Genomic DNA, 461373 nt, shown 5'->3' on the forward strand with positions numbered 1-461373 from the left:
GCAGCTGCATTTATTTGGCCAATAAATATTCGCCGCTACTCATCAAGAAAAACACTGGTTCATAGCGCTAATAACAAGTATAAAGCTCAAAATATTATTGGATTTAACCATATTGTTTTTTAGAAACAGGTTTTACACTTTCTATCTATAACCGCTTTAAATTATCTATAACCGCTTTAAATCTTAACCTTTAACCTCAGTACCATGATAACCACAAGGGAAACTATCTATGTCAAATAAACTACTAGACCTTATCAAATCAGCCAATGCCAAATGGGTGGACTTTCGTTTCACCGATACTCGCGGTAAAGAGCATCATATGAGCTTCCCAGCTCATAGCGTTGATGAAGAATCGCTGGAAGATGGCAAAATGTTTGACGGCTCATCTATTGCTGGCTGGAAGGGTATTGAAGCATCAGATATGATTTTGCGTCCTGATCCAGAGACGGCGTTTATTGACCCGTTCTTTGATGCGGTCACTGTTGTCGTGACTTGTGACATCATTGAGCCATCAACGCTACAAGGCTATGATCGTGATCCACGCTCTATTGCTCGCCGTGCTGAAGAGTATCTGAAATCTACAGGTATCGGCGACACCGCTTATTTCGGTCCTGAGCCTGAGTTCTTCGTATTTGACGAAGTAAAATGGTCGATTAACATGTCTGGTGTGAGCCACGAAATTGTCGCTGAAGAAGCGGCATGGTCCACCAATAAAGATTACGAATGGGGCAATATGGGTCATCGTCCACGTGTCAAAGGTGCTTATGTACCAGTGCCACCAGTCGATAGCTCACAAGATATGCGTACCGTAATGTGTGAGCGCATAGAAGATATGATTGGTGAAGGCTGTATCGAAGTCCATCATCATGAAGTTGCCCCTTGCCAGTTAGAGATTGGCGTTGCATTCAATACTTTAGTTCGTAAAGCAGATGAAGTACAGCAGCTAAAGTATGCGGTACATAATGTCGCGCATCAATTCGGTAAAACAGCCACCTTTATGCCAAAGCCAGTCGTTGGTGATAATGGTTCTGGTATGCACGTGCATATCTCAATCTCAAAAGACGGCGTCAATACTTTTTCAGGCGATGAATATGCGGGTCTGTCTGAGTCTGCGCTATATTTCATCGGTGGTATCATTAAGCATGCACGCGCGCTAAATGCAATTACCAACCCATCGACCAACAGCTATAAGCGCCTAGTGCCGCATTATGAAGCGCCAATTAAGCTTGCGTACTCTGCATCTAACCGCTCAGCATCTATCCGTATTCCACACGTCAGTAGTCCAAAAGCGGTACGCGTTGAAGCGCGTTTCCCTGATCCAGCAGCCAATCCGTATTTAGCCTTTGCTGCATTACTCATGGCGGGTCTTGACGGTATTCAAAACAAAATGCATCCAGGTGAAGCCGCTGATAAGAACTTATATGACTTGCCACCGGAAGAAGAAGCACTCATCCCAACAGTTGCTGAAAACTTAGAAGTGGCGCTACAAGCGTTAAAAGAAGACCACGAGTTCTTATTAAAAGGTGATGTCTTCACCAAAGAGATGTTAGAAGCTTACATTGCGCTTAAACAAGAAGAAGTACAGCGCGTTAATATTACTGTGCATCCAGTCGAGTTTGACTTGTACTATAGCTGCTAATCTGTAGTTAATACGTTCCATTGTTTTGAATAATAAAAGCCAGCTAAATTCATTTAGCTGGCTTTTTCAATATCTATCATATAACCGAGCTGCAAAGTATTTTGAGTATTTAGCCATTTAAATAATGTAACAGACGCTAGTGTTATTACCTTAAAAATAACCCATAATAGTATTATGATATTTATTAAACACGCGCACTTATTTATTAGGTTGACTGACTATGCACTCACTCTCGAAACATTCACGACTAATTCAGACCGCCATGACCATACGCAGCCATACAAAAAATAAGATATTATTAACTGGCTTGCTAATTTGCACAGCCAGTCTCTACGCGCCGATGGCAAATGCCGCTGCTATTTATAAAATTGTCGATGAAAAGACGGGTCAAGTCACCTTTACCGATCGTCCGCAGAACTATGAACAGCAAGCTGGTAAGCAGATTACTGAAACCCATATTACTACTGATTCCAATAGTAGCTCTAGTAATGTGTCTACAGCAGCGAATCAAACCACCAGTACAGCACCACCGACGACAGTCGCTACCAAAGCGCCGCGTGTAAATTATCAATTATCCATGATTGAGCCTAGCGAAGAACGTGCTTATCGTCGCCCTGCACAAAGTATCGTGGTTACTCTGCAAATTAAACCTGCACTACAAGCAGGTGATAGTGTCAGCATTACACTTGATGGTAATGAAGTCGCTCAAGGTTTGAGTACATCGATTTCAACTGTTGATATTCTACCGGGTTCTCATGTTATCAATGCTGTGATTAAAAACGCGAAAGGGCAGACGCTAAAACAAATCTCACGTACTGTCTATGTGATTCAAAATACACAGACGTTGCAAAACAATAAGAAAATCGCCCAGCAGCTTTTGGCTTATCAGCGTCTACCATGGTATCAAAAAGTGCTATTAAAAATGCGTCAAGATGGCAAACAACCTAATATGCAATCGTTTACCAAACCAATAGCGGATAAACCAATGACTCTTGAGCAGCCAGTGATAAAATAACTCGCAGTAAATAATGCTAAGTATTGAGTGATCTTAAATAGGTTTAAATCATCAGGCTAAAGCTATCTATATAAAATAAGGGCAGTCACTGGATTCAGCGGCTGCCCTTATTTTTAGAAACTATTAGGGCGTGTTGAACATTCACAATTTCAACCAGAGATAAGCACAAGCAAGCGCCACCGTATTCTCATAACTTTGCTTGAGCTTATCAAATCTTGTGGCAACTGCTCTATAGTTTTTTAGTTTAGCGAAAGCGTTTTCTACTAAGTGGCGGACTTTGTACAAGTCCCAATCCATATGGTCGTTAGAGGACTTCGTGTTTCGTTTTCGAGGGATGTTATCACGCGTCCCTGCTTGTTTAATATGCGCCCGCAGTGCCTCAGAATCATAACCCTTATCGGCGCATACGGTCACTGTTGCGCTCAAATCTATGTTATCAATTAAGTCTGGTGCTATCTTCACATCATGAGTGGTGCCATCTGATAAGATAAAAGTGATTGGGTTACCATGAGCATCAACCGCTAAATGGATCTTAGTGGCACGTCCTGCCACACTTTTGCTAATACCTTGCAGGTTCTCATTACCACCACTGCTATGCTGATGCGCTTTAATATGAGTACCATCGATAAAGACCCATTCGAGGTCTGAATCTTTGATTAATAAAGCGAACAACGCAATCAACTTATTACTGCGAAACCAGCGTTGATAAGCTTTGTAGATGGTATTAGGCTTACCAAAATTCTCGGGTAAGTCACGCCAAGGACAATCAACGCGCATTCGATAAAGTATACCTTCAACTGTTTGTCTTAGATTTCCTTTGTCATAAATATTCAGTTCTAGTAAGATAGGTCTTAGTCTAGTCCAGTGTTCATCTTTGAGCATGGTACGAGGCATAGCGAACGCGATCTTTTGGTGTGAGAACTTAAAGATTAGACGTTCGCTATTTTTTTTGCCAACACTTTATCGCCAATGTTCAACACGCCCTAATGATATTAATCTTTTTAACTTATTTGGTTAACTCAATCGTGCCATTAGCAGTCACTGAAATCGTACTATTACCAGATTCAAAGTTTTGGCTTGGTACTGCCGCATCGGCCGATTCAGCTTTCATGCTCATCGCGTTATACATAGGGCGTGGATAGTTGCTGCCAGTGTTTAGGTTAACGTTGACGACACGATAGCTGCGCGCATCCCATGCCCGAGTCATATTTTTAGCTTGTTGCTGAAAGGCGCGTGAAGCATCAGTCATCAGTTTTTGCTCTAACGCATTCTTTTTGATATCTGAAACCCCGAAGCTGAGGTTTTCCATGACCAAGGTTTCTTGCAAATCAGCAATCAGCTGACTGGTTGCGGTAAAGTCGGTACTTTTTAGATCTATATTCGCCTGTCCTGTCCAACCGATGATTTTGTTATTCTTATCATAGCGTGGGTAGGTACGCTGTTGTCCCGTGCTAACGGTGACAGTCGGGTAGCGTTTAGCAATTTTTAAGGCATTATTAATTGAAGTGTTTAGTGTGGTTGCCAATGCTTTGGCATCGGTTGCCTGTGCTTTTTTATATAAGCTGGCAGTGACCTCATCGTTTTGAATCTCTTCTTTGACTTCTGCTTGGAAAGTAAGCTGGTCATAGCCCGTTGGTTCTGCATGAGCACTGCCCATCATGACGGTTAATAGACAAGCGGTGCCAGTGGCGAGAGCGGCTTTATTGATTAGAGTGGTTTTCATGGTAATCTCCGAAATAAAATTGATATTAATATTGATTATGTTCAACTAAAAATTATTTTCTGTATTAAAAGCGATGGTACTAGAGGTTATAGACGCGCATTTTATTTATTAGAAGATGTTTAGTGCTTTTAGCTTCATTAGCTAAAATAGCAAAATTCAGATGAGTTGCTGTGAGAATTTTGTCACTTACGGTTACGGGCTGTGTGTTACGGAGTAGGTTGCTGGCTAGATTACGAGGTTCTTTATCATATAAACCAATCTGTTTGACGATTGGGGTTGTAATAATGAAAAATTCTTGTATAATCTGCAACTGGTGGCTCCATTGGTAGCCTCGCAACATTGTTCTATGAATCCCGCCAGGACCGGAAGGTAGCAACGGTAATAGTTATAATGTGTGCCGAGGATGTGCTTTTGGAGTCGCTTTTTTTTGCCCAAAATTTGATGATGGCATTAAAAAAGCGTTTGAAATGTTTTATTCTGACAATAAGTCCTTCATTATAAAGGGCTTTTTTTTCGCCTGTATTCCATCCGATTTTAAACTTTGAGTTATAAATATGGGTTAAAATACAATGTAGTAACCTTTATTAACAATAACTTCCGTTATCAATGCGAAACGTTTTGGGATTTTATGATGAAAATGTTTGTTTGGCTATTCATTGCAGTAGTGATATTGATCGTGGTCTTTGGGGTATCAATCTTTAATAAATTGGTACGCGCCCGTAATCAGGCAAAAAATGGTTTTTCTCAGATAGATGTACAGCTTAAACGTCGTCATGATTTAATTCCAAACTTAGTTGAAACCGCCAAGCGTTATTTAACGCACGAAGAAGAAACGCTGACTCGTGTTATTAGTGCGCGTAACCATGCTCAAAGTCTACAAGACTCTACTCAGCATCAGCCCGATTCGCTTGAGCATATGGCGTTATTTGCTAAAGCAGAGAGCATGTTATCTAAAGCTTTAGGTCAATTTTCTGCCGTGGTAGAAGCATATCCTGAGTTAAAGGCAGATAGTATGATTAAAGAGCTGATGGATGAGCTGACCAATACTGAAAACCGCATTAGTTTTGCGCGTCAGCATTATAATGATAGCGTGATGTTTTACAACAATGATCGCGAAGTATTCCCAAATAATTTGATTAGCACGACCTTTGGCTTTCGTCCATTAAGTCAATTGGTGTTTGAAGATAGAAAGGCGATTGCTCAAGCACCGGTTGTTAATATGAGCTAGTGCTGTACTACATTCATAGGCTCAAATGTATTTAGCATTCTTTAGGTCAGGCAAATAGATGGATTTTTTTGGCGAACAGCGCAAACGTACTCAGCGCAGCCTACTGCTGTATGGGCTATTTTTTCTTATTATATTCGCGCATATTGCGGTGGCACTCGGTGTCATGGCGCTGTTGCTCACGCTATTTACTGGTGGCATTTATTATTGGGCATTGATACTGGTTGTTGTATGGACGATCGGTAGCTTCGTCATTGGTAGTTTTTTGGAGTATGGACGCTTAGCAGCAGGGGGTCGTGCGATTGCTCAGCGAGTTGGCGCAGTTCGGTTGTTTGTTGACCATAGCCAAGATGCTTGGGAGCATAGTCGCGGGGTTAGCCATCAGCATGAGCCGGTACAAAAGGTTCGCTTTAGCGCGCGTCATATCGCGGTACGTGATGAGCGTGATTTCCCGCCTGTTTACCGTCGTTATTATGAAATTGCCCAGCAGCTGGCCATTGCTTCAGGTTTGAGTATGCCAATTCTATATGTGCTGCCTGATGAGCAAGGGATTAATGGTTTCGTCGCGGGTCGTCATAGCCAAGATATGGTGCTGGTGGTGACTCAAGGGGCGCTTGATAAGCTGTCTGATGAGGCACTATACGGGCTCATAGGGCATGAATATGGTCATATATTGCATGGCGATGCTACATTTAATTTACAATTAATGGTGGTGCTAGCAGGCCTACAATTACTCTATGACTGGAGTGATTCTATTAATAATATTGGCTCTAGCCGTCACAATAATCATCACAATGATTTTGATAATGCTGTTAATCAAAATAAACCTTTACCACAAAGAGCCATTGATAGCCATGCTCGCAGCACTGAGGTACAAACGGCAAGTTTTACGACTCATAGTGAGTGGGTAACCTACTGGAAAAAGCAATCCCAAAGCCAGCAGTCATCAGTTAAAAGTCAAGCAATGTGGTTACAAAATAGACGAGACACTGATCGGCAAGCGCCTCGTAATATTTGGACATTGCTGATACATGGATTGAGCTTTTCTAGCATGGCCAGTGCGCAGCTAATCAAGCATAGCTTTAACCGTGAGCGTGAATTACTCGCCGATGCCACCAGCATACAGCTCACGCGCTCGCCGGCGATTATGGAAACCTTAAAGGCCATTCATCGAGATTCTCTAGGCTCGCGCTTATCAAGTATCGCTGATATCAATGGACTCAGCCACTTCTTCTTTGCCAGTAGTGGAGCGGACTTGGGTGATGTTTCATGGTTTGCTACGCATCCAAGCTTAGCTGAACGTATGAGTGCTATTAATGCCAATGTTTACCAAAAATTTGCTGTACAAGTCGCCAAAGAAAAGCGCGTAAATCAAAACAAAATCAAAGAGATATATGAGCAGCGACGATTAGGCGATTGGGGAGTGATAACAGCAAATAGCCTAAGTAAAATTACGCAAGGAAAAACCGCAAGTCAATCTCCACCACTTAATTCTCAATTAACATCCGATATTAATAAAAGCAATGCTAATAAAGACAGTTATTCAGCTAAGAAAAGCGTTGCTAGCAATCCTGATGAGACTATTGGCAAAGAAATTGCTGCCTTTTCTACTGTTGAAATGAGTAGTGACTCAGAAACAGACGATGGGCTTGAGTTTGTCGTAGAGCAAGACGTCGTTATTGATGGGCGTTTGCAGGTACAGGCGCGTGAGATTGGTACTTATAAGTTGTTAAAGCCTTGGGAAGCAAAACCTGATAGCGATTTGCCAGCGAAAGACTTAGTCAGTTTCGATGATATACAAAAAGTCTCCCTGCCGCAGTATATTCTCAATCACATTCATCATCCGCTAGGGGCACTCGCACTTATCGAGACGGCAATGCTATGCCATCAAGGTCGCATACTTTCAACGACTGCAACTTATGATTTGGCTGATATCTGGATTGGGATTCCTAGTGATAAAATATATGCTACGACCGATGATGATATTAAATCTAAAGCTCGCATTGCTAGCGATGAGAAAAATTTACCGCATACCATAGATCATAAGTTATTAGAGATGGTTGCCAGTATCGACCGCCGCTTAGATAATACTTTAATTATGCTGGCGATAAAACAACTGTCTCAACATGATTTATCTGAAAATGCTATCAATGAATTACGTTTAAAGAGTGAAAGCAGCTATAGCAACCAAAGTTACCAGGATTATATTCAGCAAGAAAAAAGTCGTAAGATGCTTAGTCGTTATCAGAAAGGCATACTTGAGTTATTTGAACGTCAGCTAACAGCCAATTTAAGCAAAAATTTTGCTGATAATATAATGAATGAAGGAGATAATATCGGTAAATTTAAACCAGTATGCACTCATTCAAATAATACCAAATCACGAACACCATCGATTTTAGCATTATGGCAGGCGCTGCATTTACAGCAACTTCTACCCGTATTGAATACAATACTAAATGATGAATATTCAAATGAATACTGGTCTTGGCAGCAAAAACTGCAAGCTGGTAGGGATGATATAATTGCCCAACTTGATCCTTCAGATCAGGTATTCGACAGCCTCGGTATTGCTGAGCAAGCGATGTTGACGTTATTGGCTTATCGCTTATCAAACGATGCTAAAGGTCAGATGACGCCAGCGCTCGACGTTAATAATACCAGTGTTGCTTATTATGCCGTGGACTTGCGACGTCAAACGCGCCTGATTGATATTGATTTAGCAGCTGTTAGCGAGGCAAACTTACAATGGTTGCTGCTTACTGCACAAAATTTAAATAGTGTTCAACTACTGGCGTTGCTAGAAGCTGTGCCTATCTTTGAGTCCTCTACCGCAGATCTTAAGCATGACGATAACATTCAAAAAAAGCAACAAGAGCGACAACAGCACAACCATCAAATAGATTATAATGCGACTACCAATAAGCCTTATGCTTATAATGATTACCGGCAATGGCTGAGTACATTGCATACGGCAATGTTACACGATACGATAGTCAGTCAGGATGAATATGATTGCTTGACCTTACTATCAGAACACTGGTTAAAGGTTCGACAGCTTTTTTAGTGTTTTTTGAGATTAAAATTTGTAAACCCATTTAAGATAAATAGGATAGTAGAGTCGCATGAGTGATATCCAAGACCCGCTGGTTGTATTGCAGCATCGTATGCAGCAGCGTCAGATTTTAGCGATGATGGGTATCAATCAGTGGGTGCAGCCGAATTCTGAAACGATGAATATCGCAGATATTTCTGCACCTGCTTTATCTGATTCTACTATCATTAATAGCGCCATTCAGTCTATTACTGCTGATGCAACCATTCTACAGCCCAGCATCAGCCATGCAATGACAGAACGTCCAAGTGATGATGCGGCAAACGTTGACCATTCAAATGTTGAGTCCGTGGGCGCTATATCAGGTATAGTAGATGATGAGTTTATCAACCACTATCATGAGCCAGATTTAAGCTATCCTGACCAACAAAGCCCCGTTACCTATAGCTTTGACACAACTGTTCCTGATGCCTCTAATACAGCCGTTACGCCCCTCATAGATACTGTCGTCCAGCAAGCCGCTATTTCTAACATCAATAACACTGATAGCTTTAAAGATGATGGTTTTAAAGAGGAGATCTTTAAAAAAGTAGCACCGTTTGACTTGCAAGGTGGTCGCTACGGTAACTGGGTGATATTGGTTGATATCCAAGCCCTTAATAATGACAGTCAAAAACTATGGCAAAATATCACGCAAGCGCTATCAATTACCTGTGAGACGACATCATTTCCTATCTGTGAAGGTATGGATACGGCTGAGCTTGCCAATGCCAGTCTTGCTGGATACGTTTTTAAGATTGGTCGTAGTGAAGATATACAGGTTGCGGCATTAACGCCATTGCCTGATGGGCTTGAGCATCCTAATCTGACTACGGCACCAACTTTAGATGACATGCTTACTGATAGTAGCTTAAAGCGTCAGCTTTGGAAGCTGCTTTCTGATTCGGCTGATTAATAATGAATTTTTTGTATAATTAATAATGATTATTTTGTATAACAGTAAGTTTGTGAAAAAACTATAAAGTCATTAGCAACTAAAATAAAAGGTGGTGTATCAAAAAGTATGCTGATTAAAATTTAAACAATTCTTGGAGCCTTGAAAGCCCTGTAGGATCAGAGAACGTAGCATAGATTTCTTATTGACTTTTATCGCCAGCATACTTTTTAGAACACCACCAAATAAAAATGTAAAAAGTGTTTTAATCATTAAGTTTTCAATCCCAATTAACAACAATAATCCCATCAAACTTAGGATGATAGCTATGTCTACAAACTCAGCCTCTACAACTGAACATCACCGTGTACCTAACTTTTCTGCCGGACCTGCTACGATACCGACCGCTGTATTATCACGTGCCCAAGAAGAATTGCTCGACTGGCAAGGACGTGGTGTATCAGTGATGGAAATCAGCCATCGTAGTAAAGAGTACATCGCGATTACTGAAAAAGCCGAGGCTAAACTGCGTTCATTGATGGACATTCCAGATAATTATAAAGTGCTGTTTTTACAAGGCGGCGCCAGCTTACAGTTTTCAGCGATTCCATTAAACTTGTTAAATAATGGACGTGCTGATTATCTCAATACCGGTACTTGGTCAGGCAAAGCGGTCAAAGAAGCAGAGCGCTATGCCAAACTTGGTCTTGGTGAAATTAATGTGGTTGCAACAGGTAAAGGCAGCAATTTTACTGATGTGCCTGAGCAAAATGAATGGGCTATTAGCGAAGATGCCGCTTACTTTCATTATTGTGCCAATGAAACCATTCATGGTTTACAGATATTTGAACCACCACAAGTTGATGCGCCCATTATCGTTGATATGTCTTCTTGTATCTTGTCACAGCCAATCGACGTCTCTAAATTTGGCATGATTTACGCTGGTGCACAAAAGAATATTGGCCCTGCAGGTCTAGTGATTGTCGTCATCCGTGAAGATTTATTAGGGCAGGCAAGTGAGTGGTGCCCGCTACTGATGAACTATGAACATCAGGCTGAAAAAGAGTCGATGTCAAACACACCAGCGACCTATTCTTGGTATTTAGCAGGTTTGGTTTTTGACTGGTTAGAAGAGCAGGGCGGCGTCGCGGCTATCGGCAAAATCAACCAGCAAAAAGCGGACTTACTTTATAAGACGATTGATGACAGCAGCTTTTATAGCAATCCAGTTGCCCCTAAATATCGCTCTATCATGAACGTACCGTTTACGCTAGCAGATGCTAGCCTTGACAAGATATTCTTAGAAGAGTCAGAAGCAGCAGGCTTACTGCATCTAAAAGGTCACCGCGATGTGGGCGGTATGCGTGCCAGTATTTACAATGCGGTGTCGTTAGAATGGGTACAGCAACTAGTCGACTTTATGATTGCGTTTGAAAAGAAACACGCTTAAGTACTGCTAAGGTTTTAATTATTGCTAAGTTTTAGAAAAAAGACGCAACTTTTATAAGCTGCGTCTTTTTTATGAGGAATGAATATGCTTCTTGGGTGAATAATACGTCAAGCAGCCTACTTAATCCTGTAAAGCATTAGGTTAAAAAACCTAAGTTTGTTATGATGAAATTTTGCGGTATTTATCGCTTTTAGTGATTTCTTATTTAAGCTGTCATTAGCTTGCCGTTATTAGGTAATTTTTCAATATAGTCATTGGTTGCATACAGGGTTGGTGATAACTTCATTATGATAAAAAATGCCACGCTAAAAACCATTTTATTAGTTGCAGTTGTGAGCTGCATGCCTGTCAGTTACGCTGCACCAATCACCACTGCTGCGCTTGGGCATAATAGTCCTACTGAATATATTGACGCGCCCTTTATGCCCTATGCCAATCCAAAGGCGCCGACAGGTGGCACGTTATCGCTTGATGCGCGCGGCACCTTTAATGCGGCCAACAAATGGATGACTACTGGTGTAGCGATGGTTGGCACCGATTATCTATATGATACTTTGATGACTGGCTCATTGAATGAAGCGTTTACTATGTATCCGCAGCTGGCAAGTAAAGTCACTTATGATCCTGATGATACCAGTTGGATTATTTATCATCTTAATCCTGCAGCGCGTTTTTGGAATGGAACGCCGGTTACCAGTAGTGACGTCAAAGCCACTTATGATGCAATATTAAATAAAGGACCGATGTATATTCGCAGTTACTTAGGAGATATTAAAGATATTCAAGTTATTGATAAGCAACGCGTGAAGTTTGTCTTTGACTCTGATGACAATAAAGAGATTTTATTAACAGTCGGGCAGTTTCCTATTTTTGCCAAATCCTCTATCGATACTGATTTTGAAAAAATTAGCTTAACGCCCTTGATGGGCAGTGGGCCTTATAAGCTTGGACGCGTCGACGCCGGTCGTTCGATTAGTTACGTGCGTGATCCCAATTATTGGGGTCGTGATTTGATGGTCAATCGTGGTCGTTATAATTTCGATATGATTAAGTTTGTGTATTATCAAAGTGATGAGATTGCCTTTGAGGGCTTTAAATCTGGTCAATATCGTTTTCGCCCTGAAAACAAAGCCTCTAATTGGGCAACGGGCTACAATTTCCCTGCCGTCAAAGCAGGCCTGGTTAATAAAGAAACGATAAGCAGTGAAAATCCAGTGCCGATGCAAGGACTGGTGATGAATATGCGCCGGCCAATTTTTCAAGATATTCGCGTTCGTCAAGCACTGAGCAAGGCTTATGATTTCGAGTGGATGAATAAGACTTTATTTCATGGGCAGTATGAACGCTTACAAAGCTTCTTTCATGGCTCAGAGCTTGCTGCGACTGGCAAACCATCTACTGAAGAGATGCAGGTGCTCACCCCTTTATTATCCAAGCTCGAGCCAATTCAACGTCAGGCAGTATTAGGTGAATGGCAGCTGCCAACTAGTGACGGCAGCGGCTTTAACCGTACAGAATTATTAAAGGCACGGCAGTTATTACTCGATGCGGGGTTTTATTATCAAGATATGAAGCTATATCAACCTGATGGCATGCTTGCTCAGATTGAGATTCTGATGACGGGCGAAACCATGGGACGCGTGCTGCTACCTTATATTCGCAATTTAAAGCGTCTAGGATTTGATACGACATTACGTCAAGTCGATGGACCACAATATTACGAACGCGTGCGCCGTTTTGACTATGATATGGTGACGGATGTATTTGCGCAGAGTTTATCCCCGGGTGCAGAACAAGCAGCATTTTGGGGCAGTGCGGCTGCTGACCAAGTTGGTAATAGGAATACTATTGGTGTTAAAAATTCAGCCATTGATCAGGTAACAGCAGCACTTGCGAATGCTGAAAGCCGCGACGAGATTATTTTATATACTCACGTACTTGATCGTCTGCTCCGTGCAGGTCATTACTTAGTGCCTTTATATGGTAAGTCGGCTACCAATGTCGCTTACTGGAATCAATACCGTCATACTGAAAAACTGCCGTCCAATGCTATCGGTATCGACTACTGGTGGACAGATAAAGCAGCAGAAGCCCGCATTAATCAGTATTTAAAACAATAATTAGGCACTTTTGATCTGTAAAGTATTTTATAGAACATCTTAGTGATAAAGATAACTACTAGTAAGGATTTAACATGAGTATTCGTATTCACCCCATTAAAGCATTTAATGACAATTATATTTGGACACTAATTAATGACAGTAATAAACAGGCGATTGTTATTGATCCGGGTCAATCTGAACCTGTTATTGCTTACTTAGAAGAAAATGAATTAGAGCTGACTTCGATTTGGACGACTCATCATCACCATGATCATATCGGCGGCGTCGCAGAGCTACAAGAGTCCTATCCGATGACGCATCTGGTAGCGCATGCTGAACATAACGTCGATGAAGATCAGACCATAAAAGATGGCAGTACAGTGAGCGCATGGGGCAACGCAGCGCAAGTATGGGACGTGTCTGGTCATACTGCCAGTCATATGGCTTATATTTTAGATATCGAAGGCCGTAAGCATTGTTTTTGCGGTGATACACTATTTAGTGCTGGTTGTGGGCGTGTTTTTACTGGAACCATTGAGCAATTACATGAGAGCTTTAAGCGTCTAAACGGGCTGCCAACCGATACCTTGTTATACCCTGCGCACGAATATACCGCTAGCAACTTACGTTTTGGCTTGTCGATTGAACCTGATAATGCCGCAATGCAGAGAGCATTGACGCAAGCAGAAGAAAAAACAACACAAGGCATCCCAACATTACCGGTGACTTTAGAGCATGAGCGTGCGGTAAATGTGTTTTTACGTACGCAAGAGCCGAGTGTGATAGCAGGGGTGAAAGCTAAAGTAAATATCGATGATGAAAAGTCTTTGACGGTATTTGCCGCTTTACGTGAGCTTAAAAATAACTTCTAGTTTCTAAGCCCTAATTTAGGTTTCAATCACCGCTCCATTGATAAATGTTAGCTACTCACTTCTCTATTGTCATATTTTTTATCTTAGGAAGCCGTCATTATGGGTCGTTATATCTTAAAAAGATTATTGCTGATATTACCGACGCTTTTTTTGATATTGCTGGCGAACTTTGTCATTGTACAGGCGGCACCAGGTGGACCTGTAGAGCAGCAGCTTGCGCTTATCGAGCAAGGCGCAAAAGACAACGCGCTGGGTGCTAATATTGGTGCGGGCAGTGCAGGAGGCAATAACAGTACCTATCAAGGGACACGCGGTTTGTCAGAGGAGATGGTAGCAGCCATTAATGCGCAATACGGCTTTGATAAATCTGCGCCTGAGCGCTTTTGGCTGATGCTCAAGAACTATGTAAAGCTAGATTTTGGTGAGTCGTTTTTTAAAGGTCAATCAGTAACGGATTTGATTATCGAGAAGCTGCCAGTCTCAATCTCGCTTGGGCTTTGGAGTACGTTACTGATTTATATGATAGCGATTCCGCTTGGTATTTATAAAGCCATGCATCATGGCTCGGGAATTGATAAAGCAACGGCTATGCTGCTTGCTATCGGGCATGCAATACCGGTATTTGTGTTTGCGGTGATTTTATTGGTGTTTTTTGCTGGCGGCAGCTACTGGAATGTTTTTCCACTGCAAGGATTAACCTCAGAGAATTTTGATCAATTAAGCACACTTGGTAAAGTTAAAGATTACTTTTGGCATCTGGCTTTGCCACTCTTAGCCAGTACCGTTGGCGGTTTTGCTGGCTTGACTTATTTGACTAAGTTTAGCTTTTTAGAAGAGCTGGGTAAGCAATATGTCCTTACCGCCCGCGCCAAAGGCTTAGGTGAGCGGCAAGTCTTATATGGTCATGTCTTTCGTAATGCCATGCTGATTATTATCGCCGGTATCCCAGCGGCTATCGTTGGGATTTTCTTTGCCGGTAACTTTCTTATTGAAATTATTTTTAAGCTTGATGGTTTGGGATTGTTAGGTTTCGAAGCCATTCAGCAGCGTGACTATCCAGTGATATTCGGTACGCTATTTATCTTTACCTTAGTGGGGCTGTTATTACAGTTAATCAGCGATTTAAGTTATCACTTAATCGATCCGCGTATTGATTTTGAGGGGCGCTAATGTCAAGTGATCTGCTGTCCTCAAATGTATCTTCTGTTTCTATACAAAGAAAAGCACGTTTAAACCCTATTTGGCAAGCGCGCCTCACTCGTTTTCGTCGCAATCGTCTTGGCGTGATATCGCTATTTATTTTTGCGGTGATATTCGTTATTTGTATGGCAGCCAATATAATTGCCAACGACAAGCCACTACTGGTGCAGTATCAAGGCGATTATTACTTTCCAGTGCTAAAAGCCTATCCTGAAACGACCTTTGGTGGTGTGTTTGAAACTGAAACCAATTACAAAGACCCAGCAGTGCAAGCGCTGATTGATGATAAAGGCTACTATGTAATGCCGCCGATTCCATTTGCTGATCAAACACCAAACGTTGAGTTGGGCATTCCATATCCAGCAGCGCCCAACAGTCAAAATTGGCTTGGTACCGATGATTTGGGTCGTGATGTACTGGCGCGCATACTTTACGGCATGCGAGTGTCGTTATTGTTCGGTTTAGCATTGACGCTTGCGGGCGCTTTGATTGGTATTGTCGTCGGTGCGATACAAGGCTATTACGGTGGTTGGGTGGATTTGGCAGGGCAACGTTTTATGGAAGTGTGGGGCGGGATGCCGCAGCTGTTCATGATTATTATTTTGGTCAGCTTATTTAGCCCCAGTATCACTATGCTATTTGCCATGATGTTGTTATTTGGCTGGATGGGTTTGGTCGGTTTGGTACGAGCAGAGTTTTTGCGCGCCCGTAACTTTGATTATGTGCGTGCGGCGCGTAATTTGGGTGTTTCGGACAGTCAAATCATGCTTAGACATATTATGCCCAATGCCTTAGCTTCGAGCTTGTCACAGCTGCCTTTTATCTTAACCGCTAATATTATCGCTCTGACGGCATTAGATTTCTTGGGTTATGGTTTGCCGCCTGGGTCGCCGTCATTAGGTGAGCTGATGGTACAAGGGAAAAATAATCTTGATGCGCCTTGGCTTGCACTATCAGGATTTTTTAGCTTAACCTTTATTTTATCATTGCTAATCTTCGTTGGCGAAGCGCTGCGCGATGCGTTTGATCCGAGGCGTTCCTGATATGACAACTGATAATATGATAACCGCTAATATGACAACTGCTACTGAGAAAAATAACTTTTCAGGCGAAAATAATAGTAATGAACAAAATAAGCTAATGCTAGTAGTAGATAAACTTAGTATTGTTACTGATGCAAGTATTGTTCTGGTCGATAAACTATCGTATAAGCTGAGGCAAGGACAAACCTTGGCTATCGTTGGGGAGTCAGGCTCTGGTAAATCGATTGCCAGTCTGGCGCTATTAGGGCTGTTACCTGATAATTTGAGCATTAGCGGTAAGGTACAGCTTGCAAATTCAACAGGTATGAGAGTACTACCAATAGCCAGGGAAAAAGGGCGTAATGCTGCGCTGCGCTCTATTAGGGGGCAACGTATCGGCATGGTGTTTCAAGAGCCGATGACCGCATTAAACCCGCTCCATACCGTTGCCAAGCAAATCGCTGAGTCTCTTCGTCTAAGCGGTGTACCTAAAAAACAATGGCGCGAAAAAAGTATCGCCTTATTAACTGATGTCAATATCACTGAACCTACTGACAAACTCAATCGCTATCCGCACGAGCTATCAGGCGGTCAACGTCAACGGGTCATGATTGCCATGGCATTAGCGCAGCAGCCTGATATTTTAATCGCTGATGAACCAACTACCGCGCTAGATGTTACTTTGCAACATGAAATCCTTGAGCTATTAGATGCTCTTAAGCGTCAGCATAATATGGCGATGATACTAATCAGCCATGATCTCAATCTAGTTAGACGCTACAGCGACGAAGTTATCGTGATGCGTCAAGGGCAGACGATTGAGCAAGGGCAGACTGCAGTAGTTTTTAACCAGCCTAAAGCGGATTATACCCGTACACTTATTCAGCAAGATTTTGGGCAAGCGCTAAACTTCTCTGATGACGAGCAAAGTCAGCAATCGACTGTATTGCAAGTAAATAACCTACAAGTACAATTTCCCATTGAAAAAAGTCTCTTTGGTGGTACTAAGCGCTGGTTTGATGCGGTCAAAGACTTAGATATGACACTACAGAAAGGGCAAGCGCTGGGTATCGTTGGTGAGTCAGGCTCTGGCAAGACGACGATTGCTCTTGCCTTAAGTCAGTTGCTTAGTAACCAAGCGCGTGTCAATGGACAGATAATGGTCAATGGGCAAGAGATTACGACCTTGTTAAAACGTGAGCTTCGCACTTTTCGCTCGCAGATTCAGATGGTCTTTCAAGATCCATTTGCCAGTATCAATCCTCGTATGACAGTCATGCAAATCGTTGAAGAAGGATTGCTAGTACAAGGTATCGATAAAATAGTACGCCAGCAGGCGGTAATGGATAGTCTTGCTACCGTACATCTGCCAGCTGAGTTTGCACAGCGTTATCCACATGAGCTATCGGGTGGCCAGCGTCAACGTGTCGCTCTTGCACGCGCATTGATTATGCAGCCAAGTTTATTGATATTAGATGAACCGACTTCTGCGCTTGATAGCACCACGCAGGTGACCGTCGTTAATTTACTGCGTGAAATTCAAGAAAAATTGCAGATCAGTTATGTGTTTATCAGTCATGACTTAAAAGTAGTGCGCGCCTTATGCCAGCATATTATGGTACTTAAAGATGGCATGTGCGTTGAGTCAGGACGTACTGAAGATGTTTTTAATAACCCACAGCATCTGTACGCTAAGCAGCTATTGCAGGCGAGTGTACTTTAGCCTAAGTAACTGCTGTTAAATAACCAGAACATAGCAGTTCATAATAATCGCGACATACTAAAAATAGCGATGGTACAATAAGTTTAAACAGTAGTTTACTCTACCTAAACACGATCGTTTTAGGTATATTTATCTATTCTGGTATTGGTTAATAGTTAACTGACTAAAGCTGTCATTATTGCTATTAAAAGCATCATTAAAAAGGATTTTTGTGCCCATGAAAAAACAAAATAGTATTTCTAAATTAGTCAGTAATAATCCGTTGCAACATGCCGGTTATTTAGCAGTTGCCAAGACTCGCGCTAAAGTGCTTAAAGCCTTCGCTTATGTAGTGCCTATAAGAAGACCGATGTTATTCGTCGGCGAAACTGCTTGTGATGAGCTATGTGATATGCTCATTAATGAAGGTAGCACCAATGTGTTTATCGTGACTGATGCGGTGTTAAATAAGCTCGGTATACCAGCCAAAGTCACTGATTATCTAGACGAAAAAAATATTAGCTATAAAGTCTATGATGGTATTACGCCAGATCCTACTTTTAAAGTGATTGAAGAAGGATTGAGCCAATCGGTAGGCGCTAAGTGCGATTCAATAATAGCCATCGGTGGTGGTTCAGTAATTGACGCGGCTAAGATGATCGCTATGTCGCAAGGCAATAACTGCAAGCCTAAACAGCTTATCGGCATTCTTAAAGCAAGAAAGCCTTCTGTACCGTTATATTGTGTGCCTACGACTGCGGGTACTGGCTCAGAGGCGACACTTGGTGCGGTTGTATCCGATGATAAAACTCATCAAAAAGCACTGTCTATCGACCCAAGAATGGTGCCACTGGCAGCGGCTATTGATCCTGTTATTATGAAAGGTATGCCAGCTCATATCACAGCGGATACGGGTATCGATGTATTGACCCATGCGTTAGAAGCATGGATGAGTGTAAATGCTAGCGTAGAGACGGATTATTATGCGGCCTCTGCAGCCAAAGCTGTTATGCAATATCTACCGATAGTCTATAAAGATGGCGGCAATCTTAAAGCAAGAGAAGAGATGGGTATAGCCGCTCATTACGGTGGTATCGCCTTTAACAAAGCGGGTTTGGGTTATGTCCATGCAATCGCTCACCAATTAGGGGCTTACTATAGTATTCCTCATGGCCGAGCCAATGCCATCGTGCTGCCTTATATACTTGACGTCAACCGTAAAGCGAGCCAAAAAAGATTGGCGGAGCTTGCTAGAAAAACGGGTATGGTACAAGCAGGTCAAGCGAGCAGTAGTAATAGCGATATTGCCGATCATCTAATCGCTCAAGTACGCGACTTGATTGCAACCTTAAACATCGAGCCAACAGTCAAAGGTATGAAAACCAGCGATTTTGATAGTATGGCTAAAGCCGCTGCAAAAGAAGTCAGTGATACCTATGCGGTACCGATGTACATGCCTGCATCTGGTATCAAAGATATCTTAACGAAAATTAAGCAGGCTAGTGATGAGCGTGCAGATAAAGATAAGAGTAGCGATAAAGTAGCATAAGTTTTTTTATCGAATTGAGCCTCTAGCAATAGCGTAAAACAAAGCCTATTACCCTCTTGGGAATAGGCTTTGTTTTTGAATAATAGTTCAGTGCATCGTAAATATATAACAATTTAGGAATGTTTCAGTGATACCTGAGGGTTACGATGGTTACATGATATAACTCTTAGGAGCTTTTTATGAGCCGCCAATTATTAATGAATTACAAATTACAGTCTAAAGTCGTTGGTATGGCCATAGTAGCAACTAGTGCTTTTTACGTTGGTTGTGCTGCCACTGAAAGTACTCCTGCTGTTAACAATACTCCCATCGATAATCCCTATGCACCTACAGATTCAAATTTAGCGGTGGCGACAGTGGCTGGTGGATGTTTCTGGTGTGTGGAAGCTGGGTATGAAAAGATTCCTGGCGTAGTAGAGGTGGTGTCGGGTTATACTGGTGGTCAGACTGACAACCCTACTTATAGCACCGTGTCAGCTGGTGGCACAGGGCATACTGAGGCGGCTCAAGTCTATTATGATCCGACGAAGATTACCTACAATGGTATTGTTCAAGCGCTATGGCGAATCGCCGATCCTACCGATGATAAAGGTCAGTTCGTAGACCGTGGTACACAGTATCGTCCCGCTATTTTTTACAACAACGATCAAGAAAAGCAGATAGCCGAAGCTGCTAAGCAATCACTGCAAGCCTCTGATGTTTATAAAAAACCAGTAGTGATCGAGATTGTTCCTGCTAGTACATTTTACCCAGCGGAAGAGTATCATCAGGATTATTACAAAAAGAACCCGCTACGTTATAAGGCTTATACCTTTAACTCTGGTCGATATCAATTTATCGAAAGTGTCTATGGTAAAGCCTATGAGCTAGATTTTAGCCAATTCAAACCGACTGCAACCAGTACAAAGCAGGTAACGTCGAATAAGACGGCGACAGTCACGGCAGCTGCAGTTAAAGAAACCTCGGGCTTTGACCCAGATACGTTTGTAAAGCCCACACAAGCTGAGCTTAAAAAATCACTAAGCGACATTCAATACAAAGTCTCTCAGGAAGATGGTACTGAGCGCGCTTTTGATAACGCTTATTGGGATAACAAAGCGCTTGGGCTGTATGTGGATGTGGTGTCAGGTGAACCGTTATACTCGTCTCGTGATCAATACAAGTCTGGTACAGGCTGGCCCAGCTTTACTCGTCCATTGAATAGTAGTTTGGTTATTGAAAAGGACGATCGGGGAATATTTGGAACCCGTACTGAAATTCGTAGTCGCTATGCAGACTCACATGTAGGTCATGTCTTTGATGATGGTCCAGCACCGACGGGTAAACGCTATTGTATGAACTCAGCGGCGATGCGCTTTATTCCACTTGCACAGATGGAATCAGCGGGTTATGGCAATTGGATTGATAAAGTAAAATCAGTTAGTTAGACCTTTTTTGATGACAGTCAATAAATATTCATTACTGTTTAATGACTAAAAATCGTGAGTAGTTCGCATTAAAAAAGGATACTTAGGTATCCTTTTTTGTTCTTTATTATTTGCTGTTTCTTACTAGTATTAAAACGCCGGTTGACGTCTAGGTATCGCACTTAAAAATTCATTACGCGCTTGATTGTCGTGTACATATTCACCTAACATCGACATGGTGCGTGTAGTAGAGTGTTGCTTATTGACACCGCGCATCATCATACACATGTGAGCGGCATCCATGACTACTGCCACACCGCGGCAACCTGTCACATCCATAATCGTTTGCGCTATTTGTTCGCTTAAGTTTTCTTGAACTTGCAATCGACGAGCAAACATATCGACGATACGGGCAAATTTTGATAAGCCTAATACGTGCCCATTTGGCAAATAGCCGATGTGCGCGATACCATGAAAGGGCAACATATGGTGTTCACATAATGAATAAAATTCAATATTTTGTACCAAAACCAGCTCACGGTTGGTCGATGGAAATAAGGCGTCATTAACGACCTCATCTAGGCTTTGATGGTAGCCTTTGGTCAAATGTGCAAAGGCTTTGGCGGCTCGTATTGGGGTCTCTTCAAGTCCTGGACGATGCAAGTCTTCACCCGTTGAGGCGATGAGCTGACGATAGGACTCGGTACTTTCTTCATAATTTGATGTTATTGTTGGGGTATTGCTCATAAGTTTGGCAGCCATCCAAAATGTGGGTGTAGCTTAACGCTAAATCCTTGTTTACAAATAACGGTTGTAAAGGATTTTTATAAAAATTGTGCAAGCTTGGAAGGGTTGTGATTATACTTGAAATGAGCTCAATTTCCTACCGTTAAGGACAATACCTCTCATCTATATAATATAAGGCTGTCTGAAGTATTATATGTCAAGAACATAAATAGTTGGTTTAAGCAATTCGCTAAGACAGTTATAGTTTACGACTGTTTACTTAAATTGATTCGTGTATAATAAAGCGACTTTTATATTTTAATTGCTACTATTTTAACTGCTACTTTTTATAAAAAACTATCTTAACGAATTTTAATCGTTTAACAAGGAAATATCATGCTACTACAAGGACAGCGTTTTGTCGTCACCGGCATTGCTAGCAAACTTTCTATTGCCTGGGCCATTGCTGAGGCGCTACATCGTGAAGGCGCCTCGTTAATTCTTACTTATCCCAATGATAAAATTAAAAAACGTGTGGATATGGCGGCTGAAAAATTTGAGGCCGATCTAGTACTTGAATGTGATGTGGCGTCTGATGAGTCTATTGCGGCTTGTTTTGAGCAAGTCACTGCGCATTGGGGTGATGGTATTAATGGTGTGGTACATGCGATTGGCTTTGCACCAATGGATCAGCTTGATGGGGATTTTGTCAATGCGACGACCCGTGAGGGTAGCCAAATTGCTCATGATATTTCAAGCTACAGCTTTGTGGCATTGGCAAAAGCCTCGCGTGAGTTGCTTGCCATGCGCCATGGCTCAATGTTGACGTTAACGTATGAAGGCAGTATTTCGGTATTGCCAAATTACAACGTCATGGGCATGGCAAAGGCCAGTCTTGAAGCGAGTGTTCGCTATCTTGCCACCTCTATGGGCGGTGAAGGTATTCGCGTTAATGCCATCTCAGCTGGTCCTATTCGTACGCTTGCCGCTAGTGGCATCAAATCATTCCGTAAAATGCTCGATATCAGTGAAAAGATTGCGCCGCTACAGCGCAATATCACTCAAGCCGAAGTCGGCAATGCCGCGTTATTCTTATTATCACCGTGGGCATCAGGTATCACTGGCGAGATCATGTTCGTTGATGCAGGTTTCAATACCGTTGCTATTAGCGAGCAGTTAATGATGCTCGATGAAGCAAAATAATTGTATTTAGTGATGAGTTATAGCGTTTGAGAAATACGCAAGGCAGCCAATTGGCTGCCTTTTTTGGTTATACTATGGACTTTTTCAGTGATAAGCCATTAGGCGACAGATATGATAACCAGACTACCAAAGTGGATATTGTGGGGCGGGGCAGTACTGGCATTTAGTGCAGGCTGTGTCAACACTGCAGCATTGATGGGTTTTACCAATTTGTCGGTATCTCATGTCACAGGCAACGTGAGCTTGTTTGCAGCGGCTATTGCTTATTTAGACGCTCGCAGTATCTTATATATCGGTGCATTACTATTATCTTTTTTGGCAGGGGCAGTTTTGAGCGGCTTTGTCATTGGTCAGACGTCATTGAAACTGGGTAGACGTTATGGCACTGCACTATACATTGAAGCGGCATTATTGTTAATAAGCTATTGGTTATACCAGCAGCATGATTATCTAGGACAATTGGCAGCTGCCATGGCATGTGGATTACAAAATGCGATGGTAGCGACTTATAGTGGCGCGGTTATTCGAACCACGCACTTGACCGGATTGACCTCAGATATGGGGGCGGCTATCGGTAATTGGTTAGCAGGTCGGCGCATCAGTAAACCAACATTAGGATTTCAAGCGATCATCTGGTACTGCTTCTGCGGTGGTAGTGCTGTAGGGGCTTTTTTATATGCCAGAGTAGGCTACGGTGCTTTGTTCTTACCCATTGCTATTGTGTTGACTGCCGCCTTTGTCTACAACTATGTATCGGATAATCTGCCAGAAAAGAGACAGCCAAGACAAAAAAGCGCCCATCGGTTTGATGAGCGCTTTTTTTGTTTAAGTTTTTATGTTCAAATAAATGTAAAACCGTATTTTATTTATCGTCTTCTTTATGGTCTTCGTGCTCGTGCATACCCTGCATCATATCGAGAGCTGAGTCATCGGTACGCTGTTGGTCTTTTTTAGCAAGGCCATCTTGATTGATATCTTGTCTTGCCATCTTAGTCGTTGAGTCAGTCTTATTGTCATCTGCCATGAGAGGCTCCTATTTGTTTTTATTAACGTTCTTCACCAACTAAGTATGTGATACTGCTTATGAGTTGTACAGGGCAGATGTGGGCATATTTAGTGACGGTGTGTAACTTTGTATCAGCCCGACTCATAGTTCTCTTGAACAGATTTAAAAGTATATTTCTACAGCCAATTGGTTTTGGATAAATGAGATGAAACTATATTTCTAATATGGTTTTTATAATGCCTATATTGAACATATTTTGGTGGATAATGTTTCTGCTATGATGGCGGCGTATTTTGGTAAGCACAGTTATAAAGCTATTATTCACTGTTGAAATACGTCTTTATATTTATAATTTTTAACACCGTCTTTGGGCACAATAAGGACATTAAAGGACATTGTATGTCAGAGAAAAAACTAGACAGCCATCTACCTGATGATGGCAATGAGTATTTATTTACTGATACCTTTCCAAAGGGTACAGGCAAAGGATTGATCGTTGTCGCCATTGCGGCGGTTATCAGTCTGTTTATCTATAATGTATTGCCTTACGATATTAGTGCCAATAAAGGCCTCGCCATGTTGTTCTTTATCGGCGTGTTATGGTTGACTGAAGCGGTACATGTGACTATTACAGCGATATTGGTCGTTGTCATAGGCGCACTTATTGGTTTACCTGACTTCGATGCTGCCATCGGTTTACAAAGCTTTGCCAATCCCATTATTTATTTGTTCTTTGGTGGTTTTGCGCTAGCGGCGGCGTTGCATGTGCAGCAATTAGATAGAAAAATTGCGCTCAAGATTCTATCCATGTCAGGCGGCAATCTTAGAAACGCGGTATTCTTAATATTTGGGGTCACTGCATTTTTATCGATGTGGATATCGAACACGGCTACTGCAGCGATGATGCTGCCATTGGCGCTTGGTATTCTAACGCAGGTTGACCGTGAAAAAGACCGTGGCACTTTTGTATTCGTCCTATTAGGTATTGCTTATTCTGCCAGCCTTGGTGGTTTGGGTACGATTGTTGGTTCGCCGCCCAATGCTATTGCTGCCAAAGCGCTTGATATCGCTTTTGTCGATTGGATGAAGTTTGGTATTCCAATGATGCTAGTGCTGTTGCCATTATTGCTTGGTGCAATGTATTTGTTCCTTAAGCCTAACCTTAATCGTCAGGTAACGCTTAACGAAGACGAGCCTATTGAATGGAACAAGCCACGTGTGCTGACAATTATCGTCTTTATCGTCACCGCATTGAGCTGGATACTCTCGAAACAAATTGGTGCAGCACTGAATGTCGATGATATTGATTCCATTGTCGCGTTATTAGCGGCATCAGCAGTGGTTAGTTTGGGTTTGGTGTCGTGGAAGCAAGTGTCTGACAATACTGACTGGGGCGTACTCATGTTGTTCGGTGGTGGTATTGCACTATCAACGGTTTTAAAAGTATCAGGAGCATCTTTGGTTCTTGGTCAAACCGTTGCTAATGGACTGGCCTCTGCACCGCTTATCATAGTCGTACTTGCAGTCTCTGCGTTCATTATTTTCTTAACGGAGTTTGCTTCTAATACCGCTTCTGCAGCCTTGTTAGTACCTGTGTTTGCTGCCATTGCTGAGCAAATGGGTCTGCCGCCTGCAGTACTAGTAATGATTATCGGTATCGGTGCTTCTTGTGCCTTTATGCTACCGGTTGCTACTCCGCCAAACGCGATTGTCTTTGGTACGGGTCTCATTAAGCAGACAGAGATGATACGTGTTGGTGTGATACTTAATATTATTGCTACGTTCGTAGTTGGTTTGTGGGCGTATTTTTTCTTACTATAGCTTAGCAATCAAGATTGTTATAACCATAAAGACCCAATGTTTAAGTGACTCTTGAACATTGGGTTTTTCATTTACTAGTAGCAATAATGTCTGTATAAAATACTTATCGTTTGTTCTCTTGTAGGCATAGGCAAAAGCATTCGAATCGTTTTTATAAAGAGTAAATAATGTCATCTCATTAAATGGAATTGATCACATGGCACAACGGTTAGTAAAAATCATCATTTATCTGCTTCTTGCTATCATTGCTCTACTAGCTGCGCTCATAGCCTTTTATTGGGCGCCTGATCGTAGCGTAACTGAGCTTAAGCAATGGCAATTACCTAACAGTGAGTTTATACCTATTCAAGGGTTGCAGGCTCATGTGCTGCAATCAGATAAGTGTGATGTTTATCGCAGTAAAGCGTCAATTGATCAAGCGGTTAGCACTGGAAAGTCGCTACCCGAAGCTGTGGTTTTATTGCATGGAACATCCGCAAGTTTGCACACATGGCAAGGCTGGACGAAAGCGTTAAGTGATGAATATTGTGTCGTTAGTATGGATTTACCGGGTTTTGGTTTAACCGGTCCATATACGGATGAGACGATAAAGTACAATAGCGCCAATTACGCCAAATTTGTCGTGCAAGTGCTCGATCGCTTAAATCTAGAGCAAGTGACAAAAGTGACATTGGCAGGCAATTCTTTAGGGGGCAAAATCGCTTGGCGTACAGCGGCTCTTTATCCTGACCGTATTGATAAGCTTGTCTTAGTTGATGCCGTTGGCTATCCAGCGACGCCCAAACATGTGCCTATTGGTTTTAAGTTGGCAAAGTATTCGGCGTTGACGCCTATATTAAGTCGTGTATTGCCTCGAGATGTGGTTAGAAAAAGCGTGCTTAGTGTTTATGCTGATGATACTAAGGTCGATGAAGCATTAATCAATCGATATTATGATTTGACGCTACGACAAGGTAACCGGCAAGCATTAAATCGTCGCCTACAAGAGACTGATAATAATAGTGACCAAGCACAAATTAAACAATTAGATTTACCGACTTTAATTATTTGGGGCGCACAAGATGACCTCATTCCCGTCGAGAATGCGGCGCTCTTTCATAGAGATATTGCTAATAGCCAGCTCAAAATATTTGATGATTTAGGGCATGTGCCGCACGAAGAAGATCCGGTGGCAACAGTTAAAGTAGTCAAAGATTTTTTAAAGTAGCCACTCAAACTTATCGAGCTGATTAGTCACTGACTACTAACTGAATATATTTATCTAATAAGGAACGTGTAAGATGCCAACCCTATATATGATTCAATTAGGCGGTCGTCCCAAAGGGCGGCTGATTGAGCAACACGATATATTTTTTGGCGTGGCCAATCAGGTTAATGAGTTAATAGAAGATATCAATAGCCATTGGCCTGAAGTCAAAAATAAGTGGCATATTGATTCGTACCGGGCAATTACCAAAGTTGATGATTATGCTATTAAATTGGTTGAATCAAGCAGCCAAGTAGAACACAACCATGATTTAAAGCTATTTTTTATCAATTTAGGCGGTTATCAGCAGGGCAGCTTTGAAGAGTTTCATTATAAACTACTCATCGTTGCTGCCACTCAAGCGGAGGCGATCAAACAAGCAAAGCAGAGCGAATTTTATAAGCAGTTTACTTTTAATGATAAAGAATCACCTTTTAATGCTGCCTCACATATTGATGATAAGTTTGAGGTAGACATAGATGACATATATAACGTAAGCGACCTTATCTCAAATGTTGAGATTGTCATTGAGCCTATTGCTTGCGCGCTCGATGGAAGTCTAAATGCTGTAGAAGATAAAGAATACGTAGGATATTTAAGTATTAAAAACCTTAAAAAATTAGCACTCTAATAATATTGATTGTCGCTTATATATTTGTATGTTTTCAGCTATATAGCTTAATCACTTTATGTATCTGAGAGACTTATGATGGCTTTATTAATTTAAGACAGTCGTTCAGCAGCAATGCAAGCCTAAACCATACACGAGCAACTTGAATCACAGCGCAATTATCCCCATAATCTAACCACTTCCAAATAATAAATAGCCTAAGTAAATATGCCTGATACTCCAAAAGACAATCAAGAAAACAACCAACACGTACAAGCTAAAAATCTGAACGCTGATGCAAACGATAAGCCACAGGAAAATACAGAAACTCAAAACACTGTTTCTGTTGCTAATTTACCTGTACTCGCAAAAGATGAGTATTATCTAAGCCGTCTTGAGCGTGAGCTAGCACGTGCAAAATCGTCTAAAAAGCCTGCTGCTAATAAAAATACCAATGCAGATGCCAAACACGACGCTAAAAATAGCAATGATTTAGAGAAAAAACGTACACAATTTGAAAAATTAAAAACCCGTTCACAACAAGCGGTGCAAGCGCGTATAGATAGTATTCCAGACGAGCTGGCAACCAAATTAAACCTTGATTTGCCAGTCAGCCAACGTGCTGATGATTTGATACAGGCGATTATTGATAATCAAGTAATTATCGTTGCTGGCGAGACTGGTTCTGGTAAAACGACGCAGCTACCTAAATTAGCGATGCTGGCAGGTCGCGGTATACGTGGGCAGATAGGGCATACACAACCAAGACGGCTTGCAGCGAGAAGTGTAGCCAACCGGATTGCCGAAGAGTTGGGTGAGCAATTAGGTAATACCGTCAGCTTTAAGATTCGCTTTAACGAGCAGGGTACGGCGCAATCAGTCGTTAAGCTGATGACTGATGGTATCTTATTGGCTGAGCTTGGTCATGATCGCTTTTTGAGTAAATACGATACGATTATTATTGATGAAGCGCATGAGCGTAGCCTTAATATTGACTTTATTATGGGCTATCTTAAAAAACTGCTACCTAAGCGTCCAGACTTAAAAGTCATTATTACCTCGGCGACACTGGATACCAAGCGCTTTAGTGAATATTTCAGTCATTACGACGCCAAGCTTAAACGCCAAGTACCAGCGCCTATCTTTAATGTAGAAGGGCGCAGTTTCCCAGTCGAAGTACGTTATCGTCCATTGACTGATGAGCCGGTGACTAGCTCAGACGATGACAGCTACGATGATTTTGAAGAGAATCTACCGCGTGCCGTAGTTGCCGCAGTAGAAGAATGCTTTAGCGATGCGCAAAATAAAGGTCATGCTGATCAAGCTGATATCTTGATATTTGCGGCGACTGAGGCTGAGATACGTGAGTTACAAGATGTCCTTGAGCGGCACGGACCAAAGCATACCGAAGTGCTGCCACTATTTGCACGGCAGACTTACGAAGAGCAGCAGCGCATCTTTCAGCCGTCCGGTCGTGGTCGTCGTATCGTCATTGCGACCAACGTTGCTGAGACTGCGTTGACTGTACCCGGTATTCGCTATGTCATTGATTTAGGTTTTGCGCGGATTTCGCGTTATTCGTATCGTTCGCGCGTTCAGCGTTTACCGATTGAAGCCATTGCGCAGGCTGCCGCCAATCAGCGTAAAGGTCGCTGTGGTCGCGTTGCGCCCGGGGTTTGTATACGCTTATATAGCGAGGAAGACTTTAGTGGTCGTCCTGAGTTTACGGAACCTGAGATTTTACGTACCAACTTAGCATCTGTTATTTTGCAAATGGCAAATCTGCGTCTAGGCAGTGTCGATGACTTTGAGTTTATCGAGCCACCTGATAGTCGTTTAGTTACTGATGGGCATAAACTGTTAAATGAGCTAGGTGCGATTACTGAAAAAGACGAGCAAGCAGCTAGCCAGTCAAATGCTAAGGCGAATAGCACAGCAAGCAGTAAGCCAAAACGCCAAGGTCTGGATCATTTAAAGTTGACGCGAATTGGGCAACAGATGGCGCGTATGCCAATCGATCCAAGGCTGGCACGTATGCTGGTTGCCGGTTCCGACTTTGACTGTATCCGTGAAATGCTGATTGTGGTTGCCGCGCTTGCAGTCCAAGACCCGCGTGAACGTCCAGCCAATAAGCGTACCCAAGCTGATCAAAAGCATGCAGAATTCCGTCAAGACGATTCAGACTTCTTGTTTTATCTTAGTTTATGGAAAGCATTGTTTGAAAAAGATGAAGACGGTAATAAGCTATCAGGTAATCAGCGCAAGCAGTTTACCAAGAAAAACTATCTCAGCTTTCCACGCGTACGAGAATGGCATCAGACCCATCGTCAGTTGGTGCAAATGGTCACCGAGCTTAAGCTGACTGATGATCCCGACTCAAAACCTAATACTAAAAATGGTGAGTTAGTTAATAGTGATCCAACGGGTGTTGAAGATGAGGAACTTAAAGCGGTTAAATATGCCAATTTGCACCGTGCATTATTGACCGGATTGTTATCTATCATTGCTCACAAGACTGAAAGTCGTGGTGAGTATCTGGCCGCTCGTCAGCAAAAGACTAAGATTTTCCCAGCCAGTACAGTATTTAAACAGATACCACCGTGGGTAATGGCGTTTGAAATGGTAGAGACTTCGCAAGTCTTTATGCGGACCGTTGCCAAGATTGAACCTGAATGGATTATCTCAGCAGCTGGCAACTTATTAAAATACCACTACTTTGAACCGCATTGGTCGAAGAAGACTGGGCGCGTCAAAGCCTACGCGCAGATTAGTTTGTTTGGGCTAATTATTATTGGCAAGCAGCTGACCAATTATGAACAAGTCAATTTAATTGAAGCGCGTGAGATATTTATCCGTGATGGCTTAGTGACGGGTAACTTCGGTAGGCAAGCACCATTTTTACAGCATAATATGGATAAAGTGGCAGATATTGAGCGGATTGAAGATAAATTGCGTCGCCGCGATTTATTGGTCGATGAAGAAACACTTTATCAATTTTATGATAAAAAAATTCCTGAGCATATTGCCAGCCGTAAAGCCTTTGAAGATTGGCGTGCGGAAGTCGAAAAGACCGATAGCAAATATCTGTTCTTTACCGATGATGATGTACTCAATAGCCAAGCGCCGACGACTGGCGATTTCCCAGAAGTTTGGAAACTGGGTGATTTAAAATTACCGCTACGCTATATCTTCGATCCATCAAGCGATGACGATGGGGTGACTATTCGCGTACCACTTGCCGCGCTACCACAGCTTGATGCTATTGAGCTACTGTGGGGTGTACCTGGTTGGCGCTTTGAGTTGGTATTGCAACTACTGAAGTCATTACCAAAAGAGATTCGTCGCCAAATTGTACCTATTCCTGATACGGCCGATAGCTTGTTTGATGAGCTACAGCCTGCTGGTGGTCAAGGCCTGCTTAAACAATTATGCCAAGCGTTAAATCGCCGTGGCATTATGTCGGTGACACCCGATAACTTTAATCCGTCTACCATTGACCGTTATCTACAGCCGCAAATCTGTGTAGTTGATGATAAGAACCGCATTATCGAAAAAGGTCGTGACTTACAAACGCTACAGATTCGTCATGCAAGTGAGACCAGTCAAGCCGTCACTGAACAGCAAGGCGCGCATACGAGCTTCCCTGAGCACTTTAAATTTAGTAAAAACCATCATAGCGCTGGCGTGGTGATGAAGCAGTTTGCCGCCTTGGTGACTGATGAGGCAGGCGCGGCAGTATCGATTCATCAATATACTGATGTGAATGCTGCATTGCAGGCGCATCGTATAGGTGTTTTAACGCTCATGAAAGGGCAGCTTGGCGCGAAGAAGAAACAGCTGACCAGTCAAATTGATAGCATATTCAAATTGGCTTTTGCACCACTTGGCGATATGGAAAAGTTAAAAACTATCGTCATTGATGCTGCGTTAGATGCCGCCCTTGAGGAGCACTATATACTCTTTGATCATAGTGCAGACTTACCTGAAAGCGCTGATAGTATTGCGACTAATCTGGCAGAAGAGCTACCGTTCACCCTTGAGGAATACACTCAAACGGCAGAAGCAGTGCTCAGCAATTTCTTATTGACCGGTCAAGTAGTGATTAAGACACTTAAAAATGTCTATACCCGCTGGCAGCGTATTCGTCAGAGCTTGCTGATGCTTGATCGCGAAATATTTGGTGAGTCTATTGATGACATCGAGGACCAGTTGGAAGATTTGCACTTAGCGAAGTTTGTTTATCGAATGGATTATAGTCATTGGCAGCAGTATCCACGCTATTTAGAAGCGCTCCAAATTCGCCTTGAACGCCTTGAACATAATATCGAAGCCGATCTAGAGGGCGTTTATGCGCTCGATTTACATATGGAACGCTTATCAGGTCGTGCTGATAGCGAATCTATCAGCGAATATCGCTGGCTAGTCGAGGAATATCGCATTCAATTATTTGCCCAGCCGATGAAAACGCGTATGGCTGTATCACCAAAACGTCTAAGTAAAATGTGGGATAAGGTCAGTTAGATTGATGATTATGCTTTTATTATCTTTAATAGTAAGCGTCTACTGTTTAGACTTTTTATCACTACCAAATTTGCCTCTACAGAGTATGCCAAGGCGATAAACTTACCTAATACTTAAAGTTTCCTTAATAATTAAAGTACCCTAAATACTTAAAGTACCCTAAATAATTAAATACATAATTTGTTACTTCTTATTTGAGCGTCATAATGTTTTAATGGGTATCAAAGAAAATTAGGACTTAATATGGAAAGGATATCCAATCTTGAAGTGCTCGTGTCATCTAAAATAAACACTGCACATTCGGAACGTGAAGAAAAAGTCTCGTTATTAACCGGCGAGATGGCACAAAAGATAGTAAATGCTGCTTTTTTAGCAGCGCAAAAAGATAAGCTGATGGTGTCGATTACGATCGTTGATCGTTCGGGACAGACACTTGCCCTTTTAAGGGATCATCGAGCAGGCGTACATACTATTCGTTCTAGTTATAAAAAAGCTTACACTGCCAATTCGCAAAAGAGAGAAACCGCTGTTATTGCTAAAGGGATCAAAGACGGAACGATTCCTGAAGATATCAGATACTTAGATGAAAACTTTCTGATGATGCCTGGTGGTGTGCCTGTTTTTATCGATGGTATTGTAGTTGGAGCAATTGGTGTAGGCGGAGCGCACGGTAGTGAAGACGTTCAGATTGCAAAAGCAGGCTTAAAAGCTTTAGGCTTACAGAAGTTATAAAAGCTGTTGTCTATGATTGTAGCCAATCCCGCTATCCGCTTGTATCTGACTTGCCACTGGCGTGTGCTCTTTTCCGTTATTTACGTTCCTGCTTAGCGAGACCACATCTAACGGAGAGCACATCGCCATCGTCTGCATCAGGATGCCGCTACTATCGGGGCTAAGCTGCATTACCAAATAAATAAAAAGGCTGGGTTAGCAATTGCTAACCCAGCCTTTTTTTTTGACCTCATACCAACTAAATCAATAATTTAACCTTTGGGTAAACCATATTGGCAGGAGATAGGATATCATCCAATGTTGCTTTATCCATCAGTTTTTCTTCTAAAACGATGTCATAAACGCTGCCACCAGTTTCTTGCGCTTTTCTAGCCACATAAGAAGAAGAGTCATAACCTAGATGCGGATTAAGTGCAGTAACCAGTCCGATGTTATTAAACACTTCGATGTTACAAGCCTCGTTATTCATGATGAGACCATCGATGCAGCGAGTGGCAAACATCTCACAAATATTGGCAAGCATGCTCATACCCGTAAATAAATTAAAGGCAATAACCGGCTCAAAAACGTTCAATTGTAATTGACCATTCTCTGATGCCATAGCGATGGTGCTATCAATACCCATGATTTGGAAACAAGCTTGGTTCACCACTTCCGGGATAACTGGGTTTACTTTACCCGGCATAATTGAGCTGCCAGGTTGCATTTCAGGTAGGCGATATTGCGCCAGACCAGCACGAGGACCAGATGACTGCAAGCGTAAATCGTGTGCAATTTTTGATAGGCGTACTGCAAAAAGACGCAAGTTACCTGATAAGGCAACATAAGCACTGGTATCTTGCGTGGCTTCAATTAAGTCTTCAGCGATATAATAAGGTCTGCCAGTTAGCTCTTGCAAGGTCTCAGCACAAAGCTCTGAATAGCCAGCTGGGGCGTTCAAGCCAGTGCCAATCGCTGTACCACCCATATTAATCTCATGAAATAGAGCACGAGTAGATTCGATACGCTCCATCTCTTTTCTTATCATCGTTGCAAAGGCATTAAACTCTTGACCCGCCGTCATAGGCACAGCGTCTTGCAAATGAGTACGACCCATTTTCAATTTGTCAGCAAGCTCAACACTTTTATTTTTAAGACTGTTATACAAAATGTCCATTTTAGACAACAAGCGAACGCAATAATCGTCTAAGGCAACATTTAGCGCGGTAGGATAGGCATCGTTGGTCGACTGTGAAAGGTTGACATCATTATTTGGATGCACATGCTGATATTCGCCTTTCTTATAACCTAAAATCTCTAACGCTCGGTTGGCAATTACTTCGTTGGCATTCATGTTGGTTGAGGTGCCAGCACCGCCTTGGAACATATCGACAATAAATTGGTCGTGATATTTATTAGCGATTAAATCATCGCACGCTGCCACAATGGCGTCTTTGGTTATTTCATTTAATACACCCACTTTATTATTGGCAATGGCCGCAGTTTTTTTCACGGTCGCAAAAGCACGAATAAAAGTAGAAAACTGATGTAAGCGTACACCACTAACAGTGAAGTTTTCAAAAGCCCGTAAAGTTTGGATACCATAGTAAGCATCAGCAGGGACATCACGATAGCCGAGTAGATCGTGTTCTTGGCGAGTAGCAGTAGTCATTCAATAAAATTCCTTTAATAAAAAGCCCTGACTAATATGATGCCTCGACTCTTCTTTTAATAAAAATGAGGGTCGAGGCATCATATTAGTCAATCAATTGGTTTAACCCTATAGGATAAGCTTTTTACACGGTGATTAATAATGAATTTTTATTGCATGATGCATAATAAAACAAAATTTTTTATATATTAAAATTTTGTAGCAGCAGAACGTTGCCATAGTTGTGTTTATTTCAACTTAACTATAGGAGCGGTTATGCTTATAACATTAAAAAAGCAAAGACAATGATCGTTTGTCTTTGCTTTTTTAATGCTAATATTTGTTTTAAGAGTCAGCTCGTCTAACCTCAGCTTTAGGGTTTCGCCCGAATATTTTCTGTCATCACGCCCATGGCATAAAAGAATAGGGCAAACAGCGTCAATGCTACGATAAAAGGTGTAAACATCCAAATAACAATATTAATTAATAATGAAGATAATAAGCCATTAAATATGATGGTATGGGGTGCGATAAAGTCAGTAACGACATCGACTGCACGCTTAGCAATCGGAAAGAGTAGTGTACTAACCCCTAAGATATAGATATATTTGGCAAAGTCAGGGTTGCTTGTTAGGACAATAGCGTAAAATCCTACGTAAAAGAAAACACCTAATGCCCAACATTTGAGAGTGTAGCTTAAACGAATCATGTCCCATCCTCCCGAAGTCTGCTGCTATTTTATAAAGAATTAAAAGTTTGACTAAAAGTTAAAATCTTGATTGAGAATTAAAATCGTTCTAATAAATGCAAAATATTGAATATAATATATATGTTATATTATGGATATATAAGTCAAGTCAACTGTTTTTTTTGATTGTGCAGAATGCTTTACTCTGCAAGCACTAAATATTGGATGTATTTATAAAAATGCTATGTAAATCATTTATAAATAGCCTAAGTAAATAATTGCTTTAAAATGATAAAATATCTTAAAAAATAAATTCTGTTAAAAAGGAAAACAAAATGTGGAACGAACGCTATAACGAAGCAGAGTACATTTTTGGCACAGAACCCAATGATTTTCTAAAAGAAAATTTTCAGAAAATAGCAGCAGGTGGCAAGGTTTTATGTTTGGCTGAAGGCGAAGGCAGGAATGCGGTATTTTTAGCAGAGCAAAGCTACCAAGTCACCGCCATGGATATGTCTGAAGTGGGTTTGAATAAAGCGTTAAAGCTGGCGCAAGATAGAGGCGTGGCGATTACCACGCAGGTTGCCGACTTAGCCGCCTATGATTTTGGAGAAGAGCAGTGGGATAGTATCGTCTCTATTTGGGCGCATTTACCAGACGCTGTCCGTCGACACGTTCATGCTCAAATTGTACCGGCATTAAAGCCGAATGGGGTATTTATCCTTGAAGCTTACACCGAACAGCAGTTAACCATGGATGCTGTCGGTGGACCACCAGCGACGCAAAGAGAGCGCTTTGGTTCGTTAGCAGTTTTACGTAGTGAACTGGCAGCGTTAGAAGAAATAACCGGTACTGAAAAACAGCGTATAATTTCAGAAGGTAAGCGCCATCAAGGTCTGAGCGCAGTTGTACAGTATGTAGGTAGGAAAAATAAATAAGACAATTAGCTAATGATCTTTGGTGGTAAGTAGATGGTAAACGTATTTAAAGGTTCGATAAGCACACTATAAGGGTTGTTCTGTTCTGACGTAGTGACAATACCTAAGTCTGATAACAGTTTGAAATTGGCAGAAATCAAAGAGGCTGGCCGTACCTCAAGTCTTTTATGCCAGACGCGATACGTACCAAGCTTGCCATCACGGCGATGATAAAATCCTGCTAGCGGATGGGTTAAGTAGATAAGTGCAGATTCGGTATCAGGAAAACCAGGGAATGAAAAGTCATCCTCTACCTGTTGTGTCAGCGACACTGACGCCGCTGCCCATTCTGATTCGGCATTTACCAAATATTTAGAATACATGCCAATTTCTTCATCAAAATGGCAATCAAATGTCATCTTAGCGCTATACCATGGCAAGCTCCATAAATATCTCGGTACCGCTAATGTCCAAGAGTCTAGAGTGGTGCCCAAAAACCACACACTGCGCTCGCCAGTTTTGGTATCTATGATGTAAATGCGATAATTGGTCTGCCCCATAGTGAATGCCGGAAAAGGGTAAACAGCTGAGGTGAAATCGACATCTATAAATGGTACAACAGAAATCAGTCCTTTTTCCTCACCGTCGATCATCACCGTATCTAGCTTAAATCTATCAGGAAATATACCGTCAAACCTTTCTGCTGGCACAGCATAAGTGATAATAGAAAAATGCTTTAAACCACAAACAACGTCGATACCTGTTGGCTTAGGTCTGTCATATAAATAATCCTTAAAACGTCGCAAATCTTGCACAATATTTCCTCATATAACCATAACTTTAAGTAATGGTAAAATAGTTGATCTATATCTGCTATAAATATAAATGGTGAGGCAGTCACTAAAGCTTCTATATTTAAACACTATTCTAGGTTAAATACATGCTTCTGCGTGCTTAAAATATTGCCTCAAACCACTAAAAAAGAAACAGCATTCGCTTAAGAAATATTTTGAAACTTTGTCGGCTTCCTGTGAAGAAAAAAGGGTTTGCGTTAATCAGGTGTTCTGTTTTGTTGAGTTAAATTGCTCCGTTTTGATTTGAAATTTATTTTTGCTATGGTAACTGGAAATAAGTCTACGGGCGTATGAAAGACTTATTTTTTAATTATGAAAAATAATTAAGAACACCAATCAACTATAAGGGCAGAAACTATGACTAATAGTGCGAAAGATAAAAGAAAACATATCATCGATAATTCCGAAGACCTAAAAGATAAAATTACTGAATCTATTGATGCTTTTAAGCTACGGGCTGAGCTGTTGGTCGCTAATTTAAAAGAAGGCGGTGATGATGGTTATGATCATTCGACGACCACTGCCGGCGAAAAAGGGCTGAAATCAGGTAAGGTTTCAGAGCTAACCGTCATTGCGCCTCTAAAAGAGGGCGGCGCTGCACGTCTAAGAAAGGTTTTAGAAATTGCTGGTGGTAATTTAGAAGGGGCAACGCGAGTTGGTACGCTACATGACTTACGCTTTGTATTTTTAGATGATGACACTAGAGTGCTATTTTGTACCGCTTATGACGGCGATTGGGACCCTTATATCGACGACTTTGCGACCAAAATCCCTGAGTTAATGGACATCTTGTTTGGTAGTGTCAAAGGCTGGCCTGGTATTAAAGATCCCAGTGTTAAGCAATTTATTTTGGATCATCAAATTACAGCAGCGGGTTGGTATGTTGGTGTACCACATCTAACAATTCAAGATATACGCCGCCAAGATCGTATTGTCAAAGGTATTAATAAAGCTTTGGACGAAGCACAGTCTTAACGTCTGTTGTGAGCCAATAAGCTGTTATTAATAAGCAGCTATAGATAAGATGCTATCAATCTATATCACCTTTTTAAAATGGGCTGGGTGATATAGAGAATAAGGGCGACATAAATCAATATAACTATAAAAATAGGTTCAATAATGAGTACAAATACTCCTGATAATGATAAGAAAAACGAAAGCACTCAAAGCAATGACCACCAAAATAACTCTAAGCAAGAAAATAAAACTAGCAATAGCTTGGGGAACAAACTGCTTGACTTAAAAGATGAGTTTGGCAATCGTATCGAGGACAGTAAGTTTGAGTCTTGGTTACAAGATATCAAAAAAGAAGTCGGTGATAGCATTGAAACATTGACTCATAAAGCACGCGGCGTATTCAATCCTAATTTAGTGAGTATGGAGTTAGAAGATATCCAATCCATTATTTTACGTGATCGTCCGACGCCTTACTTTGGTACGGTCGTTGCGCTTAAAATTAATAATGCTGAAGTTGGTCGACAAATGCTTGCGCAAGTCTTACCAGATGTCACTGGTAGTAAAGAATGGCATAAAGATATGGAGGCCACGCTATCTGTGGTCATGACTTATGCCGGTCTAGAGGCGTTGGGTATCCCGCAATCATCGTTAGATAGCTTTCCAGATTCTTTTAAAGTAGGTATGGCAGGACGGGCTGATAAATTGCGTGATAATGGTGTGAACGCGCCACAAAACTGGGCAGCACCGTTTGGTGAACAGGGCGATGTTCATGTTTGCGCGGCCATCATCGCGGATAGCAAAGACAAATGGCAAGTAAAGCTTAGCGAGCTAAAAAATAATATCAAGTCGCATATTAATAAGGACGACCCTGCAAGCGGTGATATTGAAATTCTAATGGAGCATGATTTTGGCTCTGATAATAATGTCAAAAACGTTTTTGGTTATCGTGACGGTATTAGTAACCCAGAAATCAAAGGCAGCGGTATTCAGACACCACCAAGCAACACGGATGACGCCATCGCAGCGGGCGAGTTTGTACTAGGTTATAAAGGTGAAGCAGGTACGATACCGCCTATGCCGCAACCTGAAGTTTTGGGTAAAAACGGCTCTTTTATGGTATTAAGGGCTTATAACAGTCATGTCGCTGATTTTAATAAATTTTTAAAAGACAATAGCGAAAGTGATGAAGAAGCTGAGTTACTGGGCGCTAAGATGTGGGGGCGTTGGCGTTCAGGAGCGCCTTTAGTATTGTCACCTGATCATGATGATAAAGTGCTAGGTGATGACCCAAGCCGGAATAACGACTTTGGTTATAAATATGACCCACATGGTAAAAAGTGCCCGTTTGGTGCGCATACTAGACGCATGAATCCAAGAGACAGCAAAGACTTTATTTTATCTGATGTGCGCATCCACCGTATTGTCAGACGTAGCGTTGGCTTCGGTGAGGTGTTACCAGCTGATGTTACTGAAGATGATGGCAAAGAGCGTGGTTTGTTCTTTATTGGGATCAATGCTCATGCCATGGAAACCATTGAATTTTTGCAATCTCAATGGATTAATGATGGTAATTTTATGAGTTTGGGGGAAGAAAAAGACCCTATGCTTGGCGTTCATCATGGCGATAAAGACGTTGCTGCCGATACCTTTACCGTCCCTGCCGACCCAATTCGCCAGCGCTATCATGGTATCGAAACCTTTAATACCTTATACGGTGGTGAATATTTATTTATCCCAAGTTTGTCGGCGTTAAAATGGATTAGTGAATTATCCTAAAAAAATAAATAATAAAAATGTATATCAACTTATCAAAAAAGGGCTAAAAACCATGCTAAAGAAACTATTCAAACCTAAGTATGTACCATACGATCATAAGTATATTGAGTTATCAGAGCAGGATGAGCGTAATATTCGCACCATTACTGACGATATTAAAAACTACATTTCTAAAAGTGATAAAGCCAGTGGCGTCGATTATCATACCCGAGATGCCCATGCTAAAGGTTACTGCGCGCTGAAAGCTAAGTTTGAGATTTTGGATAATCTGCCTGCCGAGTATGCTCAAGGCTTTTATGCCAAATCAGGTATCCATGATGCGGTTATTCGCTTCTCTAATGGTGCCTCTCGCGTATCAGCCGATCGTGAACTTGGCTTAGCACAAGGTCTAGCCATTAAAGTGTTCGACGTACCCGGTGAGAAGTTAGCGCCGGGCGAGGAAGATAGTAGTAATTTTGATTTTAACTTAATCAATCATCCGGTATTCTTTTGCAATAGAATCGAAGACTACGCTTATATCTCTAAGCTGTTTTTAGAGATACCTGAATACGCTAAACAAGGCGCAGTCGGCAAAGCAAAATTGGCGTTTAACTGGTTAACCAACTATGGCTCAAAGCTGCCAAGCAAAGAGTCATTAAAAACCTTTAAAGCACTGCGCGGATTTACCACAATTGAGCCAAAAAATACTTTGCTTTATAATTTTCATTCGCAAGGCGTCGTGCGTCATGGCGATTATATGGCGAAGATAAGGGTAACACCGACAAAGGCATCGGCTCAAAAGATCACTCGTCGCGAAGTAGATATCGCTGCCAAAGAAGAAGCGATTCGTCCGCTGATTATCAATGAGATACGTGAGCACGATTATCAGTTTGATGTTCAAATTCAACTGTGCCGTAACCTTAAAAAGCAGCCGATTGAAGAGCTCACTACTGAATGGCAAGCATCTGATGCGCCATTCGTGACGGTAGCAACGATCACGATTCCTTGCCAAGATGTGCCTGATGACGGTAATTTTGAGGTTATGGAAAATTTATCGTTTACACCATTTCGCTGTTTAGAAGAAAATCGTCCGATTGGTAATTTGCAACAGTCGCGTCTAAAAGCTTACCAAATAGCCTCAGAGACGCGCCATGAACTCAATAACGTTAAACGCCAAGAGCCGAAGAGTTTAAAACAGACCTTTGACAAATCTTTCTTTTATATAGATGTTCAGTCTTTTGTATTGACTGTAATGTCTCAACTTTAGAGATATTACTTATGAAAAAAGCGCCAGTAATTAATCTACTGGCGCTTTTTTATCGTTATTTTCAAAATAAAAACACATACTAGTGACTGAAATAAGCCAGTGTTGATATTGAACTATATACTGCATCAAACGCTTAAGTTTGGTCAGCCGCATATCTTCTATGAGGTTAATTCTTTTGGCACTTCTTTATTCAGAATAAATACCAATACCGCTCCTAAAATCACCACGCTTGCGATAACGAACGTTAGCGTTAATGGTTCTGATAAAAACATCACACCTAGGGTAGCAGCTAGTACAGGTACACACAGCTGGACGACAGCTGCTTGGGTGCTTTTTAATAAGGGTAGTGCCATATACCAAATACTGTAACCGAGTCCAGAAGTTAACGCTCCTGAAGCGGAAGCTAGTAATAGCCCTTCAGCTCTGATGCTGTTGAGCTCATTCATGCCTAATAATAACAGTATAGGAATAACGGTTAGGCTTTTTATAAAGTTAAAGCCTGTAGCTCGCAATGGTGATATGCACGCTTTACCACGTATACTATAAATACCCCAATCAGCACCGCTTATTGCCATCATTAACGCGCCAAATAAAGAGGGTGTGGTAGCTGATGGCAACATCAAGTAGATAAAACCTGCGAAAGCTATCAAAAGAGCTGTCCATTGCAGAGTATTTAAATGCTCTTTATTATAAATCCCCCAGCCAATCATCGTCAGCTGCACCGCCGAAAATAAAATAAGTGCGCCAGTACCAGTATCAAGCTCTAGGTAAGCCACTGAAAGACACAGCGCATAAATCACTAAGCTGATACTACTAAGCCAACTGCCTTTGTCTTTTATAATGGTATCGTCAAAATTACCATTTCGTTTTAAAGCAGTCCGTTTTAAAGTGGTCTTTTTTAAATAGTATGTCTGTATCGCCATGATAAGTCCGAGGCATGCTGCACCACTTAACAATCGAATCGCTGTGAAGTTCCAAGGATCGATATAACCTTCTGCTAATGCCATTCTACAAAGAAGAGAGTTGGCAGCAAACGCAATTAACGCAACAATCGTGTATAGCGTGACTTTCAAAAATAATTCCTACAATCGTTAATATCGTTTTTGAATAAAATACAGGTAGCTTCGGTGCCATATACTGATGGCTAGTATAGGGCAATGTCGAAACACCTGATCTACAAGTTGTCGCTCAAATGCTCATCGTAATAAAAATAATAGCGTTAAAAATAGTACCGTTAAAAATAATAAAAAGGAAAAAACACGTGGATTTGGCAAGCATCTTTATCTATGACACAACATGGGCATTTGCCGCTGAAATATTAATACGCGTCACTGTGATGTTCACGCTTATTATTTTGTTTTTACGCTTCACCGGCAAGCGTGGCGTTCGGCAGTTATCCATTTTTGAGCTGACGATTATTTTATCATTAGGGTCTATTGCAGGTGACCCGATGTTTACCGAGGATTTACCGATTATTCAAGCGGTACTGATTATGAGTACCGTTATATTACTTTATCGGCTGTGTACGTGGACTATGATGAAGTATCAGCCTTTTGAAGATCTTTTGGAAGGCAGGGCGCGTTATATCGTTGAAGATGGTTTGCTCGTGCTCGATAAAATTAAACAGGGAGAAATGTCACATGATGAGTTTTTTGCAGAAATGCGTCAGCAAGGAGTTGAACATTTAGGTCAAGTGCGTACGGGTTTACTAGAAACAGACGGCGAATTTAGTCTATTATTATATCCACCCGATAAAATAGGCTATGGCTTACCACTTTTCCCCAAGCAGTATCAAGCAGTCGACCAGATAGAGCATGGGATTTATTATGCTTGTATGTATTGTGGTTATGTCGACTATCTCTCAAATCCCAATCAAGTATGCCAGCGCTGTGAGAATGACGGTAAAAAATGGGCGAAAGCCTTAAATAGTAAAATTGTGAGATGATGATTGGTAAATAGCGAGCGAGTAGGAGATTATGAAAACGATTAGCCTCATAGCTCTATCTGCTCAAGCCATTTAACCACCTGCCGAACTCGATCATCTCTGTCACCGCCAATCTGTCGAAATGGTATTTGATGAGTATTTAGCTGGCTTGTAAAATAAGCGCTTATCTCTTCACGCTGGTGTGGACTATCACGTAAATCATCAGCGACCCACGGAATATCAACCTCGGTCAATAATATCAAATCATAATGATGCGTCAGTGCGGCTTTGGTGAGCGCTTCAGGACAATCGCCATAATACCAATTAGAGTAAACCATCAGTTCAAACAGACTAGTATCACAGAATAAATAATGGGTGTTATCTGGCGTTTGAGCGGCTTGTTTAGCAAGTTTGTTTTCTAACTCAATTTGACCCTGCGCAATCGGCAGCAAATCATCCCACGTACAGGTAAGTTGCTCATCATCCCATTTGGTTTGTAGGTAGGTTCGCATATATTCTGGCACCCAAAGTGAGCCAAAATGTGCGGCCAAGTCACGGCATAGCGTGGTCTTGCCGGTACTTTCTGCACCTAGTATTGCGACGCTAATGACGGATTTAGGCGTATGCTGCGTTAGATTGTACGCGGTAGCGTCGTTGCCATTCATAATATGCCCAGATTGCAATGAAGGTAAATACTACGTACTGTAGTGCGGTAAAGGTGAGACCTTTATAAAAGTATAGCGGCACTGAGATAGCATCAGCGATTATCCATAGTAGCCAATGTTCGATTTTACGCCGTGCCATGAGCCACATCGCCATCAAAAACAGTGCCGTGGTCAGCATATCGGTATAGTCAACCCACGTAAATAAATGCAGACCTAATACTGCACCATCAAAGCTAAATTGATTGTTGATAACGGGTCTAAAATAATAAACCAAAGCGACAAAAGCCATGGTGGCAGTCGCTAGCAATGCCAGTATGGGTATATCTTTTTTACTTAAATGTTCTACTTGAATTGTACTTTGGTCGTCAGTATTGTTTAACCGCTCATTTTGTTGCTGGCTAGTGGGATTAATATGATCTTGATGCTTTGAGTCCTCTTTGTTTTTTGACCAATTGAGCCATCCGTAAATACTCATAACGGTATAATAAGCATTGATGAACATATCGCCAAACAGCTGCCACTTCCATAACAGGTAGACAAATATAGCCGTGCTTACCAGACCAATAGGGAAGACTAAGATATTGGTTTTGCTGGCGAGCAAGACACTGGACACCCCAAAGATAACGGCGATCAATTCTAGCGCAATAAATAAGGTTGGATAATCGGCATACTGCCCAAATAACCCATTCAAAAGTTCCACCATGAGCATTCCCAAATATGAGCGTTTATTATGATTGGTTGGTTGTTATGTTGTCAGGCTTTTCAAATAGCGTCAATTATAGCCTAGCTGCCATAAAATACAGGCCGTCTTTGTCTATTTTTGATGACAAATAGGTTATTTGTAACAAAGTATTAGAAAAATAATAATATTCAGGCATAATAAAGGCACTGATTTTAAGTTTACAGTTATTCACTGAAATCAAACGACTGTTGTTTTTACCTTTACGCTTATCGCAAGCCCTATATAGTAGTAGACAAGGAAGCTTATCATGACGACTTGTATCACAGGCACAGGCCTGTATATCCCTCCGTTTAGCATTAGTAATGAAGAGTTGGTAGAGTCATTTAACCAGTATGTTGAGAATTATAATGCAAAGCACGCTGCTGATATTGAAGCAGGAACGACCACTGCACTTGAGCCTTCATCGGCCGCCTTCATCGAAAAAGTATCGGGTATCAAATCACGCTATGTGATGGAAAAAGCCGGTATTTTAAACCCTGACATCATGGCTCCTGTCATTGCTTATCGTAATTTAGGCGAAGAGCTATCTATCATGGCAGAAATGGGTGTAGCCGCGTTAAATGATGCCTTGGCTGATGCTGGGCTTGAAGCTAATGACTTAGATGGTATCATCCTTGCCTGCTCCAACTTCCAGCGTACTTATCCGGCGGTTTCTATCGAGATTCAAAATGCGATCGGTATGGTTGGCGGCTTTGCGTATGATATGAACGTTGCTTGTAGTGCGGCAACTTTTGGTCTATCACAAGCACACGGCTCTATCGTTTCTGGTCTTGCCAAACGCGTCGCTGTGGTTAACGTTGAGATTACCTCAGCGCATCTTAACTGGCGCAACCGTGACAGTCATTTTATCTTTGGTGATGTCGCGACTGCTTGTATCGTAGAAGATCTCGATACGCCAAAAGGCTATGAGATTCTAAATTCTAAGCTATTTACGCAGTTTTCGACCAACATCAAAAACGAATATGGCTTTATGGATCGCTCAGAATTCCTAGCGGCGCAGACCGAGATGTATCCGGATCTTAAAGAGCCTGTGACTGATAAGCTGTTTTTGCAGAATGGTCGTAAAGTATTCCGTGAAGTCTGTCCAAAGGTTTCAGAGATTATCACCGAGCATTTGCAAGAAAATAATATACCAACGTCTGACGTTAAGATGATGTGGCTACACCAGGCCAATGCCAATATGCTAGATTTAATCTTACGTACCGTTATTGGTAAAGAAGCGGATAAGGCGATTGTACCAAGTGTCATCGCAGAATTTGCCAATACCAGCTCAGCCAGCCCGATGATTGTATTCCACCGTTATAAAGATGAGCTGCAGTCAGGTGATCTGGGTGTCATTTGCTCGTTTGGCGCCGGTTACTCGATTGGATCGGTAATCGTTCGTAAGGTGTAGTACTTAATTAAGCAGAAATTTAAAAGGGTTATTGAGTATTTGCGAGCCATCAGGGCTATAAGCGAATACTCAATAACCCTTTTTTGCGATATTGTAGAGTTGTTCAAAAGCCTAAATAGGAGAGGACTGTGCGCTTTGCTTATTTTTCCCCCATTTCAATTGCTGTGTCAAAAGCATATTTTATAGCAGCATTAGTTACGGTATCAGTGACTGTTATAGCGCAGGCAGATGTTTACGTCGGACCCAACGTAAGTATCGGCTCGAATGTTGTTGTTAATTCAAACAAAGTCAAAGTAAGCAACACTACCGTTAATGAAAAAGGAGTTAGTATCCCTGCCAACGCAGGTTACCTTGGTTCAGCTACAGAGCAAACAACTTATACTTGTACGGCAAAAAGTCCTAATGTTGATTTCGAAGGCAATAACCAAAAGGTGACTGTAAAAGGTAAATGTCAAACCATCAGTATTAAGGGTGAAAACAACCTAGTCATAGCTCAGCAGACTTTTAATTTAATAGAGTCGGGTATAAATAATACTGTTAGCATCACCAAAGTACGCCATGTTATGTCGATAGGAGAAAATACCTCATTGACTTACCGTTCTGGATTAGATGCGAATGGGCAATGATAAACTTGTCTTCTAATACCTAATCTATCAGCGCCTAGCTTATCAGCGCCTAAGTTATTGCTATCTATGAGCTCTTAGTGTCTAAAATTAAGACTTTTATCCAAACATAATAGAATTAGCTTAAACGCATTTCGGCAAATGATACAAAATTTGCTATAATCACGGTCTTATTTCAATTATTCAATTAAAAGTCCTTTTATGAAAGAATCCTTACGCCTGCGTTTAGACCAGATGGTAGACCGTTATGAAGAGGTTACCGCCTTATTATCGGACCCGAGTGTCATCAGTGATAATAATAAGTTCCGTGAATTGTCCGTTGAGCACAGCGATTTGATGGACATAACGACATTATGGCAGAACTATGTGCGTGCAGAAACGGATCAAGCGGACGCAGAAGCGATGCTAGCCGACGCGACAGATCCTGACATGAAAGAGATGATGCAAGAAGAGATTGACAGTGCCCGTGATACCATCGTCGAGATGGAAGAAGCACTGAATGTCATGATGTTGCCAAAAGATCCGAATGATAAAGTGCCAGCATTCCTTGAGATTCGAGCTGGTACTGGTGGTGACGAAGCAGCAATTTTCTCTGGTGATTTGTTCCGAATGTACCAAAAATACGCACAAACTCAAGGCTGGACGGTAGAGATTCTATCAGCCAATGAGGGTGAGCACGGTGGTTACAAAGAAATCATTACCCGTGTATCTGGTAATAGTGTTTATGGTCGTTTAAAGTTCGAGTCAGGCGTGCATCGTGTCCAGCGTGTTCCGGATACGGAAAGCCAAGGTCGCGTGCATACCTCAGCTTGTACGGTTGCGGTTATGCCCGAAGTTGAGATTGATGATACGGTTGATTTAAATCCAGCTGACATCCGTTTTGATACGTTCCGCTCAAGCGGTGCTGGTGGTCAGCATGTGAATACCACCGACTCTGCCGTACGCTTGACACACATTCCAACGGGTACCGTGGTAGAGTGTCAACAGGAACGTAGCCAGCATAAAAACCGTGCGCAAGCGATGAAAATGCTGATTTCTAAAATTCAGCAAGTTAAAGTACAGGCTCAAGTTGATGCAGCTGATACGATACGTCGTGATTTGGTCGGTAGCGGTGATCGCTCAGAGCGTATCCGCACTTATAATTTCCCGCAAGGGCGTATGACCGACCATCGTATTAACCTTACTTTGTATAAGCTTGATGCCATTATGGAAGGTGACTTGGATGAAATCCTTGATGCGTTGTTACGTGAGCACCAAGCGGACTTGATGGCCAGTATTGGCGGTGCTTAATAAGAGATTCACAAGCCCATAAAATAAGAGGCGTACCCAATGCATATGACAACTAACTCATCGCTAATATTACCGTTTAACAAAATTGCGATTATTATTGTGGCGATGTTGATGTCATTTTGGCTAGCTGCTTGTAGCGTCACGCCTTTATCAACGCCAGCTGTGGAGCCAGAGCAGACTAGTAGCACTGTAGCAAATAATGAAAGTGACCCGCTTTCTTATCAAGCGTGCGTTTATCCTCCTGATGAAATGGTACAAGCTTGCAATAAAAAGGGTGGGGCTTTTTCGCAGCAAGGCATGCTTGGCTGTTATCAATGTGTGTTGTCTTATACGGATGCAGAAAAAACCTGCCAAGATAGTACTGACTGCCAAGGCAAGTGCAAAAACACCGGTGAATTTATTGAGAGTGGCGCTAAAAACCAGTCTGGGCAATGCGCTAGTGACAGCAGTCCGTTTGGCTGTTATCAAACCATTGAAAAAGGCGTGGCACAACCTGCCATTTGTGTCGATTAATCCGTTTGTCGTGTGAAAAATAGATAAGTGTTATTCAGTTTTATTTAAATGTGTTATTTGAACTTTTTATTTTAAATTTATCATTTCCGTTTATTCCTTTAATTATCTAATAATTTTGAGAGTGTTATGTCAAAGCCTAATAATCAAAATCAGAATCAAGAGCAAGTTCCAGAAGATGCCAACGAGCTGATTGCTCAACTGCAAGCCAAGCTAGATGAGATCACTGCTTCAGGTAAGCAGCCTTATCCTAATACCTTTAAGCGCACTGATTATGCTCAAGACTTACAAACGGCTTTTGATGGTATATCGAAACAAGAAATCGCTGACAATGATGCTAAAGGCGAGAAAACACAGGTCAATGTCGCTGGTCGCGTCATGTTTAACCGTGGTGCATTTATTGTTATCCAAGATATGACAGGTCGCATCCAATTATATGTGGCACGTAAAGAGTTAGATGAAGAGACACTGGCAAGCATTAAATCGTTAGATTTGGGTGATATCGTTGGCGTATCAGGTTATATCGGTCGCTCGGGCAAAGGCGATTTGTACGTACATATTGAAAAGTTTGAATTATTAACCAAGGCTCTACGCCCTATGCCAAATAAGTTTCATGGCTTAGCAGATGTAGAAGCCCGTTATCGCAACCGTCATCTTGATTTGATGACCAATGAAACGACTCGTGATACTTTTATGGTTCGCAGTCAGGTAGTCAGTGGTATTCGCAAGTTTATGTTGAATGAGCGTTTTATGGAAGTTGAAACGCCTATGATGCATCCTATCCCAGGTGGTGCGGTTGCGCGTCCGTTTGTGACCCATCATAATGCGTTAGATATGCCATTATATCTGCGTATCGCGCCTGAGCTTTATCTCAAACGCTTAGTCGTTGGTGGCTTTGAGAAAGTATTTGAGATTAACCGTAGCTTCCGTAATGAAGGGGTCTCAACCCGTCATAATCCTGAATTTACCATGATTGAGTTTTATCAAGCCTATGCAGATTATCATGATTTGATGGATTTGACTGAGCGCTTATTTAACGAATTGGCGACAGATATCTTGGGTAGCACTGAGATTACTTATCAAGAAGAAGCCATCAGTCTAAAAGCGCCTTTTGAACGTCTATCTATGTCTGATGCGATTGCCAAATATGCAGAAAACTTTGACATGACACGTATTAACGATCGTGAATATCTAGCAGAGTACGCATCGACAACGCTTAAGCAGCAAGTAAAAGACGTCTTCGGTGTGGGTAAGTTGCAGACGATTATTTTTGAAGAAACCGCTGAGCATCAATTACGTCAGCCAACCTTTATCACGGAATACCCAGCTGAAACTTCACCACTAGCACGCCGCAGTGATGACAATCCTGAGATTACTGATCGCTTTGAGCTATTTGTCGGTGGTCGTGAATTGGCCAATGGCTTTAGTGAGCTCAATGATCCAGCTGATCAGGCTGAACGCTTTCATGGTCAGGTCGCTGAAAAAGACGCTGGCGATGATGAAGCGATGCACTTCGATGCAGAATATATCGAAGCGCTGTCTTATGGTTTACCGCCGACCGCTGGTGAAGGTATCGGTATCGATCGCTTAGTGATGCTATTGACAGACTCTGCGAGCATTCGTGATGTAATTTTATTTCCACATATGCGCCGTAAGCTTGACGGTTAGAGATAGTTTGCTTGCCATAAGTCCATGCTGGTACTAAACTGAACATAAGAAGGCTATTTCTGCTTTTAGTAGCTATGAAATAGCCTTATATGATTTTTGAGTACTTAATTGATAGGGACGTTATGAATACTATGGACACTCAACAAGTACCGCCCTCGATTTGGCAACAGATGATTCAGCAAAATTTTTTATCTTTGTATGATTTGCCAGAAGACAGGATAACTGACCCTGAATATTTTCAGGGTTATGATTTTGTCTTTGAATTTTCTAATGCGACGGTCTATCTTATCGTCAATGATGTCGTGATGCAGGCAAACAAGCAAGACATTGATAGTACTCAAGTTCGTACATGGAGAAAAGAGGTTGTCAATCAGCTTATCAAGCAACATGCTCAGCTTTACCTTAAAAATGATAAAGCCATCGCTAATAAAAATGAAGCAGCATTTAATAAACCGGTTTATTTTATCGGTTTAACCTCACTTTCAGTACAGCATCAAGACAGTTCTCAGAATGATCAGCAAAACAAGTATTCAGAAACGCCATCCTATGCGGTTGGTTATGAGTATGGCAGTCAGTTTTTCGCTGAAGATTGCGTGTTGGATTTAGACGACGAAGAAAGCGTTTTACAAGTGTTTAGCTATCAAAATTTTTCTGAGATATTAAAGCAATTGGTAACGCCAAGTGACTTGACTGCATTTTTAGATTTTCATCGCCGTCAGCTGACTGGGTTTGAGATATTTGAAGATGAATCGACTTTGCTTACTCAATTTCTACAAGCGCCAGATTTTCATCAAAGGGCGATTGAGGTGCAAGAGCAGCTGGTTAAGTATGAATTGATAGAGCAGATTGAACCGCGTTTGCTAAGAGCGGCAGAGCCTGAGCAAACGGAGTTTGCGGCAGCGCTGATGGCAGAGATTCAAAAGAATACTCGGATGTGGTACAAGCTTTTTAATAGTTTAATCAAAAGTTGTTATGAAGCGGGTACGCCACTACCAAAAGAGCAGGTTGATATTTTGGTGGATGAGTCCATGTACACCTATGCGTGTTTAATAGAAAAAATATTGGCGCATAGAATGATTGCTCAAGAATCACGCTGGACAGGCTATGTGCGCCACGAGCACTCTTATAACGTCTTTGGTCGCCATTATTTAATAGTGTTTTATGCGCAAGATGAAAAAAGCTCATTAAGTGCAGACAAGGTTCGTGCCTCTCACCAAGATTTGCTATTTGAGCTCAATGCCCAAATGCAGCAGCCTATTATGCAAGAGCTGTTTTTAATTGGTGTGGACGTTAGGCCTTGTGAAGACAGCGTGAATACCGAAGTACATCTTGATGCCTTCCATCAGCATGGATCGCTTATAGATGCGAATACGCAGCGTTTATACCAACAACTGGCTCAGTTGAGAGCTCAATCATAACCTAGCTTTGAGACTTAATTTTGATGGCTAGTTTTAAGATAAATCGCTGATTTGATGCTTTACTTATATTTTTACGACTCACATTGGCATTCATTATGACGCAGCAATATCAAGTTTTAGCCCGTAAATACCGGCCCAAAAACTTTCACGAGTTGATTGGGCAATCACACGTCTCACAAGCATTGATTAATGCGATTGATTATAATCGTCTTCATCATGCCTATCTATTTACCGGTACGCGCGGTGTCGGTAAGACAACTATCGCCCGTATCTTATCTAAATGTCTAAACTGTGATACTGGTATTACCAGCACCCCATGTGGCGTGTGTGATAATTGCGTGGCGATTGATCAAGGACGTTTTATTGATCTGATTGAGATTGATGCGGCCTCTCGTACCAAAGTTGAGGACACGCGCGAGCTACTTGATAACGTGCCGTATGCGCCAAGCCAAGGTCGTTATAAAGTGTACCTGATTGATGAAGTGCATATGCTGTCGACACACAGTTTTAATGCCCTCCTTAAAACCTTGGAAGAGCCGCCTGAGCACGTCAAGTTCCTATTAGCAACTACGGATCCTCAAAAGTTGCCGATTACTATTATCTCTCGCTGTTTACAGTTCGTACTGCGTCCTTTATCGCAAAGCTTACTCAGTGAGCATCTCGCCAATGTTTTAACCCAAGAACAAGTAGGCTATACGCAGCCTGCACTTTGGCAATTGGCCAGTGCGGCAAAAGGTTCGGTACGTGATGCCTTATCGTTGACCGATCAAGCCATTGCTTTTGGTCAAGGTGCGCTTGATGATGTGACCGTCAATGCGATGCTTGGCTTGATTGATGCGGCCGACTTAGTAAGCTTAATTACAGATATCTACCATCATGATAAACCTGCCGTCGCTGCCCATATTGAGCAGATGCGCGCACAAATGGTCGATGCCAGCAGTATGTTTGATGGACTTGCTGAGCTATTACATCAGCTGGCATTGACCCAACTGCTACCTGAGGTTGCTCTCAACGTTAATGAAGCGCAAGCACAGCATATCAATAAGCTTGCGCAGCATATGAGCCCTGACGTATTACAGCTTTATTATGAAATCGTGGTGCAAGCACGTGAAGGCGTCAAGCTTGCCAGTACGCCAATGCAAGCGCTTGAGATGTGTATTTTACGTCTCTTGGCTTTTCGCCCCTTACCGGTTGATGAGATCTTAACCAACATAGCTGATAGCACTATACCGACTATAGAGACAGCATCTCCTACTGTTGCCTCCAATACAGAGTCATTAAGCTCTGTTGAGCACCCTGTATCAATTCCATCATCGATATCAGAGTCAGTGCCGCTGCTACAAGAAGACGATATTGATTATCGTAGTGATGTTGATGCTACTGTTGATATCGAGCAACAAAGTTCAAATTATGATAGTAGTGAAGTAAACGAATACGATCGTTACTACGATCATAATGAGCTGGAACTACTAAGTAATAACGTTAGCTCTGAACCTGTTGTTGAGCCTGAACCTGTTGTTGAGCCTGAACCTGTTGTTGAGCCTGAACCTGTTGTTGAGCCTGAACCTGTTGTTGAGCCTGATGCAAATAATTCTCAGTTATTAAGCCAGCCTGAGGATCCGCGTACCCTGCTGCGTTGTTCACCGCAAGAATTGACCGGTGAGTGGACGCCAGAAAAATGGGACTATTGGCTACAAACCGCTCGTGAAGCCGGTAGTTTAGCTCAAGATGAATTGGCACTTGCGCGCCAAGGTATGATGACAGGGAGCTGTAATGAGAAGGCGGTCTTTGTCACTGCGGTTGATAGTAAGCATTTGCAAGCGACCTTTGAGCAGCTAGCAGCAACATTACACGCGCAGTTTACTCAAGCAGAAATCAGTTTGCAAATAGATGGCAGCATCATGCAAGCCGATGATAAAACGCCTGAGCGTCGTCAACAAAAACGCCTCATACAAGCCAAAACGGTGGCAGAGTCAAGATTGCTCAATACGCCAGTCATGCAGTATTTAACCGAGCGCGGCGAAGGGAAAATGGGCAAAGTTCAGTTATATTAAACAATCAGAAAATTAATTATTAATGTTTTACAAAAATTAGACTGTTAGTAAGCGCATTGCACATATTAAAATATCAAGGTGAAATTGCTTTATCACCTTGATATTTTTGGTTTTATTGCATGATAAGTCGCTTTAGTTGACCATAAGAGTTATATTTAAAAACTGTAAAATTCTTTGTAATCAGATATAATGGTTAAGTTATATTAACAATTATAAAGTAGCTTAGGTGAGAATATGTTAGATAATTTACGTGGTATGGCCGTGTTTGCCAGTGTGGTCGGACACGGCTCTTTTAGTGGTTCAGCTCGCGAACTGGGTATTACCACCAGTGCTGTCAGTCAGCAAATACGCTCTTTAGAAAACGAGCTCGGTGTGGTGTTATTACATCGCTCAACCCGTAAGCTAAGCTTAACAGAAGCGGGTGCAAGCTTTTATGAGGCGGCTAAAGACGTCGTTAGCGCAGCAGAGCAAGGTCGAATTAAAGTCAATCAACTACGTGATGAGCTGGCAGGTAGTTTGCGTATTGCAACGACACCTGAGCTGGGTGTACATCATATTTTGCCAGCTTTATCTACTTGGATGTCAGCGCATGACGACCTCAGTATCACTTATTTTGCAGACAATAATTATATTGATATGATTGATGAGCGTATCGATATTGCGGTACGTATGAGCCCCAATATCAACGACTCAACTTTGAGTAATCATCCCTTATCTGATGTGCGTCAAATGTTGGTCGCTTCACCACAATATTTACGTCAGCACAAAAAGATTGAAACCCCGAAAGATTTGGCAGACCATCAGCTGATCTGCATTGATATCATGAAAGATGCGAATCATGTTGAGCTTACTCAGACTGAGACTGGTAAAAAAACACGCATTAAAATGAACTCACGTATCCATACCAATAATGTCTTTATGGCAATGACCATCGCCAAAGAGGGTCATGGAATCCTTAGAATGATGGAAATGGATGTTAAAAAAGAGCTGGAATCTGGCAATTTGGTCGAAGTTTTGACCGGCTACCAGATGCCAAGCTTTGTGCTGTATGCTGTTACCTTAAACCGTGAGCAACAGCCTGCAAAAATCACCCGCTGCTTAGAAGTATTAAAAAAATACTTTCATGCAAACTAACGCTTGATCTATTTAAGCGCTAATGCAGTTGACTGATTAGTAACAAGAAAAAATCCTATAGATAATGTATATCTATAGGATTTTTTTAAGCGTGTGTTTTAACGGCTGTTATTTGAATATCATTTTATAACAATGGTTTAGAACGATGGTTTTAATAAGTTAACAAGACGTTCGACCACTTGTGAGCTTTCATCACGGCTAATATTAAGCGGTGGTAGCAAACGAATGACATGACCACCAGTGACGTTGATGATGAGTTTCTGTTCATCACGGGCACGATCAACCAATTTGCTACAGTCCATATCCTTGGGTAGTACAATCCCAATCATCATCCCAGCACCGCGGCTACTGACCCCATATTCTCCAAAAGCATCAACCATACTCTCGCGGATAAACTGTCCTTCGCTGACAGCATTGTTCATGATATCGCTGTTTGCCAATACTTCATATACGCTATGTACCACGCGGCTGGCTAATGGCGTGCCACCATAGGTTGAGCCATGACTACCAGCACCGAACAAGCCGTTAGCGCGACCACGTACCATACAAGCCCCTACTGGGAAACCATTACCTAAGCCTTTGGCCGTCGTCAATACATCAGGGCGAGCATTACTATGCTGATAAGCGAAATATTTACCAGTGCGTCCATTACCGGTTTGCACCTCATCCAGCATAAATAACCAATTATGGGTATCGCATATTGCTTGTAGCTGTTCAAGGTAAGTAAAGCCGTTAGCCGCCGTATTAAGACCGCCTTCACCTTGAACAGGCTCTACAAAGATAGCGCAAATATCTTCATGGTCATGAGCTGCTTGTTCAATCGCTGCAATATCACCAAAAGGAACACGAATAAAATCTTCATCTAAGGTATAAAAGCCTTCGCGCGCCTTAGGGTTGGCTGTGGCGGATAAGGTCAATAGCGTACGACCGTGGAATGATTGCTCCATGACTATGACTTTTGGGCGCTTAAAACCCTGCTGATACGCGTATAGCCGTGCCAATTTTAGTGCTGCTTCGTTTGCTTCAGCGCCACTATTAGCAAAAAACACACTGTCCATTTGCGCCGCATTACATAAGGCTTCACCAGCACGCTCTTGCCAATCGATACCAAATAAATTACTGGTATGAACCAAAGTTGCCGCCTGCTGCTGGATAGTATCTGTGACTTGTGGATGACAATGGCCTAAGCCACATACCGCGATACCAGTCAGTGCATCTAAATAGGGGGTATCATCTTTGGTATAAAGCCAACTTCCTGAACCTCGTGTAAAGCTGATTGGTTGACGATTATAAGTGGGCATCAGGTAAGTAGCAGACATGTACAACATCCTTGAAATAATAAAGTGGTTAAAGGTAGGGGTTATAGCTCATCAGAAAACGGCGTAGATTCGGCAGGTAAAGTATAATCTTCGTTTGCCCATGCGCCTAGATCAATAAGCTTGCAGCGATGACTACAAAAAGGCTTATATTTATTGTCTTGCCATGCAGTCTGAGTGCCACAGCGTGGACAAGGATAGGTTCTGGGTGAAGTGTTGGTGCTGGGAGTAAGTTCAGTCATAATAAAAGTAAGTATATCCTTGGTATTATCAAAATAGGTTAGCAAAAAAGAAAGTATTTATAATTATAATAAGCGACAAATAAGAGTCAGTATTGTGTGTCTATTCTAAAATTATTGCTATAGCGAACAGCTTTACAGTGCCATTTGTCGATGGATAATCACGGTCCTTGTATTACTATTGGGCTGCATTGACTATATAATAGCATGTGGTCGAATAATGACAAATGACAAATACTTTAAGGGTAGTACATGACTGACAATCTCGAGCTTTCACATCAGCAAAAGCGTGCATTTCAACCACAAAGACTCTCAGCGCCACGCAATTTTACGCTGCCAGAAGTATTGGCTAAAAGTGAAGTGCCTTTAGTATTAGAGATTGGTGCAGGGAAGGGCAAGCATGCGCTTAGCTTTGTGCAGCAAAATCCTGATAAGCATCTTATTGCTATTGAGCGCACTCGCAATAAGTTTGACGCCTTTACTAAGTTGGCGGCGCAGCAAAAATCAAGCAATTTAGATGCTATTCATGCTGATGCTATTGCATGGATCGTACATGCGATTGCGCCCAACAGTATCGATAGCATTTTTATACTATATCCCAATCCTGAGCAGCATAACCCCAATCAGCAATGGTTAAATATGCCTTTTTTTGAATTTTTGCTTTCTCGTTTGAAAGTAGGCGGGGAAGTAATATTGGCAACTAACATAGAAACTTATATAGACAATGCTGAGCAGCAAGCGCACGAGGCTTGGTGTCTACCGAACATACGCCGTAAAGTCAAAAGTGACAGTCAACGTACCCATTTTGAAGTTAAATATTTAGCGCGCCAAGAAACCTGCTGGCAGCTTACCATGCGCAAGCCTAAAGACTACCAAACCAGATTTGATAGCTGGACTATAGATAATCTAAAATCTATAGAGATATAGCCTAAGCAAAAATAAAAGAGCAATACCCAAAAGTAGATAAAGTTAGAAGCAAACTAATACACGTATCTAGAAAATATAAAATAGCCTAAGCAATAAAAATAAATAAACAAAAAAACCGCCCCAAAAGGACGGTCCAAAAAGTAAGTAAATCTTTACATTATAAGAAAGGCTTTACTAATGTATTAGAGTCAGTATGCGCATCAAGTACCGTCAAAAAGGTATAGGCGCCAATAAATTTTCGACTGATAAACATAAATTCCTTGGGCGGAAGATTAAACTCAAAAGATTGCATAGCTCGTGTGGCATCATTTGAAAGGCGGGTATGTAATTTACTATTTGCCCAAATATAGCGCTGCTGTTCGTCCAAACAATCAGCAGGGATATCAGGGTTTAGTGCAGGATCACTGAAAGGCTCTGTAGCAAGCAAAAACAATGAGGCGATATCAGAGCGTACTTTATCGCTCATAGTATCGAAAAAATCATAACCTGTCATTGCCAACATCATTGCCTGATGGTCATGACGATATCCTGCTCGTAACAGACCATGAGCAATCGTTAGTAGATTATTATCAAACTGACGAATAGCACCAAAATCTAATAAGACCAGTTTATCTATCTCATTTTTATCATGACTGACACGAACGAGGTAGTTGCCAAAGTTTGGGTCCGTCTGCATTTCGCCCCAAACAAAAATTTCTCGTATCATGATCTCGATGGCAGCCTGACCGATAGCATTACGGCTCTCATGAGGTAATAATTGTAACGCTTCAGAAACGACGCTAATACCGGGTTCATAAGACATACATAGCAAGCGTTTGGTTGAGTAATTACGATTAATTTTGGGAACGATATAGCGTGGGTCATCAAGCAAACGTTCATAGAAACGCTCAGTAGTGGCCGCTTCTGCTTCGTAATCAACTTCATGATGGAGTAGGTCACGTATCTCTTCAAACCAAGCATCGAGTGAGCGTGTTTGAGGAACAATATTGCTGACTTTTAATAAACGCTTAAATAAAGCAAGATCAGAATTAATAGCATCAGCCACACCCGGGTATTGAATTTTCAATACCACCTGTTCACCAGTCGCAAGCACTGTGGCACGATGAACTTGAGCGAGGGATGCTGTACCGATAGGAACGGGATCAACCTCAAGCTCATGCAATTTATTACCTAATAACTGGCGTAATGTCTGCTCAATTTTTGGCCATGCTAATGTAGCTGTATCATCATTGAGCGTTTGCAGCGCGCGCGTGATTTCAGGTGGCAAGATATGCTCACCATAAATCGCCAGCATTTGACCAATTTTTACCACTGAACCTTTTAGCTTACCCAGCTCTTCTGCCAAGTAATTCGCCTGTTCTTCCATAAAAATTTGGTTACGTGCCGTACGGGCTTCTTTATTTAAGAACATACCAGACACGCTATTACCTGCCCAACGACGACCAATATTTAATGAGGTTTTGGCAATCGACATCCGACGCTCAAACCCTGAAGTTTTTAGGTTATCGATTGATTGCTTGGTATTAGATTGCTTATTATTAAAAGGTCTAGAGGTATCATTTGCCATAATATAATCATTCATCCGGTTGGTATTGATTTGTGGGTTTAATACCTACAATACAAGGGAGATGCGACACACTGGTACAAAATTGTACCATATAAAAGGGAGGTAGGTTGATGAGGCTTAGTTGACCGCTGTTACTTACTTTGTCAATTCAAGTACGATTGCTCAAATAATCATTACTTACTGATCTTATCTAGTATAAATTATGCTCTACTAGAACTTATACTCCAATATAGTCAGTTCAATATAAAAAATATACGTTAAAAATAGCGTCATGCTGGGATAAGTTTTCCTCGCTTGCTGTGCGCTTCACACTCCAGAGGCTTCGAAAAATTTATCCCAGCAGCACTGTATTCTTTTTAAATTGAATCGAATATATGATGGCCTTTATTCTAATACGTAGTACTTTATCATTTTTAAACTGGTTGGCTGATATTAAAAGTGATAGATCAAAAAAATACGACCTAGCATCACACTAGGTCGAATAATTAGACAAAAATTATGAGCATTTCAATATTAAACGGAACCATGTTGTTCATAGTCATGTTGTTCATAGTATCGTTTATGACACAGTTTATAACGTACTGAGTATTAATATTAAGTGTTTTCACGGGCAATGGCATGATGACCGATATCACGGCGATACTGTGCACCATCAAAACTAATCGCAGCAGTTACTGCTAATGCTGCTTGCTGGGCGTCTGAGATGCTATCTGCTAATGCGGTGACACATAATACGCGTCCACCATCAGTAATAATTTCTTTTTTACTATGAGTCGTTACATCAGGATTAATATTGTCCAACTCAGCATGACTAAAGGCAGTACCTGCATGGAAAACTTTTACAGCATTATCGCCTTGGTTATCAAGTGCTGGTAAACCAGAAATGACATCACCTTTAGAAGACGTTTCAGGATAGCCTTTTGAGGCGATGACAATACCAAGAGCAGGGCGCGCGTCCCAGTTGGCTTCACTAGGTAGATTACCTGCCAGCCCTTGAGCGACCAAATCTACCATCGAGGATTTTAAACGCATCAGAATTGGCTGGGTTTCAGGATCGCCAAAACGGCAGTTGAATTCAATCACATACGGATCACCAGCATCATCAATCATTAAGCCCGCATATAAAAATCCAGTATAAGGATGACCGGCAGCTTTCATCGCATCAACGACTGGCTGAATGACTTGTGTCATTACTTTATCATGCACCTCTTGAGTGACTACTGGGGCAGGCGAATAAGCGCCCATACCGCCAGTATTTGGACCGGTATCACCTTCAAACGCACGTTTATGATCTTGGCTGGTTGCCATAGGCAAGATGTGTTCACCATCTACCATACAAATAAAGCTGGCCTCTTCGCCTTGCAGAAACTGCTCGATGACCACGCGACTTCCGGCATCGCCAAACTTATTGTCCGCAAGCATATCGTCAATTGCTTCATACGCCTGTTCGATAGTCTCAGCTACGATGACACCTTTACCAGCAGCAAGTCCGTCAGCTTTAATAACAATGGGAGCGCCTTGCTCGTCGACGTATGCTTTCGCACTTTCTACATCAGTAAAACCTTGATAGGCAGCAGTTGGGATATGGTTTTGTTCCATAAACTCTTTAGCAAAGGTTTTTGAGCCTTCTAATTGCGCACAATATGCGGTTGGGCCCCATGCTTTGATGCCAGCTTCGCGGCAAGCATCGACAATACCCGTAACGAGTGGCGCTTCAGGACCAACGATAACCATATCAATAGCGTTATTTTGGCAAAATTCAATGACCGCACTATGCTCACTAGCATCAGTTGCAATTTCTAAAATGACGTTTTGACACTTAGGCTCAAGAGCAGTACCAGCGTTACCGGGAGCGACATAGACCTGTTGTACTTTTTCATCTTTCGCACACTGCCATGCCAATGCGTGTTCACGACCACCTGAGCCAATCACCAAAATATTCATCATACGTCTTGCCCTTAGCATTAATTATTAGTAGCGAGTCAATAAAGCACTGTTAAACATAATGTCGTATTCTAACAAAAAAGCTGCATCGATTGCCATGAGTATCAGCCTGCTAGTAAGTATTCTCAAACAATAATAGAAAATAGAAGAACGAGTCATCAACTGAAATATTGTCTCATTAGTAAAGGTTATCGACTTGGTGCTGATTCATAAAATGATTGTGCTATTGCTAGATGAGTAGGTGCGTTACACTTTAGCAGACAAGCGCTGTCACTATCATAAGCTGTCACTGTCATAAACAGTACCCTAATCAGTCGCTTGCCAGCATAAGGACATATAAAATCACGGAATAATAAAACGCGAGTCATATAGCACTAACCGTTAATACGATTATATAACCCTAAGTAAGAAACAAACTTATAAAAAAGGACAATAAACGCTATGCCAAATTCCCTAAATATTACAGAAGAGCGCATTAGCCAAATAAGCGATATTGCCACCAGTTATGTGCAAAAGGATAAATCGCTGCTTGACCATTTCATTCATAGTTATTACCAATCGTTGCATAAAGAAATGGCTGATGCGATCAGCGATGCAGACCTAGCAGGGATGGCGCTACATCATTTTACGCTACTTAAAGGCTATGATGGCAGTAGTCCACAGTTGGCTATTTTAAACCCAATTGCCGAGGAGCAACATTTTCATAGCTCGCATACGGTTATTCAAATGGTGGCGTATGATCGCCCTTTTCTAGTAGATACACTGCTGATGACGCTTGAAGCGCAGGGTATTGATGTACATCGCACTTATAACATCATCGTCAGCGTTCAACGCGATGATGACAATAGCATCACTCACATCGAAAGCGCTCACGAAAGCGCCACCTCTCACTTGTCTTTAATCCAGTGTGAAATTGCTTACCAAGATAAGGATAAGTTAGCGGCATTACAGCAAGTGCTACTAGATAAAGTAGATACACTCGACACGGTAGTTGGTGACTGGGGGAAAATGCAGGAACGCCTCAGTGAAATTAAAGATGAGTTATCAAAAAAACCACTGCCAGAAGTTTTTTATTCACGCCAAGAAATTCAAGCCTTTTTAGATTGGATGACCGATGAGCACTTTATTTTCTTAGGGTTTCGTGAATACCGTTTAGAAGTTAAAGAGGGCGAAAAAGAATCTGATTTAAAGCTGTTTTCGATTGGTAATAGCGGTCTTGGTCTGCTACGCGGTGGCGAACAAGATGCACTGTCAAAGAGTTTTGACGAGTTACCTAGCAATCTTAAGAAGCTATTAACTGAGCCGCGAGTATTAACGCTCTCTAAATCAAGCCGTGTATCACCCGTGCATCATTCAGTATATATGGATTTTTTGGGTATTCATAAGTTTGATGACCATGGTAGTTTGGTCGGTGAGTATCGATTTATTGGGTTGTTTACGCCCCAAGCGTATCAGCTAAGCGTACAGCAAATACCGTTACTGCGTGAAAAAGCCAATAAAATCATGGCGATGGCAGAATTGCCACGCGATGGTCATGCCTATCATAAAATGATGCATGTGATTAATAGCTTACCGCGTGATGATTTATTTCAAGCCAGCGTCGAAGAGCTATATCCCATCGTCTCTGGTATTACTCAATTGCAAGACAAAAAAAGCCTGCGTTTATTTAGCCGCATTGACCACTATCAACGCTTTGTTTCCTGCTTGGTTTATATTCCGCGCGATAAATTCAATACTGAACTGCGTATCAAAGTACAAAATGTGCTTAAAGAGGCTTATGGCGGTACATCATCTGGCTTCACTACCGAATTCAATGAGTCCGAGCACGCCCGCGTCCATGTCCACGTAAGAACAGAGCCTGGTCATGTTAATGCGGTCGATAACAGCACTCTTGAAACTGAGCTATCAGCACTGATGCAATCATGGGGCGATAACTATCAAAAGATGCTGTTGGATAATGTGGGTGAGCAGCAAGCCAATGCCTTAATGCGCAAATTCTTAAGTTATATTCCCGCCGCCTATCAAGAGCGTTTTGATGCGAGAACGGCCGTCGAAGATACCAAGCGTTTGGCAAATTTGACTGATGAGCAGCCGATACTTTGGCATTTATACCAATCTACAGGAGATGCCAGTAATCAGTTGCATCTAAAGCTATATGGCCGTCAGCAGCCGGTTATTTTATCTAAAGTATTGCCAGTATTAGAAAATTTCGGCGTTTCGGTTGTTTCAGCACAAACCTATGAGTTTGATTTACCTGAACAAGCCATTTGGATGCAAGAGTATGAACTGACTTTGGAGCATGTTGATACAATCGATATGCAAGTGGTACGCGGTCAGTTTGAAGACAGTCTTAAACAAATCTGGGCTGGTAATGTTGAGAGCGATAGCTTTAACGAGTTGATATTAACCACCAAACTTGATACTTATGAAGTCGTTGTACTACGCGCATTATCAAGTTATATGCGCCAAGCACGCGCGCCGTTCTCGAATGTTTACATTCAACAGACGGTGGTAAAAAATAGCGACATTAGCGTGTTATTAGCGGATTTATTCGACACACGCATGAATCCTAAATATAGCGACCCTGACAGCAAAGAGCGTTCAGAAAAAACAGCGAAAATTAGAGAGCAAATAACGACTGCGTTAGCGGCTGTCGATAGCTTAGATGAAGACCGTATTTTACGCTGGTACTTGGACTTAATTAATGCCATGGTGCGTACTAACTTTTATCAAAGAGACGCGGATGGTCAGCGCAAAGACAGGCTGTCATTTAAATTTTTAGCGGCAGATATCCCTAACTTGCCTAAACCCAAACCTATGTTTGAAATATTTGTCTACTCACCGCGTGTTGAAGCGGTCCATCTACGTGGTGGTAAAGTCGCCCGTGGTGGTCTGCGTTGGTCAGATCGTATGGAAGATTTCCGCACCGAAGTACTCGGTCTGGTCAAAGCGCAAATGGTCAAAAACGCCGTGATTGTACCGGTTGGCTCAAAAGGTGGCTTTATTGTTAAGACCAAAACCATGGCTGATGGACGCGAAGCATTCCAAGCTGAGGGTATTGCTTGCTATCAAGCGTTCCTACGCGGCATGCTCGATGTTACTGATAACATCGTTGATGGTAATATTGTCCCGCCAGCCAATACCGTGCGTCATGATGAAGATGACCCGTATTTAGTGGTTGCCGCCGATAAAGGTACGGCAAGTTTTTCTGATATCGCCAATGCCTTATCTGCTGAATATAACTTTTGGCTTGATGATGCCTTTGCATCAGGCGGCTCAGTCGGTTATGACCATAAAGCGATGGGTATTACGGCACGCGGTGGTTGGGAGTCGGTCAAACGCCATTTCCGGATGCGTGGCATGGATATCCAAGCAAGTGATGAATTCACAGTCGTTGGTATCGGTGATATGAGCGGTGACGTATTCGGTAATGGTATGCTACGCTCACGTCATACCAAGCTGGTTGCCGCCTTTAATCATTTGCATATATTTATTGATCCAAACCCTGACGCTGAGACTTCTTATATCGAGCGTGAGCGCTTATTTAATCTACCACGGTCAACATGGGATGACTATGAAAAGTCACTGATTAGCCAAGGCGGTGGTATATTTGCGCGGACGGAAAAAACCATCGCCATCAGTCCTGAGATGAAAGCGCTGTTTGATATCAGCGATGATAGCTTAGCGCCCAATGATTTTATCAGCGCCTTATTGCGTGCACCGGTTGATTTAATTTGGAATGGTGGTATCGGTACTTATGTGAAGAGCGCCAATGAAAGCCACGCTGATGTCGGCGACCGTGCCAATGATGCAGTGCGCGTTAACGGTGGTGAGCTACGTACGGCAGTGGTCGGTGAGGGCGGTAACTTGGGCTTTACCCAGCAAGGGCGTATTGAATACGCGCAAACGGGCGGCCGTATCTATACCGATGCTATTGATAACTCAGGCGGCGTTAACTGTTCAGATCATGAAGTTAATATCAAAATCCTACTTGGTAAAGTGGTCGAACAAGGTGATATGACCCTAAAACAGCGTAACGAGCTGTTAGAGAGTATGACCGATACCGTGGCAGAATTAGTATTACGTCAAAACTATCTGCAACCACAAGCGATTGAGCTGAGTCATATTCGCGCAGCGGCAAATTTAAGTGATCATCAGCGTTTTATTCAACTGTTAGAAAGCGAGCAACGTCTGGATCGCGCGATTGAATATCTACCATCAGATGAAGAAATTGCCAAACGTCAGAAAACAAATACTGGCTTGACCAATCCAGAGCTGGCCGTTGTCATGGCTTACGGCAAGATGTGGGTTTATGATAATTTGTTATTATCTGACGTACCCGATGCTCCTTACTTTATCAATGAGCTGCGTCAGTACTTCCCAGATGAATTGGCATCCCGCTTCTTTGAAGAGATGACTGAGCATCGTTTGCACCGCGAAATTATCAGCACTTATTTAACCAACAATGTCGTCAATCGCTTAGGTATCGAGGCGTTATTCCGTCTGACCGAGGAAACAGGGCAGTCGCTGGCGACTATCATTCGTGCCTATGCCATTGTGCGTGATGTCTTTAATGTCTCAAAAGCATGGGAGCTGCTTGAATCACTTGATAATAAAGTGGATGCGACGCTGCTGCTTAATCTTGAGCTGCGTCTGCGTGATGCGCTTGCACATGGCGTAGTCTGGTTTATCAACGCCTTTGGACAAGACTTGCAAGTCGCCGATATGATTAGCCGCTTTGGGGATAGTGTCGAGCAATTAACCAAGTCAGGCGGATTTATCGAGCAGCAGTTCGCCGATTACTTACAAGAGGATAAGGTACGTTTAAGTAGCACTGGTCTGACGGATATCGATGCAGCGCTATTTGCCATGTTGCCTTATCATGTTGACGCCCTAGATGCAGCACTACTTTCTGAGCAATATGAGCGCCCTGTCGATGAGATTGCGACCCTATACTTTGAGGCCTATAAAGTCTTGCAGTTAGATTGGATGATGGAAAATATTGCCACATTACCGCAGCAAGATCACTGGGATCGCCGCGCGCGTCATGCACTGGTGAATGAAGTCACTCGCACTCTGCGTTTACTAATGGATGCGCTATTATCGCAGCCTGACTCTAAGCAAGCATTTAATGACTGGAAATCGCGTCATGAAGATCAGCTTGAATCGGTAACGGCTGAGATGCAAAAGCTCGATGACCTTTATAATAACAATGAAGACAGCAATATCAGCTTATCTACGTTATCCGTACTGATGAGTGAGTTAAGTGGTTTAGTGACTAAGTAGCTAAATATAAGTAGCTAAATATAAATAAAATCAGTAATTATAATTATAGTTACTTACTTATCCTGTAGAAGACAAAAGCCACCGTTATCAATTAACGGTGGCTTTTTAATGGTTATTAGTCAGTAGTAAAAAAATGACTAATCTAATTTAATCAAGGATCTTAAACGTACCATTTCCCTATTTTTTTCCACCCATACATTACTATCTTCATCATGATAGCTCTTAAATTGCGGTGGTAATATAACTTCTACTTTACCATTAATAAAGCCAAAATTATCTGCTTGCTTATAAGCATAAAGCTGATGATATAACAGTTTTACAATAGGCGCATCTGATGACAGGAGCAATTTTCCATTGGCGTCAATAATTTGCGCGCTAATAATATCTTCTTGAATGTCCTCGCTCATACCGGTAGCGGTACTACCTTCAATCAAGGTGCTACGTAAAAACAGTAGCGGGCTAACATCATTATTAAAAGACTCTATATGCTGGTTATCGGAAAATGGAATAATGACCTCATTATTTTGGTCAATAAGCGCTGTCTTATTTTGCAAACTTACTTGTAAATATAAAGGCTTACCAGTACAAGCGTTTAACGGCTTTATCACCTCGTACTGCGGCATAACTGCCCAATAACCTCTGTCATCTAGCAGTCCTGTTAACCCTTTATTATTGGTTGCTAAATTGTCCGTTATTAAAAAATAATCTTGGTCGTAATCAGGGTCGTAATGCGCGTGCTGAATATGAGCGTCTGCTAGCGGATAAACCCACTCGCCATGGCCATTAATAATGCCCTGTTTGGTATTGCCCTCTGGTGAGTCAAGACTGACAATAAAGCTGGTGGCAATATCAGGTTCAGTTTGAATGTCATCATACTTAAAAGGCACAATTATCTTGCCAGCTGCGTCCACGACACCATATTTACCGTTTTGCTGAGCTAGCAGATACTTATCCATCAGTATATAAGCGTTATTGAGATTGTCTATGATGACATTACCATTTAAATTTTCTAGCTGCTGCGTACCATCTGCTACTTCGATTAGCTTGCCAGCAAATGGTTTGTTATTTTCGATACGCTCAAAATAACGGTTCGGCAAGTAACCGGCACAATTAATCGTTGCATAAGCTGGGCTGACAGCACTGATAGATATTACACCGACAGATAAAGCAGCTAAGAGTGCAAATCTGGCAGGATTCATCGCTTTTTTTATACTATTTAATTCAACACAAAGGGGGTTTTTTTGATTGCTCATAGCGATATCCTTTATGACATGTCGTCATGAAATACGTTAAATCATCATGCTTTTTCACTAACAACCCGACGGCATCCTTGACCACTGATTTGGCTAAAGCCGCCAGATAGCTTTTCAACTTTAATTTGGGTGAGGATACGTTCTTTTAATGCCTGCACATGGGAGATAATACCGATAAGCTTACCTTCTTGTTGTAAGCTGGTTAAGGTATCGAGCGCGATATCAAGCGACTCTTCATCAAGTGTACCAAAGCCTTCATCCAAAAATAGTGAATCCACGCGAATATTGTGACTGGCCATCTGCGACAATCCAAGCGCGAGTGCCAAGCTAATGATAAAACCTTCACCGCCGGAAAGATTCTTAGTGCTGCGAATATCGCCGCCTTGATAATTATCAATGACATTGAGCTCAAGTGGATTGCTATCATCATGGATGAGCAAGTAACGGTCACTCATCTTTTGTAGTTGATCGTTGGCATGATTAATCATGACTTCAAAGGTTAACCCTTGAGCAAAGGTACGATATTTTTTACCATCAGCTGAACCAATTAATGTATGCAGCTGCTGCCAAACTTGCAGCTTTTGTTTTTGCTCATTGATGGCAATAAGCTGTGCCGCTTGTTCGCCTTTTTGGCTGGCATTGTCTTTGAGCTTTTGATCGATAGCGCCAATCTGCTGACTTAGCTGATCAATGTCCGTTTGGATTTGATGGTATTGGCTGGCAAGCATTTCTCGGCTTGCATCTGTCATAGGCGTCGCAAGTTTTTGATCTAACGATTGCTGGGTGCTATCTAATTGCAATTTAGCCTGTTGCAGCGCGTTATCAATAGCCAGTTTACGTATATGTAGTGCCTCACGTTCTTCCTTTGTTAGGCGTGCATTGACAAAGGCAGCTTCATCTACAAACTGTGACTCTGCTAATAAGTCAGTAAACTTAGTTTGCTGTATATCTAACGTCGTAGTAGCAGATTGCAATTCTGTCGCTAGCTGTTGTTGCCTAATTTGTAACTGCTCTAACGCTTGCTGAGCATTATCTAACTGTCTTTGTGCATTTGCTTGCTGAGCTTTTGCTTCATCAATTGTTCGGCGCAATTGATGTTCTTCATTATCTGGGTTCTTATCTTCAAACCACTCTTTTCTGTCTAGTGTTAGTTTCTCAATCGAGCTGATTTTATCAGTAATTAAGTTTTCTAAATGTTTGAGTGCCATCTCATCATTAGTAAGCTGAGACTGTTTGGTTTCAATCTGGGCGGTCAAACTACTTAAGGTATTAGTTAGCTGGTTTTGACTGTTTTTTTGCCCATTGTCATATTTTTTCAACTGATGAAGGGCACTACGCTGTTGGCGCAATCTGTCGATATGACTGTCATAGTCTGCGTTATCGAGTACAGTTTGCTGGTCAATACTATTACTCAGCGGCGTCAGTGCGTTTTGAATATCTGTCCTTGTCATATCTGCACTTAAATATACTTTATATTTATCCGCGGGATATTTATTCACCAAAGATGAGACGGTACTCATAATAGGCGTTAGCTCGGAGAAATTAGCTGCTATCTTATCTTTGATACCTTCAATTTTTTGAGAGTTGAGCTTGATGTCAGTCGTCAGGCTACTTGTGGCACTAACAAGTGCTTGTTGCCGCTTATCTTCAACCTCGATAGCGCTACTTAGTTTGGAGATATTTGCTGTCAGATCATCATATTGAAGCAGGTTGGCTTTGAGGGATTGTTTTTGGTCAATAAGGCTGTGTTTGGCACTGCTCAATAAAGATAAGAATGAGTCAATATCAGTGATAGTTGTATTGATATTGATACCTTCACTAATCTGAGTAAGCGGATTAATCGTTGCTATAAGAGGTTCAGAGTAATCGTTTTTAGCATCAAGCAGTGAGGATAGATAAGTCTGCATATCACTGTATGCAGTTTTAGATTGTTGCTGTAGGGGCGTCAATAGTGCTTGTTGATTATTAAGCGCCTCTTTCTTTGTGGCATGGTCAATATGATATTGCGATAACGTTTGCTCGAGGCTTTCAATTAACGTCGCAAGCTCAGTTACCTGCTGCTGAGTTTTTTGCGTCTGAGAGGTCTGAGAGGGTTGATTTTTATCATCAATATTACTTTCTAATAGCGGATGGTTTTTACTATAAGGATGTTCATGCGCACCGCATAGCGGGCAGGGCGACCCATCTTTGAGTTCTACTATATAATCTTCAAGCTTAGCCACTTTTTGCAGTAGATTTAAGTGTTCTTGTTTGTCTTGTCTTTTAAGCTTGGTATTTTGAATATCTAATTTATGACTAGCAATCAAATCTTCTAAAGTGACTAATTCTTGATTCAGCGTCGGTAGCAATAGGTTGATGCTTTTAATTTGGCTGGCAAGCTCAGACAGCTGCCGCAGCTTAAAGTTGGCTTGCTCAATTTGAGTGTTGATTTGATCGATGTGCTCTTGCTCACTGCGCATACCAGCAATTGACTGAGTTTGAATGAGTGTTGCTTGCTGCTGTTGTAGACCAGTAATTTCTTTACGTTGCTGCTGCACTCGTGATTTATCTAGAGTTTGTTGGGCACTTAGTTTATCAAAATCAGCCTGTAGTTGTTTAGCTTGATCATCATGAGCAAGCTTATCAATGGCTAAGCTTACGTTATCCTGTAGCAGTGCCTTTAATCGGCTACAGCTACTATCAAAGATTGCCATATCTGTGTCAAGGTCACTAAGCTCTTTGTAGTCGCTAAAATACTTTTCTATGCTGGCAAGCTGACTTTTATTCTCATGCTCTATTTTTTCGTGGTTCTGGATTTCTTGATATAATCTCTGCACATTAGTGACTAATTCGTCCTTGCGCTTATTATCTTCCGCTAAAGAATGTGATTGCTGTTTTATATCGGCATCTAACACGCGTGTGTTTGCAATGATAGGCAGGGTAATTTGAAGATTATCCATGGCTTGTTTTTCAAGCTTTTCAACGTCATTGAGATTGGTAGTTGCATGCTCAAGCGCTACTTTTTTATTTGGAATCTTATTAAGCAAATCTTGCTGTTCAACATCCAGCCGCTTGACTATGTTTCGGCTATAGCTCAGCTCAAGAAACTGACTGTCCATTTCCAAGGCTTTGTTAGCGATCTCTAAACGCTGCGCCTCTGGAATAAAGGCTTGCTGCACTTGCTGCGCTGATGCAAATTCACTTTGATAGGCTGATAGGTTTTGCTGTAATTGTTTAACACTATCCAGCCATTGTAGCTGCTCGCCCAGTGTTTTAAAGGTTTGCCGCTGTTTACCCTGCTGTTGATTAAGCGCTTTGAGCTCTGCGGCCAGCAGTTTTTCCTCATCAAGGCTTAATAAAGATAAGCTATTAACGCCTGCCTGTAGCTTTCCAAGCACTTCTTCCTCAAAGCGTTTTTTTTCATGGACGTTGAGTGAGATTTTGGCATAAATAGCAGTGCCCGTTATCTTCTCTAAAATTGCCGCTCTATCGCCAATATCAGAATTTAAGAATGCTGCAAAGCTGCCCTGTGCTAGCATAATGGAGCGGGTGAATTGATTAAAATCCATGCCTATCAACTCTTGGATATAGACGGAAGTTTTAGATTTTTTCTCTTCTAAAATATTGCCAGTTTCGACTTCACTGATCTCATGCTTAATCGGTAATAAATTACCTTTGGACTTCTTGTGGGCACGATGTTGGTACCAAGAGCATTGATAGCGCTTGGAATCGATCTCGATGATGACTTCTGCTGAGCATTCACCCGTACCTTGGGTCATAATTTCATTCGTTGAACCAGTAATATCTCCAAGTCTTGGCGTTTGGCTATATAGTGCCAAACAAATCGCATCCAATATGGTGGTCTTGCCAGCGCCCGTTTGCCCAGTAATAGCAAAGATACCTTCATTAAGAAAAGCAGCATCACTAAAATCAATGTGCCATTCGCCTTTTAAGGAGTTGAGGTTTTTAAGTCTTAGTTCAATTAGGCGCATGGCAGGGTCTTATTTTTATCAGTGTTAGTCATAACAAAAGTAATGATGAAAGTATTGAGTAGCTGGCAGTTGTTAAGCTGAGTTTATATTATTCTGCTTGAGTATCTTCATGACGCAGGTTGTACACGATTTGCTCATAAGCATCACGTAAGGTTGATTTTTGCTCATCAGGAACGTTATGAGCGATTAAGCAACGCTCAAACACTTCTTGCTCATTTAAATCCTGTAGCGTCTCAGAGGTCTGCTGTTGATTGAGCACTTTATTATAAGTACGGGTGTTCTTAATTTTTAATACCTCACAAGGCAAGCTTTCTACCATTTTTTGAATATGCTCACGCAATTCACTAACTACCTCATCACCCGTATAAATAATTTCTAACCAGACAGATTCTGTATCAGTTAGGGAGGCAATCGTTTTATCGATAGTTTGATTAATAGCTTCTAGATTACCCGATACTTGCGCCAATTTTTGGAACTTTGGAATAGGGAGTGAGGTGACTTGCATCTGACGTGACTTATCGTGATGCAGTAGTTTGGATGTTAAGTTAGATGTTGAATTGAAAGTAGCTAGATCGACAGGCGTTTGATTCATTTCTTGGTCATAATTATCGATAGTGTTTTCTTTAGTATCAGTCTCTACCGACTCTTCAAAATCAAATAAATCATCCATAAAGGTAGCAGCTCGACTCGCCACTTTTTTAGTAACTTTTTCTACAGATTTTTCAAACGTGTCAGTTGTAGTCTTAATTTTTAGAACAGTAGCCTCAGGAGTGATTTCAGACGCTTCGTCTTTATTTTTAAACTTATCTACCGCTGCGCCAAACTGTACCAGTAATACTTGCTTTTGCTGGCGAGCCTCACCAAAACCCATAGCAATAGGCGAGCCTGAATAGCGGATACTCTCACGCCCACCTACGCGCTGCGGCACATGCAAATGGCCAAGCGCGACATAATCAAAGCAGTCATCGAACATATCGGCAGAGACCTTCCCAAGCGAACCGACATAAAGCTCACGTACACCATCATCGTCGGTAGTAGTGCCGCCAGCAGCAAATAGATGCCCTGTAGCAATGATAGGAATATGCCGCTTGTGCGCCTTGGCTAATTCAGCTTGTTTGGCTGTGGCAATGTCTGCGACCTTATCATAGTGCGCGCAGATACCAGCGATAACGTTTGCATCTTTGCTTTGAGCTGACTCGCCAGCACTACTACTGCGCACGTCGCGGTCACGCAAATAAGGAACAGCCGCGATAATACAATGCGGTATACCGTCTACATCATCTAATACCATAACTTCATCATTCAAATCCTCGCAAGCCGTACCTATGACATGCACGTTTAAAAACTTAAGTACTTTGCTTGGTGCGTCCAAAAATGTCGGTGAATCATGATTACCAGCGACGATGACCACATGTTGACAGCATGACTTTGAAACCTTGCCTAAAAATTCATAATACAGTGCTTGGGCTTTATTACTCGGGGTCATGGTATCGAAGATATCACCAGCGACAATTAATACATCCACTTGCTGCGCGCTTATGGTGTCTTGCAGCCAGCTTAAAAAGGCTTCAAATTCCTCATAACGCATGCGCCCATAAAGTCGTCGTCCCAAGTGCCAGTCAGAGGTGTGCAGGATGGTGAGAGGGCTAGCAGCAGATACAGACATAATTGTACTTAGTGATGAATGAAAGACAGCGATTATTCTAGCAAGAATTGGCGGGCTTTGCTGTGGTTATAAACTTATCAGCAAAGCAAAGTAGAAAAGCATGAATGGCGATATTTAGTAGTAAATTAAACGATGGTAATTTGTTAAAAAAGAATGACTATTTAAAAAGGCTGATTATTAAGGCGCTTTATTAATAGCGCTAAGTAACAAATGAATGACACTAGAAAAGGTCAATATTTGGTAACATCCAAGCCGTCATTAATAAGGATATGTTATGCCGTTTATCAGATTATGCACATTGGTTTTGATTACCACCTCTTTGGCTGCTTGCAGTAGTTACGAGCCGTCCAACATGAATAATAAAACGACTGTGAGTCAAATCAAAGACAGCAACTCGTTTATCCATTCGATTAAACCGAGTCGTTCTGAAGCAATCATTGGCCAAGTGACTGGTATCATTTCGCAAGACAGAGAGCAGCAAAAAGTTACTATCGTGGATCAGGACGGACACGCTTATACAGCGTTCGTTAGCAAATCTAATTTTGGTCAGAACAATGCGAATCAAATGCAGAAATTGGCTATAGGCGATTATATAGAAGTGATGGGAGAGCAATCGACTTCACAATCAGGGGTAGATAATAAGCGCCAAATTACTGTCCGTGCGATGCCTTATGTTTTACGTAAAATTCTAATCGCTGACCATCAAGTAGACTGTGTCGGTGTTGCGCCACAATCATGCTTACTGACTAAGCTTGCTGAACAAGCCAACTCAGACTGGGAGTATCGATATAGTGCTATAGAAGGTTTTGATTATGAGCCTCATTATGAATACACATTGCTTATTAAGAATACGCCCGTTAGCAATCCACCTGCAGATGCATCGTCAGTTCATAGCAAACTTATAAAAGTACTTGAGAAGAAAAAAACTAAAACATAAGAGCTAAAAGAAGCCCTACCAATTTACTGCTAGGGCTTTTTAATACTGTTTGGAAGTTTAAAAATAAATTTAGCCAATAACTAACTGCTCCAAACTTTCATTCTCTTTTTGCTCGGCAAGATTAGCCACCATAGATAGTGCATGTGCTTGTTGGTGAGTGGAGTTATTAGATGTTAAGTCATCGTTAGGGGTAGCGGCCGTGCCACCGCGTAACCAGTTATTAGCCGTATCGCTAACGTTTTGATTGTGCTGCTGATTATGTAGATTATACCAAGCCAAGTCATGATGTAGCGCGACTACATCACCCATAATGAGTAATGCTGGCGTGGGAAGCTGGTTTTTCTCTTGTAATTCAACAATATCGGCAAGTGTACCTGTTAATACTTGCTGATTGGGCATACTGGCATTAGAGACGATAGCGATAGGCGTATCGGCAGAGCGTCCCGCTTCAATTAAACCTTCCGTTAAACGTGCTAGCGAATGCAGTCCCATATAGAAGACGACAGTCTCATCGGTATCCAAGAAGTTTTTAAAATTATTGTTGGGTGCGCCCGCCTTTAAAAATCCAGTAACAAAACGCACTGATTGCGAATGATCACGGTGGGTCAGCGGAATACCGGCATAGCTAGCGGCGGCATTGGCTGCGGTAATACCCGGCACCACTTGGTAAGGAATACCATGTGCGCGTAAGCTCTCAATCTCTTCTCCGCCACGCCCGAAAATAAACGGATCACCACCTTTTAGCCTTACCACACGGCGACCTTCTTTCGCGCTATTAACCAGTAGCTCATTAATGCCTAACTGCGCCACAGCATGGTTACTACGTTTTTTACCGACGAATACTTTGTCGGCATCGCGGCGGCACAAATCCAGCACTTGCGGTGAGACTAGTGCATCATAAAATACAATATCGGCTTGTTGCATGAGCCTTAATGCTTTAAACGTCAACAGTTCTGGATCACCAGGCCCTGCGCCGACGATATAAACCTCACCAACAGGTGACATAGGTTTGGCTGCTACAGTGCCGTGATTGATATCACATTGATTAGCATTAAACTCATCTACTGACACAGGTGCGGTTATTGATGCGGTTTGTATATCTGCCACATCAGAGTGCTGGCTGGTAGCGTTTTCTTTAGCAATTTGCGCCGCAGTGCTGTCTAAGTCCGCTTGCAATTGCGCTGCTGCTTTAATCTCATTGCCTGCAAACATCAGCTCGCTAACTTGACCTTCAAAGGCGCGCTCCCAAAACTGACGACGGCCAGTTAATGTCGGTATTTTGGCTTTGACTTCACCTCTAAACTCGCCAGCAAGTTTCGCCAGTTTGCCATAGCCTTGTGGGATCAACGTCTCTAGCCGTGCTCGTAATAAACGCGCCAACACCGGCGCTTTGCCGTTTGATGAGATACCAATCACAATCGGGTTACGATCAACGATGGCTGGGAAAATAAAGTCACATAAATGCGGCGTATCGACGACGTTTACCGGAATATTAAGCTCGCTTGCATCGGCATGAATTTGATGATTGAGTGTCTCATCGTCAGTGGCGGCGATGATAACACGCGAGCCTGTCATATAAGTTTTATTATAGTTCTCAAAAATCAACTTGTGCGGAACATCTGTTTTTGTATTGGTCAGTAGCGCTTGTAGCTCAGCGCAGATGCTTGGCGCAAGGACAGTGATACACGCGCCCGCACGGCTAAGCAAATCAGCTTTACGTAGCGCAACATCGCCGCCACCAACAATTAACACTTTACGACCTTCTAATTTAAAAAATAGCGGAAAGGTATTCATAGTATTACCAGTGATTCAATTTAATATATGCAGCTATTATGAATTATCACGGGCGATGGCTCATCTAGTGAATTGGCATTAGCATAGTCGTTTTTGAGATATTGAAGGTGGTTTTTGCTGAGAAAGGGAATAGCAGTATAAAATCATATAGTCGATTCACTTTAAAAAGAAAACCGTATTGCTGGTATAAATTTATTGAAGCTTCTGGTGGGCTTTGCTGCCAGTAAGCGAGAAAACTTTATACCAGCAGAATATTGTAACAATCTACGTATTTTATTTTGAACTTACTATAATGCACGAAAAGTCCCGCTTAACCCGATATAAACCGGTTAAGCGGGACTTTTTAGTATCACTTTTTATTAAATGATAAAGCTGTATTTGGCTACTACAACTGCGTATGCAAACCACATTCGCGGTGCTCTTCTACCTTAGTAGGATCGAAGTAATCAAACTCATTCGGTAGGCTGTGTTTTTCAAGATAAACATCCAAATCGCTATCTGTCTTATCAAATAACGGTGCGACTTTTAACACACCATCTTTAGATAGGCTCAGCACATCAAGACCTTGGCGGAATTCGGTTTGATCTTTGCGAATAGCGTTGAACCAAACGTCAGGCTTTAGCTCATCTAGTGCACGGCGGAACGGCTCAAGTTTTACCTGATCGGTAAACTCATCATGTAGTGGATTATCAATACCAGGAATACCTTCCATTGTCACGTCACGATGAGCGGCAGTTTGCTTAGGAATATAGGTGATCACATTTAAGTTTAAATCACGGATGACTTTATTAGCAAATTGGTAAGTCGCGTCAGTATTATAACCAGAATCTACCCACAATACGGTGATATCAGGACGCTGCTTGGCGACCAAATGCAAAATCGCTGATTCATAAGGGCGGAAGTTAGTGGTAATGATGGGGTTTTTCGCTTGGCTTAATGCCCATTCAACAATCTGCTCGGGTGACTTACCTTGCAAGTCTTTGTTGGCTTGATCGATATCTAGATTTGGGTGTAATTGGCTCATGATGCGTTCCTTAATAAGTGTTAATGTAAAAATAAGTAGAGTAAAAAGACATTAATATCAGTTCGTATGATTCATTATAAAATTAAGCACCTGCAAACATCGGTAATGCGCTGGCATCGCGCCCGTCGTAGCTGCTGGCAAGTGCGGTAAATGCTTGACTGATGTTAGAGATAGACTGCAGATCATGCTCGCTAATCACAAAACTATCAGCACCAGCGCGTAACAAATAAGCGATTTGATCTCGACCAAACTTGCCAGCCATGCGAATCTCGCCCTGATAGCCCATTTGGCGCAGGGTTTGCGCATAACTAAAGCCGCGCCCGTCGGTGAAGACAGGTACATGAATGACAATCAAATCTTGCTGTAATAAAAACTCTGACAAATTAACCAATGCATCAGTATCGTTATCTGATGTGATCCAAACACCGACACGGCTGGCATGTTCGGTTAACAGCTCATGCAACTGCTGTAATAGCCCACCAGCGAGCTTGCCTTTAGCATCTAATAAATCAGTGAGCGGCAGTACGATATCGAATTTTTCTTGTTTATGCAGTAGCTCAAGTAGCGATATATGGGTAAGTGCAATGCCATCTGGTAGCTCATTGGTGCTAAGCGCCAACCATGTATCATTTTGACTGGTATCAATGCCTTTGCTGTTTAATACATGATGATTACCCATAAACCTTCTCCTTAAAGGCGGCGATGCCAACGCGATCAACCAAGTCACCAAAGCCTTCTACATCGTTCTCATTGCTTACGCGCTGCTCTAGATAAACGTCCAATATCTTTTGTAGAGTAGTTGCCACGTCGTCAGCTGGCACGGCTTTACCTAAGATTTTACCGATTTTAGCATTATCACTAGAGTTGCCGCCAAGGCTGATTTGATACCAGTGCTCACCCTTTTTATCGACACCAAGGATACCGATATCACCAGTATGATGATGCGCACAAGCGTTCATGCAACCAGACATATTGAGGCGAATGTCACCCAAATCATAAAGGTAGTCGAGATCATCAAACTGTTTTTCGATTTGCTCGGCAATATTATGTGTAGTGGCATTGGCAAGCGAGCAAAAGTCCCAGCCTGGACAGACAATCATATCAGTTAAGGTATTGATATTAGCGCGGGCTAAATGTAGCTTCGACAGCTGCTGCCATAGCTCGTACAGATGATTGCTTTGCACATCAGCGAATACTAGATTTTGCTGATAGGTACCGCGCAATTCACTAAAGCTATATTTATCAGCAAGATCAGCGAGGGCATCCATTTGCGTCTCGCTTACATCGCCTGATGGCACGTAGATGCCGTCGACCAAACCTGCCTTTAGCGAAATCACCACCGCGCGATAGCCTGCGATTTTATGTGCGACAGTATTTTGCTGATACCAATTGGCAAAGTCTTTATCCGTATTAAGCTGCTGTTGTAGCTCAGACTGTACTTGTAACGCATCAAAGGTGACGTAATCAGGTTCCGTGAAAAAGCTACTGGCGGTTGCAAAGTTTGCATCGGTTAAAGTCAATGGACCGTCTTTTATATGCGCTTCCCATTCCGCATCGACCAGTTTAGCAAAGGCAGGGCCACCCATACTCTCAACCAATATCTTGATACGGGCTTTAAACTTGTTGTCGCGGCGACCGTGCAGGTTATAGACGCGCAAAATCGCATCTAAGTAGCTGAGCAGGTGTTGACGTGGTAAGAACTCATTAATAACCTTACCAATGACAGGCGTACGTCCAAGTCCGCCACCAACGATGACTTCAAAACCAAGCTCGCCTGCGTCATTGGTTTTTAAATGCAGTCCCACATCATGTACTTGCGTGGCAGCGCGGTCGTTGGCCGTACCAATAACGGCAATCTTAAATTTACGCGGTAAAAAAGCAAACTCAGGATGAAAGGTTGACCACTGGCGAATAATCTCGCAATAGGGACGCGGATCGGCAATTTCTTCTTGATGAATACCAGCATAAGGGTCCGTGGTGGTATTACGAATACAGTTACCCGACGTTTGGATCGAGTGCATTTGTACTGATGCTAGCTCCGCCAAAATATCTGGTACTTCTTCAAGTTTTGGCCAGTTCAGCTGCATATTGGTACGGGTAGTAAAGTGCCCGTAACCTTTGTCATATTTGCGGGTAATCTCAGCCAATTTACGCAACTGATAGGTAGCCAGCAGCCCGTAAGGGATAGCGATACGTAGCATCGGTGCATAACGTTGGATATAAAGACCGTTTTGCAGTCGTAGCGGTAAAAACTGCTCTTCTGGGAGCTCGCCTGCCAAAAATCGTTCAGTTTGGTCACGAAATTGCGCAACCCGTTCTTCTACTAAGGTTTGGTCAGCGTAGTTATATTGATACATGACGTAATCTCAATGTTATTTTTAAACGTAAAAGCAGCGACTAATAAGTTTTATTGCCAATCGCAAGGTAAACAATTCAGTTTTACATCATATAAGGTTGGCTCTCTAAACATAAATTCCTTTAAGACATATCCATATCCAAACACAGCATAAATTTTCATAACGAAAGTTAGGTAGCCTATGTTTAACAAATTCAACTTTCAATTTCCATAAATCGCCCATAATTGGCTATCCATTAGCAACTAACCGTTTATCGTTAAATTATCGCTTATTTATTTTCTTGATCATTCCTTGAGGTTTTAAAAAACACTATGACATCTATCAATGCTAATCAAAAACCATCAAAACTTGTCCCTCCACATGGTAGCGCTGAGCTTAAGCCGCTTTTATTAAATGATAGTGCGCGTAACCAAGCGTTAAAGTTTGCCAGTACCTTGCCAACCATTAACCTTAGCTCTCGTGAGCGCGGTGATTTGATTATGTTTGGTATTGGCGGCTTTACACCGTTAAATGGTTTTATGAATCAAGCGGATTGGCAGGGCGTGGTAGATAACATGCGTCTGCAAAGTGGTGACAATGCTGGCTTGTTTTGGCCAATTCCGATTACCTTGTCTGCACCTAAAGCGACCGCTGATAGCTTAAATGCAGGTGATAAAGTCGCATTGGTGGCGCAAGATGGTGAGATTATGGGCATCTTGACGGTGGAAGAGACTTATACCATCGATAAAGAGCATGAATGCCAAAAAGTTTTTACCACCACGGATCCAGAGCATCCTGGCGTTCAACAAGTATTGGATCAAGGTGAAGTTAATATCGCCGGTAGCGTCGAAGTCTTAAGTGAAGGCGAGTTCCCAACCTTATATCCAGAAATCTATAAAACACCAGCTGAAACGCGCGAGATTTTGGATGCTAAAGGCTGGCAAACGGTCGCTGCCTTCCAAACCCGTAATCCAATGCACCGCTCGCACGAATATCTCGCCAAGATTGCTATTGAGATATGTGATGGCGTACTGATACACTCGTTATTGGGCGCGTTGAAACCAGGCGATATCCCAGCAGACGTCCGTCAAGAAGCCATTAAAACTTTGATTGATAATTACTTTAGACAAGATACCGTTATTCAAGCTGGCTATCCATTAGATATGCGTTATGCTGGTCCACGTGAGGCATTACTGCATGCCGTATTCCGCCAAAACTATGGCTGTAGCCATCTGATTGTTGGTCGTGACCATGCGGGTGTTGGCGATTATTATGGTGCCTTTGATGCGCAGACTATTTTTGAGCATGTTGGTAAAGACGATTTGATTACCCAACCATTAAAAATTGGCTGGACGTTTTGGTGTAATGCTTGTAACGCTATGGCCTCTGATAAGACCTGCCCACATGAAGCGTCTGAGCATGTCAAAGTATCAGGGACTAAGCTGCGTAAAGCACTATCAGAGGACGAAGAAGTGCCAGACAACTTTAGTCGTCCTGAAGTACTAGAGATTTTACGTGATTATTATGCGGGTATTGCCCGTGAGGAACGTGCTGAAGTGAAGTTAGTCGGAGCTTCTGCGGTATAAGTTTTAAACATTGAATAATAAAAAAGGGTCAGATTTATCGTCTGACCCTTTTTTTACGTATTTTTCTCACCATTTCCCTAATACTAAAGCTTTTAATTCAGCTCTAGCTTACCTGCAAGCTTTTCATACTCTCCTACTAGTGAGCCGCCACCAGAACAAAAATAATTGAGCGCATATTTATCTTGGCTGTCGATAGTGAGCTTGTCCTCTTTAAATTGAAAAAAAGCCGTACTGTCATTGACCTTGCTTTGAAAAATGATACCGTGCGCGTCATCTTGACCCATAAAAGTCGCTTTACCATCAAAATAGCAACTGGGTTTTTTCACATCACTACGAGCGCGTACCTTAATATCAATTTGTCCCTCTTGTTCATCATCTGCTGCGCGCACCATGACACCAACCCAATCATAGTCTTGCGCGCGCTTAGCATAATCCTCAGAAGCGTAGCCCTTAGAAGCATAGTCTCCAACCACTGCTTGCACGGCAGGCGTAATAGTCGCTGTTGTTTGCTTTACGATGTTGCTGCCTGTACTGGTGGTCGTATTATTACAGCCGCTCAAGGCAAATAGAGCAGAAGTGGTTAATGAGAGTGCCGCAAAAAAATGAGAATAACGAGGTAGAGAAAGGGTCATTTAGGCGCCTTTTTTAAGTAAGTAATTGAGATGGCTAGTATGTCTGCAAAATAATAAAGTTTGATGGTTGTAAAATTAAGCCATTTAAACGGCATAGTTAAGGTATGTTGAATATTCAACGGATAATACAGCTTACATAAATACCAGTCTACTTAGTAAACAATACCGTAGCTTACTCAAAAGTGTCTGCTTATCACTATATCGCAAAAATACCCAATAAAAACAGCTGTTTTAGAATAACTAATAACATTACTTATGCCAAGTTAATCACTCGATAAGCGGATTCGTCACTAAGCATTTATCTTCTATGCTGCTAGCATATCTCTCATCATTCATAAAACCATATTCATCAAATCATGTTCAAGACATTATAGCCTTTAACTGGGCGATCAATATTTTGAAGCAACGATCCTATCAATATTATCGAGAGTATTTATGCAACCGACTCACAAGAGGTTTCACAAGCTTAGCTTGGCTAGTGTCCAGTTACTTATTGAGCGTAAAAATATGAGAGCACACGTATCTAATGTCAGATTAAATATTGGTGGCGTGCTTGCAGTTGCAATATTAATGACTGGCTGTAGCCCCACTGAAGCGACTCAAAACGAGGCACAGAAAAAAGCAGATGGGTCAAAAGATATCGAGATACTTAACGTCTCTTACGATGTGTCGCGCGATTTTTATAAAGACTACAACACCTTATTCGCTAAGGGTTATCAAAAAGAGCATCCCGATAGCAAAGTTAGTATCAATCAATCACATGGTGGCTCAAGCAAGCAAGCATTGTCGGTCGCTAATGGTTTACAAGCGGATGTGGTGACCTTTAATCAAGAAAGTGATATGAATTTGCTGGTCGAAAAAGGCTTGGTTGCCGCTAATTGGCAGCAAGCGCTACCAAATAAGGCTGTTCCTTATACCAGCACCATGGTGTTATTGGTACGCAGTGGCAACCCAAAGGGCATTAAAGACTGGCAAGATTTGGCACGTAGTGACATCGGTGTGGTCATACCCAACCCAAAAACCAGTGGCACCGCGCGTTACGCCTTTTTGGGTGCTTATGGCTATGGACTGCATCATTTTAAAGAAAATGTTGCAGCTTCTACCAAAACAGATGCCTTTATTAAAAAGCTACTGGCAAACGTCGTCACTTATGACAATGGCGCGCGCGCAGCAACGACCAGCTTTACTCAGCGCGGTCTAGGCGATGTGCTCATTACGACCGAAAACGAAGCGCATTTGGCCGCCAAGCAATTTGCCAAAGGAAAAGTCGACATCGTTTATCCAAGCTATTCAGTGTTGATTGCCAATCCTGTTGCTGTGGTGACCGGAGTGACAGATAAAGCAGGTAAAACAGCAGCAGCAAATACATATCTTAAAGGCTTATGGGACAAGCCTGCACAGGAACTGATGGCACAGATGTATATGCGCCCTAGTAATGAGCAAGTGCTTACTGCCCACAAGGACACCTTGCTTGATATTGAGACGTTTGAGCCAGTAGCAGTATTTGGTCCTTGGACGCAGATTATGGAGACATTCTTTGTTGATGGTAGTCGCTTTGATGCGTTGGCAAGTGCGAAATAAAAACAGGATGATCAATTACTATCTTACTTTCGACTGACTATTGGCGAATGATGCAAGCAATCGGTCATTCGCTTATAAAAATATAAGGCTTATCAAACGCTCGTTATATTAAGTACTTGATAAGCCTATATTTTTACATCTTATATTCCATTTTGGCAATAACATACGCATATTCGTCATTAAACATAATAAGCCTACGCTGTTAGCATACCTGCATTACTTAACTTATCTCATTTGAGGCAGCCATGACATCATATACAGCAGGTTATAAAAACAAAACGATTAGCGTCCTAAGTATCGCCGGCGTGGCGCTCACTTTGGGTATGACAGGCTGTAGCAATAGCGAAAAGACTGAGCCAACTGCCAAAGTAGAGGGCGAGCCAGCTGCTGCCGCTGAAAATATTGAGCTATTAAACGTTTCTTACGATGTGGCACGCGATTTTTACAAAGGCTACAACCCTTTATTTATTGAACACTATAAAGCTGAAAACCCAAACAGTAATATCAGCGTTAATCAGTCGCATGGTGGCTCAAGCAAACAAGCATTATCGGTTGCTAATGGCTTACAAGCAGACGTAGCGACTATGAACCAAGGCTCAGATATTGAGCTCCTTCAGAAGAAAGGTTTGGTTGAAGCAGATTGGGAAAGCAAGTTCCCAGATAACGCCGTACCTTTTACCAGCACCATCGTATTTTTAGTGCGTAAAGACAATCCAAAAAATATCAAAGACTGGGAAGACTTAACCAAGTCGGGCGTTGAGATTGTCATGGCCAACCCGAAAGTAACTGGTAATGGCCGTTATGCCTTCCTAGGCGCTTATGGTTATGGTTTGAATGCGTTTAATAAAGACGAAGCCAAAACGAAAAGCTATGTAAAAGATGTCCTTAAAAATGTCAAAGTTTACGAGAGTGGCGGACGCGCAGCAACGACGACCTTTGTTCAACGCGGTATCGGTGATGTGCTAGTTACTTTTGAGAATGAAGCCAATCTTGCAGCTACTGATTTTGGCGCTGGTAAAGTCGATATCGTTTATCCTAAATACTCGATTAAGTCTGAAAGTCCGGTGGCTATCGTAAAAACCGTTACCGATAAAAAAGGCACCACTGCTGCTGCAAAAGCCTATCTTGATTACCTATGGAGCGAGCCCGCTCAACAATTGGCCGCTGACTTGTACTTACGTCCAAGCGTGAAAAGTGTTCTTGATAAAAACGGTGATAAATTACCACCAATTGAGACTTTCCGTCCGAATGATACCTTTGGCTCATGGGATGAGATCATGGGTAACTTCTTCAGTGACGGCGGTGTGTTCGATCAGTTAGCCGTTAACGCGCCAAAGTAACTTTTAATAAAGCAATCCTTAAAACATTAGCTCTTAAGACATTGACTCTTAAAATATAATGAGCTTAGAGAGACCTTAACTTAGAAAGATAATCAACCTTATCATTCGATAATAGAGCACACAATATAAAGGACATGGCCACTCGTGCTATGTCCTTTATACCATAAGCATACTAATAACAAACTTGAAATAAATGGTCTTAACGATAAGCACCATTAGATAGGCAATAGGACATTATTATGAGTGCAACAACCTCTTCTGCCAATAAACCTAGTCACAAGAAGGGCTGGCTGACACGCTTGCGCCAACGTAATGTGCTACCAGGTTTTGGGCTAAGTATGGGAATCACCGTCTTTAGCTTATCGTTATTGGTGGTCTTGCCGTTTGCGATGATGGCTTATACCACCACCCAAATGGGCTGGACAGGATTTTGGACAACCATCAGTCAGCCTCAGGTCGCAGCCGCCATCAAGTTGACGTTATGGATGTCGTTTTTAGCGATGTTGACCAATATGGTGTTTGGTACCTTGGTCGCTTGGGTGTTGGTCCGTTATGAGTTTTGGGGCAAATCTCTCATTAATGCCTTGGTTGATTTACCGTTTGCGCTACCTACTGCGGTGACCGGTATATCCCTTGCGACGCTTTATGCTCCTAACGGCTTAATAGGGCAGTGGTTTGAGAAAATTGGGATTCAAGTAGCATTTACCCCGATCGGTATTTGGCTGGCGTTAGTTGTCGTGAGTTTTCCGTTTATTGTGCGCGCGGTGCAGCCCGTATTAGCAGAGTTATCGGTTGAATTTGAAGAGGCAGCTGCGGTACTGGGAGCCAATCGATTTACTACCTTTCGCAAAGTCATTTTACCAGAGCTACTACCTGCACTACTGATGGGCGCTGGCATGATGTTTGCCCGTGCCACTGGCGAGTATGGTTCCGTTATTTTTATCGCCGGTAATATACCAATGGAATCTGAGATTTTACCCATTATTATTATCAGTAAACTTGAGCAATTCGATATCCAAGGCGCATCGGCTGTGGCGTTATTTATGCTGCTGATCTCATTTGTGATTTTATTAACGATTAATATAGTGCAGTGGAAACTGTCACGCCGCGTAGGAGCTCGCTAAGATGCAAATAGCCAATAGCTACGACTATCAAAGCAATCCTGCGACCAGAGATAAGCCATGGATTAGACGCATCTTTATTACTATTGCCGTTTTATTTATGATTATCATGTTGGTATTTCCACTACTTGCCGTATTTTACGAAGCGCTTAAAAATGGTTGGGAATTGTATATTGCTTCTCTTATTGAGCCTGAAGCGCTACAAGCGATTAAGCTGACTCTGATTACTGCTGCCATTGTCGTACCGATTAATATGGTGATGGGTATAGCCATTGCATGGCTGGTGACACGTTATCAATTTAAAGGCAAACAGCTGGTCACCACGTTACTTGATTTACCATTTTCGGTATCACCGGTGGTTGCAGGCTTGATGTTCATTCTGTTATTTGGTCTTAACTCTCCTATCGGTGGCTGGCTTGAGAGTATGGGAATACAAATTATTTTTGCGGTTCCTGGTATTATTTTAGCTACCTTGTTTGTTACCTTTCCCTTTGTCGCCCGTGAGCTGATACCCTTGATGCAAACTCAAGGTGATTCTGAAGAGCAAGCGGCGTTGACCTTGGGCGCTAGCGGTTGGCAAACGTTTTGGCATATTACCTTACCCAATATTAAGTGGGCATTGTTATATGGTTTGATTTTGACCAATGCACGGGCAATGGGTGAATTTGGTGCCGTCAGTGTCGTCTCTGGTCATATTCGCGGCGAAACCAACACCATGCCACTATTGGTTGAGATTGCCTATAACGATTATAACTTTACCGCCGCCTTTGCCTTATCTAGCCTGCTTGCTGCCTTAGCTATGGTTACCTTGCTAGTTCAACAAGTGATGACTAAGCTACAAGATCGTAAGTTTGCTAAGTCTGAGCGGCTGGTAAGCGCCCCTGAATTGCCTGTTAGTGCGAATGCTACGGTTGATAAAGATTAAAAACAGTACTGAGTAATAGCTATGTTATTAGCCAATTGCCCCATAATAAAAGATACAACATAAGACATTATAAGAGATACTGCTATGAGCATCGAGATTAGGAACGTTAATAAAAAATTTGGTGATTTTACTGCCCTAAACGACATTAATATCACTGTCCCGACAGGTAAGCTAACTACCTTACTTGGGCCTTCAGGCTGTGGTAAAACCACCTTACTACGGATTATTGCTGGTCTTGAGTATGCAGACTCAGGACAAATATTATTCGATGAGTTAGATGTCACCAATACGCCAGTACAAAAACGCCATATTGGCTTTATGTTTCAGCACTATGCGCTGTTTCGCCATAAAAATATCGCTGATAATGTAGGCTTTGGCCTGACCTTGTTGCCAAAGAACGAGCGTCCCAGTAAAGCAGATATTAATAAACGCGTCGCTGAGCTGCTCGACCTAGTACAACTGCCACAATTGGCAAATGCTTACCCGCATCAGTTGTCAGGTGGACAGCGTCAGCGGATTGCGCTGGCGCGCGCTTTAGCTGTGAAGCCAAAGTTATTGTTATTGGATGAGCCGTTTGGTGCGCTAGATGCTAAGGTACGTAAAGAGCTGCGCACGTGGCTAAAAAACATCCATCATGAGCTTGGTATCACCAGCATCATGGTCACCCATGACCAAGAAGAGGCGCGGGCAGTATCTGATGAGATTGTGGTCATGAACCATGGTCGCGTCGAGCAGGTAGGGACGTCAGAGGAGCTGATTCACCAGCCAGCCAATGCGTTTGTCAGTGACTTTTTGGACTTGGTATAGTCATTTTAAGATAAAAAACAGTCGACCATAAAAAAAGACCTAATCATGATTAGGTCTTTTTTTATGGTCGAATTAACCTAGGTTTTTCTTGATAGAGTCTGTCTAATCAAGGTTTCTAATGCCTACGACATGGAAGTAGGTTTTTGCACATTAATATCTTTGGTTGATATCTGCTGATAAGTAATATCTAAGATATCTTGGCACCACTCTGGCAAATCGTCTGCCACTTCATACCACATCCACGTTCCATCACGAACGCAGCTTAAAATACCCAATTTTTTCAAGTGATTGAGATGGCGCGATATGGTTGGCTGTGGTTGATCAAGTATTTCTACCAGCTCACCAACGCAGCGCGATTCTTTATTAAATAAGATTTGAAAAATCTTTAAGCGCGTTGGGTCAGATAATACTTTAAACAACTCAAGTGGTTGTATCATAGAATTATTATTAGACATAGAACAATTCCAATATATGTTTAGTTGATAGGGGGACAATATAACAGCAGTTAGCTACAAAATCGATTAAAAAATGACCATATTTACAGTTCGTCGCCATTTTACTACCTTTGATACTTTATAGTTACAGTTAGCAGTATATTCAGTTACGTGAATTAAATAAGCGCAATATAACGTGGCGGTCATAATTAACATGACTGACAAATATTTTAAATACTATTGTAAATGGTAATAATTATCGTTATTATAACGAATAACAAGTTAGTCATTCACGTAGGAGTCCGCATATGTACGTATGTATCTGTAACGATGTCAAAGAAAAGCAAATCAAAGCCGCCATTGCTTCGGGCATTGATACGTTAGATGGTCTAAAAGATACTCTAGATGTGGCAACTTGCTGCGGCTGCTGTGAGCCTATGGTAAATGACTATCTTGATGCACACCACGCCAAACTCGATGTATTGGCTTACGCAGTTTAAGCCGTATCTACTAAGATATTCCCTACTATAATAGTTATATCTAATAACTATATCTATGCACCTCGATGTAACAGCAATGTATTCAGTATTTTGTGCATACCTTTTATTTATTATACCTAAAGGGTAGATTGCCAGCGTCCATATAACTTCACTTATACACCTGCATTCATGCTATCGATTGATCCATATTGAGTCTTATTATTGATTACTGTCGGGCAATGGCAACAGTCGTTCATTATGATTCTCAATTCGCATCTTATTCTCAGTTCATATCATTACAAGCTATACGCGTCCGTATGTTACTATATCTATCTGTCTTTGTAAGACGTTTTGTTGAATTAATCTTTACTGATTGGTTTACCGATAGTGCTTTCTATATATGTAATATTATGAATTTAATCTGCAGATAACTATAAATACAGGAGTATATGTGATGATAGGCAGCCCGAAAGTGATTGACTATTTAAACTTTTTGTTAGGTGGTGAGCTTGCGGCTCGTGATCAGTATTTCATTCATTCTGAGATGTATGCGGAATGGCATTACGGCAAATTATACGATCGTATCAGCCATGAAATGCAAGACGAAACCATGCATGCACAAGCTATCATCCGCCGTATATTGATGCTGAGTGGCACGCCAAAAATGAAAGTCAATGACATTCATATTGGTAGTACGGTTCCAGAAATGCTGCAGCTCGACCTTAACCTTGAATATGAAGTACAACAACATCTTAAAGACGGTATTGCTATCTGCGAAGCAGAGCATGACTATGTGACGCGTGAGATGTTGGTCGAGCAGCTCAAAGATACAGAAGAAGATCATGCACATTGGCTTGAGCAACAGTTGCGATTGATTGATATGATTGGTCTGCAAAATTATTTACAAAGTCAGATGGCTGATGTGTCTCCCAATCTTATTTAATATCATAATGGATATGAATAGCCACAAGGTTTAGCTTAAACAAAATAAGTAAGGAGAGAGGTCATGAAAGGGAGTAAAGAGGTTATCCGTGCACTAAACAAGGTGCTTGGACAGTCATTAATAGCGATCAATCAATATTTTTTGCATGCTCGTATCGCTAGACACTGGGGCTTAGAGTCGCTAAATAAAAGTTTCTATAAACAGTCTATTGCGGAGATGAAATGGTCTGATGATCTGATTGCACGGATTTTATTGCTAGGTGGTTTACCGAATTTGCAAGATTATGGCAAGATGTTCATCGCTGAAGATGTACCTGAAATGATTGACTGCAATTTACGCTTAGAGAAACAAAAATTCGCCATCATTACCGATGCGATTACCTTATGTGAGACGCAGCAGGATTATGTATCGCGTCAGCTACTTGTTATTTTAAAAGATGGTAATGAAGAATATCAAGACTGGTTAGAGACGCAAGAAGACTTAATGAAAGACGTTGGTATTGAAAACTATATCCAATCTCAAATGGATGACGATAAAGCGCCTTAGATTATTCATGTTGGTGTCATTAACCATCATTTAATCGCAAAAAGCCAGCGTGTATCTTGGTCTTCAACCAATGACACGCTGGCTTTTTTAGGTCCGAACTTTAAGAATGTTGCTGTATAGTCAGCTTAAGATAAAAGAGACGCTCTCGAAATAGCGCCCTACAATACATCAATATAAGCCGCGACCATCCTCAGGCTTTAGGCGTAAAAAGTATAATCCGGACAGGATAGTCAAAATACCCAGTATCCAATACGTGGTTTGAAAGGCAGCCAACGTATCGAGCTGCAGGCGCTCACGCAATAGGTTAAGCAGCGCCGCCCCAAAGGCAATACCGAAGCTGATGGCCAGTTGCTGATTGACAGCCATCAAACTATTACCACTACTGGTTTGCGTGCCTTCTAAGTCACCGATGGTAATCGTATTCATCGCGCTAAACTGCATGGAATTACAAGCGCCCATCACAGTCAAAATAGGGATAAACCAAATCCATTGTGATGAATCGCTAAATTGCGCCAATACAATGATTAGCACACCCATCAAAAAGGTATTGTAGACAAGAACCGTGCGATAACTATAACGCTGGATAATCTTACTGACCCACGGTTTAATACCTATCGCACCGACCGCAATAGGAGCGAGCAGCCAACCTGCTCGTGAGGGGGAGTACTCAAACACCACTTGTAATAATAATGGCAATAAAAATGGCACCGCGCTGATGCCTAACCGTGTAAATAAATTACCGGTAATACCAATGCGAAAGGTGCGAATACTGAATAGACTCAACGGAAACAGCGGTGCTGAGCGACGTTTGGCGTGCCACACATACACGCCTATCAATAGACTTGCCAGCAATCCAAGCATGAGTCCATAAAATCCGCGACCCGTCTGCGAACCAAACTCCACAGCGAGGGTAAAACCACACGCAGCGGCAGCAAACAATAAAAAACCTGTCCAATCTAGACGTTTGGTATCCTCAAATAAAGCAGGCACTAGCTTTTTACCCATGATAAAGCCAAAAATACCCATTGGGATGTTGATTAAAAATATCCAATGCCAACTGGTGTACTGAACGATATAACCACCCAATACTGGTCCGACCAGCGGTGCAACCAATGCGGGTATCACTGCAAAGTTCATGACGGTTAAGAGCTTATTGCGCGGATAAGATTTGACCAATATCAACCGCGCAACAGGTGTCATCATTGCGCCGCCGATACCTTGTACAATACGTGAGCCTATCAAAAGGTTTAAGGTAGGAGAGGCGGCACATAATAGTGAGCCAATACAAAAGATAATGATCGCTGACAAAAACACTCGCCGTGTGCCATATTTATCCGCTAAAAACCCGCTAATGGGAATAAAAATAGCCAAGGTAAGCGCATAACTGATGACAGCCCACTGCATTTTGAGCGGTGATTCGCCCAGTGCTTGCGCCATTTGTGGTAATGAGGTATTAAGGATGGTGGCATCCAAAATCTGCATAAATAATGCCACCGCTAGTACATAGGGTAGGTATTTCGCTTGAACAGGAGAGAGGAGTGAAGTGGGAGTAGTAGCAGTTGGATTAGTCACGTTTTCTTAGTTGCTCATCAAGGTGTTGGACGATAATATCAGGATCTTTAATCCACGCTCCATGTGGATTGCCTTTTATATGTTCGGGTAGTTTGACAGAAATCAAGGTCGAGTCGGCACACAGTTTGGCAAGGTTTTGCGTAGATTTGTAAGGGGCATAGTCATCGCCCTCGATATAGAAGTAGATACCACGGCCACTACCCGCGTTTTTGCTTGCCTGCAAATCCGCCTGAATAAAGTCGTAGCGGCCAGTTAATGCGGTATGGCACCAGTCATTCATCACGCCTTTAGGTTCGCGATCACCAAAGCTAATCTTATAGCCTGGAAAATAGCCATAGATAGCGAGCATAGGTTTAAAGAGAGCCACAGCGCGTAGGATATTTAACTTGCCAGCAGCCCCTTGCCAGTTTTTATAATGCAGATTGCCCGTAGCGACCCCAATCACTGGCACGTCATGCAGCGCACTATAAATCGTCGCCATATGGCCCCCTAAGCTATGACCAAACAAGTAGGTGTCTTTATGCTCTGAGAGCTCAAGCAACTGGGGGATAAAGTTGTCGATAATATCTTGATAGTTATAGTCGACGCTTCGATCAACTTGCGGGGTGTTTTCACCACAACAAGGGTAGTCAGCCGCGATGACGGTATAGCCTTTAGCGACTAATTCCATAAACAACTTACTGTATTTACGTAGAGGTACGCCAATAGCGGTCAGAAATACTAAGGTAGTGTGTTGGTCATCTGCCGGTGCGGGCGTATGAGTGTGCACGTTTACCGTATATTGCCCTTTAAATTTAAAAGTCGTCATTGTGCTTATCCTCTATGATTATAGTAGTCATTCTTATAGATGTTATCGTCGTCATTATTTTAGTTGTATTAGGGCATGTACTAGCTTTATTAAATAGCTACTAAAAAACAATCGTAGCCATCTTGATAGCCATTATCCATAGCGTTGCACAAGAGAGTATATAGACAATAAAGCGGTGCATAACTTGGTTATAACTGCACTGAATTACACTATGAACCGCCCGCAAAATCACAAACGCCCATGCCGCCTGATAGAGCCAGTTTGTTAGCGTCATGTCTTGAATTCTCAGCAACTCGGCTGATAGACAGATGACATAAAATAATACCGGCATCTCAAATAGGTTCTGCAAGTTATAAGCGGGTAAGTTGACGGATTCAGGCAATAGAGCCGTCAGCTTAGCAGGGGTGCGAATCGACTGAGGGTCGATACCTTCTGTTTGCAAATACCGCAAGCGTTTAATATACATCCAGCCCCACACACCAGCGGTCACCCCCATCATTCCTACTATAGGTTGAATAAAGCTGGGTTGTATGAAATTTGCCATGATAATCCCTTACCTTAAAGTTGTCCTGCAGTATAAAAACTTATGGTCCACTTCGCATTGATATATATCAAGAGGAGGGTTTTTGATGGCGAACTCGGCTTAAGGTTTCGGGGGTAATACCAAGGTAAGAAGCCACTTGCATACTGGGCATATCATCGACAATCTTGCTCGGCATAGTGTTCTTAAAGCACTGATAACGCTGAGCAGCTGTTTTTAATTGAATCATCCGCAGTCGCTCCTCAATAGATTTGTAGTGCCGTAGAGCAATCTCAAGCTGAATAATTTGTCCCCAGTTTACTTTTAGTGATTGTAATTGAAGACTGGCTGGATGATTGGGCTGGCTAGCCATTAGATAGGAGAGCGGCAGCCAGTAACCCTCACACCCTGTTATACATTGAGCCGTTTCCGTTGCTATACAGTCTTTACCAAATCGCCAATGGTCAATAGCCGCGTAGAAAGGTAAGATGATTGACGCATCGCATAAGAAACGTAGATTAACCTCATGATGTGATTGGATATCGAAGACCCTTACCAACCCTGAGCTTAAGACCAATATTTTATGCACATGTTGGCCGCTATGGTAGATATTGTCTCCCTTAGCAAATTGCACAGGCACTAAGTTAGTTAGGTCTGCCAATAAATCGCTAAGTTGTGCTGGTGGATACTGTGGTAACAACGTGGCTAATAAGTCGAGCATTCGTTTCTCCGCAATGGGCTAATAGATGAAGTAACTTTTATTATTTTATGGTCATAACTTTACTTTCATTTAAATATTGTACACCTCGTAAAATCACTAATTGATGACTTTGAATCGCTAGCTTATTATAAAAACACCTCTAAACCTCTAAATAAACACATTTAAGCCTAAAAGGATTTCTCTATGAGCCATACAACTGATAACAATAATGACAACAACGAATCATATACGCCACCAAAAGTTTGGATCCAAGATAAAGAGAACGGTGGTAAGTTCTCTAGTATCAATCGTCCCACCGCCGGCGCGCGCCATAACAAAGAGCTGCCAGTAGGCGATGCACCGTTACAACTATATTCACTGAATACCCCAAACGGAGTTAAAGCAAATATTCTATTAGAAGAGTTGGCTGAGCTTGGTATCAAAGAAGCCGCTTATGATGCTTATAAAATTGATATCTCGGAAGGCGATCAATTTGGCTCAGGCTTCGTCGCCATAAACCCTAACTCAAAGATTCCTGCGCTAGTCGATTATTCTGGAGAGACGCCTATCAAGTTGTTCGAGTCGGGCGCTATTTTGATGTACTTGGCAGAGAAGTTTGAAAAGTTTATTCCTATTGAATCAGGTCAGCCTCGTGCTAACTGTCTGTCTTGGGTGATGTGGCAGATGGGTAGTGCGCCATATTTAGGCGGCGGTTTTGGTCATTTTTACGCTTACGCTCCTGAACCAATGGAATATCCTATTAATCGATTTACCATGGAGGTTAAACGCCAGCTTGACGTCCTTGACCGCCACCTAAAAGACAATGAATACCTGTGTGGTAATAACGAGTCTGATTATAATATTGCCGATATCATTATTTGGGCATGGTATGGCCAACTGGTACTTGGCAAGCTCTATGATGCTGCTGAATTCTTACAAGTTGATGACTATAAAAACGTGCAGCGTTGGGCGGAAAAAATAGCCGAACGTCCAGCAGTCAAACGCGCAGTAGACTTAGTGCTTGAGCCAATTGTCTAGTCTAATCCATACTGTCTATAGAATAGTATTAGCTCAGTATGATAGCCAAGCAATATCGTAAACAGCTGAACGATAGAAGCATAAGATTGAAAATAAAAAAGGTTAATAAGGAATTCTCTTATTAATCTTTTTTGTATTTAACGTATTCATAATTCCATATACATATATGGATATATTCAAATAGAGCTGTACTTCAATATTTACATAATGGTACATTAGTACAACAGATAGAAACATTGATACGTTAAGATAGCAGTCACCGCCTTAATAGGCCGGTGTTTATATTTCTTCTATTAATGAGTAAAAGTTATGAAGAATAATAATAAGCTTAAGGGTCGACCATTACTGTTATTGAGTAAGATTGGTCAGAGCGATATTGAAAAAACTCAATATTCAAACAATACTTCTTATTTTAAAAGAAATGCTATAAAAATTAAAAAGACATCAGTATTCATGCCAAAGAAAATATTATTACCCATATTTGCAGCAATCAGCACCGCTTTATTTAGCGCTACGAGTATTGCTGGCACGCCCGTTGATTTTAGCAGCCAAGATTGGCAAGTCGCTTGTGATAATACCCGTACTTGCCGGCTGGCAGGCTATCAAGCAGATAGCAATAGCGAGCTACCTGTTTCTTTATTATTAGTACGCCGTGCAGGTGCCAATGCGACGATCGACGGTCAGGTTAAACTTGGCGGTGCTAAAGAAAGCTCTGCCAAGGCATTGATGCAATTGGGCAATCGCCACCGGATATCGTTGTTTATTAATAATGTAGATCACGGAGAAACCAGACCTTTTTCAGCTGCAGCAGGTTATGCGGAGCTTACGTCGGCGCAAGTAACGGCGCTGTTAGAAGCACTGACCAAATCGAGCAAGATTGAGCTAGTCATTCGCAATACGCGCTGGCAGTTATCTGATAAGGGTGCAAATGCAGTCATGCTCAAAGCCGATGAAGCACAGGGTCGAGTAGGTACGGCAAGCGCCTTTATTCGTGACAGCATCACCAAGTCTAATAGTAATGTCTTAGCACCAAAGGCTATACCATCGATACGGATGGTCATGCCTGACCCTAAAGCCACTTCTAGCAGTAAGAAAAAATTCGCTATGCGCGCTTCTCAATTATCCAAACTTATGAAAAGTACTATAAGCGATGTAGATACTGACTGCCCAAACTTATCTGATAAATCACCATGGCGCGTCAGTCGCCTAAATAGCAGACAATTACTCGCACAACATGACTGCTGGACAGGCGCTTATAATATCGGCATAGGTGTCTGGGTGCTCAATGACAGTGAACCTTACAAGCCCACATTAGTGACGACTGGTGCAACAGATTATAATAGCGGCAAAATAACTTCAGTACAAAAGGGTCGTGGTATTGGTGACTGCCTGTCCAAAACTGAGTGGTTATGGACCGGCAAAAACTTTGAAAAAAGCCATGAAAGCACTACTGGACTATGCCGCATGATTGCAGCGGGCGGTGCGTGGCAACTGCCAACTCATGTTACTGAAGTTAAAATATCGCGTTAATGCTAAATTTGTTTAATAAATCAAATTTAGTGTCTGTTATTAGTCATATAAGGCTTCATACACCTTGTTTTATGACTTATTTTAATAAAAACAGCAAAATAGCTACTGATTACAGTTTTGTTGTGCTATACTGCGTCGCCACGTTAGCTTAGACTAATGTGAATTATGAGATTGATAACATCGCCTGCGATTTTGGGTCTAGGATGACCGAAAGTAATTGTTGCCGATGATTTTGTGTACTTAAATAATCCTATTATTTTTGACTCATATCTTATCTACGGACCCTTGTAGGGGCTAGATTGGTTGTTATTTACCTTTATCTGCTTTGGACAAAGCATTGATATTGAGTTTTTAGCAGACAAAGATGAGACACTCGGCACTACCACCAAAATACGTCAGACAGCACGAACGCCTTTATACTATTGACAAGCCTTATGGGTTTGGCATGCAATTATCAACATTTTGATAATAAGTGTATATCGGCAGCGTGATGAACGGTTATCAGTGGTATGCATCAAGTTTGCTGAATTTACAGCAGCTTATACTTACCAAGGATCTTCATGACTGACATCTTATCTGCAATCGCTGCTGAAAACGGCATCATCGAAACTACTAACACCCCAAATACTAATAATGAAGCGGCTACAACTGACGCTACCGATGAAAATCAAGTTACTTTTACTGACTTAAACATTGCCAAGCCGATTCTTACCGCGCTTGAGCGTAGTGGCTATACCAATCCAACTCCTATTCAAGCACAAGCGATCCCTTTTGCATTAGAAGGCCGTGACCTTTTATTGTCTGCGCAAACGGGTAGTGGTAAAACTGCTGCTTTCGTCATCCCAGTACTTGATCGCCTAAGCCGTGCGACTAGCTTCGACAAATTGACCAAAGCCCTTATCCTAACGCCAACGCGTGAACTTGCTCAGCAAGTACATGATAGCGTACGTACCTATTCTAAAGATATGCGCGGTCTATTTTGTGTACCATTAGTTGGCGGCGCACCATACAACGGTCAGATTACTGCTTTGAAAAAAGGCGTACAAGTTATCGTTGCAACACCTGGTCGTCTACTTGACCATATCAATGCAGGTCGCGTTGACTTATCAAGCCTTGAAATACTAGTACTTGACGAAGCTGACCGTATGCTAGATATGGGTTTTGCTGACGATATCAGTGATATCCTACGTGCAGCACCGACTGATCGTCAAACCATTATGTGTTCAGCAACTTGGGATGGCCCAGTAGGAAAAATCGCTGCCAGCTTCACGAAAAACCCTGAGCGTGTATCTATTAAAGTTGAATCAGCACACATCGAAGAAAAAGTATATTACTGTGATGATTTTGATCACAAAAACCGTTTACTTGATAAAATCGTTTGCCACAAAGACATGGAACAAATCATTATCTTTGCTGCCACCAAACGTAGCACTGAAAAACTAGCAAAACAGCTACAAGAAGACGGTCATAAAGCAAGCTTCCTACATGGTGACTTACCACAAAGCAAGCGTAACCGCATTGTTCAAGACTTACGTAATGGTAAATGCAAAATCTTAGTTGCAACTGACGTTGCTGCTCGTGGTCTAGACGTGCCAGCTCTATCACACGTCATCAACTATGACTTACCACGTCAAACGGAAGATTACGTTCACCGTATCGGTCGTTGTGGCCGTGCCGGTCGTACTGGTGTTGCTATCAGCCTATGTAGCATGGATGATCGCCCACAGCTTAATGCTATCAATCGTTATTTAGATCGCAAAATGGAAGTATCTGTTATCGAAGGCATGGAGCCTAAGAAAACGTACGTTCCTAGCGAAAATAAAGGCAGTCCTCGCGGTCGTGGCCGTGGTCGCTCTAATGGCGGCGGTAATGGTCAAGGTCGTGGTCGTTCAGCGGGCGGTTATGCTGGCGCTGGCAAGCCTAGTGGTCAAGGTCGTGGTCGCCCATCAGGTGATAGCAGCACTGGCACTGGTCAACGCGCAAGCAATGACAGCGGTTATCAAGGTAAGCCACGTGATTCATCTGGCAAGCCAAATGAGCGTTCAGGTGGCAAGCCGTATCAAGGCAAGCGCACTGGTGCTCCTAGCCGTGGTGATGGCGCAAGCGCTCCACGTGGTGATCGCGCAGCAACGGGTCGTGGTCGTCCAAGTGGCAGCCAAGGTCGTCCAGCTGGTCGCTCTGACAGCCGTGGTCAAGGTCGTCCAAACGGCGGCAACCGTGGTAACAACTCGTAATAGTCTTATATTTAACGATTAGCAGGTATTTTAATAAATATATTGGTTTAATCGTATAAATAAAAGATAATGCATTAAAAAGCCAGATACTTGTTATCTGGCTTTTTTGTGTTTAATGGTTTGATATTGATTGCCAGGTAGAAGATGTGACTGAGGTGTATGCAAGTACTTAGGATAATCTGAATTATTTAAACGAGGTAAAAAAACTTAGCCTTGTACTCGATAGTTGCTTGCGCGTCTTTTTTGCCTTGTCTATACTGACAAGCTTTTATTCATCGTGTGCTGCGGAGCCAGTTGATGCCCGATATTTCTCATTTAGCAATTGATAGTTTGCCCTTAGCGTTTGGCATCATTATGGCGATTATCGGTTTGGTGTTTTATACCCAAGCATTGCCCGGCAAATTTTGGCAACGTTTTTATGCAGTTCTACCGGGTATCGTGCTGTGCTGCTTTATACCTGCGACGCTAAACAGCTTAGGTGTCTTCGCTGATGGTATCGGTTCGCAGATTTATGGTTTTACCGCGACTTATCTGCTGCCAGCCAGTTTACTGCTGATGACGTTATCGATGGATGTGCCAAAGATACTGGGCTTGGGCTGGAAAGCGATTGCAATGTTCTTTGCTGCTAGTGTCGCTATTGTCATTAGTGGTCCTATTAGCTTAGGTATCGCTAAATGGGTATCGCCTGAGATGTTTACTGATGACACGCTATGGCGTGGTTTTTCAGCGGTGGCGGGTAGTTGGATTGGCGGAGCGGCTAACCAAGCCGCAATGAAAGAGCTGTTTGGTGTCAGTGATGATTTGTTTGGCATGATGATATTGGTCGATACCACCAATGCCTCATTATGGTTACTGGCTATCTTAGTTATGGTAAAACACAGTGCTAAGATTGACAAGTTTTTAAGAGCTGATAGCAGTAGCATTGATAAAGTCATTGCTGCTGTTGAGAGCTATGAGCGTGATAATGCCCGTCCAGCCACGCTTAATGATTTGATGGTGATGTTTGGTTTGTGCTTTGCGATGGTCGGAGTAGCACATTTCGTCGGCGGGCAGATTGCTGGGTTCTTTGCGCCTTATAGCTGGGCAGTACAGTATAGCTTTGCCAGCTCGTTCTTTTGGATGGTGGTGATTATCACCTTAATAGGCGTCGTCTTTTCTTTTACTAAAATACGCAGACTGGATCATGTCGGTGCTTCCAAAATCGGTACGGTGTTTATCTTTGTATTGATTGCGGCTATTGGTATGCAGATTAATCTAGCAGGTATTGTCTCACAGTGGCGGCTACTGCTGATTGGCCTATTATGGATGAGCATCCATGTGGTGATAATATTTATTGTCGCTAGAATCATTCGTGCGCCGTTCTTCTTTTTAGCAGTCGGCTCAAACGCTAATACGGGCGGTGCGTCATCTGCGCCTATCGTCGCGACAGCCTTTCATCCATCGCTTGCACCCGTTGGCGTGTTTTTGGGTATCTTAGGTTATGCGGTAGGAACGTTTGGCGGTTATATCAGCACTCAGTTGATGCGCTTGGTGGCTTCTTAGATTAGTAACACTTTAGACAGCAAGACAAATACTGTTCACTATTTTAAGCGCTTAAAATCATATTCTTTTTACGTCAAAACCCGCACTGATAATAAGCAGTTGCGGGTTTTTTGTTCTTCTAACTTGATATCTAGTAGTTAGTACTACGCTTTAAAAAAAGCTTTGAAATTAAGTTTTAATGTTAAGTATCGTTTTGTCTAACTCTGCTAGTAATAGGTAAACCTAGCCTAGGTATTTAACCCTGATATGTTAACCTTTTTAAGACTTCATAATAAAAATTAATAGGAATAGTAATTTTATGACCAATAATGAAAAGACTCCTAACCATTTTAATAATAACTTTAACAACAGCGCTATTAATAATACCTCTCACAGCCACATTCAGGTAAGGGGTGCACGCGTTCATAATCTCAAAAATGTGGATGTTGATTTACCGCGTAATGCGTTGGTGGTCTTTACCGGTATATCTGGCTCAGGAAAATCATCGTTAGCATTTGGTACGTTATTTGCTGAATCACAACGGCGTTATCTTGACTCCGTATCGCCTTATGCAAGACGACTTATTGACCAAGTTGATGAGCCGGATGTTGACGCGATAGAAGGCTTGCCGCCAGCAGTTGCTCTACAGCAGCAGCGCGGTACACCTTCGGTGCGCTCATCCGTTGGTAGCGTCACGACCATCTCAAACGGTCTGCGCATGCTGTATTCACGTGCTGGCGAGTATCCAGTAGGCCAAGAGATGTTATATGCGGATGCGTTTTCACCCAATACACCAGAAGGCGCTTGTCCAACTTGTTCAGGTATCGGCCGCGTGTTTGAAGTAACCGAAAAACTAATGGTTCCTGATGATACTAAGACTATTCGCGAGCGTGCTATCGCCTCTTGGCCGCCAGCGTGGCAGGGTCAAAACCTAAGCCGTATCTTAACGACACTTGGTTATGATATCGATAAACCTTGGAACACACTGCCCAAGAAAACCCGCGACTGGATTCTGTTTACCGATGATACGCCAACGGTGCCTGTCTATCCTGAGTACAATCTTGAGCAAACCCGTCAAGCGATTGAAAAAGGTGAAAAACCAAACTATATGGGCACCTTTACCAGCGCCAAAAACTTCGTTTTACATTCTTTTGCCAATACCCAAAGTCCGCGCACCAAAAAGCGCGTCTCGCAGTTTATGCAAATATCGGAGTGTCCAGAATGCCATGGCAAGAAACTTAAGAAAGAATCGCTGTCAGTCAAATTTGCCGGATTGGATATCGGCGAGTTATCACAATTAACCCTCACCGAACTGGCACTTAAGTTAGAAGAGGCTGCCCATAAAATCCCAACCGATGACATACCAAACCGTGAAAAAGCCATCGTTGCTCAGCGTATTGCCAGTGATATTCTTGCCCGCGTCGAAGCACTTACAAGATTGGGGCTAGGATACCTATCACTTGGACGTACGACACCGACTTTATCTCCTGGTGAGTTACAGCGTTTGCGATTGGCGACTCAAATCCGCTCGCAGCTCTTTGGTGTGGTATATGTCCTTGATGAGCCATCTGCAGGTCTACATCCTGCCGACACTCAAGCATTGCTAGGTGCTTTAGATGAGCTAATAGCGGCGGGTAACTCGGTATTTGTTGTCGAGCATGATGTAAGTGTGATTAGGCATGCGGATTGGGTGGTAGATGTTGGGCCAAAAGCTGGCACGCATGGTGGTGAGATTGTTTATAGTGGGCCGGTAGAGGGCTTACGTGACGTTGCTCAGTCGCATACCGGTCAGTATCTTTTTAACGATACGACCATGGTTAAAGAAAAATCAGAACTCAGACAACCAACGGCTTGGCTTAAACTTGCCAATGTCGAACGAAACAATGTCAAAGGGTTAGACGTTGAGTTTCCATTAGGCGTGATGACCAGTGTGACTGGAGTTTCCGGCTCAGGTAAATCAAGTTTGGTCAGTCAAGCTTTGGTCGAGCTAGTAAATGAGCAGTTGGGACAAAAAGTCATCAATGAGGCGCCAACGGATGAAGTGGGTTTATTGGAACAAGAGTTTGACACAGTAACAGGTGGCGAAATTGTTGCTGGCATGGACAAGGTCAGTCGCCTGATTAATATTAATCAAAAAGCCATTGGCCGTACACCACGCTCAAACCTTGCAACTTATACAGGTCTGTTCGATGATGTTCGTAAATTATTTGCGTCAACTAAACAAGCAAAAGCGCATGGCTATGATGCTGGTCGCTTTTCATTTAATACGGTAAAGGGACGTTGCCCAAACTGTGAGGGATTAGGGTTTGTCAGTGTTGAGCTGTTATTTTTACCCAGTGTCTATGCGCCGTGCCAAGTTTGTCATGGTCAACGCTATGATGATGACACGCTCGCCATCCATTATCGAGATAAAAACATCGCTGAAGTACTGAATTTAACGGTTGAGATGGCTTATGAATTCTTTGTGGACGAGGCGTCAATCTTGCGCTCCTTAGACGCTTTATTGCAAGTTGGTCTTGGCTATTTACGTCTTGGTCAACCCGCTACTGAGCTATCAGGCGGTGAGGCGCAGCGCATTAAACTTGCGACCGAACTTCAGCGTATCCAGCGAGGCGATACCCTTTATATATTGGACGAGCCTACCACCGGACTACATCCTGCTGATGTCTCCATGCTGATGACACAATTAAATGGACTCGTCAATTCGGGTAACACGGTGATCATGGTCGAGCATGATATGCAAGTGGCCAGTAATAGCGATTGGATTATTGATATTGGGCCAGGGGCTGGCGAGGAGGGCGGGCTGATTGTTGCTGAAGGTACACCTGATGATGTCGCAAAATCCACCGCCAGTCGAACAGCGCCGTTTCTATTGGTGTAGGGTTATTTGCTAAAGTAGCATAATGGTTGGTAAATAATAGACTTGATAAAAACATCACATTGTCATATAGACAAAGGACGCCCAAATGAAAGTTACTGGGAACTCTGTAAATGCTGAAAATTTAAAAATAGAGATCTATCAAAGCGCCGATGGTCAAGCACAAGTAGATGTACGTTTTGAACAAGAGACGGTCTGGCTATCTCAAGCACAAATGACTGAAATATTTGGTCGCGACCAGTCTGTAATTTCACGTCATATTGCGAATGCCATAAACGATGAAGAAGTGTCTGAAAAAAGCAATATGCAAAAAATGCATATTGCAAATTCTGATCGACCCGTCGTCTTCTATGACTTAGATGTGGTCATTTCAGTGGGTTACCGCATCAAGTCAGCTCAAGGCGTGCAGTTTAGACGCTGGGCAACTCAGCGCTTACGTGAATATTTGGTGCAAGGTTATACGCTCAATCAAGAGCGCTTTGATAAAAACTCTGCCGAGTTACAACAAGCCTTAAACTTAATCAAAAAAACCGCGCAAAGTCCTGAGCTAAAAACTGACGAAGGGCGCGGCTTGATTGAGATTATCAGTCGTTATACGCAAACCTTTTTATGGTTACAACGTTATGATGAAGGATTATTAGACGATCCAGCGGGGCAGGACGGTGGCGTATTATCCAGTCCGACTGAGGCCATGGCAGCATTGAATGATTTAAAATCGCAGCTGATAACTCGCGGCGAGGCAACTGAACTGTTTGCCAAGCCTCGTGGTGACGGTTTGGCTAGTGTGCTCGGCAATTTAGAGCAAACAGTCTTTGGCGAGCCTGCTTATCCGACTATCGAGAGCAAGGCGGCGCATTTATTATACTTTATGGTAAAAAACCATCCCTTTACGGATGGTAATAAACGCAGCGGTGCTTTTTTGTTTGTAGATTTTTTACATCGTAATGGACGATTGCTCAATGACCAAGGCGACATGGTCATTAATAATACCGGCCTTGCAGCATTAACCTTATTGGTAGCTGAGTCCGATCCGAACCAAAAAGAGACTTTGATTAAACTTATCATGAACATGCTGTCATTAGAGGTTTAACAATAAAGGCTCAGCTATATAGGCTTAAACAATGATATTTAGCAAAAATAGACTTAGCTTGTATTCTTTAGTCCTAGCCGTTACGGTTGCGACGACCGGTTGTAGTGACGAGCCAAACCAAAACGTCTTGCCAGCGGACAGCACTGTTATTGCACTAGGTGATTCGCTTACTTATGGTTATGGGGCAAGCCCTGAGACCGCTTATCCGGCTGTATTAGCTGAAATGACGCGATGGAGTATTGCCAATGAGGGTGTCAATGGCAATACCTCAGCTGATGTGCTGGCACGAACTGATCAAGTAATTAGTCAAAACCCTGATTTGGTATTGCTGGGGGTAGGTGGTAACGACTTGTTACGTCGAGTTCAGCCTGAAACGACTCGTGCTAATATCACCGCGACTATCAGTAAGCTTAAATCAGCAGATATTCCTGTCGTACTTATCGCGCAACCACACTTTAGCGCGAGCTCGATTTTTGGTAAAGCTAGTGACAATCCTATTTATAAAGACATCGCCAAGAGTGAAGATGTACCGCTTTATACGAGTGGCTGGTCAAAGGTGTTGTCTGATGAAAGTCTTAAATCTGACCAAATTCATGCTAACGATGCTGGCTATCGAAACTTTGCTGAAGGGTTGTATAGCTATCTACAGGAAGAGGGTGTGGCGAGATGATGAAAGCTCTATGCAATACTCTCAACAAAAATATTAACCAAGCTCTTATAAAGGTGTTATTGATAAGTAAAAAATAGAGAACCTGTTAGCCAAGCTCTCTATTCTCTCCATTATTGTTGATCGTTACTGCTTTAACTCATTAAGTTAGAGCTACATCACTACCACCAAACCTTCATCTGGGCCAATCTTACCATCACATATATCTTGGTAAGTATCTTCTAGGCTGTTGAGACCATCCAGTTCTTTAATCTTAAGCCAAGGAACAGTTTTTGCCGCGCTTTTCATTATATAGCTGGTAGAGCGTTTATTAAATTCATCAACGCCCCATTCCTTCATGCGCTGCTGCATATGGCTGGGTGCAAAAAATTGATGACTGCGTTCTTTAATAATGCCATCGGCGCTTCGCGATTCATCCCAGTGGGTTAAGCCCACATTGCTGGTGTAGCGCATGTTATCACCTAAATGCATATGCAGTTGACTGAGTAAGTCAGCATTGGCCGACATATCTACAATGACAGTCGGCTTGCTTGCATCAATCTGCTCCAAGTTGTCATAGCTTAAAGCGCTATCATAGGCACCAATTGAATTGACAAAATCCAGATGGTGATCTGATGTGAGACCAATGACATGAGGTGCGTCTTTATCATCAGCTAAACCATAGGCCAAGCCCGTACTGGTCTTACTAGAAGCACTGATAATAACCACTTGTTCAGCACCAAACCAATCATTGCTCTTTAGTAGATCATATAAACAAAAGGAAGCCATATGTAATGGAAACAACAGCATGCGTTGATTGTCATTGGCGCGATCATAACCGGGTTCATGCTTTACTCGTTGATACATATTATAGGTAGGGGGCAGCTGTGCACGATGAGCACTGCCGTCCGTCAAGCTCGCTGGTGTCACCCTCATCGGCTTTATCACCAACTCATTGGCTGGCGGAAAATAGCCAAATAGCCGTTCGCCGACTCGCAGCTCGGTATTATTTGATTCAATCACATCAGCAAAACCCCATACTGGAATAATGCCCCATTTTTTGGCATCTTCACCATGTGGCGGGAAAAATTGCCAATATTGTAATTGATCGCCCATTGCTGCATAGGTAATGTTGTTGGCGGTAAAAGCGAAGCGGTCGACCTTAACTAAGACTTCGCCATCGTTAACCGTATTGATTGGTGCTTGTATTAAACGACTTTGAGTTATATCTTCTTTATTAGTTTGAAATTCTTGCATCGTTATCTCCTCAAAATTTGGCTATTAGAAAGATAAATTAGCAAAGTTAATGATAGTGCTGTGTAATATGATGTTATGGTTTAATGATATTAAAGGGAGATAAAATGTTCAACATAATAAAGGACTGGCGCGAGCAACGCATATTGGACAACAGCGAATTTACCAATGGCGATTGGATGCAAGCTGCCGAACGTATTGTGATACTTGATAGGCTGAACAAGGAAGAGATGAGTCGTTTGTTTGAACTGGCAACGCTATTTTTACATGATAAAACGATTACGGGTGCGCAAGGCTTTGAAATCACAAACGCTGTCAGGCAGTCGATTGCCTTGCAAGCTTGTTTGCCTATCTTAAATTTAAGCCTTGAATGGTACGCTGGCTGGTCATCAATTATTATCTATCCTGGTTCTTACACTAGCGAAAGCACGACCGTAGATGAGTTCGGTATCGTCCATGAGGGTCACCAACATCGTAGCGGCGAAGCCTGGCTGCGTGGACCTGTTATTTTGTCATGGAAAGATGCCAAGCATTCAGGCGAGCGTGATGGTCACAATGTCGTCATCCATGAGTTTGTCCATAAGCTTGATATGCTTAACGGTAGCGCCAACGGTTTTCCGCCGCTACAACCTGATATGGACCCCAATAGATGGACTGAGATTATGACGCGGGATTTTGAAGATTTTCAAACCCATCGTAAATCAGGACTGGATCGCTATGGCACTACCAATCCGGCTGAGTTTTTTGCGGTACTTAGTGAAGTGTTTTTTGAGACACCGCAGAAGCTGGTTGACGCTTATCCTGATATTTACGACATTATGGTTAAGTTTTTTCGGCAGACGCCGATATGAATAAAAAGTATCTTTGTAGAATTTATTAGAAAAAACCTACTTATGAGAATATAACTATCATGAAAAAATCGCTTATCTTAATTTGTGCTTTGCTAATCACGCATACGGTACAAGCAAGCTTTCCCTCTGAAATTCAAACTCAAAAAAATTCTATCAATGCACCCTTACAATATCCTAAAGAGTTGCAAGAATTAGGACTCTATATCGATTCAACCCTGGATACGGTACAGAATATCTCTGATAATAATGAAGATTTTTGTTCAACCCAATCAGCTTTTGCTTTCAATGTTATGGAAATGAGGCAAAAAGGGGTGGATCATAGTGATATTTATCATTTAATGAATATAAATAACAAAGCAGATTTGACAACAAAAGGGATGGCTAAATTAGATAGTTATAGGGGTGTTTTTGAAGAAGCATATGATTATCCAATATATAACAGCAAAGAGGATAAGGGGACTGCCACCACCTTTTACATGACTTATAAAAACCATCAATGTTTACTCAGTTTATAAGTCATCTTAGCCACTAAATTCTAAATTTTTTAATAGCTTAAAATTTTAAACATGAAGTAATAAAAAAGGGCAGTGCATCACATACGATGTACGACCCTTTTTTATAAAAAATATCTATTAAATCATGTGTTTACTTTTATTTTTTTGCTTACAGCTATACTGTCCATCGGTCATTAATGATACCTACTAGATAGCGCTTACCTTGATAGTCCTCAAATACCAAGCGCATACCACGCCAGTCTATACCATCGTATTCGTCAGAGCCCTTATAATAAAAATCAACCACATCTGCTTTTGGATAAGCTTCATTGACGTTGTTAATCATATTACCTCTAGATTCAAAGGTATTGACCGTGATGCGCGCGTCATTGTATTTTTTACCATCAATCCAGGTGTCTAGATAGGTCGTTAATGGCACGACTAATAGCTCGCCAGTACCATCCAAATCACCCCAAGTGAAGCGTATTTTTGGTTGCTGCAAGTATTGAGCGAATTGCTCACGGCTAAAGACTTTATCCTTGTCTAAATGTACATAAGCGTACATCGAAAAACGCACACCACGTGTTGGGTGAATATCGTCTGTGATTCTAGCAAAGTCATTATTAGCGAGTGCACGTTGGATACGCAGTGCTTGTTGCTTGAGGGTTTGCTGGCTGATATCAGAGACGACAGGTACCGATGAGTTGCCAGTTGATTGATTGGGGACGCTTGCGCTGGATTCCGCAGAAGATTGACAACCAGTTGCTGCCAGTACGAACACCAAAACGCCGCCAGTCGCTAATTTAAAAGAATGCGCTGTAAAAGTAGATAGTATGGTCATAAAGTATCCTCATCGCAGTGATTACCGTAACAAATAGCACCAAGAAGCATCTAAACCTGAATGATACGATAATACAGCAGAGTCATGATATGGGTATGATGTAATAGCTCATAACGCTTATATGATGAAATACTGTAGAGAAAACGATGCCAACACCTAAATCACTGATACTGCTAGCAATGGGAGTAATCGCCATCAGCAACGCCACAGCGGATGTCACAGAGCCGTATCAGACACATGCGGTTATGAAGGTTGCAACTATAGCCAAAATGTATGAACAAGACATCAGTAATCAAGGAATGGATAATCCGGTGGTATTGCAGCAATATGCTAATTCAGAGTTACAAGCGGCTATGCAACTTGAGCAAGATTATTTCGATAAAGAGCAAATGTCCTGTCATGTTGGTTATGACGTACTGTGGGATTCGCAAGATCCAGATTACGAGCAAGAAAAGGAGTTTTCAATCACCGAACAAGGATTGGTCAAGGTCAGTTTGGCGCAAGGTAGCAATGTTTATTATGATTTGTCCTGTGATGGTATGAATAAAGAAATAAAATGCCAAGTGGCAGATGTAATAATGGATGAGGACGGCGCATCTTTACGAAAGTATTTACTAGAGACATGTCGTTAGCCAACGATAATTATTATATCTCATAGATATTCAAATAATAATTTGAATGGTAATAAATCCTAGATTAAAAAATTACTGAAAAATAAATCAGACTTATTATGAATGATGTATGAATCATTAGAGATATAATTATTGAGGAACTCACTTCTAAGACCGTTGGTTTGTTTTCGCATAATGTATATTATGTTAAATAAACTCTATAGAGAGATAATAACATGATAGATAATGGCGCCCAATAACTATGCTTGTCTGTTAATCACCTCAATGACTTGTTAATAGTATTTGCTATTGTATTTTTATACCTTAGCTACTTTATTTTAATAAATGATCAACGTGCCAGCCCTGCGCTACAATCATTCATTATCATAACAAAGCAAAAAAGTGAGCAGCCTAATACAGAGCTACTCACCTTTAGATATTCTTTATTGTTTTTCTGGTTTTATTAGCTGGCAAGTTGAAGCTTGTTTACGCTGTCCATAAGTGCGCTAAGCTTTTGCTCAAGCTTACTTTTTTCTGACTTATTTTTAGCAACTGCTTTAGTGCTATCATCTGCCAACTGCTTGTTACCTTCTGCCACTGCCTGCTTTAATGCTAGCTTCTCACGCATAATAGCGACTCTCAAAGGTTCAATCTTATTGATAATGTAATTAATAGATTTATGCAGGTCTGATTTTCTATAGCGCTCTTTAACCTTAGACGATTTATATAAGACACTATTTTTATCATTTTTTGCGCTAGCGAGCTTTTCTATATACTCAACAGCTATCTTGTCTGCATAGTCATCTTGAACACCAATCTCTAAGACCTCCTCTTCTAAAATCGCACCTAATTCTTCTAATTTGTTGTTTTTGATGGTATTTTCTGACATTGTAAACATTCCTTTGTATATATTGGGATTACGGATGTATTAAGTGATTGATGTGTTAAGTGATTATAGAGACGCTACTATCATCAATTACTTTTGATAATAAGTCGTAGTAATAGTGATTGTAATTGGCATGTGGATTCGTTGTTTACATACCCTTAGCGGTTACTGTGACAACCATGCCGATTAGTTCGTAATAAATATGACTAACGCATACTTGGCTAGCCAAAAATTACAGCTCATCTTAACTTAAGAGTACAACTGTACACAATGGATATTTAACCCTTTTAATATAAAGGGGTTAAATCAGGAATTCATTCATAAGATTTAGATAATATGAGTTGATATATTTAGCAATAACGATAGGTTCTTCTCAAAGCAATGATGAAGCTGAAATATATCCTCTACCGAAAGGTATGTTCGCTTAGATGAAGAACGGTTATTGAATATAAAACACCACTACTAAGCCCTACAGATACTTTAGACAAAAAAAGAGGTTCACAAATAATTGTGAACCTCTTTTGAATATGCCTTGTACTACTAGTTACGGCTCTAGATTGCTCATTTGGATTATTAATCCCCTTCACGGTATAAAATCTTTTTAGCTTCTATTCTAAAACTCTCATCACTGAGGGCTGCGTTCATTCTCACAGCCTGAGAGTTTAGATTTTCTCGTTGTATTTCTCGAGAGCGTACTTTACTTTCTTCTGAATCACGGAATACCATGTTCTGCGCTTCTTGTCTAAAGTCACTTTCACTCATAGCAGATCTAATTTCCACGGCATTAACTGCTGTATCATCTTGTGCTTCCAAGCGCTTGGCGTTAGTTGCTACTGTCTTCTCGATTTGACTGGTAAATACGCCATCATTAACAACGGACACAGTGTTATTGACCATTGCTACTTGAGAGTTCATTGAGAAAAAATAATCAAATATAAACACGCTTGCCAAAAATAAGGCACAAAAAATACTGAGCACGCTGAGGAACTTTACGTTATTCAGCGACCTACCCTTCGATGGTTTTACGCTTTCAGTTGCTGAGGTCATAGTTCAATACCGAATCAATATATGTTAACAACGGCATATAACCGCCTTCTTTATATGATGATACGAATCTTTTGAGGCTATGCAACCGTTTTTGGTATGAGCGATAGAATTGACAGATAAACGGTCGCAAAGCACCGTTTTATCGTTGCTTATTGCTGCTAAAGATTAAAAACTTGTCTATATGCTACCTATACATTCAGCACTAATCGTTGGTCTCACGATATAAGGTGTTTTGTGATTCTTCTCTAAAATCATCGTATGTGATGGTAGGCTCAGTATTCACGTCGCTAACGGTGGTTTCTGTAACTGGCTTGTTTGTGCCATCTACAGTATTATCAGCATTTTTGTTAGCATCGTTTGCTACCGCTGTTTGAGGTTCTGACGTTGATGTGTTGGATGTATTGGCAACAGTGGAATCAGATGATTTACTTCCATCTATCGCGGCCCCTTGTTGAGTGCTGGTAACAGGCGTAGTATTTTCTGATAGCGCTGGGGTTGCGCTATCAGAGTCTGCAGGAGCGGTTGCAGTCGACAAGACACCGGTAAAGATAAGCGTGAATACAATAGCAGCAATCAATAACGAACCAAAAATCATCCCAATTAAGAGTGGCTTCTTACTACTTGCCAGCTTACCTTTTGATTTTACGGTTTTTTTGTTTACAGGCTCTTCAATTGCTGATTCTGTGGTTAGGTGCTCAGAATCAGCGCTGTCAGCTATATAAACAGTCTTCTGAATTGAAGGCTTGTCACTATCTGTTGTTATTACACGATTTGTAGCTACCTCATCTTCTGCATCAGACAAATCCAAGCTGACTGCTGTGCTTGTAGAGCTGTGTTGATCTTGAATGGCAAATAACTCAAGTTCTGCTGCACTTAAAGGCTCATATGAGGACAGTTTATTGGCATTTTTTAAAGGTTTTAATGCAGACGGCTTAGCAGGTTTGTCCGCTATGCTCCCTTTAAGACTGTCATCATCGTCGGCACTGTCAATGATGTCGGCGCTTTCAACACGCGTGATAAAACGCTCATAAATATTATCTTTACGATTGCGCCTTTGTGGCTTAGTATTAGCAATTTTAGCTAAATTTGCCTCTAAATCAGCGTTATGGTTATTTTTTTTATCGCTCATGAAGTAATACCAAACCAGTTTATGCCACGAAAAGCAGATGACTGCTAGAATTAAGGGTAAAGGCTTTTTGTTTGCTAAAGTGTAACACTATCGTTAACAAACAATATAGTGGGTCGCCTCTTTAGCTTCAAGCATAATTTTATGCTCAAGCCTATTATTTGTATAAAATAGCCAAAACATCATCCTAAATAAGCGTCCATGACATTATAGATAAATGAGCATAAAAATATGGATTTAAAACAGCTCAATGCTTTTATCGCTGTTGCTGAGCTAAGAAGTTTTAGTGCAGCGACAGCCAAAACTGGATTGTCACAGCCTAGCCTGAGTCGATTGCTCAAACAGCTCGAGACGGAGATGGGCGTGATGTTGGTCGACCGTTATCATAGACCGCTACATCTAACAGAAGCTGGTACGTTCTTTTACGATAAAATTAGCACCATACTGACAGAGATGGATACTGTCATCAGTATGACCCAGCGGCTATCGACGCCCAGTAGTGTGTTAAATATTGGCTTTGTGCCATCCATACTGTATGGGTTGCTACCCGAAATCATCGCAATGCTCAAGCAGTCCAATCCTGATATTGAGGTCAACCTAAAAGACATCAGCTCCTATCAGCAAATGGATGCGCTCAAATCTGGTGACATTGATATTGGTTTTGGGCGCTTTGCCCATCAAGACCCGTGGATACAGCAAATACTATTGCGTCATGAGCGTTATGTCGTGGCATTACCCAAGTCGCATCCGCTAGCCAATGTCCGTGAGCAACGCTTGATAGACTTAGCAAATAACCGCTTGATTTTATATCACCAAACCCACCTGCCTATCTCGACAACGGCGACGCCTATCGCTAACAAGACTATTGATAATAAGCCTATTAACAATAAGCCTATTAACAATAAGCCTAGCAGGCTACGCAACCAGCCGCTATCGACTGAGCCTGTCACCGAGCCTTTACTGTATTTATTTGCACAATATGGCATCTCTCCTTTTATGACCACGACAGTCAGCGATTTACAAGTGGCGCTAGGCTTGGTTGCTGCTGGTGAAGGCATTACCTTAGTACCTGCCAGCCTAAAAACGGTGCGTACAGAGCAAATCAGCTATCAGCGTCTCATTCATGAAAACGTGACCTCCCCTATTTATCTGCACACACTCAAAGATTTTGTTCATCCCCAAATTCCTGACTTACTGAGCGCCATTTATCAGGTATATGAGCAGCGTGGTATTACGTACCGGCGGCAAAAATTTGTGTCACAGCTTTAAATTATCAGATATTGGATGAGTATTATGTTATAAAGAACCCGCAAAAAATACTCAATCCTAACTCTTGATATTAATAGTTGATTATGCTAACTATCAAGAATGGGCATGCAAACTAATAGTAATAATAATTAGAATAATCATTCTCCTGAATAGCATCGGTGTGCTAAAGTCGATACAAGATGAATCGTTTTATACTTAGCATTATTAGCATTAAAAAATAGGCGTTGTATAAAACATTCTCTAACGATCATTGGCAAGCTGACACAGGTAAGTGATAATTTGCCGTTTAAACCATTTCGAGGTATTCATGACCACACAACCACTCAATAACCCAAGTACCACTGACGATACCGTTGCTCCGCAGCAAGAAGGCTTTAGCTGGCGAATTTTTGGTCCCGGTATTTTAATGGCAACCGCTGCTATCGGTGGCTCGCATCTAATCTCGTCAACGCAAGCCGGCGCGTTATATGGCTGGCAGTTAGCCATCATGATTATTCTAGCCAACGTCTTTAAATATCCCTTCTTTCGCTTTGGTACTGATTACGTCTACGACACTGGCGAGAGTTTAATTGCCGGCTACGCCAAGCGCTCTAAAGCCTATCTATGGATTTACTTCATCCTATCCATCTTGTCAGCAGTGATTAGTACTGGTGCTGTCTCCCTTATTGCCGCCGTGATATTGGGCTTTATGCTGCCCGCCTCTATTGGATTGTCAACCATTACACTGGCATTGATAGTAACAGGGATATGCTGGGTGTTTTTAATAGCCGGTCATTACAAGCTGCTCGACGGGGTGACCAAGTGGATTATGATTGCGCTGACTACGGCGACCGTTGCTGCGGTCATCATTGCTGCTGGCAAGCCGACAGTCATGGCAGTAGACTTTGTCGCAGCTTCTCCTTGGAACTTAGCGACTTTAGGTTTCATCGTAGCGCTTATGGGCTGGATGCCAGCGCCACTTGAGTTTGCCGCCATTACTTCTATGTGGACCTCAGCAAAAAGAAAGGCGGACAATACGACCAAGCGTCAAGGTTTACTGGACTTTAACGTTGGTTACTCAATCTCTGCTATTTTGGCATTATTTTTCTTAGCACTGGGTGTCTTCGTCCAATACGGCTCAGGGCAAGAAATCCAGATTGCTGGCGGTGCTTATATTGATCAGCTCATTAGCATGTATACCAACACTATCGGTGAGTGGTCAAGATTGCTGGTCGCTTTCGTTGCCTTTATGTGTATGTTTGGCACTACCATTACTTGTGCGGACGGCTATGGTCGTGCCAATGCGGAGTGCTGGCGCTTACTAAAAGGTGAAGATGAGATCAACAAAAAGCAGATCGCCTTTTGGACGACTTATGCAATCGGTGGCGGTCTAGTGATTATCAGCTTCTTTGCGGGGCAGTTAGGCGCTATGCTGAAGTTTGCCATGGTATCAGCGTTCGTTTCCGCGCCTATTTTTGGTTGGTTAAACTACTCGTTAGTGAAAAGCCATCAAAAACTTTCTGCAGGCATGAATGCTTTATCAATTGCAGGCTTAATATTCTTAGGCGGCTTTGCATTGTTATTCTTAGCCAGTCTTGCTGGCATCATTGGTTAAAAACAGTCATGCATTAGATTATTAGACTTATATATCAATAGCATTTATAGAGTAAAAGCCCTAATAGCTAAGCTATCAGGGCTTTTTTATAGATAATTTTAACCTTCTAACCAAAGATTTTGTAACTAAATGTAAATACTCAACTGATAATGACTTGGTTGCTTATGTGATATGAATACTAATCTTAGTAAACCTCTAAATAATGGATAGTACTATCCATTTAATAAATATATTTAATAAATATTAATTATCATTTAAGTAATTATAATTAATAATGCTAAAACACCGCTTTGCAGACATGGATAATTGGGTATAATCAAGCACAACGATCTAATCAAGCATAACATTTGTGACATCGATAAGATTACCCTCTACGTAAGGATTACGATATGACCCCATCAGCTGGCGCTCGCTTTCGCAGTGCAATGAAACAAAAAAACGATAACAACCAACCACTACAGATTGCTGGCGCGATTAACGCCTACACCGCGATGATGGCAACCCAAGTTGGTCACCAAGCGTTATATCTCTCTGGTGCTGGCGTGGCAAATGCCTCATTTGGCTTACCAGATTTAGGTATGACCAGCCTTGATAATGTCTTAGAAGATGCGCGCCGCATTACCGATGCGGTTGATACACCATTATTGGTTGATATCGACACTGGCTTTGGTGGTGCATTTAATATCGCTCAAACCATTAGAAAAATGGAAAAAGCTGGCGTGGCAGCGGTACATATCGAAGACCAAGTCGCACAAAAGCGCTGTGGTCACCGTCCTAATAAAGAAATCGTTAGCATTTCAGAGATGGTTGATCGTCTAAAAGCCGCCCTTGATGCCAAAACCGATAAAGACTTTGTGATCATGGCGCGTACTGATGCCTTGTCTGTTGAAGGTCTTGATGCAGCTGTTGAACGCGCGGTTGCCTTTCAAGAAGCTGGTGCGGATATGATATTTGCTGAAGCATTGACCGATATTGAGATGTACCGCAAGTTTACGGATGTGCTCGATATTCCAGTACTCGCCAACATGACTGAATTCGGTCAAACTGACCTTTACACTACCGAGCAGCTACATGGTGTCGGTGTCGATATGGTGCTCTATCCTTTATCAGCCTTCCGTGCAATGAACAAAGCCGCATTAAACGTCTATCAGCATCTATTAGATGATGGTACGCAAGAAAAAGTCGTCGATACCATGCAGACACGTATGGAACTCTATGATTTCTTAAATTACCATGAGTTTGAGCAGACTTTAGATAAGCTGTTTGCTAATAATAAGTAGTTCTAGCAGTTATTTAAAGTGAAGTGAAAGGCGCTGGTTTTATATCAATGAGCATGCCAGCGCAATGTGTAGTATTTAGTCTTTTTAACACCTTTATCTTTGATCCAACACAAGCTACCAACAAAAGGAATTTATCATGGCAGCACACCAAGCAGCACAAAAGGAACTTTCAGGCGCAGGTCTACGCGGCCAAGTCGCTGGCAAGACCGCTCTATCTACCGTTGGCAAATCAGGCTCAGGTCTGACTTACCGTGGTTATGACGTATCAGAGCTTGCGGACAAATGCATCTTTGAAGAAGTGGCTTATATGTTGCTATACGGCAATTTGCCTACCCAAAGCGAGCTTGATGCTTATCAAACTAAGCTTAAAGGCTTACGTGGTTTACCACAGCCGCTAAAAGAAGTGCTTGAACGCATCCCTGCCGACGCGCACCCAATGGACGTATTGCGTACTGGTTGCTCTATGCTAGGCAACCTTGAGACCGAAATGAGTTTTGATGAAGAAAATGACCAAGCAGATCGTATGCTGGCAGTATTCCCATCAATCATCAATTACTGGTATCGCTTTACCCATGACAACGAGCGTATCGAAACCGAAACCGATGATGACACCATTGGCGGTCACTTCTTGCATTTGCTCAAAGGCGAAAAGCCAAACGAGCTACATACCAAAGTGATGAACGTATCGCTTATTTTGTATGCTGAGCATGAGTTTAACGCCTCAACCTTTACCGCGCGTGTCTGTGCCTCTACATTATCGGATATCCATTCTTGCATTACCGGCGCGATTGGCTCACTACGTGGTCACTTGCACGGCGGCGCGAACGAAGCCGCTATGGATATGATTGAAGGTTTTAGCTCACCAGATGAAGCTGAAAAAGAGATGATGGCGATGCTGGCTCGTAAAGATAAAATTATGGGCTTTGGTCATGCCATCTATAGCGAATCTGATCCGCGTAACGTCGTTATCAAAGGTTGGGCTGAGAAGTTAGCAGCAGACGTTGGCGATGATGTGCTTTACCCAGTATCAGTACGCTGTGAAGAAGTCATGTGGCGTGAGAAAAAACTGTTCTGTAATGCTGATTTCTTCCATGCCTCTGCCTATCACTTTATGGGTATTCCAACCAAGCTGTTTACGCCAATCTTTGTATGCTCACGCTTAACAGGTTGGGCTGCGCACGTATTCGAGCAACGTGCTAACAACCGTATCATTCGTCCAAGTGCCGAATATACTGGTGAAGAGTTGCGTTCTGTGCCGGACATGAGTGCGCGTTAATATATCAAGTTTCATACTTGCTTGAATAAGAAAATTTGTAGGGTGTGCTTTGCGCACTGATTGTTAGATATAAACTATTCACTGGTGCGAACAGCACACCCTACACCTACTAAAAAACCTCATTAAATGACTGTCATTAAAGGGCTGTTATGCTGAATATAAAAAATCTATCGTTTGTGCTGCTTAGTGCGGGATTCCTATCAATATCTCTAGGCTCAACTCACGCCAGCGCTGCTACAGATGTCACACCGTTATTTAGTGTTTATGAAGAAGCCTGTGGTTATGTGGACAGCGCCAAATCAAATAACGCTGCTAAAACCTATAACACATTCAAAAACAGTTTTATTGCCCATAAAGAATCAACGACAAAGGGCATTTATAACGGCACCATATTTTCTTTAAAACAACACTATATTATCCCAGCACCTTATAAAAACGCTATTGCCTCAATTACGATGAAAAAAGGTGATAAATATAGTAGTGATAGTGTGACTTATACCGTCAAATTTAAAGATGCTACTTATAGAAAAAAACCAATATCTCATCTTGAGATTTATTTAGTACCCAATTCGGACGTATTCTACGATGCTCTATATCTCAAAACATCGACACAAGGTTTAAAGCCGCACTTTAAATACGAGCAGTTTGATGGCGAACAATTTGGTGCGCACTTAGACTCCGCCAAAAAACTTATTTTATGCGACGGCATTGTCGGCAGTTATAAATAATGACGCCGTATTAAATCTTAAAAATATCAAATATAACAATACCTTGAAGTAACACTGCTATACAAAAATCATTCCAACCAGCTAACCGCCAAAGGTGACTTATGGACAACGCTCTAGTACAGCCGATGAATGAACAATTTAAAAAATCTTTACCTGATACCGACCTGTATTACTTTGATACCCGCGAGGCGATTGAAAGTATAGAAGCTGGCGCGTATGACAAACTACCGTTCTGCTCAAAAGTATTGTGTGAAAACTTGGTACGTCGTTGCCCACCTGAAGACTTAACCGCGGCGTTAGAGCAACATATCTATGGTAAGCAAGATTTAGATTTTCCTTGGTACCCTGCCCGCGTCGTCTGCCATGATATCTTAGGTCAAACAGCCTTTGTTGACTTAGCAGGACTTCGTGATGCTATTGCTGAACAAGGTGGTGATCCGTCAAAAGTAAACCCTATCGTGCCAACCCAATTAATTGTTGACCACTCACTGGCTGTTGAACACGCAGGCTTTGAAGAAAACGCTTTTGAGAAAAACCGCGCCATCGAAGAGCGTCGTAACGATGACCGTTTCCACTTTATCAACTGGTGTCAGTATGCCTTTGATAATGTCAACGTTGTGCCGCCTGGTAACGGCATCATGCATCAAATCAATCTAGAAAAAATGTCACCGGTCGTCCAAGTGGTACAGAATAAAGTCGGTGAGCAAGTGGCGTTTGCTGATACGCTAGTCGGTACTGACAGCCACACGCCAATGGTCGATGCTCTAGGCGTTATCTCTATCGGTGTTGGTGGCTTAGAAGCTGAAAGCGTGATGTTGGGCAACCCATCCTATATGCGCCTACCAGACTTCGTTGGGGTGAAATTAACCGGTAAATTGCAAAAAGGCATTACTGGTACTGATTTAGTCCTCGCTATGACCGAGTTCTTACGTGATGCTGGTGTGGTTTCTACCTATATTGAATTCTTCGGTGACGGTGCACGCCAGCTAAGCGTTGGTGATCGTGCTTCTATCTCGAATATGACCCCTGAATATGGCGCGACGGCAGCGATGTTCTATATCGATGAGCAAACCATCGACTATTTACGCTTGACTGGTCGTAGTGAAGCCCAAATCAAACTGGTTGAGCAATATGCTAAGCAAACTGGTCTATGGGCTGATGGCATGGAAAATGCGGTTTATGACCGTGTCCTTGAATTTGACTTGTCTGCGGTAGTACGTAACATGGCCGGTCCTTCACGTCCACATGCCCGCGTATCAACCACGGACTTGGTTGCCAAAGGCATTGCTCACGGTGAGGGTGATAAATTACCAGAACCAAAAGATGGCTTAATGCCAGATGGCGCGGTTATCATTGCCGCTATTACCAGTTGTACCAACACTTCTAACCCGCGCAACATGGTAGCTGCTGGCTTGGTTGCGCGTAATGCGAATGAAAAAGGCTTATTACGTAAGCCTTGGGTAAAATCATCATTGGCACCAGGCTCTAAAACGGTAAAAATGTACCTAGAAGAAGCAGGTCTGATGTCTGAGCTACAAGAAATTGGCTTTGATGTGGTTGGTTTTGCTTGTACCACTTGTAATGGCATGAGTGGCGCGCTTGACCCTGATATCGAAAAAGAAATCATTGATAATGATTTATTCACTACTGCTGTGCTATCAGGTAACCGTAATTTTGATGGTCGTATCCATCCTTACGCTAAACAAGCGTTTTTAGCATCACCGCCATTGGTTATTGCGTATGCTATCGCTGGTAACATCCGCTTCGATATCGAAAAAGACTCGTTAGGCAAAGATCAGAATGGCAATGACGTTTATCTAAAAGATATCTGGTTTGACGATGATGAAGTTGATGATATCGTGGCGAAAGCGGTGAAGCCGGAACAATTTAACGCCGTTTATATCCCTATGTTTGATGAAGCCAAAAAAGATACGGGCAAAGCACTAAGCCCACTTTATAACTGGCGTGATCAGACTACCTACATTCGTCGTCCGCCTTATTGGGAAGGTAAAATGGCGGCGATGAATAAGCTAACAGGTATGCGTCCGTTAGCTGTGTTAGGCGACAATATCACCACTGACCATTTGTCACCATCAAATGCCATCTTGGGTGACTCAGCGGCTGGCGAGTATCTAGATACCATGGGTTTACCAAGCGAAGATTATAACTCTTACGCCACCCATCGCGGTGATCACTTAACCGCTCAGCGTGCAACCTTTGCTAATCCTAAGCTATTGAATGAGATGGTGCGTGACGAGAAAGGTGAAGTCATACAAGGTTCGCTTGCTAGAGTTGAGCCTGAAGGTCAGGTCATGCGCATGTGGGAAGCAATCGAGACTTATATGAACCGTGAGCAACCCCTTATCATTATCGCAGGTGATGGCTATGGTCAAGGCTCAAGCCGTGATTGGGCTGCCAAAGGTGTGCGTTTGGCGGGTGTAGAAGTTGTCGTTGCTGAAGATTTCGAACGTATTCATCGTCAAAACTTGGTTGGTATGGGTGCCCTACCGCTACAGTTTGAAAAAGGTGTCACGCGCAATACGCTTAATATCGACGGAACCGAAGTCTTTGATGTTACCGGTGAAGTCTCTGCTGGAGGTATGATGACGCTTGTGATTAACCGTGCTGACGGTAGCAAAACTGAAGTACCAATCATCTGCCGCTTAGATACGGCTGATGAGGTCAAAATGTACAACGCTGGCGGTATGCTACAGCGCTTTGCCAAAGAGTTCATCGATGGCACGCTAGATATTGCGTAAATGTGATAAGTTTTAAATAATTAAAGAGCCGATGTTGTATAGAATTTTTATATGGCATCGGTTTTTTTAATGTTTAGAGGTGACAAATAATGAGACTAGCGCTTTAGAACGATTATTAAAGTATTAATTTAACATCACGATAAAAGTTCTCATGCGTGCCAATCATTAATAAGGTGAGGACAAGCTGACCATCATCAATTTGATAGGCCAATAAGGTTAGCTGCTTTAGCATCTTAAACTTATAGATACGTACAGAGGATAAATCACCTACTTTCTGTATGCCTAAATTAGGGTTATCCATTAAGGTATGTACAGCAGCATCTAGATCGGCTTTCTGATTTTTATGTAATTTTTTAACGGCTTTTTTAAAGCTATGTGATTGAACAACACTTAAAGATTGAGTCATCATTTATCCAAAAAAGATTATCCGAATTCGTAAGGCTCGACCATGCCAGCATCCACTTCTGCTTGTGCAATTAATATTTGGCGAACAAATTCATAGGATAAATCAGGATTGTCTTCCATAATTTGTCCAATGGTTGCCCAATGTTCTATTTGCTTTGGCGGGGTACGATATTGTGCTTTTGAGATCGCATAGGCTTTATCAACCAGTTCTTTATTAAGACGTATGCTTGCAGTAGACATAGGATTCTCCTTATTCAAGACTATTAACCTTTGTGGTATTTTACCACATATCTAATGTATTAACGACTATCATTCTGATGAAAAAATAAAAGGAATAAAAAATGACCCAAACAAAACCAACATTCGCCCCGCAACTCTCAGTCCCAGCCATCTATATGCGTGGTGGCACGTCAAAAGGGACTTTCTTTAACTTATCTGATTTACCAGAGCGCTGCCAAGTTGCTGGCAAGTCGCGTGATAATTTCCTACTGCGTGTTATCGGCAGCCCTGATCCTTATGGCAAACAAATCGATGGCTTAGGTAATGGTAGCTCTAGCACTTCAAAGACGGTCATTTTATCGCCTGCCAATAACAGCCCTGATAAAACAGATCACGACGTCAATTATCTGTTTGGACAAGTGAATATTGCCAAACCACTGATAGATTGGGCAGGTAACTGCGGTAATTTAACCGCGGCGGTTGGTGCTTGTGCTATCAATATGGGTTTAGTAGATGCTGATAAAGTTGCTAATAGTGTCAGTCATAATACGGGCAGTGGCATCTGTGAAGTACGTATTTGGCAACAGAATATCGGTAAAACCATCATTGCTCATGTGCCTGTTTATACCGACGCGCAAGGTAAAGTACAAGTGCAAGAAACAGGCGACTTTGAATTAGACGGTGTGACCTTCCCAGCGGCTGAGGTAAAGATTGAATTTATCGATCCGGTAGACTCATCAAGTGACATGTTCCCTACCGGCAACCTAATAGATGACTTTGATGTATCCGGTTGTGGTCTAGATATCGATAGTATCAAGGCAACCTTTATTAGTGCGGGTATTCCAACTATTTTTATCAATGCAGAAGACTTGGGCTTTAACGGGACTGAACTGCAAGGTGATATTAATAGTGACAGCGAACTACTTGCCAAGCTTGAGAATATCCGTGCCAAAGGTGGTGTCGCGATGGGACTGTTTAAAGATGTGAGCGAGGCGCAAAGCAGTCAGCATATTCCAAAAATTGCTTGGATAGCGCCTGCACAAAACTATACTGCCTCTAGTGGTAAAGCTGTTGAAGCCGATGATATTGATCTCGTTGTACGTGCGATGAGTATGGGTCAATTGCATCATGCGATGATGGGTACAGCAGCAGTAGCGATTGCCGCCGCAGCAACGACTCAAGGAACATTGGTTAATCAGGCCGCAAGCGCAGGCCAATCCGAAAAACAGCTATCTGAGGTACGCTTTGGTCATCCATCAGGTACATTGTTGGTGGGCGGTAAAACGGAGCAAGTCGATGGGCGCTGGCAAGCCAAGAAAGTCTCGATGAGTCGTTCAGCTCGTCGTATCATGGTCGGTGAAGTTTTTGTACCAGCGGACAGTTTTTAACCGTTAACTCTCGTCTCACCATATATCATTAATATCCCGCCTATAGTGACTAAGGCTAAGCCAGCGATTTTATAGATATCTATCGCTTTAACCTCTAAGCCAAACAAGCCAGTTTGGCTTAGAATCAGAGCAAAATACATTTGCCCAAGAAACACCCAAAGCAGTGTATTACCTGCGCCTATCTTTGGCGCGGCAATAAACATGAATAAGATATAAAAGCTGCCCAAAAATCCTGGTAACCACATCCACCACGTCGCATTTTCAATCATTGGTGGCTTGATACCACCACTCATCACATACGACAGTACTAAAGAAGCTAGTGCACCTCCTAAGTATAAATAAAAGGTAGATTGTATTTGAGAGGCTTGTGTACTTTCTCGAAAAGCATTGACGATAGCCAGTTGGAGCGGAACAATAGCACCACCTAAAAGGCTAATTAAGACGTAAGGAAGGATTTTCAAATAACTGCCCCAAAAAATAAATAGTGTATATATGAATATCATCAATAATAAATTTTACGCTAATTAGGGCATAATAAGTTTAATCAATTAAATACTCAAACTGTTGAATCTAATACATGCCAACCACTTCTAATCTCAGAAAGTCTCCACTCGATAAAAAACCGCCGCTTAAAAAAACTGAGCGGCGGGCTTTGCTGTGGGACATTCTAAAAAAACTGGCGGTATTTGCCGCACCTTACAAAACCTTAATTATCGCCACGCTAATCTTAACGGTGCTGGGTTCATTTACCGCACAGGTCAATGCCTTTGTACTGCGCTATGCTGTTGATACTTTGACCGAAATCGCTACCCTTGCCGAGCCTTGGGAAGCTGGTGTGCGCATGTTAACCATCATCAGTGCGGTGCTCTTGACCAAAGAGATATTATCAATATTTATCTCTTTTGGTCAGCGCTTTTATGGTGAAAAGATTCGTATCAATCTCTCCCGTGATTTATCACAAAAAATTATTGAGCGCATTCTGACCTACCGTATGGCGTTTTATACCAGTAGCGAAAACGACAGTGGTAAATTGCAAACCCGTATTGATTATGGCGTTAGTAGTCTCACCAGCTTAGTACAAAACTTCTTTATTGATATGCTGCCATTATTTGCCAGCGCCATTGTATCGCTGATCATTATGTTTTCGACCAACTTTTGGATTGGTCTAGTCGGTCTTATCATTGTTCCGATATATTTCTTTATCAGTCAAAAACAAGCGCGGCGTCTACAAGGCTTTCGTCGTCAAATGCGCGGCTTTAGAGAAGCCAAAAGTGGTCTTGTCATCTCCTTGATTAACTCTATCAGTGTCGTGAAATCCTTTGTCCGCGAACCTATCGAGGCTGAGAAGCACTTAACCATTCAAAAGGACATGACTGACAATCAGCTACGTATTCGTAGTATTGGCTTCATTTATGATGCGGTGAAAACCTTTATAGAGCAAATAGGCGTGGTGGCGATTATTTTACTGACCTCCTATTTTGTGCTAAAGGGTCAGATGACCATTGGTATGATTTTATTTCATGTCATGCTGTTTCAAAACGTCGCCGCCCCTATCCGCCAATTGCACCGCATTTATGACCAAATTAACAATGCCCTGACCTATGCAGAAGGCTTTTTTGAGATTTTAGAAGATGATGAACAAGTTGAAAAAATATTAGGTTTAAGTAGTAAAAACCTAAAAGGTCATATTAAGCTTAAAAATGTCGATTTTACCTATCCTAATGGTACTCAAGCGCTAAAAGATGTCAGCTTCACTATTAAACCCAATCGTATTACCGCACTGGTGGGTCTAAGCGGTGCTGGCAAGAGTACGATTATCAATTTGTTGGTGAGATTTTACGAGCCAGATGCTGGCATGATATGCCTAGATGGGCAAAATTTAGCCGACTATGACACCCATGAGCTACGTCAAAATATCGGTTTGGTGCTACAAAGCAATCATATTTTTTCGGGTACTATTAGCGAGAATATCCGTTATGGCGATATGAATGCAACTGATGAAGATATTATCGTTGCGGCAAAAAAAGCCTCTATTCATGAGCAGATCATGTCGTTATCAAAAGGCTATGAAAGCACAGCCAAATCCTTATCAGGCGGTCAACAGCAACGTATTGCGCTGGCAAGGATGTTTTTAAAAGATCCGCCGATTGTATTTTTGGATGAACCAACGGCAAGCCTTGATGCGATTGCCAGCCAACAGGTGAAAAAGAGCCTAGATTTGATTAAAAAAGACCGAACAGTGATTATGGTCTCTCATAATATTGCCCAAATTATCGATGCCGATGACTTAGTGGTGATAGAAAACGGGCGTGTGGTCGAGACGGGTACTCACGAAGCGCTATATGAGAAGCGCGGCAAATACTTTGAAATATTCAGCGCCATGTCTGATAGTTTGAATTTGGATAAAATCAGTCAAACCTTAAATAGTTAATGTAGGGCGAAGTCGTTATAATACTCACTCTGTGATGCATTGATGCATTATATTTTTGATTATCCTATGCCAGCCCTTTAAATTGTTAGAAGCTATTTGACTATGACTTGTGAATTTTCTATAAAAACCTTTGATGAATTAACCTCCGTTGATCTGTATCATATTTTAAAAGCGCGCTCGCAAGTGTTTGTGGTTGAGCAAAACTGCCCTTATCAGGATATGGATGAGGTAGATTTTGACTGCTTGCATTTGGTCGCGCATCAAAACGAAGCATTGATTGGCTATTGCCGAATCATTCCACCGACATTTAATAGCAAAAAATCTTCCGTAACCCCTTCAGGCCCTATCCCCTCAATTGGCAGAGTTTTGGTACTAGCGGAGCATCGAGGCGATGGCGTTGCCCGTCAGATGATGCTGGAGGCTATCAAATACTGCCGTAAAAAATATGGCAAGAAACCCATTATCATCTCAGCCCAGACTTATTTATTAAGTTTTTACGAATCCTTGGGGTTTATCCCTGAAGGTGAACGTTATCTCCATGATGGCATTGAGCATGTGATTATGGTTTTACCAATAATCAAAAAGGTCAAGGTCAAAAAGGAAAGTTCAGGTACAGCAAGCAATATCCTCAGCTTTTTACTATTGATATTGGCGCTTTTATTTATTGTCGGTTTGGTTTATTTAATGGTCTGAATAATTGCCTGATTAATGGTTACGTTTTAAACCAGTCTTACACTACTTCACTGTGGTTAGATATTGAGTATGCTATTTTTGATGGATGGCTTAACTATCTAACTCAAGGAAGAGGTAAGACTATGTCTAATGTAGAAAGCAACGTCCGCCCAGAGTATGACGTAGAAATTCAAAAAATTGCCGATTACGTTCTTAATTACTCTATAGATAACGACTCCCCAAATAGCGCTGATGCTTGGAATACCGCCCGCTACTGCCTGATGGATACCCTCGGCTGCGGACTGTTGGCATTACGCTTTCCTGAATGTACCAAACACTTAGGTCCTGATTGCCCAGAGCAGATAACACCTCATGGTGCGCGCGTTCCGGGCACCTCTCACCGGTTAGATCCTATCAAAGCCGCCTTTGATATTGGCTGTATCGTGCGCTGGCTTGATTATAATGATACATGGCTCGCTGCTGAATGGGGTCATCCCTCAGATAACTTAGGTGGTATCTTAGCAGTAGCAGACTATATCAGTCAGCAAAACGTCAGTCAGGGCCATGCAGCACTCACCATGAAAGAGGTGTTAGAGGCGATGATTATGGCGCATGAGATTCAAGGAGTTTTGGCGCTTGAAAACTCTTTTAACCGTGTGGGTCTTGATCACGTGTTTTTGGTAAAATTGGCTTCAACTGCTGTCGTTGCAAAATTATATGCTCTGCCACGTGAGCGTATCATGGCAGCCATCTCCCAAGCTATCGTCGATGGTCAAGCGCTGCGCACTTATCGCCATGCACCCAATGCCGGTAGTCGTAAGTCTTGGGCAGCAGGAGACGCCACCAGTCGTGCGGTACGTTTGGTCGATATCACTCGTCGCGGTGAAATGGGTATTCCTGGCGCACTCTCCGCACCGCAGTGGGGTTTCTACGATGTGCTGTTTAGCCATACCAATAAGGATTTGGCTACCAAGCCTGAGAATGAACGCACATTTATTTTCCAGCGTGAGTTTGGCAGTTATGTGATGGAGAATATCTTATTTAAATTAAGCTTTCCTGCAGAGTTTCATGCGCAAACAGCCTGCGAGGCTGCTGTTATTTTGCATCCGCGTATCGATGACAGAATTGATGAGATTGAAAAAATCGTCCTAACCACTCATGAATCGGCGATTAGAATCATCTCTAAAGAAGGGACGCTCTCAAATCCTGCCGATCGCGATCATTGTCTACAATATATGGTGGCAGTGCCTTTACTCACGGGTGATTTAATGGCGGAAAACTATGAAGATGATTATCATGCGCAGCATCATATTTTGATTGATGGTCTACGCCGTAAGATGGTCGTTGAAGAAGACGCCGGTTATTCAAAAGATTACCATGATCCAAGCAAGCGCTCGATTGCCAATGCGATTCAGATCTTCTTTAAAGACGGCAGCAGCACGGATAAGGTTGCTATAGAATACCCTATTGGGCATAAACGCCGCCGTACTGAGGGCTTACCGGTATTAGAAGCCAAGTTTCGTGCCAGTCTTGCAACGCGCTTTATAGACAGTCGCTGTGCGGATATTTTTGCATTATGTAGCGATCAAAAACGTTTAGAGCAAACGTCTGTGAATGAATTTATGGATTTGTTTGTGGCTAATTAACTATTTAGCTATTTAATCATTCAACCCATGATTTGAAATCTACCAAGGTATTGACTCTCCTGCCCAATCAACAAAGCTGCCTGATTGGGCAGCAGTCATTCCCGATAACACCTCTAATAAGCACTCTGCGCTATAGGCTGGCGAGAAAAGATGTCCATCAGCGACATTGCTTTGGAAGGGTGCAGACAGCTGTGTGTTTACCGTCCCCGGTTGCATGACCACCACACAGACATCTTTTAGCGACCTTCCCCATTCGATACTCAGGTTTTTCATACCCATATTGAGCGCCGCTTTACTCATACGATAACTATACCAACCACCAACTTGGTTATCACTGATACTGCCTACACGCGCAGATATCGTCGCAAAAATTGCTGGCTTGTCGTTGCTGCGTTCAGCTTTAGCCAATAATGGTTTTACATGCTTAGCAATAAGCAGACTGGCTAAGGCGTTCACCTGCATATTTTGTAAGAAAAAATCTGTTTCAACTTGTCTGAGTGCTTTTTCTGGTTGCGCTTGTTCAGTGTGCAACAGCCCCGCACAGTTAAGTACCCAATCAATATGCGCGCGCTGTTGCTTAATGACATCGGTCGCCTGCTTAATACTATCTTCATCGCTGACATCCATTTGTAGCCAATGTAGGTTATCCGCTTCAATATCCGGTACGCTTCGATAATAAGTCGCAAAGACGTCAACGCTATCATGTTGCTTAGCAGACGATAAGATCTGTTCAATCATGGCTTGGCCAATACCGCCGGTGCCGCCAATGATGAGATAGGTTTTAGAGTTCATAAGGCATCCTCCTAGTTGCTGTTAATCGGGTCATCAACTGATTGTGTACTCATATCTATATAGTGACTGACTTTTTTAATATTTACTATAAGGCTGTTGTGCTTAATCAAGATTCAGAAACAGTTACTCAATACGATAGCCGATTAATAAAAAAGCCGCCTCAATGGGCGACTAATGGATAATTTAAGCTAAAAATATCAATGCTTTAATTTACAGTAAGCTTAGTGTAGCAGTAACCGTTAATGCGCTGCTGGTTTGTCTACCGCCACAACAGGTACTTCTTTATGATCAACATCGAATAATTTACCTTCGCTAAAATAATCACCTTCGGTCAAATCTAAGATAACCGCAGGACGCACTGAACGGTCTTCTGTACCGGCGACAAATACTGACTGTTGGTCTGAGTTACCTACTTTTAGGTGGTTAAATAACAAGTTTAGTGCGATGGCCATAATGGCAGCAGAGCTGATGCCTGAATGGAAAATAGTCGCGAACCAGTCTGGAAATTGATCGTAAAATGATGGCGCTGCAATTGGTAACATACCAAAACCGATAGAGGTAGCAACAATAATTAGATTCATATTATTGTTATAGCTGACTTGTGCTAGTGTACGAATACCACTGGCTGCAACCGTACCAAACAATACGATACCTGCGCCGCCTAATACTGCGGTAGGAACCGTTGCAATAACACGACCCATAATCGGCATCAAGCCTAAAACGACCAAGATAATACCGGCATAAGCCACTACAAAACGGCTTTTAACGCCGGTTACCGCAACCAAACCAACGTTCTGTGCAAAAGCACTTTGAGTAAAAGAGCCAAAGATTGGCGCAACCATACTGGCTAGCATATCCGCACGCAGACCATTACCTAAGCGTTTTGAGTCAACATCAGTCTCAATAATATCACCAACTGCCAAGATATCTGCTGACGTTTCTACTAAAATAACCAATACTACGATAAACATAGAGATAATTGCCGCAAGCTCAAAGGTAGGCGCGCCAAAATGGAAAGGTGTCGGAAAGGCGAAAATAGAGCCGGTTGTAATACCAGAGAAATCGACTAAGCCGAAAGCCCAAGCAGCAAAAGTGCCGATAACCATCGCTAGCAGAATAGATAAGCGACTGATAGCCGCATTACCAAGCTTGCTTAGTAATAACACCATCGCTAATGTGAAGCCGGCAAGACCAATATTGGTCATGCTGCCAAAGGTTGGTAAGTTGCTATTGCCACCCATAGCCCAGCGTGCAGCTACTGGCATCAAGGTCAAACCAATAGTCGTAATCACTGTGCCGGTTACCAGTGGCGGAAAGAACTTAATAATCTGGGAGAAAATAGGCGTAATCAAAAAGCCCAGAGCAGATGCTGCAATGACGGCACCGAATACAGAAGGTAGCCCGCCCCCCGACGTCACAATGGCTACCACGGTTGCAACACTCGCAAATGATACACCCTGTACTAGCGGTAGCTGACAACCAAAGAAAGGCACACCAATGGTCTGCAATAATGTCGCTAGACCACCAATAAATAAAGAGGCAGCAATCAATAAACCGATTTCAGCCGGTAATAGTCCAGCTGCTTGTCCAACGATCAGTGGTACAGCAATAATACCACCATACATCGTTAGTACGTGTTGAAAGCCGTAAGCAATATTGGCGCCAACGCCCAGATTTTCGTCTTCTGGGCGGGCAAATGCCGATTGAGAAGTAGATTTAATATCCATATTAAATAGCCGTCCTTGGTGTTCTGTCGTTAATGTATTCTAGGCTTGTTCTTTGACAACTCCTAGAGTGAAACTCATTATTTTTATAAAAACCAGCGCTCTATCTACTACATGACTAGTCGTAATGACCGCAAAAATAGGCTTACTGGATTTTATGGTTTTTACTATGAAAAGGAGTTTAACCTCGTTTTCAATTAATCTGAATCAGTTTTACGCTATAACTGTATATAGAACTGTGTATTATCTGAATTTAACATTAGAATGAGCATGACTGTTTGGGATACATATCCAAATCAGATTTCTAATTTGTTTTTAGCATAACGTTTATTTGCGATAACTGCCAGTTATTATTGACCATATGGTCAGGATTTTTTTTCATTCAAAGAAAATCCTTTAATATCAAAGGCTTTAACAACAAAATAGTAGTACCGATAAAAATGCCATTATTATTAAAGGTTTTATTATTTTCATTTCATCATTGATTATACGGATATCAGACTATGCTATCGCCCCAAGACCAATTGACTGAGCTGGTACGCACGCTTGAGACAGAGCAACATGTCTTTGCCACTGATCCGCTACTCATCACTGAAAAACTGCAAGGTGAAGATGGCAAACCGCTGCAAAAACTGCATCGGAGGGCATCACGCATCGATAGCAATGGTGCGCTGGCACGAGTGCTGGGTAAAATTGATGGGCGCATCAAAGGTATCATGGTTGTGATGAGCGTGGTGTGGTGTATCTCAGGATTTTTGGGACTGTTTACCTTGCTACAGACCAATGTGGTCAATTTCTTTTATGTGTTGGTTTGTTTACTGGGTTTTCATAGCATCATGCTCTTAGGTTGGTTAGTCATGACATTAATCAATCAAGGTCGTCAGTCGCCAAGCTGGTTTGCCAGTTTTGTTAGTCCCAGTTATCTCATCCGTGGTAAGGATGATGTCACCAAGGCGGCAGTCGACTTGTACGAGCGTCAATTGCAACATAGCGGTATGCGCTGGTATTTAGGTCGGTTTAGCCATCAGTTATGGCTGGCGACGTTGACCGGCATGCTGCTGGCGATTATATTTTTATTAATCGTCCGTCAGTACAGCTTTAGTTGGGAGTCAACGCTACTTTCCGATCAGGCGCTTATCACCTTGACTCAAGTGCTCGGATGGCTGCCAAGCATGGTTGGCTTCGATGTGCCAGACAGCACGGCTATTGTACAGAGCCGGTTGGTGACCGATGCGATGCCACTATCTGTCGCCCGGCAATGGGCAGGATTATTGGTAGGTAGTTTGCTGATGTATGGCATTGTGCCACGCGCCATAGCATGGGCGTTTTGTGCATTGATGTTTCGTCGTAAAAAAATGCGCTTGGATATCAAACTGCCCTATTATCAAAAGATTTTGAATTTTTGGCAGCGTCACGTGGTCGATGTAGATGATTTTACTGCATCGCTAGCACCTATTGCCCCAAAAGCGACTGTCAGCGCTGGCAAGAAACTGGTCGCGTTACTTGAATACCCATCAGAGCAGGATAACTGGTGGCAATCGGGACTTAGTACGGATATTAAAGACAATAGTGACGTTGAAAACTTCGGTATCGTCGATGATCGTGATGATATGGCACGGTTAAAAACCTATTTAGATAGCCATTCGGTACAAGTCTTACTGGGGATTCATGGTAAAGCGTTGCCTGATCGTGGCACATTGCGTAAACTCGATCAAATTGCCAGTCATGCAAAACACGGACTAATTGTACAACTGCTTAATGATACTAGCTTTACTGCCAACAATATTGCCACTGATAATGTTACCACCGATATTTTAGAGTCGAGCCAACCAACAGAGCAATTGTTAGAAAAACCAGACGTTCGTTATCAGCAATGGCAAACAGCGCTCTCCGCTCGAAAAATTGGCTTAGTTAAAGTTGACTCTTAGAAAAATGCGCCTTATGATTCATCAGATAATAACCGTAAACGGCTACGGTGTTTTTTGGCTATTAATAATTGATATAAGATTCTATTATGAATAATGACAATAATAATCAAGATAACAGCCAAGAAAGTAACCAAAAAGCTGATAAGCATGTCGGTCTCTTTGCCGATAAGGCTTATGAGGTAACACCCGACTCAAGAAAACAGCCAGCGCCTCAGCCATATCTAGCCGTTACTAGCGATGAAGAACTGTCCTTGAACAAACAAACGTTAGATAAACAAGCATTCACTGAACAAGTAAAACCTGTCAATACAACATCTAAAAAGACAATCGCTAGTGGCGAAGCGCTTAAATTAGCCGTTGTTGGTCATACCAATACGGGGAAAACGTCTATACTGCGCACCTTATTACGTGACGTATATTTTGGTGAAGTAAAGAACGAAGCAGCAACCACGCGGCATGTAGAGCGCGCCCAACTGACGGACAGTCAAACGGGTGAACTGTTGGTGACATTGTATGACACCCCTGGTCTAGAAGACGCATCGGGATTAATGGACTGGCTTGAAGACAATACCGCCAGTCGCCGTGATGGCATTGAGCGCTTACAGCAGTTTTTGGCAGCAGATATCGCTCAAGGTGTCGATAGTAATACCTCAGATAATTATGACTCGCAAGATTATAACTATAGCCAAGAAGCCAAAGTTATCCGTCAGCTGCTGGCAAGTGATATGGCCATCTATGTCGTAGATGCACGTGAACCAGTATTAGGTAAATATAAAGATGAGCTGGCTATCTTGTCTTGGGCTGCGATACCTGTTATGCCGGTGTTTAACTTCACTGACAGTCAGGATGCCAATATTGATGATTGGCAGACTATGCTGGCAAGACGTAATTTGCACATCTCTACGCGCTTTGACTCAGTAGCATTTGAATTTGAAGATGAAATGCGCCTGTGGAAAAATCTTGCGACCATGCTCACACATGCTGAGATGCTTGAACAATTGATGCAGCGTCGTACTGAAGACTGGGCACAGCTGTACGATGAGGCCAATATTATCATCGCTGATTTTTTGCTAAATGTCGCCGCTTTTGTACGCGAGATTAGTGAAGATGATGATCCAATGCCTGTATTACAGCAAATGCAAGAAGCAGTCAGACAGAGTGAGCGCGCTATGCAGCACAATTTGCTTAATTTATATAAATTTTATGATAACGCAGTTGCAGCAACCCCGCTTGAACTGCAAGCGTACCAGCAAGATCCATTTGATCCTGAGCTCCTTAAAAGCTATGGTATTCGCACGACTTCTGGCGCTGCAGCTGGCGCACTATTAGGATTGGGCATTGATGCCGCAGCACTAGGCACGACCTTAGGATTAGGTGCTGCCATAGGGGGTATCGCAGGCGGCCTGTTATCTAATACCAGTAGTATCGCCGATAGGATTACTGGAGTAAAACGTCTGTATATCGACCCTGCAACATTAACTTTATTGGCAACTCGGGCCATAGATTTATTGAATATGCTACGCCATCGTGGCCATGCTGCAACAGATGCCACGCAACTGATATATAATGGCGAGAAAAATAACAATAGATCGTTTGTTGATGGCAATGAAGATAATGTAGTGACGCCATGGGTTGCGCACAAGTTACCCAGTGAGCTTAAAAAAGCGCGTGGTAAACCGCAATGGTCATCGCTCAGTAGTGGTAAGTCAGAACAAGCTCAACTACTACGAGTGGATATGGCATGGTCGCTGGCAAGCAAGCTACCCTCACATAAATACTAGCATTCTTAAATAAAAATCGTAGTTAAAACCACTGAACATATTTAGCAGTAATCAAAACCAATAAAGACCAAGGAAAATTAATGACATACTATTTTGGATTCGTACCTTCAGATAAATTAAAAGCGTTAATTATTGAGGCAGAACAAGTCATTGCATCAGATGTGAAAACTGACTATTACCCTTATCGCGATGCACTGACTCACCAAACAGCACGCGATCTTATCGATAACTTATTGGTTGGTCTGGTTGAGATTATTCCAAACCCTGAGCGTCAAGCATCCATGCGTAAAATTGTTGCGACGATTGAACGAGCGTCGGATACCCTACTCAATATTTTACTGGGTAAAGAAAATAATGAAGAAGTTTTGCCCAGTTTCCATTTTTTAAGAGACCGTGCAACCTTTATCGATAATGAAGGTTTAAAACGCGTGGGTTTCAAGCTATCAGAAAAAGATGCTGAAATCATTGATAAAGGTTTTGCTGCTGTCACCCCTGAACATATAGATATGAAGACGTTTAAAACAGCCCTTGAAACGATGAATGAAGAGACATTGACTCATTTTATCAGTCGTTATGCGGAAACACTAAAGCTTGGTATGATTAAACGTAAGTCTGTACCAGTTGCCAAAGCGGCTATCGATAAAGGCATGAGTATGGCGCTTAATAAGCTGTTGCCTGACTTACCAGACAGCTCATTAAATCGTTTAGCGAATTATTACCGCCCTTTTATCGTAAAAAAGCCAGAATAAGACATAGTATTTGATTAAATTTGTCCTAAAAGTCATATGGCGTTGGGCAAATTCACTAAAATTTGCTAAAATAAGCGGCACTTTTTACCAAAGGCACACCCGATGACCCAAATCAGCAATCAAGAAATTGAAAAAACATTACGCAACTCAGAGTGCCTTATCAGTAGTATGGAAGTTGCTGCTGCTTATGAGCGCTTAGCGGCCCAGCTCAACCTCCATTATGCTGGTCTAAACCCGATTGTTATGGTCGTTATGAACGGCGGACTTATCCCAGCCGGTCAGCTACTGACTCATTTGACGTTCTATCATCGCATGCATTACATCCATGCATCGCGTTATCGTGATAACGAAGGCACTAATGAACTTGATTGGAAATTCAAGCCTGACGTAAAGCTTGCTGGTGAGCATATACTGTTGATAGATGATATTTTTGATGAAGGCATCACTCTAAAAGCAATCGTCGAAGAATTGAGTAAAGAAAACCCCTTGTCTATCGAGTCTTGTGTATTGCTCAATAAAGAACATGATCGTAAAGTTTCAGATTTTGACGTTGATTTTGTTGGTATTAATGTTGCTGATCGTTATGTTTATGGCTGTGGCATGGATTTCCATGGTTATTTGCGTCATCTACCAGGCATCTATGCCATTAAAGAAGATAAAGTGTAAATCTAAAACTTTTGTCATTAAGAAAAGCATCCAAATTGGATGCTTTTTTATTTTTTATAATTTACTTTTTTTGTTGAATATTCATCATATTAGCCGTACAACTCTAGTATTTTTTCGGTAGGCAATATGCTTGTATCGGTAACTGCAAAGAAGTAATTTAATTGCCAATTTTGGGTTCTTATAGCAGTGCTACTGGTTGGCTTATCCCAGCTAGGATAGACTCTTATACCCATCTTACCTTTAGTAGAATGAGATTTAAGAATATTATTTTTGAGTAAAATATCTTTTGGGAAAACAAATTGCCCAAGTGTATTATTATCTTTAAAGGTAGTTATAACTAGTAAATCTGATGATTGATCATATTGAGAAGACTGATTAATACATTCATCATCTTTTTCCCAGAAAGTAACAAACTGCCCCACTTTAGTAGGTGTTTGTTTGGCGACTCTAAATCGAACAGTTCTAACAGCTGATTTACTAGATAACTCAAATCTACCAGCTGCATATTCTGAATTTTGTTTTTCCTCTTCAATTGAATCTATCATCAATTGATTAGGCTTATAAATAATTTTATTAATGTGTTCTAGCACAGTATAAAAGTTATGCATTTTAGCTCTCTTCTTATCTTGCTTTTTTTAATACTCATCTATAAATCTTTCGAACTGTAAACTTAGCCCTGTTTGTCTTTCAGTTGGCGTTGATAATGCGCGCGTAAAAGCTGACGTTGTACTAAAAATAGAAACTTGTTTTTTGGCGCGCGTCACAGCGGTATAAATAAGCTCCTGGCTTAGCAAGCGTCCATTACTATCATCAAAGGCAATAGCCACATGATCAAACTCTGACCCTTGCGATTTATGGATGGTCATCGCATACGCAGTTGCAATCATCTCATCACTCAGCATATTAATATTAATGCCTTGTGTTTTGTTCTCAAAAAATACTTGCAAACGCCCTTTCTCAGTTTGTAGACAAATACCAATATCACCGTTAAACAACCCTAGCTCATAGTTATTCTGTAAAACCATGACAGGGCGTCCATGATACCAAGGCGATTTTGATAACGGCAATTTTAATTGGGTCTTATGCTGTTCACTCAGGTAACTATTGATATGATGATCACCGCAACGCCCATGGTGACCAGCAGTTAACACTCTAAATTGATTGAGCATTACCATTAGTTTGGTAAAATCATTGATAGATTCTTTTGTTGGCATGGAACTCGCTAATTTAATTTTTGTTAATATTTTCTTATTTTGATTAAAGTATTGAAGGTAATTGTTTGAGATGTTTTCTAGAAATTTATAATTACTTAGGCTATTTTTTTTCTTATTAATTGTTATGTCACCGTCCGTGTTTTCCTTTGCATTAGATGCCAGTTGATAAAAGTTTAGTGCGTCATCATCTTGAAGAAGCTGCCAAACTTCTATCATGTTTTGTGTGCTGTTCGAGCTTATATGTGCCTGATTAATGAGTTTAGCAAGCATGCCTATCCCTGAGTCTTCTTTAAAACGTCGACTGGCCACCAAACTCTGATGCACGTCTTGTAGCACAGGTATACGACATAAATCCGCCAGCACTGCCCCTGCATCGACTGCTGCTAACTGATTGGCGTCACCAAGTAGTATCAGCCGCGCATTGGCTTTTATGGCGCTTACCAGATGATTGGCAAGCTCTACCCCAAGCATAGAAGCCTCATCAACGATGATAATATCTTCACTTAGTGGGTTTTTATCATTGTAGCGTGGACGACCGCCCTGCCCGATACTTAGCAAGCGATGAATGGTCTTTGCCTCTGGCAGCTGTATATAGACACCAGCTTGCTGTATGGCGTCCTGTAGCGACTCCTGCATCCGCTGGGCGGCCTTACCTGTTGGGGCGGCTAATGCTAGATTGACCTTTGATTTATGCCCTTCAGACTGTTCTTGCTGCAGCGCCATAACCAACTGCGCAACGGTAAAGGTTTTGCCCGTCCCTGGTCCACCAGTAATGATGCTAAATGCCGATCGATTTGCCATATGAATGGCATCTTGTTGCTCGATGTGTAATCGAGGATTGGGCACTATCGGTAATTCTATTAACGTCTGATTTTTAATACGAATCACATTCTTTGCGAGTGCGTGTTCAGCCTGCCATGTACGATGTAGCCATAAGGTGATTTTAGTTGCTTCGTTAGCTCTCTCTTCTTCATAACCAAGATTACTATCTACTTGAAAAATAATCGGGCAGGCAATTTCACTTTCCACTTTTCCGATTCTAGTAAAAAGTGGTTGGTTATTTAGTATTTTATTGAATTTGCTTAGGCTATTTTCTATTGAAGTAGCGTTACTAGCTATATGTCTTAATGATTGATATAGATTTACACAAACTTGACGGCGTTGTTCTAATATTTTTTTATCATATAAAGGTAAGGTTGATTGGCGCATGGCGGCATGCCACATCTCATCGCTTTCTAATAGCTCAGCAATTGATAGATCTGTTATGCCATTATTTATAAGCGCTGTAAATAATGGCTGTAGTAAGGGTTGCAATAGATGCTGTTGCCAAATAAACAGCCCAGTATCATCATTGAGCCTATTGCCACTCATACTACGATTAGACGCGTCAAGGACCAATACAGTATGCCCCTCCTCTAAACGCTGCACCAGTACCTCAAATAGCGCCTCAAACAACCAAGCTTGCGTGTCATGAACCTCTTCACCTGTATTAGCTACCAGCTGACTTTTTAGCTGTCCTCGGTATGCCACTTGCGTTTGTGCGCGTCGTTGTAATAAATACTGACTAATCGTCGTAGACCAGTTATTAGCAGCATCTGTGCTAGTAGCGTTTATACCTTTAACATCACTCATCGTTTATCCATTTTTATCGTTATTTTAGTATTTTCATTTGCTAGGCACTTGGGCTACCAAACATCTCGTCTAATGCTTTAACCAGCTCAAACGGTATCTGCCATTGGATACGTCCATAGTTCTGCGCACCTTTTGAGTCGATACCACGCAAAAACACATATTCTACTGCGCCTAAATATTGCGTCTCATTACCTTCATAATTAGGTAGACGCAAGCGCAAAAATCGATGGAGTGCCACCTGATAGATAGCGGCCTGTAACCAGTAGCCTGCTTTATTCATAGCAGCACTTAGACCTTCATCATTATAATTGCTTAGGCTATCCCCTAAATAGTTACTTTTATAATCAACCACATAGTACTTGCCAGCACATTCATATACGAGGTCAATCTCACCGCGTAGGTAACGATAAATATAATTAGAATACTGGGTGGTCAGCTCAATGTGCTTTTCTGGTTCATCGGGTAAATACTGGCTAAAAACACGGTTAATATGCTCAGGTGTGAAGTCTTCTGACAATCCCATGTTAAAGCCAAGCTCCGCAATACGCTGCTTAACTGGTATGTCCTGTAAAGGCTGACCAGATGCCAATAACGGTGCGGCTAATACGTCTGCCACCCATGCCATCAACTCATTATGAGCGACACCTAGCTGGTTAGCCTCAGCTGATTCAATAGTCTCTGTATTCAGCTCTGAAGGCGATTCGAAAGGAACTGCTTTGTCTTGCTGTAAGCGCTGTTGAGAGGTGGCGCTAGCATAGCTAATTGGCAGCTGATATTGACGAATGCTTTGATCAATGATGGCTGACCATTTACTACTGTCTGTAAAATCTATTTTTTCAAAAATCTCATGCAAAAACGTACCAGCATTGGCACCTTTTACAAAGCGAAAACGAATATCATCGCTGGTGATTGAATTGCTGCTATAGCTACTATCGACATTTTGCATATCTTGTTGATTTTCAATGGCACTTAGAGTTTTAGCAGACAGATTGATACTATCTGTCAAATCTAAATCATCTTCTACCCCATCATCAAAAACAGCCAACGCTTTACTTTGTTCGCTCAGCTGACGCGATAATGCGGTAAAACTGGTTTTAGCCCAGCCTTTAAACGAGTTTCGTTGTATTTGCGCATAGGCATGTTGATAATCGATACGTAGTGCGGTATCAGAAGTAGAGATAGACTCAGTATTATCAATTCCTTGGGAAGTCTTGCTCGTATTAATAACTGCTTCAGCGCTTAGCTCAATTGCAGCATACTCTAGCCAGCCTATATAAGGCTGTAATCGCTCTGGCAATGCAAACTTTTGGTCTGAGCAGCTTAGCCACTTTAAGACAGGCTTATATTCGAAGCTTGTCTTAGTTTTAGTATCCGCTAGTACAATATATAGCTGCTCACTCGCACGAGTAAAGGCAACGTAGCCAAGTCTTCTGAGTTCTTCATAGTTTTCCGTCGTTTCAAATTGTGCATAATAGTCTGTGGCTGTTTCACCCTTAGCAGATTTACTATGCGGCTTGCCTTTACTGGCGGATAGGCGACGCTCCGTCTTATTGTCCTCAATATCATGGTCATATAGAAATAGATTATGATCGCTACGACCGCCTGCTTTGGGACTAGCGCTATCCATACCAACGACATAGACAATTGGAAACTCTAGACCTTTGGATTTATGAATAGTCATCAGCTGTACACCTGACTCTGTTGGCAGTGGCTGCTGCTGCGCCCACTCAGGCGTACGGCTACTATTCATGTTTTTCTTATACCATGCTAGTAGCTCATGCTCACCGACATGCATACCGTGTTGTGCCAAAATATCGAGCAGGTGACGCAAATCCATCAAATAGCGCGCACCATCTTCTAAGTCAGCAAGACCCACCCATACGTTTTGGCTCTTTGTTTGTTGACCATATTGCTGAGAGTTTCGGCTCACCATAGGGTTACGACCAAACAGATAGTGCAGCGCTGACAAAATACCATTGTGCTGCCAGTATGACGCTGCAGTCTTCAAATACAGTAGGAAATCTTGATAGCGCTGTTTTAGCGCTGCTTGCTCGGTATCCTCATAACCGTGCTCTATACCCGATTGGTCAGAATTGTCTTCATCCTCATCTAGCATCAGCGCTTGTACATCAGTAAGGCTCAACTGATAAAAATTGCTGGTCAACACACGATTAACGATGTCACGCCGATGTGGTCGTAGCATCGCCTCTAATAAAGCTGCCAAGTCAGCGGCGATAGGCGTATCAAAAACGTTTTTTTCTGCGGTTTCAAGTGTCGGCACACCAAGCTTACTGAGCATATCCTCGACTTGCTTGAGCTCCTTCTTACGTCGACCCAGTACCCCAATATCGTTTGGTTTGATGGGACGACCTTCGATAGTTTGCTGACTTGCCAGCAGTGCCGCTATATGTAGCGCGGTTAGCTCGCAAGCATTATACTTAGCTTGTGTATCATAAGGCAGGTGAATCACACTGACAGGACTACTCGATAAAACAGCAGCATTGTCTGGCTGCTCTTTCGTTTGATGTCCTGTTTCGTCCTCTACTGGCAGTTGCCATGAAAGGCGAGCGTTGGTATTTGCCGCCGTTATATGCTGGTAGTAGATGCTCTTACCCAGCTGCGCCAATTGGCTAGCCTGATCTACACCAAAGTCTTGTGAGTCTGATACCGGACTTGGTCTACCAAACCAGTGGTTCAATGCGGTAATCAAGCGCTCATTAGAGCGTCGATTGACATCAAGGCTCATAATCTTATCTTTATCAAACTTAGCTTTCATGGCATTATAATTGGCGACGTCTCCACCGCGAAAGCCATAAATCGCTTGTTTAGGATCGCCTACTAACAGTAGAAAGCCGCGATTACGATTTTGGTTGTCGTTATCGGTATTTTTGGCCAGATAAATGCGCTCAATCATACGCGCCTGTTCACCATTGATATCTTGTGACTCATCAATCAATGCCACCGGATAATGATGGCGAATATAACGCGCCAGCCGCTCACCTTGTTTGCCTGATAAAGCTTGATTTAAGCGCACCATTTGCAAGGCAAAAGTAGTCTCGCGCCGTGCTTCTAATATCGATGGCAGTTTTTGCCGTACTTTTAGCGCGATATCACGATTTAAATTCTCAACCAGTGATTTTAAATATAAATTAATCTGTTCGGTATAATTGCGTAATGATGCTAATAATTGTATACCTTTAAAATTAGCAAGAATTTGGCGCTGTTCATCAAATTTCTTTTTGAAAAGATTTCCGCCATTTTCTTCACTCAGAAAAACATCAGACACTAAACCATAAAAGCTTTCAGAATCAGTATCTAGATTTGCGAAAAACGCACCTTCGTATTGGTAAACTAATCTCTGAATATTAACAATAGAGTGTATGGTTTTACCAAATTTACCACCTTTTTTTAGCCCTTTTTCAATACCGAACTCTATATCAAAATACGGCTCTAACTCTTTTAAGTCACAATTTTTAAAATTATTTAATGCCTGCTGATAAGCAACAAAGTCTATCTCCTCACCCATCTCAACATTTTCAATCGGTGTCGAGATAAACTGGAGTGACTTTTGGGCGACACCAATATGGTCGGCAGGTGACGTTAGCTTCTTAGTATGCTGTAGTAGCTGATAAGTCTCAGGCTGCTGGTTATACAAGTAGCTATGATGCGCACGTACCGCATCATGGATGATACTTTCTATCACTATCTGTTCTTGATCACTGATTTGTATGCCTTGCTGATGGCCAGTTTCGGCACTGTATTCAGACAGCCACTTTTGGGACAAGCTATCCAATGTACCCACGAACAGCTTATCCAGCGTGGTCAACACCAGAGCGCAGCGCCTAAGCGCATCAGCCAACGGGTAATCTTCGGTATGATCTAATAAGAACTCGAGCAAATAGCGGTTGATAGGATCGTCCATAAGATCCTTATTACCTGAGAGCGCAGCCTGATTGTTAAGCCACTCCAGCCGTTTTTGCTTCTGCTCTGTACTTATTTTTTTATTAGATTCATTAGATTCATTAGCTAGCTTAGAATTTTCATCGCTTTGATCTGTCTTATCACTAGGTTTTTTGATGCTTTCATTTATTAGCGGTGGGTAAAGAATAGCTCGGAGACTAGAATCAATTTTCAGCCTATTAAACCACTGCAGTAGCTGATAAAAATCAGTCAAACGCTCATTGATACGCTGGCGCATCTCAGCGGCAGCGGCACGAGTAAAGGTCGTCGCGATAATCTGCTCAGGTGCGCGTTTTCCTTCAATTAATAAACGCAGAACAATACCCGTTAAAGTCCACGTCTTACCAGTACCAGCTGAAGCTTCTATCAAGTACTTACCGTTTAACTTGATACGAATCGCAGGCGGTTCTTCTGGCTTATTAGCGGTCTTGTCAGCTATGTTGTCAACAAGACCTTCAGGTAAAATCTGGCTATAATCATGACCGACATCATCAAAACCATTACCAGCATTATTATATTGATCCATAAAAAATCACTTGTTCAAATTCGTACGGTGTCGTACGGTGAAAATCATTATTATTTGTTATTTAGCATCAATAGCCTTACAGCGCTATTAAAGCTTTATCCATCGCCCCAAATAAAGGCTGCGCTAATACAGGCAAGGCGTCCTTTAACTTGGCAAAGGCATCTTGTTTATAAAGAATATATTGCCATAGCTCATGCTGTGAGCAGCTGTCATAGATAGTATCGCTGTTATAAGTTGGCCATAACCAGCTTTCAAAATCACTGTGCTTGGGTTGATAATCGGGTTCTTTGCTCAGTTTATGTAAATAATTAAGCGCATACACCGGTAATAGGATTATTGGTGTACTAGCGGCAACTTGTGCAAATCTGATCCATTTGATTAGCTCTGCCAGCGCATCGTTATAAGCGATTGGTGCAAGCTCAAAGGTACTGTCATTTTTAGAGAATTTATACTCATCACTCCCTTTATTAAAGCGCCAGATACTTCTACCGTCACCAGCAGCCACTTGCGCATCAGTGGTACGCCTTGCGACCTGCCAATAAATATGCGCCAACCAAAAACGCAGTAAATACTGTGTCCGCGCACTATTGGGTAATATATTTAACCACAGCTCAGGTGAGGATGACTCAGCTAACGACTTGTCTGAGCTTTGAGTGACAATATTAGCGACAACTGGCACCACGCCTTTAATCTGCAATTGACCTTGAAGGTTTATATCAGGGGTATCAACCGTAATCATGGTCTCAGCACAAGGAGTTAGCAGAGCACTAGCATTTTTACTGGCTTGATCACGAGCACTGTCATTAGTGTGGCAATGAGTATCAATACCCAATGCTGCTAACTGTTCCACGAACTCCTGACATTGCTGCTGTAGCTTAAGCTGCTGATATTGCAGCGTTGATTGCCGTGCCACACCTGCTGGCATGATGGGATCGTATAGCAAATTGCTTATGCATTTAGTAGCTTGGTTGCTCGCGCTGGTATTATTAATATCGATATCTTTATTTAACTCATCAAGTAGCTGCGCATTCACCTGATAGGCACTTAAACCAGATAACGACAAAGGCTCTTGGTGTGCCATCTCATCCTCAGCTAATACAACATGTACTTGCTGCTCTCGTAAAAAATGCTTGGCAGGGTGACGTACTTGGTAGTACAGATGTTGCATATCCACTTGGCTGATATCAAAGCGCTCATCCACGCCTTGCACGGCCTCATTATTCACAGCTTCAATATCTAATAAGCCATTTGATAAATTATTTAATAAAATGCGCCGAGCAATATTGGTATAGTCTTCCTTGCTAGGCAGATTAACTTTAACAGGATTTAAATGAGGGTCGTTTTGAGAATGCAAGCGCTCAAAGACCTCGTGCCAAACTCGCGCTGGTGCATTGGTGCTTTGCTGGTACAGCTTTTCTTTTTGCATGGCACGCGCAAGTAAGTTCATCAGCACTTGTCCATCATCCTGACTGGTCATTAAGCTAGCTGAGTCAACGGATTCAGTATTTGACTGCATAAAAATTTCTTGCGCAAATGGTAGCGCGGGATGACGGGTCACTAGCCATTGCTCGATAAGCTTAGGCAAATAACGCTGCACTTGCGCGGCCAATGCTGATTGGTCATCACTATCAACATCACTATCAACACTCATCAACGATTTAGTTTTAATCTGCTCAGTTTTTAAAGGATCCCACTGCCACTGCACTTCACCTTGTAGGAACTGCAATAACTCACTTACCGGATTGGCTGGCAGATGCTCATGAGTATCGGTGAGACGCTGACCATTATAAAAAATCCAGCAAGCATTACGAGCACAGAGCAGCGCATCTAAAAACGCGCCATTATCATCATCTTCACTAAATCTATCACCGCGTCGTGCCAGCCCAGATTTCATCAAGTCATAACGGTTGTCACGGTCACGGTTGGGGAACTCGGACAAATCCATATTGAGCATGACGACCAAGCCAAACGGTACGTTACGTAGTGCGCCAAAACGTCCAAAGGTAATCACACCAGTCGGCTCGGCACTGACTTGCTGGCTCTCAAGCTCATCTTCGATACTATCAAGCATAAAGCTGAGCTTTAAGGGTAGATTACTAACTTGTGATAACTTTGACTCAACTTGGCTGGCTTCAAGCTGTAGCGACATTGAGGAATGGGAAGCATCATCTGTCATCGTACTCGACTGGCTATCATTATCAGCATGGTAACGCTGATAATGACGGTTGGCACGCAAACTACTCTTAAAGCCGTTCATGGCATTAAAAATAGCGCGCATCGGACGCGTTTGATCAAGTGCGCCAAAATACGGATGAATGATATGATTTTCAATATTATTGAGCCAATTCTCAGCATTATGACGAGCTTGAAACTCGTAACGGCAATGATGTAATCCACTATACACACGGCATAGTGCTTCAACAATCGCTGCATCCGCCAAACTAATCGCCGACATAGGTATCGTTTTTTCGGCTAACGTATTATCTTGCCAATGATCAGGATATAAGCAATCACTGATACCAGCTTCAGGCATGACCAAACCTAGCGCTATCTTATCCAGTGCATGGGCAAAGCTAAACCGGTAATCGTAGTCTTGTGTATCAAGCGTTTGCTGCAAATGCGCTTCATCAAAACCACGTACAAACCCTGCTTGTTCCAATAAGTCACACGCACGGCTCATCTGCTCATGCGTTAAGCCAAGGCTCTCATACAGTGGTGGCAGCATCAGCCAATCAAATACTTCAGCCGCTTCAAAGCGGGCGCTATCACTCCCTAATAAGCCATAAAAACCACGTATCGCTTCCCATAGCTGTCGAATGGATTTATCGACGACGCCGGTGACTTTTGCCGGTAGCGTCAGACCGTCCTGCCCTTCTCCATTGACAAATACTGAATTAATCAGCTCATGATGACGATCGACATCCGGTAGTAATACAACGATATCGGACAAATGACGCGTGCTACCGTCTTCATTTGACTCGTTTAACCAGCGCCCAATCATGCCGCGTAATACTTCAAGTTGACGTTGAAGGTTATGGCAGGAGTGAATACTTAGGCTATTATCATATTGCGACAATTGCCATTGGCGTGATTGCTCGTAGCGTTTGCCTTTTAGGGTGACGTCGCTATACCATAAATCAGAATCATTATTTTCACTTAGGCTATTTTCCTCACTGACGTCATTATTACTCGAATCCATTTGCATTTGCTTACTAAGCGCAGCACTTAATCTTCCAGCGGTGGTTTGCGGCGTGGCGCTCTCATCCAGCATCAACACATCTTGCTGTAAATTCGCCAGCAAACTTAGCGGGTGCTCGGATTCTGATTCTGTTTCAGGTATTTGCTGATAACCAACATCAAATTTATCTTGCCAATTTAACTTAAAGCCATTTTTATCTTCATTACCAGATAAACTTGCCAGCATGGCAAAGGTCTCACGCGACTGCTTCCCCAAGCGTGACAATAGCGTATGGCCGTAATCACGTAAAAACACGCTTTCAGGGTTAATCACTTGCTGACGCTGTAGCCACTGTTTGTCAACAATATCCGCCCAAAACAACTGCGATGGATTGTAATGTAATAAGGTGATATCAAGGTATGTCGATAAACGCTGTAAAAAATTAAGCTCATTTTGTGGTAATTGCTGAATGGTGAAAATATGCAGTTGCGTTGGTAATATCGCTTGGATATCTACACCGCTCTCGGCTTTATCTTGCGCCATAATCTGCCAAAATCGTGCCTCAATAGACGCGCGATGCTCGTATACTGAGGCAAATAACAAACGCCATAAATGTCGCTGGGCAAACTCCAGCTCCGTATAATGCGCAACCAACCACTCAGGTGTCTTGCCAGCATGCTTATCGAATTCTAGCGTCAGCTTATCTTTTTCAGCCACGAGCAACTCTACATCGACAGGCTTATTATCAGACCATAGTGTTAACCAGTCCTCACGATGAGTCAGATAACGACTAAATACCCGCGAAAAATCCGTCGCCAACGACCATAGCCGTATGTCTTGCTGACTGCGATCTGCTTCTTCATCCAATAACGCTGATAGCAGCGGATACAAAGGATGCTTATCATCTGCCATAATCTGTGCTTGGTAATAAGTAAAGTAACCAAATAGACGCCATTGCATCACCGCGCCGGTTAACACTGCCACTTCTGGCACCGTCACAATCTCTTGCGTTCGCTGATTGGACTCTAACCAGACATTGTGCTCAGCCAAGACCTTTTGCATCAACGTCCATTGATACTGTCCCCAAAACTTAGTCGTAACTAAAGTACTGATGCCCGCCTGACTGGCAATCGACTTATCCAGCCAATCACCCAGCACCATCGATGGCACGATGACAATGAACTCTTCAAAGATAGGTAGGTTTTTAGACTGATAAGCGTCAAGTAATTGCTCAACTAAGCGTTCGGTACGGTGCGACTGAATAATGGTAAACATAGAGGATAGTCTGATTGGGATAATGGAATAGTAAAGCGAATAAATATTGTTTGAAGACTTTAAGACATAAGCACTGTTATTAAAAATTTAGAGCAAATCGTATCGACGTAGTAAGCGAGCGAATCTGTTGGTACTAAATTCAAAAGACCATTCATACATATACCCTATAAATAAAGAAGACTATAGAGAACACTGAGCAATCTATGTTTCGCGGTCGTTACTACAGTGTATTTCTGCTAGCATAATGAGGGTAAATGTCAGATGACAATAATAACTTGCTTCATACCTTTAATAATAACGACCTATCACAATACCAACAAGTATAGTGATAGAATGTGCTGATTGTGCTGATTGTGCTGATTGTGCTGATTGTGCTGATTGTCAGTGTGCCATTGATAGGGATCGTTTACCAGTATAGATACCAGCATTATAATACCTTGCGACAGTCAGTGTCGCGCTTAACCTACTCATAATCATAAAAAAACGGTCATCGCTTTTATCCGACCAACCATTGCACCTTTTAACTCTTTTTATTAACGAGATAACTAAATACTATGCGCTTGCGTCCCATTGATGCCATTTTCGTTGATCCTAAACGACGTTTATACGTTGTATACTATCGCGGTGAGCTATGGCAATTGCCACGTATGAAAATTGATGACCGATCTTGGCAGAATAGGCAGCCCTATACTGATAATAGTAGTGCACTCTACCTCAGTATCCATCAAGCCATAAGCGACCCTGTTCTGGCACAAAAGTTACGCACGTTAAATCTCCCTGTTGCAGTACGTGGCAGTACGTTACCACGCTTTGAAGCATGGTGGGAAACACATGGTTTTAAGTGGCTTAAAGATAAGCTGAGTACTGGGCAATCACCATTAGCTGCACATCAAGCAGTAGTGGCAAAAACCATTGACAATCAGCCTACTTCCCCTTCAAACTACCCATCTACCCATCCAAACAATGACAACACTACTGGTCATAAAGCTCCTGAACAAAAAGCCATGCCCGTTGCAGGAGAAGCAACCGATATTTTTGCAGATATGCTGGCGGATTTAGCCGATGAAGTGCTGCATCAACAGCTTTAGCTCACATTCAAATAAACCAACAAAAAGAAGATCGGTACTATATGAAAGACTACAAGCTGCTACTGGCTGGGCTAATTTTACTGCTGTTGATCATTTTTATCGCAATCTTTACTTGGTTATGGACCAGCAACCGTAAAAATATGGATCCACTGCCTATTATGGCAAACGAGAGTGGATCATCAACTGCCGAAGAAGACGAAGATAGCATTACCAAAAGCTCGTTGCATATCCAAGCAGAAGAGAAATTGCAAGAACCCTTGGATGACGTCATTACAAGCTTTCAATCACGCTATCCTAATGTGCAAATCTTGACAAACTATGTATCTTCTACTGCCCTCCTTACACTATCAGACAACAACTTCACAGACAGTAACCTCATTGCTAATGAAGGCTCTCCTTTCGTCGTTGATATTGATATGATTATTGCCAGTAGCAACCTATCGACAGAACGCCTATCACCGCTACAAGAAAAACTAAAAATGGCGCAAGATAAGTATAACCAAACTAAAATAAATAATAGCACTGCGCAAAATACTGATGTGAACGATATTCTCAATATAGACGGCAGTGCTGATGAAGCGGTCACTACAGAAGGTAAAAATGACAATGCTAACACCCGTAGTCTTGTGTCTTTTAGCTATGCCTTAAAAGATAAACAAGCAGCTGATGGTGTTATCTTAACGCAAAACCCTGTTGCCATTAACTTTCGAAACTTTTTGCTATCAAGTACAGGGCAAGATGTATTGAGTAGACACGATTATGACAATATCGATGGCTATAAAAACGAGATGGCTGACTTGTTCAAACCGAACTCTCGAGGAAAACAAGCAACAGACGAGCTGTCAGTAGATGTGGCCGAAGCACTTAGTAACGGCAAGTAAATCCAATTCACTCTGTTTATCTATTATTCATTGCTTTTATGAATGCTTTTTTCTACAATAGCACTCCATTATGCGCCTATAGCTCAACAGGATAGAGCAGTTGCCTCCTAAGCGATCGATCGGGGTTCGATTCCCTGTAGGCGCACCAATCATTGTATTTAGACATCACCTCGCATTACCTCAAGCCCTTACAGCTCCTTAACTACACATCCTCTTGTCTTTATTAATTACTTGTCATTACCTACTAGCCCTTTTGCGCAGCCAAGAAACGTCATAGGCGGGCATGTTATTGCGACTTTTACAGGATTGGTATTTATGACATTATTTGGTATTCACTGGTGGAGTATGGCAAGCGCTGTAGGCACCGCCATTGCACTGATGCTTCTATTTAGAATGCCGCACCCGCCTGCCGGCTCCAACCCTTTGATAGTCATGCTGGGCGCGGTAAATTGGAGTTTTTTAATAACACCTACCCTGCTCGGTTCAATCGTTTTGGTCGTGGTAGCACTGATTTATAACAATCTAGGTAAGAATAAGCAGTATCCAACGTATTGGTGGTAAAAGCCTACCTTTGATAGAAAACAGGTGTTTATATTTAATTATCTAAATAATCCCCTAACCAAGCCAAAAACTCATCACTGGTTGTTGATACATTTAATCGCAAATGCGTTGAGGCATTAGCGTCTGGATGAAACAGATGCCCTGGCGCAACCAACCAGCCTTCTTTGTAAGCATCCAGTGCCAACTCTCCGGTATCTTGACCCGTATCCACCCAGACAAACATGCCTGCCTGTGTATGCTCAGGATAGATAAGTCCAATCTTTGGTAGTGCTTTACGCAGTCTTTCATGTCCGGCATATAACTGCTGCTGAACCTTTTTAATTTGCCGACGATACTCGCCATGTGTCCATAATCGATGAACGACGCGCTCACCAAATTCTGGCGTATTTGAGTTACTTAATATCTTTATTCGTATTACGTCATCAATAAATTTTTCAGGGCATACGAGCATTCCCACGCGCCAGCCTGATGCCATTGACTTTGAAAATCCTGCTGCATAGAACACTCGTTCAAACTGATCTAGACTTGCGTAGCGTAGTGTCTGATTATTCGGTACAAAGGCGGCATATAAGTCATCTTCGAAAATATAAGCATCATATTTATGGATTAAATTGAGTACTTGATGGGCGCGTGCAGGATGCAAGTTATAAGAGGTTGGATTATGTAGCACGCTATTAGTTAGGTATAACTTAGGGCGATACGTGGCAAACATCCTTTCCATTTTCTCAATGTTAGGACCTTGATGGTCGCGCTCAACAGCGATGACATTCAAGCCTTGTTGTTGTAAGCAGCTGGTTAGCCAGTACCAACCGGGTGCATCGACCAATACAGTATCGCCAATTTGGGTCAGCAGCCGCCCGATCATGGTCACGGCTTGCGACACACCTGCTGTAGTGATGACATTCTCAGCATGAGTTTGCATCCCTAATGTATTTAAATGCTGCACGAATTGCTGACGTAATGGCAAATAACCTTGGATACTTCCATAGTTATAAATAAAGTCATCAGCTTGCTGAGTAACCTGCCGTATTGCCCATTCCATTTTGTCATTGCGCACCCAGCTATTTGGCAAGGTTCCTGATCCTGGTGAGCGGTGGTGCGGGGTGTTATTAAAGACTTGTAACAACCAACGTGTGTCTATGACTGGACATTTAGCAGCTGTTTTCTCATTATTATTTTGATGGTTCAAGCTTGTCATCGCATTGACGTAGTAGCCAGAGCTAGCTTTAGCCGTTAATACATTGGTGGCCACCAGTTGCTCGTATGCTTGCACTACGGTAAAGCTTGATATATCTAATAGTTTTGCTAACTTTCGCACCGAGGGCACGCGCTGATTGGGCAGGTAAATCTGCCAGTCAATACGCTGCTGTAGCCATTCAGCGACAGCGGCAGTTTTGGTCAAGTTGGGATTGAGAGTATAAGTTTCGACCATAATGAATGCGCTTCTTTTATTGTCTAATTATAAATAGGCAAATAAGTAAATTGTAACGTTAGGAGCAACTATACACTTTGTTCATCACTCGTGAAACTGTATCGGGTCTGTTATGGTCATATAATTTATAGTTAGTCTTATCAGTAACCTTTAACACTATTGAGACGACATACTAAATGAGCATACCCGAGAGCTTTGAAGGTAGTATAGCGGCACTAGCACTTTTTATGCTGGTCAATTCAGTCACGCCAGGACCCAATAACTTAATGCTATTGCACGGCAGTATTAAGTGCGGTTTTTGGGCGTGTCGTTGGCACATGTTTGGTATTACTGTTGGCGTCACGATTATGCTTTGGTTGAGCTATTGGGGCATGGCAGCCTTAATCATCAGCTTCCCCGCTGTCATGCTCATCATAAAGATATTGGGCACACTGTATCTGTTATGGCTCACTTATCAGATGGCTAAAACTGACTTTATCGCTGTCGTTAATGACGCCCTAAAGCATGAGCAACAGAAAGCGAATGAAGTCACTATTAAGATAAAGAAACGCTTTGGAGAGTTACCGCTAAGTTTTGGACAAGCGTTACTGTTTCAATGGCTCAATCCAAAAGCATGGACAATGACGGTAGTTGCACCCAGTCTAGCGATGTTCCATGCCGGCAAGCCTTGGCTAGACAATTATGCATTGCTTGCTATGTGCGCGATCATCAATCTGCTATCCATCAGCTGCTGGGCGGCAGGTGGACATTGGCTGCGAAAGCTAGTGCATCTACCACGAGTCATGCGCGTTATTCATATTTTGATTGTACTTATGACGCTATATTGTACCCTAACACTTTGGTTATAGATAAAAGCTACTCAAACTCAAAATTCAAGCCTCAACAACAACTATAAACCAATAATCATAATCTAGGACAATCCTATGAACCCAATCCACATCGCCTTAGCCGTATTGGTTGCCTTTATTTGGGGTGTGAACTTTACCTTTATTGCATGGGCGCTCGAAAGCTTTCCACCACTCATGCTCACCGCCCTACGTTTTTTCTTTACTGCTGTGCCACTGGTTTTATTTCTCAAGCCACCTAAGTTTAACCGTACGCTATTTATCTATGCCATTGGTACGTTTGTCATGCAGTATGCTTTTGTATTTACTGCTATGCACTTGGGTGCATCAGCAGGGTTAACAGCGCTATTACTACAAGTTCAGATATTTATCACGGTATTACTGGCATATGTCATATTAGGTGAGAAAGTGAATCGTATGCAGATCATCGGTATGTTAGTTGGTGTGCTTGGACTGGGCGTGATTGCACTAAACCTTGGCGGTGATATGCCTTTAATTGGGTTTGTCTGTATCTTGATTGCGGCAATCGGTTGGAGCTTTGGCAACATTGCCTCAAAGCAGGTATCAACGCAAGCAATGGTAAAGACGATGCAGCAAGACGCTCGCCTGCATACTGGTTCACCTACTAACAGCAAGAATAAAGCTTCAGCACTGTCTGCGTTGGCACTGGTGGCATGGGGCGGTCTGATCGCTTGTGTGATTTTGACTCTATCGTCTCTTATATTTGAGAGCGCTGCGTGGCAGGTGGCGACGTTTACGCAAGCATCAATTAAGTCTTGGCTGTCGCTTGGATTCATCGTGTACATCTCAACCCTTCTTGGATTTGGACTTTGGGCACATCTGCTTAGTCAAAATACTGCTTCCAAGATTGTGCCATTTGCTCTATTAGTGCCGGTATTCGGTATGATAGCTTCAGTGCTGCTCTTAGGGGAAGTAGTGACGTGGTGGAAGATGTTGGCAATGCTATTGATCTTGTCAGGACTGGTATTAGCAAATATGAAGATTGGGCTTGGGAGAAAAGCAACTCATAATTAGCAGTAAATAATCTAAGGGGCTGAGCTTGTTATCTAGGACAGCCCCCAAAATTAATATCGATAGCGGAAAATGAGTCAATGCTAGAGTAGACCAAATGTTAATTTAAACTATAACTTATTAGGTGATGTATACCTCAACATTATGGTGTTCGAAATATCGATAATACCTATATGCCTAATAGATTAACTTTACATTGATGGGTCGAAGAAGCCTTACAATGCTATTACCTACATAGCATGTAAGCTTGAGATATGAAGTTTAGTTTTCTTAGGTGATGTTGTTAATATTGGGGTTTGAACGATAAGCCTCATTATATATAACTGGCTATAATGTTAATTAATAAAGAGATGATAACCAAATTGAACACAAAGGCGATAACGCTATGCAAAGTAGCAAGCTTTCTACCCGATTTTGAGGTAAAAGCAATATCGGCGGTCTGACCTGAAGTACCAATAGCAACTGCGCAATAAAAAAAGTCTTCAAATTTAGCACTGAATGCCCTTGTATGATTTTCACTGTAGCCCTCACCTGCCATCATAGCTTCAGGAAACATAAAAGGCGACGCTACCCCTCTACGTTGTTCAGAGAAATATAGATAAGCGTATTGCATAGCAAAGGTAACTTGTATCATCAGCCACGTAATAAAAATAGTACTCACAGTAAGCACAATAGTTAAAATACGCGCTATACCCTGATAGTCTTTACCAATCTGAGTTTGCTTTACAATAGCCAGTAAACAAATCAAACTTGCGATACTAATGAGGCTTAAGATAATCAGCTTACCTTCATGGTCTTGGGTCAGATGACTATGAATGGTGTTAGCACGCATCATAACAATAATACTGACAATATAGATTAAAATACCACTATCCCAACCGACAATAAAGCCAGTACTAAAAGAGATAGGCCATATTGCAGCTATTATTAGGCCAATAAGTGCGCCGCTTAGTAAGCTTCCAAGCAAGCGCCAATGACTGAAAAACGCGTTTGGTAATAGTGCCATAACTTTAATCAAACTCTATTAATGAAGGTTTAAATTATACAACTGTATTAACTGGTATTAATTTTTAACCAAACTACCTAGCCCACCAGAGATAAGTAAGGTGGTATCGGTTAAACCTTTAATAGGTTTCATGCCTGCTCTGAGCCCCGTTTCAATCCCTACATAACGCGGTTCCCACTCAGGATTGAATTTTTCTTTAAAGTGACGCAGTCCTGTAAAGTTATAATAAGTTTTGCCGTATTTGGTAACGGTATTGGTTACATAGCGCCATTTAGGTCCGATAGCTTCAGCTTCTGTTGGCATCTCCATGTATTTACCATCTATAATATGCTGACTCATAGTTTTTAATGCTTCGTTGTTTGAGTCATTATCTTTTGAAGTACTATCTTCTAAAGAATGACTTTCAACGATAGGCTTAGGCTGAACCTCGAACCCAGTAAAGGGTGCCATTCCTAAACTAAAAGAATGAAAGCCTGCCTCTTTGCCCCACATAAACAAGCTAATAAATAAATAGTCCATCATACTTTTAATAGCTTTGCCTTCGCTATTTTGCACCTCTTTATAACGCATCAAATCAATGGACAACTCATTCAGATGACCGCTTTGCCAAAGATTGGCGAAAGCCACGATGTCCCCTTGATATTTCACCACTGCACAATCAAAATGCTTCAAATAGTTTTCATCAAAATACCCCAGTGAAAATCCTTTTTCTGCTGATTTTTTATCGCCTAACCAAATATCAGAAACTGCTTTCAAATCTCCAAGTAATGTTGGGATTTGCGCCTGTGGCACGACTTCAAAGCTCAGCCCGTCTTTCATACCACGACTGATCACTTGACGGAATTTAGAGTTTTTGCTTCCTTGTAAGTTAAAGGCATCTAAGTTAACAATAGCTTCTTCACCGATTTTTAGCAGTTGTATGCCATTGTTGTTGAATAAATGCCGATATCTATTGCTGACTTCATAAAAGACACAAGTCCCACCAAAACTTTGGCATAATTCAATGAATGTCTCAATCAAAGCACCAAACTCACTGTCATCACCAATGGGGTCAGACATAACAATCCAGCTTCTACCATGAGTTTGATACATGATAAAGCTATTACCCGAGTCACTAAATAGCAGTTGCTTATCACCCAGCAAGCTTAAGTTTGCAACTGAGTAGGCAGATTTACGAGCAACTTGCTCAGCTTGGGCAAGCTCAATTGGAGTGGGGAGGCTTGGAGATGGTTTTTTAAATCGAATGAGGCTGAACAATACATAGGCGATGGTTAAGATGGCAAGCATGGCGTATGAGCGCAAAAAGCGTGCTCCTCCATCACCTGATACTGTCCACCATAGATCAGGGCTATAGTCTTCATGACGATGGACATACATACCAACCCAAAACAGACTGATTAAAAATACCGACAATAAAACTAGAGTTTGTGAGTTTAAACGTAAGCTCATCAAATGAGACTGACGATTAAAGTAACGTCGATTAAAATAGGCCACGCCGAACAATAAGGCACAAATAACCGCCACTTCGACTTCTAAGTGCTTGACCATTAAAGTCACTATTGATGCACCCAATAACCACATTGATATATGCCATGCGCCATTGAGACGTTGATACAATCCACGTGCTAATACCAGTAAAGCAAATCCCATAAGCGTGTTGAGAAGATAGGACGTCTCGATAATGGGTATCGGTATGAACTCACCCAGTAATAGCTCTCGATTAGCCACGGGCGGCAAGATACTAACTATCAACATGACTATACCCAAACCCGCTGTTGCCAAAGCAAGGAGCTGAGGAATCCATATACTAGGGAGAATTCTGCGTTTTTTATTTGCATCCAGACCTGAGCGAATATAGGCTTCATGTAAGACAAACGATAATATCCCCAACATAAAGGGAATAAGGTAATAAAGAATACGAAATAAGAGCAGCACGGATAATAACGTGGTTTTATCCACCTTAGGTAATGAAGCCACCATCGTTAGCTCAAACACGCCCAGTCCGCCAGGCACATGACTGATAATACCTACCGTAATAGCTTGAACGTAAGCTGAGAAAACCTCTAGATAACTCACTGTGCTGGCAGGTATTAGCATATGAATGATATAAGCTACTAATGCGATATCAATAACGGCAAGCACGATAAGTCTAAACAATACCGTAGCTGGTGGCAGATGCAATTGCCAGTTTTTTATAGCAAACGCTCGTCCTGACTTGCCAGCAAATATCAGACTGGCAGCAATCGATAGCAGAATAATAAACCCGATCGCTTTGAACACTAATGGCGGTATATTTGCGAGCCAAGCTATATTGGTAAGCAACTGTGAGAGCATATGTGGATTTATGAGTAGTGATAGTCCGATCACCGTCATCATGCCATAACTAAATGCTAAAGATACCAACAAGATAATATTGGCAATCTTCGCACTTTCAATACCGTACTTGCCATAATAGCGAAAGCGTACCGCGCCTGCCGATAGCATCGACACCCCTAAAGTGTGGCCAATTGAAAAAGCAGTGAGCGAGGTATTTAATATCTTAGGGTAAGGTATTTTAGTATTTAGATAACGCACCGCTATTAGATCATAAACGCTCAGTAGCGCGTAAGCGGCTATGACCACTGAAACTGCTTTCAACATCGTTAATGGCGGCGTTGCCAAAATGACAGATTTCATCTGCGCTATATCTAAGGTATGCGCCATATGAAACAACGACTTGGATGCTAAGGCAAACATCACGATAGCAACAACGGCTAATAACCAATGCCAATTAAACTTTATGTTTTTTATATTCATCGCTACTGACTTATATGAGGCGCTTTAGGCATAACACACAACGCGGCTATTTTAGTTGGCTGGCAAGTTCAGGTTGCTAACAGTCAATCTATAAAGTTATTCTTGATTTATAAAATCTTAACTCTCTATTAACTTATAACACAAATTTGAATGAAAAATCTTACCGCTCATTAGTGATTATTCACTTGATAATTTTTCTTATAGGTCTCATAACCTACCAAGCCCGCAATCATTAATAAAAACACAATGCTGATACTAGTCGCTCCCAATTCAATACCTCCATTCTTAACTGGTTGTGATAGCCAATCACCAAGTGCTGCCCCTAACGGACGAGTCAAAATATAAGCAAGCCAAAAGCACAAAACGCTGTTTAACTTAAGCACATAAAACCCCACTGCGATAAGCGCAAGACCACTAGCAAATATAAAGGTGGAGTTTTGATAGCCAATGCTAAGCCCTTCTGCAAACCAGTCACCTGCGGCAGTACCAAGAGCGCAAGTCGCTAAGATGGCAACCCAATAGAATAGTTCACGGGGAAAGGTATCAATATGATGGATAGATAAGGTTTTTTCACGGGCGTACCAGATAGCGAATACCACTGCAAGCAAGACACTAAACCCTATCGTTGAGTATGCTAGTGGTATGCCTAAATTATCCGTCATATTGTCAGTAATCAGCGTGCCAAGAATGCTCACAAATACTACCGTCAGCCAGTACTTCCACGGTATATAGTCTTTGGTCTTTAACTGTATTACCAAAACAATCAAAAACAGCGCTGTCATAATCAGAGAAGTGATCGGCAATCCTAGCTTAAAGTTAAAAATCATAAAGTCAGCGGCGGTTTCACCGACGGTAGTTGACATCATTTTTATCAGCCAAAACACCACAGTGATTTGTGGCACTTTATTGAGCATGTTGGCATACTTTGATGATTTGGATAGGCGATTTTCTGATACGAGTATTTGAGGAGAGGTAGACATGAGAACTTTCCTTTTTTAGGTTAGTTGGGAGATAGCACTGTATTTGCTACATCCTTAACCTATAGTAACTACCCAGCTATTAAGAAAGTGTTAAGACATCATCAGCTATCTTTTAATTTGAATATATTTCCTCTAATCAAACGCTTAATCTACGCTAAGTTTCTCCTATGTCTTATTTTGTATGATGAACTCCTACCAGCATCACATCTGACGAAGTATTTATTAAGACGCCAGCACTACATTTAAGATATGGAGTAAATATTATGAAAAAGTTATCAATGCTAAGCAAATCAGCAATCGTTGTCGTGAGCGCCCTAGTTATCGGCACTGGTATCGGTACCATCGCTATCGCCTCAGGGCAAATACCCGCTATTTCAGGGGCTGAGACCAGTGACGCGGTCGCGATTGCCAAAAGTAAAATCAGTCTAGAGCAAGCCATCGTTATGGCGCAGAAAACAGTTAAAGGGGACTTAATTAGCGCTGAATTTGACCAAAACGACTATATGGCAGGTGATGAGTTTGAAGTTAAATTTATTGACGGGGACATGGAGCATGAAGTAAAAATTGATGCCAGTAGCGGTAAAATCTTAAAGACCAAACAAGAAAAACTTGATGCGGAAGATTTAGCAGAATACAAAGCTTTGAAACAGGCTAAAATCAGTCTAACCCAAGCCATGCAAAAAGCAACGCAAAGCGACAATGGCAAAATGAATGGCAAAATTATTGAGGCAGAGTTTGATTTTGATAACGGCATACCCGCTTATGAGATTGAAATGGCTAAAGGGGTGGAAATACACAAACTGGTAATCGACAGCATAAATGGTCAGGTTATCAGCAGTCAGTTAGACTATGATGATTGATACACCGAAGATTTGATTGAATATAACTTAACAATGGCTCTATTCTGTACACCAGTATCGATTAGAGCTTTTTGCTTTAAAGACGCTATAGAAAGTGACACTATAGATAAATACCTTAAAAAAACTTGAGTCCTAATAGCCATATAATAAGGATATCTCATGCGAGTATTAGTAGTCGAAGATGACTTGATGATTGGCGAAAGTCTGAATGAAGCATTGCAAGATGAAGCTTATACGGTCGATTGGGTTAAAGATGGTCGTCAAGCCATACTGACATTAAGGGTGCAACCTTATGACATCATCTTGTTAGATTTGGGCTTGCCAGAGGTTGATGGCATGGGCGTATTAACTGCTATTCGCGACGCTAAGATTGAAACACCAGTATTGATACTCACCGCGCGTGATCAATTAAAAGACAGAATTGCAGGATTAGATTCAGGGGCTGATGATTACGTCGTCAAGCCTTTTGAATTAGGAGAAGTCTTTGCACGGATGAGGGTACTGATACGACGCGCCCAAGGCAAGGCTGACAATCAAGTTGCCGTTGGCAATCTAACTCTAGATACCGCGCACAAACGAGTCATGATGGAGAGCAATCCTGTAGATTTAACCGCTAAAGAATATATGCTCCTCATGTAGTGGCATAATAAATTAGGACAGCACGTAAGAGGTTTATACTAACCCCTGAAAAAGTCATGTCTAAAAATGCGCTTGAAGATTCGTTATATGGCTGGGGTGATGAAGTTGAAAGCAACGCCATTGAGTTCTTGATTCATAGCTTACGTAAAAAAATCGGACAAGATAGAATCAAAAATGTTCGCGGCTTGGGTTGGTATATCAGTAATGCCTAACTTCAAACACACAACACTAAAAATAATTTGTCATCCATAAAAGTTAATTGCTATGATTAAACTCCATAAGCTCTTTCACTCGCTACAGTTCCAACTTATCCTTTGGTCTGTTCTATCTTTATTGCTACTCGCCATAGGCGCTGGTGGTTATGGGTTTTGGTATAGCTATAACGAGCTTAACGACTTTCAAGATGACAGTTTAAAAAGCATGTCAGCGTTACTTGAGCAAACGCTTGATGTCAAAGCAGCTGACTCTACTACGTTGCTTGAACCCAACATTCATTTTGATACCGATGATGACGATGGCAGTATCACCGTCGATGTTATTAATACGGCAATATCATCACCGCTCGTCTATAACTCTTCTCTCGACAATAATGGCGATAACAGTAAGCACGATAATGATGATACCAATCACCATAATGATGAGGACTTTAACGATCTGACATTAGAGGACCTGCCTGCTATAGCAGAGGGTTTAAGTACTCAAACCATAGATGACAAAGTATGGCGCGTATATCGTAGTAATGATGCAGATAGAGTGGTTATAGTACGCCAACGTACTGAGTTTCAAGATGATCTCGCCAGATCTAGTGCATTGCAGTCTTTTTTGCCCTTAATCATAGGCATGGCATTTTTGATACTATTACTGCCCTTTATCATGTGGCGAATGATGAAGCCTGTACGCCAATTACAAAAGGAGATTGAAGAGCGTCGTGAAAATGACTTAGACCCTCTGCCAGTGAGTAATCTGCCTTCCGAGCTGTTGCCACTAGCTGAATCGTTGAATAGATTATTGGCACTGGTCAAGGTCAGTATAGAGCGTCAGCAACGCTTTATCGCAGATGCTGCGCACGAACTACGCTCGCCATTGACGGCAATATCGCTACAGCTACAACGATTGCAGCGAATAGCCACTGATAGTGTGATGTCTGAAGGTTTAGATAAACTGGCTATACGATTAAAGCGTAATCAAAGCTTGGTTGAGCAGCTATTGACACTTGCACGTGCTGGTAATATCAATACGGCGCTCGGTGCCGAAGATACATTAACCTCTGTTAAATTTATAATCGAACAAGTCATCGGTTTACTCATCCCTATTGCTGATAATAAAAATATAGAGCTTACGGTTGATCTACAATCTAACCGTAAAATAAATATGGATGAAACGTCATTATTAGTTCTAGTCAAAAACCTGATTCAAAACGCTATTGTTTACACGCCAGCTAATGGTCAAGTCATCGTTAAGCTGTTCCAGCTTGAGCAAAACTCAGGCAGCATACAAAAATCGGTTTTAGATGTTCAGTATAATTTTGGCTCACAAGTGATTCACTCTGGGAAGCTGAACGACTCATCTAAAACATTGAGTAGCAGATTAATATTGCAAATAATAGATTCAGGCGCAGGCATTTATCCTAGCGATTATAAAACTGTTTTTGACCCTTTTGTACGGCTCAATCAGGTGAATAATAAAGCTGACCAGCTCAGCAATAGCATGAGCGATAATACAAGCCATTCAAGATCAGATAGCACTAGCAATACTTCACAAGAAATACAGGGAACAGGCCTAGGACTCTCTATCGTCAAGTCAATCTGTGAGCAAGCAGGTATCGATGTTTTTATGGATGATTCTACTGCGACCATTCCAAGTCAAAACAACAATAAAGGACTATGCATCACCTTAGTTTTCTAAGTCAACTAGAAAAATTTTGATAGATGTAGATATATCTTGACGCTTTCTTAACACCTCTATTGAATGGCTATATTGAGCCACGATTATTGCGACAACGACTTTGGGTACGACGATAGCAGATTATGTAATAAGATCTTTGGGCATTGGCTATGCGGGCGGCTCAGCATTACTGATAGCGCTACTTGGCCTATGTTTAATAACTTGACAAAAAACGATGGGCAGTATTGCTGTCGATAGCATTAGCAAACCCAAAGCAGAGGTGTTTTATTGGACGACTATTATGTTCTCACAAACCCTTGGTACCGCGCTTGGTGACTGGGTAGCAGATACCAAAGGCATGGGTTATACCACGAGCGCTATCATATTTGGATCTTTATTAGTACTCATCGCTCTAGCTCATTTTTATACTAAAATATCGAAAACACTATTATTTTGGAGCGCTTTCGTTTTAACTCGGCCTTTAGGAGCGGTATTAGGTGACTTCTTAGACAAGCCTATCGATCATGGTGGTCTTGCACTAAGCCGCTTTGGCGCTTCAGCTGCGTTGTTAGTTTTTATCATTATTTGTCTATTAGTGTTTAAGCAGCAGGCTAGTGCTAAAGCACATTGATTATTATGCTCCTAGCAAAACTTATTTTATTGATCAAATAATAATTTCTTAGATGCTAATAGTCTTGTTAACCAAGGTCTATAATTATTAGTATGATGGATGAATATCGATGATGATTGGATATTGATAGTAGTAAAAAAGGTTGCTAACACTATATATTACATAGCGTTAGCAACCTTTTTTTGTTTGACAATTTACTTAGGTGACCTTGTTAATACTGGGGTTTGATAAAGCGATAACTGTGAATACCAAAACCTTCCATCATACCGAAGCTACGTGGCAGCGCACGATCACTCATCAAACAAAAGGTGTTGATATTTAGTTAAAAACATACGCTTTAACAAATACTTAGGTATATCTAAAAAATTCTGCCCTTTTCTCCAAAAAATCAAGCTTAGCTATGGATCAATCACCATAGGTCAAATATTCACTTGAATTAGCTAAAGATTTACACAAATTACTTACGCTTACACTATTAAGAACTATTAAACAATTAACCATCCATTTCTTATCAAATCTTAAGCTATGATATTCAATCAACAAATATATCGGCGATAAACGTCAATGGTAAAGATTAGATACTGACGCTTTTAGTTCTTATCATTGTTTCTAATGGCATAGCATAGTTTGAGGCGTACATAGGGATAGGTTATGGCGATCGATAAGGGAGTTTGTACTAAAGAAAGTTTGGAATATGTAAAAGGTTGGGAGACTATAAATGGCTCCTCTGTAAATGATCATGTAGAAAAAAACCATTCACAAGCCCATACAGCGGCTTTAAGTTTTCAATTGATGACACGTGCGGAGCCTCCAGAACTGGTCATTGCCACCATACAATCCCTCCTTGTGGTAAAAAAATACTGCGATGAGATCATTATTATCGATAATAATAATAATGACACATCCATGTATAAACCATTGGCAGCGTTTTGCGCCAGCTTAGATCCTGAGCTAAAAGTATATTTTTACCACATTGATGCGGTAGAAGGGTTTAAGGCGGGCGCTCTGAATTTAGCACTAGGACTCATGAGCCCAGATTGTACGCATATTGTCGTCGTTGATAGTGATTATCAGGCATTACCACACGCTAGAGTATCAATAGCTGATGCTATCGAACAGTATCCTGCTCACACTCTACTTCAGTTTCCACAGTTTTACCGTAACGCTGGACAAATAGATATCCATAGCGAATTAAACCACTATTTCAATCATCACTTATATCGTCCTTTTAATCGCGAGCGTGCGCTATCAACAGGAACTTATGCGGTGATACGCCGCTCAGATCTTTTAAGCTTGGGTGGCTGGTCAGGTGCATCGATTACTGAAGATGCACAGATGGGCGTTCTTATGCATCAACAAGGTTTGCGAAGTCGATTCATACCACAAATTATTGCCACCGGTTTATTACCCAATACATTGAATGACTTAATGAGCCAGCGTCGACGTTGGATCTATGGCAACATGCAAGTAATAAACAACTATTTCGCGATAGATAAGTCCTCAATGTGCCGACAATATTTAGAGAAAAGTCAAACGTTGACTTCTGTTACCCCTCTTAATCGATATACTATCAATAGCATAAAAGTAGAAGGTATCGGCGAACGTCTACTCTATGCGCGTGCACACCTTTCTCAGCTCAGCGCTTGGATAAATTTCACTGGTTTGTTTATTTTTCTACAAATCTGTACGCTACTCATTATCTTCAGTGCGCTCTTTGCTCCTACGCTTTTTAATATTAACGCCGACTCAACTCTGCTCACGCCTTTATATCTGGTGTACGCAGGTTATACAGTCTTCTTAGTAAGGCGTTTATGGGCATATTTACAGGATCAGGTGCCGCTTAATAAACAAGTGAATGGAAACTATCAACCAACCATGAAAATGCGCTTGAGAGCATGGTTAATGCATCTGAATTTTTGGGAGCTTGGGGCGCTCTCGTGGTTACCCGTTATGTGGGGTCGTGAAAAGCCATTTATATGCACCCCAAAGCAAGAGTATATTCGTACTCGTCACTCGTTATGGCAGGCAAATATAGTAGCATTGCCCAAACTGCTGTTGGCGCTTAATATCATTACAGCGCTTGTAGTAGCGCCGTTTTCTCCTCTTTACTCTCCAATATTATTTATCTGTGCTTTAACGGTTTGTCTATTAAAAATCGGTGCGGCAAAAGTGGCTTTTGATAACTTTGCTGCTACAGAGCCAAAACTTAACAGCATTAGGATAAAGTCTAAACCTGCGGTCGCGCACGCTCGAAAACAAACCAAACCCCTAGCACCGCCTAAGATTGAAACGGTATTTGAAGATAAAAAATTATTAATTCCTAAGAACGCTTAACTCTTAAACAAGGTCCATTTTTGAAGACCGGCGTTATACCAGTATCTTTAATCATTTGCCTGTATAAAACCTGCCGTGCTTACCAATTTAAAATAATCGCTATTTTTACTTTGAGGTTTATATGTCTTTCGCTCATTCTGTTGGTTTTGTAAGTTCTATTGAGGCTGATAATAAACGCCCTGTCGCAATAACCAATAAGCCATTACGCATAGCGATTATTGCCCACTGTTTATATCCTATTGCCCAGCCGTATGCAGGTGGACTTGAGATGATTACGCAACTCATCTGTGATGAACTCGTTGCTCAAGGTCATGAAGTACTGCTTTATGCCCATAAAGACAGTCGAACGCAAGCAACCTTAGTCCCAATGCTAACCCGAGCTGAGTTTGATGCGACAGTCTATGAGAACGAACATGACACGCTAGGCATGAGCCGCGAGGAAATGTACCAGTACTTGGTTTATCAAGGTGTACTGCGTGACATTATTGAACGTGATACACGAGGTGAGATTGATATCGTACACAATCACAGTCTCCATCATATTCCGATGATGACAGGTCAAGCGTTTGGTGCTCGATTTTTTACTACTTTTCATACGCCTATTTTCCCGCAGTTGCGTCTGGCACTTCTGACGTTACGTCACGGAACAAGCACCCAGTTTACCGCCATCAGCACACACCAACAGCGCCTTTTTTCTGAATTCGTTCCTTCACATGTCGTCTATAACGGCATCGATGTTGAGTCCTTTATCGCTAATACTGAGCCTACGGATAGTCTAATTAATGAGCATAGCGAGGTTTATTTTTGGTACGGACGTATTTGTCCTGAAAAAGGCACGCACTTGGCCATGCAGTACTGTATGGAAGCGGGGAAAAAACTCATTATTGCTGGTCCTAAAAGTAATGAAGATTACTTTAATAAACAAGTAGCGCCTTTATTATCTCAAGACCGCAAAAATGGCGAACAAAAACTGTTTGATTATATTGGTCATGTCACTAAGGACGAGATCAATCAACACCTCGTTCAAGCAACTGCCATGCTATTTACCAGTACGTGGGACGAGCCTTACGGATTGATACTGGCCGAAAGCTTGGCGTGTGGGACACCAGTGATTGGATTTGATGTGGGTGCAAGCGCTGAAATAGTCACGCCTAGTACAGGTATTATCGTTGCTAAGGAAGATAAGGAAGCCTTTATAAAGGGGTTTTCTAAGATTAAACACATATCACGTCAGGCTTGCCGCAAACGCGCTTTACAGTTTTGCTCAGTATCAGCGATGGTAGAAGGATATGTTGCACTATATAAAACGGCAGTAAGAGAAAATCAGGAAAAAAAGGGCTTTGCCAATTCACGATATGCGCAGCTAGCACAGAGTTTATTTATCCATAATAATAAGTCAAATTCGTCAATGGGTTCAAATATTAAATTGAATGATACTTCAAGTAATAGGTCTGTCACTATGAGTCTTGAGGAGTAATGAGTATGCGTCTTGGCTATTACGCGCATCATCACGGCTCAGGACACTGCCGTCAAATCGATAAACTGGCGGCGCTATTACCGGTGGATGCAAAAAGACAATTAATAGTATTTACGAGCTTAAGCCTAGACGATTATGCTTTTTCCTGTCTCGATGAGCAGCAAATTATAAGGCTACAAGCAGAGGATGAGTGTGCAGATGATGTGCTAAAAGGTCGCGCAGGAGAACATTGGCAACCAGCTAGCCTCCATTATTCGCCTGTCGGTAATAGCAATATTCAAAAGCGTAGCCACCAAATACTAGATACGATTTATCAGCGTAAAATTGATTTGATGATTATCGACGTGAGTGTTGAAGTAGCCATGCTGTGCCGAGCTACTAGCATCCCTTATCTTTATATCAGACTTCCTGGTATTCGTGATGACATCCCGCATCTTAATGCTTTTGCTGGCGCGCTTGCTTTACTAGCGCCTTATCCTCGTCTACTAGAGGCTAGTATGACGCCTGAATGGGTAGGTAAAAAAACGCTATACCTTGATTTTATTAATACAGCGCAACAAAAAGAGCTAACTTATCGTGAGTTTATAGAAATACTGGCGAAGTTAAATACTTCAAATCTAAAAGACTGGGAAGAAGATACGTCCACTATCATTACTGTTATTAAGGGCTACGGTGGACATGAGGCTATTGATATAAAATTACCCGAGTTACGCCGCCTATTACCCAACGCTTTTATCATATCACTTGGTCCTATAAACGATGATATGCGCTGTCACGTTGATATTGCTGCGCAAGTGAATGATGTCACACCATTTATACAACATAGTGATTATCTACTGATGGCCTGTGGTTTGAACGCAGTTGCGCAAGCCTATGATTATGCTACGCCACTTGTGGTTCTACCTGATAACCGTCCGCATCAAGAGCAAGAAGTGATGGCGCAAGCATTAATAAACCAAGAATGCGCATTGAGCTGGCAGCAATTTAAAACCTTGCTCTCTCATAAACAAACTCATACTAACCCGAATGGACAATCGGTAAATAAAGCACAACCCAAGTCAGTGTCAAAGTCTAGTAACGTAAATCGCAACAAAGACTGTTTAACTGCTGCCCAAGAATTTATGGATAGTACGACTCAATATCCAACGACTAAAGCTTGGTTCGAAAAGTGGTTACTCCCTAAGCTTGAGTTAAATCCTGACTACTAATAACTTCAATAATAATAAACAGTGTTCTTAAACAAACTCTCAATAATATCCAACGCATCATGAAAAAAGTAAAATAATAAAAGAGGCGATGACGACTGATGAGCATAAAACCCATATCTACTGTTAAAACTATTTCTGACTATATACCAGTAACGGTTATCACCACCTGTTACGGGCGCAATCGCCATCTTTATAATCTACTCAGCAGCCTTATGAACGGTAGCGTCCAGCCCGATGAGGTCATCATTGTTAATGACGACGCTGACCCAAAGCGGTTGGCTGAATTTCCTTTAAACATCATAAGAATTCCCACTACCATTGAAGCATCGTCCAATAAAACAGATACAACTAAATTTGATATCGGGCGCAATCGTAATATTGGCGCAGCGCATGCCACTCATGACACACTCATATTTTTAGATGTAGATTGTATAGTAGCGCCGACGTTTATTGAGCAATTAAGCGCTAAATTGCAGAAATATCCTGACTCCTTACTCATGGGTCAACCGCGCTATCTCACGCGCCCTTTGTCAGTTAAAGAAGGCTTAAAGTTACAAAGTGGCACGCTAACCACCTGCTTTTTAAATGAACTGTCTGTCTACAACCCTTATCGTTATAATTTCAATGAGGTCGACTACATTGCCACATCAATAAAGCAGACGGTTATTGAGCAGACCGATGATTATGGTGCGTTTTGGAGTTTATGCTTTGCGATTAAACGCCAACAGTTTGAGCAGATAGGTGGGTTTGATACTCAATACATCGGTTATGGAGCCGAAGATACTGACTTTTCTTTTACTGCGCGAAAATTAGATATCGACTTTTATCTCACGGCTGACATTGTTTACCATCAGCAGCATAGCGTCTATCGGCCACCTCTTAATCATCTAGATAGCATTATCATCAATGCCAATCGCTTTTATGAGAAATGGCAGCACTGGCCAATGGAGGGATGGCTTAAGCAATTTTCAAATATGGGACTTATTCGTTGGACAGCGGTACAGTCGACGCCGATAGTTGTGTTACGAAAACCTAGCGCTCATGAGATAAAGCAAGCACACTGCCCCAATGCACCCTATGTCTAAATTTTTAGTTAATGTTTAATACTGACGAATAACCTCTACTTCTTGCGGCGGCGCGCTCATTTCGCGGCGCTCAAAACTCCAGTTATGCCCGTGCCAAAAATGGGCAGTTTTGTCATTATCATTAAAACCTATCATTAATAGTCGTAGTGGCAAATCTGATTTTTGCACCAACTGTAGATGTTCGCGAGCGGCTAATAGCAATCGATATAACAAAAACCCGGACGACGGTGCTGATGAATGAATATCGCCAAAGTAAGGGTAGTCAGCAACGACCGGATGACGCTCGGACAATACACTATGGTGCCTATCGTTCTGCAATAACTCTTGCACTACTGGTGGAACAATGAGTATTCGGTCAGAAGTAATAGGATCATCATCAGGGTTTGGATCCTCACTTGGTGACGGAAACTGATAAGGCTGATTGCTCAGCAATATACCTAATGGTGCAGCCTTTGCCATTCTCTTCATTACAGCTACATTATTACTTCTCGGTGGCAAGCCAAAATGCAGTTTACTGTCGCCAATCTGCCGAAAAAACAATAATTTAGGCAATTTACTAATTAACGGATGATTAGCAAAAAAATCAGCGTGTATGAAGTGATTAAACAACACTAAAACATCATCAGGTTGCAACAGCTGCTCAAGTTGCGTGGTGCTAATAGATGGATTATTGGCGATAAATACTATTCTATTTTTTTGCTCTAAGGCATTTTGAATGTTAAAAGGCAAACTTGCAAAGGCAGCTTCTTCTTTACTTATTTTATTAGACACGCATTCACTCCCACCTGATAACGAATTATTTTTCTCAAGTATTGAATCATGCGTTTTAACTATGTCAGCTTGTTGAATAGACTTTGATACAATCTCATTTATACTCATTGACGAACAGATTACATACTAAAAATATGAGTATTAAAAATAATTCTTGTAATCAACATGATCTATTCCGACAGCAAAATCACTGATTTGAAGACACAAAAATACTGTTAGACCTATTAGCATGAGGTTTTCATAAAAAGCGGCATAACTGCTTTTTATTCCCTGACGGAAGAATAAGCAATAACCAATCAAAAGACAATAAAAAATCCAATGATAGGCATTTTATTTAAACACCTAACATTGGATCACTGGCCCTAATCGTTTAAATAACCAATTAATTTCCTATCAAATACTTGTGAAAAACATAGACAGCGTACTCATCTTTTTTATGAGTTTCGCCATCTTTTTGCGAGCATTTAGAGTTCTACTGCAGCCCTTCAGCCGCTGTTTGATCTAAGTTCGGGTTTTCGTCAGTATGGTCATCTACCTCATCATTACCCATACTATCTGTAGACCCTGACTGATTCGTTGTGCCTGTTCCATCACTAGAATTAGTAGTAGAATCTGCGGCGGCATCCACATTAGTATCGTTTGTCGGTGACGGCGTACCTTCTTGGGAGGCTGTACCTGTAACTTCTGAACCTTGATTTGTTTCTATGCCATCAGCTGATTGGCCATTTGTATCTTCTTTTTCACTACTACAAGCACTCATGCCCATAATAGCTGCTAAAGATGCGGTTAATACGGCTGTACGTAATAAGGGTTTTAATTCTATCATCTTCATCTCAACGTCCTTAGGTAAAATTGAAGTAAGGTGCCAATTAGCTTCGTAGTTGGTCGAGCATATTTTGGTATTTATCTTTTTTATCAGCAATCTTACTACGTTCCTCTGTAGCATTGGGCACTGACTCTTTAGAGTCTTCTGCGTTCTTATCAAAGGTTTTTAGCTCAGCCTCTGCAGCGTCCAGAAGCCTATTAAGCATCATAGCAACCGCCTTTTCAGAAACTTCATGCGTCATACTAAAGGCTTCAGAGGTAAAATCATCTTTAAGCTTAGACGCCCATTGATAAATATTAGCTATTGTTGCACTGTGCTTGTCATCTTGATCAGATTTACTAGATGTCTCTTTGTCATTGGAATCAGATTTTCCCTCTTTATCAGAGATAAAATCATCCTTAAGTTTAGACGCCCATTGGTAGATATTGGCTATCGTGATACCATGCTTATCATCTTTGCTAGATTTATCATCTTTGCTAGATTTATCATCTTTGCTAGATTCATCGTCTTTGGCAGAGTCATCGTCTTTGTTAGACTCAGCCTGTTTTTCCGCATTGTAATCTTCAAAGTCACCATCTTCATACATTACTGTATCGCCTTTTAAGACCTCAACACCCGTTACCCCATCATTTGAAGGCACTTCTGTTGTATTCTCAAAAGACTCTAAAGCATTCTTGATATTATCGTTACTAGTAGGCTTACTTGACATGATTTATAATCCTTATTATTGAAGTATATCTACACTCAATGATAAGTCAGTACAATCTTATATTGCGTATCTTAATGTGGATTGTTTTGTTCTAAATTGTTTAGAAATGCTGCAAAACCTTCGGATGCCCGAGCTTGCAACCGACTACTGGTCATTACACGGACACGATTGCTCCAAGTGATGGCATAGCTTTGAGCTTCAAATCTTCTAACCAAGTCTACATCTTCATGACAAGGTATATGAGCAAAGCCACCCACAGCAAGATAAGCGTCACTGCTAAAACTTAAATTTGCCCCATGAATATGATGATGTCCCATCTTATCTTGGTAATGATCGATATAACTCTCTCGAGTTTGCGGTGTCAAATGTGCCCAGCTATCAACGTCCACCACCCCGCAAATCATATCTGTCGGTTGGTGGCTAACATGTTCAATCTGCTGTGCTAACCAATCCACAGCCACAACTGAGTCAGCATCTGTACAGGCAAGCCAGGTTGCACCATTTGCGATCGCATGACGAACACCGATGTCTCTTACTTGTCCCACACATTGACAGTCACAGCACATAGCGATATCACATATATGTGATGAAGATGTTGCGAATGAGCTACCTAATACCGATTTTAGAATGCCTAACAGTGTTGAGAACTTGATTGGTCAAAATATTGATTTTGATATAGGTGCTCTTAAAGTTGCTGGCGTGACTGAGGATCCCAAGTTAAATTGTACCAATGCGATGGCTAAATATCTTCTTCTTATAACAGGCTAATTTATAATTTCTTAGGTATCAATCACCTCGTTATTGAAGGGGTATGATTATTACTATGTTGAATAAAGTTAGTTACTGATTCAATCTCGTCGGCCGTAAAAAAGGTTGCTAGCACTATATTATATATAGTGCTAGCAACCTTTTTTCATTTGGTATTTTATTCAAGTAATGTTGTCAATACTGGGGGTTGAAAGTTACATAAACCGTGACGCCAACTCTTTCATAATCTCATTGGTGCCGCCATAAATTTTTTGTACCCGGGCATCGGCATATAGTCGAGCGATAGGATATTCCATCATATAGCCGTAACCGCCGAATAACTGCACGCATTCATCCATCACAATGCATTGCTTCTCAGTCACCCAGTATTTGATTAAGGCAGCATGTTGAACGGTAAGCTCTTTTTTAAGCAGTGCTTCGATAGCGGCATCACATAGCGCACTCGAAGCAATATAATGACTATTACATTCGGCTAATTTGAAGCGCGTATTTTGAAAGCCCCATACTGGTTTACCAAAGGCAGTACGCTCTTTAGTGTAGTCAATAGTCAAATCAAGAGCTAATTTCATAGCACCCACCCCTGCTAGGGCGACTAAAAGACGTTCTTGCGGTAATTCCTGCATTAGCTGCATAAAACCCATACCTTCCACTGTACCCAATAGATTCTTTTGTGGAACACGCATGTTATTGAAGAACAGCTCAGAGGTATCTTGTGACGCCATACCGAGTTTTTTGAGTTTATTACCACGCTCAAACCCTGGGGAGTTATTAGTCTCAATGTAGTGGCATAATAAATTAGGACAGCACGTAAGAGGTTTATACTAACCCAAAGAGGAAAATAGTATGACCAACAAACGCAATCAATATACCCGAGAATTTAAATTAGAAGCCATCAGCTTAGTTGTTGATCACAACCGCACCATACCTGATGTGGCCGATTCCTTAGGGATAGGTAAATCCACCTTGCAGAAATGGCTGAGTCAATACCGTCAAGAAATGAGTGGCCAAGCACCTAAAGTCGGCAACGCTTTAACGGATGAACAGCGAGAACTTCAAGAATTGCGCAAACAAGTTAAGCGGCTGACTATGGAGCGTGACATTCTAAAAAAGGCTTCTGCTCTGCTGGCATTGGACAGTCTGAACGGCTATCGTTGATAAGAAATCTGGCAGAGCAAGATAAACAGGTGAGTAAAAGCCTTTTGTTCAAGCTGTTTGGCGTGATGAAAAGCAATTACTACTATGGCATGCAGCCCAAGCCCATCAGTCTTGAAACCGTCAAGCACAAGGCATTAATTCGTCAAATATTTAACGACTCAAAGCAATCAGCAGGCGCTCGCAGCATTGCCGCCATACTAATGAATGAACACGGCATCAAGCTGACCCGCTATATAGCAGGTAAATTCATGGCGCAGATGGGGCTTAAAAGCTGTCAGTTAAAGATGCATAAATACAAGCACGCTGACGAGGCGCATAAAACGCATCACAATATCTTAAATAGAAATTTCAGTCAAACAGCACCCAATCAAGTCTGGACGGGCGATGTCACATATATTCGTATCAAAGGCGGCTGGTGCTATTTAGCTGTTGTTTTAGATTTATATGCCCGTCGTATTGTTGGCTTTGCCGTGTCAGATTCGCCTGACAGTATGCTGACAACCAAAGCGCTGCAGATGGCATATCAGACGCGCTTACAGCCAATTGGAGTGCTGTTTCACTCTGATCAGGGAACCCATTACACCAGTAAGAAGTTTGCTGAATCCGTGGCGAGTTGTGAAGGTATGACACAGAGTATGAGTCGTCGTGGTAATTGTTGGGACAACGCGCCTACTGAACGCTTCTTTAGAAGTTTTAAGACTGAATGGATGCCAAAGGGCGGTTATGAGAATATTACTGAAGCTAAGATCGCCATCAGTAATTATATCTGGGGCTATTATCAAACCGTGAGACCGCATACTTTCAACGATTATTTAACACCGCTAGAAAAAGAGAAACGATACTTTAATAAAAACCTCTTATCAGGTGTCCTAAATTAGTTGACCACTACACAACGACTATTAACGAAACGCCTTTTGCGCCTTCGTCTCTAGTAGTCTTACAGGCAACTATAATCAAATTACCCAATTGACCGTTAGTGATAAAGGTCTTTGAGCCATTGATAATATAATCATCACCTTCTTTTGTCGCATACGTCTTGATGTTTTGTAGATCCGAGCCAGTACCAGGTTCAGTCATAGCTATAGCACCGATTAGCTCACCAGTCGCCATTTTCGGTAACCATCTCTGCTTTTGCTCTTCAGTACCGTGATGCAGGATATAAGGTGCAACGATACCAGAGTGCAAAGACCCACCAAAACCTGACATGTTCGCTTCAGCTTGCGCGTAAATGAGCGCCGTTTCGTGACGAAAATCACCGCCTGCACCGCCATATTCTTCTGGCATAGAGGCACATAAAAAGCCCATCTCGCCCGCTTCTAACCAAGCCTCGCGATCAAGCATGCCACTTTCACGCCATTTTTCATCGTGTTGCTCCCAACTTTTAAACAGCTTTAAAGCACTCTCGTGCAGCATCTCAATCTCTTCGTCCATCCACTGCGGTTTAAAACAGGCAATAGTCATAAGGTCTTCCTTGATAGTTTATTAATTGAGCCGATGTTAAATTTTTAAAAAGCCACAAAACGATATATATCAATTATATTAATAGTAATTATTATTACCTTTATGTATAAAATATATATTCTTTATTAGTACTACCGTTTACCCGTATTATCTTATGAAATTAATATCATACTTGCAATAAAATATCTTATAATGGTAATTAAAATTATTATAGGGTATTTAGTGAGAGTTTTTAGAAACTACTTAGAGGTTATTTAGAAGCTAATGCTATAAAGGAGATATTGAAAATGAAAACCTCTCGGTCAAAATCGCCACCAAATGTTAAAAGTGGCACTGATAAAAAAAACAGTAAAAATCTATCCAAAATAGATACCCAAACTGAGCCTTTAGCTTTAGCACCATTATCCGATATGCGCCCTGCCACATTAGACAAAATAGAGAAAGCTGTGCGCCAACTTTTTGCTGGCAATGATGCCAGCGATATTACTATGATACAAATTGCAAAGGCTGCAAACGTCTCGTTGCAAACGCTATATAAATATTTTGGTGATAAGCAAACCGTACTTTATACCATTATGGATTTAGTACTAGGCAGGCTAGCAACAAGGATGATGGATCATCTGCAAGGCATTGATAGTGTGGAAGATCGTCTACGCAAAACGCTATGGGTGTGCTTAGATTTTGTAGATACTCATCCTGACGCAGTGATGGTGTTATCTAAAGTATCCATATCACGTTTTCATAACATTGCTATTTACAATAATAAAGACCTTATTAATGCTTTTTTGAGTGTGCTTGAGGATGGTCAAAAGCGAGGAGTTCTCGTCGATACGGTTCCATTAAATATTCTATTTGATGTCTTTATGGGATTTATCAGTCGCCTTGGTATTATGCAAACTATTCGTCAAGCAGACGCACCGCTCAATGCAAATTTTGACGCGCTATTTGATATATTATGGCGCTCAATGTCTAAACCTGAGGTATCAGCGCCTGAAGTGTTTATAAACGCATCTTAAAGAAAGATGGCTATCAGAGATTCACTGTAGTGGCATAATAAGTTAGAACCTTTGCTTAGAGCTCATTACCGCTTTATAAAGATTCAGCAGCTTGTCCTAAGCCAAACGATAACGCAAAACTCCTGATGGGTCCGAGTCATCGCAGACCACTTGACCGCTATTGACTAAAAAAGTAACGTGCGCAAAGGTTTCTTCAAGAGCAAGACAGCGTGCAAAGCCGCGCTTATTCTTCCAGCCTAGCACCGTACTTAAGCCATTCACGGTATGCCACTGAGTGAGGCTTAATAGCAATTTTTCTAAGGAATGTTTGTGATGGGCTATCACTTGCTGAACTCTCTGTTCGCCATGGTATAAAGGCTTATTGTGCGCAGGTAAGACTAAAGCTTTGGGACTAATCCACTGTAACATATCATTTAAACTATACAGCCAGCCTGCTAAAGGATCAGACTCTTGAGTGATATAACTGATGCCAACAAAGGGGGTGATATGAGCAATAATTTGGTCGCCTGAGATTAAAATATCGCCTGAGGCTTTTTGTAGACATATATGCTCTATAGAATGCCCTGATCCAGACCAAAGACTCCAAGGCGCGCCTCCTATCTGTAGGGTATCACCAGACTTTACGAGGGTTACCTCAGTAGGTAGTGGCCCATAAAGCGTATCAAAAAAGGATAGACCCTCCTCTAAGCCTTCCATATCTGCTGGTGAAGCATCCAACTGCTGATAAAAGCGATTTAGACCCTCATAATCTTTAGCATTACGATAGTTTTGCTCATTCAGCGCTTGGCGCATTTCCTTCTCAGAAATATACAAAGGCGCCGCACAATAGTCCTGTAGCCATCCAGCTAGCCCTATGTGATCTGGATGAGAATGGGTGACTAAAATACCCGTTACTTTGGCTATGCCCGGTAAGTTACTTAATAAGGCTGTCCAAAGCTCCTGATTTTCGGTCGATTGAGGGCCAGTATCGATAATGAACCAGCCGTCGCCATCTTCAATAAGATAGATATTGATATGATCAAGTTGTATCGGTATCTTCATCCGAGTCCACAGCACCCCATCAGCAACTCTAATCAACTCACCAAAATCTGGTGGGCTAAATCTAGTATTTAGTTTATTCATGCTGTTACCTGATAGCTATTGTTCAGATTTTTGATGTTAGTTAAAACAGTATTGAGAGGTATAATGAATTGAACTATTAAGCAAATAATTACTTAATAATAAATTTACTTTAAAAAAATAAGCTATAAGCCTTTAGATGAAAAGCTTATAGCTATGCCTAACTTAACGTAATTTATGAGACTTTATTTTGCGGCATAGGATAGCTTTAATCCTACAAGGTACGCGTCATTATCTTCAAATTGACCGATTTTCGTACCACTAGAAGCCAATAGACCCTCTGCATCGCCTAACATCAAATACTTAGCACCAGCAGATACTGCCCACTCAGGGGTCAAGTTATATTTTGCCCCAAGGCCAACGCTATAATAGCCTTCGGTAGGTCCTAAAGGTGACACTGGATTACCAGCACCGCTATCCCAACCAATGGAACCTGATACCGCGAATTTTGGCGTTAGACGCTTACCCAATCCTACTTCAAGCATATAAGAGTCTTTATCATATTCCAATAGCCTTACTTCGTCTACAACCTTACCTTGTAAAGCATTTAAAGCGACGCCATTTTCATCTAACAAGGGCGGCGTTATATTAAAACCACTCCAAGGAACCCAGCGAGCTTTGGCGGTTAATAAGGTAGTGGCATTAAGACCGGTTTGAAAGTCAATATTTACTGATTTAGGGGTAGTAAGCTCTTTTTCCTTAGTTTGGGTAGGTTCTAATCGTAGTGCGGGCGGTAATTGAGTGTTGACACCAATAATGTATGGCATAGACTCTGCATAATTCACATCATGGTCAATTTCTGAACGATAAGTAATGGCCGCTTTTAAGCCGATTTCAGGCTTGACGTAAGCCGCCCCAACCATGTAACCATAAGCCTCATTTTTTGGGATGTTAAGCGTGTAACCGTTTACAGCAGCAAGTGCTGGGTTTTTACTATTAATTGCCAATTCACCCTCAATTTTTTGTAGTACTGGGCCACCATAAATTTTGAAGTTGTTATTAGCTCCTAAATTAACGCCTAATAAGCCTGTGAAATTATCTGTACTGACATCAACTACCGTTTGTTTACGATCATTGTTTACAGCATTGATGTTAGTAAGTGAGTTGTCACCTTGGTAAAGAATTTTGGCACCCAAAGGTTGGTCATAAAATACGCCGACACTAAACCTGTCATTGATGTCAGTTTTGACACCGTAACCATAGCCTTCATACTTTTCCCCAATATCGGGTATATTGTCGCCGTTTGACTCTTTGCCTGAGATATCAGGACTAATTTGATAGGCACTGATATAAGCTATGGTACCACTAGAGCTAAAATCCTCACTCGGTTGACCCGAACGATCTAGCCCTGCAGCACCTGCAAGTGAAGTTAAAGATAGAGCAGCAAGCGCGCAGGAAAGTTTAGATAAGTTTAAATTCGACATTTTGTGTTCTCCTTGATAGTCAGAATAAATGACATCCATTGTCATCCAGTGATTTACTGCTTTAGTACTACCTATAAAAAATCTTACCGTAAAAAAGCTATCTTTAATAAACCTCGCAGTTAAAAATCATAAACTATATTGCCACTAAGCTTGATTAGCCGCTTTTCTCAGCTCATGGCGCAGTATTTTGCCAACGGTTGATTTAGGTAGCTCAGCTATAAACTCGATATGGCGTGGGCATTTATAGGCCGCCAAACTTTCTTTACAGAACGCTTTAATATCACTTTCATTCAAGCTTTTATCAGATTTTACGATGTAAACTTTGATCGATTGACCTTGTAACTCGTCTTCTACACCAACTACCGAACATTCGGCTACCTTGGGATGTGCTTCGATGACGTTTTCGACTTCGTTAGGGTAAACATTAAAACCGCTAACGATAATCATGTCTTTTTTGCGGTCATAGATCTTGATAGCGCCCTGCTCATTCATAGAAGCGATATCACCTGTTTTTAAATAGCCATCTGCGGTAAAAAATTGACTACTATCCATATTATGATAGTGTGTAATGACATTATCGCCTTTGATGCACATCTCACCAACCTCACCTATGGTAAGGATATTACCCTCATCATCCCGAATATCGATATCTACTCCAGGTAGAGGCAAGCCGACGTTACCACTGTACTCAGTACCATCGAATGGATTAGCGGTCCCAACCCCAAGCGTCTCCGACATCCCCCAACCTTCAAGGATAGGTAACCCGGTGACTTCAAGCCAGCGCTTAGCTGTTTCGGGTGTCGCAGCCATACCGCCTACTAAGGTCAATTTGCATTCAGAAAAGTCCAACTTCCTAAATTCAGCATTATTCACTAAGGCTTGAAACAAGGTGTTAACGCCAGGCAATAGATGGAAAGGACGCTTGGCTAATATCTTGACGAAACCAGGGATATCACGTGGATTGGTGATTAAAGTCAGGTGTTGCCCCATACTTAATCCTACCATCGAGCAAATAAAAGCATAGATATGATAAAGCGGCAAAGCAATAATGCTGTGCATCTGCGTATTAGCAGACATATTGGCATAAACAGGTTTGAACCATTCAATGAACTGGTAAGTGGCTATCGCAACATTTCGATTAGTGATTAAAATACCTTTAGCTACACCAGTAGTGCCGCCGGTATATTGCAACATCAGCAAGTCATCGGCTTCTGCAGTAGGTCGAGAATAGGGTAAGCTTTTGGCTTGTTTTAAGACAGATTTATAGCTAATCACCTTATAACTAGGATTGGATTTTAACTCGTAGCTTGGAATTGCTTTTTTTACATATTTTGCGGCGATATCTACGAGTGCACCTTTTGCAGATCCGAGCATATCCCCTATTTTACTAATGACCACGGTTTTGACTGGTGTCTCTTTAACTATTTTTTCGAGCGTTTTACAGAAGGGTTCTAAGATAAATATTGCTGACGCATTAGAATCAACCAATTGGTGCTTTAATTCACGGGGACTGTACAGTGGGTTAATTAAGGTCGTTACCATGCCCGCACGAATCACTCCTATGACAACAGGTAGGTATTGATTGACATTAGGCATCATAATCCCTATAACTGACCCCTTCGCTAGTCCTAGACTTTGAATCCAAGCGGCTATAGTTAATGATATTTTGTCAATTTGCCCATAGGTGTAAGTGACTCCCATATTAGTAATAAAATCTTGATTGGCATATTCAGATAGTTTGTCATCGAAGATGTCAATAATTGTATTATGTAACGGCGCTATCTCTGCTTCTACTCCGCTGGGGTAACTCTGTGTCCAAAACTTATCCATAACTTACCTTCCTTGGTAATTAATTTAAAAATAGATAATGTTAAAGCTGGGTATATAAAAGCTAGTCTTTGATATCTTGCCATCCTAGGGTCGTGTGATACTGGTCTTGATGAGCAAATAACGGGTGTGCTTTGGCCTCCTCAAGTGTCAGCACTGGAGTCACGCAAACATCTGATGATTCAAAAGCTTGCTGCCAAATCTCAAGCGGCTGGCTAGCAAAGGTTTCAGCAACCGTTTTAGCCGCCTCTTTACTAGCTGGCGTATTTGGCATAACACCCATTTGCCAGTGTGCGGTTTTTAAGTCCGGTAGTTGCAATACCTCACATAACCCCTGCCAGAATTTCAACTCTAACGAGCCGACCGCCATATAACGACCGTCTGAGGTTTGATATAGGCGATAACAAGGCAATAGCCCACCTAAGAAGTCATAGTGCGGCGGCGGATTTTGGCCGGAGAAGCTTTTGACTAGCGTTCCTGTCGCTTTGGGCATGATCATATGATTATATAAACTATGGGTCATACTTACCGCGACATGCCGTCCCTTGCCGGTGCGCTGAGCGGCAAATACAGCAGCGAGTAAGGCTATTACCGCGGTATCACTTCCACCGGCCAAATCTGCAAACTGCACATTGGGCATGGCTTGTTCACCCTTTGCTGTCCGTAACTGGTCAAGCACCCCACTCATCGCCATAAAGTTGATATCATGACCGGCTTTGTCAGCCCACCCATGCTTAATGTCACTATTTTCTGCTGCTAGTCCATATCCCGTAATTGATACCATGACCAATTTAGGGTTGATAGCATGAATGGTTTTGGCATCTAATCCCATACCTTCTAGTACGCCTGGGCGAAAGCTATCGAGCATGACATCAGCATCTGCAATATGAGCTTTGATAGATTCGATACCTTTTGGGTCTCGAAAGTCTATTTTTTCAATATTTTTTCCGTGGTTTAAGGCTTCGAACAATCCACCCAAAGCGCGAGCAGGGTCACCATTTTTTGGCTCAATCTTTGTTATCTCTGCACCTAAATCAGCAAGCAAACGTGTCGCAAAAGGCCCAGGTAGATTGCGGGTCAAATCAATGACTCGCAATCCTTGTAAGCAGTCGCTCATCTGACTAATAGCTGATGATGTATTTGAAATATCATTATTAGCCATCAACAAATTCCTCGTCTTTTTCAGCCATCTTCACCAAGATGTTTGCAGGCTCAAAACGCTCGCCATACTGCTCTGCTAGCTCACGGCTGCGGGCTACAAACTTATCTACGCCCATAGAGTTAATAAATTGTAAGGTACCGCCTTGATGCGGGGAAAATCCCCAACCAAAGATAGAACCGATATTGGTATCAGCCACAGAGCGCACCACATTTTCCTCATAGCACTTAGCGGACTCATTGGCTTGAATAAACATCAAACGATCGACTAAATCTTGTTGCGAAGGTTGTTCTGCTGTGGTTGGATAAAGCGTAGTCAGCTCGGACCATAAGTGCTTATCACCCTTTTCTGGATAGTCATAAAAGCCTTTGCCGTTCTTTTTACCTTCACGATCATGCTCATTGACAAAGGTATTGAGAATATCATAGGAGGGAGGCATGTCCATCGTTCTGCCTTCAGCTTCCATATCCTTCTGTTGCTGTTCGATGACATGCAAGGCTAGACTCAATGACACTTCATCTTGTAGCGCTAATGGTGGCATTGGCATACCTGTTTTCATGCCAGCAACTTCGATACTACGTGGATGCACGCCCTCGCCCAACATTGCTACGCCTTCTGACACATAAGTGCCAAAGACCCGCGAAGTATAAAACCCGCGACTATCATTGACAACGATAGGCGTTTTACCTATTTGCACTACATAGTCAAAAGCTTTGGCTAAAGTTTCATCATCGGTTTTTTCGCCAACAATAATCTCAACCAGTGGCATTTTATCGACTGGTGAGAAAAAATGTAGCCCAATAAATTGCTGCGGACGTTTGCTTGCTTCAGCTAATCCCGTTATTGGTAAGGTTGAAGTGTTGGATGCATAGACGGCTGATTCAGGAATGACCGCTTCAGATTGCTGCGTACATTTTGCCTTGATTTCACGGTTTTCAAACACTGCTTCGATAACCAGATCGCAGTCTGCCAAATCATCATAAGAAACGGTTGGCTTGATACGCGCCAGTAATGCCTGTTTCTTCTCTTCTGTAGAGCGCTTACGACTAATGGCTTTATCCAAGATGGTTGTAGAATAAGCTTTACCTTTTTCAGCACCGGCTATCTCAGTATCTAGTAGCACCACATCTATGCCTGCTTTTGCGGTAACATAAGCGATTCCTGCGCCCATCATGCCAGCACCTAGAATACCGACCTTTTTAGTTTTATAGCGCTCAAAGCCCTCAGGACGTGATTGACCTTTTTTGATGTTATTAAGCTGAGTCCAAAGAGTACCGATCATATTTCTAGATTCAGGGGATAGCACACAAGCCACAAAATAGCGGGATTCAATCTTCAGTCCGGTGTCGATATCGACGATGCAGCCTTCAAAGACACAAGACATAATGTGAGTAATCGCTGGATAGTTGCCATGTGACTTTTGATGGGCCATGGCAGGGGCAATAGAGAACACTTGCACCACTTTAGGATGCATGCTATTACCGCCAGGAATTTTGAAGCCTTTTTTGTCCCAAGGTTGCTGTACTTTCGGGTTGGCTTTGATCCACTCTTTCGCCTGCACTAACATGTCATCGTTATCAGTAGCAGTAGCATCAATAAGACCAATGTCTATAGCCGCTTTGGGACGTAGCTCAAGTCCTTGGGTCATTAGCTCAAGAGCTTTTTGAATACCAACTAATCTAGGTAGACGCTGAGTACCACCGCCACCTGGCAACAATCCTAATTTGACTTCAGGCAAACCCAGTTTAGTTTTAGGACTATCAATTGCTATACGATAGTGACACGCCAAAGCGATCTCTAAGCCACCGCCTAATGCAGTTCCTGTCATAGCAGCAACTACTGGCTTACCTGAAGTTTCAAGTTTGCGTAGGCTACTTTTTAAATCCTCGACCAAATCAAAGGCTTGTTCAGCCGTTTCTATTTTAGAGAGTTGATCAATATCTGCACCAACGACAAAGGTGTCTTTCGCCGAGGTTAGGATTAAGCCTTTAGCGGACTCATCATTGGTAAAACTATCCGTTAATAAGGCAAAGGCGCCCGTAAAACCATCACCGATGACATTCATTTTGCGATCGCTTTGATCGATAGTTACCGTGATGATGCCGTCATCATCACTCTGCGCTGAAAAATTTGCCAACTTATTGATAGTATCCACACTGTCTTTAGCACTGCCTGCTGTATTTGTAGTCATCTCATATCCCTTAAATGATCTCTTAATAATAATTTTTATTCAATAAATAGCGGTTTTATACCCGCTCAATGATAGTCGCAATACCCATACCACCACCTACGCACAGAGTAATCATCGCCGTTTTGAGGTCACGGCGCTCTAGCTCATCAAGCACGGTAGTCATAAGCATAGCGCCCGTTGCACCTAGCGGATGACCCATGGCAATAGCGCCACCATTGACGTTGACAATATCTAGAGAAATGCCAAAGTCATTAGCAGTATTTAGTGGTACGGCAGCAAAAGCTTCGTTAATTTCCCAAAGATCGATATCTGAGGCTTTCATCCCAGCTTTATCTAATGCTTTTTGGCAGGCAGGCGTAGGACCCGTTAGCATAATGGCCGGTTCTGAACCTATGACTGCAGCCATAGTGATTTTGGCACGCGGTTTGAGACCGGCTTTTTTGCCAGCAGCAGCGCTACCGACTAAACATAATGCCGCACCGTCAACGATACCTGAAGAGTTTCCAGCATGATGGACGTGGTTTACTTTTTCAATGGTAGTGTATTTATCCAAGATAACGCTATTGAAACCCATCTGACCTGGCATAATAAACGAGGGATTCAATCCTGCTAAAGTCTCAACCGTAGTACTCGGACGGATAGTCTCATCTTTATCTAGTAGCAGCATGCCATTGAGGTCTTTAACAGGAACTACTGATTTATCAAAGTAGCCTTTTTCCCAAGCATTAGCAGCGCGGCGATGTGATTCAGTGGCGAATTCATCGACATCAGTTCGACTAAAACCTTTGAGCGTTGCAATAGTATCAGCACCTACTCCTTGTGGTACAAAGGCAGTCGCTGCGTTGACTCGCGGATCCATGTACCAAGCACCGCCGTCTGATCCCATTGGGACACGGCTCATGGATTCGACGCCACCAGCCACTACCATCTCTTCCATACCAGACATAACTTTAGCGGCAGCCAGGTTAATGGACTCAAGCCCTGAAGCACAATATCTAGAAAGCGTTACGCCAGCAACGCTTTGATCCCAACCCGCATCGAGTACTGCAATGCGAGCAATATCAGCCCCTTGTTCGCCAACTGGCGTAACGCAGCCTAATACAACATCATCGACTAAGCTAGTGTCTAAACCATGACGCTGCTCCATCTCCCGTAATAAACCACGAACTAGCCATATGGGTGAAGCTTGGTATAGAGAGCCATCTTTTTTGCCCTTACCACGCGGCGTACGAATACTGTCATAGATGTAAGCGGTCTCAGTCATAAAAAAATCCTTTTTTTCTTAAAATGGGTAGTAAACATCAAATTAACAACTAAATTTATTATAAAATAGAACCTTACTAACAATGCTAGCTTTACTCTATCTTAATTCTAGCTATAAGCTTACATAAAGCGCGCCGCAAGTTCTTTCATGATCTCATTGGTGCCGCCATATATCTTTTGTACCCGAGCATCGGCGTAAAGACGCGCAATAGGATACTCTTTCATATAACCATAACCACCGAATAATTGCACACATTCATCGATGACATCGCACTGCTTCTCAGTGACCCAGTATTTGATTAATGAGGCATGAGGAATAGAGAGCCTTTTTTCCATGATGGCATCTATCGCCAAATCACACATACTATGCGCGGCTAAATAATTAGCGTAGCATTCTGCCATTTTGAATTTGGTATTTTGAAATTTCCAAATTGGTTTGCCAAAAGCTTCCCGTTGCTTGACATAATCAAGGGTTAGGTTGATAGCTAGCTTCATCGCACCAATACCCGTCAAAGCAATGATTAAGCGCTCACGCGGGAGCTCTTGCATCATTTGAATAAATCCCATCCCTTCTATTGGGCCTAATAGATTCTTTTGCGGCACACGCATATTGCTAAAGAAAAGCTCTGAAGTATCCTGAGAAGGTAGGCCAACTTTATCCAAATTACGACCACGCTCAAACCCCTCTAAACCATCAGTCTCTACTACGATAAGCGAGACACCTTGAGCGCCTTTTTCACGATCTGTTTTACACGCGAGTAGGATTAAGTTGGCATGCTGACCATTGGTGATAAAGGTTTTTGAGCCATTAATGATGTAGTCATCGCCATCTTTTACCGCATAAGTTTTGAGCGCTTGTAAATCAGAGCCTGTACCCGGTTCAGTCATCGCGATAGCTGCGACATATTCACCGCTAGCCATTTTCGGTAACCACTCTTTCTTCTGCTCTTCGGTAGCATGATTTAAAAGGTAAGGAGCGACGATACCTGAGTGCACAATCCCCCCAAAACCTGACTGATTAGATTCTGCTTGGGCATAAATAATCGCGACTTCATCACGAAAATCACCACCACCACCACCATACTCTTCAGGCATTGAAGCACATAAAAAACCGTTTTCGCCTGCTTCATTCCAAGCCTCGCGGTCGATCATGCCATTTTTTCGCCATTGTTCGTCTTTTGGTTCCCAACCTTTGAACATTTTGAGCGCACTCTCATAAACCATTTTACGCTCTTCAGTCATCCAGTTTGGGGCTAAGTTCTCAATACTCATAGTGTCTTTCCTTGACGAGGTTATAGAGTGATAGTTAAGTGATTTGAAACTTGCATATAAAATCTAATAATAAATACTATAATAGTAATTATTATTACCGTAAAATAAATATTAATTATCGTTTTTAAGCGTTTGATATTATGATATATACTAGGATAGTAAATATTCTATTGCAACCAACATTACTGTAATAGTAATTATAATTACTATTACGGTTTAGTAGTGTATCAGAAAGTATGCTGAGGACATAAAAGGAGGGTGACAGTCAAAGAAAAACGATTATCTGAGATAATGAAGACACAAATAGATATTAGCTACCCCGACTGTCACAGTGACCCCTGCCGTCAAAACCGTAGAAACAAACTTGGGAGGTTTTAGTTACGCAGCCTATGGCTAATCATCTTCCTCCTACATTGGAGAGCCATAAGCTAGTGTAGTGGTCAACTAATTTAGGACACCTGATAAGAGGTTTTTATTAAAGTATCGTTTCTCTTTTTCTAGCGGTGTTAAATAATCGTTGAAAGTATGCGGTCTCACGGTTTGATAATAGCCCCAGATATAATTACTGATGGCGATCTTAGCTTCAGTAATATTCTCATAACCGCCCTTTGGCATCCATTCAGTCTTAAAACTTCTAAAGAAGCGTTCAGTAGGCGCGTTGTCCCAACAATTACCACGACGACTCATACTCTGTGTCATACCTTCACAACTCGCCACGGATTCAGCAAACTTCTTACTGGTGTAATGGGTTCCCTGATCAGAGTGAAACAGCACTCCAATTGGCTGTAAGCGCGTCTGATATGCCATCTGCAGCGCTTTGGTTGTCAGCATACTGTCAGGCGAATCTGACACGGCAAAGCCAACAATACGACGGGCATATAAATCTAAAACAACAGCTAAATAGCACCAGCCGCCTTTGATACGAATATATGTGACATCGCCCGTCCAGACTTGATTGGGTGCTGTTTGACTGAAATTTCTATTTAAGATATTGTGATGCGTTTTATGCGCCTCGTCAGCGTGCTTGTATTTATGCATCTTTAACTGACAGCTTTTAAGCCCCATCTGCGCCATGAATTTACCTGCTATATAGCGGGTCAGCTTGATGCCGTGTTCATTCATTAGTATGGCGGCAATGCTGCGAGCGCCTGCTGATTGCTTTGAGTCGTTAAATATTTGACGAATTAATGCCTTGTGCTTGACGGTTTCAAGACTGATGGGCTTGGGCTGCATGCCATAGTAGTAATTGCTTTTCATCACGCCAAACAGCTTGAACAAAAGGCTTTTACTCACCTGTTTATCTTGCTCTGCCAGATTTCTTATCAACGATAGCCGTTCAGACTGTCCAATGCCAGCAGAGCAGAAGCCTTTTTTAGAATGTCACGCTCCATAGTCAGCCGCTTAACTTGTTTGCGCAATTCTTGAAGTTCTCGCTGTTCATCCGTTAAAGCGTTGCCGACTTTAGGTGCTTGGCCACTCATTTCTTGACGGTATTGACTCAGCCATTTCTGCAAGGTGGATTTACCTATCCCTAAGGAATCGGCCACATCAGGTATGGTGCGGTTGTGATCAACAACTAAGCTGATGGCTTCTAATTTAAATTCTCGGGTATATTGATTGCGTTTGTTGGTCATACTATTTTCCTCTTTGGGTTAGTATAAACCTCTTACGTGCTGTCCTAATTTATTATGCCACTACAAACAGACAAAGAAGGTAAAACTCAAACTATTAATACAAATGGCTCTAAGGAGCTAACAATACATATATTAGATGATTATTCAGATCAGTATCATCAATTTAGTGAAGACTCTTACTCGGAATAAAATTTATGGCTAAAAGCTCAAAACCTGCCAATGGTCAAGGTAAAACCAAAACCAAACTCATTGCTGAAAGTAAGATAGTAACGCTAAAGCCGAGCGTAGAGCGTAACTATTTATGTGCACATATTTGTTTTGCAGAAAAATTTCCGCGTTTCAGTAAAGCTGGAGCTAAACTTAAACAACGTGCTTGTACGCTTGCAATATGGGCAGAAGAAGAGGCTAATCATCTAATTTGGAGGTATAAGGCAGAGGTAGGATATGCAATGGATAGAATACCTCCTATGCCTATTATGAGTCCGAAAAAAGGGGAAGAGTTACGACCCAGCCGGTTTCCATTAGGTAGAGCATCAGGAATGGGTTTATTCGTTAAAAAAGATTATGAGGACAGCGCAAAGGGTAGATTAAGAATTCCTGATTGTGTAGTTCTAAAGATTACAGATGCAGAATTGATTAAACTTCGAATGTCAGGAGCAGGAAACTTCAAAAACCTAGTACCAATACAAAGTAATATAGCAAAAATTGTTGAGATTAAGTTCGGTCAGGACGTATTATCAGACGGTCAAATTAAAGCTTATAGAAAAATTGCTGGAGATGATAATAACTTTAATAAATTGAGAGATACAGATTGTCGATGCCAACTTAGAAATCCGCAAAAATATGGTGCACAAACGAAAGAGTACACTTACTTAAAGAATCCGTGGGCACAAGTAGCTGTCAAACACGAGAGTCCTTTAACACACGGAACAATCAAACCTTCAAATCAACCTATTTCAGATTATTTAGACAACCCTGTGGTTACTAATATTGTTATAGGTAGCATAGTTGTCGCCACAGTCGCTGTGGGTATCTTTCTAGCGCCTGAAATTGTAGCAGGCGCACTAATTCTAAGAATAGCCACATCATAAGCATAATAGGAAAAATAATGAAAACTTTAAAAGATATGGAAAGCTACAAAGATGAGTTTGAATATTTTGATGAAAGCCTTGGAGATAAAGGTCTGACTGTTTTATCTGTTCATTTGGAGGCCTGTTTCTTATTTTGGGATGGACATACTAAGGAAGTCAGACAACAACTAAAAGCTTGTATTGAGCATTATATGGATTTGTTTGGTGACAATATTGAATGGGGCTTTGATCCTAAAGGGTGGACACAAAAACCAATAGATAAACTACCAAGCTTTCAGCAAACTTTAGATAACAACGCGCATGTTGACGACAGTATCGAATGGTTCGTTGCCAGTGGCAGCCATAAAGAATTAGACGAAGTTTTTGATTACAAGCTATCTTGTCTTACCGCTCGAGGTTGGGAGATTCAAGAGCCTAGTAGATTAATCTTTCGTATTCATAGAAATGAGTTCTATGATCCAGTAAATAATCAAAAGATTATAAAGCTTTTTGATGACTGTATCAGTCGTTTGAAACCTTATTACGCTACTATGGGCTGGAGTCCTGCTTATGGCTACGATAACGATAGAGTAGGCATTGATATCCTTGATCAAGCTCATTGTTTCTTTGGTATTAATATTTACGACGTTTGGGATATTGTAACTCTGAAGCATGGTATTAGGAGTATCGACTGGTGGACATACATTAGTCATGAACTTGCAGATCGTGTTGGTGGGATTAATACTTTTAAGACTCAAATAAAAAAACAAAAAATCACTTATAGAGATTATTCTAATGGAACATTATTAATCGCTGGCGATATACCACAGTTACTACCAGTAGATGAAGAAATTCCTGATAGTTATTTAAAAATCAATGCACTTACCCGACCTATGCGTAATGGTAATTACGGATCCATAGGTAATGGTTATGATGAAGGTATCGGCTATCAAAGCTTTAATACTTACTTTACAGACTTATGGATGAGACGCTTTGATAATCCTAGATTATGGCGAAAATTACCACAACCAATAGATAATAGAACCTTACGTCAGCCATTATTCGAACCGATAACGCTTATGTCTGCACAAGTCTGTGAGATCAATGGGCGCTATCGCTATGAAGAAGAGTACGATCATGTTCGAGGTAACCCCGTTTATTTTGAAGAACCTTATAGTCGGAGCAATGATTATCGCCAATATGTGGTGCTATTAAAGGGTGATGTTGCACCTTACTTTATCAAAATGGATCGCCATGGACATACAGAAGAAAAAGTAGCGATAGCGTGGACTTTGTTTGAAAAACTCTAATATTAGGTCTTATGTACCAATATAAATTTTAATCAAAAATAGCTATTAGTCGCAATCTATATTTAAGTAAATCTCTGACACATTTAATTTCAGTATCTATTGAGTAGAGTTACTCTAATAGAGTCTTTCGGCCACAAAATCACTTGGTGATGGTTGAACTCCGCGAAAATAGTTAATATACCCCACTCTCAACATCGAAAGGGATTGAAAAAAGAAGAGCATCTCACTAATCTATTGTTTTCGACCAAGAATACAACGGAGTCATGAGATGCCCATAGACGAATTTATCATCAATATCTATTTAATGGTAGAGCAATATTACAAAATAGTCGTCACCAAACCCTTGCGAGGTGCAGGTTACGCGCCAAAGCTGAGTGATCCTGAGATTATTTGCATGGAACTGGTCGGTGAATTTTTAAACCTTGATCAAGACAAACAGATTTGGCAATACTTTACCCAGCATTGGCAATCTTGGTTTCCAGCCATCGGCTCATATCCTAACTTCGCAAAGCATTGCGCGAATCTGTGGCAGGTCAAACAGCGGATACAAGATACAGTCAGTCAACTTGAGGGCCGTGACAACATCCATTTTATGGATGGTTTTCCGATACCCGTCTGTCATTATGGACGCGCTTATCGGCATAAAAACTATCAAGACGTAGCGGCTTTTAGCTACTGTGCAGCTAAGCAAGAGAGGTACTATGGCTTTGAGGGACATTTGCTGGTTAACTTATCGGGCATGGTTAAAGGCTTTACCGTTGCCCCTGCCAATGTTGATGAAAGAGCGGTTGCGCCTGATATTACTGACAATATCCATGGTTTGCTCGGCGCTGATAAAGGGTATATCAGCCCTAGTCTGACATCGTACTACGACGCTCAAGGAGTGGATTTACAAACGCCACTCAGAGCCAACATGAAAGAGGATAGACCCAAACCGGTGGTAAGGCGGCTGATGAAAACCCGCCGTATCGTTGAAACAGTCATTGGTCAGCTATCAGAACGATTTAATATACAAAGGGTACGAGCAAGAGATTTATGGCATTTGTCTCATCGATTGATTCGTAAAATTCTGTCACATAATCTATGCTTTGTACTCAACAAAAAACTTGGTAACCCGCCACTTCAGTTTGATTTGCTTATTTCAAGTTGAGAGTGGGGTAAGTGTATTAACTATATGCTCATTCATCAGTATGGCGGTAATATTGCGAGCCCCTGCTGAACGGTTAAAGAGGTTAAATATTCGGCGTATTAACGTTTTGATTTTCACAGTCTCAAGACTGATGGGCTTTGGTTGCAAGCGATAGTACTAGCTGTTTCTAATCACACCGAATAGGTCGCACAATCTACGTTTGCTCAACCGTTTATCCTGCTCTGCAAGCTGTCCTATCAGCGATAGTCGCTCAGGTTGTCCAATGCCAAGTGAATGAGCAACATCGGGTATTTTACGCTTGTGATCGACTACCAAGCTGATGGCTTCGAGTTTGAATTCTCGGGTGTATTGATTGCGTGTGGTGGTCATACTAGTTATCCTCTTTGGGTTAGTACAACCTCTTAAAAGCTGTCCAATTTTATTATGCCACTACATATAAATCAGGCTAATCTATGCTGTCATCCATATAAGACTTTAAAGTTGTAGAAAATACAATAAAAAAATTCAACTTTAATTCAATTTACTTCAAACAAAGCTATCAAACTATTTTTGACCATACAAACTATAGAGCAGTTCAAAATAAAGACGAATCTGTAACATACCCATCATTTAAGGTCTTAACCGCTTATAAATCAGAGAGAAAAAAGATATACCAACATTTAATAGGCTATTACCCTATTTATCCTTATAATACCCTAGTATTTTGTATGACTTTTCTTACTTTGTATCGGAGAATTATTTTGGCTGTAAATACTTTAACATTTAGAAACACCTTATTAACGCTCTCGTTATCGATAGGGTTAATTGCCTGTGGTGGTGATGGTAGCGGAAGTGAATCCAATGCACCAGAAAACTCTGGCAATACAAAACCTCCAGTTATCAATGACCGAATCAGTCAGGCGCTAAAAACAGGCGACTCTTCAAATTTAACCGAAGAGGATCGTCTAGCCTTATTACAATCGGCACGCAGTACCGCAAAACAACAAAAGCAGTGGCAGCAAAATTTACTGAGCAGTTTATATCGTAATGCAGAACAGCAAGTCTTACAGCCACGTTTGACATTTACACCAGAATCATCCATTAATATTTACCCTACCGATTTGAGTTCTGCCCTACCTATCGCTGTTGGAGATAGCGTATGTCAGTGGCCGCTTAACTTGCAAGCCAACAAAGGTTGCGGACTGGGCGTTGCGGCGCAAGTCGGTAAAGGCCGTGGTTTGGCTTATGGTCAAGAGATGTTTGGGAGTATGTTAAATGAACGAGCTGATTTTACTCCATTTAATGAGGTGTTTAATAATAGCTTACGCTGGTTAATTAACGGTAATGCCCAAACGCCATTGAAAGCCTCATTAAGTATTGCCGTTAGAGGTTATAACGCGCAAACAGCAAAAAACTATTTTGAAAAGCAATTGGGAACAGAAGTTACTATCTTAGATTGTAATGTCCTCGACCCCAATCAAAGCTGTTGGAAAAATGCCGATCTGATTGTCCTGAGTAACGGTATTGGTTCAGAAAATTTTGAAACTGAACTGATTCAAGGTTATTTAGAGGCAGGAAAACCCATTTATTTTCATGCTTCTAACCGTAACGTAAACGGTAATATGGGAAAAGTCTTGGCGGCGATGCACATGCAAGCTAATGATAATTATTGGCGCACTAAGGATATGTTGTCGCTATCTGAATCAAAAACAGCGCAGCAACGCTGGGATCAAATTAATAAAATTGATAGCATCATTAGTACCCTCGAATATTTCATCGATCCTAAATCGGTCACTCTAGGTGAAATTAATCCTGATAATCCCATCATTCAAAATATTAATGCGCTTTCGAGCTCAATACGAACGTTAAACGATCAAGGTTTCTCAGTCTTCAGTAGCAAAAATAAAAATAGTATTTTAAATACGTTGGTTTTAGTGGCCGATATGTGGCGTCCAACGGTCAGCTACAATGGTCTCAGTAAGAATAGTGATCCATTAACCTTTATGCAAACCTATGCGTCTGATGTGTGGCTGGATTATAATCGCGACTACACTACTGCTGCCGAACAAGGTGCGGGAGACTATATGCCTGCAGCGGCGCAACATATGCCGGTGAGCGCAGATTGGGAAACCATTACCGTCACCATTCCACAAGGCGGTGGCTACACTGCGATTGGACGTGCCAGCATTCCAGCCAAAGCCGTCAGTATTAAAGTTAAAGATGCGCAAGGGGCCAATCTATCGGTACAAACCAGCTATTTGCGCACTGCAGGTAATGCATTCGATAATGGTGGCTATAAACGTCCGGCTCGTCCACAAAGCTCTCGTCTACCATTGAACCAACAAATCGAAAATAAATTCATTAGCCCATTCGGCGGGCCATTGATATTAAATTATAACAATGCGAAACCAGGCAGTACCATTACTTTAGAGATCAAAGGGGCGGCAAAATATGCCCATTATGATTTTACTCAAGCAATGAGTGACAGCGAAAAAAATCAAGCCAATCAAGTCTTACAAAGTAAAACCTTCGGATGGAATACCTTTAAATTTGTCGGCGGTGAAATCCAGCAAACCAATGCCTATGCCTTGAAAGTCATGGGTAACTTATCTCCCGACAAGTATATTGAAAGAATTAAAACAGTCATCTATGATAGTAACCATATTGCCAATGGTTATAACAATATGCCGCTAGATGCCGGCACGCAACAATACTGCAATACTCTCGGTTGGGATTGCACCAGCAATCTTCATCGCGCCCCGAATGTGCAACACTTTATTGGTTGGATTGCGACCTGTGGCTTCTTGTGTTCAGGAAATCCCTCTGATGGTTCAACCGGTCTAGATATTGGTTGGGGTTGGGTACATGAACTGGGTCACAACACCGTCCAACCCGTATTAAGTATGACGTTTAAATCGACAGAAAATGGTAGCAATATTGGTTGTGGCACTGAATGTGATAACAATATTTTGGCAGGCTTAAGTATGCTACGTAAATATGAAATTTACGGGCTAGACAGTAACGGTGGTAACTTTAATCATCCACTGCTGTACGCCTATATGAAAGACAGTCGTGACTCCAATTTAACGGGTGAAGCACTGCGGGCACATATGGAAAAACGCTTATGGCAAGGCAGCGACAATGCTAAGCAAGCGGTTCATATGCAATTGGCGCACAGCTACACCAAGTTACATCAAGGTAAAGCCAAACCAGATCTGCAAGGTGTGCTTGAGTTTATGCGTTTATTGAATACCTCACAGCGTCTGTATAACCAAATTGATTTATCTAAAGCCAGTCAAGCTGAAAAGAATAAACTAGGTTTAGGTGCGTTTAATCAGAAAAATCTAAGTCGTCCAGATATGCTGTATGTACTCAGCTCTAAAATCATCGGCTATGACTTAAAGGCAATGTTCGCGCTATATGGTCTACCTATTACAGAAACTGCACAGGATTCTGTGGCGCTGTTGAAGTTACCTGAAGCACCATTGAATTTTTATACTCAGCCTGCGAATCGCGCTAATCATCTAAACGAAGGCACTTGGGTAACGCTGCCAGCTACAGGGCCAATTGCCGACTATCCTAACTAAATCATTTTTAATAAAACAGATAAAAAAAGCCACTTTCATTCAATGAAAGTGGCTTTCTTATTAACAGAGTATGGGTAGTGTCCCTATTTTTGCTTGAGTTAATAAGCACACAATCAATATGCCCAAGGAATCACGCTTATCAGCAGATATTAGCAGTATATTTTGATTTTTTTATCGAAACCTTCTCTCAAGAAAGCGGGTCTGAGGCAATCTCTGGGCAGTTTACTATCGACTGCATTTTTATTCCGTTTAGAGTAAAAGTGGAAATTGATAGACTCCTGCATATATCAATGTGCCAATTAGCACACAGACAACACTGAGCCAAACAAGATAAACATGAGAGGGTAACCAATCTATTTGCCAGTTAATTTTACTCCGCACGCTCAACCACTCTGTCACGCTAATCGCTAGCGTCAGCCATAACGTACCTACTAAATAACCACCCAGTACATCACTCAAATAGTGCTCATTTAGCACGATTCTGCTTAACCCTATTACCATAGCGAAAAAGACGGCAATCACCGCTATACGGACTTGTCGAATAAAATTGTGGCTAAAACGAATAGCCATGTAGGCAATAAACCCATATAACGCAACCGTAACCGTCGCATGTCCACTTGGAAAGGAGTTTGTCTGTTCAAACAGTAAAATATCTGCTGGTCGGGCGCGCTGAAACAACAGTTTACTGAGGAAGGTAAATACCGTACTGCCTAAAGCGGCTATTAGTAAGCCAATGACTATATAGCGTTGGCAAATCACCCAGCAGAATATACAGGTTAAAAGCACCACTAAGCATGTAATGGGCGTAGAGCCCAAACTGGTAATGAAAATAAAGAAGTTTACGACTGATGATTCGCTCAGCGTACTCATCTGGTGTGACACAAAGTAGTCTATTGCCACGATAGAGTCTGAAGTGACAACATCTTCAACCAATCCAAGAAACAACGCCAAAGTATAGCCCATGACTAGCAATAAAAATGTCAGAGGTAAGCCATAAAAATGCTGGATATGAAGTCTTTGCCAAAACAAATGATATAGTTTTGGGTAATCATTTTTTAATACGATCAGTCGTTTGCTTAGCCCAATAGACTTGTCAAATGACAGCCAATAACGCATTACGTGAGCAAGTAATTTCTTGCCATAACGAATAACAAAGTATTGCAGAATCCATAAAAAAATAATCACTAACAAAACCAAACCACTTAAGATAACTAACTGCTGGTTGGTTTGAATGACAGTGAACATGAACAACAAGCCTCTTTTAGCGACAGTTTTTGTAGATATATAGTCGATCCACTATCAAAAAACACAGTGCTACTGGGATAAGTTTTGCGCTGCCTCTGTCTGCGCAGGCACAGCAAGCAAGGAAAATTTATACCAGTAGCGCGTTATAATATTTGACCTTATTTTATTTAGGACTGGCTATAGAGTTTTTAGGCCAGTATAAACGATAGACGCAGCTTATCCGTTCATCTCAACTGTATTGGCCTACGACATGCTATAAATTAAGCCATGTCATAGATTACGCTATAAGGAATACAAAAAGCGGTATTTTCTTTGATAGGTTTAAAGCAGTGTAAAACCTTGGAGAAATCAGGAACTTTCTTTTTATGAAGATTGTCCATTTCAGTTTTGGTCAACTTCCTCAGAGTGCGTGAGTTAAGTTTTATGATCTTTGCTGGCTTATCATTGATACTGATAGTTTCTTCTAGATCCAGCGTTTCTCCATTATCCCCAAATCTAAAACTGGCATTATTGATCGTTGAGACTGTTTTATTAGAGGTTGTTATAAAATTAAGCTGTTGAACAAAGTAAACCATACTAGCGCCTGTGTTACCTTTAAAGCGACAGGGTGTTTTTTTCAGCACTTTTTGACTGGTCAGCGACACTGTAGTGCAAATCGTATCGCCCTCCACTTCAGCGACCATCGCCATTGCACTAACAGACCCTAATAGCATAGGCAAAATAATAAGCTGTTGTTTAGTAGTCATGTGAGCAGCCTTTATTAGTCTTTAAAGTATCAAATACCCTATAAAATTCGTTACCAATCACGCATTTTATTCAGTCTTCTTAACGTCTTCTTAACAGAGTAATTGCTATCTTAAAAAATGAAACCTTCCTTCATTCTATTAAGAAGTGCGTGTATGTCAAAACACTTAGTTGCTGAGCCAGCCGTTGCAAAAACCAATAATATAAGCCTTGCTAAAAATAATACTGTAACGACTAAGAAAAGAAAATTCTATAATCGTGAGGTCAATCTCGCTTACTTGATTACCGTCGTTGTACTATATCTCGTTGCTACGGCAAATATAGGTTTCTTTAAGCAAGTATTGGCTATATATCCGTTTGCTGACAATATTGACTTTATAGCTTCTCTTAGCGGCTTACTATTTGGACTGATGTGGTTATTGTTTCAGCTGTTATGTTATCGACCTACGGCAAAAGTAGTACTGATTACCATGGTGCTAATTGCAGCGATATGTGGTTACTTCACTGATGCTTATGGAACGATATTTGATAGCGGTATGTTGGTTAATAGCTTGCAGACTGACCAAGCAGAAGCGATGGGTTTGATGGCGCCAAGCTTTGTTATTCGACTGCTGCTATTGGGTGCGTTACCAGCTTTTATTATCAGTAAGCTGCGAATAAAGCGTTTGTCTATAGGTCGATCAATATTGCAAAAGCTAGCCACTTTGATAACGTCTATCGCGATAATAGCGGTTTGCCTATTACCATTTGGGGATCAGTACGCCAGCTTCTTTCGCCAGCATAAGCTAGTGCGTAGTTATACCAATCCCATTACCCCTGTTTATTCTGTCATCAAACTTGGTACCGATTATGTCGATGAGCTACGCCGCCCTGATACACTGCTACTGCATGCGACAGATGCGAAACGCACAGCACCTGTCGGTAGTACAACAAAACCTAAGCTGATGGTATTCGTAGTCGGTGAAACGGTTCGCGCTGACCATATTGGTTTAAATGGCTATAAGCGCGATACGATGCCGCTGCTTGCCAGCCAGCCAGATATTTATAGCTTTAAGAATGCGACCTCTTGCGGCACCTCTACCGCTTATTCAGTACCTTGTATGTTTAGTTACGCTAATAGAGAAAACTACGACGTTGATACTGCGGAGTATAATGAAAACGTACTAGATACGCTCAATAAGCAAGGCGTCAATATCATATGGCGGGATAATAACTCTAGCTCTAAAGGCGTGGCAGACCGCGTGACTGTTGAAGATTATAAAACGCCTGAGGTAAATCCAAATTGTGATATTGAATGCCGCGATATTGGCATGCTTAATGGTTTTGATACTTTAGTTAAGCCGGATACAGGGGTCAAATCAGCTGTTAAACAACAAGACACACTCATTTTACTACATCAAATGGGCAATCATGGTCCTGCTTATTACAAGCGCTACCCCAAAGAGTTTGAAGAATATAAGCCAGTCTGTATGACCAATGAACTGTCCAAATGCGATGATCAGTCGGTTATTAACGGTTATGACAATGCGATTCGCTATACCGACTACTTCTTAAATGCCGTCATAGATACGCTAAAACCCTACGAGCAAGACTATGATGTGGTGATGGTATATATTAGTGATCATGGAGAAAGTTTGGGTGAAAACAACGTATATTTACATGGTTTGCCGTACAGTATTGCACCGAATGCTCAAAAACAGGTGCCAGTCATTATCTGGTCGCCTAGTAGCAACAGCATCGATAACAATAGCCTCTCTAGTATGATCAAGCAGCCAGTTTCGCATGACTTTATTACGCCAACCCTGCTAAGCTTCTTTAATATTACGACTAAAGAAGTGGCGTCAGAACCTACTTTTTTCCAGACTACCCATTAAATTACTTTTTATCCGCCTCACGCTTTTTATAGAGTAGTAGCCATTATGTATAAAATACTTATCATTGAAGACAATCCTGATATCGTGGCAAATATCTATGCTTTTTTTGAACCAAAGGGCTTTGTGCTGGATAATGCCCATAATGGACTTAGTGGCTTGGCACTGGCAGCAAGTAATCGTTACGACGTTATCCTGTTAGACGTGATGCTTCCCGGTATGGACGGTACCAAACTGTGCAAAACGCTCAGAGAAGAGCTGCATGATAAGACACCTGTATTAATGCTGACTGCGCGTGACACTGTTTTGGATAAAGTAGCAGGATTTGATAGCGGTGCTGATGATTATTTGGTCAAGCCTTTCTCATTGGTTGAATTGGAAGCACGTATCAAAGCGCTGATACGCCGCCATCAGGATGAACATTTTCAGCACAGTATTGAAGTTGGTAAGCTGTCTTTAAATACTGAGGAACATAGCATCAAACGAGAAGATAAACTGCTAAAACTCACCCCAACAGGATTCAAAATCTTACATACCTTAATGAGTGCCTCGCCTCGGGTCGTTAGTAAAACCGAGCTTGAGGAAAAAGTATGGGGACAGGATGTGCCAAGTAGTGATGCCCTTCGCACCCATTTGCATAGTGTGCGTGCACAAGTTGACAAACCGTTCGATAAAACTATGATAGTAACGATGCCTGGTGTTGGTTACCAAATTATTGATCCAGACAAGGTGTAAAGCTTCATAATAAGATTTAAATACGAAACGCTATAATGAGGAATCGTATCTGTATTTATTCTCACTCTATCTACTGCCCTACACTGCTAAGTAAATGCCATGTTCAATATAGACTCAATCGCTAATAAGTTTCGCATCTCCTATTTCCTATTTGCCTTGCTGCTTTGCACAACTTTCGTCAGTATTTTTATGTATGCTGAAGTCAGAATAGAGCAAGAGTTAGTCAAAGCTCGTCTTCTACAACAGTTAGAGCTTAGTCAAGAAAAAGAAGGTAAGCAGACGGTTTATACTGCCAATCCGGGTATTAAAATTTATCACTACGATATGGCACCAGCAAACTTACAGGCTTTAGCGACCGAAACAGTACAAGAAATACCAGTGATGGTAAATAATCAAGCTGGCAACTTTGAGACCAATTTACACTTTTTCGCCTATCAACAAAATAAACAAGCTTATATTTTGACCTATTTAGAAGACGACGAAATGGTGATGGAAAACTATCCTGTTTTGGCAATATTTGAGCATCTAGAAGATATATTTGCGGATGCACTAAAAATTGCGGTCGTTTTGAGTTTGCTAATCGCCGCCATATTTTCACATTTATCTGCTAAGCAAATCACCAAGCCACTATTAGACCTAAAGCAAGCAGTGGAAACAGATCATCAAAACTTAACCGAATTAACCCATCTACCGTCAGAAGTTGGGGTGTTAGCGAGGGCAATTGATGAAAAAAATCATAAACTAGAGCAATATCTAAAACGCGAGCAACTATTTACCGGCGATGTCAGTCATGAGTTGCGCACACCGTTGACCATTATTATGGGCGCATCTGAGGTATTAGCCTCACAACTTGAAGACAACAGTCGCTTGAGCGAATTCGCCAACCGTATTAGCACTACCGCTAAAGAAACCTCTGAAATTATCAGCGCCTTATTACTCTTATCGCGCGCTCCTGAGCAACTGGACACACCGCAAACGTCTATCAACACCATCGCCCTTAATGAAGTGTCACGCTTAAAATATTTGCTCCGCCATAAACCGGTCAATTGCAAAGTAGTCGCTGATGAAGATTATGTGGCTTATGTAAGACCTGAGCTGTTAAAAATGGCATTGGGAAACTTAATAAAAAACGCCTTTCAGTACACCGATGATGGTGAAGTAATCGTGACTATTGATGCCAAAAAAATAACAGTATCTGATACAGGTCTTGGTGTTCCTGAGGCTATGATGCCACTACTCTATGAGAGGTTTGAGCGTCTAAATGAGGTAAATACAGGCGATCAAGTAGAAGGTAGCGGTTTGGGTCTTAGTATTGTGCAACGTATCATGACTCATATGGACTGGCAGTTAACCCATCAAGCTAATAAGACAGGCGGTAGTACGTTTAGTATTTATTATAATAAATAATATATATATATGAGTCTTTACTATATTTCATACATCAACAAATCAATATGTTCTTAACTGTCTTAACGTTTTCTTAATATTCACTGCCTTATAATATTTTATAAGACAATGAATATTAAGAATTCAATATGAATACAGTCAACTCTGAACCAAAAAACCAAGCCATAGCTACTCAGCTGCTTGCACCCGATAGCTACGCGAATAAGGCCAAAGGAAATAAAGGTCTTTCTCGTATTGTTAAAGCCGCTGGTTATTCTCTAGATGGTTTTAAAGCCGCTTACCAACACGAAGCCGCCTTTAGACAGGTGCTATGGCTTAATTTTGTCTTGTTCGTTGTCATTGTATTTATCCCTTTTAACATCAGCATAAAAATGATGCTGATATTCGCCTCTTTTTTATCGCTTATCGTTGAGCTAATTAATACGGGTATCGAAGCCAGTGTCGACCATACCTCAACCCTAAAACATCCTCTAGCAAAGATAGCCAAAGACGTGGGTTCTGCTGCGCAATTTTTGGCGTTATTAGTTTTGTTTATCTTATGGGCAATGGCGTTATGGAACCTTTTATATTAAGTAATACTTGGATATTTTGACTTAATATATATTAAAAGGTGACTCAATGACTTTAGCAAAAAACTCAACTGATTGGGACTGGTTCAAACTACTGTGCTTAACCATTATGGCGACACTGATATTTGAACATAGCCAATTAGATGTTCGTATTAGTGAGCTTTTCTATTCCAATGGACATTGGTCATTAGAAAAAGGCGCACAGCCTTATGCGTTTATCTTTTATGATTTTCCTAAATTACTCTTAATCTTGCTAGCTATTTATTTATTGACCGTTTTAATTTTCAAATATAGACAGCATTCGAACACTACCTTTTCAATTAACCAGCCTAAATTTGATAGATTTCTTATACCTTTATCTGTTCGTGAGATAAGCTATCTGTTAATCGTCTTAATAGTTGTGCCTACTACTATTGCCACACTAAAAGGTATCACACATGTTAGTTGCCCAAATAACTTATCTCTATTCAATGGTAACTTGCCATATCTTAATCTCTGGCAAAACATCGTAGCCATGACACCAGCCAAATGCTTTCCAGCGGCTCATGCCAGCGCAGGGTTTTCTTTATATGGATTGGCATTTTTACCAACACTACAAAAACACCGCTATAAAATTTTTGCAATAGTCACGGTCTTAGGATGGACGATGGGACTATATAAAATGCTCTTTGGTGACCACTTTTTTAGTCATACTTTAGTATCGATGCTGCTGTCATGGACGATAGCTTGCGCACTCGCAAGTATTTTTTTCAAAAGAGCTGCGACTAAGGGTGTAACATTATAGGCTACACTGCTATGTTCTAATTCATATCGACACCGTTTGAGGGTATCTATGCACCATTCTATTCATGACGAAGCGCATTTAAGTAACCGTAATCATTGGTTAAGAGCGGCAGTACTTGGCGCAAATGATGGCTTAATTTCTACGTCCAGTTTATTAGTTGGTGTCGCATCAGCTAGTCCCAGTAGTCAGACATTGCTACTAACAGGCATGGCAGCGTTGACTGCAGGCGCATTATCCATGGCGGCTGGTGAGTATATTTCAGTATCGTCACAAGCGGATACCGAGAAAGCGGATCTCGATAAAGAGCAGCATGAGCTGACTCATAATGCTGAGCGTGAGCTTTTTGAGCTGACTAAAATTTATGAAACACGTGGGCTTGATCATGTCTTAGCGCATCAAGTTGCTGTAGCTTTGACTGAGCATGATGCGCTTGAGGCACACGCCCGAGATGAGATTGGTTTGACAGATCTTAGTCAAGCTAAGCCCATTCATGCCTCAGTCGCTTCAGGATTATCATTCATTGTTGGTGCGATATTACCGATTATTGGTATTCTACTGTTGCCAGCGCAAACGCTGGTTTGGTCACTGGCTTCGTTAACTATAGTAGGCTTAGCGCTACTTGGAATAATATCAGCACGCTTGGGCGGCGCGCCAGTTATCCCAGCGACGGCTCGAGTGGTGGTTTGGGGCGTCTTAGCAATGGTTGCAACATCATTAATTGGACGATTATTTGGTGTGGCGGTTTAGAGCCTAATCTATCTTTAAAAACATTATCTATCACATTAGCCAGCATCTTAACGCTATCTTAACGTCAAGCTAAGTTATGATGATAGAGATAGAAATGTGTGGTGTATTGGCTCATGATTGAAAAAATCACATTCGTTATTTAGCAAGGTATTGCAATCAGTCAAATAAGCGAATGAGTGTTGGTCATCATTATTGCTTGATTTATAAAACGTCGGTTGTCTGCCCGACGTTATATGAATAACATTTAATTAAAAATATACCTTTTTATCTGCTGGTTATAATAATCTTTGTATTAATCTTAAAACCTTCATCTAAATAAAACAATGCTAGTAAAGTTTTAAAAAGCGTGTCATAAGTAAGATCACACAACAAAGGAATGTTGTTATGAGTCAATTTTTATTTGACCCAGCAGTATTACGTTACTGCCAGCCATTAGGGACGCTATTATTGCTTGCAAGTTGTATGGCTAGCAGTCACGCAGCCACCTATAAAATTGAGCCTGACAATTCCAACGTACGCTTCGCTATTGACCACCTCAAAACCTCTGCCACCACTGGCGGCTTCTATAACGTTACGGGACTACTACAGTATGATCCGAGCGCAAAAACGGGCGACATCTCCCTTATTATTCCCATAAAATCTTTAAATACCGGCAATAAAGTGTTTAATCTTAAACTGATGGGCCCTGATTTTTTTAATATGGAACAGTTTCCATTGGCTCATTTTGAATCCACCAAATGGCATTTTACCTCTGACAAAGAAAACCCAACGGTCACACGAGTGGATGGCAAACTAACCTTAAACGGTCAGACCCATCCTATTAGTTTACTGGCGACCAAATTTAATTGCTACTTGAGCTCCCCACTTAAGAAGAACGTCTGTGGAGGCAATTTTACCGCCACCATTGACCGTACTCAGTGGAATATCAAAAAATATGTCTTATTCGGCATGACTAAAAATTTGACTTTAAATATTCAGGTTGAAGCTGCTAAGCAGTAATTTTTTAGGCTCAATAAATAATCAGCATGTAATTCAACGTGTAATAGAGTCATAGCCAAAATGATTGAACATTAGTTTTTGCCAGCCTTGTGAGGATATTATGAAGCCAATTTCCATGCTGTCATCAGCACTTGTACTTAGTATGGCTTCCAGCGCTGTCATGGCTGATGGCGCACGCCTACCTAATGCGACGACCTTGCCTAATCTCAGTCCAGCTATCAGCTTACCCAATGTAAGTCCAATGAATAGTGATTTGGCCAATCGCGGTGCCTATATTGCCCGTACTGGCGACTGTATGGCTTGTCATCGCGAAGACTATAGCGGCGGCGTCGCGATTGAAACCCCTATTGGTAACATTTACTCAACCAATATCACGCCATCTCAACGTTATGGTATCGGCAACTATACCGAAACTGACTTTAAAAAAGCCCTGCAAAAAGGCCGTGCGCCCACTCATCAGCTGTATCCTGCGATGCCATATCCGTCTTATCATGGTATGGCTGATGCGGATATCAGTGCGTTATTTGCTTACTTTCAAACCGTACCTCCCATTGACATAGCGCCTGAAAAAACCACCAAACTACCCTTCCCATTGAATATCCGCACCTTAATGCTGGCTTGGAATGTGATTAACGTCCCTTCTACCGAAAACCGTTTAGGTCTCACCCAAACCCAGCAACGCGGTGAATATCTGGTGAATAATTTAGAACATTGCGGCACTTGTCACACCCCGCGTAATCTCACTCAAGGTCTTGATAAAGACAAGTATTTATCTGGTGCACCGCTTGGTAAATGGTATGCACCCAACATCACCCCAGATAATGATACTGGCATCGGGCGTTGGAGTCAGCTAGATATCGTTACTTATCTACGTACCGGAATGCTTGATAAACGCGCATATGCTGGTGGGCCGATGGCTGAGGCGGTCGCCCATAGCACCCGTTATCTAACCGATGAAGATTTAAGCGCGATGGCGGCTTATCTAAAAGTCGTCCCAGCTATTAAAACCGATGATTACTTAATACCCGTAAATATCGCCCGCCTGCCAAATCCAGTGAGTAACTCTATTACTTACGATTTGCTTGAGCAAAAAGACTATTTAGCGCAGGAAAAAGCGACTACTAATAATGCTGATGCTAACAACAATGCCACCAACTCACCAAAATCGCTGTATCTTGCTGCCTGTGGTAGCTGTCACGGGGTCGATGGTTACGCACAGCCCGATGCTCGTTACGCCTCTATCGTAGGGCTAAGCAGTATTCGTCGTGTTAAGCCAGATGCACTGATTAACGTCATTGCTTATGGTGCAAAAGGCGCATTAAATACTGCACCCAAAATGCCTGGCTTCGCTAAAGAGCTCACTCATGCACAGATTGCTAGTATTACCAATTATGTGCGGGTAAATTTCGGTGGTCTACCAAGTAGTAATGTGAGTGCTGCTGACGTCAAACGCATATTAAAGTAAGTACTGTTAATTTAGCTATTAATGTAGCGATACAAACACCTAGTAAAAACTGATGTCATGGATGACGGTTCTATAACAAGGATAATAAAATGAATGATATGTTTCAATCGCCCACCCGTAGGCAGCTGCTGTCAATGATTGGTAAGACCGCAGGGGCTACAGCAATGTATCAGGCGATGACCACATTGGGTTTCGCCTCTGAGTCTAGCTTTAAACAAGAGATGAATTTAAAGGGTGCGCCTGCTGGAGCAAGCATCGTCATTTTGGGTGCAGGTTTAGCTGGTTTAACTGCTGCTTATGAGCTACGTAAAGCCGGCTATAAAGTGACCGTTCTTGAGTTTCAAAATCGCGGTGGTGGTCGCAGTTGGACACTGAACGCTGGTGATAAATATACTGAATTGGGTGGCGATGAGGTCACTTGCGACTTTAAAAAAGGCAACTACTTTAATGGTGGGCCATGGCGATTACCTATTCATCATTATGCCGTCTTTCATTATTGCAAAAAGTTTGGCGTGGCGTTGCAGCCTTTTATTCAAACCAATGACCGTGCCTACCTGCACCGTACCAATCATTTCAATGGCGCACCGCAGCGCTTGGGCGAAGTACAAAACGATGTACGGGGTTATGTCTCAGAGTTATTATCCAAGGCAGTCAATACAGGTGGTCTTGATAAGACGGTCAATAAAGAAGACAAAGAGAAACTATTAGAAGGCTTAAGGGGTTGGGGCGTTCTGGATAATAATTATCGTTACGTCAGAAGCCATGAAACCAGCAAACATCGCGGCTATAGTGTTTATCCAGGTGGCGGGCTGATGCCAGATGCTAAGCCCTCAACGCCGATACCAATGGATAAACTATTGGCTTCAGGAATGTGGGCAGACCTTTACAACAACTATACCATTCACGTCCATCAACCAACGATGTTTCAGCCTGTCGGCGGTATGGGTAAAATCGGTGATGCCTTCACTCGCGAATGCCGTGATGTGATTACATTTAATGCGAAAGTGACCAAAATCGAGCAAGATGATAGCGGTGTGAGTGTCGATTATGTCGATAGCAATGATCTTGACGGCGTCTCGAAAACCGTACGCGCAGATTGGTGTATTTGTACTATTCCTCTATCAGTATTGACCCAAATTGACATTAACGTGTCAGCGCCGATGAAGCAAGCGATGGCAGCCGTTCCTTATGACACCTCTTATAAAGTAGGCTTGGAGTTTAAACGCCGCTTTTGGGAAGAAGACGAATGGATTTACGGCGGGGTTACTTACACTGATATGCCCATCTCACAAATCTCCTATCCTTCACACGATATGTTTACCACCGGCTCAGGGGTACTACTTGGCGCGTATGGGTTTGGCGAGGCGTCTTATAAATTTAATAGTCTGAATCCCAAACAACGCATTGATGCGGCGCTACAGTATGGCAAACATATTCATCCACAATATCCCAAGGAGTTCCGCTCTGGTACTTCAGTCGCTTGGCATCGTATTCCATGGGTACTCGGCTGTTATGGTATTTGGAGCGAGTCAAGTCGCGATCAATATTACGACACCTTATGTGCGATCGATCACCGTATCGTGCTAGCAGGTGAGCACTGCTCGCATATTCCAGCTTGGCAAGAAGGGGCAATCTTATCCGGTATGGATGCCGCCAAGCGCTTGCACCAAAGAGCAAAAAGTATTGGCTAGCAGCAACAATATTGAGCTAAGAATGATTGAGTTTCAAAGTGATATTGACTCAATAATAAAGAACTTATAGGTGGACATAGAGATGATAAAACCAAACTTGCTTGCCATATCTACCATCACAGTAGCGCTGAGTGTCACTACACTATCTGGCTGTAGCCGCTATAGCAAAGACCAAACTGCTCATACAACCCCTACTTTAGCTGATCTACAAGCCTCGCAAGTAGTATTTGAAAATCAAGCCAGTCGTAATAATGGCGCGTGGGGCGCGGTCTACATGTCTAAAAAAGCGCTTAGAGAGCCGCAAGCCAATATCGTCGATGTCAGCTCCTTACCAGCGATGGCAGAAGATGTTAACTTGCAGCAATGGCTAGTCAAATTCGAAGGCAGCTTAGAAGGTAAAACGGGATTTTTTAGTACCAGCGGTAAAAAGCTCTATGATGATTCTTGTGCAGGTTGTCATATGCAAGATGGTAAAGGCGCACAAGGGGCTGGTTACTATCCGCCGCTTGCCAATAACAGTAAGATGCAATCAAAATATTATATCATTAGCGTTATCCTCAACGGTCTGCGCGGTATGCCCTCCTTTCACAGCATGATGAACGATGAGCAGATAGCAGCGGTCACGCAGTATGTGCATAGTGATCTTAATAATTTTACCGATACCGTCACTGCAACCAATGTCGCCCAGCTCCGTCATGACTTTCCACCAGGTTCTGATCCGAGTGAATAATTTTATTGTAAAAGATACTTTCTAGAAAATTCTTGCTTGAGTTAGGTAATCATAAAAGAGTGTGGCTATGAATAAAATGAATAAAAAAAATGGTTTTTATACCTGTATTGTCTGTGGACAAAATTATCCTATAAAAAACCTCACACCTATAGGCGCAGTACGAAAGGCTATTACAGAAGAAATTCTGCATGATTTCCCCGAATGCCTACCTAAAGACTATATTTGCCAAAAAGATTTAAGCAAGTATCGGATGAAGTATGTTCACTCATCGCTAAAGTCTGGAAAGGGTGAGGTGACAGATCTTGAGTCTGAATTGATTAAAAGTATGCAACAGCATGAACTCATCACCAAAAATATTGATACTGGCCTAGATCAAAAATGGACTTTTGGTGAACGATTGGCAGATAAAATTGCAACGTTTGGTGGTAGTTGGTCATTTCTCATTTGTTTTGCTATTTTTCTAGCCATTTGGATTATCGTAAATACCGTGGTAATGGTCGCCCGTCCTGCAGATCCGTACCCGTTTATTCTATTAAACTTAATACTCTCCTGTATCGCTGCTATTCAAGCACCTGTCATTATGATGAGCCAAAATAGACAAGAAACCAAAGACAGGCTACGCTCAGAAAATGATTATCAAATCAACTTAAAAGCCGAACTTGAGATTCAACAGCTGCATGAGAAGCTAGATCACCTTCTCATACATCAATGGGATAGGCTGACTGAGATACAAGAAATACAACTCGACTTGTTATCTGAAATGAGCAAAAAGCATTAGGATAAGTAAGTTATTAATTAACGTAAGTCATTAATTAACGTAAGTCATTAATTAACGTAAGTCATTAATTAACGTAAGTCATCAACGACCGCCAACATCGCAATTAACGATGCTTCTCCTAGTTTAATAGCGCGCTCTGGTGACCAACCTGTATCCGCATCCGGTACATTATCGTTATCTTTAAACGGCATCTCCAAGGTATTGGCAAGACAGTCGAAACGTTCAGCCACCCAGTGAGTTGCGAGCGTCATATTCGCTGTACCTGGCGCATCAACGTCATAACCAAACTCAGTTTGAAAGTCGGCACTGGCCAGTTTTAACACTTCTGAGAATCTATCCCGCAGACGCGCGAGGCGGTCGTTATAACTTGGCGTACCTTGAGAGCCGGCAAGGAATACAAAAGGTATCTCTTCATCACCGTGCACATCATAAAATAGGTCAACACCGGTCTCTTCCATTTTATTAATGACATGGAATACTTCAGGGCTTTTTTCTAAACTTGGATTTGACCATGCGCGGTTTAGGTTAGTCCCAACTGCATTGGTACGGAGATGACCGCGCACACTGCCATCAGGGTTCATATTCGGTACAATATAGAAATTCGCTTTTTCTAATAACAACTTACCGGTCGCATTATCACTATCTAACAAGCTATGCAGTAGACCATCGACCAGCCATTCAGCCATCGTCTCACCCGGATGCTGGCGCGCAGTGATCCAAATATTGCGTTTGCTTTTATTATTATCGCCATCATTATCGCCATCACTAATTTTTACTAAGGTTAAGTCGCGCTTATCAAGCGTCTCGCCTAAATGCTCTAAAGTCACAAATGGGTGCATTTGCACAGCTGCTAGTAAATCTTGGTGGCGCTCATAACTGTAAGGAGCAAAAAAAGCAATTTGAATGGTTTCACATTCCAACTCTGCCGTTATGGTGAGTTTGCCGTCTTGATAAGAAGTGGGCAAACGGAACCAATACTCACGATCGTACGAGGCAACTGCTTGATAATTCTCCCACCCTGCAGGAAATGCCGCTTCCCCTGCATTCAGAATATTGAGCACATATTGATCGCCAATCTGACCAGTTATACGAAAGTTAAACCACTGGAAAAACTCGCCACCAACGTCCGGACGAATAGCCAATTGGATATTTTTTTTATCTTCTAAATTAATAACGTCAATATTGCCTGCATCGAAATTAGCAGTGATATGCATAGCCTTTCCTTAATCAGTTTTTTATGGTGGTGTTTTAACAAGTAGCAGTCAGAGCATTTTATCTCTATTTTTTCTTCACGACATCAAATATCATGTTTTTCTCTGGCTGTAGCCTCTTCTACAATTCATTATTATACTTTCTAAAACCACAGCAAAAAATGATTAGAAATTATTTTTTTATGGAACTATCCATGTTAAGCCCTTCCCTCTTAGAAGATTAACATCAAACCAATAATTGTTTTGCCAATATCATACTCAATATCAATAAACCTCTTCAGGCTATTGACTACCTAGCACAAAGATATTGATTTATACTTTCTTTTTTTCTTAGGTGAGACTATTCAGTATTGGGGTTTGCAGCTTGTTATCATAAAGCTGTTATGTTATTTTATATATCGATAACTTTTATATCGATATATAAAATAACTGATATGCTATAAAAAGTGTAATGTTAGCACCTTAATTTTGGCTTTAAACAATTGATGACGCCCAGTCCTTTCGTTGCAAACGTTGAGGTGTTACGGTGTTAGTGATGTATAAGGAATGAATATGAAAGCGTTTTTAGTAGAGAAAGTAGCAGATAGAGAATTCTTAGCTGCAATAAAAGAAGTGCCTGAACCTAAGTGCGACGAAGATGAGATTGTAATCAAGGTATCCTATTCATCACTGAATTATAAGGATGCCTTAAGTTCTATAGGAAATCCTGGCGTCACTAGAAAATTCCCGCATATCACGGGTATTGATGTGGCTGGAGTGGTACATGAAACAGCATCTGACGCATTTGTAATCGGAGAAAAAGTATTGGTCACCGGCTACGACTTGGGTATGAACACCGATGGTGGCCACGCAGAGTTTGTCAAAGTGCCCGCATCATGGGTCGCTAGCATTCCGGATGCGATAAGTGACAAAGAAATAATGACTTTTGGTACTGCAGGATTAACAGCAGCTTTGAGTGTCAATGAATTGCTAGACAACGGTGTCAAGCCAGAAGATGGTGAGGTTTTAGTCACTGGCGCCACAGGTGGCGTGGGTTCTATCGCCGTTTCTATCCTGAAAAAGATTGGCTTTACCGTCGTTGCCGTATCAGGAAAAGAAGAGCAAATCGATTACTTAAAGCAAATTGGTGCCTCAGAAGTCATCCTTAGAGATACCTTCAATGAGGATGCTAAAAAACCCATAATGGCTGAAAGGTACGCAGGGGTTGTCGATACGGTAGGCGGTGAGATATTAGCCAATGCCTTGAAATATATAAAATATGATGGTGTAGCCACTTGCTGTGGGCTAACAGCGTCATATGAACTCAATACCAATGTATTCCCGTTTATTTTACGAGGAGTAAGATTGATCGGTATTGACTCTGTCGAATGCAAGTTAGAGAAGAAGCAAGCAGCATGGGATAAGTTAGCGGATGAATGGAAAATAGATACTTTGGATAGTATAACTAATGAGATTACTCTAGAAGGTGTCAAAGATATCTACGCATTAATGTTAGAGGGAAAATCAGTAGGCAGGTATGTGGTAAAAATATCATAAGGGTTTAGTTTCTCAGCGATATGATATGCCTCAAGCATATGGCAAAAGATTTTATTCAAAATAGGCAGGGTAATCCCCCCCAATAAATAAGAACCCTTAATAATTTGGTTCACCCTCAAAAACCTCACTCAAAGTACATCACCAATATCTCAATAATACAGACCATTGCTATCAATGGTCTGTATTTAAAGGTTCAAGTCATATTTTTCTGCTTTTAGCAGATCATAAGTGTTTGCTATTTTCACTCCATAACCATACTGCTCTAGCAATTACCCCGTATTACGTAGACCCGCTGCCAACGCATTGATACTACGGATCAATGGATCTTCAACGGCAAGATCACCATGATTAAGGTCACCATGGTTCACATCACTTTTAGCCTCTTTTTGTCTGGCACGTTTTAGTAGCTCTATTTGGATATAGTTGGTTGGATCTAAATAAGCGTTCCGCCATTCAAGAGAAGCCGCAAGATTCTGCTGATGAGCCAATAATGATGTCTGGTTAAGCAAAGAATTTAAACCTGAACAGGTGAGCTGGTGTTCATCGATTACCGCTTGCATAATCTTTTTACGTAATCCCTCATCTTCACATAGCTGGCTATAAGCCTGAGCAATACTCATATCAGATTTGGTAAAAGCCATTTCAATATTGCTAATGAACACGTTAAAGAATGGCCAGCAGTCATTCATCTCCTTCATCAATGCTTCATCATCGATGACGCTATGTAAAGCACTGCCGACACCATACCAAGCAGGCAGTGTAAAGCGTGCTAGTGACCAACCAAATACCCAAGGAATTGCGCGCAAGGTCGTCTTACTTGGCAAACCCTTATTACGGTGCGCTGGGCGTGAGCCGATATTTAATAAAGAGATTTCTGCCACTGGCGTGGCTTGTGAGTAGAATTGATAAAAGCCTTCGGTATGATCAGTCAGCTGACGGTAACGCTGCTCACCAGCGTCTGCTAAACGCGCAAAGAGCGCTTCATAATTTGGTAATTCAGGCGGTTGTACTACAAACCTTGAGGAACAAGCTTTAAGCGTACCAGTGATGCCCATGGTTAGCTCAAACACTGCAGTATCGGTGTTGGCATATTTAGCATAAAGAACTTCACCTTGCTCGGTTACTTTAATTTGTCCATGCAGTGTACCGGCTGGCTGAGCGGCAATCGCTTTATGCGTTGAGCCACCACCACGACTGACAGAGCCACCACGACCATGAAACAAGCGGGTTTTGATGCCATATTCATCGGCGATACGGTTAATGGTTTGCTGCGCGCTATAAAGCTGCCATGCAGAAGTAATGATACCGCCGTCTTTTGATGAATCTGAATAACCTAACATGATTTCTTGGGTGTTATCTGAGTGTTGTAGCAACCCTCGGTATAGCGGATTATCTAAAACTGCAGGTAGGATCTTATCGATGTTTTTAAGGTCTTCAATCGTCTCAAACAAGGGTGCGACGGGTAAATCAGCAGATAATTGCCCCTTATCATCAATCTTACATAAGCCTGCAAAGCGCATTAATAGTAAAACTTCCAATAACTGACTGGCGTTGTTGGTCATCGAAATAACATAACTGCCGAAAGTATCTTGTCCGACCAGTTTACGTAATGTGGCCACAGAGTGCATCAAAGCCAATTGTTCGCGTGTTTTATCACTCAAGTTATCGGTGTAAATAAGTGGTGTGCCCGGCTTTTCAAGTAAGCGCGTTAACCATTGTTGGCGCTCGGTTTCACTAAGGGCTTGATAGTCTGGCAAATTAGAGGCATTGGCAAAAATATCAGCTATCACCTCGCTATGATAAGACGACTCTTGGCGAATATCGAGCGCTGCTAGATGAAAACCACAGGTTTTGACCAGACGAATCATATCTAGCAATAAGCCTTCGCCATGTGCTTTGTCATGAGTATTCACGCTTTTTCGGATGATGCGTAAATCTTCTAATAGCTCTTGTGGGTTGGCGTAAGCATCTTGTGCAGCTTCAGGATCTGTACCTTTACTTTGAATGTGACGATTGGTCGCTTTTATTTTGGCAAGGATAATCGATAACAGCCTTCGGTACGGCTCATTGCCATAATCATCAAGATTGTAATCAAAGACTCGTCTATCGAGCTCAATGTAACTTTCAATCTTTGCATATACTTCAGGTTCGATAGGAACAATCGTATCGCTATGAATCAGTTGGCGACGGAGTTTCTTGAGCAGGACTTGGTAGTGGCGCAAAACGGCATTGGCATGCATCAGCACTGCCATTTCTGTGGTGTCATGAGTGACAAAGGGATTGCCATCTCTGTCGCCACCGATCCAAGAGCCAAAGCTTATGAAAGCAGGTAGTGGATAGTCTATTAGCTCAGGATAGATATCAACAATGGCATCTTTAATATTGCGATAAACCTTGGGAATGGCGTTGAATAAACTGGCATTGAAATAGTGTAAACCATTATTGATCTCGTCATAGACTAAAGGCTTACGCGTACGTACTTCATCCGATGACCATAATAAATCAATGGTTTGCGCCGTTTGTTCTTTCGCTTGCTGATAGGCAAAACTGTTTTCAGGAAGATTGTTCAAAGCATCGCTATGCGTAAAGAGACTCTGTAATAGATTCATCGTCGTACGGCGACGCGCTTCAGTAGGATGGGCGGTAAATACCGGGATAAATTTTAGCTGTTCAATCAGCTCTTGCATTTGTGCCGGCTCAATATTGCGTTCACGGCACTCTAGCAAGGTGCGGCGAAACGAGCCTTCCCAGCTTTGATCGGATTGCATACGCATGGCTTGACGCTGCTCTCGTAAGTAGTTTTCTTCACTTAGATTGGCTAAGAAGAAATAGATAGAAAAGCTACGTATGACATTTTTTAAGGTTTGATTGTCTAACGAGGCTATGAAGTCGATAAGTTGTTGCTTGTTCGCTTCGTTAGGCGCGCGGCGTTGTTGGATAAAGCCTGTGCGCAGGGTTTCAATCGTATGGAGCGTTTGTTCGCCCGTTTGCCGAGAAATTGCATCCCCTAGGAATGATCCTAATAAGCTGATGCGTTCGCGTAGTACGTCGTTATCGATAGTCATCCTTAACCTTCTCATCAAATTAGTGGGCGAAATAGTCATGCGGTCTTAAGCGTGGTTTCTATATAGATAATTCTTTGCGACATAGATAGTTCTTTGCGACAAAAATTTATCACCATATTCACCAGCAGTGCTGTTCAAACTTATCTCTACGATTTCTTCAGTATAGTTCAGCAATCAGCTTACTATGTTTTTTAGTATGTTTTTTAGTCAATATGTAGTGAGCAATCATCACGATACAAATATCCCAAAATACCGAACTCAGCCCCAAAAATTGCATGCTGGATGCCATGGCTATAAAGGTTATCAGCGCCGATATTCTTTTATTATCTTCAGCAACGATTTTAATACTATTCATGCATTACATATATTGATTTATACGGCGTATGAAAAGTTATGGCATCAGACTTCACATACAAGAATTCGCAAACCGCGAAAGTTTCATTTGTATATAATAGATTCATTTTAAAAACGATACAGTGCTATTGACTATAAATTTTTTGCAGCCTCAGTCACGCCTGCGAACAGCAAGCAAGAAAAAATGATAGCAATAGCACATTATTACAATCGTATCGCTTTCATTTTCATTTTCATTTTCATTTTCATTTTCATTTTCATTTTCAACTGACTATAGTCTATTAAAATTTTTTTGAATAATCTAAATGTGCTTTCTTTATAAAAACAAGGTTAAGGTATTGCTTATATTTTTCAAATTATCACTAATAGGATGCAAGTTCTAATCTAGAGTTGGCATAGAAAACTGCTTGTCTTCTCGTATGGTAGCACTTGGCCAGCGCTGGGTAACAGCTTTACGGCGAGTAAAAAACCTTACACCGTCTGGTCCATACATAAACAGATCTCCAAATAATGAGCGCTTCCAACCACCAAAACTTTGCGATGTTACTGCCACTGGTAATGGAATATTCACCCCAACCATACCGACTTGGATATTATCAACGAAATAGCGAGCCGCTTCCCCATCTCGGGTATAAATACACGTGCCATTACCATATTCATGTTCATTTATAAGTTCTATCGCTTCTTCCATTGTCTGCACACGCATAATTTGAAGTACGGGACCAAAAATCTCTGCATCATAACTGTCCATCTCTTTTGTCACATGGTCTATTAGAGTAGGACCAACAAAGAACCCTTGCTCATGACCTATTGGTGCTGCATTAGAACCATCAATGATGACATCTGCTCCTTGGTTTGCAGCACTTTTGATATGCTCCAAAATTTTAGTTTTATGAGCTTGCGTAATGACAGGACCAAAATCATTTTCTTGGTCTGAATAGACACCCAATTTTAATTGCTGTATCACCGAGCTGTAATGCTTCAACCATTCTGTCAGCAATAATCATCGCCTACTGCTACCGCAACAGACAAAGCCATACAACGTTTACCTAACGAGCCAAAAGCTGCGCCTAATAGAGAAGTGACCACATTATCTATGTCAGCGTCTGGCATCACTACGTTAAAATCGCACAGGCCATGACGATAGACAAAACAGCCTGCTTTTTACCGAGCTTGGTAACTAATGACTCTGATATGCTAAGTGCGGACTCTGAATCATCCATCAACTTGCCAAATATAGCGCCTAGTAGAAAAAGTGGGAAGAAGCTGATGATATATCCGCCTAGACCTTTCATCAACACCTGGGCATAAACGCCAAGCATCGTACTGGCTTCACCACTTAAAAGCACAGCAAGCATTGCTAATAATGGCGCTAATAAAATGACGCTATGACCACGGTAGGCCAAATACATCAATAACCCTAGCGAAAGAAAGATGGGCAAGAAACTTATCATATGCACTCCTTGTGCGACACCAGATCTATTTTATAAAAAAAACATAACGATAAATTTTCTATCGATTTAATAAAATCACAGAATAACTTTATAATAACAAGCCTCAAACGCATAAATATTATCGTTATAATGATTAGAGTTATTTCATGTCATATGGGAGCTAAGAAGAAGTGAGTGATACTAAAAAGAAAGGTTCAAGCGTTGAGCGTGTTTTACAAATAGTAGAAGTCTTAGCCAGCTCACAGAGGCCAATGAGTGTTAGCGATCTAGCAGAAACGTTAGAGGTGCCTATACCGAGTATGTATCGGCTGTTGGATCAACTACAAAATCTAGGATTCGTCTATTTAGATTTACATGGGAAAGTAGCGTGCGGGAAACGAACATATAAGTTAGCTATGAATTTATGGCAAAACAGCCATTTTAAAACCGAAAGGCTGGCCATATTACAGCAACTTTCATCGCAAATAGGAGAAACAGTAGGTATCGCGATCATGCAAGATTTAGACGTGGTTTATGTAGATCGTGTCTTATCTGAGTGGCCGCTTCAAATATACTTACCAGTTGGAACTCATGTGCCAATTTGGGCAAGTGCAAGTGGTAAGCTACTTCTGGCACAGTTATCGAATGATAAATGTGAACGTATTATCGATAAGATGTCGATACATGCATTGACTACGAATACACAGACGGATAAAAAAAGGTTAACGCAGAGTATTACTGAAACACGGGATACTGGCGTAGGAATAGATAACGAAGAGTTTATTCCCGGTATGGTAGCTTGTGCTGTGCTGATTCCTAATGGGGAAAATGAAGCTTTTGCGACAGTTTTCACCCATGGTCCAACGGTAAGAAAAACTTTGAATGAGTTGTTAGAGTATGTACCTATCATGCGGAAAGCTGCTGATGAGCTATCAGGTATTTTTAGTAGAGACTATGAATAAAATTGTTAACAATGGGTAGCCCTCACAACCATAAGAAAGCTAATAAATAGAATTAAGCTGCGTAGTTTAGTTTCTGTATAGGTGTAAAGCCACCATTGCCCATGCTAGAGCGCTCATAATTGTAATAAATACAAGGGAATATCCTGAATTCTGTGTAACTGCCCTTTAGATTAAATCTCTGCTGACACGGTCATCAAACATAACCATAAAGCGTCATTACTTATTCTCCGGTTAGTGGATTATAAGCAGTTACACACTTTTTAGGAAAGGCTGCACAAGTTTGGGAAAGACCCTAGTTTTTTAGGAAAGCCTCTAACAAAATAAAAGACAATAAAAAATCCAATGCTAAACGCTTAATTTAAACGTGTAACACTGGATTAATGACACTAATTGCCTAAATTGCTAACTAACCTTCTAGTTGGTCGATCATACCTTGGTATTGCTCTTTCTTTGCGGCAATCTTACTACGTTCTTCTTCTGCATTATCTACCGAACCTTTAGAGTCTGCTACTTTCTTATCAAAGGCTTCTAACTCAACAGTTTTGGCATCTAAAAGCCTCTTAAGCATCATAGCAACCGCTTTTTCGGAAACGTCATGCGTCATATTAGAGGCTTCGGATGTAAAATCATCTTTAAGCTTAGTTGCCCATTGATAGATATTAGCTATTGTCGCACTGTGCTTATCATCTTTATCAGATGCAGCAGATTTGTCTTCTTTATTAGCATCAGATTTGCTGTCTCTATCAGACTTAAAGTCATCTTTAAGCTTAGTTGCCCATTGATAGATATTAGCTATCGCCGCACTGTATTTATCGTCTTTATTAGACTTGTCATCTTTATCAGACTTGTCATCTTTATCAGACTTGTCATCTTTATCAGACTTGTCATCTTTATCAGACTTGTCATCTTTATCAGACTTGTCATCTTTATCAGACTTGTCATCTTTATTAGACTTGTCATCTTTATCAGACTTGTCATCTTTATTAGACTTGTCATCTTTATTAGACTTGTCATCTTTATTAGACTTGTCATCTTTATTAGACTTGTCATCTTTATTAGACTTGTCATCTTTATTAGACTTGTCATCTTTGTTAGATTTGTCGTCTTTGTTAGATTTGTCGTCTTTGTTAGATTTGTCGTCTTTGTTAGATTTGTCGTCTTTGTTAGATTTGTCGTCTTTGTTAGATTTGTCGTCTTTTAGAACTTCTACAGATGTCACAGTATTGTTCTTAGGGGTTTCTACTGATTCATTGTCTGTATTGTTATTAGAAGAATTGTTTGACATGATTTATAGTCCTCTTTATATTATTGTTTAGAAAATCTTGATACTTAATATTAAGCCAGTACGATTTTTTATTCAGTATCTTAATGTAAGTATACCTATCAAGCGCTTAGTCTAATAAAAGCTATGCGCTGCGGTCTAATATTTAGGAGGATGTCGAATTATTAAGTTGCTGATTATTGTGCTAGATACAAGAATCCATCCACAATAATTTAAAACATTCAATAGCGTATTTCCGTACACAATCGATGTACGTAAATCTCCTCACATTTCTTAAGGTTTAGTATAAATTACTAAGAAATATCTCTGTAATCGTGACGTCATATTAAATCAGCCCACTTGTAAACCTCACTTAAAATACCGCTTACCTTTCGATGTTTGTTATCGGTAGTAATCTTAGTAACTATTGAAGATGTAGATGATCATATAAGAAATAGGAAGGGGAACGTAATGATAGATCTTATCGGTATTGGGTTAGGCCCATTTAATCTTAGTCTTGCAGCTTTACTGGAAAATCAGCCAACTGTCACTAGCAAATTCTTTGAACAAAAAGGCGAATTCAATTGGCACAAAGGTATGATTTTTCCTCATACTACCCTACAAGTGCCTTTTATGGCAGATCTGGTCACACTCATCGATCCAACCAGCCGCTATACATTTTTGAACTACTTACATACCCAGCACCGATTATTGAAGTTTTATTTTCTAGAGGATTTTGAGATTTACCGTAAAGAGTATAATCACTATTGTCAGTGGGTGGCAGGCCAATTAAATAGCGCAGTATTTGAGACGACAGTAATTGATGTGGCGCTTAAAGAAGATGGGAATGGGCTTAATGTAACCGTCTGTGAGCATGGAAAAAATAAAATCTACACGGCTAAAAACTTAGTAATAGGCACAGGCTCGCAGCCAATCCTACCGCCATTTTTGCAGCAAATTGCTGAACGAGTGCCATATCAATGCATGCATACGGCCAATTTTTCAGAAAATTTTAATTTCACCAATATTAGGCGCACCGATCAGCTAACCAAAGTGCTGGTGTTAGGCTCTGGGCAATCAGCGGCGGAGGTATATCAAGTGCTATTTGACCAGCAGTTTGATGAAAATAATGAAGTAAAATTTCAGCTAGACTGGATGACACGCTCAGCAGGATTTTTCCCAATGGAGTATACCCCACTTGGCCTAGAGCATTTCAGCCCCGCTTATATCAATTACTTTCATCATTTAAAACCAATCACTAAAGCCAATGTGGTCTCTAAGCAAGATTTGCTACATAAAGGGATAAGCGCTCATACGATTAAAGCTATTTATCATAAGCTTTATGAGCGCAGTATCGCGAATCAAGAGATATGCTCCACCATAACGTCCAATTGTGAACTACTGGATGCTACATTGGATAGCACACGTAACAATATGATCAGTTTGACATTGAGACAACATGAGCAAGACAGTGTATTTAGCGCTGAATATGACTGTGTTATTGCAGGAACGGGCTATAAAGATGTGTTACCTCAATGTATGGGTAGCTTACTATCCGCGATTGAATACGATCAATTTGAGCAGCCTAAGATTAATCGGAATTATACGCTAGCCTATAAAAACCACTCAAAAGACACCAAAGATAGCGGTAGGATTTTTGTACAAAATAAAGAAACTCACAGCCATGGTATTGGTGCTGGAGATTTAGGGTTGGGTGCGTATAGATCGGGATGTATCGTCAATGAGCTGATGGGTAAACAGGTTTATGATACTGAGGCTTTGCAGGTTTTCCAAAATTTTGGAAAGTTCGTTTGATATTAAGTCAAAAATCACGTAATGAGGTGGTTGACTTTCAATCAGGGTACTACTCGTTGTATAAGCATTCATATTAATGGTTAGATGCAAATTTAAACCCATAAAAAGGATAGGTAAGAAATGATTTTTAAACTCTCAATAAGTTGTGGCAGCGTTTATAAAACGCGGCTTAATCAAAAGCCATATAACCATAAATAATGTTAATAAAACGGCCCCGATGTAGCTAAGGCCGTCTTATTCTTTAACTATCGTTAAGTGGAAGACCCTGTTTTAAAGCGCAGTAACCGCAAAGCATTCAACGTAACCAGCACGGTTGCACCAGTGTCAGCCAACACAGCGATCCATAAACCAGTGATTCCTAACACGGTAGTGATTAGAAACACTGCTTTTAGGCCTAGTGCAAAAATCACATTTTGATGAATATTGGACATCGTTGCGCGCGATAGTGCAACCAGATGAGCGACGTCCGTAACGCGACTTTTCATTAATGCGACATCAGCCGTTTCAATGGCTACATCAGTACCACCACCCATCGCAATGCCGACATCGGCGGTTGCTAGCGCTGGCGCATCATTAATACCATCACCAATCATCGCTATTTTGGTTTTGTCTTTCATCTCGTTTAGCAGACGCAGTTTATCTTCGGGCAAAAGCTCAGCTTCCCATTCTATGTCTAAATGACTGGCAAGCGCTTGAGCGGTAAGGCGGTTGTCGCCTGTCAGCATGACGGAACGCACGCCCATCGCTTTGAGCTGTGCTATACCTTCTTTGGCATCGTCTCGTAACTCGTCTCGTAGCGCTACCAAACCGAGCACTTCACGGCTTTGCTCATCGAACAGCACCGAAACCGTTTTCCCTTCATTTTGCAGCGCTGCAATTTGTGCATTTTGTTCAGAGGTTATCGAAGTTTCATTAGCGGCGTAGACAGGAGAACCGATGGCTAGAGCACGCCCAGCTACCGTCGCATGTACCGCTTTACCTGCAGTCGCGTAAGCCTTTGAAGCTATTGGTATAGCAATATTAGCGGCTTTAGCATGATCAATGATGGCTTTTGCAAGCGGATGACTAGAGGCGGACTCGACACTGGCAAACAGCGCTAATATCGCATCTTCACCTTGAGAATCCATGCGATCTTTTGTAAAAGCAACAACATCAGTAACGCGTGGTTTACCTTCAGTTAAAGTGCCCGTCTTGTCAAAAGCAACGGTATTGACGCGACCAATGATTTCTAAAGCGCTACCACCTTTGATAAGCAAGCCGCGACGCGCACCGACAGCCAAACCCGACGCGATGGCAGCTGGTGTTGATAATACGAGTGCGCAAGGACAGGCAATTAACAATAGTGCCAAACCGCGATATAACCAAGTTGCCCATTCTCCTCCCATCGCTAACGGCGGGATGATAATAACTAAGGCGGCAATAGCCATCACTGCTGGGGTGTAATAGCGACTAAATTTTTCAATAAAACGAGCAGTAGGTGCTTTGGAGGCTTGCGCTTGCTCTACTAGCTCAATAATACGCGCAATAGTATTATCCGCAGCTGTTTTTTCTACGCGGATTTGCAGCGCTCCCTCCATGTTGATCGACCCTGCGAATACATCGTCGCCTACCGTTTTGGCCACTGGTATTGACTCTCCAGTAATGGGCGAATCATCAAGGCTAGAGTTGCCTTGAGTAATAATTCCATCGGCGGATACTTTATCGCCAGGGCGAACCAGTACTAGATCATTCACCTGTAGTGATGCCGCTGGAACATCACGTTGTCCACCCTGTGCATCGAGTAAAATCGCACTTTTTGGAACCAGTGATGCCAAAGCTCTAATGCCAGCACGCGCACGATCAGCAGCCACGCCTTCTAATAACTCACCGACTGAGAATAAGAAGACCACTGCTGCTGCCTCTTCAGGCTCACCAATAATAAGTGCGCCAAGTGCCGCAACAGACATCAGCATTTCAATCGAAAAAGGAGTGCCGGTCATCGCTAAGGCAAGGGCTTTGCGGGCAAAGGGAAAAACACCCACAATGACTGCAACAGCAAATGCCCACATTCCATAATCAGGGAAAAGTAAGGACAGTGCGTATGCAATGCTCATCAACAGACCGAGGCCAACCACTTGCTTGCCTTTTCGGCTTTGCCACCAACGCTGGTGCTCTGTAGCGGATTGATTGGCGCTGTTTGCTGCGATTGATTGATCTGAAGTGGCAGATATACCAAAACCAAGGCGTTTGATGGTCTTTTCGATGTCACTGAACTGCGTAGCCCCATCAGGCGCTAATGTTAGCTCTAACTTTTCGGTAGCAAAATTAAGTTGTATGTCAGAAACACCGGGCATACGTGCTAGCGCGGTTTCAATCTTGCCGACGCAACTGGCACAGTCCATACCTTCAATATGATATTGCATAATCATTTATCCCTTAAATAGCAATAGTATGAACCCTATAGTGGCTTCAGAGTCAAGACTTTCTATTTACAATAAATTTGATTTAATAGATATTAAAGTCCATAGTTGCTTCAATGTTTTCAATACTAGAGGGTATTATGCTGATCAAAATCGGAGAGCTTGCCACGCGGACAGGAGCTACAGTAGAAACCATTCGTTACTATGAAAAGGAGAGCTTATTACCAGAGCCTTCACGTAGCCAAGGGAACTATCGTTTGTACCGTGAGGAGCATATTGAACGTCTGCAATTTATCTTACACTGTCGTACGCTCGATATGACGTTGGATGAAGTACGAACCCTGCTTCGGTATCGAGATAAACCTGATCAGGACTGCGGTGAAGTAAACAGTTTACTAGATGAGCATATTCAGGCTGTGGAAAACCGTATGCAAGAATTGATGCAATTAAAACAGCACCTACTGGTTTTGCGGCAAAAATGTGCAAGAGAAGCTCCAGCTGAATCATGTGGTATCTTAAATGCTCTTGCCGATAATTCTTGTCATAAGCAGTAATATCAACAGCAGTTATTAACACTTAAGATATTGTCAGCTATAAGGCAGTCTTTTATATTAATGAGGAGAAAGCAAAGCATTTTTTGCCTGAGTATAAAATGAAGGCTACAATTGAAATAATGAAAAAGGCAGCAACGATTTATTAATAGTGCATACCTCTAGAAAGTTAACGATATTATTTACCTTTGTAACCTATGCTTCTATTGCTTCACTGAGCTTTAGTCATCAGCCTTTAGCAGTGAGTTTGACCATCATTTTAGAATAGCCTCTGATAAAGTTGGACTGCACAATTTCTGGTTTTGAGACCACTTCGATATTCTCAAAGCGTTGTAGCAACTCTTCCCATAGAATACGCAATTGCATTTCGGCCAAACGATTGCCCATGCAACGATGTACGCCAAAACCAAATGACAAATGGTTACGAGCATTTTTGCGATCGATGATAAATTCATTTGGCTGATCAATCGAACGTTCGTCACGGTTGCCAGAGGCATACCACATCACTACTTTGTCCCCCTTTTTAATCAGCTTACCGTTTAGTTCAACATCTTGGGTGGCAATACGGCGCATATAGGCCAAAGGGGTTTGCCAGCGAATAATCTCTGACACCATATTGGGAATTAAACTTGGGTTATTTTTTAGCTTGGTAAATTGCTTTGGAAAATCATGCAGCGCTAATACACCGCCAGTCATCGAGTTACGTGTGGTGTCGTTACCACCGACAATTAATAAAATCAAATTACCAATAAATTCCATCGGGCGCCTAACAAGGTCTTTGGTGTCGTCATTTGATTGCAATAAGGTGATTAAGTCAAAACCCTTTGCCTCACCCGCCGCCGTTCGTGCCGCTTTATCATGCCACAACTCTGCAAACTGTTTGGCCATATCAGCCACAGCAATAAAGGTTTCATCCATATTATTTGAGCCACCAGTCATCTCTGGTGCGCCCGCTGCCAAATCTGACCAATAAACCAGTTTACGGCGTTTCTCATAAGGGAAATCTAATAAGGTGGCTAACATTCTTGCCGTCAGCTCAATAGATACGGTTTCTACCCAATCAAATTCCACACCTATTGGCAAGCTGTCTAGCACTTCTTGGGTACGCGTACGAATGAGTGCTTCCATCTCTAACAAGTTTTTGGGCGCGACAACGCCTTGTACCGCTTGTCTTTGAATGTCGTGCTTTGGCGGATCCATCGCAATAAACATTTCAGCCTTTAACCCTTCAGGCTGATTACCCATCAAAATCACAGGTTCAGACGAAAATAATTCGTAGTGCTTATCTACAAAAACAATATCTTCATAACGCATGACTGACCAAAATGCACCAAATGGACTATTGGCCTGATAATGTACAGGGTCTTCATCACGCAAACGTTTATAGTAGGATTGCCAGCGATGCTGCCTAAACAAAAATGGATTGCTTAGGTCGATATCAGCTAGCGCTAGCGTAGACACTTCTGGAATTGGTTTTTCAATAAAATCAGGAAAATCACTTTGGTTGAGCGCGCGTTTTTTAACCGTTTGAAACAGATGCGCCCCTTTTATTTGAATATGAATGGGCACCACTGTCGATACTTTTGTGATAGCCTGCACCGCAATTTTATCAATGGCTGTGGTTAGAGATGATGGCAGAGCTGTTTTTAATGCGATTTTTACAGCATTCACTATTTTTGTTTTTGTCATTGTATTGTCATCCTTTGACCGACTGCGTGAAGTGAGCACTCAATGACTATAAGTCTAATAAATAGAATTTTTTAGCTCATTGGGCTTGTTTAAATACCGACTTGGAACATGCATTATTTTGATTACATTACATTTGAAATTCAGGTAACTGTACCATCATGCCATCCATTGCATCTGACACTTGGATTTGGCACGACAGCCGCGAGGTACTGGTTTTCTCTGGCGTCATATCTAGCATTTGTAACTCATCCATTTTTGCATCATCCATAAGAGGCAGCCATTGACGCTCAAGGATGACATGGCAGGTGCCGCACGCACACTCACCACCGCAATCAGCATCAATACCCGGTATGCCATTATCAGTTGCAAGCTGCATCAACGATTTGCCTACTTCAATATCAACCGTATGCTGTGTTCCGTCATGTTCAACAAAGGTAACAATAGCCATAATTTCATCTCCGAAAAAAATCACAATAGTTCACTAGGTATTAAACTCTACAGTGATGAGCAAGAATTAAGGAGGTCATTTATTGACAATATAGGGTCATAAAGAGACAATTATAATTAAATTCAATTGTAAATAAATATGAGATTGGAAGTGACTATGACAAGTGCGCAATCAGTAGATTCAAAACCTTCATATTTTAACAATTCTGACAATGCTAACGTTGCTGACACCGCAACCATTCCGTCCAATTACGCGCGCATTATTGGCCGTGAACTGGCACTAAACATTCGTGATATTCCAAAGTTACTGCAATTTACATCGCTCAATACCAAGCAATTTATGCAGGAGGAGACACGCCTAACTGCGCAACAACAAATTCAGATTTTGCACAACGGTTTATATTTATCCGAACATGAGGATTTTGGCCTACGACTTGGTCAACGCTTGACGCCATCAACACACGGTGCGATGGGTTTTTTGGCCAACAGTAGCCCTAATTTATTGATTGCCTTACAAGCATTTCAGGCATTTTTACCAACGCGCATCAGCTTTGCGCGCCTAAAACTACAGCTCGAGGCTGACACCGTCATCTGTTTGGTTCAGTTTGATGTTGCGCTAAGCCCAACTATTCATCGAGTGTTGTCTGAAATCTGTGCCGTTATTTTTTATGAGTGTGCAGAATTTATTGTAGGAAGACCAGTGACTGAGGCCAGTCTCTATTTTAGTCATGTTAAACCCAATTATAGCTCTTACTACGCAGATTATTTGCCCGGCACCTACTCATTTGCAGCCAACGATTTAAAGGTCAGTATTCCCTTGAGTGTGTGTGAAATTCCTAATGCCTCAGCCAATCAGGAAGGTTATCTTTTGGCTATGAGACAATGCGAATTAATGCTCGCCCAATTAAATCCACAGACGCCAAGCGATCTTTACCCAATACAAAAGGTCATGCTGTCGCACCCTTTAAGCGAACTGAATGAGGCAAGCGTTGCAGCCGCTTTATTCGTGAGTAAACGCACACTGGCGCGTAAATTAAAACAAAACAACTCATCGTTTAGAGACCTTCGAGACAACATACTATCGAAGCAAGCCAGTAGTTATTTACGTGATAGTGAGTTATCGGTTGATGCGATTGCTAGCTTGCTAAACTACCATGACAGCGCAAATTTCCGCCGCGCGTTTAAACGTTGGTTTGGTATGACACCGAGCGATTATCGTCAAACGCATTTAACCTCATCATAACCCATTAAAAACTTCAGAATCAGTGCCAGAAAATAGTATATTTAGTACCGTTCAGAAAGCTATTGGATTTTATAAAACGGCATCTATGCTACGCCTAATAAAGTCTGTTTCAGCGAGAGCTCGCCATATAATACCTATTTCTACTTATATTGAGTTCAGTATAAAAACGATACAGCGGAACTGAAATGGATTTTTCGCAGCCTCTGTCGGCGCAGGCACAGCAAGCCAGAAAAATTTATTCCAGTTTCGCGTAAAAATATCATGTATCTGTTTTATTTAGAGTTTACTATAACTAAACACCGGCGAGCGCATCGAAAAACATGATTTTTTCAATGAAAAATATTCTATCCGTTATCATCTTAAATATTTACTATTCTTCCTTTAAACCAGTGTTTGATGAGCACTCATTTAATCCGAAGAGATTGCATAGTGAGCAACGATAGCTGAAGCTGAGGGTGATTCTTAATATATGCACCATTATTGAAGAATTAGAACCAAAAAGCGGCCGTTAATAATATTAACGGCCGCTAGCTGTAAAGCATGCTATTAAACTTAGTCACTAGCTGATTGGTTATGATTCGCCATTTCACTTGCTGTCTTAATTCTCATCAAAATGTCTTTAATATCTGAGCCATTCATATAGGCTGGAACTGCATAAGTATCCCTGACTTCTTTAGCAGCAGCTTTTGCCATATGATCAAAATTACTCGATTGCATATCCCTGACAATAGGACTAATACCTATGGTTTCGATTAAGCTTTTCACTTGTGCAATAAAGTAATCTGCTAGTTCAGCATCACTATATTGAGTAGGTTCAGTAGGTCCACTGTCTTTTACAACGCCAGTCTTTTTGGCTAGTATTGCCAATCTTTTTTCACTGGCTTTACGGTTTAAGTCAAGCACATACGGCAATACGATAGCATTGGCTCGTCCGTGCGGCGTACCATAATACGCACCGAGCTGATGAGCGATAGCATGTACATAGCCAAGCGCGGCTTTATTTAATGCAAGGCCACCATAATGAGCAGCGATCCCCATCTCTTCTCGAGCTTTTAGGTCACTACCATCTTTATAAGCTATTGGCAGGTAGTGCATCACCGCTTTAACAGCAGCAGCTGCATAATAGTCGGTCTCTGCACTAGCGTTCACGCTCATCCATGACTCTAAAGCATGAGTGAGGACATCAATACCAGTATCGGCCGTAATGTGCGGCGGCATACCTTGCATGATTGTCGGGTCAATAGCTGCTGCTAGTGGTATCATTTTAGTATCAACAACGATAGCTTTTTGATGGGTTTCATCGTCCGATACGACTGCGCCGATGGTCGCCTCTGAGCCTGTGCCAGCGGTAGTAGGAATACAGTAAAGAGGTAGACAAGGTTTCCTGGCTTTAAAGAGCCCGATGAGCTGCTTTGGTTGGCAGTTATTACCTTGGCACATGGCTATCATTTTGGCAGCATCAATCACTGAACCGCCACCAATCGCTAACACCACATCACAGCCAGCATCAACAGAATGCTGAAGACCATCCTCTATTACTTTAGAAGTCGGATCAGGGGTGATACCATCATAAATTTGATAGCGAATATTTTTTTCTTGAAGATAGTTAGTCACTTTTTCTGGTACCCCAAGCTTATTGAGTACAGCATCAGTGACGATGAATACATTGGTGCTTCCTTCATTAATAAGCATGTCACACAGCTCATCACAAGCGTTCTCACCTACCAACAATACCGGCTTTCGCATAGGAACCACAAGCGAGAAGACTTTTAATATTTTAGCTCGAGTTTTAGCAACCGCTAGATAGCCTGTATGTTGTAATGAATCAGCGATATTTGTGCGTTTCTTTTTTGTGGGTTTCTTCATAGTCATATTAACTTCCTTTTAGTCGTACTTTTAATATCCATCTGCAAAATTAGTTGACCACTACAGTCTTTTTATCCGTATATGTGACTCTACTCAACTTTTAAAATGATAGCTTAGAAGATTGAAAATTTATAAACCTATCTAAGCGCTATAAATTAAGATTTAATGCGTGTTAAAAAGTTAAGGACACGATCGGCAAAATTACCGTATGGCGGTGCCAGAAGCTTCAAACTTGAAAAATGTGCTTGATAAAATACTGGTCGCAGCTTTGAAAAGGTTAAAAACCCTTCATAACCATGGTAGTGCCCCATACCACTTGCACCAACACCGCCAAACGGTAGATCATGCTGTCCCACATGGAATAAGGCGTCATTTACAGATACCCCGCCAGACATCACACTATCAATGTAATAGTTGACTAAAGCTTTATTTTGACTAAAAGGATAAAACGCCAATGGGCGATCACGCTGCGCAATATATGTCACTACTTCTTCAGGCTCACGGTAGGTTTTGACCATCAGAATGGGACCAAAGATTTCTCGGGTGTCAATTTCCATCTGATCCGTACTGTTAAGAATCAGTGTTAATGGAAATTTACGGCTTATCTCATCAGCTTCTTGCTGATTTAAATTAATCACCGTGGCGCCTTTGTCCTGTGCTTCACTGACACAATGGCTTAAGCGTTGAAACGAGCGGTCATCAATGATGGATGTATAATCTTTACTATAGATATCAGGGATATGTTGTTTTACCCACTCCTCTACCGTTTGGATGAACTTTTCTTTTTGTGATTCGTGTACAAATAAATAGTCAATATTCGTGCATATTTGTCCCGCATTAAACTGCTTTACAAACATGATGCGCTCGACGGCTTTTGCTAGCGGGTAGTTTGGATCAATCACCGCAGGTGACTTCCCTCCCAACTCTAGCGTCACAGCCGTTAAATTCTCTGCGGCTGCTGCCATGACTTTTTTACCCGTAGCACCAGAACCCGTAAATATTAAATGATCTAAAGGTAATTTTGAAAAAGCAATGCCCACCTCACCAGTCTCATCAAAAATCTGTAACTTTTCAGGCTCAAAATACTGCGGAATTAATTGGATTAATAAAGCCGCCAGATGACGTGAGTTCTCTGATAGTTTTACCATCGCTTTATTGCCTGCTGCAAAGACAGCAGAGAGCTGGGTAAACATTAAATTGATGGGAAAATTCCACGGCACAATCAAACCTATGACACCCAAAGGTTGTGGAATCAGACGGTTTTTTGCGCCAAAGTAGCTAATCAAGTCTACTTTGCGTTTTTGAATTTTAGTCCATTTTTTTAGATACTTAATACTACTATTAATGTCATCTGTCACCGTAATAATTTCAGCCAACAAGGTTTCATGTCTTGAACGATTACCGTAATCACGATGAACCGCATCAATCAATGCTTCACGATTGTCATTAATTAATGCTTTTAAATTTTGTAAATGCTTTTTTCTTACAGCGATGCTTTCAATACCTTCTTTTTGTGCGTGGTTTTTTTGCAGTTGTAGGCAGTCGTGTAGTTGTTTTTCTATATCTAAATGTTCGAACGGCGTTTGCATAAACTTCCCTATTACAGCAAATGTGGTGATAGCTCAATGATATTTTTCACTTTCCTATTGAGCATTTGGTTATCAAACTTTAGCAGAACACTCAAAGCATCGCTTGATAATAAAGGACATTAATTTGACATTTTAGGACATTAAGTTAATAATTCGAGGTAAAAGGAGTGTTGTATGGGAAATTACATCAGGGCAGCCGGCTTAAGCGGTTTTGAGGATTTAGTTCGTAGTTATGGCAAAGATCCTATCGATATTCTCGGTAAAGTTGGTATATTACCATCGATGATAAATGAACCAGATTCCCTTATTGACTACGATCGATATTTGAATTTATTGGAATTAGCAGGATTAATATGTAACGAGGAGTGTTTCGGTCTAAAGCTAGCTGCCAATCAAAATATTCGAACGATAGGTCTAATTGGTGTTTACATATCCAGGCAAAACAGCGTATTAGAGTCACTGCATGTCGCACAAAAATACATTGATATGCATGCAGAAGGCTTCACTTTTTATGCAAACAAGCTTCCTAATCAATTATCCGAGCTAAATATACTCAGTCAGAATGCACAAAATATAGATAGACCACAGGAGGCACAACTTGCTATGTGTTTAATGCGCAATGTTATAAAAGATTTGATTGGACCAACATGGCGCCCAGAAAAAATAAAGTTAAAACAAAACCCCACGCTTGAATCCCAACAGTTATTAACTAAAATGTTTGACTGCGAGGTGGAATTCGATACCAAGAAGAACGCTTTATATTTTTGCACAGATCTTTTAGCTCGTAAGCCCTACCACTTTAATGATGATTTGGTTAATCAACTTATCTTGCAACAATTAGAAAATGAAAGTACTAAATCTATCAGTAATGACACTTTTTTAATAGAAAGCGCCATGAAAATGCTCTTGGCCACGGGTGATTGTAGCATTGCAAATGTCGCATTATGTGTGGGGCAACATCAAAAAAAAGTGCAACGCCAATTGAGAGAGCAAGGAACAACCTATAGAGAGTTATTAGAAGATGTGCGGAAAAAAGAAGCGATACGTATTATTAGCACAGCGAGCATTGACTTAACAGATGTTGCACTCCAGCTTGGTTATGCTGAACTGTCTATTTTTAGCCGCCAATTTAAAATCTGGTTTGGTATGACACCAACAGAATGGAAAAATAAATCTAAAAGACCCGTAAAAAATACATTGCTGGTTTAAGTACAAACTGAGCTATGTTGAAGAAACTGTAGAAGTAAACTTGGTGAAATAAGTATCATAATAGGAGCTTACCATGACCAAGAAAACGAGAACTGACCCTTGCCGTCAATTCCGTAGAAATTAACTTGAAAGTTTCTAATCATGCAGCTTGATAATAATATCCTGTACTGTCGATTTTATAATTATTAAATTTATATTTAACATGAGTAGTTCGATGCCTGTATAGCGCACCAATCACGAATTGATAATAGCCAAAGCTTTTTCACTTTCAGGTTCTAATGTTAGAAGCTTAGCAGCATAATACTTCTTTTGATCTTCAGTCAGTACAATTTCAGGTGGTTCACCAAAATCTAAAATAGAATTTAATACGGAAGTATCGTTCGAATCTAATTCATGAGCTTTGATAAAATAAAATAAAGCAGATAGTTGAGCACCGTGTATAAAAAATAAATGAGATGAACATAGTATTCCCAAGTGTTTATACCAAAGAGGAGTGCTTTTTTTCTTTGCAACTTCAGCTAAAAGGGTTACCAAATAAACACCATAATCATCAGCATTGTGTATCACGAAGGTCGTTAAACCATCTTCATCTAATGCCGAAATATAATCTAGTATTTTGTTTCGTGGTAGAAAACGTGATAATTGATAGTTTTCCATTTTAATTCCTATTTTCTGGAGTATTCACATAAGTGACTTGGACAGTTTCTGTAACTCCATTACGAACAACAGACGTTATGATAAATAAGGATTAGCAGTATGTTGAATATAAACGATGTTATTAAGGTATCAAAAAATATTCAAGACAATATGAGAGCAGGCGATTTGGGTACTGTAGTACATATTTTTGATCAAAATCCCCCTGTGTATGAAATTGAATTCACTGATAATGAAGGTCATACACTTACAACTGTACCTTTGCAAAAAGAAGATATGAGCCTTTACTGGGTTGCCAGCACTAAAAAATATTCTAATTAGTTAACCCGATTTTTAAGTGCATTCAGATGTACACTGATTCAATCTAAAATCCCATATATGTTGAAATCACTTGAGCTACAGTCTAATGTTCAAGTCCTCACTAGGGAACCAAAACATTTAATCAGCGTATCGGCTTTGACTATACCATAATAAACTTTAATAACTATTTTTGGACGTTTTAAAGCAATGAGTGAGTTTGAAGGTTATGGCATAGACAAGAAATATCAGCGCAAGTATGGGTGAAATCATAGGAAGATCTTTGTACGTGACTTGGTAGGGTGCGATAAAAAGGATGTATAATTATAGTATCTCAAATATGGGCATTGAAAACATGGATATCGAAAGCGGCACCGCTAACCAAATAGACATTATCTATGAAGATGAATTTCTGGTGGCGATTAATAAAGAGGCCGGTCTATTGGTGCATCGCAGTTGGCTGGATAAAGGCGAGACGCGCTTTGCCATGCAACTCACCCGTGATGCGGTAGGTTGCCATGTATTTCCGGTCCATAGGTTAGACAGGCCTACATCAGGCGTGCTGTTGTTTGCCAAGAGCTCAGTCGTGGCGCGCAGCCTTACCGAGGCTTTTACTGCCCACAAAGTTACTAAGCAATATTTAGCCGTGGTGCGCGGCTTTATGGCAGAACAGGGCACCGTTGATTATGCGTTGAGCTTTAAGCCCGATGCCATTGCCGATAAGTTTGCCGACTTGGACAAACCCCCTCAAGAGGCGGTGACCGATTGGCAGAGTTTGGCACAAGTTGAGCTGCCATTTGCGGTATCAAAAAAGCATGACACTAGCCGCTATAGTCTAATGCGCTTAACACCCGAGACCGGGCGCAAGCACCAGCTGCGTCGACACATGAGGCATTTATTCCATCACATAGTGGGTGATACCAGCCACGGCGACGGGCGGCACAATCGATTTTTTCGTACTCAATATGGTTGCACGCGCATGCTGCTACATGCCCAGAGTTTAGCGCTCAGCCATCCGGTTACCGGTGAGCCATTGCTGTTAAAAGCGGGATTAGACGATCAATGGCTGCGCATCATGGAAGAATTTGCTTGGGTAAATAGCGCTGAAGATTAAGCAGCGTAAGATTTAGGATTTATCTTAGAAAATCCTATCAAAGGAAACACTTTTCTAAAAACAGCTTTTTTTGAGGATGTTTATATGAATTATTCAATTAAACTCACTGCTGCATGCCTATTTACTACTCTATCTATAACTTCCTATGCGCAAACTGTAAAGACAGCTATCAATAGCGAAGTTACTAATAATGTTAAATTTTTAAACTTAGAAAGTGAAAAATATTTTGTGCCTAGTGCGGACTATACAGAAGATGAAGCGCTGAAGTATGCTTTTCATAATCAAAAAACGATTATGAAAGACGTTAATGCTGACGGAATTAAAGATGCTGTCGTACTGCTTTATTACTGTGAAAAAACCAATTGCCATCCCACAACGGTAAGCATAGATTTAGTGGTTTTTAAAGGGCTTGGAAAAAACAAGTTCACTAAACTAGGCGCAGCACCGCTTGGGGCAGCTGCTGAGATAAACAGCATTAACCATGAGGTGATTAACATTACTTCCTATCGTTATGGAGAACACGATGCCGGATGTTGTCCTACAAATAAAGTCACAAATTCTTATAAAATAAAAAACAAGAAACTCGTTAAAATTAACTAATTTAATCTCTTCATACAGACATCAAACTGTTGACTTTATATTTAACGATTACAGTCTTTTTTGTGTCTGCAAATAATATATGCAACTTTAATGATCATGCAATCGACATGCTTGATAATCTTATAATAATCACTTCTGCAGTACTTACTACCTCTGTCAGAATGTACAACTAACCCTCCGTAGTCCAGATATAAGTGATGTAGCCGACTCAAGCCTCATTAGGAAGATTGGCATCAAACTTCTGGTCCAGCAGATTTGGATAAACAGGCTTGTTATAACTTAGGTTAGTGGTGACATTAAAGAGTTTGTGGCGACTGCATTTGATACTTTGCTCTTCTTTTAGGCTTGTAATCACATATTAGTTAACATCATGTCTTTGCTTATGTATGCTTGCAGACGATCTATGCCATATTCCATATTCCATATTGCTCACGAATTTCGCTATGAGCCGCTTTGACAAGCAGCTCACACTGATTACGGTATATCTGCTGGTCACTGATGTCACGATTTATCCAGTCATAGTAGCTTGATGGCTCAATATTTAATATGCCATACATGCAGGTGACGGTAAAGATCTGCCGATTTTCTTTGATGAAAGTACACTTCACTAACTGTTTGTTTCTAAGTATGCTGTAGCCTCATTCGAATATAGCTCTCATCTTGTGTCAGGGCGAAGCCGTGCTTCGGTTTATCCCTCCTCATTTAATATCTTTCGTTCCTCTTCAGCTATCTTTAACTTCGTTTGAGTTGCTTGATTCATTCAAGAGCTGCCATAAGTTCAGAATTGTATTTTCTATGCCGACAAGCTTGCCTTGACTGGTTTTATTCTGCCAATTAGATAACGTTTGCATCATTATTCTTAATTGCCGAGTAGTTACACTCAAGTTACCGCTATTATCTGCTATCTTTTTAACAGATTCTACTTCAAATTCTGCACTATAGCTCTGCATTTCCTTGGTCATGGCAAACTCCTTATCGAGTCGTTAGTTTACCAAGCTTACTCTACAGTTTTTTCAGCATAGCTTATTCACCTTTTAGCAGCTATTTTCCAGTACTCAGGTTAGTTGTTTTTTCATTGTTAAACTCATTTAATATAAACAGTGAAAGTGAAAGCGGCATATAAAATAATGATGGCAAAATATTTTTCAATCAAATCAAATCAAATCAAATCAAATCAAATCAAATCAAATCAAATCAAATCAAATCAAATCAAATCAAATCAAATCAATCAATCAATCAATCATATTGTAATGATATCTACATAAAATATAGACAAGAATTATGACAGTTATGTTTTTTAAAATCCGATGAACGGTATGTTCTTGAAGATGAACGGTAAGCATATTTATGTATAGATAAGATATACTTGTAAAATTGTTAAAAAACTTCATACGAAATGGAAATTCAATGTATTTATAGTTTATCTTTGTGTCTACCGTTAAGTTTTAGTATAAATTTAGTATAATTTTTGAATTTTTGTATGCTTTGTAATCAGAAATGGACGACTTCATAATAGTAAAACCATTGTGTAATTCATACGAATAAGAGATTTAAAACTCCTTTGTAACCATTATTTTATAAACTTATATTTAGGAATCTGCTATGGAAAAGGTATTTAAAAAGGCCATCACTACTATTGTATTGCCAACGATTGTGTTTGGTATAACTGCCTGTGCTACTACTAGCAATAGTAGTGTTGATAACGATGGAGATAGCCGACGTGTCGGCAACGTTGTATGGAATAACCAAGTAGATACTGATATTAATACAATACTAAAAGAACAAGTTGCTACTGATGAAGCTCGACTAGTATTTATCCGAAAAAATGATAGTAACCCTGAGCAAACAAGCGCCAATATTGCGGTTAACAATAGATTTCAAGTCAGCCTGCAGGCTGGTAACTATACTGTGGTCAACTCATGTGTGGGTACAAATCAGCTTAGTGCTTATGCTACTGGATTTAAAAGCAACAATTTACTGGCCGACAAAAACACTTATGAGCTAATGGGCGGTCAAACTTATTTTTTTGATGTTGAAATGGATGAAATGGGTAAAAGTGCATTAAAACAAATAGCGTCCAATGATGCATCACAACTACTCGCTAATAAGCGTTATCAAACGCATCAAATCAGCCGTGTAGTTACTAACTGCTCAGCACCCGTTGTAGTAGTCACTCCAAGACCTGTGACACCGCCGCCAACGATACGGCCACGACCTCTTGTTTTGGAGAAAACAGTCACTATTGATCTTGAAGTATTGTTTGAGACTGATAAAGCTGTGGTAAAGCCAGAGTACTACGCAAAAGTGGCTGAAGTTGCAGAGTTTATGATGCAGTATCCAAACACTATGACGACCATCGAAGGTCATACAGATAGTCGCGGTAGTGATAGCTATAACCAAGCTTTATCACAGCGACGTGTGGATGCGGTAAGAGAAGTATTAATTACTCGTTTTGGGATTGCGGATGATCGCTTAAAGGCAATTGGTTATGGCGAGTCACAGCCAAAAGCAACCAACGATAATGCAGAAGGTCGACAACTTAATCGCCGCGTAGTTGCTGTTGTGGAAGAGCGCTTAGGTAATTAATAGCCTTATTATCCTGTGGTAGCTGAATTTACCAATTTAAAAAGTAATTTAAGCGACACTATTCAAATTAAAAATATTAGGGAAGAGTATGAATACTATTATTGTTAAGACTCATAATGCCAACAGCACTGTTGATCAAGTGCAAGTAATTACAAAAGATGGTCAGCCTACAGTTATCGCTGCGGCAGATAAAGTGAACTACGAGTTTCACGATACGGCTATTGGTCGTGCTCCCAATCACATCGTTACTAAACGTATAAAAAATGATTTGCATGTCTCATTTGAAGAAGATGGACAAGATAGTGATCTGATTATAGAAGGTTTTTACGATAGCTCAGATAGCGCATTGCTTGGTATTGCCGAAGATGGAGAGTATTACTATTATATTCCCGATACTGGCGAGACCTATGATTACGTTACTCAGCTAGCAATAGGTGATACGGAAGGTCAAGCATTAGGCGGTGCACAATATGTTGCAGCAGCGGGCCTACCTTGGTGGATACCTGCGGCAGCTGGTCTAGGACTAATAGGCTTAGTTGCTGGCAGCAGTAGAGGTAAAGATAATGATGATAATGATAACACGCCTGTTGAAACTGCTCCTGTTGCTACCAATGACAGCGTAACCACTTTACCTGGCGCGCCTGTTACGACCAACATTATTACCAATGATACTGATGCAAATAACGATCCATTAACCGTAAAAAACTTCACGGTTGGCGGCGAAACTTATCTGCCAGGTAATGACGCGACTATTCCAAACGTCGGTACCATCACCGTGGGTACCGATGGTAGCTTAACCTTTACGCCAGTTCCGGGTTATGTCGGTTCAGTGCCACCTGTTGATTACACCGTCACCGATAGTAAAGGTGGAGAAGATACGGGTACCGTTACCTTTACTGATGTGCCGAACACCCCGCCCGTTGCCACCAATGACAGCGTGACCACTTTGCCTGGCGCGCCTGTTACGACCAACATTATTACCAATGATACTGATGCAAATAACGATCCATTAACCGTAAAAAACTTCACGGTTGGCGGCGAAACTTATCTGCCAGGTAATGACGCGACGATTCCAAATGTCGGTACCATCACCGTAGGCACAGACGGTAACCTAATCTTCACCCCAGAGACCAATTACGCAGGTCCAGTGCCACCGGTTGATTACACCGTGACTGATGGTAAAGGTGGCAAAGACACCGGCACCGTGACCTTCACCGATGTACCAAACGCACCTGTTGCTGAAGATGACACAGCAATAGGTGAAACAGGTAAGTCAGTCATCGTTGATGTGGTCAATAACGATAATGATGATGATGGTGACTTGGATCCAACGACCGTTAGACTCATTGATCCTGATACCGGTAACAAAGTCACGAACATTGAAGTTACAGGCGAAGGTACTTGGAAGGTTGATCCTGTGACAGGTGAAGTCACCTTTACTCCACAGTCAGGCTTCATCGGTGATCCGACGCCTGTTGAATATGTAGTGTCTGACAAAAACGGTCTTGAATCAAACCAAGCAACTATTAAAGTGGATTATCCACCTGCTATAGACGACACCGTTTCTATGCAAGAAGATTCTGGAACTATTTCTGGTAATGTACTTACTAATGACCAACTGGGTCTGACAGTAACAGGTATTCAAATTGGCGGAACTAACTATGCTGTTGGAACTGCTACTGTAATTGCAGGTGTGGGTACCATACAGATTGATAGTAATGGTGAATACAGCTTTACTCCTGTACTTGACTATAGCGGAGAGGTTCCTACTATTACTTATACGGTTAGTGATAGCATTACGACGGATACAGCAGATTTAAATATTGAGGTTATAGCGGTTGCAGACAAACCAACCGCAGGTAACTTTGCTTTTGATCCACCTGATCTGAGTTTAAATATTCAAACTTGGTCTAATGTCAAAAATGTCAATGGTCAAAACCTATTGGCTAATAAGGGTAATGGAGCAAGTGAAGAGATTTTATTAAGTTCGATTGATTACTTAAGAGCTAACTTAGGCTCAACTGTAAACAACACCGGTCCTGATAATACTGTTATTAACAACACTGGTTCTGGATTAACAACTAGCCTAGCTGATGCTACTCTACCTACTTTTGATGCCGTTTATATCTCTGGTTATGTATTCCTTGAGACGGGTCAAACTTATGAATACTCAGGGAGTGGCGATGATAGTGCGGCGATCGTCATTGGTGATGATGTGTCTTCATTACATGTAAATTGGAAAGGTACTAGTACTAGTGGAAATGGTGAGTTCAGCGTAACTCAATCTGGTTTTTATAGTTTTCAATTTTATGCTCATAATGCAGAAGGTGTTGGCAATTATAATTTTGCAGTTGAAAATAGTGATGGGTCGGTTATGAAATATTATCCGAATCTTACTGCTATTCAAGATAGTCTAGACAATACGAGTTATATTTTAGGCGATTATGATGCGGGTGCCGATGGAAGCAATGACACAGGATTCTACCCCGTGAATATAGGGTATCAAGGTGCGTCTACAGCTACTATCAGCTTAACGGGTATTGTTCTAGAAACGACTGATACTGATGGTTCAGAATACTTGTCATTTAACATGTCAGGCTTACCGGCTGGTGCAGCCCTGTCGTTTAAGGATGGTGATAGTGTTGCTCAATCTATAACTGTAGATGCAAATGGCATAGCCAGTTATATACCGACAGATAAAGATGCAGGTACAGCACTATATACGGACTTTACACTCACTGTTAATTCCATCGCTGACTCTTTACTTGACGTGAGCTTAACCGTAACGTCTACTGAAAAATCAAATGGTGATAGTTCATCGTCTACATTGGATTTCGAGGTTAAAGTAACGGATGCTACAGGTCCACGTCCATTCTCTAATGATGATAGCTTATCTATGGATGATGGCACTGGTGTCGATACTTTGGTTATTAATACTAATATTGACTTCAGTAACTTTGATTCAACAGTGTATGCAGGCTTTGAAGTTATTGATATGACCGGTAACGGTGAACAGTCGCTGACCAATCTTAGTACCAGCGATGTATTGGATATCATCAATGACACGGTGATGTTTGATAAAGGTTTGATTATTAATGGGGATAATGAGGATAGTGTCTCGTTATTAGGTTGGAACAACTCAACTAGTACTGTAGAACAAGGCGGTATTGACTATAACGTTTATAGTTTTGCCGACAATATCGGTACTCCTAACCTATTGATACAAGATGATATCGCTGTCACTATAATTTAAGATAAGGATGAGATGCGGCTGCTATAGCGCATCTTATACAAACCAAAACATACAGCTCTCGTCATTCAAAAAGCCATAATTTGTTATGGCTTTTTGAATATTAAGTTAGGACAATAGTTTAAGTACAATGATTATCTATCACGTTCTGATGTCTCAGGCATCATCTGAGTTTTATTCGCAGATGAGGATATGGAAGATGTAATAGGAGTAATAGGATAGTCGTACTGTACTGAAGGCGTTGCTGTTGCACTCTTATTGGATGGTGAACCGCCCCGGGATTGTCGGAGACTCAACATTCTGAGAGAATACGACAATGAAAACACGAAACTACACTCCTGAGATTAAAGAACGCGCCGTTCGTATGCTCATTGAAGCAGCAAATGACTATCCCTCCACATGGTCAGCCATTCAAGCCATTGCCCCTAAGATTGGCTGCACGCCGCCTGAGACCCTGCGATCCTGGCATAAAAAGCACATCGATCAAACTATTCCTGCCTCAGTGCAAGCGCAAAGTGACAAAGAGCGCATCAAAGAGCTTGAACGCGAGAATAAAGAGCTTAAGCAAGCTAATGAAATCATCAGGAAGGCTGCGGCTTTTTTCGCCCAGGCGGAGCTCGACCGTCCACCCAAGTAATGATTAGTTTTATTAATGATAACAAAGCTGAGTATGGGGTCGAGCTGATCTGTAGAGTCCTACCGATTGCCCCGTCAACTTATTATCGTGCTCAAGACTTAAGCGACAACCCACACAAGCGTTCACTGCGCAGTCAGCATGGCGACTTTTACATCGGTGAGATTAAACGTATTTGGCAGGTCAGAAAATTTAAAGGTTGCTCGTTGTACCATAGAGCGTTTAATGAGCCAGCATGGCCTACAAGGCGTTTGGCGCGGTAAAGGTAAAATAACAACTCACAGCCGTGATGATCAAAAGCGTGCTGATGACTTGGTTAATCGTAACTTTAGCGCTCATCGCCCTAACCAGCTCTGGGTGGCGGACTTTACCTATATCAAGACGACAAGCGGCTGGGTCTATACCGCTTTTATTATTGATGTGTTTGCTCGCGCTATTGTGGGCTGGAAAGTATCGAATCGCATGAATACCGATATGGTGATGGCGGCATTAAACCAAGCAATAGCAGATAGAAACAATCCCAAAGATGTCATTCATCACAGTGATCGAGGGGTTCAGTACTTATCTATTCGCTATACCGATAAGATGACGGACTCTGGCGTGATTGCTTCTGTTGGTACAACAGGCGATTCATACGACAATGCATTGGCTGAAACGGTCAATGGGCTTTACAAGTCTGAGGTGATTCATTATTTAAAGCATAACTGGACTGGTGTGAACGATGTTGAACTGGCAACCCTTGAGTGGGTGGACTGGTTTAATAAAACCCGTTTGCATAGCACGATTGGATATGTGTCACCCTTTGAGTTTGAAAAGCGGTATTATGATAATTTAACCCTGTCAGGCATTGCTGCCTGACTCAAGTAAAACACTCTCCGATATAGTCGGGGCGGTTCAGTAGAGTAAGCTTGATACTGTCATATCTGGCTTTGATTGCGGCTTTTAACTTCGCCAATCAGCTTAGCGAGTTGTTCAGTATCCTTATCAATGTCAGCAACTAATTGTTGATATTCTTTAGCCTGTTTAAGGGTATACCCCAAGAGAACTACCTAAAACGCCCCAAAAACCAATTAATAGACCACTCAAAATAGACCAGCTCAATGGAACCACTTATATTAGACTGCTGAGCTAATTATGTTTATTAATATAGATATTAGAAATACCTGAATTTCCCTAGGTAAGTGTGATTAACTTGAGGTTTGCTCAAGCGTTCACATCATTATTTACCTACCTACTCTATTCGATCATAGCATGATAATTAATAAGCAGATTGGAGCGCTCACTCAGAGGCTAGCAGCTCGATACTAACTTGAAAAAAGTACTCATTTTTGACAATGATGCTCATTTTGCCGTTATGTGCGTTAATAATAGCTTGTGCTATCGATAGCCCTAAACCCGTACCTGAATGCAAAGTATTGTTTTTATGATGACGATAAAAACGCTCAGACAATTTATCCACCTCTAGCTGCGTTAGTGATTCATCTAAGCGATTAGTAAGCACTATCTGTAAAAACTGATTTTTTAATAAGGATCGAGTGACTTCATTCGAATCATTTACATCGGCATCAGAGACAGTAGATGCTTGAATAGAGATAATGCTATTACTTGCTGCGTAGTACACAGCATTTGATATCAGGTTCGCAAACAATCTCTGTAATAAACGCTCATCTCCTAATACTGCCTTAAATTCTCCACTTTTTTCGAATGAAATACCACGATCTTCAGCGATTAGCTCGTAATAAGAAATCATCTTAGTCACTAGAGACTCGCTATCGACTGGAATGAACTGGGAGTCATAGACTCCCTTTTGTGTTTTTGCCAGTAGCAGCATGTTATTAATTAAGCCGGATAACTGCTTGAGTGTGTCATGTTGATGGTGCAGCTGCTCAACGTATTCATTGCTGTCTCTAGGCTTGCTTAACATGACTTGAGTCTGGGTACTTAAGGTTGCAAGCGGGGTACGAAGCTCATGCGCGATATCGTCTGAGAAGCGCGATAATGACTCAAAATTATGCTCAAGTTTATCCATCATCGCGTTATAAGCATCAGCAAGCGGTCGCAACTCACTGGGCATCTCACGAACCACAATACGATCATCGAGCTGTTCGGCATTGATGCGAGTCATCTTTTGCCTGATAGTTGATAGCGGGGCAAATCCTAAGTGCACACTAAGTGCCGCAACAGACACCAATATAAAGGTGATTGCGATTAATATAAGAATTAAATGACGGTTGAATTGGACGAGGTATTGATGATGGACATCAATAGGTAAGGCGATGAGCGCTAGACGTTCAGAGTGCCGAATGACAATAGCCCTATAGTGACGACTATCAACTTTTAAATCAAACGGCTGATCATGATATTGCTGCCATAAGTCTTTTACTGAACGTTTATTCCCTGACTGACTGATAAAGCCTTTGGGCATACTGGTAATAATTTGTCCTTGTTCATCAGTGATGACGGTTTTTACATCGTAGTCTAGTCCAGCATTCTGTAGTGGCTGTGACTGCTTACTCACAGGCTGATTAGGCTGATCAGAAAGTTGCGTTATACTCTGATCATCGAGTAAGCTATCAGTCATGTGCTGACGTAAATTAAACGCAGCATGGGTTAAAATTTCTGAATCCATTTGTTCGAAATGACCATTAACCGAACGCTGAATCCAAAGGTACAGGCAGATTTGAGTGACTACTACGCAGAGCGTCAATAGGAATATAGTCCGCCATAACAGTGACAGGCGTCCGTCTGTGACAATAGGCGTCATGCTAGTGGCTTTCTGTTAGATGTGTTGAGTCACTACTACTTTCTGTAACCTCCAATCGATAACCCATACCACGCACTGTATGTATCAGTTTTACCTCATAGTCATCGTCAACTTTAATCCTTAAGCGCCGAATTGCTACATCAATGACGTTGGTGTCGCTATCAAAATTTATATCCCAAACTTGAGAGGCAATAACCGATCGTGGTAACACTTCACCCTCTCTTTCAAGTAAAAACTGTAGTAAGGCAAACTCTTTTGCGGTTAACTTAATAGGCAGCTCACCTCTGTGCACGGTGCGTTTGGCAATATCCATCTTTAAATCTGCAATTTGCATGAGGTTGCTGCTGTAATCCGCCTGATTAGCACGGCGTAGCAAGCTTTTTATTCTCACCAGCAGCTCAGCAAAGGCAAAAGGCTTAGTCAGGTAGTCATCACCGCCAATCTCAATCCCCTTTATGCGATCACTCAAGTCATCTTTAGCGGTCAAAAACAAGACCGGGGTATGCTTACCAGCGGCGCGGTAATTACGTACCAGCTCAAAACCACTGATATCAGGCAGCATAACGTCCATAACCACGACATTAAAATCCTCACTCATTAAAGCATGGTAACCATCTAATCCTGTGGTTTGATGCTCAACAATAAAGCCTGCTTCGGTCAGACCTTGTTTTATGTAGTTCCCGAGTGACAACTCGTCTTCGACTAATAATATTTTCATAGCAAGCGCGACGCTGATTGGTTAGGTTAATGCTATGAATGATAGAGGAATGTCAGCAATATTCCTATACCAAGACCGCAACATGACAAAATTATCATCTTAGCGTCATGTTGTTGTCAGAGCCATAATGGTACGCTGTTACTAATGCTAGAGCTAATTCTGATGCTAACAGTGACGACGCTGCTCAAGTATCTGCGTAAACTAGAATAAGGTTAACGATAAACATCTGCATTTAACCGTAAAAAACGGTGTTCGGGTACTAATTGATAATTGCATAGCGTCTAAACCTCTACTCACCGTCTTCAAGGAATGATTTCATGAAACATGATATGCACGAAGAAGAAAGAAAAAGAGAAATAGACAGTAAGCACGCAAGCTGCCACAGCGCAGCGAATAAGAATGAAAAACCTACCAAAGGTGGCAAGCATGACAAGGTGCCAGCCGGCTACAGCGGTACTGTTTATGTCTGCCCAATGCATCCCGAAGTCAGGGATGTCGAAGATAGCGGCTGCCCAATATGCAAAATGTCTCTCAAGCCTGAAGGCACTGTTGTCGAAGATAATGTTGCCGAAATGGCAGAGATGAAAGACGGTCATGCAAACTGTCATGGCACAGCTAATACAGAGGTAACGTCTGTTAAAGGCGGCAAATACGACAAAGTGCCAGCTGGTTACAGCGGTACTGTTTATGTCTGTCCAATGCATCCTGAAGTCAGGGATGTTGAGAATAGTGGTTGTCCGATATGCGGAATGGCACTTGAACCAGAGACAGCTACTATTGGTAAGGAAGACACCTCAGAGCTCGACGATATGACACGCCGTTTCTGGATATGTACGGCGCTGACCATACCGCTATTTCTGTATGCCATGAGTGACATGGTCGGGATAAACCTAGACAGCCTTATTCAGAGCGATCAGAGCGATACTTCCGCGCAGATCGCTCAGTGGATTCAGCTAGCGCTTGCGACACCAGTGGTACTCTGGGGAGCGGCGCCATTCTTCGTCCGTGGCTGGCAATCCATTAAAAGCCGAAATCTAAACATGTTTACCTTGATTGCAGTGGGCGTAGGCGCTGCATTTGGTTTCAGTCTGGTAGCAACCTTTCTTCCGGACATTTTTCCAGACAGTTTCAGAGGTGCCTCTGGTCAAGTCGGAGTCTACTATGAAGCGGCAGCGGTCATTGTGACATTGGTGCTATTAGGTCAAGTTCTAGAACTTAAAGCCAGAAGTCAGACCTCTGGCGCGATCCGTGCGCTACTCGAGCTGGCTCCACCAACGGCAAGACGTGTGGATGAGAATGATGTCGAGACAGAAGTCTCACTTGACGAAGTTGTCAGCGGTGACACACTGCGAGTGAAGCCAGGAGAAAAGCTTCCCGTAGACGGCACGGTACTTGATGGCAATAGCAACGTCGATGAATCAATGGTAACTGGTGAACCACTACCTGTTGCAAAAACAGCAGGGGATACGGTCACCGGCGGCACAGTCAACGGTACGGGAACATTATTAATTGAAGCGGTCGATGTTGGTGATGACACCGTATTATCCAAGATCGTCAAGATGGTTGCCGAAGCCCAGCGCAGCCGCGCACCAATACAGAAACTGGTCGATAAGGTAGCTGGTTGGTTCGTGCCGATCGTGCTTATCTGCTCCGTCATTACCTTTATTGTCTGGGCTATGTTCGGACCTGCACCTGCAATGGCTTTTGCACTGGTTAATGCCATCGCGGTATTAATCATAGCCTGCCCTTGTGCATTAGGACTCGCCACGCCGATGTCGATTATGGTTGGTACCGGAAAGGGTGCCCAAAATGGCGTGCTCATCAAGAACGCTGAAGCACTAGAGAGCATGGAAAAAGTCGACACCATCGTTGTGGACAAAACCGGAACACTGACAGCAGGCAAACCAGAACTCACCGCCATCGAAGCGCTTGGCGGCTTAGATGAGGATGAACTCCTTGTGCTCGTCGCAGCCGTAGAGAGTGCTAGCGAACATCCTCTGGCAGAAGCTATTGTCAAAGCTGCGAAGGCAAAATCTCTTACTACTGCAAAAGCCAGCGATTTTAGTTCAACCACCGGTGAAGGCGCACAGGCGCTCGTTAATGGTAAGCAGGTCGCCGTAGGCAACTCAAAATTCATGCAGCGCCTTGATAGTTTTGACAGTGCACTTTCAGAACGCGCCGACAAACGCAGGAAGGACGGTGAAACCGTCATATTTGTCGCAGTCGATGGGCAAGCTGCTGGCCTAATATCAGTCGCTGATCCAATCAAGCCGAGTACGAATGAGGCAATATCGCTACTGCACAAAGCCGGACTGCGGGTGGTCATGCTGACAGGTGACAATGAGATAACGGCCAAAGCGGTTGCCAGTAAATTAAATATTGATGAGGTGCATGCCGACGTCTCTCCAGAAGACAAAAACCGTATCATTAAAGAGTTACAGAATGACGGTAAGGTCGTGGCTATGGCGGGTGATGGTATCAATGATGCTCCTGCCCTTGCGCAATCAGACGTTGGCATCGCCATGGGCACAGGAACAGATGTGGCGATGGAGAGTGCTGGCATCACGCTAGTGAAAGGCGATCTAATGGGGATTGTGAGAGCCCATAAACTGAGCCATTCTACGATGCGCAATATCAGACAAAACCTGTTCTTTGCGTTTATCTACAATGCACTTGGTATACCGGTTGCTGCTGGCGTCCTGTATCCATTTTTCGGACTTTTACTCAGTCCAATGATAGCGGCGGCGGCCATGAGCCTTTCTTCAGTATCTGTTATTGGTAACGCGCTGAGATTGCGCCGTTTGAAGCTATGATTTTAGTAAGGTAGGAATATTCCTATGTAAAAACCGCAACATGACAAAATTGTCATCTTAGCGTCATGTTGTTGTCAGAGTCATCATATTAAGATACTCAGCGTCTTAATTTATTATCTGTACTATTAAATATTATAAAAATATGAGAGAGCCTTATGACAGTCTTTAAAATCGAATCTAGCTATGTATCTACATCTAATAGCCAGTCGTCTAAGCTATTGCGTAGTACGCTAATATTATTTGCAGCCTCATCACTGTTTGCTTGTAGTCAACCTGAGAGTAGTGCCTCTACTGCCAGCACGGTAAAAGCTGAGCATCATACTACAGCCACCTCTGTGATGAGTAAGCCAGTAAGCAATCCAGATTTACTCAAAAATATCTCAGCAACCGTCTATAAAGATGTGAATTGCGGCTGCTGTAAAGACTGGATAAGCCATGCAGAAGATAATGGTCTAGGTACTACGGCGCATGATGTTGCGGATGTGGCATTATTTAAAGACCGCTATGGCGTACCCTCTGAGATGCGCTCTTGCCACACAGCAATCACCACCGATGGCTACGTCTTTGAAGGTCATGTCCCTGCTAAGTATATGGCGCAGTTTTTAGAGAATCCACCAGTACAAGCGCTTGGTCTTGCTGTACCCGGTATGCCGGTTGGTAGTCCAGGTATGGAATATCAAAATAAATTTGCACCGTATCAAATTATGCAGCTCAATAAAGACGGCACTACTCAAGTTTATGCGGATATTGAGTCTACTGAGCAACAGTTATAATATTAATAACTGTTTTCACTTTGTACCGTTTGTAAAGGTTACCTTATGAATAATTCAAATCAAAAAGATATGAATAACCAAAATCAGATGAACCCCTATCTCAAATTCTCCCTAATGATTCTAACCTCTACGGTCGTCATGTTTATCATGATGTATTTTAATACCTATAAATGGGATCACGTTTATTTTAGTGAGACCAGAGCCTATATGGCGCTGTATATGGGCGCTATGATGGCAATCATTATGCTGGCCTTTATGACCAACATGTATAAAAAAACCAAAGTAAATTTAATGATTTATGGTCTGAGCGTAGTGTTATTCGCTTTTGGTCTGTGGGGTGTCAGATCGCAAGCGACTGTTGATCAGGTTGATTGGATGCAAGCGATGATACCGCATCATTCAATTGCTATCTTGACCAGCTCAAGAGCAGATATCGAAGATCCACGCGTACGGAAGCTAGCGGATGACATCGTTGAGGCACAAAAGCGAGAGATCGGTGAGATGCAAGCCCTCATTGAAGAATTGAAGTAAAGGTGTACCCACAAAATTATCGTAACTTTTTAAACTCTGTTTTTTTAAACTAGCAAAGCTAATCTAATAAAATTTAATTTTTTAAATTATTGTTGGAAGCTTTGCTAGTCTTTTATTTAATCTGTTTATGTTAAGGATATAGCATGAAAAATCATTACAAATTACGCTTCTCTGTTCTTGCTGCTAGTGTTAGTGCAGCATTATTACTAAGTGCTTGTCAGCCAACAGCTGAGAAAGTTGACCCTACTACAACAGAAGACGTAGCACCAGTCGAAGCAACTGAGACTGACACTACAACCGCAGCAGACCCGCATGCTGGTCATGATATGAGTGCAGATGCTATGGTAGCAGACGGCACACCAATGACCCCTATGCTCAAAGACTACACCGAATCAATGACTAAGATGCATAAAGAGATGATGATTGGTATGGATTATAACGATCCTGATGCGGCATTTGCTCAAGGTATGCTTGGTCATCATATCGGTGCAGTGGATATGGCAGAGATTGAGCTCAAGTATGGTACTGATGCAGAAATGCGTAAGCTTGCGCAAGAAATCATCGACGCACAGCAGTCTGAAATTGCTACGATGAAAGCATGGCTCGCTGATAACCCTGATGCTAAAACACCTACCGCTGATACCAAAGCAATGCAGCAAGCCTATGCCGACGGTATGGATGCGATGCATGAAGAAATGATGGCGGGTATCGCCGACCCAGTACCGGATATGGCATTTGCTCGTGGTATGTTACCACATCATGTTGGCGCGGTAGATATGGCAGAAACTCAGCTTAAATATGGTAAAAATCCTGAAATGCGTAAGCTTGCTCAAGAAATCATCGACGCACAGCAACCTGAAATTGAGCAGATGCAAAGCTGGATTGCTGCTCAAAAGGGCTAAGCAAGGTTTTAATAGATATTTACGACTCTTAAATTAAAAAAGCAGCCTCTTAAAATATCATTTTAGGAGGCTGCTTTTTTGTTTACTATTAATACTATAGAGATCTATAAATTGTGTAATTTATTACTTTTCACCACACTGACAGCATTTCGAGCACATATCACATTTGTCACAAGTTGACGCACAGGTGCACCCACATTTCGGACAAGTACAGCTAGAATTATAGTTTACAGACGATACCAACGAGTTAAATTTATCTTTAGAAGTAAAGTTCATAATAAATCCTTATTCATGATAGATAACTCATTGTGGCAGGTATTAATAGAGTGTTAAGTAACCTTATTGTCAGTTTAGTAGATGAGTTAGTTAACGGCTATTAAAGCTATTATTTACTAAATATTTATCTATTTTTAGAGCTGGCGCGTTAAATATCATCGCATGGATACTGTACTTATCACTTGCTTAAAAATGTCCAACACGCGTAATAAGGTACATATTAGACCTTACTACCCAGCACTGACAGTCGGTTTCAATTCTATTGCCGCGTATGCCATCCGTTCATTACATACTATCTATTGTAAGCAACCGTCTTGAGGGGCGATATCAGTGGGAAGATCGGTTTCTCCCAAGGCTTCTAATAAGTTGATTTCGATAGTGCGTGATAAAGTAGTCAGTGGCAGATGATTAGGAGCCACGCCAAAAGGATCGGTTATCTCTTCACTGAGGGCATCGAGACCGAAAAAGGTGTAGGCAATGACGCCACAGACTAAAGGGGTGACCCAGCCCAAAGAAGTTGCCAAGCCAAAAGGCAACATAAAGCAATAAAGATAAGTCGTTCGATGCACCAATAGGATGTAAGCAAACGGCAGTGGCGTGTTTTGAATGCGCTCGCAGGCAGCCAAGACTATAGTCATAGAAGTCAGACGTTCATCCATGTTTTGTATCATAAGATCTGATGATAGCTGGTGGCGACGACTGTAACCGAGCTTTTTGCCCATCAGCCGTAGCAGATACTCGGGGAGATTTCCCGCTTGGCGCATACTGATGTGATACTCAGGCTCAACAAAGCGCTCAACGTCCTGCCAAGGTGCAGTGCCACGAAGCCGATGCCTCAGTGCATGAGTAAAAGCAATGGTAAGATGGATCATACACCGCTGAGTATCCCGCCCAATCTCAGTTTCTTCGTCTATAAACGACAGCAGTTGGCGGGTCAGGCTGCGGGCATCAAATACCAACTGTCCCCATAATCCCCGAGCCTCCCACCAGCGTTGATAGCTGGCATTGTTACGAAAGCCAAGAAATAGAGATAGCGCAATCCCCAATAAGGTGAAAGGCGCTGTGCTATAAGATTCGAAAGAACTTGGAATCCCATGCTGAACCGCTGATATTAAGGCACTGAGCAGGGTTATTAGTAAAACCTGGGGATAAATGTGTGGGATTACAGAGCCGCGCAGGGTGAAAAGTATTTTGAATGCATTTGGTGTCTGCCTGACGATCATGTAAACTTCCTAGCGATGGGTTCTGTGAATGCGATATCTTTAATCACGCTCATTAATGATAACAGATCTAGACTAAATCCTATATTTTTAGACCTTAATATCTATAGCAGAAAGCTTTTTAAACCCATCGTTAAAAGCACTTTTATAGTCTATACGCCCCCTGCCCCTTTACTTGACGCCTCACTATTTTCAACCAATATTGCTGCTGCGCTCTTTTTAAGAATTGCCCACTGCTCATCATCGACATAGATACCTTCTTTCCATGCGCGTTGATGGGTTTCAAACAGCTCATCCGTTGATACTTTTTGATTAAAATGCTGAATGTCTTTTTCGATATCAAAGTTAGAGGTCGCAAGCTCAATCACCATATCATTGGTATTATAGTTGTCCTGCGCCTTATTAAAGAAATACAAATCAGGATAGACAAATCTTTTATCCAAAGTAAATATGGTATGTTTCGGTGCGCTGCCATTGTCCCATTTAGCCAGACAAGCAATCCCTTTTGCAGCAAGTTTCACCAGTTCGCTATAAGCTAGCCAGCGGTTATGACAGTTACGCAAGTAGATTCTGAAATGCTCACGATTACCCATTTTTTCAATGGCATAGTCCATTACTACCGGCAAATGACAGACCAGACTGCTGCCATGCAGATCTAAGATGAGCTCTTCCTCAGTTTGATGAACAATACCAATAGGGACATCGCGTTCGGACAGTATAAAAGGACTGGCATTATTAAAATGTAAGATACCATTAAGACCAGCCATCTGTAGCTCCGCTACCATAGAAGCTATCAAATCTGCTTCCCCGACTTCACGTTGCAACCCCAAAAAGGCTTTGTTCACCATGGTCACGATTTCATTATGCGATACAATCATGTCTCAATACTCCTTATTGGGCAGCTAATGGTAAGGTCGATAACTCATTTATTTTTGGTAAAAGAGGAAATAGCCACTCATCACTATGGACGTCATCAAACAAAGGCGCGCCTTGAAACAAGGTCACACGCACCCAGCGGTCAGATCTCGGATCAAACTTGGTTGCACCAAACATAGACAATTTACAGCGTAATAGATGCATCGGTAATGCGGTCTTTTGCAAGACGTTAATCTGAATATCGCCCATCTTTTTATGACCCATCGTCCATACTCTGCGAGCAATCGAGCGATATTTTGGCTTGGTTAAGATAAATTCTGATAGTAGTTGCTGTGGATTTGCTTGTTGTAACGCTAAATACAAAGTATTTGCTTGTCTACCAATATCTAGTAAGAACTCTTTATCATCGCCACGCTCTTGTCCACGTATGCCCATTCTCGGCTCTTCTTTATCCTCGGAGCGATACCAGAACCAATAGACATTATCTTCTGCGGCAAAATCAATGCTAATTGCCCACTGATAACGCGCTTCTAAAACTTCAACAAGGTCTTGAACGACTTTACCGCTGGGTAGTGACATCGTCTCATCAGCATTTACTTGCCCTGCAAATCTATCTACAAGCTCAGGATAAAGCTCCATCATGCAAGAGATAATGACCTCTTGGCTCTCATAACTGAGATGGTCATTGTGCTGTAAAAAATCAGCCCACGTGTCGCAGTCTTTAAGCTCAGTAACAAGGTTGTTTTGCAATTGCGTCAGCTCATCAACAATCGTACTATTCAGTAAGATTTGCGGCTCATTGATAGTGACTACTTCAGAGAAATGCTGGATAGCGCGATTCATCAAGGTGGAGAATTGTTGTACTTTGCTATTATCTGCTTCAGACTCGATATTACAGACCAATACAGCTTGTAGCGCCCCTTCACGGGTACTTAACCATTGATCAACGACACAAGGATGATTAATTAAATAAGGTGCCATCCCAAGACCGGTAGCATTACCGATACCTAAATACTGCTTAATCTCTGGATGTAAGCTGACTGCCTTATCGCCACCTTTTTTCTTCGCCAAATAATCGACCCAGTCGAGGCTAAACTCTCGAAGCAAATACACCGCACACATCTGAGCACGAAATGATTGGTTAAAATCTTCGCTATGATCGAGTGGTTTAAAGTCAAAAATACCAAACTTACCATTGCCATAAACCGCAGTGGTGCGCAGGATATAACCAACTTGTGCCAGTACCTCCAAATCAGGTTGCTGCCCATCAGCCAATGAGCTGACGACATGATCAAACACACGCACGCTTTTATTAGCACGTGCCAGCACCATCACCATGTTTGAGTTGCGACCAGCTTCTTGTAGTGGCACATTGGCTTTTAAATTGGCAAGCAACTCATCACCGATCTCACCATAAACCAAAGCAAACGTCACATCCCACTTTTGCGCAATCACGCGATCATTGCGTTCTTCGTCGGCAATCTGATTGCAAAATACGACTAAGTGATAAACGTGCTCGGGCGTTTGCAAACGATAAATCACTTGTCCATAGCCTTCTTTATTTAGATCCCAAAGATGAATCTTTAACGTCCATTTCTCTTTATCAATTTTGCGTAATAAGGTACGCACGAAGCTGATACGGGTTTGGTGCATCGCGCCCAATCTTTCAGAGTGCATCACCACATCGGGGGTACGGAAGCTGACCGCATCTAGCTTATTATTATCCAGCTCATTGTTCATTGGCAAAGTATGTTCCATATAACTATCACCTTAAATAATGGGTTAAGCCAATAACTTATTTGCTACTTTTAAACACTGACATCAATAAGTAAATAGGTTATTGGCTATATTCATGACGCACTTAATCAATTTCTTTGGGAACTGATTCGTTGGCAAGTTTTTCTTCAGCAAGTCGATGATCGGTCTCAACTCGGTTAGGACGATAAAGGTCTTGATCACGAGCCATTTGCTGCGCAATTTTTGGTCCATTCCATAACGATGGTAGAAGAATAAAGGACACCGGCACAGCAGTAATCACGATAAAGGATTGCAAAGCAGTCACCCCGCCTGATCCAAGCGAGATTAAAACGATAGCCGTTACCCCCATCATGATGCCCCAAAAGGTACGGATAACAGCGTTGGGCTCGCGCTCACCACTGATAACGACACTGATGGTGTAGGTCATCGAGTCACCCGTAGTGACAATAAAAACCATGGTTAAAATGATAAATAATAATGAGGTAATCAAAGGAAATGGTAACTGCTGAGTGATTGCTAGCAAAGCACCAGGAAGGTTAAAGCCTTCAAAAGCAGTACTAACACTACCCGGATTGGCGATCTCAAACGCTAGGCCTGTGCCACCCACGACCGTGAACCAAAAGCAGGTCACTAGTGGAGCAATAATACAAACCGTCGTGATTAATTGGCGAATGGTACGACCCCGTGAGATACGCGCAATAAAGATCGCCATCATCGGGCCATAACCTAAAAACCAACCCCAAAAGAATACCGTCCAGCCACCAAGCCAACCTTCATCACCGCGAAAAGTTGCCATCGGGATAAAGTTATGGACCATCGTGCCAACGCCTTGAATATAGCCATTAACGATAAATTTGGTTGGTCCAAATAAAAGAATAAACACCATGAGAGCGACAGCCAGCATGACGTTAAATCGACTAAGTAATTGCATACCGCGGGCAAGTCCACTAATCGCCGAAAGGGTATATAAGACAATAGCAAATATGATAATAATGAGCTGGGTGGTAAAAGTATCTGGAATACCAAATAAAGTGTTTAATGCATAGCTGGTTTGTAGACCCAAAAAGCCAATAGGACCGATCGTACCGGCCGCAACCGCGACAATACAACAAGCATCGATAATCGCTCCGGTATGACCAGTAAGCACACGATCGCCAAACATAGGATATAAGAGCGTACGCGGTTTAAGCGGCAAACCTTTGTCATAATGCAGGTGCATTACCACAATAGCTGTCAAGCTACCAACAATCGACCACGCTAAAAAGCCCCAATGCATAAACGATTGTGATAACGCATTAAAAGCGCGTTGTTGAATATCAGCTGTTTCAGCATAGACAGGCGGTGCACTAACGAAATGAGCGATAGGTTCAGCGGCTGCCCAAAAAACCCCGCCGCCAGCAAGTAGCGTACAAAATAGAATGGCCATCCATTTAAAGTTGTCCATTTCAGGCTTTGGTAGATTGCCTAAAATGACCCTTCCGGTGCGACCAGCGCCAACTGCTAACGCAATCACAAAAGTGGCTAATAATAAGATTTGCCAAAAAGGACCAAAAACTTTAGCCGACCAAACAAAGCCTAAATCAACTATTTTCGATAAGCGCTCTTCTGCAAAGATCGCCATCAGAACAAAGGCAATAATAAAACCGCCACTGTACCAAAATGCTGGGTTTTTGAGTCCTAGAGTATCTGTGTCTGCCTCTTTAGAAGGTGATCCATGATTCGCTGCTGTGTTTGCCACACTTGAGCGTCCTTGCTCGTCTTTGTTAAATCCCTTTAAATCAGCCATGATGTGGCTCCATATGATAATGTTGCGTCACTTAAATTAGCAGTAGCTTGTCTTGAAAATCAGCAGCCAAAGACAACGTTACATTGTCTATTTTTAGCTCTAAATATTACGATTTTTATAAAGGCCTTATGCCAGCCTCGAGAAAGTCAAACCAGTTTTGACCGATGATCTTGCCAGCATCTTTATCATTAAAGCCATGTTGCAATAAACCGTTATAGATATTTTCCATACCGTCTTTACCAGCGAACCACGGCAGCGTATCAGGCCATCCTGAATTATTGGCATTACCTTCACCATAATCCATCGCCTTTGACCAACGACCGTTACGCATCCACTCAAGCACTGCTTGTGGTTGGTTAAGGCATAAATCACTACCAATCGCTAAATGCTCAACACCATATTTATCCGCACAATCAGCAATCATGCTACAAAAGTCATTGAGCGTACAGGCGCTGCCATTCGGTAAGTGAAACGGGTATAAGCTGAAACCTAACAACCCGCCAGCCTTGGTTAAGGCACTAATAACAGTATCCGATTTATTACGTAACGCCTCATGGGCAGTAGTCGGATTGGCATGGCTGATACAGATTGGACGGCTCGATATCTCAATCGCCTCAAGCGTTGATTGCTCGGCGCTGTGCGACATATCAATAATCATACCGACTCGATTCATCTCGGCTATTGCTTGTTGACCAAAACGCGTTACGCCTGAATCATTTTGCTCATAACAACCCGTCGCCAGTAAGCTTTGGTTGTTATAGGTCAATTGCATAATCAATAAACCTAAGCGGCGCATAACACTAATCAGACCAATCTCATCATCGATAGGCGAGCAGTTTTGCGCGCCAAAGAAGATACCAACTTTGCCTTGTTGCTTAGCAGTCTCAATATCAGCGACCGAATACACGGGCAAGATAAGGTCTGAGTTTTGCTCAAAGCGGGCATCCCATTCAGCAAAGCGCGTTAGGGTTTGGCGAGCATCCTCGTGATACACCAAGGTGGCGTGTACCGCATCGATACCACTGGCTTGTAGCATCTTGAAATAATCACGATCCCAATGGCTATACTGTAATCCATCAATGATGATATGGTCTTGGTACATTTTCAAATTCCTTTTATGCTTTTGTAAGTAGCCGCTCGGCGCAGGTTTAACCAGTTGCGCCGTGATTAATTAATCAATTAACTGCGGCTATCATCCTTTTTAATCCGCTTCTAGTACGCTTTTTGATAAGCGGTTTTAACAATGGTATAAAACTCTTTGGCATACGTTCCTTGTTCGCGTGGACCAAAACTTGACTCTTTACGACCACCGAATGGCACATGATAATCGGTACCTGCCGTTGCTAAATTGACCATGACGCAGCCTGCTTGCACTTGCTCTTTAAACATCGCGCTATTCCGCAAGCTTTGGGTAATAATGCCGCCAGTTAAGCCAAAACGCGTGTCATTGGTCATGGCAATCGCCTCTTCCAAGTTCTGCACACGCATGACACAAGCAAGTGGTGCAAACACTTCTTCTTGGTTGATATCCCAACTGTTGTCGGTCTCTGTGAACAAGGTAGGCGACATATAATAACCGTCATGTGGCATGTCTAAACGCTCACCACCAAAGGCTAAATTGGCACCGGCTTGCTTGGCTTTTTCAATCCAATCCATATTCGATGCAAGCTGCTTGTCATCAACGATTGGACCCATAAAGATACCGTCATCAAGCGCATGACCGACTTTCAACGTTTTCATTTTTGCAATAACGCCATCAACGAAAGCATCATGAATACCGTCCATAACAATCAATCGTGAAGATGCAGTACATTTCTGTCCTGAACCACCGAACGCGCCAGCAACAGCGGCATCAATGGCGACTTGCAAGTCAGCATCATCCGCGATGACTAAAGCATTTTTACTGCCCATCTCTAACTGGCAACGGACAAAGTTTGGCGCGGTTGCCGCAGCAACTTTGCGACCAGTCGCTACTGAACCAGTAAAACTAACCGCATCAATGTCTTTTGAATTAATCAACGCATCACCAACTGATGAGCCGCCACCAAGCACTAAGTTAAATGTACCTTCTGGCAATCCTTGACGGTGTATAATTTCCGCCAACGCAACGGCACTCGCTGGGGTTAAATTCGCAGGCTTCCAAATAACGCTATTACCATAGGCTAATGCTGGTGCAATTTTCCATACAGCAGTAGCGGTTGGGAAGTTCCAAGGTGAAATGATAGCGACGACACCGACTGCTTCACGAGTCACTTCAACTTTCACACCAGGGCGTACCGAGTCAGCAAGGTCGCCCATTTGGCGTAATACCTCGGCAGCATAATAGTGAAAGAATTGACCGGCACGATAAATCTCGCCGCGACCTTCCGCAAACGGCTTACCTTCTTCACGTGATAGCAAAGTACCTAACTCATCACAACGCGCAATCATCTCATCGCCAATCGCTTGCAGAATTGACTGCTTTTTTTCTATGGGCGTTTTTTCCCATTTTGGCTGGGCAATGCGCGCGGCAGCAATAGCATCTTGTACTTGGTCACTGCTGGCTTGAGCAAAATCACCGATAGTTTCGCTGACATCAGACGGGTTAATATTGGCAATCGTATCTGCACCACTTTGCCATTCACCATTAATATAGAGTGATTTGTTTGGGTCTTGTTTGAACGCTTGAGTTGACATAAAAATATCCTTAATAACAATTTTTAGTGAGTTTATTTAAATAAAAAATACAATAGATTTGAGTCATAAAATAAATAGAAAATTACAAATGAAAGCCTAAGGTACAGCCGCATAAACAACCAGCTCAACCAGCATTTCTTCCCGTGCCAAACCCGATATCACTAAAGCAGCGCGATTTGGATAGGGTGCGGTGAAGTATTCAGCATAAACCTGATTGACCACTTTTAGATAGTCACGATCGGTGACATAAATTAATACCTGTAATACCGAGTCCATACTGGTATTGGCACATTCTAGGGTATGCTTTAGGTTATCAAGCGTTTGGCGAGTTTGTGCTTCGATACCACCAGCGACCACTTCACCATTGTCATCGATAGGAATCTGGGCGGTATACAATGTACCGTTATTAGTCACTGCCCATTCAAGGGGCGACTTCGACGCATAAAGTGAAGTCTTAACGGCTTGTTTGGTTGATTGAGTGGTCATGTCGTTATATCCTTTGAATGAATGGTTACACAAATTCTTTGTTATTCATTATGCTACGCACTTATTAATGATAAATCTAACCAATTAAATATTAAATATGATAGATTTAATCTATCATTTGAAACTATCGTATTTCTCGTAATATCAGCAAGCATAAAGGCGCTAACCACTATGAAATTACAGCAGCTACGACATTTTTTATTTGTGGTAGAAGAAGGCGGCTTTCGCGCGGCAGCCAATCGTGCCAATCGCTCACAAGCCGCAATATCGGCATCAATAAAGGAGCTTGAGAAGACGCTAGATCAGCGTTTGTTTGAAGTTGGTAATAAGGCGACGCTGACAGCTTTTGGAGAAAGTTGCGTACCCAAAATTCAGCAGTTTCTCAGTGTCTATCAAGCATTAGAAGATGATTTGCAAGCCATTGCATCAGGGGACAAAGGAAAAATCAGGATTGCCAGCGTGCCATCACTAGTGACTAAGTTATTGCCTAGCGTGTTGGTCGCCTATTCAAAGAAATATCCGGATATCGAAATCGTCTTAATAGATGATAATGCGGTGGGAGTGGCCAATCGATTACTGACCGGTGAAGTAGATTTGGCTTTGGGCAACTGTACAAGTATCGACGAAAAAGAAATTGATTTTACCCTGCTCATATCAGATCCTATCGGGGTAGTTTGTCTTAAAAGCAACAAGCTAAACCGTTTATCAGGGCAGCTATCAAAACCGTCAAAAAGTGAAGTACAAAAAGGACTAAAATGGCAACAGCTCTTAACGCAGCCATTTATTTATAATGGCACCTGTAGACTACTTGAGAATACACCAGCAGAAGCGCTCAATCGCAAGGCTCGCTACACGGTAGAAAACATCACCTCATTGTTTTCATTATTGAGAAACGATTTGGGTATCACGACCTTACCGAAACTCGCCTTCCCTGCTAATGAACCTGAGCTGGTTTGGATAAAATTACTTGACCCTTCTTTAAACAGACAAATTGGTATCTTTAAACTGGCCAATAAATCTATCTCTCCACCTGCCCAAGCCTTTTATGAGCTGTGTATTTCGTATGTTCAGGAGAACTATTTGTTGTAAGCATTAACAATAGTATTAGTAAAATCCAAGCAGACGCTACTATAATTGTAGCGACCCGATTTAGTCATATAAAAAAGGTTGCTAGTGCTATATTAGCTATAGCACTAGCAACCTTTTTTTGTACTTGGTGTTTTAACTCAGTAGCTTTTATTAAATAACTTTCATTCAGTAATATTATCAAAATTTATTGGCTAACTGGACTTACGTGCTAGCACCGTCGCAAATTGTAATTGAGCGCCGTTGTGCATCGTACCTAGGTCTTCATTGTACTTAATCAATTCCCACCCTTTATAAGCGTCGCGCAGTTGTCCTGCGCTGAGGGTAAATGGGAAATTAACTGGGCATGGGTACTGTGCCGTACTCATAGCACAAACAATCAGGTTATAACCAGCAGGCAAAGTACGCGCCTGCATGTCAGCGATAACAGCATCAACACGAGCAGGATCAAGAAACATTAAGGTTACCGTACAGGAAATAAATCCATAATCCGTATCAAGGCTTGCACGATTAATATCGTACACTTCAGCCTTAATATTGGTCAGACCTTCTTCATTAATGATGCTTTTCAGCATATCTATAGCACTGGGGTTAGCATCTATCGCGGTAACGTTAAATCCGTTTTGGCTAAGGTACAGAGCATTACGCCCACTCGAACAACCCATATCTAAGGTGTTGCACGGCTCGATAATTTTGCATGCTTCTACCACTTCGCTATGTGCAGGAGTTAAGCCGTAACGGCTATTGAGATCAACGGTCATGGTAACCTCTTAAGTTTGAAATGAGGCTTTTATCATATCACTAATTGAGGTCGATTAAAGAGGCAGGAAAAACCATCACGTCATCCCCTTCTTGCCACGGTCTAAATTTAATCATGGCTTGCAGAAAGAGGGGGTGTTCCAACCAGTGTTGTAGCCACTGCTGTAAATTGGGGTAAGGTAAGCTGTAAAAAATATCGCGATCGACATGGGCGAATTGGCGAACAAAAGGCATGATGCCAATATCGGCGATACTAATACTATCGCCCAGCAAATACTTATTTTTAGCCAATAATTTTTCTAATACCTGCAAGAATACTTCACCTCGTTGCCGATACTCTGTCTGGGTCATTTCAAGATGACGGTCGGCATATTTATAGCGATCTAGCCAATGTTTAAATTCATTGTCATTTTGCTCGATCAGAGCATTGGCTTGATCTAAAACCTTTGTATCCACCAGCCCTTGCGGATCTTGTTGCTCAAGCGCCCACGTCATTATCTCCCTGCTCTCTTCAATCACTGCACCATCTACAATAGCATCCACAGTAGCATCAAAAACCTGTAAAACAGGTACAGTGCCTTTCGGGCTAATTGCTAGCATTTGGGCGGGTTTATTTTTCAATACTATCTCTCGCAGCTCCACTTGTAACTCGGCGAACAAGAGTCCTAGACGAGCGCGCATGGCATAAGGACAGCGACGAAAAGAATACAGGCGATGAAGTGAAGAAGTCATGGGTATTTATGGTAACCACTTAAGTTTGAAATGAGGGCTATTATCTTACTACTAACCATGCTCAATTGAAAATAGCAAATAGCAAATAGCAGATGGCAAATGGCAAATGGCACAATTACGGTAACGTGCGACGTCGCTTCCTCATGATCTTTGTATTATAGATTCCACAAAAATCATCCTTGCCACACCCCATACCTTTATATGTGGCTCAGTTTTAGCGTTGTTTCTAGCTATTGATAAAAGCTCACCTACACCACGCATTATTAGAATAAAAGCAATGCAAGCAGTCAGTAATAGTACGTAGTTAAATCGCTCCCATTGCTATAACCCCTATTTATATATTGATAATAATTATCATTTGTAATATTATTCGCAATAATCGTTACTGCTATTTTGCTATATATCCTTATTTTTAAGATTGGCATTGTTATTACCTTCCTTTTGTTGATGACCGATTGAGGCTTTTATGCGTTTATCCTATCTCACTCAAGCAGTCGCTTTCGTTACTGCTACCTTGATTCTTACTGCTTGTGGCAATGATTCTGACACTACTACAGAAATCATTGATGGGACACCGCCATTATTAACGACCGATAGTAACTTTTCTACTGGCGATAGCGCTGTTGCGGCAATGTTTGTCTCGGGTCAAGTGCAAGATAGTAGCGGTATCAAATCATTAACTTACGCTTTAAACAAAAAATCAGCCCAATTATTAAAGGTTGACACAGATGGTTATTTTAACGATCAGATTTTATTAGACGTAGGTGGCAACACACTTACCTTAGAAGCCACAGACAATGCTGGCAATATCATGCGCTCAACCAAAACCATCTATTTGGGCGATACGATCGCCGCCGGTGGCTCACATACCGGTGCCCTACGTGATGGACAACTTTATGGTTGGGGTCGTAATAACTATGGTCAAACAGGTCTGGGACTGACAAGCAAAATAGCCGATACCATGGGACATCCAAATACGCCAATGCTCATGAACAGTGCGCCAAAGAACTTGCTTTCCATTAAATTTAATCAAAACCACTCGCTTGCTATTGATGATAAGGGGCTGGTTTATAGCTGGGGTGAAGATATTTCTGGGCAATTAGGGCGCGGCAGCACAGGTCGTAACGACTGTAGTAAAACGGCTGACTGCCGTCTTGATATCGGTGCCATTGCAGGTATTGAAAATGCTGTGATGGTAGCGGCTGGCTATAAGCACAATTTGGTGCTCACCAAAGATGGTAATGTCTGGGCGTTTGGTGCCAACGGTCAAGGACAGCTTGGCAATAGCACGTCTATAGACAGCAGTACACCGGTCAAAGTCGACTTTTCAGCGTCAGACGATGTTGGGCACATTGTACAAGTGGTTGCTAGTGCAAGCAGCTCTTATGCTTTAGACGATAAAGGTCAGGTTTGGGGTTGGGGCAGCGACGCTTATGCCAACCTTGGGCGTGGTCAAGAATGTAATAAAGTCAATAATTGCATCAATATCAACGCAACGCCTGTTCTTATTAATGTAATTAAGAGTAATCCAACTGACGCTAATACAGCTCAAGGCTTAGAAGCGGAAAAGGATATAAAAAAAGAAAAGGTAACCCAGCTTGCCGCTGGACGCGACCATGTCTTGGCATTAACCAACAAAGAATCTGTTTACGCTTGGGGATTGAATGCAACCAGCCAAGTAGGTTACAACGGCGAGCTATTTAGTGGTACTGAAAAAGCATGGGCAAATACCGTTACCACGCCAACCAAACTGCCATGGTTTGCTGATAAAGATATTCGCCGTGTCTATGCTAATGGCAATGCCAGCTATGCGCTATTAGACAAGGTCGCATCGAATAATGGCTCATCGACAGATGGCATTCTTTATGCATGGGGTATGTTTGGTGAAACAGATAGCAAAGGCAAAACGGTTTATGACGATCTGGATGAACCAACGAACAAGCTGCCTAACTTAAAGAATATTAGTAATATGGCAATGGGAGCCATGCATCTCATCGCTCAAGAGAAACCGCTCAATCAAGACCATAGTACACCTGCTAAAAATGGTGATTTATTTACATGGGGATGGAGCTTTGAGGGTTCATTAGGTAGTAAAGATGCTGCTCATATCTGGATGTATAACACTCCTATGCTCGTTAATTTACCAAGTCAGCTATAACCAATAATGGCTTAGTTACTTTCATAAAAATAACTGATATTTATAAAGAAAAATAATAGTTAAAAAGGGCGATATAAATTGTGTTGCCCTTTTACTTAACATTTATGCTGACTCATTTTAACTTATTACTTAGCCATCGTATTCTTAGGTAACCCATGTCCTTATTTTTAAAACCACCTACTGCTTTAACAACTTCATCATTACCGATTGTGCGCCGTACCTTGCTCAGCTTAAGCACCGCTTTAATACTGAGTGCTTGCGGCGGCTCAGATGGCTCAAATGACAACGTATCTAATCCGCCCAATCCACCTAGTAACCCTACGCCACCAACCAAACCTGAAGAACCAGAAACCGATACTAATTGGCTACCAGCAGGCGGCAGTGCCACGATCTCTGCCGATATATCGCGTCCATTCTTACAAATCATGCCCAATCTGCCAAGCAGTGCTTTAGGCAGCGTTTCGCCAGGACGTGAGTTATTTATCACCGAATGGGCGCCAGCCAATCAAGGTCGGGTGCTATTTGATGGCGTGGGACCATTGCTCAATGCTAATGCTTGCACTCAATGCCATAGCGCAGAAGGACGTAAGCCTATCTATGCCATTAATGGCGAGCTAAGCGACGCTATTTTATTCAGACTGGGCGACAAACAAGGTGCCGCTCATGCTTATTACGGCGAGCAAATGCAGCATCAAAGTATTGAGCCTAGCATAGCAACAGAAGGTAATATGCGCTATGTCATAACAGCTAGTACGGACAATAAACCTGCCGGTATAACATTTAATTTCACCCCAACCGACATGAGTCAGCCTTTAAGCGATACTGCTATCAGCGGACGTATCTCGCCGCAGCTGGTCGGCATGGGCCTGCTGGATCTGATTCCTGAGGCTAATATTATCGCGGCGGCTGACCCTAATGATAGCAATAAAGACGGCATCAGTGGTCGCGTACATTGGGTTAATGATGGCACCCAACAACGGATTGGACGCTTTGGCTGGAAAGCTATTAATTCAAGTCTGCGCACCCAAAATGCTAATGCTATGTCGCAAGATATGGGTTTGACTACTTCAGTATTTATGGATCCCAATTGTACCGTTAATCAGCCCATTTGTTGGACCGCGCCAAATGGCGGTAGCCCAGAAGTCTCTGACAGCAGCTTAGATGCAGTCACTGATTTTATGACAGCGCTTGCGGTTCCTGAGCGTCGATTGGGCAATATATCAACCTTTAATAAAGGTGCTCAGCTATTTGACCAAGTCGACTGTGCCAGCTGTCATAACCCAAAGCAAAAAACTGGTGATAGTGTGCGCTTTCCACTACTCTCACAGCAAACTATTTATCCCTATACCGATTTATTACTTCATGATATGGGTGCAGCGCTTGATGATGGGGTCAAAGAAAAAAATGCAGAAAGCTTTGAATGGCGCACACCACCATTATGGGGTATTGGCATTGTGGCACGTGACCCAGAAGCGCGATTTTTACACGATGGTCGCGCCAGCAGCTTAACTGAAGCGATACTTTGGCATGGCGGTGAAGCAAAAGGAGCAAAAACACGCTTTAGGCAATTGCCTGCCGCGCAAAAAGAGACGTTACTGACATTTTTAAAAGGCATTTAAATTAGCAAAGGCATTTAGCTATGCTAATCTTTAGATAACTCTCTTTAAAACACTCTTTTTAAATATGGCTTAAATTTCTGAAAAATTTTTGGTTGTTATAGTGATGTAATAATAGCAGGGTCAAGGATACACAGCAGATGTCATCGCTTAAAAATTCGACTATAGTAGATATTTATATGACTATTTCAATAAACTGAGGAATTAAACCATGAAAAAATTAGCATTATGCGGCGCAGTAGCACTAAGTTTAAGCGCTTGTGCTGGCGGTATGAATGGTGGCACGACTGGCAATAACAACCAAAACAATATCGTCACCCAATACCCCGTTGAAGCAACCATGCTCAACATCTATACCAAAGCACGCAGCCAAAGTTTAGTGGCGGCGGTGGGCAATCAAAGTGCCTCAGCAGACATTACAGTCACACCTAAAGGCAGTATGGTATTCAATAATAAATCTGTGCAAGGTGCTGAAGTAAACACGATTAATAAAATGAATAACCAAATCACCGATCAGTCAGTTGTAATCAATTACTTTACTCTAAATCCATTGATATTCCACGGCTTCACCGACAGCTCAGGTGAGTATTCGTTAGCCACTCAGACGACGACTATCCCCAAGATGGCGACCGTTGGCAGCTCTAGCCAATTGCTGACGGAAGATATATATGCTGATAGCAGCAAACGTAAAAAAACAGGCACGTATAAACAAGATTGGTCTTTGACAAGAGATACCAATAGTACTGCATGGTTCTGTATAGAAACCTCGCAGAATCTACTTCTCGCCAATGATCCCGATGGTACTTCATCAGAATGCTATAAAATAAATAATCGAGGCGATATCTTAGATAGCAAGGTAACTATTAACCAGCCTACAAGCAACGGCTTAAGAACCATATTGTTTACTAGCCGTTAGTCATTTACCCTCATAAATCATGATTTACGGAATTTTATTTCCTCTCAATGAGTGCTATCTCTTTTATTGTTACTAATAGCTGAATAGCAGAAATATTTAACAAAAAGCCTGTCTTAATATTAAGACAGGCTTTTTTATTGATTTTCAGGCGATTTATAGTTAGAGCCCCAACCTACTTCCAACATCATAGCAATTATTACCCTTAATCACAGACTATAAAGCTTTACTATAATATATTTTTTTATTCACTTAACTATAAAAATTCATATATAAATTAATAACTCATCAGTATAAAAGAAGTAAACAAATCTTACAGAAAGTATTCGCTTATATTTAAACATTCATTTAAAATGAATTTTATGGAAGCCAATTTATAAGTTCGTTATCTAATTCCTAATTTATGCTTCTTGCAAAGTTAGTGTTAGGATGACAAAGACCGATAAAAATCGAGCTTTATTAAATAAGCCACTTATTTTTAATTACTGGAGAGCATTATGCGTCTTTTCAATTCAACATTCGCTCAACATCAATCTCCTACTTACTCTAAACTGGCCCTCGCTTGCTTGTTGGCGTTGAGCACAGCAAGTATGGTTGGTTGCGATAAATCAAACCCTGAACAGACTAATGCGACCAGCGCCGAAAACACACAAGCCGAAAATGACAGCAAGGCTAAGACCAATAAAGACGGTGAATTGCCCGTTATTGATGCCATTATCACCCATGCTCCTGAGGTTCCGCCGCCCATCGACCGCGATTATCCCGCAAAAGTGGTCGTAAAAATGGAAACCGTGGAAAAAGTCATGCGTTTAGCGGATGGCGTCGAGTATAACTTCTGGACATTTGGTGGGCAGGTACCAGGACAATTTATACGGGTTCGTCAAGGGGATGAAATTGAGTTTCATCTGTCCAACCATCCTGACTCTAAAATGCCGCACAACATTGACTTACACGCAGTGACTGGTCCAGGAGGCGGTGCAGCTTCTTCGTTCACCTCTCCAGGCTATACATCTGAATTCAACTTTAAAGCCTTAAAGCCTGGTTTGTACGTCTATCATTGCGCCGTAGCGCCAGTTGGGATGCATATTGCCAACGGGATGTATGGTTTAATCTTAGTCGAGCCAGAGGAAGGCTTACCAAAAGTTGATCGTGAATTTTATATCATGCAAGGCGATTTCTATACCAAAGGTGACTATGGCGATAAAGGCTTACAACCTTTTGATATGGGAAAAGCCGTCAAAGAAGATGCTGACTATGTGCTATTTAACGGCTCAGTTGGCGCGCTAACTGGTGAAAACTCGCTACAAGCGAAAGTTGGCGAAACGGTTCGTTTATTTGTCGGTAACGGTGGCCCTAACTTAGTATCGTCATTCCACGTTATCGGTGAAATTTTTGATAAGGTCAATATGGAAGGCGGCTCAGCTGAAAACCATAATGTGCAAACCACGCTTATCCCGGCAGGTGGTGCAGCCATTACTCAGTTCAAAGTAGATGTACCGGGTGAGTTGGTGATAGTCGACCATTCTATTTTCCGAGCATTCAATAAAGGTGCGCTAGGTATCATTAATGTCGAAGGCCCTGAAGACCCAAGAATATACTCTGGAAAAGTACGTGAAGCTGTCTATTTACCAGAAGGTTCAGCCGCTCAGAGTATTGGCAAAAATGATGCACCTGCACCAAAAGTAGTCGCTGCAAACAAACAAGAAAGAATTAAAATGGGCGAATCAATTTACGCCAGTAACTGTGCAGCCTGTCACCAACCTGATGGTACTGGTGTGCCAAAAGCCTTTCCGCCACTGGCCAAATCAGACTATTTAAATAAAGATCCCAAACGTGCTATCAGTGCTATTTTAAATGGCTTAAGCGGTAAAATCACCGTCAATGGTCAAGAATATGACAGTGTCATGCCAGCCGTTGCTTTAGATGATGAGAAAGTTGCTAACGTTGTGACTTATATCATGAATAGCTGGGGTAATAAGGGTGGCGAAACCACACCTGAAGAGGTTAAAGCAGCTCGTTAATAAATCTGATTGGTTTTTTAAGTAGATAATCGACTATCTTATCGTCAAGTCGAAAGCGGTGCCAGACTCAGTAAGAGTTTGCCACCGTCACTATAAATAAAGTTTTCAAAATACAGCCTTGAAAATAAGACTCTTTATATTGACTAACGGCTTTATTGACTATTTGATTGATCGCTATACGCCCCGCCCTTTTTAGGACAACTAGGAGGTTAATTATGTCCTCTACTCGCATCACTAAAAGCTGCAAAACTATAACCGCTTATGCTCGTCCTTTCGCGCTGCTATTTGTATTGAGTGCGCTCACAATAACAACGGACTTTGGATTCATGAGTACGCAAGCGCAAGCAAAAGAACTAGCGATACAGCCGGGTACTTACCGCCCTTTATACTTGAGCAAAAACTCGCCCTTAGTGGCAGTGGATAGATTTAAAATAGATGAATTACCGGTTACCAATATACAGTTCTATCAGTTTTTAAAAACAAATCCGAAGTTTAGAAAACATGCTATCGCACCCATCTTTGCAGATTCCAATTACTTAAAGCATTGGCTAAACACAAAAGATATTTCTGTGCCTAAAAAATCTGATTTTCGCAAGCCTGTGGTGAATGTGTCATGGTACGCCGCCAATCAATATTGCCGTTCTCAAAACAAGCGCTTACCCACAGTTGAGCAGTGGGAATACGTGGCACAAGCTTCTACTACCAATAAAAATGGCAGTTTAGAGGCTGGTTATAACCAGCGCATACTGGACTGGTATGGCAAATCTGCTGGGAATAAAGACCAACTTGCTGATGTCGGACAAAGCCCTGCTAACTATTGGGGCGTCAAGGACTTGCATGGTCTCATTTGGGAGTGGACAGAGAATTTTAACAATAGCTTAGTCACTGGCGAATCACGCTCAGACAGCAACCTTAACCAACAGATGTTTTGCGGATCTGGCGCCGCGGGTGCCGTCGACCCAAGCGATTATGCCGCCTTTATGCGTTATGGATTTCGCTCAAGCTTAGAAGCCAAATATACTGTCAGTAGTCTTGGCTTTCGCTGTGCTAGTGATTAATGTTGTGTGATTGATTTATAAAGCTGGCAAGTAAACAGCCAGATAGACCTTTTATCTAAAATAGTGAGTATTAAAACGCTAATTTAGCCGCTATTTTAAAATGAATTTAATTGCTTTTAAGGACTGTCTCATGAAAACAATAAAAACCATGCAAAACAGCACCGCTCACCCATTGGTTCATGCTATCAAACTGACCTTAGCTGGCGGGCTATATATTACTTTACTGGCTTGTAGTAATCCTGACGCTAATGAAGGGGCTGCTGTACAGGATACACAGACTGAGTCCAAGTCTGGAGCTAACTCTAAGCCTGCAGTAATGGCTCATGACGATATGAATGACATGGATCATAAAGACATGAATTCACAACAACCTGCAGAAGCATTGGGGCAAGATTACTCTATTTATCAGGTGGGCGGCGATTGGACAGACCACAATGGCAATACTTTTGAGCTTGATAAGCTTCAGGGTAAAAACCAAGTGGTGGTGATGGCGTATACCAGCTGTCAGCATACTTGTCCTATTTTGGTTCAATCTATGAAGCAGATTTATAAGGAGATGACGCCTGAAGTACGCGCACAAACTGAGTTTTTACTGGCCACATTAGATACTGAGCGTGATACCGTTGAGGTGATGAAAAACTTTGCTGAATATAATGAGCTCGGTGATAATTGGCGCTTGATTCGTAGTGATGAAGCCAGTGCCCGTATGCTTGCCAACACCCTAAATATTAAATATCAATTTGCTGCTAATGGCGATATTAACCACTCTAATCTGATTTCTGTTTTGGATAAAGAAGGTCGCTTAGTAGCGCAAGGAATTGGTGTGGCGGATTCTGGCATTAAGCCGTTGATTGAGTATTTGAACACTCATAATTAAGCTATCAAAACCATCGCTTACGTACGACTAATCTATATATAAAAACACCGCTTACTGATAACAGACAAGCGGTGTTTTGTTTTGAATGGCTTTATAAGCTTACAGTACTTTATAAAACTATAATGCTTTATAAACTTACAGCGTTATACGCTTACTTGATGCGCATATCGCCTGTTTCGACATAACGTTGATGCCATGATAGCGACTCATTAAGAATATGCGGCGTTTGCATACCTGCTGTGCTAGAGGCGCGATCGAAGTAATCCTGCAACATCGGACGATAGTCTGGATGTGCACAGTTATCGATAATTGCTTGAGCACGTTGACGCGGCGCAAGACCACGCAAATCTGCCAAACCTTGCTCAGTCACGATGACCATCACATCATGCTCAGTATGGTCATGATGCGATACCATCGGTGTGATACAAGAGATAGCACCATCTTTTGCTACTGATGGCGATACAAAGAATGAGGTGTAAGCGTTACGGGCAAAGTCACCTGAACCGCCGAGGCCATTCATCATATTGGTACCCATGACGTGGGTTGAGTTGACGTTACCATAAAGGTCACACTCGATCATGGCATTGATGGCAAGGACACCTAAGCGACGCGCCACTTCAGGGTGATTGGTAATCTCTTGTGGACGCAACACAATACGAGCACGTAACTCTTCAAGATTGGCATTAAACGTTTCTAGTGCATCTGGGCTTAATGACAGTGCAGTGGCAGACGCCATGGTCATTTTGCCAGACATGATGAGGTCTAACATACCATCTTGTAATACTTCAGTATAGCCGGTCAATTGCTCAAACGAGCTGTGCTGTAATCCGGCCAATACCGCATTAGCCACGTTACCTACACCTGATTGGATAGGCAATAAGTTAGCAGGTAGACGGCCTTTTTTGACTTCATCATGGAAAAAATCAATGATATGGCTGGCGATTTTGTTTGAGCATTCATCAGGATCAGCAAACTTGCTGTTGCGATCTGGTGAATCGGTTAAGACAACCGCCACCACTTTATCTAAATCACAATGTAAGTACGGAACACCAATACGTCCGCCTGGCGTGACTAATGGAATAGGCTTACGGTTAGGTGGCATACCAATGTCGTTATAAACATCATGCATACCCTCTAACATTAAGCTTTGCTGAGCGTTGACTTCTAAGATGATGTGGTCAGCATTTTCTAACCAAGCATTACTGGTACCAATTGACGTCGAAGGAATTAGGCGACCATCTGGTAAAATACCTGATACTTCGACGACAGCCATATGCATATCGCCGTAGAATCCAATGGTACTTTGCTGAGCTACATGCGATAAATGCATGTCAAAATAATACGCTTCACCGGCGTTAATTTGTTTACGCAGCGCAGGCTCTGACTGATACGGCGTGCGCCATTTGATGCCCTTGGCTTCAGCCAATACGCCATCACATTCAGTTGCAGTAGATGCGCCAGTCAGTAAGCCAATTTGAAATTCTTCACCGCGAGCGTGGGCAGCTTCCATATGTTTGGCAAGTGCTGCTGGTATGGCTTTAGGATAACCCGCCCCAGTAAAACCACTCATGCCGACATTCATATCATTTTTAATAAATGCCGCCGCTTCATCAGCAGACATGATTTTTTTATTTAAACCGTCGTGCAGTACGCGACCTTCATGATTAATTGATGTCATACCTTTTTTCCTAGTAACTTCCATATTAAAATCAAACCTCACCATAGCGAAGGGTTTGATACGAAACTAACAATAAAATTCATTGCAGCATATTAACAACTTTACAATAAAAAACAAGCTGGTCAGCTTAAGTTTTAAAATAAGCACTTAAAATTTTTATAACTTACTGATAATAGTTCGTTTTTTATAAATGTTTTATGGTTAGGAGGGTTACGGTATTTTATATTTTTATTTTATATATAAGACAATTTTCACCTTTTTATATACAGTCGATCCACTATTAAAAAAATGCTACTGGGATAAATTTTGCGCTGCCTCTGTCTGCGCAGGCACAGCAAGCAAGGAAAATTTATCCCAGTAGCCCGTTATAATATTTGTGCTTATTTTATTTAGGACTGACTATAATAAAAACCCAATAAAACCGATATAACACATACGACTAACCCATTATCCAAATAGACCATGGCCCATTCAATCAAAGGTATAATTGATTCACTTTAAAAATAATACAGTATTGCTGGTATAAATTTTTCGAAGCCTCTGTCTGGCGAAGTGCACAGCAAGCGAGAAAAGTTTATACCAGCAAAATGTTATGACAATCGTACATATGCCAAATCAGTAGTTGGCTATGATGGAATGACACAGAGTATGTGTCGTCGTGGTACGACGCGAGCTGTGCTCAAGTGGGAGAAAAAGTGGGCACAGGTTAAATTCCTACGCCAAGGCTGGATGGGCGAATAGAGAATAGTTTGCAGAAACTATTCTCTGATATGGGATGTATATCTTTTATTTTGGATTGACTATAGCAAGTAATGAGCTTGCCACAACCAAACCTAAATACTTGATTAAAATCTGTTCTAACGCTCCCCCATACCTTCTGATAACGTCTTAGTAATAGGCTTGGTTAGGTAAGATAATACTGTACGCTCCATCGCTTTAATATCAACAGAAGCCGTCATGCCTGGCTTAATAACTATTCTATCTTCTTGACCCTTAAACTCAGCACCAGTAATAACGATCAATACTCGATAATAAGGCTCTTCCCCTTTCGGTGTTTGCTCCATTAGAGTATCTGGACTGATGTAGCTCACTGTACCATTCATCGCACCGAAAATTGAATAATCATAAGCATCAAGCTTTACGGTAGCATCCTGACCTTCTTTGACATAAGCAATATCAGCAGGACTGACCTTTGCATCTATCACGAGATCGCTACTCGTCGGCAAAATCTGCATAATGACTTCACCCGGTTTCACGACACCGCCGATAGTAGTAACATTGATGTTTTTGATTTTGCCATCTGTCGGCGCCAATAAACGTTTTTCTTCTAATACTTGCGTGCGATCTCGCAGCTGCTCAAGCTCGGTGTCAAGCTCCTCTTGTGCTTTGGTCATCTCTGCTTGAGCTTCTTCAAAGTACTTGTTACGCTTATTATTAATTTGTGCCTCAATATCAGCCACTTGGCGGCGCAGCTTAATCACATCTGCTTGGCTGACATCGCCATATTCTAATAGCGGCTCATTCATACTGAGCTCTTTTTCCGCTAAAACTAGCATTGCTTCAAGAGAAGAGACTTCCTCATTAATAGCTTGGCGACGACGATTATAAAGTGCCGTTTGGTTTTGTACATACTCAGGATAGTTTTCAACATCTTGAGTAAAGACTAAAGGCCTCTCGAAAATCTCTGCATTGAGACGTGCGAGTTTAGCCTTTAGTGCGGCTGTTTTGGAGGCAGAGTTATCTAAAGCAGCTTTGGCTCGCTCCTCTTCTAACACCACAAGCAGCTGACCCGCCTTGACCTCTTCACCTTCAGCAACTGCCAGTTCTGTCAGGACACCACCTTCTGAGGCTTGGATTTCTTGTGTTCGAGCACTGGCAATCACCGTCGCTTTGGCACGAGTTACTTGATCAATTTTGGCAAAGGAAGCCCATACGATCAAGATCACGATACCGATTAAGCCGATCCAAATACTCAGTCTTGAGCGACCCACTTTAACGGTGGTGGGTGTATATTTATAGTCTGCCATACCTATTTCCCTTGAGCGTCTGTGAGCGTTTTAGTGACAATAGGCTTAATTCTAATTTTCTGATTTGGCGGTTGTGCTGTCTGATTTTTTGCTTGCTCGTTTTTCATTAACTCATCAAGTACCGCTTGTTTTGGACCATCCATAATGATACGTTGATTGTCCATAATGATAAGTCTATCAACCAACTCTAGGAGTGCGGTTTTATGGGTTGATACAATAAAGGTTTGACCTTCTGTCAATTCGTGCTTCAGTACTTGTAGACAGCGCTGTTCCTGTCTATTGTCCATAGAAGCAGTAGGTTCATCGAGTAAAAATACATTAGGCTTGGTCAATAGTAAACGCGTGAAAGCAACAAGCTGTTTTTGTCCGCCCGATAACCCTCGTCCGCCTTCACTGATAGGTAACTCAAGACCACTAGAATGGCTAGAGACTAAATTTATCAGTCCAGTCTTGATCAGCACTTCTTGCATCACGTCATCATCAGGTGCTGCCATTCCTATCAGCAAATTCTCTCTCAACGTTCCTTGGAATAATCGATGGTCCTGTTGTAAATAACCCAAACGTTCACTCAACGTCTCACGACTGATCTGATGAATATCAAGACCATCTAATAATATGCGACCTTTCGTAGGTGCATATAGTCCAGCAAGTATCTTGAGAAGTGTTGACTTACCTGATCCGATAGGCCCAAGAATCGCTATACGCTCGCCTGGACGAATCGTTAACTTCTTAATATCGACGGCCGGTCTGTCATTGTCTTTATAATTGAATACCAAACCATCACATTGATAAAAGCCCTTTATTCGGCTAGGAGATAAAGGATAAGACACACCATGGTTGTCCTGCTCTAATGAGAAAAGCGCTTCAATGTTTAGGTTAGCCGCCTTAGCATGTGAGTACTGCACCAGAAGATTAGGTAACATCATAACGGGTGCTAACACTCTACCACCCAATATCGAGCAAGCAATCAGTCCACCCATCGTCATATCACCGCTAATAACGACGAACGAACCTACAATCACAATACCTACATAGCTAATCTGTTGCAGCATTTGCGTAAAATACGTTAAGTTATCGTTGGTGTGCTTCATATCTAAATCGTTTTTGATCGTGACCTTCATCACATCAAGCCAACGTGATAGGAATTTCCAACTTCCTGCCCCCGCTTTTATGGTTTCGACCCCTTCTACCGCCTCGACCAATAAGCCTGTTTTATAATAAGAAGCGGTCGCACCTTCAGCAGCAATCGCATCGATACGTTTGCGCGCCGATAATCCCATTACTATGGCGATCACTGCTGCAATGACCGGTACGGTAGCTACTAACGGTGACCCAATAAAAGCTATTAAACTAATGAAGATAATGGTCATCGGTAAATCGACCAATCCAAACAAGGTGCTGGCCGTAAAAAAACTGCGGACTTGCTCATAGCCACGTAGCTGTGCTGCCATAGAACCGACTGATCCTGGCATCTGGTCAATACGTACTTTGAGCAGTCGCTGGAATACTTCGCGAGATAAATACTGATCGAGTCCCACGACCACTTTATCCATAATTCTCGAGCGAGAAAACTTCATAAACGCTTCGAAAATGATGACTAAAAATACACCGCTTGCTAAAATAATAAGCGTATATTCACTGCGAGTGGGTATCACGCGGTCATAAACTTGCATTGAGAATAGCGATACGGCCAACGCCAACATATTAATTAAAAAGGTCGCAATAATGGCTTCAAAAAGAACACCCTTATAATTACCTAAATCTGATTTAAGTAGATCCGTAAAAGAAGATTTACGCTTTTGAATATGTTCATCGGTGAGACGAATTCTTAGAATTAACGACAGCTCATCAGCACGCGTATGGAGATGACTATTTTCTTGCCTAAAATTCCAGCTCTTTTGCGGGGTTTGACTGTCAATGACACCCCAGCCCAAATCTGAGCGATAGGCTAATAAAGGTAGAAAGGCAGCATCGGGTTGCTCTAGTATTTCTGGTGTCCTATCTATACCTATATCTTTTAATATCGCAATAACACCGCCAAGCTCATTAATTGCTTGGCCTTTATCGTTTGCCAACCTGCCATCATGGCGCGCAACGACATCCTGCAAGCGTATATTATCTATTGGATAGCCTTGCTGGTTCAATAAGTGCCTGATAGCATTGACCAACGTTTGCGTCAACTCAGACGGAGCCAGCACTTGACCGGCCACATTGGTCATGCCGTTGCTATCTAAATCTGAGGTCGTAAGTTGTAATTGTTCACTCATACCAGTCACTTCTTCAGTATTGAAATAATGAAGCTTATCAGATTTATTTTAAGTCAAATCACTCAACTGGCTTCTTAGCGCCATCGTTAAGGCGTTGACTTTAATCACTGATAGCAGGGCTTTCATCGTACTTATTTGAGCTACTTATCTATCTATCATATTATTCTGATCGACTATAGGCGTTACACTGTAGTCCTCATTCAGCATAATAAAATTACCATTATTAAGACTGTCTTCTATGTTTGCAGGTAATGTGATCTCTAAGTAATTATCTTCCACCATCGGTACATAACTAGGACTCGTGGTCGGTCTTTTTATCTCTTGCTTATTAATCCATTCTTTCACAGGATCTAAAGGCTTAAATAACGTCACTGGCTCACGATTGTGTCCATATTGTTGCCATGGCATACTGCCGAAATCCACTTGCAACCTATAAAACGCGCCAAGCATATCTGCTCGCGTCTGCACCAGCTGTACTTGATAGTCATTATGCTCGCGAACCGCATTTAACACTTCAAGCCACGATTTACGCCCAGCAATAAACTGCCGACGATAAGAGCTAACGACAATTTGAGCGCCTGCTACTGCTGCCACTAATGAGGCTTCTCGATCTTTAGCACTAACAAACTGCTGATACTGCACCTGAACATTTTCTATCACGCGCCGACGCGCCGCTTCCTGGGTCTGTACCAAACTATTTACCTGTGCTTGGGACGCCCGTGCTAAGGCAAGATTAGAGAATCCCGCTCCAGGCGCATAACTCAGCCCCAAGGAGAATTGTCCATTATTCTCCTTATCTTCGTGATAGTAAACGTGTTCGTATTGAGCATAAACAGTAGGATATTTGGATGCCTGCTGGGCTTCGACGCCTTGTTTTGCAGACTCAATCTGAAAGTGCTCTTTTACCACCGTCGGATTATAAAAACCGGCTTGCTCAAATGCCATCTTTTCAAAATTGGTTGATTGTTGCTTGGCTTGATTCACCAATACTTTGATATTCGGCATACTCATTGCACTCATTTGAGACAACGGCTGACCGATAATCTGCTCAAGTCTGGCGGCGCCGATACGCTGCTGCTCAACTGCCCCTTGATAAGCCGTTTGCTCTTGCAAAATACGGTTGGTCACCAAATCAAGCTCAATTCGAGCAGATACGCCCTGACCGACACGGCGCTGCATCATAGCTTCAAATTCATTAAGCTCTTTTAAACCATCGAGATGGACGTTTTGTTTAGCAATGGCTTGAATATAACCCTGCCAGGCATCAATGGTCGTTTTCGCGACAAGATTCTGCTGCTCATAGATATACTCTACTGCGGCCTTGTCATCGAATATGGCTTGATTCACATCAGCGGTGAGCTTACCGCCTGTCCATAGAGGCTGGCGAATGGTGACTTGTGATACAAAATCATTGTCTCTATCATAGCCCGAGCTCACGCTTGGGGTTGGTAATAGATTTAATTTTGCAGCATTGATACCTTCCGTGGTTGCCTGTTGATTAGCACGAGCTGACCCGACTAAAGGATGCGTCTGAACTGCTTGCGTAATCAAAGTATTGATTTGCATATCTTTTACCGCAGCTTGCGTATTCATAGTGAAACACATAGCCACCGCTAAGATCGTTATCTGACTGCGCAGTAATAGGCTACAAGAGATCTCTTTTCGATTTGGCAGATTTTTCATATTAGGTTTCGATATTCATCCCTGTAGTTATACTTTTGAAGTATCGACAAGCTCTCGCTAAACTTTACTAAAATTTACTTTATAAAGCAATCAAATAAAGTTCAAACAGTTATTTAATAACGATAAAGTAAAAAATATGAAATATCCATGCCCAAATAAAGTAAAATTATACGGTATTTAGGATATTTTCTTACTTCCCCCAAATCTCTAACAATTACAATGCATAAAACATTTAATGTTTATGCCATCAAAGCCCTACTAAATTTTTATAAAAAAGCTATATTATAGTTTTTTCCTGTGCTAGGATAAAATATTTTCTAACAAAAAAAAGCTATTACCAACCTTTAAATACTGCTATTCAAAACTATAAAATATGATTGAGGTCCATATTTTAGCCTCACAGATGACCAAGTGGGCATGACCAGTCTGACTTCAATTCATTTTATTTACTATTAATTATAAATTCTCTGCTATAGTCAGATTTAAATAGAAAAGAGTCCTTCACGTAACCGTACTACGACTATGAATCTTACTTGCTATGCCTATGCCTATGCTTACATAGGCTAAGAGAACTTATACCAACAGTATGTGCATATCGATTTTATTTCGTACTAACTATAGTCAGTTCAATATAAAAGAGGTACGTTAAAAATAGCGCTATGCTGGGATAAACTTTCCTCGCTTGCTGTGCGCTTCGCACTCCAGAGGCTTCGAAAAATCTATCCGAACAGCACTGTATTCTTTTTAAATTGAATCGACTATATATAGATAGCATGATTTATTGTTAACAAGATATAAATATGAGTAGTAGTTAAATTTACCAAATTCATTTACAAGTATTAAATAACACATAATATTTAATACTTGATAGTTTTTAATAGATATCTCTTAAGATAAAATATATACGAAAGCCATTTATTAAACTGATATTTAAAAAATATTATTTTATAAAATATTTACACAGTATAACGATAGTAATTTTATTTTCTATTAGCTCATAATAATAACCCTTAGTGTTAAAAGGCGATATTTTATAATGGTTAATTTCCGTGAAAAATGGCTGACGACTTTATTACTGGCAATACTATTGCATGTCTTGGTTTTTTTATTTTATACATTAACTTTAATAAAAAAACTATTGATAATAGCGTTTCTGATAATAAGAACACTGAGATTACAACACCTATTTTTCTTGATAAAGATTATCCACCGTTACAAACACAGACTGACAGCTCCACTTCTAATGCCACTAAAAATACAGTAACAGATGAGCGCTCACTAGATAAAGCATCGTTGCCCCAGACAACTGCTAAACCAGAGACGCCTAAAAATGTAACTACTGACTATAAAAAAACTGAAAAAATTAATAACTCAAATGATAAGATGCTAAAAAGTACGGCTGGTACTGTAATAGCAGACAATCAAATTATAGAATTCAATCCCAATGTTCCTGAAAATACTGAGGCAGTATCAGTGGCTATAAATAATGCCGGTCTGCTTGGTATGGATACACCCGCACAAAATACTTTCGGAAAAACGAATAAAGAATATGATGCTGCAAAATCTGATTTAGATCAAACCAACAATCAGCTTAGTGATGCTATTAACGAGGTAAAAAAACGTAATCAACAGAAAATAGATGAATTGCATCAGCAATCCCCTTATCCTGAAGAAAGTAACGATATTTTCAAGTAAGAGTTATTCAGAATTAAATTCAATATTATTTGTCAAATAAATACGTTATAAAAAACATATTAGAAACAATTATTTAATTTATAGATATATTTCGATACAAAAAGCCAGAGACATGAATCTCTGGCTTTTTTAATGACGGGTTAAGTTAGACGACTAGATAATGTAGTTATTAATCAAATCATCTACATTACTTGAAGTATAGCTATCTAATTGTATATTAAGGTCTGTTTTACTGCCATCGTATACACCATCTGTATAACCTCCGTTGGAGCTGATATGAAGTATGCCAGTAACACTATCCCAATTAACAAACTCTTTCATACTATCTAAGTTACCGATAGTTTCACCAACCAATAGATCTCTTAGAACAATTTTATCGCCACTGGTAAGGTCTGTAATGATATCAAAATCAGGATTTGCTACGCTACCTTTATCATCCGCTCTCCAAACGAAGAGGTCGTTACCTGTGCCACCGGTTAGGGTATCATTTCCAGATCGACCTTGGATGATATCGTCACCACCAGCACCGCTGATGACATCATCAGCCAGTGCACGTCCTATTAAAGTATCGGCATTTTCGGTTCCTAGTAGCGTGATACCGTCTCCTTTAGGATACACATCTAAGGTTTGACTTGAAGATACGAGATCACCATCATTATCTTGGACAGTAAATGCGATTACCTCTTGATAAGATGCTGGTGTAGAGGCCGCTTGATACGTATAGTCTCCCGTGATTACATTTACCGTTAAAACACCATTTAACGCTGTCTCGACAGTAAATTCAAATGTCGCTGGGTCATACGTAGCAATATCAACAGGTACGTTATTAACAAGCATATCATTATTAATTCTATCGTACTGGTAGACAGTCTGATCAATAGTAATATCATAGAGGGCACCACCATCAGCGCCATAACCTGAATCTGATGTGCTTAAATCGCCTTTCATCAAGTTTTTAGATATTGCTGGTGGTAATGTGCCTTGTAAAATACTATCAAGTTGATTTAAGTTACTTACTATTTTTGCTAGAGCGTTATCATCCACTTGGGTTATACCGTTATATGCTATAGGGTCAATCTTGCTAATATTTACATTTGTTCCTAGTCCCAATGCATACGATTTAATAGACTGTGTATCTAGCCAATTAGTCCAATCAGCTATCTCACTACCTGTAATACCGCCTCCCTGATTAGGTTCACCATCTGTCAGAAAATAAGAATAGTTCGTTGCATTACCAAGTTTTCCAGTTTCCGAAAAACCTAGTTTTGCGGATGCTAAAGCAGCATCATAGTCGGTACTACCATTTGCGCTCAGCCCGCCAACAATAGATTTGGCCTCGGATACTGTCAGCCATCTGTTATCAATTGGACCAGGATTCCGGTCAGCTGTTCCTGCAAATGTAATGAGCTGCACTTTAACATCGCCAAGATCATCATAGCCATCAAGCAATTTATTAATCGCCTGTTTGGCAACTTGAAGCCGAGTATAGGTTCCACCACCTGGTTTTGCTACACCTGATGAGTCGTTCATACTGCCTGATGTATCTAACACAATCATGACATTAGAATTCACTGGTTCAACTGGCACACTGACAGTGCCTTCTGCCAAGGTTGGTCGATCATCTTCAACGATTACTGAAAACTGAGTAGTTAAAGAGTCGAGTTGACCATCATTAATAGTAACACCAAAGTTGACAGCCAATTGATCTTCCATATTATTCAAAGGATGATCGATTGCATGCAGCAAGGTAGTCTCATATGTTGCGCTAAAGCCAGTTGTGGAATTCCCTGTAATAGCACCAACTTCAATAGTCATCACTGGGATGTCACCTGCACCTAAATCAACAGTACCAGTTGTAGTGGTCAACTAATTTAGGACACCTGATAAGAGGTTTTTATTAAAGTATCGTTTCTCTTTTTCTAGCGGTGTTAAATAATCGTTGAAAGTATGCGGTCTCACGGTTTGATAATAGCCCCAGATATAATTACTGATGGCGATCTTAGCTTCAGTAATATTCTCATAACCGCCCTTTGGCATCCATTCAGTCTTAAAACTTCTAAAGAAGCGTTCAGTAGGCGCGTTGTCCCAACAATTACCACGACGACTCATACTCTGTGTCATACCTTCACAACTCGCCACGGATTCAGCAAACTTCTTACTGGTGTAATGGGTTCCCTGATCAGAGTGAAACAGCACTCCAATTGGCTGTAAGCGCGTCTGATATGCCATCTGCAGCGCTTTGGTTGTCAGCATACTGTCAGGCGAATCTGACACGGCAAAGCCAACAATACGACGGGCATATAAATCTAAAACAACAGCTAAATAGCACCAGCCGCCTTTGATACGAATATATGTGACATCGCCCGTCCAGACTTGATTGGGTGCTGTTTGACTGAAATTTCTATTTAAGATATTGTGATGCGTTTTATGCGCCTCGTCAGCGTGCTTGTATTTATGCATCTTTAACTGACAGCTTTTAAGCCCCATCTGCGCCATGAATTTACCTGCTATATAGCGGGTCAGCTTGATGCCGTGTTCATTCATTAGTATGGCGGCAATGCTGCGAGCGCCTGCTGATTGCTTTGAGTCGTTAAATATTTGACGAATTAATGCCTTGTGCTTGACGGTTTCAAGACTGATGGGCTTGGGCTGCATGCCATAGTAGTAATTGCTTTTCATCACGCCAAACAGCTTGAACAAAAGGCTTTTACTCACCTGTTTATCTTGCTCTGCCAGATTTCTTATCAACGATAGCCGTTCAGACTGTCCAATGCCAGCAGAGCAGAAGCCTTTTTTAGAATGTCACGCTCCATAGTCAGCCGCTTAACTTGTTTGCGCAATTCTTGAAGTTCTCGCTGTTCATCCGTTAAAGCGTTGCCGACTTTAGGTGCTTGGCCACTCATTTCTTGACGGTATTGACTCAGCCATTTCTGCAAGGTGGATTTACCTATCCCTAAGGAATCGGCCACATCAGGTATGGTGCGGTTGTGATCAACAACTAAGCTGATGGCTTCTAATTTAAATTCTCGGGTATATTGATTGCGTTTGTTGGTCATACTATTTTCCTCTTTGGGTTAGTATAAACCTCTTACGTGCTGTCCTAATTTATTATGCCACTACAAGTTAAAGTATCAGTCGAATTATCCCATGTCCAAGTAACAGGTTTACCTTGCACAGTTATGCCAGTTGGACCAGATAGTTGGATAGTAAATGCAGAGCTATCTACATCAGTAAATTTGATTATTCCAGTTGCTGTTATAGAGTCAGTAGTATCACTATTTCCGTTAGTATCCTTGATTCCTTTAACTAGTCCTTCTTCTGAAACTACAACTGGGCTTATAGCTTTAACAACAGGAGCGTCGTTAGCACCCGTCACCGTCATGGTCACGGTGGTCGCTGAGGTATCACCATCATTGTCTTTAATCACATAGCTAAAGACGTCGGTACCAATTTGACCCGCATTTAACGCTTGGGCCGCTGCATTCGGTGTGTAGGTATAATTACCCAGAGCATCAATGGTAAGCACACCATAGCTACCGACGATATTCACGCCCACACCCGCTGTTGAGCTCTCATTAATTGTCGAGCCAGTACCAACTGCAACCACGTTTACTGGTGCATCAACGTTTATGGTGTCATTACCCATCACGTTACCGACAATACCAGTGTCATCTTCGGTCACTGTACGCATGTCAGCTTTAGCCACTGGCACCGTATCTGTGATTAAGATATCAAGTGTACCGGCCGCTGCCACATTTGCCGTATCGGTTACCACAATACTGATGCTGTCCATCACACTGTTATCACCAGCGCTATGGTTTTTACTGTCTCCTGTTGGATCGTAGTTGTAAGTCACCAAACCTGTTGCCGCATCATAACCAGTTAAGGTCAATACACCCTCAGTGGTAGTGATAGTCACTGGACTAGTCGTTAGATCAGCCATTTGGGCCGCTGTAACCTCAGTACCAGCAATGCTCACTTTGACTAGGCCATCAGGGGCTGTAACGGTGAACGTTTGACCAGTAAGGGTGGCGTTTTCAACCACACTATTATCACCATCAGCTTGACCATTGGTATCAACCACGACAACCGTTGGTCCACCTTCACTCACACCCGTCACCGTCATGGTCACGGTGGTCGCTGAGGTATCACCATCATTGTCTTTAATCACATAGCTAAAGACGTCGGTACCAATTTGACCCGCATTTAACGCTTGGGCCGCTGCATTCGGTGTGTAGGTATAATTACCCAGAGCATCAATGGTAAGCACACCATAGCTACCGACGATATTCACGCCCACACCCGCTGTTGAGCTCTCATTAATTGTCGAGCCAGTACCAACTGCAACCACGTTTACTGGTGCATCAACGTTTATGGTGTCATTACCCATCACGTTACCGACAATACCAGTGTCATCTTCGGTCACTGTACGCATGTCAGCTTTAGCCACTGGCACCGTATCTGTGATTAAGATATCAAGTGTACCGGCCGCTGCCACATTTGCCGTATCGGTTACCACAATACTGATGCTGTCCATCACACTGTTATCACCAGCGCTATGGTTTTTACTGTCTCCTGTTGGATCGTAGTTGTAAGTCACCAAACCTGTTGCCGCATCATAACCAGTTAAGGTCAATACACCCTCAGTGGTAGTGATAGTCACTGGACTAGTCGTTAGATCAGCCATTTGGGCCGCTGTAACCTCAGTACCAGCAATGCTCACTTTGACTAGGCCATCAGGGGCTGTAACGGTGAACGTTTGACCAGTAAGGGTGGCGTTTTCAACCACACTATTATCACCATCAGCTTGACCATTGGTATCAACCACGACAACCGTTGGTCCACCTTCACTCACACCCGTCACCGTCATGGTCACGGTGGTCGCTGAGGTATCACCATCATTGTCTTTAATCACATAGCTAAAGACGTCGGTACCAATTTGACCCGCATTTAACGCTTGGGCCGCTGCATTCGGTGTGTAGGTATAATTACCCAGAGCATCAATGGTAAGCACACCATAGCTACCGACGATATTCACGCCCACACCCGCTGTTGAGCTCTCATTAATTGTCGAGCCAGTACCAACTGCAACCACGTTTACTGGTGCATCAACGTTTATGGTGTCATTACCCATCACGTTACCGACAATACCAGTGTCATCTTCGGTCACTGTACGCATGTCAGCTTTAGCCACTGGCACCGTATCTGTGATTAAGATATCAAGTGTACCGGCCGCTGCCACATTTGCCGTATCGGTTACCACAATACTGATGCTGTCCATCACACTGTTATCACCAGCGCTATGGTTTTTACTGTCTCCTGTTGGATCGTAGTTGTAAGTCACCAAACCTGTTGCCGCATCATAACCAGTTAAGGTCAATACACCCTCAGTGGTAGTGATAGTCACTGGACTAGTCGTTAGATCAGCCATTTGGGCCGCTGTAACCTCAGTACCAGCAATGCTCACTTTGACTAGGCCATCAGGGGCTGTAACGGTGAACGTTTGACCAGTAAGGGTGGCGTTTTCAACCACACTATTATCACCATCAGCTTGACCATTGGTATCAACCACGACAACCGTTGGTCCACCTTCACTCACACCCGTCACCGTCATGGTCACGGTGGTCGCTGAGGTATCACCATCATTGTCTTTAATCACATAGCTAAAGACGTCGGTACCAATTTGACCCGCATTTAACGCTTGGGCCGCTGCATTCGGTGTGTAGGTATAATTACCCAGAGCATCAATGGTAAGCACACCATAGCTACCGACGATATTCACGCCCACACCCGCTGTTGAGCTCTCATTAATTGTCGAGCCAGTACCAACTGCAACCACGTTTACTGGTGCATCAACGTTTATGGTGTCATTACCCATCACGTTACCGACAATACCAGTGTCATCTTCGGTCACTGTACGCATGTCAGCTTTAGCCACTGGCACCGTATCTGTGATTAAGATATCAAGTGTACCGGCCGCTGCCACATTTGCCGTATCGGTTACCACAATACTGATGCTGTCCATCACACTGTTATCACCAGCGCTATGGTTTTTACTGTCTCCTGTTGGATCGTAGTTGTAAGTCACCAAACCTGTTGCCGCATCATAACCAGTTAAGGTCAATACACCCTCAGTGGTAGTGATAGTCACTGGACTAGTCGTTAGATCAGCCATTTGGGCCGCTGTAACCTCAGTACCAGCAATGCTCACTTTGACTAGGCCATCAGGGGCTGTAACGGTGAACGTTTGACCAGTAAGGGTGGCGTTTTCAACCACACTATTATCACCATCAGCTTGACCATTGGTATCAACCACGACAACCGTTGGTCCACCTTCACTCACACCCGTCACCGTCATGGTCACGGTGGTCGCTGAGGTATCACCATCATTGTCTTTAATCACATAGCTAAAGACGTCGGTACCAATTTGACCCGCATTTAACGCTTGGGCCGCTGCATTCGGTGTGTAGGTATAATTACCCAGAGCATCAATGGTAAGCACACCATAGCTACCGACGATATTCACGCCCACACCCGCTGTTGAGCTCTCATTAATTGTCGAGCCAGTACCAACTGCAACCACGTTTACTGGTGCATCAACGTTTATGGTGTCATTACCCATCACGTTACCGACAATACCAGTGTCATCTTCGGTCACTGTACGCATGTCAGCTTTAGCCACTGGCACCGTATCTGTGATTAAGATATCAAGTGTACCGGCCGCTGCCACATTTGCCGTATCGGTTACCACAATACTGATGCTGTCCATCACACTGTTATCACCAGCGCTATGGTTTTTACTGTCTCCTGTTGGATCGTAGTTGTAAGTCACCAAACCTGTTGCCGCATCATAACCAGTTAAGGTCAATACACCCTCAGTGGTAGTGATAGTCACTGGACTAGTCGTTAGATCAGCCATTTGGGCCGCTGTAACCTCAGTACCAGCAATGCTCACTTTGACTAGGCCATCAGGGGCTGTAACGGTGAACGTTTGACCAGTAAGGGTGGCGTTTTCAACCACACTATTATCACCATCAGCTTGACCATTGGTATCAACCACGACAACCGTTGGTCCACCTTCACTCACACCCGTCACCGTCATGGTCACGGTGGTCGCTGAGGTATCACCATCATTGTCTTTAATCACATAGCTAAAGACGTCGGTACCAATTTGACCCGCATTTAACGCTTGGGCCGCTGCATTCGGTGTGTAGGTATAATTACCCAGAGCATCAATGGTAAGCACACCATAGCTACCGACGATATTCACGCCCACACCCGCTGTTGAGCTCTCATTAATTGTCGAGCCAGTACCAACTGCAACCACGTTTACTGGTGCATCAACGTTTATGGTGTCATTACCCATCACGTTACCGACAATACCAGTGTCATCTTCGGTCACTGTACGCATGTCAGCTTTAGCCACTGGCACCGTATCTGTGATTAAGATATCAAGTGTACCGGCCGCTGCCACATTTGCCGTATCGGTTACCACAATACTGATGCTGTCCATCACACTGTTATCACCAGCGCTATGGTTTTTACTGTCTCCTGTTGGATCGTAGTTGTAAGTCACCAAACCTGTTGCCGCATCATAACCAGTTAAGGTCAATACACCCTCAGTGGTAGTGATAGTCACTGGACTAGTCGTTAGATCAGCCATTTGGGCCGCTGTAACCTCAGTACCAGCAATGCTCACTTTGACTAGGCCATCAGGGGCTGTAACGGTGAACGTTTGACCAGTAAGGGTGGCGTTTTCAACCACACTATTATCACCATCAGCTTGACCATTGGTATCAACCACGACAACCGTTGGTCCACCTTCACTCACACCCGTCACCGTCATGGTCACGGTGGTCGCTGAGGTATCACCATCATTGTCTTTAATCACATAGCTAAAGACGTCGGTACCAATTTGACCCGCATTTAACGCTTGGGCCGCTGCATTCGGTGTGTAGGTATAATTACCCAGAGCATCAATGGTAAGCACACCATAGCTACCGACGATATTCACGCCCACACCCGCTGTTGAGCTCTCATTAATTGTCGAGCCAGTACCAACTGCAACCACGTTTACTGGTGCATCAACGTTTATGGTGTCATTACCCATCACGTTACCGACAATACCAGTGTCATCTTCGGTCACTGTACGCATGTCAGCTTTAGCCACTGGCAAGCCATCGGTAATGGCAATGTCTAGGCTGTCGTTACTGGTGTTGCCATTGCTGTCTGTAACGATCACTTCGATGTTGTCCATGACGGGCGCATCTGTGGTGTGATCTTGGACGATTGGGTCATAGGTATAAGCCACTTCACCGGAAGCTGGATCATAGCTTTCAATGACTAAGGTGCCGCCTTGTGCTGTGGTGATGATGGTCTCTGCGATGCTGCCATTGACGACAGGTATAACCGTACCACCAACACTAATCTCAGTGACGGTAGTGTTGGGGTCAGCAGGATCCGTGGTAACGGTAAATGTGCCATCAACTGGACCATCGCCTTCATAGACAGTTTTGTCGCCTGCACCGGTTGGGTTACCTTCGTTTACTGGGCTGTTAGGATCTGTTGGATCAACGGGTGTTGGATCTACTGGACCTTCATCTGGGATGTCGATCACTGGATCGCCATCCGTACGACCACTAATCGTAATCGTCAAAGTAGCTGTTGTCGTATCCCCATCCCCATCAGTGATGGTATAGGTGTAGGTGTCAGTGAGAGCTTCACTATCATCTAACTTATTCACATCCACATTAGTATTATCTAATGTATAACTATAAGTACCATCTGTATTAATGGTGATTTTACCGTATGTAGTAGCCACATCCGTCACGGGTGTGACTGCAATTACACCTTCACCATCGGCACCATAACCATCATTGATATTTAAGTCGCCAATAACTGTTGCAACGCCATCTTCAGTCACCTCGTTAGTATCATTTGTGGCAAGCGGTATACTATCCGTAATGGCTATTTCTAAAGTATTAATACCAGTTTTTCCGTTAAGGTCAGTCACCACCAATGCGAAGCTATCTATAATAGGCGCGTTTGTCTCGTGATCTAAAACGTTTGGATCATAGGCGTAAAAAACATTACCCGTTGCCGCCTCAAAACCGATGATATACAACACACCTTTAGACGTTGTAATCGTCACAGGCTCTTCAATGCTGGCATTAATAATGTTTTGTCCATCAACTGTTATGGTAGCGACGCCCGCTTCTGCCACGACATTAAAGGTACCTGGTTTTGGTCCGTCGCCTTCAAATACCGTCAAATCACCCTCACCGGTCGGGTTACCAGCATCTTGGGGATTAAATTCAAGCGCTACACCATCAGGAATAGTGATAAATGGATTAAGCTGAGAGTCTATCGTAATAGTCGCAGGATCTGATGTTTTACCCGTTTTGTCAGAGACCACATAATCTATAGGCGTTGGATCACCAGTGAAAGTACTTATTGGTGTAAATGTTACTGCTCCGTTAACTGGGTTAACGCTCCATTCACCTTCGCCTGCTACGACGACTGAGCCGTCAGTTGGTTTATTGGTGGCAGGGTCAATGAGTTGTACGGTTGTTGGGTCAATATCGTCTTGAGGGTCGGTATCGTTAGCGAGCACGTTAATAGTTACTGAATCACCAACTGAGCCTCTGCCTGTATCGTCATTAGCTACAGGAGGGTTTGTGATAACTGGAGGCACTACAGGATCTGGATCATCGTCATCTTTAATAAATGCCAATGGAATCAGACCTAAGCCTAACCACCAAGGAAATCCAGCCACCGCCGCGATCCACCACGGTGCCGCCATCTCATCTCCACCTAGTGCTTGCCCTTCAACAGCGCCTGCTTCTAGCTGGGTGACATAATCATAGACTTGCCCAGTATCTGGAATATAGTGATAGTAGCTACCATCTTCAGAGATACCTATCAAAGCCTGACTGTCGTTATCATAAAAACCTTCGATTATGAGGTCAGACTCTTTTCCCTCACTCTCAAATGAGACATGCAAATCTTTATTAACACGTTTAGTGACGATATGATTGGGAGCACGAGCGATAGATTCGTCAAAAAATTCATAATTAACATTTTTACTTGCTTTGATGACATTAGGCTGTCCATCTTTAGTGATTACGACAACTTCGCTAATCGTTTTGCTGGTGTCGTGTGTTTTTACGATGACTGTTTTCATGGCTTTGACCTCATATATTGAATACTAAAATTTGGCTGCTTTAATTGCTTAAATAGTTAGAATTATTCAGGTCTATCTGCGCTCTTCAATGACCGCAACGACACGGCGGTTGAGCTGGCGACCCTCAGCAGTAGCATTGGTAGCGCGTGGACGTGATTCACCGTATCCCACTGCAGTCAAACGATCTGGGGAAATACCAAAGCGACTCGTCATCATATCCTTGACGGCATCTGCACGGCGTTGAGACAGCTTCTGATTGTAACTATCGCTGGCATTACTATCGGTATGACCTTCAATAACAGCATTTGTATTACTATATTTGCTCATGAAAGTAGCAACCTCTTCCACTTCCTTGTAGTACTCAGGTTTGATATTGGACTTGTCATTATCAAATAACACTTCAAGTTCAATACTGACTTTTTCTTTTAAGACAGGTACTACAACAGGCACTGGTATCATAACTACTGGCGTAGGGGCTCGAACAATGACAGGACAGTTAGGAGTAACCCTGGTAATTTGATGTGCTTGATATAGCTTACCGTTGAGCTGGTCAAGGGCGCTGTCTTCGGTGAGCTTTTGAATAGTAGATCTACCTTTTTCATCAACATCGACGTAAAAGAAGTTATTGCTATTTGGAGAGAGGTCAAAATCTGAGGTATTTAGCAATAGATTGTTTGTTTTATTACCTGTTACTTCTGCACTTAAACGGTTAATACCAGCACAAGAATATACTTGCGTATAACTTCCCGGCTGCAGACTGACTTGAAATCTATCGTTAACTGCAATATTGGCGCTGGTCTGTTCTGGGTCAGAGTCATTTGCTCTTATAAAAAATATACTGACGCTATCTTTAGGAATTTGCTGGTTAATTAAGTCTAACGGATCAACTTTAGCTTGCTTGTGCCACATTGCATGGCCAACCGCTTTTCTATTATCTTCATCAATAATCCTTACAGCATTTGCGCTACAGCTTATCGAGCTTAAAGCTAGTGCAGCTAAAGGAAATAATAGTAGTACCTTAGTATTCATGAGCCAACTCCTTTGACTTAATTTATGCGCAAGAAAATTAGTTAAATTTTTTGAGGTAAGGCGTAAAAACTATTTAAAAAATAGGAAATTTCGTCTTTCAACATTAATATTTCTACATATTCAGCAATATCAACAAGCTAATATACCTTTAAATGAATATTTATATATATTTAATAGAATGTATATATAACAATAATCGAATATATAAATTCTGGTGATACTTCCTGATAAATACTTATGACTGTTTACCGTTTTACTCATCATGCATTAAAAGATATTTTCATCTTAAAGAAATAGAAGTTTCTATAATCGATACATAAGAAACAGCTACGTTTCATAATGTATATTTATTATTACACTCTAAATATCCATAATACCGGATATAGTGAGAGTATCAATGCCGTTTATCTACTTTTTACTACCGTTCATCGGAATATATAACAAAAAATGAATGTATTAAGCAGAAATCAGCATGTATTCCACTAAATTCCTATTCAGTGCTGTTAACTTTTACGATACACAGCGGAAGGTTTGTTGAATGAATAGGTATAGTAATTACGAGAGACATCTAATTATTTTATTAATTAATAAAATACTAATTAAACTTTTAAGTTATTCTTACTTTTAAATAAATTAAATACCGCGCAAGTTATAACCATTAAATGAGAGACAAAATACTGCTATGACCCATTTATTTATCTAGCATTAAAAAGCTATTCATAACACTATCAACTACAAATTAATGGGAGTTTTATATTAAAAAGAAGAGATCAATCGCAAAGATAGATTATTCCACAGGCAGCACAATTTGTACCACCAGACCTTGTATGCCATCCTGTCGATTATGCGCATTTAGCTGACCTTTATGTGCCATAACGACCGCATGAACAATTGCTAAACCTAAACCATAACCACCTGTTTGGCGATTACGAGCAGAATCAAGGCGGACAAAAGGCTGAAATATGCGCTCTAAATCTTCTTTTGCAACGCCGCCACCCTCGTCTATTATGCTGATTTGAATAGATTCAGTATTGTCATTATTTTTTATCTGCAATACTTCAACTGTGACGGTCGAATTGGCTGCCGTATGCATAAAAGCATTACGAATGACGTTTTCAAGGGCGCTATACAACTGCTCATGATTGCCCGACACTGTGCAAGAATCTGTCAATAAAGGATTACTTGGCTGCCATTGCCAATGTACATTTTTATGTTGAAACTCAAAACAAACATCTTTTCCAATCTCGCTGATAATGTCACAGATATCTACTGTTTCATTTTCTATATTAGCGATAGTGTATTGCTGCATTTGTAGAGATTGAATACGAATGATTTGTTCAATCAGCTCATTCATACGGGCAGATTCTTTATCAATGCGGTCTAAATAGCGACTGGCATTGGGGGCAAAATCTCTTGTTAATTCAGTGGCAACATCGAGACGTGCTAGTGGTGAGCGCAGTTCATGGGAGATGTCACTTAACATTTGCTTGCGCGCCAGCTCACTATCAGCCAAACGCGTGGACAATTGAGCCACGTCTTTTGCCAGTAGCCCCAGCTCATCTGTGCCTAGCTTTGATAGACTAGGGTTAACTTGATAGTCCCCAACCAGCATGCGATGCACGGTATGTTGCACACGGCGAATGCGTTGAGTCATAGTACGACTGAGCCAAAAGCACACCAAGACACTAAACAGAATAATTAATCCTAGCCGCAGCGTAAAATTACCGCGCTGCAACTCCAGCACATCCTTGAATAATAAGTGCGGACGCAGCTGTATGATAACTTTCTGCTCATCAGGTAACACCACCATCACATCAGCCAACTCCGGGCGGCTGTCGGCATTAGCAATGGCTCTACGAGACGGCTTGGGCTGCAAAATATGGTTAAGACTAAAAGGTTGATCGCCTGACTTATCACTATTTAAGCTATCACTGTTTAAATCGTAACGACTATAAGGGTTTCTATCGGCACGCGCTTTATTACTAAATTTACTATAGTCCGATTCTTTATGATCAAAAGCATCACTCACAGAGCCACGATTTTCTGAAGACACAGAGGTTTGTGAGTCTATTGCTTGACGTTGCTCTCCCCGACTTTCTCTAAAACGATATCTAGGAAATATGATAGCGCCTTGCTCATCATATATTCTTATCTGACTCATTAGCCTGCGGTCTTCGTTATAAATCTGCTTAACGGTGGATAAATCACCTGCTTGCAAGGATGTTACTAACCGTTCACGCTGAGTCAATAGCTTTTCGATTTGAGAATCCATGCGTGTCGCCAGCTCTCGCTCATTAAGCCAGCGCTCAACTGAAATGGATAAAACAGACGTGATAAGAATCATCAATAGCAAACTCAAAAACAGTCGCCAAAATAGCGTTATACGCACTCTAAACTTTGGTTTTTTTATTGATGAACCCGTCATTTTAGTCATGTCAGTCATTAAATTACCAGCTGATAACCTTTACCACGAATCGCCTTAATCGGCTCATCATGAAAAGGTTGGAGTTTTTTACGTAGGCGTGAAACATGCACATCAAGGCTACGGTCAAACGGCTGTAATTCACGCTGCAAGACGTTTTTTGACAGCCATGCTTTGCTCACCACCTCGCCCTTTTGTTTTAATAACGCAACCAATAAGTCAAACTCTGTACCGGTCACTTGCAACGCTATATTGTCTATTTGACAAATTCGCTGGGTCTGGTCAAGATGCAAACGGCTGGCTGGTAGCGGGGTATGCTCTAAAAAAGGGGTAGCCGTACGTTTAATCACGGCATTAATACGTGCCAGCAATTCACGTGGATTACAAGGTTTGGTAATATAATCGTCCGCACCAAGCTCAAGTCCAATGATACGGTCAATCTCCTCACCTTTAGCCGTCAACATAATGACCGGAATATCGCTGATAGTTGGCAGCTGACGTAGCACGCTAAGTCCATCTATCTTTGGCATCATAATATCAAGCACCAATAAATCATAAGGTAAGTCGTCATGCATCGCTGTTTTTAACCGCTCTATAACGGCTTCACCATCGTGAACGCAGTCGCATGTCACACCATGATTGTGCAAGTATTCTTGTAACAACTGGGTCAATTCTTCGTCGTCATCGCCTAGTAATATGTGTGGCACATTTTTCTCCTTCAGCGCTAGATCGCTTTATTAGCCATACTATCAGTCAATTGATTATCAATTCGCTATAAACGTTACCTTTCTTAATCTTTCATAAAGCATCGTAACGTCTATCTGCTCTATCATAGGCTCTATTAAAAGCAGGTTCAGACAACCAATCAAGGATATTACAATGAAAAAATTATTTATGGGCTCAGTATTAGCGATATCTAGCGTATTTACAGTGACTGCTTGTACCAGTGTCAATGCAACCACCGATACTGCGCCAACAACTAGCAAAATGCAAAAGCATCATCAAGAAGGTATAAACAAAGGCGGTATGAGAGGTCCAATGGCACAGTTGGATTTGACAGCCGAGCAGCAAGCGAAAATCAAAGCCATCATGCAAGAAAAGTATAGTGATCGCAAAAATGAGCGCACGAAATATCAAGCAGAACATGCGCAAATGCAGCAGCAGATGCAGGCATTGACGAATGCTAATACCTTGGATAATGCTGCCATCAATCGTCTTGCGGATCAGCAAGCCGCAAAAACCAAACAACGCTTTATCGAACGCGTGCAAATGCAACATGCAATCTCTCAAGTGCTGACTACCGAACAACGTAAGAAAATGGCACAATTAAAATCAGAAAGACAAGCAAAAGGTCATCATGGCTCAAAAAACCGTAACATGCATGGCAAGCATCAACAGCAAGGCATGTGATTGACTACTATTAATTAATTAAAATCTGACCATTTAAAAAAGCGCATCGGTTAGCCGGTGCGCTTTTTTGCTGATTTATTTAAGAATTCAATCGTTTAATAGCTTATGCTTTATGCTAGTTTCTAGAGCGATCCCAAACCTATTTTATCAAGCCCCGTCTCTTAATCTATGGTGCTAAACCGCTGTTTATACATTGGTAGTACATTAAACAGCATTTTACCCATCGCTGTACCATTGCCTTGACGGTAATACTCTGCAAGCTCAGCGCTATATTGTTTTAGATCAATACTGTTGCTAGCATTAGGCACCTGACTGTCACTAGGTAAGTTAGGAAATGCCTTATCTTGCGCACGGATAGGCATATATTGATTAAGTGCGTCGATAATGAAGCTGTTTTGCGCAGTGGCTTCAGTACTTTCTTTAGTCGGAAGATAATGACGACTATGCTGCCATTGCAATTGACCACTCTTACTAAAACCATATAGCTCTTGCACAGGCAGGCTCGAACTTAGCGCAGGTGATGTGAGTTCAGTTAATGAGCTTTCTTGAGTTTTTAGATTTTTATCATCCGCAAAATCTTTCATTTTTTCTAAACCTTGCTGGACCAACCATTTACTGGTAATTTTACCATCCGCAGGGTAATCGTCATCTTGCGTATTAGAGCTGCTTTTTATGATTAGCTCAGGATATTGCTGAGTTATAAGCTGATAAAAAGTATCCATGTAGTCTTTATAAGCTTGCTCATCTTCAGCGTTACTTCTCACACGGCGGATAATTTTCGCACTATTAAGCATAGGCGCTAGCTGTTGTTCAGTCAATTTAGGTGAAAGTGCCGTCAGCATGTTTGGCGCTATAAAATCAAATTGACTCATAGCAGCCTTGGCATAAACCCTGTCTCCTGCCTCAATATGACTTTTTACCACGGCTCGACCAAAACCTCTGGGTAACGTACCATCATCAAGCGCTATTTTCAGCCATTTGTTTTGCCACTTGGTACCTAATTTATCATCGGCAAGCTTCGATGTCAGTAATGCAAAATTGTCCGCCCATAGATAGAGGCTACCCGTTTTAAAATCGACGTAAATAGGCTGATTGATACTACTATGATGGTTGCGCGCCGAATACTGCACACTACCCAACATCGTAAACTTGCCAGCCAGTGGCTGATAAACGCCCTGCGCATTCATAGATAATGGCTGTAGCAAATAAGCATCCAATAGTTGTGATTTTTTGACATCTAGCTTGGTTTGCTTGCTGTCATATTCATTAAACAGCTTTTCGTAATAGGGTGAAACAGGAGTAATAGAGACATTAGCAATGCTTGCTTCGCTAGCGGAATCCATATCAGACGCTGGAACTGATGTCGCCATTGTCTCCTCTGCTGCTATTGCATCTACAATATCCTCAGCCGCCTCATCAACGCTATAAGCCGTACTATCATAATGATTGTCTCTCCATGCCTGATAAGCATCAGCACATACTAGATAAGACTGCTTAAGTACACCGCGCTGAGCATCATAATCAAGCGCTGCAATATCTTTATTGTCTGCTTGCACTCTGAGTAGTAACTCAGAATAAGCATTGTCGTGGGTGGCATCACAATAGCTACCAACCTCTTCTGACACCGCCAATTGCGTACTATCGATGTCTGTAAACTGCTGCTGATTCACAATCTCAATATTACTATGATAGGCAAAAGACTGTCGCCGCTGCTGCTGTAGCGCGGTTGCTAATGCTGCTTTGGCAGCGCTAGAAGTATTATCTGCACTCAAACTCTTAGATTGACTCAAATTGGTAGACTGGCAAGCCGTCATCAGTAGCGTACTCGTTACCAGAGCACTCAACATCATCACTGATTTAGAAGGCGCTGAGCACATTTTTTTTGTTTTTTTGATATCAGACAATGCCACACTATCATCATTCAACTTTTTCATTTTTTTATCCTTAAAAGGCGTTATATAAAGACTTTATACATGGTGCAACTATGATTGACCGTGATTATGATTAAACGTGATAACGTCTCAGTCATTGCCTTCGAATGCTTCTGCCTCAGTTTCCATGTCTGCTGCTTCATCCGTTATATAGCTACTATCATCACCTGCATAGCCATCATCTCCATAGCCATCTGCATAGTCGGTGCTTGCCTCTGCATAATCGGTACTAGCTTCCACATAGTCATAACGTGCATAACGAGCCTTCTCAAGCCTCTCTTCTTGCTGGCGCTGTTTTGCAAGCCAAGCATTGCCATCTATAGCTGCAGGTGCTTTTGCACCAAATGACTGTGCCAATAATGGCGTTAACGAATTCTTATTAAAACTGGCGTTATCGTAGCGAGTCTGATTCAAAACTGTATTTTGTGAGCCAAAAAAATCACTGCCGATATTGACTCGTTGTTGCTTGGCGAGTAGACGATCTGAGCCATCTAAGTAGTAATAATTGATGTGATTAAAAGAAATAGGACTAACTGCTTCTACCAGCTGTAGTAATGCACCAATATCGGCACTTTGATAGCCTTTATTGTATAGCTCAATCTTGGCAATCGCTGTTTTGAGCACCGTATCATCAGGATAGCTACTAGGATTTTCATCGATATGTTTTTGTAGTGAGCGTGAGATATTTTTTACCATTTTTCCTATCATCTCACCACTTTGCCGGCTACCAAAGTAGACTTTGACTGCCCTATCAGCACCGACTTGCCTAGCAAACTGATCATCACGAATATCAACAGCGCTGAAATACTCCGGTTCTAGCTCTGCCATACTGTTTTGGAGAGCAGCAATGACGGCATCATAAATCACGGCTGAGGGTATTTGCGAGGTAATAGCTTCAGGTAAACCAAAATTCACCGTATGCGAGGTCATTTGTGCTGGTAGCGGTGTATGTTCAGGATCACCCAGTGCCAAGATGGGCATCAATGCTGATGGATCGATAGTGATTGCGCTTTTAGTAAAGTCGAGGGCAAGAGGAATCTGTATAGATGAGCTAATCGTTGGCGACACATAATCATAGCTATAAACACTCTGTAACTGTTTTTGCTGTGGTTTATAGTGACTGACGCTATTGACCGTTAAATATTGGTATTGGTAAGCATTCATTGCTTCAACTTGCTCAGGGGTGCGAATGAACATATTGACAAGTTGGGTTAGCATTCCAGGATAAGTACGAATGGCGTTTTCATCCTGAGTGCCATTTGCGGCTTTTCTGGCTTGCATGTCTTCATAATTATTAAGTAAACCATGAACATTTATGCCACGAATTTTTGATGCTAAACCTCTGTCACTGTAGTCACTGTCGCTGTTATCGCCATAATCACTGTCATTTTCATCATCGCTACTATCTTGAGAATTGCCATATTCATCGTAGCCATCTCTATCGTAACCGTTTTCATCATAGCCATATTCGTCGTAACCATGTTGGTCATAGCCAAGCTCATCATATGATAGTACCTCAGTTGCAGTAGCCGCTTCGACTTCACTATATGCCGCTGCATAGCTATCTTCTTCAGGGTAGCTATCTGCAGCATTATCTACTTCGCCATCTTCTTCAGTCGCGTCAGCCGCTTCTTCGTATTCACTATAATCATCTGTTTCTGTGTTTTTAGAGAGATAAAGCTCAAGCAGTGTTCTAAAAAAACTGCTTGAGCCGGCATCAATACTATCGGCTTTAATATAAGGAACAGAGTGATAATTGGCTTGCGAAACAGCGACATGCTCATTGGCTAAATGTTTTTGAATAGCGCTAAGCAGACGGGTCTTAGCGTGCGTTTCCATATTGGGGTTTTTGCTTTGATCAAATAGCTGTTGATACTGCTCGGCACTAGCATTTAATTGGCTGGTAAAGGCTTGAGATTGCGCTTGATTACGGTTGCTGTCTGCAACACTAAAATCTATGGTCGTGGCAGGTGTTTGACTAGACTGCGACAAACCTGTATTTGTCTGACAGCCCATCAAAATCGTCGTTGCGCTAACGGCGGCAAGCGCATAAACAGCAAGCTTTATAGGATGATGTTTATCGGTAATCGATGATTGTACAACTGATACTTGAGAACGATGCGCTAAGGTGCGTTTTTGAGAAGTAAGCTGCCCCATAAAAATCCCTTTATTTGCTAAAAATAGACGTTTATAAATTTAGTAATTATTCTGTTATTTATAACATAAAAGTTTACAACTGAGGAATAGTACAGACACTTTTTTAGACAAATCTATCAATTTATTAAGATTTTATAATCAATTTTATATTTAAAAAGCAAAAAAAGCGCTATCAAATGAGATAGCGCTTCGCATTACACATCAACCAAGTAGTAAAGTTAGTTACCATAAGCGGATATGTTCTTTATAGTCATCATTAATAATGACCAAGCCTTTTGTAAAATCTATACTTTGGCGACCATTTTTAATCGTTTTATAATTATAGCTTTTACGGTCTGCTAAATTAATTAACTCATAGACCTCATCACCGCCTATATCTACATAACGGCTACTGTCACCATCTGTCCATTTGATGGTCAGTAACGGTAGGTCTTCATTCGAACCAAAGATTTTTTTAGATCTAGAATCCTTTGAAGAATTAATAGTTGAGGTTGTTACCAAGCATTTTTTGCTGGCAATTTTAAGTTTATAAGCACAATTAAAATAACCTGACCCATTCTCAGAAGACATAAACTCTTCGATAGTCGGCGAAGCTTGTACTTGGGCAGCGCTAAATGCAAAAGCTAAGCCTGTCGCTGCTGCTAATAATTTATTCATAATAACCTCCAGAGATTTTGGATAAAGTGAGATTAATAACAAAATTTTATTGTAATACAATTATTAATCTTTTAATTATTTATCTAATTTTAGTAACCATCTATTTTTTGAGGTAAGATATTTGTGTGATTAACCAGTAACAATATTGACCAATAACACTCGCAATCACACCTTACCCTCTTTTTTCACGTAAAAAGGATTTTACGATGCATCAATCAAACTCAAAAATTCATCAGGACGCTCACCGTCATCACTCTCGCAACAAAACAAAAATTAAAGCTGCTATTGTATTTATTAGTAGTACCTTTTTAGTCTCTGTATCTGCTCATGCTCTTGAGCCCACTAAAAGTACCATAAATACGAGTTCGATCAATACCAGCGCCATAAACCTAGCGATTATGAATGACGCTCCAACGGTATTGTCCGAAACCAAACGTATTACTCGATCCAAAAGCAATAGTCTCAAATCCACGACTAGCAATGCCCAAGCTGATCAAGCCATCTATTCTGAAGACGCTATCCATCACCCTGTCTGGGCAAAAAATGGCATGGTCGCTACCCAAGAAGCGCTCGCTTCTGATATCGGACTAAAGATTTTAAAAGATGGCGGTAATGCGGTCGATGCCGCTGTGGCCGTTGGTTTTGCCTTAGCAGTCACTCTGCCGCGCGCTGGCAATATCGGTGGCGGTGGTTTTATGATGGTTTATGATGCTAAGCAAGGCAAAACGGTGGCGCTAGATTATCGCGAAAAAGCCCCTAGTAGCGCCTCGCGCGATATGTATCTTGATAAGGATGGCAATGCGGTTAGCGACTTATCTCAATATCATGGCTTAGCGGTTGGCGTACCGGGTACGGTCGCAGGCTTACTCAAAGCGTTGGAAGATCACGGTACGATGAGCCGCGGCCAAGTCATGGCACCAGCGATTGCATTAGCAGAGAACGGTATTGAAGTCACCGCTGGCTTGTCTGAGTCGCTCACCGCCTTAAGCGATCGTATGCAAAAATGGCCTAGTACTAAAAAGATATTTTTTAAAGCTGACGGCAGCGCTTATCAGCCCGGTGAACGCTTAAAACAGCCGGAGCTTGCTCATTCGCTAAAGCTAATTGCAGCAAAAGGCGCTGATGGATTTTATAAAGGCGAAACCGCCCGTAAATTGGTCAAGGCTGTCAATGAAGCTGGCGGTAATATGAGCTTAGCGGATCTAGCCAATTATGAAGCCATCGCTCGTGAACCTGTGAAAGGTAATTATCGCGGTTATGAGATCGTCTCGATGCCACCACCATCTTCTGGTGGTATACATATCGTACAGATTTTAAATATTTTAGAAGGCTATCCATTAAAAGACTACGGCCAAAACAGCGCACAAACCATTCACTTAATGGCAGAAGCAATGCAATTGGCTTATGCAGATCGTGCTGAGTATTTGGGTGATTCTGACTTTATCGATGTACCTGCCAGCGGCTTAACTTCACAAGCTTATGCCGATAAACTGCGCAGTTTAATCAATCCAAACAAAGCCACGCCAGCAGCAACCATCAAAGCCAATAATCCACTACCCTATGAGAGTGATCAAACCACGCATTTCTCTATCGTTGATAAAGACGGCAACGCAGTCGCCAATACTTATACGCTGAATTTTTCTTATGGTACTGGTCTCGTCGCTGAAGGTACAGGGATATTACTCAATAATGAAATGGACGATTTTTCTGCCAAGCCGGGCGTCCCTAACGGTTATGGATTACTGGGCGGTGAAGCCAATGCGGTAGAAGCAAATAAACGTCCCTTATCTTCTATGAGCCCTACACTGGTATTTAAAGATAGTAAACCTTATATCGTCACTGGTAGCCCAGGTGGTAGCCGCATCATTACCACCGTTACGCAAATCATCTCAAACGTCATCGATCACGATATGAATATCGCTGAGGCCACTCACGCGCCTCGTATTCATGACCAATGGCTACCCGATGAGATTCGAGTTGAAAAAGCATTAAATATCGATACCGTTAAAAAACTTGAATCAATGGGACATACCGTCAGTCCAAAATCAGCCATGGGTTCAACGCAATCAATTATGATGACGCCAAACGGTGTTTACGGTGCATCCGACCCACGTATTGTCGATGCAGCGGTGGTTGGATATTAGGCTAAAGCTTGTCTTATCTAGTCATTAAAAAAAGCCTTCTATCCTTTATAGTGTAGAGGGCTTTTTAATATGATTTTTTATGTAGTTTTTATATTACCCAAATAACTTATCTATGTGTTTCAAAGAGATTAAACCAACCGAATCAGTGGCTGTCTACGCCAAATAATGCTATTATTAACGACCAAATTTAAACCTTAAAAACACAAACTTTAGCGTTTTACTACGCCCTAAAAAAACATAAAGTATTGATAATGAAAAATTTATCATCATACAACTCATTCCTTCTCGATCGCATCAGTAAGAGTCTTCTATGGCATTTGTACACCTTGGCATCCACAGCGAATATTCAATTACCGATTCTATCGTCCGTATTAAGCCGTTGATTAAAGCGGCGGCGGCAGACAATCAAAGCGCGCTTGCCTTGACCGATTTATCCAATCTTTATGCTACGGTAAAGTTTTACCGTGCCTGCTTAGGTGCTGGTATCAAGCCAATCATCGGTAGTGAAGTCATCATGGAGAATGAAGACACGCGCCTAACTCTGCTAGCAATGGATAACGAAGGTTATCAAAACATCACCCGTATTGTATCGCTTGGCTTTACCGAAGGTCGCGCCGACCCTACCAATCATGGCACGCCTGTCATCAAGCGCAGCCATATTTTAGAGCACGCGGCTGGTGTCATCGTCTTATTTACCGAAAAATCTGATGTCGGTCAAGCGTTAGTTGGCTCTATGCCAGAAAAAGCCGATGAGCTGATTACAGAATGGCAAGAACAGTTTGGCGATCGCCTATATTTTGCTATTAAGCGGACCAATCGCTCAGGTGAAGACGCTTTTATTAACGCTGCTATTCATGCCGGTGCTAAACACAATATACCTATTATTGCCCATAACGACGTACGGTTTTTAGAGCAAGATGATTTTGATGCTCATGAAGCGCGGGTTTGTATTGCTGGCTCCTACGTACTTGCAGACCAAAATCGTCCGCAAACTTATTCCGATGCGCAATATCTTAAAACTCAAGCACAAATGCAGCAGTTGTTTGCCGATATTCCACAGGTTGTCGATAATACTTTGCGCTTAGCAACGCGCTGTAATGTGACTTTGACACTTGGTATAAACGTGCTGCCAGAGTTTCCAGTACCTGAAGGTGAAACCACCGAGTCTTTCTTTCGCTTAGAATCGCAGCGCGGACTTGAACATCGTTTAGAAAAGCTATTTCCTATGGAAGCACGTAGTGATAACTGGAGCGATATTCGCCAAAGATATGATGAACGTCTAGAGTATGAGCTAAAGATTATCCTATCAATGGGCTTCCCCGGTTACTTCTTAATCGTCATGGACTTTATTCGCTGGGCTAAAGCCAATGGCGTGCCTGTTGGACCGGGTCGTGGTTCAGGTGCTGGTTCGCTAGTTGCTTATGCGCTAAATATTACTGATCTTGACCCTATCCATTACGACTTATTATTTGAGCGCTTCTTAAACCCTGAGCGCGTATCCATGCCCGATTTCGATATTGACTTTTGTATTGAAGGACGTGATCGTGTGATTGATTATGTGGCTCAAACTTACGGCCGAGAAGCGGTATCGCAAATCATTACCTTTGGTACTATGGCCGCAAAAGCTGTGGTACGTGACGTCGCGCGCGCGCAAAGTAAATCGTACTTTCTTGCCAGTAAAATGTCCAAACTGATACCTAAGACACCCGGTATTACGCTCAGTCAAGCGCTTGAACAAGAGCCGCAGTTAAAAGACTTAATCTCCAATCCTGATAATATGGATTATGAAGATGCCACTGAAGTGTGGGAGATGGCCATTAAGCTTGAAGGCATTTGCCGAAACGTTGGTAAGCATGCTGGTGGTGTATTGATTGCCCCGCATAAAATCACCGATTTTAGTGCCATTTATTGTGATGATGAAGGACACCGTGTCAGTCAATTTGATAAAGATGACGTTGAAGCAGTTGGTCTGGTAAAGTTTGACTTTTTGGGTCTGCGTAACTTAACGGTCATTAGTGCCGCCGTTGAAAACATCAATAAGCGCCGTGCTAAAGAGAACAAAGAGGCGTTGGTATTAGAAGACTTACCATTAGATGACGCTAAAGCTTATAAGCTCTTGCAAGATGCCAAAACCACTGCCGTCTTTCAGTTAGAAAGTATGGGCATGAAAAAGTATCTTGCCAAGTTGCAACCGACTAACATCGAAGACGTTATCGCTATGTGCGCGCTGTATCGTCCAGGTCCGCTCGATGCGGGTATGGTAGAGATGTATATCGACCGTAAGCACGGTCGCGAAGAAGTCATTTATGACCATCCCAATCTTGAGCCAATTTTAGAAAACACCAACGGCGTTATCGTCTATCAAGAACAAGTGATGCAAATCTCGCAGGTAATGGCTGGCTATAGCTTAGGTGGTGCTGATATGCTCCGCCGCGCTATGGGTAAGAAAAAGCCTGAAGAGATGGCTAAGCAGCGCGATATCTTTATTACAGGTGCAACCTCACAAGGTATCGATGAAGCCACCTCGGGCGGCGTGTTTGACCTGATGGAAAAATTCGCCGGTTACGGCTTTAACCGCTCGCATTCAGCCGCTTATGGTGTGCTGGCTTATCAGACGGCCTATTTAAAACAATACTACCCTGCTGAGTTTATGGCAGCAGTACTGACTTCGGATATGAACAACACCGATAACGTGGTGTTCTTTATCAATGATTGCCGTGAAAACTTCGATTTAACCGTGGTTAATCCGTCTGTTAACCGTAGTGAATGGCATTTTGTCGCTGATACCGCGACCAATATCATTTACGGCTTGGGTGCGATTAAAGGCGTTGGTGAAGGTGCGGTTGAATCTATTGTAGAAGCGCGCCGCCGCGATGGCTATTTCAAAGATTTATATGACTTTTGTCGCCGTGTCGATATCAAAAAAGTCAATAAGCGCACCCTTGAGGCATTAGTAAGTGCTGGCTGTTTTGATGACTTCGCCGCCACTTTACGACCTGACTTGCCAGCCGACGAAGCTTACGAGATTCGTGGTGCATTAATGAGTCAATTGCCAAGCGCAGTACAAGCCGCTGAGCAAGACCGTCAAAACCGCGAGATCGGCATGATGGATTTGTTTGGTGAGATGGACGGTATCGTCGCTGCGCCGCCGTTGGTGATGACTCCAGAGCTGATTTGGGGTGATAAGCATCGCTTAAAAGCTGAAAAGAATACCTTGGGGTTATACCTGACCGGACACCCAATTAATGAGTATTTAGATGAGCTAAAACGTTATACCTCAGGCGCACGTCTCGATAAGTTAGCTGATACCGGCTACAACGGCAGCTGTTATTTTGCCGGCTTGATTATCGATATCGCCAACTTCGGTAATCGTAACGTTATTATCTTGGATGACGGTACGTCAAGATTAGAAGTCAGCTGCTATGCTGAGCGCTTTAACCGTGTCAAAGAGCAATTAAAAGTCGATGAAGTCGTCATTATTAAAGGCAGTATTCGTGAGCGTGATGGACGCCTATTTGCGCGCCTTGATAATGCCATGAGTATGGTTGATGCACGCCTAAGATGGCTGAAGAAAATCAGCATTAAAGTCCATGGTAGCGATATTACCCTGTTGACACGCCTGCAACCGTTACTCAAGTCTGCACAAGCCAGCATTATTCCTGCACCAAAACTGTCTTATGATAACGATCAGGACGAGCAAGGTAGCCATATTAACAACAGTAACAATGGTGCTTACGATCCTGCTATGGGTGGCAGCTTATATGATGAAGATGGTAACGATTTATTGGCTCTTGAAAACGATATGAATCAAGATTCTATTTATCAAAACAGTGCTAATCAAAGCGTTTCTGAACAAAGCTATGCCAATCATGCTCTTAGCAATACAGACGCTTCGATCAATGATAACTGTCTGCCGCTTGGACTCAGTATTTATGAAGAATATGGCATTGCCAATGTAGGGTTGTCGGAGCATTGGCGCGTCTATCCGAGCGATGATAATTTACAGCAGCTAAAAAGTATGATTAGTGAAAACAACTTACACTTTCATTACAGCTAACGTTTTCCGTACATTTAGCAGGTTCATTCGTATTAAAAAATTCATTATAGTTAACTTTCCTGCTTCAACTTTATTCTATTGGACACATAACCATGGCTGAGATTATCAATAACAATACAACCGCCAAGATTGATGATGAGATTATCAATAACGAGCAGTTTGAAGACATGCGCGACTTATTAGAAGAAGACTTTGCTGATTTAATACAAGTCTATTTTACTGACTGTCAGCACCGCATCACACAACTAAGAACCGCTCAACAAGAAGAAGATAACGCTAATGGCTTTGAGCTTGCTCATGCATTAAAAGGTGCCAGTGCCAACTTAGGCACGACACAATTGGTGAGCCTTAGCAGTCAATTACAAGAGCGATGCCGCGAGCAGCGTATCAGCGAACAAGCTCCGCTTATCGAAAATATTGCCATTGCATTAGACAATGCTGAACAAGAAATCAACCAGCGCTTGGGGCAACAATGAGTAACGACGTGTCATCATTTTTAGCATCACCGGCAGCGTCAACGCTAAGTCAGACAGCGAACGATTATTTGTCTTGTTTACAAGTGGTCATGGTTAATACTACCCTGCCCGCCAATATTGGCTCAGCAGCAAGAGCGATGCACACTATGGGCTTGTCACGATTGACAGTCGTTAATCCCAAACTACCAATTGATGAAACCAGTATCTCTCATGCCGCAGGTGGTAGTGATTTATTGTCATCCGCAATCATAGCACCGACGCTAGAGTCTGCTATCGAAAATTGTCAGTTGGTATTTGCTGCCAGTAGTCGCAGTCGTCATTTACCGCGCCCTGTGGTAACGCCTACGCAAGCGGCCAAAATCATGCTAGATTTTATGGATAAACAGGCGGCTCTCGATACTACTAAGAGTACTACTGATAATCAAACCGCTCACACTACTAACCAACCAAATATCGCTATCTTATTCGGCCGTGAAGACCGTGGTTTGACCAATGAAGAATTGGCATATGCAGATTATCATATTCAAATAGATGCCAATCCTGCTTATCCAGTGCTCAATGTCGCCTCAGCTGTACAAGTGATTGCCAGCTTTATTTTTGCTTACGCGCAAACGCACATCAACGCTGATACTGATACTGATAAATTAGGCACAACTGACAGTTTAGAAATGTCAGAACAACCAATGCTGAATACTTACGTACGCCAACAATGGGATGAGCCTGCTATTACTCAACAGCAGCTACAGCAACTTACTGAGCGTACTACCGCTTTGATGGTTCAGCGTGGTCTGGCAGATAGCGAACATTTAAAATCACTGCCATCACGCTTATCTAGACTCGGCTCACGTATCCAACTTGATCAAAAAGAGTATCAGCTGTTAAGTGCGTTGATTGCCAAACTTGCAAAAGACTAATACTTAGATACAAGTCGTGGTACGTCGGTTTTTTACCCTAGACTGCGGCTGATATACTGCCGAAAACCACGCACATTATTTGATTACTATTATTTTTTATGAGTCGAACAGCAGCAACTAATTATAATTAGCAGTTGCCCTGAATTTAATGATAACCAGCATTTAATACTAAAAAGGAATTTATTATGAATTGGACCGTTTATTTATCTGGAGAAATACACAGCGACTGGCGTCAGAAAATCATGCAAGGTGCTACAGAACATGGTCTTGACATTAAGTTCACATCAGCCGTGACTGAGCACGAAGCCAGCGATGCGGCAGGTGACGTGTTAGGTAAAAATGACAATGGATTCTGGCGCGATCATCAGTCCTCAAAGGTTAATGCAATTCGCACTAAAAATATGATCCAAAAATGTGACATTGCTATCATTCGGTTTGGTGATAAATACAAGCAGTGGAACGCTGCATTTGACGCGGGATATTGCGCCGCTTTGGGTAAGCCGTATATCACCCTGCATGCTGAGGATATTATCCATCCGTTAAAAGAAGTGGATGCGGCGGCAATGGCATGGGCGCAAACGCCTGAGCAGGTTGTAGAGCTGCTAAAATATATTACTAACGATAGCTAAATTAGAAACGAGCGCCTATAGATACAAAAGCTAATGATTGGCTTTTATATCTATAGGCAATCTGTTTTTATTTATAGCCCATTGCTATGTTTTATGATGCAAAGCTGCTATAACTAAAGAGATTGTAATAAAAAATACGATAGGATGATTTATGTCATTGCCAACCAATTTTTTCAAATCGCTTGCGCGCATCAAAAAAGATTTAAAAGAAGATATCGATGCGGTATTTACTCGCGATCCTGCTGCGCGTAATAGCTTAGAAGTTATCTTGACCTATCCTGGTATCCACGCCCTTATTTTACATCGCGGTGCCCATTGTCTTTGGCAAAATGAGCAAAAACTGGCTGCCCGCGTTATCTCTTATGGCTCGCGTATCATCACTGGCATTGAGATTCATCCTGCTGCCAAAATCGGCAGACGCTTTTTTATTGATCATGGTGTTGGCGTCGTCATTGGTGAGACCGCCGAGATTGGTAATGATGTCACCTTGTATCACGGTGTGACTCTTGGCGGCGTCTCACAAAATAACGGCAAGCGCCACCCAACATTAGAAGATGGCGTAACGGTAGGTGCGGGTGCAAAAGTATTAGGGCCATTTACTGTTGGTAAAAACGCCAAGATTGGCTCAAATGCGGTCGTTGTCAAACCTGTGCCAGCAGGCGCAACCATGGTCGGCAGTGCAGCGCGCATGATATCCGATCATCACGACGAAAAAGGCAATCCTATTGTAAAAAAAGTCGATGACGCCAAGCAACAAGAAAGCGTCATAAAAGCAGCCGCTACAATCAATAATACAGAGCAAAGCAATAGCTCTAAAGATGAGCCAGAGACAAGCACACAGAGCTCAGCACGTGACACCGCTTTTCAGGCTTATGGTATCGACCCCTATTCACAAGACCCAGTCGCTGAAGCTTTTGCTAAAATGCTCGAGCATATTCAGCAGTCAGAAAACCGTTTGGATCAACTGCAGGCAGCAATGTGTAAAATCGATCCTGATTTTTGCAAAAAGGAATACGATAAATTATGCTTAGAGGATTTGGATGTGATTGGACAAAAAGATATGCATGATGCAGGCGCTGAGTTAAAGTAGAACTAGATTTTAGTTGCTGAGTAGTATACGCAATCCTAAAAGCATTAAGGTCTCAAACTAAAAACCCGAAGCCAATGGTTATAAATGGCTTCGGGTTTTTTGATAATAGAAACAGGAAACCCTCTTTATCAGTTTATTTTTTCTTCAACCCATTCTTTCAATACTACCGCTTGATTGTGCTCTTCGTCTTTTGCACCATAAATAAAGGTAACATTGTGCTTATTAAGCTGGTATTTCACTTTGTCTAGAAACTCATCTTTAAGATCATTATCTTCTAATTCTTTTTTATAGGATTGTTTAAAGTCACTAAACTTGTCCTCATTATGATCAAAGGATTTCCTCAGTTTATCTGAGGGTGCAATATCTTTTGGCCACCAGCTATAACTTAGGTTCTCTTTTTTTATGCCTCTCGGCCATAAACGGTCTACTAATATACAGTATCCATCATCCTTTCCCTTTTCTGTATACGCTCTTCGGATTTTAATTTTTGACATGACTATAGAATCCTTTTAGCCTTAAAAATTAATATTATATTTGAATGACTCACTTACTGAACCGTCCTGTCCATAGCATGAATGATGATACCCTAGACAGTCTGCTTAAAACGATGAATTGGGTTGCTTTAAGAACGCTACTTCTTCGACAGTTGAAGTCCGCCCCAAAATTTCATTCCGGTGTGGGTAACGACCAAAGCGATCAACGATGACTTTATGTTTGATCTCAGACTCGTATATTTCTTCATTAGTAAATTTCTTAAATAACAGCTCAGCTTGTTGGTGAATTAACTTTGATTCGCTATGCATATAAGGCATCAAAATAAACTTGCGCTCATCCACACTCTTTAGTTCTTGTAGTATGCCAGCTGCTACCGCTTCTTGAGCTAAGGCCAATGCCATAGGGTCTTGAGAAAAAGCGTTTGGCGTATTGCGGTAAATATTGCGTGAAAATTGGTCTAATATAATGATTTCAGCTAATCGTCCCTGAACGCTGCTACGCCAAGCATAAAACTCTGCGGCGGCAGCTTGCGTAAGAATATCGATAAAGTGTTCTCTAAGCAATTGATCTAAGCCTAAATCCTTCTCGAAAAATTTTTGGCTACCCACCTCTTTAAAACAAAAATTCAATACTCTGTTGTACATAAACAGCACCTTTCAAAGCTTTAGAAGCGGTGATATACGGGCTAAGCGTTTGCCTAACTTATTTCCTAACAATCAGTTCCACTTCCTGCTATCAATTCCTCTATCCCCGCACTCTCATGCGCTTTAAATGGATAACGATCCGCCATCATTATCCATTCAGACATATTTTCATTGCTTAGGCTATTTTTATTATTAGATAGCTTTATCAGTAAAATATCAATATCCATCGTCACTTGTTTGATAGCTGTTTGCGTTTCTATCAAACGCTGTCTCTCACAATCACTCTCAAATTGTTTAAAGGTTTGTTGCAGCTGCTCAAGTGCCACTGGCGAGGTCAAGGACAGGTAAATACATTGATTGGTATAGTTAGGTTTTGGCAGCTCGACGGTTGAGGTAAAGTCAGGATTTTTAAAAGCCGTCGATAGCTTTATCTTCCCTAGCGCAGCTAGACTTTCTCGGACACGCGGTAAGTGCTTTTCAGCCTGATAGTTACTACCCAATGCTAATAATACTGCCGTCACTGATTGCTGTTGCAACCGCTCAGGAGCAATTATTTTTAACGTTTTCAGATTCATAGTGAATGAACCTTTATGCATCATTAGGCTTGTTTTCAGCAGTTTTAGCATAGCGAGTAATTTGTACGCCAACTGCATCAGCCTGTTTAATAGCGGTAGGCTTAGCAACGCTCAAAGTCAATTTATGACAAGAATAGTTCGCAAGCAGTCTATCTGCAATTTGCCCAGCCAAATGCTCAAGCAGCTCCGCTTTGATTTCTTGACACCATGCGCTCACATCATCGCAGACAGCTTTATAATTAAGCGCGTCATTTACATCATCGGACGCAGCAGCTTTACTAATATCTGTTTCAAGCGCGATATCAATCAATATTGGCTGGGTTATTGCGCGCTCCCAATCGTAAACGCCAATCACTGCCTCTACTTTTAGACCTTTTACAAATACCACATCAGACTCTGTGTGCAACATCATTTTATCCTTATCGACTACGTTTTTTATAATTAGACTTTAAACTTAATGATTCTGTAAATTTTCATCATACATGCGAGCGGCTTTTAGCTGTTTGCTAGGACGATGACGCCACAAGTCAATACTGAATAATAACAGACCAAACCAAATTAAACCAAATACTGCTAAGCGGTGTAAGTCAAAGGGCTCTTTATAATAAAATACAGCTAAGAAGAAAATAAAGGTCGGCGTTAAATAGTTCATAAAACTAAGAATACTATAAGCGACCTGCTTGGTGGATTTATTAAATAGCAATAACGGTATCAAAGTGATCGGACCTGCTAGCATCAGTAGCCAAATATTTGGGGTAAACCAAAAGCTAAGCTGGCTACTCACCACATCCGCCTGCCAAAACCACCAGATACAAATGGGTACCAGCATCGCAGTCTCGACAAACATCGCATCAACAGCGGTCAACGGTGTTTGGCGCTGAATAGTGCCATAAGTACTAAAACTAAACGCTAATATCAAAGATATCCACGGCAAGCTACCAATCATAAGCACTTGAATAACGACAGATAATAGAGCGAAGCCAATTGCTACCCATTGTAGGGTACGCAAACGCTCTTTAAATAAAATCATCGATAACGCCACGCCTACTAGTGGCCCGATAAAATAACCTAAACTGGCCTCAAGGATACGATCGTCATTCACTGCCCAAACGTAGGTCAGCCAGTTAATGGCGATAATAATACCGGATACAAAGGTGATTGCTATCCACTTTGGATTTTGTTTAAGCGTATCAATCCATTGCCAGCGCTTACTAACAACAAGCACGACAAGCAGGCATAAAAATGTCCAGATGATACGATGACCGATAATTTCGGTCGCGTCATAGGCCGATAGTTGCTTAAAATATAATGGAAATATACCCCAAATAGAAAAAGCGATCAGCGCAGTAATAATGCCACGTCTGGTCGTTTTGATAGGAGCTACTGATTTTTTGACGACATTTTGGGTAGTCATGAGACGAAACAACTATTTTAGAGCAAAGCGCGCCCTCACCTGATTTTAATTATTCATGTCAATTGATATTAATTCATAGGCAAGAACGCAGGGTTACTACGGTAGGATACAAGGTAAAAAGCAATGTGTTCATGCCTGTATTTGCATGAACACATTGCTAACGACAACAACAGTTTTTAAATAAGTTTTATATAACGGTTAACAAGCAATCTTATTAACTTTGGAAACCAATGTAGTTAAGAATCAAGTTAATACTCGATTGTGAACTAAGGAGCGCTATTATTGACTTCAATAGACATACCGATTTGAGTGGCAAGCTCAGCAAAACCTGGGAAGCTGGTATTGACCGTTTCGACACCTTCAATGGTAATCTGCTGAGAAGCACGCAAGCTGGCAACCGCAAAACTCATCGCAATACGGTGATCATGGTGTGAAACGATATGACCGCCACCAAAGACAGGCTGACTGTTATCTACCTCATCATTTTGGGCTTGAGTACCCTTGCCTTCAATACCTTTACCTTCAATGATTAGACCATCATCGGTAACCCTACAATCAACACCAAGCGTTTGTAACCCTTCTGCCATGACCGCAATACGGTCTGACTCTTTAACACGCAGCTCTTTTGCACCCGTTAAAACAGTGCGACCTTGCGCACAGCTAGCCGCAATAAACAATACTGGAAACTCATCAATCGCTAAAGGTACTAACGCTTCAGGTATCTCAATGCCAACCAAATTTGAGCTGCGAATCGTGATATCAGCAACAGGCTCACCACCAACATGGGTTTCATTACTTAAGCTGATATCAGCATTCATCAACTTTAAGATATCAATAATACCCGTACGTGTCGGATTAATACCAACTTGCGTTAACGTCAACTCGCTATCTTGGCTGATCGCGGCTGCCACCATAAAGAACGCCGCTGAGGAGATATCGGCAGGTACAGCGATATCACCGCCTGTTAATGTACCGCCACCTTCAACACTGATGCGATTGTCATCGACAGTTACTGGATAGCCAAAAGCCGATAACATGCGCTCGGTATGGTCGCGGCTGACTTCAGGTTGGACAACCGTCGTGGTTCCCTCTGCCCAAAGACCTGCGAGCAATAAGCACGACTTAACCTGTGCCGACGCTACCGGCATATCATACTCAAAACCTTGTAATGGCTTACCTACATTCGTACGACCAGTAATACTTAAAGGTGCTGTGCCCTGTTGACCAGTACTTTGAATAACCGCGCCCATTTCGCGTAACGGTGCTGCCACGCGCTCCATCGGACGTTTATTAAGACTGGTATCACCCGTTAATACGCTATCAAATGCTTGAGCGGCTAAGATACCTGCCAATAGGCGCATACTGGTGCCAGAATTACCCATATACAATGGCGTCTTGCTGGGTTTTAGACCGTTCATGCCCACGCCGTGAATGGTCAGTTTACCGTTATCAGGTCCTTCAATAGTCACCCCCATATCACGAAAAGCTTGCAAGGTTGCTAACGCATCTTCCCCTTCCAAAAATCCAGTGACATGAGTCACGCCTGTTGCAAGACTGCCAAGCATAATACTACGGTGAGAGATTGATTTGTCACCCGGAATAGAGATAGTGCCGACCACGGTGTTGCTTGGTGAAATATTATAAGAAGCTGACATAGCAGAGGTATCCGTATAAGGAGTGCTGGCTAACATATGGCCAAAATGTCGCCGTGCGGCTTGCGCGCGGCCCAAAAGTCCCATCAGGGCGGTTGAATCTTTATCAATGATAAGCTGGCGCATCGTTTGTAAGTAGACGCTGTACTCATCGAGAGCGCTGACAATTGCGCCTTGATTGGCAAAAAATATATCGTGCCACATCTTCGGGTCACTGGCGGCAATACGGCTAAAGTCTCGAAAGCCACCAGCAGCATAACGAAACATATCTAAATTGTCATCGTGACTGGCCAATTGCTCAACGAGATTAAAGGCGAGTAGATGTGGTAAATGACTGGTATGTGCCAATATCGAATCATGATGCTCAGCTGCCATCGGCATGACGGTGGCACCCACTGCTTCCCATAACTGGCGTAACTTATTAATGGCTACATTACTGGTCGTTGGGAGTTCACAGATAATGACGCTATGATTGGCAAATAAATTGGCGCGGCGAGCATGATACCCTGAATTTTCAGCACCGGCAATCGGATGCGCAGGTACTAGCCCTATAGGCAATGTTTCGAATACGTTCTTAGCGGCTTCAATGATATTGACCTTGGTGCTACAAACATCGGTAATAATACAATCAGTGGCAATTTGACCATTATCCATTGCCGTTTTGATATCAGCAAATACTGCTTGTGCCGCTTGTACCGGCACGGCAATAACGATTAAATCACTGCCGGATACAATATCACCAAGTACAGCGCTGCCCGCATCTAGTAAGCCTTGCGCAATCGCTTCTTCTATACTTGTCAGATGCCTATCGACTGCCACTAAACGTTCACTCAAACCATTATCTTTAATAGCTTGCGCAAGACTGGCACCAATCAATCCCAAACCTATCACACAAACTTGATTGAATAATGGCGGTAAAGTAGATGGATTTGGTGTAACTGCTGTTTGATAACTTGCCGTCTGATTTATTTTTTGCATATTATTTTAATTATCTTTCACTTAAAAAGTATTAACTTAACAATTTTGAGTTTGACAGCATTAAGCCTAATCATCAATCAATCTTAATCATCAGTCAATATAGAACGCAGCGTATCAATAAGGCGTGTATTGTCTTCTGCGACCCCAACGGTAATCCTTAACCAGTTAGGTAAGCCATAAGCATCCAGCGGACGCACTATAACGCCTTGCTCTAATAACGATTGGTAAATCACAGCAGCCGTTACGTCCTCCATCTCAACTTCTATTTCTACCATAACAAAGTTGGCATGTGATTTAATGAAGCCCAAGCCTAACGCATCAAACTGTTTCTCTAACCAGCGCATTTGCCCTTGGTTAGTTGACCTAACTTTTTCAATAAAATCTTGATCAGCAAGTGCGGCAGCGGCAGCGGCTAGAGCCACTCTGCTGACGTTAAATGGCTGACGAATTCGATTGAGCAACTCTGCTACTGGAACTGAGCTTAGCGCATAACCAACACGCAGACCGGCGAGTCCATAGGCTTTAGAAAAGGTGCGGACGATGACTACATTGTCAAATTCATCTAACAGCGCCCGATTATTACTCTCAGGACTATATTCGATATAAGCTTCATCCAATACTACCAATACTGAGCTTGGTATACTAACCATAAATTCATGCAGCTCTTTATGTTCAAGCTGCGTACCGGTTGGGTTATTAGGATTGGCGATAAACACTATCTTAGCATCAGGATTATCATGAACCGCTTGGCTCATGGCTTTTAGGTCATGACCAAACCGATTAGCAGCTACCTCAATGCCCATAGCACCTTGCATTTTAGCCAACATCGGATAAATGATAAAGGCATACTGGCTATAAACAATCGCATCATCAACACCGGCAAAACTACGCGCCAAGATATCAAGCAAATCATTAGAACCATTACCTAAGGTGATTTGATTAACATTAACATCGTTAAAATCAGCCAATGCTTGCTTCAGATAATAGCCATTGCCGTCAGGATAACGTGCCAGCTGACCCAACTGCTCAGTAATCGCTAGCGTGACTTGCGGTGAGCAGCCTATCGGGTTCTCATTACTGGCAAGCCTTACCACATCTGAGACGCCATACTCACGCGTCAACTCTTCAACCGGCTTTCCTGTTTGATAAGGTGCCAACTCTAAAATACTGTCATAGGCAGGCACTAGCGGTGATAAATTGGACTCTGTCGATTGGGTAGACTGCATGGTTTATCCTTAGATGTGATAACGCATCTATTATTGGCGAAGACGCTTGACTGAGTAATGACCGCTGCTTGTTATCTTGTTATCGCTATAATACGGCTTTTGGATAAGAACCTAGTATACGTAAGTCTTTGACCAATGGGCGGATATCAGCGATCGCAGCACTAACATTTGGGTCTTGAATATGCCCATCCATATCGATAAAGAAGACGTAAGCCCACTTATTAGGACGCTCTGGACGCGTTTCAATACTGGTCATAGATACGCCATGATACGATAATGGTTTTAAGATTTCGATAAGCGCACCGGCTTTGTCATGAGCTGAGACCATAATCGAGGTTTTATCTTGGCCTGATGGCGCGACCGCTTCGTGACCAATGATTAAGAATCGCGTGGTATTGCTTGGATTGTCTTCAATATTTGAGTAAAGCTTGTGTAAATCATATTCTGCAGCAGCCACATCTCCAGCTATCGCCGCCGAATGCCACTCGTTTTTCAAGCGACGCGCTGCTTCACCGTTGCTGGATACGGCAACACGCTCAACATTAGGAAAGTTCACATCGAGCCAATGACGACATTGTGCTAATGACTGCTGATGCGAATAAATACGGCTTAGACCATCGATTTTAGTATGTTCGGCGACCAAGAAATTTTGATGGATCGGCAGCTCAACTTCGCCGATAATTTTTAGCGTCGAAGATAAAAAGCCATCTAAAGTGTGATTGACCACGCCTTCTGATGAGTTTTCAACTGGCACCACACCATACATAGCTGTGCCCGCTTCCACTTCACGGAATACATCGGTAATGGTCGTCATTGGTACGGTATCGGCAGCTTTACCAAAGTGTTTTAATGCAGCGGCATGAGTAAAGGTACCGACTGGACCCAAGAAAGCAATACGTTGCGGCGCTTCTAAATCAAGGCATACCGACATGATCTCACGGAACAGGCGCGCCATTTTTTCATCGGCGATTGGTCCGGTATTGCGAGCCATCACAGCTTTTAGCACTTGCGCTTCACGCTCAGGGCGATAAAAGATGGGATTGCTATTATCGGCAGTCGGGTTGTTGGCAATGTGGTTTTTCTTTACCGCTGCCACTTGCTGAGCCAGCTTGGCACGGTTATTAATCAGTGTCTGAATTTCGCAGTCTACTGCATCAATATTTTGGCGAATATTGTCCAAAAACTCTTTTTCGTTTGCGGTATCGCTAGCGCCTACGCTGGTTTGATTTAGATTGTCCACGTTTTGCTCTGGTGACTGCTCACTCATTACCGCCCATCCTTTTTTTAGATTTCATCACTGTTAAGTATGACTATTTTTTGAAAACTACTGTATTAATATTTAATATTTGATTTAAAAAAACACTTAAATACTTTTGATATTTAATACTAGATATTTAGTACTAAGTGACATTTAACGTATCATCATTGGGTTTTTTAGGAAACCTCTTTTAAAAAGCTTCTTTTAGAAAACACTTCAATGATACAGTCACGTCATTAACTATTATATAGTCGATTCACTTTAAACAGAATACAGTATTGCTGGTATGAATTTTTTGAAGCCTCTGTCTGGCGAAGCGCACAGCAAGCGAGAAAAATTTATACCAGCAGAGTGTTGTGATAACCATATATTAATTAGTAAATGCCTAGCTAGACAGCTGACCGGCTCTACTATAGCAAAAACTACGGACAGTGCCCATTCGTAAATGAGTGTAAACCTGCAAATTGCTATAAATCTTAGCACAGTTATATAATATAAGGGCTAAGCACATTCAAACTATCAGGTAACATACGTTCAAATCTATGTTACAGTTTAATGGTACTCATAAGTTTATGTACTAGTACAACCATTAATAAGAAAATAACACCGTTAATTGACTATACCAAGGATATCTGATGAGCGCATTACAACAGCTTCGCACCATGACCACCATTGTCGCTGATACCGGCGACCTTGCCGCCATTGCTCGCCTAAAACCTATCGATGCCACCACCAATCCTAGCCTAATAACCAAAGCACTTATTAATCCTGATAATGAAGCGATGCTCTCAGAAGCCATGAGTCGCCATCGAGATGACATCGATGCCGTGATTGATGAGCTGACCATTCAGATTGGTTGCGATATTCTAGCCTTGATTGAAGGTCGCGTCTCAACGGAAGTCGATGCACGTTTGTCTTATGACACACAAGCGACGATTGATAAAGCTTTGGAGTTTATGGAAGCTTATCAAAAAGCCGGTATCGATTCAGAGCGCGTCCTGATTAAGATGGCAGCGACGTGGCAAGGCATTGAAGCGGCACGTTATCTGGAAACTCAGAATATTCACTGTAATTTGACATTGTTATTCGGTCAGCATCAAGCTATCGCCTGTGCTGATGCAGGCGTAACCTTGATTTCACCTTTTGTTGGACGTATTTTAGATTGGCAAAAACGCCAGCAAAACCGTCAAAATGTGCCGGCTTCTGATGATATGGGTGTGCAATCTGTTAAACTTATTTATCAATACTACAAACAGCATGGTTACAACACTCAAGTGATGGGCGCAAGCTTTCGTTCGACTGAGCAGATACTAGCATTAGCAGGTTGCGATTTATTGACCATAGCACCAAACCTCATCGACGAGCTGGCAGCAATGGATGTCGAGGTGACGCGTCAACTATCGCCAAGTATGTCAATGGATTTGGCAGATATGACTCGAGTGAGCTTGACCTCGGAAGAATTCAGTACAGCCTATCAGCAAGATACAGTTACTCAAGACTTATTACCAAAGGGTATTGATGGCTTTATTGGTGCGCGTGATGAGCTGGCGGCGATGTTAGCGACTATGCGTGACTAGACTTAATAAATCAAGTGTTGATCTGAGCGCATAACTAGCTTGAGCGTTAATCAATATAAGCGATAATTAATATCGACGATTTTCTATCAGTGTGAGTAGCAGGAAATAAAAGAAATTTGCCTGCTATTATTAATTTGGCTATTATGAGCGTCTTTAAATTACACAAGCAAGGCTGAATTATGAAACGGCTAGCAGTGATATTAGCAGGTAGTACGCTTGCGCTTAGTGCTCATGCAGTAAACTGGTCAAAAGTATCAGAAAGTCAGACTGGATCTACTTTTAGCTTAGATTTGGACTCTATTGAAAGCTCCGATATTAATATCATCGATGAAAAAAGTGTCGAAAATATCACCGTATCTATTCGTAGAACGTATCCTACACAAAAAAGTGTTACTAAAAACATAGCTAAAGGCGTAACGAAAGAAAGTAAAGAAGCGGATATTCATCATAGCGATCAGCAATGGCTCATCTCTTGTAAAGACGCCAGCTACTATAGGCGCGCTTACGTTAACTATGCCGCTGATGACAAGGTTATAAAATCTTGGCAATCAGAACAGCCAATACTGACCACCAAAGACTTCAAAGTCACTACGCCAAAAACGATTAGTCGTCTGCTAGTAGAACAGTCTTGTAAAAATTACGAGCAAGCTAAGTAAACGGTTTAAAATTAACTGACATAAAAAAGCGCGCTGAATGAGTTCAGTGCGCTTTTTCTTATACTGTAAAACTCACTTTATACACTCAGCTTTCTAAGCCTTTAATACCGTATAAACCGGCACTGGAAATTCACCGTGTAAAGCGACCAAATCCAGTAATACCAAAGCACCCACTACTGTATGCCCGGCTGACTTACACAACTCATAAGCGGTGGTAAGCGTGCCGCCAGTAGCTAATATATCATCGACCAATAAGACGCGCTCAGGTGGCAGATTGTTTTGCATCTCAAGCGTGTCTTTACCGTACTCGAGGGCATAAGCTTTATTAGCGACCGGTGGTGGCAGCTTACCGGGTTTACGTAGCAAAATCATACCTTTACCCAATCGACCCGCCAGCAAACTTGCAAACACAAACCCACGCGCTTCAACCGCACCCAAACAATCTACCTCGTCCATTACGCCTTCAGGCAGTGCAGTAAGCAGCGCATCAATCACTTCATTAATATGACTGCGCAGTAACGGTGTAATATCATAAAAATCAATGCCGACTTTCGGGAAGTCTGCTACTGTGCGAATGATTTGCCAAAATGGATGATCGATATTGAGTGTATTAGATGACTCGGTTGCGGTATTAGCTGATGTAACGGCGGTGTTAGCGCTCATAATAACCCTTAGCTTGTATGACTTAGATGGTGATATAACAATGATCAACGACGTATGAATTTGTAAAATTAGCGGCGGCAATTATATCATAAGCGGCTTTAATATTGCGCTGAGATGGGCAAAAACACCACTGCTTAAGTAAATAAAATCAGGCATAGTGACTTGATAAATGCTGATTAATCTCAATATACAAGTGTAAACTTAACTATGAAAATGACGGTTATATGCTAAACTACTTGCGTTTTTACGGTCTACATATTGACGGTAATCATTCTTGATGTGTAGTTAATATCAACTTAAAAATGTACGGTAACACTGGTAATAATCGATAGGACTATTTATGAAACGTTATGAATGTATTGTCTGCGGCTGGATATATGACGAAGAACTCGGCTGTCCTGAAGAAGGTATTGCACCGGGCACAAAATGGGAAGATATCCCTGATGATTGGACATGCCCAGAATGCGGCGTTGGCAAGCTTGATTTTGAGATGCTTGAATTTTAAGCCAACGACCTTTTAAATAGGACAGTTCATGACAGAATCAAACGACATCAACAATAGCGCTAACTTGCCTGAAACGTCAGGGAAAAGTCTAGGCAGCTACCCTACTCCTGAATGGCAACAATTTGGCGAACACCAATGGCGCGCCTCAGATCTTAGCGAGCATCTTCATCAAGCAATGATAGATATTGGTGATGGCATCGAGCTGTGCGTTGAGGCTGGTGGTAACCCTAATAACCCACCATTACTGATGATTATGGGACTTGGCTCGCAAATGATATTTTGGCCAAACAACTTCATTAAGCGCCTTATTGATGCCGGTTTTTTTGTGATTCGTTTTGACAATCGTGATATTGGTTTGTCCTCTAAGGTACAGATTGACGGTCTACCCCGTATCAGTCAGCTAAAAATGATGATGCGTCTGCAAACTGGGTTATCTAATAAGGGTACACAAGTTGCTTATAATTTAACCGATATGGCAGAAGATACAGCGCGTTTAATCAAAGCATTACAGCTTGGCAAAACACATCTACTTGGCGCCTCTATGGGCGGTATGATTGCGCAGATCGTGGCGGCGCGTTATCCAAGTTTAATACAGCGGATGGCGTTGATGTTTACCACCACCAATCGTGCCTTTTTAAAGCCGCCCAAGCCCAAACAGTTATACACGCTGATTAATCGTCCTGAGAGCCATTCTGAGCGCGATATTGTACGTCATAGTGTCTGGTTTATGAAGACCGTCGGTACGCCAGGACATGTAAACGTACGAATGGTGCGTGACATTGCCAAGCTACGCTATCAACGTAACTTTCATCCGCTTGGTACAGTACAACAGCTGAATGCTATTTTAGCGTCAGGCTCTATCAGCCGATTCAGCAAGCAAGTCAAAGCACCGACGATCGTGCTGCATGGTAGCGCAGACGGTCTGCTGCCTTCCTCACAAGGACGGGTAGTTGCCAAGACCATCCCTAATGCCAGATTTCATTTAATCGAAGGCATGGCTCACGATATCCCTGAATATTATCAGCCTTACATGGTAGATTTGATTAGCAATCACTTATTAGACAAATAGTTTTTTACAGTCTGAACTTATTGGCTGAATAGCTAATTATAAAAAAAGAGTGACAAACCTATCGATGACTCATAGGATTATCACTCTTTTTTGTTGCTAATTTTTCTGATTATTTTTTATACTGAAACTTAAGCTTGCTCTTAAAGTCTAGTCACAACCAACAGCAGCGCCTGCTTTATCAATACACATTTTATTACCGTTTTCTAAGCTGCCAATCCAAGCCTTGTCCTCTATAAATACAAATGACGGTTTGTCTTTATAGCTGCTATCAAGACTGAGGCTCTTATTATCAGAATTATTAAAATTGTCAAAACCAAAAGGAATCACAAGCTCGCCGCCCAGATTGATAAAACCCCATTCTCCATTGATACGTACGCCAGCCAAGCCTTCTGAAAATGCACGTGCCTCATCAAACGAATAGGTAATCATAGCGACATTGTTATCGTCAATAAAGCCCCATCTACCGTCTTGTTGATGCGGCTGTAGCGTGGTAAAACGACTTGCTGGCGCTGGTCGCTGCTCTGAAGCATTGGCGTTATTGACATTCTTAGCAGGTTGTTTTTTCGAAGGCGACTGAGTATTAGCACTGCTGTTTGGGTCGTTCTTAGTGTTGCCACTTTTATCCAACCAGCTGATCGCTTTATTTTTGCGCACACGAGCCATACCGCCACGGTAATTATCAATATCACTAATGGATGCTGAAAACGGCACTATAGTCTTATTAGCGGTGTCAATAACGCCATAATGACCACCCTGTTTAACTACAATACGACCCTCAGATACGGCGCGCGCCCAGCCTTGACCGCCACTTAGCGCATCGTACATCACAGGAATCACTTCACGACCTTGCATATTGAGATAACCGACATGTCCATTTCGCATGACCGGCAATAGACCGCTAGATATTTTATCAGCATCAACTTTTTGATAGCGCGATAAATCAACGAGACTCTTACCTTGGCTATTGATGAGCGCTACCGGTGCACCAAAGTCTTTTACTGCCAAAAAATAACCCCTACTCGCCGTGCAAGAGACATTTTTATAATAGCTTTTTGGTATTTTACAGCTGGCTGCTTGGGCGCTTGGCACGGCAAATAGCGCCGTTACTAAAGCGCTAGTAATAAGAGAGTACCGCATCATTTGTGGGTGCAATCCAGATGTTGATATTAATGATATTTGTCGTTTTGATAAGGAACGTCGAAGCATAAGCAAACCTAAGCTAAAAGTAGTAGCAAGTATTTAAGTATTTAAGTGTTTTTAGGAGTATCAATCTTTTAAGATGATGATATTTCACAATATAATTGGCAAACAGAGTAACAAATAGCAGCGTTTGCGCCAATGCCATTCCTGTAAGGATGTGACTCGCTTATATATAGTCTGTTTAAAATAGCAAAGGGACATCTATCATAGCGTAGTGCTACTTGCTACTGCACAAAAAATTTCTTATTTGCTGTTCACAAGTGTGAAAGAGGCTACAAAAAACTCATACCAGTAGCACACTATGGTTTTTAAATTGGATCGACCATAGCTCTACGCACTGTCATCATAAAATAAATAATGCTGAACCATTCCAATTTAAGCTCAAAACATCGACAATGTGGTTCATTTTAGCGACTTCTTTAGCACGCGACGATTTAAAAAATAAAACGGTATTGATATAAGGATCATCCATGGCTATTGCCTCTTCACGCTCCGCCGCAACTGGCTTGGTCATTGGTTGTATTATCTTTGGCTTGGGTAGCTTGATTGTAGCTCATGTCGCTATTGGCGGTTGGGCAATGGCTTTTTGGCGCCTTGCTATATCAGGTATTATCTTTACGATACTGGCTAAAATGATGGGGCAACGTTTACCGCAGTCAAAGCGGGCTATCGTTTATGGTTTATTATCCGGCGTATTTTTAGGTTTGGATTTAGCTTTATGGCACGAGAGCATCTATGCGGTTGGTCCCGGTATTTCAACCTTACTCAACAGTTTACAGATTTTCTTTTTAGCGGCCATCGGTTTTTTATATTTTAACGAGCGTCAATCTATCTTACAGCTCATCAGTTTGTTTTTAGCGATGTTAGGTGTGGCGATGATAGGGAGTCCTGAGTTTGCGCAAAACAAGGCTGCTACTTGGGGGTTTGTCACTGGTATTATATCAGGGGCGATGCTTGCCGCGTCGATGACTTTTATACGCAAAACGCACGATACTGAACCAACACCGATATTTGTATTGATGCAACTGGTGAGTATCGGCGGCGTACTGGCGATGATTGTGCCAATGTTCGTCTTTGATATGGGTAATATTCTACCCAATACTTGGTCTGAGATTGGCTGGATATTGATTTATGGGACGGTAATGCAGTGCTTAGCCTGGGGTCTTATCGCTTACTCTATTCCCAAGCTATCTTTGGCATTGACTGGGCTGCTATTATTGACTGAACCCATTGCTGCATTGGTGATTGACTACAGCTGGCTGGGTAAGTCTATCAACACCTTACAATGGAGTGGCGCGCTACTGACTATGTTTGCCATCTATTTGGGTTCACTAAAACCTAAGCCTCGCGCCCTAAGACGTTATCGGTTTTTTGCACGATTTTATAAGCGGGATTATAAGTAAAGATCACAGTAAATAACAATTTTTATAAATAAAAGGCGTAATCAATAAAAGCCACAATAATCATTGTGGCTTTTATTGATTAATGTATTAATTTATTTTAAGCTTAAGATGGCTAAACAATTAATCTTTTTGACGATTAAATAAAGCATTCAACACAATAGCCGTCAAAGTAGCGGTACCAATACCGCCCAAATCAAAGCCACCTAAATGCAAGCTAAAGTTACCGGTCCCCATAATGACTGTCACAGCAGCAATGATTAGATTGCTGTTTTTACTAAAGTCGATATGACTGTCTATCCAAATTTTTGCACCAGCAATCGCAATCAAACCAAATACGACGATAGAAGCGCCACCTAATAATGCGGGTGGAATGGTTTGAATAATTGCACCAAATTTCGGTGACAATCCAAGCATGATAGCGACTAATCCCGCGATGACAAAGATAGTCGTACTATAGACTTTAGTCACTGCCATGACGCCGATATTTTCAGCATAAGTGGTCACACCTGTCCCACCAAAGCCCGCTGAAAACGTCGTTGCCAAGCCATCAGCAAAGAATGCACGCCCCATATAAGGCGTCACGCGAGCTTTTGTCATACCTTCGACCGCTTTAAAATGACCTAAGTTTTCGGCAACCAAAATAAATGCCACCGGCGCAATTAAGATAATGGCACTCATCTCAAATTTTGGCGCATGAGTACTTGGCAGACCAAACCATGAAGCGGTAGACACGCCACTAAAATCAATGGGACTACCAAAGCCCATAATATTGGTCATTACATAATAAGCGACATAAGATAATATCAAGCCAACCAGCAACAAGAGACGACGTAGCATACCGCGCGTAAAGACAGCCACACCGCTGATTAATAATACCGTTAACGCAGCCATCCACGCATCAAACTGATTGGCGGATACCCCTTGAATGGTCACTGGCGCTAAATTAAGACCAATAATCATTACAATGGCGCCGGTAACAATAGGTGGCATCAGACGCTCAATCCATCCTGTACCGGTTTTCATCACCAATAAGCCTATCAAAGCATAAATAATACCGCATGCCATGATACCGCCCAAAGCGACATTCAAATTATCGTTAAACCCGACACCTGCATAAGCAGTCACTGCGATAACTGGACCGATAAAAGCAAAGCTTGAGCCCAAGTAACTTGGCATACGCCCACCAGTGATGATAAAAAACATCACCGTACAAATACCGGACATCAAAATAGCTAAATTAGGATCAAAACCCATTAATAAAGGCGCAAGTACTGTCGAGCCAAACATGGCAAAGGTATGTTGTACACCAAGCAACATACTTTTTGATGGTGGCAAATACTCATTGATACCGACTGGCGTGCGGTCTAAATCACCTTTGAATGGTCGCCATGTAGGGAACCAGCGGCCATTTTCAAAGTCCGGATCATACGGTAAGCTCATCGTAGCTGAATCGATACCCGCAGCGTCTAACGCTGTTGGAGACAAAGATTCTGCTTGACTGTTTTTCTCTGATTGAGATGAGTTCTCTGGAGGGTTTGCCATGCGCGAATGTCCTATGAGGCCTAAGCTAATAATAACAGGCTAGTAATAGCTAGGATAAATAAAGAGATGATAAATAGCTATATTTGTAATAATGGTTATTGTCAATAAAGCATATTATAATAGACAGCTGCTTATGTAATAAAAATAATTAGTGCGTTGCTGGTATAAAATTTCCTCGCTTGCTGTGCGCTTTGCACTCCAGAGGCTTCGAAAAATTCATTCCAGCAACGCTGTATTCTTTTTAAAGTGTATTCACTATAGCTGGAATATATATAACTTATAAACTATCATCTGTGCCTACAACTTAGCGATGACAAATAGCAAGAAAGCAGCGTATATTGATACGCCTTTTTAAAAGCTTCTACTATATCCACTCACTTGTTTGGAGAAAGGCAGATAACATGCTTTATTTTATAAAACAGCCATATTTTGCTAGATGTATCGGGCGAGATATGTTCTACTAAATTCACCGCTTCGGCCGCTCGCACCTTACTGTATTCTACAGCGACGGTTAACTTACAGGATGTTACATAAGCGTTGATGCCGAGCATCATAACGGAATTTAATAATAAACAACAGCTATTATTCACCCGTCACTCGAACTACCACGTTTAAACATTTCCATAGACGACGCTCTAAACTCACCGATTAACGGTGCCTGTAATCTTCTGTTGCCTATCATACTTCTATGTAGGCGCGATAGTTTTGCTATGCGGTTAAGCTGACTCCACCTCACTTTTTTGGTAATGTATTATGATTAGTGTATTTGATTTATTTAAAATCGGCATTGGCCCCTCAAGCTCTCATACTGTCGGTCCAATGGTAGCGGCTAACTTGTTTTTAGAGTCATTACTTAAGCAAACTGATGTAACCAATATAAAAGCACTAGAGATTGAGCTATACGGCTCCCTAGCGGCGACAGGTAAAGGCCATGCAACCGATACGGCTATATTACTAGGCTTACTTGGGCATGCTCCCAGTACCATCGATACGCGTTTGACCAGTCAATATCTATCACCGATTTTTTCAGATAAGCAGCTCAATATGGCAGGCGAGCATCTGATTGCCTTCGATACTGAGCGTGACATTCACTGGTATGGTGATACCGTCCTACCCTACCATCCTAACGCCATGACTATCCGTGTGCTATTAGCAGACGGCAGCCATTATCAGCAAACCTACTATTCTGTTGGCGGTGGTTTTGTTATCAATGAAGAAGATGCGACCAATCCGGATGAAGATCATGCCACGCCAACGATTGATGTTATCCCTTACCCGTTCAATAGCGCCGCAGAGCTACTTGAGCAATGCCGTCAGCATCGCTTAAGTGTCAGCGATTTGGTATTGGCGAACGAGCTTCATTATCGTGAGCAATCAGAAGTATTTGCTTATTTAGATTCTATTTGGGATTCGATGCAAGATTGCGTGACGCGAGGCTGCCAAAACAGTGGCATATTACCCGGTGGTTTAGATGTGAAGCGCCGTGCTCAAGCATTATATTTGCAACTGTGTGCTGAAAAAGATCAGCCGATAGCAAAAAATGACAAACTGGTTGCAATGGATTGGATTGATTTATATGCCTTGGCAGTCAATGAAGAAAATGCCAATGGCGGTAATGTCGTGACCGCACCCACCAATGGTGCGGCAGGCATCATTCCTGCCGTCATGCATTATTATCGCGACTTTTTATCAAGTTACAGCATAGATGGCGCGCGCAAATTTTTGTTAAATGCCACTGCTATCGGTAGTCTTATCAAACAAAATGCCTCTATTTCTGGCGCTGAAGTTGGTTGCCAAGGAGAAGTTGGCTCTGCTTGCGCGATGGCAGCTTCTGCATTGGCAGAAATATTAGGTGGCGATCCTGCTAAATGCCTCAATGCTGCCGAGATTGGTATTGAGCACAATTTAGGCCTTACCTGCGATCCTGTGGGCGGCTTGGTACAAGTACCCTGTATCGAGCGCAATGCGATGGGCGCTGTCAAAGCCGTCAATGCAGCACGACTTGCTTGCCGTGGTAACGGACAACACTTTGTTTCTTTAGATAAAGTCATCGAAACCATGAAAGTAACGGGCGCAGATATGCTGGATAAATATAAAGAAACCTCACGTGGTGGACTGGCAGTTTATGCCGACAACCGTATACCTACCGCTACTCAAGGTGTCAGTGTAAAATATAGCCAGTGCTAATACAGTTTTTGTTGATATAGCCTTTGTCGATATCAATTTTACAAAAATTCATTCCATAAAAAAGACCTCTAACGAATTAGAGGTCTTTTTGTTTACGCTAAATGCAATTAATCAGTAATCAATTAATAATTATTCGGCTTTCTTTGACACAACTTCATTTAGAATCCAAACTGGCTTAGCGACGTTAGTTAGTTCATTCATGACCACTTCTTGACGAACATCTAGAACATAGCGGTAATTTGGCTCATAAGTGAAGCCTTGGATATTACCGTTCAAAGGTGTGTAGTTTTTCTGATAAGTTTGACGATACTGTAGGCACTCTGATTCAACCATCGTACCATTAGAAGCTTGAAGCTCGCATACCGCTTTAAGTGGCGCTATTTCTATCTTAAAACTTGGAATGCTGACAACTTTAACATCCATAGCTTCACCTTCTACTACCATGGTACGTTCATTATTCATACCCATAGTCGAACAACCCGATAAAACAAAAGTCGTCATCAATGCTGCAATTGCTAGTTTTTTCATTATTCAATCCTCAGTGTATTAATATTAATTATTACCTTTTTTGAGCTCTTTTTAATCTGTTTTTTAATCTGTTGTCGGGGCTCAAAATATAGTAGGCATTTATAACGATACCGCTGCTCATCGCAAGCAAGACATCAATCTCAATAAAATCCATACTTACCGAAATAAAATAAGTAGCCTGTCTGAAGTACCGTTTATTGTTTACTGCAATTAGTATAGGTTGCAAAGTAACTAACGCTCTATAACTACTTTGTAACTTAACGTCAGCTTTTGCAACTGGTATCAATCAATGGTCTTTATTAGTAACTTAAATAGCATAATTTTAGATAGTGTGATTTCAAACCACACCTTGATATGGAAGATAAAATAAAAACGCTCAGGATCATAGCGATTCTGAGCGTTTTTTACGTGAACTTAGAGAGGATACCTAACTACGATAGTCAGCATTTATTTTGACATAATCATAAGACAAATCGCAGGTGTAAACCGTATCACTAGCATCACCACGTGCTAAATTGATATGAATGGTAATCTCCGGACGACTCATCACGTTCTTGCCCGCCTGTTCTGTATAGCTCGGTGCAGCTTCACCATTTTGACAAATCATAACCTCGTCTAAATAGACATCGACTTGCTCGGTATCGAGGTCTTCAATTCCAGCATAACCAACGGCTGCTAATATACGACCCCAGTTGGCATCACTGGCAAAAAACGCTGTTTTAACCAAAGGTGAATGCGCAACGGCATACGCGACATCACAGCATTCTTGCGTGGTTTTACCACCCGTAACTTTTACGGTCATAAATTTTGTAGCGCCTTCACCATCACGTACAATCAATTGTGCTAGACGAACAAAAACTTCAGTCAAAGCCTCAAATATCGATTGGTAATGTGGATGCTCTGGGCTATCAATCATATCTGAGCTGGCAGCGCCCGTTGCTATCAGTACACAGCAGTCATTGGTTGAGGTATCACCGTCAACAGTAATGCGATTAAAAGACTGCTCATTAATGGTGCTAAGCATCTCTTGTAATAGATCAGCGGCAATATTGGCGTCAGTTGCCACATAGCCGAGCATCGTTGCCATATTGGGGCGGATCATGCCTGAGCCTTTTGACATGCCAGTAATATGATAACTACTGCCAGCAATATCGATCTTTTTACTGGCGAGCTTTGGAATCGTATCCGTCGTACGAATACCATTCGCTGCTGCAAGCCAATTATTAGGCGCTAAATTGGCTAATGCGTTGTCTAGTCCAGCGATAATGGCGTCACTGTTTAGCGGCTCACCTATCACCCCAGTCGAAAACGGCAACACAGCATAGGTATCCACGCCAGCTTTAGCAGCCAATGCAGCACAGATATCTGTCGCACGACGTTTGCCATCAGCGCCAGTACCCGCATTAGCGTTACCAGTGTTGGTTACCAAATAACGAGGTGCCGCTTTAGCAAAGTGCTCACGTAATACACGCACAGGAGCGGCACAAAATGCATTTTTAGTCGTCACAATAGCAGCCGTTGAGTCAGCAGCGATTTCAATGATCACCAGATCATCACGATCTTTATAGCGTACGCCTGCTGCGGTGGCGCTTAATTTAATACCATTAATGGGATAAATCGTCTCAGGTACTGCAATATTGCCAACCGCCATAGTCAAATCCTTATTCTTCAATACTTATATATTTTTTATGAGTAATAAAGTTGGTTATAAAACCGTCTTTATTATACTTTAGTTAAGTCAAATGCCGTCCAAATAGGCGCATGATCAGACGGTTTTTCCATAGCGCGCAGCTCGTAGCTGATACCAGCATCGACACATTGACTGACCAAATCAGGCGTACATAAAATATGATCGATACGCAGTCCGCGTTTAGGGTCATCATCAAAACCACGACTGCGGTAATCAAACCAGCTGTACAATTCCGTACTTTCTGGATAATGCAGACGATAGGTATCGGTCAGCTCACGCGACATCAACGCCGCATACCACTCACGCTCTTCTGGTAAAAAAGAGGTTTTTCTATTTTTCAGCCAGCGCTTGGCATTGACTTCACCAATGCCAATATCGATATCTTCTGGTGCAATGTTCATATCACCCATGATAACAAGTGAGCGTCCTTCCGCTTTTAAAGTGTCGATATACGCCATTAAATCTGCATAATAAGCGCGTTTCATCGGAAATTTGGTCGGATGGTCTTGGCTCTCTCCTTGTGGGAAATAGCCATTGAGCACATCAATCTCCCGTCCGTCAAACTCATAACGCGCATGAATAAAGCGTTTTTGCGCCTCAGCATCTTCACCTGGAAAGCCTTTTTGTACAAAAATAGGGGCGACTTTAGATAACAATGCCACACCGTAATGGGCTTTTTGTCCAAAATACTCGACGTGATAACCCAAACTTTCAACATTTTCAAGAGGAAACTGTTCATCATGCACCTTGGTTTCTTGTAAACCCATGACATCAGGATCGATGATATCTCTTACCGCCTCAAGCTGATGTTGACGGGCGCGGATACCATTAATATTAAAGCAAACAAAACGGGTCATAAATTATCCTATACTAATAAATAAAATCACAGTGCTTTTATAAATAAATGCTTCTCTGAATAAATGTTGTTATGAAACAGTGCTGCTATAAATAAGTGCTGATATGAATATGTGAAATACGGCAGAGCACAGAGGTTTATGATAACAGACATAGACAACTCTATCTGTTGCGCCCCTTTATATCTTGAGTTAGAGTAGCTATTCAGCGTGGCTACCTAGTGGCTGCTTAGTGGTTACCTATGCGGTATCGCTCGCTTATTATCCTCACTACCGTATACCGTATTTTTTATTAAACGATGTTTATCCAGCCACTTTATTTAGCCGCTTTATCAAAAAAATCTATTGAGCATTATTATGACAGCCGTTACTATTAAAAATATACACGCAGTATCAAAACCAAGTAGCGCGACCACGCCGCTATTTGCCACTAATTATAATATTTATATCAATCACACTGATGCTGGTGGCATAGTCTACCATGCCAATCATCTAGTATTCTTTGAAAACTGCCGCCGTGACTGGTTTACTAAGCTGGGCCTAAATGGTTATTTTTTGCAGAGCGATGACGGTAATATTCAGCATTTTGTCGTCAGCCAAGCAGACTTGCAATATAAACGCGCCATTTTATTAGATGACGTTATCACTGTGCGTATCGATAAAGTTGAGCTAAAAGCCGCCAGCATTATATTTTATCAAAGTATTTATCGTCAGCAACCTAAGAATGAGTTTTCTGGCAACAATAAGGCGAGCGCCACTTTATTAAGCAAGACTAAAATCGTCGTGGCCTGCGTACAAAACCAGCTAACAACAGACACCATCTCTAATAATAAGTCTGATGCTGACGTTAATAATATCGCACCAATGCGCCCTATTCGTGTGCCACAAGAATTACACGATGCTATTCAGCAAGTGCTAGCACTACATAATGATGAGTAATTGCACTAACAATCTTCTTTCATGATACATAACAGTTTAGCCTGCCATGATGGTCGCTGGTTTTATTTTATTAAAGACTAGATATATTCATCTACAGCTATATTGTATGGACTGAGCAGTATTCGCATGCTAATAGTGACTTTACCTAGATTCATGCTATTGTATTGCTTAAATGTATCATTTTATATTAGATAGATTATACTTTAGTTATAGATAACTGGTAAAACACTTTAGTTCAGTATATTCATCTAAGATTAGACTGTTTATTCATTAGACTCTCAGCCTTTTATCATTAATCAACGTAAATAACCGCACCGAAACTTAGTAGTCCGTCAATAGATAAGGATATTATCAGAATCAGCGATAATTATTTTATGTCAGCGCTGTTCTTCTTATTGACACGGATCTGGCTGCTTAGCTACAAAAACTTAACCTATATTAAATTTCAAGGACGCTGACTATGATGCCAAATAAACCTTGGCTTGCGAATTATCCTACTAGTGTACCTAAAACTATCAATCCAGATAGATATAGCAGCATCATGGAGCTATACGAAGAGTGCTTTGATCGCTTCCGTATGCATCCAATGAGTATTTGTATGGGCGTCACTCATACTTATGATGATATGGATAGAGCATCCCTCGCGGTTGCTGCATGGCTACAGGCGCAAGGACTACCTCAAGGCAGTGTGGTTGCACTCATGATGCCAAACGTACCGCAATACTTACCAACGATGATTGGTATTTTGCGCGCAGGCTATGTATGCACCCCTATCAATCCTCTATATACTGGTCGCGAGCTTCGTCATCAACTAAATGATTCAGGCGCTAAAGTAATTTTTGTGGTCGATAACTTTGCCCAAGCACTTGAGCAAGTCATTGAAGAGACTCATATCAAGCGTATTGTCCTATCAAAAATGGGTGATATGATGGGTCTAAAAGGTATTCTAGTAAATACTATTATTCGTCAAGTTAAACGCTTAGTCCCTAAGTACAATCTTAATGATCCTAAATACGACGTCACCAAATTCCCTGATGTGCTTAAAAAAGGCAAAAACCTTCCCTTCCAAAAGCCAAAATTGTCTTTGGATCAAACAGCCTTTTTACAATATACCGGTGGTACAACGGGACTATCAAAAGGAACCATTTTAACTCAACGTAATATCGCAGCAGCTGCCATGCAGTCAGAAGCATGGACACGGCCTATTACCTCAGAGATTAATGAGGTCTATATCAATATGGTTATGGCGTTACCGCTGTATCATATTTTCGCCTTTATGCTAAGCCTGCTGGGCATGCGCTCAGGTTATACCTTTATTCTGGTACCCAATCCACGTGATATACCAGGGTTTATCAAAACTTTATCAAAACAGCCGTTCCATATTTTCCCTGCCGTTAATACGTTATTTAAAGGGCTACTCGATAATCCGAACTTTAAAAACTTAGATTTTAGCTCATTACGCATCTCGCAGGCAGGCGGTATGGCGGCCACTGAGCAAACAGCAAAGCGCTGGCTTGAGACTACAGGTTGTCCAATGGTTGAAGGTTGGGGGATGACGGAAGGGGTTGCGGCCGGTACTGCCAACGTCATTACTGATCGGAAGTTTAATGGCACCATTGGCATTCCTGTACCGAGTGTCGATGTTATCGTGGTCGATGATAATGGTGAGCCTGTAGGTTTCAATCAGTCCGGCGAGATGTGTATCAAAGGACCAAATATTACCTCAGGATACTTTAATAAAGACAATACCGATGACTTTACTAAAGATGGTTATTTCCGTACTGGTGATATTATCAGCATGGATGACAGAGGCTATATCACCTTACTTGACCGTAAAAAAGATATGATTTTGGTGTCAGGATTTAACGTTTTCCCGAACGAAATAGAATCTGTCATGTTTGATTATAAGGGTATTCTTGATTGTGCAGTCATTGGCATCCCTGATGAGCATCAAGGTGAAGCCGTTAAAATCTATATCATTCCTACTGACAACAATGTTACCAAGAGCGATATTAAAGAATTTGCGTTAGAGAATTTGACTGGTTATAAATGTCCGCGTCATATTGAGTTCGTTACTGAGCTGCCAAAGAGTAATGTCGGCAAAGTATTACGCCAAAAACTGCGTGAGAAACATATGTCAGACAACCCTCAAACCCTGTAGTAATTAGAAGTCAAAGCTCTAGAAATAAAAAAGCCCTCTACATCAAATGTAGAGGGCTTTTTTATTTCTAGAGCTTTATTATTTCTCACATAAATATCAAAGCAACTGTTACTAGCTCACTCTATTCACTATTTGTAATGGTAGATACTTCATTGCCTGACCCACAATTGACCATGGTAGGCTTGGTACGCAAGCTTCTTCTACACCAGCTTCAATGGCTGCAACGATGGCTTTAGTGCCCGTATCTGCATCAACTTCGAACGGTAACGGTTTAGCATTGGTATTGATTTCAGTACGGATATAACCGGGGTAGATAGTAGAAACTTGAATAGGCAATTTGGTTAATAGCATATCAGCACGAATGCCTTCTGCCAAATGAGCCAAGCCCGCTTTACTCGCACCATAGGCAGTTAAGTGCTTAGGTAGTCCGCGCATCGCTGACATACTTGATATCACCACCAGATGACCGCTGTTTTGTGCACGAAAGATATTCATCGCCGCTTCACACTGCGCTAGCGCTGATATAAAGTTGATCTCAACCGTACGGCGGTTGGTATCAAAGCGCCCTTTACCAATACGACGACTATCGCCAACACCCGCATTGACAACGACACGATCAATATGACCAAAATCAGTGGCGAAAGCATCAAAAACTTCAAAAATTGAGTCATAATCGCTGACATCTAGCACGCGATACTCAATACGAATATCAGGGTATTGTGCCATCAGCTCTGACTGAAGGCTCTCTAAGCGTTCGGCACGCCTTGCACAAATAGCAAGATTATATCCAAGCTTAGCAAACAATTTTGCCATGCCCTCGCCCAATCCTGAGCTGGCACCGGTGATTAAAACTGTTTTGCCATGACCAACCTGCTGCTTATTCAAGCCTTTTAAATAACGTGCTGGCTGTACAGCACTAAATAATTGATTTTTACTTTTGGTAGCCGTTTTTGCCACTAGGCTCAGTAATTTATTTTGCATAAATAGTCCCTTATGTATCAATAACGATATCAATATAGCGTGAATACTTTATTAACTTTCTAGCTAGCTGTATTTATCCGCCACAGCTAATCATTAATTCACCATAAATTATTATACTTTTAAAATGCATCAACTATACCTTATTAAAAAAGCTTTACCATTAAAACCGCTTACTAGCTTATCGCCATGTCACAAAGCGTTTGCCCTCAGCAAATAAATGACTGTATTCATTTAAAGACAATAAACGTGCATTCTGCTCTTTTAAAGTAATAGACGTCACACCTGTATTGACCAAGCTTTTATTCAGCTGATAAGCGGTTTGGCTGCCCTGTTGTAATAATTGCGCAGTAATTGCTGCAATTACACCGCCTGAAGTAAACACCAGAACCGTACTATCACGATCTAAATTTAGGTTTGCCACTTGGATGCGTACTTGCTCAAGTGCTTGCTTTGCACGTTCATTAAATTGTGACCAGCTTTCGATATAGTCATGATCATTGTCGCCACCATGCCAGCGCTGCATCGCGGCATCAAAAAGCTCAGCTAGGCGCGTGACTGGCATCTCTGACTTAGCAATCTCAAGCGCAATGGCACCTTTACTCATAAAATCAGGATCGGATTTTATGAATACATCTTTATGATTAAACTCGTCAAATTGTGGCAGTACATAGCTATCTGGCGCACTCATATTGATTGCTGGCTTGCTGGATATATCACTATCCGTACCAACAGATGACTGATAACGCTCCCAAAAATGCCGTGCAGAATCTTGTTGCCTGACTAAGCTACCGGTAAAAATAGCATCAATTCGGCGCTGGGTCGTAGCATAATGTTGACCTAGCATTTGTGCCTGTACCCCACCAAGCTCTGAGAGCTGATCGTAATTTTCTTGTCCAAATGACGCTTGACCATGACGTGCTAAAAGTATGGTTGTCATAAAATATTGCCTTATTATTGCTTTATTGTCACTTCATTAATAATACTTTTTGAATTTTCCTTTAAATACTCATTTTTCAGCTTTATGAGCAGTTTGTACAAAATAGCTTTTTGGCAAAATGCCTTTAATAACGGCTTGTACAGGACTTGGTAACTGCTCAATCGTGGCAGCATCGACACCCATATCTTGCAGATGCGGCTGTACATGGCTGGTAAATAGCACCTCGCCTTCATACTGAGCAATCAGTTTAAGACACTTGGCATGTAGTACATGCACGATAATCCAAAAGTTCTTAAACGCAGGATTGGTCGTTTGTTTATGATAGTAGCGATAGTAAATTTGCTGGACGATACCCGCTAGACGAAATAAACCAAATACTTCATAAAAAGTCCAGTTATCTATCTTTAATCCTGTCTGTTCAAGATAATAGGCCACCGCTTCATCACGTGTCATCATGCCTTTTAAATGCGTAGGCTGACGGCGTGACTGCTGCATAATGATATTATCATCTGCTTCAATCCAGTAAGCCAAGGCGCTACCCAAATCCATCAAAGGATCACCCAGTGTCGCCATTTCCCAATCAAGAACGCCGATGACTTTGGTTGGATCTGCTGCATCCAAAATCACATTGTCAAAACGCCAATCATTATGAATAATGCAGGTTTTGCTATCAGCAGGCGTGTGCTTACCAAGCCATTGTCTTACCAGTGCAAAGCTTGGTACGTTAGGCGTCTTGGCTTTGACATAGCGCTTATCCCAGCCACTTACTTGGCGCTCACAGTAGCCATCACCGCGACCAAGGGTCACCAATTCAGGATGGTTTTTATAATCTACTTGATGTAATTCAACCAAAGCATCGATGACATTGGTACATAACGCACGCGTTTGCTCTGGATCCAAATCAATACCTTTTGGTAAATTGGCACGAGGAATGATGCCTTCCATGCGCTCCATAACATAAAAATCAGCACCGATAACGTCTTCATCAGTACATAGTGCGACCATTTTTGGTACATAAGGATAAGCGTCTTTTAAGGCTTTTTGAACGGTGTACTCTCGTACCATATCATGCGCAGATTTGGCTTTGGTGCCTTTTGGTGGACGACGCAAGATTAAGTCTTGGTTTTTCCCTTCACCATCATATTGCAAACGATAAGTCCAGTTTGAGGCGCCGCCTGAAAATTGAGTAACGGTAGGTTCGCCTTGGATGTCGACACCTTGTTCGCACAGCCATGTGCTTACGGCTTTGACATCAAGCTCTTCGCCATCACGAACAGCGCCACCTTTATCTAATACTTTATTAGGTGTTTGTTTATCGGTAGCAGTATTTTTGGCAGGATTAACAGTTGCCATAAGATATTCCTTATCGTGTGGTCAGTTATTATTATCAATGAGTATAGGGGTGAAAATTCACTATTAATGGTTTAATAGTGAATTTCAATTAAAGATTACGTCAAGAAAATGGTAATTAAAACCAATTTACATACGCTTATTACCAGCTAAATTAGGCTTTAGTAGGTTTTGACGGACGGCTAAAACCCTGACGCTTTAACTCTAACTTAGCAATCATAGTTTTATGTACTTCATCAGGACCATCGGCTAAGCGTAGCGCACGTGCTTGAGCAAAGAAACTTGGCAACATCGTGTCTTGGCAAACGCCCATGCCACCATGAATCTGGATTGCCATATCGACCACATCTTGTAAGACTGTTGGCGCGACGACTTTAATGGCAGAGATTTCAGTGAGTGCCGCTTTCGTTCCTTGAGCGTCCATCTTTTGCGCCGCATATAGCGTTAATAGACGCGCTTGGTCAATTTTAATGCGCGCATCAGCGATACGTTCAAAGTTACCGCCCAATTGTAGCAATGGCTTACCAAAAGCAGTACGTTCCATACCGCGTTTAATCGCCAACTCTAGCGACTTTTCTGCGGCACCAATACAACGCATACAGTGATGAATACGACCTGGCCCTAGGCGACCTTGCGCAATCTCAAAGCCCATACCTGGTCCACCAATAAAGTGACTGACTGGCACGCGTACCTCATTGAAGCTGACTTCGCCATGACCATGCGGTGCATCATAGTCGCCAAATACTTTAAGCATACGCTCGATGTTTACACCCGCTGTTTTTGCCGGCACTAACACCATAGAATGTTGATGATGACGGTCTTTACTTTCATCAGGGGTGTAAGCCATAACAATCAATACATCAACCGCAGGATCACCGAGACCAGATGACCACCATTTACTACCATTGATGATAATCTCATCGCCTTTCACCACAGCCGTCGCTTGCATATTGGTCGCATCACTTGATGCCACATCAGGCTCAGTCATACAAAATACAGAGCGCGTCTTACCTTCTAATATAGGCGTTAACCATTTGTCTTGCTGCTCTTGCGAGCCATAACGCCATAGCAGTTCCATGTTGCCACTATCAGGCGCATTACAGTTAAATACATAAGGTGCTAGCAAACTGCGACCCGTCAATTCTGCAATCGGTGCATAATCCGTAACCGAAAGCCCTGCGCCCAATTCATCATCAGGTAAGAATAAATTCCATAGACCTGCTTCGCGTGCTTGTTTGCGCAAGCTTTCGTACTTTGCTGGCCACTGCCAATTTTTCCAATTACCATCAGGATTTTGCTCATGACAATCTTGCCAAAATTGCGCTTCTATTGGTTCAATTTGCGTCTCAATAAACGCTTTGACTTTGGCATGCATGGCTTGGCCATGTTCTGTTGCGGTAAACATTAAGGTGTTTGTAGACATAGATGACATCCCTTTCCTTGTTGATTGTCTTAATCAAGCTTTTATAAAAAGCTTAATTAAAATTTTATAGTGTACGTACGTATACTCTCATTGGTATCCTATATTTATAACATAGGGATTATTAATAAACAGCAAAAAGGCGCGACCCGCTGGGACACGCCTTTTACAAAATACAAACAATGCTTGGATTAGAGTCAAATCACTACAGCATTACCCTCTAAAAGCTCATCTAGAAAGCTACTTTAAAATATTTAAACGGCTATTGAAATCAAAGCGCATCAAAGCATCGGGTAGTTTCTCAACTGCCATATTTAACGTTGCTTCTGCGGCTTGTGACAACCCTAATTTTTCTGCTAGTGTTGGCTTTTGGCGTGAATGCAGTGCATAGACGTCGTTGTTTTCCATACGCTCTAACAGATAACTGTCTGATGTCTGTAATTTATCGACTAGGTTTAAATGCAGCGCATCTTCGCCATACCAATGCTCGCCCGTCGCAACTTTATCTACATCAAGCATACCGCGATAACGATTAACAAAGTGCTTAAATAACTCGTGCGTTTGCTCTAACTCTTCTTGATATTTGGCACGATCTTCGTCGTCATTTTCACCAAACATAGTCACCGTACGTTTATAATCACCAGCCGTAAACATCTCATAATCTACATCATGATTTTTGAGCCATTTATGGAAATTAGGCAATTGTGACACCACACCGATAGAACCAATAATGGCAAATGGTGCAGCTACGATATTGTCCGCTACGCAAGCCATCATATAACCGCCACTAGCTGCAACTTTATCGACGCATACTGTTAGTTTAAAACCGGCATCTTTTAGGCGAGCCAATTGTGCTGCTGCTAGTCCATAACCATGTACTAACCCACCGCCTGATTCTAAGCGCACGACGACTTCATCGCCTTTATTCGCCGTACTAATAAGCGTGCTAATTTCTTCACGTAGATGTTTGACAGCAGTTGCTTTAATATCGCCATCAAAATCGAGTACAAAGACTTGTTGCTTATTATCGGTATTTTTCTTCTTGTTTTTGGTTTTTAGCACTTGTTTTGCTTTCTTAGCCATCGTTTTTTTGAATTGCTTGAGGGCAGCTTTACCTTGGGTTGCTTCCATCAAGTCTTCACGGCGTTGCTCTTGATTCTTATTTAGATGTATAACTCTTAACTCAACGGGGTTTTTAGAGGGATAAAAAAGCATGAATATGATTCCTTCAATGATTAAGATAATTTTAGTATGATTTTATAAGTTAGGCTGATATGTGCACGCTAGCTGATATTTTCAAGCAAAAGAACAATATTTAACTTAATGCAATTGTTACAGCATAAATACGCCATATACCTATCCTTGCTGAGCTTTGATTGGGCTGAATCGGTTGTATAACAAAGGCATATTAGGCATAATATGCCTTTACACTAAATTTTCTGTAGCCAACGTGATGACTATTTGTCTTAATCGCGTTGTTTGTGCTTTTTAGCGGATAGCTTGAATCGCGCAACGATGGCTGCATGATTGTATTTCGAATTGGGCTGACAACTGGATAACTATATTATGACGCAAAGCACTATGACGCATAGCGAATACCGAGACGAATATTGCGGAGCCGTAACCGAAAGCTTAATAGAGCAAACCATTAGTGTCGTAGGCTGGGTACATCGTCGTCGCGATCACGGTGGCGTGATTTTCTTAGACATGCGTGACCGCGCTGGTATCTTGCAGGTAGTCGTCGATCCTGATACCCCAGAAGCGTTCGCTACTGCTGATGCGGTACGTCCTGAATACGTGCTAAAAATTACGGGTCGCGTACGTCGCCGTTATGAAGGTACTGAAAACAATAATATGACCAGTGGGCATATTGAGCTATTGGCTAAAGAAATTGAAGTGTTGGCAAAGTCTGAAACGCCGCCATTCCCATTAAATGATGAGAAAACCACGGTATCAGAAGACTTGCGTCTAAAATATCGCTATCTTGATATGCGTCGTCCGCAAATGCAAGATCGCATGGTATTCCGCGCTAAAGCTACCTCAGCGATTCGTCGTTATCTAGATGACCATGGCTTCTTAGACGTTGAAACGCCTATATTAACTCGTGCAACGCCAGAAGGCGCGCGTGATTATCTTGTTCCTTCGCGTACACGTCCGGGTAACTTTTTTGCCTTACCGCAGTCACCGCAGCTATTTAAACAATTATTGATGGTGGCAGGTTTTGACCGCTATTATCAAATTGCCAAATGCTTCCGTGATGAAGATTTACGTGCTGATCGTCAGCCTGAATTTACCCAAGTAGATATCGAGACTTCTTTCTTAAATGAAGAAGAAATCATGAATATCAACGAAGGTCTTATCAAGCATGTCTTTAAGACCATGATGGACGTTGAGTTTGAGCAATTCCCACGTATGACTTATGCAGAAGCGATGCGTGACTATGCGTCAGATAAGCCTGACTTACGTATTCCGCTTAAATTGATCGACGTTGCCGACTTAATGAAAGACGTTGATTTTAAAGTATTTGCCGGTCCTGCTAACGATCCTAAAGGTCGCGTCGCTGCCCTACGCATACCTGGTGGCGCCTCATTAAGCCGTAAACAAATCGATGCTTATACCAAGTTCGTTGGTATCTATGGCGCGCGCGGTTTGGCTTATATTAAAATCAATGACGCTAGTAAAATCAACAACGGCGTGGACAAAGAGTCTGGTCTACAGTCTCCGATCATTAAAAATATGACGGATGATGTATTGGTTAGTTTAGTCGAACGTACTGCTGCAGAAGATGGCGATATCATCTTCTTTGGTGCGGATAAAGCCAGTGTGGTGAATGATGCAATCGGTGCGTTACGTCAGAAAATCGGTCTAGACTTAGAAATGACCACTTGTCAGTGGGCACCGCTTTGGGTGACTGATTTCCCGATGTTTGAAGAGACTGACGATGGAAAATGGACGTCAATGCATCATCCGTTCACTAAGCCTAAAGGAACCGTACAAGAGCTAAAAGACAGCCCAGAAACTGCGCTATCTATTGCTTACGATATGGTCTTAAATGGCACAGAAGTCGGCGGTGGTAGCTTACGTATCAACACTTTTGATATGCAGCAAGCGGTACTTGAGGCTTTAGGTATCGGCGCGCAAGAGGCTGAAGACAAGTTCGGTTTCTTACTCGATGCGCTAAAATTCGGTGCGCCGCCGCATGGTGGCTTGGCTTTTGGTTTAGATCGCCTAATTATGTTGATGGTAGGCGCGGACTCCATTCGTGATGTCATCGCTTTCCCAAAAACCAAAACTGCTGAGTGTCCACTAACTCAAGCACCTGCGGAAGTAGATAGCAAGCAGCTACGTGAGCTTGGTATTCGTGTGCGTGAAAAGGTGCAAGCTGACACCAACAAACCTGCTGAATAAATGGTCTGATAATGCGCAGATATTTTTTACATTGCCTGTTACGTGATTTATTTCTATGTGAATGGTCATGAATCCGTATCATATTTTCAAAATCGTGCCACTGTCTGTTTTGCAGATCCTGGCACGTTTTGCTGCTTGGGTAATTTTAAGGATGCCAAGCGCTAGTATCATGCGCACTGTTAAAATCAACATAGCGCTGATTGCGCCTGCGTTATCTGATCTGCAAAAACAAGCGTTAATCAAAGAGATTATCTATCATCAATGCTTGACCAGTATTGAGTCGATCAAAAGCTGGGCGATGCCACCTAAATGGAGTATCGCGCAAATTCGTGACGTCCATAATAAAGACATTTTACTTGACGGACTTGCCAGCTCTAACGGCATGCTCGCGATCGTACCGCATCTAGGTACGTGGGAGATGATGAATGCTTGGCTCAATCAATTTGGCTCGCCAACCATCATGTATAAACCCGTAAAAGGTGACATTACCAACGATTTCATATTACAAGGTCGTGCCCGCCTCAATGCGACGTTAGTACCGACGGATGGTAGCGGGGTAAAGGCAGTATTTAAAACACTCAAACAAGGTGGCTTTAGTATTGTCTTACCCGACCACGTTCCTGATCCATCGGGCGGTGTCATCGTGCCCTTTTTCGGTGTTGAGACGTTAACCAGTACCCTTGCCTCTAAACTTGCTAGTAAAACTAAGTGCGCACTGGTCGGATTGGCATGTATTCGCCGTGATGACGGAGGTGGCTTTGATATTTATTGCTATAAACTCGATGACCCAGCATTATATGATCGAAATACTGAAACGGCGGCTTATGCGCTCAATCTAGCAATGCAACGTATGATTGAAGACAATTACAGTCATTATATGTGGGGCTATCGACGCTTTAAGCATATCCCTATGATAGATAATCCCTATAATGTTGATGACGCTGATTTAGCAGAATTTATTCGTACCTATCACGCTAGAGTCGATAATAAATAACATCGACACAGTGAGATTCGCATGCTACTGACTGCTCTGACTACTGGTATTAGCTGACTTTTATACTCTTTATTAAACCTTTAATAGCTAGTCCCTTATTTATATAAATATGAGTGCACTATGGCAACTGACGTAAATCAAAATTCATTAACCAATCAAACGCTAACAGACAGCAAAAATTCTGAACAGCGTTATATCATTTGTATGAAATGGGGTGATAAATATGGTGCTGAATATGTCAACCGCCTCTATAATATGGTTCGTCGTCATCTGACCTTAGACTTCCAGATGGTCTGCTTAACCGATGACAGCACTGGTATTGACCCTGCTGTTATTTGTCATCCGATACCTGAGCTTAATTTACCTGCTGGACCTGAGCGTGGCTGGAAAAAGCTCACTACTTTTAAGCCAGAATTATATGACCTCAAAGGCGTCGCGTTATTTTTAGATATTGATATCGTGATCGTTGATAATATCGATAGCTTTTTTACTTATGAAGCTGAGCACAAAGACAGCGTAGTGATTATCCGTGACTGGAAAAAACCGTGGCGTATGATTGGTAATAGCTCGGTATATCGCTTTCATATCGGTATGGGTACTTATCCTGATTTGCTTGCAAATTTTGAGCGCAACTTTGATACGATTCGGCAGCAAGTTCGTCATGAACAAGCATACTTATCTAACTATTTACGTGAGCATCACCATCTTGAATATTGGAATAAAGACTGGTGTGTCAGCTTTAAATACCAGTGTATCGCGCCCATTCCTTTTAACTTCGTACGCGCGCCTACTCTACCTGATGGCGCAAAAATTGTTATCTTTCATGGTGAGATTAATCCACCCGATGCCATTAATGGCGGCGGCGGTAAATGGTATCGTCACGTGAAAGCGAGTCCTTGGCTAAAGGCGTATTGGATATAAATACCAATACAGGCGTCGAAAATAATAGACATCGAAAATATCTGGAGTTGAACTTGGCATTACCTCCTATCGTTGAGTTTAACATTAACAATCAAATCGTATCTATTCATGCCTTTAATGCAGCAGATACTCAACAAAACTTAAATAAGCAAGCCGTCAATATTATTGCTTCAGGTCCGTCTATTGTTGACGTAGATTTTACCGATTTATTAGCCACTGCAACTATTTTTATTAATGGTAGCATCAGTCTCACCGCTCAGCACCACTTTACCAATATCGTCGGTTATGTCATTAGCGATGCCCGCTTTATTTTGCATCAGTACGATATCTTAGAAAAGTATTATACCGGTCAGCCGTTATATGCCACTTTGGCGGTACTAGAAGCATTAGCCATTGCTCATCCTCAGATAATAGAAAACCACCATCATCAGATACGTATTATTTATCCTGTCGATAGACCTTGGGGCGTTAAAGCAAATGATTCAGAATTTAGTCGTTTGCTGCTAAAAAAAGACTTACAACTCCAAGCGCTCAATAGAAAAACACCACTATCAGCATTTGCTCAGAACCCTCAATTTGTTATCGATAGCCATCATCAGCCAGCATCTATTGGACTGTCTTTAGACATGACTCACGGTTTTGTAGAAGCAGGAACCGTTACTTATGTTGCTACACAGTTGGCTTATTCACGTGGTGCTGGCGCCATCCATTTATATGGTCTTGATCTGTTAAATAGCAATGAGCCACGTTTTTACGAAGATAAAGAGCGTAGCGCGCCGACCGTGCTTAACAATGTTATCAGCAATGCCATTGTGCCATCGTTCAACTTATTGGCTAAAACCTATCAGCAGCTTGGCGTGAACATTGTTAATCACTCTCCTATTTCTCAATCGCTGTTCGACTTTAATTAATATCATTTTTTACTCTTTCAGCAAAATCTAAATACTGCTTGGCTATATGACTTGGCAATAGCTGCTGATTCAATGGGACTTTATAGTGATTCAAATTATCTATTGCCTGATTCATCAGTGCTGCTAATGCGTTGATATCGCCGACAGGCACTAAGTTTTTCTTTGGCAGTAGCTCTCTTGGGCCAAAGGGACAATCCGTACTGATGACAGGCACATTGAATGCTTGCGCCTCGACGATCACATAGCCAAAACCTTCAAACTTAGAAGTCATTACTAGCAACGCTGCTGCGGCAATAAACGGATAGGGATTGGTTTGAAACCCTAAAAAATGAACACAATCATCAATACCCAGCTCGATAGCCAACTGTTTCATTTCAGCTTGAAGTCGTCCTTTCCCCACCAATACCAAAGGTAATTTTTTCGCTGTTTTGGCATAGGCTTCTAATAACTCTCGATGACCTTTCATCGTATCGAATGATGCTACATGAATAATATACATTTTATCAATCAAGCCAAACTGCTCGATAGCTAACGGTTGATCAGCGGCTTTTTGAATCTCATTAACATTGCACGGATTATAAATCGTTGTCGTTCTATTCAAGTTGCCTATTAATGCTAATAAGTCTTGGCGTGCACCTTCGCTGACACAACTGCAAGGATGTGCACCATAGACCATTTTTAAATGAGCCATGATTTGATCAGGCATAATTTCCAGCTTCTCTTGAAACTGTTTGGACAATGCGGTATGTAATACATTGACAATGTTTGGTAGTTGACTATACGCCATGATCCAGTTGACTTTGTAGATGTTAGCCAAAACTAAATCAGGTGTTCCTATGTTCTTTAGGACATAGAAATCTATGCGCTCAGCAACCTTTTTATAAACATCGGCTTGCTCAGACTCTGTCTCAAATAGCGGCTGATTATAAGGTACAATATGATACTGAATGCGAGAGTCTAGTCGCATGTCCTGCGACTTTTCTAAGCACAGAACATGAACATGATAGCTCATCTCAATATAAGCACGTGCCAATGTCGTGACCATACGTTCAGCGCCCCGCCCTTCCAATGCTTTTAATATCAGTAATATAATAGGTCGATTTGTAGACGTCATAGTAAGGTATCTTTCGTATTTGTGATGCATATCTTGTTATAATTAGCTCTCAAAAAGTATGTGCTGCTGATAAACCAATCGCTTAATATTGCAGCGCTCTTGCTTGGTATGCTAGTCTCTCCTGCATTAACATTAACACGTTAGAAAACTTTACTAGCAACCCTCGCGTATTTGTTTTTATTTAACGCTATCAGCAGGAACAATCATGCAGCAAAATGATAAACAGCAAATAGATTTAGTTATCACATGGGTAGATGGTAACGACCCAGCACTCAAGCTAAAAAGAGAGTTTTATTTAAAACAAGAAAGCATCGCCTCAGGTGCTATTAGCCCTACTCGTTTCGCAAGCAATGATGAAATATACTATAACGTCGCGTCGATCCTAAAATATGTGCCATTTTGTCGCCATATATATATTATCACTGATCAACAGCAGCCTGCATTTATAGATGAATTTGTCAGTCAAAGCATTTGCCCCGCAGATAAAATAAAGGTAATCGACCACAAAGATATCTTTGTTGGTTATGAGCAATTACTACCGACTTTTAATAGCCTCACTATTGAAACGATGTTATGGAATATTCCAGGACTATCGGATTATTTTATTGCCTTAAACGATGACTTTTTCTTTAATCAGCCTGCTAGTATTACAGACTTTTTAGATTCTGATCATAATATCATCATTCGTGGTCACTGGAGAAAAAGCGCGCCATTAAAAGCCAAACTAAAATATCGTAAACTAATGAATAAAGCTTTTAATACTGCCTTACAACCAAAATATACTGTATCGCAAATGTTAGGTGCTGAGGTATATAGTGGCAACAAGTTTTATGAAATTCACCACTACCCGCATATTGTTGATAAAGCTACTCTAACAAGCTATCTTTTAGAACATCGTGATTATTTAAACAATCAAATCAAGTATAGATTTAGAGATATCTCACAATTTGATCCTATATCTTTAATGAATCATCTAAAAATAAAAGCCGGTGAGGCTACTTTAAAAGCGGACCTCAATCTAAACTATCTAAAAAATGATAGTAGTGTTGAAAAATTCATTGCAGATTTGGACAATAAATCTATAAATTATGGTTGCATTCAAAGTATGGATCAGCTTAGTATCAGCTCTTTTGAGCAAGTTCTAAATGCAATGACTAAGAAATTCTCATCACATCTGCCATCTTCTTTATTGCTAAGTGCTAAACAATAGATATTGAAAAACAATTATCAATACACACTTTACATCTATCTAAAAGATCTAAAATATGAAAACCATTACTTATTTAATTAATTTAGAAGGTAGCCATCAGCGGCTAGAGAGTGCAACCAAACAGCTCAATCAAATCGAGTGGCCATTCGAGAGAGTATCAGCATATGATGGGCGTGGAAAGAACCTATCTAGCTTTGAGGATTACGACGAAACTCAAGCTAGAAAAAACCTAGGTCGTAGCTTATTAAGCTCTGAAATTGGTTGTTACTTGAGTCATTACCAATGTGCAAAAAAGTTTTTACAGACTGATGCTGATTTTTTGGTGGTATTAGAAGACGATATGGAAATGACTGCTAGCTTTAAAGCTATCATGGATGAAACGCTAGATTATCTTGCTACTAATCCAGAGCTCGACTGGTATCTAATCAATATTGCCGCTAAAAAGAAAAAGCTTGCAAAGAATATTACTATGTTTGATGATCATAGCTTATGGCATGCTTATTACTTTCCTATTCGGGGCTTAGGTTTGATTTGGTCAAGAGCAGGTGCTGAAGCATTTGTTGCTGTGGGTAAAACTATTACCATGCCGGTCGATATTTTTTTCCAAAGATGGCTAAGTGGTAATGGAAAAGGCGTCGGTATTTGGCCCGCTTTGATTAAACCCTTGGGGTTAGATAGCGATATATTGGGAACAGAGGCTACGCAAAATATAAAACGTAAAAACAAAGAAAATAGAGATTTAAGCTATAAGCCAAAAAAACAAAAAAGAATGTTGCAAGATAAGGCTTCAGCTATTAAAAACTTACTTACCACTAACTAAACCTGAGTTATCCAAATTATGAAAAACTTTGTCATCAGCTTAAAGTCTGCTTCAGAGCGCAGAAAACATATTAATAATGAGTTTGATGAGCATAATGTCAGTTTCGAGTTTTTTGATGCTTTAACGCCAGACAGTGCTAAAGATTATGCTAAAAACTTAGGTTTAAACATAGACGATGCTAGCCTGACACCAGGAGAGCTCGCTTGTATGATGAGCCATGTTGCAATATGGAAAAAGACTATTGATCAAAACATTCATTACGTAACTATTTTCGAAGATGATATCTACTTAGGTGAAGATGCCGAAGGCTTATTGAATAGCTCTGAATGGATAAAGCCTTATTGGAACATTATAAAGATAGAAGCTTTTTCAAAAAAAGTTTTGATGTCTACTACTAGATATAATATATTATCAAATAAACGTCAGATTTCAAAACTCAAAGGAAAAAACTTAGGTGCAGCTGGTTATATTATTTCTATGGATGGCGCAAAATTATTTTTAGATTATATTTTAACTCATAAGCTTCAACCAATTGATGAGATTATATTTGATATCTTTATCAATAGAAAAACTGAACCTGTGTATCAGATGATACCTGCGCTATGTGTACAAGAAATGATTCTTAAAGAACGTCAGAACGTATTTTCTCTACCTAGTTCACTAGAATGTGAGCGTAGGAATCGTATGAAGTTAGATAAGAAAAGAGGTTTGTCTAAAGTAAAAAGAGAGACGAAACGACTCATCTTACAAACAAAGGAATCTCTCTTTGCTAAAGAAGTATTTTTTAAGTAAATAAAGATAAGCCAGATTAAATATAAATTGATGTCAGTTATAAAGGCTAAATAGCATGGTTTTAGTTGAACGGCTTAGGATTGGTCACTGAAAAAAAACAATTAGCCCAAATGCAAACTCACTTACCCTAGAAGACCTCATCATTAATGGCGAGTTTAGTACAAAGTAAAAAGAGGCTCTTAATATTTTCTTTGATGAATGCTGTAAGTACCATGTAGTTTTTGGTGAAGTGAATATTGGCGGCATCATGTATACTGAACATCGTCAAGGACGTCCAGAGTTCGTATTGGTTGATGGTATTGGTGAGAAGCTCATTATACCTTTTAGATCTATAATTAAAGGAATTAATGATCGTAATGTTAGAAAAGTTGAGAAAAAAATAAAAAGCTCTATCAGTTTTCGAGTATTTAAACTGTTCAAAGCTTTGGCAAGTCTTCATTTGGTATGAGTGAGCATCAACTTCTATTCTTGAGCTTTTTCAAAGGTTCATTGATAGCTATCATATTTAAAGTCTTAAAAGGTCTCTCTTTAAACAATTCCCAAAGAAATTTTGCTTTGTCATTTTTGCTATTCATATAAGCAGCTCTTGCATTCAGCCATCTCACTCTTTTTATAGCTTTTGGGTAGTGTTTAGAGTCTCTAAAGCAGTCTAACACCTCTATTCTACCTTGCCACATTTTTTCTGAGTTCTTTGAAAAGTTGGTATCGTGCTGCCTATATAAGGCAAGTACTTGATTCATATAGTGAATTTTTCCAATTTGGCTAAGCTTGAGCCACATGTACCAGTCTTCTAAAACAATATCAGGATTAAAGCCATTAACCTCTATAAGAGCATCTCTTCTTATCATTTGAGTAGCTGCCGGAAGCTCAAACCTATGCATGATAATTTCTTCAAAACTATAAGTTTTTTCCGGTTTTAATTTAACTTTTATTAAATTATTATATTGATCTATTAATTCCACACCCCCACAAACCGCCGTGATTACTTGATTCTTTTCCAAAAAATCAACCTGTACTTGAGTTTTATGCTCCAAGATAATATCGTCTGATGCTAGTAAGGCAACATACTTACCTTCACACCATTCAATAGCCTCGTTAAGTGTTGTACTAAGACCTTTATTAGGTCTAGACCTAACCTGAAACCTTACAAAGCGCTGCTCACAAAGCGCAACCATTTCCTCAATTTTTGCAACTGAACCATCTTTAGAGCCATCATCGATAATAATTAGTTCTATATTTTTATATGTTTGATCTATAACACTTTGAACTGAATGCTGTACAAAATCTTCATGATTATAGCAAGGTATAACTACCGATACTAAAGGCTCTTTAATCTGCATGTATTCTACCTAAAAATTAAAACTTGTTAATAAACATATTCGTAAGAATATCCACATATACTCGTCTATTTTGCAATCATTTCATAATAAATATTAGCAATATCATTTACATTAATATTATAAGGACCATGTGCATATTCATCCACCGTTTTATAGTCAAGAAAACGCATGTCAACTCCATTAAGATAAGCTAAAGTAGAGTAAGTGTCAAAAAACTTATATTGCATAGGTAGCCAGCTAATAGCTATAGTCATATTTTTAGAAAAAATAAGATTTGACCACGAAGCTCCTGATGGTCCTACTATAAAATCAGCACTTTTAAATAAATTAACTTGCTCACTTAATGAGAGCTTATCAGGATATATACCTATAAAACCTTTTTGTTTAAAGAAACTAAAAACCTCATCTTGATTGTAGCTTCTTCTATTATATTTACTAACTGTGTTATCGTCTCGCAAAAGAAAAACTTTACTATAATAAGGGACTTTACTTTCTTCAGTACACTCAAGTAGTCTTGAACGTAGTTTTTTTAAGCTATTTGAATTATAGATTGTATGGATATCATAGTGATTTTTGATAATATTTAAATTAAAAACGGTCTGATTAAATGTGTTTAAAAAAAAGAGGTTTTCAACATAAAAAACTTCATCAGAGGCTACGTAGTTAATATTGATATTACTCAAATGGCTCATACATTTGTCTAATAACCATTTATAGTTAGGAGAATCTTTAACAGATCTATCTACTATAATCGTATCAATATCATTATCTATTAGAAGCTTATTATTCAAGTATAATAATTTTGGTATGATTTCAATCATCCAATGATAAAAATTAAAGGATCCATTTCCACCTAAAAAAAATGCACTTCTAACTCTCTTTACTTTATCTTTTTTTATATTTTTAACATAAGCAAAATGGCTGTCATGCTTAATTAGAAATCCTGATTTGTAGTTAGCTTGCTCACAATTAATATAAGGAAACTCCTCTATATAAATATTTTCTATATCTTCAGTTGCGAAACTAGCGCTATTTATATTACAAAACACATTATTTAATTTATAAAGCTTGATGTCTATAATGGGATAATTTAATTTACACTGGTCTTGATCATTATATTTTGGGCTGACGGAAGCGCATTCTGTTGTATTTTTCTCTAATAAAATATAATTAGACAAATTTTCAAGAGATAACTTTTTTAGTCGTTTATGCCTTAGCTTAAACCTAATAACTTTTATGCGATTAGAAACAGACTTTCTAGCTCGCTCCAAATCCTCTAACACTAGCCTCTCCTAAACTCTAATTTAAAACTTTCTTGAAAAATTTATTTTAATTTGAAATTATTACACAGCTCTATTACTATTTTCATTTCCTCTAGTGTCAACGTAGGACCAATAGGCAAACTCAACACCTCTGCATGTATCTTTTCAGAAATAGGATAACTTAGCTCATTCCATTCTTCATACGCTTGTTGTTTATGTGGAGGAACGGGATAATGAATAAGTGTCTGAACCCCATTCTCAGCTAAGTACTTTTGTAGCGCATCACGTTGCTCACAGCGGATCACAAAGACATGCCAAACGTGCGCACTATCATTTTCCATAATAGGCAAGGTGATTGCTTTATTGTTAATACCTTCAAGATAAGCATTCGCTACTTTACGACGATGAGCAATTTCATCATCTAAATGATTCAGTTTCACACTGAGCATCGCGGCTTGGATTTCATCCAAACGACTATTAACGCCTTGAAATAAGTTTTTATATTTTTCATGTGAGCCATAATTACGTAACGCACGCAATGTATTAGCCAACTCTTCATTACTCGTAGTAATTGCGCCAGCATCACCTAATGCACCAAGATTTTTACCGGGATAAAAACTAAAACCTGAGGCATCACCCAAGCTCCCTGCTCTCTTACCATCAATAGAGGCGCCATGGGCTTGTGCCGAGTCTTCTAGCACTAATAAATTATGACGTTTAGCAATGTTCATAATAGTTGGCATATCAGCTAATTGCCCATATAAGTGCACTGGAAGTATGGCTTTTGTTCTACTCGTTATAGCCGTTTCAATTTCTTTGGGATCAATATTGAAGCTGTTTTCACATGGTTCAACTAAAATAGGCGTTAAGTTATTAGCACTAATCGCTAATATGCTGGCTATATAAGTATTAGACGGTACGATAACTTCATCACCATCTTTTAGCTTACCTAACTCTTTCCAAGCACGAAGGGTAAGAATAAGCGCATCCAAACCGTTCGCAACACCTATGGCAAACTCTGTCCCGCAGTAACTGGCAAATTGCTGCTCAAATTGTTCAAGCTCATTGCCGCCGATATACCAACCTGAGTCAATAACACGAGTACAAGCCTCTACAAGCTCATCACGATATTGGGCATTAATTGCTTTTAGATCAAGAAATGGAATCATTTATACATACCCTTTAATAACGGCAGGGTTGCCTACCATAATTGCGTTTTCTGGAACATTTTTAGTGACCACTGCTCCAGCACCCACTAATGCATTTTTTCCAATCGTAATACCGGGTAAAAGAGTAGCATTGGCTCCAATAGTTGCTCCTTCTTCTACAACAGTTTTTGGAAACTCATCTGGGTATTGCTTTGAGCGAGGTTTCTTATCATTCGTAAAAGTGACACAAGGACCGATAAATACATTATCTTTTAAAGTAATGCCATCCCATACATAGACGCCTGATTTAACTGTCACGTTATTTCCGATTACAACATCGTTTTCAATCAAGGTATGTGCGCAAATGTTGCAACTTTCTCCAATCACAGCTTTTGGAAGAATCACGCTATATTGCCAGACTCTAGTTTTTTGACCTATCGTGGTTGACATAACATCAGATAATGGGTGGATAAAAGGCTTATTAACTTCATTCATAAACTCATCATAATTACGAATATAGTCATCTTCATCATAATGCTCACTGGCCAGTACTAAGAGCACACAATCGTCACTAAAATCATGCATTTCTCGCCATACCAAATCACCAATCAATAAACCTTTAGTGGGCGAATCTAACCAAGCTTCTTCACGAGTTTTACCATCGTCAAGAACCATACGACATTTACCAGTGATACAAATAGCAACTTGTTTCAAGTTATAATGAGCATGAAATCCACGTGCCACATCTTTTTGAGTTGCAAAAATATAATAAACACGTTTAATTGGAAAAGGTATAGTGCTTCCTGCTTCTAGAGCTACTAAAGATCCACGATCATCGCCTAATGGTGGAAATTGAGCCCATTGTATTAAGCTCATTATTATTCTTCCACTAAAGATATTAGATATTGACCATAAGCGTTCTTACTCATAGTCTGACCAATATCAGCCACTTGCTGTTTAGTTAGCCAACCGTTATTAAGAGCAATCTCTTCTAAACACGCCACCTTATAGCCTTGACGCTTCTCTATCGTCTCTACAAACTGCGCTGCTTCTAATAAGCTCTCATGTGTACCGGTATCTAGCCAAGCGAAACCACGACCCAGTAGCTCCACATTTAGATCACCACGTTCCATATACATCTGATTAACGGTGGTAATCTCAACTTCACCTCGCTCAGAAGGTTTTACCTTTTTAGCGATCTCTATAACATCGTTATCATAAAAATATAAGCCCGTTACCGCATAATGAGATTTAGGTTTATTAGGTTTCTCTTCTATTGAAATCGCACGTTTATCTTCATCAAATGCCACCACGCCGAAACGCTCTGGATCTTTCACTTGATAACCAAAGACGGTTGCGCCTTTTTGGCGATTGACCGCTTGACGGAGTAATGGCGTAAATCCTTGACCATAAAAAATATTATCACCCAGCACCAAGCAGACGTTACTATCACCAATGAATGCTTCACCAATAATAAACGCTTGAGCCAAACCATCTGGACTAGGCTGAACGGCATAACTGATATTGATACCAAGCTCACTACCGTCACCAAGTAAGCGTTTAAACCCTTCTATATCATCGGGTGTACTAATGATAAGCACTTCACGGATACCTGCGAGCATCAATACAGATAACGGATAATAAATCATCGGTTTATCGTAGATAGGTAGCAGCTGCTTAGAGACACCTTTAGTAATGGGGTAAAGACGCGTGCCTGAACCGCCTGCTAAAATAATACCTTTTGTGTTCATTTATTCACCTGCTCCTAGTCTTTCACGTTGGTAGCTGCCATCTTGGACGCGACTACACCATTCCATATTATTCAAATACCATTCCACTGTTTTTCTGATACCACTATCAAACGTCTCTGTCGGTGTCCAATTTAACTCATTAGCAATCTTGCTCGCATCGATTGCATAGCGCAAGTCGTGCCCTGGGCGGTCTTTTACAAAGGTAATTAATGACTCGTATTGAATACCATCGGCGCGAGGTTGCAATTCATCCAATATTTGGCAGATTGTTTTGACTACTTCAATATTTTGCTTCTCGTTATGGCCACCGATATTATAAGTTTCACCAACTTCTCCTTCAGTGACCACTTTATATAGAGCACGCGCATGATCTTCGACATACAACCAATCACGTATTTGATTGCCTTTGCCATAGATAGGTAGAGGCTTTCCTTCCAATGCATTTAAGATGACTAGCGGAATAAGCTTTTCAGGAAAATGGTAAGGACCATAATTATTTGAGCAATTGGTAACTAAGATAGGGAAGCCATAGGTACGATGCCAAGCCCGTACTAGATGGTCAGAACTTGCTTTAGAAGCTGAATAAGGTGAGCTTGGCGCATAAGAAGTAGTTTCAGTAAATAAATCAGTCGTTCCTTCTAGATCCCCATATACTTCATCGGTAGAGATATGATGAAACTTAAATTGCTTTTTATCTATATCATCAAGCCTTTGCCAATATTGACGTGCTACTTCTAATAGGTGATAAGTACCTACAATATTGGTATTAATAAATTCAGCTGGTCCATCAATGGAACGATCTACATGTGATTCGGCAGCGAGGTGCATGACAAGATTAGGCTGAAAACTGTGAAATGCTTGCTCTAGCGCCTCTTTGTCACAGATATCAATCTGTTGAAACTCATATCTCGGACTTTGATCAATTTCTTTGAGTGATTCTAAATTACCAGCATAGGTTAACTTATCAATATTTAATACTTCGTGATCAGTATGATGGATAATATGGCGAATAACAGCAGAACCAATAAAACCTGCGCCGCCAGTAACTACTATTTTCATAAAAAAACCTATACCAGTTTGAACTATATTGTTATATCAACATTAATACATGCATGTTAACTTTTTACTACACATCTAATTTTTACCTTTCAAATTAATAATCATATTACGCATATATTTTCGCAATTATACCTATAATTATCTACAATGCGCATGAATCATTTAATAGGAATGATATATAAACAACCTTATAATACAATAACTCTAATATATTTAAGAGCTTATCCATACCTGCTTCTATTAAACCACAAAATATCATAAAAAAATGGCGACCATTTTTTGTATTTCTATGCTTGTATTTTATAGCTTGGAGTATATTGCCTGCATTTATTTCTAGTAGCGTAACTTTGGATGTGAGTGAAGGTATCAGTTGAGGCAGCGAATGGCAATGGGGGTATTATAAACACCCCCCACTATCGTCATGGATATTATACAGTTTTTATCAGATGTTTGGGCATATAGACCCTTACTTGCTTAGCCAATTGTATGTGCTACTCACGTTATTTTTGGTTTATCAATTGGGTAAAAAGGTTTGGTCCCAAGAAACTGCCTTACTCGGCAGTGTGCTGAAACTGTGGATAGCGGCTTTTATGATGCTCGCAATCTTTGCACCACATTTATATTGGTTAATAACGCATGATTGGCTACCGCTCAGTTATGCTAATGGACGCTCGCAAAATGATGCCGCAGGAACTTATGACATCAAGCGCTACTTTAGTTAGATAGGGTTTATTACCGCCCAGCTTGTCGCTCATATACTATTAATAGTGATGCTTATATTCAATCGTAAACGTTTAATAGCACACCAATCACAAAAGTCGTTATCGCGCGATCAATGGCTTGGGTCTTTGGTAGCGATGAATAGCGGCTTTCCATCACAAATGATATCAGGACCTGCCAGTCATTCGCCTTGGATGACTATCGAGCGTCTTCAAGAGAATGGTACGTTAGTGATATGGCGAGAGAGTAAAGAAGATATCGTGCTGCCTTTACTTAACAAGGTCAATGTCATTACGGCCGATGAACTAAGCAGTAATCATAGCAATGGTAATGTTCTAGTCAAGCAACAAGGTCAATGGCAGGTTGATTGGCGTGACGACAAGGTAGAGAAGCCATTATTAATAAACTGGATGGCTTATGTTCCAAGCCGCTGCTTCCAGCATTCCAAATAATGCATTGTCTATAAATGGCTATTTAACGATCATTTATATTGAATAAAATAATTGAATTTTTTATGTCACATCATCTGTCACAATCTCGCCCTTATTTATCTATTATCATACCCGCGTATAATGATGCTGGTGCTTTACAGGCTTTTTTACCAGAAGTCTTTGCATTTACGAAGACACTACGCGCTCCTGTAATAGATACATCGTCGACAGAACAAAACAGTGAAACAACAATAGCAAATTGTGAGATTATTATTGTCGATGATGGCAGCTGCGCTCACTCCGTTGATGTGGTTACAGATTTGATGACTACTCGCCTATTAAATACAGAGCTTGCGATTGCGGCTCTGGTACATTTCTTAGTACTCGTGAGCATCGTCAATTTCACAACAATCACACCAGCGTGGGCAAACGTGGGTGCTTTCTTAATCGCTTTTGTAGTAAGTTTTTTTGGACACTTCTATCTCACTTTCAAGCAAGCAGATCACTCAACTGAGAACCCCCAACACCATAATGGTAAGAAAAATAGCAATAAATACTTATCTGCATTAGTAAAATGGTTTAGCAGCTCAGCAGCAGGTTTCATAGCCAACCAAGCTTTATTTGTTTTAGGTCTAAGTTGGTTCGGTGAACGATACTATATTTTGATTTGGTTAATCGTGACTGGCGTCGTTACAATTATGACCTTTGCATTAGGTAAGTTCTGGGCATTTAAATCATGAGTAATCCTAACTCTCAAAACTCAGCTTCTCAGCTTCTCAGCTGTCTAATGAGGCACGTGCCGTTATTATTAATGTTGATGACCTAGGGCTGTCTGGGGCGGTAAATGATGCGGTCATCCACCTTACTGAGCTTGGGCGCATTGGTGCCAGTAGTTATATGGTAGGCGGCACAATTACGGATAGCGATATAAATCAATTAAAAAAACTCAATGTCGATGTCGGCTTGCATTTGGATTTTACAGGAATATTCCCCTCTGCTCTACGTGGTTCATTAAAATCAATTATAATCGCCTGCTACCTACGCCGTTTTAATCCTATGCAAGTAACTAAGGTGATTAAGCAACAATTGGATGCTTTTGAAGATCGCTTTGGACGTGCGCCCGTATTTATTGACGGGCATCAGCATATTCACCAATTTCCTGTTATTCGTCAATGTTTAATCAACGAGCTGAGCAACCGCTATAGTGTTGAGATATCAAAAGGCATGCTTAGCGCACGCGTTACGACGCCATTGGTTAACGATCTAAAGTCTTGGATAATATATGGCTTGGGCGGTTACGCTTGGCGCAAATCATGTGAGCATAATCGTATTCCAACCAATGATAGATTTGGTGGTGTATATGGTTTTGATGCTGATAGCCAGCAACTAGCTACCTTGTGGGAGCAATGGTTACAGAGTGCGCCGCCTAGCGCTGATTTATCATCAGGGCTGCTAACTCTAGATACGGCGCTACCTATATCATCTGCCAACTTATTGCCTACTCTAATTATGTGTCACCCTGCTGTACCTGACAATGGTAGCAATGACTGGCAAGATGAAATCAAAGCAGCTCGAGAGCTTGAGTATGAATGGTTAATAAGTACTGAGTTTGAAGATTTATTGCATAAATATCAAATTAGATTATTGCGGTGGTCAGATATGATAGCAGTTAAATAAATTCTTAATGATAGCGACTCTTATTTTAGATAGAAAAAAAGCTAAGACTATTTAAAGTCTTAGCTTTTTTATAAAATAAATTTTAACGTTTCAAAAATCAATCAATAAAGCTTAACCAATCCATATACTGCTCATTGCGACCGTGCACCACATCAAAGTACAAGGTTTGCAATTTCTCAGTCAAGGGTCCACGTCCACCGTTGCCAATAGTACGATCATCGTATTCACGAATAGGCGTCACTTCAGCAGCCGTGCCGGTCATAAATATTTCATCCGCCAAATAAAACTCATCACGAGTAATGCGACGCTCAACGACTTTAATGCCCAAATCATCCGCAAACTGAATGATGCTGCGGCGAGTAATACCGTCAAGTGCGCCGCCTGCTAAGTCAGGCGTATGCAGCACGCCATCTTTTACTAAGAATAAGTTTTCGCCAGCACCTTGGCAGACATAGCCTTGTGGGTCCATCAAGATAGCTTCGTCATAGCCATTACGGGTCACTTCTTGGTTGGCCATGATGGACACTGGATAATTGCTTGATGCCTTTGCTTTACACATGGTTACATTGGTCATGTGATGGGTAAATGAAGAGGTTTTGACACGAATGCCGTTTTTGATACCCTCTTCACCAAGATACGCGCCCCAATGCCAAGCGGCAACCATGGCATTAATACTATTGTCGCGTGACGACAGCCCCAGTTTTTCTGCACCCACCCAAATAAGTGGACGAATATAAGCTTCTGCGAAGTTGTTTTGCTTAACCACGTCTTTGTGCGCTTGCTCAAGCGTTGCGGCATCGAAAGGCACATCCATCTGAAAAATTTTCGCTGAGCCCAACAGACGCTCGGTATGTTCTTTTAGGCGAAAAATTGCCGTACGATTGTCAGCCGTTTGGTAAGCACGTACGCCTTCAAATACTGCCATACCGTAATGTAAGCTATGTGTAAGCACATGAACTTTGGCATCCGGCTGTTCAATCATCGTGCCATTCATCCAAAGCTTGCCTTCCTGTGTTGCCATATTCATCTAATAGTCCTTATGCTAGCACTGACGTCTAACTTTTTTGTTGAGTGTTAAGGGGATACTTTAATCAAAATTGCATGCTGACACTGGGTGTCTATTTTTCAGGTGCAAATTTTTTCATGTACAAATTTAATGCGCAAATGATTATATCACCGGCACGCCACGCAAATGAAATATTTTAGTTTGTCACTGCATGGCTTTTATTTATACGCCGTTGAATACAAACGGTATGGTTATACTCATAACGTTATTCTACTGATTCTACGCCCATAAGATGCTGCCACTGCGCTTGTACCAGCGCTCGTGTTTCTGTCCAAAGCGACTCGTCAACCAACAACGACTGCTCGGACAATGCTAATTGGTGCGTTGCAGCACGTATGCGTAAATAAGCATCGGTTAAATCTTGACAGACTGCTGATTCCCAAATCCCTAGTGCCGCGACTTCTTCAAAGATACGGACGTTGTCACTCCATTTGGTCAAAGTAGGATGTTCATGTGAATAAGCTAATACTGCAAATTGCGCCAAAAACTCAATATCTACAATACCGCCTGCATCTTGTTTTAGATGAAACTTGCCAGCTTGTTGTTGCCATTGGCTGGTTCCTAGATGTTTTTGCATCTTAATACGCATACTCGTCACTTCGATACGCACTTGCTCAATCGTACGCGGTAACGCCAAAACGCTTCGGCGAATAACACAAAAACGTGCCGTGACGCGTTTATCGCCGCAGATTGCTCTTGCTCGTACTAGCGCTTGATGCTCCCACGACCAAGCTTTCTCAAGCTGATAGGTTTCAAAGGCATGACAAGAAACCACCATCATACCGGCATTGCCAGAGGGGCGCAGACGCATGTCTACTTCATAGGCACGGCCGTCACGAGTTTGGGTATTGAGATACGTCATAAGCTTTTGCGCAAGGCGCGCAGCAAACTTCATACCACTGACTGATTTCTCGCCCGTGGTCATGCCCTGCTCTTTTATTTTATGCAAAAACACCAAGTCTAAATCGGATGAATAGGATAATTCAAGACCGCCAAGCTTGCCATAGCCAATAATCGCAAAGCCGCAATCGGCTTCAGTAACCGGATCACCATCTTGACTAATAGGATAACCGTAGCGCTTAACAATTTCTGCAAAAGCACGCTCTAATGCCGCCTCCAATACCACGGCTGCAATATAAGTCAGTGAATCTGATACCTTCATTATCGGACGCTCAGCCAATACATCACTGGCAGCGACCGCTAGGACTTGGTTCTTTTTGAACAATCGTAATACGCTCAGCAGCTCCTCTTCATCATTGGGCTCCACCCGTAATAGCTGCTGGCGCAAAATATCACGCAGCTCAGGCTTGTCTGGCAAATGCCGATAGCGCTGCTGTAAAAAAGTATCCAATAATACTGGATAATGAGCCAGCTCTTTAGCAATCCAAGGGCTGGCTGATAGCATCGGGATCAGCTCAACCGTGGCGTTGGGATTCTCAGCAATCATAACCAGATAAATAGAGCGACGGCAGATAGCTTCAAGCAAGGCAATTAAACGTGGCAATGCTGTGTTGGCAAGTTGCTGCTGTTCTTGATGCGCAAGTAGCGCATGCACTATTACCGGATAAGCGTCATCCAAGCGTTCACGAGCCTCATCACTCAAATTAGCAACCATTTTTGACTGCCAAAAATCTTGTAGTTGAGCACGATTTTCTTCAGTCAACACTTGATTTAAACGGGCAATTTGTTCATCAAGTTGAGCAGGTTCAAGCTCATTATCGTCTTGAGCGGGAACTTGACGCTCAGTGACCATACGCTCAAACGGCACATTGACATTGTATCGATGATGATTGAGGGTATTGAGCAACCCTTCCCAATTTTCAAACCCAAGCGTGATAGCCAGATTGTGCTGCCAGTGTGTATCATGAGGTAAGCGCTGGGTTTGTTGATCGTTAATCGCCTGAATACCGTGCTCAAGTCGACGCAAAAAGCGATAAGCGGCTTGCAGTTCTTGATAGGTATCATGCTCTAAATACTCAAGCTCACACAGTACTTGCATTGCCTTTAAGCAAGACTTGACCTGTAGCTGCGGATGCCGACCGCCATAAATTAATTGAAACGCTTGTACGATAAACTCAATATCTCGAATACCGCCCGCGCCAAGTTTTATATTATCCAAGTCTTCACGTTGTGCGACTTGATTTTGAATGAGAGATTTCATCTCTCTAAGTGCCGAAAAAGCGCTATAATCAACGTAATACCGAAAGACAAATGGCTTAGTAAGCGCTTGTATTTCATCGTAAAATGGTGGCGCTATGTGCCCAACCACGCGCGCTTTTAGCCAAGCAAAGCGCTCCCATGCGCGCGCGTTTTGAGCAAAGTACTTTTGTAATGCCGATAAGTGAATGGCCAAATCACTGCCATCACCCCACGGCCGCAGACGCATATCGACCCGAAATACAAAACCATCAGCCGTATTGTTATCGAGCAGCTTGATAATACCCTGACCAAGCCGCGTCATAAAACGCTTATTGTCGATACTGCGCGTGCCTTTTTCTTTGTCACCGTCAGTTTCACCGCGCGCCTGATGGACAAAGATAAGGTCAATATCACTCGATAAGTTCAGCTCATGCGCGCCAAGCTTACCCATCGCCATAATTGCCATATCATCAACTTGCACATTACCTTTGTCATTAATAAAGGTTGGCTGCCCGTACTGGGTAACGAGATGCTGATAGGTATAATCCTTCGCAAATAAAATACAACCATCGGCAAATTCGGACAACTCATCTGTTAATTGCTCAAGTTCAATGACTGCCAATGCATCTTGCCAAACCCAGCGCATCATCAATAGCATACGCAGATGCCGTAGACCGCTCATCACTTTGGTTTCATTCGCGAGTTGATAGTTTTCATCCAAGGTATAATCTTGAATAAGATCATCGATTTGCTGGCGAGTTAAGGTACTCTCTAAGGGGTAACTACGCAAAAACGTCTGACATGCACCCGTTCGACTCTGCCAAACTTGATAAGCAAACTCACTTGCTGTTTGTAGCGCTTCTAGCTGCTCTGATGTGGGTTGATAACCTTTATCATTGAATACGGTAGATAGCATAACGATGACAACTCCTTGCAGCAGGCAACTATGAAACTACATGAACTTAGGATTTAACATGAATCTAGAGCCTAACCTTAAGGTTTTTTCTGACTAAATGCTCATGACAAATGATGAACATACTGAGCATAAAACAACTGTTAACCATGTCGATACCATTCGATTTGAGCGGTTTTATGGTAGCATAAATAACTTAACTATAAATGATGACTGCCTTTGTGCGCAGCAAGATGCAGTAAATTATTGTAGATATGGTTATTAGTAATAAAATGTGTTCATGATAGTATGTTCCGTACATCTTAAAGCCTTAAAAAGTTTAAAATAGCCTTAAGACTTTTAAAGGTAACAAATAGGTAATCAAAAATGAAAAATACAAATACAAAAGAACAAAACCAAGAAATTGTACTGGCTAACCACCCTTCAGGTATACCGACGACAGACACGTTTAAAATTAATGACATCGATATGCCAACACTCAAAGAAGGCGAAGTGCTGCTTAAAAGTATTTACGTATCCGTTGATCCTGGCATGCGTGGCTTTATGAATAAAGGCACGGATGATGCAGCTGGCAACAAATTTCAGCTAAATAAACCTATCACCAGTCGAACGGTCGCCCAAGTTATCGAAAGCAATGATGATAATTTTATGGTCGGTGATATCGTTCATGGTCGATTTGCTTGGCAGAAATATCAAACGGTTAATATTGCAGATATTGAAAAAGTAGATCCGACACTTGCGCCTATCTCTACTGCAGTCAGTATGCTTGGTATTCCTGGTCTCTCTGCCTACTTTGGTATGCTAAATATTGGTCAGCCTAAAAAAGGTGAAACGGTCGTCGTCTCCGGTGCAGCTGGCTCTGTGGGTAGTATCGCTGCTCAAATTGCCAAAATAAAAGGCTGTAAAGTTATCGGTATTGCCGGCTCGGCCCAAAAAATCGCGTTCTTGGAAAACGATCTGGGTTTAGATAAAGGCATTAACTATAAACAAGTCAATGATATGGAAGCAGCCATAAAAGACGCTTGTCCCAATGGTGTTGATGTCTTCTTTGATAATGTGGGTGGGGAATTGTTCGATGCCGTGTTTGCCAATATCAACGAGCATGCCCGCATTGCTATTTGCGGTCAAATCGCTGATTACAACGAAGAAAACCCACCCCAAGGGCCAAGACCGATGCATACCTTAATCAAGAAAAGTGCTCGCATGGAAGGTTTTGTGGTCTATGACTTTCAAGCTGAATTTGACGCTGCCAAGCAACAGCTTGCAGACTGGTATAATAATGGCAACCTAATCTATAAAGAAAACCTCATTGAAGGCTTTGAAAACATTCCCGCAGCGTTTATCGGTCTGTTTTCTGGTGAAAACATCGGTAAGCAAATGGTTAAAGTTGGCGATATAGTAGATTCATTTTAAAAACGATACAGTGCTATTGACTATAAGTTTTTTGCAGCCTCTGTCACGCCTGCGAACAGCAAGCAAGAAAAAATATAGTCAATAGCACGTTATTACAATCGTATCGCTTTTATTTTGAACTGACCATACCATTAACCATTAACCATTAACCATTAACCATTAACCATTAACCATTAACCATTAAGTGTGGCTGGTTTTTATATTGTTATAACCAACCATTAATGAGCACTATTAATAATAAATAAGCTACGATACTATAATTTGCAATACTAGGCCTATGACTATGACCACCGCTCCTACTCCCTTACTCTTGATAACCGCTGACCCCAGTCATCCGCTTGCCCATATAGCGCTACGCTATGCTCGTAGCTATCTGCAAATAGCAGTAATGAATGATAAAAGTGATAACAGCAACCGACCTGAAAACCAACAAGCACTACTAAATATTTTTTTCTATGCAGATGCAGCAAATATCGCCAATCGGTTACGCTGGCAGTCAGCTGATCAGATGAACATAACCCAAGAATGGCAAAATCTCGCTGAGCAATATCAGATATCACTGCCTGTCTGCGTCAGTACAGCGCTCAGTCGCGGTATCTCGGATAGCGACAATAGTGCGCGCCATCAGTTAGATAGCGAAAATCTGGCGACAGGTTTTAGTTTAGTAGGACTGAGTGAGCTTGCCATAATGATGCAAGGCGACTGTCGCGTGATACAGTTCTGATACTAGCAAGCTCAATAATAGCTAGCTTAATAACAGCGGTTAGCGATAAATAAGATTAGGAATAAACCATGAAATTACTCATTCGCTTGCAGACGCCTACTGAAATGGCAAGCTATGAAGGCTGCGCGCTCGCTTTGACCTTAGCCACCTTCGGCCATGACGTACAACTATATTTGGATGCACCGGTATTTGGGTTTTTGATGCAGTCTGACGCACGTCTACATGGCATGATTCAATCGCTTGAACTATATGATATGCCGCCAGCTTGGCTACCTGATGATGTATTCAGCGGCTGGATTACTGGTATGCTGCCGACCGATGTCGCGACCCAATTAACCTTGATTCCAGAAGTTATTAACTCCCAAGATTTTGATCAAATTCTCAATTTTTAATATGAAGGCTTTGAATGTGAAAGCTTTGAATAGCATATACTAGCCAAAATTTTTATTATTAAAACAAATACAGTAAGCAATCGGACACGACTATGGCAACTTTATATCAATTACATAGCACTATGGATACGCTCAGACGCAGCACAGAACAAATGGCGTTGACATGGCGTGCTGGTGACAGCATCCTCTTATTAGGCACAACCGTCGCTTTTATTGATTGGTTCAATGCGTATTTGGGTGATATCGAAGAAATCGAAATGGAAGATATAGCTGGTATCTACGCCCTCGCTGAAGATGTGGCGCAGCTCAATCAGAATACAACAGCAAAACTCAATCTCAGCGCCAAATTAACTGGTATTTTGAGCGATAATGAATGGGTTGCGATGACCCAAGATACTAACTTAGATGATGCTAAGTTTGATAAAGTGATAACGATTGCCTTATGAGTACTTCTAGCACCTCTACCATTCCCTCTGCTACAGCAATCGACGTAGCCTTAGACCAAGATGGTCATTTATGCGACCACACTGTTTGGACGCCTGCTATTGCACAGCAGTTAGCCAATACATTGGACGTAGATTTAGATGCTGAGCATTTAGCAGTGTTGCAACAAGTACGCGCGTTTTTTGTCAAGTTTAATCATGCCCCAGCCACACGCCCGCTGATTAAATGGCTCCAAAAAACCTTACCTGAGGACGATATCAGCAATCAAAAACTACAGCAGCTATTTAATACCGGCTTGGTCGCCCGCCATGTCAATCGCCTTGCTGGACTACCTAAACCCCCTAACTGTTTATAGTAAAGCAAGTTAAGACAAAGCAAGCTAAATTTTTATAGTGAACGGCTTTCTTATATCGTTTAAACATCTGATTACTAAAGCTTTAGGGCTAATAGAGCCGCTACTTTGGGTCGTAGACCGTTAGCGTCTCATAACCGATACTGCGACCTTCATCACCAGTAAAACCTTGCTGCCGCCATACCTCATACAAGCATATTGCCACGCTATTAGACAAATTCAAACTGCGCGAATCAGCCAGCATTGGCAGTCGCAACCAATTATCCGCACCAATATTCTCACGTATATCCTCTGCCAACCCTGCCGTCTCAGAACCAAAAACCAGCGCAATATTGGCTGGCGATTTCAAAACCGTATCTGAGCTGTCAGCTACTTGCCCACTAAAATCATAATCATAGAATGGTGTGCTCAATTTGGTCGTTAGCGCTGTAATGATATGACAACCAGCAGCTTGCAATGCCTGTTTGGTCATCGCCCAATCGTCGTGTACTTGCAAATGGGCATACTCATGATAATCCAATCCTGCGCGGCGTAACTTCTTATCGTCCAGCTCAAACCCTAATGGCCTGACTAAATGCAGTTGTGCCCCACTATTAGCGCATAAACGAATAATATTACCGGTATTGCTGGGCATCTTTGGCGCTACCAGCACGATATGAATGGTCATACTGACTCCGTAAGTGGTTAAAGTTTTATTATTTAGGCTTATATATCAAGCGTAATCAAAAGTTACAGTTTACTGCCGATAATTACATTTTGATACTGTGCACCGATTTTAACTTTGATTATGATGGCTGTAATGGATAACGAGATAATTTAAACACATTGTTATCGTATCCTATAACCCTTCAGTGAGGCTTAAGTAAACTGCTTAGCATCACTGTTGTTATTTATAATCACCCATTTATTTTTGAGGAAATTGTTATGAAAAAGCTAATCATTGCATCTTTAACGGCTATGTTTGTATTAACTGGTTGCAACACTTTTAAAGGTCTAGGTCAAGACGTATCTAGCGCTGGCGATGCTGTAACTGGCGGTGCACAAGACGTACAAAATAAAATCTAAGTACTAACTTTGTTAGACTTAATTTTAAGAGGCTTATCATTCGGTAAGCCTCTTTTTTTATTTTAATGTTCGCTTACTGAATTATTGTAGTCTATTCGAAGAAATCAAAGCTTTCAGTATAATATGACAAAATGATATTACAAAAACTCTCTTAAAATCTGATTGAGGTATCTTCTGCCCAATGCGGTCGGCTGTAACTGTTCAGCATCATCCATCAGTAAGCCTTGTTTTATTAATTTATTAACTTGTATAGCAATGCTGTCATAGCTCAGCCCTGTGCGAGCCTCAAATAACGACCATGCCACACCAGCATGCAAACGCAACGCATTCAGCATAAACTCACTAACCAGTTCATCACTGGCAATCGTCTGCCAGCCCACCATTTTTGGTGACTCTTCAGTTGTTTCATTGTGGTGAGGCGCGTCTTGATAGTCCATATAATCTTTCGGCATTCGTGATTTGCTAAAGCGATAAATACCCGCCTCTGCCAACTTTTCACTAGCCACTTCGCTAATGGTTATTTTTTCAGCAGCGGAGTTATTCACAGTTACTTTACCATGCGCGCCTGCACCAATCGCTAAATAGTCACCAAACTGCCAATAGTTGACGTTATGACGGCACGGCTTATCTGACGCGCCAGCCCACGCCGACACCTCATAATTGTGGTAGCCTAAATTTTGTAGTAATGTCTGACCCGCCTGTTCAATATCAGCTAAGCTATCCTCATCGGGTAAGATTGGTTGACTGCGATAAAAGACCGTATTAGGCTCAATGGTCAGCTGATACCAAGATATATGGGTCGCTCCGGCATCATGTGCTGTCTGGATATCGTTTATTGCTTCATTCAAGGTTTGCTGCGGTAGACCATGCATCAAATCAACATTGACGCGCTCAAACCCAGCCGCACGAGCTGCTTTAATCGCTGATAATGCTTGTTTGGGATCGTGAATACGCCCCAATGTTGTTAGCTGCTCGGCAGAAAAGCTTTGTACACCGATAGACAGACGATTGATGCCTACATCTAAATATTCAGCAAAGGGTGCATGCTCAAGGGTGCCTGGATTGGCTTCCATGGTGATTTCAATATCATTGGCAAAATTAAAACATGTCCGCAATCCAGAAAATAAGCGCCGATACTGCGCCATAGGAAGTAGCGACGGTGTGCCACCACCGATAAATATCGAGCTGATTTCTCGCCCTTGGGTTAATGACTGCTGCGCTGCGGCATCGAGTAATAGCGCATCGACGTACTCGTCATACATGGACAACTGACTGTCAATCGGTAGCTCATGCGAATTAAAATCACAGTAAGGACATTTTTTCACACACCACGGAATGTGGATATACAGCGCCAATGGAATGTCGCTTACTTCTATCGCACTAGCAGTAGAATGATTAAAAGCGCTCAGATTGTTGGAAAAGTTAACAGATTTGATATTTGACATAATCGGTCTATCTATAAATGAGTAACAGCTATCAGTAGCAGAAAGTATCGCTAGGATAACGGCTAAGCGTCCGAAAAAAAAGGGTATCTTAAATAAAAGCGTATCAATAACAAAACCAGTAACAAATACTCATGTCAACGGCGTTCTATTACAGGCAAAATATCTAACAACCACTATTACTACATAAAACGATAATGAATGATAAGCAATCATTAAAAGGATAAAGACAATGGCCTATTGGCTTATAAAATCCAATCCAAAATGTTTTAATATAAAAGACCTACAACGCGCAGGAACAGAGATGTGGGATGGCGTACGTAACTACCGCGCCCGTAACTTTATGCGTGATGATATGAAAGCAGGCGATAAAGCATTTTTTTACCACTCAAGTGCCAGACCTTCTGGCGTCGCTGGTATCGTGACCATCAGCAAAGCAGGCTACGCTGACACGACCCAGTTTCATCCTGAACATCGGCACTATGATCCCAAAGCGACTGAAGATGAGCCGCGCTGGTATATGGTAGATGTGACTTTTGAGCAGGCGTTTACCGATATACTGCCACTATCAGAGCTTAAATTTTTGCCTGCGCTTGAGGATTCTTTATTACTCAGAAAAGGCTGTGAGCAATTAACCGTCCTTCCGCTTGAACCCAAGCACTGGCACGCGATTATGGATATGGCTGAAACGCTTGATCTGATAGCGGATGAGATGGATTCCATCTAACTGCTAATGCGTCGATCATAAACATCAAAATGTTAGGAAAAACCATAAATGAAATTCATCAAACGCCTCTAAAACATTGACATCATACTCTTGCTTCTTTACCATTATCTCTACTTATGACCTGTTAATTCATTATTTGAATTGACGGGTTATTTTTATTTTAGCGTCATCGATTTTATTTACATACTCTGCCTGCATATTCTTGTTAAGAAGGGGCTTGCTCATATTATTTATCGGAGTATTATCGTCGGCACGACTCCTACCTTACTGTCTCGCTATTGATTTATTGATGGCAGTATTTGCTCATCAATAATAATTACCGCAAAGAATAAAAAGTTGCTCATTATGTTTTTCCCATTATCTTTTAGAGATTTTAAAAGCTACAGCTTACGCCTAGGCGTGCTCGCGCTTCCCATCTTAATTACCCAATTTTGCCAAGCTGCGCTTGGTGTCGTCGATGCCATTATGGCCGGTCAAGTCTCCGCGCTCGATTTGGCTGCTGTGGCCGTTGGCTCCGGTATTTGGCTGCCTCTGTTTTTATTAGCCACCGGCATTTTAATTGCCACCACGCCTCTTATTGGTGAGGCAATTGGTCAAAATAAACATAACCAAGTACCCCATATCACCCAGCAATCTTTATGGGCGGCTAGCGTAATTGGTATTTTGGGCTTTATTATTGTAAATTTAGCACCAAATATCCTTGGCATCATGGGCGTCCCTGAAAATATCCAACCGATAGCGACGCAGTATTTACATGGCGTATCATTTGGCTTTCCTGCTATGGCCATGTATGCCGTGCTACGCAGTTATTGCGAAGCGCTTGGGCGTCCTGAACCAGTAACTGTTATTAGCATCATTGGTCTGCTCGCAGATATTCCGCTTAACTATATCTTTATCCATGGCTTGTTTGGAATGCCCGAGATGGGCGGTGCCGGCTGCGGGGTCGCAACTGCAATCGTATTATGGATAAACGTCTTATTGCTTGCTGCTTATACCAGCTTCACTAAACGTCAGCAATTTGCCAGCACTCGCTTTTTTTATGGTTTTGCCAGCCCCAATCGTGCACAAATAAAGAAACTACTGAAACTTGGTATTCCTATTGGTATCTCTATCTTTTTTGAAGCAAGCTTATTTAGCTTAGGTGCGCTGGTTATTAGTCCATTAGGTGCGCTGGCAACAGCGTCGCATCAAGTGGCATTATCAGTGACCTCGCAGCTGTTTATGATACCCATATCGGTCGCTATGGCACTGACAATCATGATATCCAATCGCTTCGGTGAAAAAAACCTCTTGGCATTACGTCAAGTGCAAGCCACGGGTCTCATATGGACAGTGATCATTGCCTTCGCTTGTATGCTCGGTGTCTGGTTATTTAGACCACAATTGGCAGCAGCTTTCACCGACAATCCAATCGTACGAGCACAAGCCATGCACTTACTTATTTTTGCACTGGCTTATCAGTTATTTGATGGCTGGCAAGTTAATGTGGCTGGTATATTGCGCGGTATGCAAGACACGACTGTACCAATGTGGGTCACGCTGTTTTGTTATTGGATAGTTGCTCTACCGCTTGGCGTTTACTTAGTACGCTTCACGGATCTTGGCCCGCAGGGTTTTTGGATGGCATTAATTACTGGGCTATTTTTATCCTCTATCTTACTTACATTGCGTCTGCTCTATCAACAAAAGCGCTTGACGGCGATGTGGGGCTGATTATTAGGTACTATTTATCCAAACCTATTATACAAACCTAGTATCTGTTAATCATGACTAGCGCTACTTAACCACATAGACTATGATAAATCATTAAGCATTTCTTACTCGAAAGAGTGCTTACGTCATAATATGTAAAAAAATTCAGTTAACAACTGTACATCGATTGCTCATTGCCGTGAATATAGGTATCATTAGCAATTATCTACACAATATTTAGTTACACTATTTTCTCGAATTTAGTACAAGGCAAAATTAAAATTATGGATATTGAAAAAATACGCACCCTAATCGCCCTCATGGAAGAAAGTGAACTGGTGAATTTAGAAATCAGCTCAGATGATGAACACATCAGTTTAACTCGTCACTATGATGCGCCAGCACCAACGATGATGGCCGCTCCTACTGCCGGCGCTGCCCCTATTGCAACTGAAGCAAAAGCAGCCGTCAAAGCTGGTAGCGTTGAGACGTCGCCGATGGTTGGTGTTTATTATTCAGCCCCTAGCCCTAATGATCCGCCATTTATTAAGGTGGGACAAAAAGTACAAGCTGGTGATACGCTTGGCATTATTGAAGCGATGAAAATCATGAATCCTCTTGAAGCGACTCAAAGTGGTGTCATTGACGAAATCTTAGTCAATAACTCTGACGTTGTGCAGTTTGGCCAACCTATCGTCCGCTATAAAGCGTAACGATATTCGCCACACTCTACTTCGTTATGATTGAGATTCGCTATCATTCATACGGCAACGTAACTTGAGTTCGCTTAATTTACCGTAGCTAAATTCTATGATGCCAAAGATAGCGACTCTATCAATAAACGCCGCTCCGACAAGGATGACCCCATGATAAAAAAACTGCTCATCGCCAATAGAGGTGAGATTGCCCTACGTATCGTTCGAGCTTGCAAAGCCCTTGGTATTGAAACCGTAGGCGTCTACTCTACGGCTGATGCAAACTTGATGCACTTGCGCTTTGTTGATGAAGCCATCTGTATTGGTAAACCTAACGCCAATCAAAGCTATCTTGATATTAATACTATCTTGACGGCGGCTGAGATATCAGGTGCGGACGCTATTCATCCCGGTTATGGGTTTTTGGCTGAAAATGCTGAATTCGCTGAGCGCGTCGAAGAAGCAGGGTTGACCTTCGTTGGACCTAACGCTGATCATATTCGTTTGATGGGTAATAAAGTCTCTGCTATTAATGCCATGAAAAAAGCAGGTGTACCAACCGTACCGGGCTCTGTAGGTGCTGTCACGCTTCATAATGCCGAAGAGCAAGCGCGCAATATTGGTTTTCCGTTATTAATTAAAGCAGCTTCTGGTGGCGGTGGTCGCGGTATGCGTGTCGTTGAGCGCTTTGAAGAAGTGATCGGTCAAGTACAAGCGGCAAAACAAGAAGCTGAGCTGTGGTTTGGCGACGATACTGTGTATATGGAACGTTATCTACAAAATCCGCGCCATGTTGAAGTGCAAGTACTTGGCGACGGTAACGGTAACGCCATCCATCTCTATGATCGCGATTGTTCATTACAACGTCGCCATCAAAAGGTATTAGAAGAAGCGCCAGCCCCTGACATCCCTGATGATGTTCGTCAGCCAATATTGGAAGCCTGCGTCAAAGCATGTCAGCTAGTCAAGTATCGCGGTGCTGGAACGTTTGAGTTTTTATTTGAAAATAATGAATACTTCTTTATTGAGATGAATACTCGTGTTCAGGTTGAGCATCCTGTTACCGAAATGATTACGGGTATCGACGTGGTAGTCGAGCAATTAAAAATTGCTGCAGGTTACGGTCTGTCCTATCGTCAAAGTGAGATTGAGATTCAAGGTCATGCTATTGAATGCCGTATCAATGCTGAAGATCCGACCACATTTATGCCTTCACCAGGTACGGTCACGCAATTGTTTGCACCAAGTGGCGCCGGCGTGCGTTTTGACTCTCATCTTTACCCTGGTTATGAGATTCCAAGCTATTATGATTCATTGATTGGTAAGCTCATCTGTCATGGTCAGACACGCCAGCAAGCGATCTCTAAAACGCTACATGCACTTGATGAGTTGGTTATTGAAGGTATCAAAACCAATATCCCCATGCATCGTGATGTGATTTTGGCAGATAAAAACTTTATTGAAGAAGCACAAAATATTCATTATCTTGAAAGAGAAATGCTAACTGCCAATAAAGCAAAAGCAGATTCATAATCTGCTGAAATGTCTTGATTGATAAAAAACCGCTATCTGTCAGATAGCGGTTTTTTAATGCAGACCAATTAAGATTGTTATAAATGGTGCTATTTAACGAAAAAAACCTTATTAGGGCAAAATTCTTTTGAAGTTCATAAAGCATTTTGTACCATCAGGGTCAGCACACCACTGCATCTGATTACCATCATGGTTTAAAAAGGCAATCAGCGCCTCATCAGTCTGGTCTACCTGATTGCCTGAGCAATCTACCTCATTGTTATCATATACCGTCTTGATAGCAATAATGGGTAACCCTTCTTCACGGTGCGTGACTAAGTAGCGACCGTACGTACGCTCTTTGCCACTTACCGACCACATCTCATTGTCAGCAGCAAAATTATATAGCTCACGGCATTGATTTGATTTCGCTGCAGAGGCCATAAATTTTTTACTGGTATTCGGCTGAATATTAATAATACGCTTTTCATTTTGTGTCAGTAGCCCCTCACCTGCACTTATTTTAGGCTCGTCACTTTCTATATTTTTTACGTCTTTTAGTGCCGCTTGTCTAGCTTCAGCTTCTTTGGTCATCGTGATATTATTATTTAGATCGATTTCCCACTGTCCAGCAATCGCAGGACTGATATGGGTGGTAATAGTCGGCTTACTAACTACTTCGCCATTTACTGGCAGTGACGCTAAAATAGCTGCTAATGAAAATGAAGCAAATGAGATAGGTTCCATAATTAACCTTTTTATTTATAGTATTATAATAATGAGATATGTGTACATTAGCGTAAGTCTTAGTCACTAAAAACACAAGTAACATTATGCTATTAAAGCTTTAACGCCTATCTGATAAGCGTCACAGTAGCACATAAATTAATGAGTCTTAAAAAATTAAAAAAAATAACGTCATGGCTCTGATTTACTAATCGCAACGAGTCATGACGTTATGGAATCCAATATTAAAATTGGATGCTTAAGTATTTAGATGTTAAGCGGCGGATGTACTAACTGCTTGGGCAAAGGCTGATAATGCCCCTTTAAGCATCGCTGATACGGTGCTGCTGCAAGTACCGATACCTGAATAAACCTCACCATCAACATTTAGCTGAATATAAGCCGCAGCGTTGGCATTAGTTTTGTTATCACTGTTGGTATCATCGTCGATGCCATCAACGCTATTGTGCTGCGGATTAATCGCGTGCTCAGCGTAGTTAATGACATGTATTGACTTACCGGTATGCTGAGCAAGTCCATCAATAAATGAAGATAGTGGACCGTTACCTGTTCCATCAATAGTAATAGTTTCGCCATTCATCTGTACTTGGCCGTTAAAGTAAACTTCACCACCTTTATTATTGACGCTGTAATCTAATAACTCAAAGCTACCTTGCTGTAAGTAAGTGTTTTCAAAGGTTTGTAAGATTTCATCATTTTGTAGTTCACGGGCAGCCGTTTCAGCTTGATGCTGTACCACACGGCTAAAGTCAATTTGCATCCAGCGCGGTAGATTGAAACCATAATTGCGTTGAAGAATATAAGCGACACCACCTTTCCCAGATTGGCTATTGATACGTACCACATCCTGATAACTGCGACCAATATGCGCTGGATCAATCGGTAAATAAGCGACATCCCAAACGTTTTCGGTCTGCTCGATATGTTTCTCATTATAATCAAGGCATTTTTTGATAGCGTCTTGATGAGAGCCACTAAAGGCAGTAAATACCAATTCACCAACATACGGATGGCGTGGGTGTACTGGTAAGTTATTGCACTCGCTAACCACCTGCACAATCTCACTCATGTTACTAAAATCAAGCTCAGGATCGATACCTTGGCTAAACAAGTTCATCGCCATGACCATGATATCCATGTTGCCGGTACGCTCACCATTGCCTAAAAGCGTGCCTTCGATACGATCAGCGCCAGCAAGCACCCCTAGCTCAGCAGCAGCCACTGCACAGCCACGGTCATTATGAGTATGCAAACTGATCGTCACATGCTCACGCTTGGCAAGGTTACGGCAAAAATACTCGACTTGGTCAGCAAATACGTTAGGCGTTGACGCTTCAACAGTCGCTGGCAAGTTTAAAATCACCTCTTGACCATGTTCAGGCTTCCAAACATCACAAACGGCATCACAGACCTCGACGGCATATTCAGTCTCAGTTTGGCTAAAGCTCTCAGGTGAATACTGGAATACCCACTCTGTTTCTGGATATTTGGCAGCATATTCAACCAATAATTTAGCACCAGTAATGGCAATCTCTTTAATCTCAGCTTTATCCTTGCCGTATACTTTTTCACGTTGGATGCGGCATGTTGAGTTATAGACGTGAACGATGGCACGCTTGGCACCTTTCAATGACTCAAAAGTACGGGCAATCAAATGCTCACGAGCTTGCACCAACACTTGCAAGGTCACATCATCTGGCACATGATTTTCTTCGATCAATTTACGGGCAAAATCAAACTCAACTTGCGCAGCCGATGGAAAACCAATCTCAATTTCTTTAAAGCCTACGCCAACTAGAGTCTTAAAAAAGCGCATTTTTTGTTCAATAGTCATCGGATCAATTAAGGCTTGGTTACCGTCACGCAGATCTACACTTGCCCATATTGGCGATTTCTCAAGCGTTTTACTCGGCCATGTGCGATCTGGTAGCGAAGGCGCAAATGCAAAAGGACGATACTTTTTATAATCGAACGCGGCATGTTTTGGCGTTACTGTCGCAGGTGCGGCAGGCGCAGCTTGTATGGTGCGTGTGGCTTGTTCAGACATGATCAATCCTTAGATGAGATGGCAGTTTATATTTCTAACAAATTATATTTTTGGTAAATAAGTTTAGTAAATGAGCTAATAAATCAGATTTTATGATACGAGATAATATGAGTTTATGCCATTATAATAACAAAGTTAATAAAGTGAAAAGCTGTTTTATTTTACATATATTGCTATTATTTTAGTGATAAACGCTATCATCATGGATATAATTGTATTAATCCACCAATTATTGAATAATATATGCTAAATAGCCATTCCAACAGCCAGTTGCCGACTGATATCGATGAGACGGACAGACAGCTATTACGCTTATTACAGACCCAAGCACGCATGAGTATTACTGAGCTTGCTGAGCGCGTTAATCTATCTGCGACACCCTGTGCGCGCCGTATTAAATGCTTGGAAGATAGCGGTGTTATTACCGGCTATCATACTCAAACCGATGCACAAAAACTGGGCTATCCCTTAGCTGTATTCATCGCCATCAGTATGGATCGACATACCGCTGATCGCTTTGAGCAGTTTGAGCGTAAAGTTCAAAGCTTCGATGAAGTGATGAGCTGTAGCATCGTCACCGGTCGTACAGAAGATTACTTAATTAAAGTACGCGTACGCGATATGGCCCATTATGAGGAGTTTTTATTACATCGGCTGAATCGTATCGAAGGCGTGGCTCAAGTGCATACCAGTTTTGAGCTACGTGAAGTGTTTAACCGCAGCGTGGTTTAAGTGGTCGTTCTTTGCTCTGGTTGGGATTGACGACGAAAGAAGTACACTAAAACCAATCCTATCAATAGTCCTATAGCAGCGACCAATAATCCAGCATTAAAATTATCATTTTTCCCAGCCAGTGCCACCGTTACCAGTGGTCCTATGAATTGCCCGAGCGCATAGGCCAAAGTCGCCAGTCCCATCAATAAGTTAGAATAAGCAGGATTGATATTTTTAATCAAAATGAGCGTCATTGAGACCATACCAACAAAGGTTAATCCTAAAATAACGGCATTACCATATAAGCCAATAGCCCCATCAAACCATATAGGTAAATACATGCCAAACGCTTGTAGTAACGTTAAGCCCATTAAAGTTTTGGTCTCGCCAATTCGCTTGGCAAGTGCGCCCCAAATAGGGTTTGATAGCATTGCAAAAACACCAACAACCAGCCAAATTAGTAGTCCAGCATAGGTTTGTGTCGTTAAGCGCTGAGCTGCCATCACCGGCAAAAAAGTGGCAGAAGTAATATAACCAAAGCCTGCAAGCACATAGCTTGCCGACAATAATATAATAGGCTTGGTATGGCCAGCCGCTGCCTCGTATAGAGAGCGCTTAAAATTAAAATAGGTTTGGCAAATTGAGGATATTTGATTGTTATTTGGCTGAGAAGCACTAAGACTGGTTGGACGTATGGCATAAAGCAACCATAATAGCGGTAGACTAATGATACCTGCCACCAGCCAAATCACATCGAAATGGTAGCCAAGCGTTAATAACCACCACGTCAGTATGGCAGAAGCGCTAATGCCAACACCAATACCGGCATAATGCAATGCTGAAAGTACAGAGCGGCGCTCGTCACTAAAGCTCTGAATCACTAACGATGAGCTCAAAATCATCGCTACACCGCTTGCGATACCAGAAAACAGCCGAATGACATACCATAGCTTTAATGACATATTCGGTACAACCAATAGCATTGTCGTGATGACACTGACTATCGTCCACACTATCAGCATTTGCCATGTCAAACGATGCGGCACAAACATCGCAATGAGCGCGCCAATAAAATAACCACTATAATTGACCGATGCTAGCCAGCCAGCAATAGTTGTTGATAGCGATAATTGAATCATAATATCAGGTAAGGTGGCGGTAAATAAAAACCGTCCAAACCCCATCACTACTGCTAAACAATACAGACCTATCCAAGCGATGGCCGTTTCATTAGTGATGATAATAAAAGCACGACTTTTGAGAGCAGTCATCATGACGGAGCCATTTTGTGGCAATGAGCACACAATCCTTTGTGTTAAAAGCAATCAAAAGCAGTGATAAACCGTTAATTTGAAAAAGTATTAAATACGGTATTGAATCCTACAAGACATCCAGCGTTGGAGGATTCGCTTGATCAAATGTCTCTGCTTGTCCTAGCATCTGTACGCGCTGATCGCTAAACATATCCATATCAGGCGCAAGCGTACGCATAAAACGATCAAAATATAACATCTGCTTGGTCAATAAGGCAAAATCGCGTGGGAAATGAATACCATGGCGCTTGCCGACGTCGACAATCTCAAGCATCATTGTATTGAGCTCGTCAGCCTGCTCTTTGGTATTAAAAGGGATACCGCTGGTAAAGGCCTTGTCTTCTGCCATGATACTTTTCATCATACGCTGCAAATCGTTACCTAATGCCACCACATCAACCTGATTACCACCATGGGTCATTTCCATGTCAATCATATGATGCGCCATTGCTTGGTAGTTATTGTCCTGCATTGCTTGCATCATACCCATGCACGCACGCCAGCTCTCAGCCTTTAGCTTACCGACGATACCGAAATCTAAAAAGCCAATGCGTCCATCGGTCAATAGCATCAAGTTACCCGCGTGCAAATCGGCATGGAAGCTATTACACAACATGAGGCTTGCAAACCAGGTATTTAGCGTATCCGCCATCACTTGTGCTGGATCAGTACAATACTGACGCATCAAAGTTTCATCCACCATTGAGACACCGTATAAGCGACTCATGGTCAGTACACGCTTGGTAGTGTGCGTTTCATATACTTTTGGCGCCACTACGCGTGTATTACCTGATACTGCCAAAAACTGCTGAAAGTCGCGAATGTTTTGTGCCTCAGCGATAAAGTCTGTCTCAGCAAGCATACGTAGACGAATTTCATCAATAATTGGCGCAATACTGGCAAACCTCATCGAAGGCATCAGCAGTTCAACTAACTTAGTCACGCCATGCAATACGCCTAAATCCGTCTGCATGATGGTTTCAACGCCAGGCTTCTGCACCTTTAAGACAACTTCATCACCATTATGCAAACGCGCAGCATGGACTTGAGCAATAGAAGCTGACGCTAGCGGCTTTGAGTCGATATGCGCAAACGTATCTTTAAGCGTTAACCCATTAACGGCTAGCTCTTCCTTTAATACTTGTTCAATATAAGCATAGGATAGCGGCGTTGTTTGATCCAAACAGCTTTGGAACGCTTGCACATAATCACGGGGAAATAATGACGGTGTACTGGCAATAAACTGGCCTATCTTGATATAAGTCGTGCCCAATTGCTCAAAGGTTTCTTTTAGCAGCATAGCATCAGGTTTTTCGCCCTTTGCCACTCTAAGTGCGGACAGACCAGCAACACTTGCCGTTTGACGAACACGGTTAACGACATTAAAGGTATGCTTTAATAAATGCGGACGATGAATTTTCATAAAAAACAACTATGGTCATAAAAAGGATGTTTGAGAATGGATAATAATAAGCGATAAAAGCTAAACCGTTACCAATCAATGCTGGCCGTTACAGACGGGACATTCTGCATCTTTACGATAGCCCATCAGCCGTTGCTGCATCTGGCTACCATCCCATATCAGTAGCTTATTTGTCAGTGGATTTTTGGTTAAGCCCAGATATTGTAGCGCCGCATTGGCCTGCAAATTGCCCATGATAGCAGTGGTACTAGCGAGCACACCTGAGTTGGCGCAGGTACGCTCGTCTGCCGCGGCATCCAGCACCACTGAACCAAACACGCAATGATAGCACCCCGTATTTAGATGCGGCTCAAACAATGCCAACTGCCCTTGCATGGCTATTGCGGATGCAGACAACAGTGGAATCTGATAACGAACGCTGATACGATTGATGACATCGCGGGTGGCAAAATTATCGGTACAATCTAACAGCAAATCTGGCTTACCAGACGCCATATCTAGAAGATCATAAGCATTATCTTCACTCAAACGAGCAACCGTACCGCGAGCACTAATAAAAGGGTTAATTTTGGTTAGCATATGTGCTGCTGTCAGCGCTTTCGGCTTGCCAATATCCTGAGGTAAAAACAGCGTTTGGCGTTGTAGATTGCTGGCTTCAATCTCATCATCATCAATAAGATGAATATGTCCCAGTCCTGCGCGCACTAAGGTCTCAGAAGCTGGGCAACCAAGCCCACCTGCGCCTATCATTATGACGCGCGCAGACTTTAAACGTAATTGCGCATCGATATCCCAGCCATCGAGCAGTATCTGCCGCGCATAACGCAGCAGCTCTTCATCTAGCAACTGCACTGTTTCTAAAGAGTGCGCCATATTTGTCACCAAAACCCATCACTAAAATTTAGTATTAAAATTATTTTGCAAAAAACCAACTACGATAGTTGACCCAAAGTCACTCTATCATTACCACCAAAATCTTTAATGGTTTTTATATCAGCAAAGCTATTACCAGCAAATAACTGACGAACTGCTAGTCCTTGGTCGAAACCATGCTCAATTGCTAGTAGACCACCTACTTTTAGATATTTTGATGCCTGCTTAATTATATGTTCAATATCAGCTAAGCCATGATTGGGCGCGCTTAAGGCACTGATAGGCTCAGCAATTAAGCGTAACAAATGCTCATCCGCTTCATCGATATAAGGCGGATTTGAGACAATCACATCAAATAAATCATCGTCATGAGTAGACAGCGCGTCATACCAGCTGCTTTGTACAAACTCAATATTTACACCATTACTTACGGCATTTTCTTGAGCAATTTTTAGCGCCTCCGTCGAGAAATCAACCGCCACCACTTGCCAGTTTGCTTGTTTTAACTTATGGGCAATTTTCAACTCGTGCGCAAGGCTAATGGCAATACAACCAGAACCGGTGCCCAAATCTAATAAGCGTTTGTTTTCAATACCATCTGACTGCTCAACAGGCTGCGCGTTTATCCATGCCAGCACTTGCTCAACCAACACTTCAGTATCCGGTCTGGGTATGAGGGTATGCTCATTCACTTTAAAGTCAAGCGACCAGAACTCCTGCTGACCTGTCAAATAAGCCAGTGGTGTGCCCTGCTGCATTTGAGTTATGCCAGTATTAAACTGTGCAAACTCACGCTCGATCAACTGATAGGCGTCATCTGTCATCAAGAACAGCGCTGGTTTATCGATAACATGCAGCAACCAATCCGTGATCCAAAACGGCGGAACCGCTAAGTCTTTAGCTGTTTGCGCGGCTTGCTGTTTAATTTGCTGTATTGTTATGTCTTGTGCTTTAGGCGCTGTCATAAATAATTCTTAATAATTATATGAATTTTCTTTATTATAAGCCGCACCCTATTCTGACGCACGCGGTGGCTCATTCGTATCGGCTAAGTTAGGGTTGGCTTTGGTTAACTCAACACCTTTATTACCCCTACCGCTATTATCACCGCCATCGCCATAGATATCATCGTTATCGCCAATGACGATATACTTATCAACATAATAAATCAGTGCAAGAATGGGAATACCAATTAAAAAGGTAAACATAAAGAAGAACGGATAACTGGTACTATCAACGATAGCGCCTGAGTAACCGCCTATTACTTTTGGTAGTAGTACCATGAGCGATGAAAATATCGAATACTGTACCGCAGTGAATTTTACAGAAGTGAGCGCTGATAAAAAAGCAATAAACACAGCACTAGCAAGACCAGCAGCGAGATTATCTAAAATCACCGCAAGATACATATAAGGCAGGCTACCAGGATGATAAGTCAGCAATATAAACAGTAAATTCGTCACACAAGCAAGGATAGCGCCGACCATCATAGCGCGCATGATACGCATTTTTTGCGCCAATATACCGCCCAAAAAACCACCAGCGATAGCCATAACCACACCAACGAGCTTGACCGCATTGGCGATGTCCACTTTGGTAAATTGCATGTCTTGATAAAATACGTTTGAGATAACCCCTGCAACGATATCAGAGATGCGATAAAGTCCAATCAACGCTAACAATAATAAGGCTTTCATGCCATAACGACGAAAGAAATCCACTATAGGCTCAATCCAAGTGGTATAAGCAAACTCCTGCTTTACTAGCTTGGCTTTGACCAAGCAGTAGCCGATGAATAAGGCTGCTGCTAGACTCATAAGCATACGTATGACTTGGACTAAAAATTTTGAAAATACGTCTTCAGTCTCAGGTAATATTAACCCTGCATTGGCAAAAACAAACACAAACCCTACTATGGATATAGCAAAGACAAGTACCAAGCGCATATAATCAGACGTTTTACGTTCGACGACTACTTTCTGGCTTATGGGCTCATGTATTATCAACGTAGTAATAATACCAACACCCATAACACCTGCCATAATCCAGTAAGTATTACGCCACGCCTCATAACTGTACAGTGCCTCGGTCGAACCAAAATAATCTGCTAAATATAACGCCCCTGCTCCTGCCACTATCATGCCGATACGATAGCCTGTCACGTACATGGCAGACAGTACCGCTTGCAGATTTGGCGGAGCCAGCTCAATCCGATAAGCATCAATGACGATATCTTGTGTCGCTGATGAGAACCCTAATAACACCGCACCTACTGCCATCAATACTAAGCTACCCTCAACAGCAGGGTTGACGTTTGCCATCATGCAAATCGCTATGATAATCAAAATTTGCGACACTAAAATCCAGCTTCGACGGCGACCCAACCATTTGGTCAAAAAAGGCACAGGTAATGCATCTATTAATGGCGACCAAATAAACTTAAAGGCATAGCCTAATGCTGCCCAACTAAACATGGTAACGACAGTACGGTCAATACCCGCTTCACGCAGCCATAACGAGAGGCTGGAGAAAATAAGTAAGATAGGTATGCCAGCGACAAAGCCCAAAAACAGCATGATAATCGCTCGACGATCGAGATAAGCTTTTAGGCTTTCACTTAGTGATTTTTTGGCGACAGGAGGCTTAGGCGGTATAGATTTGACAGCAGACATAATAACTCACCAACACTTGAGATAAAGAACACAACTGCGCACAATTTTTATCAATCATTTTTTATTAATCGTTTGTTATTAATAATCAGAATCGCCGAATTATCGACACAGTAAATAATTAGCAGTGACAACCAGGATCGATAAAAATTGCTTAACGTTGCACAAATACAGCTATTACAACAAAATTGAATTATGGTACTTGAGAACGCCTACCTTGACTAGAGATTTTTGCACTAACTTATCTATCGCAGGTATCAGCACCAATTTATGTTTCACAGTCGTAACGTGCTGTATCCTAACCTTGCGTTAATATTCGATTTTCTACTTACTTTTGTTGTTTTCGCTACATCCATTTACACAGACCCAATTTATATAAGGCCAAATTGTAAACCACCGTTATTCATAGCACCCTTTCTATATTCCAAATAAACATAAATAGATTACTATTAAGTATATACAAGAATAAACACTTTGTTTTACACTAGCTGCTTATTGAATATTTGTACGTTTTTATTTTTATATACAGACAAGGTTTGTATATTTATACAATAGGGTCAAGTGATGGCAATCGACGTAGTGGTTAATCAGCGGCATCTGCAAATTCAACTCAAGCAGTTGGAGACGGTGTGGCATACAGTAATCAATGGCTATAACTTAAGTCAAGCAGCAAACGTGCTGCATACCAGTCAATCAAGTCTATCAAAGCATATTGCTGCGCTTGAAAATCAGCTCAAAACCGAAGTATTTGTTCGGCAAGGCAAACGATTAACCGGACTTACGACGATGGGCACCGCGCTCATGCCACATATTGAGTCTATCTTTGCTGAAATTCGTACGATTGAAAATTTAAGCCTCGATTTTAACAATCCAAATGTTGGTACATTGACGATTGCCACGACTCATACTCAGGCACGTTATGTATTACCAGAAGTCGTTAAAGCGTTTAAAGAGCGCTTTCCTAAGGTTAATCTAATCCTACAACAGGCAGATCCTGAAACCATCGCACAAATGGTGATACGCGGGCAAGCCGATATTGGCATTGCAACCGAGTCTTTACTGCACAATAACTATCTGCGCTGCTATCGCTATTACGACTGGACACATCGCGTCATCGTACCAAGCGATCATGAGCTTGCAGGGCTAACATCTATCGACTTGCCAACCCTTGCCAGCTATCCGATCGTGACTTACCACGGCGGCTTTACAGGGCGCGGCGCTATTGACAAAACCTTTAGCGACGCAGGTCTTGAGCCGGATATTGTACTGGCCGCACTTGATGCCGATGTCATTAGCACCTATGTTGGCTTGGGTTTAGGTATTGGTATTATCGCGGAGATGGCTTTTGAGCCGAGCCATTATCAGAATCTAACGGCCATTCCAGTCGATCATTTTGGGCGCTTTACCAGTTGGATGGCGGTACGTGACGATGCAGAAATTCGTCAATATGGACGTGCCTTTATGGAGCTGTGTCAAAAGCAGTTTAGCCAATAAGACATATAACATGTAAATTTTAAGAAAGCTAAAAAGTGAGTCAAAAAAGCACCCAAGATTAAAACCTTGAGTGCTTTTTTATAGTTTTTTTTAAATACTAATAAGCTACTGTAAGTGCTGAGTTATTCTTTACCAACCATGATACTACTGGCTTTGATAATAGCGACTACTTCATCTCCGATACTCAAATTCAAACTTTCTGAAGATCCTGTCGTGATACTAGAAACAACTTCTACACCATTTACGTCTATAACCACTTCTGTAGACACAGGTCCCGTTTTAATTTCTTTTACCGTACCTTTAAGCTGGTTTCTTGCTGAAATATTCATGTAGTTACCTTTCACAATGAGTCATTATAATTTTTAAAAATCTAATATCAATCGTGCATTCGAAGCAAAAATTAATCAGTCTTTAATTCGAATGGATATGACTATACTCTTAGTCGTTACCTTCTGTCAAAAATAGGCAGCGTCTCAGTGCTTTTAAAATATTTAGGCGTTATTAAATGGTGAGATTTGTTACCAATATAAATATGCGCTTTATATCTCGTTTAATCACCCCATTATAGGAGATGTGAATCATTCAGCACCTGTTTCATTCTTAGTAGATTGCAAAAAAGCTCCTAACAACGAAACAGATTTCAAAATAAAAATATCCGCTAAATATTATAACCACATGATTCTATAATAAATAATACTACCATCAACCATATGGTATCTAAAAATAGGTGATTTATGAGTAACCACATTCCCTTATCCTTCTTGGACTTAGCCCCCGTTCCTACTGGCAAAACCATCGCTGAAGGTATTGCCCAAACGGTTGAGATAGCGCAGCAGGCTGAAAAATCTGGCTTAAACCGCTATTGGATGGCAGAGCATCATAATATGCCGGGCATTGCTAGCGCAGCGACCTCGGTATTGCTGTCGCATATTGGTGCTAAGACCAAGCATATACGCATTGGCGCAGGCGGCGTGATGTTGCCAAACCATGCACCGCTTGTTATTGCTGAGCAGTTTGGTACTTTGCAAGCTTTATATGGCGACCGTGTGGATTTAGGCTTGGGACGCGCGCCTGGTACAGATGGTGCTACTTTTCAGGCTTTACGTCGGCAGATGCAAGATGCTGACCGCTTTCCACAAGATGTTCAAGAATTGATGTACTTTTTGGGGAATGGCACAGATGATAGCCCTGTACAGGCATTTCCGGGTGCAAAATCTAATATCCCAATTTGGATATTGGGTTCTTCATTATTTGGTGCGACCTTAGCGGCGCATTTGGGATTACCGTATGTGTTTGCCTCGCACTTTGCGCCGCAAATGCTTGGACAAGCCATCACAGCTTATCGTGAACAATTTAGACCATCAGCTTATTTAGAGAAGCCTTACGTCATGCTAGCGGCAAATTTATTGCTTGCGGACGATGATGCCACCGCCCATTATCACTTTACTTCAGCACAGCAGAGTTTTGTGCGCTTGCGCCGTGGTGAAATGGGTCAAATGCCAAAGCCAACCCATGATATGGATAGTATCTGGAGCCCTGCTGAGAAAATGATGGTCGATAGCGCTTTGTCGGTGTCGTTTATCGGCTCTGTTGAAACCGTCAAGCCAAAGCTTGCGGCGTTTCTTGCTACCTATCAACCAGATGAGCTGATTGTCACTGCTAACGTCTATGATCAGGCAGCACGTTTGCGCTCACTTGAACTTACAGCTCAGCTAAATTTGTTTACTTTACAATAGATCATTAGGCTCGCATAATTATAGATAAACTTTAATGGGATTACGGTCATGGAACCCTCTGCTGCTATTGGTTCATCAATATTTTTATATATCTTGGCTTTTATTGCAGTTATGATTGTTGCCGGCTATTTTACTTATAGTATTAGTCCTCGCGGCAAAAAACGCCGCGAAGAGAAGCGTGATAATCGTCGTTAGTCAATATATTATCGTTCATATAATTTTTTATATAGTCGTAAAAGCCTCCTATTTATATAAAAATAGGAGGCTTTTTTAAAGCTGACTTTTGATAACTATCTAATGAAAGTGACTATTTATTACCAGCGCATGTTAAACATTTAGGAGAGCCAAACCTTTAAGAGAGCTCCGTATCTAAAATAGAACAGTACCAAGATTTTTCTGCTGAGCCAGTTGCGTAATGTATATGGCCACTGCGGCATCAAAGCTTGCTGCACCAACCGATTTAAATAAGGTCATTCCTTTATCAGACTTCATTGTTTGTTGTTTTAACGCGCCTGTCACCAGCGCTTGTAAATCACCGCTCAGATCATCCCATGTCCATGTACAATCAACAGCTTTATGAGCTTGGATTAGATCCCCTGCTTCATGGCGACAACCTATTAAATCATCAACGACGATCATGCTGCTATTCTCAATAACATCATTACTGACTTCTTTCATTGATGGCAGATATGCTCCTACCGCATTGATATGCACATTCGGTTTGATTTGAGCGGCGCTAAACAAGCCTTTATCAGAACGAGTAGCAAGATTAATAATATCTGCGTCTTTAATAGCCTCTTCAAGCTGTTCGCAAACCTTTAAATCCACATCCCATTGGTGATAGTCACGAGCAAATTGAGCTTTAAAACTCTCTGCCCCTTGCATGCTTCTATTCCAAAGATAAACTGTTCTAATCTCAGGGCGCACAGTAAGCACAGCGTGTAGTTGCTCATAGGCCATGCCCCCACAACCAACCACTGCCACGCTTTGACAGTCATCGGGTGCCATATATTTGGTCGCAATGCCCGATAGTGCTGCCGTACGTACCTGCGTGATATAGATACCGTCCATCACCGCTAGAATCTCGCCATTCGCATTATCCGACACCGTAATAATCGCCGTCGTGGTTGGCAGATTACGACTGGGATTGTCAGGGCAAATAGTGACCAATTTCACCGCCGTATATTCTTGCGTGCCATCATAAATAGTTGCAGGCATCGATAAATGCGAGCCTGTGCTATTTTTATCATTATCACTAAAAGTCTCAATGACCAAACGTTCTGGTGCTTTGACCCAATTAGGATGCTCAGCTTGCAAATGTAACAGCTTTTCAATCGTATCAATCGTCGCTTGCATCGTTAAGTGTTTGGTGACGGTTTCTTTATTTAACCATTGCATGATAATGACTCCATTGATTGATTGATTAATTAATTAATTGTTATAAGGTTTACTTGTTGTCTAAACCACCCTGCTACATCAGCCCCATTCCGCGTAAGATCCCTGCTCCAATTGCCATACCAAACATTCCCACTACGGTAGTGAACCCTAAAATATTGGCCGCTAAAATATCGTTGCCACCCATTGCTTTTGCCATGACATAGCTTGCAGCGGCTGTCGGTGCGGCTGCCATTAAAAACAGTACGCCCATGTGCATACCTGTTAGTCCAAAACTAAGCCCTACCGCGATAGCTATCAGCGGCGCGATGACGATGCGACCTATACTCGCCTGCATCGATATCCCTGAAGGGCTGAGCATAGATTTCAGATCAATGCTCGCACCTGCGCAAATGAGCGCTAATGGTAAGGCAACTGCCGCCAGCAAATCACCCGTAATATGAAGAACGCCCGTTATTGGCGGTAAGGAAAAAGCTTTATAAGCAAAAGCGGCGATCAGTGCCACCATAAGTGGATTAGTCGCCAATTTTTTGACAATTAAGATAATGCGACTAATCCAAGTATCGTTTGCATTTTTGGACACACGGCTAAGGGTAATAACCGCTAAGATATTAAATAATATTGTCACAATGCCCATGTATACCGCGCCGATACTTAGCCCTATTTCCCCATAAGCATTGGCAACGGTTGCAAGACCAATAATGGCCATATTGCTGCGGAATACCCCTTGTACAAAGACGCCTTGATCCGCAGGCGCACTGATAAAGCGACTGGCATACAGCTCAGAACCAATATATAAAATAAAGGTGACAACAATACCAGCGGCTATCAATACGACTTGCTTGGCATAATCGACATCACTATCGACCACACTAAAAAATAACAGACAAGGTAAACAGTAATTGAATACAAAATTTGACGCTTGATTAATAAACGCTTGGCTGGCTTCGCCGCGTCTTTGCATAAAAAAGCCCAACCCCATTAAAAAAAGGTTGGGCATAACAATCGTAATCGCAAATAAAATAGCTTCGATCATGAATAGACTCAAGTCAGCAAAATGGCTAAGGCGATATTGCAAGCATCATTCTTAAGAACATGAATGATTATGAAGGCTATAATTATGAATAATATGAGTATAGCGCGTAATTATATAAGCCTTTTATGCTTCTCTATAAATAGCGAGCCCTTAGCTGATTGATCTAATCAAAGATGATCAAGGCTCGCCTTTACTGTACTTATAAGCCTAATGCTACTTGCGCTTTCTTCTGTTTTTTAACCGTCATTGCCAATAATTGAATGGCAGCAGGCGTCACACCGCTAATACGTCCGGCTTGGGCTAAGGTTGCAGGGCGTACTTGGGTCAGTTTTTGTACAATCTCATTGGACAAACCAGAGACTACACTATAATCAAAATCCATCGGTAGTGCCGTATTTTCTAGACGCTTCATCTGATCGATGTCTTCTTGCTGACGGTCAATATAGCCCGCATATTTAACTGATATCTCTATTTGCTCGCCTACTTGCGCGTCAACTTGTGACCCAGTAATGGCAGCAATATCAGTGAAATGTATTTGTGGACGTTTTAGCAAATCGTAAGCCGTCGATTCTTTAGAAAGTACTTCACCGGTTTGCGCGGTTAGTTGTGCCCCTAACGTATTAGCCGGTGTTGCCCACATATCTTTTAAGCGCGACGTTTCTTTACTGATCGCATCCATTTTCTCTTCATAGGCCTGCCAGCGCACATCGTCAACCAAGCCGAGCTTGCGACCTGTCTCTGTTAAGCGTTGATCAGCATTGTCTTCACGCAGCAGCAAACGATATTCAGCGCGACTGGTAAACATCCGATAAGGTTCAGTAGTGCCATGAGTAATCAAATCATCGACCAGTACACCAAGATAGGCTTCATCGCGGCGCGGTGTCCAGATATCGAACTCACTATTATTAGTGGTCACTAATGCCGCATTCGTACCTGCTAGCAAACCTTGTACGCCTGCTTCTTCATAACCCGTCGTGCCGTTGATTTGTCCGGCAAAATACAAGCGGTCAATAGATTTGGTTTCAAGCGTTGGTTTTAGGTTTTGTGGGTCAAAATAATCATATTCAATGGCATAGCCGGGACGGGTAATATGCGCGTTTTCTAGTCCTTTCATACTATGAATAAATTCTAACTGCACATCAAACGGCAAACTGGTTGAGATGCCATTTGGATATAGCTCATGCGTAGTCAGACCTTCCGGCTCAATAAATATCTGATGGCTGTCTTTATCGGCAAAGCGGTGAATCTTATCCTCAATGGAAGGACAATATCGTGGACCAATACCTTCAATTTTTCCCGAGAACATGGGCGAACGGTCTAGATTTTCACGGATGATATCATGGGTACGGGCATTGGTATGAGTGATATAGCAGTTGACCTGTTCAGGATGCATCGAAACATCACCCATATAACTCATTACTGGCAATGGCGTATCACCCGGCTGTACAGTCATCACACTAAAATCAACACTGCGTGCATCGATACGTGCTGGCGTGCCAGTTTTTAGGCGACCGACTGGAAGCTTGAGCTCACGCAAGCGGTCAGCAAGTTTAATAGACGGCGGATCCCCTGCTCGTCCACCTTTTGAGTTCTCAAGACCAATATGAATGACGCCGCCTAGGAAAGTCCCTGAGGTTAAAATAACTGTTTCCGTCTTAAAGACAATGCCGGTAGCCGTAACAACAGCAGTTGCGCGACCATTTTCAACCAAAATATCATCAGCCGCTTGTTGGAATATATCAAGGTTCGGCTGATTCTCTAACGTATTACGAATGGCTGCTTTATAAAGGATACGATCTGCCTGCGCACGCGTGGCACGAACGGCAGCGCCTTTACGGCTATTTAACACACGAAACTGAATGCCTGCTTTGTCTGTAGCCAATGCCATTGCACCGCCTAGCGCATCAATCTCACGTACCAGATGCGACTTACCGATACCGCCAATCGCTGGATTACAGCTCATCTGTCCCAGTGTCTCGATATTATGGGTCAATAGCAAAGTCTGCGCGCCCATACGTGCAGCAGCTAAAGCTGCTTCTGTACCGGCATGACCACCACCGATGACTACCACGTCGTAATTTTTTGGGTATTGCATGTATGCCTCGCTTGACGGATTGCGACTGTGCCACTACAAGTAATTGATTTATTAGCAATAACTTGTAGTAGGATAAATCAGCATCGGTCGTGTTTAGAAAATTAATAGCCGGTAATTATAGCAATTTTTAAGCACTTTTTCCCGATGCTTTTAAAATAATTGCATTAGAAATAATGAGACAATACTTTATTAATGATTATCTCATTTAACTTAACTGCTTTGACTTAACCAATCTGATTTAACTAAGAGGAACGATATGATCTGAATGACCGCTGCTAAGCATATGGTGGCTGCCATAACCTTCTGGATTAATCTGCAAATACGCATTCATCTGGCCAATTGCATCACCATCATTACTGGCCAAAATCTGCTCTTTAATCAACTCAACCGGCGGCAGTAGCAAGTTTTTTAGCAAGGCTAAACGCTGATCGTTATCGCCTTTATTGACGACCATCTCGATGAGCTGACGCGCATCAATAGGTAAATCTGGCGTGTTTTGTGCCAGTAATACCAAATGATAAGCACCGGCTGCATCTTGATCGGCAACGATGCGCTGCTCAATGGCAATATAAGTCGCTTCAGTTGCACCGCCTGCTACGCTTAATTGATGGATACATTTGAGTGCTGAATGTGGCTCGTTACCTGCGATATCAATCAAACGTATCGATTCATTTTTTAGGTGCTCACGGCGTTTTTCGATAGCCGCTTGCTCGGCAGCTTCTGCTGCATTAACTTGTTGCTCTATTGGTTGATTAGTCATAATAATACTCTCTTATCATTAATATTTTGATCATACTGAATCTTGAGTCATATATGGGGTCAAAACTGACAAAAACAATAAAAGCCCGAGCAACCATTTAAGGACTTGCTCGGGCTTTTAGGGATAATACTCATCAGCTTAATGATAAAAAAGCTTAAGGAGTTGTTTCTATCGATTATGCCGCTGGGCTATTTTCTTCGACCAAAGGCTTTAATTCGCCTGATTGATACATTTGTAAAATAATGTCTGAGCCACCCATCAATTCACCGTCAATCCACAACTGTGGAAAGGTTGGCCAATTAGCGATTTTAGGTAAAGTGGCACGGATTTCTGGATTTTCTAAAATATTTACAAAGGCAAACGGACGACCGATTTGGGTAAGAACCTCAATCGATTTCGCAGAAAAACCACACTGCGGAAACTGCGGTGTGCCTTTCATATAAAGAATCACTTTATTGTCTTTGATTTGATCACGAATCAGCTGTTCAACATCGTTTGCAGCAGTATTGGGGGTTTGCTCACTCATAAAAGCTCCTATTGATAAAGCAGTGTATTGAAAATAGTTACTTAATTTGCCAAATCATTAATGATAGACCATTAACTTCAGCATGTAAGGTGTTTGGTACATGGGGCGATTATTGCCAAATTACAAGCATGTTTAACATATGGCATTTCTACCAACCATGATTAATCGTTTAACGATTAAAGGTTTAACGACTAAGCATCAAACATTAGGTACCAATAATACCACGGCATTGGCCATAATGCCCTCTTGCCGACCAGTAAAGCCCAGTTTTTCAGTGGTCGTCGCCTTCACGCTAATATTACTCACATCAGTTTGCAAGTCGCTGGCAATATTATCACGCATGGCTTGATTATACGGCGCCAGTTTTGGACGCTCGCACATCACTGTGATATCTGCATTGCCCAAAGTATAACCGGCAGCTAAAACTTTACCATACACATAACGGAGTAGTACCCGTGAATCAAGTCCGGCATGCGCCATATCGGTATCTGGAAAATGCTGCCCAATATCACCAAGCGCCAGCGCACCGAGCAGCGCATCAGCAAGCGCGTGTAATACCACATCGCCATCAGAGTGCGCTAGCAAACTATGGGTATGCTCTATCGGCACACCCGCTAGTATCACATATTGCTGCTGTTGACCATTATTATGAAACGCATGGACGTCAATACCTTGACCAATTTTTATCATTATTTTCCCAAATAAGTTAAGGGTGATTAGAATAATTTAAAATCATTATCTGAATTTTTAAAGCTATTTTACTAGCAGTAAGATGCCATAGGTCGCCACCAGTTTCAATTAGCTGGTATAATATGACGCTTATTTTATCATAATACCAAATCCAAAAGATAAACCGGCACTGTCAACTTGCCAAGCCTACCAATCATAGTCATTGCCGTAGTCTTCAGTGCCATTATAAACTTTGGACAAAGTATAAATAGTTGAGCCGCTCTATGTCAGCCATGCCAAATACCTCAAATACACCAGTTTCTGATTCTTTTAGCGTCCATCGCCCTTTAACGCTTGCCGATATTGACCATCCTAGCACTAAGCATGTGATTGTTGGTATGTCAGGCGGCGTTGACTCTTCTGTGTCTGCTGTTTTACTTCAGAAAGCGGGCTTTAAGGTAGAAGGTCTGTTTATGAAGAACTGGGAAGAAGATGACGGCACTGAATACTGTACGGCGATGGATGATTTGGCGGACGCGCAAGCGGTCTGTGACAAAATCGGTATTAAGCTGCATACGGCTAACTTTGCGATGGAATATTGGGATCGCGTTTTTGAGCATTTTTTAGCCGAATATAAAGCCGGTCGTACGCCCAATCCAGATATTTTATGCAATAAAGAGATTAAGTTCAAAGCATTTTTAGATTATGCCTTGACCCTAGGCGCTGATTATATCGCTACCGGTCACTATACCCGCCGCAGTATTAATTATACGAATGCTAATGGCGAAACAGTGGCACAGCTCTTACGTGGACTGGATAGTAACAAAGACCAAAGTTACTTCTTGCATGCTGTTGGTGGCGACAAACTTGCCAAAACACTATTTCCTGTGGGCGAGCTTGAAAAACCAGTGGTTCGTCAAATCGCTGAAGAACATGACCTAATTACCGCCAATAAAAAAGACTCCACCGGTATTTGCTTTATTGGTGAGCGCCGCTTTAAAGACTTCTTACAACAGTACTTGCCGGCGCAAAAAGGCGACATTGTCACTGACGATGGCTTCACTATCGGTACTCACGACGGCCTGATGTATTACACCTTAGGTCAGCGTGGCGGTATCGGTATCGGTGGTGTTAAAGACCGTGTTGAGGCACCGTGGTTTGTGCTTGCAAAAGACTTAGATAAAAACCGTCTAATAGTCGGTCAAGGTCATGAGCATCCGATGATGCTGAGCAATGAGCTGCAAGCTTATAAGCTTGATTGGGTCGATAGTTTGCCACCTGTGGATATTTTCAGCTCAGATGGCTTACGCTGTATGGCAAAATCTCGCTATCGCCAGCCTGACCAAGCCTGTCGAGTGTTTGCGATAAATGCTGATGGTAGTGAGGTGCGTGTGGTGTTTGATGAACCACAGCGTGCGGTCACTCCCGGTCAATCAGCGGTATTTTATATTGACGAGGTTTGTTTAGGCGGCGGCGTGATTGCTTCTATTGATGCGCCTTGTGGGTTTTAGAAGACCCACGGCACCTTGATTAAAATGCTTATCTTTATCGTTACTATTTGGCTCTCAACGCTAATATTGCTACTACTTGGAATCTCCAAATTAGCTAAGAAGCGAGAGCCTAATTACTCATTCAAGAAACGCAACTTCTTACTAGCAGCTCTGGTGATTCAAGTTATCTGCTCATTCGCTTTTATAGCAATTTTTATATCAGCAGTTTTTGATACAGCTGCTTCCGTTTAACTTTGATAATTATTCGATTACCTCATAAATATTATAAGTTAACTGAGCCACGGGCTGAAGCTCTGAGGTAAATTGATAAAAACGGATATCATAGCTTCCCGGAGTCCAACCATCATAGGGTTTAAAACTTACCCAATTCTGATTACTGTTGGCGACAATATTCTTTTTCTCAAATAACAACACTTGCCCTGTTTGATTATTGACCCATTTTACAAATACAAAAGGGCTAGTAGGGACTTTACCATCTGTGTCCAAATGCACAAATAGCTTAGTATCTTTATTTAAAGTTGAAGTATCTAAAGAATTTGAAGGCATTACTGGACTTAAAGATAATTTGACATTACCTACTAATGGCTGATTATCATTTGATTCGTATAGTTCTTCGACAGCTCGCTGGGCAAAGCGTCTTTTATCTGAGATAACATCACTGGAGCCTTTTGTCATAAATTTATCAACGTACTGCCCTAGAATATAATCCGGCATGTCATTAACGATGTTTAAAGCTTGCTGCTGTGAATAATCGTTAATAGAGGAAGATGGTACCTTTGTATTTGGAACAGCTGGTAATGCTCCTGCGTCTGTATTATTTGCGCAACTCTCTAACGCCACTAAAGTATTATTTGCTTGATTAGAACCATCTTGATTATTTGTATTTATAGGGATGTGCTGTTTTGTCTGCATAACCCGATCTATTTGCTGTTTGCTCATAAACAAATAAGTACTTAAAATACCAAATAAAAAGGCAACAAGAACAGATGAGATAAATAAGGTTTTATCTTTCATAAGGTACTTTATTTACTTATAAACCTATTTATAAAAAAAGGTATTGACTGCTTATATAGCCAACACCTTATATATCAAATATTTATTTGATAATGTGATGATAAAAAACTACCAAAATATTTTATTCAATGACTATATTAAGGGCACTTTAATACAAATTTTCCAATATTTGTACCTTTTAAATATGTACTGTTAGAAGAACTGAATCCACCAATCTTACCATCTAGTGTCATTGTATTGCCATTACAACCAATTACCATGTTTGCATCAGCATTTTTATCTTCAAATCTACAGCTATCTTTGACAAGACCGGTGATAGTTGTACCTGATACGTTACAAGGTTTTTTAGTGGTGATATCAGTTTGGGTAGGTGGCGTCGTATTCGAACCAGTATAAGAACCACTACTATCAGAGTCACCGCCACAAGCGGTTAGGCTCAGTGCTGCACCTAATAAAAATACACCCATTAATTTATTCATTATTAAGCCTTATTTAAATTATTTTTGCAATATATCACTCTCTTTTTATTAAGTAAACATTATTTCGCTAATGTAACGATTTTTGCCCTAGTTTTATGTGCAATCAGGTTATAATTAGGTTATTAATGAAAATAAAGCTATTAATCCTTTATACTTATACATTTTCTGCTTTTGCGCTTTATAGCGCTATTTTTTTTAATAACCATTTGAGGTATTACTATGAATCTACTTACCGCCCTCTCTCCAATTGATGGTCGTTACGCCTCTAAAGCTGATAGCTTGCGCCCTTATTTATCTGAATTTGGTCTGATTAAAGCTCGAGTCACCGTTGAGATTCGCTGGTTGCAGTCTTTGGCGGATAACAATGAGATTGGTGAATTAGCAGCGTTTGATACTGATACCAATGCTTTTTTAAATGCTATCGTTGATAACTTTAGTGAAGCAGATGCGCAAGCGATTAAAGACATTGAAGCGACGACCAACCACGACGTGAAAGCGGTTGAGTACTTTATCAAAGATAAGTTCCGTGGTCAGGCAGCACTAGAAGATTCACTAGAGTTTATTCATTTTGCTTGTACCAGTGAAGATATTAACAACCTATCATACGCGTTAATGCTAAAAGACAGCCGCGAGATTGTCGTTGCCAAAATGCAAGAAGTGACTGATAGCATCGTTAATCTAGCAATTACTCATGCTGATCAACCGATGCTTTCACGTACTCATGGTCAAACGGCTAGTCCAACGACTTTAGGTAAAGAGATGGCAAACGTCGCTTACCGCCTAGCCCGTCAAATCAAAAAAATCGGTCAAGTAGAGCTACTCGGTAAAATCAATGGCGCGGTTGGTAACTATAATGCTCACTATGCTTCATATCCTGACGTTGATTGGCAAACCCATGCTGAAAAATTTATCGATGAAAGCCTTGAGCTAACTTTCAATCCTTATACCACCCAAATTGAGCCGCATGATTATATCGCTGAGCTGTTTGATGTGGTTAAACGTTTCAATACTATCTTAATCGATTTTAACCGTGATATTTGGCAATATATTAGCTTAGGCTATTTTAAACAACGCCTAAAAGATGGCGAAGTGGGTTCTTCTACCATGCCGCATAAAGTCAACCCGATTGATTTTGAAAACTCTGAAGGTAACTTAGGCGTTGCTAATGCCATGCTTGCTCATTTGGGTGAAAAGCTACCTATTTCACGTATGCAGCGCGATTTATCAGACTCTACTGTTCTTCGTAATATTGGTGTTGGTCTGGCACAAAGTATGATTGCTTATGATGCTTGCTTAAAAGGTGTCGGTAAGCTTGAATTAAATGCTAAGCGTTTAAATGATGACTTAGATAATGCACAAGAAGTGTTGGCTGAACCGATTCAAACCGTCATGCGCCGCTATCGTGTTGAAAACCCGTACGAAAAACTTAAAGCTTTGACGCGTGGTAATGCCATGACTCGTGAAGCGATGCTGACATTCGTCGAAAGTGATGAATTATCTGCCGTTAGCGATGCTGATAAAGCACGCCTACGTGAGATGACACCTGCAACTTATGTGGGTAATGCAGCTGAGCAAGCACGCACGATTAAAGAGTGGATTGCCAAGATTTAATCATTAGCTATTAATAACAGTTTACAAAAAAGACAAGCGTGCAACATGCTGCGAAACTTTAAATCGGTAGTTGTCAGTACTATGGCGGTGTTAATCGTTATGGTACTGGCAAGTATTGAGCCTCTAGAATGGTCAAGCTACCTGTTGCATCAGTTTGGCACACTGCTTTTTCTAGCATTAATGCTGGGCGCTTATCGTTACGGGTATATTAGCTCGCGCTCCTACGCACTTGCTTCAATCTTTCTCTTTATTCACATTATAGGGGCACGCTATTTATACTCGTATGTACCTTATGATGCTTGGACGCAGCAGCTATTTGGTATAAGCCTAAACGAGTTATTTGGTTGGCAGCGGAATATGTACGACAGGCTCGTGCATTTTAGCTACGGGCTTTTGCTATTTTTTGCGATGATTGAGAGTTCAAAGTCTATATTTAAGGTTCAATCAACGAAGCTATTAGTAGCGATTGCACTTATGGTTAATATGTCGTCAAGCCTACTTTATGAGCTACTAGAATGGGGTATTGCGACAACTTTATCACCAGAAGCCGCGGAAGCTTATAATGGTCAGCAAGGGGATGTTTGGGATGCCCACAAAGATATGGCTTTAGCACTACTCGGTGGGCTGATTGCGGCAGCTATTACTCTATTTCAAACTCGTAAACGACCTATAATCAAGTTATAAATTAATCGTCTTTTTTGTCATCATCACTGTCGCCCGGTATGATGGCTTTGGTAACAGCGACAGTGCCTTTGACCACGCCTTTGGTGGTTTTATAGGCGACTTTTACAGGTACGGTAACAATTTTATGTACGCAGGCTTGTAGCAAAAACACGCTGGCGATGATGACGATAAAATGCAGTTTTTTCATAAGTTTCCTAGGATTAACGAGATATTCTGACGATAAGCATCAGTTAAGCGATGGTCATCAGTTAGGTGATAATCATAAACCAATAAACTCTGCCTATAAAGCAATCCTTATTATTAATCACCTGCCCCTTTCAAAATACGGAACTATCAATGACCTCTATACCTCTTTGTTTACCCGACTCTATTACTCCAGAGCAATTTTTAGCAGAATACTGGCAAAAAAAACCACTTTTAATTAAGCAAGGTTTACCACAATTAATTGGTATGTTTGAGCCGGATGACATGCTTGGTTTGGCGTTAGAAGAAGATGCCACAGCGCGTCTGCTTACTCAAGATACTGTTAAACAAACAAATCAGCCGCAATGGCAACTTAAGAAAAGTCCATTGACGGAAGCAGATTTTGATAATCTGCCAGAACAATGGACAGTATTGGTACAAAATCTTGAGCAATGGTCACCTGAGCTTGGCCAATTGTGGCAAGCATTTGACTTTATACCACAATGGCAGCGCGATGATATTATGGTTTCCTATGCGCCAAAAGGCGGCTCAGTTGGCAAACACTATGATGATTACGATGTTTTTTTAGCGCAAGGTTATGGTCAGCGCCGTTGGCAACTGGGCAAGTTTTGCGATAAAGATACTGAGTTTGTCGCTGATGAGCCCATTCGATTGTTTGATGATATGGGCGAGATTATTTTTGATGAGATATTGGAGGCCGGTGATGTACTTTATGTGCCACCAAAGCTGTCACATTTTGGTGTTGCCCAAGAGGATTGTCTAACCTTCTCATTTGGCTGTCGCCGTCCGAATTTAATGCAAATTATCGATAGCTTAGCCGATATCGCCACCAACGACAGCGCTTTATTTATACCGATGTTATTGCCACAAGCTGTGCAAGCGTCAGGTGAATTAAAGACTGATAGTATTGATGCTATCAAAGCTCAGCTATTGCAAATGCTACAATCTGAGCGCGGTGATCATATTATTCGCCAAGCAGTATCTGAAGTGGTCAGTAAACGTCAATATGATGCGCTAGTACCTGAAGAAACCATGAATACTGACGAGATGATAGCTGCATTGGCAACCGGTGCTACATTACAAGCCGATTATAGCAATCGCTTGTTATATACCCAAGTGCATAATGACATCGTTTTATATGCCAATGGGCAGCGCCTAGATGATTTGCATGTAAACTCAATAGCACTACTCGTACGCTTATCTAATGGCGAGTATTTAACGCTTGATGATATGGAAGGGATTAACCCTGATGAAGTGATGGAGTGGTTAGAAAACGGTTGGGTGTGGCTGAATTACCCAGAATAATACGATAGCTATAATTACTAACTCATTCTTAATGAGTTTTATAATAGAAAAGACGATCAGCATTTATATCATTAAGACTTAAAAATCTTAGTAAATAAATGCTGATCGCTATCTGATGCTTTCTGTTCGTTGATAAAAAATCAAACTATCGCTCAAAATCTCTTATACAGTAGCCGTTTTTTTATAACGACTCACGCCAGCGATAATCGTTTCTTCAATCACCCTATCATCACCCAACATCATCAGCACAAATAACTGCTCATCAAGCGACTTAGTTTGTGTCATACGGCGCTCCATTAAATCAGTGCCACTCATATCTATCACCACAAAATCTGCTTCTTTATTAGGCATAAAGTTACCGATTTTATTGTCTAATAATAGCGACTGGGCGTTGCCTAAGGTAATCTGATACAACCCTTGATGCGCTGATAACGGATTTTTTTGTAATTGCTGCACTTTATAAGCTTCTGATAACGTGGTCAGCATCGATAGACTGGTTCCTGCGCCTACATCGGTGGCAATACTCACACCGGTATAACTCAAAGTTTTTGACAAATCAAACAAGCCACTACCTAAAAATAAATTGGACGTTGGGCAATGGGCGATTTGGGTACCAGTAACACGCAGCACTTCATACTCTGGCGTTTCAAGGTAGATACCATGCGCCAAGGTGGTACGCCGACCCAATAATCCCAAATCGTGATAAACGTCCAAATAGCCTTTATGATTGGGATAAAGCTCACGTACAAAGGCAATCTCATCGAGGTTTTCGGCCAGATGCGTTTGCAAATAAACGCTGTCATAGCTGCGATAGAGCTCGCCGGTCATTTGTAATTGCTTAGGCGTTGACGTAATCGCAAATCTTGGCGTAATCGCCACATGCTGACGTCCGTGCTCATGCCATTTATCAATGATATTCTGTGTATCGCGAATACCTTGTTCGGTCGGCACACACAAATGCTCAGGCGCATTTTGATCCATCAATACATTACCGGTAATCATACGCGTATTCAGGCGACTGCTTTCGGTAAAGAACGATTCTACTGACTGTGGATGACTGGTAGAGAATACCAAGGCACTGGTCGTACCGTTGGCGAGTAGCTGGTTTAAAAAGAACTGCGCGGTATCATCAGCAATCTTTGGGTCACCAAAATTGGCTTCAGTCACAAAAGTATAGTTATTTAACCAATCAAGCAATTGCTCACCAAAAGCCGCAATCATATCTATCTGCGGATAGTGCACATGAGTGTCAATAAACCCTGGCATGATGAGCTTATCTTGGTAATCATGAATCTGTACTGGTGCTTTGCCTGCTTGGACACCACCATTACCATAGGTAGACAACATCGACGTACAATGGCCATAATCAACCACAATACCGGTCACATCATCGACCACAAGCGCACCATTAGCAATATATTCAGGATAAACTTTCACGCCTGCAACGACAGGTAACAAGGTGACGTTCTTATCTACCACCGTGATGTTTGGGCGCTCAGCATTTGTTAAATCAGTCGTGTCCGAATTAGTGCGCTGCATTCTTTCAGCCAAATTCTCTTCAGTCAGATAATGCAGTAACTGCGCTTGATAAATATGTATGGTCATAAAAAAGCTCACAATAATGGATAAGTATTTCGGTTAAAAATTAATCCCTATTATCTATCCACCCTAATACGAGCACAAAGTTACTGAACGCAGCCCATAGAATATTATGGCTGACGAAGCTGATAACAATGTTATAAAGGTAGGTAGACAGATAAATAGATAATTAAAAAACCTGTCGATTAGGGTTAATATTCGTTATAAATCATTATAAAGCTGCATCACTTGCGCCGCGATAGAGATAGCGACTGCCATTGGCTCTTTTCCACCAGTCTTAAGTCCGATTGGCATGGTCAATTTATCAACTATTTGCTCATTATAATCACGCTGCAGTAGACGATCTCTGAAACGCTTGGCTTTAGTCGCTGAGCTGATACAACCAAGATAAGGTAATGAAGATAACAGGCTGGTGCTGACGTTAGGAACATTATTGGTAATGCTATTTGTATCAACATTAGCATCAATTTTCATATAAGTATCAAGCGTGGCACGCACCAAATCAAAATCAAGGCTGTGATCATGAGTCATGACTAGGATAAAATACTGAGTGCCTTTTTTTATTGACGCATTTGCTGAGGCACTTTTAAAGCTCTTAGTGACAAACGGTTGGATAAAATCCACCGGATCTTCATCAATATGTGGGCGAATATGGGTAGGCAATTGATAAGTCACTTGTCCATCTGCCGTGCCAGCATCAGCGCTCAAATAACCCTTGAACATCTCAGCACGGCTGTCTACCCAATCTACTTGGCAAGGTAACTCAGCAAGTATGGTCATTAAGGCGGCTGCTACGTGTCCTGCACCAAATACCAATAGCGACATCGGCGGCGTCACATTAAAGCATTCAAACATAACTGTGACACTACCGCCGCAGCATTGGGCTAATTTAGCGCCCAATGGATAGTGCTTGGTGTAGACTGCTTCACGACGTACTGCTTGTGCCTTTTCAGACTTGCCTTCTTTTAATGGTTTAAAACCTCTTGACTCATTTGGATCTAGCTCCCCATTGAGCAATTGCCTAGCAGTGATCGTCACATCATGCTCAAGACTACCGCCGCCCAAGGTGTCACAGCACGCATCAAGCGTGACAATCATTTTAGATTGTAGCTCTCGAGGTGCTGAGCCATTCACGGCAACGACAGTCGCCAAAACGTGCGCCATACCTTGCTGCTGATATTGCACCAGTCCATCATACCAACGAGTTGGCGGCACCTTTAGCGATAATGAATTATTCACTGTGCGCAGGTCCACGAGCCGTTGAAACATTAGGATTTTCTATGGCTTCAGGTTGCTCGTCAAACAACTGACCTTCAGACTCTGGTGGATTTACATCTTTACCATGAGGCACTTGCTGCGGCTTGACTCGATCATCATCGATACCACAATTGTCATCAGTCAGCGTTAAACTCTCAACAGTTTCTGCCTCTGCTTTAGAAGCGATTTCCCATTCTTGACCTTGCATACGCATCACTGCTTTGAGTACCGCCTCCGGCGTCGCAGGCATAGTCAAATCTGGATTTTTCTTACAATCACCCAAGCTCGCTACTGCATTATTAATCGCACACCAAACACTAGCGGCTAGCATAAATGGCGGCTCACCAACGGCTTTAGAGTTATAAATGGTCTGCTCTTCATTTTTACGATCGAACAGTTTGACACTCCATTGCTTAGGCAAGTCATGGGCGGTCGGAATCTTATAATTAGCCGCACTGTTAGAAGCTAAATTACCTTTTTTATCCCAAATCAGCTCTTCAGCCGTCAGCCAGCCCATGCCTTGTACAAAAGCACCTTCAATCTGACCAATATCCACAGCAGGGTTAATCGATTGCCCGACATCGTGCAAGATATCGCAGCGCAGTACCTTGTACTCTCCCGTTAAAATATCAATTTCTACCTCAGCACAGGCGGCACCCAAGGCAAAATAAAAGAAAGGTCGACCCCACGCTTTTGAGCGATCATAAAATATCTTGGGTGTTTTATAGTAGCCAGTAGAAGACAAACTAATACGATGCTGATAAGCCAGTAAGACAAAATCGGCAAAGGTGAGCACTTCTTTATCACCGATATAGACATGGTTATTTTCAAACTTGATATCTTCTGCCATTACCTGAAAGTGTTCAGCGGCAAACTCAACCATACGGTCTCTGATCGTGATACAAGCATTTTGCGCCGCTTTGCCATTCATATCAGTGCCCGATGAGGCAGCAGTCGGTGACGTATTCGGTACTTTGTCCGTGCGGGTCGCTGTTGCTTTTACGGTATCTAAATCGACATCAAATTCATTGGCGACGATTTGGGCAATTTTAATATACAGCCCTTGTCCCATCTCAGTACCACCGTGATTGACCTGAATCGTACCATCAGTGTAGATAAGCACCAAAGCTCCCGCTTGATTCAACGTCTGCACGGTAAATGAAATACCGAATTTCACAGGGGTTAAGGCAAGCCCTAAACGCTTATCACTACCCTCAGCCTCCGCTTTTTTATTGGCTGCTGTAATTTGCTGACGGCGCTTATCATACTCATTGTCATCTGCTAGCGTCTGCATAATAGTAACCAAATCAAAATGCTCAATCGGTTGACCATAATGGGTGCTTTGACCGTTTTGATATAAGTTTGCCAGACGCACCTGCAAAGGATCTTTTCCTAAAGTATAGGCGATATGATCCATCATATATTCAGCTGTCAGCAGACCTTGTGGACCACCAAAACCTCGATAAGCGGTATTAGATACTGTGTGAGTCTTGCAGCGGTGACCGGCTATCTGCGCGGCTGGATAATAATAGGCATTATCGCAGTGGAACATCGCGCGATCGACGATAGCATCAGATAAATCAGGCGAATAACCACACAATCCTGACAGCTGCATATCGACGCCTAACACTTGACCTGCGTCATTGACACCGACATCATATCGATTAGAGAATTCATGACGCTTACCCGTCACGACCATATCATCCTGACGATCTAAGCGCATACTTACTGGCACATTTTGGCGCTTGGCAACAATACCGCACAAGCACGCCCATGCGGCTGCTTGCGTTTCTTTACCGCCAAAGCCGCCACCCATTCGGCGCACAATAGTCGTAACGGCATGAAAAGGCAAATCAACCACTTCCGCAACCAACTGCTGTACCTCACTCGGATGCTGCGATGAAGTATAAACTTCAAGACCACCATCATCACAAGGCACGACATAGGATACCTGCCCTTCAAGATAAAAATGCTCTTGGCCAAGCATATGAATATGTCCTGCAATGCGCGTCGGTGCCGTATCGAGTGCGGCTGCCGCATCTCCGCGCTCCATAAAATGACTGGGACGCACAAACTGCTCTTGCTTTAGCGCCTCATCAATAGTGAGAATCGCTGGTAATGGCTCATACTCTACAATAGCGTGAAGGGTGGCTTTTTTGGCGGCACGATGACTGGTTGCGACGACGGCAAATAAGGTTTGACCGACATATTCTGTGATCTCATCTACCATCAATGGATCACCATCAAAAACCGGTCCGATATCAGTCTTGGCTGGCAAATCTTTAAAAGTAATGACATCGATTACGCCATCGGCTGCCCTTACCGCACTCAAATCCATGCTTAATACGCGTGCGTGAGCATGAGCACTTTTTCCAACCGCTAAATGCAGGGTGCTTTGTGGCTTCAGCATGTCATCTACATAGGTGGCGGTTCCCATCACATGACTAATAGCACTGTCATGCTTGGCTCCGGTACCGATTTTATTTTTGGGTGGACGTTGTCTGCGAATACTATAGCTGTCAAATAATGAAGAATGATGACTCATGGTGGCTCTCTCTTATATTTTTAGCAAAACCTATAATGCCTGCTTATAGCGTTTTGGCTGTATTATGAAAGCTATGTAGTAACTGCTTTTTAGTAGATAATCTAAAAAAAGCTGCGTTGCAAAATCATAGCTATCAGCATAATACTTTATGATAAATATCAGTATTTATAGCAAATATCGGTGTTTGACTTGCCTGTACGTGAAAGCGTATTTAGATATTAAAAAACTCTATACAACGTTCATAAACGTTAAGCGCTTTCAGCTTTTACATCTGCTACCAATTGCTTACCGCATTTAATAATTAGCCGCTGCACCACATGCATACGATATTCACGACTGGCTCTAACGTCAGTCATTGGCGATACATCCATCGCTAACATTTTTGATGCCGTCTCAAAACTGACAACTTCAACAGCTTGCCCGATCAGTGCTTGCTGACATTTTGCAGCCAATAAAGGAATCGCTGCCATACCGCCAAGACCAAGTCTTACATTTTCAATCGTCAAGCCATCTGCTGACAGATCAATTCTCGCTGCCAATAAGCAGGCCGAAATATCATCTTCGTAACGCTTACTAATCTTATGAATATAGAGATGCTGATTGTCTTGCATCAGCGGAATATGCAGGGCAACCACGTAACTACCAGCACGTAGCTTGGTCTTTTTATAATCTAAAAAGAATTCAGATAAAGGAATAATTTCGTCAATGCAAGACGCTTGATTTGAATGAACATCATTAGTATTGGTATTGTCTGAGCCATAAACAGCTGCGCAATGACGGATATGAATATGAGCATCTAATGCCAATAAAATGGGAGGTAAGTCGCCAATTGGTGAAGCGTTAGCGACATTACCTCCGATCGTACCCATATTACGGATTTGCGGCGAGGCAATACGTTCAAATAAGTTGGCAAAGTTGGGAAAGTATTGCTCAAGGACAGGCAGCATTTGCTTATAGCTCATGCCAGCACCCAATACTAAAGATGGTATTTCTATTTGCTCTGAAGCTTGCTTGCCTTTTGATTCTGTATCTTTTGATTGTTTGCCATTGAGAGATTTAGAATCCGTAAGCGACCAAGATTTTAGCTCGTCAATCGCTGACAGTTGTACGATAACATCATGATCGACTAAGTGCTGCGTCACACTCAAGCCCAAATCGGTCCCACCCGCCCAAATAGTCGCCTTTGGATGTGCGGCTAACACTTGATTGAGCTCATCAATGGACTGCGGAATGAACAGCTTACGCGACGCTTGAGTAAGAGCAGGCGCGATAGTCCCCGATGTGCTTGAAGCCGCTTGGCTGCTATTAGCCATCGCATCTGTCGCTAGACTGATGGTTAAGTCTTTAGCTATTATCTGATCAGCATCACGTTGTCTGCCAATCTCACTCATTACTAAACCAGCATCGATAATAGGACGATAACCTGTACAGCGACATAGATTTCCCGATATTGAAGCGACAATGTCATCATAGCTAAGATCGTCAGTCGTCGTCCCTTCTGCTACTTGCAGACGATGATTTTCATAGGTACTTGCCAGCGTCATGACAAAGCCAGGCGTACAAAAGCCGCACTGCGAACCATGAAAATCTACCATGGCTTGCTGCGCTGGGTGCAATAAAGCACGATCTGGATGATTGGCAGGATTGTCCGCGATATAAGCGGCCGTCATCAGATGATGACCATCCATCAAGGACAGTAAAGTGATACAAGAGTTGAGGGTATAAAAAGGGGCTTGAGCAGATTGATCTGCATCCTGAGTAGGTAGCTTTTGCGCCATAATGGTACAAGCGCCGCAGTCACCACTACCGCAGCCTTCCTTGGTATCTGTTTGCTTTTCATGCAAGCGCAGATATTCAAGTACCGTGGTATTCGGATTGAGGTCAGTTAGCTGCTTATATTTACCGTTCAAATAAAAATGAATCATAGCAATGCTCAGCTGTCAGAATAAAAGGAAGATAAAATAATACTTTTATCTCTAATCGAATAATAAAATTTTAACAATCAGTATCTTAAAGGATAGTCGCGCACAAACGCTCTGTCCTTAAGTTAGTACTTAATTACCATGTTAATAAAATTTATACGATGACGATCATCATACCTACATCAATACTGAAAGTTATACGGGTATTGAATAAGCTGACTGCCTATCTGACTACTGACTTGCTCAGGCTTAATCTGTTTGCGGTTTGAAATTTTCAATTTACCAATCATGTATGAGCATTATTAGTAAATCTGAAAGCGGTAATAAGGGTTCGGGTATAGGCTTAACTACCCTATCGGAAAATCGGAGAATATAAGCATAAACAAATCCTTTTTCTATGGCTTAAGGTACATCAACATTCCGTGTTGAAGGCGTTCAGCAGCCATTTAGCGAATAATTGCTGACTAAACGGTTAATTTATATTATCACTATCTTTATTTAACTTACAACTTAAAAAAACATGTCATTTCGTTTAAAAACCAAAAAAACTCATAAAATAGTCGTTATCGGCTAGAAACCTTAACTATCCTTAGTCAAAAGCCACACCTTAGTCAAAAGCCATAAAATTAAATTGAGATATAAAAAAACGGTCAGTAACTATTCACCAAAGCTCTTGGAAAATAATTACTGGCCGTCATTCTTGTGATTCTATCTTTTTTTATAGCAGTTACTCTGTGCCAAGCTCCAATAAGCTAGCATTACCACCGATTGCTGTGGTATTGATCGTTCTTACGCGCTCAGTGACAAAGCGATAGAGATAATCAGGCGTCAGCATCTCTGACAAGCCTTCCATGTCAGTGACCGCAATTACTTGCGTTAAAATACCATCGGTATTGGCAAGCTCTTGGCTGATTACTTGCACTTCGCTCTGATTACCAGCGACAGCCACTTGCGCTAGACGGTCTATATACAATAGCGTAATCGTTTGCGAATCATTAGCAACGCTCAGCACATCATCACTGATACCAGACTCATAGAGGATTTTTGCTGCTTCATTACACATCTCATCTTGGCTTGGGCAATGCAATATTACTTCGTTACCGGTTAATAGCGCTGCTACCAATTGCCCAAGCACTGCCATTGCGCGGGCAGACTCGCCACCGATGACCATTGTCTTACCACGGGCGGTCACATACAAATCATTTGTTTCACCAGTAGCCCCAGTCATACGATGTACTTCATCCAGCATAGGCGCAGCACTCAATAAATGAGCAAACAAACGCTTTGCTTTATTGGCATCACCGGTAAGCAATGCCAATTTTGGAATGGCCGCTTGTATATAAATGGCACGATCTAATGCGCTAAGTAATCGCCAAGCTTCACAAACCTGGGCATGGTTTTTTTTGAATTCAGTCGCCATGTTGCTACTCCTTATGCAAGTTCTGTTTGAGTGATTGATTCGGTCGTATTGTTTTTAATACCTACTTGTTCGACAGCTGCTTGCTCTGTACTTAATTGCATAAGACGGGCGACATAATGTGGACCACCCGCTTTAGGGCCAGTACCGGACAGACCACAGCCACCAAATGGTTGGACGTTTACGACCGCACCGATTTGGTTGCGATTGATGTAGGTATTGCCCACAAAAGCACGGCGTTCAATATGCTCAACATTATTTTCAATACGGCTATGAATACCCAAGGTTAAACCAAAGCCTGTGCCATTGATTGCGTCAATCAACTTATTCAAGTCAGGGGCTTTATAGCGCAGCACATGCAGGATAGGGCCAAAGTGCTCACCACCAATCACATCAATGCTTTTTACTTCAATCGCAGTTGGCAATACAAAGGTCGATTGCTCTTGACTGACGACCACACTGTCGCTCATCGGTGTCTGCGCTAAAATAGTAGCGGTTGGCTCAGCGCGCATGCGCTCAATATGTGCTTCAAGTCCTCGCTTGGCATCGTTATCGATCACTGGGCCCACATCTGTGGTCGCATATAAAGGATTGCCTACGACCAATTCAGCCATATTGCCTTGGAGCAGCTCAATCAAATCATCAGCCATCTCTTCTTGCACGCACAATATACGGCAAGCAGAACAACGCTGACCTGCTGAGCCAAAAGCAGATAACACCGCATCTCTAACCACTTGTTCTGGCAGTGCTGTCGAATCGACAATCATGGCGTTCTGTCCGCCAGTCTCTGCGATAAATACGGGCAACTCGCCACTAGCTTGGGCATGACTGTTCAGGCTTTGATTAATCCGCTGAGCCGTTTGGGTCGAGCCAGTAAATATAACACCTGCTATATTATCAGCTGCGGTCAATGCAGCACCAACGTCGCCAGCACCAATCACTAATTGCAACGCTTCTGCTGGTACGCCCGCTTGATACATCAGTTGTGCACCAAAATGAGCAATCAAGCTGGTTTGCTCAGCAGGTTTCGCGACAACCGTATTACCTGCTGCTAATGCCGCTACGATTTGACCGGTATAAATCGCCAATGGAAAGTTCCAAGGGCTAATACAAACAAAGGTGCCACGTGCTTTATAAACTTGACGAGACAGCTTGCCTGCCAAATCAGTAAACTCGTGTACTTTTGCGTCTAAACGCTCTGCTTCATCAGCATAAAAACGGCAAAAATCAACGGCTTCTTTGATTTCATCGATGCCGTCTTGCATCGTTTTACCCGCTTCAATTTGGCACAATGCCATCAATTCAGCATAGTTTTCTTCATATAAATCAGCCACTTTACGTAATATCATAGCGCGCTTAGCAGCGGGTACTTTCTGCCATGCGCTTTGCCCTGCTACTGCCGCATTGATTGCTTGCCGTGCCACTTCTGCATTAGCATAGGCTACGTTACCTGCGATGACCTCATGATTCCAAGGAGCGCGTACTGTTTGAGTATCGAGCTGATGGGTTTCGCCATCCGCTTCATAGTCATTAATTGCCTTGCCATTAACAATAGAAGTCGCTGACCAAGTTTTATGCAGATGACTATCAATAGCAGCTTTGAACGGTAGCCATTGTGACTCTACAAATATATTTGGACCAAAGCTGGCACGGCGCGCACCATAGATATCTAGTGGTAATGGAATATCTGGATTGTGCAAAGTAGCATTGGTCAGTAGCTTGTCATACGGATGCACTATCAGTTTCTCAATCGGATAAGATTTGTCTAATAGCTGATGGACAAACGAGCTGTTGGCACCGTTTTCAAGCAAGCGGCGTACCAAATACGGCAGTAAGTCTTTATGTGCGCCAACGGGAGCATAGATACGTACTGGGATTTGATAAGCTTGTAAAATGTGATCATAAAGCGCGTCGCCCATACCATGTAGACGCTGGAACTCAAAGTCTCTATGCGCACTCATGGTCATAATCGAGGCAAGCGTATGGGCATTGTGAGTAGCAAACTGTGGCCAGATGAGTCCGCGTAAATGCTCTGATAGCAAGAAGCGCGCACACGCAAGATAGGCGGTATCCGTACCTTCTTTACGCGTCCAGACAGGATAGCCTGACAAACCTTTTTGCTGCGCCAATTTAATTTCTGTATCCCAATACGCGCCTTTTACCAGACGTACTGGAATACGGTCACCTACTTCAGTTGCCAAGCGCGCTAGCCATACTAAAATAGCAATAGCACGCTTAGAGTAACCCTGTACCACGATACCTAAACCATCCCAGTCAGCCGTCAAGTTGTCCCGATATAGAGATTCAAATAACTTTAAAGAAATCTCAAGTCGATCGGCTTCTTCCGCATCGATACTAAGATCAACGTTGACCTCACGTGCCGCTTCAATCAGTAACAAGCAGCGTTGACGTAATAACCCCATCACTTGTGCTTCTTGGGTGGCTTCATAGCGAGGATGCAATGCAGATAGCTTGATAGATACCGACGGCTTTGGCATGCCCTCTTTGACTTTGATACTGGCAGTGGCTTTAATGGCATGCAGATAATCGTTGAAGTATTTTTCGGCATCTTTATGCGTAATCGCTGCTTCGCCTAGCATATCAAATGAATAGGTATAGCCTTTATTGCGATAAGGCTGGCTGTTTTTATTAGCGCCTTCAATAGTCTCACCCAGTACAAATTGATGCCCCATGATACGCATGGCTTTTTGCATCGCACTGCGAATGACCGGCTCACCCATCTTTTTGGTCATACGATCCAAAAACCCTGATGCTGTGGTATTACTATCGATACTCACGACACGGCCAGTCATCATCATGCCCCACGTCGAGGCATTGACCATAAAACCATTGTCATTTTTGATGTGCTTTTTCCAGTCAGCCACACTCATTTTGTCATGAATCAACGCATCAGCAGTGTAATTATCTGGTACTCGAATCAAAGCCTCTGCCAAGCTCATCAGCAGAATACCTTCTTGGGTATCCAAACTGTACTCAAGCAATAGTGAGTCGACCATTTTTACGGCTTTGCCATCATTGCGTACGTGCTCGACCAGCTGACGAGTCTGCGTGGCAGCAGCTTCACGTTCTGCGTCACTGGGTTTGGCTAATGGCAATAAGTCCGTTAACCAGCGCTCTTCATCGACGCTATATAACGGTGAGATACGTGCATGTAGCTCCTCTGACGATAGGGTAATATATTCTGGTGACAGCAAATCGATAGGATTAAATAAAATCGGCTCTTGCGGGGTAAACTGCTCTACTGGGTTCATAACAACTCCATAACTATCGTTTAAAAACCATCATAAATAGTGCTTTCGGAAATTTGATTATCTATAACCATTATTATCTTTTAACCACTACGACTTTTAATAGCAGGTCATCAATAGTAGATAATGAATAATATTCACAGCAATAATCAAAAGACCAAACGGCGCCATTACAAAACGAGAAAATCCAGCATAGGCTGGAAGGGGTCAAGTAGGTCGTTCTAATGTTAAACGGACTACGTTAACAATATAAAGGCAACAACGTACAGTTAAGCGGCATTAGTGCCTTCTTCTTGTTAGTAGTGAAAGGAGTGCGATTGCAATATTAGCCATCAAACTTAAACGCTACTGGCTCAAATTGCAGTCTTATATGATACTAATTCACTGGTAAGAAAAACCTCTACGGCGTTGATTGAGGTGATGCGCTTAACGTTGTCATATTAACATGAAAAAAAACTTCCAACTAACGATATTACTTAATTTCAACCAATCAAAATATTGTTTAAAAACAAATATTTATTAACGATACTGCAAAAATGACGCTTTGGTTATAAATTATTGTTTACTAACAATATCTAATTGGTTTATGAATCAAACACTTGTATGCATTTTTGACAAAATAACTTATTTTTAAGCATAAAAAACCCTTGTTATCATTCAATGATAACAAGGGTTCAGAGAATAAAACGGTCGCTTATTTCAGCTTAAGTTTCAGCTTAAGTTTCAGCTAAACTTAAACCTATCTTAAAATGCTATATAAATACAATTTTGGCAAGTAACACGGCGGTTAATATCCAAACTGGGACACTAATATCAGAGAACTTACCCGCTACGACTTTAATGGCAGTAAAGGTAATAAATCCAAGCGCAATACCGTCAGCGACAGAATAGCTCAAAGGGGTAAATAACAGTACTACTACCACTGGCGCTGCTTCTGTTAAATCATTCCATTTAACATCTTTTAAGGTTTCCATCATGAGTACAGCGACATAAAAGATAGCGCCCGCTGTCGCATATCCTGGAATCATACCAGCGAGCGGTGAAAAGAATATACTGAGTAAAAACAAGACCCCCACCGTCACTGCCATAAGCCCAGTACGACCACCTGCAGCGATACCTGAAACACTTTCAATATAACTGGTTGTTGATGATGTTCCCAGTAATGTACCTGCCACAGTCGCGGTTGAATCTGCTAATAGTGCTTTGCCCATATTAGGAATTTTACCGTCTTTACCAATTAAGCCTGCTTGACTGGTGGTCGCAATCAAGGTGCCTGCGGTATCGAATAAATCGACGAATAAGAAGGCAAAGATAACACTGATCATCGCCACATCGAATGCACCAGCAATATCAAGCTGCATAAGCGTTGGGGCAATAGATGGCGGCGCAGATATAATACCAGTGAACTGCGTATTACCCGTAATCAGACTGATAAGCGCCACCAGTAAAATACCAATGGTGACCGCGCCTGGTATTTTTTTATGGGACAGACCAACGATGACAATAAAACCTAATGCCGCCATCGCAGGTGCAAACGTGGTCATATCGCCAAGTCCCACCAGCGTCGCGTCATTATTGACGATAACGCCTGCGGTTTGTAGCGAGATAAAGGCCAAAAACGCACCGATACCAGCGACGACACCTTGTTTAATACTATCCGGAATAGAATTAATAATGATTTCACGGATTTTGAACAAACTTAACAGGACAAAAATACAACCGGACAAAAATACGGCGCCCAGTGCGGTTTGCCAAGCGTAGCCCATCCCTAAAACCACACCATAAGTAAAGAAGGCGTTGAGTCCCATACCTGGTGCTTGTGCAACTGGCAGGCGGGCATAAATCCCCATAATAAAACAACCAATCGCGGCAGCAAGACAAGTAGCGACGAATACCGCGCCTTTATCCATACCAGCGTCAGCAAGGACGTTAGGGTTAACAAAAATAATGTAAGCCATCGTTAAAAACGTGGTTACACCAGCTAAAATCTCCGTTTTGATCGTGGTGTTTTCACCATTGATCCCAAAATAGCGTTCGATTGCGTTCATAAGAGTCGCTTCCAAATTGCAGTAAGTAAATTATCATTATCCAACGGTATTGATAACTGTCGCTTCCAAGTTGCGACAATCAATGCTGCGTTTAAATCAAACATATAAAAATACATCCAAATTGCGACGATAAATGACGCTTCCAAATTGCGACTGTAAATGACGCTTATAAACTAAGGTTAGAGATGATGCTTTTAGTCCTTTAGCCACACGTAATTTGGCAAATACAAAACTATCATGAAAAATGATAGCAACAAACGATAACATTCTAGTGAAATTATCTTACAATTTCAATGAATCTGGTCACCTTCTAGGTACAAGAGTGCAAATTAGTTGACCATATGGACAATATGATAAAATCAATACGCTGTCATCATGTTTTTTAGAAAAAAATCATCATTGTGTAATTAGCACATTATTAGTGATATTTATCTAGTTTAACAGTACACTAGTGGGTTGAGATAAAAGCGCCACTTAGATTGACTATTATCAATTATCCATGAGTTCAATACATGCCTGAATCATTAAATATTATCGACCTTATCACCCAAGCCAGTCTACTGGTACAGATTGTGATGGCATTATTATTATTAGCCTCTTTGCTCAGTTGGGTCATTATTTTTCGAATGAGTGCGCGGCTCGGTACCGCCAAAAACTTTGACCAACAGTTTGAAACTTGGTTTTGGTCAGGTGAAGATTTAGCCAAACTATATCAAGGGATTCAAGGGTCACCTGAGCGCCAAGGGCTTGAGCAGATTTTCTATGTTGGGTTTTCTGAATACTTAAGAATGCATAAGAAACGCCAACCTAAAGACGACATCATTGATGGCGTTGAGCGCAAGCTAAGAGTTGGCTTAGGACGTCAACAACAACTCTTAGAGTCAGGACTGACGACGCTCGCAAGCATTGGTTCAGTTGCGCCATACGTTGGCTTATTTGGTACCGTTTGGGGGATTATGAATGCATTTTTGGGGCTATCACAAACTGAGCAAGCTACCTTAGCCACTGTCGCCCCTGGTATCGCTGAAGCATTGATTGCAACTGCTATGGGTTTGTTTGCGGCTATTCCTGCTGTACTGGCTTATAACCACTTTACGGCCAAATCCAGTCGCCTATATGATTCACGCGCGTTATTTTGCGATGAGATGACCGGTATGCTACAACGCGAAACCAGTATTGAAAACCCACAACCTAGCACTCAAGTAAACCAAGTCAATCAAAGTACTCAGGTAGCTGGTCTATGAAACAAAGTCCCTATCGCCGTGAGAAAAAAGCGCTAAATGCGGAGATGAACGTTGTTCCTTATATCGACGTGATGTTGGTGTTGCTGGTGATATTTATGGTCACAGCGCCGATGCTGATTACCGGTGTCGATGTTGATTTGCCAAAAGAGCAAACCAATACCATGAGTCAAAGCCAGTTGCCAGTGATTGTTTCTTTAACTGATAATGGCGAGATTTTTATCAGTTATGAAAGCAAGGTTGATGTACCTGTTAGTGAGCCTGAGCTGATTGATACGCTAACTACTTTGCAAAGCCAAAGCAGTGATGCAGGCGCTCAGCCGGTACAAGTGATGATTAATGCTGATCAAAACAATCAATATGGCGCCATCATGACGCTAATGGCTACTTTACAACAAGCCGGTATCCAAAAGGTCGGGCTATTGACTGGCGCTCCCCTGCCTACCCCTTCATTGTAATAAATTGCATGTTTAATTTAGCTGGTTATAATAAAGTAGATAATCTGATGAAATCCTCTATTGAGTTTTGCCTTCTTGATTGCCACGTTCTTGAGTATCATTTTTTTGAGTATAGATGTCATGCATAATGCTCCTGTCGTTTATGTACCGACCCAACCCGAAGGCAATGGGCTGACCTTGCCCACGCTACTCAGTTTGCTTGCCCATGGTCTCGTGATTGGAATACTCATCTATACCTATCAAAATATGGAAGTAGAGACTGCTGGCAGTATTGAGACGGTCATGGTTTCACCTGAGCAATTAGCTGAGATGCAAGGACAGATACTTGCCAATCGTGCTGCAGCCGCCAGTGCGATGCAAGCGGATAGTAGTGCGAGCGGCGCATCAAGCTCTATGCAAACAGAATCCTTTGACGGTAGCGTTAGCACTCCAAATCCTACTCAACAAAACTCCCAGCGCGTGCCCGTTTTTACGCGCTCTGATGATCCTGCTAGTCGCCCTATGCTTATGAGTGAAGAGCAGCATCAACGCTTGCTTGAGCAAAACCAAGAGTATGAACGCGGAATGGCTGAGTGGGCAGCACAATTAGATGAATCAGTGCTAGAAGAACATGACCAAGTTGAAAAAGAAAAAAGACAGCAACTTATCGAAGAGCAAAAAAGGCTTGGCGATTTTCGTAATAAACAAAACAATCCTCCTAAGATTAAACGCCCCACTGCTACGGATCGAAATATAGAAATTAATACGGGTGGCTCTGGTAGTGCAAGTCAAAAATTTAGCTTATCAGATGACGGGCAATCGACTCTATCTGGTGATACAGCAACTTCAAGCACATCAAAAGGAAGTAGTCGCTCAGCATCAAGCGGTGCTCGCGGCGCAAGTAACAGCGAAATCATTAACCTAATCAAGCGTAATTACAATCCACCGATAGCAGCGAAAGGCTCAACTCAACGTGCCACGCTAACGATTACCGTCAATGCTAGCGGTAATATCGTCAACGTCACCGCTTCTGGACCTGATAGCGCCGTTAATGAAGCGGCCAAACAAGCCGTTCTGGACACGGGTAGCTTACCAATTGATGCCGATGATCCTAAATACCCCACTTTTACCATACAGTTTAAGGGTAGCAATTAATCGGTTGCTCAATCCTTATATTATTGATAACGTTACCTTAAGCGACTTGCGCGGCCAGACATATTGCCTTACCTTAATATCCAACTTACCGCTTATAAAAAACTATGATTACCCTAATTTAGGAGTTCGACTTGGTCATGCGTACCCACAAAAAACTATTCCTCTCTTTACTTGCTTGCACCTCAAGCTTGCTAGCTGCTCCCAGTGTATTTGCGGCACCGGTCGTTTTAGAATTGGATTATGAGATTCCAGTCCAACAAAGCCAAGTTGCGTTTGTGCCGTTTGCTGGCGACTCTGTTTTATCGCCTATTATTTTCAATGATTTGAGCAAAACTGAACTAAAAGTTACCAACCAAAATCTACCACAACAGCCACGCAGTAGTAGCGAGCTGGCAGGTACATTGCCCGTATGGCAAAGTATGGGTATTCCTTATCTCGTGGTTGGTAGCACTCGTAGTAATCGCGGTAAGATCGTGACTGATTATGAAGTGATTGAGGTTAAAACTGGTCGCGTAATAGAAGGTAAGCAAACCTTAACCACTGAGAGCAATAAAGAAAGCATGCGTTACGCCGGTCACGTCATCGCTGACAAAGTCTATGAGCTGATTACGGGTGTTCCAGGTGACTTCTCAGGGCGTATTGCCTATATCGAAGAGGTTGGTGCAGGAAAAGAGAAAGTATCGCGCTTAAAGGTAATGGATGCTGATGGTGAAAACGCCAAAACTATTACTGAAGTGGCAGGCTCTATCTTCTCGCCGACATGGTCGCCAGATGGCAACCGTATCGCTTATTCGGTACAACGCGATAAATCGTATCCTGTTATCTACGTACAAAGCGTGAGCGGTGGTAGTGCGACACCATTAACGCCCTTCCCTGGTAGTAATTTAAGTCCCTCATTTTCACCAGATGGCAGCAAAATACTATTTTCAAGCAGCTTTGAAGGCAGTGCTGATATTTACGAGATGAGCGCCAGTGGCGGTCAACCTAGAAGAATTACCAATTGGCCAAGCAGTGAAGTGCAACCAAGCTATGCGCCTGATGGTAAATCTTTTGTGTTCGTTAGTGATCGAGCAGGATTTAATAAACCACAGATTTATCGTTATGAGTTTGGCTCAGGACGTACGACCAAGGTGTCAAATAGTGGTTATGCCACCAGCCCACAATTCAGTAGCGATGGTTCACAAATTGCTTTTTTAAGTGGTCGCTCAGCCGCTATCATGAATAGCGGCGGTGCCGTCACTACTAATTTGGGAAATACGGGTATCGACGAAGCACCGAGCTTTTCGCCTAACGGTAAGCGCGTTGTTTATGCTTCAAAGCAAGGTGGAAAAGGTGTATTGACCATTAAATCATTGAACGGTGGCGAATCATTCGGTAAATCTGGGCAAGGCGTCATCCGCTCACCTGTATGGTCAGCCAGTCCCAGATAAAGCTAAAACTTTATAACGTCTTAATCACAAAAAAGCGCCCGATAGTTTAGGCGCTTTTTTATGGTTAAAAAAATAGTAGTTATTTAGAGTGATTAAAAACACCTACATCTATTCGCTTGGATCACTTACTTGGATCATTCACTTGGGTCATAGCCCGGCGGATTAGCATGTCTAAGCTTTGCCACATCTTCGGCAGTAACTGTATCGGTGAAACCATTTAAATCACTCACAACGTACTGAGTAACAGCAGCCATCTGCTCATCATTCATCATCATGTGAAATGACGGCATACCACGAAAGCCATTAATCAAAATATCAATGATGTAGTATTTTGACTGCATCTTGCTATTGTTTGCTAGTGGTGGATAATAGCCCGCCCCCTGCGCTCCTTCGCCTTTATGCATATGGCAACCAGCACATGAGTCATGATAAAGTTTTTTGCCATCCGTAGTCACAAAAGCATTGGTGCCTTCAAACTTCGCTTCCCACTCGCTGATACTTGGATCGTTTTCCATACTAGGTAGTGAGCTGTCATCAACAACATTGATAACCGGCGCTTTTAGCTCCTCACGACTCATATAGACACCGCCCCAACTGCCCGTGTTTCGACTTGCTTGGTAGTCAGGAGCTTGTGCTGCATCGTGTTTACTAGCCACAGTCTCTACGTCATCTACTTGTTGACTACAACCTACTAATACAGTACTACCTATCACACTCAGCACTATAACCGTCAGCATTTTAGGTGTCATGATTGCTTTTTTCACGATTGGATTGTCCATGATAGCCTCTGAATTTATTATCGTTATCCATATTACTTAAGCATTATTAACCTAGCATTTTTGCTTTTTTATGCAGGCGCTTAGCCGCATCCATGCCAGATAAAATAGCTCCTTCCTGCCACGCTGGAATATGCGAGCAATGCTCACCTGTCAGCACAATACGGTTATCTATACTGCATAAGGTATCGTAGTGTTGTTCACGACTTGACTCGCTCCAAATACCGTAGCAGCCAAGCGTCCACGGGATACGATGCCAAACGACTGAGGTTCCGGCACGGAATTCTTTTGGATACTGTGGGTGGATATATTTTCCGTAAGCAAGTGCCACATTGATACGCTCTTGCGGGGTCAACGTATTAAACTTATATGACGTTGCACCAAAACCATAAGCGCCTAGCAATACTCCAGAGCCATCTTTAAACATATCTTCTGAAGGATAAGAAATTTGGGTAATAGGCATATTGGTATAGGTTAAGCCGCCGTAAATCCACTCATCCTCTTCCCAAAAGCGGCGATTAAATTCTAAACCGATTTTATAAGACGTATCATAAGGTACGGCTGCCATCGCTTGTTTCATCGGTTTTGAAACGTTGATATCAAGCTGCGTCAGTACAGTTAATGGAATATTACAGATACACCAATCAGCACGAATGGTCTTAGTAGCACCATCTGGACTGTTGCTGTCTACATAGTCGACGGTTACGCCGCTTTCGTCTTGATGAATCTTGGTAACTTTGGCATTGAATTCAATCATATCGCGGCACTCACGCGTGAATGCATCACCGATTTTACCCATTCCACCCACTGGCTGGAACATCGTTGGTTGATGGACATAGACGTTGTGGTTGCTATAAATATCTGCCCACATGCCTGAATCTAATAATTCATTCATCGGTAAAACTTTTGAGGGCTTTTCATTAGGCATTAACCCGCCACCCGGTAGCACGCTATAACCACGATGTTTACTGGTTTCGTGACTGGTTCTATAACGATAGTCTTTATCCAGCACACCCCAGCCTTTTAAGCCTTCGAGTAGCTTCTCTTTGTCTTCAGTGTTTACTGAGCGATCAAGACTGCCAACATTTACTGCCTTTGATAATAACTCTGATACATGACCTTGGATATCGTTCTTTACATCACCCAAACGCTGCGGTACACCACCAAAGTGATCGGTGCGATGCAGATAAGCCCGATCATTGGTTTGTATAAATGGCTGCATCTCAACGCCGAACTGTTTACAGTAATGAAATACAGCGTAGTGATGGCTTGGTAAACGCCATGGTCCACCATTAAAATAATTGCCTTCCTCAAAATCACAAGTGACCTCTTCGCCACCAAGCTCGGTATATTTATCACCACTATTCAGCGTCCAGCTACGACCGCCACCACGGTTTTGAAACTCAAGTACTTTGACATCATAACCCGCTTTGCGCAGCTCATACGCCGCAGTCAATCCGCCAAGACCGGCGCCAAGGATGACAATAGTAGCACCAGCAGGCGCGCCCTTTAAATCCATGGTTTCTTTAAAACTCGATTCTGAGGCAAATCCTAAGGTAGTCATTGCCTGATACATCGCGGTTGCACCTGCTGTTTTACCAATCATCGAGAGCAGTTGACGCCGCGTGGGTGATTGAAGCATGTCTTTCATAATAATGTCCTTAAAGTAGACGTTGGTACATGACAGTAGGCGCTCTTTTTATTAATAACGACTTATTCTATTAATCTACTTGGCTTAATTTTGCGTCTATTTGCTAAGTGGTAGCGCTCTACCTTGCTGCCCTTAATTCTTGTCTGATAATAAGCATGTAAAATGCGTTTATAAGATTCATTGCTGTGCTGTCTGATTGAATATAAACATTCAAATTAACGACGGCGTCTATTACGTATGATGGCTCGAACAATAAATATAATGACCGCAATAGCCACAATAATGCCTAATATCGCAAGCAAGCCAGCATACTTAATTAAAAAAGGCTTATCAGCACCAGTGGTTGCGATACGATCGACATCCGCCGCACTTACGGCACTGCTCGCAAGACCACCAAAGTTCACACGTACGTAGTTGGCGATACTGGCAATCTGCTCATTATCTAGTTGATCAGAAAATGCAGGCATAATAGGTGAGGTATTGGTACTACCTACCACTCCATGAAGAATGATGTTTACTAGCGCATCAGGCTTATCACGGCGGATACTACTTAAACCTACGATAGGAGAATATTGAGCATCGGGTTGACCATAGCCATCTACACCGTGACAGCTACCACAAGTCGCTAAATATAAAGATTTTGGTGAATTACTGCCGTTGCTTACTTCTGTTTTTGCTTGCGCCAAATAATCTTTTTGAGCAAGTAAGTCATGGGTGATAGACTCGCTAACGCGGGTGGGCAAACGTGAGACATCGACAGCAGAGAGCTTATCATCCGTTTGAATGGCAGGTACTGCTTTTAGATAAGAGGCAATCGCACTCAAATCTTCATTTTTTAGATACTGCGTACTGTGCGCGACCGCTTCACCCATCGGACCACCAGCATAAGCGCGCTGGTCAAGCTCACCGGTACGTAGATAAGTGATAATGTCTTGCTCACTCCAGCTACCAATACCACTCGACTCGTCAGGTGTAATATTTGGTGCATGCCAATTACCAAGTTGAGCGCCCGACAAATACATTTTTTTATCAAAACCCATCGTGCTGTTGCGCGGTGTATGGCAAGTACCGCAATGTTCTAGATTATTGACAATATATTCGCCACGTTGCTGCGTTTCATTGAGACCGTCACGCTTTTCGGTAGAAGGGACGTTTAAAAAGTTCCAACCAAGCATGAGCGCACGAATATTAAACGGAAATGGCAAGTCGGTTTTTTGCTTGGGCGCTTCGTCGACGACTGGCACCGTTTGCAGATAGGCAAATAACGCGCTGATATCTTCCTCTTTCATGCCGTTATAGGAAGGATATGGCATAGCAGGATATAGCATATGGTTCGGCGCGCGGCCTTTTTGCAGAGCGTTTTTTAAATCATTCTCGGTATATTTACCGATACCGTAACGCTTAGATGGGGTAATATTGGTTGAGTAGATCTCTCCCATCGGCGTTTCAATCGCTGTACCGCCCGTATAACTTTCACCATGGCATGCCATACAGTCAGCAGCACGGGCGATATAGGCACCTCGGTTGACAAGCTCGCTATTGGCTGGACTTATATTAGGTAAGCTAGCATTGGGCAAGCTAGCATTAACAAGGTCAGCACCTTCAGCCATCGCGGCGCTGGAGGTAATACCAATGACAAGCATCGATAACATCACAGAAAGTGGCTTCATAATATCCTCATATAGCTGGCACCTAGGGTGTTTTAATAATTGATGGCGCATGACATTTAATATTGCTCTAAATTTTTATGATTATCTGTTTTACTACTCTGTTTACCGCTCACTAAAAAATTGTATAGCTCACTAAAAGATCTAGTAAATGGTAATCAAAAACCAAATAGTTACTAAATACTGTCTGCCCACCTCACTAATGTAAGACTATTTCGCCTCTATTACTTAAATAGTAACTCATTGCCCTCATTTTTTTACAAAACTTAAAGAACCTATTTATCGGTACCAATCTCTACTAAATTAATATGTTTTTATATATTATAATTATAAATAATATAACGAATCCCTTGGAAAACAATAACTAAGGAAATATAGAATGGCGATTTTTCTTTCTATGAGAGACACATAGTTATGGATAAATCTCAAAAATTCAGCTTATTACCTCTAATTAATAGTTTTGACCGTACATAATAGATACATAGGCTCAAGTCATCATATCTTCTACATTCAGCATTACCTTTACATTGCTATGAAACAAGCGCTTGCACAACGCTCTATTTTGTTTATGATAGGCGCTATTTTAGCGTCGCCGATTCCCTGTTGAGATACCACTATGAAGTCGTTAACCCTGAGCTATGTATTTACAGCTGTCCTATTGATGACAGGTTGCCAATCATTTCAATTTGTCGAAAGTCCGATTCCTGTCAAAAATGCTCCTATCAAAAACATTTTGGTTAAAACTGTTCCAGCTTCACCTATTACCCTCCAAAATAACGCTCAATAAAATAATGCTCAATAAAATGAGCACAGCAAAAAAAAGCAGATATCGGTTTGATATCTGCTTTTTAATGTTTAATAAACAACTATGAATGATTTAGTGGCAGCTTATGCTAGCTTTCTGAAGATGTTGGCTCATGCTTGGGTTGATGCTTAATAATGGTTTTGGCTAAATGATCACCAAACCAAATAGCGGTATCGATATCGCCCACTCCTGGTGTTTCTTCAGGTGGACCATCAAGCGATTGGGTCATCAAACCCAAAAAACTCGATAAACGGTTTAAATCATGCGCTTCATGACCTGTTGGCATTAGCGGCATACCGATCCAATTCATCCCATGCTGCATAGTGTAAAGACAAATCTGTTGGAGTACGGCAAGCTTATCACCGCTAAGTCCGCCTGAGTTGGCGAAACCGGCCGCCCACTTGCCTTCCCATTTACGATGGTACCAACGCTTTGATGTTTCATCCATAAAGATCTTAAAGCCTGCCGTCACGCTACCCATATATACTGCACTACCAAACACCAGTAGATCGGCCTGATCTAAAAACTCCCAGTCGACATCATGCACATCGACTGCTTTGGCTTGCGCCGCTGGTAATTGCTGACGAGCGCCAGTGACTATTGCTTCGGCAACACGCTTGGTATGACCATAGTTACTATGATAAATGACAGCCATTGATACACTGGGAGGGTTATCATCATGAGGTGATACTATAGACGGTGTGACAGATGTATTCATACAAACTCTAATAATGGTGGTAAATAATGAAATAAAAAATAAGAGGATTCATCAGGCTCGTGATTCTTAATAATAGAATGATGTATTTATTATGATGCTGTTACTATGATTAAGTTATTATAATTAAGTTATTATGTTTCAATTACTGTATTTCAGCTGCCATGCTTCAGTGATTATATGGAAGCACTGCGTGTAATAATCAATGCCATACGCCCTGTTGCAGGCTGCTGCAAATGAGTCTGACGCCGATAAGAATAATAACGATCATCAGCATAGCTACAAGGTATCGATGACGAATTGCATACTGTGATACCTGCTGCTTGCAATTGATCGGCAGCAAGCCTTGGTAAGTTTATCTTAATTTTTTCTTCGTTGACTTTAGCATAACTTGATAGTTTATCAACTGTCTTATGTAATCTTTGAATATCTAGATCAGCTTCAGCATTGATCACAGCAGTCATAACGTAGCGTTCATCAAAATGATTAATATCATCCATAGTCAATGACTGATTTTTGATGCAACCTGCCAGCAGCTTATCTCGAACATCGCGACCAACTTCGTAATTATCTTGACTGATACAAACCCCGATCCAAGCCAGAATCTGCCCGCTGTCACTAAAACGTTTAGCTGTCGCCTTAATAACGCCACACGCCAGCCCTTGCCAGCCAGCATGAATAGCTGCAATTTGCCCTGTTGTTGGCTGGTATAAGACAATCGGTACACAATCGGCAGTCATTATCGCCAGTCCTAAAGCAACTTGCTGACTAAGCATCACATCAGCGGCCATTGGCTCCATGCTCAGCGCTGTCGCGTCGATATCATGAATCTGCTTACCATGGATTTGATTAACCCAGTGCAGACTTCTGATAGGCAGGCTATTAGTAGATGAGTTTTGTGGCGCTGCTAATTGCTCATTAATAGCCGTAAGCAAACGCATCCGATTGGTTAATACTTGAGCTGCATCGTCATTGACATGTAAACCTAAATTCAGCTCGCCATAACTTGCTTGCTTTCGCTGTTGCGTCTGCTGATGTTTTTTCGATATAGCATCAGCAGCAATGCTTGAGAAAGCAGCCGTTTGAAAAACAGCCACGTCATCCAGTTGCGCGAGTAATGTTATAGGAAGCTTATTAGTCATGGCTTATTCATCCCTTACCGTTCATCGCGGCTGATTTAGTAGCCTTTTTAATAACCTTTGTACGATAATTTTTCTTCAGGGTCATAGCCATCATTTAACACGGCAATCAATTTTTCCATATCTTCAGGCATTGGCGTCATAACCTCAACATCCTCACCGGTCGTTGGATGGACAAAACCCAGCGTATAAGCATGCAATGCTTGGCGTGGAAAATTACTAATCGCTTGACGTTGCGCTTCTGTCAGACCTGAGCGCAATTGACGACGGCCACCGTAGACCCGATCACCCACTATCGGATAGGTAATATGGCTCAAATGCACTCGAATTTGGTGAGTACGCCCAGTCTCAAGACCCACATCCAATAAACAATAATTGCCATTGAGCGCGGTCACATTTAATAAGTGCGTGACTGCTTCACGCCCTGCCGTCATCACCGTCATTTTGGTACGCTGATTACGATGGCGACCAATCGGTGCATTGATAAGGCGATGACGCAATAAGCTCGCTTGATCGCCTGCCACCACACACTGATAATGACGATAGACAGACTTATCTTTTAGCTGCTCCATCAGTGCCAGTTGCGCAGGCTTAGTCTTGCCAATCAGCAATAGCCCCGAAGTATCTTTATCAATCCGGTGTACCAAGCCTGCACGCGGTAGATGGTGCTGCTGCGGATAGTGATATAGTAGCGCATTGACCAAGGTGCCGGTTTGATTGCCCGCGCCAGGATGTACCACCATGCCCACAGGTTTATTGATGACCAATACATCGTCATCTTCATAGACCACGTCGATGTCGATATTTTCTGGCTGATCTTCACTGTGCTGCTGCAACGTCGTTGATAAATGCAAGACATCGCCTGCTTTGACACGGATTTTTGGTTTTTGCACACTACCGTTATAAAGCAAGCTGCCGTCAATAACCCAACCTTGCAGCTGGGCACGCGAAAAATCTGTAAATATTTTTGATGCCAATTTATCAATACGTAAACCGGCTTCATCTTCTATCACCGTATGCGTGACATCAATAATAACGGGTATTGCCTGCCCCGCTATTGACGCTTCATCATCGCCGTGCTCATCTTCATCGTCATCTAATTCTTCATCCAGCTCTTTGTCAAGGTCGCCATCTAGCACTTCGTCATCGGATAAGCTATCGTCGTACATATGCTCATCAAAAGCTGTCTGATTGTCGTCAGGTAACTCACTATTATTTAAAACGTTATTTGGCATTGGTGACTCTTGTGCTGATGAATCAGTATCTAGCGATTGATTCGGTGGTAAATAGGTAGTCATAGCATCATTATTCATGGCGGATTCATATATGGCAAAGTCCCTGACGTTGTTCTGTAAGGAGACTTCATAAGAAAACTGGGTGGTGCTTACTGACTATTAAAAACTGACCATTAAAAATAGGCATGGTCAAAAAATCAGAAGTGATATCGCCATAGTGTAACATGCTGAGCGTTCAAGCCCTATAAAAGCTGAGCGTTATCTAACATTTTATAATGCTCAATTGAGCTTTTATCATCCGCCGTTAACTCTCTAAAATATAACATTGCTGTAATTTACTGTATATTTGTCGATGTCAGCGATATTGGATATCGCTCGTTACAGCGGCTCATGCTAAACTATCGAGCGCAAGAGAAATGCGTAAAGCGCTTCAAGCTCGTAGTAGATGTAAAGTGCCACTTAGTAAAATTAGTAAAAATTGTCGCTTGGTAAAAAAGTACTGCTTAATAAAAATAAGCAACGGTTGGAGCACCTAACTACAAAATAGATAACGAAAAAATAGACGAAGCAAATGTTATTCTATAAAGTAAGCCATGTTTTGCTGTATGCTATGGCACTGTATTATTATCGGCCTGTTTTTATTGCAAGCATTGTATGAACGCTTCTGGTTTGATTGATTTAATATATACCCTATCTCATTCAGCTGTTGTAATAACGATAACAGGTATGCTCGATAATTGGCATACTTAATAACAGACCACTATTGATGCCCTGTGCATCGTTTTTTATCATCAATCTTAATATATAGTATGATAGCGTTACTGCTATTATACGTCTTGTGTCGGAGAAGAAGTATGCAAGCTGTTGGCAATACGTTTATCAAACTGTCCTCAATCACCTTACTGGCCCTAAGTGTCAACTTGGTGGGTTGTCAAACGTTTAAAAACCTGACCGGCGGCAAAGACGTGGATGCGGTTGAAACTGCTGAGAAGTCAGAGCAAGGTTACTATAACAACGCCATTGCCCAGATTGATAAAGGTCGCTATACCCAAGCCGTCGAAGATTTGACCAACTTACGTACCTTTTATCCGACTGGACAATATGCTGAACAAGCATTGCTCGATATGATGTATGCACAATATGCAAGTGGTAAATACGAAACCGCAGCTGCCAGTGCAGATCAGTTTATCCGTCTATACCCTTCTAATCCGCAGGTCAGCTATGCCTACTATGTGCGCGGTGTGGCTAACATGCAAGGCTCGTCTGAAGGCCTAAAACTATTTAAGCTCAATCAAGCTGAACGTGATACCGCGTATTTGCGTATTGCCTTTGCAAACTTCCAAGAGCTTATCAATAAGTATCCGAACAGTCCTTATACGCCAGATGCTGCTCAGCGCATGACCTTTATCTATAACCAGTTTGCTGAAAGCGAGATGAGCGCTGCCAATTGGTATATTGAGCGCGAAGCTTATGTCGCGGCTGTCAATCGTGCAAAATGGGTCTTTCAATACTATCCACTCAGTGAATCCGTACCAGAAGCGATCGCCGTACTTGCTTATAGTCATGAAAGATTGGGTCTAAATGATTTGGCAAAAGAGTATAAAACACTATTGCAAATTAATTATCCAAATTTACTAACTGCTGATGGACGCGTCAAGCTCGACACCAAACGTGACCGTAATTTGTTCAATAAATTAACCTTTGGGCAACTTAGCCGTTTTAACAAGGACACCTCAGTTGCTGAAGGCAATTACAACGGGGCGACCAAAACCCAAGTCATTCGTAATGCCAATCAATTAAGATTGCCGAGCGACAACGCTGCTGCCAATACAGCTGCGCCAACCAGCAATACTTCTCCGCTGCGTCTGACTGATGAAAATCGCCGTGTGCGCCTAGGTGCAGTTGAAAATGAAAGCATCGATATGACAGAGGGTAATTAATCCTATTTCAGCATAAGTATGCTGACAGACATCAACTAAAATAAGGTCAACGACATAGTTGGCCTTATTTTTTCTGTTTTGGTTTTTGCCTCATTGTTTTTATTCTATATTGCCTGCGTGCAATATTGGTTCTGCCTTAAAATAACGCACACCTATGGTAAACTGTTTTTCGTATGAGTATCCCAAATCATATTCTTGAACAATTAAATAGCCAAGCTGACTTAATCAGTATCATTGGGCGTCATACCACGCTTAAACGTGCTGGTGCTGAGTATAAAGGCTGCTGCCCTTTTCATGGCGAAAAGTCGCCGTCTTTTTATGTCAATCCACAAAAAAACATCTATCACTGCTTTGGCTGTAGTGTCGGTGGCAACGCCATCAGTTTTTTGCGTGATTATGAAAACTTAACGTTTATTGAAGCGGTCAACGAGCTATCAAAGCAGACGGGCATTGAGGTGCCAAAAGAAGAGCAACAAAACGTCAGTTATCAGCGCACTAAACCGCAACCAACTGTAAAACCTGTACCGCAAGCGCCACCTAACTCCTCAATCGCTGCACAAATAACATCGAAGACTTCATCGGAAAACACACCGCCGGATTATGCGGAGCAATCGACTTATACTGGCAGCAATAGCTACGAAGAATATCCACCGCCAGACGCTTACGACTCGGTGCCTTATCCAACGGATGCTTATGGTTCAGATTATCAAGGTGATGGCAGCTATCCGCCTGCATGGTTGACAGCCGGAGATGATATTGTAGGCTTGCACGGTAGTGACGCAGGTAATAGCAGTGACTTAAGTAATAACAGCGACAATGAAGACGGCAATCTGTATGAGCTTTTAGAGAAAATTCAACAGTTTTATCAGCATAATCTCAGCATCCACCCTCATGCCAAGCATTATTTTTTATCGCGTGGTATTAGCGACGAAATCTTTGAAACTTTTGGTTTGGGCTATGCCCCCTTTGGTTGGCAGCATCTTGAGCATCAATTTCCGCAAGATATTCAAGGTTTAAAAGCGCTCGGCTTAGTACGTCGCTCAGAGTCCGGACGTGATTATGATTTGCTCCGTGATCGGGTCATTTTTCCGATTCGAGACAATCAAGGACGCACCATTGGCTTCGGCGGTCGTGCGCTTGATGATGAAGCGAAGCCCAAGTATATCAACTCGTCCGACTCGCCGGTCTTTCATAAGCAGCATGTGTTATACGGCTATTATGAATCACGCCAGCAACGCGCCGATAGTTGGCTGGTGGTCGAAGGCTATATGGATGTCATTGCCCTTTACCAAGCAGGTATTTATGGAGCGATTGCTTCCATGGGCACGGCGATTAATGAGAGTCAGATATCACGGCTTTTAACGCTCAACCCTACCCTAACGTTAAGTTTTGATGGTGATAGTGCTGGACAAAAAGCGGCTTGGCGCACCCTTGAAGTTGCGCTACCTGTGCTGGCGGACGATAAAGAATTAAGGTTTTTGACACTGCCCAACAATCATGATCCTGATACCTTTATAAAAAGTCAGGGCGGCGATGCCATGCGTGAACAAATCGCTAACGCCATGCCGCTGTCACAATATATTTTTGCTTATTTAAGTGAGCGTTACGACTTAACCTTGGTAGAAGGTAAAGCCAAGCTCATGTCGCAAGTGCGCTCCTTGACCACCGCATTACCGAAAGGCAGTAGCTTTCGTTATCTGCTCAACAATGATATTTACCAAAAGCTTGGCGGTAAGCGTAGTCAAAATATCGAGGCCAAAGACGCGCTGCTAGATTTTGATGGTGAGATGACCATCAGTCAGCAATTGCAGCTGTGCTTTTTATTCCAGCCGCGCGCCTTGATTGATGATCCTATCGAGTCGATTTGGCAGCAAGCCGGTATTCATGAATTACATCTACCTGCGCATATAAAGCAAAAAGCGTCTGCCGATACATTGCGCCCACTCGCGTGGGAGGACTTACAAGATAGTGCTTTGCTCGATATCGTCAGCACGATTAAGCGCTGTCTCAACTATTTACCTAAAGATGCCAACGCGGCGGCGCATTTTATCTTATCAAATGTCAAACCACTGACCCAAGAGATGCTTAGCCGCGATTGGGGCAGTTTTTATAAAGCCTTAACCACACGTAATATCTTAAGTCTTGATGGTTTAGTCGAAGGATTGGTCAGTCAGCTTATCGAACGCCATATGAAGAAAAAGATACAGGATTTGGTCAAGAACCCCGATAATATAAAACTGGCGATTGTCCGTAAACAATCACAGTTATTAAATGACTGGTTACGCGCGCAGCAAGCGGAGCAATCAGCACAAATGGCGACGGTTAAATCTTAATATTTACCCTTGGTTTTTATTTATCAAGAAGCAACCCTTTAAAAGCATAGCGGTTGCCCCCACTATGAATCAATATACCCAGTAGTCAAAGCCGACCTTAAAAGAGTGTTAAACACTCAACTGATGGTAAATAATCAGTAAAAAACAGTCGGTAGATATCACTACCTCGTGCTTGGTTACTACGGTCTGTGTTAAACTGTGTCGCTATATATTTATAGCACTGCTTGATGAATGACGACAAGCCCGCATGATTGAGCACAATTTTAGGTATAAGTTTTTTAACCAGCATTTTTTAATGATGAGTTTTTAGGTATTACTATTTTGAAGTCTTTTTAGCGTTACTAATTTTTTGCCGTTTTTTGGCACTGTGATTGTAGTATTTTGAGCCTTTATTCATATCCACTCATTTTTGTTATTATTGACAACCTTTACGCCCTATTTTGATGAATCGATTGATTACATCAACGCACCGAGCGAGCGATAGCAAGTCACAATATAAAAATGTCCGATGCAAGTAAGCGAGTATTTATGAACGATAAGTCAGTTTCTAAGTCCACATCTCAACTGGCCACCTTAATCCAAATGGGTAAAGAGCAAGGGTACTTAACCTATGCTGAGGTGAATGACCAACTCCCCGACTCTATCACTGAAAGTGATCAGATCGAAGATATCGTACAAATGCTAACGGACGTTGGCATTAAAATTTTTGAATCTGCTCCAGACGCCGATGACATCTTGATGAACGATGAGTCAAGCGATGATGAGTCAGCAGCAGATGAGGCAGCAGCCGTATTAGCAGCAGTTGAGACCGATCCTGGTCGTACGACTGACCCTGTGCGTATGTATATGCGCGAAATGGGTACCGTTGATCTACTAACTCGTGAAGGCGAGATTGTTATTGCCAAACGTATCGAAGAAGGTATTCGTGATGTACAGCATGCGATGTCTTACTGGCCAGGTACGGTACAGTTCGTCCTTGACGAGTATCAAAAAGTACAAGATGGCGACAAGAAGCTCTCTGACGTCATCACCGGTTTTCTAGATCCTGAAACCGAAGCAGACAAAATCGCTGCCCAAGAGGCAAAAGAGGCTGCGAAAGAAGAAAGAGAACGCATCAAAGAAGAAAAAGAAAATCCGCCTGTTATCAAAGCAAAAGCCAAAGCGGCGCGCGATGATGATGACGAGGACGAAGACGAAACTGAAGAAGAAGCCGAAGAAGAAACCAGCGGTATCGATCCAGAAGAAGTACGCTTACGTCTAGAAGAGATCGAAAATCTATTTATCAAAGCCAAACAAGCCTTGCTTGATTATGGTCGTGGTAGCACAGAAGCTGATGAAGCCTACGAGCAACTTGCTGTACGCTTTATGATGCTAAAACTGAACAATCGCCTATCAGATCAAGTAATGGCGATTATGCATGATGTCTATGATGATGTGCGTAAGCAAGAGCGTCAAATCATGCGTTTGGTCATTCGCCGTGGTCGTATGCCGCGTGAAGAGTTCCGTAAAACCTTCCCTAGTAATGAAACCAACGTCGATTGGTTGATTGAGCGTATCAAAGGCAAGCCTGCATTTGCTGGCACCTTAGAAAAAGTCACCGACGACGTTATTTTATTACAGCGTAAGATTCTTGATTACGAGCAGCAGCTCGATATGAAAATCCACGACATGAAAGATGTGGCGCGCCGTATGGCTATCGGTGAAGCAAAGGCTCGCCGTGCCAAAAAAGAGATGGTCGAAGCTAACCTACGTCTGGTTATCTCTATTGCGAAAAAATATACCAACCGTGGTCTACAGTTCTTGGATCTCATTCAAGAAGGTAATATTGGTCTGATGAAAGCGGTTGATAAATTTGAATATCGCCGTGGTTACAAGTTCTCAACCTATGCCACATGGTGGATTCGTCAAGCAATTACCCGCTCTATCGCTGACCAAGCGCGCACCATTCGTATTCCTGTGCATATGATTGAGACAATTAACAAAATCAACCGTGTCTCACGTCAATTGCTACAAGAAATGGGACGCGAGCCGACGCCTGAAGAATTAGGCGAACGCTTAGAGATGGACGAAGTTAAAGTCCGTAAAGTGCTAAAAATTGCCAAGGAGCCTATCTCAATGGAGACGCCAATCGGTGATGATGAAGACTCGCACCTAGGTGATTTCATCGAAGATGGTACTATCTCAAGCCCTGTTGACGATGCGACAGCTGCAGGTCTGCGTGAAGCCACTCGTGATGTGCTTAGCAACCTGACTGAACGTGAAGCGCGCGTGCTAAAAATGCGCTTCGGTATCGATATGCCAACCGATCATACTCTAGAGGAAGTCGGTAAGCAGTTTGATGTAACGCGTGAGCGTATTCGTCAGATTGAAGCAAAAGCGCTACGCAAATTACGTCATCCTTCACGTTCTGAGCATTTACGCTCTTTCCTTGAAAATGACTAATTTTAGAAATCTACTTTATAAAAACCAGCTTCTTGAAAATAGCTGACTTAGACCATATAAAGTAGACAAGACGTTATTAAGCAAAATATTATCAAAAAGCTGAGCGAGTCTCAGCTTTTTTGTGCTTTACTTAAGCGCCAATATTTGACCCTATTCAATAAAAAATAAGGACAACATCATGAGCGATGACCCAAAAGACACTACCAATCAAAACTTCAGCAATCAAAATTCAAGCAAGAAAAATAACAACCAACAAGAGCAAGTGACTAAAAAAGAGGTCAACATCGGCGAGTTGGTCAATGATATCGATAACATCAAAGGTAAAAAAACTGACGTACAAAACCCTGAGCTTTGGGAATTCCCAATGAACTATCCCTTGAGTATCATTGGTCATGAAGGCGAGCACGACAGCTTATTGAATGAGGTGAAGCTCATCCTTGGTAGCCAATTTCCAGAATTTGATTTGGCATCTACAGAAGTCAGGCCTTCAAAAACCGGTCGCTTTCATTCGGTGCGTGTCAACTTGTATTTAACCAATGTTGAGCAAGTAAATATCTTATATGCCGCACTTGATAGCGCAAAAACGGTACGTATGGTCGTATAATCACGCTGATATTCATTTAGAAAAAACCAGCACCTTTTTCGTCCAAATCGTCACTCATATGGGTGGCGATTTTTTGTTGTCTAGGGTACAATCATCACCCGAAATATGCATCACATGACGGCGACTCTTGCTGGTCAATTGACCAAACCATAAAAAGCAAATTCGCGCCTTTTTTTACAAAACTTTTATTATTTTTATCATTGCCGTCTAACCCTTATCCCATCGTCCTTTGCCAAAATTTGAACACGTTGCAACCTCTGAGCAACATAGTTTGATACTAAAATCAATATAGCATTTTCAAAATTTTCCCGCTATATTGTGTCCACCTACTAACAAATACGCTATATGTAGTGCTCAGTGATTTAATGTATCACTCTGAGCAGAGGCAGCTTTTTGCCTAAAAAAACACTCTGCCATGACAGAGTGTTATAGCGTCATAAAGAATGCCTGCCGGTTATACGCCGTGCAGCATCACTATAAATCATTAAATCATTAAATAATTAACAAGCAATCAACTTACGAGGTCAGCATGACACATATCGATAAAATCCAAGTAACCAAACGTGATGGACGTTTAGAGCCTATCGAGTTAGATAAAATTCATAAGGTTATCGAGTGGGCAGCTCACGGTTTAGATAATGTGTCGGTGTCACAAGTTGAGCTAAAGTCGCACATTCAGTTTTATGAAGGTATTAAAACGCGTGATATTCACGAAACCATCATTAAGTCTGCCGCCGACCTTATCTCTGAAACCACGCCTGACTATCAGTATTTAGCGGCTCGTTTGGCCATCTTCCACTTACGTAAGATTGCTTACAATAAATTTACGCCGCCGCATCTGTTTGATCATGTGCAAAAGCTTACCGACGCGGGCAAATACGATCAGCATATCTTAGCCGATTATAGCCGTGCTGAATTTGATGAATTAGAAGAATACCTTGACCACTGGCGTGATATGAACTTAGCTTATGCTGCTGTTGAGCAAATGGCTGGTAAATACCTCGTACAGGACCGCGTTTCTAAGACCGTCTTTGAGAGCCCACAGTTCTTATACATGTTAGTTGGCATGTGTCTGTTTGCCAGCTATGACAAATCCGAACGTCTCGACTATGTGAAGCGCTTTTATGATGCGACCTCACAATTCAAAATCTCGCTACCAACGCCAATCATGTCAGGCGTACGTACACCATCACGTCAGTTTAGCTCATGCGTCCTGATTGAGTGCGGTGACAACCTTGACTCTATCAACGCTACCACTAGCGCCATCGTACGTTATGTATCACAGCGTGCCGGTATCGGCATCAACGCCGGTCGTATTCGCGCCCTTGGCAGCCCTATCCGTGGCGGTGAAGCGCAACATACTGGCTGTGTACCTTTCTATAAACTTTTCCAAACAGCGGTTAAATGCTGCTCACAAGGCGGCGTCCGTGGCGGTGCTGCAACGTTATTTTACCCATTATGGCATTTAGAAGTTGAGTCATTATTGGTACTCAAGAACAATCGCGGCGTCGAAGACAACCGTGTCCGTCATATGGACTATGGCGTACAGATTAACAAGACTTTATATAGCCGCCTGATTAAAGGTCAAGATATCAGCTTGTTCTCACCTTCTGATGTCCCAGGCTTATACGATGCTTTCTTTGAAGATCAAGATAAGTTTGAAGAGCTATATACCAAGTACGAGCAAGACAAATCAATCCGTAGCCGTCAAATTCCAGCCACGGAATTGTTTAGCTTAATGATGCAAGAGCGTGCCAGCACCGGTCGTATCTATATCCAAAACGTCGATCATTGCAACACTCATAGCCCGTTTGACCCAAGCGTTGCACCAATTCGCCAATCAAACCTCTGTATGGAGATTGCGCTTCCAACTAAACCACTTGATAACATCAATGACGAAGCAGGCGAAATCGCGCTTTGTACGCTATCAGCAGTCAACTTGGGTAAAGTTGAAAACGTCAGCGATATCGAAGAACCAGCAGAACTTATCGTCCGTGCCCTTGATGCCCTGCTCGACTATCAAGACTATCCAGTTAAAGCCGCTGAAAATGGCAGTATGCGTCGCCGTACGCTAGGCGTTGGTGTGATTAACTACGCTTATTACCTTGCGAAAAATGGCGTACGCTATTCAGATGACAGCGCCCTTGGTCTAACCCATCAAACCTTTGAAGCGTTGCAGTATTATCTCTTAAAAGCCTCAAACAAATTGGCAAAAGAACAAGGCGCGTGCCCTGCCTTTAATGAGACTACTTATTCGCAAGGTATCTTGCCGATTGATACGTACAAGAAAGACTTGGATAAAATCTGCCAAGAGCCGCTACATCTCGATTGGGAAACGCTACGCACTGAAATCACCACTCACGGTCTGCGTAACTCTACCCTAACCGCTTTGATGCCGTCTGAAACCTCTAGTCAGATTGCCAACGCCACTAACGGTATCGAGCCACCACGTGGGCTGGTCTCTATCAAAGCGTCAAAAGATGGTATCTTAAAGCAAGTTGTGCCTGAGATTGATAAGCTAAAAAATCAGTATGAGCTACTATGGCAAATGCCAAATAATGACGGTTACCTAAAACTGGTCGCTATCATGCAGAAGTTCGTCGATCAAAGTATCTCTGCCAATACCAACTACGATCCCGTTCGTTATGAAGGTGGTCGTGTACCAATGAAGATATTGCTAAAAGATCTGCTAAACGCGTATAAGCTTGGCGTGAAGACTTTGTATTATCACAATACGCGTGATGGTGCGAATGATGCCCAAGCGGATATGGAAGATGATTGTGCTGGCGGTGCATGTAAGATTTAGAAAGCCAGTTATCTAGCTCTCTTCTCTACTTAAGAGAGCTAGATGATTTTTCTTGAAATTAAAATAATTGAGGAGGTAAATTATGAATAATTAAAAGACCGCACGTATATCTTAGAAGTTCACTCACATTAATGAAAGGTACAGTTTATGGCTAAAAATACTGGAAATGGAACTCGAAGAGGTTCAGTGACAGGTCGAACTCAGATTAAGCATCCTAGCAATCCTGAGCACTCAATTAAAAGGAATGCCGATACCGGTCAATTTATGAGTAGTATGAAAGGTGTATATAAGGGGGTAGCACAAGAAGTAGACGATAGAAGAAAATAAAATGGCATTGATGATAAATCATCAATGCCATCGGAGATAACGAATACTCGAATATTCGGTATCAGGGAGTTAAGACTATCAACTTCCACAAGTGGTAAGAAAATAGAACAGCACTCCACGTTAGGCAGCTATTCTAATTTAAAACTTACCCCTTGTCCAAGAAAAACAATGAAATTGATAGTCACTATTTTCTAAAAAATTCTAAACAAGAGGCAATACTAATGATAAAAATTTACGGTAACTATAGTAATAAGTCAGGTATAGAAGCATATGAAGTTAATGATGAATCAATAACTATACACTTCAAAGGGGGTGGAATATATCTGTATAACTACTTTGCCACAGGAATTACTCATATTATTGAAATGAAGAGGTTAGCTGTCACTGGTAATGGTCTTAACAGCTATATAAGTAAAAATGTTAAAGATAATTATGTCAAAAGACTAGCATAGACAGTCAAATTTATAACAAGCGTAGGTTGAGTGTCGTTCCCCAACACCCAACCTGCCATAATTAAAATAATTTTTAGTTAGCTAGGTATACTTATGGATACTACAGATATAGTTACGATTTTAGCTGTTTTGTTTAGTCCTATACTTGCAGTACAAGCTCAGAAATACATTGAATTAGCTAAAGAATCCAAGAATAGAAAACTTCAGATCTTCTATATTTTAATGTCAACTCGTGCTACTCGATTAACTACAGAACATGTTAGTGCATTAAACATGATTGATATAGAATTCTATGGAAAAAGATTTTTTGGCAAGCGAAATCAGTCTGAAGGTGAAAAGAAAATTACGAATGCATGGAAATTATATAACGACCATTTAAATAATAATTCACCATATGGCAATCCAGATATTTGGAATGAAGAGGTTGATAAGTTATTTAATTCTTTGCTTTACTCTATTGCAAAACATCTAAATTACGATTTCGATGAAGTACAGCTTAAGAGGGACTGCTATAGACCTATGGGTCACGAAAATATTGAAAAGAGCCAGCTTAGGATACTTCAGGGACTAGTAGAAGTTTTAGATGGTGAAAAAGCTATTCCGATGACTATTGAAAGCTTGTCGCGAAAAAACAACTGAAAATTGATGTAGAGTGCGTTCCAAATGGTGGGTTACGCTTTACCCTCATTCTCTACAAGAACTTGGTAAAACTAACCCACCCTACGGATGAAATCATATTTTCAGCATGTAAATAAATGATGAATAAAGCAAAAAATATCTGTGTAGAATGTGAGTCACCCTACTTTACAGATAGCTCAAAGATGACAGATTTATGTCCAAATTGTGCTCATAAGATATATGGATATCCAAACTGTACTCATTATTTTAAAAATGAGATTTGTATAAAATGTGGCTGGAATAGTCAAGATTCTGTTTATGTAAAGTAGCTTTTGTAGGGTGCGCCTAGCGCACCGATATTATGAAATCAGGTAGAAGGTGCATTAAATGCACCCTACCCTAAATAATAATTTTGCTTAGCAAGAACAGCCAAGCCCTAACAAGGTCGTTTAGCCCCGACTATAGCGGTATCCTGCTGACGTCGATGGCGTTGCAGTCTGTGGCTGGACGTAGTATCGAGATAACAGGAATGCGACCAGACATGATAGACTGCGCGCCAGCGGCTAGGCAGATACAAGCGGTAGGCGGGATTGGCTACTGAGCACAATTACTATTAAACGAAACCCTTTTGCTTTACCGCTATAATCGAAACACAGACAGAATAAAAATGACGGAGGTCATAGACGTGCAATATACCGCAATCATCAAAGACGGTGGTTTGTTTATCCCTAACGTATTTTCAGACCTAAACGATGGTCAATCCTACATCGTACAAGTCACAGTCGACATCGAAGATGCTCGGCAGCAGTTAAGCGTGCACGAAGCCCCAAAGAAAGAAGTACTTAAGCAAGCAGCAAAAGAGCCAAAAAAATCAGTAAAGAAATCAACGAAAAAAGAACCGTTAGACGTTGATTTGGAGACGCTGCGCAAGAGTGCTGTCGATGAATTAGAAGGCTTAGATGATGTCGAGCTCAGCGAGATATTTAAAGCTTATATGAATGATGGACAAGTGCCAATACAAATATCTTTAGAGAACTTATAATAGAGAGTCTATAACGTATTTTTACTGATGTTTTTAAAGCCGCATTTTTCAAACCAACATCTCAAACTTTTAGATTAATAAACTGTATCACTTATAAAGGTAGAACGATGACTTACTCAATTTTTTGCCAAACGCCAAACAACGCTTTAAAAGAGCCGATGTTTTTCGGTCAGCCAGTCAACGTGGCGCGCTATGACCAGCAAAAGCACCCAATCTTTGAGCAGCTGATTGAAAAACAGCTATCTTTCTTTTGGCGTCCAGAAGAAGTCGATGTCTCACGCGACCGCATTGACTACGGCAATCTATCATCACATGAGCAGCATATTTTTATTAGTAACCTGAAATATCAGACGCTACTCGACTCTATCCAAGGTCGTAGCCCAAACGTTGTGTTATTGCCATTGGTGTCTATTCCTGAGCTTGAAACATGGATTGAGACGTGGACGTTCTCTGAGACCATTCACTCACGCAGCTACACCCATATCATTCGTAATATCGTCAATGATCCCGGTATTGTGTTTGATGACATCATGCAAAACGAGCACATTTTAGAGCGTGCGTCTGATATCGCTAAGTACTACGATGACTTGTACTATGATTCACAGCTTTACAATATGCACGGTGCTGGCACGCATACCATTAATGGCAAAGAAGTGACGGTCAGTTTAAAATCACTGAAAAAGCAGCTTTATTTGTGCTTGATGGCAGTCAACGTGCTAGAAGCTATCCGCTTTTATGTATCGTTTGCCTGCTCGTTTGCCTTTGCCGAGCGCAAGCTGATGGAAGGTAATGCCAAGATCATTAAGCTAATTGCTCGTGATGAGGCGCTACATTTAACCGGTACCCAGCATATTCTTAACCTGATGCGTAACGGTCGTGACGATCCCGAGATGGTAGAGATTGCCAATGAATGCTACGAGCAAAGTATCGAAATCTTCCGTAAGGCCGCCGAGCAAGAAAAAGAATGGGCAGGCTATCTGTTCAAAGATGGCTCAATGATTGGTCTCAATAAAGACATCCTTTGCCAATATATCGAATATATCACTAACTTACGTATGGAAGCGGTGGGCTTACCAGTCGCCTTCCCAAATTCTAAATCAAATCCTATTCCGTGGATTAATACGTGGTTGTCTTCTGATAACGTGCAGGTTGCACCACAAGAAACTGAAATCAGCTCGTACTTGGTCGGTCAAATTGACTCAGACTTATCAGACAGCGACTTTGATGACTTTGAACTTTAGAGCTTTACAGCTTTAGAGCTTTAGAGCTTTAGAAAATGGTTTTTGAAAGAACGGCGTTTAGACAGTACAAAACGATAGGGAAATGGATAGGGTAAAAACTATGACTTGGGTAATGACGAGTAAGAAGCAATTTTACTTGCATGATGATGAAAGTCTGCTTGATGGATTACTGCGTACCGGACATAATGTCAATTATCAATGTAAGGAAGGCTATTGTGGCAGTTGCCGGATAAAGCGTATCGCCAGCTCACATGTCATTGATTATCCGTTTGAACCATTAGCCATGATTGAAGAAGATGAAATCCTGCCCTGCTGCTGTAGAGTACAAGGGGTGATTTATATTAGCCATGACTCTATTGAAAAGTAGGCTTTAAGCCAATTAAAAATTAATAAAAAAAGCGCGCTGTCTTTAAGACAGCGCGCTTTTTTATATAGTCGATTCGATTTAAAAAGAATACGGTACTGCTGGGATAAATTTTTCGAAGCCTCTGGAGTGCGAAGCGCACAGCAAGCGAGGAAAACTTAACCCAGCATAATGCTATTTTTAACGTACCTCTTTTATATTGAACTGACTATATCGGTATTAAATATCAGATAGTAGGCAATAGACTTGCTCTATAAAGGCGCACCATCTCTTTCAAATAACTCTAAAAGCTCTTCACGCATACGGTCACGCTCTGCTTCTGACATCATCGGGACATCCTGTTCTGGACCTTGTAAGCTTGGCTGCTGATTACCACCAAGCATCTCATCTTGGATGACAACAGGAACTGTTATAGGCTCCTCTACTGGACGCTCCTCTAACAATATCTTCACTTGCGCATTTTTACCTTGACGTAAGATTTGAGCAAAGAGCGTGGTATTGGGGGCTTTGCGAGCGACATACTGAATTAAGGTATTGGCATCGGTCATCTCAACGCCATCAATCGTAAGGATAATATCACCAACGCGCAGACCACTCTTAGCCGCTGGACTCTTAGGAACAACGTTGAGAACTTCTACACCTGTGGAAGTTTCAAGCTGCGTAGGATCTCGCAGTTGTGACTGTATCTCGATACCGAGCCAACCACGACTGACCTTACCATCTTTAATAAGTGCATTCATCACTTGCTCAACGATAGCGGTAGGAATGGCAAAACCAATACCCATAGAGCCACCAGAGCGTGAATAAATAGCCGTATTGATACCAACCAGCTCACCGTGAGCATCAACCAGCGCTCCACCTGAATTACCGGGATTGATAGCCGCATCGGTTTGAATAAAGTCTTCAAACTTATTCACACCGAGCCCTGTACGTCCAGTCGCTGAAATAATACCTTGAGTGACCGTTTGACCCACACCGAACGGATTACCAATCGCTAACGCCACATCCCCAACACGAATAGGTTCTTTACGGAATCCCAATGGCGTTAGTCCTTTCATATCCACTTTAATCACCGCCAAATCACTGTCTGGATCCGTGCCAATCAGTTGAGCACGGCTCTTGCGACCATCATTAAAAGCAACGGTAATCTCATCTGCCTTTTCAAGTACATGAGCATTGGTCACGATATAACCGTCTTCTGAGACAATTACGCCAGAGCCTAAGTTGGTATTGCCCTGTTCTTCTGATGGTCCACCATGGAACTCAAAAAACCGGCGCAAAACCGGATCATTCATATAAGGATGTTCTGCCATCGTTTGGGTGGTATAGATGTTGACAACTGATTGCGATGCACGAGCAACGCCATTATGATAAGAAGAAATAGCTGCTGCTGTATCTCCCACAGGTGCAGAGGCTTGTTGCTCAGCAGGTGTGGTCCTCGGCGGTTCCCACTCTGCCTCTGATGCCATCTTCATACTCGCAAACAACCAGACAAATGCTGCAATCATTATTAGCAACAAAATCCAAGGTAACCACTTTGACAGACCAGCCTTGTTGTTGGCATTCCGAGATGACGACATATAAAAACCTCTATAAATTTTTGTAAAAACAGTTAATGATAAACAAAGTCAAACAGCTCTTACCAATCATGTACTATTAGCGAGATAAGATGCGTTAAACGCTATCAATCATACAGGCTCAGGTATGCGAATTATAACTGGCAAAACAGCCGAATAGTAACGCATCGTGTACCGTTTCAGTTATTGAGCTTATCTACTCTTTTATCGCATCATGTTAAACTGGCTATTATGAAAAATTATCTATGTTTTATAAATACTTGAGCTACTGAAACCGTTATAAGGGAATGCCATGAGCGCGCACGATATCTTAACCAAATCATCAAATACAACGATTACCGCCCAATCCTTAAGCAAATTTTGTGACGATTACTTATCAGCAGATGCCTTTAAAGATTATGCACCCAATGGTCTACAAGTAGATGGCGGGCAACCTATTCAGCGCATCATCACTGGTGTGACTGCATGTGAAGCATTGATTGATGCCGCTATTGCCGATAATGCCAATGCCATTATGGTACATCATGGTTATTTTTGGAAAGGCGAATCTGCGCCCCTCACTGGCATGAAAGGTCAGCGTATCCGTAAACTGATGCAACATGGCATCTCTTTGATTGGCTATCACCTACCGCTCGATGCTCATCCTGTCATTGGCAACAACGCTAAACTGGCTGAGTCATTAGACATGACCATCATCGGGGCACTTTATCCTGCTGAAACACACCCCGTTGGCAATATTGCCATTTGCACACCGCAGAATGCTCAAAGTCTTATTGCTCAGATTACCCAAGCATTGGGGCGTATGCCATTACATATTTCTGCGGATTATAAAATCTCGACGAACACTAAGGACGATGGGGAAAATAATAGACTGATTGAACGGGTGGGCATCTGTACGGGCGGCGCACAAGATATGATTGAGCAAGCAGCATTGATGGGTTGTGATGCATTTATTTCTGGTGAAATATCAGAGCGTACCACCCATATTGCTCGTGAGCTTGGGATTGACTATTTTGCCTGTGGACATCATGCGACAGAACGCGGTGGCATTGAAGCATTAGGCAATATCATTGCTCAGCAGTTTGGACTGCCTGTGACTTTTGTGGATATTGATAATCCTGCTTAATCACACAGATATTTATTTTATGCTGACTTGAATGTATCAGCGCTCATGTAAAGAACACCTAAAATGGTGCTGTTTTTAACCGTCTGTAGCTTGATTGTTAAGTTTTATCGCTATTCTATTAACTCCACTTGAATAATATAATAAATATCCGCATATTAGCACCTGAAGAAAGAACGTCTTGTCATGAGGCTTCCCATTTATTATAGCTTCCGGTTATGGCGCTGAAATAATAGTGACTATCTAAAAACTCATTATTCTGTTGAATTAATGATTTTTTAGATAGTCACTATGAATACTATGTCTGCACAATATATTTTTAGCAGTACGGTATTCCTTTTTTTAGTGTTGCAATACGCTAAAGCACCACTGATTTGATAGTGTGTTTCTAATAACTATTAAATACGGTGATTTGCTTAGCCTTATTGCTGGACAAGCGATATTGGGCGCTATTTACTCTATTACAAATTATTTAAAGAGTAGATAGTTCTTAATATCAGCGTAGCGCAGGTTGATAACATTAGCAAACCAACCACTTAACTACGTTTTTGTCTTAATGACTTATTCATGACCTTATCTATGTTTACTATAGTCGTTTAATACTTAGTCAACTCTATCATCGATGAAGGAATCATCTGATTTATATCCTTCATGGTATTGTGCGTTCTGGTTTTTGAGAACTACTTTTTAAAATGAAAGTTTTAAGAGAAATGTCTCAAAACTAGATTGATAGCACGTTAATAGATGACTGAGAGATAAAATTACCGCTACCTTTATAAGATTTATGTTAGCGGCGCTATATTTAAACAAGGTGATATGGCACTTATGCGTTTAATAAGTGCCTTAGCATCTAAAGTACACATACATTTATACTCAATAGGTCAGCATAGAGTGACTATAAATGTATGTGCATTTTTACGATAAGCAGGATGGCTAAAATTAGGAGACATCCATGCAGCGTATTACTTATCGTGTGAAAGTATCTGCGCGAGGGGCCAAACGCCGTATCTCATATATACTGCGTCCATCTAAACGCTTACTGAGCACCAAAAGTAACATCGTTCCATTTGTTACACCTATTAAAGTAACTCGTTTTACCAAAACCAAAAAATTGGCGCAAATATCTAGTATTGCCCTTCTTTCTCTCCCTGCTGAGAGTTTGACGACGATACATACGCAAGTACCAGCCTATGATCATGTCATGCTGGAGAGTACCTTGACCATTGCTGCTGTTCCAGGTGACAGCACGTATTTTGCGACTGACGGCTTCCAACATGGCTTCGGTTACGACTTAGTGCGTAACTATGCTGATCAGCTCGGGGTAAAAGTTACCCTCAAAGCTTATGCTGATGAAGAAGCGGCGCTCAGGGCATTACAATCAGGCGATGCCGATATGGCACTGACCACTGCCAGTACGCAATTAAAAAGCCAGCTTAATTTATCCTCTGTCAATGTCAGCTGTGGTTATGACGCCAGTTTGACCAAAAATGGCTTACACCCTAAAGTGAGCTGGACGTTCAATTCAGCCAACGACCCATTATCACAAAAAGCCAGTTACTTTTTATGTGATAGCATCAAGCTTGAAAATACGCAAAAGTTAGCCGCTTTTTATAATCAAGACTTGCTAAAGGATGCCTATAGTCAAGATCACTTTAAAAAGACCCTGACAGAAAAGCTGCCAGATTATCAGTCTTCATTTGAAGAACAAGCACGTACCTACAATCATGATTGGGAATTGCTGGTTGCGATGGGCTATCAAGAATCTCATTTAAATGCCAATGCCGTCTCGCCAACAGGCGTACGCGGTATCATGATGTTGACCAATAATACGGCTAAAGCAATGGGCGTCTCAGACCGAGTTGACCCTTACCAAAGTATCGGTGGCGGCGCTCGTTACTTGGAGCAGATGAAGTCTGATTTCGCTGATGTACCAAAAACAGACCGGCTTTGGTTTGCGCTAGCCGCGTATAACATGGGTCCAAATGCTGTAAAAGGTATCCAGCGTAAGTTGAGTGCTAATGGTATCAATGATAAAAGTTGGGCAAATATATATGCCTATTTATCTGAAAACAAAGCTTCGAACAGCCGCTATGGTCAAGCGATGCATTATGTGACTAATATCAGAAGTTATCTTGAGACGATTAAGACCACCACTGTCTAATGACCGCTTTTACTTTTAGTTTAATAACTTTACTTAAAAGCAGTTAACTAAAAATTTCTAAATATAGATAGCCAAATAAAAAGCTGCCCTTTCATAAGAGCAGCTTTTTTAATGCATAGCATTTATTAAAATATGAATAGCTTAGCGATTAGGTACCGTGAGGCGTTGACCGCGTTGCAGCATCGTATCCACTGCAATGTTATTCATATCAGCAAGCTCTTTGGTTGACACGCCATATTTACGTGCCAGTCCAATTAAACTATCTCCTGACCCAACGGTATAGCTGACCGTTACTTTCGGTACTTTAATCGTCTGCCCACGCTGTAACTGTGCACCAGTTGCCATGTTATTGGTAGCAGCTAAATCTTCTACTGAAACACCAAAACGACGTGCTAGCGCAATGAGTCCATCACCAGACTGAACTTTGTAACTCTCTGTGTTGCCAAGCTTTTTGCCGCTACTGCTATTGGCAGTCGACGTATTGGTACTGCTTTTCGTCTCTGCAGCAATAGTAGCACTGTTACTCTTATTGTTGGTACTGGTAGCAGCACTGCTGTTACTAGAACTACTGACGCTACCTTTAGCAGGAATGGTAATCGTACGACCAAGTATCAAATTAGAATTGGTTTTCAAATTATTCGCTGTTGCCAAATCACTCAAGCCAATATTGTAGCGTTGGGCGACAGCCGTTAAGGTATCGCCTGATTTAACCTTGTAGCTAACCGCTTCATCATTGAGCTGACGATCCACCAACTCTTTAGATACTGGCACTTTAATCGTTTGTCCACGTTGCAAGCGCGCCTTTGCATCAAAGTTACTGTTTACGGCAGCAATTTCTTCGGCACTAACACCAATGCTATTAGCAATGCCAATTAAAGTATCCCCTGATTTGACTTTATAATTGGTCGTTGGCACTGAGCTTGAACCACTGGCTTTACTGCTATTGCTAGTATTATTCGTTGTACTACTAGGCGTACTACTCACAGATGTAAAGTCAACACTGGCAGGCACTTTCAATGTTTGACCGACATACAATGAATCCGTCGTGCCAATGTTATTTAAGCTGGCTAACGTCTCGGTTGACACATTAAATTGGCGGGCGAGCGCAATCAAGCCATCGCCTGCTTTTACTTTATAGTTTTTGGTCGCAGTCGATGTCTTACTTGGTTTCGTCGATGGTGCAGCCGGTGTGCTAACTGGTGCGGTTACTTTACCAGGGACAAGCCATAATTTTTGACCGCGTAGCAAGTCAGCTCTACTGCTCAAGTTATTATAGGTTGCAAGCTGGGTCACTGATAAATCAAAGCGATTGGCAGTGCCTATTAAGGTATCTCCACCTTGTACCACATAGCTTTCAGGCTGGCTTGCTATGGTACTTTTAGCCGTGCTTAACGGCTCAATAGTTTTGGCATTATATAAATATAAGGTACTGCCAGACAGCAGCTTGGCACTGGCATCCATCTGGTTCCATTCAGCAATATCGCGCCAGCTTACACCAGAGCGACTGGCAATATTAGCTAAAGTATCACCACGTTTGACCGTATAAGTAGTTCGTGTGCCTTGAGGTTTTGGTTTACTGACTGAGGTTTTTGGAAAGCTCAGTTTCTTCTCTTTTCCCGTGGCTTCTAAGACAGACTGTTGCGTCTGGACTGCCGATAGATTGATATTACCATCCGCGTTAATGACATTGGTTTCAGGCGTATTAATTCGGATTTGACTGGCAATAAAATCACGCTCTGCTTTACTTAGCGGCGGCTCTTGAGTGATGGTATTGTTCTGGGTAATTTGCGCCGATGTGGTCGGTAAGCTGTTACTGCTTTTTAGCTCAGCATTAATTTTATTCGTTTCTGCTGATGTTAGCGGTGGCTCAGTACGAACTGATGCATTGCCGCTATAAACAGAGCTACTCGTCGGTGATGCAGTTGGTGAGATATAGCTTGTGGTCTGCTGCGGTACACTGGCGCTGGCAGCATAATCAGCAAGGGCACTACCAGTAGAGGGCAATGAGGTGCTGCCAGTATAAGGCTTATTATTATAGCTTGGTGTCGTCGAGCCAGAATAGCTTGGCGTTGTGTTGCTGCTAGCGTTACTAGAAGCAATGACATTACTACTGCCGTTACCTCTTAGCGCGCTCAACTTAGCGTCAGTAGAGAGACTGATATCATTAGGAATAATAATACGCTGCGGACCTGATGAATCGATACGTGCTGAGGTCAGCGCCGTATTTAGTCTTTCTAATTCGTCGTAGCTAACACCGGTCACTTGTGATACTTCAGCTAAGCTCACGCCGTAATTAACTGGCACACTACGGAAATGTTGGCGGTTAGCGATAGCCGGCAGGTAGACACCATATTGCTCAGGTTTGGCGACGATTTCGGCAACTGCCAAAAAGCGCGGCACATAGTTCATGGTCTCAGTTGGCAATCTTAGTGACCAGTAGTCGGTTGGTAAGCCTTGAGCTCTATTGGCATCAATGGCCTTTTGCACACGACCGGGGCCCGCATTATAAGCGGCCAAAGCCAATTCCCAACTACCAAACTGATTGTGCAATGCCGTCAAAAAGTCATAAGCGGCACGCGTTGATTCGATCACATCACGGCGACCATCGTAAGTACTACTTTGATTTAGACCATAAATACGTCCAGTACTGGGAATAAACTGCCATAAGCCTGCCGCTGCTGCACTACTTGTACCACTTGGATCGTAGGAGCTTTCAATCACAGGTAGCAAAGCCAGTTCAGTTGGGATATTACGGCGTTCAGCTTCTCGTACGGTGTGATAAATATAGCGACTGGCACGCGCCGTTAAGCGGTTTAGATAGTCTTGTCTACTGGTAAACCAGCCTTTTTGTGCTTCAATACGCTGATTATAAACTGGTTGTCCACCGTTCATGCGATAGCCCGCACGGAGGCGATTCCACAAGTCACCATATTGTTGAATCGCAAGTTTATTGCCTTCAACCATCGTCATGTCGGTGGCTTCTAATAAATCAGCCAGCTCATCTAAGCTTTCGGCATCTAAGAACGCCGTTGAATAGTCAGCGTTAGTCGTTGGCTTAGCAGCTTGATTGGTAGGACGCTTCGTAATCACAGCTGAGCTGCCGGTCGCACCTGTATTTTTCACCGCTGTTGTATTACTACAAGCACTGATAAGTAAAGTCGACACCGCAAGCGTCAGTGGTAAAGCAATGAATGAGCGATAGTTTGATGACACAGTAGACATGATAGTGGAAGTTTCCTAACAACAAGAAGTGATAAAATAAAGTTGATTGACAGTATAGTACGCAATATCAAACAAAGACCAGCCCAATATAAAAGATAATGCACAAAATCTAATCTGCCGTATCTTTTGGTGACGAAAGATCTTTGTTATTAACCTACTTTATTCAGTAATGATGTTTAAGCAATGATACTTAAGCAACGCGGTTCATGGTGGCCAATCAACCGTGATTTGATAGCCATTAGTTAGTATCTGTTTTTTATAGCTATTGTTAGTAGCTATTAATGTCATTAGTTAATAGCCACTTGTGAGACGGCGCGTAAAAGTACCGCGTTACCAGTAGATAAAGTCAATGTCACTCTCGAGGTGGTTACAAACGAGACTCTTTGACCATCTTTTACCCAGCTCTCATTGGTCGTCACATTGGCTTTTGCTTGTGAGCCCGTAATTACAATATTATCAACACTGATATCGTAGCGATAATTCGAGGTATTGCTCCAACTATTCTGGAGTAATTTTAGATAAGCATCTTTATCTAAGCTAGTAGATTTGCCTTTTCTTGACATTGAAATCAATGCATCATCAGACACTAAGCGCGCTATCTGATTGATGTTTTGGCTATTGGCTGATGCTTTCATAGCGGCGGCGTAATTTTGTACTAAAGATTCCGTCATGTCTGCTGCTTGCGCACTAATACTCATCGTGCTGGCAGCGGCAACGACTGTAGCCACGCTAGCGCTTTTTATCAATAGAGGCAACAGCCCCTTCCCCAATAGTTTTTTCATGATATTCCTTAGTAGTAGTATCTTGGTTATGGTCAGGTATGGATCATTAGTTTTTATTTACGATTTAATTATAGAGTGCTGCTTATATTCATCAGCACAGATAATTTATGTCCATCTGTTTATGACCATTTATTGCTTGGTAATTTTAACAATTACTTTTATTTGATATTTTTCACAGCTTATTGTTAAGATAGTTTTAGCCTATCATTCAATTCTCACAGCCATGTGACACCCTGTGTAATTATTGCGAACCGTAAAGCAAAACTATCTGTTAAAGCAATTTTGTCCAATGACTGCCGCCATTTCTTGAATTTTCATAGCTTGAGCGGGTATGTCCTTTGAAGCTTTTTATTGTTTATTCTCAGCACTGTTATCTTCATAGTGCTCATCATCACTCAGCTTCAGACCCAAGCGCTCGACGCGTCTGTCCATCATTTGCCGTGCCAATGCTTGCATATCCTCGACACGATCTATCTCATCGACAATCTCAAGACCCAATAATGTCTCAAACACATCTTCTAAGGTGACTAAGCCTTTGACTTCACCATATTCACCGACCGTAATCGCAATATGGATACGGTTTTTTAGCATCAACTCCAACACATCAAACAACTTCATCTTTGAAAATACAAAGGTGATGTCTCGTTTGAACTGTGTTAATGGTTTGTCTACCGCATTATTGACCTTTGCCAATAACATGTCTGTTTTTAATACAAAGCCAGTAATATTGTCTAAATCGCCATCATAAATCGGCAGTCGCGAAAAGGTAAGTTTTGGTCGATCAACCAATAATTCGGCGACCGTCTTATTTTCTTCAAAAGATAACATCACCGAACGCGGGGTCATAATATCTTCAACTTTGATGGCACCGAATGCCAGCAGGTTTCGAATAATGCGTGACTCTAATGGATCGATTTGTCCTGACTCTTCACCAATGCTGGCAAGTGCGGCAAACTCACGGCGACTGAACGCTTGCGGTTCTTTGCCACGTACAAGCATCTTCGTCAATTTTTCTGAGACTAAAATCAAAGGGTATAGCAGCAATACAATCCCTCGTACAAAATAGGCGACCATGCCCCCTAATTGACGCCAGTATACAGTGCCGAGTGTTTTTGGCATGATTTCGGATAAAAACAAAATAGCCAATGTCATGACTGCAGAGAATAATCCAAACCAAGCACTACCGAATACAATCGTTGCCTGCGCACCAGCGCCAATCGAGCCTAAGGTATGTGCCACTGTATTTAGTGTCAAGATAGCAGCTAAAGACTGATCGATATTATCAATCTTTAGGCGTCTTAGCATACTTGCTTTTTTTGGATTGGTTTCTTGAAGGTCAGCAATATATGACGGTGTCATCGTCAATAGTGCTGCCTCTGCCAATGAACAGATAAATGAGATGCCAATGGCGATTACTACAAATAGTATGAGTAGTAATACGCTGCTAGCGCTTGGGTTCGCTAAGCCATCAGCAGCCCAAACAGAGTGCGGCAATATCAAGGTTATCAATAGTGATAACGTAGAAAATGACTTGAGATTAAACCAAGTGTTGTCACCCATCGTCGGGGGAGGTTTAGCGGATGCGTCTTTACGACAAGCGCGCGGACGGTATAAACGAGGTACAGACATAAAAGAGGTGGACAAGTTAGATAACCTAAACAAAGAAGAAAAAGGAAGTATCAATATATCACGACCATATCATGAGCAGATAGCGGCAGATAGAAAATAATATCTAATCACATCTAATCTTGATTTGGTTTTGACAGTCATTTGCTAAAAGCCCGTCTAATACAGGCTATGGTCGATTCACTTTAAAAAGAATACAATGTTGCTGGTATGAATTTTGCGAAGCCTCTGTCTGTCGAAGCGCACAGCAAGCGAGAGAAATTCATACCAGCAGAATATTGTGATAATCGTACGTATTTTATTTTAAACTTGCTAATATTGAGCAGCACTTTTAACACTGATGACCTATCCTTTGATAGTAGCATTGATGCTGATATTTCACAATAAATCACTGTTTGTCTCCAGGACGTCCTATGACGTCAGAGGTTCGATAATCCTCATTATTAAAGCAGGACTTGCTTTATACTAATTTGGGTTTTTCTAGGTATTCATTGCCTTTATATATTACCCTTTAATAGCGTAAAGCGATTGTCGCAGCAAATATTGACTGCTAGTATGCCAGTCCGTTAATAAAAACGTGCCCAGCTTATGATTAACAGTTACCAAGTCTGGGATTTTTTGTTACTATGCATTTAATTTTATTACTATCTATAATTTATTGAGAGAGATATGGAACAGTTCGGTCAAATCTTATTACCAGTTGCTTTTTTTGCGATTTTTTACTTTTTAGTTATTCGCCCACAATCTAAACGTACTAAAGAGCATCGTGCGATGGTCAATGCGTTGACGGTTGGTAGTGAAATCATATTTGCTGGTGGCTTGATGGGTCGTATCAAAGGCTTGGAAGGCGATTACGCCGTTGTTAGCTTAAACAACAATACCGACGTTAAGGTACAACGTGCCTCTGTTATTTCAGTATTGCCAGCTGGCACAATCGAAAGCGTTTAATCATCATCAATGACTTAGATGGTTATTAATGACTGACTATTAATGATTCGTTATCAATTAATAGTTGTAATGACTACAAAATGACCGTACATTATTTACGGTCATTTTTCGCTTTATCGTTTTATGCTTTACTATCATCGCGGATGATCACAGTGGTGCACTATCATGACTGCTATGGCTGCTCAATATAGTACCTCACCATTGTTATCGCTAACTTCCCATCTGCTAACTTGTGGCCTGCGTCGCCAGTAGTTTATCAACTTAAAGAAGTGATTATGCAATATCCCGCTTGGAAATACTTACTCATCACCGTCGTGCTAATCATTGCCGGTCTGTATGCTGCTCCCAACCTATATCCTGATGAACCTGCCGTACAGATTACGAGTGCCGCAGCAGGCACGCAGTTGTCTGAAGGTATCTTGACTCAGTCTGAAAGCTTACTAAAAGAAGCGGGCTTGAACTACCATGACGGTACGTTTCAAGGCAACAGTGCGCTGGTACGTCTTGACACCCCAGTCGATCAGCTTAAGGCTCAGGAAGTATTGAGACGGAATTTAGGCGAAGATTATGTAGTCGCGCTTAACTTAGCCCAAACGACGCCGCAGTGGTTACGTGATATCGGCGCAAAACCAATGAAACTTGGTCTTGATTTACGCGGTGGTGTTCGTTTTGTGCTAGAAGTTGATATGGACAAAGCGCTCGAACAACGTTTGACCAGTGCCAGTCGTGATATTCGACGTGACCTAAGAGCTGAAAGCATTGCGGTTAAAGGCATCAAAAATGACAAGCGTAGCGTGGTGTTACATTTTGCGGATACGGACGCTCGCAACCGTGCACAAAATGTTTTGCAAAGCTCGATGGGTAATACATTTACTTTACAATCCTCTATTGATGAACAAGGCCCGGCGCTGATTTTGGCGTATAACGATGCAACGTTAGATGAAATCAATAGCTATGCGGTCAACCAGAACCTGACTACCCTACGTAATCGTATTGCTGAGCTTGGGGTAACAGAAGCATTAGTACAATCACAAGGTGCTAGCCGTATCGTCGTTGAGCTACCAGGTGTGCAAGATACCGCTGAGGCAAAACGTGTCCTTGGTCGTACTGCCAATCTTGAATTCCGTATGGTCGCTGAAGGTGCCGAAAACTATACAGGCGGTATTCCACCTGCCGGTACTGAAGCGTTTCCATTTAACACCCTTGATGGTCCGCCAGTATTATTAGAGCGTCAAGCGATTGTCACGGGTGAAAAAGTCACTAATGCTCAGACAGGTATCGATGAAAGTGGTTCGCCTGAAGTGAGTATTACCCTAGATAGTGCTGGTGGTAAGCTAATGCAAAACGCTACCCGCACTGCTGTCGGTAAACAAATGGCTGTTCTGTTTATTGAGAACAAGCAACGAATCACTTATGAAGAAGATCCAGCCACTGGCGAAACTGTCGAAGTCCGCACACCTTATGCTGAAACGAAAGTTATTAACCGCGCTAATATCCAAGCGGTGCTGGGCTCATCTTTCCGTATTACAGGGCTTGATAGTAGTGCTGAAGCGGCTGAGCTGGCGCTCTTGCTACGTTCAGGTGCATTAGCAGCGCCGATGTATTTCGTTGAAGAACGCACTATCGGTCCATCATTGGGTCAAGAAAATATCGATAAAGGGTTATTTTCTACGCAGGTTGGTTATTTATTAGTCTTTGCGTTTATGATAATTTTCTATCGTTTATTTGGTGTGATTGCCAACGTTGCGCTGGCGGTTAACGTCATTATTATCATTTCTATCATGTCAATTCTAGGCTCATCACTGACGCTACCTGGTATTGCTGGTATCGTGTTGACCATTGGTATGGCGGTTGATGCCAACGTCCTGATTTTTGAGCGTATCCGTGAGGAGCTGGCAAACGGGGTCAGGCCAAAATCTGCCATCGTGGCAGGTTTTGATCGTGCTTATAGTAGTATTTTCGATGCCAACATCACAACATTACTGGTCGCGTTTATTTTATTTGCGATTGGTACTGGTCCGATTAAAGGATTTGCGATTACTTTAGCGATCGGTATTGTCAGCTCGCTGTTTACTGCCATTTTGGTAACGCGTGCGCTGATACAAATTGCTTACGGTAAACGTAAATCTATCAAACGTCTGAGCATCGGTTAGGAGAACACTATGGCAATCGATAAGAATAACCCTCTAGAACAACAGAACAATCCTGAACCGAACGGCTCAAGCAGTGAAGCAAGTGCGCGTGGTCGTAAAAAACCGCGCCGTGATGGCAAAGGTAGTAATACCCAAACCAATAACGCTACAGCCAAAAAAACAGCTAGTAAAACTCGCTCTAGTGCCAAAGGCGCTGATAAAGGCAGCCAAGCGCTCGCGACTACCGCTATTGATCCTAACTTAGCAGTGGGTGACGCTGCCGACGATGCCGCCGCATATGCAGAAGGCGGTATCAAAGCCATTGGCGATCAACGTATCATTCCTTTTATGAAGATAGAAAAGCCAATGGCGATTTTGTCTATTATTTTGGTGATTGGTAGTATTATTGCGATTGCGGTCAATGGTCTAAACCTAGGTCTTGACTTTACCGGTGGGGTTTCAGCAGATGTGCGTTATGAGCAGTCTGTTGAGCAAACCGATGTGGTCAACGCCTTGGCTGATAATGGCTTTGATGATGCTGTCGTACAGTATCTAGGAACGTCTCAAGAGCTACTGGTACGCTTACCACCTCAATCTGATAACGTTGATGGGCTTAGCGCCAGTCTCAGTGAAGCATTAAAACTTCCTAATAATGATGTTGAAATCAGTAATGTTAATATCATTGGTAGCCAAGTTGGTAACGAGATCTATTTAAGCTCAGTCCTGTCGATTGTATTGGCATTGGCATGTATGCTTGGATATGTCGCCCTACGCTTCCAGTTTAAACTGGCTATTGGTGCAGTATTGTCGCTATTCCATGATGCTATCGTGACCATCGGTGTCTTTGCGTTATTTGGTTTTCCGTTTGACTTAACGGTATTGGCCGCTATCTTGGCATTGATTGGTTATTCATTGAACGATACGATCGTCGTTTATGACCGTATCCGCGAAAACTTTCGCCGCGTCCGTGGTATCACGCCGCGTCAAACGATTGATTTATCATTGACAGAGACACTGCGCCGTACGATTATGACTATCTCAACCGTGCTATTGGTAGTATTAGCAATGCTGTTCTTGGGCGGCGACGGCTTATTCTGGTTCTCAGCTGCGCTCTTCATTGGTTTAATTGCTGGTACTTATTCATCCACTTACATCGCAAGCTCGATTCCTTTAGCCATGGGTCTATCACGTGATGACTTTATCGTTAAAGTAAAGCCTGAGTTTGAAGAAGAAATCGTGACCTTTAATGACCCAAAGATGTTTGAACAAGATTGATAACGGCACCACTGCTCACTTATTAAATTCTTTAATGAATGAGTAGATCAGCGTTATCCTGACAAAAGCACCTAGACTCTAGGTGCTTTTGTCTATATATGGTCAAAATAATATGGTCAAAATAAAATCGATAGCTAAATCGATACTTAAAAAGTCTAATACTGCTATAAAGTCTTATCTTTAATACTATCTATAAACATGCTTAATCTGCCTATCTAAGCGATCATTCTATGCCATCTACCCTGCCGCCAAGTGCTATACCACCTATTGATACTCGCTATGCGCGCATCATCGCTATTGCATTGCCGGTATTATTGGCAAATCTTGCGATGCCGCTACAAAGCGTCATTGATACTGCGATTGTCGGCAATATGAATGATACCGCCAAACTTGCTGGTATAGGACTCGCGATCCAGTTACTGTCTTTATTGCTCGTCAGTTTTAACTTTTTGCAATATGCTTCATCTGGACTTTCGGCTCAGGCATTAGGTCAGCTGGCTAATAGCGACACCTCAACTCATGGCACATTAAAAAAACCACATACTACACAATCACCGCTGCTATCTATTTTGCAACGTGCTTTGGTATTGGCATTTATCATTGGCGCCGTTTTACTACTGGCCAAACCTTGGTTAATTGATTTTGGTCTACAAGCACTCTCAGCCAATCCTGATAGTGGTATAGCAGCAAAGACCTATTTAGATGTGCGCTTTTGGGGTGTGATAGCCGAGCTGATGAACTTTGCTTTTATCGGCTGGTTTGCAGGTCAAGGCAAGACCCGTTATATGCTTTACCAACAAGGTTTTATCGCCATACTCAATATCATTCTGACGCTGTTTTTTGTCTTTGTTATGAATATGGGCTTGGTCGGCGTGGCGTTAGGGACCATGATAGCGTTTTGGTTGGGTGTGGTATTGGCATTATGGCTCAGCCGTCAGCATCTGCAAATATCTTGGCAGGCATTATTTACTGCGGATCGAGAGCACTTTACCAAAGTTAAAATGCTTAGGCTATTTTCATTAAATAAAGATATTTTCATCCGTACGCTTATCTTAACCTTAAGCTTTGCTTGGATTACTCGCCTATCTGCACAAAGTGGTGATGTCATACTCGCAGCCAATGCTATTTTATTGCAGGTATTGAGTATCTCAGCCTTTGCCCTTGATGGGGTGGCGGTCTCTGCTGAGACGTTAAGTGGACAGGCAGCAGGACGACGCGATTGGCCACGCTTTCGTATTATTGTAAAACGCACCGGTATCGTCAGCTATGGTCTTGCCATCATGCTAAGCGCAATATGGTGGCTTGCAATGCCTACTTATTTGCAATTTATGACCAATATTGAACCGGTCTTTATCCTTGCCTACAACTATCATCTATATGCTGTTTTATTACCCCTCGTTGGGGTTGGTGCTTATTGGTTAGACGGGATATTTTTTGGCTTAACGGCAGGTAGCGTCATTCGTAATGCAGCTCTTATATTAGCAGCCGTCTTTTTCCCATTAAGCTGGCTACTTTATCAACAATGGGATATGACTGGCATCTGGCTGAGTGTCTGGTGTTTATTACTACTACGCATGATTATCCTTGGTGGATTTTTATATCGTGCTCACCAAACGGGTAGCTATGAAAAACTCCAACTTGAGCATTGATGCGTATTAAACACTAAGTTGTATAGCCAGTTTTCAGTAAATAAAACCAGTAATAAACAAAAAACTATAGTAAAAATTAGGATGTTATGTGAATAGCCAATCAAATGAGATTCATCAAAATCAAGCACAGCGCTATGACTGGGCAGAAGGCTTTAAAAAAAGCTTACCAGTAGCCATGGGTTATTTACCAGCGGGCATTGCCTTTGGTGTGCTTGCCCAAGTTGCCGGTATACCCGTATGGGCAACGATTATGCTCAGTATTGTGTTATATGCAGGTGCGGCACAATATGCCTGCCTACCGATGTTAAGTGCCGGATTACCGATTGGTAGTATCGCCACCAATATCGCCGCTATCAATTTGCGTCATGTATTTTATGGCATGCCATTACTACAATATCTGCCCACACATAAGCTTGCAAAGACCTATTGCTTATTTGCCCTCACCGATGAAACTTTTTCGGTGATGACCAGTTTACCGAACGAATCACGGCAAGCCTTGATACTGCCAATCAGTCTATTCAACCAAAGCTGGTGGGTACTGGCGAGTGCTATTGGCGTTTTGATTGGCAGCGCCCTCAGTGATTTAGTGCCACATTTAGATTTTGCTCTGGTGTGTTTATTTGCCATTTTAGCGTATGAGCAATTTCAAAGTATCAAACGTTACTTTCCCATTGGTATTGCGGTGATTGCGCTAGCGATTGCTTCGCTGTTTACCAGTCATTGGTTGTTACTGGTAGCAATTACCATTTGCATGCTGATGATTTTGGCGCGTGGATTTTGGACACCACAAAGCGTGAATGGAGACACCAATGACCAGTAGCTACCTGATTATTGCAACCTTTGCTATGGCAGCGGTTACCTTTGTGACTCGTGCCCTGCCAGCTTTAATACCCAAAAAACTGCTCGATACACCTTGGCTACACCGGTTGAATGAGAGTTTGCCGCTATCAGTAATGGTATTACTGATTTTAACCAGTCTGTCCTATCAAGGCTTATCAGAGAATACCGGTTTAAACAGTGCAGAATTACATTTATTAATAGCGCAAATTGGTGCTTTGTTATTGGTACTATTCATCTACCATATTAGCCGTCAGTTACTAGTTAGTATGATAGTCGGTATCGCAGCGATTAATGGTTTGCTCTGGCTACTGACCAATTTTTCAAGCTGAAATCTATTTTTCCAAACCTAGTTTTTAAGTATAAAAAAGGCTGAATTCATTGGAAATTCAGCCTTTTTGTGTTTTAAAATTAATTTTATTTTTTAGCTATTTGGCAATTTAAAGCTCTTCGACACCCATCATATCAACTGGTGTATCTGCAACGATTTGCATGCCTTTCTTACCTATTTTAGCCGTTTCACTACGCTGTTCTTGTAGATAATCAAGATAAGCTTCATCGATTTGACCAGTGATATAGCAACCATTAAATACTGCACAATCAAAGCCTTCAACCTTACTGTGCTTGGTATCTTTTACCGCATCAATTAAGTCGTCTAAATCTTGGAAAATCAAACGATCAGCGCCGATAATATCACGCACTTCTTCCACTGTATGACCTGAGGCAATCAACTCACTGCGTACTGGCATATCAATACCATAAACATTGGGATATTTAACCGGTGGCGCAGCACTGGCAAAGAATACCTTGCTTGCGCCTGCATCACGTGCCATTTGAATGATTTCATGGCAGGTAGTACCACGGACGATAGAATCGTCAACCAACAAAACATTTTTGCCTTTAAATTCTAATGGTACTGGGCTAAGCTTTTGGCGAACCGACTTTTTACGCTGCTGTTGGCCTGGCATGATAAAGGTACGACCGATATAACGGTTTTTCATAAACCCTTCACGGTACTTAATATTCATCTTAAGCGCCAGCTCCATCGCGGAGGTACGTGAGGTATCTGGAATAGGAATCACTACGTCAATATCGTGATCTTCGCCCCACTCTCTAAGAATTTTATCTGCTAATTTTTCGCCCATACGCAAACGTGATTTATAGACCGAAATATTATCCATAATCGAATCTGGACGTGCAAAATAAACGTATTCAAAGATACAGGGTGTATATTCTTTTGGCTCGACACATTGATAAGTATGCAATTGATGGTTTAAGTCAATAAAGATAGCTTCACCTGGTTTGACATCACGGATAATGCTAAAACCTGAACCGGTCAGTGCTACTGACTCAGAAGCCACCATATACTCTGTGCCGCCATTCGTCGCCAAACGCTCACCGAAAATTAGCGGACGAATACCATTAGGATCACGAAACGCCAATAAACCATGACCAGTAATCAGCGCCACCACGCCATAAGCGCCTTCACAGCGGCTATAGACTGCTTTTGTTGCTTCAAAAATATCATCAGCGGTCGGATGGGTTTTACCTAAATTCTGCATTTCGTGCGCTAAGACGTTTAATAATACCTCAGAGTCTGAATCGGTATTTAAGTGACGACGGTCATCTTGATAAAGCGATTTTGCCAAGCTTTCGGCATTGGTTAAATTACCATTGTGCGCAAGCGTAATACCATAAGGCGAGTTGACATAGAATGGTTGTGCTTCAGCACTACTTGAGCTACCAGCGGTAGGATAGCGGACGTGACCGATACCGAATTTACCTACCAAACGTTGCATGTGACGATTCATAAAGACATCACGTACCATGCCGTTTTCTTTACGTAAGTATAAGCGTCCATCCTGTAAAGTCACAATACCTGCCGCATCTTGCCCGCGATGCTGCAACATGGTTAAGGCATCATAAAGAATTTGATTGACCGGCTCATGAGCTGCGACCCCAACGACTCCACACATAGTTGTATCCTATTTTGAATTTGAACCACACATTGAAAACACAATAACGGCATAATTTCTGACAAGGTGTTTTAAAATTTCACCTGTCACTCACCGCTAAGTTGATGATATTTGCTAAGATTGAAATCTTATTAATAATAGATAAAACTGATTATCAGTAAGACAAACTATTGATGTTTGATAATTGATGGATTGTACCTTACGAATGTTAAAGGCGATTAAATAGCTTTTTATTCACAGCTTACGACTGATTGACTTGATCCCAAGCCAAGCCAAACATATCTGAGACCAGCGCTTTACCCATCGGTGCATAAGGCAGTAATTCAGGCGCGAGCACCGAGGTTTGCCATTGCGGCATCTGTACCAATAATGGCGCGCTGATACTAAGAATGACCAACACCATGAGCACATTTTTGGCAGCACCGAGCACACCGCCTGCCATTTTATCTACCACACCCAACCGCAAGGTTTTAAGCACCCCTGAGAATACAAACGCCACTAAGTGCATAATGGCCAATATGGCAATCACAATCACTAAGAATGCCATTGCCATCTGTAATACAGGGTTTTGTACCAGACCTGATAGCTGCGGTGCCACTGAACCTGCCAATCTGGTCGCAGCAATGAGCGCGATAAACCAGCCGACCAAACCTACCGCTGTCTTAATCAATCCGACTTGGAAGCCACGCCACAAGCCAATTAAAACGACAACGACAATCACAATGTCTAAACCACTCATGTTTATCGCCTCATTAGCTTATGTCTGTTATATTGGGTGTCTAATTGAAATTTGCAGCATGCTCAACGAAGCTTTTTTCAATAAATCATGTATTACATTAAACCATGCATGACTTAATGAATAAGTGGTAATGAATAAGTGGTTTGGTTATTTAACCTTGCACTTAACTTTCCATGGCGTCGTAATAACCACCGATGGATTGAATGCAAGACTGTACCAATCCAGGGCCTCGATAAATAAGCCCCGTATAAAGCTGCACCATATCGGCGCCGGCTTCAATTTTTTTAACCGCTTTGGCACCGCTATCGATACCGCCCACACCAATCAACGCCACTTTACCATCCAGCTGATCGGCGAATTGTTGTAAAACTTGGGTACTAATATGGCTGACTGGGCGACCTGACAAACCACCCGCTTGCTCACCATCAGGCAAGTCTTCGACACCGACTCGGCTCAACGTGGTATTGGTCGCAATCAAACCATCAATCTCAAAATCTAATAGTTGCTGCGAGATATAGTCTACTTGTAGTGGCTCTAAATCAGGAGCAACTTTAAGCACCAAGGGTACATAAAAACCATATTCTGTTGCCAGCTGATTATGACGGTTTTTAATGGCATCCAACAGCTGGGTTAACGCTTCGCCACTTTGCAGGTCGCGTAAATTCTTAGTATTCGGCGAGGAGATATTGACTGTGATATATGAGGCATGTGGATAAACACGTTCTAAGCAATAAACATAATCGTCAGCCGCTTGTTCGACCGGCGTGTTGGCATTTTTGCCAATATTAATACCGATATTACCTTTATATTTACAGCGCTTCACATGTTCAATCAGGTAATCGACACCTTCATTATTAAAGCCCATACGATTGATAATGGCATCTGCTTGCTTGATTCTAAACAGTCGCGGCTTATCATTACCTATTTGCGGTTTCGGCGTGACCGTACCCACTTCTATAAAACCAAAGCCCAACTCAGCGAGTGCATCAATATAATCGCCGTTTTTGTCTAATCCTGCGGCGAGGCCAACTGGATTGGCAAACTGCAAACCCATACAGTCTGTTGGCTGCATTGACTGACCATATACCAAACCTAGAACACGTGCTTTATGAGCTTTATCTAATAAAGATAACGTCATCTCATGAGCGTGTTCAGGATCCATCTTAAATAAAAAAGGGCGAAGTAAGGCATAAGACATAGTAATGACAGACCCTGCTTGAAAAGCAATAATGAATGAAAAAAGCGAATGAGGTCAAGCGCAGCGATTATATCAGCTTAACAGAAATAAGACCAAAGATTCATAGCGCAAATTTCCATATAAAAACACTAATAAATAATCATCAACGCTCGCTTAATTGAGGTTAGCAATAATTATCTATACTTCTATATTTCATGTTCTAGGGTACAGGTCGCCCATCCGTCAGAGCAATCCAACCCCTTACAATCCGGTAAAGATGCCAAATAAAGGTAAAGCCCATAATTGCCAAACCGAAACCGGCTAACAATACCGAGCCGATGGCTATATTGCCGCTATCTGCTAACATGCTAACGCCAAAGCCACCTAAGGCAAACGTTATAATGACAATACCAATAATAAACCAAAAAATACTGTACCAAAAAGTCTTAATCTGCCAATCAAAATGAGTGGCTAACCATGAACCATCAGCATCTTGACGCTTGGCATAATTCATAAAAATAGGCACAATCCATAGTAGACCTGCCGTAAAATAACTGAGTACATATAACAAATAGGTGATGTGATTATAAGTGATTAAAGATCGGCGCTTATTATTATTCATATTGCCACTCATATTGTCGTTCGTATTGTGATTTAGATTGTTATTTATATTATCGCTCGTCACATCGTATTGTCCTTGCCCTGTAATCCCATGATCGGATGAGGCACCAAAAGGCGCATGACTATCTGACACAACAGGTTCAGATTTTTTCACCGGTTGACTCAAACGCGCTTCAGTTTGGCGATTAGGAGAGTCATTCATAATAAACATCCATCACTGGCAGTGGCTAATAACTATTTAATTGTGTCAGATAAACATTTTTTCAATGAGTATGCTTTAAAAGCATACTTATTACGGGTTCATTTTAAATGGATTTAATCCTAATATGCTCATGCTAAACGCTAAGAGGTGACTGTCGCCTGTACTTGAATCGCTTTAGTGATCAAATCTTGCTGCATGGACAGCTGGGTAAATTGCCAACCTTGCTGTTCAAGTTTACCAAGTGCGGTGCTCACCACCGCTTGGCTGGCATGATTAAAACTCAGTTGCACCGCATCACCATTTGCAATCACCTGAGCATCTACAATACCTGTGTTATTTAGCAGTGTGCTGACACTGCTGGCAGGTGGCAGCGCAGCAGTGCCGTCAGCGGGATTGGCAGCATTTAATGCATTACTATCGATATTAGCTGCTTGCGCACGCAACCAAAAATAATCCGCAACCTGCTCGTGATACTCGCTTTTGCTATTATTTGCTGCCTGATGAACACTATAGCCGCCATAACCGCCACCAAACAATAGCAAAAAAGCAGACAATGCAATCAAAGCCAACTGGTCGCGGGGAGACAATGCCTGCCAGCGTGCAGATAACAAGCTTTGATAGCCCGTCATTCGCGCTGATAACACACTTGTCCGAGGCATAGAGGCGTTACGTTTGGCGAAGCGCTGTAATATTTTCATTGTTAACCTTTATTGCCTATCGTTAAATAGCTTATAAATAACTTATTAAAGAACAGACCCGCTGATTTTAAGCGCGTATAAAATGAGTACCGTACTAAGACGTCGCCCCATTATTCGCTGCGCTGTTATTTTCTATAACATTGACGGTCACTTGACCACTAAACTGGCCTTGCTCATTACTATTAACCTGCTCTAATTTGGCAGTGAGCCCTTGTGACGTTAACGTATTGGTAAACTGATCAAGACTGCCACGATCAGGCGCAATCAGCGTAAAACTGAGTGCCGAGGGCTGCATCACTAATGCCTGCGCCCTTAGTGAGGACTGCTTAATCAAAGGTGATATTCGCGCCAATACTGCTATGTGTGACGCTGGCGCTTGGCTATCGCTACGCAATTTTGGTTGTAATTGTACTTGCAGCTTCGTACGCGCACTGAGTGGCTCATTTGGAAACCAAGACTGATACTGCGCGGCAATCTCAGTCTTGGTCGCTGCTGTCGCCTCATTATATTGATACCACTGTACCGCATCAGTCGCCATCTGCAACACTAATGCCGATAGCGCTACCATCATCGCCACACGAAGATACGGCGATAATTGCGAATCCGTTGATTTAATAAAAAAGTTCAGCGCATGACGCTCAGGATTATCAAGAGGCTTAGGAATAATAGGCAGTATAGTTAATAACAGCTGATGTTCGGCGATCAGTGCCGCTGTGATAGCGGTAAAGCTGGCCGTTGCTACAGGCTTTGTTAAATCAATACCATTACCAGAATCTAGACCATCAGCCACACTCTCATTAGAAGTATGACTAGAATCATAAGACATCTCATCAATGGCTGGTAATACCAAAACCTCGCTCAAATGCGGGAAACGCTCAAAGATTAGAGGCAGGTAACTGACCGCCATGCCTTGATACAGCGATTGCCGCAATAGCATCGTCTGCTCATCTTGGTACAAGGTTATTTGCTGCCCTGCTCCTTCTTCTGGCGTTGGCAATAATAGAAAATCAGGAAGCAACGCTACGATGTTCATGCCAGCAAGCTTTGCGCTTTGCTGCCATAACTCGATATCACTTTGTGCCAATGCATATAGATAATGGCTGTCGGTATGACTCATCTGCCGAATTACCAACTGCTCAACTGGGGTCAAAGAGGTCTCTTCAAACAAATACTGCTTACCAATACTGCCCAATTGTTTGAGCTGAGCCGTATTCAGTTCAGTATCCACTTGTAAAACATGGCTTGAGGGAAAATAAAGACAAACAGCTTTTTGGCTACTTGCCTTATAGCTACTATAGATATCATATAACTGTTGCCAACCGTCAACCAATTGCCAGTGTTGACTGTCTTCATGCCAGACTGCTAATGGACTGTGCTGCGCTCTTAACCAAACGTGTAACACCAAATGTGTCCTTAATTATCTAAGCGGTAGCTTAGCAAAGTTATAATTTATCAAAGCCGTCATTTATTAAAATTGCAATCTACAAAAAATATAATCTAGCTAGAAATGGAGATAGTTTTTGTTAGCATTAGGAGAAGCTACGTTAATAGAAGCACAGCTACTATAGTGCGTTCAAAATAAAATACGTACGATTATCATAACATTCTACTGATATAATTTTTGCTCGCTTACTGTGCACTGTCGTCAGACATAGGCTTTAAAAAACCCATAGCAGCAACACCATATTTTTTTAAAGTGAGTCGACTATAATACTTAGTTAATAGTTAATAGCCATCAAGACAGCTTATATCAATAAGGCTGGTCCGGTACAAAACGATCAATCTCGCGTGCCATACCAGCCATTACAAAGTCCATCTCGAATACGCGTGCTTCTCCTAAAGAAAACGACTCGGGATAATCATCGATTAGCAGCCCAGCAATATTAGCAACGATAGACATGTGACAGACTATGACAAGACACTCTGCTTCAATATTAGCAATATCTACTAAAGCATGACGCGCATCGTCAGAAGGTGTAATATTATCTTGTATTTTTGATGGCACATTAGGCGCACGCGACTGTAATGCTGCTAACGTCTGCTGCGCTCTATCATAAGGACTCACCAAAAAATAATCAGGAATATAACGAGCTGTAATATATTCCGCCGTCTGCGCAGCTTGCTGTTGTCCAAACTCGGTCAGCTGACGGGCACTATCTGGACGCGTTTCGTCTTCTGCTTGACCATGACGAACTAATATAATCTTCATAACCTTCCTTGTTACTTTTTTGCATTGCTATCAGTATCATTTTTTTTAGTTTTTTCTTTACTGGCCGCTGTTTGCATCTGTGCCGTCAGCGCAGCATTGCTGTGGTCATGCTCCATAACAAACTCAACGTCGCTACGGAAGCCTGCTTCCATCAAATGCAAAGCAACTCCTAGCGCCGCTTTATCTTCGTAAATGACCGCATGCAGTGCATGGGTAATGGGCATATATATGCCTTCCTTGGTAGCTTTTTCATGCACTTGCTGAATAGTATTAACCCCTTCAGCAGTTTGTCCCAGTTTTTTGACGGCGGCATCAATGTTCATACCACGACCGAGCATGTTACCGATACGATAGTTGCGACTCAATTCTGAGCTACAAGTAGCATATAAATCCCCAACACCCGATAGCCCTAAAAAAGTAAGCGGATTGGCGCCTGCATGGACACCAAAGCGACTCATCTCTGCCAAGCCACGGGTTAATATCATCGCTTTGGTATTTTCACCCACTTCATAAGCGGCTGCCATACCCATCGCAATGGCATAAATATTTTTTAGTGCCCCGCCAAGCTCAACACCGCGGATATCGTCACTGGCAAACACTCTAAAGAAGGCGCTGTGCAGTGCTGCTTGTACAGCATGGCGTAGTGGCTCAGATTCGCTGGCAATGACCGTGGCAGACGGCATATTTTTCATGATTTCTATGGCCAGATTTGGGCCTGACATCACACCAAAATTCACTTCAGGTAACTCA

The 461373-nt window shown here is 41.9% G+C and carries 361 protein-coding genes, 1 tRNA gene, 1 other RNA gene, 8 pseudogenes and 1 other annotated feature (1 of these 372 cut by a window edge); of the genes and pseudogenes, 195 read left to right on the forward strand and 176 right to left on the reverse strand.

Annotation, left to right across the window (positions count from 1 at the left end; translation table 11 throughout):
- Positions 1–229: 229 nt before the first annotated feature.
- Together glnA and DABAL43B_RS06880 are read left to right on the forward strand one after the other, a co-directional pair.
- On the forward strand, positions 230–1639 hold the full coding sequence (glnA, locus tag DABAL43B_RS06875; RefSeq protein ID WP_079691681.1) for a type I glutamate--ammonia ligase: 1410 nt from the start codon (positions 230–232) through the stop codon (positions 1637–1639).
- Between the two features lie 262 nt (positions 1640–1901).
- A complete protein-coding gene (locus DABAL43B_RS06880) occupies positions 1902–2654 on the forward strand; it encodes a DUF4124 domain-containing protein (RefSeq protein ID WP_227516753.1) in 753 nt (250 codons plus the stop codon).
- Positions 2655–2795: 141 nt separating this feature from the next.
- On the opposite strand, the gene DABAL43B_RS06885 is transcribed toward DABAL43B_RS06880, so the two are convergent.
- Positions 2796–3548: an IS5 family transposase gene (locus tag DABAL43B_RS06885; RefSeq protein WP_079691683.1), complete on the reverse strand. Its 753-nt coding sequence runs from the start codon at positions 3546–3548 to the stop codon at positions 2796–2798.
- Positions 3549–3660: 112 nt separating this feature from the next.
- Positions 3661–4377: an SIMPL domain-containing protein gene (locus DABAL43B_RS06890; RefSeq protein ID WP_079691684.1), complete on the reverse strand. Its 717-nt coding sequence runs from the start codon at positions 4375–4377 to the stop codon at positions 3661–3663.
- Positions 4378–4697: 320 nt separating this feature from the next.
- On the opposite strand from DABAL43B_RS06890, the gene ffs reads away from it, so the two are divergent.
- The 12 genes from ffs (at position 4698) to msrA (ending at position 20915) form a co-directional block, all read left to right on the forward strand.
- An RNA gene (ffs, locus tag DABAL43B_RS06895) (signal recognition particle sRNA small type) lies at positions 4698–4794 on the forward strand.
- Between the two features lie 211 nt (positions 4795–5005).
- The gene (locus tag DABAL43B_RS06900) at positions 5006–5605 is read left to right on the forward strand and encodes a LemA family protein (RefSeq protein WP_264753843.1); all 600 of its coding nucleotides are present in this window, start codon (positions 5006–5008) and stop codon (positions 5603–5605) included.
- Between the two features lie 58 nt (positions 5606–5663).
- Positions 5664–8669, forward strand: coding sequence for a M48 family metalloprotease (locus DABAL43B_RS06905; protein WP_079691685.1), 3006 nt, complete (start codon positions 5664–5666; stop codon positions 8667–8669).
- Between the two features lie 58 nt (positions 8670–8727).
- The gene (locus tag DABAL43B_RS06910) at positions 8728–9612 is read left to right on the forward strand and encodes a hypothetical protein (protein ID WP_079691686.1); all 885 of its coding nucleotides are present in this window, start codon (positions 8728–8730) and stop codon (positions 9610–9612) included.
- 307 nt (positions 9613–9919) lie between these two features.
- Positions 9920–11041: a 3-phosphoserine/phosphohydroxythreonine transaminase gene (serC, locus tag DABAL43B_RS06920; protein ID WP_079691688.1), complete on the forward strand. Its 1122-nt coding sequence runs from the start codon at positions 9920–9922 to the stop codon at positions 11039–11041.
- A 287-nt stretch (positions 11042–11328) separates the two neighbouring features.
- The gene (locus DABAL43B_RS06925; protein ID WP_079691689.1) at positions 11329–13161 is read left to right on the forward strand and encodes an extracellular solute-binding protein; all 1833 of its coding nucleotides are present in this window, start codon (positions 11329–11331) and stop codon (positions 13159–13161) included.
- A gap of 74 nt (positions 13162–13235) precedes the next feature.
- Entirely contained in the window at positions 13236–14015 is a 780-nt protein-coding gene (gene gloB / locus DABAL43B_RS06930; RefSeq protein WP_079691690.1) for a hydroxyacylglutathione hydrolase, read from the forward strand.
- Between the two features lie 99 nt (positions 14016–14114).
- Positions 14115–15185 (forward strand): microcin C ABC transporter permease YejB, encoded by a 1071-nt coding sequence (gene yejB / locus DABAL43B_RS06935; RefSeq protein WP_079691691.1) that lies wholly within the window; start codon positions 14115–14117, stop codon positions 15183–15185.
- On the forward strand, positions 15185–16258 hold the full coding sequence (locus DABAL43B_RS06940; protein WP_079691692.1) for an ABC transporter permease: 1074 nt from the start codon (positions 15185–15187) through the stop codon (positions 16256–16258). The genes yejB and DABAL43B_RS06940 overlap by 1 nt, the downstream gene beginning before the upstream one ends.
- Before the next feature lies 1 nt (position 16259).
- On the forward strand, positions 16260–17960 hold the full coding sequence (locus DABAL43B_RS06945; RefSeq protein WP_227516754.1) for an ABC transporter ATP-binding protein: 1701 nt from the start codon (positions 16260–16262) through the stop codon (positions 17958–17960).
- A gap of 217 nt (positions 17961–18177) precedes the next feature.
- Positions 18178–19488 (forward strand): iron-containing alcohol dehydrogenase, encoded by a 1311-nt coding sequence (locus DABAL43B_RS06950; protein ID WP_079691693.1) that lies wholly within the window; start codon positions 18178–18180, stop codon positions 19486–19488.
- Positions 19489–19667: 179 nt separating this feature from the next.
- The gene (gene msrA / locus DABAL43B_RS06955) at positions 19668–20915 is read left to right on the forward strand and encodes a peptide-methionine (S)-S-oxide reductase MsrA (protein ID WP_079691694.1); all 1248 of its coding nucleotides are present in this window, start codon (positions 19668–19670) and stop codon (positions 20913–20915) included.
- A gap of 129 nt (positions 20916–21044) precedes the next feature.
- Here the strand turns inward: msrA and folE are convergent, their stop codons facing one another.
- The gene (gene folE / locus DABAL43B_RS06960) at positions 21045–21641 is read right to left on the reverse strand and encodes a GTP cyclohydrolase I FolE (protein ID WP_227516755.1); all 597 of its coding nucleotides are present in this window, start codon (positions 21639–21641) and stop codon (positions 21045–21047) included.
- A 375-nt stretch (positions 21642–22016) separates the two neighbouring features.
- Between folE and DABAL43B_RS06965 the strand changes: the two genes are divergently transcribed.
- From DABAL43B_RS06965 to DABAL43B_RS07000, 7 genes are all read left to right on the forward strand, one after another.
- Positions 22017–22823, forward strand: a complete 807-nt coding sequence (locus DABAL43B_RS06965) for an enoyl-ACP reductase (RefSeq protein ID WP_079691696.1) — start codon at positions 22017–22019, stop codon at positions 22821–22823.
- A gap of 111 nt (positions 22824–22934) precedes the next feature.
- A complete protein-coding gene (locus DABAL43B_RS06970) occupies positions 22935–23777 on the forward strand; it encodes a YoaK family protein (RefSeq protein ID WP_413771832.1) in 843 nt (280 codons plus the stop codon).
- A gap of 451 nt (positions 23778–24228) precedes the next feature.
- Positions 24229–25650, forward strand: coding sequence for an SLC13 family permease (locus DABAL43B_RS06975; protein WP_079691697.1), 1422 nt, complete (start codon positions 24229–24231; stop codon positions 25648–25650).
- Positions 25651–25846: 196 nt separating this feature from the next.
- Positions 25847–26857: an alpha/beta fold hydrolase gene (locus DABAL43B_RS06985; RefSeq protein WP_079691699.1), complete on the forward strand. Its 1011-nt coding sequence runs from the start codon at positions 25847–25849 to the stop codon at positions 26855–26857.
- Between the two features lie 73 nt (positions 26858–26930).
- On the forward strand, positions 26931–27527 hold the full coding sequence (locus DABAL43B_RS06990) for a DUF1543 domain-containing protein (protein ID WP_079691700.1): 597 nt from the start codon (positions 26931–26933) through the stop codon (positions 27525–27527).
- A gap of 207 nt (positions 27528–27734) precedes the next feature.
- The gene (gene hrpA, locus DABAL43B_RS06995) at positions 27735–32027 is read left to right on the forward strand and encodes an ATP-dependent RNA helicase HrpA (RefSeq protein ID WP_079691701.1); all 4293 of its coding nucleotides are present in this window, start codon (positions 27735–27737) and stop codon (positions 32025–32027) included.
- Positions 32028–32270: 243 nt separating this feature from the next.
- Complete coding sequence (locus DABAL43B_RS07000; protein ID WP_079691702.1) at positions 32271–32759, forward strand: GlcG/HbpS family heme-binding protein; 489 nt, start codon at positions 32271–32273, stop codon at positions 32757–32759.
- 238 nt (positions 32760–32997) lie between these two features.
- On the opposite strand, the gene DABAL43B_RS07005 is transcribed toward DABAL43B_RS07000, so the two are convergent.
- Positions 32998–34410 (reverse strand): aspartate ammonia-lyase, encoded by a 1413-nt coding sequence (locus DABAL43B_RS07005; protein WP_079691703.1) that lies wholly within the window; start codon positions 34408–34410, stop codon positions 32998–33000.
- A gap of 352 nt (positions 34411–34762) precedes the next feature.
- Entirely contained in the window at positions 34763–35098 is a 336-nt protein-coding gene (locus DABAL43B_RS07010; RefSeq protein ID WP_079691704.1) for a hypothetical protein, read from the reverse strand.
- Between the two features lie 314 nt (positions 35099–35412).
- Between DABAL43B_RS07010 and DABAL43B_RS07015 the strand changes: the two genes are divergently transcribed.
- Positions 35413–36015, forward strand: a complete 603-nt coding sequence (locus DABAL43B_RS07015) for a class I SAM-dependent methyltransferase (protein WP_079691705.1) — start codon at positions 35413–35415, stop codon at positions 36013–36015.
- 5 nt (positions 36016–36020) lie between these two features.
- On the opposite strand, the gene DABAL43B_RS07020 is transcribed toward DABAL43B_RS07015, so the two are convergent.
- The gene (locus DABAL43B_RS07020) at positions 36021–36809 is read right to left on the reverse strand and encodes a DUF2071 domain-containing protein (RefSeq protein ID WP_079691706.1); all 789 of its coding nucleotides are present in this window, start codon (positions 36807–36809) and stop codon (positions 36021–36023) included.
- A gap of 396 nt (positions 36810–37205) precedes the next feature.
- Between DABAL43B_RS07020 and DABAL43B_RS07025 the strand changes: the two genes are divergently transcribed.
- The 3 genes from DABAL43B_RS07025 (at position 37206) to DABAL43B_RS07035 (ending at position 40827) form a co-directional block, all read left to right on the forward strand.
- Positions 37206–37823, forward strand: coding sequence for a hypothetical protein (locus DABAL43B_RS07025; protein WP_227516756.1), 618 nt, complete (start codon positions 37206–37208; stop codon positions 37821–37823).
- A gap of 144 nt (positions 37824–37967) precedes the next feature.
- Positions 37968–39581 carry a Dyp-type peroxidase gene (locus tag DABAL43B_RS07030; protein WP_145952515.1) on the forward strand — a complete coding sequence of 538 codons (1614 nt, stop codon included), beginning with the start codon at positions 37968–37970 and terminating at the stop codon, positions 39579–39581.
- Between the two features lie 52 nt (positions 39582–39633).
- Positions 39634–40827, forward strand: a complete 1194-nt coding sequence (locus DABAL43B_RS07035) for a catalase family protein (RefSeq protein WP_079693064.1) — start codon at positions 39634–39636, stop codon at positions 40825–40827.
- Positions 40828–40985: 158 nt separating this feature from the next.
- On the opposite strand, the gene DABAL43B_RS07040 is transcribed toward DABAL43B_RS07035, so the two are convergent.
- On the reverse strand, positions 40986–41900 hold the full coding sequence (locus tag DABAL43B_RS07040) for a DMT family transporter (RefSeq protein ID WP_079691707.1): 915 nt from the start codon (positions 41898–41900) through the stop codon (positions 40986–40988).
- A gap of 188 nt (positions 41901–42088) precedes the next feature.
- Here DABAL43B_RS07040 and DABAL43B_RS07045 point away from each other — a divergent pair, with 188 nt between their 5' ends.
- Positions 42089–42772, forward strand: coding sequence for a DUF421 domain-containing protein (locus DABAL43B_RS07045; protein ID WP_079691708.1), 684 nt, complete (start codon positions 42089–42091; stop codon positions 42770–42772).
- Positions 42773–42819: 47 nt separating this feature from the next.
- Here the strand turns inward: DABAL43B_RS07045 and DABAL43B_RS07050 are convergent, their stop codons facing one another.
- Together DABAL43B_RS07050 and pnuC are read right to left on the reverse strand one after the other, a co-directional pair.
- On the reverse strand, positions 42820–43416 hold the full coding sequence (locus DABAL43B_RS07050) for an AAA family ATPase (RefSeq protein ID WP_079691709.1): 597 nt from the start codon (positions 43414–43416) through the stop codon (positions 42820–42822).
- Positions 43367–44119, reverse strand: a complete 753-nt coding sequence (pnuC, locus tag DABAL43B_RS07055; RefSeq protein WP_079691710.1) for a nicotinamide riboside transporter PnuC — start codon at positions 44117–44119, stop codon at positions 43367–43369. The genes DABAL43B_RS07050 and pnuC overlap by 50 nt, the downstream gene beginning before the upstream one ends.
- Before the next feature lie 286 nt (positions 44120–44405).
- Here pnuC and DABAL43B_RS07060 point away from each other — a divergent pair, with 286 nt between their 5' ends.
- The 8 genes from DABAL43B_RS07060 to DABAL43B_RS07095 all read left to right on the forward strand — a co-directional run bounded on the left by DABAL43B_RS07060 (position 44406) and on the right by DABAL43B_RS07095 (position 54248).
- A complete protein-coding gene (locus tag DABAL43B_RS07060) occupies positions 44406–45551 on the forward strand; it encodes a beta-ketoacyl-ACP synthase III (protein ID WP_079691711.1) in 1146 nt (381 codons plus the stop codon).
- 128 nt (positions 45552–45679) lie between these two features.
- Positions 45680–46177 (forward strand): DUF3060 domain-containing protein, encoded by a 498-nt coding sequence (locus DABAL43B_RS07065; protein WP_079691712.1) that lies wholly within the window; start codon positions 45680–45682, stop codon positions 46175–46177.
- A gap of 198 nt (positions 46178–46375) precedes the next feature.
- A complete protein-coding gene (gene prfA / locus DABAL43B_RS07070; protein ID WP_079691713.1) occupies positions 46376–47464 on the forward strand; it encodes a peptide chain release factor 1 in 1089 nt (362 codons plus the stop codon).
- Positions 47465–47503: 39 nt separating this feature from the next.
- On the forward strand, positions 47504–47977 hold the full coding sequence (locus tag DABAL43B_RS07075) for a hypothetical protein (RefSeq protein ID WP_079691714.1): 474 nt from the start codon (positions 47504–47506) through the stop codon (positions 47975–47977).
- A 126-nt stretch (positions 47978–48103) separates the two neighbouring features.
- A complete protein-coding gene (lysS, locus tag DABAL43B_RS07080) occupies positions 48104–49642 on the forward strand; it encodes a lysine--tRNA ligase (protein WP_079691715.1) in 1539 nt (512 codons plus the stop codon).
- Between the two features lie 131 nt (positions 49643–49773).
- A complete protein-coding gene (locus DABAL43B_RS07085) occupies positions 49774–51060 on the forward strand; it encodes a hypothetical protein (RefSeq protein WP_079693065.1) in 1287 nt (428 codons plus the stop codon).
- A 95-nt stretch (positions 51061–51155) separates the two neighbouring features.
- Positions 51156–53114, forward strand: a complete 1959-nt coding sequence (gene dnaX / locus DABAL43B_RS07090; protein ID WP_079691716.1) for a DNA polymerase III subunit gamma/tau — start codon at positions 51156–51158, stop codon at positions 53112–53114.
- A gap of 234 nt (positions 53115–53348) precedes the next feature.
- Complete coding sequence (locus tag DABAL43B_RS07095) at positions 53349–54248, forward strand: LysR family transcriptional regulator (protein ID WP_079691717.1); 900 nt, start codon at positions 53349–53351, stop codon at positions 54246–54248.
- Between the two features lie 137 nt (positions 54249–54385).
- Here the strand turns inward: DABAL43B_RS07095 and DABAL43B_RS07100 are convergent, their stop codons facing one another.
- Both DABAL43B_RS07100 and DABAL43B_RS07105 read right to left on the reverse strand, forming a co-directional pair.
- Positions 54386–55567, reverse strand: coding sequence for an aspartate aminotransferase family protein (locus DABAL43B_RS07100; protein ID WP_079691718.1), 1182 nt, complete (start codon positions 55565–55567; stop codon positions 54386–54388).
- A 41-nt stretch (positions 55568–55608) separates the two neighbouring features.
- Positions 55609–55806: a DNA gyrase inhibitor YacG gene (locus tag DABAL43B_RS07105; RefSeq protein ID WP_079691719.1), complete on the reverse strand. Its 198-nt coding sequence runs from the start codon at positions 55804–55806 to the stop codon at positions 55609–55611.
- A gap of 249 nt (positions 55807–56055) precedes the next feature.
- Here DABAL43B_RS07105 and DABAL43B_RS07110 point away from each other — a divergent pair, with 249 nt between their 5' ends.
- The gene (locus DABAL43B_RS07110) at positions 56056–56730 is read left to right on the forward strand and encodes a DUF938 domain-containing protein (protein ID WP_079691720.1); all 675 of its coding nucleotides are present in this window, start codon (positions 56056–56058) and stop codon (positions 56728–56730) included.
- A 157-nt stretch (positions 56731–56887) separates the two neighbouring features.
- Here DABAL43B_RS07110 and DABAL43B_RS07115 read toward each other — a convergent pair whose 3' ends face one another.
- Positions 56888–58297, reverse strand: coding sequence for an ABC1 kinase family protein (locus tag DABAL43B_RS07115; protein ID WP_079693066.1), 1410 nt, complete (start codon positions 58295–58297; stop codon positions 56888–56890).
- A 594-nt stretch (positions 58298–58891) separates the two neighbouring features.
- On the reverse strand, positions 58892–60241 hold the full coding sequence (gene purD, locus DABAL43B_RS07120) for a phosphoribosylamine--glycine ligase (RefSeq protein WP_079693067.1): 1350 nt from the start codon (positions 60239–60241) through the stop codon (positions 58892–58894).
- 441 nt (positions 60242–60682) lie between these two features.
- Here purD and DABAL43B_RS07125 point away from each other — a divergent pair, with 441 nt between their 5' ends.
- Entirely contained in the window at positions 60683–65527 is a 4845-nt protein-coding gene (locus tag DABAL43B_RS07125; protein WP_079691721.1) for an NAD-glutamate dehydrogenase, read from the forward strand.
- Positions 65528–65664: 137 nt separating this feature from the next.
- Here the strand turns inward: DABAL43B_RS07125 and DABAL43B_RS07130 are convergent, their stop codons facing one another.
- The 3 genes from DABAL43B_RS07130 to DABAL43B_RS07140 all read right to left on the reverse strand — a co-directional run bounded on the left by DABAL43B_RS07130 (position 65665) and on the right by DABAL43B_RS07140 (position 72417).
- Complete coding sequence (locus DABAL43B_RS07130; RefSeq protein ID WP_079691722.1) at positions 65665–66780, reverse strand: WG repeat-containing protein; 1116 nt, start codon at positions 66778–66780, stop codon at positions 65665–65667.
- A 44-nt stretch (positions 66781–66824) separates the two neighbouring features.
- On the reverse strand, positions 66825–70751 hold the full coding sequence (locus DABAL43B_RS07135) for an AAA family ATPase (protein WP_079691723.1): 3927 nt from the start codon (positions 70749–70751) through the stop codon (positions 66825–66827).
- Positions 70752–70839: 88 nt separating this feature from the next.
- Positions 70840–72417, reverse strand: a complete 1578-nt coding sequence (locus DABAL43B_RS07140; RefSeq protein ID WP_079691724.1) for an exonuclease SbcCD subunit D C-terminal domain-containing protein — start codon at positions 72415–72417, stop codon at positions 70840–70842.
- Positions 72418–72691: 274 nt separating this feature from the next.
- On the opposite strand from DABAL43B_RS07140, the gene DABAL43B_RS07145 reads away from it, so the two are divergent.
- Positions 72692–73354 (forward strand): DUF4377 domain-containing protein, encoded by a 663-nt coding sequence (locus DABAL43B_RS07145; RefSeq protein ID WP_079691725.1) that lies wholly within the window; start codon positions 72692–72694, stop codon positions 73352–73354.
- A 69-nt stretch (positions 73355–73423) separates the two neighbouring features.
- Here the strand turns inward: DABAL43B_RS07145 and cobA are convergent, their stop codons facing one another.
- From cobA to DABAL43B_RS07165, 4 genes are all read right to left on the reverse strand, one after another.
- Positions 73424–75148 carry a uroporphyrinogen-III C-methyltransferase gene (gene cobA, locus DABAL43B_RS07150; protein WP_079691726.1) on the reverse strand — a complete coding sequence of 575 codons (1725 nt, stop codon included), beginning with the start codon at positions 75146–75148 and terminating at the stop codon, positions 73424–73426.
- A gap of 385 nt (positions 75149–75533) precedes the next feature.
- Positions 75534–76172: a phosphoadenosine phosphosulfate reductase family protein gene (locus DABAL43B_RS07155; protein ID WP_079691727.1), complete on the reverse strand. Its 639-nt coding sequence runs from the start codon at positions 76170–76172 to the stop codon at positions 75534–75536.
- 82 nt (positions 76173–76254) lie between these two features.
- Positions 76255–76851: a DUF934 domain-containing protein gene (locus tag DABAL43B_RS07160; protein ID WP_079691728.1), complete on the reverse strand. Its 597-nt coding sequence runs from the start codon at positions 76849–76851 to the stop codon at positions 76255–76257.
- Entirely contained in the window at positions 76844–78529 is a 1686-nt protein-coding gene (locus DABAL43B_RS07165; protein ID WP_079691729.1) for a nitrite/sulfite reductase, read from the reverse strand. Before DABAL43B_RS07165 ends, DABAL43B_RS07160 begins: the two co-directional genes overlap by 8 nt.
- A 311-nt stretch (positions 78530–78840) precedes the next feature.
- Here DABAL43B_RS07165 and sat point away from each other — a divergent pair, with 311 nt between their 5' ends.
- Entirely contained in the window at positions 78841–80094 is a 1254-nt protein-coding gene (gene sat, locus DABAL43B_RS07170; protein ID WP_079691730.1) for a sulfate adenylyltransferase, read from the forward strand.
- 92 nt (positions 80095–80186) lie between these two features.
- On the opposite strand, the gene DABAL43B_RS07175 is transcribed toward sat, so the two are convergent.
- Positions 80187–80726: a hypothetical protein gene (locus DABAL43B_RS07175; RefSeq protein ID WP_079691731.1), complete on the reverse strand. Its 540-nt coding sequence runs from the start codon at positions 80724–80726 to the stop codon at positions 80187–80189.
- Between the two features lie 507 nt (positions 80727–81233).
- Here DABAL43B_RS07175 and DABAL43B_RS07180 point away from each other — a divergent pair.
- The 5 genes from DABAL43B_RS07180 (at position 81234) to DABAL43B_RS07200 (ending at position 86500) form a co-directional block, all read left to right on the forward strand.
- Positions 81234–82307: a sulfate ABC transporter substrate-binding protein gene (locus DABAL43B_RS07180; protein WP_145952516.1), complete on the forward strand. Its 1074-nt coding sequence runs from the start codon at positions 81234–81236 to the stop codon at positions 82305–82307.
- Between the two features lie 245 nt (positions 82308–82552).
- A complete protein-coding gene (locus DABAL43B_RS07185) occupies positions 82553–83647 on the forward strand; it encodes a sulfate ABC transporter substrate-binding protein (RefSeq protein ID WP_079691733.1) in 1095 nt (364 codons plus the stop codon).
- A gap of 239 nt (positions 83648–83886) precedes the next feature.
- On the forward strand, positions 83887–84771 hold the full coding sequence (cysT, locus tag DABAL43B_RS07190) for a sulfate ABC transporter permease subunit CysT (protein WP_079691734.1): 885 nt from the start codon (positions 83887–83889) through the stop codon (positions 84769–84771).
- 1 nt (position 84772) lies between these two features.
- The gene (gene cysW / locus DABAL43B_RS07195) at positions 84773–85693 is read left to right on the forward strand and encodes a sulfate ABC transporter permease subunit CysW (RefSeq protein WP_079691735.1); all 921 of its coding nucleotides are present in this window, start codon (positions 84773–84775) and stop codon (positions 85691–85693) included.
- Positions 85694–85777: 84 nt separating this feature from the next.
- Complete coding sequence (locus DABAL43B_RS07200; protein ID WP_079691736.1) at positions 85778–86500, forward strand: sulfate/molybdate ABC transporter ATP-binding protein; 723 nt, start codon at positions 85778–85780, stop codon at positions 86498–86500.
- A 122-nt stretch (positions 86501–86622) separates the two neighbouring features.
- Here the strand turns inward: DABAL43B_RS07200 and DABAL43B_RS07205 are convergent, their stop codons facing one another.
- Positions 86623–86955 carry an ArsR/SmtB family transcription factor gene (locus DABAL43B_RS07205; RefSeq protein WP_079691737.1) on the reverse strand — a complete coding sequence of 111 codons (333 nt, stop codon included), beginning with the start codon at positions 86953–86955 and terminating at the stop codon, positions 86623–86625.
- A gap of 287 nt (positions 86956–87242) precedes the next feature.
- Between DABAL43B_RS07205 and DABAL43B_RS07210 the strand changes: the two genes are divergently transcribed.
- From DABAL43B_RS07210 to bfr (DABAL43B_RS07220), 3 genes are all read left to right on the forward strand, one after another.
- Positions 87243–87434 (forward strand): bacterioferritin-associated ferredoxin, encoded by a 192-nt coding sequence (locus DABAL43B_RS07210; RefSeq protein WP_079691738.1) that lies wholly within the window; start codon positions 87243–87245, stop codon positions 87432–87434.
- A 433-nt stretch (positions 87435–87867) separates the two neighbouring features.
- Positions 87868–88356 carry a bacterioferritin gene (bfr, locus tag DABAL43B_RS07215; RefSeq protein ID WP_079691739.1) on the forward strand — a complete coding sequence of 163 codons (489 nt, stop codon included), beginning with the start codon at positions 87868–87870 and terminating at the stop codon, positions 88354–88356.
- Positions 88357–88419: 63 nt separating this feature from the next.
- Positions 88420–88902, forward strand: a complete 483-nt coding sequence (gene bfr / locus DABAL43B_RS07220; protein ID WP_079691740.1) for a bacterioferritin — start codon at positions 88420–88422, stop codon at positions 88900–88902.
- 168 nt (positions 88903–89070) lie between these two features.
- Here the strand turns inward: bfr (DABAL43B_RS07220) and DABAL43B_RS07225 are convergent, their stop codons facing one another.
- The 4 genes from DABAL43B_RS07225 to DABAL43B_RS07240 all read right to left on the reverse strand — a co-directional run bounded on the left by DABAL43B_RS07225 (position 89071) and on the right by DABAL43B_RS07240 (position 92523).
- Positions 89071–90474 carry a DHA2 family efflux MFS transporter permease subunit gene (locus tag DABAL43B_RS07225; protein WP_079691741.1) on the reverse strand — a complete coding sequence of 468 codons (1404 nt, stop codon included), beginning with the start codon at positions 90472–90474 and terminating at the stop codon, positions 89071–89073.
- Positions 90467–91282, reverse strand: coding sequence for an alpha/beta fold hydrolase (locus DABAL43B_RS07230; protein ID WP_079691742.1), 816 nt, complete (start codon positions 91280–91282; stop codon positions 90467–90469). The genes DABAL43B_RS07225 and DABAL43B_RS07230 overlap by 8 nt, the downstream gene beginning before the upstream one ends.
- Positions 91283–91382: 100 nt before the next feature.
- Positions 91383–91826 (reverse strand): MAPEG family protein, encoded by a 444-nt coding sequence (locus tag DABAL43B_RS07235; protein WP_079691743.1) that lies wholly within the window; start codon positions 91824–91826, stop codon positions 91383–91385.
- 67 nt (positions 91827–91893) lie between these two features.
- On the reverse strand, positions 91894–92523 hold the full coding sequence (locus DABAL43B_RS07240) for a Crp/Fnr family transcriptional regulator (protein WP_079691744.1): 630 nt from the start codon (positions 92521–92523) through the stop codon (positions 91894–91896).
- A gap of 183 nt (positions 92524–92706) precedes the next feature.
- Between DABAL43B_RS07240 and yghU the strand changes: the two genes are divergently transcribed.
- From yghU to DABAL43B_RS07275, 7 genes are all read left to right on the forward strand, one after another.
- Complete coding sequence (yghU, locus tag DABAL43B_RS07245) at positions 92707–93540, forward strand: glutathione-dependent disulfide-bond oxidoreductase (RefSeq protein ID WP_079691745.1); 834 nt, start codon at positions 92707–92709, stop codon at positions 93538–93540.
- Between the two features lie 453 nt (positions 93541–93993).
- The gene (locus tag DABAL43B_RS07250) at positions 93994–95070 is read left to right on the forward strand and encodes a DUF1176 domain-containing protein (RefSeq protein WP_227516757.1); all 1077 of its coding nucleotides are present in this window, start codon (positions 93994–93996) and stop codon (positions 95068–95070) included.
- A 560-nt stretch (positions 95071–95630) separates the two neighbouring features.
- Positions 95631–97304, forward strand: coding sequence for a DEAD/DEAH box helicase (locus tag DABAL43B_RS07255; protein WP_079691747.1), 1674 nt, complete (start codon positions 95631–95633; stop codon positions 97302–97304).
- Between the two features lie 297 nt (positions 97305–97601).
- Positions 97602–98846, forward strand: coding sequence for a DUF819 domain-containing protein (locus DABAL43B_RS07260; RefSeq protein ID WP_079691748.1), 1245 nt, complete (start codon positions 97602–97604; stop codon positions 98844–98846).
- A 298-nt stretch (positions 98847–99144) separates the two neighbouring features.
- Complete coding sequence (uvrA, locus tag DABAL43B_RS07265; RefSeq protein WP_079691749.1) at positions 99145–101706, forward strand: excinuclease ABC subunit UvrA; 2562 nt, start codon at positions 99145–99147, stop codon at positions 101704–101706.
- Positions 101707–101791: 85 nt separating this feature from the next.
- Entirely contained in the window at positions 101792–102793 is a 1002-nt protein-coding gene (gene rhuM, locus DABAL43B_RS07270) for a RhuM family protein (protein ID WP_079691750.1), read from the forward strand.
- A 31-nt stretch (positions 102794–102824) separates the two neighbouring features.
- Positions 102825–103463, forward strand: coding sequence for a GDSL-type esterase/lipase family protein (locus DABAL43B_RS07275; RefSeq protein ID WP_079691751.1), 639 nt, complete (start codon positions 102825–102827; stop codon positions 103461–103463).
- Positions 103464–103613: 150 nt separating this feature from the next.
- Here the strand turns inward: DABAL43B_RS07275 and DABAL43B_RS07280 are convergent, their stop codons facing one another.
- Positions 103614–104696, reverse strand: coding sequence for a DUF2855 family protein (locus tag DABAL43B_RS07280; protein ID WP_079691752.1), 1083 nt, complete (start codon positions 104694–104696; stop codon positions 103614–103616).
- 104 nt (positions 104697–104800) lie between these two features.
- On the opposite strand from DABAL43B_RS07280, the gene DABAL43B_RS07285 reads away from it, so the two are divergent.
- Both DABAL43B_RS07285 and DABAL43B_RS07290 read left to right on the forward strand, forming a co-directional pair.
- Entirely contained in the window at positions 104801–105544 is a 744-nt protein-coding gene (locus DABAL43B_RS07285; protein WP_079691753.1) for a zinc-dependent peptidase, read from the forward strand.
- Positions 105545–105603: 59 nt separating this feature from the next.
- Complete coding sequence (locus tag DABAL43B_RS07290) at positions 105604–106059, forward strand: hypothetical protein (RefSeq protein WP_079691754.1); 456 nt, start codon at positions 105604–105606, stop codon at positions 106057–106059.
- 154 nt (positions 106060–106213) lie between these two features.
- Here the strand turns inward: DABAL43B_RS07290 and DABAL43B_RS07295 are convergent, their stop codons facing one another.
- Positions 106214–106879, reverse strand: coding sequence for a hypothetical protein (locus tag DABAL43B_RS07295; protein ID WP_079691755.1), 666 nt, complete (start codon positions 106877–106879; stop codon positions 106214–106216).
- Positions 106880–107025: 146 nt separating this feature from the next.
- Between DABAL43B_RS07295 and DABAL43B_RS07300 the strand changes: the two genes are divergently transcribed.
- Positions 107026–107511, forward strand: coding sequence for a hypothetical protein (locus DABAL43B_RS07300; RefSeq protein ID WP_079691756.1), 486 nt, complete (start codon positions 107026–107028; stop codon positions 107509–107511).
- Between the two features lie 442 nt (positions 107512–107953).
- Here DABAL43B_RS07300 and DABAL43B_RS07305 read toward each other — a convergent pair whose 3' ends face one another.
- The 3 genes from DABAL43B_RS07305 to DABAL43B_RS07315 all read right to left on the reverse strand — a co-directional run bounded on the left by DABAL43B_RS07305 (position 107954) and on the right by DABAL43B_RS07315 (position 110552).
- Entirely contained in the window at positions 107954–108379 is a 426-nt protein-coding gene (locus DABAL43B_RS07305; protein WP_079691757.1) for a hypothetical protein, read from the reverse strand.
- Between the two features lie 570 nt (positions 108380–108949).
- Positions 108950–109423: a hypothetical protein gene (locus DABAL43B_RS07310; protein WP_079691758.1), complete on the reverse strand. Its 474-nt coding sequence runs from the start codon at positions 109421–109423 to the stop codon at positions 108950–108952.
- 202 nt (positions 109424–109625) lie between these two features.
- Positions 109626–110552, reverse strand: coding sequence for a hypothetical protein (locus DABAL43B_RS07315; protein WP_079691759.1), 927 nt, complete (start codon positions 110550–110552; stop codon positions 109626–109628).
- A gap of 228 nt (positions 110553–110780) precedes the next feature.
- Here DABAL43B_RS07315 and DABAL43B_RS07320 point away from each other — a divergent pair, with 228 nt between their 5' ends.
- The 6 genes from DABAL43B_RS07320 (at position 110781) to acnD (ending at position 119455) form a co-directional block, all read left to right on the forward strand.
- On the forward strand, positions 110781–111818 hold the full coding sequence (locus tag DABAL43B_RS07320) for a LysR family transcriptional regulator (RefSeq protein ID WP_079691760.1): 1038 nt from the start codon (positions 110781–110783) through the stop codon (positions 111816–111818).
- A gap of 307 nt (positions 111819–112125) precedes the next feature.
- The gene (locus DABAL43B_RS07325; protein WP_079691761.1) at positions 112126–113412 is read left to right on the forward strand and encodes an NRAMP family divalent metal transporter; all 1287 of its coding nucleotides are present in this window, start codon (positions 112126–112128) and stop codon (positions 113410–113412) included.
- Between the two features lie 389 nt (positions 113413–113801).
- A complete protein-coding gene (gene prpB, locus DABAL43B_RS07330; protein ID WP_079691762.1) occupies positions 113802–114692 on the forward strand; it encodes a methylisocitrate lyase in 891 nt (296 codons plus the stop codon).
- Between the two features lie 136 nt (positions 114693–114828).
- Complete coding sequence (gene prpC / locus DABAL43B_RS07335) at positions 114829–115968, forward strand: 2-methylcitrate synthase (RefSeq protein ID WP_079691763.1); 1140 nt, start codon at positions 114829–114831, stop codon at positions 115966–115968.
- A 149-nt stretch (positions 115969–116117) separates the two neighbouring features.
- Complete coding sequence (locus DABAL43B_RS07340) at positions 116118–116696, forward strand: hypothetical protein (RefSeq protein WP_079691764.1); 579 nt, start codon at positions 116118–116120, stop codon at positions 116694–116696.
- 125 nt (positions 116697–116821) lie between these two features.
- Positions 116822–119455, forward strand: a complete 2634-nt coding sequence (acnD, locus tag DABAL43B_RS07345) for a Fe/S-dependent 2-methylisocitrate dehydratase AcnD (protein WP_171996376.1) — start codon at positions 116822–116824, stop codon at positions 119453–119455.
- A 115-nt stretch (positions 119456–119570) separates the two neighbouring features.
- On the opposite strand, the gene DABAL43B_RS07350 is transcribed toward acnD, so the two are convergent.
- Positions 119571–119861 carry a type II toxin-antitoxin system RelE/ParE family toxin gene (locus DABAL43B_RS07350; protein WP_079691766.1) on the reverse strand — a complete coding sequence of 97 codons (291 nt, stop codon included), beginning with the start codon at positions 119859–119861 and terminating at the stop codon, positions 119571–119573.
- A 17-nt stretch (positions 119862–119878) separates the two neighbouring features.
- Positions 119879–120100: a TA system antitoxin ParD family protein gene (locus tag DABAL43B_RS07355; protein WP_079691767.1), complete on the reverse strand. Its 222-nt coding sequence runs from the start codon at positions 120098–120100 to the stop codon at positions 119879–119881.
- Between the two features lie 101 nt (positions 120101–120201).
- On the opposite strand from DABAL43B_RS07355, the gene prpF reads away from it, so the two are divergent.
- On the forward strand, positions 120202–121467 hold the full coding sequence (gene prpF, locus DABAL43B_RS07360) for a 2-methylaconitate cis-trans isomerase PrpF (protein WP_079691768.1): 1266 nt from the start codon (positions 120202–120204) through the stop codon (positions 121465–121467).
- On the opposite strand, the gene DABAL43B_RS07365 is transcribed toward prpF, so the two are convergent.
- Positions 121464–121928: a DMT family transporter gene (locus DABAL43B_RS07365; RefSeq protein ID WP_079693068.1), complete on the reverse strand. Its 465-nt coding sequence runs from the start codon at positions 121926–121928 to the stop codon at positions 121464–121466. The genes prpF and DABAL43B_RS07365 overlap by 4 nt on opposite strands.
- A gap of 116 nt (positions 121929–122044) precedes the next feature.
- Between DABAL43B_RS07365 and DABAL43B_RS07370 the strand changes: the two genes are divergently transcribed.
- The 3 genes from DABAL43B_RS07370 (at position 122045) to DABAL43B_RS07380 (ending at position 126216) form a co-directional block, all read left to right on the forward strand.
- Positions 122045–123898, forward strand: a complete 1854-nt coding sequence (locus DABAL43B_RS07370) for an ABC transporter ATP-binding protein (RefSeq protein WP_079691769.1) — start codon at positions 122045–122047, stop codon at positions 123896–123898.
- Between the two features lie 102 nt (positions 123899–124000).
- Positions 124001–124591, forward strand: coding sequence for a GNAT family N-acetyltransferase (locus tag DABAL43B_RS07375; RefSeq protein ID WP_079691770.1), 591 nt, complete (start codon positions 124001–124003; stop codon positions 124589–124591).
- 122 nt (positions 124592–124713) lie between these two features.
- The gene (locus DABAL43B_RS07380; protein WP_079691771.1) at positions 124714–126216 is read left to right on the forward strand and encodes a bifunctional 2-methylcitrate dehydratase/aconitate hydratase; all 1503 of its coding nucleotides are present in this window, start codon (positions 124714–124716) and stop codon (positions 126214–126216) included.
- 39 nt (positions 126217–126255) lie between these two features.
- On the opposite strand, the gene DABAL43B_RS07385 is transcribed toward DABAL43B_RS07380, so the two are convergent.
- A complete protein-coding gene (locus tag DABAL43B_RS07385; RefSeq protein WP_079691772.1) occupies positions 126256–127008 on the reverse strand; it encodes an SDR family oxidoreductase in 753 nt (250 codons plus the stop codon).
- Between the two features lie 239 nt (positions 127009–127247).
- Complete coding sequence (locus DABAL43B_RS07390; RefSeq protein WP_079691773.1) at positions 127248–128735, reverse strand: nucleobase:cation symporter-2 family protein; 1488 nt, start codon at positions 128733–128735, stop codon at positions 127248–127250.
- Between the two features lie 500 nt (positions 128736–129235).
- Between DABAL43B_RS07390 and DABAL43B_RS07395 the strand changes: the two genes are divergently transcribed.
- The 4 genes from DABAL43B_RS07395 to DABAL43B_RS07410 all read left to right on the forward strand — a co-directional run bounded on the left by DABAL43B_RS07395 (position 129236) and on the right by DABAL43B_RS07410 (position 133856).
- Positions 129236–130660, forward strand: a complete 1425-nt coding sequence (locus DABAL43B_RS07395) for a DUF2868 domain-containing protein (protein ID WP_079691774.1) — start codon at positions 129236–129238, stop codon at positions 130658–130660.
- Positions 130661–130746: 86 nt separating this feature from the next.
- Positions 130747–132441 (forward strand): DUF3482 domain-containing protein, encoded by a 1695-nt coding sequence (locus DABAL43B_RS07400; RefSeq protein ID WP_079691775.1) that lies wholly within the window; start codon positions 130747–130749, stop codon positions 132439–132441.
- An 80-nt stretch (positions 132442–132521) separates the two neighbouring features.
- Complete coding sequence (locus DABAL43B_RS07405) at positions 132522–133190, forward strand: hypothetical protein (protein ID WP_079691776.1); 669 nt, start codon at positions 132522–132524, stop codon at positions 133188–133190.
- A 102-nt stretch (positions 133191–133292) separates the two neighbouring features.
- Positions 133293–133856, forward strand: coding sequence for a hypoxanthine-guanine phosphoribosyltransferase (locus DABAL43B_RS07410; protein WP_079691777.1), 564 nt, complete (start codon positions 133293–133295; stop codon positions 133854–133856).
- 89 nt (positions 133857–133945) lie between these two features.
- Here DABAL43B_RS07410 and DABAL43B_RS07415 read toward each other — a convergent pair whose 3' ends face one another.
- The 5 genes from DABAL43B_RS07415 to DABAL43B_RS14505 all read right to left on the reverse strand — a co-directional run bounded on the left by DABAL43B_RS07415 (position 133946) and on the right by DABAL43B_RS14505 (position 146069).
- Entirely contained in the window at positions 133946–134464 is a 519-nt protein-coding gene (locus DABAL43B_RS07415; RefSeq protein ID WP_079691778.1) for a MepB family protein, read from the reverse strand.
- Positions 134465–134491: 27 nt separating this feature from the next.
- Positions 134492–136702, reverse strand: coding sequence for an exodeoxyribonuclease V subunit alpha (gene recD, locus DABAL43B_RS07420; RefSeq protein ID WP_079691779.1), 2211 nt, complete (start codon positions 136700–136702; stop codon positions 134492–134494).
- Between the two features lie 40 nt (positions 136703–136742).
- Positions 136743–141188, reverse strand: coding sequence for a UvrD-helicase domain-containing protein (locus tag DABAL43B_RS07425; protein ID WP_079691780.1), 4446 nt, complete (start codon positions 141186–141188; stop codon positions 136743–136745).
- Between the two features lie 76 nt (positions 141189–141264).
- Positions 141265–145641, reverse strand: a complete 4377-nt coding sequence (locus tag DABAL43B_RS07430) for an exodeoxyribonuclease V subunit gamma (protein WP_079691781.1) — start codon at positions 145639–145641, stop codon at positions 141265–141267.
- A 305-nt stretch (positions 145642–145946) separates the two neighbouring features.
- Positions 145947–146069 carry a hypothetical protein gene (locus DABAL43B_RS14505; protein WP_264753805.1) on the reverse strand — a complete coding sequence of 41 codons (123 nt, stop codon included), beginning with the start codon at positions 146067–146069 and terminating at the stop codon, positions 145947–145949.
- Positions 146070–146195: 126 nt separating this feature from the next.
- Here DABAL43B_RS14505 and DABAL43B_RS07435 point away from each other — a divergent pair, with 126 nt between their 5' ends.
- From DABAL43B_RS07435 to DABAL43B_RS07450, 4 genes are all read left to right on the forward strand, one after another.
- On the forward strand, positions 146196–146729 hold the full coding sequence (locus tag DABAL43B_RS07435; RefSeq protein ID WP_079691782.1) for a hypothetical protein: 534 nt from the start codon (positions 146196–146198) through the stop codon (positions 146727–146729).
- Positions 146730–146770: 41 nt separating this feature from the next.
- The gene (locus DABAL43B_RS07440; protein ID WP_079691783.1) at positions 146771–147610 is read left to right on the forward strand and encodes a hypothetical protein; all 840 of its coding nucleotides are present in this window, start codon (positions 146771–146773) and stop codon (positions 147608–147610) included.
- Between the two features lie 72 nt (positions 147611–147682).
- Positions 147683–147758, forward strand: a tRNA-Arg gene (locus DABAL43B_RS07445).
- An 83-nt stretch (positions 147759–147841) separates the two neighbouring features.
- Positions 147842–148171, forward strand: coding sequence for an HPP family protein (locus tag DABAL43B_RS07450; RefSeq protein ID WP_264753806.1), 330 nt, complete (start codon positions 147842–147844; stop codon positions 148169–148171).
- 34 nt (positions 148172–148205) lie between these two features.
- On the opposite strand, the gene DABAL43B_RS07455 is transcribed toward DABAL43B_RS07450, so the two are convergent.
- Positions 148206–149603 (reverse strand): PLP-dependent aminotransferase family protein, encoded by a 1398-nt coding sequence (locus tag DABAL43B_RS07455; RefSeq protein ID WP_079691784.1) that lies wholly within the window; start codon positions 149601–149603, stop codon positions 148206–148208.
- A gap of 176 nt (positions 149604–149779) precedes the next feature.
- Here DABAL43B_RS07455 and DABAL43B_RS07460 point away from each other — a divergent pair, with 176 nt between their 5' ends.
- Positions 149780–150451, forward strand: a complete 672-nt coding sequence (locus DABAL43B_RS07460) for a LysE family translocator (protein ID WP_079691785.1) — start codon at positions 149780–149782, stop codon at positions 150449–150451.
- 75 nt (positions 150452–150526) lie between these two features.
- On the forward strand, positions 150527–151483 hold the full coding sequence (locus DABAL43B_RS07465) for an EamA family transporter (RefSeq protein ID WP_079691786.1): 957 nt from the start codon (positions 150527–150529) through the stop codon (positions 151481–151483).
- A gap of 310 nt (positions 151484–151793) precedes the next feature.
- On the opposite strand, the gene DABAL43B_RS07470 is transcribed toward DABAL43B_RS07465, so the two are convergent.
- The 3 genes from DABAL43B_RS07470 to DABAL43B_RS07480 all read right to left on the reverse strand — a co-directional run bounded on the left by DABAL43B_RS07470 (position 151794) and on the right by DABAL43B_RS07480 (position 156262).
- Complete coding sequence (locus DABAL43B_RS07470; protein ID WP_079691787.1) at positions 151794–152486, reverse strand: DUF1345 domain-containing protein; 693 nt, start codon at positions 152484–152486, stop codon at positions 151794–151796.
- A gap of 57 nt (positions 152487–152543) precedes the next feature.
- Positions 152544–155282: a bifunctional lysylphosphatidylglycerol flippase/synthetase MprF gene (gene mprF, locus DABAL43B_RS07475; RefSeq protein WP_079691788.1), complete on the reverse strand. Its 2739-nt coding sequence runs from the start codon at positions 155280–155282 to the stop codon at positions 152544–152546.
- A 170-nt stretch (positions 155283–155452) separates the two neighbouring features.
- A complete protein-coding gene (locus DABAL43B_RS07480; protein ID WP_264753807.1) occupies positions 155453–156262 on the reverse strand; it encodes a hypothetical protein in 810 nt (269 codons plus the stop codon).
- A 263-nt stretch (positions 156263–156525) separates the two neighbouring features.
- Between DABAL43B_RS07480 and DABAL43B_RS07485 the strand changes: the two genes are divergently transcribed.
- The 5 genes and pseudogenes from DABAL43B_RS07485 to DABAL43B_RS07500 form a co-directional block, all read left to right on the forward strand.
- Positions 156526–157122 (forward strand): PepSY domain-containing protein, encoded by a 597-nt coding sequence (locus DABAL43B_RS07485; protein ID WP_079691789.1) that lies wholly within the window; start codon positions 156526–156528, stop codon positions 157120–157122.
- 159 nt (positions 157123–157281) lie between these two features.
- A complete protein-coding gene (locus tag DABAL43B_RS07490) occupies positions 157282–157761 on the forward strand; it encodes a response regulator (RefSeq protein ID WP_264753808.1) in 480 nt (159 codons plus the stop codon).
- A 56-nt stretch (positions 157762–157817) separates the two neighbouring features.
- Positions 157818–157973, forward strand: a complete 156-nt coding sequence (locus DABAL43B_RS14510; RefSeq protein WP_264753809.1) for a winged helix-turn-helix domain-containing protein — start codon at positions 157818–157820, stop codon at positions 157971–157973.
- A gap of 52 nt (positions 157974–158025) precedes the next feature.
- Positions 158026–159666, forward strand: a complete 1641-nt coding sequence (locus DABAL43B_RS07495; protein WP_079691790.1) for an ATP-binding protein — start codon at positions 158026–158028, stop codon at positions 159664–159666.
- 76 nt (positions 159667–159742) lie between these two features.
- A pseudogene (locus DABAL43B_RS07500) lies at positions 159743–160276 on the forward strand (hypothetical protein); the annotation flags it as partial.
- Positions 160277–160487: 211 nt separating this feature from the next.
- Here DABAL43B_RS07500 and DABAL43B_RS14565 read toward each other — a convergent pair.
- Positions 160488–160574: a catalase gene (locus tag DABAL43B_RS14565; RefSeq protein WP_227516778.1), complete on the reverse strand. Its 87-nt coding sequence runs from the start codon at positions 160572–160574 to the stop codon at positions 160488–160490.
- 353 nt (positions 160575–160927) lie between these two features.
- On the opposite strand from DABAL43B_RS14565, the gene DABAL43B_RS07505 reads away from it, so the two are divergent.
- The 4 genes from DABAL43B_RS07505 (at position 160928) to DABAL43B_RS07520 (ending at position 166380) form a co-directional block, all read left to right on the forward strand.
- Positions 160928–162610 carry a glycosyltransferase family 2 protein gene (locus DABAL43B_RS07505; protein WP_079691791.1) on the forward strand — a complete coding sequence of 561 codons (1683 nt, stop codon included), beginning with the start codon at positions 160928–160930 and terminating at the stop codon, positions 162608–162610.
- Between the two features lie 121 nt (positions 162611–162731).
- Complete coding sequence (locus tag DABAL43B_RS07510; RefSeq protein ID WP_079691792.1) at positions 162732–164087, forward strand: glycosyltransferase; 1356 nt, start codon at positions 162732–162734, stop codon at positions 164085–164087.
- A 5-nt stretch (positions 164088–164092) separates the two neighbouring features.
- The gene (locus DABAL43B_RS07515) at positions 164093–165295 is read left to right on the forward strand and encodes a hypothetical protein (RefSeq protein ID WP_145952518.1); all 1203 of its coding nucleotides are present in this window, start codon (positions 164093–164095) and stop codon (positions 165293–165295) included.
- Between the two features lie 98 nt (positions 165296–165393).
- Complete coding sequence (locus DABAL43B_RS07520; RefSeq protein ID WP_079691794.1) at positions 165394–166380, forward strand: glycosyltransferase family 2 protein; 987 nt, start codon at positions 165394–165396, stop codon at positions 166378–166380.
- A 15-nt stretch (positions 166381–166395) separates the two neighbouring features.
- On the opposite strand, the gene DABAL43B_RS07525 is transcribed toward DABAL43B_RS07520, so the two are convergent.
- The 5 genes and pseudogenes from DABAL43B_RS07525 to DABAL43B_RS07545 form a co-directional block, all read right to left on the reverse strand.
- The gene (locus DABAL43B_RS07525; RefSeq protein WP_145952519.1) at positions 166396–167151 is read right to left on the reverse strand and encodes a hypothetical protein; all 756 of its coding nucleotides are present in this window, start codon (positions 167149–167151) and stop codon (positions 166396–166398) included.
- A gap of 472 nt (positions 167152–167623) precedes the next feature.
- A complete protein-coding gene (locus DABAL43B_RS07530; RefSeq protein ID WP_079691796.1) occupies positions 167624–167983 on the reverse strand; it encodes a hypothetical protein in 360 nt (119 codons plus the stop codon).
- Between the two features lie 37 nt (positions 167984–168020).
- On the reverse strand, positions 168021–168686 hold the full coding sequence (locus tag DABAL43B_RS07535) for a hypothetical protein (protein WP_079691797.1): 666 nt from the start codon (positions 168684–168686) through the stop codon (positions 168021–168023).
- Positions 168687–168757: 71 nt separating this feature from the next.
- A pseudogene (locus tag DABAL43B_RS07540) lies at positions 168758–169246 on the reverse strand (glycosyltransferase); the annotation flags it as partial.
- 402 nt (positions 169247–169648) lie between these two features.
- Positions 169649–170176, reverse strand: coding sequence for an acyl-CoA dehydrogenase family protein (locus tag DABAL43B_RS07545; protein WP_079691799.1), 528 nt, complete (start codon positions 170174–170176; stop codon positions 169649–169651).
- Positions 170177–170297: 121 nt separating this feature from the next.
- On the opposite strand from DABAL43B_RS07545, the gene DABAL43B_RS07550 reads away from it, so the two are divergent.
- Together DABAL43B_RS07550 and DABAL43B_RS07555 are read left to right on the forward strand one after the other, a co-directional pair.
- A complete protein-coding gene (locus tag DABAL43B_RS07550; RefSeq protein WP_079690625.1) occupies positions 170298–170609 on the forward strand; it encodes a transposase in 312 nt (103 codons plus the stop codon).
- Positions 170606–171487, forward strand: coding sequence for an IS3 family transposase (locus DABAL43B_RS07555; RefSeq protein WP_171996307.1), 882 nt, complete (start codon positions 170606–170608; stop codon positions 171485–171487). Before DABAL43B_RS07550 ends, DABAL43B_RS07555 begins: the two co-directional genes overlap by 4 nt.
- Before the next feature lie 7 nt (positions 171488–171494).
- Here the strand turns inward: DABAL43B_RS07555 and DABAL43B_RS07560 are convergent, their stop codons facing one another.
- A complete protein-coding gene (locus DABAL43B_RS07560) occupies positions 171495–172070 on the reverse strand; it encodes an acyl-CoA dehydrogenase family protein (RefSeq protein ID WP_079691800.1) in 576 nt (191 codons plus the stop codon).
- Positions 172071–172357: 287 nt separating this feature from the next.
- Between DABAL43B_RS07560 and DABAL43B_RS07565 the strand changes: the two genes are divergently transcribed.
- A complete protein-coding gene (locus DABAL43B_RS07565) occupies positions 172358–173086 on the forward strand; it encodes a TetR/AcrR family transcriptional regulator (RefSeq protein ID WP_079691801.1) in 729 nt (242 codons plus the stop codon).
- Positions 173087–173182: 96 nt separating this feature from the next.
- On the opposite strand, the gene DABAL43B_RS07570 is transcribed toward DABAL43B_RS07565, so the two are convergent.
- From DABAL43B_RS07570 to DABAL43B_RS07610, 9 genes are all read right to left on the reverse strand, one after another.
- The gene (locus tag DABAL43B_RS07570; RefSeq protein ID WP_079691802.1) at positions 173183–174208 is read right to left on the reverse strand and encodes an MBL fold metallo-hydrolase; all 1026 of its coding nucleotides are present in this window, start codon (positions 174206–174208) and stop codon (positions 173183–173185) included.
- A gap of 182 nt (positions 174209–174390) precedes the next feature.
- Entirely contained in the window at positions 174391–175629 is a 1239-nt protein-coding gene (locus tag DABAL43B_RS07575; RefSeq protein ID WP_079691803.1) for an outer membrane protein transport protein, read from the reverse strand.
- A 144-nt stretch (positions 175630–175773) separates the two neighbouring features.
- Complete coding sequence (locus DABAL43B_RS07580; protein ID WP_079691804.1) at positions 175774–177459, reverse strand: AMP-binding protein; 1686 nt, start codon at positions 177457–177459, stop codon at positions 175774–175776.
- A 61-nt stretch (positions 177460–177520) separates the two neighbouring features.
- Entirely contained in the window at positions 177521–178618 is a 1098-nt protein-coding gene (locus DABAL43B_RS07585) for a CaiB/BaiF CoA transferase family protein (RefSeq protein WP_197684654.1), read from the reverse strand.
- Positions 178611–180806: a 3-hydroxyacyl-CoA dehydrogenase NAD-binding domain-containing protein gene (locus DABAL43B_RS07590; RefSeq protein WP_079691805.1), complete on the reverse strand. Its 2196-nt coding sequence runs from the start codon at positions 180804–180806 to the stop codon at positions 178611–178613. Before DABAL43B_RS07590 ends, DABAL43B_RS07585 begins: the two co-directional genes overlap by 8 nt.
- A 55-nt stretch (positions 180807–180861) precedes the next feature.
- Positions 180862–182070: an acetyl-CoA C-acetyltransferase gene (locus tag DABAL43B_RS07595; RefSeq protein WP_079691806.1), complete on the reverse strand. Its 1209-nt coding sequence runs from the start codon at positions 182068–182070 to the stop codon at positions 180862–180864.
- Positions 182071–182189: 119 nt separating this feature from the next.
- A complete protein-coding gene (locus DABAL43B_RS07600) occupies positions 182190–183341 on the reverse strand; it encodes an acyl-CoA dehydrogenase family protein (RefSeq protein ID WP_079691807.1) in 1152 nt (383 codons plus the stop codon).
- A gap of 444 nt (positions 183342–183785) precedes the next feature.
- The gene (locus DABAL43B_RS07605) at positions 183786–184667 is read right to left on the reverse strand and encodes an IS3 family transposase (protein WP_171996307.1); all 882 of its coding nucleotides are present in this window, start codon (positions 184665–184667) and stop codon (positions 183786–183788) included.
- Entirely contained in the window at positions 184664–184975 is a 312-nt protein-coding gene (locus tag DABAL43B_RS07610) for a transposase (protein ID WP_079690625.1), read from the reverse strand. Before DABAL43B_RS07610 ends, DABAL43B_RS07605 begins: the two co-directional genes overlap by 4 nt.
- Before the next feature lie 194 nt (positions 184976–185169).
- Here DABAL43B_RS07610 and DABAL43B_RS07615 point away from each other — a divergent pair, with 194 nt between their 5' ends.
- The 3 genes from DABAL43B_RS07615 to DABAL43B_RS07625 all read left to right on the forward strand — a co-directional run bounded on the left by DABAL43B_RS07615 (position 185170) and on the right by DABAL43B_RS07625 (position 188505).
- Positions 185170–186066, forward strand: a complete 897-nt coding sequence (locus tag DABAL43B_RS07615) for a hypothetical protein (RefSeq protein WP_079691808.1) — start codon at positions 185170–185172, stop codon at positions 186064–186066.
- A gap of 17 nt (positions 186067–186083) precedes the next feature.
- Positions 186084–187355: a type VI immunity family protein gene (locus DABAL43B_RS07620; RefSeq protein ID WP_079691809.1), complete on the forward strand. Its 1272-nt coding sequence runs from the start codon at positions 186084–186086 to the stop codon at positions 187353–187355.
- Positions 187356–187623: 268 nt separating this feature from the next.
- The gene (locus tag DABAL43B_RS07625) at positions 187624–188505 is read left to right on the forward strand and encodes an IS982 family transposase (protein ID WP_079691658.1); all 882 of its coding nucleotides are present in this window, start codon (positions 187624–187626) and stop codon (positions 188503–188505) included.
- Between the two features lie 261 nt (positions 188506–188766).
- Here DABAL43B_RS07625 and DABAL43B_RS14570 read toward each other — a convergent pair.
- Positions 188767–188874: pseudogene (locus tag DABAL43B_RS14570) on the reverse strand (transposase); the annotation flags it as partial.
- 371 nt (positions 188875–189245) lie between these two features.
- Between DABAL43B_RS14570 and DABAL43B_RS07635 the strand changes: the two are divergent.
- Positions 189246–192071: an ImpA family metalloprotease gene (locus tag DABAL43B_RS07635; RefSeq protein ID WP_227516656.1), complete on the forward strand. Its 2826-nt coding sequence runs from the start codon at positions 189246–189248 to the stop codon at positions 192069–192071.
- 249 nt (positions 192072–192320) lie between these two features.
- Here the strand turns inward: DABAL43B_RS07635 and DABAL43B_RS07640 are convergent, their stop codons facing one another.
- Together DABAL43B_RS07640 and DABAL43B_RS07645 are read right to left on the reverse strand one after the other, a co-directional pair.
- The gene (locus DABAL43B_RS07640) at positions 192321–193316 is read right to left on the reverse strand and encodes a phosphatase PAP2 family protein (protein WP_079691812.1); all 996 of its coding nucleotides are present in this window, start codon (positions 193314–193316) and stop codon (positions 192321–192323) included.
- Positions 193317–193576: 260 nt separating this feature from the next.
- Positions 193577–194062 carry a hypothetical protein gene (locus tag DABAL43B_RS07645; protein ID WP_079691813.1) on the reverse strand — a complete coding sequence of 162 codons (486 nt, stop codon included), beginning with the start codon at positions 194060–194062 and terminating at the stop codon, positions 193577–193579.
- Between the two features lie 153 nt (positions 194063–194215).
- Between DABAL43B_RS07645 and DABAL43B_RS07650 the strand changes: the two genes are divergently transcribed.
- The 11 genes from DABAL43B_RS07650 to DABAL43B_RS07700 all read left to right on the forward strand — a co-directional run bounded on the left by DABAL43B_RS07650 (position 194216) and on the right by DABAL43B_RS07700 (position 205836).
- Positions 194216–195934 (forward strand): phosphoethanolamine transferase, encoded by a 1719-nt coding sequence (locus DABAL43B_RS07650; protein WP_079691814.1) that lies wholly within the window; start codon positions 194216–194218, stop codon positions 195932–195934.
- Between the two features lie 45 nt (positions 195935–195979).
- Positions 195980–196666, forward strand: a complete 687-nt coding sequence (locus DABAL43B_RS07655; protein WP_079691815.1) for a response regulator transcription factor — start codon at positions 195980–195982, stop codon at positions 196664–196666.
- Positions 196667–196765: 99 nt separating this feature from the next.
- A complete protein-coding gene (locus tag DABAL43B_RS07660) occupies positions 196766–198073 on the forward strand; it encodes a sensor histidine kinase (RefSeq protein ID WP_079691816.1) in 1308 nt (435 codons plus the stop codon).
- A 128-nt stretch (positions 198074–198201) separates the two neighbouring features.
- Positions 198202–198645 (forward strand): diacylglycerol kinase, encoded by a 444-nt coding sequence (locus DABAL43B_RS07665; protein ID WP_079691817.1) that lies wholly within the window; start codon positions 198202–198204, stop codon positions 198643–198645.
- A 46-nt stretch (positions 198646–198691) separates the two neighbouring features.
- The gene (locus tag DABAL43B_RS07670) at positions 198692–199426 is read left to right on the forward strand and encodes a PAP2 family lipid A phosphatase (protein ID WP_079691818.1); all 735 of its coding nucleotides are present in this window, start codon (positions 198692–198694) and stop codon (positions 199424–199426) included.
- A gap of 48 nt (positions 199427–199474) precedes the next feature.
- A complete protein-coding gene (locus DABAL43B_RS07675) occupies positions 199475–200173 on the forward strand; it encodes a VIT family protein (protein WP_079691819.1) in 699 nt (232 codons plus the stop codon).
- Positions 200174–200557: 384 nt separating this feature from the next.
- Positions 200558–201172, forward strand: coding sequence for a YceI family protein (locus tag DABAL43B_RS07680; RefSeq protein ID WP_079691820.1), 615 nt, complete (start codon positions 200558–200560; stop codon positions 201170–201172).
- 100 nt (positions 201173–201272) lie between these two features.
- Positions 201273–202637: a cytochrome c gene (locus tag DABAL43B_RS07685; protein ID WP_079691821.1), complete on the forward strand. Its 1365-nt coding sequence runs from the start codon at positions 201273–201275 to the stop codon at positions 202635–202637.
- Positions 202638–202726: 89 nt separating this feature from the next.
- Positions 202727–204328, forward strand: coding sequence for an NAD(P)/FAD-dependent oxidoreductase (locus DABAL43B_RS07690; protein WP_079691822.1), 1602 nt, complete (start codon positions 202727–202729; stop codon positions 204326–204328).
- Between the two features lie 76 nt (positions 204329–204404).
- A complete protein-coding gene (locus DABAL43B_RS07695; protein WP_079693071.1) occupies positions 204405–205058 on the forward strand; it encodes a c-type cytochrome in 654 nt (217 codons plus the stop codon).
- A 76-nt stretch (positions 205059–205134) separates the two neighbouring features.
- Complete coding sequence (locus tag DABAL43B_RS07700) at positions 205135–205836, forward strand: DUF1003 domain-containing protein (RefSeq protein WP_079693072.1); 702 nt, start codon at positions 205135–205137, stop codon at positions 205834–205836.
- 68 nt (positions 205837–205904) lie between these two features.
- On the opposite strand, the gene DABAL43B_RS07705 is transcribed toward DABAL43B_RS07700, so the two are convergent.
- A complete protein-coding gene (locus DABAL43B_RS07705; protein WP_079691823.1) occupies positions 205905–207050 on the reverse strand; it encodes a M14-type cytosolic carboxypeptidase in 1146 nt (381 codons plus the stop codon).
- Between the two features lie 549 nt (positions 207051–207599).
- Between DABAL43B_RS07705 and DABAL43B_RS07710 the strand changes: the two genes are divergently transcribed.
- On the forward strand, positions 207600–208583 hold the full coding sequence (locus DABAL43B_RS07710) for a YhdH/YhfP family quinone oxidoreductase (RefSeq protein WP_079691824.1): 984 nt from the start codon (positions 207600–207602) through the stop codon (positions 208581–208583).
- Between the two features lie 269 nt (positions 208584–208852).
- On the opposite strand, the gene ppc is transcribed toward DABAL43B_RS07710, so the two are convergent.
- From ppc to DABAL43B_RS07730, 4 genes and pseudogenes are all read right to left on the reverse strand, one after another.
- Positions 208853–211648, reverse strand: a complete 2796-nt coding sequence (ppc, locus tag DABAL43B_RS07715; RefSeq protein WP_079691825.1) for a phosphoenolpyruvate carboxylase — start codon at positions 211646–211648, stop codon at positions 208853–208855.
- A 157-nt stretch (positions 211649–211805) separates the two neighbouring features.
- Positions 211806–211976, reverse strand: a pseudogene (locus tag DABAL43B_RS07720) (hypothetical protein); the annotation flags it as partial.
- A 405-nt stretch (positions 211977–212381) separates the two neighbouring features.
- A pseudogene (locus DABAL43B_RS07725) lies at positions 212382–213121 on the reverse strand (aldehyde dehydrogenase family protein); the annotation flags it as partial.
- Positions 213121–213456 (reverse strand): annotated as a pseudogene (locus DABAL43B_RS07730) (GntP family permease); the annotation flags it as partial. The pseudogenes DABAL43B_RS07730 and DABAL43B_RS07725, both read right to left, overlap by 1 nt.
- A 170-nt stretch (positions 213457–213626) precedes the next feature.
- Here DABAL43B_RS07730 and DABAL43B_RS07735 point away from each other — a divergent pair.
- On the forward strand, positions 213627–214397 hold the full coding sequence (locus tag DABAL43B_RS07735; RefSeq protein ID WP_079691826.1) for an IclR family transcriptional regulator: 771 nt from the start codon (positions 213627–213629) through the stop codon (positions 214395–214397).
- A 406-nt stretch (positions 214398–214803) separates the two neighbouring features.
- Here DABAL43B_RS07735 and DABAL43B_RS14385 read toward each other — a convergent pair whose 3' ends face one another.
- Positions 214804–215682: a hypothetical protein gene (locus tag DABAL43B_RS14385; protein WP_227516657.1), complete on the reverse strand. Its 879-nt coding sequence runs from the start codon at positions 215680–215682 to the stop codon at positions 214804–214806.
- A 447-nt stretch (positions 215683–216129) separates the two neighbouring features.
- On the opposite strand from DABAL43B_RS14385, the gene DABAL43B_RS07745 reads away from it, so the two are divergent.
- A complete protein-coding gene (locus tag DABAL43B_RS07745; protein ID WP_079691827.1) occupies positions 216130–217473 on the forward strand; it encodes a lysine N(6)-hydroxylase/L-ornithine N(5)-oxygenase family protein in 1344 nt (447 codons plus the stop codon).
- A gap of 251 nt (positions 217474–217724) precedes the next feature.
- On the opposite strand, the gene DABAL43B_RS07750 is transcribed toward DABAL43B_RS07745, so the two are convergent.
- Entirely contained in the window at positions 217725–219875 is a 2151-nt protein-coding gene (locus DABAL43B_RS07750) for a heavy metal translocating P-type ATPase (protein WP_079693073.1), read from the reverse strand.
- Between the two features lie 137 nt (positions 219876–220012).
- Here DABAL43B_RS07750 and cadR point away from each other — a divergent pair, with 137 nt between their 5' ends.
- Positions 220013–220426 carry a Cd(II)/Pb(II)-responsive transcriptional regulator gene (cadR, locus tag DABAL43B_RS07755; RefSeq protein ID WP_079691828.1) on the forward strand — a complete coding sequence of 138 codons (414 nt, stop codon included), beginning with the start codon at positions 220013–220015 and terminating at the stop codon, positions 220424–220426.
- Positions 220427–220651: 225 nt separating this feature from the next.
- Here cadR and DABAL43B_RS07760 read toward each other — a convergent pair whose 3' ends face one another.
- Together DABAL43B_RS07760 and DABAL43B_RS07765 are read right to left on the reverse strand one after the other, a co-directional pair.
- A complete protein-coding gene (locus DABAL43B_RS07760) occupies positions 220652–222112 on the reverse strand; it encodes a cytochrome P450 (protein WP_079691829.1) in 1461 nt (486 codons plus the stop codon).
- A 127-nt stretch (positions 222113–222239) separates the two neighbouring features.
- Positions 222240–222560: a 2Fe-2S iron-sulfur cluster-binding protein gene (locus DABAL43B_RS07765; RefSeq protein ID WP_079691830.1), complete on the reverse strand. Its 321-nt coding sequence runs from the start codon at positions 222558–222560 to the stop codon at positions 222240–222242.
- Between the two features lie 156 nt (positions 222561–222716).
- Here DABAL43B_RS07765 and DABAL43B_RS07770 point away from each other — a divergent pair, with 156 nt between their 5' ends.
- The gene (locus tag DABAL43B_RS07770) at positions 222717–223802 is read left to right on the forward strand and encodes a helix-turn-helix domain-containing protein (protein WP_079691831.1); all 1086 of its coding nucleotides are present in this window, start codon (positions 222717–222719) and stop codon (positions 223800–223802) included.
- A gap of 552 nt (positions 223803–224354) precedes the next feature.
- Here DABAL43B_RS07770 and DABAL43B_RS07775 read toward each other — a convergent pair.
- Together DABAL43B_RS07775 and DABAL43B_RS07780 are read right to left on the reverse strand one after the other, a co-directional pair.
- Positions 224355–225674, reverse strand: coding sequence for an iron-containing alcohol dehydrogenase (locus tag DABAL43B_RS07775; protein ID WP_079691832.1), 1320 nt, complete (start codon positions 225672–225674; stop codon positions 224355–224357).
- A gap of 149 nt (positions 225675–225823) precedes the next feature.
- Positions 225824–227257, reverse strand: a complete 1434-nt coding sequence (locus DABAL43B_RS07780; protein ID WP_079691833.1) for a coniferyl aldehyde dehydrogenase — start codon at positions 227255–227257, stop codon at positions 225824–225826.
- 174 nt (positions 227258–227431) lie between these two features.
- Between DABAL43B_RS07780 and DABAL43B_RS07785 the strand changes: the two genes are divergently transcribed.
- Complete coding sequence (locus DABAL43B_RS07785; RefSeq protein ID WP_079691834.1) at positions 227432–228466, forward strand: AraC family transcriptional regulator; 1035 nt, start codon at positions 227432–227434, stop codon at positions 228464–228466.
- A gap of 234 nt (positions 228467–228700) precedes the next feature.
- Here the strand turns inward: DABAL43B_RS07785 and DABAL43B_RS07790 are convergent, their stop codons facing one another.
- The gene (locus tag DABAL43B_RS07790; protein ID WP_079691835.1) at positions 228701–229123 is read right to left on the reverse strand and encodes a hypothetical protein; all 423 of its coding nucleotides are present in this window, start codon (positions 229121–229123) and stop codon (positions 228701–228703) included.
- 99 nt (positions 229124–229222) lie between these two features.
- Here DABAL43B_RS07790 and DABAL43B_RS07795 point away from each other — a divergent pair, with 99 nt between their 5' ends.
- From DABAL43B_RS07795 to DABAL43B_RS07805, 3 genes are all read left to right on the forward strand, one after another.
- Positions 229223–229441, forward strand: a complete 219-nt coding sequence (locus tag DABAL43B_RS07795) for a DUF4926 domain-containing protein (protein ID WP_079691836.1) — start codon at positions 229223–229225, stop codon at positions 229439–229441.
- 331 nt (positions 229442–229772) lie between these two features.
- On the forward strand, positions 229773–230531 hold the full coding sequence (truC, locus tag DABAL43B_RS07800) for a tRNA pseudouridine(65) synthase TruC (protein WP_079693074.1): 759 nt from the start codon (positions 229773–229775) through the stop codon (positions 230529–230531).
- A gap of 84 nt (positions 230532–230615) precedes the next feature.
- Complete coding sequence (locus tag DABAL43B_RS07805) at positions 230616–231131, forward strand: hypothetical protein (protein ID WP_079691837.1); 516 nt, start codon at positions 230616–230618, stop codon at positions 231129–231131.
- Between the two features lie 401 nt (positions 231132–231532).
- On the opposite strand, the gene DABAL43B_RS14170 is transcribed toward DABAL43B_RS07805, so the two are convergent.
- Together DABAL43B_RS14170 and DABAL43B_RS07810 are read right to left on the reverse strand one after the other, a co-directional pair.
- Positions 231533–231739 (reverse strand): hypothetical protein, encoded by a 207-nt coding sequence (locus tag DABAL43B_RS14170; RefSeq protein WP_145952522.1) that lies wholly within the window; start codon positions 231737–231739, stop codon positions 231533–231535.
- A 114-nt stretch (positions 231740–231853) separates the two neighbouring features.
- Positions 231854–232093 (reverse strand): hypothetical protein, encoded by a 240-nt coding sequence (locus tag DABAL43B_RS07810; RefSeq protein WP_079691838.1) that lies wholly within the window; start codon positions 232091–232093, stop codon positions 231854–231856.
- A 640-nt stretch (positions 232094–232733) separates the two neighbouring features.
- Between DABAL43B_RS07810 and DABAL43B_RS07815 the strand changes: the two genes are divergently transcribed.
- The 3 genes and pseudogenes from DABAL43B_RS07815 (at position 232734) to DABAL43B_RS07825 (ending at position 238459) form a co-directional block, all read left to right on the forward strand.
- On the forward strand, positions 232734–233717 hold the full coding sequence (locus tag DABAL43B_RS07815) for an OmpA family protein (RefSeq protein ID WP_079691839.1): 984 nt from the start codon (positions 232734–232736) through the stop codon (positions 233715–233717).
- 88 nt (positions 233718–233805) lie between these two features.
- Positions 233806–236970 (forward strand): Ig-like domain-containing protein, encoded by a 3165-nt coding sequence (locus DABAL43B_RS07820; protein ID WP_079691840.1) that lies wholly within the window; start codon positions 233806–233808, stop codon positions 236968–236970.
- Between the two features lie 313 nt (positions 236971–237283).
- A pseudogene (locus tag DABAL43B_RS07825) lies at positions 237284–238459 on the forward strand (IS3 family transposase).
- Positions 237562–237678, forward strand: a sequence feature (AL1L pseudoknot). (Overlaps the previous pseudogene by 117 nt.)
- 421 nt (positions 238460–238880) lie before the next feature.
- Here DABAL43B_RS07825 and DABAL43B_RS07830 read toward each other — a convergent pair.
- Both DABAL43B_RS07830 and DABAL43B_RS07835 read right to left on the reverse strand, forming a co-directional pair.
- The gene (locus tag DABAL43B_RS07830) at positions 238881–240365 is read right to left on the reverse strand and encodes a histidine kinase dimerization/phospho-acceptor domain-containing protein (protein WP_079691841.1); all 1485 of its coding nucleotides are present in this window, start codon (positions 240363–240365) and stop codon (positions 238881–238883) included.
- Position 240366: 1 nt separating this feature from the next.
- Positions 240367–241083, reverse strand: coding sequence for a heavy metal response regulator transcription factor (locus tag DABAL43B_RS07835; protein ID WP_079691842.1), 717 nt, complete (start codon positions 241081–241083; stop codon positions 240367–240369).
- Between the two features lie 317 nt (positions 241084–241400).
- Here DABAL43B_RS07835 and DABAL43B_RS07840 point away from each other — a divergent pair, with 317 nt between their 5' ends.
- From DABAL43B_RS07840 to DABAL43B_RS07855, 4 genes are all read left to right on the forward strand, one after another.
- Positions 241401–243896, forward strand: coding sequence for a copper-transporting P-type ATPase (locus tag DABAL43B_RS07840; RefSeq protein ID WP_264753810.1), 2496 nt, complete (start codon positions 241401–241403; stop codon positions 243894–243896).
- Between the two features lie 155 nt (positions 243897–244051).
- Complete coding sequence (locus DABAL43B_RS07845; RefSeq protein WP_079691843.1) at positions 244052–244669, forward strand: DUF411 domain-containing protein; 618 nt, start codon at positions 244052–244054, stop codon at positions 244667–244669.
- 45 nt (positions 244670–244714) lie between these two features.
- Positions 244715–245200 (forward strand): DUF305 domain-containing protein, encoded by a 486-nt coding sequence (locus DABAL43B_RS07850; RefSeq protein WP_079691844.1) that lies wholly within the window; start codon positions 244715–244717, stop codon positions 245198–245200.
- 143 nt (positions 245201–245343) lie between these two features.
- A complete protein-coding gene (locus tag DABAL43B_RS07855) occupies positions 245344–246102 on the forward strand; it encodes a DUF305 domain-containing protein (RefSeq protein ID WP_079691845.1) in 759 nt (252 codons plus the stop codon).
- A 572-nt stretch (positions 246103–246674) separates the two neighbouring features.
- On the opposite strand, the gene DABAL43B_RS07860 is transcribed toward DABAL43B_RS07855, so the two are convergent.
- From DABAL43B_RS07860 to DABAL43B_RS07890, 7 genes are all read right to left on the reverse strand, one after another.
- Entirely contained in the window at positions 246675–247601 is a 927-nt protein-coding gene (locus DABAL43B_RS07860; protein WP_079691846.1) for a bestrophin family protein, read from the reverse strand.
- Positions 247602–247750: 149 nt separating this feature from the next.
- Positions 247751–248476: a DUF3726 domain-containing protein gene (locus DABAL43B_RS07865; RefSeq protein ID WP_079691847.1), complete on the reverse strand. Its 726-nt coding sequence runs from the start codon at positions 248474–248476 to the stop codon at positions 247751–247753.
- 13 nt (positions 248477–248489) lie between these two features.
- A complete protein-coding gene (locus tag DABAL43B_RS07870) occupies positions 248490–250232 on the reverse strand; it encodes a hypothetical protein (RefSeq protein ID WP_079691848.1) in 1743 nt (580 codons plus the stop codon).
- A 103-nt stretch (positions 250233–250335) separates the two neighbouring features.
- Positions 250336–252018, reverse strand: a complete 1683-nt coding sequence (locus DABAL43B_RS07875; RefSeq protein WP_079691849.1) for a BCCT family transporter — start codon at positions 252016–252018, stop codon at positions 250336–250338.
- A 115-nt stretch (positions 252019–252133) separates the two neighbouring features.
- On the reverse strand, positions 252134–253120 hold the full coding sequence (locus DABAL43B_RS07880) for a membrane dipeptidase (protein ID WP_079691850.1): 987 nt from the start codon (positions 253118–253120) through the stop codon (positions 252134–252136).
- A 110-nt stretch (positions 253121–253230) separates the two neighbouring features.
- Entirely contained in the window at positions 253231–254694 is a 1464-nt protein-coding gene (locus tag DABAL43B_RS07885) for an aldehyde dehydrogenase family protein (protein WP_079691851.1), read from the reverse strand.
- 96 nt (positions 254695–254790) lie between these two features.
- Positions 254791–255180, reverse strand: coding sequence for a RidA family protein (locus DABAL43B_RS07890; protein ID WP_079691852.1), 390 nt, complete (start codon positions 255178–255180; stop codon positions 254791–254793).
- A 171-nt stretch (positions 255181–255351) separates the two neighbouring features.
- Here DABAL43B_RS07890 and DABAL43B_RS07895 point away from each other — a divergent pair, with 171 nt between their 5' ends.
- Complete coding sequence (locus DABAL43B_RS07895) at positions 255352–256269, forward strand: LysR family transcriptional regulator (RefSeq protein WP_079691853.1); 918 nt, start codon at positions 255352–255354, stop codon at positions 256267–256269.
- Positions 256270–256460: 191 nt separating this feature from the next.
- On the opposite strand, the gene tehB is transcribed toward DABAL43B_RS07895, so the two are convergent.
- Together tehB and DABAL43B_RS07905 are read right to left on the reverse strand one after the other, a co-directional pair.
- A complete protein-coding gene (tehB, locus tag DABAL43B_RS07900; protein ID WP_079691854.1) occupies positions 256461–257027 on the reverse strand; it encodes a tellurite resistance methyltransferase TehB in 567 nt (188 codons plus the stop codon).
- Between the two features lie 40 nt (positions 257028–257067).
- Positions 257068–257757 carry a glutathione S-transferase gene (locus DABAL43B_RS07905; RefSeq protein WP_079691855.1) on the reverse strand — a complete coding sequence of 230 codons (690 nt, stop codon included), beginning with the start codon at positions 257755–257757 and terminating at the stop codon, positions 257068–257070.
- 466 nt (positions 257758–258223) lie between these two features.
- Between DABAL43B_RS07905 and DABAL43B_RS07910 the strand changes: the two genes are divergently transcribed.
- The 6 genes from DABAL43B_RS07910 to DABAL43B_RS07935 all read left to right on the forward strand — a co-directional run bounded on the left by DABAL43B_RS07910 (position 258224) and on the right by DABAL43B_RS07935 (position 266400).
- Entirely contained in the window at positions 258224–259915 is a 1692-nt protein-coding gene (locus DABAL43B_RS07910) for a chromosome condensation regulator RCC1 (RefSeq protein ID WP_079691856.1), read from the forward strand.
- Positions 259916–260070: 155 nt separating this feature from the next.
- Positions 260071–261534, forward strand: coding sequence for a di-heme oxidoredictase family protein (locus DABAL43B_RS07915; RefSeq protein ID WP_079691857.1), 1464 nt, complete (start codon positions 260071–260073; stop codon positions 261532–261534).
- 208 nt (positions 261535–261742) lie between these two features.
- Positions 261743–262447: a hypothetical protein gene (locus DABAL43B_RS07920; protein WP_079691858.1), complete on the forward strand. Its 705-nt coding sequence runs from the start codon at positions 261743–261745 to the stop codon at positions 262445–262447.
- A gap of 494 nt (positions 262448–262941) precedes the next feature.
- On the forward strand, positions 262942–264465 hold the full coding sequence (gene nirK / locus DABAL43B_RS07925) for a copper-containing nitrite reductase (protein ID WP_227516658.1): 1524 nt from the start codon (positions 262942–262944) through the stop codon (positions 264463–264465).
- 215 nt (positions 264466–264680) lie between these two features.
- Positions 264681–265523, forward strand: coding sequence for a formylglycine-generating enzyme family protein (locus tag DABAL43B_RS07930; RefSeq protein WP_079691860.1), 843 nt, complete (start codon positions 264681–264683; stop codon positions 265521–265523).
- 130 nt (positions 265524–265653) lie between these two features.
- Complete coding sequence (locus DABAL43B_RS07935; RefSeq protein WP_171996339.1) at positions 265654–266400, forward strand: SCO family protein; 747 nt, start codon at positions 265654–265656, stop codon at positions 266398–266400.
- 151 nt (positions 266401–266551) lie between these two features.
- Here the strand turns inward: DABAL43B_RS07935 and DABAL43B_RS07940 are convergent, their stop codons facing one another.
- From DABAL43B_RS07940 to DABAL43B_RS07955, 4 genes are all read right to left on the reverse strand, one after another.
- Positions 266552–268078 carry an acetyl-CoA hydrolase/transferase family protein gene (locus tag DABAL43B_RS07940; protein ID WP_079691862.1) on the reverse strand — a complete coding sequence of 509 codons (1527 nt, stop codon included), beginning with the start codon at positions 268076–268078 and terminating at the stop codon, positions 266552–266554.
- 857 nt (positions 268079–268935) lie between these two features.
- Positions 268936–270105, reverse strand: coding sequence for an HlyD family efflux transporter periplasmic adaptor subunit (locus DABAL43B_RS07945; protein WP_079691863.1), 1170 nt, complete (start codon positions 270103–270105; stop codon positions 268936–268938).
- A gap of 2 nt (positions 270106–270107) precedes the next feature.
- The gene (locus DABAL43B_RS07950) at positions 270108–272372 is read right to left on the reverse strand and encodes a type I secretion system permease/ATPase (RefSeq protein WP_079691864.1); all 2265 of its coding nucleotides are present in this window, start codon (positions 272370–272372) and stop codon (positions 270108–270110) included.
- A gap of 144 nt (positions 272373–272516) precedes the next feature.
- The gene (locus DABAL43B_RS07955; RefSeq protein WP_079693076.1) at positions 272517–273965 is read right to left on the reverse strand and encodes a TolC family protein; all 1449 of its coding nucleotides are present in this window, start codon (positions 273963–273965) and stop codon (positions 272517–272519) included.
- Positions 273966–275111: 1146 nt separating this feature from the next.
- On the opposite strand from DABAL43B_RS07955, the gene DABAL43B_RS07960 reads away from it, so the two are divergent.
- On the forward strand, positions 275112–275750 hold the full coding sequence (locus DABAL43B_RS07960; protein ID WP_079691865.1) for a hypothetical protein: 639 nt from the start codon (positions 275112–275114) through the stop codon (positions 275748–275750).
- Between the two features lie 153 nt (positions 275751–275903).
- Here the strand turns inward: DABAL43B_RS07960 and DABAL43B_RS07965 are convergent, their stop codons facing one another.
- From DABAL43B_RS07965 to DABAL43B_RS07995, 7 genes are all read right to left on the reverse strand, one after another.
- On the reverse strand, positions 275904–277616 hold the full coding sequence (locus DABAL43B_RS07965; RefSeq protein ID WP_079691866.1) for a VWA domain-containing protein: 1713 nt from the start codon (positions 277614–277616) through the stop codon (positions 275904–275906).
- On the reverse strand, positions 277617–278498 hold the full coding sequence (locus tag DABAL43B_RS07970) for an IS3 family transposase (protein ID WP_171996307.1): 882 nt from the start codon (positions 278496–278498) through the stop codon (positions 277617–277619). It abuts the gene before it with no gap.
- Complete coding sequence (locus tag DABAL43B_RS07975; RefSeq protein ID WP_079690625.1) at positions 278495–278806, reverse strand: transposase; 312 nt, start codon at positions 278804–278806, stop codon at positions 278495–278497. The genes DABAL43B_RS07970 and DABAL43B_RS07975 overlap by 4 nt, the downstream gene beginning before the upstream one ends.
- A gap of 44 nt (positions 278807–278850) precedes the next feature.
- The gene (locus DABAL43B_RS07980; RefSeq protein WP_079691867.1) at positions 278851–285933 is read right to left on the reverse strand and encodes a VCBS domain-containing protein; all 7083 of its coding nucleotides are present in this window, start codon (positions 285931–285933) and stop codon (positions 278851–278853) included.
- 72 nt (positions 285934–286005) lie between these two features.
- Positions 286006–286962, reverse strand: coding sequence for an OmpA family protein (locus DABAL43B_RS07985; protein WP_079691868.1), 957 nt, complete (start codon positions 286960–286962; stop codon positions 286006–286008).
- A 787-nt stretch (positions 286963–287749) separates the two neighbouring features.
- Positions 287750–289396 (reverse strand): sensor histidine kinase, encoded by a 1647-nt coding sequence (locus DABAL43B_RS07990; protein WP_145952523.1) that lies wholly within the window; start codon positions 289394–289396, stop codon positions 287750–287752.
- A gap of 8 nt (positions 289397–289404) precedes the next feature.
- Positions 289405–290091, reverse strand: a complete 687-nt coding sequence (locus DABAL43B_RS07995; RefSeq protein WP_079691870.1) for a response regulator transcription factor — start codon at positions 290089–290091, stop codon at positions 289405–289407.
- 172 nt (positions 290092–290263) lie between these two features.
- Here DABAL43B_RS07995 and DABAL43B_RS08000 point away from each other — a divergent pair, with 172 nt between their 5' ends.
- The gene (locus tag DABAL43B_RS08000; RefSeq protein ID WP_079691871.1) at positions 290264–290794 is read left to right on the forward strand and encodes a Spy/CpxP family protein refolding chaperone; all 531 of its coding nucleotides are present in this window, start codon (positions 290264–290266) and stop codon (positions 290792–290794) included.
- A 161-nt stretch (positions 290795–290955) separates the two neighbouring features.
- On the opposite strand, the gene DABAL43B_RS08005 is transcribed toward DABAL43B_RS08000, so the two are convergent.
- The 3 genes from DABAL43B_RS08005 to DABAL43B_RS08015 all read right to left on the reverse strand — a co-directional run bounded on the left by DABAL43B_RS08005 (position 290956) and on the right by DABAL43B_RS08015 (position 295539).
- Positions 290956–292728: a hypothetical protein gene (locus DABAL43B_RS08005; protein ID WP_079691872.1), complete on the reverse strand. Its 1773-nt coding sequence runs from the start codon at positions 292726–292728 to the stop codon at positions 290956–290958.
- 87 nt (positions 292729–292815) lie between these two features.
- Positions 292816–294882, reverse strand: coding sequence for a hypothetical protein (locus DABAL43B_RS08010; protein ID WP_079691873.1), 2067 nt, complete (start codon positions 294880–294882; stop codon positions 292816–292818).
- A 222-nt stretch (positions 294883–295104) separates the two neighbouring features.
- Positions 295105–295539, reverse strand: coding sequence for a hypothetical protein (locus DABAL43B_RS08015; RefSeq protein ID WP_079691874.1), 435 nt, complete (start codon positions 295537–295539; stop codon positions 295105–295107).
- A 206-nt stretch (positions 295540–295745) separates the two neighbouring features.
- Between DABAL43B_RS08015 and ggt the strand changes: the two genes are divergently transcribed.
- The 6 genes from ggt to cysE all read left to right on the forward strand — a co-directional run bounded on the left by ggt (position 295746) and on the right by cysE (position 304849).
- Entirely contained in the window at positions 295746–297683 is a 1938-nt protein-coding gene (ggt, locus tag DABAL43B_RS08020) for a gamma-glutamyltransferase (RefSeq protein ID WP_227516659.1), read from the forward strand.
- A 310-nt stretch (positions 297684–297993) separates the two neighbouring features.
- On the forward strand, positions 297994–301740 hold the full coding sequence (gene dnaE / locus DABAL43B_RS08025) for a DNA polymerase III subunit alpha (RefSeq protein ID WP_079691875.1): 3747 nt from the start codon (positions 297994–297996) through the stop codon (positions 301738–301740).
- Between the two features lie 92 nt (positions 301741–301832).
- Positions 301833–302216 carry an Hpt domain-containing protein gene (locus DABAL43B_RS08030; RefSeq protein WP_079691876.1) on the forward strand — a complete coding sequence of 128 codons (384 nt, stop codon included), beginning with the start codon at positions 301833–301835 and terminating at the stop codon, positions 302214–302216.
- The gene (locus tag DABAL43B_RS08035) at positions 302213–303130 is read left to right on the forward strand and encodes an RNA methyltransferase (protein WP_079691877.1); all 918 of its coding nucleotides are present in this window, start codon (positions 302213–302215) and stop codon (positions 303128–303130) included. The genes DABAL43B_RS08030 and DABAL43B_RS08035 overlap by 4 nt, the downstream gene beginning before the upstream one ends.
- 185 nt (positions 303131–303315) lie before the next feature.
- Complete coding sequence (locus DABAL43B_RS08040) at positions 303316–303759, forward strand: YtoQ family protein (RefSeq protein ID WP_079691878.1); 444 nt, start codon at positions 303316–303318, stop codon at positions 303757–303759.
- A 190-nt stretch (positions 303760–303949) separates the two neighbouring features.
- A complete protein-coding gene (cysE, locus tag DABAL43B_RS08045) occupies positions 303950–304849 on the forward strand; it encodes a serine O-acetyltransferase (RefSeq protein WP_254423063.1) in 900 nt (299 codons plus the stop codon).
- Positions 304850–304977: 128 nt separating this feature from the next.
- On the opposite strand, the gene DABAL43B_RS08050 is transcribed toward cysE, so the two are convergent.
- From DABAL43B_RS08050 to pheA, 8 genes are all read right to left on the reverse strand, one after another.
- On the reverse strand, positions 304978–305343 hold the full coding sequence (locus tag DABAL43B_RS08050) for a DUF488 domain-containing protein (protein WP_079691880.1): 366 nt from the start codon (positions 305341–305343) through the stop codon (positions 304978–304980).
- A 105-nt stretch (positions 305344–305448) separates the two neighbouring features.
- Positions 305449–305988 (reverse strand): DUF924 family protein, encoded by a 540-nt coding sequence (locus DABAL43B_RS08055; RefSeq protein ID WP_079691881.1) that lies wholly within the window; start codon positions 305986–305988, stop codon positions 305449–305451.
- Between the two features lie 65 nt (positions 305989–306053).
- The gene (locus DABAL43B_RS08060) at positions 306054–306563 is read right to left on the reverse strand and encodes a 2-amino-4-hydroxy-6-hydroxymethyldihydropteridine diphosphokinase (protein WP_227516660.1); all 510 of its coding nucleotides are present in this window, start codon (positions 306561–306563) and stop codon (positions 306054–306056) included.
- A gap of 13 nt (positions 306564–306576) precedes the next feature.
- Positions 306577–306975, reverse strand: a complete 399-nt coding sequence (folB, locus tag DABAL43B_RS08065; protein WP_413771815.1) for a dihydroneopterin aldolase — start codon at positions 306973–306975, stop codon at positions 306577–306579.
- Between the two features lie 42 nt (positions 306976–307017).
- Positions 307018–307977 carry an EamA family transporter RarD gene (gene rarD / locus DABAL43B_RS08070; protein WP_079691884.1) on the reverse strand — a complete coding sequence of 320 codons (960 nt, stop codon included), beginning with the start codon at positions 307975–307977 and terminating at the stop codon, positions 307018–307020.
- 266 nt (positions 307978–308243) lie between these two features.
- Entirely contained in the window at positions 308244–310607 is a 2364-nt protein-coding gene (locus DABAL43B_RS08075) for a bifunctional prephenate dehydrogenase/3-phosphoshikimate 1-carboxyvinyltransferase (RefSeq protein WP_079691885.1), read from the reverse strand.
- A gap of 83 nt (positions 310608–310690) precedes the next feature.
- Positions 310691–311833, reverse strand: a complete 1143-nt coding sequence (gene hisC, locus DABAL43B_RS08080) for a histidinol-phosphate transaminase (protein WP_079691886.1) — start codon at positions 311831–311833, stop codon at positions 310691–310693.
- 85 nt (positions 311834–311918) lie between these two features.
- Positions 311919–313100, reverse strand: a complete 1182-nt coding sequence (pheA, locus tag DABAL43B_RS08085) for a prephenate dehydratase (RefSeq protein WP_079691887.1) — start codon at positions 313098–313100, stop codon at positions 311919–311921.
- A gap of 626 nt (positions 313101–313726) precedes the next feature.
- On the opposite strand from pheA, the gene DABAL43B_RS08090 reads away from it, so the two are divergent.
- Together DABAL43B_RS08090 and DABAL43B_RS08095 are read left to right on the forward strand one after the other, a co-directional pair.
- Entirely contained in the window at positions 313727–314668 is a 942-nt protein-coding gene (locus DABAL43B_RS08090; protein WP_079691888.1) for a transaldolase, read from the forward strand.
- A gap of 179 nt (positions 314669–314847) precedes the next feature.
- The gene (locus tag DABAL43B_RS08095; RefSeq protein WP_079691889.1) at positions 314848–315324 is read left to right on the forward strand and encodes a hypothetical protein; all 477 of its coding nucleotides are present in this window, start codon (positions 314848–314850) and stop codon (positions 315322–315324) included.
- 93 nt (positions 315325–315417) lie between these two features.
- Here the strand turns inward: DABAL43B_RS08095 and DABAL43B_RS08100 are convergent, their stop codons facing one another.
- The gene (locus DABAL43B_RS08100) at positions 315418–315987 is read right to left on the reverse strand and encodes an adenine phosphoribosyltransferase (protein WP_079691890.1); all 570 of its coding nucleotides are present in this window, start codon (positions 315985–315987) and stop codon (positions 315418–315420) included.
- Positions 315988–316327: 340 nt separating this feature from the next.
- On the opposite strand from DABAL43B_RS08100, the gene DABAL43B_RS08105 reads away from it, so the two are divergent.
- Both DABAL43B_RS08105 and DABAL43B_RS08110 read left to right on the forward strand, forming a co-directional pair.
- The gene (locus tag DABAL43B_RS08105; RefSeq protein WP_068406924.1) at positions 316328–316492 is read left to right on the forward strand and encodes a rubredoxin; all 165 of its coding nucleotides are present in this window, start codon (positions 316328–316330) and stop codon (positions 316490–316492) included.
- Positions 316493–316520: 28 nt separating this feature from the next.
- Positions 316521–317561: an alpha/beta fold hydrolase gene (locus tag DABAL43B_RS08110; RefSeq protein ID WP_079691891.1), complete on the forward strand. Its 1041-nt coding sequence runs from the start codon at positions 316521–316523 to the stop codon at positions 317559–317561.
- A gap of 147 nt (positions 317562–317708) precedes the next feature.
- Here DABAL43B_RS08110 and DABAL43B_RS08115 read toward each other — a convergent pair whose 3' ends face one another.
- On the reverse strand, positions 317709–318701 hold the full coding sequence (locus DABAL43B_RS08115) for a WG repeat-containing protein (RefSeq protein WP_227516661.1): 993 nt from the start codon (positions 318699–318701) through the stop codon (positions 317709–317711).
- 403 nt (positions 318702–319104) lie between these two features.
- Positions 319105–319233 carry a hypothetical protein gene (locus tag DABAL43B_RS14515; RefSeq protein WP_264753811.1) on the reverse strand — a complete coding sequence of 43 codons (129 nt, stop codon included), beginning with the start codon at positions 319231–319233 and terminating at the stop codon, positions 319105–319107.
- Here DABAL43B_RS14515 and DABAL43B_RS08120 point away from each other — a divergent pair.
- On the forward strand, positions 319232–320164 hold the full coding sequence (locus DABAL43B_RS08120) for a DMT family transporter (protein WP_079691893.1): 933 nt from the start codon (positions 319232–319234) through the stop codon (positions 320162–320164). The two genes, DABAL43B_RS14515 and DABAL43B_RS08120, sit on opposite strands and share 2 nt — an antisense overlap.
- A gap of 120 nt (positions 320165–320284) precedes the next feature.
- Here DABAL43B_RS08120 and DABAL43B_RS08125 read toward each other — a convergent pair whose 3' ends face one another.
- Positions 320285–321706 (reverse strand): solute carrier family 23 protein, encoded by a 1422-nt coding sequence (locus DABAL43B_RS08125; protein WP_079691894.1) that lies wholly within the window; start codon positions 321704–321706, stop codon positions 320285–320287.
- A 753-nt stretch (positions 321707–322459) separates the two neighbouring features.
- On the opposite strand from DABAL43B_RS08125, the gene DABAL43B_RS08130 reads away from it, so the two are divergent.
- On the forward strand, positions 322460–323893 hold the full coding sequence (locus tag DABAL43B_RS08130; protein WP_079691895.1) for an L-serine ammonia-lyase: 1434 nt from the start codon (positions 322460–322462) through the stop codon (positions 323891–323893).
- A 129-nt stretch (positions 323894–324022) separates the two neighbouring features.
- Here DABAL43B_RS08130 and DABAL43B_RS08135 read toward each other — a convergent pair whose 3' ends face one another.
- The 3 genes from DABAL43B_RS08135 to xthA all read right to left on the reverse strand — a co-directional run bounded on the left by DABAL43B_RS08135 (position 324023) and on the right by xthA (position 326968).
- Complete coding sequence (locus DABAL43B_RS08135) at positions 324023–324421, reverse strand: DUF4377 domain-containing protein (protein ID WP_079691896.1); 399 nt, start codon at positions 324419–324421, stop codon at positions 324023–324025.
- A 427-nt stretch (positions 324422–324848) separates the two neighbouring features.
- Positions 324849–326072 (reverse strand): bifunctional glutamate N-acetyltransferase/amino-acid acetyltransferase ArgJ, encoded by a 1224-nt coding sequence (argJ, locus tag DABAL43B_RS08145; RefSeq protein ID WP_079691898.1) that lies wholly within the window; start codon positions 326070–326072, stop codon positions 324849–324851.
- Positions 326073–326143: 71 nt separating this feature from the next.
- Positions 326144–326968, reverse strand: a complete 825-nt coding sequence (xthA, locus tag DABAL43B_RS08150) for an exodeoxyribonuclease III (RefSeq protein ID WP_079691899.1) — start codon at positions 326966–326968, stop codon at positions 326144–326146.
- A gap of 354 nt (positions 326969–327322) precedes the next feature.
- On the opposite strand from xthA, the gene DABAL43B_RS08155 reads away from it, so the two are divergent.
- Positions 327323–327904, forward strand: a complete 582-nt coding sequence (locus DABAL43B_RS08155; protein WP_079691900.1) for a thioesterase family protein — start codon at positions 327323–327325, stop codon at positions 327902–327904.
- A 460-nt stretch (positions 327905–328364) separates the two neighbouring features.
- Positions 328365–330065 carry an AMP-binding protein gene (locus tag DABAL43B_RS08160; protein WP_079691901.1) on the forward strand — a complete coding sequence of 567 codons (1701 nt, stop codon included), beginning with the start codon at positions 328365–328367 and terminating at the stop codon, positions 330063–330065.
- Between the two features lie 111 nt (positions 330066–330176).
- Here DABAL43B_RS08160 and DABAL43B_RS08165 read toward each other — a convergent pair whose 3' ends face one another.
- The 5 genes from DABAL43B_RS08165 to sohB form a co-directional block, all read right to left on the reverse strand.
- Positions 330177–331046: an SDR family oxidoreductase gene (locus DABAL43B_RS08165; RefSeq protein WP_079691902.1), complete on the reverse strand. Its 870-nt coding sequence runs from the start codon at positions 331044–331046 to the stop codon at positions 330177–330179.
- Positions 331047–331224: 178 nt separating this feature from the next.
- Entirely contained in the window at positions 331225–331983 is a 759-nt protein-coding gene (locus DABAL43B_RS08170) for a histidine phosphatase family protein (protein WP_079691903.1), read from the reverse strand.
- A gap of 69 nt (positions 331984–332052) precedes the next feature.
- The gene (locus tag DABAL43B_RS08175) at positions 332053–333336 is read right to left on the reverse strand and encodes a phosphotransferase family protein (protein WP_079691904.1); all 1284 of its coding nucleotides are present in this window, start codon (positions 333334–333336) and stop codon (positions 332053–332055) included.
- A gap of 151 nt (positions 333337–333487) precedes the next feature.
- A complete protein-coding gene (locus DABAL43B_RS08180; RefSeq protein ID WP_079693078.1) occupies positions 333488–334738 on the reverse strand; it encodes an acyl-CoA dehydrogenase family protein in 1251 nt (416 codons plus the stop codon).
- Positions 334739–334993: 255 nt separating this feature from the next.
- Positions 334994–335968 (reverse strand): protease SohB, encoded by a 975-nt coding sequence (gene sohB, locus DABAL43B_RS08185; protein ID WP_079691905.1) that lies wholly within the window; start codon positions 335966–335968, stop codon positions 334994–334996.
- A gap of 366 nt (positions 335969–336334) precedes the next feature.
- Here sohB and aspS point away from each other — a divergent pair, with 366 nt between their 5' ends.
- The 4 genes from aspS (at position 336335) to DABAL43B_RS08205 (ending at position 340987) form a co-directional block, all read left to right on the forward strand.
- Positions 336335–338161 (forward strand): aspartate--tRNA ligase, encoded by a 1827-nt coding sequence (gene aspS / locus DABAL43B_RS08190; protein WP_079693079.1) that lies wholly within the window; start codon positions 336335–336337, stop codon positions 338159–338161.
- A gap of 67 nt (positions 338162–338228) precedes the next feature.
- The gene (locus DABAL43B_RS08195) at positions 338229–339155 is read left to right on the forward strand and encodes a lysophospholipid acyltransferase family protein (protein WP_079691906.1); all 927 of its coding nucleotides are present in this window, start codon (positions 338229–338231) and stop codon (positions 339153–339155) included.
- A 120-nt stretch (positions 339156–339275) separates the two neighbouring features.
- A complete protein-coding gene (locus DABAL43B_RS08200) occupies positions 339276–340076 on the forward strand; it encodes a glycosyltransferase (RefSeq protein WP_079691907.1) in 801 nt (266 codons plus the stop codon).
- Positions 340025–340987, forward strand: a complete 963-nt coding sequence (locus DABAL43B_RS08205; RefSeq protein ID WP_227516662.1) for a hypothetical protein — start codon at positions 340025–340027, stop codon at positions 340985–340987. The genes DABAL43B_RS08200 and DABAL43B_RS08205 overlap by 52 nt, the downstream gene beginning before the upstream one ends.
- On the opposite strand, the gene DABAL43B_RS08210 is transcribed toward DABAL43B_RS08205, so the two are convergent.
- On the reverse strand, positions 340980–342101 hold the full coding sequence (locus DABAL43B_RS08210) for a glycosyltransferase (RefSeq protein ID WP_079691908.1): 1122 nt from the start codon (positions 342099–342101) through the stop codon (positions 340980–340982). The two genes, DABAL43B_RS08205 and DABAL43B_RS08210, sit on opposite strands and share 8 nt — an antisense overlap.
- 205 nt (positions 342102–342306) lie before the next feature.
- Between DABAL43B_RS08210 and DABAL43B_RS08215 the strand changes: the two genes are divergently transcribed.
- The 4 genes from DABAL43B_RS08215 (at position 342307) to DABAL43B_RS08230 (ending at position 345371) form a co-directional block, all read left to right on the forward strand.
- Complete coding sequence (locus DABAL43B_RS08215) at positions 342307–343311, forward strand: Stealth CR1 domain-containing protein (protein WP_079691909.1); 1005 nt, start codon at positions 342307–342309, stop codon at positions 343309–343311.
- Positions 343312–343366: 55 nt separating this feature from the next.
- Positions 343367–344131, forward strand: a complete 765-nt coding sequence (locus DABAL43B_RS08220) for a glycosyltransferase family 25 protein (RefSeq protein WP_079691910.1) — start codon at positions 343367–343369, stop codon at positions 344129–344131.
- A gap of 18 nt (positions 344132–344149) precedes the next feature.
- Positions 344150–344923 carry a glycosyltransferase family 25 protein gene (locus tag DABAL43B_RS08225; RefSeq protein WP_079691911.1) on the forward strand — a complete coding sequence of 258 codons (774 nt, stop codon included), beginning with the start codon at positions 344150–344152 and terminating at the stop codon, positions 344921–344923.
- 229 nt (positions 344924–345152) lie between these two features.
- Entirely contained in the window at positions 345153–345371 is a 219-nt protein-coding gene (locus tag DABAL43B_RS08230; protein WP_264753812.1) for a PhoP regulatory network YrbL family protein, read from the forward strand.
- Between the two features lie 7 nt (positions 345372–345378).
- On the opposite strand, the gene DABAL43B_RS08235 is transcribed toward DABAL43B_RS08230, so the two are convergent.
- The 6 genes from DABAL43B_RS08235 to rfbB all read right to left on the reverse strand — a co-directional run bounded on the left by DABAL43B_RS08235 (position 345379) and on the right by rfbB (position 351483).
- A complete protein-coding gene (locus tag DABAL43B_RS08235) occupies positions 345379–346263 on the reverse strand; it encodes a glycosyltransferase family 2 protein (protein ID WP_079691912.1) in 885 nt (294 codons plus the stop codon).
- Positions 346264–346328: 65 nt separating this feature from the next.
- The gene (locus DABAL43B_RS08240; RefSeq protein WP_079691913.1) at positions 346329–347546 is read right to left on the reverse strand and encodes a glycosyltransferase family 61 protein; all 1218 of its coding nucleotides are present in this window, start codon (positions 347544–347546) and stop codon (positions 346329–346331) included.
- 41 nt (positions 347547–347587) lie between these two features.
- Positions 347588–348694: a DegT/DnrJ/EryC1/StrS family aminotransferase gene (locus DABAL43B_RS08245; protein WP_079691914.1), complete on the reverse strand. Its 1107-nt coding sequence runs from the start codon at positions 348692–348694 to the stop codon at positions 347588–347590.
- Positions 348695–349549 (reverse strand): WxcM-like domain-containing protein, encoded by an 855-nt coding sequence (locus tag DABAL43B_RS08250; protein ID WP_079691915.1) that lies wholly within the window; start codon positions 349547–349549, stop codon positions 348695–348697.
- A gap of 2 nt (positions 349550–349551) precedes the next feature.
- Complete coding sequence (gene rfbA / locus DABAL43B_RS08255) at positions 349552–350424, reverse strand: glucose-1-phosphate thymidylyltransferase RfbA (RefSeq protein WP_079691916.1); 873 nt, start codon at positions 350422–350424, stop codon at positions 349552–349554.
- The gene (gene rfbB / locus DABAL43B_RS08260; protein ID WP_079691917.1) at positions 350425–351483 is read right to left on the reverse strand and encodes a dTDP-glucose 4,6-dehydratase; all 1059 of its coding nucleotides are present in this window, start codon (positions 351481–351483) and stop codon (positions 350425–350427) included.
- A 413-nt stretch (positions 351484–351896) separates the two neighbouring features.
- On the opposite strand from rfbB, the pseudogene DABAL43B_RS08265 reads away from it, so the two are divergent.
- The 4 genes and pseudogenes from DABAL43B_RS08265 to DABAL43B_RS08280 all read left to right on the forward strand — a co-directional run.
- Positions 351897–352205: pseudogene (locus DABAL43B_RS08265) on the forward strand (hypothetical protein); the annotation flags it as partial.
- A 48-nt stretch (positions 352206–352253) separates the two neighbouring features.
- On the forward strand, positions 352254–352655 hold the full coding sequence (locus tag DABAL43B_RS08270) for a hypothetical protein (protein WP_145952525.1): 402 nt from the start codon (positions 352254–352256) through the stop codon (positions 352653–352655).
- A 62-nt stretch (positions 352656–352717) separates the two neighbouring features.
- Positions 352718–353374 (forward strand): GtrA family protein, encoded by a 657-nt coding sequence (locus DABAL43B_RS08275; protein WP_079691920.1) that lies wholly within the window; start codon positions 352718–352720, stop codon positions 353372–353374.
- A gap of 67 nt (positions 353375–353441) precedes the next feature.
- A complete protein-coding gene (locus DABAL43B_RS08280; RefSeq protein WP_227516784.1) occupies positions 353442–354311 on the forward strand; it encodes a ChbG/HpnK family deacetylase in 870 nt (289 codons plus the stop codon).
- Between the two features lie 97 nt (positions 354312–354408).
- Here DABAL43B_RS08280 and DABAL43B_RS08285 read toward each other — a convergent pair whose 3' ends face one another.
- Together DABAL43B_RS08285 and glnE are read right to left on the reverse strand one after the other, a co-directional pair.
- Complete coding sequence (locus DABAL43B_RS08285) at positions 354409–355338, reverse strand: branched-chain amino acid transaminase (protein ID WP_079691922.1); 930 nt, start codon at positions 355336–355338, stop codon at positions 354409–354411.
- Between the two features lie 244 nt (positions 355339–355582).
- Positions 355583–358432: a bifunctional [glutamate--ammonia ligase]-adenylyl-L-tyrosine phosphorylase/[glutamate--ammonia-ligase] adenylyltransferase gene (gene glnE / locus DABAL43B_RS08290; RefSeq protein WP_079691923.1), complete on the reverse strand. Its 2850-nt coding sequence runs from the start codon at positions 358430–358432 to the stop codon at positions 355583–355585.
- A 363-nt stretch (positions 358433–358795) separates the two neighbouring features.
- Between glnE and DABAL43B_RS08295 the strand changes: the two genes are divergently transcribed.
- The 5 genes from DABAL43B_RS08295 (at position 358796) to DABAL43B_RS08315 (ending at position 361757) form a co-directional block, all read left to right on the forward strand.
- Positions 358796–359842 (forward strand): NADP-dependent oxidoreductase, encoded by a 1047-nt coding sequence (locus tag DABAL43B_RS08295; RefSeq protein WP_079691924.1) that lies wholly within the window; start codon positions 358796–358798, stop codon positions 359840–359842.
- Between the two features lie 283 nt (positions 359843–360125).
- On the forward strand, positions 360126–360566 hold the full coding sequence (gene tusD, locus DABAL43B_RS08300) for a sulfurtransferase complex subunit TusD (protein ID WP_079691925.1): 441 nt from the start codon (positions 360126–360128) through the stop codon (positions 360564–360566).
- Between the two features lie 68 nt (positions 360567–360634).
- Positions 360635–360958, forward strand: coding sequence for a hypothetical protein (locus DABAL43B_RS08305; protein ID WP_079691926.1), 324 nt, complete (start codon positions 360635–360637; stop codon positions 360956–360958).
- A 92-nt stretch (positions 360959–361050) separates the two neighbouring features.
- The gene (locus DABAL43B_RS08310; protein WP_079691927.1) at positions 361051–361404 is read left to right on the forward strand and encodes a hypothetical protein; all 354 of its coding nucleotides are present in this window, start codon (positions 361051–361053) and stop codon (positions 361402–361404) included.
- Positions 361401–361757 carry a TusE/DsrC/DsvC family sulfur relay protein gene (locus tag DABAL43B_RS08315; RefSeq protein ID WP_079691928.1) on the forward strand — a complete coding sequence of 119 codons (357 nt, stop codon included), beginning with the start codon at positions 361401–361403 and terminating at the stop codon, positions 361755–361757. The genes DABAL43B_RS08310 and DABAL43B_RS08315 overlap by 4 nt, the downstream gene beginning before the upstream one ends.
- Before the next feature lie 100 nt (positions 361758–361857).
- On the opposite strand, the gene DABAL43B_RS08320 is transcribed toward DABAL43B_RS08315, so the two are convergent.
- Entirely contained in the window at positions 361858–362421 is a 564-nt protein-coding gene (locus tag DABAL43B_RS08320) for a tRNA (cytidine(34)-2'-O)-methyltransferase (RefSeq protein WP_079691929.1), read from the reverse strand.
- Positions 362422–362678: 257 nt separating this feature from the next.
- On the opposite strand from DABAL43B_RS08320, the gene DABAL43B_RS08325 reads away from it, so the two are divergent.
- Positions 362679–362819, forward strand: a complete 141-nt coding sequence (locus tag DABAL43B_RS08325) for an entericidin A/B family lipoprotein (protein ID WP_037025595.1) — start codon at positions 362679–362681, stop codon at positions 362817–362819.
- A gap of 137 nt (positions 362820–362956) precedes the next feature.
- Here the strand turns inward: DABAL43B_RS08325 and hemW are convergent, their stop codons facing one another.
- Complete coding sequence (gene hemW, locus DABAL43B_RS08330) at positions 362957–364264, reverse strand: radical SAM family heme chaperone HemW (RefSeq protein WP_079691930.1); 1308 nt, start codon at positions 364262–364264, stop codon at positions 362957–362959.
- 229 nt (positions 364265–364493) lie between these two features.
- Between hemW and DABAL43B_RS08335 the strand changes: the two genes are divergently transcribed.
- The 4 genes from DABAL43B_RS08335 (at position 364494) to accC (ending at position 368908) form a co-directional block, all read left to right on the forward strand.
- Positions 364494–364988: an EVE domain-containing protein gene (locus tag DABAL43B_RS08335; RefSeq protein WP_079691931.1), complete on the forward strand. Its 495-nt coding sequence runs from the start codon at positions 364494–364496 to the stop codon at positions 364986–364988.
- Positions 364989–365333: 345 nt separating this feature from the next.
- Positions 365334–366701 carry an MATE family efflux transporter gene (locus DABAL43B_RS08340; RefSeq protein ID WP_079691932.1) on the forward strand — a complete coding sequence of 456 codons (1368 nt, stop codon included), beginning with the start codon at positions 365334–365336 and terminating at the stop codon, positions 366699–366701.
- Positions 366702–366964: 263 nt separating this feature from the next.
- Entirely contained in the window at positions 366965–367393 is a 429-nt protein-coding gene (gene accB, locus DABAL43B_RS08345) for an acetyl-CoA carboxylase biotin carboxyl carrier protein (protein WP_079691933.1), read from the forward strand.
- 153 nt (positions 367394–367546) lie between these two features.
- A complete protein-coding gene (accC, locus tag DABAL43B_RS08350; protein WP_079691934.1) occupies positions 367547–368908 on the forward strand; it encodes an acetyl-CoA carboxylase biotin carboxylase subunit in 1362 nt (453 codons plus the stop codon).
- Between the two features lie 111 nt (positions 368909–369019).
- Here the strand turns inward: accC and DABAL43B_RS08355 are convergent, their stop codons facing one another.
- Positions 369020–369634 carry a hypothetical protein gene (locus tag DABAL43B_RS08355; RefSeq protein ID WP_079691935.1) on the reverse strand — a complete coding sequence of 205 codons (615 nt, stop codon included), beginning with the start codon at positions 369632–369634 and terminating at the stop codon, positions 369020–369022.
- A gap of 253 nt (positions 369635–369887) precedes the next feature.
- On the reverse strand, positions 369888–371681 hold the full coding sequence (gene leuA, locus DABAL43B_RS08360) for a 2-isopropylmalate synthase (protein ID WP_079691936.1): 1794 nt from the start codon (positions 371679–371681) through the stop codon (positions 369888–369890).
- 243 nt (positions 371682–371924) lie between these two features.
- Here leuA and DABAL43B_RS08365 point away from each other — a divergent pair, with 243 nt between their 5' ends.
- Complete coding sequence (locus tag DABAL43B_RS08365; RefSeq protein ID WP_079691937.1) at positions 371925–372413, forward strand: Lrp/AsnC family transcriptional regulator; 489 nt, start codon at positions 371925–371927, stop codon at positions 372411–372413.
- Here DABAL43B_RS08365 and DABAL43B_RS08370 read toward each other — a convergent pair.
- The 5 genes from DABAL43B_RS08370 to DABAL43B_RS08390 all read right to left on the reverse strand — a co-directional run bounded on the left by DABAL43B_RS08370 (position 372410) and on the right by DABAL43B_RS08390 (position 378676).
- Positions 372410–373669, reverse strand: a complete 1260-nt coding sequence (locus DABAL43B_RS08370; RefSeq protein ID WP_079691938.1) for a YbfB/YjiJ family MFS transporter — start codon at positions 373667–373669, stop codon at positions 372410–372412. The two genes, DABAL43B_RS08365 and DABAL43B_RS08370, sit on opposite strands and share 4 nt — an antisense overlap.
- Before the next feature lie 106 nt (positions 373670–373775).
- Entirely contained in the window at positions 373776–375131 is a 1356-nt protein-coding gene (locus DABAL43B_RS08375; protein ID WP_079691939.1) for an ABC1 kinase family protein, read from the reverse strand.
- A gap of 75 nt (positions 375132–375206) precedes the next feature.
- Positions 375207–376004, reverse strand: coding sequence for a HesA/MoeB/ThiF family protein (locus DABAL43B_RS08380; RefSeq protein ID WP_079691940.1), 798 nt, complete (start codon positions 376002–376004; stop codon positions 375207–375209).
- Positions 376005–376063: 59 nt separating this feature from the next.
- Entirely contained in the window at positions 376064–376969 is a 906-nt protein-coding gene (prmC, locus tag DABAL43B_RS08385) for a peptide chain release factor N(5)-glutamine methyltransferase (protein WP_079691941.1), read from the reverse strand.
- Positions 376970–377017: 48 nt separating this feature from the next.
- Positions 377018–378676 carry an AmpG family muropeptide MFS transporter gene (locus DABAL43B_RS08390; protein ID WP_079691942.1) on the reverse strand — a complete coding sequence of 553 codons (1659 nt, stop codon included), beginning with the start codon at positions 378674–378676 and terminating at the stop codon, positions 377018–377020.
- 561 nt (positions 378677–379237) lie between these two features.
- Here DABAL43B_RS08390 and DABAL43B_RS08395 point away from each other — a divergent pair.
- Positions 379238–380167, forward strand: coding sequence for a LysR substrate-binding domain-containing protein (locus tag DABAL43B_RS08395; RefSeq protein WP_079691943.1), 930 nt, complete (start codon positions 379238–379240; stop codon positions 380165–380167).
- Positions 380168–380289: 122 nt separating this feature from the next.
- On the opposite strand, the gene DABAL43B_RS08400 is transcribed toward DABAL43B_RS08395, so the two are convergent.
- Positions 380290–380496 (reverse strand): TOBE domain-containing protein, encoded by a 207-nt coding sequence (locus DABAL43B_RS08400; RefSeq protein ID WP_079691944.1) that lies wholly within the window; start codon positions 380494–380496, stop codon positions 380290–380292.
- Between the two features lie 405 nt (positions 380497–380901).
- Here DABAL43B_RS08400 and DABAL43B_RS08405 point away from each other — a divergent pair, with 405 nt between their 5' ends.
- A complete protein-coding gene (locus DABAL43B_RS08405) occupies positions 380902–381903 on the forward strand; it encodes an LLM class flavin-dependent oxidoreductase (RefSeq protein WP_079691945.1) in 1002 nt (333 codons plus the stop codon).
- A 48-nt stretch (positions 381904–381951) separates the two neighbouring features.
- Entirely contained in the window at positions 381952–382098 is a 147-nt protein-coding gene (locus tag DABAL43B_RS14250) for a hypothetical protein (RefSeq protein ID WP_165767601.1), read from the forward strand.
- Positions 382099–382272: 174 nt separating this feature from the next.
- On the opposite strand, the gene DABAL43B_RS08410 is transcribed toward DABAL43B_RS14250, so the two are convergent.
- The 6 genes from DABAL43B_RS08410 to ispF form a co-directional block, all read right to left on the reverse strand.
- Positions 382273–383301 carry an ornithine cyclodeaminase family protein gene (locus tag DABAL43B_RS08410; RefSeq protein WP_079691946.1) on the reverse strand — a complete coding sequence of 343 codons (1029 nt, stop codon included), beginning with the start codon at positions 383299–383301 and terminating at the stop codon, positions 382273–382275.
- A gap of 73 nt (positions 383302–383374) precedes the next feature.
- Positions 383375–384334 carry an AEC family transporter gene (locus DABAL43B_RS08415; RefSeq protein WP_079693081.1) on the reverse strand — a complete coding sequence of 320 codons (960 nt, stop codon included), beginning with the start codon at positions 384332–384334 and terminating at the stop codon, positions 383375–383377.
- 199 nt (positions 384335–384533) lie between these two features.
- Positions 384534–386429, reverse strand: coding sequence for a tRNA uridine-5-carboxymethylaminomethyl(34) synthesis enzyme MnmG (gene mnmG / locus DABAL43B_RS08420; protein ID WP_079691947.1), 1896 nt, complete (start codon positions 386427–386429; stop codon positions 384534–384536).
- A gap of 238 nt (positions 386430–386667) precedes the next feature.
- Entirely contained in the window at positions 386668–387189 is a 522-nt protein-coding gene (locus DABAL43B_RS08425; protein WP_079691948.1) for a hypothetical protein, read from the reverse strand.
- A gap of 175 nt (positions 387190–387364) precedes the next feature.
- The gene (grxD, locus tag DABAL43B_RS08430) at positions 387365–387715 is read right to left on the reverse strand and encodes a Grx4 family monothiol glutaredoxin (RefSeq protein ID WP_079691949.1); all 351 of its coding nucleotides are present in this window, start codon (positions 387713–387715) and stop codon (positions 387365–387367) included.
- A 198-nt stretch (positions 387716–387913) separates the two neighbouring features.
- Complete coding sequence (gene ispF / locus DABAL43B_RS08435; protein WP_079691950.1) at positions 387914–388405, reverse strand: 2-C-methyl-D-erythritol 2,4-cyclodiphosphate synthase; 492 nt, start codon at positions 388403–388405, stop codon at positions 387914–387916.
- A gap of 263 nt (positions 388406–388668) precedes the next feature.
- Between ispF and mnmA the strand changes: the two genes are divergently transcribed.
- Positions 388669–389895 carry a tRNA 2-thiouridine(34) synthase MnmA gene (mnmA, locus tag DABAL43B_RS08440; protein ID WP_079691951.1) on the forward strand — a complete coding sequence of 409 codons (1227 nt, stop codon included), beginning with the start codon at positions 388669–388671 and terminating at the stop codon, positions 389893–389895.
- 240 nt (positions 389896–390135) lie between these two features.
- Here the strand turns inward: mnmA and DABAL43B_RS08445 are convergent, their stop codons facing one another.
- Both DABAL43B_RS08445 and DABAL43B_RS08450 read right to left on the reverse strand, forming a co-directional pair.
- Positions 390136–390909, reverse strand: a complete 774-nt coding sequence (locus tag DABAL43B_RS08445) for a hypothetical protein (protein ID WP_079691952.1) — start codon at positions 390907–390909, stop codon at positions 390136–390138.
- Between the two features lie 137 nt (positions 390910–391046).
- Positions 391047–391388 carry a hypothetical protein gene (locus DABAL43B_RS08450; protein WP_079691953.1) on the reverse strand — a complete coding sequence of 114 codons (342 nt, stop codon included), beginning with the start codon at positions 391386–391388 and terminating at the stop codon, positions 391047–391049.
- 219 nt (positions 391389–391607) lie between these two features.
- Here DABAL43B_RS08450 and purB point away from each other — a divergent pair, with 219 nt between their 5' ends.
- Together purB and DABAL43B_RS08460 are read left to right on the forward strand one after the other, a co-directional pair.
- Entirely contained in the window at positions 391608–392999 is a 1392-nt protein-coding gene (purB, locus tag DABAL43B_RS08455) for an adenylosuccinate lyase (RefSeq protein ID WP_079691954.1), read from the forward strand.
- A gap of 45 nt (positions 393000–393044) precedes the next feature.
- Complete coding sequence (locus DABAL43B_RS08460) at positions 393045–393683, forward strand: DUF2238 domain-containing protein (RefSeq protein ID WP_079691955.1); 639 nt, start codon at positions 393045–393047, stop codon at positions 393681–393683.
- 1 nt (position 393684) lies between these two features.
- Here DABAL43B_RS08460 and DABAL43B_RS08465 read toward each other — a convergent pair whose 3' ends face one another.
- Positions 393685–393870: an NF038104 family lipoprotein gene (locus DABAL43B_RS08465; protein ID WP_079691956.1), complete on the reverse strand. Its 186-nt coding sequence runs from the start codon at positions 393868–393870 to the stop codon at positions 393685–393687.
- Positions 393871–394019: 149 nt separating this feature from the next.
- Here DABAL43B_RS08465 and DABAL43B_RS08470 point away from each other — a divergent pair, with 149 nt between their 5' ends.
- The gene (locus DABAL43B_RS08470) at positions 394020–395192 is read left to right on the forward strand and encodes a cupin domain-containing protein (RefSeq protein WP_079691957.1); all 1173 of its coding nucleotides are present in this window, start codon (positions 394020–394022) and stop codon (positions 395190–395192) included.
- 162 nt (positions 395193–395354) lie between these two features.
- On the opposite strand, the gene guaD is transcribed toward DABAL43B_RS08470, so the two are convergent.
- The 7 genes from guaD to DABAL43B_RS08505 form a co-directional block, all read right to left on the reverse strand.
- A complete protein-coding gene (gene guaD, locus DABAL43B_RS08475; RefSeq protein ID WP_079691958.1) occupies positions 395355–396797 on the reverse strand; it encodes a guanine deaminase in 1443 nt (480 codons plus the stop codon).
- 195 nt (positions 396798–396992) lie between these two features.
- Positions 396993–398030, reverse strand: coding sequence for an XdhC family protein (locus DABAL43B_RS08480; RefSeq protein WP_079691959.1), 1038 nt, complete (start codon positions 398028–398030; stop codon positions 396993–396995).
- Entirely contained in the window at positions 398023–400593 is a 2571-nt protein-coding gene (gene xdhB / locus DABAL43B_RS08485; RefSeq protein WP_079691960.1) for a xanthine dehydrogenase molybdopterin binding subunit, read from the reverse strand. The genes DABAL43B_RS08480 and xdhB overlap by 8 nt, the downstream gene beginning before the upstream one ends.
- A 248-nt stretch (positions 400594–400841) precedes the next feature.
- On the reverse strand, positions 400842–402518 hold the full coding sequence (locus DABAL43B_RS08490) for a xanthine dehydrogenase small subunit (protein WP_079691961.1): 1677 nt from the start codon (positions 402516–402518) through the stop codon (positions 400842–400844).
- Between the two features lie 724 nt (positions 402519–403242).
- On the reverse strand, positions 403243–403935 hold the full coding sequence (locus DABAL43B_RS08495) for a 1-pyrroline-5-carboxylate dehydrogenase (protein WP_079691962.1): 693 nt from the start codon (positions 403933–403935) through the stop codon (positions 403243–403245).
- A gap of 11 nt (positions 403936–403946) precedes the next feature.
- Complete coding sequence (gene putA, locus DABAL43B_RS08500) at positions 403947–407204, reverse strand: bifunctional proline dehydrogenase/L-glutamate gamma-semialdehyde dehydrogenase PutA (RefSeq protein ID WP_079691963.1); 3258 nt, start codon at positions 407202–407204, stop codon at positions 403947–403949.
- A gap of 749 nt (positions 407205–407953) precedes the next feature.
- Positions 407954–409249 carry an NCS2 family permease gene (locus tag DABAL43B_RS08505; protein ID WP_079691964.1) on the reverse strand — a complete coding sequence of 432 codons (1296 nt, stop codon included), beginning with the start codon at positions 409247–409249 and terminating at the stop codon, positions 407954–407956.
- Positions 409250–409761: 512 nt separating this feature from the next.
- Here DABAL43B_RS08505 and tolQ point away from each other — a divergent pair.
- The 4 genes from tolQ (at position 409762) to DABAL43B_RS08525 (ending at position 413512) form a co-directional block, all read left to right on the forward strand.
- Positions 409762–410493, forward strand: coding sequence for a protein TolQ (gene tolQ / locus DABAL43B_RS08510; RefSeq protein WP_079691965.1), 732 nt, complete (start codon positions 409762–409764; stop codon positions 410491–410493).
- Positions 410490–410948: a protein TolR gene (gene tolR, locus DABAL43B_RS08515; protein ID WP_079691966.1), complete on the forward strand. Its 459-nt coding sequence runs from the start codon at positions 410490–410492 to the stop codon at positions 410946–410948. The genes tolQ and tolR overlap by 4 nt, the downstream gene beginning before the upstream one ends.
- 120 nt (positions 410949–411068) lie before the next feature.
- A complete protein-coding gene (locus DABAL43B_RS08520; RefSeq protein WP_079691967.1) occupies positions 411069–412082 on the forward strand; it encodes a cell envelope integrity protein TolA in 1014 nt (337 codons plus the stop codon).
- Positions 412083–412219: 137 nt separating this feature from the next.
- A complete protein-coding gene (locus DABAL43B_RS08525; protein ID WP_079691968.1) occupies positions 412220–413512 on the forward strand; it encodes a PD40 domain-containing protein in 1293 nt (430 codons plus the stop codon).
- 134 nt (positions 413513–413646) lie between these two features.
- On the opposite strand, the gene DABAL43B_RS08530 is transcribed toward DABAL43B_RS08525, so the two are convergent.
- The 6 genes from DABAL43B_RS08530 to DABAL43B_RS08555 form a co-directional block, all read right to left on the reverse strand.
- Positions 413647–414291 carry a c-type cytochrome gene (locus DABAL43B_RS08530; protein WP_079691969.1) on the reverse strand — a complete coding sequence of 215 codons (645 nt, stop codon included), beginning with the start codon at positions 414289–414291 and terminating at the stop codon, positions 413647–413649.
- A 46-nt stretch (positions 414292–414337) separates the two neighbouring features.
- A complete protein-coding gene (locus DABAL43B_RS08535) occupies positions 414338–415939 on the reverse strand; it encodes a flavin monoamine oxidase family protein (protein ID WP_079691970.1) in 1602 nt (533 codons plus the stop codon).
- A 215-nt stretch (positions 415940–416154) separates the two neighbouring features.
- Entirely contained in the window at positions 416155–417609 is a 1455-nt protein-coding gene (locus DABAL43B_RS08540) for a cytochrome c (protein WP_079691971.1), read from the reverse strand.
- Between the two features lie 890 nt (positions 417610–418499).
- Positions 418500–419129 carry a flavodoxin family protein gene (locus DABAL43B_RS08545; RefSeq protein WP_079691972.1) on the reverse strand — a complete coding sequence of 210 codons (630 nt, stop codon included), beginning with the start codon at positions 419127–419129 and terminating at the stop codon, positions 418500–418502.
- 173 nt (positions 419130–419302) lie between these two features.
- Positions 419303–420268 carry a polyphenol oxidase family protein gene (locus tag DABAL43B_RS08550; protein WP_079691973.1) on the reverse strand — a complete coding sequence of 322 codons (966 nt, stop codon included), beginning with the start codon at positions 420266–420268 and terminating at the stop codon, positions 419303–419305.
- Between the two features lie 47 nt (positions 420269–420315).
- Positions 420316–421563 (reverse strand): RluA family pseudouridine synthase, encoded by a 1248-nt coding sequence (locus DABAL43B_RS08555; protein WP_079693082.1) that lies wholly within the window; start codon positions 421561–421563, stop codon positions 420316–420318.
- Positions 421564–422354: 791 nt separating this feature from the next.
- Between DABAL43B_RS08555 and DABAL43B_RS08560 the strand changes: the two genes are divergently transcribed.
- From DABAL43B_RS08560 to yfaE, 11 genes are all read left to right on the forward strand, one after another.
- Positions 422355–423440, forward strand: coding sequence for an outer membrane protein assembly factor BamD (locus tag DABAL43B_RS08560; protein WP_079691974.1), 1086 nt, complete (start codon positions 422355–422357; stop codon positions 423438–423440).
- 173 nt (positions 423441–423613) lie between these two features.
- Positions 423614–425773 carry a DNA primase gene (locus DABAL43B_RS08565; RefSeq protein ID WP_079691975.1) on the forward strand — a complete coding sequence of 720 codons (2160 nt, stop codon included), beginning with the start codon at positions 423614–423616 and terminating at the stop codon, positions 425771–425773.
- Between the two features lie 528 nt (positions 425774–426301).
- Positions 426302–428215 (forward strand): RNA polymerase sigma factor RpoD, encoded by a 1914-nt coding sequence (rpoD, locus tag DABAL43B_RS08570; RefSeq protein WP_079691976.1) that lies wholly within the window; start codon positions 426302–426304, stop codon positions 428213–428215.
- Between the two features lie 304 nt (positions 428216–428519).
- Complete coding sequence (locus DABAL43B_RS08575; protein WP_413771842.1) at positions 428520–428819, forward strand: YbeD family protein; 300 nt, start codon at positions 428520–428522, stop codon at positions 428817–428819.
- A gap of 529 nt (positions 428820–429348) precedes the next feature.
- Positions 429349–431625 carry a class 1a ribonucleoside-diphosphate reductase subunit alpha gene (gene nrdA, locus DABAL43B_RS08580; RefSeq protein WP_079691978.1) on the forward strand — a complete coding sequence of 759 codons (2277 nt, stop codon included), beginning with the start codon at positions 429349–429351 and terminating at the stop codon, positions 431623–431625.
- Between the two features lie 186 nt (positions 431626–431811).
- Entirely contained in the window at positions 431812–431952 is a 141-nt protein-coding gene (locus DABAL43B_RS08585; protein WP_264753813.1) for a hypothetical protein, read from the forward strand.
- A gap of 221 nt (positions 431953–432173) precedes the next feature.
- The gene (locus tag DABAL43B_RS08590; RefSeq protein WP_079691980.1) at positions 432174–432404 is read left to right on the forward strand and encodes a hypothetical protein; all 231 of its coding nucleotides are present in this window, start codon (positions 432174–432176) and stop codon (positions 432402–432404) included.
- A 93-nt stretch (positions 432405–432497) separates the two neighbouring features.
- Positions 432498–433043 (forward strand): DUF6680 family protein, encoded by a 546-nt coding sequence (locus DABAL43B_RS08595; protein ID WP_079691981.1) that lies wholly within the window; start codon positions 432498–432500, stop codon positions 433041–433043.
- Between the two features lie 664 nt (positions 433044–433707).
- Positions 433708–434064: a hypothetical protein gene (locus DABAL43B_RS08605; protein WP_079693083.1), complete on the forward strand. Its 357-nt coding sequence runs from the start codon at positions 433708–433710 to the stop codon at positions 434062–434064.
- A 107-nt stretch (positions 434065–434171) separates the two neighbouring features.
- Positions 434172–435305, forward strand: coding sequence for a class Ia ribonucleoside-diphosphate reductase subunit beta (gene nrdB / locus DABAL43B_RS08610; protein ID WP_079691983.1), 1134 nt, complete (start codon positions 434172–434174; stop codon positions 435303–435305).
- 100 nt (positions 435306–435405) lie between these two features.
- Positions 435406–435672 carry a class I ribonucleotide reductase maintenance protein YfaE gene (yfaE, locus tag DABAL43B_RS08615; protein WP_079691984.1) on the forward strand — a complete coding sequence of 89 codons (267 nt, stop codon included), beginning with the start codon at positions 435406–435408 and terminating at the stop codon, positions 435670–435672.
- Positions 435673–435920: 248 nt separating this feature from the next.
- Here yfaE and DABAL43B_RS08620 read toward each other — a convergent pair whose 3' ends face one another.
- On the reverse strand, positions 435921–437249 hold the full coding sequence (locus DABAL43B_RS08620) for a S1C family serine protease (RefSeq protein WP_079691985.1): 1329 nt from the start codon (positions 437247–437249) through the stop codon (positions 435921–435923).
- Between the two features lie 289 nt (positions 437250–437538).
- On the opposite strand from DABAL43B_RS08620, the gene DABAL43B_RS08625 reads away from it, so the two are divergent.
- Complete coding sequence (locus tag DABAL43B_RS08625) at positions 437539–438372, forward strand: Nif3-like dinuclear metal center hexameric protein (protein ID WP_079691986.1); 834 nt, start codon at positions 437539–437541, stop codon at positions 438370–438372.
- 949 nt (positions 438373–439321) lie between these two features.
- Entirely contained in the window at positions 439322–440530 is a 1209-nt protein-coding gene (locus DABAL43B_RS08630; protein ID WP_079691987.1) for a transglycosylase SLT domain-containing protein, read from the forward strand.
- Positions 440531–440671: 141 nt separating this feature from the next.
- Here the strand turns inward: DABAL43B_RS08630 and DABAL43B_RS08635 are convergent, their stop codons facing one another.
- The 3 genes from DABAL43B_RS08635 to DABAL43B_RS08645 all read right to left on the reverse strand — a co-directional run bounded on the left by DABAL43B_RS08635 (position 440672) and on the right by DABAL43B_RS08645 (position 446163).
- Positions 440672–443752: a LysM peptidoglycan-binding domain-containing protein gene (locus DABAL43B_RS08635; RefSeq protein WP_079691988.1), complete on the reverse strand. Its 3081-nt coding sequence runs from the start codon at positions 443750–443752 to the stop codon at positions 440672–440674.
- Positions 443753–444039: 287 nt separating this feature from the next.
- Entirely contained in the window at positions 444040–444534 is a 495-nt protein-coding gene (locus tag DABAL43B_RS08640) for a nuclear transport factor 2 family protein (RefSeq protein WP_079691989.1), read from the reverse strand.
- 348 nt (positions 444535–444882) lie between these two features.
- Positions 444883–446163, reverse strand: a complete 1281-nt coding sequence (locus DABAL43B_RS08645) for a hemolysin family protein (protein WP_079691990.1) — start codon at positions 446161–446163, stop codon at positions 444883–444885.
- Positions 446164–446829: 666 nt separating this feature from the next.
- On the opposite strand from DABAL43B_RS08645, the gene yajC reads away from it, so the two are divergent.
- The 6 genes from yajC (at position 446830) to DABAL43B_RS08675 (ending at position 453333) form a co-directional block, all read left to right on the forward strand.
- A complete protein-coding gene (yajC, locus tag DABAL43B_RS08650; RefSeq protein WP_079691991.1) occupies positions 446830–447108 on the forward strand; it encodes a preprotein translocase subunit YajC in 279 nt (92 codons plus the stop codon).
- A 275-nt stretch (positions 447109–447383) separates the two neighbouring features.
- Positions 447384–449261 (forward strand): protein translocase subunit SecD, encoded by a 1878-nt coding sequence (secD, locus tag DABAL43B_RS08655; protein ID WP_079691992.1) that lies wholly within the window; start codon positions 447384–447386, stop codon positions 449259–449261.
- Between the two features lie 9 nt (positions 449262–449270).
- The gene (gene secF / locus DABAL43B_RS08660; RefSeq protein ID WP_079691993.1) at positions 449271–450515 is read left to right on the forward strand and encodes a protein translocase subunit SecF; all 1245 of its coding nucleotides are present in this window, start codon (positions 449271–449273) and stop codon (positions 450513–450515) included.
- Positions 450516–450745: 230 nt separating this feature from the next.
- Entirely contained in the window at positions 450746–452164 is a 1419-nt protein-coding gene (locus DABAL43B_RS08665; RefSeq protein WP_079691994.1) for an MATE family efflux transporter, read from the forward strand.
- Between the two features lie 88 nt (positions 452165–452252).
- Positions 452253–452984 (forward strand): AzlC family ABC transporter permease, encoded by a 732-nt coding sequence (locus tag DABAL43B_RS08670; protein WP_079691995.1) that lies wholly within the window; start codon positions 452253–452255, stop codon positions 452982–452984.
- Positions 452974–453333 (forward strand): AzlD domain-containing protein, encoded by a 360-nt coding sequence (locus DABAL43B_RS08675; RefSeq protein WP_079691996.1) that lies wholly within the window; start codon positions 452974–452976, stop codon positions 453331–453333. The genes DABAL43B_RS08670 and DABAL43B_RS08675 overlap by 11 nt, the downstream gene beginning before the upstream one ends.
- 108 nt (positions 453334–453441) lie before the next feature.
- On the opposite strand, the gene purF is transcribed toward DABAL43B_RS08675, so the two are convergent.
- From purF to DABAL43B_RS08715, 8 genes are all read right to left on the reverse strand, one after another.
- Positions 453442–454977 carry an amidophosphoribosyltransferase gene (gene purF / locus DABAL43B_RS08680; protein ID WP_079691997.1) on the reverse strand — a complete coding sequence of 512 codons (1536 nt, stop codon included), beginning with the start codon at positions 454975–454977 and terminating at the stop codon, positions 453442–453444.
- Between the two features lie 241 nt (positions 454978–455218).
- Positions 455219–455716 (reverse strand): CvpA family protein, encoded by a 498-nt coding sequence (locus DABAL43B_RS08685; RefSeq protein WP_079691998.1) that lies wholly within the window; start codon positions 455714–455716, stop codon positions 455219–455221.
- 163 nt (positions 455717–455879) lie between these two features.
- Positions 455880–456914 carry a quinone-dependent dihydroorotate dehydrogenase gene (locus DABAL43B_RS08690; RefSeq protein WP_079691999.1) on the reverse strand — a complete coding sequence of 345 codons (1035 nt, stop codon included), beginning with the start codon at positions 456912–456914 and terminating at the stop codon, positions 455880–455882.
- 199 nt (positions 456915–457113) lie between these two features.
- Positions 457114–457716, reverse strand: a complete 603-nt coding sequence (locus tag DABAL43B_RS08695; RefSeq protein ID WP_227516663.1) for a DUF4870 family protein — start codon at positions 457714–457716, stop codon at positions 457114–457116.
- Positions 457717–457856: 140 nt separating this feature from the next.
- Positions 457857–458414, reverse strand: coding sequence for a type II secretion system protein GspM (gene gspM, locus DABAL43B_RS08700; protein WP_079692000.1), 558 nt, complete (start codon positions 458412–458414; stop codon positions 457857–457859).
- A 94-nt stretch (positions 458415–458508) separates the two neighbouring features.
- Entirely contained in the window at positions 458509–459816 is a 1308-nt protein-coding gene (gspL, locus tag DABAL43B_RS08705; RefSeq protein ID WP_079692001.1) for a type II secretion system protein GspL, read from the reverse strand.
- 348 nt (positions 459817–460164) lie between these two features.
- Positions 460165–460623 (reverse strand): SixA phosphatase family protein, encoded by a 459-nt coding sequence (locus DABAL43B_RS08710; protein ID WP_079692002.1) that lies wholly within the window; start codon positions 460621–460623, stop codon positions 460165–460167.
- Positions 460624–460634: 11 nt separating this feature from the next.
- A protein-coding gene (locus DABAL43B_RS08715) for an NAD(P)H-dependent glycerol-3-phosphate dehydrogenase (RefSeq protein ID WP_079692003.1) crosses the window boundary here: on the reverse strand, positions 460635–461373 show its 3' portion. 572 nt of this gene lie beyond the right edge of the window; the window shows 739 of its 1311 coding nt (coding positions 573–1311); the start codon falls outside the window, past its right edge; the stop codon is at positions 460635–460637.

Origin of the sequence: Psychrobacter sp. DAB_AL43B (assembly GCF_900168255.1) — a bacterium.
Lineage (GTDB): Bacteria > Pseudomonadota > Gammaproteobacteria > Pseudomonadales > Moraxellaceae > Psychrobacter.

What these genes read in the sequence shown, in the direction of transcription:
- glnA (WP_079691681.1), top strand. Translation starts at nt 230, where the DNA reads ATGTCAAATAAACTACTAGACCTTATCAAATCAGCCAATGCCAAATGG.
- DABAL43B_RS06880 (WP_227516753.1), top strand. Translation starts at nt 1,902, where the DNA reads ATGACCATACGCAGCCATACAAAAAATAAGATATTATTAACTGGCTTG.
- DABAL43B_RS06885 (WP_079691683.1), bottom strand. Translation starts at nt 3,548, where the DNA reads ATGCCTCGTACCATGCTCAAAGATGAACACTGGACTAGACTAAGACCT.
- DABAL43B_RS06890 (WP_079691684.1), bottom strand. Translation starts at nt 4,377, where the DNA reads ATGAAAACCACTCTAATCAATAAAGCCGCTCTCGCCACTGGCACCGCT.
- DABAL43B_RS06900 (WP_264753843.1), top strand. Translation starts at nt 5,006, where the DNA reads ATGATGAAAATGTTTGTTTGGCTATTCATTGCAGTAGTGATATTGATC.
- DABAL43B_RS06905 (WP_079691685.1), top strand. Translation starts at nt 5,664, where the DNA reads ATGGATTTTTTTGGCGAACAGCGCAAACGTACTCAGCGCAGCCTACTG.
- DABAL43B_RS06910 (WP_079691686.1), top strand. Translation starts at nt 8,728, where the DNA reads ATGAGTGATATCCAAGACCCGCTGGTTGTATTGCAGCATCGTATGCAG.
- serC (WP_079691688.1), top strand. Translation starts at nt 9,920, where the DNA reads ATGTCTACAAACTCAGCCTCTACAACTGAACATCACCGTGTACCTAAC.
- DABAL43B_RS06925 (WP_079691689.1), top strand. Translation starts at nt 11,329, where the DNA reads ATGATAAAAAATGCCACGCTAAAAACCATTTTATTAGTTGCAGTTGTG.
- gloB (WP_079691690.1), top strand. Translation starts at nt 13,236, where the DNA reads ATGAGTATTCGTATTCACCCCATTAAAGCATTTAATGACAATTATATT.
- yejB (WP_079691691.1), top strand. Translation starts at nt 14,115, where the DNA reads ATGGGTCGTTATATCTTAAAAAGATTATTGCTGATATTACCGACGCTT.
- DABAL43B_RS06940 (WP_079691692.1), top strand. Translation starts at nt 15,185, where the DNA reads ATGTCAAGTGATCTGCTGTCCTCAAATGTATCTTCTGTTTCTATACAA.
- DABAL43B_RS06945 (WP_227516754.1), top strand. Translation starts at nt 16,260, where the DNA reads ATGACAACTGATAATATGATAACCGCTAATATGACAACTGCTACTGAG.
- DABAL43B_RS06950 (WP_079691693.1), top strand. Translation starts at nt 18,178, where the DNA reads ATGAAAAAACAAAATAGTATTTCTAAATTAGTCAGTAATAATCCGTTG.
- msrA (WP_079691694.1), top strand. Translation starts at nt 19,668, where the DNA reads ATGAGCCGCCAATTATTAATGAATTACAAATTACAGTCTAAAGTCGTT.
- folE (WP_227516755.1), bottom strand. Translation starts at nt 21,641, where the DNA reads ATGAGCAATACCCCAACAATAACATCAAATTATGAAGAAAGTACCGAG.
- DABAL43B_RS06965 (WP_079691696.1), top strand. Translation starts at nt 22,017, where the DNA reads ATGCTACTACAAGGACAGCGTTTTGTCGTCACCGGCATTGCTAGCAAA.
- DABAL43B_RS06970 (WP_413771832.1), top strand. Translation starts at nt 22,935, where the DNA reads ATGATAACCAGACTACCAAAGTGGATATTGTGGGGCGGGGCAGTACTG.
- DABAL43B_RS06975 (WP_079691697.1), top strand. Translation starts at nt 24,229, where the DNA reads ATGTCAGAGAAAAAACTAGACAGCCATCTACCTGATGATGGCAATGAG.
- DABAL43B_RS06985 (WP_079691699.1), top strand. Translation starts at nt 25,847, where the DNA reads ATGGCACAACGGTTAGTAAAAATCATCATTTATCTGCTTCTTGCTATC.
- DABAL43B_RS06990 (WP_079691700.1), top strand. Translation starts at nt 26,931, where the DNA reads ATGCCAACCCTATATATGATTCAATTAGGCGGTCGTCCCAAAGGGCGG.
- hrpA (WP_079691701.1), top strand. Translation starts at nt 27,735, where the DNA reads ATGCCTGATACTCCAAAAGACAATCAAGAAAACAACCAACACGTACAA.
- DABAL43B_RS07000 (WP_079691702.1), top strand. Translation starts at nt 32,271, where the DNA reads ATGGAAAGGATATCCAATCTTGAAGTGCTCGTGTCATCTAAAATAAAC.
- DABAL43B_RS07005 (WP_079691703.1), bottom strand. Translation starts at nt 34,410, where the DNA reads ATGACTACTGCTACTCGCCAAGAACACGATCTACTCGGCTATCGTGAT.
- DABAL43B_RS07010 (WP_079691704.1), bottom strand. Translation starts at nt 35,098, where the DNA reads ATGATTCGTTTAAGCTACACTCTCAAATGTTGGGCATTAGGTGTTTTC.
- DABAL43B_RS07015 (WP_079691705.1), top strand. Translation starts at nt 35,413, where the DNA reads ATGTGGAACGAACGCTATAACGAAGCAGAGTACATTTTTGGCACAGAA.
- DABAL43B_RS07025 (WP_227516756.1), top strand. Translation starts at nt 37,206, where the DNA reads ATGACTAATAGTGCGAAAGATAAAAGAAAACATATCATCGATAATTCC.
- DABAL43B_RS07030 (WP_145952515.1), top strand. Translation starts at nt 37,968, where the DNA reads ATGAGTACAAATACTCCTGATAATGATAAGAAAAACGAAAGCACTCAA.
- DABAL43B_RS07035 (WP_079693064.1), top strand. Translation starts at nt 39,634, where the DNA reads ATGCTAAAGAAACTATTCAAACCTAAGTATGTACCATACGATCATAAG.
- DABAL43B_RS07050 (WP_079691709.1), bottom strand. Translation starts at nt 43,416, where the DNA reads ATGAATGGCAACGACGCTACCGCGTACAATCTAACGCAGCATACGCCT.
- pnuC (WP_079691710.1), bottom strand. Translation starts at nt 44,119, where the DNA reads ATGGTGGAACTTTTGAATGGGTTATTTGGGCAGTATGCCGATTATCCA.
- DABAL43B_RS07060 (WP_079691711.1), top strand. Translation starts at nt 44,406, where the DNA reads ATGACGACTTGTATCACAGGCACAGGCCTGTATATCCCTCCGTTTAGC.
- prfA (WP_079691713.1), top strand. Translation starts at nt 46,376, where the DNA reads ATGAAAGAATCCTTACGCCTGCGTTTAGACCAGATGGTAGACCGTTAT.
- DABAL43B_RS07075 (WP_079691714.1), top strand. Translation starts at nt 47,504, where the DNA reads ATGCATATGACAACTAACTCATCGCTAATATTACCGTTTAACAAAATT.
- lysS (WP_079691715.1), top strand. Translation starts at nt 48,104, where the DNA reads ATGTCAAAGCCTAATAATCAAAATCAGAATCAAGAGCAAGTTCCAGAA.
- DABAL43B_RS07085 (WP_079693065.1), top strand. Translation starts at nt 49,774, where the DNA reads ATGGACACTCAACAAGTACCGCCCTCGATTTGGCAACAGATGATTCAG.
- dnaX (WP_079691716.1), top strand. Translation starts at nt 51,156, where the DNA reads ATGACGCAGCAATATCAAGTTTTAGCCCGTAAATACCGGCCCAAAAAC.
- DABAL43B_RS07095 (WP_079691717.1), top strand. Translation starts at nt 53,349, where the DNA reads ATGTTAGATAATTTACGTGGTATGGCCGTGTTTGCCAGTGTGGTCGGA.
- DABAL43B_RS07100 (WP_079691718.1), bottom strand. Translation starts at nt 55,567, where the DNA reads ATGTCTGCTACTTACCTGATGCCCACTTATAATCGTCAACCAATCAGC.
- DABAL43B_RS07105 (WP_079691719.1), bottom strand. Translation starts at nt 55,806, where the DNA reads ATGACTGAACTTACTCCCAGCACCAACACTTCACCCAGAACCTATCCT.
- DABAL43B_RS07110 (WP_079691720.1), top strand. Translation starts at nt 56,056, where the DNA reads ATGACTGACAATCTCGAGCTTTCACATCAGCAAAAGCGTGCATTTCAA.
- DABAL43B_RS07115 (WP_079693066.1), bottom strand. Translation starts at nt 58,297, where the DNA reads ATGGCAAATGATACCTCTAGACCTTTTAATAATAAGCAATCTAATACC.
- purD (WP_079693067.1), bottom strand. Translation starts at nt 60,241, where the DNA reads ATGAATATTTTGGTGATTGGCTCAGGTGGTCGTGAACACGCATTGGCA.
- DABAL43B_RS07125 (WP_079691721.1), top strand. Translation starts at nt 60,683, where the DNA reads ATGCCAAATTCCCTAAATATTACAGAAGAGCGCATTAGCCAAATAAGC.
- DABAL43B_RS07130 (WP_079691722.1), bottom strand. Translation starts at nt 66,780, where the DNA reads ATGAGCAATCAAAAAAACCCCCTTTGTGTTGAATTAAATAGTATAAAA.
- DABAL43B_RS07135 (WP_079691723.1), bottom strand. Translation starts at nt 70,751, where the DNA reads ATGCGCCTAATTGAACTAAGACTTAAAAACCTCAACTCCTTAAAAGGC.
- DABAL43B_RS07140 (WP_079691724.1), bottom strand. Translation starts at nt 72,417, where the DNA reads ATGTCTGTATCTGCTGCTAGCCCTCTCACCATCCTGCACACCTCTGAC.
- DABAL43B_RS07145 (WP_079691725.1), top strand. Translation starts at nt 72,692, where the DNA reads ATGCCGTTTATCAGATTATGCACATTGGTTTTGATTACCACCTCTTTG.
- cobA (WP_079691726.1), bottom strand. Translation starts at nt 75,148, where the DNA reads ATGAATACCTTTCCGCTATTTTTTAAATTAGAAGGTCGTAAAGTGTTA.
- DABAL43B_RS07155 (WP_079691727.1), bottom strand. Translation starts at nt 76,172, where the DNA reads ATGAGCCAATTACACCCAAATCTAGATATCGATCAAGCCAACAAAGAC.
- DABAL43B_RS07160 (WP_079691728.1), bottom strand. Translation starts at nt 76,851, where the DNA reads ATGGGTAATCATCATGTATTAAACAGCAAAGGCATTGATACCAGTCAA.
- DABAL43B_RS07165 (WP_079691729.1), bottom strand. Translation starts at nt 78,529, where the DNA reads ATGTATCAATATAACTACGCTGACCAAACCTTAGTAGAAGAACGGGTT.
- sat (WP_079691730.1), top strand. Translation starts at nt 78,841, where the DNA reads ATGACATCTATCAATGCTAATCAAAAACCATCAAAACTTGTCCCTCCA.
- DABAL43B_RS07175 (WP_079691731.1), bottom strand. Translation starts at nt 80,726, where the DNA reads ATGACCCTTTCTCTACCTCGTTATTCTCATTTTTTTGCGGCACTCTCA.
- DABAL43B_RS07180 (WP_145952516.1), top strand. Translation starts at nt 81,234, where the DNA reads ATGAGAGCACACGTATCTAATGTCAGATTAAATATTGGTGGCGTGCTT.
- DABAL43B_RS07185 (WP_079691733.1), top strand. Translation starts at nt 82,553, where the DNA reads ATGACATCATATACAGCAGGTTATAAAAACAAAACGATTAGCGTCCTA.
- cysT (WP_079691734.1), top strand. Translation starts at nt 83,887, where the DNA reads ATGAGTGCAACAACCTCTTCTGCCAATAAACCTAGTCACAAGAAGGGC.
- cysW (WP_079691735.1), top strand. Translation starts at nt 84,773, where the DNA reads ATGCAAATAGCCAATAGCTACGACTATCAAAGCAATCCTGCGACCAGA.
- DABAL43B_RS07200 (WP_079691736.1), top strand. Translation starts at nt 85,778, where the DNA reads ATGAGCATCGAGATTAGGAACGTTAATAAAAAATTTGGTGATTTTACT.
- DABAL43B_RS07205 (WP_079691737.1), bottom strand. Translation starts at nt 86,955, where the DNA reads ATGTCTAATAATAATTCTATGATACAACCACTTGAGTTGTTTAAAGTA.
- DABAL43B_RS07210 (WP_079691738.1), top strand. Translation starts at nt 87,243, where the DNA reads ATGTACGTATGTATCTGTAACGATGTCAAAGAAAAGCAAATCAAAGCC.
- bfr (WP_079691739.1), top strand. Translation starts at nt 87,868, where the DNA reads ATGATAGGCAGCCCGAAAGTGATTGACTATTTAAACTTTTTGTTAGGT.
- bfr (WP_079691740.1), top strand. Translation starts at nt 88,420, where the DNA reads ATGAAAGGGAGTAAAGAGGTTATCCGTGCACTAAACAAGGTGCTTGGA.
- DABAL43B_RS07230 (WP_079691742.1), bottom strand. Translation starts at nt 91,282, where the DNA reads ATGACGACTTTTAAATTTAAAGGGCAATATACGGTAAACGTGCACACT.
- DABAL43B_RS07235 (WP_079691743.1), bottom strand. Translation starts at nt 91,826, where the DNA reads ATGGCAAATTTCATACAACCCAGCTTTATTCAACCTATAGTAGGAATG.
- DABAL43B_RS07240 (WP_079691744.1), bottom strand. Translation starts at nt 92,523, where the DNA reads ATGCTCGACTTATTAGCCACGTTGTTACCACAGTATCCACCAGCACAA.
- yghU (WP_079691745.1), top strand. Translation starts at nt 92,707, where the DNA reads ATGAGCCATACAACTGATAACAATAATGACAACAACGAATCATATACG.
- DABAL43B_RS07250 (WP_227516757.1), top strand. Translation starts at nt 93,994, where the DNA reads ATGCCAAAGAAAATATTATTACCCATATTTGCAGCAATCAGCACCGCT.
- DABAL43B_RS07255 (WP_079691747.1), top strand. Translation starts at nt 95,631, where the DNA reads ATGACTGACATCTTATCTGCAATCGCTGCTGAAAACGGCATCATCGAA.
- DABAL43B_RS07260 (WP_079691748.1), top strand. Translation starts at nt 97,602, where the DNA reads ATGCCCGATATTTCTCATTTAGCAATTGATAGTTTGCCCTTAGCGTTT.
- uvrA (WP_079691749.1), top strand. Translation starts at nt 99,145, where the DNA reads ATGACCAATAATGAAAAGACTCCTAACCATTTTAATAATAACTTTAAC.
- rhuM (WP_079691750.1), top strand. Translation starts at nt 101,792, where the DNA reads ATGAAAGTTACTGGGAACTCTGTAAATGCTGAAAATTTAAAAATAGAG.
- DABAL43B_RS07275 (WP_079691751.1), top strand. Translation starts at nt 102,825, where the DNA reads ATGATATTTAGCAAAAATAGACTTAGCTTGTATTCTTTAGTCCTAGCC.
- DABAL43B_RS07280 (WP_079691752.1), bottom strand. Translation starts at nt 104,696, where the DNA reads ATGCAAGAATTTCAAACTAATAAAGAAGATATAACTCAAAGTCGTTTA.
- DABAL43B_RS07285 (WP_079691753.1), top strand. Translation starts at nt 104,801, where the DNA reads ATGTTCAACATAATAAAGGACTGGCGCGAGCAACGCATATTGGACAAC.
- DABAL43B_RS07290 (WP_079691754.1), top strand. Translation starts at nt 105,604, where the DNA reads ATGAAAAAATCGCTTATCTTAATTTGTGCTTTGCTAATCACGCATACG.
- DABAL43B_RS07295 (WP_079691755.1), bottom strand. Translation starts at nt 106,879, where the DNA reads ATGACCATACTATCTACTTTTACAGCGCATTCTTTTAAATTAGCGACT.
- DABAL43B_RS07300 (WP_079691756.1), top strand. Translation starts at nt 107,026, where the DNA reads ATGCCAACACCTAAATCACTGATACTGCTAGCAATGGGAGTAATCGCC.
- DABAL43B_RS07305 (WP_079691757.1), bottom strand. Translation starts at nt 108,379, where the DNA reads ATGTCAGAAAATACCATCAAAAACAACAAATTAGAAGAATTAGGTGCG.
- DABAL43B_RS07310 (WP_079691758.1), bottom strand. Translation starts at nt 109,423, where the DNA reads ATGACCTCAGCAACTGAAAGCGTAAAACCATCGAAGGGTAGGTCGCTG.
- DABAL43B_RS07315 (WP_079691759.1), bottom strand. Translation starts at nt 110,552, where the DNA reads ATGAGCGATAAAAAAAATAACCATAACGCTGATTTAGAGGCAAATTTA.
- DABAL43B_RS07320 (WP_079691760.1), top strand. Translation starts at nt 110,781, where the DNA reads ATGGATTTAAAACAGCTCAATGCTTTTATCGCTGTTGCTGAGCTAAGA.
- DABAL43B_RS07325 (WP_079691761.1), top strand. Translation starts at nt 112,126, where the DNA reads ATGACCACACAACCACTCAATAACCCAAGTACCACTGACGATACCGTT.
- prpB (WP_079691762.1), top strand. Translation starts at nt 113,802, where the DNA reads ATGACCCCATCAGCTGGCGCTCGCTTTCGCAGTGCAATGAAACAAAAA.
- prpC (WP_079691763.1), top strand. Translation starts at nt 114,829, where the DNA reads ATGGCAGCACACCAAGCAGCACAAAAGGAACTTTCAGGCGCAGGTCTA.
- DABAL43B_RS07340 (WP_079691764.1), top strand. Translation starts at nt 116,118, where the DNA reads ATGCTGAATATAAAAAATCTATCGTTTGTGCTGCTTAGTGCGGGATTC.
- acnD (WP_171996376.1), top strand. Translation starts at nt 116,822, where the DNA reads ATGAATGAACAATTTAAAAAATCTTTACCTGATACCGACCTGTATTAC.
- DABAL43B_RS07350 (WP_079691766.1), bottom strand. Translation starts at nt 119,861, where the DNA reads ATGACTCAATCTTTAAGTGTTGTTCAATCACATAGCTTTAAAAAAGCC.
- DABAL43B_RS07355 (WP_079691767.1), bottom strand. Translation starts at nt 120,100, where the DNA reads ATGTCTACTGCAAGCATACGTCTTAATAAAGAACTGGTTGATAAAGCC.
- prpF (WP_079691768.1), top strand. Translation starts at nt 120,202, where the DNA reads ATGACCCAAACAAAACCAACATTCGCCCCGCAACTCTCAGTCCCAGCC.
- DABAL43B_RS07370 (WP_079691769.1), top strand. Translation starts at nt 122,045, where the DNA reads ATGCCAACCACTTCTAATCTCAGAAAGTCTCCACTCGATAAAAAACCG.
- DABAL43B_RS07375 (WP_079691770.1), top strand. Translation starts at nt 124,001, where the DNA reads ATGACTTGTGAATTTTCTATAAAAACCTTTGATGAATTAACCTCCGTT.
- DABAL43B_RS07380 (WP_079691771.1), top strand. Translation starts at nt 124,714, where the DNA reads ATGTCTAATGTAGAAAGCAACGTCCGCCCAGAGTATGACGTAGAAATT.
- DABAL43B_RS07385 (WP_079691772.1), bottom strand. Translation starts at nt 127,008, where the DNA reads ATGAACTCTAAAACCTATCTCATCATTGGCGGCACCGGCGGTATTGGC.
- DABAL43B_RS07390 (WP_079691773.1), bottom strand. Translation starts at nt 128,735, where the DNA reads ATGGATATTAAATCTACTTCTCAATCGGCATTTGCCCGCCCAGAAGAC.
- DABAL43B_RS07395 (WP_079691774.1), top strand. Translation starts at nt 129,236, where the DNA reads ATGCTATCGCCCCAAGACCAATTGACTGAGCTGGTACGCACGCTTGAG.
- DABAL43B_RS07400 (WP_079691775.1), top strand. Translation starts at nt 130,747, where the DNA reads ATGAATAATGACAATAATAATCAAGATAACAGCCAAGAAAGTAACCAA.
- DABAL43B_RS07405 (WP_079691776.1), top strand. Translation starts at nt 132,522, where the DNA reads ATGACATACTATTTTGGATTCGTACCTTCAGATAAATTAAAAGCGTTA.
- DABAL43B_RS07410 (WP_079691777.1), top strand. Translation starts at nt 133,293, where the DNA reads ATGACCCAAATCAGCAATCAAGAAATTGAAAAAACATTACGCAACTCA.
- DABAL43B_RS07415 (WP_079691778.1), bottom strand. Translation starts at nt 134,464, where the DNA reads ATGCATAACTTTTATACTGTGCTAGAACACATTAATAAAATTATTTAT.
- recD (WP_079691779.1), bottom strand. Translation starts at nt 136,702, where the DNA reads ATGAGTGATGTTAAAGGTATAAACGCTACTAGCACAGATGCTGCTAAT.
- DABAL43B_RS07425 (WP_079691780.1), bottom strand. Translation starts at nt 141,188, where the DNA reads ATGGATCAATATAATAATGCTGGTAATGGTTTTGATGATGTCGGTCAT.
- DABAL43B_RS07430 (WP_079691781.1), bottom strand. Translation starts at nt 145,641, where the DNA reads ATGTTTACCATTATTCAGTCGCACCGTACCGAACGCTTAGTTGAGCAA.
- DABAL43B_RS14505 (WP_264753805.1), bottom strand. Translation starts at nt 146,069, where the DNA reads ATGCTGGTATCTATACTGGTAAACGATCCCTATCAATGGCACACTGAC.
- DABAL43B_RS07435 (WP_079691782.1), top strand. Translation starts at nt 146,196, where the DNA reads ATGCGCTTGCGTCCCATTGATGCCATTTTCGTTGATCCTAAACGACGT.
- DABAL43B_RS07440 (WP_079691783.1), top strand. Translation starts at nt 146,771, where the DNA reads ATGAAAGACTACAAGCTGCTACTGGCTGGGCTAATTTTACTGCTGTTG.
- DABAL43B_RS07455 (WP_079691784.1), bottom strand. Translation starts at nt 149,603, where the DNA reads ATGGTCGAAACTTATACTCTCAATCCCAACTTGACCAAAACTGCCGCT.
- DABAL43B_RS07460 (WP_079691785.1), top strand. Translation starts at nt 149,780, where the DNA reads ATGAGCATACCCGAGAGCTTTGAAGGTAGTATAGCGGCACTAGCACTT.
- DABAL43B_RS07465 (WP_079691786.1), top strand. Translation starts at nt 150,527, where the DNA reads ATGAACCCAATCCACATCGCCTTAGCCGTATTGGTTGCCTTTATTTGG.
- DABAL43B_RS07470 (WP_079691787.1), bottom strand. Translation starts at nt 152,486, where the DNA reads ATGGCACTATTACCAAACGCGTTTTTCAGTCATTGGCGCTTGCTTGGA.
- mprF (WP_079691788.1), bottom strand. Translation starts at nt 155,282, where the DNA reads ATGAATATAAAAAACATAAAGTTTAATTGGCATTGGTTATTAGCCGTT.
- DABAL43B_RS07480 (WP_264753807.1), bottom strand. Translation starts at nt 156,262, where the DNA reads ATGTCTACCTCTCCTCAAATACTCGTATCAGAAAATCGCCTATCCAAA.
- DABAL43B_RS07485 (WP_079691789.1), top strand. Translation starts at nt 156,526, where the DNA reads ATGAAAAAGTTATCAATGCTAAGCAAATCAGCAATCGTTGTCGTGAGC.
- DABAL43B_RS07490 (WP_264753808.1), top strand. Translation starts at nt 157,282, where the DNA reads ATGCGAGTATTAGTAGTCGAAGATGACTTGATGATTGGCGAAAGTCTG.
- DABAL43B_RS14510 (WP_264753809.1), top strand. Translation starts at nt 157,818, where the DNA reads ATGTCTAAAAATGCGCTTGAAGATTCGTTATATGGCTGGGGTGATGAA.
- DABAL43B_RS07495 (WP_079691790.1), top strand. Translation starts at nt 158,026, where the DNA reads ATGATTAAACTCCATAAGCTCTTTCACTCGCTACAGTTCCAACTTATC.
- DABAL43B_RS14565 (WP_227516778.1), bottom strand. Translation starts at nt 160,574, where the DNA reads ATGAGTGATCGTGCGCTGCCACGTAGCTTCGGTATGATGGAAGGTTTT.
- DABAL43B_RS07505 (WP_079691791.1), top strand. Translation starts at nt 160,928, where the DNA reads ATGGCGATCGATAAGGGAGTTTGTACTAAAGAAAGTTTGGAATATGTA.
- DABAL43B_RS07510 (WP_079691792.1), top strand. Translation starts at nt 162,732, where the DNA reads ATGTCTTTCGCTCATTCTGTTGGTTTTGTAAGTTCTATTGAGGCTGAT.
- DABAL43B_RS07515 (WP_145952518.1), top strand. Translation starts at nt 164,093, where the DNA reads ATGCGTCTTGGCTATTACGCGCATCATCACGGCTCAGGACACTGCCGT.
- DABAL43B_RS07520 (WP_079691794.1), top strand. Translation starts at nt 165,394, where the DNA reads ATGAGCATAAAACCCATATCTACTGTTAAAACTATTTCTGACTATATA.
- DABAL43B_RS07530 (WP_079691796.1), bottom strand. Translation starts at nt 167,983, where the DNA reads ATGAAGATGATAGAATTAAAACCCTTATTACGTACAGCCGTATTAACC.
- DABAL43B_RS07535 (WP_079691797.1), bottom strand. Translation starts at nt 168,686, where the DNA reads ATGTCAAGTAAGCCTACTAGTAACGATAATATCAAGAATGCTTTAGAG.
- DABAL43B_RS07545 (WP_079691799.1), bottom strand. Translation starts at nt 170,176, where the DNA reads ATGGCGTCACAAGATACCTCTGAGCTGTTCTTCAATAACATGCGTGTT.
- DABAL43B_RS07550 (WP_079690625.1), top strand. Translation starts at nt 170,298, where the DNA reads ATGACCAACAAACGCAATCAATATACCCGAGAATTTAAATTAGAAGCC.
- DABAL43B_RS07560 (WP_079691800.1), bottom strand. Translation starts at nt 172,070, where the DNA reads ATGACTATTGCCTGTTTTAAACCGCAGTGGATGGACGAAGAGATTGAG.
- DABAL43B_RS07565 (WP_079691801.1), top strand. Translation starts at nt 172,358, where the DNA reads ATGAAAACCTCTCGGTCAAAATCGCCACCAAATGTTAAAAGTGGCACT.
- DABAL43B_RS07570 (WP_079691802.1), bottom strand. Translation starts at nt 174,208, where the DNA reads ATGAATAAACTAAATACTAGATTTAGCCCACCAGATTTTGGTGAGTTG.
- DABAL43B_RS07575 (WP_079691803.1), bottom strand. Translation starts at nt 175,629, where the DNA reads ATGTCGAATTTAAACTTATCTAAACTTTCCTGCGCGCTTGCTGCTCTA.
- DABAL43B_RS07580 (WP_079691804.1), bottom strand. Translation starts at nt 177,459, where the DNA reads ATGGATAAGTTTTGGACACAGAGTTACCCCAGCGGAGTAGAAGCAGAG.
- DABAL43B_RS07585 (WP_197684654.1), bottom strand. Translation starts at nt 178,618, where the DNA reads ATGGCTAATAATGATATTTCAAATACATCATCAGCTATTAGTCAGATG.
- DABAL43B_RS07590 (WP_079691805.1), bottom strand. Translation starts at nt 180,806, where the DNA reads ATGACTACAAATACAGCAGGCAGTGCTAAAGACAGTGTGGATACTATC.
- DABAL43B_RS07595 (WP_079691806.1), bottom strand. Translation starts at nt 182,070, where the DNA reads ATGACTGAGACCGCTTACATCTATGACAGTATTCGTACGCCGCGTGGT.
- DABAL43B_RS07600 (WP_079691807.1), bottom strand. Translation starts at nt 183,341, where the DNA reads ATGAGTATTGAGAACTTAGCCCCAAACTGGATGACTGAAGAGCGTAAA.
- DABAL43B_RS07610 (WP_079690625.1), bottom strand. Translation starts at nt 184,975, where the DNA reads ATGACCAACAAACGCAATCAATATACCCGAGAATTTAAATTAGAAGCC.
- DABAL43B_RS07615 (WP_079691808.1), top strand. Translation starts at nt 185,170, where the DNA reads ATGGCTAAAAGCTCAAAACCTGCCAATGGTCAAGGTAAAACCAAAACC.
- DABAL43B_RS07620 (WP_079691809.1), top strand. Translation starts at nt 186,084, where the DNA reads ATGAAAACTTTAAAAGATATGGAAAGCTACAAAGATGAGTTTGAATAT.
- DABAL43B_RS07625 (WP_079691658.1), top strand. Translation starts at nt 187,624, where the DNA reads ATGCCCATAGACGAATTTATCATCAATATCTATTTAATGGTAGAGCAA.
- DABAL43B_RS07640 (WP_079691812.1), bottom strand. Translation starts at nt 193,316, where the DNA reads ATGTTCACTGTCATTCAAACCAACCAGCAGTTAGTTATCTTAAGTGGT.
- DABAL43B_RS07645 (WP_079691813.1), bottom strand. Translation starts at nt 194,062, where the DNA reads ATGACTACTAAACAACAGCTTATTATTTTGCCTATGCTATTAGGGTCT.
- DABAL43B_RS07650 (WP_079691814.1), top strand. Translation starts at nt 194,216, where the DNA reads ATGTCAAAACACTTAGTTGCTGAGCCAGCCGTTGCAAAAACCAATAAT.
- DABAL43B_RS07655 (WP_079691815.1), top strand. Translation starts at nt 195,980, where the DNA reads ATGTATAAAATACTTATCATTGAAGACAATCCTGATATCGTGGCAAAT.
- DABAL43B_RS07660 (WP_079691816.1), top strand. Translation starts at nt 196,766, where the DNA reads ATGTTCAATATAGACTCAATCGCTAATAAGTTTCGCATCTCCTATTTC.
- DABAL43B_RS07665 (WP_079691817.1), top strand. Translation starts at nt 198,202, where the DNA reads ATGAATACAGTCAACTCTGAACCAAAAAACCAAGCCATAGCTACTCAG.
- DABAL43B_RS07670 (WP_079691818.1), top strand. Translation starts at nt 198,692, where the DNA reads ATGACTTTAGCAAAAAACTCAACTGATTGGGACTGGTTCAAACTACTG.
- DABAL43B_RS07675 (WP_079691819.1), top strand. Translation starts at nt 199,475, where the DNA reads ATGCACCATTCTATTCATGACGAAGCGCATTTAAGTAACCGTAATCAT.
- DABAL43B_RS07680 (WP_079691820.1), top strand. Translation starts at nt 200,558, where the DNA reads ATGAGTCAATTTTTATTTGACCCAGCAGTATTACGTTACTGCCAGCCA.
- DABAL43B_RS07685 (WP_079691821.1), top strand. Translation starts at nt 201,273, where the DNA reads ATGAAGCCAATTTCCATGCTGTCATCAGCACTTGTACTTAGTATGGCT.
- DABAL43B_RS07690 (WP_079691822.1), top strand. Translation starts at nt 202,727, where the DNA reads ATGAATGATATGTTTCAATCGCCCACCCGTAGGCAGCTGCTGTCAATG.
- DABAL43B_RS07700 (WP_079693072.1), top strand. Translation starts at nt 205,135, where the DNA reads ATGAATAAAAAAAATGGTTTTTATACCTGTATTGTCTGTGGACAAAAT.
- DABAL43B_RS07705 (WP_079691823.1), bottom strand. Translation starts at nt 207,050, where the DNA reads ATGCATATCACTGCTAATTTCGATGCAGGCAATATTGACGTTATTAAT.
- DABAL43B_RS07710 (WP_079691824.1), top strand. Translation starts at nt 207,600, where the DNA reads ATGAAAGCGTTTTTAGTAGAGAAAGTAGCAGATAGAGAATTCTTAGCT.
- ppc (WP_079691825.1), bottom strand. Translation starts at nt 211,648, where the DNA reads ATGACTATCGATAACGACGTACTACGCGAACGCATCAGCTTATTAGGA.
- DABAL43B_RS14385 (WP_227516657.1), bottom strand. Translation starts at nt 215,682, where the DNA reads ATGTCAAACAATTCTTCTAATAACAATACAGACAATGAATCAGTAGAA.
- DABAL43B_RS07745 (WP_079691827.1), top strand. Translation starts at nt 216,130, where the DNA reads ATGATAGATCTTATCGGTATTGGGTTAGGCCCATTTAATCTTAGTCTT.
- DABAL43B_RS07750 (WP_079693073.1), bottom strand. Translation starts at nt 219,875, where the DNA reads ATGCAATATCATATTGAAGGTATGGACTGTGCCAGTTGCGTCGGCAAG.
- cadR (WP_079691828.1), top strand. Translation starts at nt 220,013, where the DNA reads ATGCTGATCAAAATCGGAGAGCTTGCCACGCGGACAGGAGCTACAGTA.
- DABAL43B_RS07760 (WP_079691829.1), bottom strand. Translation starts at nt 222,112, where the DNA reads ATGACAAAAACAAAAATAGTGAATGCTGTAAAAATCGCATTAAAAACA.
- DABAL43B_RS07765 (WP_079691830.1), bottom strand. Translation starts at nt 222,560, where the DNA reads ATGGCTATTGTTACCTTTGTTGAACATGACGGAACACAGCATACGGTT.
- DABAL43B_RS07770 (WP_079691831.1), top strand. Translation starts at nt 222,717, where the DNA reads ATGACAAGTGCGCAATCAGTAGATTCAAAACCTTCATATTTTAACAAT.
- DABAL43B_RS07775 (WP_079691832.1), bottom strand. Translation starts at nt 225,674, where the DNA reads ATGACTATGAAGAAACCCACAAAAAAGAAACGCACAAATATCGCTGAT.
- DABAL43B_RS07780 (WP_079691833.1), bottom strand. Translation starts at nt 227,257, where the DNA reads ATGCAAACGCCGTTCGAACATTTAGATATAGAAAAACAACTACACGAC.
- DABAL43B_RS07785 (WP_079691834.1), top strand. Translation starts at nt 227,432, where the DNA reads ATGGGAAATTACATCAGGGCAGCCGGCTTAAGCGGTTTTGAGGATTTA.
- DABAL43B_RS07790 (WP_079691835.1), bottom strand. Translation starts at nt 229,123, where the DNA reads ATGGAAAACTATCAATTATCACGTTTTCTACCACGAAACAAAATACTA.
- DABAL43B_RS07795 (WP_079691836.1), top strand. Translation starts at nt 229,223, where the DNA reads ATGTTGAATATAAACGATGTTATTAAGGTATCAAAAAATATTCAAGAC.
- truC (WP_079693074.1), top strand. Translation starts at nt 229,773, where the DNA reads ATGGATATCGAAAGCGGCACCGCTAACCAAATAGACATTATCTATGAA.
- DABAL43B_RS07805 (WP_079691837.1), top strand. Translation starts at nt 230,616, where the DNA reads ATGAATTATTCAATTAAACTCACTGCTGCATGCCTATTTACTACTCTA.
- DABAL43B_RS07810 (WP_079691838.1), bottom strand. Translation starts at nt 232,093, where the DNA reads ATGACCAAGGAAATGCAGAGCTATAGTGCAGAATTTGAAGTAGAATCT.
- DABAL43B_RS07815 (WP_079691839.1), top strand. Translation starts at nt 232,734, where the DNA reads ATGGAAAAGGTATTTAAAAAGGCCATCACTACTATTGTATTGCCAACG.
- DABAL43B_RS07820 (WP_079691840.1), top strand. Translation starts at nt 233,806, where the DNA reads ATGAATACTATTATTGTTAAGACTCATAATGCCAACAGCACTGTTGAT.
- DABAL43B_RS07830 (WP_079691841.1), bottom strand. Translation starts at nt 240,365, where the DNA reads ATGACGCCTATTGTCACAGACGGACGCCTGTCACTGTTATGGCGGACT.
- DABAL43B_RS07835 (WP_079691842.1), bottom strand. Translation starts at nt 241,083, where the DNA reads ATGAAAATATTATTAGTCGAAGACGAGTTGTCACTCGGGAACTACATA.
- DABAL43B_RS07840 (WP_264753810.1), top strand. Translation starts at nt 241,401, where the DNA reads ATGAAACATGATATGCACGAAGAAGAAAGAAAAAGAGAAATAGACAGT.
- DABAL43B_RS07845 (WP_079691843.1), top strand. Translation starts at nt 244,052, where the DNA reads ATGACAGTCTTTAAAATCGAATCTAGCTATGTATCTACATCTAATAGC.
- DABAL43B_RS07850 (WP_079691844.1), top strand. Translation starts at nt 244,715, where the DNA reads ATGAATAATTCAAATCAAAAAGATATGAATAACCAAAATCAGATGAAC.
- DABAL43B_RS07855 (WP_079691845.1), top strand. Translation starts at nt 245,344, where the DNA reads ATGAAAAATCATTACAAATTACGCTTCTCTGTTCTTGCTGCTAGTGTT.
- DABAL43B_RS07860 (WP_079691846.1), bottom strand. Translation starts at nt 247,601, where the DNA reads ATGATCGTCAGGCAGACACCAAATGCATTCAAAATACTTTTCACCCTG.
- DABAL43B_RS07865 (WP_079691847.1), bottom strand. Translation starts at nt 248,476, where the DNA reads ATGATTGTATCGCATAATGAAATCGTGACCATGGTGAACAAAGCCTTT.
- DABAL43B_RS07870 (WP_079691848.1), bottom strand. Translation starts at nt 250,232, where the DNA reads ATGGAACATACTTTGCCAATGAACAATGAGCTGGATAATAATAAGCTA.
- DABAL43B_RS07875 (WP_079691849.1), bottom strand. Translation starts at nt 252,018, where the DNA reads ATGGCTGATTTAAAGGGATTTAACAAAGACGAGCAAGGACGCTCAAGT.
- DABAL43B_RS07880 (WP_079691850.1), bottom strand. Translation starts at nt 253,120, where the DNA reads ATGTACCAAGACCATATCATCATTGATGGATTACAGTATAGCCATTGG.
- DABAL43B_RS07885 (WP_079691851.1), bottom strand. Translation starts at nt 254,694, where the DNA reads ATGTCAACTCAAGCGTTCAAACAAGACCCAAACAAATCACTCTATATT.
- DABAL43B_RS07890 (WP_079691852.1), bottom strand. Translation starts at nt 255,180, where the DNA reads ATGACCACTCAATCAACCAAACAAGCCGTTAAGACTTCACTTTATGCG.
- DABAL43B_RS07895 (WP_079691853.1), top strand. Translation starts at nt 255,352, where the DNA reads ATGAAATTACAGCAGCTACGACATTTTTTATTTGTGGTAGAAGAAGGC.
- tehB (WP_079691854.1), bottom strand. Translation starts at nt 257,027, where the DNA reads ATGACCGTTGATCTCAATAGCCGTTACGGCTTAACTCCTGCACATAGC.
- DABAL43B_RS07905 (WP_079691855.1), bottom strand. Translation starts at nt 257,757, where the DNA reads ATGACTTCTTCACTTCATCGCCTGTATTCTTTTCGTCGCTGTCCTTAT.
- DABAL43B_RS07910 (WP_079691856.1), top strand. Translation starts at nt 258,224, where the DNA reads ATGCGTTTATCCTATCTCACTCAAGCAGTCGCTTTCGTTACTGCTACC.
- DABAL43B_RS07915 (WP_079691857.1), top strand. Translation starts at nt 260,071, where the DNA reads ATGTCCTTATTTTTAAAACCACCTACTGCTTTAACAACTTCATCATTA.
- DABAL43B_RS07920 (WP_079691858.1), top strand. Translation starts at nt 261,743, where the DNA reads ATGAAAAAATTAGCATTATGCGGCGCAGTAGCACTAAGTTTAAGCGCT.
- nirK (WP_227516658.1), top strand. Translation starts at nt 262,942, where the DNA reads ATGCGTCTTTTCAATTCAACATTCGCTCAACATCAATCTCCTACTTAC.
- DABAL43B_RS07930 (WP_079691860.1), top strand. Translation starts at nt 264,681, where the DNA reads ATGTCCTCTACTCGCATCACTAAAAGCTGCAAAACTATAACCGCTTAT.
- DABAL43B_RS07935 (WP_171996339.1), top strand. Translation starts at nt 265,654, where the DNA reads ATGAAAACAATAAAAACCATGCAAAACAGCACCGCTCACCCATTGGTT.
- DABAL43B_RS07940 (WP_079691862.1), bottom strand. Translation starts at nt 268,078, where the DNA reads ATGACATCAATTAATCATGAAGGTCGCGTACTGCACGACGGTTTAAAT.
- DABAL43B_RS07945 (WP_079691863.1), bottom strand. Translation starts at nt 270,105, where the DNA reads ATGGCAGACTATAAATATACACCCACCACCGTTAAAGTGGGTCGCTCA.
- DABAL43B_RS07950 (WP_079691864.1), bottom strand. Translation starts at nt 272,372, where the DNA reads ATGAGTGAACAATTACAACTTACGACCTCAGATTTAGATAGCAACGGC.
- DABAL43B_RS07955 (WP_079693076.1), bottom strand. Translation starts at nt 273,965, where the DNA reads ATGAATACGCAAGCTGCGGTAAAAGATATGCAAATCAATACTTTGATT.
- DABAL43B_RS07960 (WP_079691865.1), top strand. Translation starts at nt 275,112, where the DNA reads ATGGCTGACGACTTTATTACTGGCAATACTATTGCATGTCTTGGTTTT.
- DABAL43B_RS07975 (WP_079690625.1), bottom strand. Translation starts at nt 278,806, where the DNA reads ATGACCAACAAACGCAATCAATATACCCGAGAATTTAAATTAGAAGCC.
- DABAL43B_RS07980 (WP_079691867.1), bottom strand. Translation starts at nt 285,933, where the DNA reads ATGAAAACAGTCATCGTAAAAACACACGACACCAGCAAAACGATTAGC.
- DABAL43B_RS07985 (WP_079691868.1), bottom strand. Translation starts at nt 286,962, where the DNA reads ATGAATACTAAGGTACTACTATTATTTCCTTTAGCTGCACTAGCTTTA.
- DABAL43B_RS07990 (WP_145952523.1), bottom strand. Translation starts at nt 289,396, where the DNA reads ATGACTAAAATGACGGGTTCATCAATAAAAAAACCAAAGTTTAGAGTG.
- DABAL43B_RS08000 (WP_079691871.1), top strand. Translation starts at nt 290,264, where the DNA reads ATGAAAAAATTATTTATGGGCTCAGTATTAGCGATATCTAGCGTATTT.
- DABAL43B_RS08005 (WP_079691872.1), bottom strand. Translation starts at nt 292,728, where the DNA reads ATGAAAAAGTTGAATGATGATAGTGTGGCATTGTCTGATATCAAAAAA.
- DABAL43B_RS08010 (WP_079691873.1), bottom strand. Translation starts at nt 294,882, where the DNA reads ATGGGGCAGCTTACTTCTCAAAAACGCACCTTAGCGCATCGTTCTCAA.
- DABAL43B_RS08015 (WP_079691874.1), bottom strand. Translation starts at nt 295,539, where the DNA reads ATGAATAAATTATTAGCAGCAGCGACAGGCTTAGCTTTTGCATTTAGC.
- ggt (WP_227516659.1), top strand. Translation starts at nt 295,746, where the DNA reads ATGCATCAATCAAACTCAAAAATTCATCAGGACGCTCACCGTCATCAC.
- dnaE (WP_079691875.1), top strand. Translation starts at nt 297,994, where the DNA reads ATGGCATTTGTACACCTTGGCATCCACAGCGAATATTCAATTACCGAT.
- DABAL43B_RS08030 (WP_079691876.1), top strand. Translation starts at nt 301,833, where the DNA reads ATGGCTGAGATTATCAATAACAATACAACCGCCAAGATTGATGATGAG.
- DABAL43B_RS08035 (WP_079691877.1), top strand. Translation starts at nt 302,213, where the DNA reads ATGAGTAACGACGTGTCATCATTTTTAGCATCACCGGCAGCGTCAACG.
- DABAL43B_RS08040 (WP_079691878.1), top strand. Translation starts at nt 303,316, where the DNA reads ATGAATTGGACCGTTTATTTATCTGGAGAAATACACAGCGACTGGCGT.
- DABAL43B_RS08050 (WP_079691880.1), bottom strand. Translation starts at nt 305,343, where the DNA reads ATGTCAAAAATTAAAATCCGAAGAGCGTATACAGAAAAGGGAAAGGAT.
- DABAL43B_RS08055 (WP_079691881.1), bottom strand. Translation starts at nt 305,988, where the DNA reads ATGTACAACAGAGTATTGAATTTTTGTTTTAAAGAGGTGGGTAGCCAA.
- DABAL43B_RS08060 (WP_227516660.1), bottom strand. Translation starts at nt 306,563, where the DNA reads ATGAATCTGAAAACGTTAAAAATAATTGCTCCTGAGCGGTTGCAACAG.
- folB (WP_413771815.1), bottom strand. Translation starts at nt 306,975, where the DNA reads ATGATGTTGCACACAGAGTCTGATGTGGTATTTGTAAAAGGTCTAAAA.
- rarD (WP_079691884.1), bottom strand. Translation starts at nt 307,977, where the DNA reads ATGACTACCCAAAATGTCGTCAAAAAATCAGTAGCTCCTATCAAAACG.
- DABAL43B_RS08075 (WP_079691885.1), bottom strand. Translation starts at nt 310,607, where the DNA reads ATGCAAAAAATAAATCAGACGGCAAGTTATCAAACAGCAGTTACACCA.
- hisC (WP_079691886.1), bottom strand. Translation starts at nt 311,833, where the DNA reads ATGCAGTCTACCCAATCGACAGAGTCCAATTTATCACCGCTAGTGCCT.
- pheA (WP_079691887.1), bottom strand. Translation starts at nt 313,100, where the DNA reads ATGAGTGAGCAGTCACCAGAGCAAAACGTGGACAATCTAAATCAAACC.
- DABAL43B_RS08090 (WP_079691888.1), top strand. Translation starts at nt 313,727, where the DNA reads ATGAGCGCATTACAACAGCTTCGCACCATGACCACCATTGTCGCTGAT.
- DABAL43B_RS08095 (WP_079691889.1), top strand. Translation starts at nt 314,848, where the DNA reads ATGAAACGGCTAGCAGTGATATTAGCAGGTAGTACGCTTGCGCTTAGT.
- DABAL43B_RS08100 (WP_079691890.1), bottom strand. Translation starts at nt 315,987, where the DNA reads ATGAGCGCTAACACCGCCGTTACATCAGCTAATACCGCAACCGAGTCA.
- DABAL43B_RS08105 (WP_068406924.1), top strand. Translation starts at nt 316,328, where the DNA reads ATGAAACGTTATGAATGTATTGTCTGCGGCTGGATATATGACGAAGAA.
- DABAL43B_RS08110 (WP_079691891.1), top strand. Translation starts at nt 316,521, where the DNA reads ATGACAGAATCAAACGACATCAACAATAGCGCTAACTTGCCTGAAACG.
- DABAL43B_RS08115 (WP_227516661.1), bottom strand. Translation starts at nt 318,701, where the DNA reads ATGATGCGGTACTCTCTTATTACTAGCGCTTTAGTAACGGCGCTATTT.
- DABAL43B_RS08120 (WP_079691893.1), top strand. Translation starts at nt 319,232, where the DNA reads ATGGCTATTGCCTCTTCACGCTCCGCCGCAACTGGCTTGGTCATTGGT.
- DABAL43B_RS14515 (WP_264753811.1), bottom strand. Translation starts at nt 319,233, where the DNA reads ATGGATGATCCTTATATCAATACCGTTTTATTTTTTAAATCGTCGCGT.
- DABAL43B_RS08125 (WP_079691894.1), bottom strand. Translation starts at nt 321,706, where the DNA reads ATGGCAAACCCTCCAGAGAACTCATCTCAATCAGAGAAAAACAGTCAA.
- DABAL43B_RS08130 (WP_079691895.1), top strand. Translation starts at nt 322,460, where the DNA reads ATGATTAGTGTATTTGATTTATTTAAAATCGGCATTGGCCCCTCAAGC.
- DABAL43B_RS08135 (WP_079691896.1), bottom strand. Translation starts at nt 324,421, where the DNA reads ATGAAAAAACTAGCAATTGCAGCATTGATGACGACTTTTGTTTTATCG.
- argJ (WP_079691898.1), bottom strand. Translation starts at nt 326,072, where the DNA reads ATGGCGGTTGGCAATATTGCAGTACCTGAGACGATTTATCCCATTAAT.
- xthA (WP_079691899.1), bottom strand. Translation starts at nt 326,968, where the DNA reads ATGACCCGTTTTGTTTGCTTTAATATTAATGGTATCCGCGCCCGTCAA.
- DABAL43B_RS08155 (WP_079691900.1), top strand. Translation starts at nt 327,323, where the DNA reads ATGACAGCCGTTACTATTAAAAATATACACGCAGTATCAAAACCAAGT.
- DABAL43B_RS08160 (WP_079691901.1), top strand. Translation starts at nt 328,365, where the DNA reads ATGATGCCAAATAAACCTTGGCTTGCGAATTATCCTACTAGTGTACCT.
- DABAL43B_RS08165 (WP_079691902.1), bottom strand. Translation starts at nt 331,046, where the DNA reads ATGCAAAATAAATTACTGAGCCTAGTGGCAAAAACGGCTACCAAAAGT.
- DABAL43B_RS08170 (WP_079691903.1), bottom strand. Translation starts at nt 331,983, where the DNA reads ATGACAACCATACTTTTAGCACGTCATGGTCAAGCGTCATTTGGACAA.
- DABAL43B_RS08175 (WP_079691904.1), bottom strand. Translation starts at nt 333,336, where the DNA reads ATGGCAACTGTTAATCCTGCCAAAAATACTGCTACCGATAAACAAACA.
- DABAL43B_RS08180 (WP_079693078.1), bottom strand. Translation starts at nt 334,738, where the DNA reads ATGTTTACCGCAACAGAACATGGCCAAGCCATGCATGCCAAAGTCAAA.
- sohB (WP_079691905.1), bottom strand. Translation starts at nt 335,968, where the DNA reads ATGCTTTTTTATCCCTCTAAAAACCCCGTTGAGTTAAGAGTTATACAT.
- aspS (WP_079693079.1), top strand. Translation starts at nt 336,335, where the DNA reads ATGACGCATAGCGAATACCGAGACGAATATTGCGGAGCCGTAACCGAA.
- DABAL43B_RS08195 (WP_079691906.1), top strand. Translation starts at nt 338,229, where the DNA reads ATGAATCCGTATCATATTTTCAAAATCGTGCCACTGTCTGTTTTGCAG.
- DABAL43B_RS08200 (WP_079691907.1), top strand. Translation starts at nt 339,276, where the DNA reads ATGGCAACTGACGTAAATCAAAATTCATTAACCAATCAAACGCTAACA.
- DABAL43B_RS08205 (WP_227516662.1), top strand. Translation starts at nt 340,025, where the DNA reads ATGGTATCGTCACGTGAAAGCGAGTCCTTGGCTAAAGGCGTATTGGAT.
- DABAL43B_RS08210 (WP_079691908.1), bottom strand. Translation starts at nt 342,101, where the DNA reads ATGACGTCTACAAATCGACCTATTATATTACTGATATTAAAAGCATTG.
- DABAL43B_RS08215 (WP_079691909.1), top strand. Translation starts at nt 342,307, where the DNA reads ATGCAGCAAAATGATAAACAGCAAATAGATTTAGTTATCACATGGGTA.
- DABAL43B_RS08220 (WP_079691910.1), top strand. Translation starts at nt 343,367, where the DNA reads ATGAAAACCATTACTTATTTAATTAATTTAGAAGGTAGCCATCAGCGG.
- DABAL43B_RS08225 (WP_079691911.1), top strand. Translation starts at nt 344,150, where the DNA reads ATGAAAAACTTTGTCATCAGCTTAAAGTCTGCTTCAGAGCGCAGAAAA.
- DABAL43B_RS08235 (WP_079691912.1), bottom strand. Translation starts at nt 346,263, where the DNA reads ATGCAGATTAAAGAGCCTTTAGTATCGGTAGTTATACCTTGCTATAAT.
- DABAL43B_RS08245 (WP_079691914.1), bottom strand. Translation starts at nt 348,694, where the DNA reads ATGATTCCATTTCTTGATCTAAAAGCAATTAATGCCCAATATCGTGAT.
- DABAL43B_RS08250 (WP_079691915.1), bottom strand. Translation starts at nt 349,549, where the DNA reads ATGAGCTTAATACAATGGGCTCAATTTCCACCATTAGGCGATGATCGT.
- rfbA (WP_079691916.1), bottom strand. Translation starts at nt 350,424, where the DNA reads ATGAACACAAAAGGTATTATTTTAGCAGGCGGTTCAGGCACGCGTCTT.
- rfbB (WP_079691917.1), bottom strand. Translation starts at nt 351,483, where the DNA reads ATGAAAATAGTAGTTACTGGCGGCGCAGGTTTTATTGGTTCTGCTGTT.
- DABAL43B_RS08270 (WP_145952525.1), top strand. Translation starts at nt 352,254, where the DNA reads ATGCTTATATTCAATCGTAAACGTTTAATAGCACACCAATCACAAAAG.
- DABAL43B_RS08275 (WP_079691920.1), top strand. Translation starts at nt 352,718, where the DNA reads ATGTCACATCATCTGTCACAATCTCGCCCTTATTTATCTATTATCATA.
- DABAL43B_RS08285 (WP_079691922.1), bottom strand. Translation starts at nt 355,338, where the DNA reads ATGAATATGGCAACACAGGAAGGCAAGCTTTGGATGAATGGCACGATG.
- glnE (WP_079691923.1), bottom strand. Translation starts at nt 358,432, where the DNA reads ATGCTATCTACCGTATTCAATGATAAAGGTTATCAACCCACATCAGAG.
- DABAL43B_RS08295 (WP_079691924.1), top strand. Translation starts at nt 358,796, where the DNA reads ATGAAAAATACAAATACAAAAGAACAAAACCAAGAAATTGTACTGGCT.
- tusD (WP_079691925.1), top strand. Translation starts at nt 360,126, where the DNA reads ATGACCACCGCTCCTACTCCCTTACTCTTGATAACCGCTGACCCCAGT.
- DABAL43B_RS08305 (WP_079691926.1), top strand. Translation starts at nt 360,635, where the DNA reads ATGAAATTACTCATTCGCTTGCAGACGCCTACTGAAATGGCAAGCTAT.
- DABAL43B_RS08310 (WP_079691927.1), top strand. Translation starts at nt 361,051, where the DNA reads ATGGCAACTTTATATCAATTACATAGCACTATGGATACGCTCAGACGC.
- DABAL43B_RS08315 (WP_079691928.1), top strand. Translation starts at nt 361,401, where the DNA reads ATGAGTACTTCTAGCACCTCTACCATTCCCTCTGCTACAGCAATCGAC.
- DABAL43B_RS08320 (WP_079691929.1), bottom strand. Translation starts at nt 362,421, where the DNA reads ATGACCATTCATATCGTGCTGGTAGCGCCAAAGATGCCCAGCAATACC.
- DABAL43B_RS08325 (WP_037025595.1), top strand. Translation starts at nt 362,679, where the DNA reads ATGAAAAAGCTAATCATTGCATCTTTAACGGCTATGTTTGTATTAACT.
- hemW (WP_079691930.1), bottom strand. Translation starts at nt 364,264, where the DNA reads ATGTCAAATATCAAATCTGTTAACTTTTCCAACAATCTGAGCGCTTTT.
- DABAL43B_RS08335 (WP_079691931.1), top strand. Translation starts at nt 364,494, where the DNA reads ATGGCCTATTGGCTTATAAAATCCAATCCAAAATGTTTTAATATAAAA.
- DABAL43B_RS08340 (WP_079691932.1), top strand. Translation starts at nt 365,334, where the DNA reads ATGTTTTTCCCATTATCTTTTAGAGATTTTAAAAGCTACAGCTTACGC.
- accB (WP_079691933.1), top strand. Translation starts at nt 366,965, where the DNA reads ATGGATATTGAAAAAATACGCACCCTAATCGCCCTCATGGAAGAAAGT.
- accC (WP_079691934.1), top strand. Translation starts at nt 367,547, where the DNA reads ATGATAAAAAAACTGCTCATCGCCAATAGAGGTGAGATTGCCCTACGT.
- DABAL43B_RS08355 (WP_079691935.1), bottom strand. Translation starts at nt 369,634, where the DNA reads ATGGAACCTATCTCATTTGCTTCATTTTCATTAGCAGCTATTTTAGCG.
- leuA (WP_079691936.1), bottom strand. Translation starts at nt 371,681, where the DNA reads ATGTCTGAACAAGCCACACGCACCATACAAGCTGCGCCTGCCGCACCT.
- DABAL43B_RS08365 (WP_079691937.1), top strand. Translation starts at nt 371,925, where the DNA reads ATGCTAAATAGCCATTCCAACAGCCAGTTGCCGACTGATATCGATGAG.
- DABAL43B_RS08370 (WP_079691938.1), bottom strand. Translation starts at nt 373,669, where the DNA reads ATGATGACTGCTCTCAAAAGTCGTGCTTTTATTATCATCACTAATGAA.
- DABAL43B_RS08375 (WP_079691939.1), bottom strand. Translation starts at nt 375,131, where the DNA reads ATGAAAATTCATCGTCCGCATTTATTAAAGCATACCTTTAATGTCGTT.
- DABAL43B_RS08380 (WP_079691940.1), bottom strand. Translation starts at nt 376,004, where the DNA reads ATGGCGCACTCTTTAGAAACAGTGCAGTTGCTAGATGAAGAGCTGCTG.
- prmC (WP_079691941.1), bottom strand. Translation starts at nt 376,969, where the DNA reads ATGACAGCGCCTAAAGCACAAGACATAACAATACAGCAAATTAAACAG.
- DABAL43B_RS08390 (WP_079691942.1), bottom strand. Translation starts at nt 378,676, where the DNA reads ATGTCTGCTGTCAAATCTATACCGCCTAAGCCTCCTGTCGCCAAAAAA.
- DABAL43B_RS08395 (WP_079691943.1), top strand. Translation starts at nt 379,238, where the DNA reads ATGGCAATCGACGTAGTGGTTAATCAGCGGCATCTGCAAATTCAACTC.
- DABAL43B_RS08400 (WP_079691944.1), bottom strand. Translation starts at nt 380,496, where the DNA reads ATGAATATTTCAGCAAGAAACCAGCTTAAAGGTACGGTAAAAGAAATT.
- DABAL43B_RS08405 (WP_079691945.1), top strand. Translation starts at nt 380,902, where the DNA reads ATGAGTAACCACATTCCCTTATCCTTCTTGGACTTAGCCCCCGTTCCT.
- DABAL43B_RS14250 (WP_165767601.1), top strand. Translation starts at nt 381,952, where the DNA reads ATGGAACCCTCTGCTGCTATTGGTTCATCAATATTTTTATATATCTTG.
- DABAL43B_RS08410 (WP_079691946.1), bottom strand. Translation starts at nt 383,301, where the DNA reads ATGCAATGGTTAAATAAAGAAACCGTCACCAAACACTTAACGATGCAA.
- DABAL43B_RS08415 (WP_079693081.1), bottom strand. Translation starts at nt 384,334, where the DNA reads ATGATCGAAGCTATTTTATTTGCGATTACGATTGTTATGCCCAACCTT.
- mnmG (WP_079691947.1), bottom strand. Translation starts at nt 386,429, where the DNA reads ATGCAATACCCAAAAAATTACGACGTGGTAGTCATCGGTGGTGGTCAT.
- DABAL43B_RS08425 (WP_079691948.1), bottom strand. Translation starts at nt 387,189, where the DNA reads ATGACTAATCAACCAATAGAGCAACAAGTTAATGCAGCAGAAGCTGCC.
- grxD (WP_079691949.1), bottom strand. Translation starts at nt 387,715, where the DNA reads ATGAGTGAGCAAACCCCCAATACTGCTGCAAACGATGTTGAACAGCTG.
- ispF (WP_079691950.1), bottom strand. Translation starts at nt 388,405, where the DNA reads ATGATAAAAATTGGTCAAGGTATTGACGTCCATGCGTTTCATAATAAT.
- mnmA (WP_079691951.1), top strand. Translation starts at nt 388,669, where the DNA reads ATGTCAGCCATGCCAAATACCTCAAATACACCAGTTTCTGATTCTTTT.
- DABAL43B_RS08445 (WP_079691952.1), bottom strand. Translation starts at nt 390,909, where the DNA reads ATGAAAGATAAAACCTTATTTATCTCATCTGTTCTTGTTGCCTTTTTA.
- DABAL43B_RS08450 (WP_079691953.1), bottom strand. Translation starts at nt 391,388, where the DNA reads ATGAATAAATTAATGGGTGTATTTTTATTAGGTGCAGCACTGAGCCTA.
- purB (WP_079691954.1), top strand. Translation starts at nt 391,608, where the DNA reads ATGAATCTACTTACCGCCCTCTCTCCAATTGATGGTCGTTACGCCTCT.
- DABAL43B_RS08460 (WP_079691955.1), top strand. Translation starts at nt 393,045, where the DNA reads ATGCTGCGAAACTTTAAATCGGTAGTTGTCAGTACTATGGCGGTGTTA.
- DABAL43B_RS08465 (WP_079691956.1), bottom strand. Translation starts at nt 393,870, where the DNA reads ATGAAAAAACTGCATTTTATCGTCATCATCGCCAGCGTGTTTTTGCTA.
- DABAL43B_RS08470 (WP_079691957.1), top strand. Translation starts at nt 394,020, where the DNA reads ATGACCTCTATACCTCTTTGTTTACCCGACTCTATTACTCCAGAGCAA.
- guaD (WP_079691958.1), bottom strand. Translation starts at nt 396,797, where the DNA reads ATGACCATACATATTTATCAAGCGCAGTTACTGCATTATCTGACTGAA.
- xdhB (WP_079691960.1), bottom strand. Translation starts at nt 400,593, where the DNA reads ATGAGTCATCATTCTTCATTATTTGACAGCTATAGTATTCGCAGACAA.
- DABAL43B_RS08490 (WP_079691961.1), bottom strand. Translation starts at nt 402,518, where the DNA reads ATGATTCATTTTTATTTGAACGGTAAATATAAGCAGCTAACTGACCTC.
- DABAL43B_RS08495 (WP_079691962.1), bottom strand. Translation starts at nt 403,935, where the DNA reads ATGGCGACTGAATTCAAAAAAAACCATGCCCAGGTTTGTGAAGCTTGG.
- putA (WP_079691963.1), bottom strand. Translation starts at nt 407,204, where the DNA reads ATGAACCCAGTAGAGCAGTTTACCCCGCAAGAGCCGATTTTATTTAAT.
- DABAL43B_RS08505 (WP_079691964.1), bottom strand. Translation starts at nt 409,249, where the DNA reads ATGAACGCAATCGAACGCTATTTTGGGATCAATGGTGAAAACACCACG.
- tolQ (WP_079691965.1), top strand. Translation starts at nt 409,762, where the DNA reads ATGCCTGAATCATTAAATATTATCGACCTTATCACCCAAGCCAGTCTA.
- tolR (WP_079691966.1), top strand. Translation starts at nt 410,490, where the DNA reads ATGAAACAAAGTCCCTATCGCCGTGAGAAAAAAGCGCTAAATGCGGAG.
- DABAL43B_RS08520 (WP_079691967.1), top strand. Translation starts at nt 411,069, where the DNA reads ATGCATAATGCTCCTGTCGTTTATGTACCGACCCAACCCGAAGGCAAT.
- DABAL43B_RS08525 (WP_079691968.1), top strand. Translation starts at nt 412,220, where the DNA reads ATGCGTACCCACAAAAAACTATTCCTCTCTTTACTTGCTTGCACCTCA.
- DABAL43B_RS08530 (WP_079691969.1), bottom strand. Translation starts at nt 414,291, where the DNA reads ATGGACAATCCAATCGTGAAAAAAGCAATCATGACACCTAAAATGCTG.
- DABAL43B_RS08535 (WP_079691970.1), bottom strand. Translation starts at nt 415,939, where the DNA reads ATGAAAGACATGCTTCAATCACCCACGCGGCGTCAACTGCTCTCGATG.
- DABAL43B_RS08540 (WP_079691971.1), bottom strand. Translation starts at nt 417,609, where the DNA reads ATGAAGCCACTTTCTGTGATGTTATCGATGCTTGTCATTGGTATTACC.
- DABAL43B_RS08545 (WP_079691972.1), bottom strand. Translation starts at nt 419,129, where the DNA reads ATGAATACATCTGTCACACCGTCTATAGTATCACCTCATGATGATAAC.
- DABAL43B_RS08550 (WP_079691973.1), bottom strand. Translation starts at nt 420,268, where the DNA reads ATGACTAATAAGCTTCCTATAACATTACTCGCGCAACTGGATGACGTG.
- DABAL43B_RS08555 (WP_079693082.1), bottom strand. Translation starts at nt 421,563, where the DNA reads ATGACTACCTATTTACCACCGAATCAATCGCTAGATACTGATTCATCA.
- DABAL43B_RS08560 (WP_079691974.1), top strand. Translation starts at nt 422,355, where the DNA reads ATGCAAGCTGTTGGCAATACGTTTATCAAACTGTCCTCAATCACCTTA.
- DABAL43B_RS08565 (WP_079691975.1), top strand. Translation starts at nt 423,614, where the DNA reads ATGAGTATCCCAAATCATATTCTTGAACAATTAAATAGCCAAGCTGAC.
- rpoD (WP_079691976.1), top strand. Translation starts at nt 426,302, where the DNA reads ATGAACGATAAGTCAGTTTCTAAGTCCACATCTCAACTGGCCACCTTA.
- nrdA (WP_079691978.1), top strand. Translation starts at nt 429,349, where the DNA reads ATGACACATATCGATAAAATCCAAGTAACCAAACGTGATGGACGTTTA.
- DABAL43B_RS08590 (WP_079691980.1), top strand. Translation starts at nt 432,174, where the DNA reads ATGATAAAAATTTACGGTAACTATAGTAATAAGTCAGGTATAGAAGCA.
- DABAL43B_RS08595 (WP_079691981.1), top strand. Translation starts at nt 432,498, where the DNA reads ATGGATACTACAGATATAGTTACGATTTTAGCTGTTTTGTTTAGTCCT.
- nrdB (WP_079691983.1), top strand. Translation starts at nt 434,172, where the DNA reads ATGACTTACTCAATTTTTTGCCAAACGCCAAACAACGCTTTAAAAGAG.
- yfaE (WP_079691984.1), top strand. Translation starts at nt 435,406, where the DNA reads ATGACTTGGGTAATGACGAGTAAGAAGCAATTTTACTTGCATGATGAT.
- DABAL43B_RS08620 (WP_079691985.1), bottom strand. Translation starts at nt 437,249, where the DNA reads ATGTCGTCATCTCGGAATGCCAACAACAAGGCTGGTCTGTCAAAGTGG.
- DABAL43B_RS08625 (WP_079691986.1), top strand. Translation starts at nt 437,539, where the DNA reads ATGAGCGCGCACGATATCTTAACCAAATCATCAAATACAACGATTACC.
- DABAL43B_RS08630 (WP_079691987.1), top strand. Translation starts at nt 439,322, where the DNA reads ATGCAGCGTATTACTTATCGTGTGAAAGTATCTGCGCGAGGGGCCAAA.
- DABAL43B_RS08635 (WP_079691988.1), bottom strand. Translation starts at nt 443,752, where the DNA reads ATGTCTACTGTGTCATCAAACTATCGCTCATTCATTGCTTTACCACTG.
- DABAL43B_RS08640 (WP_079691989.1), bottom strand. Translation starts at nt 444,534, where the DNA reads ATGAAAAAACTATTGGGGAAGGGGCTGTTGCCTCTATTGATAAAAAGC.
- DABAL43B_RS08645 (WP_079691990.1), bottom strand. Translation starts at nt 446,163, where the DNA reads ATGTCTGTACCTCGTTTATACCGTCCGCGCGCTTGTCGTAAAGACGCA.
- yajC (WP_079691991.1), top strand. Translation starts at nt 446,830, where the DNA reads ATGGAACAGTTCGGTCAAATCTTATTACCAGTTGCTTTTTTTGCGATT.
- secD (WP_079691992.1), top strand. Translation starts at nt 447,384, where the DNA reads ATGCAATATCCCGCTTGGAAATACTTACTCATCACCGTCGTGCTAATC.
- secF (WP_079691993.1), top strand. Translation starts at nt 449,271, where the DNA reads ATGGCAATCGATAAGAATAACCCTCTAGAACAACAGAACAATCCTGAA.
- DABAL43B_RS08665 (WP_079691994.1), top strand. Translation starts at nt 450,746, where the DNA reads ATGCCATCTACCCTGCCGCCAAGTGCTATACCACCTATTGATACTCGC.
- DABAL43B_RS08675 (WP_079691996.1), top strand. Translation starts at nt 452,974, where the DNA reads ATGACCAGTAGCTACCTGATTATTGCAACCTTTGCTATGGCAGCGGTT.
- purF (WP_079691997.1), bottom strand. Translation starts at nt 454,977, where the DNA reads ATGTGTGGAGTCGTTGGGGTCGCAGCTCATGAGCCGGTCAATCAAATT.
- DABAL43B_RS08685 (WP_079691998.1), bottom strand. Translation starts at nt 455,716, where the DNA reads ATGAGTGGTTTAGACATTGTGATTGTCGTTGTCGTTTTAATTGGCTTG.
- DABAL43B_RS08690 (WP_079691999.1), bottom strand. Translation starts at nt 456,914, where the DNA reads ATGTCTTATGCCTTACTTCGCCCTTTTTTATTTAAGATGGATCCTGAA.
- DABAL43B_RS08695 (WP_227516663.1), bottom strand. Translation starts at nt 457,716, where the DNA reads ATGAATGACTCTCCTAATCGCCAAACTGAAGCGCGTTTGAGTCAACCG.
- gspM (WP_079692000.1), bottom strand. Translation starts at nt 458,414, where the DNA reads ATGAAAATATTACAGCGCTTCGCCAAACGTAACGCCTCTATGCCTCGG.
- DABAL43B_RS08710 (WP_079692002.1), bottom strand. Translation starts at nt 460,623, where the DNA reads ATGAAGATTATATTAGTTCGTCATGGTCAAGCAGAAGACGAAACGCGT.